The organism is Mangrovibrevibacter kandeliae, from assembly GCF_024519155.1.
Lineage (GTDB): Bacteria > Pseudomonadota > Alphaproteobacteria > Rhizobiales > Rhizobiaceae > Mangrovibrevibacter > Mangrovibrevibacter kandeliae.
The window spans coordinates 1-452331 of the sequence record NZ_JANIFJ010000003.1 but is presented as its reverse complement, the minus strand read 5'-3'; the positions used below and the strand labels follow the sequence as shown (position 1 = coordinate 452331).

The following is a 452331-nucleotide window of genomic DNA, read 5'->3' as shown; positions in this document are numbered from 1 at the left end:
TCCTTCAGCCGATGCACGGCGACGTAGAGCGCCGGCACGAAGAGCAGCGTGATGAGGGTGCCGGCGATGATGCCGCCCATCATCGCAAAGGCCATCGGCCCCCAGAACACCTCGCGCGAGATCGGGATCAGCGCGAGGCTCGCTGCGGCGGCGGTCAGGAGGATCGGCCGGGCCCGCATCTCGCTCGCCCGATAGACCGCGATCCACGGATGTTCGCCCGCCTCGCGCAGCACCTCGATCTGATGGACGAGGATGATCGAATTGCGGATCAGGATGCCGACGAGGGCGAGCACGCCGAGGATGGCGACGAAGCCGAGCGGGGCGCCGCTCGGCAGGAGCGCGGCGACGACGCCGATGAGGCCGAGCGGGGCTGCCGAGAGCACGATGAACATCGCCGTGAAGCTCTGCATCTGGATCATGATCAGGGTGAGCATCACGAACAGCATCATCGGCACGACCGCGGCGATGGGCCCCTGGCTCTCCTCGCTCGACTCGACCGCGCCGCCGAGCTCGACGTGGTAGTCCTGCGGCAGCCCGGCGGCGAAGGCGTCGATCTTCGGCTTCAGGTCCTGAACGATCGTCGCCGGCTGGGTCGGCCCGAGGATCGCGGCGCTGACGGTGATCGTCGGCACGCGCGAGCGGCTGTAGACGATCGGATCCTCGTAGCCGTAGCCGAAGCTGACGAGGCTCGCGAGCGGCACGGAGGCCCCCGCGGCATTGCTGAGCTGCAGGTTCTCGATCGCCTCGATCGACTCGCGGTCCGACTTGCGGCCCCGCGCGGTGATGTCGACGAGGTAGATGCCGTCGCGGATCTGGGTGATCACCGTGCCGTCGAGCACGAGGTTGAGGGTCGAGGCGATCTCCTGCGAGCTGATGCCGAGCTGGCGCGCCTTGTCCTGCAGGATCTTGACCTCCAGCACCCGCGCCGGCTCGTTCCAGTCCATCACGATGCTGTCGAGGCGGTTGTCCTCGGCCATCACGGCGGCGAGGTCGCGTGCCTTCGAGCGGACCGTCTCGAGGTCGGGGCCGCCGAGCCGGTACTGCACCGGGCGGCCCACCGGCGGTCCGAGCTCGAGATTCTTCACGTAGACGTCGGTTCCGAGCATCGCCTTTGCGGCGAAGGCGTCGATGCGCGCCCGCACGCGCTCGCGCGCTTCCAGGCTCTTGGTGACGATGACGATCTGGCCGAAGAAGGGGTTCGGCGCCTGGACGTCGTAGGCGAGGATGAAGCGCTCGGCCGAGCGGCCGACATAGGAGCTCCAGTGGGCGATGTCGTCGTCGCCCTTCAGCGTCGCCTCCAGCCGGTCCATCTGCGCCGCCGTGTCGCCGATCGCCGCGTTGTGCCGAAGCGTCACGTCGACCACCAGCTCCGGACGGTCGCTCGACGGGAAGAACTGCTGCTGCACGAACTGCATGCCGTAGAGGGCGCCGGCGAAGATGGCGAGGGTGACGAGGATGGTCAGGAACCGCCAGCGGATCGCCGTGCGCAATACGCCGCCGAAGCTGCGGCGCACGATGCCGGGCTTGCTCTCGTCGTGGTGCTTCATCGCCCGCGGCAGCATCAGGACGCCGATCAGCGGCGCAAACAGGACGGCGACGATCCAGGAGAGGGCGAGCGACAGCGCGATCACGATGAAGAGGGAGAAGGTGTACTCGCCGGCCGCCGACGAGTTAAAGCCGATCGGCAGGAAGCCGGCGACGGTCACCGCGGTGCCGGACAACATCGGGAAGGCGATCGACGTCCAGGCGAAGCTCGCCGCCTTCTCGCGCGTGTCGCCGGCCTCCAGCCGCGCCACCATCGTCTCGATGGTGATCATCGCGTCGTCGACGAGGAGGCCGAGGGCGATGATCAGCGCACCGAGCGAGATGCGCTGCAGGTTGACGTCGAGATACTGCATGCCGACGAAGGTCATCGCCAGCACCAGCGGGATCGACAGGGTGACGACGAGGCCGGCGCGAAAACCGAGGCTGATGAAGCTGACGGCCAGCACGATCAGGACCGCTTCGAAGAGGGCCTGCGTGAAGCCGCCGACCGCCTCCTCGACGACGGCGGACTGATCGGCGACGAGGTGGACGCCGACGCCGACCGGCAACTCGCTCTCGACCCGCGTCATCTCCGCCTTCAGCTCCTCGCCGAAGTCGAGGATGTTGCTGCCGGCGCGCATTCCGATGCCGAGGCCGATCGCCGGCTGCCCGTTGAAGCGGAACAGCTCGTCCGGCGGATCGCGATAACCGCGGGTGATGGTGGCGACGTCGCTCAGCCGGAAGAACCGGTCGTTGACCCGGAGGTTGACCGCCCGCAGGCTGTCCTCGGAGGTGTACTGGCCGCTGACGCGCACGAGGATGCGCTCGGGACCCGCCTCGATGACACCGGAGGGGGCGATCGCGTTCTGGCTCTGGAGGGTGTCGATGATCGCCTGCTGGTCGATCCCGAGCGCCGCGACCTTGCGCAGCGAGAACTCCAGGTAGATCACCTCGTCCTGCGCGCCGACGAGCTCGACCTTGCCGGCGTCGGGCAGCGCGATGATGCGCGTGCGGACGCCTTCGACATAGTCGCGCAGCTGCCGCTGGCTGAGCCCGTCCGAGGTGAAGGCGTAGATGTTGCCGAACACGTCGCCGAATTCGTCGTTGAAGGCGAAGCCCTGGAACTCGCTCGGAAACTCGCCGCGGATATCGGTCATCATGTTGCGCACGCGCTGCCAGATGGCGCTCACTTCGCCGGCGGGCGTCGTCGGCAGCAGGTTGACGAAGACGACCGTGCGTCCGGGCGTGGTGATCGAGCGCGTGTAGTCGAGCGAATCGAGCTCCTGCAGCTTCTTCTCGATCCGGTCGGTGACCTGCTCGGTCATTTCCTTCACGTTGGCGCCGGGCATCGTCGCCGAGACCACCATCGTCTTGATGGTGAAGTTCGGGTCCTCCTCGCGGCCGAGATTGAAATAGGCCATCGCGCCGGCGAAGAGCGCGGCGATCATGAAGAACCAGATGAGCGAGCGGTGATGCAGCGCCCAGTCCGAAAGGTTGAAGCTCTTCACGGCATCCGGTCTTTCTGGTTCAGGCTGACGCGCTGCGCGTCCTTGAGCGAGTGCACCCCGGCGACGGCGATGCGCTCCCCGGCCTTCAGGCCGCCGGTCACTTCGACAAACGCGCCCCGCGTGTCGCCGAGTTCGACCGTGCGCTGATGGACGGTGGCTGCGTCGCCGTCCGGCGTCACCACCCAGACGCTGGTCGCCCCGCCTTCGCCAAGAATGGACGTCCGGGGCACGACGAGCGCCCCCGCGCTCGTCCTCTCGGGCTGGGCGGTGATCAGCGTGCCGAGCCGGAAGGCGGCGGGCGGTGCGTCGAGTAGGATACGGACACGGTTGCTGCGGGTGAGGGCGTCCGCCTCCGGCGCCACCTCCCGCACCTTGCCCTGTGCGGTGATGGACGGATCGGTCTGCAAGAGGATGGTGAAGGGCGCGCCCGCCTCGACCGTGTGGATCAGCTCGCTCGGGATATCCACGACGGCCTCCCGCACGTCGGTGCGTGCAATGGTCATCACGGTCGCGCCGGCATTGACGACCTGGCCGACATCGCCGGTCCGCCCGGTGATCACACCGTCGAAGGGCGCCGTGAGGATGGCGTAGGACAGGGTGGTGCGCGCCTTGTCCAGATCGGCCCGAGCCTGCGCCAGCCCCGCATCGGCGGCCGTGGCACCCTGCTCGGCGGTGTCGAGTTCGGCCTGCGACAGGGCCTTGTCGGCGAACAGCGCTTCCGCGCGCGTCGCGCTCGCCCGTGCGGTTTCGGCCTGGGCCCTGGCGCTCTCGGCCTGCGCCTCGGCCGAACGGACGTTGGCCGCGAGCGTCTCGGCATCGAGCGCGGCGAGCTGCTGACCCTTCGTCACCTGGTCGCCGACACCGGCGTCGCGCGAGACGATGCGTCCGAGCGTGCGGAAGGCGAGGTCGGTCTCGTACCGCGGCTCGATCGTGCCCGAGAAGCTGCTGGCATCCGCGACTGTATCCTCCACCACCATCGTCAGGACGGGGCGCGGGGGAAGAGCGGGAGCGCTTTCCTCGCTCCCGCTGCAGCCGCCAAGCAGAAGCAGCAACGGTGTCGCCGCGAGGAGGAGCCGACCCTTCAACGCTCCGCCTCCGTCTTTGCCACCGACACCGGCTGGCCCGGCCGCAGCAGCTGCGCCGGTGCCACCACGATGCGGTCGCCGTTGGCCAGGCCAGCGGCGACGACGATCTTGTCGAAGTCGTAGCGCGCCACCTCGATCGGCTGCAGCGTGACCGTGTCGTTCGCCGGATCGAGCTTCCAGACGGCCGGCCGCCCCTCCTTGGCGACGAGGGCCTGCCAGGGCAGGAGGATCGCCTCGATCGGCGGGGTTGTCTCGCGTCCGACGACGGCGGCACCGAGCGCCATCTGCGGCGGCACCGTGTCGAGCCCCACCTTCACCTCCACGGTGCCGCGCTGCGGATCGAGCAGCGGCGACACCTCGCGGACATGGCCGGTGGTGCGCACGTTGGGATCGGACAGGAGCGCGATCTCGATCTGCGGCGGTGGTCCCGCCGCGGTCACCAGCTGTTCCTGCACGTCGAAGACCGCGTCACGCGGCCCGTCCTTGGCGAAACCGAAGACGGTCTGGGCCGCTGCGACGACCTGACCGGCATCGACGCTGCGCTGGGTGATGATGCCGGCCGTGTCGGCCGTGAGGTCGGTCTCGGTCAGCGCCGTGCGGGCCTGCTCGAGTGCGGCCTTCGCCGCGTCGAGCGCGCCTTGAGCCGTCTTCACGCCTTCGTCGGCCGATTCGAAGCTGCTGCGGGTGGTGTAGCCGCCGCCCAGCAGCGAGCGCTGACGCTCGAAGGCCGCCTTCGCCTGGCGCAGCTGGGCGTCCGCCGAGCGGACCGCCGCTTCGGCCGAGGTCACGTCGGCCTGCTGCTCCGCCGGATCGAGGCTGGCCAGCAGCGTGCCGGGCTCGACATGGCTGCCGACGTCGACCTCGACCCGGTCCACCCGGCCCCCGGTCTTGAACGACAGCGAGGCTTCGAAGCGCGCGGCGATCTCTCCGGTCAGCGCGACCGTATGGCTGTAGGGCGCCGGCTGCACCTCCGTCACCTCGACCGCCTGCAGCGGCCGTTCGGGCGTGGCCTCTTCGGAACAGGCGGCGAGCGCGGCGAGGAGGCCGGCCAGCATCGTGGCCGTCTTCGGCCGGACCCTGAGTTGAACCACCGTCACCGTCCTCGAGTGCGCGCGCAGGCTTTGTTCGGCCAACAAGATACTCTACAGTCGAGATATCTGATCGAAGGAGACTGCGCGTGCAAGAGGCCGGATCGAAAAAGCCGCCGGAGGAGTGTTTCGCACGGCCGTTCCAGCGACTGGTGCGGATGGCGGTGAACGCCGACCGGGACCTTGCCCGCAAGCATGGCCTTGCGCTCGCCGATCTGTGTTGCCTCGACCTGCTCGAGACGCAGGATGCCAGCGCCAAGGAGATCGCCGAATATGTCGACCTCTCGACCGGCGCGACGACAGCGCTGATCGATCGTCTCGAACGGGAAGGCTTCGTCGAGCGCCGCCCCAACCCGAACGATCGCCGCGGGGTAAGCGTCCACCTGGTGCACGCGCGCGCCAAGGCAGCGCTCGACGAGTTCCGGGAGTTGAAGGCGCCGGTGAAGGCGGCATGGCTGTCCCTGTCGGCGGGCGAGGCCGCGGCCGTCGTCCGGTTCCTCGAGACGGCCATCGGTGCGGCCGACGAGGCTGTCGAGACCGTCTGAGCGCGGCCCGGTCTCGGGCCCGGGTGCCTGTGCGTTGTGCCGGCCTCGAGGCGGCGATATCAGGAACCGATGATGATAGTGCGTGCAGATGGTTCGATGGCGAAGACGTTCGATGCGCCCGGTGATGCCCCTTCCGGGGGCGGGACAGCTCCGCGGGGCATGCGCCGCAAGATCCTCTTCGTCGTCACCGAGGACTGGTTCTTCGCCTCGCACTTCCTGCCGATGGCGCGCGCGGCGCGCGAGCTCGGTCTGGAGGCGGTGGTGGCGACGAGGCTGCGCGATCATGCCGACGTCATTCGCGCCTCCGGCGCGCGGGTCGAGGATCTCCAGATCCAGAGGGGGAGGCTGGAACCGCGCAGCATCCTGCGGTCCGTGTCGGCGCTCGAGGACATCCTCGAGCGGGAACGTGCGGACATCATCCACTGCATCGCCCATCTCCCCATCCTGGTCGGAGGCTTGGCAGCGCGCCGCCTCGGTATCGAGCGGCGGGTGTTCGCGCTGACGGGGCATGGCCTGTTCGGCGCGCGCCAGGGCTGGCGCGGCCTGCTGGCGCGCCAGGTGCTGCGCGGCGCGATCCGCGGCGTGCTCGGCTCGCGCCGGAGCCGCTACATCTTCGAGAACCCCAGCGATGCGCGAACGCTCGCCTTGTCGCCGACAGACCCGCGGGTGTCCATCGTCGGCGGCGCCGGTGTCGATCCCGCCCGTTTCGTGCCATCGCCGCTGCCCGAGGGGCGCACGCTTCGCGTCGCGCTGGTCGCCCGGATGCTGTGGTCGAAGGGAATCGACACGGCCGTCGAGGCGGTCGGTCTCGCCCGCCGTGACGGGGCCGACGTCACCCTCAGCCTCTTCGGGATGCCGGATCCCGACAATCCCCGCAGCATCGCCGTCGATCAGCTTCAGGCCTGGGCGGTGCGTGAAGGGGTCGAATGGCAGGGCTTCACCAGCGACGTCGCGGCGGTCTGGCGGTCGCATCATCTCGCCTGCCTGCCGTCGCGCGGCGGGGAGGGTCTCCCGCGAACGCTGCTCGAGGCGGCGGCCTGCGGCCGCCCGATCCTGACCACCGACGTGCCGGGCTGCCGCGACTTCGTGCGCGACGGGGTCGAGGGCTACGTGGTGCCGCCGGAGGACGCGGCTTCCCTGGCGGCTCGCCTGCGGCATCTGGCGGACGACCGGGCGCTGGTTCAGCAGATGGGACGGCACGCGCGCGAGCGGGTGGTGTCCGGTTACACCGAGCGCCATGTTATGGATGCGGTGAAGGCGGTCTATGCGGACCTGCTCGGGGTCGGGATGCCGGCATCGCGCGCGGGGACGATGCCCGGTGATACGGACGACGTCGCCGCCGGCGTTCGCTGACCGCTTGAAGCTGGACCGACGGGTACGGAAAGGACGTGGAGCGTGATGGAGGCGGTGAGGTTCGGCACCAGCGGACTGCGCGGTCTCGTCTCGGACCTTCTGGGATGGGCGAGCCTTGGCCACACGCTCGCCTTCCTCGCGTCCGGCGTCGCCGCGCGGGGTGCGGGTGCGGATCGTCTGCTTCTGATCGGCGAGGACCTGCGGGCGAGCAGTCCGGCGCTGGCGCAGGATTGCGCACGTGCGGCGCGGCTGGCCGGCTGGACGCCCGTCGCTTGCGGCCCCGTCGCGACCCCGGCGCTGGCGCTGCAGGCGATGCAGCGGCGGTCGCCGGCGATCATGGTCACCGGCAGCCACATCCCCGACGACCGCAACGGCCTCAAGTTCTACACGGCCGAGGGCGAGATCGACAAAGCCGACGAGATGGCGATCATGACCGCCTTTGCCGGCCTTCCTGGTCCCATCTCCAACGACGATGACGTGCCGGCGGCCGCGGAGACGGGGGTGATGGCGCGCTTTGCCGCGCGATACCGCGACTGGCTCGGGCCGGACGCGCTGACCGGGCTGCGGGTCGGGGTGTATCAGCACAGTTCGGTGGCCCGCGATCTCCTCGTGGACCTCCTCGCCGACCTCGGCGCGCAGGTCGAGCCGCTCGGCCGTTCCGCAAGTTTCGTTCCCGTCGACACCGAGGCACACCGGCGCGAGGATCTCACCCGTCTCGCCGAATGGGCCGCCACGGGCCGCTTCGATGCGATCGTTTCGACGGACGGAGACGCAGACCGTCCTCTCGTCTGCGACGAGACCGGCCGCCCGGTGCGCGGGGACGTCCTCGGCTTGCTCGTTGCCGACGTTCTCGGCCTGCGGACACTGGTGACGCCGGTGACGTCGAGTTCATCGGTCGAGGCCGCCGGACCGGGCCGGACGGTGCTGCGCACCCGCGTCGGCTCGCCCTTCGTGATCGAGGCGATGCAGGCAGCGCAGGCCCAGGGGCACGAGGCCGTCGGCGGCTTCGAGGCGAATGGCGGCTTCCTGCTGGCGAGCGACATCGAGCGCGACGGCCGGATCCTCGCCGCACTGCCGACGCGCGACAGCGTGCTGCCCATCCTGTGCGCGCTGCTCGAGATCGGCCGGCGCGGTGGCCGGCTGTCGGACATCGTCCAGACGATCGGCGCCGGCAACGCCGCGGCCGACCGGCTGCAGGGTGTGCCGGCCGAGCGCAGCGGCCCGTTCCTCGCCCGTCTCGAAAGCGATGTCGGGTACCGCAGCCGGCATTTCGCGCCGGTCGGCGCCGTCGCCGGCTGGGATGCGATCGACGGCGTACGGGTCCATCTGGCGGACGGCTCGGTCGTCCACTACCGGGCTTCCGGCAATGCGCCGGAACTGCGCTGCTATGTCGAGGCGGGCTCGAGCGAGGCGGCCGAGACCTTGCTGAAGTGGGGCCTGACCCGGGCCGCCGACGCGCTGGAGTACCAGACATGATGCCGCCCGCCGATCGCGGCGCAACGGCCGGTGGGCCGGAGCTGGACGATCTCGTGGCGATCGCGCTGCGGGGTGGGGCGCGGATCCTGTCGCACGGGGTGCCGCGCGGTGGAGAAGTGAAGGCCGACGGCTCGCCCGTCACCGCGGCCGACCGGATCTGCCAAGCCTCCATCCTCAGCGATCTCGCCGCGATCGCGCATGGTCTACCGGTGGTCGCCGAGGAAGAGATCGCCGGCGCCACGCCGGTGGCGCCGGCGTCGGACTGCATTCTCGTCGATCCGCTCGACGGGACGCGCGAGTTCCTGGCCGGCGATCCGGATTACACCGTCAATGTCGCGGTGGTGCGCGGCGGGTGGCCGGTCGCGGGCGTCGTCTATGCGCCGGCCCTCGCGATGCTGTGGGCCGCGCACGCCGAGCAGGGCGCTGTGAAGATGGAGATCGGTGACGACGGTGCCATCCTCCGCCGGCTTCCCGTCCGGTCGCGGCTGCGGCCCGAGCGGCCGGTCGCGCTCGCCAGCCGCTCCCACCTGTGTGCCGAGACCGCCGCCTGGCTGCATCGGGAAAATTGCGGCGAGGTGCGCTATCGCGGCTCCTCGCTGAAGATCTGTCTCGTCGCCGAGGGTGCGGCCGACCTCTATCCGCGCCTCGGCCCGACCCGGCAGTGGGACACGGCCGCCGCCGACGCCGTCCTGCGGGCGGCGGGCGGGGCCGTCCTGACGCTGGACGGCGTGCCGCTCGCCTATGGTGCGGCGTCGCCTCGGCCCGATTTCGTCAATCCGCCCTTCGTCGCCTATGGCGACCCGGCGGCGGCCGGACGCTGACGGCTCTGGAGCCGGCCGCCGGGGCCATATGCGGCCGGCCGGCGTGCTTCGAACACTTGCCGAAGGCGCGCCGGCACCACCGCTTCCGCCGTGCGGCGAAACCGCCTAGAACGGTGCGACAACCCGAGGCACGGTGCGAGGCGGATCGTTGGAACAGTTGATGCAGGTCGTGCCCATCGTGATGGCGGGCGGGTCGGGCACGAGGCTCTGGCCCCTGTCGCGCGACACCATGTCGAAGCAGTTCATCGGGCTGCTCGACGGGGGCATCTCTCCGTTTCAGGCGACGCTTCGCCGCGTGGCCGGCCTCGCCCGGCCGATCGTCGTCACCAACGCCGATTTCCGCTTCATCTGCGCCGAACAGCTCGCGGCCCTCGGCCTGGAGGCCGACATCGTGCTGGAGCCGGAGCGCCGCGACAGCGCCGCGGCGGTGGCGGTCGGCACGCTCCTCGCGGCGGCACGTCAGGCCGACGCGCTCTGTCTCGTTCTCGCCTCCGACCACCTCATCCTCGACGATGCGGGCTTCAGGACCTCGGTGGCGGCCGCCGCCGAGCTCGCACGGCAGGGTCGCATCCTGACCATCGGCATCGTTCCGGATCATCCCTCGACCGCATACGGCTACATCAAGCCCGGCAACCCTCTGCCCGGCAGCCCGAACGCGCATGTCCTCGACCGCTTCGTGGAAAAACCCGATCGCCAGACGGCCGAACGCTACCTCGCCGAAGGATACCTCTGGAACAGCGGCAACCTCGCCTACCGGGCCGACGCGATGCTCGGCGAGCTGCGCGCCCATGCGCCGACCGTTCTCGCCGCGGCCGAGGCGGCGATGGCGAAATCGACGGTGGACCTCGACTTCATCCGGCTCGATCCCGCGGCCTTCGCCGCGTCGCCGTCCGTGTCGATCGACTACGCGCTGATGGAGAAGACCCGGATCGGCGGCGTGCTCGAAGCCGGCTTCGACTGGTCCGACATCGGCTCATGGGCCTCGCTCTTCGACGCCCGGGCGAAGGACGGCGAGGGCAACGTCCTCTCCGGCGACGTCGTGGCGCTCGACACGCGCGACAGCCTGGTGTCCAGCAGCGGCCTCCTGACCGCCGTGCACGGGCTGTCGGACATCGTAGTCGTCACCACCGGCGACGCCGTCCTCGTCACCTCGCGCGCCCGCGCCGGCGAGGTGAAGGCGCTCGTCGCGGAGCTGAAGGCGCGCGGGCGACCGGAGGCGCAGGAGCATCTGCGGATCCACCGTCCCTGGGGCTGGTACCAGCGCATCGACCGGGGCGACCGCTTCCAAGTCAAGCACATCTGCGTCAAGCCCGGCGGCCAGCTCAGCCTGCAGCGCCATCACCATCGGGCCGAACACTGGGTGGTGGTCCACGGCACCGCCGAGGTCACCATCGACGACGCCGTGCGGCTCTATCACGAGAACGAGGCCGCCTATCTGCCGATCGGCTGCGTCCACCGGCTGCGCAATCCCGGCAAGATCGACCTCAAGCTGATCGAGGTGCAGGTCGGCAGCTACACCGGGGAGGACGACATCGTGCGCATCGAGGACATCTACGCACGGACGTGAGCGGCGGGCGGCCAGCCGCCTCCAGGATCGCGCCGCTGCGGACGGCTCGGGTCCTACGGCTGCGAGTAGAGCCCGCTCCGCGCGATGGCGAAGAGCCTCTGCACGGCGGTGAGGCGGCGCACGTTGGCAAGGCCCGCGGCCGTCACGCGGAGACCGTCCGGCGCCCTGTGCACCAGTCCCATCTCCTCCAGCAGCGCCATACGGCCTTCCACCGTCGGGCGACCGAGCTCCTCCACCAGGCGGTCGAGCGTGACCGCATGCCCGGGCTCGGCTGCGAGCAGGCCGAGCATCTGCAGCGACACGGACTTGTAGACGGCGCTGAAGACGAAGAGGTTGAGCACGGCGCCGAGGCCGACCACCGCGCTGGCCGGCCAGAAGAGCAGCCGCTCGGCGAACGCGAGCCCGAGAAGAAGGGCGACGGCTTCACCCAGCAGGGCAGCCCCGACGTGGACGAGCACCGGCGCCACGGCGCGGCGCAGGCGCAGGACCAGCGGGACGGCGGCGAACGCGACGAGAAAGCCCGCGACGCCGCAGAGCACCGAGACGAGGGGGTCAGTCATGACGTGGTGGCTCGCCGACCGACGCCGGCGCGTGCGGCTGCGGCTGCGCGAGCCCGTAGAAGCGGCGCAGCAGGTCGGCGAGGCGGGCGAAGGCCCGGGCGCGCCCTCCCGTCAGCCGGACCGTGCCGGCCGCTTCACGCACCAGGCCGGCCCGCAGCAGCAGACCCAGCCGGTCCTGCGTGAACATCCGGTAGCCGCCGCCGGCGTACTCGCGGAACCAGTTCTCGTGGCTCTCGGCCGGGCCCGAGCGGGCGAGCGCCAGAAGCAGCGAGGTGGTGAAGCCCCAGCAGACCAGCGTCCAGAGCGTGAAGGCCGACAGGATGGCGCCCGCGAGGATCATCGCGCCGGCGAGGAGGTCGGCCCAGGCGGGCGAATGGCCGGCGAGCGCCGCGAGCACGATCCCGGCGGCGAAGAGGGCGAGGGCGAGCCCTGCCGCCGCCGCGAAGCGGGCGGTGAGCGAGGCGATGCGGAGCGGCGGGTGCGAGAGGAGGATCAGCGCCGGCAGGAGGAGGAGCCCGAGGCCGAGGCCGAGGCCGCTCGCAAGCCCCGGCACGAGGTCGACCGTCACGGCCGCGCTCCTCGATCGGCTGCGCCCGCCTCGTCGAGATAGAGCCGGCGGATGCCGCCGAGCGCCCAGATGACGCCGCCGAGCAGCGCCACGAGAAGGACGATGAGGCCGATGCCGAGCGACACCAGGAGCGCCGTCGCGCTGGGCACGCCGAGGAGGCTGAAGGCGAAGACGATCGAGGCCTCGCGCACGCCCCAGCCGGCGACGCTGATCGGCACGTAGGACACGAGAAGGGCCGGCGCGATCGCGGCCAGGCAGTCGAGGAAGCCGATCTCGGTGCCGAGGCCGCGGGCCAGCAGGAAACCGAGCACCACCGTCAGCAGATGCACCGCGATGCCGAGGCCGAGAATCAGGCCGACGGCGCCGATCGACACGCGGCGGAAGAGGCGCCGGAAATCCACCACCCAGTCGACCAGCCCCGGGAGCGGCGCCGGCAACCGGTCGCGCATGGCCAGCAGGATGTCGGTGAGATGGATGCGGAACGGCAGGACCAGCACCAGAAAGCCGAACAGGCAGACCGTCACCAGCACCATCAGCGAATCGACCGCGGCTTCACCCTGGATGTGACCCATCAGCACGACGATGCTGACGGCGCAGACGAGGGCCAGCGACACCAGCCCAATGATCCGGTCGAAGGCGAGGATGCGCAGCGAGGCGGCGGTGGAGAGCCCGCGCCGGGTCTGCCACCAGAGCCTGAAGGCATCGGCGCCGAGGGACGCGGGCAGGCCTTGCGAGAAGAAGAAGCTGACGAGGATCGCCCGGGCGAATTCGCCGACCGGCAGGCGGGTGCCTTCCAGGACGGCGATGCGCTGCCAGCGCCAGCCGAGCAGCCCCGCCTGGAGCAGCACCACCGCGACGCCGGCGACGACCACCAGCGGCGACAGCGACGTCAGCCGGTCATACGCCTCGTGCCAGTCCACGATTGCCGCGACATAGGCGAACAGCGCGACGCCGAGCGCGATCTTCCACGCATAGGAGAACCAGGCCTTCATGCCAAAGATCTAGCCGGTATGCCGAGAGCGGATGTAAGGGTCATGGCAGCTCGATGGTGAGCGCGTCGGGGCGCGGGCTGTTCTGGCTGGCATCGCCCGATGAGGCGTTGGGCGTCGTGACGACTAGTTGGTCGTGCCAGCTCTGATTCATCACGTGATGGATGGAAAGGTGGTCGGCGACGTTGATCGCCATCAGGTAGAGATAGTTGGCGGTGTTGCGCCAGCCGAACTCGCTATAGCCCGGACCGCCTTGAACCGGGAGAACGAAGTTGAAGTTCGTCACCTGCGGATGCTCGACGAAGGCGGCGCGGATGGCGGCCACCGTGCGGTTGTTGGGGATTGCGATTTCGTCCTTCACCGTAATGAAAGCGAGCAACGCGCCGCCGACGGCGAGAATGGCAGCGAGAGGACCTCGCCAGCGTCCGGCCAATACGGCGAGTCCGGCGAAGGCCCAGTAGCCTATCAAGAAGTTCAGCGGCGTGAGGGTTACGTAGGACGGGTAGTTGCGCGCCAGAATGGCGAAGCCGTCGGAAGCGACAAGCAGACCGACGAGGACGATGCTGGGCAGCAGGAAGCGCCAGGACTGCCGGAAGAACTCGAACGCGACCTTGATTGCCATAAGTATGGCCACGACCACCACAGGAAGGCCGACCTGCGGCGGCCCGACGACCTTCCAGAGATTGGCAGCTTGGATGAAGCGGCCTGAGACGAAGTCGAGGACAATGCTCGGGGCCGGAAACTGGACCGCCTGGGGTCCGTAGCGTTCGTCCGGAATGGCGATAATGCGCCAAACTAAAAAGTAGGCGACGGAGACTGCCGTGACGAAGCAGCCGACGGCTATGACGTAGCCGATGGTGCGTCTGTCAACAGATGATGCGAGCAGCGGCACGGCCAGCATCGCAAACGCGAGAAGGACTTGTTGCTGGTAGATGAGGAGCGCCGCGACATACAGGAGGGCAGCGATAAGTGGCCTTGCCGGCTCAATATCTTCCCGCCGACGCGGTAGAACGACCGTTGCGCACGTTGTCAGAAGGATGGCGACGGCGAGTTGCGTGCCGTCTGCGACCACGATTTGATAACCCGGTAGCGACAGGAGCACGATCGGCAGCCACATTGCCGTAACACGGTCATGACCCCAATCCAGGAACCAGCGCTTAAGGATGACGGCCGTGGCGGCGAGCGCAAGGATGGCGCTGCCGCGCATTACATAGATGACATCGAGCCCGATTGTCTGCTGCATCTGGCCGCTGATCCAGATGAAGGCTGAGAAGGCGGGCCGGCCCATACGGAAGGTCCAGCTGTAGGTGCCAGGGCGTACGATCCACGTCTCGTCGGTGAGGAGATAAGGAAAGAATAGCGTGGCCGAGTAAGCGAGAAACAAGACGATGGCGTAGAAAACAAAGTCTCTTGTGTTCCAAGCAAGCGGAGTGGCTTTCGGCGTCGGAAGCGACGGTTCGCCGTCTGTGGCTGATGAGATTGCGTTCATGACGACTCGTGCATTGGCGGCTTTGGAGGCAGGGACAATATCCGCCACACCGCGGCGGTCAGAGAAAGGAAACTGAGGGCTGACCATTTGGCTGGGCGAGTTCTGTGTCCATTATGAAGTTGTGCCAGATCGTCCGGCTGGAGAGTTAGCCTTTATAAGCCGGATTGAACATCACCGTTCGATACGCCGAAAGCCCCACCACGCCGATGATGAGGAATATCATCGGAGATAGATCGCGCAGCACGTCTGCGCTTCTCATCCGATGGTGGACATGGGTCAGCGCGGCTATCAGCGACAACTCCATCATCGTGAGGAAGAGCAACGCCATGGAGGAGCGGGAGAAGAGCAGGAAGGTGAGGAGGAGGACCTGAGCGGGAGCGCCGCATAGCCGCTAAAGATTGAAGGAGCGGGCGGGCGGATCAGCTCCAGGAGGATGTGGACGACGGCGACGGCGCCGAGCACGTCGAACAGGCGCGTCTCCGATAGATTGACTGTCGCCTCGCCAAGGTCAGCCCGATCGCCCGGATATACCCCGGAAACATCGCCGCGATGGCGACGAGCGTGCAGCCGAGGATCGCCAGCGCAGTGACGTCGCGGCGGTAGCGCGCCACGGCCGCGACGAGAGACAGCCCGAGCAGCACGAACCAGAAGTAGCCGAGGCTGCTCACATGCGGGCCGAACAGGCGGAACGCCATGTTCACGTAGTCCGACATGCCCCGGTCGTCCGCCACCCAGTAGTAGGGCCGGTCGCCGCGCTCGGCGGTCTTCTGGATGGCGTCCTGGATCAGCTGGTCGAGCGGCGCGGCACCCTGGAAGGGCACGGCGACCGCGAAATAGCCGGCATAGTCGTGCTTGCGCCCTTGATAGATCTGCGAAATCGCCACCGGGATGGCGTGCATGCGCGTGCGGTTGGACGGATCGCTGTCGATCAGTCCGAGGGACTTGGCCCACCACAGCGACCCGAGGAACATGACGATCAAACAGAGAATCAACCCGCGCCGCACATCGACCCCTCAAGCATCCGCATTCGCGGGCACTCTAGCGTGAAGCGCGCGGCGCTTTGCAACGCCGGAGGGTCTTCGGCGCCGCCTTCCTTGGCGACTGTGGCCGAGGTGCCGCAGTGCGCGGAAACCCGTGTGAGGCCGCGGCGATGGCGCCGGACCTTGCGCGAACCTGTCTCGCTTGCGTGGAAATTTCGTCGTATGGCCTGCCATCGGCGAGTCGTGCCTTCGGGCGCATACGTCGACCTTGGTTCATCTTTACCCAAACCCTCTCTCGCAACGGGATCGACGGCAGAATGAACGACAGCACCCTCGACATCGTCACCGGCGGCGCCGGCTTCATCGGCAGCCATCTGGTCGACCGGCTGATCGCGGCCGGCCGTCGCGTCAGGGTGATCGACAACTTCTCCAACGGCGCCGAGCGCAATCTCGTCCAGCACCAGGGCAATGCGCAGCTCGAGGTGGTCAAGGCCGACATCGGCGACAAGGCCGCCGTCCAAGGGCTCTTCGAGGGAGCCGAGCGGGTCTTCCATCTCGCTGCGCTCGCCGACATCGTGCCGTCGATCAACGAGCCCGAGGCCTACTTCCGGGCCAATGTCGACGGCACCTTCAACGTGCTCGAGGGGGCGAAGGCGGCGGGGGTGAAGCGCTTCCTCTACGCCGCCTCGTCGAGCTGCTACGGGATCGCCGATGCGGTGCCGACCCCCGAGACGGCATCGATCTCGCCGCAGTATCCGTATGCTCTGACCAAGTATCTCGGCGAAGAGCTGGTGATGCACTGGGCCAAGGTCTACCAGCTGCCGGCCGTGTCGCTGCGCCTGTTCAACGTCTTCGGGCCGCGGGCTCGCACCTCCGGCACCTACGGCGCGGTCTTCGGCGTGTTCCTGGCGCAGATCAAGGCCGGGAAGCCGGTGACCATCGTCGGGGACGGGACGCAGACGCGCGACTTCACCTTCGTTGCCGATGTCGTCTCGGCCTTCATTCGGGCCGCGGAGTCCGATCGCGCCGGCCAGATCTACAATGTCGGCAGCGGCGGCACCTACAGCGTCAACCGACTGGTGGAACTGCTCGGCGCCAAGGAAACCGTCCACATCCCGAAGCGGCCGGGCGAGCCGGACGTGACCTTCGCCGACACGGGGAAGATCTCCCGCGAGCTTGACTGGCACGCCGAGATCAGCTTCGAGGAGGGGTGCCGGGTGATGCTCGAACACATCGCCTACTGGGAAAACGCACCGGTCTGGACGGTGGACAAGATTGCCGAAGCCACGCGAGACTGGTTCAAGTATCTGGGTAAGGAGTGACTGCGCCTCGGGGGCCGCATGACTGTCGCCGGACCTGAAGACGGCCAGGCGACGAAGACATCCACAGCACGCGACAGCAGAAGGGGGAGCGGGTGGTCGACGCCAGTCCCATGCCACACCGTCACGGTTCGGATCATCCGGGCGCGGGGACGAACAGCAAGATCGTCCCGATCCAGTCGATCGGCGACGTCATGGACGACCTGCGGCGCCAGGGGAGGCGGGTCGTCCTCTGCCACGGCGTCTTCGACCTCGTCCATGTCGGCCATATCCGGCATCTGAAGGCGGCCCAGCGCTTCGGCGACGTGCTCGTCGTCAGCATCACCGCCGACGAGCACGTCAACAAGGGGCCGGACCGGCCGGCCTTCACCTCGACGCTGCGCGCCGAGTTCCTCGCCAGCCTGGAATTCGTCAGCTACGTGACGGTGGTGGACGCGCCGAGCGCGGCCCCGGCCATCAACGCGATCAAGCCCGCCTTCTACGTGAAGGGCGGCGAATACGTCGACGCCAAGGACGACATCACCGGCAAGATCACCGCCGAACGCGAGCTGGTCGAGCACGCCGGCGGCCAGCTGGTCTTCACCGACGACATCACCTTCTCCTCCTCGAACCTGCTCAACAAGCATTTCGCGGGCCGCGACGAGGCGCTCGACGGGTATCTCTCGGAGCAGCGCGAGGCAGGGCTCGAGAAGCGGGTGGCCAGCCTGTTCGAGCGGATCGGCCAGATGCGCATCGTGGTGGTGGGCGAAACCATCATCGACCGCTACACCTACGTCGCGCCGATGGGCAAAGCGGCGAAGGAGAACATCATCGCCACGCTCTACAAGAGCGAGGAGGAGTTCGCCGGTGGCGCCGTCGCCTCGGCCAATCATCTCTCGGCGGTCTGCCCGAACGTCGAGCTGATCACCATGCTGGGCGACCCCTCGCTCGGCGAGAACTACGAGGACCTCGTCCGCGACAATCTGGATCCCTCGATCACGCTGACGCCGATCTACCGGCCCGGCGGCCCGACCGTCCAGAAGACGCGCTTCGTCGAGCCCACCTATGTGCGCAAGCTCTTCGAAGTCTACCACATGGACGACCATCCGCTGGAGGCGGAGGTCCAGGCCGAGTTTCACGAGCGTCTGCGGGCCTCGATCCGCGACGCCGATCTCGTCATCGTCAACGATTTCGGCCACGGCTTCATTTCGGGTGCGACGGTGTCGCTGCTGCGCGAGGAGGCCAAGTTCCTGGCCATCAACGTGCAGTCGAACGCCGGCAACATCGGCTACAACCTGATCACCAAATATCCCTCCGCCGACTTCGTGTGCATCGACGCGATGGAGGCCTGGCTCGCCATCCAGAACAAGCACGCGGACCTCGCGGACGTGGTCGAGCGGCGGCTGCCGGCGATCATCGACTGTCCCAACATCATCGTCACCCACGGCCGCTCCGGCTGCTTTGCGAGCACCGAGAACGGCGCTCTGCGCGTCCCGGCCTTCAGCAAGGTCGTGGTGGACACGGTGGGCGCGGGCGACGCATTCTTCGTCATCGCCGCTCCGGCGCTGGCCGCCGGTGCCGACTGCGCTACGGCGGCCTTCGTGGGCAACGTCGCCGGAGCCATTTCAATCGGGATCGTCGGCCATCGGCGTTATCTCAACAAGATCGAGATCCTGCGCTATGTCACAACCCTCCTCAAGTAATCCGAGCGCCGGCCGATCCCCCGACGCCTACCGGGGCTATGTGGCGGCGCTCGCCCGTCTCCTCGACGAGGCGAAGGTGACCGACCGCAACGAAGGCACGGTGGCCATCGGCGAGGCGGTGCTCCTGATGGCCCGCGAGATGCGGGCGTGTCACGCCCGCGGCCGCCGCATCCTGTTCGTCGGCAACGGCGGCAGCGCCGGCATCTGCAGCCACCTCGCCACCGACTTCAGCAAGAACGGCGGCATGCGCGCATCGGCCTTCAACGACGGGGCTGTGCTCACCTGCCTCGGCAACGACTACGGCTACGAGCACGTCTTCGCCAAGCAGATCGAGTGGCACGCCGCGGCCGGCGACGTGCTCGTGGCGATCTCCAGTTCGGGGCGCTCGGCCAACATCCTCAACGCCGTCGCCGCGGCCCGGGCACGCGACTGCGTCGTCTACACCCTGTCGGGGTTCAAGCCCGACAATCCCCTGCGAACGCTGGGCGATCTGAACATCTTCGTCGACAGCCCGGAATACGGCTTCGTCGAGGTGGGTCACCTGGCGATCCTTCATTCAGTGCTCGACATCGAGATGGGCTGGAACACGACTCATGGCTGACACGAACAACATCACCGCACGCAAGATCCTAGTCACCGGCGGCGCCGGCTACGTGGGAAGCGCGCTGGTGCCGCGGCTCCTCGAGGCGGGCCACACCGTGACCGTGCTCGACCTCTTCCTCTACGGCCACGACGTCTTCGACGCGGTCAAAGACAACCCGCGTCTGATCCAGGTGGTCGGGGATCTGCGCCACGAGGCGGTGGTGGAGAAGGCGATGGCGCACTGCGACAGCGTCATTCATCTCGCGTGCATCTCCAACGATCCGTCCTACGAGCTCGATCCCGATCTCGGCCGCTCGATCAACTACGACGCCTTCCGCCCGCTGGTGAAGGCGGCCAAGCGAGCCGGCGTCGAGCGCTTCATCTATGCCTCGTCCTCCAGCGTCTACGGCGTCAAGGACGAGCCGGACGTGACCGAGGACCTGACGCCCGAGCCGTTGACCGACTATTCGAAGTTCAAGGCGCTGTGCGAGGACATCCTGGAGGAGGAGCGCGAGCCCGGTTTCACCACCGTGACGCTGCGGCCCTCGACGGTCTGCGGCTGGGCGCCGCGCCAGCGCCTCGACGTCATCGTCAACATCCTGACCAACCACGCGGTCAACAACAGGCGCATCAAGGTGTTCGGCGGCGACCAGCTGCGCCCCAACATCCACATCTCCGACATGTGCTCGGCCTATGAGCTGGTGCTCGGGCTGCCCGCCGAGAAGATCGACGGCAAGGTCTACAATGTCGGCTACGACAACTTCACGGTGAACGAGCTGGCCGAGACTGTCCGGCGGATCGTCTCGTCGGACAACGTCTATGGCGGCGAGATCGACGTGGTGGTCGAGCCGACCGACGACAACCGGTCCTACAAGGTCTCCTCCGAGAAGATCGCCCGGGAGCTCGGCTATCGGCCCGAGAAGACGGTGGAGGATGCCGTGCGCGACCTTCTGGCCGCCTTCAAGGACGGCCGGCTCAAGGACACCATGTCCGACGAGCGCTACTACAACATCAAGACCATGCAGCAGACGAAGATGCGCTGATGCAGGACGGTAACGCGAGTGCGGGCGAGAGCTCCATGGGGAGCGCTCGCGTTCGTCTTGGCCTGATCGGTGGCGGCATGATGGCCCAGATCGGGCATCTGCCGTTCTACCGCGACGACCCACGGGTGGAGGTGGTCGCGGTGGCGGAGGAGCGGCCTTCGCTCCAGGCGGCGCTCGCCGAGCGCCTGGGGGCGGATCGGGTGGTCGATCACCATGAGACGCTGCTGGCGCGCGGCGACATCGACGCCGTCGTGATCTCCGCACCTCGTCCGGCGACCGGGCCTCTGACGCTCGCCGCTCTCGAGGCGGGCAAGCATGTTCTGGCCGAAAAGCCGATGGCGCACACCGCCGCGCAGGCGCGTCGCCTGGTCGAGGCTGCCGAGGCGCGCGATCTGATCTACGTCGTCGGCTACATGAAGCTCGCCGACCCCGGGGTCGAGGCGGCGCGCGAGGCGTTCGCCGAGCTGCTGCGCTCAGGGCGCCTGGGCCGGCTCCTGTCGGCGCGCTTCTACGACCATTCCAAGTCCTACGCCGTCACGCCGCCGTCGCATGTGCGCCCAGCCGAAAGTCGCACGGTCCGCTTCGAAGAATGGCCGCTGGCCCCTGACTGGCTGTCCGAGCGGCATCGGGCCGGTTACGCCTGGTTCTTGAATGCCGCGAGTCACGACGTCAGCCTGCTGCGCGCGTTCTTCCCGGACCGGCTGCGGCTCGTGGGAGCGAGTTCGCCTGGCGAGGGGGCGGTCTGTGCTCTCCTTGCCGCAGGTCCGGTGCCGTTGATTCTCGAGGTGTCGAAGACGGAAGCCGGTCGCTGGCTCGAGGGTGCGGACTTCCAGTTCGAGGGCGGCCGCCTGACGCTCTCCATTCCCTCGCCGATGGCGGTCGACGAGGTCGCGCGCGTGCGCATCGACGACCGTGCGGCCGGACTGCTCGACGCGCCGGTGCCGAGCGGGCAGGGCTGGTCGTTCGCGCGACAGGCCAAGGCCTTCATCGACGTCTTGACGGGGGAGCGCGAAGCGCCTCATGCCCCGGCCAAAGAGGCCCTGGCCGACATGGAACTCTGCGAAGCCATCTGGCGCCAGATCGAGGATCAAGCATGAACGCCTACGTTCACAAGCGAAGCGACTGCCGGCTCTGCCGCTCGCGCAACGTCGTGCGCAGCGTCCCGCTGGCGCAGGTTCCCATCGTCTCGCCCAATGTCGGATCGGACGCGGGCGAGGACGGTGCCGCACTGACGCGGGTGGTGGCGCCGCTCGACAATTATCTCTGCGCGGACTGCGGCCTCAACCAGCTGGTCTACGTGGTCGATCCGGCACTGATCTACCGCTCGTACCTCTACCGCACCTCGGTGTCGCTGGGGCTGCCGGAGCATTTTCGCCGTCTCGCCGAGGCGGTGATCGGCAGACTCGCGCTGCAGCCCGGAGCCCTGGTGTGCGAGTTCGGCAGCAACGACGGCACGTTGCTCAACCACTTCAAGGGCGAGGGCTTCCTCGTCCAGGGTGTCGACCCCGCAAGGGGGATCGCCGCCGAAGCGACGGCCCGAGGCGTTCCGACGCTGCCCGAGTTCTTCGACGTCGCGCTGGCGCAGCGGATCCGCGAAGAGCGCGGTCCGGCGAAGGTGGTCATCGCCAACAACGCGATGGCCAACATCGACGATCTCGACGAGATTTTCTCGGGCGTAGCGACCTTGATCGACGATGACGGCGCGTTCGTCTTCGAAACCCAGTATGCGCTCGACGTCTTCGACAAGACACTGCTCGACGTCATCTACCACGAGCACATCTCGCTGTTCTCGGTGCAGCCGGTATCGCGTGCCTGCGGGCGGTTCGGTCTCGAGGTGTTCGATGCCGAGCGCATTCCCACCAAGGGCGGTTCGATCCGCTTCTGGCTGCAACGACAGGGCGGGCCGCGTCCGGTGGCGGCCAGGGTCGGCGAGCTGATCGCTCTCGAGCAGGAGAGCGGACTGTACGACCTTGCCCATCATCAGCGTTTCGCTGAGCGTGTGTCCGGCATTTCGCACGCTCTGCAGAGCGAGATCGATGCCGTGCGGGCCGCCGGGGGCGTGGTCGGCGCCTACGGCACGTCTGTCGGCTGCGCCGCGCTGATCCACCAGTTCGAGCTGGAGCAGCGCCTCGACGTGCTGTTCGACGATACCCCGTTCAAGACGCGACTGGACGGTCCGGGTTACAGTCTGCCGGTCATGACGGCCGACGGCGTCTACGAGAAACGTCCGTCGCTCATCGTCATCCTCGCATGGCGTTACGCGGATCAGATCGTTGCCAAGCACCAGCGCTATCTCGACGAGGGCGGCCGTTTCCTGGTGCCGCTGCCCGACCTCAGCGAGCGCCGCGCCGGGTGACGGAAGTCCGTGGACCGCAGGCGCGGGAGATTGCGGCTGGCCGGTTCGAGCGTGTCATCGCTCGGCGTGCTGCGGCACGGCCTGGACCCGCTCGCCGTGAGGTGATGCGCCGGTCACGAGCGCTGCCGCGCCACAGATTCGACTGGACGAAGGACAGGGCATGAACAGGTTCGCCAATCGGTTCGTCAACTTTGCCCATACCCTCTATCAAATGAGCCGCCGCTCGCCGCTGATCCCGGCGCTGTTGCGTACGAGGGTGGGGCGCCGCATCGCCTTTCTCGCCGTCGACCGGCTGGACGTCCTCGATCGGCGCTTCGCGGTCGAGGCGGTGCAACGCCTCGTCGCAAGGCCAGAGGACCAGCACAACTTTTCCCGGGCGGCGCGGCGGCGCCACGAGCGGCGGCCGGATGATCCGGCCCGCTTCGACACCCTCGCCATCGCGCTGCTCAATTCCACCGACCAGCGCGCCGCGATCGCCACGGTCTTCTCGCCCGAGGCGGATCGCTTCATCGAGGAATGGCCGCTCGAAACCAACCTGATCGCCGTCCGCGTGGCGCTCGGCCACGAGACGGAATATTATCGCGGTGTCATGGCCGAGGCCTTGCGCGGCACCGACATCACCCCGGCGACGCTGCGCAAGCGGATCGAGTTCCTCAAGGCGGCCTTCGCTGCCGGAAAGCTGCTCAAGCTACGTGAAGCGATCGAATTCATCGGCCGCCAGTACCGGATCATCAGCGACCATCCCGGCCGGGCCACCGATCGCGAGATCGCCAATACGCTGAAGCTGTGGTTCAAATCCACGCTGGTGACTGTCAAGTTTCCGCACATCCATCATTTCAGTCCGGACACGGAGGAGCGCACGGCAGTCTTTTTCCTGTCTTCGACACAGGCGCTCGGCCACGCCATCCTCGACCCGTACTACTTCGTCGCCCTCAATCGCGACCGCTACGACCGCCTCGTCTTCGTCGGCCCGCCGCTGACATCCTATCGCCCGGCCTCGCGTGCCTGCCTGCAGATCGTCGAGGAGTACGGCGACTACATCGAAACCGACTCCGACCTTCTGTGCAATCTGTCGTGGATGCACGCTGGCACCCACAGCGAGGGCAATCTGACGCTGGTCGTCGACCACTACTGGGCGCTGCTGCGCGATGCCGTCCACCGCACGCGCGATGCGGCCGACCCGTTCCGCCACAACGACTGGCACTTCAGCCTGCCGCCTTACTACGACGAGGTGACGAGGGCCTTCTGCGCCGCCAACGGGATCGACCTGTCGCGCCCCCTCGTCACCATGCACGTGCGCGATGCGGGCTATCACAAGATCGCTCGTCAGTCCTTCCGGGATGCGGCGGTGGAGAGCTACCGCTCTGCCGTCGAGCATCTCCTGGCGAGCGGTTACACGGTGGTTCGTCTCGGTGACGTCAAGATGCCGCCGCTGTCGATGGACCACCCGCACTATTTCGAACTGCCGTTCATGAAGGGCTACGATTACGTGCTCGATCCGGCACTGATCGCCCGCTCGCGCTTCATGATCGGCTCGCAATCGGGACCCTGTGCCTTCGCTCGCGTTCTCGGAGTGCCGGTGCTGACGGTCAATGCCGTGCTTCACTACACGCTGCTGCCGACGCCGATGGAGATGGGCTGCTTCAAGCGGTACTACCGCACGGTGGATGGCGAGCGGGTGGAGATGTCGCTGGAGGAGGCGGTGAAGGAGCGTGTCTATCGCTTCGACAACGCCTATCAGTTCGAGGATGCCGGCATTCTCCTGGAGGGCGTGGCCCCGGAGGAGGTGCTGGCGGCGGTGCGCGACATGATCGCATGGGTGGACGATCCTGCGCTTGCCGAAACCGAGCACCAGCGTCGCTTCCGGCAGGTGGTGGAAGAGGAGGCGGTCGCCGTCGCCGGCGAAACGGAGACGCTCGACCTGCCCATCGCCGACTATGTCGGCATCTCGCTGGCGGGCTATCGGATCTCGCCGACCGTCGCGGCAAGACGGGCCAGGTTGCCCCATGCCGCCCCGCCGAGCGGCGAGCTCGAGGTGCCCGCGATCGATCAGCGGCCGCCCGAACCTGACCTGGTCGAGCCCGACCCGGAGTCGCCGCGCCAGATGGAGGAGATCCAGCCGTGACTGCGGACACCGTCGAGGCCTATCTCGAACTCGTTGCCCGGCGGCCGGACTGGTTCCGCAATCATGACCGCGGAGGCGTCGAGATCCTGACCGCGCCGGACGACATGCTGCGGGCGAGCGCCGAGGCGCGAGCGCTTCGCCAGTCGCGCGGCATGGATGCGGCCGATACCCGGCCGGGCCTTCTCGCGCAGGATCCCTACATGACACTGGTCCGCGACGCCGTGCGATTTCCCGACGGCTCCCTGGGCCTTTACAATCGCATCATGGAAACCTCGCCAGTGGCCGTCCTGCCGGTGCTGGATGGCAAGCCGGTGCTGATCCGCGTGTTTCGCCACGGCCTGCGCGACTGGTCGCTGGAGTTCCCACGCGGGGCCGTCGATCCCGGTGAGAGTGTGGAGGCGGGAGCACGGCGCGAGGTCGGCGAGGAGATCGGCGCCAACGTCCTGGAGCTGATTCCCCTCGGCGACTTCACGCCCGGCGGCTCGTCGCTCTCCATCCGCGCCAGGCTGTTCCTCGCCAAGGTCGACGGCCTCGGGGCCACCGACGTTCTGGAGGCGATCGAGGACGTTCGACCCTACGCCGTCACCGAGGTGGAGGAGAAGATCGCCAGCGGCGTGATCATCGACGGCTTCACGATGGCACTTTTCCTGCGCGCCCGGCTCAAGGGGCTGATCTGACATGTCTGCTAGTGCCGCGGTGCCCGGCGCCTCCGCCGAGATCCTGAGTGCGGCCGAGACGCTGCTCGGCGAGCCGATCCTTGAGACGGCGCCGGCGGGAAAGGGCGCCAACAGCCACATCCTGCGGATCGACACGCCCTCACGGCGGCTCGCCCTGAAGCTTTATCCCCGGCGCGTCGGCGACACCCGCGACAGACTTGCCGTCGAATGGCAGGCGCTGACCTTCCTGCGCGGCCTCGGACTTCAATCGGTTCCCGCGCCTCTGGCGCGGGATGTGGATCGGCGATTGATGGCAATGGAGTGGATCGAGGGTCCGCTGGCGTTGCCGCATCGGCCGCAGGACTTCGACGCGGCGCTGGACTTCCTCACCACCATCTTCGCCGCGTCCCACGATGCCGGCACCGACTCCTTTCCGACGGCCTCGGAAGCTTGCCTTTCCAGCGCGGAGATCCTGCGCCAGATCGAGGCGCGTCTCACGCTCTTCGTCGCAGAGCCGATGCTCGACGATTTTCTGGAGCAAACCGTCCGGCCGCGGCTCGTCGCGGCTCGGGCGCGGCTGGCGGCAGAGGCTGACGATCTTACTCCGCTGGCGGTAGCGCAGCGCCGTTTGATCCCGGCCGATTTCGGCTTCCACAACGCCATCCGGGAGCCGGACGGCACGCTCCGCTTCTTCGATTTCGACTATTTCGGCTGGGACGACCCGGTGAAGCTCGCAGCGGATATGATTCTTCATCCGGCGATGAGCTTCTCGCCCCGGGAGGAGGCGGAGACGGCGGCGCGTCTCGGCGCGGCGCTGCCGGACGATCCAGACTTCGGCGCGCGCCTGGCGCGTCAGCTCCCGCTGCACGCCCTGCGGTGGTCGTTGATCCTTCTCAACCTCCTGCGCCGCGACCGCGCCGGCGAGTTGCCGACGGACGACGACGAACGCGCCGCTCGTATCTCGGCGCAAATCGCGAAGGCCCAGCGCATGTGCGAGCGCGCCGGCCTCTGACGGAGGATCGGCGAGTCAGCCGGCGAGCGCGAGGACGAGTTCGGCGATGGCAAGGCTGGAGGTCAGTCCGGGACTTTCGATACCGAAAAGGTTGATCACCGAGCCGATGCCGTGGTGCTGGGGACCCTCGATCCTGAAGTCGGCCGCGGGCTCGCCCGGGCCGGCGAGCTTCGGACGGATGCCGCAGTACGCAGGCGTCAACGCGTTGTCCGGCAGCATCGGCCAGTAGCGCCTGACGTCCTCGTAGAAGGCGTCCGCGCGGCGCGGATCGACGCCGTAGTCGATCGTCTCGATCCATTCGACGTCGGGGCCGAAGCGCATCTGGCCACCCAGGTCGAAGGTGAGATGGACGCCGAGGCCGCCATCCACCGGCACGGGGTAGATCAGCCGCGAGAACGGGCTTCGGCCCGGCGCCGCGAAGTAGTTGCCCTTCGCATAGCGGATCGCAGGCACGTGCTCGCTCGGAAAGCCGGCGAGGCGGGCGGCGAGCGGGACGGCATCCAGGCCCGCGGCATTGACGAGGAGGTCGGTCGTGATCTCGAACGGCTCGCCGCCGCCGCTGCGGGTTCGGAGGCGTACTCCGCCGTCCTCGACCACTCCATCCAAGACCTCGGTGGCCAGGACGAGCTGACCGCCTGCGTCCTCCGCTTCGGCAAGGAGGCTCTGCATGAGGCTGTGGCTGTCGACGATCCCGGTGGAGGGCGAGTGGAGGGCGGCGACGCATCGCAGCGCCGGCTCCATCGCCATCGCCTCGCCGCCCTCGATGATCGTCAGGTCGTCGACGCCGCACCGGGCGGCATGCAGCCGGATCCCTTCGAGCCGGCCGATCTGGCGATCGTCCGTGGCGACGATGAACTTGCCGGAGCGGCGATGGGGGATGCCGCGCGCTGCGCAGTAGCGATAGAGCTCGTCGCGGCCGGCGACGCAGAGGCGGGCCTTCAGGCTGCCCGGCGGATAGTAGATGCCGGCATGGATCACCTCCGAGTTCCGGGAACTGGTTCCCGTACCGAAAGCGTCCGACGCCTCCAGGATCATCACCTCACGACCGTCACGAGCCAGGGCCCGGGCGATCGCAAGTCCGACGACGCCGGCGCCCACCACGATGCAGTCGATATCCTTCGTCATGCCCGACCCACGTTGATCGACCGGACCGGCTCGCCGAGCCGACCGTCGACCATGCTTCTAAAGCATGAGACCGCGGCGATGCACGTCCTTCGATACGCCGCCCGGGAACGACGGCGGCGACCGGCTGGCCAAGCGGCTCGGCACGCGCCGCCTTGAGCGCGCATCCGCGCCGAGGACAATCGCTTCTGGCTTCTCCGGCGGGACCGTCACGTAAATCTCTGACAGCCTTCGCGGAATTTGCAGAAGCCCGATCGGCTGGAGGCGTCGCTCGTCCCCGTCTGCGCCGCCCGCTCTAAGCTGGGGGTCGCCCAACGGGAACGACGCCCATGTCCAACACACCCCATCTCGGCTTGCCCCTTCTCTTCGCGGCACAGTCCCAGAAGCACGTCACCCACAACGAGGCTCTTCTGATTCTCGATGCGGTGGCGCAGCTGGCGGTGATCGATCGCGATCTGACGACGCCCCCGCCGTCCCCGGCCGACGGAGCGCGCTATCTGGTCGCGGCAGGGGGCGGCGGCGCCTGGACCGGACAGGACGATGCGATCGCGCTCTGGCAGGATGGCGCGTGGAGCTTCCTCGCCCCGCTGGCCGGCTGGCTCGCCTTCGTTGCCGACGAACGCCTCTTCCTGGTCTTCGACGGCACCGCGTGGACGCCCTTCGCCGCGGAGAGTGCCGATGCGGCTCAGGATCTGCAGAACGTCGCGCGCCTCGGGATCGGCACCACCGCAGACGCGATCAACCCGCTTTCAGCCAAGCTCAACAAGGCCTTGTTCTCCGCCCGCTCGGCGGGAGAGGGCGGTGACGGCGACCTGCGCTACGCGCTCAACAAGGTCGGCTCGGGCAACGTCGTCTCCTTGCTGATGCAGACCGGGTATTCCGGCCGCGCCGAGATCGGTCTCGTCGGCAATGACGATCTCGCACTGCGCGTCAGCAGCGACGGCGCCGCTTGGACCGACGCGATGACGATCGCAGGCGCAAGCGGCGCCGTGGGCCTCGGAACGTCGTCGCCCGCGCCCACCGGGACCGGCAGCCGCGGTCTTCACGCCAAGGCTAATGTTGTCGGTGCTCATGTCGCGGCCCGCGTCGAGAACGAGGCGGCGAGCGGCTACAGCAGCCTCTGGCTCGGCTCCAGCAACGACGGCCTCTTGCGCGGCAGCGCTGCAGCCGCTTCCTGGGCCAATCAGCTGGTGTTCCTCACCTCCGGCACGACCGCTCTCAGCTTTGCCGTGGGTGCGGCAGCCCGCCTGAAGATCGATGCCGCCACGGGGGGCCATACGCTGCCAGGCTCTGACAACGCCTATACACTGGGGGCGGCCGGTGCCCGCTGGGCGGCGGTCTGGGCCGCCAACGGCGTCATCCAGACCTCGGATGGCCGCGACAAGACAGTCGAGGCGGCGATTCCGTCGACCGATGCCGGCCGTCTAGTCGATGCCGTGGCTCCCGTCACCTTTCGGTGGAAGGTCGGCGGCACCGAGGTCGAGGTCGTGGAGGATGCCGTGGACGGGCCGGGGACGGCCGCCCATCGGGAGCGGCCGCGGCCGGGACGACGCCAACATGCCGGCTTTATCGCGCAAGACATTCGCGCGGGGCTCGAGACCGCTGGCCTCGACATCGGCGCCTGGGGGCTCTGCGACCTCGACGATCCGGACAGCCGGCAATGGCTGCGACCCGATCAGCTGGTCGCCTTGCTCTGGGCGGCATTGCGCGACACCCGCACCCGTCTCGCCACACTGGAGGCGAGGGAGGTTGCGTGATCAAAGCAGGGTCGAAGCGGCCTCCAGATTGCGCGAGACGTGGAACGGCAGGGTGAGCAGCGGGTCGGACCGCCAGCGTCCGTCGTGCCCGGCGCCGAATTCGTATTGCTCGGTCAATACGGTATCGAGCATGGCCGGACCCTCGCCGCCGCGGATCGGCGCCCGCCAGCGGCTGGCGAGCCACAGGCACAACAGCCGGCGTGACAGGGGCGAGCCGTTGATGCGGACGTCGTTCCACAGGCGGAAGAAGGCACTATCGGCGCCGCGACGGGAGTCGTCGCGCCAGAGCTGCAGGGTGTCGCCGTAGCGGCGTGCGTCGAAGGCGGTCTCCGGGCCGATCACTACCGCGCCGCGCCTCTGCAGTGCGGCATGAAGATCGACGGTTTGCGAGGTCGCAAGGTCACCGGCGGGAGAAGCCGCGGCTAGGGTGACGAAGTCTTCACGATGCACCTGCGTCGCGATTTCGCTCGCCGCTCGTCGTGCTTCGAGGTCGGCAACTTGACGCTGCGCCATCACCGCAGCGCCCATGTGGGTGTGACGGATTACCGGACAGTCGTGGAGAAGCGGATCGATGCCGAAGAAGGAGATCTGCCAGTCGCGGTCGAAGCGGCTGAGCCAGCCGCCGGTATCGAGAAGCGCCGGAAGGTTGTGCGCCGTGGTGTCGAGCGGGGCGAAGACGTGATTGACGGTGAAGAGGGACCGCACGCTGTTTCGTGCCTGGATCAGGTCGAAATAGCCGGCAACATGCGCGCGCGTCATCTCCCCTAGCGACCAGAAGTTGACGGCGAGGTCGAAGCTCTCCCCGGTGATGTCCCCAGCGTGCTCGGCCGCAACGAGCACGAAGTCCGCATCCTTCGCGGACGGGTCGGACAGGCTCGTCGCATGGACGATTAGCGCCTCGGGGAACGCGTGAGCGAGAAAATGGCCGGCTACGGTGAGAGAGGGTTGCAGGTCTAAGAGAACGAATCGACAGCCGGGATGGTGAAGGCGCATCACGCGGGCGAAGCCTCCGTAGCCGCTGCCGATTTCAAGGACGCGACGTGGCGGCTGCCCGAGATGCACGTCCAGCGCCGCGACATAGGACCAGAAGCGCAAGAGGTCGGGGCTGAGGCGCCGGCCCTCTACCTCCACCGTCGTCTCGGACGGCAGGAGCGGGCTTTCGCCGAAGTTCTCCGGCCACGCCACGCGGCCAATGTTCAAGGACTTCATCGTGTCGAGCTGCCAAGCCACCGTCGCTTCGACGACACCTGGATCGCGCAACATCGACATTTGGGCATAGCCGCCGCTGGAGACGATGGCGCGGAAAAGCCCATTGTTGATCGGCTCCCGCCCGAGCTGCCGGCTGTAGTCGGCAGCGGGATTCGACCACACCCGGCCATAACCTCGCGTCCCGCGGTCGGGTTCTACGAAGGTCGGAGCCATCTCTCCACCCGCCGCCGAGCGCGACAACATCATCTGAATGCGGTCTCGATCGTTGGCAGTCGCTTGGAGGGCTTGGCTATAAGCACCGACTTGCGATTCCAGTTCGCCGACTCTGGCTTCAAGCGCCGAGAACTTCTTTCGACTGACGATCCTCCATCCTAGATCGAACATATGCACCCTCCGGATCGACACGCATGCACTACGCCAGCTTCACTGCATGCTGCGTCACATCTAACGCGGGACCGAAGCGCCAGGCGCGCGCGGCGAAGCGGGCCCGCGCGTCCTTGATCGCGGGAAGCCGCGTCACCGGCGGCAGCACGGGCGGCGGCGTCTCCGTATCCGCCCGGTTGCCGACGAGGACGATCTCGCCAAGCCCGGCAGCCTCGGCCGCGCCGGCGTCGCTCCATCGGTCGCCGACCAGCGCCGAGCGCGCGAGATCGAGCCCGAGGTCGGCGGCTGCGGCGAGGAGCATGCCGGGAGCCGGCTTGCGCCACGGATGGTCTCCCCGGAACCGCTCGACCTTCGCCGCCGGATGGAACGGGCAGTAGTAGACCCGGGACAGCGGCGCATCGTTGTCCGCGAAGACGGCGATCATCCACTGCGTCAGGGTGTGGAAGGTCGCCTCGCTGAACAGGCCGCGGGCGATGCCGGACTGGTTCGTGACGACCACGACCGCATGATCGGCTGCATTGGCATCGCGCACGAGGTCGAAGATGCCGTCCTGAAAGACGAAGGCCTCGCGGGTCGAGACGAAGTCCGTATCGAGGTTGACGACGCCGTCGCGATCAAGAAATAACGCGGGCCGCAGCGGACCCGACGACGGGAGCCGCGGCGCCGAGGCGAGGGGACCGCAGATCATCGAAACGCCGTGATCGTTCGCCTGAGGCTCTGTCCACCCGATCGCCGAGACCTCCGTCATTCCGTCATCCCCTCGCATCCTGGCCGCCCCTTGAGCTTTCTTCATCGTACGATCTGGCAGGCCGTGCCGCGCCCTCTCCGGCGCGGCGTGCTGTCGGCCGTCACCGCGGCGCTGGCACCTCGCCTGGATCGGGTTGCGACCGCCGCGGAACCCATCCTTGTGGCCGGGATGCTGTCAAGTGCGAGCGGCCTCGGCGAGTCGGCGCGGCTGTGCGGCGATGCCCTGCGCGCCGACGGTCTTGCCGTGGAGGGTGTCGATCTTTCCGGCGCACTGAAGGGCGATTTCGATCACTCCGGCTCCACCTGGCCAGAAGCCGCAGGACGCGGACCTGGCACGGTCATCCTCCATGTCGATCCGTTTCTCGTGCCGCTGGCGCTGATGCGCCTCGGGCAGCGCCGGCTCGCCGGCAAGCGTCTGATCGGCTATTTTGCATGGGAGCTCGAGCGGGCGCCGGAGGACTGGCGGCGGGGCGTCGAGCGCGTCCACGAGATCTGGGTGCCCAGCACCTTCACGGCCGAAGCGGTGCGCGGGATGGCGGGCGGTCGGCCCATCCGCGTCATGCCCCATCCCGTGCTGGGGTCAGGGGCCCGAGCCGGCGCGATCGCGCGGCGGCCGGCGGACCGGCCCTTCACCGTCGTCACCGTCTTCAACATGCGCTCGTCCTTCGCCCGGAAGAATCCGCTTGCCGCCGTGGCGGCTTTCCGCGAGGCCTTCGGCGACGATCCGCACGCGCGGCTGATCGTCAAATCGATCAACGGGCCGAGTTACCCCGCGGGCTGGTTCGCGCTGCAGGCGGCGGTGGCCGATCGTCCGACCATCGAGCTTCTGGATGGCGCCATGGCGCCCGAGACGCTTCAGGCGCTGATCGCGGAGGCTGACGTCACTTTGTCGCTCCACCGCGCCGAGGGCTTCGGCCTGGTGCCCGCCGAGGCGATGGCCGCCGGGCGCGTGGTGGTCGCTACGGATTACTCTGGTAGTCGCGACTTCCTCCATGCCGCGAACGGGATGCCGGTCCCCTACCGACTGGTCCCGGCGCGCGATCCGCAAGGCATCTACGACCGGGCCGGCTGGCGCTGGGCCGAGCCCGATATTGCGGCTGCAGCCGCCGCGCTGCGTCAGCTGCGCGCCGATCCGGCTCTCTGCCAGGCGCTGGGGGAGGCCGCGCGCCGCACCGCTCTCGAGACCTTCGACCCGGCCCGGTATGCGCTGAGGGCACGCGATGCGATGGGGCTTGCGCCCGGTGGCCACCAGACAGGACAGTCTTCATGCTGAACACGGCGGCCCGCGTGTCGATCGTCATGCCCAACTACAACCACGGCGAAGAGCTGCGGATCTCGCTCCCGCCGATCGTCGGACAGACGCGGCCGGCCGACGAGATCATCATCGTCGACGACGGCTCGACGGACGACAGCCGGGACGTCATCGCTTCGTTCCAGGCGGAGAACCCGTCGATCCGCCTGGTCCGGCATGCCACACGGCAGGGCGTGGTCGCGGCCGTCAATCGCGGCATCGCGGAGGCGAGCGGCGACTACGTCGTTCTCGTCAGCGCCGACGAACGCATCATGCCGACGCTCTGTGCCGAGATGCTGGACGCCTTGGCGCTCAAGCACGACGCGAAGCTCGTCGTCTCGCACTTCACCGAGTGGAGCGCCGAGACGGGGGAAACCCGGCACGGCGTGGCGGGCGTGGAGGATCTCAGCCTGTGGTTTCTCGGCGAGACGTCCAAATACGTCTCGCCGCAGGAGTTCGGGCGGTTGCTCGGGGAGCGCCCGATTCGCCTGTCGGCCAACAGCGCCATGTTCGACCGCGCGGCGCTTCTGGAAGTCGGCTGCTTCGACCCCGCCCTGCGCTGGCACTCCGACTGGTTCGCCATCTATGCCGTCGCCGCCCGCTACGGCTTCTGCGCCGTGCCGCGCGTCCTGTCGCTGTTCCGGGTCTCGGAGAAATCCTACTCGGTCGCCGAAGCGCGCAGTCTGCGGGCCCGGCAGGAGGTCGCGCTGGCGCTCGCCGCCAAACTCGACGAGCCTCAATTCGCCGACGTTCGGCGCTTCCTGCTGAAGGCGCCGTCGGCCCTCTCGCCGTTCATGCGGCCGCTCCTGCTCGGGCTTCTCGGCCGGCCGCAGCGGTACCCGATGTTGGCGCGGCTGGTCGGCTGGTGGCTGAGCGAGGTCGCACGGGGCAGACGGCCGGGGGCCTTGCTGCGGCTCAAGCATCGGCTCCGAGGCGCGGCCCTGCGATCTTGAGCCGCTTGCGCGCCTCACAAGGCTGAGCCTACAACCGCCGCACAATTTCGGAGTACGACGATGACGCGGTGCAGAACCTGCGGCCTGGACGAGGTCGAACCGCTGCTCGACATCGGCGAGCATCCGGTGTCCAGCCACTTCCAGACGGCGAGGGCGGCCGAGGCCCGGCGCTGGCCCATCGGCCTCGGCGTCTGCCGGGCTTGCGGCGTGGTGCAACTGCGCGATCCGATCCCCTTCCGCGCCCTGGTCCCGCCGTTTCCCTGGATCAGCTATCGCGAGCCCGAAGCGCACCTCGACGCGGTCGCCGAAACCCTGGCCGGGCTCGTTACGCTGTCTGCGGACAAGCGCGTCCTCGGTCTCACGGCCAAGGACCGCACGCTGCTGGAGCGGTTGGCCGGCCGCGGCGCCTCGACGCGCCTGATCGATCCCGCCGTCGATCTCGGCGAGAGCGATCCCAACGCCAACATCGAGACCGTGCACGGCACGCTCGATGCCGATCTGGGGCGTGCCGTCGCGGCGCGGGGCGGCCCGTACGACGTGGTCCTTGCCCGCCACATCCTGGAGCATGCCGAAGACGCCCGCCGCTTCATGTTCGCGATCGACGCGCTGCTCGCGCCGGGCGGCGTTGCGGTCATCGAAGTGCCGGACTGCCGCGCCAATCTCGAGCGTCAGGACTACACGATGATCTGGGAGGAGCACGTCTCCTACTTCACCGGCGAGACCTTTGCGCAGCTGCTCGGGCCCGTCGGTTTCGAGCCGCTGTCGCTGGAGGTGCATCCGTACCCGTTCGAGGACGTGCTGGTCCTCTATGCCCGCAAGGGCGTCGGCGGTGCCGTCGTGACCGGGGACTGTGCTCCCGCCGTCGCACTGGCGCGCGACTACGCCGCCGCCTTCCCCGCGTGGACGGCCCGCCTGAAGGCCGCGCTGGACGATCTCACGCAGGACGGGCGCAAACTTGCGGCTTACGGCGCTGGACACCTGACCTGCGCCTTCATCAATTTCCACGACCTCGCATCCTACTTCGCCGTCGTCATCGACGACACGCCGGAAAAGCAGGGACTTTTCCTGCCGGGCGCCCAGCTTCCCATCGCCGGGCCGGCTGCGCTCGACGCGTCGCGGATCTCCGCCTGCCTCTTCGGCCTCGCGCCCCAGATCGAGGACCGCATCATCGCGCGCAATGCCGCCTTCATCGAGGCGGGCGGCGTCTTCCTGTCGATGTTTGCCGACAGCGACCGCTCGATCCGGCAGGTGATGGCGAGGACGTGAAGGCCGCCCCTTCGGCACGGCGATGCGAGCGCATGGTTCGTTCCGCTTCGGACGATGTCCGTCAATCGCGTGCGTGCGTGACGATCGCTTCGTGCAACGCGTCGAGAAAGGCCGGCAGCGACGCGGCGGACTGCCGGTGCTCGATCGCCTCGACCATCCGCCCATAGATCCCGCGGTCGCCGACGAGCGCGGTCACCGCCGCTGCAAGTGCCTCGGCCGAGACGTCGCGGGCGACGAGGCCGGTGACGCCGTGCTCGATCTGCTCGGGCAGCCCGCCGACCGGCGTCGCCACGACGGGCATGCCGGAGCCGAGCGCGGCGGCCGCGACACCGGACTGGCTGGCTTCGGTGTGGGACAGGATCATCACGTGATGGCGGGCCAGGATGGGCGCGATTTCATCTTCGGCGATCCAGCGATTCACGATCTCGGCGCCGAGCCGCCGCAGCCGCGGGCCGCTGTCGCCGAGGTCTCCGGCTCCAAAGACGCCGGCCTCGACCGGCAGCCCGGCCGCGACGAGCGTCTCCACCATGTCGACGAAGAGCGGCAGCCCCTTGTAGGGCAGGATGCGTCCGAAGAAGAGCAGGCGCCAGGGGTTGCCGTCCTGCGGCGCCGTGAGCGCCGAACCCGTGCGGTAGGGGAGAAGCGGGTGGAACAGGGTGTGCACCGGCGCTGCGAGCGCGCGCGCCCTGAGCTGACGGCTGACCGTCTCGCTGAGCGTGAGCACCAGGTCGGCCCGTCCTGCGTCGCGTGACAGGATCGTCTGGGCGAGCGCGGTCAGGCGGTCGCCCGGATGCGGCAGGGCGTCGTGCACGACCGTCGCGTACCGGGCGCCGGCCGCACGGACCGCCGGAACGATGAACGGTGTCCAGACGTGCGGCATCAGCGTGACGACGACCTCCGTGCCGTCGCGACGGAGCCGCTGGGCGAGCTGGTGGCGCAGGAGCGGCAGACGCCACGCGCCGAGCACGGCTCCGCTCGCCCCGCCGAAGGTGGACACCGGATGCAGCACCGGGCCGAGCGCCTCGAAGTCACGATACAGCTCGTTGCTGCGCGAAACCGAGACCGAGGCCCGGAAGTCCTTCCGCATGCCGGCCGAGCGCACGAGGTCCAGAGTCAGTCGCGACAGCGGCCCGCGGCGGCCCCAATAGAGGAACATCACCCGAAGCGGATCCGCCTTCTCTGCCGTCTCGGCCGGCTCCTCGACATCCCGCATCGCAACATCTCTCCACTGGGCCGCCGCAGGCGCTCGAAGCCTGCGGCTGGATTTCCGGGCGCAAACCGCCTAACACCGCCAGCGTGAAAGTTCACTCTGCTGACAGGGGAGAGACATTGAGCATCTCGACGTCAGGCACCGAAGGACATCTGGATTATTACGTCGCCCGGGGAATTTCCCCGGTGCATTACCAGATGCACAATCTTTCCGAGCATTTCGATCGCCGGGACTCGCTCTATCGATCCCTCGGACTTCCGCCCGCAGCCTTCCGCAATGTCGACGTGCTCGAGGTCGCTGCCGGTTCCGGGCAGAACAGCCTGTATCTGGCCGCGCAGCGGCCGGCGAGCCTGACGCTCGTCGAGCCGAACCCGACCGGCCGGCGCGACATCGAAGCCGCCTATGCCGCACTCTCCGAGGTGCCGCACACACGGCCGGTGATCGTGCCGCAGACGCTTCAGGACTTCGAGCCGGGGCGCCAGTACGACATCGTCATCTGCGAGAACTGGCTGGGTGCGCGGGCCGACGAGCTCGAGCTGCTCGACAAGCTCGTCGGTCTCGTGGCGCCCGGCGGCGTCCTGGTGATCACCTACGTGCCGCTCTCGGGCTTCTTTCCAAACGTGATGCGCAAGCTCCTGGCGCTGCGGATCATGCCGGAGACGGACGACTTCGAGCGAACCACCGAAACGATGGTGGAGGTGTTCGGCCCGCATCTGGCGACCATGCCGGCCATGACCCGCAGCCACCGCGATTGGGTGCATGACTGCGTGATGAACCCGCACTACCTCAACGTCGCGCTGCCGTTGGAGACCGTGCTCGCGACGGTGGGCGAGCGGATGGAGGCTCTCGCGAGCTTTCCCCGCTTCGCGGCCGACTGGCGCTGGTTCAAGAGCCTGGTCGGGGAACACCGTGCCTTCGATGCCGTCTTGTCGGAGGCGGCAGCCGCGAACGTGGCGAGCTTCATCGATCACCGCCGGCTTCTGCCGCCGCGCCAGGACGCGACGACGCAGGCGCTCGAAGCCGCCTTCGCCGAGCTGCACCGTCGCTCGCTCGCCTGGCAGCGTGCCCGTGAGGCCGCAAGCACGGACGAGCGCGACGCACTGGGCCGCGCGATCGGCGACGACCTCGCGCGCATCGCGGCGCTCCTGTCGGAGATCGATGCCGCTCTGGCGGCCGCCGTCACCGAACTCGAAGCCGTCTGGCGCATGCCGGAGCCGAGCGCCGAGGCGGTCCGCGACATGGCTGCGTTCGGTCCGCTCTTCGGCCGCGAGACCGTCTACCTGTCGCTGACGCGTCGTTGAACCGGCGGCAGCCCGAGCGTCCCATGGCAGACGTCCATATCGGCATCGACCTCGACAACACGATCATCGATTACGAGGACGCCTTCGCCACCGTGGCGGAGCGCGTCGGCCTTCTGCCTGCCGGCTCGCAGCTCCGCAGCAAGGCCGCGGTCAAGACACGGCTGCGCGAACTGGGCGGGGAGGAGGCCTGGATGCGCCTCCAGGGACAGCTCTACGGCCGCTACATCGAGGAGGCCCGGCTGCAGCCGGGCGTGGAGACCTTCCTCTCGCGGATGCGCGCCGCGGGGGTCCGCATGACCGTGATCAGCCACAAGACCCGGCATGGGCACTTCGACGCGGAGCGCGTCGACCTGTGGCAGGCGGCGCGAGACTTCCTCGACCGTCGTGGCTTCTTTGCCACAGACGGATTCGGTTTTGCGCCGGGCGACGTGGTGTTCGAGGAGACGCGTGCCGCAAAGGTCGCGCGCATCGCCGCGCTGGGCTGCACGATCTTCATCGACGACCTGCCGGAAGTGCTGCTCGACCCTGCCTTTCCGGCGGCCACCGAGCGGCTCTGGTACGCGCCCGATCACCCCCCGCCGATCGCCGGTTTGGGGCTCGGGCGGGACTGGCTGGAACTGGTAGACATTGCCGGCGCGAGGATTTAACTGGCTCTGGCACAACGAGGCGGCCACGCCGGCAGCAACCGCAGGGAAGCGTATGGTGCATAGCTTGATCGAGGCCAGCAAGACGACGTCGCTCGACGAGCGGTCGCTCTATCTGCGCAGGCTCATCGTCCGGGGCCTTGTCGGCGGCAATCGTGGCCATGTCGGCTCGTCCATGTCGCTGGTGGAGATCCTGCGCGTCCTGTTCGACGACGTCCTGCGGTATCGGCCCGAACAGCCGGACTGGCTCGAGCGCGACCGCTTCATCCTGTCGAAGGGGCACGGGTGCCTCGGGCTCTACGCGCTGCTCGCCGACAAGGGGTTCTTCGACGTCGCCGAACTCGACAAGTTCTGCCATGCCGACGGCATCCTCGGCGGCCACCCCGAGCGCAGCAAGATCCCCGGTGTCGAAGCGTCCACCGGCGCGCTCGGCCACGGCTTGCCGATCGGCGTCGGCCTGGCGCTCTCGGCCCGCATGCAGAAGCGCGACAGCCGCGTCTTCGTGGTGATGGGCGATGGCGAGATCAACGAGGGATCGGTGTGGGAAGCGGCGATGTGCGCCGGCAAGCATCGCCTGACCAACCTGACCGCGATCATCGACTACAACAAGATCCAGTCGGCCGGGCCGACACGGGAGATCCAGGATCTCGAGCCGCTGGCCGACAAGTGGACGAGCTTCGGCTTCGCCGCAGTCGAGGTCAACGGCCACGACCTGTCGGCCCTGTCGGAGGTCTACGGCCGATTGCCGCTGAGCAACGAGCGGCCTACGGCGATCATCTGTCACACGGTGAAGGGCAAGGGCATCCCCTTCGCCGAGGGTCAGCCGAAGTGGCACCACCACGCCAAGTTCAAACCGGAACAGCTCGCCGAGATCCATGCGGCGCTCGGGGGTCGCGCATGAGAAAGACCTGTCTCGACATGGTCTACGAGCTGGCCAAGACGGACCCGCGCGTCGTCTTCATCGGCTCGGACCTCAGCCCCGGCCTGCTGGACGAGATGAAGCAGGAGTTTCCGGACCGCCACTACATGGAAGGCGTGATGGAGCAGCACATCATCGGGATGGCTGCCGGCATGGCGATGGACGGTCACATGCCGTACGTCAACACCATCGCCACCTTCATCACCCGGCGCTGCTACGAGCAGGTCGCGATGGACCTCTGCCTGCACCATCTGCCGGTGCGGCTGATCGCCAACGGCGGCGGTGTCGTCTACGCGCCGCTCGGGCCGACCCATCTTGCGGTCGAGGACTTCGCCATCATGCGGGCGCTGCCGAACATGACGGTGACCGCGGTGTCCGACGCCGAGGAGATGAAACGGCTGATGCGCGCCACGCTCGACTGGCCGCATCCGATCTATATCCGCCTCGGCAAGGGCGGCGACCCGGTCGTGAGCGACGAGCGTCACGGCTTTGCCATCGGCAAGGGGATCGTGCTGAAGCCGTCGGAGGCGTCCGATCCGATCCTGCTCATCTCCTGCGGCGTGATGACCGCACGGGCGCTGGAAGCCGCCGAGGCGCTGGAGCGCGAGGGGCACGCCGTCGAGGTGGTCCACATCCACACGATCAAGCCGCTGGACGAGGCGCTGGTGCTCGAGCGCGCCGGCCGGGCCCGCGCCGTCTTCGTCATCGAGGAGCATACGGTCATCGGCGGGCTCGGCAGTGCCGTGATCGACCTGATGTGCGAGAAGGGCGGCGCGAGACTGCCGCCGATGCGCAAGCTCGGTCTGCGCGACGCCTTCGCCAAGCTTTATGGGTCGCAGGACGACATCCTGGCCGACAACGGCCTGTCGCCCGACGGTATCGCCGCGTCCATCCGCGAAACCCTCGACAGTTTCCCCGCCTGACGACCGGCCGGCTCCCACGCCGCGCTGGACCTCCACGTCCCTTTGCAAACAGGATCATCCGAATGGGTCGCCTTCTGAACATCGTTACGCCGCTGCATCGTATGACCAAGCGCGACTACATCGCGCGCATGGTCGACGATAAGGTCACGTGCATGCTGAAGGCGAAGGAGTACGAGTCCGACTACTGGGACGGCGACCGGCGCTTCGGCTATGGCGGCTACCGCTATCTCGAGGGCCGCTGGACGCCGGTCGCGCAGGCGCTGATCGACACCTACGGCCTGACCAACGAGTCGAGCGTCCTCGACGTCGGTTGCGGCAAGGCGTTTCTGCTCTACGAGATGAAGAAGATCCTGCCGGGCCTGAAGGTCACCGGCTTCGACATTTCGCATCACGGCCTCGCCGACGCCAAGCCCGAAGTGAAGGACGACCTGTTCATCTACCGCGCACAGGACGCCTATCCGTTCGGGGACAAGGCTTTCGACCTGGTGATCTCGCTCGCCACGTTCCACAATCTGCGTCTGTTCGAGCTGAAGACGGCGCTGGCGGAAGTCGAGCGCGTGGGCAAGGCGGCCTATGTCATGCTCGAGAGCTATCGCAACGAGCAGGAGCTCTTCAATCTGCAGTGCTGGGCGCTCACTGCCGAGTCCTTCCTCGACACTGCCGAGTGGATCTGGTTGTATAACCACTTCGGTTACACCGGAGACTACGAGTTCATCTATATGGAATAGTGGCAGGGCATCCGGCCGCTTCGGCCGACCGTCCTCCCGACCATGCGAGCATCCGCCCCGCCGGCATCCGCCGGGGGCGGGTGGCAAACGACGCGGCACCGATCCCAAGCGGGTGCGGCGCGCAATCCGATGGAGTCTCCAAGCGATGAAAGTGCAGCGCGCAAAGGGTGCGATCCTGGTGGAGTCGAGGGCCCCGCTGGTGGTCGACGAGTTCGACCTGCCGGAGACGCTCGAAGCCGGACAGGTTCTGGTGAAGATCCATTACACGTCGATCTGCGGCGCGCAGATCAACGAGATTGCTGCGGTGAAGGGACCGGACAAGTATCTGCCGCATCTTCTCGGGCATGAGGCGACCGCCACCGTCCTGGAGATCGGCCCGGGAGTCACCACCGTGGCCGAAGGCGACACGGTGGTGCTGCATTGGCGGCCCAGCAAGGGCATCCAGTCGAAGCCGCCGGCCTATTCCTGGCGGGGCCAGAAGCTCAACGCCGGGTGGGTGACGACCTTCAACGACCACGCCGTCGTGTCCGAGAACCGGGTGACGCTGCTTCCCACGAGCTTCGATCCGAAGGTTGCGCCGTTGCTCGGCTGTGCCGTGACGACGGCGCTGGGCGTCATCCAGAACGATGCCAAGGTGGCCCTCGGCGACTCGGTGGTGGTGTTCGGCGCCGGCGGCGTCGGCCTGAACATGGTCCAGTGCGCGTCGCTGACGGGTGCCTATCCGGTCGTCGCCGTCGATCTCGTCGAGGCGAAGCTCGAGATGGCCAAGCGTTTCGGCGCGACCCACGTCTTCAATCCGACCACGACACCGGACATCGCCGCTGCGATCCGCGACATCGTGGGCGCCGGCGGCGCCGACAAGGTGATCGAGACGACCGGCGTCAAGCAGGTGATCGAGACGGCCTACGAGGTCACGCAGGGCAAGGGGACCTGCGTCCTCGTCGGGGTGCCGTCGGAGAAGGTCACGATCTACACCCTGCCGCTGCACTTCAAGAAGATCCTCACGGGATCGGAGGGCGGCGACAGCGTGCCCGACCGGGACATCCCGCGTATCGCCAAGCTGGAAGCGGCCGGCCGGATGTCCTTCGAGGGTCTGATCACCCACGAGTTTCCGCTCGACCGCATCAACGAGGCGCTCGACGTGGTGCGCTCGGGCGAGGCGGGCCGCGTGCTCGTGACAATGGAGCCCTGAGTGGCGGATCGTCCCGCCTCGACCGCTTCGGGCCTTGCGCCGCGCGGCCTCGTCGACGGCGAGGCGCTGACCGAGGTCGCACCCGGCATCTTCTATGGCCGGGAGCCCCTGGTGGTGGCCGATGATCGGCTCGTCGGCTTCCTCAAGGCGCAGGCGCGTGCCAATGCGGTCCGGCGGGCGCGGCTGTGCGCTCACCCCGCGGCAGACGCATTCCAGCACGACATGCTGATCGTCAGCCATCGCGACACCTACGTCGCGCCACATCGCCATCGCTCGAAGTCGGAGAGCTTCGTCGTCATCGAAGGCGAGGCCGAGGTTTTCGTCTTCGAGGAGGACGGCAGCGTCAGCGAGCGCTTCGTCATGGGGGCTGCCGCCTCGGGACTGCCGTTTTTCTACCGGATGCCGACGGGGCGGTATCACAGCCTCCTCATCCGCAGCGAACTTCTCGTGTTCGTGGAGAGCACGATCGGTCCGTTCGTCAAGAGCGACATGGAAGAGGCGCCCTGGGCCCCGCCGGCCAGCGATGCCGCGGCCGGCCGCGCCTATCTGAGCGGACTTGGGAATTGAGCGGTATCGACGTGAGATCTGGAGCGATGCGCGGCGCACCGATGGAGAGCCAGGACGTCTACAACGCGTCGGAGACCTTCGGCGGCAAGCTCGCCGAGGCCTTGGCCGATCTCTGGGCGGGCGCCCGGCTCTGGCACACCTGGTGCCTGCTCGGCTGGCGCGACTTCCTGCAGGAGACCAAGCGCACCGCGCTCGGGCCGCTGTGGGCGATCCTCGGCCTTGCGGTCACCGTTGCCGCCCTCGGCTACGTCTACGGGGCGCTTCTGTCCTGGCCCCCGAGCGAGGGGTACCCCTACATCACCGCAGGCCTCACCTGCTGGTTCTTCATCTCCGCCTGTATCCAGGGCGGCAGCTCGGTGTTCATCAGCTCTGCGGGTATCCTGAAGGAGCGGGCTCTGCCCATCTCCTTCAGCGTCTACCGCTACACCCTGCGGCTGTTCATCGAGTTCTGCATCAAGTTCGTCGTCTTCATCGGCGTCGCGCTCCTCGTCGGTATCGAACCGACGTCGGCGCTCCTCTTTCTGATCCCCGGGCTGCTCCTGTACTTCCTCAACGGCATATGGGTGAACCTGATCTTCGGCATCGTGGGAGCGGGTTTTCGCGACGTGAGCCAGCTGATTTCGCCGATCATGCTCATCGTCTTCCTGGCGACGCCGATCCTGTGGCCGCAAACCGCCCTGGGCGGGCAGGGTGCCGTAGCCGAGTTCAATCCCTTCACCCACTTCATCGCGGTGATCCGCGACCCGTTGCTCGGGTCGGTGCCGAGCCACCTGTCGCTGGCGGTGGTGGTGGCAACGCTGGTCGGCGGCTGGCTCCTCACCTTCCTCGCCTTCATCCGCTACAAGAACAAGATCGTATTCTGGCTATGAGCGCGCCGAACGCCGTCGTCCCCATCGCGCTGCGTCTCAAGGATGTCGCGCTGTCCTACCCGGTGCCGCACGCGTCGGAGCTGTCGCTCAACTCGGCGGTGCGACGCTTTCGCACCGGCGGCCGGATCCACAAGAGCGGTCGCAGCGTCAACATCGTGGCGCTGGAGGACATGAATCTGACGGTGCGGGTCGGAGAGCGGATCGGAATCATCGGTCACAACGGCGCGGGCAAGACGACGCTGCTCAAGGTGATCTCGGGGATCTATCGTCCGCAGCAGGGTCACCTCGAGCGCTACGGCCGCCTGGCGGCCGTCATCAATCCGGGCAACGGCCTGCACATGGAACTGACGGGCTACGAGAACATCGAGAACCTCGGGCTCCTCAGTGGCTTGAAGCTCTCAGAAGTCCGCTCGCACATGCCGGACATCGAGGAGTTCACCGAGCTCGGCGATTATCTGTCGCTGCCGGTCGGAACCTACTCCACGGGCATGATGACCCGCCTGGCCTTCGCCGTCGCGACGGCATTGTCGCCGGACATCCTGGTGGCCGACGAGAATCTCGCGACCGGCGACTCCCGCTTCGTCGAGCGGGCGCGCGACCGCATGAACGCCATGATCGCCCGGTCGGGCACGCTGGTCATCGCGTCGCATGACCTCGACACCCTGAAAAGTCTGGTCGATCGTCTCATTCTTCTCGACGGGGGCCGCATCGTGGCCGATGGTCCCTTCGAGGAGGTGGTGGAGGCCTATCACTCGATGGCGCACCGGCCGGAGTCCGGCGCCGAGGCCGGTGGACCTCCGTCCGATGCGGTGCCGGCGGAGGAGATCGATGCTTTCGCCGAGTGACCCCGTCAAAGTCCGACCCAATCCTTAGATCGTACTCGAAGAGCGAGCGTTTTCCATGTCGTCCAGCTCAGACCGTAGAACCCGCGATCCGGTCAACCAGCCCAACATCACTTTCGCCGAGACTCGGGGCGCGATCGCGCTGGGCCTGCTGAAGAGCCGCGAGTGGATCGAGGATCCGCGCCGCTTCCTCTTCTCGCAGGCGCGCTACAAGTTCGTCTCCAAGATGTTGTCGGGCCGACAGAACGTGCTCGAGATCGGCTGCGGCGACGCCTTCAACGCGCCGATCGTGATGCAGGAGGTCAAGGCTCTCACCGTCACCGACTACGACGAGGAGTTCATCAAGGACGCCGCCACGCGCCGCCAGCCGGAATATCCGTACGAGGCTCTGGTGCACAACTTCCTCGAGGACACCTTGCCCGGGCGGTTCGACGCAGCCTATTCGCTCGACGTGCTGGAGCATATCCCCGAGGCGGAGGAGGAGCGCTTCCTCGCCAACATCCGGGCCTGCCTGGAGCCTGACGCGGTGATGATCGTCGGCATGCCCTCGCTGGAGAGCCAGGTCTACGCCTCGCCGGGCAGCAAGGCCGGGCACATCAACTGCAAGACGGCTCCCGACCTCAAGGCGTTGATGGAGCGCTTCTTCCATTCGGTGTTCATGTTCTCGATGAACGACGAGATCGTGCACACGGGCTACCACAAGATGGCCCACTACATCCTGGCGCTCGCAGCGCATCCGCGAAGCTGAGGGCGCTGCGATGACTGGATCCGACGCTCGCCGTGAACTTAGCATCGTCATACCCGCCTATTTCGAGGAAGAGCGGCTGGAGCAGACGACGCTCGAGGCCGTGGAGGCAGCGGAGGCCACCCTCGACGCCTTCGAGATCATCATCGTCAACGACGGCTCGACCGACGGGACGGGGGCGATCGCGGACCGGCTCGCCGCCGCCGATCCCCGGATTTCGGTCATCCATTTCCCGGTCAATCGCGGCGTCGGGGCAGCCTATCGCGCCGGACTGGCGCAGGCGCGCTTTGCCAACCTCACGCTGGTGCCCGGCGACCGCGCCTTCGAGCCTTCCGGAGTCCACCGCCTGTTCCAGGCGGTCGGCCAGGCCGACATGATCATCTCCTATCGTGCCAACCCGGCGGCGCGAATCCCGATCCGGCGACTTCTGTCGCGCATCTGCACGTTTCAGCTCCGCCTCACGACGCGCTGCCAGCTGAAGGATGGCCACAGCCTCTATGTCTGGCCCGTCGCCGAGGCCCGGAAGGTGAGGACGCCGCCCGACTACTCCTATCACCTGGTGACGCTGGTCACGCTGCTTCAGCGCGTGCGCAGCTACGCCGAGGTGCCGGTCACGCTGACGCCGAAGCCGGACGAGCAGTCCCGCGTTCTGCGGTGGGGGGTCGTCCTGACGCTGGCCCGCCGGCTGTCCATCCTGACGGTCCGGTCCTTCCTGCGGTTCTACATGCCGAAGCCGCGGCGGATCGAGGTGGTCAGTCCGTCTTCGCGAATGCCGGCCATGTCCGCGGCTAACTCGGGGCAGCGGCTGCCGCTCGCGGCAGGGAAGTAAGCGCCGGCGTCGCCGGGCCGCCCTTGCAAGCCTGCAAGTCGTGCACCCCAGCGCGCGGTCCTTTGATCGATACGCTCGCGCGGTCTGCGGCGCGAGCGCCGCTACCACGCCGTCGATGGCAGCTGCCGCATGGCACGAGACGGCACGACGGTCGAAGATCGGGAAGTCATGGTGGGCGCGACAGGGTTCGAACCTGTGACCCCTACGGTGTGAACGTAGTGCTCTACCGCTGAGCTACGCGCCCTCCCGGCATCGCCTTCAGGCGGTCCGTGGGGTGGCGCGATATAAGTCGGGTGCCGGCTGCGCGTCAACCTCCAAAAGATCGGTTCGGAGCCGGCGGTGCCGGAGGCGTTTGAGGCCCTTCGACGCGCAGGAGACCGTGCAGGAGCGCCAGGTCCAGCGCGTCGAAGCTTTCGATCCGGGCGCTGGCCGTGCGCCGGGCGAGTTCGCCCGGATCGTAGCCGAAGGTGACGAGGATGGCGGGCACGGAGGCCGCCTTGGCCGTTTCCGTGTCGGTCGCCGTGTCTCCGATCATCACGGCGCATGTCGGGTCGCCGCCGGCCCTCTCGATCGTGCCGAGGAGATGCGACGGATCGGGCTTGCGCCGGGCAAAGGTGTCCGATCCGCAGATCGCCGCGAAGCGCTCCGCGAGCCCAAGCTCGGCCAGCAGAAGGCGCGAGAGGCGCTCGGTCTTGTTGGTGCAGACCGCGAGGATGACGCCATCAGCGCCCAGCCGATCGAGTGCACCGACCGCGCCGGGAAAGGGACGGGAGGCCACCGCGATATGGGCCTCGTAGAAGGCGAGGAAGCGCTGCTGCTGCTCGGTCAGCTCCGGCTCGACGAGCGGCCGGCTCGCCTGCCGGTAAGCTTCCAGGAGCATGGCGCGCGAGCCGTGGCCGGCGTGCGGGCGCACCGTGTCGACCTCGAGCTCCTGCATGCCGGCATGGCGCAGGCAGTGGTTCAGGCTCGCCGTGAGGTCCGGGGCGGTGTCGACGAGGGTCCCGTCGAGATCGAAGACGGCGATCGGCTGCAAGCAACACCTTTCGTGGTCGGACGGCGGCGCCGTGCGGTCAGGGCGAGGGATGCGTCCTGTCCGGCTGCGGGTCAAGCGTTCGTCGCGGTTCGTGTGCCGCCCGGCCGGCACGCCGGACGCCGTCGACGCGACGCGGCTCGCGTTCCGATTTCGCACGGAGAGGCAGGCTTGCGGGGCGGCGGAAGCTTTCCGAGGACCCTGAAAGATTCTACACACCGACGGTCGTCGATGTTGAGAGGCCGCCGGAGATGGATGTCGCAGCGCTGAAGACGGCCGCCGCTGCCGCCGCTCTCGAGCACGTCGAATCCGGTATGCGCCTCGGCATCGGGACGGGCTCGACGGCCGAGGCCTTCGTGGCGCTGCTGGCCGAGCGCGTGGCCGCCGGGCTCGCGGTGGTCGGCGTCGCGACATCGGAGCGCACGGCGGCGCTCTGCCGCGACCTGTCGATCCCCCTGACGACGCTCGACGAGACGCCGGAACTCGACCTCACCATCGACGGGGCTGACGAGCTCGACGGCGCGCTCCGCCTCGTCAAGGGCGGGGGCGGGGCGCTCCTCCGCGAGAAGATCGTTGCCGCCGCTTCGGCCCGCATGATCGTGATTGCCGACGCCGCGAAGCTGGTCGAGGCGCTCGGCACGTTCGCGCTGCCGATCGAGGTCAACCGCTTCGGTCTTGCGTCGACGCGGATCGCGATCGAACGCGCCGCCGACCGCCTCGGGCTGTCGGGGACCATCGACCTGCGCCGGCGTGGGCGCGAAGCCTTCGAGACCGATGGCGGGCACCTCATCCTCGACGCATCTTTTGGCCGCATTCCCGATCCAGAAGCCCTGTCGCTGGCGCTGCATGCCGTGCCGGGCGTGGTCGAGCATGGCTTGTTCCTTGGCCTTGCGACGATGGCGGTCATCGCCTCGCAGGACGGCGTCGAAACCTTGGGCCCTTTGCCCTGACGGGATGCCAAGGGGCCGTGCGCGGGGCTTGCCTCGGGCGCCCGCCAAGGGCTACTCACCCCCGCAACGGAGCGGCGGCAGCCGACATATTCCCCATCCGATGGAGTCATGACCTTCATGCTGTTCAGCCCCAAGATGCGCAACGGCGCGATCGCCGCGGTCGTTCTCGCCGCTAGCCTTGCCGTCGCGCCGCTCCATGCGCAGGAGCAGGACGTCACGCCGTCGCATCTTGCTGCCGCGCGGGCGGCGGTCGAGGCCATCGGCGCCACCGAGCCGTTCGACAACATCCTTCTGAACGCTGCCACTCAGACCAAGTCGGAGCTGATCATCAACAACCCGAATCTCCAGACGGAGATCTCGGACATGGTCGACAAGGAGGCGCTCGCGCTGGCGCCGCGGCGGGCCGATCTGGAGAACGAGATCGCCCGGATCTACGCCAAGCTCTTCACCGAAGAGGAGCTGAAGCAGATCTCCGATTTTTACACCTCGGAGGCGGGCCAGAAGCTGATCAAGCTCGGACCGGTCGCGACCAACGAGATGATGTCGTCGGCCGACGTCTGGACGAAGGGCATCCTGCGCGACCTGCATGACAAGGCCGCAGCCGGAATGAAGGCGCTTGCACCGCAGGCGCCGGCAGCCGGCGCGACGCCGACCAAGTGATCTCGGCCTGATTGCCTCGATCGTGACGACCTCGCGAGCGGCCTCAGTGCCGCTCGTCGCTTTTCGGGAGACCTCAAGGTGACTGACGGCAGCTACGACTACGACCTCTTCGTCATCGGTGGCGGCTCGGGCGGCGTGCGCGCGGCGCGCCGGGCGGCGATGCTGGGCAAGCGTGTCGCCATCGCCGAGGAGTACCGCTTCGGCGGCACCTGCGTCATCCGCGGCTGCGTGCCGAAGAAGCTGATGGTCTACGCCTCGCAGTTCTCGGAGAGCTTCGAGGACGCCGCCGGCTTCGGCTGGAGCGTCGGCGAGCGCAAGTTCGACTGGGCCCAGCTGATCGCCAACAAGGATCGGGAGATCGAACGGCTGGAGGGCATCTATCGCGCCAATGTCGAGAAGGCGGGCGCGCAGATCCTGATGTCGCGCGCCGAGCTCGTCGGCCCGCACGAGATCCGGCTGACCGACAGCGGCCGGACGGTGACGGCGGACCAGATCGTCATCGCCGTCGGCGGGCGCGCCAACCCGCATCCCGGCCTGCCCGGCGCCGAGCACTGCATCACCTCCAACGAGGCGTTTCACCTGAAGCGCCTGCCGCCGGCGATCGTGATCCTCGGCGGCGGCTACATCGCCGTCGAGTTTGCCAACATCTTCCACGGGCTCGGCTCGCAGGTGACACTCGTCTACCGCGGCAAGGAGATCCTGCAGGGCTTCGACGACGACATCCGTCACGAACTGCACCAGGCGATGGTCACCAAGGGGATCGACATCCGCTGCGAGGACACGTTGAGCGAGGTGATCCAGAAGCCGGACGGCCGCTTCGAGGCGCATCTGGCCTGCGGCGAGATTCTGGACGCCTACGAGGTGATGCTGGCGATCGGTCGCAAGGCAAACACCGAGAACCTCGGCTGCGAGGCGGCGGGCGTGACCCTGGACAGCCGCGGCGCGGTGGTGGTCGATGCGTATTCGCGCACCAGTGCCCCGAACATCTGGGCGGTCGGCGACGTCACCCATCGCCTGCAGCTGACGCCGGTGGCGATCCACGAGGCGATGTGCCTCATCCGCACGCTCTACCACGACGATCCGACCGAGCCCGACTACGACACGGTTCCGACGGCGGTCTTCTCGCAACCCGAGATCGGCACGGTCGGCCTCACCGAAGCGCAGGCCGCCAAGGCGTTCGCGAGCGTCGATATCTACCGCGCGTCCTTCAAGCCGATGAAGAACACGCTCTCCGGTCGGCAGGAGCGGATGCTGATGAAGCTCGTCGTCGACGGGTCGACGCAGCGCGTCGTCGGGGCGCATGTGTTCGGTCCCGACGCCGGCGAACTCGCGCAGGTGCTCGGCGTCGCGGTGAAGGCCGGTCTGACCAAGGATCAGTTCGACGCGACGATGGCGCTGCATCCGACCGCGGCCGAGGAGCTCGTCACGATGTACGAGCCCAGCTATCGGCTCGAGGGCGGCGATCGCGTGTGACGGTTTCGCGTCGCCGATGCTTCCCCTCGCTGGAAGTTTCCGTAAACTGCGACTCATGCTTGTCCACGAGGATCACCCCGATCTCCGCCGCCTCCTGGAGGAGGGCAAGGTCGTCAGTTACTTCGGCTACGGGTCGCTGGTGAACCGGCTGACCCTGCGCACGAAGTTCCTTGCCATCCGGCGGGCGCGGGTCCGCGGCTGGCGCCGCTTCTGGATGCCGCGCAGCATCCCGCCGGTCGCGCTGCTGACCGTGCGGCCGGAGGCGCAGTTCGAGACCGAGGGCGTGGTGGTCTTCGATCACGCCGACCATCTGCCGGCGGTGGACGAACGGGAAGCGGGATACAAGCGCCGGCTGGTGCAGCCCGCCCGGGTCAGCGTGGAGCACGGGCCGGCGGCCGGGGTGCCGCTCTTCATCTACGAGGCGTCCCGCGACGAGCCGACCGCGGAGGACGTGTCCTGCATCATCCTCCAGTCCTATCTCGATGCGGTCATGCAGGGCTTCTTCGGCCTCTACGGCGAGAAGGGCCTGCGCCGCTTCGTCGACGAGACCGACGGGTTCGAGGCCGAGGTGCTGCTCGACCGGCTCGCCCCGCGCTACCCGCGCTCGGTGGCGCTGCATCCGGGCGAGGCGGAACTGTTCGACCGGCTGCTGACCGAGCGGGGCGTCAGCTACATCGTGCCATGCTGAAGCGTCACGGATGCGCGGGCGGGATGACAAGCCCGGCAGGAGTGCTATAAGCCCGCCTTTGGACGCGACGGTTCGAACGAACGTCTCGCGCCCCTGCAACCCAGACAGCGATCGGCACGGCAGAGGCGGAGGCTCTCGCGAGGAGAGGCAATGAGCATGGACTGGACCCCCGGCAGCTGGCGCACGAAGCCCATCGAGCAGGTGCCGGCTTATCCCGATCCGCTCGCGCTCGCCGAAACCGAGAAGCGGCTGTCGACCTTTCCGCCGCTGGTCTTTGCAGGTGAGGCCCGCAAGCTGATGCGCGCGCTCGGCGAGGTCGCCGAGGGCCGCGCGTTCCTGCTGCAGGGCGGCGACTGCGCCGAAAGCTTCGCCGAGCATGGCGCCGACAACATCCGCGACTTCTTCCGCGCCTTCCTGCAGATGGCGGTGGTGCTGACCTTCGCCGCGTCCTCGCCGGTGGTGAAGGTCGGGCGCATCGCTGGTCAGTTCGCCAAGCCGCGTTCGAACCCGGACGAGACCCGCGACGGCCAGACGCTCCCGTCCTACCGCGGCGACATCATCAATGGCATCGAGTTCGACGAGGCTTCGCGAATCCCGAACCCGGAGCGCCAGGAGATGGCCTACCGGCAGTCGGCCGCCACGCTGAATCTGCTGCGCGCCTTCGCGCAGGGCGGCTACGCCAACCTGGAGAACGTCCACACCTGGATGCTCGGCTTCCTCGCCGACAGCCCGCAGGCCGCGCGCTACCGCCAGCTCGCCGACCGCATCTCCGAGACGATGCATTTCATGCGGGCGATCGGCATCAACGCCGAGAGCCATCCGTCGCTGCGCGAGACCGACTTCTTCACCAGCCACGAGGCGCTGCTGCTCGGCTACGAGGAGGCGCTGACGCGCGTCGATTCAACCTCCGGCGACTGGTACGCCACGTCCGGTCACATGATCTGGATCGGCGACCGGACCCGTCAGGAGAACAACGCGCACGTCGAGTTCTGCCGCGGGATCCGCAATCCGATTGGCCTCAAGTGCGGGCCCTCGCTCGAGCCGGACGGCCTGATCCGCCTGATCGACAAGCTGAACCCGGACAACATTCCCGGCCGCCTCACGCTGATCGCCCGCTTCGGCCACGAGAAGGTCGAGGCACATCTGCCGAAGCTGATCCGGGCCGTGCAGAAGGAGGGCCGCAAGGTCGTCTGGTCCTGCGATCCGATGCACGGCAACACGATCACGCTGAACGGCTACAAGACCCGCCCCTTCGACCGCATCCTGGCGGAGGTGCAGTCCTTCTTCGACGTGCACCATGCCGAGGGCACGCATGCCGGCGGCATCCACGTGGAGATGACCGGCAAGGACGTCACCGAGTGCACCGGCGGCACGCGGGCGGTCTCGGCGGAAGATCTGTCCGACCGCTACCACACCCACTGCGATCCACGGCTGAACGCCACGCAGGCGCTGGAACTCGCCTTCCTCGTCGCCGAGCTTCTGAAGAAGGACCGTGAGTCGGTGCCGGCGCGCAAGGCCGTCAACTTCTGACGGCGGCCCTCGGGCTGCCCGCAAGGCGGCCCGGCATCCCCGGCCTGCGGATCCGGCGCGCGGACGGCGCTGGCGACATCGCTGCGCCGAAGACGTCGTGATCGGTCACCTGCGCCGGACCGGTTCTCTTGCCGCGCTGCCCGGCGAGGGCCGCCCGGATGCCTCGCAGTTCGAGGCGCGCCGCCTTCAGTCTTCCGAGGAGCCGCCGGGTACGCCTTCGGCCCGCGTCTTGATCCGCACGAGGCCGTCATGGCCTTCGCTGCCACGGCGTCGCGGCAGGATGCGCCGGGCGAACACCGGCCCCCACTGGCGCCACGCGAACCAGCCGGCGAGGGCGACCGCGATGACGCCGAGGGTGATCCCGAGCGACCGCTCCATCAGCTCGAGCTGGGCGAAGACCGAGCCGATCGAATAGCCGAAGACGAAGCCGATCGACGTGAACAGGCCGGCCCAGATCGCCGCGCCGACGAAGTTCAGCACGAGGAACCGCGTGAGACTGATCCTCGACATGCCGAGGGCGATGAGCCCGGGCACGCGCAGTCCGTAGATGTAGCGGTTCACGATCACGAAGAATGCCTGATAGCGTTCGACGAGCTTCAGGGCCTTGGCGAATTTCGGCCGCGCGCGCCATCGTGCCACCCAGCGGTGACCGCTGAAGAAGCGCGCGAAGAGAAACACCGCGAGATCGCCGAGAAACGAGCCGACGAAGGCCAGGAGCGCGATGAACTCGAGCGAGTAGATACCGCGATAGGCGAGAAAGCCGCCGACGATCGCGAACACCTCGCCTTCGACGAAGGTGCCCGCGAAGACGATCACGGGGCCGAACTCGCTGATGAGATTCAGGATATCGTACACACTCACTCCGTGCGCTGGCCGGCGATCCCTGTGCGGTGGAACCACGACGGCACGACGACGTGGTATCTGGCAAACTTTCTTGACAGAAAAAAGTGCCGAAGGGCTGAGGATTTGTCATGGTGATTGAAAAGTGCACAGCCGCGGGGTGCCAGGTGTCGCCAGCGAGGGCTCGCGCATGACGGACGGGGAACTCCCTCCGCTCGCCTCGCTGGCTCCGATGCTGGTGCTGGTCGGACTCCTCTTCCTCCTGCGCTACGGCCTGGTGACGTGGCGCCTCAAGCGTCGCGGCGGCACGGCCGCCGCCGCCGGCGGCGCGGCTCTTCAAGGCGCCGGCGGGGCCGAGCGGCGCTATGCCCGGCGCCAGCTGTGGATCGGCGTGCCACTGCTCGTCGCCGGCCTTCTCGCGTATGGCTGGCTGCTCGCTTCGGCGCTGGTGTGAGTTGAAGGGTGGCGTGCAGGCGCGTTCGCTGCACCTGCATGATCATCGCCGATTGCCTCCGCAGCGTCTTTTGAATACCTCCCGGGCATGATCCCGACCGTCCGCTTCGCGCCGTCGCCGACCGGCTTCCTGCACATCGGCAATCTGCGCCCGGCGCTGTTCAACTGGCTCTATGCCCGCCGATACGGCGGCCGCTTTCTCCTGCGCTTCGACGACACCGACATCCAGCGCTCGAAGCCGGAATATGCCGAGGCGATCCTTCAGGATCTGCGGTGGATCGGCATCGCCACCGACTGGGTGGAGCGCCAGTCGGACCGTCTCGCGCAGTACGACGCGGCGGCGGACTCCCTGCGGGCCAGCGGCGTGCTCTATCCATGCTGGGAGACGCCGGAGGAGTTGGAGCGCCGGCGCAAGCGGCAGATGGCGCGCGGCCTGCCGCCGATCTATGGGCGCGAAGCGCTTCGTCTGACCGAGGCGGAGCGTGCGGCTCACGAAGCCGAGGGCCGACGTCCGCACTGGCGGTTCCGGCTCCCGAACTTCACCGACGATCCGGCACGGCCGGAACGGACAGAGCTGCACTGGGACGACCTCGTGCGCGGCCGGCAGACGGTCGATCTCGGCTCGCTCTCCGACCCTGTCCTGGTGCGCGAGGACGGCAGCTACCTCTATACGCTCACCTCGGTGGTGGACGACGGCGCCTTCGGCATCACCCACGTCATTCGCGGCGACGACCACGTCACCAACACCGGGGTGCAGATCGCGATCTTCGAGGCGCTGGGCCTGCCGGTGCCGGTGTTCGGGCATCACAACCTGATCACCACGATCGATGGGGAGGGCCTGTCGAAACGCACCGGCGCCCTGTCGCTGCGTGCCCTGCGCCAGGACGGCTACGAGCCGATGGCCGTCGCCTCACTTGCGACGCTGGTCGGTCTGCCAGGGGCGATCGAGGCGCTGCCGGACCTCGACGCACTGGCCGCGCGAGTCGACCTCACCGAGGGCGGCAGCTCCGCTTCGAAGTTCGACCCGGCCGAGCTCGATCGCCTGAATGCCGACCTCGTGCACGCCATGCCCTATGCCGCGGCCGCCGAGCGTCTCAGGGCATTTTGCGTGCCGGACGCCGAGGCGGAGGCGTTCTGGCTGGCGGTGCGGGGCAACTGCACCCGCGTGGCCGATGCAGCACTGTGGCGCGACGTCGTATACGGCGCGGTACCTCCGACGGCGCCGGCCGGCGAGGACGCCGTCTTTCTCGGCAGTGCCGCCGCGCTGCTGCCGCCGGCGCCCTGGGACGGCGCGGCGTGGAAGGCCTGGACCGGCAAGGTGAAGGAATTGACGGGCCGCAAGGGGCGTGCGCTGTTCATGCCTCTGCGGCTCGCCCTGACCGGGCTCGATCACGGCCCGGAGATGAGCGAGCTCCTGCCGCTGATCGGCCGGGACCGCGCCGTGGCGCGGCTCACGGCGGCCGCCGCTCGACAAGAGGGGTAAGCCCACCGCGACGCCGGCAAACACCCGCATCCTGCGGCAACCCGCAGGGCCCGCGAAGGGCGGGGATGTCGCCACGCCCTCGCATTCGCCGTGACGCTTCGAGGTTCGTTCCGGCGCGTCTCAGGACCGTGTCGCGCCGGGGCGTGATCAGCTGCCGCGCTGCACCGCCTCGGCGACCGCGATCGCAGCGATGTTAACGATCCCGCGCGAGGTGACCGACGGCGTCAGGATGTGCGCCGGCGAGCGCGCGCCCATCAGGATCGGGCCGACATGCAGGGAATCGGTCATCGCCTTGACCACGTTCATGGTGATGTTCGCCGCATCGAGATTGGGGAAGACGAGGAGGTTCGCCTCTCCGGTCAGCGTCGTGTGCGGCATCACCCGGCGGCGCAGCGGCTCCGACAGCGCAGCGTCGCCGTGCATCTCGCCGTCGATCTCGAGATCGGGCGCCTGCTCGCGGATCAGCTGCAGCGCGATGCGCAGCTTCTTGGTCTCGTCGGTCTCGTCCGTGCCAAAATTGGAGTGGGAGACGAGCGCCGCCTTCGGCGTCAGGCCGAAGCGCCGGATCTCGGCCGCCGCGAGCAGCGTCATCTCGGCGATCTCCTCGGCCGAGGGCTGGCGTTGGACATAGGTGTCGAGGAAGAACTTCGAGCCCTGTGGCGAGATCAGCAGGCTGACGGCGGCGAACTTGCAGACGCCATCGGCGAGCCCGATCACCTGGCGGATGTCGCGCAAGTGCGGCGCGTAGCGCCCTTCGAGGCCGCAGATCAGCGCGTCCGCTTCGCGCCGCGACACGGCGATGGCGCCGATCACCGTGGTGTTGGTGCGAACCACGGTGCGGGCGGTGTCCGGGTTCACGCCCTTGCGACCGACCTTGGAGAAGTAGTGATCGACGTAATCGCGGTAGCGCGGGTCGTCCTCCGGGTTCACCACTTCGAAATCGGTCTTCGGGCGGATCTTCAGCCCGTAGCGCTCCAGCCGGTTGGTGATGACGCCGGGGCGACCGATCAGGATCGGGACGCCGAGCCGCTCCTCCAGCATCACCTGCGCGGCGCGCAGCACGCGCTCGTCCTCGCCGTCGGCGAAGATGACCCGCTTGCCCGAATCGCGCGCGATCTGGAACACCGGCTTCATGATCAGCCGCGAGCGGTAGACGAAGCGGTTGAGCCGATCGAGATAGGCGTCGACGTCCACGATCGGCCGGCCGGCGACGCCGGTCGCCTCGGCCGCCTTGGCGACGGCGGGGGCAATCTTCAGGATCAGCCGCGGGTCGAAGGGCGAGGGGATCAGGTAGTCCGGTCCGAAGATCGGCGTTTCGGCGCCGAGCGCCTGCGCCGCCACCTCCGACACGTCCTCGCGCGCCAGGGCCGCGATGGCGTCCACCGCGGCGATCTTCATCTCTTCGTTGATCGTCGTCGCGCCGCAGTCGAGCGCGCCGCGGAAGATGAAGGGGAAGCAGATGACGTTGTTCACCTGGTTCGGGAAATCCGACCGGCCGGTGCAGATCATCGCATCCGGACGCACCGCGCGCGCGAGCTCGGGCATGATCTCCGGCGTCGGATTGGCGAGCGCCAGGATCAGCGGCCGGTCGGCCATCTTCTCAAGGTATTCGGGCTTCAGGACACCGCCGGCCGATAGACCGAGAAAGACGTCTGCGCCCTCGATCGCCTCGGCGAGCGTGCGCATCGAGGTGTCCTTGGCATAGGCCGCCTTCCAGCGGTCCATGTGCGCCTGACGTCCCGTGTAGACGACGCCCTCGATGTCGGTGCACAGGATGTTCTCGATTCGCGCGCCGAGCGAGACGAGGAGGTTGAGGCAGGCGAGCGCAGCGGCACCGGCGCCGGAGGTGACGATCTTCACCTCCGCGATGTCCTTGCCGGCCAACATCAGCGCGTTGCGCACCGCCGCCGCCACGATGATCGCCGTCCCGTGCTGGTCGTCGTGGAAGACCGGGATGCCCATGCGCTTGCGCAGGCGCTCCTCGATCTCGAAGCACTCGGGCGCCTTGATGTCCTCGAGATTGATGCCGCCGAAGGTCGGCTCCAGCGCGGCCACGACGTCGACCATGCGCTCGATCTCGAGCGCGTCCACCTCGATGTCGAAGACATCGATGTCGGCGAACTTCTTGAACAGGACGGCCTTGCCCTCCATCACCGGCTTGGAGGCGAGAGGGCCGATATTGCCGAGGCCGAGCACCGCCGTGCCGTTGGAGACGACGCCGACGAGGTTGGCCCGGCTGGTGTAATCCGCGGCCTTCGACGGATCGGCGGCGATCTGCCGGCAGGGCGCCGCAACGCCGGGCGAATAGGCGAGCGCCAGGTCGCGCTGGTTGCCGAGGGGCTTCGACGCTTCGATCACCAGTTTTCCGGGCTTCGGATACCGGTGGTAGAAGAGCGCCTGCTCGTCGAGTTCGCTCAGGGCCGGCGCCGCGTCGGTCTTCTGGCCGTCTGACATCGTAATTCTCCCCAGATTTCGGCGCTTCTATTGGCGCGGCCGGTATACGGCAAGCCACCGGAGGTTTTCTATGGGCGGTGAGGCTCGGCGTCCTGCGCGTCACACGAGTGCAATGTGAATCGGGCAAGCCCTTCGAGATGCCCCTTAGCGAGCTAAAGGCGGAAACGGCGTCAAGATGTCAAACACACCGCAAGCCCCGGCCGCCCGGCACTTCCGGACCCTGTTCATCTCCGATGTCCATCTGGGCTCCAAGGCCGCGCAGGCCGATCTCCTGGTCGATTTCCTGCGCCTTCACGACGCGGAGACCATCTATCTCGTCGGCGACATCGTCGACGGCTGGCGGCTGAAGCGCAGCTGGCACTGGCCGCAGTCACACAACGACGTCGTGCAGAAGCTGCTGCGCAAGGCGCGCAAGGGCTCGCGCATCGTCTACATCCCCGGCAATCACGACGAGTTCCTGCGCGACTTCCCCGGCGAGCATTTCGGCGGCGTCGAGGTGAAGCTGAACGACGTGCACGAGACGGCCGACGGCCGCCGCTTCCTGGTGATCCACGGCGACGAATTCGACATCGTCGTGCGCAATGCCCGCGTCATCGCCTATCTCGGCGACTGGGCCTACGACATGGCGATCGCCATCAACCTCGTTTTCAACCGGGTTCGCCGCCGCCTGGGGTTTTCCTACTGGTCGTTCTCGTCCTGGGCCAAGCTGAAGGTGAAGAACGCGGTGAACTTCATCGGCGCCTTCGAGACCGCGCTCGCCGAGGAGGCGCAGCGGCAGGGCTGCGACGGCGTGATCTGCGGCCATATCCATCATGCGGTGATGAACGAGCGCTCGGGCATCGAATACGTCAACACGGGCGATTGGGTGGAGAGCTGCACCGCCGTTGCCGAGCGACACGACGGCTCCTTCGAGCTGATTCGCTGGGCCGAGGTGCTCGCCGAGCGCAAGGTCATGGCGCCGCGCAATGGCTGGAGCAAGGCGGACGCCGAGAACACCGTGGAAGCGGCCTGAGGCACGGGACCGGCCGATGCGCTGCCTCATTGCGACGGATGCCTGGTATCCGCAGATCAACGGCGTCGTGCGCACGCTCACCAGTCTCGCCGATCAGTTGCGCGCGCGGGGCATCGAAGTGCGCGTCGTCTCGCCGCAGGATTTCGTCACCGTCCCGTGCCCGACCTATCCGCAGATCCGGCTCGCGCTGGCGCGCTCGTCCCGGCTGGCGGAGATCATCGAGGCGTTCGACCCCGATTCGCTCCACATCGCGACGGAGGGACCGATCGGCTTCGCTGCCCGGCGTGCGGCGATCCGCGCGGGCCGGCGCTTCACCACCAGCTTCCACACGCGCTTCCCGGAATACCTGCGTCAGCGCGCGCCGATCCCCGAGCCCTTCACCTATGCGCTGCTGCGACGCTTCCACAGCCCTGCGGCCGCCTGCCTGGTGCCAACCGAAGGGATGCGCCGCGATCTCGGCCGACGCGGCTTCGACAATCTCGTCACCTGGACGCGGGGCGTCGACCGCAGCACCTTCCGGCCGATCGAGCCCGTGCCGCTCGATCTTGCGGGGCCCATCTTCCTTACCGTGTCGCGGATCGCGCCCGAGAAGAACCTCGAGGGGTTCCTCGATCTCGACCTGCCTGGTTCGAAGGTGGTCGTCGGCGACGGACCGAAGCTGGAGGAGATGCGCCGGCGGTATCCGAAGGTGCATTTCGCCGGCGCCAAGGTCGGGGAGGACCTGACCCGCTACTATTGCGCCGCAGACGTCTTCGTTTTCCCGTCGCGCACCGACACCTTCGGCATCGTCCTGATCGAGGCGCTGGCCTGCGGCGTGCCGATCGCGGCCTTCCATGAACCGGGACCGGTCGACGTGATCGGCACCTCGGCCGCGGGGGCGATGTCGGACGACCTGCGGGAGGCCTGCCTGCGGGCCCTGACGCTGAGCCGCGAAGCCGCGCTCGCGCGCTCCCAGCTCTTCAGCTGGGAAGCCTGCGCCGACATCTTCCTCGAAACGTTCAACCGGCATCTGCCCGGCGTCCGGAACACCTCGAGCGCGGCCGGCTGATCCTCGAGGCCCGGGGAAAGCCGCTCGACCTCATCCGTCTCGGGCAGAGGACCGCGAGAGATGGTCAAGGAAGGTGACGGATGATCTTGAGGTGACCTTCAGTAAAATTCTAATCGACCGTTATATACTTCGATTTCACCTGATCGCGCCAGGGTGTGTCCGTCATCGACGTCAACCTGTGGTGCGAGTTCGCTCGCATCGGAAGCGAGTGCGTGTTCATGAAGGTCAGCGACGTCTCGATCCGGACCCGTCTTCTGATCGGTCTCAGCGTGCCGATGGCGGCGCTCGTGCTGCTCGGCGGACGCGAGATATCCGGCGCACGCGAGGAGAGCCGCGTCATGCAGCAGCTGCTGCAGACGACGACCACCCTCGGCGACATCGGACGACTGATCGGCAACCTGCAGGTCGAGCGCGGCAATTCGGCCGGTTTCATCGGCAGCCAAGGCGCAAAGTTCGCAGCGGAGCTGCGCGCCGCGCGACAGGCGGCCGACGAGACGCTGCCGCTGCTGTCTGCGGTGCGCACGCGGCTTTCCGCCGACGGCCGGCCGACGCTGTCGGACGAGGCACGGAAGATCGAGCAGACGCTTGCCCGACTGCCCGATCTGCGCAAGCGGATGGACGCTCTCAGCCTCACCGGCGGTGAGAGCTTCGTCTATTACACCGGCGTCATCGACGACCTGATCCGTCTGGTCGACGCAACGGCAGCCGGCGGTCACGTCGGCGAGGTCGTCGAGACGATCGACGTCTATCGAGAGATCCTCCTCGCCAAGGAACTGGCGGGTCAGGAGCGGGGCATGGGCGCCGGCGCGATCGCGGCCGGCCGCTTCACGCCACAGACGTTCGCCGCCTTCGTGCCGCTGGCCGGCGGCGAGCAGTTCCTCCTCGACCGCTACATCCGCTGGCTTCCTGCAGAGGACCGTGCCGCGGCGCAGGGCGAGCTCGAGGCCGCCGGCAGGGATCGGCTCGCGCAGTTCCGCGTCGAGATGCTGAAACAGGGGCAGGCGACCGATCTCAGCTCCCTCGACCCCAGGGCTTGGTTCGACACGGCGACACAGGTGATCCAGACGATGAACGTCTTCACCGGTCGCGTGCTGGCCTCGATCGAGGAGGAAGCCGAGGCGCGCAGCGCGTCGGCGCACGTGCGGATGATCGCGACGGCCGCGGCCCTCGCCGCCGTTTTCGCCGTGATGCTGGGGGTGCTGATGTGCTCGGTGCACTTCGTCGTTCGGCCGCTCCGGCGTCTGACCGTCGCGATGCGCAAGCTCGCCACGGGCGTCGTCGACATGGGCGGCGTCGACACGGACGGAAAGGACGAGATCGGCGAGATGGCGCGCGCCGTGAAGGACTTCGCGGTCTTCACCGAACGGACCGCCGAGCAGCGCCGGCAGGACGACGCGCGCAGCGCTGCGGAAAAGGAGAGGGAGCGCATCGCCGCGGACGCCGAACGCGCCCGGCGGGCCGCGGAGATACAGGCCGCGCTCGACGCGCTGGGAACAGGCTTGCGCCAGCTCGCCGATGGCGACGTCAGCTGCGACATCCGCCAGCGCTTTGCCAGCGAGCTCGATCCGGTTCGCGAGCATTTCAACGGCTCGATCGAGAAGCTGTCGGCCACGCTCGCCGCGGTGCGCACCGTGGTCGAGGCCGTGCACGGCGGTATCGACGAGCTGCGGGGCGCGAGCAACGACCTCGCCGGGCGCACCGAACGCCAGGCGGCCTCGCTGGAGGAGACCGCCGCCGCGCTGTCCGAGATTTCGTCGAGCATCAACGCGACGGCCGAACGGGCCGGGCGGGCCAGCACGCTCGCGGACGAGGCGGATCGCTTCGCTGCCGATTCTGCTGCGATCGTGCGGCGCAGCATCGTGGCCATCGAAACCGTCGCGGATTCGTCCAAACAGATCAGCCAGATCACCGGCACGATCGACGAAATCGCCTTCCAGACCAATCTCCTGGCGCTGAATGCCGGGGTGGAGGCGGCGCGGGCGGGCGAGTCCGGCAAGGGCTTTGCCGTCGTCGCACAGGAGGTGCGCCTGCTCGCGCAGCGCTCGGCCGAGGCTGCCAAGGAAATCAAGAGCCTCATCGGCCGCGCGACGCTGGAAGTGGAGGAGGGCGTCAATCTTTCCGGTCAGACGGGTGAGGCGCTGCAGGGAATCCAGGAGCGCGTCACCACGCTGCGCGAGGAGGTGCGCGACATCGTGAGCGCGTCGCGCTCACAGGCCCACACCATCGCGGAGATCAACGGCGCGATCGGCCAGATGGACCGCTTCACCCAGCAGAACGCGGCGATGGTGGAAGAATCGACCGCGGCTGCCGGCGAACTGGCTGACCACGCCGCGCGCCTCGCCCGCCACGTCGCGGCCTTCCGCTTCAGGGACGCCACGCCGCGCCGTCAGGTCGCCTGAGCCGGCGCGCGCAGGGCCGAAGCTTCAGCCCCAGAGGGCCGGCGATGGCGGCGACACGGTCGAGCGCGAATAGGTGAGCCCGTGCGGCCTGTCGTGCCGCAGCAGGAGAGGGCCGTCGAGGTCGACGATGTCGGCGTGCTGCGCGAGCAGGACGGCCGGTGCCATCGACAGCGAGGAGCCGACCATGCAGCCGACCATGACGCCGAAGCCGTTGCGGCGCGCCGCCCGCAGAAGCGCGACCGCCTCGGTCAGCCCGCCGGTCTTGTCGAGCTTGACGTTGACGAAGTCGTAGCGCCCGACGAGCCCGTCGACGTCCGCGGCGACGTGCAGCGACTCGTCGGCGCAGATCGGCACGGGGTGCGGGATCTCGGCGAGCATCGCGTCCCTGCCGGCCGGCAGCGGCTGCTCGACCAGGACGACGCCGGCGGCCGCAGCCGCCATCAGGTTCTGGCGAACATTGTCCTGCGTCCAGCCCTCGTTGGCGTCGAGGATCAGCCGCGCGCCGTTCGACGCGGCATGGACGGCACGGATCCGCTCGATGTCGTTGTCGCCGCCGACCTTGATCTTCAGGAGCCGGCGATCGGCCGCCGCGCGTGCCGCCTCGGCCATCTCGGCGGGGCTGCCGAGCGAGATCGTGTAGGCGGTCTCGAGCGGGCGGGCCGGCCGGTCGCAGACGATCTCGGCGACCGGTCGATGCTGTTGCTTCGCCTCGAGGTCCCAGAGGGCGCAGTCGACCGCGTTGCGCGCCGCGCCGGGAGGCATCAGCGTCTGCACCTCGGCGCGGCTCGCGCCGTCGCCGATCGCCGAGGCGATCGCTTCGATCGCCTCCTGGACACTCTCCAGGCTCTCCCCGTAGCGGGCATACGGTACGCACTCGCCGTGGCCGCAGGCCTCGCCGTCTTCGATCCGGCAGACGACGACCGCAGCCTCCGTCTTGGCGCCGCGCGAGATGACGAAGGCAGTGGCGAGCGGAAACCGCTCGACTGTTACCGAAAGACGACGCGCCATAAAAAAAGCCTTCACTTCAGTGATTTGTTGGCCACCCGTCATGACAAGCGGGGTGCGCTTCCTTAACCATTGGCGGCGCGCGAGCCTGCTTCGCGGCGCGTGCCGGCATCCGGCCGCGCCCTGGGGGCGGCGTTCGTGATGATTTCGCCAGTTCGATTCGAAGGTCAAGCCGCCGATCCATGTTGGACCCAGCCGATTCCGCATCCGACGCTGGGCCGCTGGCTTCAGCGCGACCGGTGACGGCGCCGAGCCTGTCCGCCGAGCGCGGGGACGGCGGCGTCGCCGTCGCCTTTGCCGGCGACTGGCTGGCGCGCACCATCGGCGCGATCGAGGCGACGGTGACGCGCACCGCGCAGTCCGAACTCGGGCAGACGATCAGCCTCGACGTGTCCGGCATCGGCCGGATCGACACCTCCGGTGCGCTCCTGATCGAGCGCCTCGCGCGGGCGTTGCGCGAGAAGGGCGCGACGGTCAGTCTGGAGGGTGTTCCGACCTCGAACCAGCCGCTGTTCGACGCCGTCCACCGGGCGACCGAGAGGGAGCGCCCGGCGCCGGCCAAGACCTCAAGACTGCGTCTCGTGCCGATGCTGGAGTCGATCGGACGCAGCGTCCACGCGATCGGCGGCGAGGCGCTCGTCGGCGTCAACATCATCGGCGCCTCGATCTACGGCGCGGGACGGCGCGTCACCGGCAAGGCGAAGCTGCGGCCGGCGGCGATCATCAGCCAGATGGACCGCATGGGCGTTCGGGCGGTGCCGATCATCGCGCTGATGAGCTTCCTGATCGGCGGCATCATCGCCCAGCAGGGCGCGTTCCAGCTGCGCTACTTCGGGGCCGAGATCTTCGTGGTCGACCTCGTCGGCATCCTGGTGCTGCGCGAGATCGGCGTGCTGCTCACCGCGATCATGATCGCCGGGCGCTCGGGCAGCGCGGTGACCGCGGAGATCGGCTCGATGAAGATGCGCGAGGAGGTGGACGCGCTGCAGGTGATCGGGCTCAACCCCGTCGGCGTGCTGGTCTTCCCGCGGCTCGTCGCCCTGACGCTGGTCCTGCCGCTGCTCGCCTTCGTGGCCGACGTCATGGCGCTCGGCGGCGCGATCGGCACCACCTGGATCTATTCCGGCATCCCGCCAGAGGCCTTCATCCAGCGCCTGCGCGGCGCGATCGACTTCTCGACCGTCTTCGCCGGCCTCATCAAGGCGCCCTTCATGGCCATCATCATCGGCGTCGTCGCCTCGGCCGAGGGAATGAAGGTCGGCGGCAGCGCCGAGAGCCTCGGCCTTCACGTCACCTCTTCGGTGGTGAAATCCATCTTCCTGGTCATCCTCGTGGATGGCATTTTTGCGATCTTCTATGCAGCAATCGGCTACTGAACCGGCAACTGGCACCGCCAAGCCGGCGGCGACGGGCGAGCAGGAGATCATCATCTCCGCCCGTGACGTCACCGTCGGCTTCGGCGGCAAGACGGTGCTCGAGAACCTGTCGCTCGACGTGCGACGCGGCGAGATCCTCGGCTTCGTCGGCGCGTCCGGCACCGGAAAGTCGGTCCTCCTGCGCACCATTCTGGGGCTGAACCAGAAGCAGGGCGGGACGATCGAGATCTTCGGCGTCGACTACGAGCAGGCGAGCGATGCCGAGCGCCTGGCAGTCGAGCAGCGCTGGGGCGTGCTGTTCCAGCAGGGTGCGCTGTTCTCCTCGCTGACGGTGCTCGAGAACATCGAGGTGCCGATGCGCGAGTATCTCGACCTGTCGCCGTCGCTGATGCACGAACTTGCGCGGCTGAAGATCGACCTCGTCGGGCTGCAGCCCGACGCAGCCGACAAGTATCCCTCGCAGCTGTCGGGCGGCATGATCAAGCGTGCCGCGCTCGCCCGCGCGCTGGCGCTCGATCCGGACATCGTCTTCCTCGACGAGCCCACCTCGGGCCTCGATCCGATCGGTGCGGCCGAGTTCGACGAGCTGATCATGACGCTGCGCGACACGCTGGGTCTCACCGTCTACATGGTGACCCACGACCTCGACAGCCTGTATCAGGCCTGCGACCGGATTGCCGTTCTCGGCCGCAAGCGCGTGCTCGTCGAAGGGCCGCTGCAGACCATGCTCGACTTCGACGACCCCTGGGTGCGCTCGTACTTCCACGGCAAGCGCGCCCGCACGATCGTCGCTCCCGCGGCGCAATAACAAGGAGGCCGGAAATGGAAACCAGAGCGAACTACGTCCTCGTCGGCGTCTTCACGCTGCTCGTGCTCGCGGCCGCCTTCGGCTTCGTCTACTGGTCGGCGAAGGTCGCCGACACCGGCAATCAGATCAACATGATCGTGCGCATCGAGGGGTCGGTGACCGGCCTCGGCCAGGGCAGCCAGGTGCTGTTCAACGGCCTGAAGGTCGGCGACGTGCGCCAGCTGCGGCTCGACCCGAACAATCCGCGGGTGGTGATCGCCACGACCCAGGTCGACGGCAACATCCCGATCACCGAGTCGACCCGTGCCACCATCGGCTTCCAGGGCCTCACGGGCATCGCCTTCATCGAGCTGAAGGGCGGCGACGTCAACGAGAAGAACATCATCCGAGAGGCCCAGCAGCAGGGCACGGTGCCGGTCATCACCGCCGACCCCTCGGACGTCACCGATCTTCTGGCGACCGCCAAGGACATCGCCGAGCGCGCCAACAACATCCTCGGCCAGTTCGAAGGCATGGTGGGCGACGTCGGCCCGGCCGTCCACGTCACCGCCGACAACATCGCCAAGACCTCCAAGAACGTCGAGGTCTTCACCTCGAGTCTCGCGGCCAACTCGGGCAACATCGACAACTTCCTGCAGAGCGCGAGCCGGCTCGCGGACACCGCCAACGGTGTCGCGCAGGACCTGCCGGACCTCTTCACGTCGGTGCGCGGCGTGCTCGATGCGGTGGACCAGAACGCGGTGCGCGACACGCTGCAGAACGTCGCCTCGATCACCGGCACGCTGCGCGGCCAGGGCGACAACATCCAGGCAGCCATCCAGGACATCTCGACGGCGGCGAGAAGCGTCGGGGGCGTCGGCGAGGCGATCCAGCAGAATCGTCCGGCGATCGATCGCTTCCTCGGCAATCTCGGCCCGATCTCCGACACCGCTTCCCAAGTTGCGACGAAGCTCGACACCGCGCTCGGCTCGGCCAGCACGGTGATCGCGGCGATCAAGCCGGAGGAGGTGGCGAGCGCCATCGACAACATCTCCAAGGCGGCCGCCGGCATCTCCGGCGCGGCCCAGTCGGTCGGCGATCAGAGCGAGGCGATCCGAACCGCCATCGCATCGGCTTCGAACGCCGCCGGGAACATCGAACGCATCACCGGGACGGTCGCGGCGAAGCAGGACCAGATCGACCAGTTCATGGCCAATCTGGCGCCGATCGGCGCCAACGTGAACGAGGCATCGGCCAAGCTGAACCAGGCGGTCGACGGCGCCAATCGGCTGATCGCCTCCGTCGATCCGCAGAAGGTGTCGGGCGCCATCGACGACGTGTCGTCCGCGGCGAAGGGGGTGTCGGACGTCGCCACCTCCGTCGGCGGTCAGAGCGAACAGATCAAGGGCGCGATTGCGGCAGCATCCAACGCCGCCGGCAACATCGAACGCATCACCGGGACGGTCGCGGCGAAGCAGGACGACATCGACCGCTTCCTCGCCAGCCTGACGCCGCTGTCGGCCAACGCCACCGAGGCGAGCGCCAAGCTGAACCAGACGATCGACAACGCGAACAAGCTGATCACCTCGGTGGACAGCGCGAAGATCTCCGCGACCCTCGACAACGTGGAGGGCGTGACGGCGGCGCTGAACCAGAAGCGTGAGGCGATCCAGAGCTTCATCGACAATGCCGGCAAGGCTGCCGGCAGCCTCGACACGGCGCTGACCGGCCTCAACGGCACCCGCACGCGGATCGACGGCATCCTCGCCGGGGTCAACCCGGACAGCGTGCGCACTGCAATCGACAACGCCTCGGCGGCGTCGACCAACATTGCCAGCGCCGCCGATTCGGTTGCCCGCGTCGCCAACGACATCGGCAACCGGCAGGAGGACATCGACCGGATCATCTCCAACGCGCAGGCTGCGACAGGAAGCTTCAACGAAGCCTCGATCAAGGCGGGACGGGTCTTCGACACCGCCAACGGCTTCCTGCAGGGCGCCGATGGAAAGGGGCTGAGCGAGGAGGCGACGAAGACGCTGGAGTCGATCCGCCAGACCGCCGACTCGCTGCGCGCGCAGATCGCCCCGATCGCCGCCAACCTTCAGAGCTTCTCCGGCGACGGGCTCAAGGAGGTGCGCGGCGCCGTTCGGTCCATCACCCAGTCGGTCGGCCGGATCGAGCGGGCGGTGACCGACTTCTCCGACAATCCAAGCCGGCTGATCTATGGCGGCGACGAGGTGAAGGAGTTCGGCGGCCGTACTCGCCGGTGACCGCTTCGCGAGACTCGGGATGACGCGCATATGTGACAGCGGACCCGAATTCGGGCCCGCTGCGGGTGATCCGGTCGCGCCAATGCTTAAAACTTCGTATGTGTCTGTGCGGCTGCGGACGCGCGGGACGGGCGTGCAGCTCGGCAGTGCCGGTCTCGCGCGGTTGGAACCGGATGTGTGGAGGTTTAGTCGATGACGTCAGCAGCCAGGTCTGCGCTTTTCGCGGCACTCGCGACCGGTCTGTGCTCTTGCGCCTCGCTCTCGACCCCGCCGGATACCTACGAGATCTCCGCGCCCGAAATCGCCGCCGCGCAGAAGGGCGCGACCCGGGCGCAGCTGCTGATCGCCGAGCCAACCGCGATCAAGACCCTCGACAGCGACCATATCGTTGTGAAGCCGACGCCCTACACGGTCGAATTCCTCGGCAACAGCCAGTGGAGCGACCGGCTGCCGCGCATGGTGCAGCTGCGCCTCGTCCAGGCCTTCGAGAACACCGGGCGCGTCGGCGCGGTCGGCGTGCCGGGGCAGGGGCTGGCGATCGACTGGCAGATCGTCACCGAAATCCGGCAGTTCGAGATCGACGTGGCCGGCGGAGGCCGCTCGGCCAAGATCGAGATCGCCGTGAAGATGCTGAACGATCGCAATGGCGTGGTACGGGCGACCCGCGTCTTCGACACGGTCGAGCCGGTGCGTGGCAGCGCCAATGGCGACTACGTTGCCGCCCTCGATCGCGCCTTCGACCGCACCGCCGGCGACATCGTCGCCTGGACGATGGCGCTGATCTGACACCGACAGGGCGCGCCGGATCTGCCGGCCGTCTGGAGTGGCATCCGTTCTTCAGTCCGCACGAACCAGGGCCTTCAGCTCTCGCTGTACAAGGTCGAGCCGCTCGGCAAGTGGCAGCTTCGGATCCTCCAGCCATGCCAGTGTGGCATAGACGAAGGACGCCATACCCGCCCGCGCGGCGAGCGCTGCGCGATGCTCGGGAACACCGCGGGCCTGTAGCGACATCGTCAGAGCGTCCGTCAGCGCGGCGGTCTTCGCCAACGAGCGCTCGTGCAGGGCGGGAGTGGTCGAGACCAGTTGATGCCACGGTTCGGAGAAGGGACGGTTCGCTTCGAGCACCGGCGTCACCGCGTCGAACGCGTGAAACAGCATTGCCATCGGCCCCTCAGCGTCCGGCGCATCGGCGAGGGCGGCCGTGAGAGCGTCGCGCAGCACCGCCTCGCCGTCGAACAGGACCTCCCGCTTGTCGGCGAAGTGACGGAAGAAGGTTCGCTCCGTCACCCCGGCCTCCGCCGCGATTTCCGCAGCCGTCGTCCGCTCGAAACCCTGCGCCCGGAACAGGTCCAAGGCTGCCCGCTGAAGACGCCCCCGCACGTCGTCCTGCAGTCTTGCCACCGCGGCCACTCCTCTTGTCAGTGACTGACATCGCCATATGTCAGTGACTGACATCGGCGACGATCCCGTTGCCGCTGCATACAGAAAAGGCTGCGGACATGCGCGTATTTCTAACAGGTGCGAACGGCTGGGTGGGATCGGTCGTCGCGCGCAAGTTGATCGCCGCCGGTCATTTGGTGACCGGTCTCGTTCGCTCGCGAGACAAGGGCGAAGCCTTCGCTGCAGCCGGCGGGAGGCCGCTGGTCGGCTCGCTTGCCGAGCTGGATCTCCTTCGGCGGGCGGCGAGCGAGGCCGACGGGATCGTCTACACGGCGTTCGGCCTCGATCTCGCCGACATCGAGACGCTGGCACAGGAGGACCGTCGGGCGATCGAGACCTTCGGCGAAGCGTTCGATGGTTCCACCCGGCCAATCGTGGTGACGAGCGGCTTCGGGCTGCTGCCGGACGGCGAGATCTTCACCGAGGACGCGCGACCGCCGATGATCCCCGGCTTTCCACGCGCCTCGGAGCAGACGGCTTTCGCGCTCGCCGAACGGGGCATCCACGCCAGCGTGGTTCGCCTGCCGCGGTCGGTTCATGGGCTGGGTGAACGTCATGGGTTCGTCCCCATGCTCGCCGCCGTCGCTCGGGAGAAAGGCGTGTCCGCTTATGTGGGCAACGGAGAGAACCGCTGGCCGTCGGTCCACCGTCTGGACGCCGCCCGCGTGTTCCGGTTGGCGCTGGAACGCGGCGCCCCGGGCGAAGCGCACCATGCGGTCGCGGAAGAGGGCGTGCCATTCCGACAGATCGCCGAGGCGATCGGCCGCCAGGTCGGCGTGCCGGCGACGTCTCTGACGCCCGAGGCCGCGCAGGCTCACTTCGGCGGGCTCGCGATGTGGGTTGCGGGTGACGGGCCGGCCTCAAGCGCCGAGACCCGGGCCCGCCTCGGCTGGCAGCCGCGCGAGCGTGACCTCATCAGCGACATCGACAGGCCCGACTACGTCCGCTGAGCGCGGCAAGCGGAGTGCGAAGCCTCCAGAGCCGCCGCCTCGAACGCATCCCGGCTCGCCGATCCAGCGCGCGCCAACAGCGACATCCAGGCTCCGCATCGGCGAACGCAAACGGCCGGATCCTGAGATCCGGCCGTTCCGCAGTCTCGAACGCTCGTTCCCCGCGGCTCAGTCGAAGCGGCCGGAGGCGTGCGCCAGCATCGTGTAGACCTTCCCGGTGTCCGACGCGAGGTAGTTGCGCGTCAGGCCGTTGCTCGGATCCTGCCGGCTGACGTCGGCGAGCAGTCGCTCGAAGTCGGCAATGTAGAGATCGACCGCGGCCTTGAAGTCGCCGTCGCGTTGGTACTTGCGGCGGATCTCGTCGAAGGTCTGCTGCCCCTTCAGGGTGTAGAGCCGGCGGGTGAAGACGTTCCGCTCGCCGTTGCGGTAGCGCTCCCAGAGATCGATCGAGGCGTTGTGATCGATTGCTCGGGCGATGTCGACCGACAGCGAGTTCAGCGATTCGACCACGTGCGCCGGCGAGCGATCCGCCCGGCCCGCAGGCTCCGGAGCCGCAGCACCCTCGGCCGTCGCCGGCGCGCGCGGTGCGGCGCCCGTCTCCTCGTCACGCGAGGCGCGGCGCAGGAGGTCGGAGACCCAGCCGCCGCCGGTGCGCTCGTCGCTCCCGCGTGGCGCCGGCGCACTCTGCGTCGGCGCGGTGCGCGATGGCGTCGGCGCCGGGGTGGGTGCCGGAGCCACGGTGTGAGCCGGAGCAGGCGCCGCCTCGAAGCTCGGCCGCAGGTCGCGGGCAAGGTTGCCGTCAGTGCCGAACGAGGCCGTCAGGCGCTGGTCGCCCTCCGCTCGCACCCGCTCCGCCGGACGCGTCGGGGTCGGCTCGGGCCGTGCGACCGGCTCGCTGGCGCGCGGCGTGAAGCCGCGGCTCGGCAGCGAGGACGACCGCGGCGCCTGCGACGGCCCGGATGCCGGCGCCGATGCCGCCTCGGGCGGACGGCGAGACGCGACGTCGAGTGCGCGGCCGGAGCGATTGACGATGTCGCTGAGATCGCGGAGGGCCCGGATCTGATCGCCCACCGCACGGCGCATCGCCTCCGTGCTCTCCCGGGTCTCCTCGGGCAGCTCGAAGACGCCGCGCTTGATCTCGCTGCGGGCGCCGGCCAGCTCCTCACGGATGGCGTCGGCCGTCTGCCGCATCTCCTCGGTCGCGCCGTCGAAGCGACTCGAAATGTCGGAGAGCGCCGTCTCCACCGCGTCGCGGATGGCCTCCGCCGCCGAGCGCGAGCGCGTCTCGGCCGATTCCATCTGCTTCTCGGTCGCTTCGAGCGTCGTGCCGACCTCGCCCGAGATGCGCTCGGAAATCAGCCGCGAACGCTGTTCCGCCCGATCGAAGAGGCCGTTCAGAACGCCCTCGAACGACCGCATCAGGGTTCCGATCTCCTCCGACCGCTGCACGAGACCGGCGGAGAGCTCCTCCAGCCCGGTGCGGCCGCTGTCGAGCGTCGTGCCGAGGCCCGACTGAGCCGTCTCCAGAAGCTCGGTCGCCTCGCGCAACGAGCGGCCGTGCTCGTCGAAGCGTTCGGCGATCGCGCTGACCTTGTCGAGGGTGACCGCCGAGAGCTCGTCGAGCCGGCCGAGATTGCCGTCGAGCTGGCCGGCCGTCGCGGCGATCGTCTCGGCCGCACGCTCGGTGCTCTCGGTGAACCGGTTGCCCGCCTCCGTCAGCGTGCCGTCGATGGCGCCGAGGCTGGCGGCCGCGTCGTCGACGAGGCTGCGCAGCGTGCCATTGGTGCGCGACAGGCGGTCGATCAGCGTGTCCACCTCCTGCGACAGCTGCGCGCGGATCTCGGCCACCGCACCCAGCGTGGTGCTGGTCCGCTCGTCGAGCGTATCGAGGATTTCCTGCGACGAGCGGGTCAGCGTCTCGACCGTTTCGCCCGCCCGACGGGCCAGCGCATCGATGAGCGCGGCGTTTTCGTCCTGCAGGCGCAGCTTGGCGTCGCGCGAGGCGTCCTCGATCAACTGCACGACGTCGGCACCGCTGGCGCCGAGCCGTTCGATCGCCGGGCGAGCCTCGTCCTCGATGATCCGCGACATTTCGCGGCTGCGCGCGACGAGCAGGGCGTTCAGCGCCTCGGTGCGTTCGTCGAGGTCGCCGCGGAAGGCGCCGGCACCCTCGAGCAGGCGCTCCTGTGCGGCCTCACTCTCTTCACGCAACGTCGCCTGGACACCGGCGAGCTGACGGGCGAGCTCGCCGCCCTCCACGACGATGGCCTCGCGCGCCCGCTCGGCGTCGCGGGTCAGCGTCTCGGACGCGTAGTTCACGTCCTCGCGCAGCCGGGTCGCGACGTCGAACATGTCCGCCTTCATCGTGTCGGCCGCCGTCTCGAGCTCGCCGCGAAGGCTGACGGTCGCCGAGGCGAGGTCGCTCTGCATGGTCGAGGACGAGGAGGCGAGGAGGCTGCCGAGGGTCTGCGACATCGAGGAGAGGTCGTCGGAGAAGCGTGCGGCACGCTCTTCCAGGGAACTCGCTGCGCGCTCGGCCTCCGAGCGGATCGAGAAGGCGGCGCCGGACAGCCGCTTGGCGAACGCGTCGGTGTTTTCGGCGAGGGCCAAGCGAGCGTCGTCGGTGTGCTCGCGCATCAGCTGCGTCGCCGCCTGGACCTCGTCCGAGATGGCGACGGCGCTGGTCGCGAAGCGCTCGCGGGTCGCATCGCCGACGTCGCGCAGGCGGTCGGCCGCCGTGGCGAGCTCGCTGCCGAGCGCGTCCGTCTGCCGGCCGATCTCGTGACGGGCCTCGTCGGCATCGTGACGCAGACGCTCCGCGAGCTCGGACAGGCCACCGAGGAGATCGCCGGCGATGTGGCCGAGGCTCTCGCGTGCCGCATCGACCTCGGCGCGCATCGACAGCGAGGCGCCGCTGATCTGCGTCGCGAAGGCAGTGCCTTCGCCGGCGAGGCTCTCGCGGGTTTCTTCGGCCTCGCGCCGCATGTCGTTCGACAGCTGGCGGAAGGTGCTGGCGAGCGTCTCGGCATCGCCGGCAAAGCCCAAGCGCGCCGTCTCCGACAGGCTGCGGAGCGTGTCGATCGCGCCGCCGACGGCCTCGGCAATGCGGTCGCCTTCGGCCGCGAGATCGCCGCGGGCGACTTCGCCGCGCAGCCGCAGATCCTCGCCGACACCGGCGAGGCGCTCGGCGAGACGATCCGCCTCCTCGACGATCCGCTGGCTGACGGCGTCGCCCGACTGCTTCAGGCGGCCATCGATCGAACCGAAGCTCTCGTCGATGCGGCCGACCTCCTGACCGAGCGACTGGCGGGCCCGGTCGGCTTCCTCGGCCAGCGAGGCGACGACGGTCGCCATGGTCTGGCGCAGCGACTCGGCGATCGCCTGGGTGCGGTTGTTGAGCGTGCGCTCGACATTGCCGAGGCCGCGCTCGAGCGCGGTGCTGATCGCCTCGGTGCGCTGGTCGAGAGCGCCGGTGAGCGACGTCGAGCCGGTGTCGAGCAGTGTCGCGAACTCGTCCTTGCGGGTTTCGAGCGAGGTGCCGAGCTCGCCGACGGAGAGCTCGATGGCGCGGCGGAAATCGTCGGCCCGGTCGTTGACGGTCGCGGCGACCGAGCGTGCGGCGTCCTCCACCAGGCTCGCGAAATGCTCGCGACGGTCCTCGATGGCGAGCGCGATCCGCTTGTCGGCGTCCTGGAGCGTGCCTGAGAAGCGATCGATCCGTTCGTCCAGCAGACCGGCAAGCGACTGCGTGCGCTCGTCGAGGCCGGCCAGCATGCCGCCCTGACCGGTGTCGATCAGGCCGTTAATCGTCGAGAGACGCTCGTCCAGCCCGTCGAGCAGCAGGCTGCGCGCCTGTTCGATGAGGTCGGCAAGAGCCGCCGAACGGGCGTCGAGACCCTGAGCCAGTCGGTCGTCGCCGCTCGCCAGAGCCTCCACCAGGGCGGCCACCCGGCTGTCGAGAGCGGCTTCGATCTGTGCCCGAGTGCCGTCAACGGTATGGCGCAGACCGTCGATCCGATCGCTGATCGCGACGCCGAGGCTCTGGCTGCGGCCGTCGAATGTCTCGACGAGCGCGGTGCTGGCGCCGTCGATCATCTCGCGCAGGGCCTCGATGCGCTGGTTCAGCGCCGAGCCGACCATGTCGGTCTGCCCGTCGAGGAGGAGGGCAAGGCTTCTCTGCGCGGTGTCGACCTGCTCGTGCAGGCTCGCGACGCGCTCGCTGAGCGCCGGGCCCAGGAGGTCTTGTGTCGAGGTGAGAGCCGTCTGCAGGCTGGCGACGCGCTCGTCGAGTCCGGAGAGGAGAGCCGTGCGGCTGTCGTCGGCTGCGGCATGCAGGTCGGTAACGCGCAGATCGAGCGCGTCGACGAGGGTGCGCACGCCGGTCTCCATTCCGGCGACGAGAAGCTCGGCGCGGCGCTCGACCTCTTCGCCGAGTCGCTGGCGACCCGCGTCGAGCGTCCCACCCATCCGATCCGTCAGGTCGTCGAGGTCCCCAGTGATGTCCGCACGCGACTGTTCGATGGCGGCACGCAGGCCGCCGAGCCGCGCCGCGATGTCGTCGGCGACGGCGTTGGACGCTGTGTCGAAGGCTGCGGTGATCTCGCCGATCCGTCCGTCGAGGGCCGAGGTGAGCGTGGTGTGGGTGTCCTCGCTCAGAGCCCGCAGGGCGCGGGTGTGCATCTCGAGCGCTTCGCCAAGAGTGGATTCGTGCTCCTGCAGCCCGCCGATCATGCTCGCACGGCTGGTTTCCAGGAGCTCCTGGATGGCCGTGAGGCGATCGCCGAGGCCGGAGGCCAGCTTGTTCCCGCGCTCGTCGAACTCCTCGCCGAAGCGCGAGGCTCGCTCGTCCAGGCTCTCCACCAGCGCATGCGAGCGCTGGTCGAAGACCGAGGCAAGGTTGCCCGAGCGCTGAGCGATCAGGGCGGCGATCTGGTCAATCCGCTGATCGAGCGTGCCCACCAGCGTGTCGCGGCCGGTTTCGATCAAGCCGTCGATCGCCTGCAGCCGCTCGTCGAGCAGCGCGGCGAGCGCGCGGCCCCGCTCGTCGAAGCCGCCGCCGAGGCTGGCGTCGGCGCGCTCGAAGAGCAGGCGCATCGCCTCGAGCCGCTGATCGACGCCGAGCGTGATCTGCTCGCCGTTGCCGGCGACCGTCTCCAGGAAGTTCTGGAGCGTGAAGCCGAGGCTTGCCTCCAGCTCGTCGGCCCGGGTGCCGAGAAGGGCCGCTGCAGCCTCGACGCGGCCTTCGAGCGTGTTCTGCATCTGGCGGGTGGCGACTTCGGTCGCGGAGTGGATACCCTCGCTGCCCGACGCGAGGATCTGCTCGATCCGGCCGGTGAGATCGGCCAGAGACAGCTCCAGACGTTCCGACTGGGACTCCAGCTGACCCATGCCGGATTGGGTGACGTCGCTGAGCCGGGCGATCGAGCCGTCCAGCGCCCGCGCCAGGTTGCCGCCGCGCTCGTCGACCAAGGCTTGAAGGACCGCGATGCGCTCGTCGACCGCGCCGTTCGCCGAGCCGATGGCGGCGTCCGCCGTCTCGATCAGGCGCGACTGGCCGTCCTGGAAGGCCTGCCCGATGTCGCGGGTGCGTTCGGTGAGGAGGCGGGCGAAGTCGCCGGCGCGCTGCTGCAGCGCCTCGAAGATCCGCTCGGAGGAGCCCTCGATGGCGGTGGTCCGGCCTTCGACCGCGGCGATCAGCTCGCCGCTGCGCGCGTCGAGCGTGCCGGCGAGGGAAGAGATGCGTTCGTCGAGCCCGCCCACGGCCTTTTCGTGCGCCGCGTCGAACACGGCGACGGCACGCTCGTTGCGCTGGTCGAGCGTGTCCTCGAGGCGCGCGATCAGGCGGTCGGAGTCGACGTCGAGACGGTCACCGCGCTCCTGCAGCGCCTGGCGGACCAGCTCGCCGGACGCGGCGATGCGACTCTGGAGGTCCTCGCTGACCACGCCGATCTGGCCGACGGCCGCGTTGGAGCGGTTCTCGAGCTCGATCATCGAGCGGTCGAACTGCTGCTCGAACGCTTCGCCGAAGCGCCCGAGCCGCTCGGCCGCAGTCTCCGCGGCGCCGGTGATGCGGGCGAGAAGATCCTCGCCATTGCGGCGCAGGCGGTCGTCCGCGAGCCGGCCCTGCTCCTCCATCATCTGCTCGAGCCGTTCGGTGCGCTCGGCATAGGCACGGTCGAAGCTCTCGCCGCTGCTGCTCAGCAGCTGGCCCAGCCGGCCGGTGGCCTCTTCGATGCGGCCGAGGATCTGCTCCGACGTCGAATCGACGTCCTCGACCAGCCGCTGGTGCGAACCGACGACCGCCGAGCGCAGCCGCTCGGCATGGGACAGCATGGCTTCGCGTTCGGTGGCGAGATCGCGCACCAGGGCGCGGATCTTGACCTCGTTGTCGGCATAGGCGCGCTCGAGGGTGGTGACCTCCGAGTGGACGAGGCCCTCGAGTTCGGCGGTGCGGGCGAGGGTGCGCTCGACGCCCTCGCTGAGGGCCGAGATCTCGCGGCGGACGGCCTGGCCGACGCTCATCACGCGTTCGGTCGCTGCGGCTTCGGGCTCGGCGAGACGCAGCGCCACCTCGGCCATCGAGCGACTGGTCATCTGCAGCTCGCGCGAGCGCCGCGTCATGTTGGCAAAGCCGAACATCAGGACGACCGGTCCGAAGGCGAGGCCCGCGATCTCGGCGAGCTGAAGCAGACCGGCCGGCGTCTCCGGCAGGGTCAGAAGGCCGGTGCCGTACTGGCTCCACGTCACGAACCCGGTCAGGCCCAGCCATCCGGCGGACAGGATCGAAGACGCCCAAAGGGGCGCGCGGGACGCGCGTCGATCGAGAAGGCCGCGCGTCATCACCGCGCTGCGGCGCTGCTCGTCGTTGGCCGGCGTGCCGCGATAGGAACCGGCTCGGCTCGGCTCGGCATCGGTGTCCGCCCGGGCGGCGTTGGCCGCGTAGCGCTCGGCGGCCCGCGCCCCGGCGTCGCGCTGCCAGCCCGGCTCCGCACCCGCCGTCGCTGCCGCCGCAACGGCGGCCGCGACCTCGTCCTCATCAGGCTCGGCCGGCGCCGGCTCGTCGCTCCCCTCGACGCGCAGGGCGTCGGCGGCTTCCTCGACGCGGCGGTCGAAGTCGTCGAAGGCAAAATCGATGTCGATCGACTCGACCGGCAGCGTCTCTGGCTCGACGTGGCCGGCGGCAGACGCAGCCAGAGGCTCCTCGGTCTCGATCGAAAGGGTCCGCCCGCCTTCGTCGTCGGCGAAGAGGTCGGCGCGCAGCGCTTCCTCGAGTTCGTTCACCGCCTCGTCGGAAAGCAGTTCGTTCGTCTTGGTGTTCGACATGACGCCGCCGTGCCTCTTACGCTACCCTGGACCGGATCGTCGCGGACACCATGGACGACGGTCCTCGCACCGTGGTCCTGGAGAAGCCGTGACGGGTCCCGACCGTTCCGCCGCATTCTCGCGATGAATGGGGCGACACTTTTCCGAGGTTTACCGTAACCACCTGCGCGGGTGAAAGAAACCTTAAAACGCGGCGTTATGTACAAGTTTAAACATAAGGTTAACGCTACAAAGAATATGTTAATCCGGCTCCTGAGCCGGCCGCGGCAATCCAGAGAGCGCCGATTTGCGGCATTCACGGGTCCGCGGGGCGGCCGTTAAGCCGATCTGAAGCATATCGCGGGAAACTCGCCACAGACACCCGCGCCGGGCGGCATCATGTGCTGTCGCGTCGCCTTGATCGATCTCTTGGAGCGAGCCGATGTCCAACCTGTCGCCGAAACGGTCGCGTCGCACCGAGCCGGCTCCGCCGCCCTCCCGCCGCCGCCCGGTCGACCTCGTGCACCTCGCCCGGACCACGCATGGCGATCGCCAAGCCGAGGCGCAGATCCTGGCGCTGATGGCGCGGCAGATCGAGTGCATCGGCCGCGGGTTGCCCCTGGCGCTGCCCGCCGAGCGGGTGCGGCTCGCGGCGGCCCTCGGATCGACCGCCAGAACCGTCGGCGCGTTCCTGTTGTCCGAGGCCGCCGAGCGCGTCGTCGCCGAGGACGACGAGGCGGCGATGGCCGGCCTGCAGGATGCGCTGGATCGTACCGCGACGTTTCTGCGCAGCCTCGACGCGGCCGAAAACGGCGAGGCGCCGCGGCCTTCGGCGGTTTGACAGGAACCGGCATAGGCCATAACGAGGCGGCTTCGCCGCCATCCTGACGAACCGGTCCGACCCATCATGACGCAGATCACCTTCGTCGCTGCCGACGGCACGCGCTTCGACATCGCGGCCGCGAACGGGTCGACCGCGATGGAGAATGCGGTGCGCAACAACGTGCCGGGCATCGAAGCCGAGTGCGGCGGCGCCTGTGCCTGCGCCACCTGCCACGTCTATGTCGACGAGGCCTGGACTGCGGTCGTCGGCGAACCGGAGGCGATGGAAGAGGACATGCTGGACTTCGCCTACGACGTCCGGCCCACCTCGCGCCTGTCCTGCCAGATCAAGATCCGCGACGAGCTCGACGGCCTCGTGCTGCAGGTGCCCGACCGCCAGGCCTGAGGAGGCCGGGCCGGCCGCCGGCACACGGCGAGAGGGGGCAGTTCCGGGCGCGCCTTCAGTTGCTCGCCTGCATCATCCGCTTCAGGGCCCGCTTCAGCCGCCAGTTCACCTCGCGCGCTTCGACCGTGTCGAAGTCGATCTGTGCCCGCTCGTGTTCGCGCAGATACCGGTCGCTGGTCTTGTTGACGAGCGCTTCCATCGCCGAGCAGTCCCGCTGCGCCGGCAGGTTGCGGATCGCGTTCTCCATCTTCTTCAGCCAGAGCTTGGCGATCTGCGCATGGTGGTTCTCGTGGCGCCGGATGTCGGTGGCCAGCGTGTTCCAGACGAGCCGCGTGCGTGCCGAGACCTTGGTGCGCGGCTCCCACTTGGGCAGCGTCGTGACGAGATCGAGCCGAAGGTTGGTCTTGTTCACCCGGCAGCCCCCGCCGGCAGCCTTGTAGGTGACGTGCCCGTCGAATCTCACCGACGTCGCGCCCGGATGATGCAGCCCGGTCGAGGCGACGACCGGGCCTTTGCCGGTCAGGTCGTGGTCGAGCTCGTCCAGCGTCGACCCGCGCACCATGAAGTACGTGGTCTTCTCGCTGATGTTGGCGGCGGTGGCGGTGCCGGCCATGCCGGCGACAAGGGCGAGGGCGAACGCGGCGGACGCGACTGTCATCTCGGCATGAACCTCCTGCGCCGGAAGGCGCCGGGACGCAGGCTATTCCACCACCGGGTATTGGCAAGTGAATTGCGCTTCATGGTAAGCCCGCCACGAGAGCTGTGGCGCAAACATCACGACAGGTTGATCCCCATGCAGATGATCGAACCGCGGGGCGGGCGCTGGCAGGTCGGCCGAGGGCGGGTGATCGAGCTCGGCCCCCATGCCTGCATCATGGGCATCCTGAACGTCACGCCGGACAGCTTTTCCGACGGCGGGCGCTATGGCGGCTCGGTGGATGCCGCAGTCGCGGCCGCGCTTGCGATGCGCGAGGCGGGTGCCACGATCATCGACGTCGGCGGGGAGTCCACCCGGCCGGGGGCCACACCGGTCGATCCGGCACAGGAGCAGGCCCGCGTTCTTCCGGTCATCGAGCGGCTGGCCGGCGAACCGGACATCGTCCTGTCGATCGACACCTACCGTGCCGAGACGGCCCGGCTGGCGCTCGCCGCCGGCGCCCACATCGTCAACGACGTCTTCGGTGCGCAGAAAGACCCCGCGATCGCGCGCGTGGCGGCGGAGTTCGAAGCAGGGCTCTGCCTGATGCACACGGGCCGCGAGCGCACGCCGCTCGAGGACGTCGTCGAGGACCAGTTGCTCTTCCTCGGCCGCTCGCTCGAGATCGCGCGCGAGGCCGGCGTTCCGGACGCGGCCATCGTCGTCGACCCCGGCTTCGGCTTCGCCAAGGACGGCCCGCAGAACCTGCGGCTGATGGCGCGGATGGACGAGATCATGGCGCTCGGCCGTCCGATCCTGGTCGGCACCTCTCGCAAGCGCTTCGTGCGCGGCATCCTCGGACGCGAGGATCCCGAGCCGGACGTCGCGACGGCGGCGACGAGCGTCTTCCTGCGCGAGCGCGGTGCCGACATCTTCCGCGTCCATAACGTCGAGGCCAACCGGGACGCGCTGGCGATCACCGATGCGATCCGCATGGCCTCCACGGGAAGCGCACGAGCTTGACGCGCGCCTGCCTCGGCCTCGGCGGCAATATCGGCGACCCGCGCGCCTCGATGTCGGCTGCGTTGCGGGCCATCGATGCGCGCGCGGACTGCGACGTATCTGCCGTGTCGCGCCTGTTCGAGACGCCGCCCTGGGGCGTCCTCGAGCAGCCGCGCTTCCTCAACGCCTGCGCCGTGGTGGACACCAGGCTCGACGCGCAAGCGATGCTGGAGCTCTGCCTTGCCGTCGAACGGGAGCTCAAGCGCGAGCGCAACGAGCGCTGGGGCCCGCGCACGATCGACGTCGACCTCCTCGATTTCGACGGCCGGACGCTGGCGGCGGATGGCTTGATCCTGCCGCATCCGCGCATGCTGCAGCGCGCCTTCGTGCTGGTGCCGCTCGCCGATATCGCACCGGACGTCGTCATCGCCGGCCGGCCTGTCGCCGACTGGGCGGCGGCCGTCGATGCGACGGGGATCGAGCCGGTCAGCGCCGACGGACGCTGGTGGCGGGTGGAGGCCGGCGGCTGATCAGTCGACTGAAGCGGTGCGGCGCGCGTCGCGGCGCTTCAGGTTCATGCCGATGATCGGGACGAGCGTTTCCTCGACACGCACCGAGATGGTGATCGCCATCGTGTCGGCGTCGGCAAGCCGGGCAAGCATCGCGCCCTTCAGCTGCTTGCGGTCGAGGCCGACAACCATGCGGTCGTCGCTCACGTTGCCCGAGATGATGTCGAGGCCTTTGCCGGCGGCGCCGTCGAGGAAGGCGCCCTTGTAGCTGCCGCCTTCCCGGACCACCTCGGCGCGCATCGGCTGTGAGAACAGGCCGACGCGGCAGGAGCCGTCCAGCGACATGCCGACGCTGCGGGCGCTCTGCGCGCCGTTGAAGTCGCAGACGAACTTGGTGCCCTTGTACTTGCCGGCGACGATCTCGCCCGGTCCCACCCAGCGACCCGCCACCGACTGGAAGAAGGCCTCATCGGAGCCGGCATGGGCAGGAGCGGCCGCCGCGGCAAGACCGGAGGTGAGCGCGAGGGCGGCGGCAAGCGAACGGAACATCGACGGAACCTCTCCGGGGCGGCGCTAAACGTGAGCCTTGTTTATCGCCCGGAAGGGTTAATCATTGCTTGAATGCCGGGACCTAATCGATAGGCGCGACTGTGCCTCGACGCTCCTTCAGTGCATCAGGCGATCGCGGCAAGGGGCTCAACTCCGTAGCGAAATCGCCGATGCGGGGGCGCCGGATCCGCAGGAAGGGCAGAGGCCGACAGAGATCCATCGCGGCGATGCCGACACGGGCCGTGAGCAGGCCGTTGACGACGCCCTCGCCGAGGCGTGCGGAGAGGCGCGAGGCGAGGCCGTGGCCGACGAGCTGCTGCACCACACCGTCGCCGATGGCGATCGAGCCGGTCACCGCGAGATGGGCGACGACGTCACGCGTCAGCCGGATCAGGCCGAGCGTTCCGGGCCGGGCGCCGTACAGCTCGGAGACCTGGCGGATCAGCCGGATCGTCTGCAGGAGGACGTAGGAGACGTCGACCAGCGCTTTCGGGCTGACGGCGGTCACCACCGATACGCGCTTGGCCGAGCTCGCCACGAGCGCCTTTGCCCGCTCGTCGAGCGGCACCAGGAGTTCGCGTTCGGCGAGGGCAACGAGATCGCGCCCGTCGATCACCTCGCCTTCGAGGGCGGCGAGCCGGGCCCGCCCCTCTGCCGTCTCCGGACGGTCGGCGAGGAGCGCGACGAGCCCGGCGACGACGCCCTCCGCCTCGGTGCGCGAGTCCGCATCGAACGCGGCCTGGGCGGCGCGGCGCTCGCGCTCCACCGCAGACAGCCGCAGCAGGGCCGTGGCCTCGCGGGCGACGAGGCCGAGAGCACCGACGAGGAGAAGCCCGGCCAGCGCGAGCGCGGTCCAGCCGAGCCAGTCGGCGCGCTGGAAGAGGTCGCGCACCAGCGCGTCCACCGCGAGGCCGGCGGCGAGCGACAGGAGCGCGCCGAGCGCGGCGAGGAACAGCTTCAGAAAGGAGAAGCGGCGACGGCGGGGTCGGGCCGGCGCGTCGGCGAGTTCGCCGAGAAGATCGTCGTCGATCGCTTCGTCCGGCTCGAACGCGATCCGGGACAGGTCCTGCACCGCCCGGGGAGCGCGCGCCGGCGGCGGCATGGCCCGTTCTTCGGTGTCCGCCTGCACCCTTCCGGACGCCGGATCGAGCTGGTCCAGCCGAAAGACGAGGGGCGGACGTTCGCGTCGGTCGCTCATGCCAGCCGGTCTCCAAGGAGGAACTCCAGCGCCCGGTCGAGCCGGATATGCGGCAGCGACAGTGTCAGCCCCTCGGCCGTGCGTTCGAGCCGCGGCGGCTTGAAGCGCACGAAGGTGAGCGGGTGCACCTCGCTCGTGCCGCTCCCCCGGAACAACCGGTCCGGATCGGCTGGAAGGTCGCCGGGAAACACCGCCGTCTCGGTCCGCCCGTCGAAGCGTTCGCCCGCGATCGTCTCGCCCGCGAGGGGCGTACCGACGATCACCGGCAGTGCCTCGTCACCATGATCGACCGTGGCTTCGCGCGTCGCGCGCACCGAAGCGAGCGCCAGGGTGTCGATCTTGGCGCCTGAGAACTTCGCCCGCCGGATGGCCGCGTCGAGCAGCCGGCGCACCACGGCGTCGAGCCGCGGGTGGCTCTCGCGGTGCAGGTGGTCCGCCTTGGTCGCGGCGATCAGGATGCGGTCGATGCGGTGGGATAGCCAGGAGCCGAGCCAGCTGGTGCGCCCCGGGCGGAAGGTCGTCAGCACGTCGGCCAGGGCTTCCTCGAGATCGCGGACCGCGGCCGGTCCGGCATTGATCGCCTGGAGAACGTCGACGAGCAGGATCTGCCGGTCGAGCCGGGCGAAGTGGTCGCGGAAGAAGGGTTTGACGACGACGCTCTTGTAGCCCTCGTAGCGGCGCTGGAACAGGGTGGCGATCGAACGGCGCGGATAGGTGCGGCCGCGCTCCACCGGCAACGGCGCGAAGGTCAACGCCGGCGACCCCTCGAGGTCCCCCGGCATCAGGAATCGGCCGGGCGGAAGCGTCGAGAGGGCCGTGCGATCCTGCCGGCACGCCTCGAGATAGCCGGTGAACGCCGCATGGAGCCGCTGCGCGAAGGTCTCGTCGGCGTCGGCGGCCGGATCGAGGCCGCTCAGCAGGGCGAGGAACGGTGCTGCCTCCGCGGTGCGAGCCGGCAGCCGTGCACGCTCGAGCGCTTCGGCGGAGAAGGTCGCGAAGTCCTTCTCCATGAGCGGCAGGTCGAGCAGCCACTCGCCCGGATAGTCGACGATGTCGAGCGACAGCCGTCCGCTGCCGAACAGGCGCGACCAGCCGGAGGCCGACTCGTAGTCGATCGTCAGCCTGAGCTCGGAGACCGCTCTTGTCGAAGCCGGCCACAGGCGCTCGTCGAGGATGGTGCGGATGTGGTCTTCGTACTGGAAGCGCGGCACCGCCTCGTCCGGCTGCTCTTCCAGATAGGCCCGGGCAATGCGATGCCCGGCCTGCGCATCGAACAGCGGCAGCCGGCCGCCGTGCAGCAGGTTGTGCACGATCGCGGTGATGAACACCGTCTTGCCGGAGCGGGACAGGCCGGTGACGCCGAGCCGCAGCGTCGGATGGAACAGCGTGCCCGTCCGCTCGCGCAGGGTGTCGATGGCGATGCGCGCCTCGTCGGCGATGGAGGTCATGGGCGAGGTCGGGCGCGCAGGGGTTGACGTGAGGCCCGCTTGGCGGACCAGTCGGGCAGGGAGCCCGGTCCCGGATATAGGGTGCGGGCGAAGCCGTTCACAAGGTCGGCGTGAAGCCTCGCTCGCCGTCCTTCGGGCGGATCAGACGGATGAGGTGGCAGCAGCCGGGTGCAAGCTCGCCGAGGGGCAGGCTCGAGCGGAGCACGGCAAGCGCGGCGGTCGGGTAGCCGTGTTCGAGCGCTGCGACCGCCTGCGGCTCCCGGCTGCCCGCGAGGGAGGCGGCGAAGGCGGCGACCATCGGGTTGTGCCCGACCACCAGCGTGAGCCGGGCCTGCGGCCGGCTCCGGACGGCGGCGTAGTAGGCCTCCTCTCCGAGCGCATAAAGCGCCTCGCGCCATTCCACGGCGGCGCTTGGGAAGGCGCCGCCCTGCACCGCCTGCAGCGTCTCGCGGGCCCGCACCGCGGTGGAGCAGAAAATCGCGTCGAAGCGCAGCCCGTCCGCGGCCATTCGCTTGCCCAGATCCTCGGCATCACGCCGTCCCCGCTCGTCGAGCGGTCGATCGTGATCGCGCTGGCCCGCAACGTCCCAGGACGAGTGAGCGTGGCGCAGCAGCATGAGCGTCGGCAGGGCAGTGTCGACCATCCGGCTTCCCTACTGCCTGATTCAGTCGCCCGCAATCGACAATGCCGCCCGCTGCGACAACCTCCGCGGGCATGGCGAGTCGCGTGCCGCATGAGGCGCGCGGCTCGCTTTCACGGCCCCGTGAGCCGGCGGAGGTCAGCAAGAGCTGAGGAAATCCGAGGCAAAACCATGGCTTAGGCGCAAGCCTCGGGGAAGGTCGGCGCACCCCAGATGCTTGTTTGGCGGGCGAAGCATCGCTATAAGCGCGCCGTGGCGGCATTGGAGGATGCGAGATGAGCAGCACGCTGGACACCGACACGCTCTTCCAGGACGATGGCGGCTTCATGAACGAGCGCCAGCGGGAATATTTCCGCAAGAAGCTGCTCGACTGGAAGAACGACATCCTCAAGGAAGCGCGCGAGACCCTCGAAGGGCTCGCCAACGACAACGCCAACCTGTCCGACATCGCCGACCGTGCATCCTCCGAGACGGATCGGGCGATCGAGCTGAGGGCGCGCGATCGTCAGCGCAAGCTGATCGCCAAGATCGACGCGGCGCTGGAGCGCATCGAGGACGGCTCCTACGGCTACTGCGAGGAAACCGGCGAGCCGATCAGCCTGAAGCGTCTCGACGCGCGTCCGATCGCGACCTTGTCCCTGGAGGCGCAGGAGCGCCATGAGCGGCGCGAGCGGGTCTACCGCGACGAGTGAGGCTCCACGGCGGGCAATGATCGTCGGCTGGCGTCGGCGCCCGAGTCTCGCGCGGGTGCACGAGATCCGGATCTGAGATTTTGCAAGGCCGCGCGAGCGGCCTTTCTGCTGCGCGTTGTCCAGTGACCTCCGCGCGTCCTCAGGGCCGCCGGTCGTCCTCGTCCAGGCTGAAGTCGCCGAGAAGGCGTTCCATCTCCTCCTCCAGGCTCAACTGGCGGGGCCGCTCACGCGGCTCAGGTGCGCGCACCTCCGCGCCGGCCGCGGGATGGCTCACCACCAGGGGCGCCTTATCGAGTTCTGCGGCGAGCAACTCGTCGAGGCCGTCGTTCTCGTCAGCGAGGGACTCGGCCGATGGTTTGGCTGGGGCGGCCGCGTCGCGGATCGAGCGGATCGGAGCGCCGTTGATGCTTTGACGCGCCTGGATGGCGCTGGCGAAACTGCGCACGACGGGCGGCTGCACCTCCGGCGCGGGCGGAAGGGCTGATCCCGTTTCGCCGGAAACCGGCGTGGCTTCGCCCGGCGCCGGCGGTTCGGCCGGTGCGGGCGGTGCTGGCCGCCGAACCTCCTGCTGGCCCCCGGTGCCGCGCGCCAGGAAGGAGCTGAGGCTCGGCAGCGGAGTTTCGCCGGTGGCGGGGCGCTGCGGCGGGCGCGGCTGCGGCGGCTGGATCGGAGGACTGACGGGGGCGGGCGCGTCCGGCTGCGCCGGCGACGGACGAGGCGAGGAGGCGGCCTGCGCGGCGGGCTGCGCCCGGATGCCCGCTTCGCCGGCAGGCGGCAGGGTCGGGGTCGCCACGGAGCGCGGCGGCGTCGGCCTCGCCGTGGGCGCAGCCGGCAGTGCCTTCTCCTTATCCGGAGGGCGACGGACGGCGGCTGCCGGGGCCTCGCGAACCACCTCCTGCGGCCGCTGTTCGCGTGACCCTGCGGCGGGTTCGGCCGCGGGTTCCGGCGTCTCGATCTCCGGCAGGCTCGCGAGCCTGTCGGCCCAGGGAACAGAGACGTCGCGCTCCTCGCGAGGCGGTTCGGCCGGTGCGGGAGCCGCGGACTGAGGCGTTTCCGCCGCCTCGGCGAGCTCGCGGGGCGGCTCGACCGGCGGGACCGGAGGGAGAGCTCGCGCGGCCGGCCTGGGCGCCGGCGCCACGGCCGGTGCGACGGCGGGAGCCGTCTGGGGTGCAGCGGCCTGGACCGGCTGTCGTGGCTGCTGCGGGGGCTGCGGGCGGGGCGGGCCGGCCGGCCGGCCCGGAGCGGCCGTCTCGGGCTCGCGACGGATCTGCGGCTCGGTGCGTCCGCGGGCGGCCGGCACGCGGGCTATGTTGGCCTCGATCAGGATGTCGTTCTGGCCGCCGATCAGCACGAGATGCTCGACCTCGTCGCGTCGCACCAGGACAAGCTTGCGCTTCGGATCGATCGCGGTGGCATCGACGATGGCGAGCCGCGGCGCGCGCGACTTCGGCCCGACGCCGAGCGCGCCGCCCATCGTGCGCCGCGCCAGCCAGATCAGGACGACGGCGAGCGCGATGACGAAGAGGGCGACCAGTAATACCCAGGCAATCGAGGCGAAGCCCTCGCCGAGGGTCGCGGCAAGCCAGTCACGCATGCTTTGGTGAGACTCCGTTCAAATTCTAGGCACTCATAGACCGGAATAGCGGAGCGAGAACAAGTGTTCCCGGGCATTGCGACCGGGCGCCGGTCACCGGGGTGGAGAGGACGGCGGATGATCGGATGCTTGCGGCCCCATCTTCGCCCAAGCTTCGTCGCGCAGCGTCGGCCCGGCGTCGAATCGAGGAATGCGCGGCGGCGCCGGGGGTTTGCGACGTCGCTTCCGCGTGCGAAGCACGGTATATGGGGTCCGGTGCACAATGGCGGTTGAAATGGCGAACAGGCCTCTCGTCGATCGAAGCGCGAGCGCCGGCGGCATCCGGCGCCTGCTGACTCTCGGCGGCTTCCTGTTTCTTCTGGCCGCCGGCCTCGCCCTGTTCGGCAACTCGTTCGGCGACCGGGCCCTCCTCATCATCTTCGGCTTGCTCGCGGTGATCGGGATGCTCGCCATCTTCGCGATCTGCCTCGGGCTGCTGCAATTCGCCGGCCGGACCGGCGACGGCTCCATCGCCCGCGCCTTCGTCGAGGCGCTGCCGGTCGGCACGCTGATCGTCGATCGCAAGGGGCGGGTGATCTACGCCAACCGCGCCTATGGCGACATCACCGGGGCGAGCGAAGCAGCGGAGGTGCGCACCATCGAACGGCTTCTGGCGCGCGAGCCGGACGCCTCCGAAGCGATCTACCGCCTCGCCAACTCGGCGCGTGACAGCCGCGCCGGGCAGGAGGAGTTCCGCCTCGCCCGCGCCATTGCCGGAAGCGATCCGACGCCGCACTGGTATCGCGCCTCGGTCCGTCCCCTCGACGGCGACCGGGCGAGCCTGCAGGCGTGGCAGATCGCCGACATCACCTCCGAGCGCGAGGAGCAGGAGACCTTCTTTCGCGACCTGCAGCACGCGATCGATTATCTCGACCGGGCGCCGGTCGGGTATCTGGCGACCGACGACGAGGGCCGGCTGATCTACATCAACGCCACGCTCGCCGAGTGGGTCGGTCTCGATCTCGTCAGCTTCCGGCCGCGGGTCCAGGCCTTCAGCGATCTTCTCACGCAGGATGGGCGGACCGGGGTGGAAAAGGAACTCGCCGACCTTGCGCCTGGCGAGATCCGCCGCGTCGAGGCCGACTTCGTCACCGGCACGGGCCAGCGGATGCCCGTGCGCATGCTGTGCCGGACAGAGGCGAGCGGCGGTGCGCCGCGCGGCGCCCTTCGCGCCGCGATCCTCAAGCGCAGTGTCGGCAACGGTGACGGGGACGCGCTTCAGGCGGCCGAAATCCGGTTCACCCGCTTCTTCAATTCGTCGCCGATGGCGATTGCAGCGATCGACGGCGACGGCCGCGTGGTGCGCGCCAACCCGGAGTTCGCCCGCGTGTTCGGCGCAGGCGCGGCGACCGGCGAGACGGCGATCACCGAGGCGATCCGGGAGGCGAACCGCGACGCGCTGCGCCATGCACTGGCCGCCGTGGTGAGCGGCAAGGCGGGTACGCCCTCGATCGACACCGAGACGCTCGGCGAGCCGTCGCGCTCGGTGCGGCTCTACATGAGCCCGATCTCCGACCTGCCGGACAGCTCCGGCGAGATGGCGATCATCTACGGCGTCGACATCACCGAGCAGCGGGCGCTGGAGGACCAGTTCGCCAAGAGCCAGAAGATGCAGGCGATCGGCAATCTCGCCGGCGGCATCGCGCACGACTTCAACAACGTCCTGACGATCATCACCGCTTCGGTCGACTTCCTGCTGCTCAACCACCGCACCGGCGACCCGAGCTTCCAGGACCTTCTCCTGATCAAGCAGAGCGCCAACCGCGCCGCCTCGCTGGTGCGCCAGCTGCTCGCCTATTCGCGCCGCCAGACCATGCGGCCGAAGATGCTGAACCTCACCGACGTGATCGCCGACATGCACCTTCTCCTGAAGCGGGTGAGCGGGGACCATGCGGCGCTGGAGCGTCAGCACGCGCGCGACCTGTGGCCGGTCATGGCCGACATCGGCCAATTCGAGCAGGTGATCACCAATCTCGTTCAGAACGCGCGCGACGCGATGCCGGACGGCGGCACGATCACCATCTCGACGCGCAATCTGCCGTCCGCCGAAGTCAAGGGCTTCAACTATCCGGAGCTGACCGAGGGCGACTACGTGCTCGTGGAGGTCGCCGACACCGGCACCGGCATGCCCGCCGAAGTCGCCGAGCGCATCTTCGAGCCCTTCTTCACCACCAAGGAGATCGGCAAGGGCACAGGCCTCGGGCTGTCGATGGTCTACGGCATCGTCAAGCAGTCGAACGGCTTCATCTTCGTCGATACGCGCGACGGCGAGGGCACGACCTTCCGCATCTTCCTGCCGCGGCACGTGCCAACCGAGCTCGCTCCGGCGCGGGGCGACGCTGCGCCGCCGTCGGCCGACGCCCGCACCGACCTCTCCGGCACCGCTTCGATCCTCCTCGTCGAGGACGAGGACCATGTGCGGGCTGGCAACGTACGCGCCCTGAAGATGCGCGGCTACGAGGTGCACGAGGCCTCCTCCGGCCTCGAGGCGCTGGAGCTGATGCAGGAGATCGGCGAGACGATCGATCTCGTTGTGTCCGACGTGGTGATGCCGGAGATGGACGGCCCGACGCTCCTGACCGAGCTGCGCAAGGACTGGCCGGACCTGAAGTTCATCTTCGTCTCCGGCTATGCCGAGGACGCCTTCGCCAAGAACCTGCCGGACGGCATCAAGTTCGGCTTCCTCGCCAAGCCCTTCTCGCTGCGCGATCTGGCTTTGGCGGTCAAGTCGGCGCTGGACGAGTAGCGCACGTCAGCGCCACGGCGATCCCCGCCGCCACGCTGGCGTTGTGTTCGACCAGCGCGATGTTGGTCTTCAGCGAGCGGCCGCCGCTGAGCTCGAAGATCCGGCCGAGCAGGAAGGGCGTCACCGCCTTCGCCGCGATGCCCGCCGCATCTGCGTCGCGGAGCGCCTGCTCGATCCAGGCTCCGACGGTTGCGGGATCGAGGGCATGCTCCGGCGGTACGGGGTTGGCGACGAGCATCCCGCCGGCGAGGCCGAGCGCCTGGCGCGCCCGCTGGAAGGCGGCGACTTCCGCCGCGGTGTCGAGACGCAGCGGCGCCGGCAGCCCCGAACTGCGGCACCAGAAGGACGGAAACTCCGTCGTCCGGAATCCAACCACGGGTACGCCCTCGGTCTCGAGAACTTCGAGCGTCTTCTTCAGGTCCAGGATCGCCTTCGCGCCGGCGGCGACGACGATCACCGCGCTGCGCGCGAACTCCTTCAGGTCCGCCGAGACGTCGAAGCTCTCGGCGGCCCCCCGGTGCACCCCGCCGATGCCGCCGGTGGCGAAGACCGCGATGCCGGCCCGCGCCGCGGCGATCATCGTCGCGGCCACCGTCGTCGCGCCGGTGCGCCCCGTCGCCACGGCATAGGCAAGGTCGGCGCGCGACAGCTTCAGGACGTCCTTCGCTTGCGCGAGCGCCTCCAGCTCGCCGGCCTCGAGCCCGATCGTCACTCGACCGTCCAGCACCGCGATCGTCGCCGGCACGGCGCCGGCCTCGCGCACGATCGCTTCGACCCGGCGCGCCATGCGCAGATTGTCGGGCCAGGGCATCCCATGGGTGATGATGGTGGATTCGAGCGCCACCATTGGACGCCCCGCGGCACGGGCGGCCGCGACCTCCGCATTCATGCGGAACGGAAGCTCAGCTGTCATCTCGGGTCTCTCCGGGCTGTACGGGCGGGGCAAGCCGTGCCGCGAAGCGCTCGGCCTGCGCGGCGAAGCCCGGCGTGGTCGCCGGCAAGCCGCATATCAGAAGACAGGAGGCGGCCACACCGAGCGCCGCCGCCTCGGCGAGAGGCATGCCTCGACAGACGGCCTGGAATGCCGTGCCGGCGAGGCAGTCGCCCGCGCCGGTGACGTCGGCGACCGCGCCGAGCGGGGGTGGCGCGAGCAGGCGCACCGCACCGTCCTCCAGGACGGCCAACGGATGTGGGCCGTCGGTGACCACCGCGCGGCGCACGCCGAGCGCGGCAAGGCGCAGCGCAAGATCGGCGGGGGCCATCGCCTCGCGCGCCTCGGTTCTGGCGAGCACGGCCGCCTCGGCCCTCGAGACGAAGAGGAGCGACAGCGCCGGCAGCAGGGCGGCGAGCCGTCCGACCTTCGCTGGCGAGACGCCGATCGCGGCCACCGGACGCCCCGCCGCCCCCTCGACGACGGCCTCGAGGGTCGCCACCGGCAGATTGGCGTCGACGAGGAGGCTCGGTGCGGCGGCCAGCGCTTCACGGATGTGGCGGCGCTGGAGAAGGCGCGGCGAAATCAGGTCGTAGAGCGCCATGTCGGCGACGCCCGCGACGAGCTCACCGCGGTCGTCGAGGATGGCGGTGTAGCTCGGTGTCGCGCGGTCGAGCCAGGTGGTGGCGAGGTCGGCGATGCCGGCGGCGGCCAGCGTCTCGGCCACCCGCTCGCCGTCCGCATCGCCGCCGCGCGCGCCGATCAGGCCGACCGGCGCGCCGAAGGCGCGCATGGCCGACGCTGCGTTCAAGCCGGCGCCGCCTACCGACACCTGCAGGCGTCCGGGATTGGAGGCGCCGGCGCGATAGGGCTGCGCCGACCGCGCCCGGCGATCGACGTGTCCCGCGCCCACCACGACCGCAGGGTGCGCCGCGGATGCCGCGCCGCTCACGCGCCGCGCCCTACGTCCACGCGGGAACGTCGCTGCGAACAGAGACGAGAACAGATCGGGATCATCGCTTGCCACATGAGAACAAATACGGTACGAAAGCTGCAGGCGCAGCGCGATTGCGTTGCTCTATCCCGCATGGAATAAGGGCGTCTCGCATGGCACAGAACACGCTTCGTCTCGTAGAGGATAGATCGTTGGACAAGGACAAGGCTCTCGACGCCGCGCTGTCGCAGATCGAGCGTGCGTTCGGCAAGGGCTCGATCATGCGGCTCGGCGCCAACGAGAAGATCGTCGAGATCGACACGGTGTCCACCGGCTCGCTCGGCCTCGACATCGCGCTCGGCATCGGCGGCCTTCCGAAGGGCCGCATCGTCGAGATCTACGGCCCGGAAAGCTCGGGCAAGACGACGCTGGCGCTGCACACGGTCGCCGAGGCGCAGAAGAAGGGCGGCATCTGCGGCTTCATCGACGCCGAGCATGCGCTCGACCCGGTCTATGCCCGCAAGCTCGGCGTCGACCTCGAGAATCTGCTGATCTCGCAGCCGGATACCGGCGAGCAGGCGCTGGAGATCGCCGATACGCTGGTGCGCTCCGGCGCGATCGACGTCCTCGTCATCGATTCCGTCGCCGCGCTGACGCCGCGGGCCGAGATCGAGGGCGAGATGGGCGAGTCGCTGCCCGGCATGCAGGCGCGCCTCATGAGCCAGGCGCTGCGCAAGCTCACCGGCTCGATCAGCCGTTCCAAGTGCATGGTGATCTTCATCAACCAGATCCGCATGAAGATCGGCGTGATGTTCGGCTCGCCCGAGACCACCACCGGCGGCAACGCCCTGAAGTTCTACGCCTCGGTCCGTCTCGACATCCGCCGCATCGGCGCGATCAAGGACCGTGACGAGGCGGTCGGCAACCAGACCCGCGTCAAGGTGGTCAAGAACAAGCTCGCGCCGCCGTTCAAGCAGGTCGAGTTCGACATCATGTATGGCGAGGGCGTCTCCAAGACCGGCGAGCTCGTCGATCTCGGCGTCAAGTCGGGCATCGTGGAGAAGTCGGGCGCCTGGTTCTCCTACAACAGCCAGCGCCTCGGCCAGGGCCGCGAGAACGCCAAGCAGTTCCTGCGCGACAACCCGGACGTCGCCCAGGAGATCGAGCTGGCGGTGCGCCAGAATGCCGGCCTGATCGCCGAGCAGCTGCTCGACAAGGGCGGCGAGGAGGGCGGCGAGGCCGACGAGTAGACCTCAGCGCCGCGCGTTCGTTCGAAAAAGCCGCCCGGCCGCCGCCGGGCGGCTTTTTCGCGTCCGGTGGGCGGGTCGGCTGGCGGCATCCGGCACGGCTTGCAAGCCGCGGATGCAATGGACAGCACCGCCGCCCGCCGTTAAAACCCGCGTTCCGCGCGGCATGTCGCGCGCGTCGCAGCTCCGAACATCGAAGGCTTTCAGCATGAGTGGCGTCAACGAGATCCGGTCGACCTTTCTCGACTTCTTTGCCCGCAATGGGCACGAGAAGGTCGCATCGTCGCCGCTCGTGCCGCGCAACGACCCGACGCTGATGTTCACCAACGCCGGGATGGTGCAGTTCAAGAACGTCTTCACCGGCCTCGAGACCCGTCCCTACAGCCGCGCCACGACGGCCCAGAAGGTGGTCCGCGCCGGCGGCAAGCACAACGATCTCGACAATGTCGGCTACACCGCGCGCCATCACACCTTCTTCGAAATGCTCGGCAACTTCTCCTTTGCCGACTATTTCAAGGAGCAGGCGATCGAACTCGCCTGGACGCTGATCACCCGCGAGTTCGACCTGCCGAAGGATCGGCTGCTCGTCACCGTCTATTCGGAGGACGAGGAGGCCGCGGGGCTGTGGAAGCGCATCGCCGGCTTCTCCGACGACAAGATCATCCGCATCCCGACCTCCGACAACTTCTGGACCATGGGCGACACCGGCCCCTGCGGCCCGTGCTCGGAAATCTTCTTCGACCAGGGCGAGAGTGTGTTCGGTGGACCGCCCGGCAGCCCGGACGAGGACGGCGACCGCTTCCTCGAGTTCTGGAACCTCGTGTTCATGCAGTTCGAGCAGGTCGACAAGGCGACGCGCGTCGACCTGCCGCGTCCGTCGATCGACACCGGCATGGGGCTCGAACGGATGGCGGCGATCCTGCAGGGCGTCCAGTCGAACTACGAGATCGACCTGTTCCGCCGACTGATCGCGACGGTCGAGGACGTCATCGGCTCGAAGGCCGAGGGCGCGCAGGCCGCGAGCCACCGGGTGATCGCCGACCACATCCGCGCGGCCGCCTTCCTGATCGCCGATGGCGTCCTGCCGTCGAACGAGGGCCGCGGCTACGTGCTGCGGCGGATCATGCGGCGCGCCATGCGCCACGCCAAGCTGCTCGGCGCGCGCGAGCCGGTTCTCTACCGCGTCCTGCCGACGCTGGTCGCCGAGATGGGCCGCGCCTATCCGGAGCTGGTGCGGGCCGAGGCGCTGACGACCGAGACGCTGAAGCTCGAGGAGAAGCGCTTCGGGCAAACGCTCGACCGTGGCCTATCGCTGCTGACCGAGGCGACCGAGGGCATGGGCAGCGGCGACAAGCTCGCCGGCGACACCGCCTTCCGCCTCTACGACACCTACGGGTTTCCGCTCGACCTGACGCAGGACGCGCTGCGCCCCCGCGGGATCGCGGTCGATCTCGACGGCTTCAACAGCGCGATGGAGCGCCAGAAGGCCGAGGCCCGCGCGAGCTGGGTTGGCTCGGGCGAGGCCTCGTCCGACGCGATCTGGTTTCCGATCCGCGAGCGGGTCGGCGCCACCGAATTTCTCGGCTACGACACCGAGAGCGCCGAGGGCGTCGTCCTCGCGCTCGTGGTGGACGGCAAGGAGACACGGGCGGCGGGTGCCGGCACGGCCGTTTCGGTGATCCTCAACCAGACGCCCTTCTACGGCGAGTCGGGCGGTCAGCTCGGCGACACCGGCGTCTTGCGCGGCGAGGGCGTGGTGGTGACGGTCGAGGACACGCAGAAGGTCGCGAACGGCCTGTTCGTCCATCGCGGACATGTCGCGCAGGGGGAACTCGCCGTCGGTGCGGCGCTCGAACTCGTCGTCGATCACGCGCGCCGGACCAAGATCCGCGCCAACCATTCGGCAACCCACCTTCTGCACGAGGCGCTGCGCGAGGTTCTCGGTACGCATGTCGCGCAGAAGGGATCGATGGTCTCACCCGACCGGCTGCGCTTCGACTTCTCGCACCCCAAGCCGATGGAGGCGCCGGAACTCGCCGCGGTCGAGCGGCTCGCCAACGGCGTCGTCCTGCAGAACGCGCCGGTCGAGACGCGGCTGATGGCGGTCGACGACGCCATTGCATCCGGCGCCATGGCCCTGTTCGGCGAGAAGTACGGCGACGAGGTCCGCGTCGTGTCGATGGGCGCGGCGGAGGAGGGGGAGAAGGCCGGCAAGACCTACTCGGTCGAACTCTGCGGCGGCACCCACGTCCGGGCAACCGGCGACATCGGCCTCGTGCGGATCCTGTCGGAAAGCGCCGTCGGCGCCGGCGTGCGCCGCGTCGAGGCGCTGACCGGACAGGCCGCGCGTGATTATCTCACTGAACAGGACGCGCGCGTGCGCCGCATCGCGGCGGCGCTGAAGGTGGCGCCGGGCGATGCGGCCGAGCGCGTCGAGGCGCTTGTCGACGAGCGCCGGCGGCTGGAGCGCGAGCTCGGCGAGGCGAAGAAGAAGCTGGCGCTTGCCGGCGACGGGAGCCAGGTAGGCGCCCCGGCGACGCGTCAGGTTGCTGGGATCAGCTTCCTCGGCCGCGTGCTGGAGGGCGTCTCCGGCAAGGACCTCAAGGGCCTCGTGGACGAGGCCAAGGCCGGGCTCGGCTCGGGCGTCGTCGCCTTCGTCGGCGTCGCCGACGGCAAGGCGAGCGTCGTCGTCGGCGTCACGCCCGACTTGACCGACAAGCTCGACGCGGTGGCGCTGGTGCGCGCGGCGGCCGAGGCGATCGGCGGCAAGGGCGGCGGCGGGCGCCCCGACATGGCGCAGGCCGGTGGGCCGGAGGCCGACAAGGCGGGCGAGGCGGTCGCCGCGGTCGAGCGGGCGCTGGCCGGCTGACCGCAACCCTCTATCGGTCTTCCGCACTTCCGATCTCACCGCTACATTCTGTGGTCGATCGATAAGGCGCGAAGGATCGAACATGGACGCCAAAGACGCCGTCAAGGCCGCGAAAGCCTATGTCAGCGACCTGCTGCAGGACGAGCAGATCCGTGACCTCGGTCTTGAGGAAATCGAGTTCGATGGCTCTGCGGCCGCCTGGAGCATTACCCTCGGCTTTTCCCGTCCCTGGAGTAGCACGAATTCGGTCGCTGCCTTGCTTCGCGACGCGCACGCGCGCCGTGACTACAAGGTGGTGAAGGTTCGGGACGAGGACGGGACCGTGGTGTCGCTGAAACAGCGAGAGTTCGCACAGTGAATGGCGCGGATTCCGCTCGTTCTCGACAGCAACCTTTTGCTGCTCCTGACCGTCGGTCTGGTCGGAGTCGAGCACATCGCGAGACACAAGCGCCTTCGCGCCTATGACGCAAAGGACTTTTTGATCCTTTCCGAGCGAGTTCGGCAGTTCTCGGGACTAATCCTCTGCCCAAACGTTGCGACGGACACTTCAAACCTCATCCGTCACGCGGATCGGCCCTTGAGCAGTCGATATGGGGAGATGCTCCGCGCGTTGTTTGCGAGTTCCGAGGAGCAGTTTGTCGCCACCGTCCACGCCGCCGGACGAGCCGAATATGCGCGCCTCGGCGTCACTGACGCTGTGCTGCTCCGCATGGCGGAAACCGGGGCATATCTGTTGACGGCGGATCTGGAGCTTTATATCGCCGCGCTCGCTGGAGGGTTGCCCGCGGAGAACTTCGCGCACCTGCAGGCTCTTCGCGCAGATTATCAGTAGCCTTACCGACTGCTCTCAATGTCGAGCGCCGTAACAACTGACGGCGCTCGACATGGATTCGATCAGCCCTTGGCCATCGCCGCCTGCAGGTTGGCGTCGATCTTGTCGAGGAAGCCGGTGGTGGAGAGCCAGGGCTGCTCGGGACCGATGAGGAGCGCGAGATCCTTGGTCATCGAGCCGCTCTCGACCGTCGAGATGCAGACCGTCTCCAGCGTCTCGGCGAAGTGCTTCAGATCGTCGTTGCCGTCGAGCTTGCCACGGTGCGCGAGGCCCCGGGTCCAGGCGAAGATCGAGGCGATCGGGTTGGTCGAGGTCTGCTGGCCCTGCTGGTGCTGGCGGTAGTGCCGGGTCACCGTGCCGTGGGCGGCCTCGGCCTCGACGGTCTCGCCGTCCGGCGTCATCAGGACCGAGGTCATCAGGCCGAGCGAGCCGAAGCCCTGCGCCACGATATCGGACTGCACGTCGCCGTCGTAGTTCTTGCAGGCCCAGACATAGCCGCCCGACCACTTCAGCGCGGCCGCCACCATGTCGTCGATCAGGCGGTGCTCGTACCAGAGCTTCTGCGCCTCGAACTTCGTCTTGAACTCGGCGTCGTAGATCTCCTGGAAGATGTCCTTGAAGCGCCCGTCATAGGCCTTCAGGATCGTGTTCTTGGTGGAGAGGTAGCAGGGCACGCCGCGCTGGAGCGAGTAGTTGAACGAGGCCCGCGCGAAGTCCTTGATCGAGTCGTCGAGGTTGTACATCGCCATCGCGACGCCCGAGCCTGGTGCGTCGAACACCTCGTGCTCGATCGTCTGGCCGTCCTCGCCGGTGAACTTGATGGTCAGCTTGCCCTTGCCGGGGAAGCGGAAGTCGGTGGCGCGGTATTGGTCGCCGAAGGCGTGGCGGCCGACGATGATCGGCTTGGTCCAGCCCGGCACCAGGCGCGGCACGTTCTGCATGATGATCGGCTCGCGGAAGATCACGCCGCCGAGGATGTTGCGGATCGTGCCGTTCGGCGAGCGCCACATCTTCTTCAGGCCGAACTCCTGCACCCGCGCCTCGTCGGGCGTGATCGTGGCGCACTTCACGCCGACGCCGATCGACTTGATGGCGTTCGCCGCGTCGACGGTGATCTGGTCGTCGGTCTCGTCGCGCTTCTGGATCGACAGGTCGTAGTAGTGAAGATCGACGTCGAGGTAGGGGTGGATCAGCTTGTCCTTGATGAACTGCCAGATGATGCGCGTCATCTCGTCGCCGTCCAGTTCCACCACCGGATTTTGGACTTTGATCTTCGCCATGCGTTAGTTCCTTCCTGATAGAACGGACGACCGTCGCGGCGCCGAGCGCCGCCTACTCCTGCAGCGGATGCGGCGGGCTATAACACCGCATCCGCTGCAGGCAAAGCGTTCGCGGGGGCAGCCAGGGGACCGGTTCGGGCATGTTGGAGGCGTTTGCGTTCAGTACCACCGTGACCGTCGATGCCCCGTGCGGGATCGTGTCCGGGCGTGAGCGCGACGGCGTCAGCGAGTTTCTCGGCATTCCCTATGCGGAGCCGATCGCCGGTGACAGGCGCTTCGCGGCGCCGGTCCCGAGGCGACCGTTCACGCGGGGCTTCAATGCCTTGACCTACGGCATGGCCGCGCCGCAGCGCCGCGCCTTGCCCGAGCCCTGGGCGCAGCTTCTCGGCTCGGTCTGGAGCTTCGGCGAGGACTGCCTCAACCTCAACGTCTGGACCCCGGGCGTCGACGGGCGTCGGCCGGTGCTGGTCTTCGTCCACGGCGGCGGCTTCGTGCTCGGCGCCGGCGCGCAGTATCCGGGCGGCGACCTCGCCCGCCGGGGCGACGTGGTCGTGGTCACCCTGAACTATCGGCTGGGTCTTATCGGCTTCAACGGCTTTGCCGAACTCTTCCCCGACGACGAACGCTTCGTGCCGAATGCCGGGCTGCTCGATCAGCGGTTGGCGCTCGAATGGGTGCGCGACAACATCGAGGCGTTCGGCGGCGATCCGGGAGCGGTGACCCTGATGGGCGAATCGGCCGGGGCGGCCTCGGTCGGATTCCATCTGCTGCACCGGCCATCCTGGCCGCTGTTTCACCGGGCGATCCTGCAGTCGGGCGGCATCAACCTGTTCCATTCGCGTGCGCGGGCTGCCGCGGTGGCGCAGGACGTCCTGCGGGTGCTCGACCTCGGCAAGGACCCGGCGCCGCTCTTGAAGCTGCCGACGCGGGCCTTCGGTCGTGTTGCCCAGGCTCTTTCGCGCGCGCATGCGGGCATCCCGTCGCGGCCTTACCTCGACGGAGCGCAGGTCCCGGAGCGCCCTCTGGCGCGTCTCTACGCGGAGACCTCGCCGGTGCCGCTCATCGTTGGCACCAATCGCGACGAGTTCTCCTTCTTCAGCGACCTGCCGGTGATGCCGCTGGAGGCCGATCGGCAGGCCCTGACGGCCTGGGTCGCCGCGATTGCGGGAGAGGCGCGCGCCGCGCGGGTGGCGGCGGCCTATCCGGCCGGGCACGAGGGCGACGTCGCCTTCGGCACCGATCTTCTGTTCCGGATGCCGGCGCAGCATCTCGCCGAGGCCCATGCGGCGCGTGCGCCGACCTATGCCTATCGCCTCGACTGGGGCCTCAGGGGCGTGCTGTCCAATCTCGGCGCGACGCATTCGGTCGATCTGCCGCTGCTGTTCGATGACTTCGCCCGGCCGTTCCGCAGTGCCTATTTCGGGCTGATGCCGGATGGCGAGCGGCGCGACCTCTCCGACCGGATGAAGGCGCACTGGCTCGCCTTCGTCCGCGATGGCGCGCCCGCGCTGGGGTGGCCGCGCTACGACCGGGACCGGCGCCGCACGCTGGTGTTCGACACGCGGGACAGCATCCTCGCCGACCCCGACCAGGCACGGCGCGAGGCCTGGGACGGGATCGACAGCCTGACGGACTGAGGGACTGCGGCGCCGCAGCCCTTGGCCGCCCTCCGGGTTCGGAGTATCAGCCGCCCGCAAAGGAGCTTTGTCTTGGCTGGTACCGATCACAGTGTCGCGCCGATCGCGCGGGGGCCTTCCATCGTTCTCGTCGAGCCGCAGCTCGGCGAGAACATCGGCATGGTGGCGCGGGCGATGGCCAATTTCGGCCTCGCCGACCTGCGGCTGGTGAACCCGCGCGACGGCTGGCCGAGCGACAAGGCGCGCGCCGCGGCGTCCCGCGCCGACCACGTGATCGACGCCGTCCGCCTCTTCGATACGGTCGAGGCGGCGGTCGCCGATCTGACCTACGTGCTTGCGACCACGGCGCGGCCGCGCGACAGCTTCAAGCCGGTGCGCGGGCCGGACGAGGCGGGCCAGGAGCTGCGCAGCCGCGTCGAGGCCGGGCAGGCCGGCGGCATCCTCTTCGGGCGCGAGCGCTTCGGCCTGTCGAACGAGGAGGTGGGGCTCGCCGACGAGATCGTCACCTTTCCCGTCGATCCGGCCTTCGCCTCGCTCAACATCGCGCAGGCGGTGCTGCTGATGAGCTACGAGTGGATGAAGTCCGGCCGCGGCGAGAACAGCCGTCCGCGCTTCGTCGCTCCGGAGGTGGCGCCCGCAAGCAAGGACGACCTGCACCGCCTGTTCCACCATCTCGAGGACACGCTGGACGAGGTCGGCTACTTTTATCCGCCGGAGAAGCGGGAGGTGATGGTGGCCAATCTGAGGACGATGCTGACCAAGGCCGGCTTCGCCGAGCCGGAGGTTCGCACGCTGCGCGGCGTGCTGAAGTCGATCGACCGCGCCCTCGGCGAGCACCGCTCGTGAGCGACCGGCCGGTCATCGTCTTCGATTCCGGGATCGGCGGCCTCACCGTCCTGCGCGAACTGCGGGTGGTGATGCCCGACCGGCGCTTTCTCTACGTCGCCGACGATGCAGGCTTTCCCTATGGCGACTGGGAGGAGGCGGCGCTGGTGGAGCGCATCGTCGCATTGTTCGACGACCTTCTTACCGAGTACGATCCGGCGCTGGCGGTGATCGCCTGCAACACCGCCTCGACGCTGGTGATGCCGGCGCTCCGCGCGCGCTTCTCCATTCCGTTCGTGGGAACCGTGCCGGCGATCAAGCCCGCAGCCGAACGCACCCGGTCGGGCCTCGTCAGCGTGCTCGCGACGCCGGGCACCGTGCGCCGGGACTACACGCGCGGGCTGATCGACCAGTTCGCGCGCGAGTGCCACGTCCGGCTCGTCGGCTCGGCACGGCTCGCTCCGATGGCCGAACACTTCCTGCGCACGGGGACCGTCGATCCCGAGGAGCTTCTCGCCGAGGCGGGAGACTGCTTCCTCGAGCAGGCCGGTCAGCGCACCGACATCGTCGTGCTCGCCTGCACGCACTATCCCTTCCTTGCCAACGCGCTGCGCAAGGTCGCGCCCTGGCCGGTCGACTGGCTGGACCCGGCCGAGGCGATCGCCCGGCAGGCGCTGAAGCTGCTGCCCGAGCCGCCGGCGACACTGCCAGAGGGCTTCGATCGCGTGATCTTCACCTCCGGGAGTGCCGACCATGCGACGCGACGCTTGCTGCACGGGTTCGGGCTCGAGACGGCGGCGTGAAACCCTCTCCCGCATGCGGGAGAGGGTGGATGCGCGCGGCAGCGCGCAGAGGGTGAGGGCGGTGGCGGAGACGTTGCCGTAAGTGTCCGCGCCCCCTATCGCCTGCCGGCACCTCTCTCCAGTGGGGAAACGACCCGCGGCTTAATCGTTCCCTGGCCCGGGGACCGGCGGCTTCGGCCGCTGCTTGCTCCTGCTGGCGCGCCGACGAGCGGACGCTGAAGTGACTCAGGACTTCTTGAACGACACGTTCGACGTCTGGATCGTCTTTCCGTCGACCTGATCGGTGACGACCAGGCTGAAGGAGCCCTTGCCGGTGTTGGTGATGGTCATCACCGCGTCGGTGTCGCCGAAGATCGGCTTGCCATACCGGACGGCGAAGACGATGGCGTTCCCGTCCTGCTTGCCGGACAGGGACGCCGGTCCGCTCTTGGCGCCCGTATAGGTGCCGGAATAGCGCTTGGAGGCGGGGTCGTAGCGGATATCGGCGCCGATCTCGCGGGTGAAGACGACGAGCGCGCGGCAGGTGCCGCTGAGCGTGATGTGGTTGGCGTCCGGCCGCTTGCTCCCCATCGAGCAGCTGACCGAGCGCGGCGACGGGTCGACGTCGCGCAGCACCTTGCCGGAGCCCTTCCAGCTGCCTTCGAAGCGATCGAGATAGGCCGTGTCGGCAAAGGCCGCCGAGGCGGTGGCGGTCGCCGCAGCGAGGGCGAGGCAGGCGAGGCGGGCGCGGGTCGAAGGCATGCAGAAGTTCCTTGTGTCGGTGGCCCGATCGTCAGGGCGCAGGCTGCGTCGTTTAACTGGATGTCGGCAGTGCCGGGAGAAGGCCGGGATGTCGCAGCAACGCTTCGCACGCTTCGACACCGGGCGGAACGCGGCCTGCCGCCGTTCGTTCAAGCGGTCAACCGCAATGTGAACGGCAGCGTCATGGACCTCATCCGCATCCTCATCGCAATCCTCGTGCCGCCGCTCGGCGTCTTTCTGCAGGTCGGTCTCGGCAAGCAGTTCTGGATCAATCTTCTCCTGACGCTGCTCGGCTACTTCCCGGGCATCATCCACGCCGTCTGGGTCATCGCCAAATACTGAGCCCGTCATCCGGTTGACATGCGACGGCGGCGCCGATAGGGAAACGCGCGACCGGCAGCGCTGCGCGTGGCCGGTTCCGACGTGTCCCGTGGACGGCTTCGCACTTGCGCTCGCCGTCCTGTCGGTCCGCCGATGCGGCGGGCAGAGGAGGGCGCGTTTCCTCGCCCGGCAGGATGGTCTGTCGGGTTTTCTTGTTTGAAGGAAATGCGATGAGCAAGCGCGAATCCGCCAAGTACAAAATCGATCGCCGCCTCGGCGAGAATATCTGGGGCCGTCCGAAGTCCCCGGTCAATCGTCGCCAGTACGGCCCGGGCCAGCACGGCCAGCGCCGCAAGGGCAAGATGTCCGACTTCGGCCTGCAGCTGCGCGCCAAGCAGAAGCTGAAGGGCTACTACGGCGACGTTTCCGAGAAGCAGTTCCGCAAGACCTACGAGGAGGCCGCGCGCCGCAAGGGCGACACCTCCGAGAACCTGATCGGCCTGCTGGAGAGCCGTCTCGACGCGATCGTCTATCGCGCGAAGTTCGTTGCGACGATCTTCGCCGCCCGCCAGTTCGTCAACCACGGCCACGTCAACGTCAACGGCCGCCGCACGAACATCGGCTCCTACATCTGCAAGGCCGGCGACGTCATCGAGGTGCGCGAGAAGTCCAAGCAGCTGACCGTGCTGATCGAGGCGACGCAGCTCGCCGAGCGCGACGTGCCGGACTACATCGAGGCCGATCACCAGAAGATGGTCGCGACCTATGCGCGCGTGCCCGGCCTGGGCGACGTGCCGTATGCGGTGCAGATGGAACCAAACCTGGTCGTAGAGTTTTATTCTCGCTGATCTGTTCCAAGACCCGACTATCAGGCCGCCTTTCGAGGCGGCCTTTTCTTTTTGCGGCATCGGGGTGTAAGGCGGTCGCCGGACATGGAACCAGCGGGGTGGGCGCCGATGCTCGAGGACGGCGGCGAGGTCGCGGCAGTCGAGGACCGCGACAGTGACGAGACCGCGGGCGGCGAGCACACGCTCTTCCGCGGTGCGCCGACATCGGTTTCCTTCAAGAAGCTGCGCAAGCGCCTGCTGCGGCAAGCGCGCGAGGCGATCGAGAGCCACGCGATGGCGCGGCCGGGCGCCCGCTGGCTGGTCGGCCTGTCCGGCGGCAAGGATTCCTACGCACTCCTGGCGGTCCTCCTGGACCTCAAATGGCGCGGCCTGCTGCCGGTCGATCTCCTGGCCTGCAACCTCGACCAGGGCCAGCCCAACTTTCCCAAGCATGTCCTGCCCGAGTTCCTGACGCGGCACGGCATTGCGCATCGGATCGAGTATCGCGACACCTATTCGGTGGTCACGCAGAAGGTGCCGGAGGGCGCAACCTACTGCTCGCTCTGCTCGCGCCTGCGCCGCGGCCATCTCTACCGCGTCGCCCGCGAAGAGGGCTGCGAGGCGCTGGTGCTCGGCCATCACCGCGACGACGCGCTCGAGACCTTCTTCATGAACCTCTTCCACGGCGGTCGGCTGGCCTCGATGCCGGCCAAGCTCCTCAACGACGAGGGCGATGTGATGGTGCTGCGCCCGCTGATCTTTTCGGCTGAGGAGGATCTTGCCAGGCTCTCGGCCGGGCTCGCCGTGCCGATCATCCCGTGCGACCTGTGCGGCAGCCAGGACGGCCTGCAGCGCAACGCGATGAAGGCGATGCTCGCCGATCTCGAGACGCGCTTCCCGGGCCGCAAGGACGTGATGATCCGGGCGCTCGGCAACGTCCGCCCCAGCCATCTCCTCGACCCGGCGCTGTTCGACTTCTCCGCCCTCGCGCCGACACCCGGAGCCTTCGCATGAACGAGACCATCGACGTCGGGCGCCTGGCCGACATCCTGCGCCGCGCCGCCGCCGCCGAGGTGCTGCCGCGCTTCCGCCGTCTCGGCGCCGGCGACATTCGCCGCAAGACGTCGGCGATCGACCTCGTGACCGAGGCGGACGAGGCAGCCGAGCGCTTCATCCGAAACGGGTGCGCGGCACTCTGGCCGGATGCCGTCTTCGTCGGCGAAGAATCCGTAGCGGCCGACAAGCGCCTGCTCGAGGCGGTCGGCACTGCGGACCTGTGCATCGTCGTCGACCCGATCGACGGCACCGCCAACTATGCCGCCGGCGCGCCGCTGTTCGCTGTCATGGCGGCGGTCGTGGCGAAGGGCGAGACGGTGGCCGGGGCCATCTACGACCCGATGGGCGACGACGTGATGCTGGCCGAGCGGGGCGGGGGTGCCTGGCACGTCTTCACCGACGGACGGCGCGAGCGGCTGACCGTGGCCGATCCCGTCCCGGTCGCGGACATGGTCGGCAGCATCGGCACGACGCACTTCGCGCCGCAGGCTCGGCACCGGCTCGTGGCACGGCTCGACCAGGTTCGGATCGCCGCGAACTACCGCTGCTCCGGTCACGAGTACAGGCTCGCGGCGAGCGGCGGGCTCCACTTCCTGTGCGCGGCCTCGACGATGCCGTGGGACCACCTTGCGGGCGCCCTGATCGCGGAGGAGGCCGGGGGTCATCTGCGCCGTCTCGACGGCTCGCCTTACCGGCCGGGCCACGTCGAGGGCGGCATCCTGCTCGCGCCGGGCGCCGAGAGCTGGCGCGAGCTGCAGACCGCGCTGTTCCCGGAAGGTGTTGACCTCTCGCGCTGAGGCGAGAGGCCGGCCGCATCCGCTATTCAGCGAAAGTGTGCTGGGCGACCTCGTGCGCCGTACGCGCGTCCGGCGCGTTGCGCGGCTCGAACAGCCGGCCGCCTTCGGCGACGAAGACGGCGATCAGCGACAGGGCGGACAGCACGACGAAGCCGACGAAGAGCGGCGTCAGCGTGCCGTCATAGGTGTAGCCGATGATCGCGCCGATCAGGCCGCCGCCCAGCGTCTGCATGCAGCCGAGCACCGACGACGCCGTGCCCGCGACGTGGCCGAGCGGATCCATCGCCAGCGCGTTGAAGTTGGTCCCGATGAAACCGAACAGGCAGAAGGTCGGGATCAGGAGCACGTAGAACAGCCAGAATGGCGCGGCGCCGCCCCAGGCGTAGGCGAAGACGAGCTGCAGCAGGCTGAAGAAGGCGAAGCCGATAAGCGCCGTGTGCGACAGGCGCCGCATGCCGAAGCGCTGCACCAGCCTCGAGTTCAGGAAGCTGGAGAGGGCCATGAAGATGGCGACGCCCGAGAAGTAGAGCGTGAAGGCGTCGCCGAGCGCGTAGACCTGCGTGTAGATCTGCTCGGCCTGATTGATGAAGGCGAACAGGACGCCGAAGATCAGGGCGGTCGCGACCGCGTAGCCGAAGGCGATGCGGGTGGTCACGACGATGCGGAACGCCTCCGCGACACGCTTGGCGGTCAGCGGCATCCGGTCCTCCGGGTGCAGCGTCTCAGGCAGCCGCAGGGCCGTCCAGATCGTCACACCGAGCGCGAAGAGCGTGACGGTCATGAAGATCTCGTGCCAATCCCCGAACAGCATGATCAGCTGCCCGACATTGGGGGCGAAGACGGGGATCGCCATGAACACCATCATGACCAGCGACATGACGCTGGCCATCTGGCGGCCGCCGAAGCAGTCGCGCACCACCGAGATCGCGATCACGCGGGTCGCCGCGGCGCCGATGCCCTGGATCACGCGCATGGCGAGAAGGATGGTGAAGCTCGGCGCGAAGATCGAGGCGAAGGCGCCGAGCACGTAGATGCCGAGGCCGAAAAAGAGCACCGGACGCCGGCCGAAGCGATCGGACAGGGGTCCATAGAAGATCTGCGCCCCGCCGAAGCCGACGATGTAGGCGGTGATCACGAACTGGCGCTGGTTCTCGCTCTCGACGCCGAGCGCGGCGCCGATGTTCTGCAAGGCGGGCAGGTAGATGTCGATCGCCGCGGCGTTGAGGGCCATCAGACAGGCGACGAGGGCGACGAGCTCCCAATAGGGGAGCCCGCGCGTGGGCGAAGCGGGCGCGTCGGGCATGAAATCTACCTTTGTCGGTGTCCGGCCGGACATACCGCCAGAGGCCGATTATGCAAGCCCGCGATGCTGCATCGCACAGGCTTTCCGACCGGGTGTGGCGCGGGTGCCGCCGAACCCGGTCGCAGCAGGTGCGGTCTGTTCAGCCGGCCGCGGGAACGGCCTCGAGTGCAAAGCCGCGCTCCTCGAAGTAGCTCTTCAACTCACCGGCCTGAAACATCTCGCGGAGGATGTCGCAGCCGCCGACGAACTCGCCCTTGACGTAGAGCTGAGGGATGGTCGGCCACTGGCTGTAGGTCTTGATCCCCTGGCGCAGGTCGTCGGAGGCGAGGACGTTGACGCCCTTGTACTCGACGCCGAGGTAATCGAGGATCTGAACCACCTGGCCGGAGAAGCCGCATTGCGGGAAGCTCGGCGTGCCCTTCATGAAGAGGACGACGTCGTTCGACTTCACCTCGTTGTCGATCCAGTCATTGATGGCGCTCATCGGTACATCCTTCGTAACCGCCGGGGTCAAGGCCCGGCGCTGCAGGGGTGGCGGCAGCTGAAGACAGCCACACCGGCATCCACATATTACTTCGGCGCGCTGGTTTGAAGGGCAAGCGCGTGCAGCGCACCGCCCATGTTCCCCTGCAGCGCCTGATAAACCATCTGGTGCTGCTGCACGCGCGACTTGCCGCGGAAGCTCTCGGACACGACCTCGGCCGCGTAGTGATCGCCGTCGCCGGCCAGATCGCGGATGCTCACCGCGGCGTCGGGAATGGCGGCCTTGATCATCTTCTCGATGTCGCCGGCGTTCATCGGCATCGCGCTCTGCGCTCCTCGTCGCGTCGGACTGTGTGACTCGCAGGCCGACTATGGCACGGGACGGGTCGCCCGGTCACGCCGGCTCACCGCAACGTGCGGGCCGGTCTCACTCGGCGGCCGCGGCGGGCTCGACGAACTCGCCGGCCATGTAGTCCGGAAACCAGCGCTCGTGCGCGACGGTGAGGTCGGCGAGCGCGAGGTCGAGCCGGCCCTCCACCGCCAGACGATCGCCGCCGGCGACGCCGAGACGGCGCAGCGGCACGCCCGCCGTTCCGGCGGAGGCGACGACAGCGTCGGCGTCCTGCGGCGCGACCGCGACGAGGTAGCGGCCCTGGTCCTCACCGAACAGGATGGCATGGGCCGGACCGTCGCCCGCCTCGATATGGGCGCCCGTGTCCGAAGCGATGCAGAGCTCGGCGAGGGCGACGGCGAGACCACCATCCGAGAGATCGTGGCAGGTGGCGACCGTGCCGGCGCGGATCAGCCCTCGCACGAAATCGCCGTTGCGCCTCTCGTCGGCGAGCGAGACCGGCGGCGGGGCGCCGTCCTCGCGGCCGCAGAGCTCGCGCAGGAAGATCGAGGCGCCGAGGTGGCTTCCGTCCCCCCCGACCAGGAAGAGGACGTCGCCGGCCGTCAGGCTGTCGGTCCGGGCGATGCGGCTGCGGTCGGCGATGAGGCCGACGCCGCCGATGGTCGGGGTCGGCAGGATCGCCTGGCCGAGCGTCTCGTTGTAGAGCGAGACATTGCCGGAGACGATCGGGAAGCCGAGCGCCTCGCAGGCGGCGCCGACGCCTTGCACGGCCTTGGCGAACTGGCCCATGATCTCCGGCTTCTCCGGATTGCCGAAGTTGAGGTTGTCGGTGGCCGCGAGCGGCTCCGCGCCGACGGCCGTGAGGTTGCGCCAGCACTCGGCGACCGCCTGCATGCCGCCCTGATAGGGGTCGGCCTCGCAGTAGCGCGGGGTGACGTCGGACGAGAAGGCGAGGGCCTTCGCCGGATGGCCGTCGACGCGCACGACGCCGGCATCGCCGCCCGGGGTCTGCAGCGAATTGCCCTGGATCAGCGTGTCGTACTGCTCGAACACCCAGCGGCGCGAGGCGATGTCGGGGGAACCCAGCAGCGCGAGGAGCGCCGCGCCGCAGTCGGCGGGCTCGGGAATGTCGGTGGCGTGCAGGATCTTGGCCGGCGCGGGCTCGAGCCAGGGCCGGTCGTATTCAGGCGCTGCGTCACCCAGATCCTTGATCGGCAGGTTCGCGACCTCGCGGCCCTCCCAGAGGACGCGGAAGCGCAGGTCGTCTGTGGTCCGGCCGACGACGGCGAAGTCGAGGCCCCACTTGCGGAAGATCGCCTCGGCCTCGTCCCGCTTGTCGGGTCGCAGCACCATCAGCATGCGCTCCTGGCTCTCCGAGAGCATCATCTCGTACGCCGTCATGCGGTCTTCGCGCACCGGCACGGCGTCGAGATCGAGCTCCACGCCGAGATCGCCCTTGGCGCCCATCTCGACGGCCGAGCAGGTGAGGCCCGCAGCACCCATGTCCTGGATGGCGATGACCGCACCGGTCGCCATCAGCTCGAGACAGGCCTCGAGCAGGCATTTTTCGGTGAAGGGGTCGCCGACCTGCACGGTCGGACGCTTCTCCTCGATCGTCTCGTCGAATTCCGCCGAGGCCATGGTCGCCCCGCCGACGCCGTCGCGGCCGGTCTTGGCGCCGAGATAGACGACCGGAAGCCCGACGCCCTCGGCCTTGGAGTAGAAGATCGCGTCGGTCTTCGCGAGGCCGGCGGCAAAGGCGTTGACGAGGCAGTTGCCGTTGTAGCGCGGGTGGAAATTGACCTCGCCGCCGACCGTCGGAACGCCGAAGGAATTGCCGTAGCCGCCGACGCCGGCGACGACGCCGGCCACGAGATGGCGGGTCTTGGGGTGATCGGGCGCCCCGAAGCGCAGCGCGTTCATCGCCGCGATCGGCCGCGCGCCCATCGTGAAGACGTCGCGCAGGATGCCGCCGACGCCGGTCGCCGCGCCCTGATAGGGCTCGATGTAGGACGGGTGGTTGTGGCTCTCCATCTTGAAGACCACGCAGTCGCCGTCGCCGATGTCGACGACGCCGGCATTCTCGCCGGGTCCCTGGATCACGCGGCTGCCCTTGGTCGGCAGCGTGCGCAGCCAGCGCTTCGACGACTTGTAGGAGCAGTGCTCGTTCCACATGGCCGAGAAGATGCCGAGTTCGGTCAGCGTCGGCGTGCGACCGATCAGGGCGAGGACGCGCTCGTATTCGTCCGGCTTGAGGCCGTGCGCGGCGATCAGATCGGGTGTGATCTCGGGCTCGGTGAGCATCGTCGGTCCATCCGGTGCGGGCAGTCGAGTTGCGGCTGTTAGCACCCCGGCCCCGAATGCTCCAAGTCCTTTTGCCACGGACAGCGCCTCGGAGCGAAAGAAGCGGTGAAACGATCTATCGTTAGGCAACTCTACACAACGTAAGCACTGATGATGATATATGACAAATTAATTCAATAAAGCGAAAGTAGAAATTGGAAATGATCTGTTGGTGCCGGCGGGTGTTGTGTTAATCCTCTGAGGAAGGCGGCATGGCGTGATTCGACGGAGAGCTGGCGGGGGCTTGAGGCGCCTCTGGCGGTGCGTCCGGAGGTTTGCCCTGCCGGGAAACACCGGCTGGCATTCACCATGCATCCTGAGACCACCCGTTCCAGAGCGATCGAAGAGGCCGGTATCGATCTCGATTCCGACAGCTTCATGCGTCGGCTGCTGCGCGAACTCAGCGGGACAATCGAGCGGGTGGTCGGACTGGAGGATGCGAGTGGCTACGTCGCCACGGTCGGCGGCGTCATGGGCGACTGGCTGAACGCGGCCTACCACGCCGAACTCGGCGAGGCCGACTTCGATCTGGAGACGGTGGCGCAGGTCTTCGTCGACCTGAAGCGGCGGATCGATGGCGGTTTTGCGGTCGTGGCGGTCGAGCCGGAACGGATCGTGCTGCGCAACACCCGCTGTCCCTTCGGCCCGAGCGTCTTTGGGCGCCCGTCGCTCTGCATGATGACCTCGAACGTGTTCGGGCGCATCGCAGCCGACAACCTCGGCTATGCCCGGGTCAAGCTGCACCAGGTGATCGCGTCGGGCGCCGCGCAGTGCGAGGTCACCGTCCATTTGAGGCCGAGGGGGTCGCTGCAAGCCGATGAACGCGAATATTACCGCCTTCCGCCCGTCGCGAACCGCATCGACGCCGCGCGCTAGCGAAGACACCGTCTGCGCGACGCTCGCCGAACAGGCGTTGGCGCGCCTCGACCTCGAGCTCGCCGTCATCGGTCTCGACGGCCGCGTTCTCTATGCCAACGACCGTGCGCACGCTGGGTCCATCCGGCCTGACGATCCCGCACGGCTGTACATTGGCGATCTCTGGGATGTGGATCCGACGACTTCGGCGGCTCTCTTGCGCAGCCTTGCCGGCAGCTCGAATTGGCAGGCGTTCTCGCTGCGCCGGCGTGGGGTCGGCGGCGCAGACGACGTCGTCCCTTTGCGGGGACGCGGCTTTCTGGCCGAGACACCCGAAAGTCCTGCCGTCCAGGTGCTGCTGATGCAGGATCCCGGCCGCGGACGGCAATTCGACGAACATCGTCAGCTGATCCAGCGGCTGAACGGCGAACTTGCGAACCGCCGCCGCGTCGAGCAGAGGCTGGTCGACCTGCTTGCGGCGCAGAAACGTCTGCATCGCGAACTCGTCCACCGGGTCAAGAACAACCTGACCCTCCTGAACTCGCTCGTGCGCATCGGCCGCCAGCGCTGCGGTGCGCCGGACGCGCGTGAGCAGTTCGACCAGTTGGAGCGGCGCATCCTCTCGGTGGCGGTCATCCACGAGCTTCTCGATCAGGAGCAGGAAACCGAGTTCGTCGCGGGCGATGCCTTGCTGCAGCGCGTGTGCCGCGAACTGCAGGCCTCGCTCGCACCGCCGAGCGTGGCGATCGAGTCCGACCTCGCGCCCGTGCGCCTTCACATCCGCGACGCGACGCCGCTCGGCCTCATCGTCAACGAGCTCGCGACCAACGCCGTGAAACACGCGTTTCCGAACGGGCGGACGGGTCGGGTGATGCTCCGGCTTGCGAACGCGCCGGATGGGGCCGTCGAGATGACGGTCGCCGATGACGGCATCGGCCTCCTCGCCGCACCAGACACACCTCGGCGCGGCTCCGGCAGCCGCATCGTCCGCGCCCTCGCGGCGCAGCTCGGTGCCGCGCTCACCTGCACCGTCGGAACCGGAACGCTCTGGCAGCTCAGGTTCCGGCCGCAGGAGGACGCGGCCAGGGTCGACGATGGGGAGCACGCACTCTCACACGGACAGGCCGTCAGCTCACACTGATCCAGGCCATGCCCGCCTTGCGGCAGGCGCCGGTATCGGTGGCGCGTCGCCGGATCTCGACGTCGTCCTCGACCTGCGAGATCGCCTCGGACCGGAACCGGCGTGCAAAGACGATGAGGGCCGGGCGCTTGCCGGGTGCGCGCAGGCACAGGCTCCATTCGTCCGGGCCGGCGACGACGAAGGTCGCGCTGCGCTCGCTGGGCGCCCGCCCATAGAGGAGACGTGCCGTGTCGCGGGCATAGGCGGCCTCGGTCGGCGTCGGTCGATCCGGCGGGACATCGGTGGCTGCCGCCGGTTTGCCGCCAGTGTCTGCCGGTGGCGCGGCGGTCGATACGCGAGGCGCGGCCGCGACGGGCAGATCCGGTGCGCAGCCGGCGAGACACAAAGCGAGGCCGACGAGCGGAAGGCGGCGCATGATGCGGCTCAGGCGGCGCCGCAGTCGTTGGCGCCGCCGCGCCAGCGGTCAATGTCGCGCCCGATGCGCGGCCCGACGGGATCGCTCGTCAGCGGGCCATAGACCGTGACGTTGCCCGAGCCGGATTGTCCCTCGACGACGAGAAGCGGACGCGCCTCCGGCTTGCCGCGCGGCACCAGAAGGAAACGCGGTCGGCCCGAGAAGGAGCTGAGTTCGGGCGCGAGGCTGTAGCTGGCGAAGGCCGGATCCTTCGACTTGAACCAGCAGCGATTGGCGTTGAGCGCCAGCCGCTCCATCCGGTCGAGCCCGGTGTCGCCGACGGCGGGGCTCGTCCCGGAGCCGCCGGTGCCGGCGCAGCCGCCAAGACCGAGGGCCGCGACGAGAGCGAGCGCGGCGAGGAGGATGGTTCGCATCGGATCAGGCGGCGACGCGGGTGGTGCCGAGAACGCTCTCGAAGAAGCCGCGGCCGTCGCTGCCGCCGTGCTCCGGCTCGATGAAGTTCTCCGGATGCGGCATCAGGCCGAAGACGTTGCCGGCGGCGTTGACGACGCCGGCGATGTCGCGGACCGCGCCGTTGGGATTGGTGCCCTCGGCGTAGCGCAGCGCCACCTGGCCTTCGCCCTCAAGGCGGGTCAGCGTGTCCTCGTCGGCGAAGTAGTTGCCGTCGTGATGGGCGACCGGGCAGCCGATGACCTGACCCTGCCGGTAGGCCGACGTGAAGCGGGTGGCGGCATTGACGACCTCGAGCTTCACGCGCCGGCAGACGAAGCGCAGCGAGGTGTTGCGCATCAGCGCGCCGGGCAGGAGGCCGGTCTCGCACAGGATCTGGAAACCGTTGCACACGCCGAGCACCGGCACGCCGCGGCCCGCGGCCTCGGCAACGGCGCGCATGACCGGCGAACGCGCGGCGATCGCGCCGCAGCGCAGATAGTCGCCGAACGAGAAGCCGCCGGGAATGACGATGAGGTCGACGGCGGAGATCGCAGTCTCCGTCTGCCAGACTGTCACCGGCGCGCGGCCGGAGATCTTGGTCAGCGCCGCGATCATGTCGCGGTCGCGATTGAGGCCGGGGAGGAGAACGACGGCGCTTTGCATGGCTTGACGATCCGCGGGCGGGCCGACGCGCCGAGTCGCGCGTCTGCCGGAAATCATAGGCGGCCTTCGCCCTATCAGCGATCGTGGTGGAAGGGTAGTCCCGCCTCAGCCATCTCCCGCAGCTCGAGGCGCCGCTCGATCCGCTCAAGCCGGTCGTCGTGACGGGCAGTGACGCCGTAGATGTTGTGGATGTCGCTTTGCATCGAGACCATCGTGCCGCGCATCGCGTTGAGCTCGCGCTTCACCTCACCCACATCCGAACGCAGATCAGAAATCTGATTGTGCATCCGCTTCATCAGCTCGTACATCAGCTCGTTGGTGACCTCGGCCATGACGGCCTCCTGCAACAACCCTTACGCGATGTCGACAGTATAGTTCTCGATCACCGTGTTGGCGAGAAGCCTGTCGCACATGGCGGCGAGCTGGGCCTCGGCCCCGGCCCGGTCGTCGCCCTCCAGGACGACGTCGAAGACCTTGCCCTGGCGCACGGCGGCGACGCCGCCGAAGCCGAGCGTGCCGAGGGCGCCCTCGATGGCCTTGCCCTGCGGATCGAGGACGCCGGTCTTGAGCGTGACGGTGATGCGAGCCTTGATCACGGTATGCGTCTGTCCCTGGAATAGACGAGTCGGAGCGCCGGTGCCGGCTGCTTGGCGGAGCGTCGCCGCCTTACTTGACCAACACCGGCCCGGAAGGGCGGGGCGGCTCGTTCTCGTTCATGATGCCGAGCCGGCGCGCGACCTCCTGATAGGCCTCGACGAGGCCGCCCATGTCGCGGCGGAAGCGGTCCTTGTCGAGCTTGTCCTGGGTCTGGATGTCCCAGAGGCGGCAGGAGTCGGGCGAAATCTCGTCGGCGACGATGATCCGCATCATGTCGCCTTCATAGAGCCGCCCGGTCTCGATCTTGAAGTCGACGAGCTGGATGCCGACGCCGAGGAAGAGGCCGGACAGGAAGTCGTTGACCCGGATGGCCAGGGCCATGATGTCGTCGATTTCCTGCGGGCTCGCCCAGCCGAAGGCGGTGATGTGCTCTTCCGAGACCATCGGATCGTCGAGTGCGTCGGCCTTGTAGTAGAACTCGATGATCGAGCGGGGCAGCACGGTGCCCTCGTCGATGCCGAGTCGCTTGGCGAGCGATCCGGCGGCGATGTTGCGCACCACGACCTCGAGCGGAATGATCTCGACTTCCTTGATCAGCTGCTCGCGCATGTTGAGCCGCTTGATGAAGTGCGTCGGAATGCCCATCCGGTTGAGGTGGCTGAAGATGTACTCGGAAATGCGATTGTTGAGCACGCCCTTGCCGTCGACGATCTCGTGCTTCTTCTTGTTGAAGGCGGTGGCGTCGTCTTTGAAGAACTGAACCAGCGTACCGGGCTCGGGACCTTCGTAGAGGATCTTGCCCTTGCCCTCGTAGATCCGGCGGCGACGTGTCATGTTCTTGCTCTGTCGTGAGGTGGAGCGCCTGTGTCGGACGCGTACGGCTGTCAATTCGAGCGCGTGGATAGACCAAACGTCGCTCCTAAACAATCGCTCGACCCCAAATTGGCGTGGAGGACGCCGCGGTACAAGACACCGGGTTGCCGCGCCGGCCGGAAGGGCGTTCAATCCGCCGGCGCTGCCGCGGGGCAGACGCGATCGATGGAGGAGGAGGCTGTCGCAGATGCCGTTTTCGGACCGCGAGAAGGATTTCGAGGCGCGCTACGTGCACGATCAGGAACTGCGCTTCCGGATCGAGGCGCGGCGCAACCGTCTGATCGGCCTGTGGGCCGCGGCCAAGCTCGGCCTCCTGGGGCAGGCGGCCGACGACTACACGCAGGACGTGATCCGCACGGCGCTCGAGCAGGCCGGCAAGGACAGCGTCGCAAAGAAGATCCGGGCGGACTTCGACGCGGCCGGCGTCGAGCAGTCGGATCATCAGATCGAGCGCACGATGACCGAGTTCCTGGCGACGGCCGAAGATCAGGTGCGGTCCGAATGAACGAGACTTCGACGACGGGATTTGGCTTGCGCGCCGCCTTTGCCGACGACGGCTTCGTGCTCTGTGCCTGGTCGCTGACCAAGGACCCCGTCACAGCCGAGGCGATGCTGCGCGCCGGCTTCGACGCGATCACCTTCGACATGCAGCACGGTCTGCACGATGTGGCGAGCATGGAGGCGGGCATCGCGCGGGCGGTGATGCTCGGCCGGCCGGCGCTGGTGCGCGTGCCGGTCGGCGACCTCGCGACCGCCGCCCGGGCGCTCGACTTCGGCGGCTGCGGCGTCATCATGCCGATGATCGGCGACGCCGAGGACGCGCGGCAGCTGGCGGCGGCGGTCAAGTATCCCCCGGTCGGGCAGCGCTCCTGCGGTCCGATGCGGGCGATGCAGCTGCATGGCGTGGCGAGCTCGGCCGACTACATCGCCCGCGCCAACCGCGAGACGATGGCCTTCGCCATGATCGAGACGGCGAGCGCGCTCGGCGAGCTCGATGCCATCCTGTCGATCGAGGCGCTGGACGGGGTCTTCGTCGGCCCGTCGGACCTTTCGATCGCCTTGTCGCCGACCGCAACCCTCGGTCCGACGGCGCCCGAGACCGACGCCGCGATCCGGCGCATCGGCGAAGCGAGCGTGGCGGCCGGCAAGGTCGCGGCAATCTACTGCATCACGCCTGAGGATGCCCAGCGCTACCGGTCCTACGGCTATCGGCTGTGCTGCCTGTCCTCGGATGCGGCGTTCCTGCAGAGCGCGGCGGCGGCGCAGGCCCGCGCCGCGCGCGGCTGAAGCCCAGTCAGGCTGGGGCGGCCAGGCGGCCCATGAACTTGCCGAAGGTCAGAAGGCCTTCGGGCCAGGGGCCGTGGCCGCTGTCGCCATTGATGTGGCCGGATTCGCCGGCATCGACGAAGAGCGACCCCCAGGCTGCGGCCGCGTCCTCGGCCGCCTCGAAGGACGAGAAGGGGTCGTTGCGGCTCGCGACCACCAGCGACGGAAACGGCAGCGGATCGCGCGGGTAGGGGCCGAAGGTCATCAGGTGGCGTGGCCGGATCGCCTCGTTCGCAACGTCCGGGGGAGCCACCAAAAAGGCGCCCGCGACCGGGCGCTCGAAGCGGGACACGGCCTGCACCGCCGTCGCGACGCCGAGGGAATGGGCGACGAGGACGACCGGCCGGGTGCTGGCGTTCACCGCCTCCACCAGGGACGCCGTCCAGTCTTCGAAGACCGGCTTCGTCCACTCGGCCTGCTCGACCCGGCGGGCGGTGGACAGGCGGGACTCCCAGCGTGTCTGCCAGTGGTCGGCGGGTGAGCCCTTGTAACCCGGGATGATGAGGATGTCGGCTTCGGAAACGCGCATGGTGTGCAGATGCGAAGCGGGGAATGGCCTGTCAAGCCGTCGACGCCGGCGCGGCTCGCAACCAGGGCGACCTACCGGGCCGGGGTCGCGGTCGGAGCCGGCGCCTCGCCCGCCGGAGCCTCGAGGGTGCCGGAGGACGTGTCGGCGGTCGGCGCCGTTGACCATCGGCGTCTGCGCCTCGTTGCCCCAGAAGAAGTAGCCGAGGACCACCGCGACGATTGCGACGGCCGCAACCAGCTACCACGGGGTCTTGCCGGTGCGGCGGGACTGAGGCGTGTCGGTCATGCGGAGCGGCCTGAACGGTCCACCGGCGTAGTGCGCGGCCGGTGCCTCGGCAAAAACCGGCACTGCGGCGCCGGGCTCCCCAGGATCAGCCGGCGCCGAACACCCGCTCGAAGATCGTCTGGACGTGCTTGGTGTGGTAGCCGAGGTCGAACTTCTCGCGCAGGCTCGCCTCGTCGAGCGCCGCCGTCACTTCGGCGTCGCCGAGGAGCTCGGTCAGGAAGTCGGCATCGTCCTGCCAGACCTTCATCGCGTTGCGCTGCACCAGCCGGTAGGCGTCCTCGCGGCTGACGCCGGCCTGGGTGAGGGCGAGGAGCACCCGCTGGGAGTGAACCAGGCCCTTGAACTTGTTGAGGTTGGCGAGCATCCGCTCGGGATAGACGACGAGCCGCTCGACGACGCTCGTCAGCCGAACCAGCGCGAAGTCCAGCGTCACCGTGGCGTCCGGGCCGATCATCCGCTCCACCGAGGAGTGCGAGATGTCGCGCTCGTGCCAGAGGGCGACGTTCTCCATCGCCGGCAGGGCGTAGGAGCGGACCATGCGGGCGAGCCCGGTGAGGTTCTCGCTGAGCACCGGGTTGCGCTTGTGCGGCATCGCCGACGAGCCCTTCTGGCCCGGCGAGAAATACTCCTCGGCTTCCAGCACCTCGGTGCGCTGCAGGTGGCGGACCTCGGTCGCCAGCCGCTCGATCGAGGACGCGATCACCCCCAGCGTGGCGAAGAACATCGCGTGCCGGTCGCGCGGAATCACCTGGGTGGAGACCGGCTCGGGCTTCAGGCCCATCGCGTCGGCGACGTGCGCCTCCACCCGCGGGTCGATGTTGGCGAAGCTCCCGATCGCACCGGAAATCGCGCAGGTGCGGACCTCCTCGCGGGCGGCGACGAGGCGCTCGCGGGCCCGCTCGAACTCGGCATAGAAGCCGGCGAGCTTCACGCCGAACGTGGTCGGCTCGGCGTGGATGCCGTGCGAGCGGCCGATGGTGACGGTGTCGCGGTGCTCGAGGGCCCGGCGCTTGATCGCCGCGAGCAGCGCGTCGAGATCGGCGAGGAGCAGATCGGCGGCGCGCACCAGCTGGACGTTGAAGCAGGTGTCGAGCACGTCCGACGACGTCATGCCCTGGTGGATGAATCGGGCGTCCGGCCCGACGAACTCGGCGAGGTGGGTGAGGAAGGCGATGACGTCGTGCTTGGTCTCGCGCTCGATCGCATCGATCCGCTCGACGTCGAAGGTGGCCGCGCCGCCCTTCTCCCAGATCGTCCGGGCCGCCTCCTTCGGGATCACGCCGAGTTCGGCCAGCGCATCGCAGGCATGCGCCTCGATCTCGAACCAGATCCGGAACTTGACCTCCTGCGACCAGATCGAAACCATCTCGGGGCGGGAGTAGCGGGGGATCATCGGGAGAGTCCTTCGGATGCGGTTGCGCGGGCAATATCAGAGCGGACCGGCGGCCTCAACGCGGCGGCGTCACCCGTGTCCCAGCGCCAGCCGCGCAAGGTGAACGCCGCGCGCGATGGCGCGCGCCATGGCGGCGGTGGCGGCGGCCTGCATCGTCAGCCGCTCGCGCGGCTCGGGTGCATGGCCGCTTCGGCCGGTCGCGAGCGCGAAGACGAGGTCGCCGTCGAAGTCGGTGTGCGCCGGCCAGAGCGCGCGGGCATAGCCGTCATGCGCCGCGATCGCCAGCCGCCCGGCGTCCTCGCGCGTCAGGACGGCGTCGGTGGCGACGATCCCGAGAGTGGTGTTGGCATTCGGTGCCGGATCGCCCTTCAGCCGCAGCCGCATGGCATCGACGGGCAGGGGATGCGGCAGGCCCCGTCCGCCGAATTCGTCGCCGATCTCGAAGGGCGCCGACCAGAAACGCGCCGTGTCGCCGATGGTCGCCGAACCGACGGCGTTGACCGCCACGAGAGCCGCGACGGTGATGCCGTTCGGCAGGCGGACGGACGCCGAACCCAGGCCGCCCGGACCCGTCGCGGTCGTCGCCCCGAGTCCCGCGCCGACGCTGCCGAGCGCGACGTCTTGCCCGGCACGCGCGGCCGCCGCGTAGCCGAGGTCGCGGTAGGGCGAGAACCGGCCCCAGGCCTTGTCCCCGCCATTGGCGAGGTCGAAGAGGATGGCGCCGGGGACGATCGGCACGTGCTGGCCGCGGACCTCGAACCCGCGGCCCTGCTCGCGCAGCCAGGCCTGCACGCCGGTCGCCGCGTCGAGGCCGAAGGCCGAGCCGCCGGACAGGACCAGCGCGTCGATGCCGGGAACGAGACTGCCGGCGCGCAGGAGATCGGTCTCGCGCGTACCGGGGGCGCCGCCGCGCACGTCGACCGCCGCGACCGCCGGCGTGTCGCACAGGATCGCCGTCGTGCCGCTGCGCAGGCGCTCGTCGTCGGCATGGCCGACCGCGAGACCGGCGACGTCCGTCAGACCGTTGCGCGGTCCGGGCGCGAAGGCGTGCGTCATGGCTGCTCGGCGGCGGGTGCGAAATGGTCACCGCGCCAGACGTAGTCGCGATAGACGTCGAGATCGGCGTCTCCGACCGCGTCGAAGCGGACCTCGCCGAGGCGCGTCGAGAAGGTCTGCGCGTCGAGAACCGCGGCGACCGGCTCTTCGTCCTGCCGCGACCGGCGCACGGCGGCGACCGCGATCTCGACGGCCGCCGCCGCCGGCAGGGCGTAGCCGGGCAACGCGGAGGCCGCCGCGTCGGTGGCCGAACCGGACGGGGTGGCCGCCGCATCCCAGAAGGGCGCCACCGCATGAATGCCCGTCGGCAGCGGCAGATCGATGCTGTTCTCGTCGAACAGCGACTCGCCGCCATAGATCTCGAGCTTCAGCTCGAGTTCTGCGGCGTCGCGCGCGATGACGGCGACGTCCTGGCGATCGCCGGCGATGAAGATGTTCGTCACGCCGGTCTTCTGGATGCGCCGGGCAAGGCCGAACTGCTTCTCCTCGGCCGGCCGGTAGTTGTCGACCGTCGAAGCCCGCAGCCCAGCCGCCTCCATCCGGGTCCGGACCGCATCGGCAAGGCCGCGGCCGTAGATCGTGCCGTCGTCGACGAGGCCGTAGGGCACGTCCCGCCAACGCTGGATCAGGAGTTTGGCGATGGCGTCGGCCTCCGCGTCGGAGCGCGGCGCGACACGCCAGATCCGGTTGCCGGTCTTCGCCCGCTTGTCGGTCAGCCGGTTGGCCCGCACCCCGACGTCGATCGTCGGGATATCGGCTTGCGCGAGGAGCGGCAGGGCCGTCTCGATCGACTCGGTGCAGAGGAAGCCGATGACCGCATCCACCTGTGCCGCAACGAGCGCCTGGGCCGCAGCCGTCCCGCCTTCGGGCGTGCAGGCCGTATCGACCGGGCGAAGCTCGACCGGCCCGTCCGCGCCGAGCGCCGCGGCCGCCTCTTGCGCGCCCGCCCTGACCTGCTCGCCGAGCAGCGCCGAGCTTCCGCTGAGCGGGGCTGCGACGCCGATGGTCACGGACGCATCGTCGGCCGCCGGGGCGTCCGAGACAAAGCAGGCGGCAAGGAGGGTGGCGGCTGCGGAGACAGCCAGGATCGGATGGCGCATGCGCCTGCTTAGCCGGGATCGCGCTGCTTTTCGAGGCTTGCGCGGCGATCCTCGCGTCGGCGAACGGCGCGTTCGTCGCCAATCTGCAGCTTTGAGGCGCGGCGCTACGTGCGCGTTAAGCTTCTCTGCCCTATGTAGAGCGCATGAACGCGATGTTTTCACACGAGTCCCAGGCGGGAGCGGGCATGACGACGGGCGACGTCGACCGGGCGCAGTTCCGCGACGCCATGGCGCGCCATGCCGCGGCGGTGACGCTGGTGACGACAGACGGGCCGGCCGGCCGACGCGGCGTGACGGTGACCTCGGCCTGTTCGGTCTCCGACGATCCGGCAATCCTCCTGGTCTGCCTGAACACCTCGAATGCGCTGAACCAGCGCTTCCTCGACAACGGCGTCTTCGCCGTGAACGTGTTGTCCGCTGTCCAGGAAGACCTCGCGCGGGACTTCTCGGGCGGCCTGCCGCCGGAACAGCGGTTCGACAGGGGGGATTGGGACAGGCTCGCCACCGGGGCGCCGACCCTGCCGGGCGCCCTGGTGAGCTTCGACTGCCGGCTGCGCGAGAGCCAGGTCGTGGCCACCCACCGCATCCTGTTCGGCGAGGTCGTGGCCCTCCGACTGGGCGAACCTGCCGCCTCGCTCGTGTATCGGGACCGCCGCTACCGCCACCTTTGAACCGGCCGTCTGGGAGGACGTCCGCCGTGACACCAACGCTGCCCACCTCCATCGACGCCACGCAACAGCTGCTCGAAGGCGAGGGCTACGTCGCCGATCGCGCCCTAGCGACCGTTCTGTTTCTGGCCCTGAAGATGGGTCGACCGCTCTTTCTGGAGGGCGAGGCCGGCGTCGGCAAGACCGAGATCGCCAAGGTGCTGGCCGCCGCGCTCGACCGGCCGCTCATCCGACTGCAGTGCTACGAAGGGCTGGACGTCGCCTCCGCGCTCTACGAGTGGAACTACGGCGCGCAGATGATCGAGATCCGCCTGCGCGAGGCCTCCGGCGACGTGGTGCGCGATGCGATGCGCTCCGACATCTTTTCCGAGCGCTTCCTGATCCGAAGGCCGGTCCTGCAGGCCCTGGAGGGTGAGCCGGGTCGGGCGCCGGTGCTTCTGATCGACGAGCTCGACCGGACCGACGAGGCGTTCGAGGCGTTTCTGCTGGAGGTGCTGTCCGACAGCCAGGTGACGATTCCCGAGCTCGGCACGATCCGTGCACCGGAGCCGCCGATCGTGGTGATCACCACCAACCGCACGCGCGAGATCCACGACGCGCTGAAGCGCCGCTGCCTCTATCACTGGGTCGAGTATCCGACCGCCGAGCGGGAGCTCGAGATCGTCCGCCGCAAGGCGCCGCAGGCCCCGGCCGCCTTGTCGGCCGAGATCGTCGCCTTCGTGCAGCGGCTGCGTTCGGCGGACCTGTTCAAGGCGCCGGGCGTCGCCGAGACGATCGACTGGGCCACCGCCCTGACCGAACTCGATGCGGTGGCCCTCGACCCCGAGCTCGTGTCGGACACGCTCGGCGTTCTCCTGAAATACCAGGACGACATCGCCCGCATCGGAACCGGCGAAGGCCGCGCGATGCTGGACGAGATCCGGCGCGGCCGGTCCGGCGCCTGATCGTGGCGGCGCACAACGAGGGCGCGGCAGAGACCGGCGCTCCGGCGGGCAAGCTGGCCGAGAACATCGCCCATTTCGCACGGACGCTGCGGCGCGCCGGGCTTGCGCTCGGACCGGCCGCGACGCTCGACGCGATCGCTGCGGTCGAAGCCGCAGGCATCGGCGGGCGCGACGATTTCTACTGGCTGCTCCATGCCGTCCTGGTGAAGCGCCACGAAGACAGCGCCGTCTTCGACGCTGCGTTCGAGGTGTTCTGGCGGCCGCGTGACCTGACCGGCCGGCTGATCGCCATGCTGTCGCCGATCGCCCCGCCGCGTCCGGGCGAGCCGGGCCCGAAACGGGCGGGCGAGAGTCGGGTCGCCGACGCCTTGGCCGCGCCGCGGCGGGAGCGGGAGGCGGAGCGCCGGACCGAGATCGAGATCGACGCGCGGTTGACGGTCTCCGGCAGAGACCTTCTGCGGACCAAGGACTTCGCACAGATGTCCGCAGCGGAACTTCAGGACGTCAGGCGCGCCATGGCGGCTCTCGTCTTGCCGAACGATCATGTCGCGACACGCCGCTTCTGCGCCGACCCCCGGGGCGAGCGGATCGATCCGCGCGGCACCCTGCGGCTCTCCCTGCGCAGCGGCGGCGATCTCATGTTGCCCGCGTTCCGCACCCGGCGGATCGTGCAGCCGCCGCTCGTCGTCCTCGCCGACATCTCTGGCTCGATGAGCCAGTACAGCCGGATCTTCCTGCACTTCCTCCATGCCCTCTGCGAGAAGCGTCGGCACGTCCACACCTTCCTGTTCGGCACGCGCCTCACCAACGTCACACACCAGATGCGCCATCGCGATCCCGATGCCGCGGTCGCCGCCGCCGCCGCTGCGGTCGAGGACTGGTCGGGCGGCACGCGCATCGCCGCAGCGATCCAACGGTTCAACCGCGACTGGTCGCGGCGGGTGCTCACCGGCGGCGCCGTCTGTCTGCTCATCACCGATGGGCTGGAGCGCGAGGGCACGGAGGATCTCGTTCGCGCGATGGAGCGGCTGCACAAGTCCTCCCGGCGTCTGATCTGGCTGAACCCGCTCCTGCGCTTCGACGGCTTCTCGGCGCGGGCGCAGGGGGTGCGGGCGATGCTGCCGCATGTGGACGAGCTTCGCCCGGTCCACTCGCTCGAGGCGATCGGCGATCTCTGTGCGGCGCTGTCCGGCCGCGCTGGAAATTCGGCCGATCCGCGCCGATATCTAGAGGGCCCCGCGGCACGCGCCGCCTGACCGGAAGGGGGACGATCCATGTCCGCAGCAAACGAAACGCCGGCACTCGACGTGCTCGGCACCGCCGAGGCCTGGCTTGCCGAGGGCCGGCGCCTGGCGCTCGCCACCGTCGTCGAGACCTGGGGCTCGGCGCCGCGCCCGACCGGCAGCCACCTCGTCATTGATGCCGACGGCAATTTCGAGGGCTCGGTTTCGGGCGGCTGCGTTGAGGGCGCCGTCGTCGCCGAAGCCGTCGACGTGATCGAGGCGGGCGAGCCGCGCATGCTCGAATTCGGCGTCGCAGACGAGACCGCCTGGCGCGTCGGACTCTCCTGCGGCGGGCGGATCAGGGTGCGCGTCGAGAGGCTCGGCTGATGGAGCGTGCGGTCCTCGAGGCGCTGAACGCCGAGCGCCGCGCGCGCCGCGCCGCTGTGGTGGTGACGGACCTCGGCTCCGGCGCCGAGCGGCTGGTGCGCGAGAGCGAGGTGGAGAGCGATCCGCTCGCCGAGGCGCTCGGGAGGGCGCTGCGCGCGGGCAAGTCCGGGACGGTTGAGACGAACGAGGGCGACGTCTTCCTCAACGTCCACCTGCCGCCGCCGCGGCTCGTCGCGATCGGCGCGGTGCACATCAGCCAGGCGCTGGCGCCGATGGCAAGGCTCGCCGGATTCGACGTCGAGATCATCGACCCGCGCACGGCCTTCGCCACGCCCGACCGCTTCCCGAACGTCGCACTGGCAGCCGAGTGGCCCGACGAGGTGCTCGCGCGCCGGCCGCTCGACCCGTACACGGCGCTGGCGGCGCTGACCCACGACCCCAAGATCGACGACGGCCCGCTGCTGGCGGCGCTGCGCACCGGCTGCTTCTACATCGGCGCGCTCGGCAGCCGGAAGACGCACGCCAAGCGCCTGGAGCGGCTGGTGCAGGCGGGGATCGAGCCGTTCAGGACGGAGCGCGTCGAGGCGCCGATCGGCGCCGACATCGGCGCTTCGACGCCGCCCGAGATCGCCGTCGCCATCCTCGCCTCGGTGATCGCTGCCTTCCGCAAGCGCAAGATGCACGCCGAGCGGCGCGGCGAGACCGAGGCGGCATGAAGTTCGGGCCGGTCCCGGTCCGGGACGCCGAGGGCGCCATCCTCGCCCACGCGCAGTCTGCCGGCGGGCGCCGGCTGAAGAAAGGCACGCGCCTGGCGGCGGACGACGTCGAGGCGCTCGCGGCCAACGGGCTGGCCGACGTCGTGGTGGCCCGTCTCGAGCCAAGCGATCTCGCCGAGGACGAGGCTGCGGCAGCGATCGGTTCCTGCCTCGGCACGACCGGGATTGACGTCGGTCCTGCCACGACCGGGCGGGTGAACCTCTTTGCCCGGCTGGCCGGCGTCTTCCTGCCGGACAAGGGCGTCGTCGACGCGGTGAATTCGGTTGATCCCGGCATCACGCTGGCGACGCTCCCCGCGTACGCGTCCGTCGAGTCGGGCCGAATGCTGGCGACGGTGAAGATCATCCCGCTCGCGGTGCCGGGTGAGGCGGTCGCGCGCGCCGTCCGGGTGCTTCGGGAGGCGGCGGCGATCCGGCTGGCGCCGTATCGTCCGCGGCGCGTGGCGCTGATCCAGACCGAATTGCCCGGTGTGAAGGCAAGCGTGCTCGACAAGACCCGGCGCGTGACGGAAGCCCGGCTCGCTGCGACCGGGTCCGCGATCGTGCGCGAGCTGCGGTCTCCGCACGCGGCTGGAGCGCTCGCCGACGCCATCGCGGAGTGCGACGACGCCGAGATGATCCTGATCTTCGGCGCCTCGGCCGTCATCGATCGGCACGACGTCCTGCCGAGCGGCATCGAGCTTGCCGGCGGCCTGATCGAGCAGTTCGGCATGCCGGTGGACCCGGGCAACCTTCTGTTGCTCGGCCGGCTCGGCGATCGACGGGTGCTTGGTGCGCCGGGCTGCGCGCGCAGCTCGAAGGAGAACGGTTTCGACTGGATCCTCAACCGTGTGCTCGCCGATATTCCGGTGACGAATGAAGACATCCGAGGGATGGGGGTGGGGGGGCTTCTGATGGAGATCGCGTCACGCCCGTCGCCGCGCGAGACGGAAGGGCTGCAGGGCGAGGGCGCCCCGGTGATCGACGTCGTGCTGCTCGCCGCCGGCCGGTCGAGCCGCATGGGCGGGCCGAACAAGCTTCTCGCCCGCTTCGACGGCGAGACCCTGCTGCGCCGCTCCGCCCGCACCGCACGCGCAAGCCGCGCGGGCCGCGTTCATGTCGTCTTGGGCCACATGCGCGAGCCGCTCGCTGCCGAACTCGCCGGCCTCGACGTCGATCTCGTCGACAATCCGCAGTTCGCAGAGGGCCTCTCCACCTCGCTCATTGCCGGGCTGGCGGCGGCGGCGCAGGCCGACGGCGTGCTCGTGATGCTGGCCGATCAGCCACAGCTGACCCATGGCGACCTCGACCGGCTGATCGACGCCTTCTCGCCGACCGGCGAGGGATCGATCGTGATTGCCACCGACGGTGGACGGCGGGCGAACCCCGCGATTCTCAGCCGGGTCTATGCGGCCGAGCTTCGCGCGCTCACCGGAGATGTCGGGGCGCGCGCGCTGATCGCCGCGCACCCGGAGGCGGTCCGGGAGGTCGAGGTCGGCCGCGGCGCCAGTCTCGATGTCGACACGCCGGAGGCGATGCACGCCGCCGGCGGCCGGTTCGACCCGGACAGCGACATGGGTCACTGATGCCGCCGCCCGTGATGCGTGTCGCGAGGCAGCGGAAGGCGCGAGCTCTGCATCGGACACCCCGTGCTCAAGCGGACGTGCGGCCAAGGCGCCCGACCTCGGCTTGATCGGGCCCGTGCCGGCTACAGCTTAGGCCGGCATTCGGTGTGGGGCGGTTCTTCATGACGGTGTTGCGCTTCGTTCTCGGCGACCAGCTCAGCCGCTCGGTGTCCTCGCTGCGGGACGTCGCGCCGGACGACGTCATCCTGCTGGCCGAAGTCGGCGAGGAGACCGGCTACGTGCGGCACCACAAGCGCAAGATCGCCTTCCTCTTCGCGGCCATGCGCCATTTCGCCGAAGACCTGCGCCAGGAGGGATTGAGGGTCGAGTACCGCACGCTCGACGAGGACGCTCCCGCCGACAGCTTCACCGCGGCGCTCATGGAGGCGGTCCAGCGCCATCGGCCAGAGCGCGTGGTCGTCACCGAGCCCGGCGAGTGGCGCGTTCGCCAGATGATGGAGGGGTGGGAGAGGGCGCTGGGCCTGCCGGTCGAGATCCGGCCGGACGACCGGTTCCTCTGCGACCACGCCACCTTCGAGGCCTGGGCCGAGGGCCTCAAGGGCCTGCGGATGGAGTATTTCTACCGCGAGATGCGCCGACGCACCGGCTTCCTCATGGACGGCGAGGCGCCGGTCGGCGGGCGCTGGAACTTCGATTTCGCCAATCGGGAGCGGCTGCCGGCGGAGATCGAGCCGCCGCCGCGGCCGGATTTCCCACCCGACGCCGAGACGCAGGCGGTGCTCGACCTCGTCTCCCGCCGCTTCGGCAATCATTTCGGTGACCTCGACGGCTTCGACTATCCCGTCACACGGCAGGATGCCCTGCGCTACCTGGACTGGTTTGTGGAGGACGCGCTGCCGCGCTTCGGCCCGTACCAGGACGCGATGCGGCAGGGGGCGCCGCTGCTGTTCCACTCGCATCTGTCGGCGCTGATCAATTGCGGCCTCCTCGGACCGCAGGAGTGCTGTCTGCGGGCCGACGACGCCTATCACGCCGGCGCGGCGCCCATCGAGGCGGTGGAGGGGTTCATCCGCCAGATCATCGGCTGGCGCGAGTTCGTGCGCGGCATCTACTGGCGCGAAATGCCCGGCTACGGCGAGCGCAACGCGCTGGGCGCGACGCGGCCGCTGCCCGACTTCTTCTGGACCGGCGAGACCGAGATGAACTGCCTCGCCCAGGCGATCGGCGAAACGAAGCGCAACGCCTACGCTCACCACATCCAGCGGCTGATGGTGCTCGGCAACTTCTGTCTCCTCGCCGGGCTCGATCCGACGGCGGTGCAGGAGTGGTATCTCGTCGTCTACCACGACGCCTACGAGTGGGTCGAAATGCCGAACGTCGTCGGCATGATCCTGTTCGCCGATGGCGGCCTCTTCGCCTCCAAGCCCTATGCCGCCTCGGGGAACTACATCCACAAGATGTCGGACTACTGCGAGAACTGCGTGTTCGACGTCACCCGCAAGCTCGGTCCGCGCGCGTGTCCGTTCAACTATCTCTACTGGGATTTCCTCGACCGCAACGGCAAGACGCTGCGCGGCAACCAGCGCCTGCGCCAGCCCTACCAGACTCTCGACCGCATGAGCGGCGAGCGGCGCACGGCGATCCGCGATGACGCGCGGCGCTTCCTCGACCGGCTGCCCAGCGGAGGGGACTACTGAGTGCGGCTGGCGCGGTTCGGGCCACCTGGACGCTCCGGTGATCCGAAGGATTTGCGTTAAGCTTTCGACAAGTTTCGGGGCGCAGCATCGTTAAGCCGGCTTCACACCGGCCGGCATGACCATGGAGCTTGCCGATGCCTGCGTCCGACGTCGACCCCGCCTTTCTGGAGATGCTGGAGGGCTACGGCCTCACCAGCGCCGAGATCCTCTACCGGATGCCCGACCATCCGGCGCTGCTGCAGAGCTTCTCCTGGCAATTCCATGACATCGCCCCGGACTATCCGCGGCTGAAGCGCTTCCTCGCCCACTGGGAACGGGAGGTGGAGGCGGCGATCCATTCGGTGCGCTTCAGTCACGCCCGACTGGTGGGCCGGCGCGAGATCCGCACGCTGACGGAACTCGGGCGCCTGCACTGACGCCGCTCGAGCGACTGGTCCGCTCGGCCCTCGGTCAGGATTGTCGGCGCTCGGGAGGCGCGGGTCATCAAGTCCGGTCAGATCAGCCGCAGGCCCTTGAGGCTGGCATGACCGGCACGGCCGACAATGACGTGATCGTGCACGGCGATGCCCATCGGCCGTGCGGTCTCGATGATCGTCTTGGTCATCTCGATATCGGCGCGCGACGGCGTCGGATCGCCGGAGGGATGATTGTGCACGAGGATCAGCGCAGTCGCCGACAGCTCCAGCGCGCGCCGCACCACCTCGCGCGGATAGACCGGCGTGTGGTCGACGGTGCCGGTGCCCTGCACTTCGTCGGCGATCAGGCCGTTCTTCTTGTCGAGGAAGAGGATGCGGAACTGCTCGCGCGTCTCGTAGGCCATGGCGGCGGTGCAGTAGTCGAGGACGGCGGACCAGGAGGAGAGGATCTCTCGCCCCTTGATCTGCGAGCGCATCGCCCGTCGGTTGACCGCGGCGACGATCGACAGGTCCAGCGCCGTCGAGTGGCCGATGCCGGCCACCTCCTGGAGAAGGGCGACCGGCGCGTTCAGCACCTCGCCGAGCGTGCCGAAGCGGGCGATCAACGCCTTCGCGAGCGGCTTGACGTCGCGGCGCGGGATCGTGCGGAACAGGACGAGTTCCAGCATCTCGTAGTCGGCGAGCGCCGCGGCGCCGCCTTCCGCGAAGCGCTCGCGCAGGCGGTCGCGGTGCCCGTCATAGTGCTTGGCGATGCGCGCCGAGCGGTCGGCGCCGGGCCGTCCGCCTTCGCCGAAGCCACTCTCGTCCGCCTCGGCCGCCACGACGCCCGTCAGCCGAGCGTCGTCGTCTCGAGCCCCAGGCCAGGCGCGTCGAGACCGAGGGGAGAATAGGTGAAGACCTCGCAGCCGCTTTCGGTCACCGCGACGGTGTGCTCGTACTGGGCGGAGAGCGACCGGTCCCGCGTGACGGCCGTCCAGCCGTCGCCGAGAACCTTCACGTGCGGCTTGCCGAGATTGATCATCGGCTCGATGGTGAAGATCATCCCGGGCCGCATCTCGACGCCGTCGCCGCGCTTGCCGTAGTGAAGGACGTTCGGCGCGTCGTGGAAGATGCGTCCGACGCCATGGCCGCAGAAGTCGCGCACCACCGAGCAGCGCTCGCTTTCGGCATACTCCTGGATGGCGGCGCCGATGTCGCCCATCCTGGCCCCCGGCTTCACCTCGGCGAGCCCGAGCAGCAGCGAACGGTAGGTGACCTCGCAGAGCCGCTCGGCCGCGCGCTTCGGCTTGCCGACCGGATACATGCGCGAGGAGTCGCCATAGTAGCCGTCGACGATCAGCGTGACGTCGATGTTGACGATGTCGCCGTCGCGCAGCGGCTTGTCGTTCGGGATGCCGTGGCAGACGACGTGATTGATCGAGGTGCAGGTGCTCTTGGTGTAGCCGCGATAGTTGAGCGTCGCCGGCACGGTGTCGTTGGCGAGGGCGAAGGCGAGCACATGCGCGTCGATTGTGTCGGTCGTCACGCCGGGCTTGACGATGTCGACGAGCGAATCGAGGCAGCGCGCCGTCAGCTGGCAGGCCTTGCGCATGCCTTCGAAGGCGGCGGCGTCGTAGAGGCGGATCGCGCCGGTGTTGCGCACCGGATTGGCTTCGGCCTCGAGGTAGCTGATCATCGCAGTCCACAAAGAAGTTCGGCAGAGCGCCCTGCCATCCATCGTGATGTCGCATTAGCGGACCGGCGCTTCAAGCCCTGGACGGTCGAGGCCATTCGCGCGCGCTCACGTCCGTCAGGAGCGGACCTTGACGTAGGAGCCCGGCGCGTCCTCGATCGGCGACAGTCGACCGCCGCCCGGCTGGCGCGCCGGCACCCGCTCGCCCGACTGCGGCTCGATCCAGGCCTGCCAGTGCGGCCACCAGGAGCCCTTGGTCTCGGTCGCATGCGCGAGCCAGTCGTCGAGCGTCTCGTGGCGCGAGGGAGCCGGGCCGGTCCAGTACTGGTACTTGCCGCGCGACGGCGGATTGACGACGCCGGCGATGTGGCCCGAGCCGGTCAGCACGTAGGTCGCTTCCGCGCCGAAGGCGCGGCTGCCGAGGAAGACGCTGCGCGCCGGCGCGATGTGGTCCTCGCGCGTCGCCAGTTCGTAGATCGGGATCGTCACCCGCGAGAGGTCGAGCCGCTCGCCGCCGATCTCCAGGGTGCCCTCCACGAGCTTGTTCTTGAGGTAGAAGTTGCGCAGGTAGAACAGGTGGTTCGCCCGGGACATCCGGGTCGCGTCGGCGTTCCAGTAGAGGAGGTCGAAGGGCAGCGGCTCCTTGCCCCTCAGGTAGTTGTTGACGAAGTAGGGCCAGATCAGGTCGCCGGCACGCAAGAGGTTGAAGGCCGTCGCCATGTGCGCACCCTCCAGATAGCCCTTGGCCATGCTCGCCTCGATCAGCTCCAGCTGCGTCTCGTCGACGAAGAGCTTGAGATCGCCGGGGTCGGTGAAGTCCACCTGGGTGGTCAGGAGCGTGGCGCTGCGGATGCGGTCGTCGCCCTTGCCGGCCAGCGAGGCGAGGGCGGCCGAGAGCAGCGTGCCCCCGACGCAGTAGCCGACGGCGTTCACCTCCCGCTCGCCGGTCGCGGCCTCGATCGTGTCGAGCCCGAAGAGGATGCCGTCCTCGATGTAGTCGCGCCAGTCGAGCGCGGCATGCGCCTCCGTCGGGTTGACCCACGAGATCACGAAGACGGTGTGGCCCTGCTCGACCATCCAGGCGATCAGCGACTTCTCCGGCGTGAGGTCGAGGATGTAGTACTTGTTGATCCAGGGCGGCACGATCAGCAGCGGCCGGCGCAGCACGGTCTCACCGGCCGGGGCATACTGGATGATCTGGCACAGCCGGTTTTCGGCCACCACCTTGCCCGGCGTCGCGGCCAGATTGCGCCCGACCTCGAAGCCGGAATAGTCGGCCTGACGGAGCCGCAGCTGGCCGCGGCCCGCCGCCATGTCCTCAGCGAACATGCGCATGCCGCGCACCAGATTCTCGCCGTTGGTCGCCATCGTCTCGCGGAACAGCTCCGGGTTGGTCAGGACGAAGTTCGAGGGCGAGACGGCCTGGGTGATCTGCTTGACGTAGAACGCCGCCTTGTCCCGGGTGTGGGGGTCGAGACCTTCGGCGCGGGCGACCATGTCCTCGGCCCAGCGGCTGGAAAACAGGTAGAATTGCTTCATCACGTCGAAGAACAGGTGGCGGCTCCAGTCCGCGTCCCGGAAGCGCTTGTCCGCTTCGGCGGGTGCGACCGGCGGCTGCGGTGTCTCGCCCGCCATGCGTCGCAAGGTGTTCGCCCAGATGGCGAAGCACCCGCCGACGAAGCGGGTCTGCGCCTCCATGATCCGGGCGGGATCGGCGAGCCAGTATTCGCTGATCTTGCCGATGGTCGCGGCGACCTCGGGAAAGCTGATCGGCCCCTGATCGACCAGCGTGCCGTTCTCACGGGGCTCGAGCCACTCGGACGCGGCCTTGCCGAGCTGCTCCAGGGCACGCGCGAGGTTGCGGCTGAGGGCCTCCGGATCGCGCACGGTATAGGCGTCGTAGGGACCGAAGGCGCCATCGGCGCCGGGCTCGCCGGTGTCGTTCATGGGTGCTCTCCCTCAGCTTCCATCTTGTCGCGGCCGGGTCTTCGTCCCGACGGGCGATGGTCGGCAACTCTACTTAACGCATCCACACCGGTTTTGCTCGTGCGGGAGAGCCAGAGCGGCCGTCCTGTCAGCCACGATTCCGGCAGCCGCCTCATCAGGCGACGGGCTCGGCAGGCGTTTGCTGTCGGCCGGCTTTCGAGTAAGAAGAACCCACAGATGTTCCAGGATCCGCCCCGAGTGATGCCCTCCACCGCGCGCCGCCTTCGTCTCGCTGCCGTCCTTGCCACGGCACCGCTCGCGGCCTGTACGTCGATGTTTCCCGACGAGGATCCGACGGCGGGACTGGAGCGCGCGCGCATGGTCGAGAACGGTCCGTCGGCTCAGCGCCTCGGCTCGGATGGCTATCCGCTGCTCGGCGCCTTTCCCAACACCGCGGCACCGCAGCTGGACAACACCACGGTCGCCAACGAGCGTCGCCAGCTCGAGGCCGAGGCGCAGGTGAGCGCGGCGATGACCGGTGGCAACGCAGCGGCCTACCAGCAGTCGGTGTCCCAGATGCAAGCGCTGGGCGACAAGACGCGCGCGGATGTGGCCGCCGCGGTCGCCAGCACCGCACCGGCCGATGCTGGAGCCGCGGCGGTCGGTACGCCGGCCCCGCGCCTCACTCCCACCCGCTGATCCGTCGGTACGGCCGACGCATATCTTTCATGAGAGTCGATGGTCCCGGCGTGCGTCCCGCGACCGGCCCTAGCAGGACAAACGCGATGGAAGAGTTCCACAAGGTCCGCCGCCTGCCGCCCTACGTCTTCGAGGAGGTCAATCGCCTCAAGGCGAGCTCGCGCGCCAAGGGTGCCGACATCGTCGATCTCGGCATGGGCAATCCGGACCTGCCGACGCCGAAGTTCATCGTCGACAAGCTGTGCGAGGCGATCCGCGACCCGCGCACGCACCGATACTCGGCATCGAAGGGGATCGCCGGCCTGCGCCGCGCCCAGGCCGCCTACTACAAGCGGCGCTTCGGCGTCACGCTCGACCCGAACACCCAGGTGGTGGCGACCCTGGGGTCGAAGGAGGGCTTCGCCAACATGGCGCAGGCGATCACCGCGCCCGGCGACGTGATCCTCTGCCCGAACCCGACCTATCCGATCCACGCCTTCGGCTTCCTGATGGCGGGCGGCACGCTGCGCGCGCTCCCGGCCCGCCCCGACGACACCTTCATGTCGGCCCTCGACAAGGCGGTCCGCCACTCCATCCCCAAGCCGCTCGCGGTGATCCTGAACTATCCGTCCAATCCGACCGCCTTCACCGCCGATCTCGACTTCTATGCCGAGGTCGTCGCCTTCGCCAAGAAGCACGGCATCATCGTCCTCTCCGATCTCGCCTATGCCGAGATCTATTTCGACGACACGCCGCCGCCGTCCGTCCTGCAGGTGCCGGGCGCGATGGACGTGGCGGTCGAGTTCACCTCGATGTCGAAGACCTTCTCCATGCCGGGCTGGCGGATGGGGTTTGCCGTCGGCAACGAGCGGCTGATCGCGGCGCTCGCGCGGGTGAAGTCCTATCTGGACTACGGCGCCTTCACGCCGATCCAGGTCGCGGCGACCGCCGCGCTGAACGCCGACGACAGCGCCATCCGCGAGGTGCGCGAAGTCTACCGGCGGCGGCGGGACGTGCTGGTGGAATCCTTCGGCCGCGCCGGCTGGGACGTGCCGCCGCCGTCCTCGACCATGTTCGCCTGGGCGCCGCTGCCGCCGCAGTATCTGTCGCTGGGGTCGCTCGAGTTCTCCAAGCTCCTGATCGAGAAGGCGGACGTCGCGGTGGCGCCGGGCGTCGGGTTCGGCGAGCACGGCGACGACCATGTCCGCATCGCCCTGGTGGAGAACGAGCACCGCATCCGCCAGGCGGCGCGCAACATCCGCCGCTTCCTTGCAAGCGGCGAGGAGACGCGGCAGAACGTCATCCCGCTCGGCGCCCGGGCCTGATCCCGGCAGCGATTCCCGGCGGCAAGGACGGAAGGGGTTTCATGACACGCCCGATGAGGCTCGGCATTGCCGGGCTCGGCACGGTCGGGGCTTCCCTGGCCCGGCTGATCCACGACAAGCGCGAGGTCTTCGCCATGCGCACCGGGCGGTCGATCGAGATCGGCGGCGTCTGCGCGCGCGACCGCGACCGCGACCGCGGCGTCGATCTCAGCGCGACCGCGTGGTTCTCCGACCCTGTCGAACTCGCCGGACAGGGCGAGATCGACGTCTTCGTCGAGCTGATCGGCGGCGCCGAGGGACCGGCCTATGAGGCGGTGAAGGCCGCGCTCAACCGCGGCCTGCCGGTGGTCACCGCCAACAAGGCGCTGCTCGCCCATCACGGCGTCGCGCTCGCCAAGCTCGCGCAGCGCAGGAACACGACGATCTTCTTCGAGGCGGCCGTCGCCGGCGGCATCCCGATCATCAAGACGATGCGCGAGGCGCTGCGCGGCAATTCCGTCAGCCGCGTCTACGGCATCCTCAACGGCACCTGCAACTACATCCTGACCCGGATGGAGAAGGAGGGGCTCGCCTTCGCCGACTGCCTCGCCGACGCCCAGCGGCTCGGGTATGCCGAAGCGGATCCGACCTTCGACGTCGGCGGCTTCGACGCCGCCCACAAGCTGGCGATCCTCACTTCGCTCGCCTTCGGCTGCGAGATCGACGTGGAGGCGATCTTCGTGGAAGGCATCTCCGAGGTCACGGCCGAGGACATCCGGGCAGCGGCCGAACTCGGCTACCGGGTCAAGCTCCTCGCGGTCGCACAGCGCGCCGAAAGCGGCATCGAACAGCGCGTGCACCCGACCATGATCCCGGCGCACGCGGCGCTGGCGCAGGTCGACGGTGTCACCAATGCCGTCGCGGTCGACAGCGATCTTCTCGGCTCCATCCTGCTCGCCGGCCCCGGCGCAGGAGGCAAGGCGACGGCGTCGGCGGTGCTGTCGGACATCCTCGACCTCGCCGGCGGCGACGCCACCCCGACGCTCGGTGTCGCGCCTGCCGTTCTCGCGCCCTACAAGCGGGCCCGCATGCGGGCCCATGAAGGCGGCTACTACATCCGTCTGACGGTGCTCGACCGGGTCGGCGCCTTTGCTTCGATCGCGCGCCGGATGGCCGAAAACGGCATCTCGCTCGAATCGATCGTGCAACGCCGCGCCGCAGGCGACTCGAACGACGAGATCGCCCCGGTGATCCTGATCACGCACGAGACGACCGAGGCGGCGGTGCGCAGGGCGCTCGACCTCGTGTCGAAGGACGGGCATCTGCGGGGCGAGCCGCGCATGATCCGGATCGAGACCCTCGACTGAGCGCACCGCCTGGCCGACATTGTGCGTTCATGTGGATGAGGCATATGACCGGCCGCAACGGGGAGATGGGGACATGACAGGCGCCGAACTCGGCACGGAGCCGCTCGATCGGATGCTGTCGATCGAGATCGCCCGCGTCACGGAGCGCGCGGCGGTGGCCGCCGCGACGCTGCGCGGACGCGGCGACGAGAAGGCGGCCGATCAGGCCGCCGTCGAGGCGATGCGTGCGGAGCTGAACCGCGTCGCGATCGACGGACTCGTCGTCGTCGGCGAAGGCGAGCGGGACGAAGTGCCGATGCTCTATGTCGGCGAAGTCGTGGGCAACGGTACCGGACCGCAGGTCGACATCGCGCTGGACCCGCTCGAAGGCACGACGATCTGCGCCAAGAACCTGCCGAACTCGCTCGCGGTGATCGCCGTCGCGGCGCGGGGCAGCCTGTTCAACGTGCCCGACGTCTACATGGAGAAGATCGCCATCGGTCCGGGCTATCCGGACGGGCTCGTGAGCCTGCGGCGCTCGGCGACCGAGAACCTGGAGGCGCTCGCCGACGCCAAGGGCGTGCCGGTCTCCGAGATCTCCGCCTGCATTCTCGACCGGCCGCGCCACGCGCAGCTGATCGAGGAGGTGCGCGCGACGGGCGCCTCGATCCGGCTGATCGGTGACGGGGACGTCGCCGGCGTCATCCATGCCGCGGATCCCGACGAGACCGGCATCGACATCTACATGGGCATCGGCGGCGCGCCGGAGGGCGTGCTGGCGGCCGCGGCGCTGCGTTGCACCGGCGGACAGATGGAGGGCCGGCTGCAGCTCAACACCGCCGAGAAGCGCCAGCGCGCCGAGGCGATGGGCATCACCGACGCCAGCCGCATCTACCGTCACGACGAGATGGCCTCAGGGCACGTGATCTTCGCGGCCACGGGCGTGACCGACGGCAACATCCTCGACGGCGTGCGGCTCTACAAGAACCGGATCGAGACGCACACCTTGGTGATGCGGTCGTTCTCGCACACGGTGCGCGAGATCCGCGCGCGGCACTACGACCGGAGCAAGTTCGGGATCTGACGCGCACGCCCATGGCTGGAACGGAACGGGTCTTTCTCGGCGTCGAGCGCTCGGTCGGCGGCCGGCGCTGGGTCCACGGGCTCGATGCGCAGGCCGAGGCCGCGGCGCTCCGCATTGCCCAGCTGCACGGCCTGCCGGAGCTGCTCGGCCGGGTTCTCGCCGGGCGCGGCGTCGCCGCCGATGCGGCGCCGGCCTTTCTCGATCCGACGATCCGGGCGCTGATGCCCGACCCGTCGAGCCTGACCGACATGGATCGTGCCGCCCGCCGGCTCGCCGACGCGGTGGAGCGGCGCGAGCGCGTCGCGATCTTCGGCGACTACGACGTCGACGGTGCGGCGTCGGCCGCGCTGCTCTGGCGCTACCTGTCGCATCTCGGCCTCGCGCCGCAGATCCGCATCCCCGACCGGATCGTCGAGGGCTACGGACCGAACCTGGACGCCATGCGCGCCCTGGCCGCCGAGGCCTCGCTCATCGTCACCGTCGACTGCGGCGTCTCCAGCCACGAGGCGATCGCGGCGGCCAGCGCGGCGGGCGCCGACGTCGTCGTGCTCGACCATCACCAGGCCGGCACGACGCTGCCGGCGGCGGTCGCCGTGGTGGACCCGAACCGGCAGGACGACCTTTCGGGCCAGGGACATCTGGCGGCGGCGGGCGTCGTCTTCGTGACCCTCGCCGCGGTGTCGCGCGAGTTGCGGCGGCGCGGGCGGGCGCCGGGCGACCTGCCGGACCTTTTCGCCTGGCTCGATCTCGTGGCGCTCGCGACGGTCTGCGACGTGGTCCCGCTGATCGGTTTCAACCGGGCGCTCGTCGTCAAGGGGCTGCAGGTCCTGCGCCAGCAGCAGAATGCCGGGCTGCGGGCGCTCGCAAGGATTGCGCGCATCTCCGGCCCGCTCGACTCCTATCATCTCGGCTTCCTGATCGGTCCCCGCATCAACGCGGGCGGGCGCATCGGGGAGGCACATCTCGGCAGTCGGCTCCTGACCATCGCCGAGGCGAGCGAGGCCGACGCGCTCGCCGAGCAGCTGCACGTTCTCAACGCGGAGCGCCAGGCGATGGAACGCGAGATGCTCGCCGACGCGGACGCCGAGGCGACGGCCGAGATCGGCAGCGGCGAGGGGCCGCCGGTGCTCGTCATCGCACGCGAGGGCTGGCATCCCGGCATCGTCGGGCTGATCGCGGCGCGCCTGAAGGAGCGTCACCGCCGCCCGGCCTTCGCCATCGCCTTCGACGCCAGCGGGCGCGGCACGGGCTCCGGCCGCTCGGTCGGCGGCTACGATCTCGGCCGCCTGGTGCGCCGCGCGGTCGAGGCGGGCATCCTCGTCAAGGGTGGCGGCCACGCGATGGCGGCGGGCATCACCATCGAACGCGATCGCCTCGGCGACTTCCGCGCCTTCGTCGAGGCCGAGGCGGCGAGAGAGGTGAGGGTGCTCATGGCGGGCGAGGCGCTGCGCTTCGACGGCGCCGTGAGCGCCGGCGGCCTGACGCTTGCCTTCGCCGAGACGCTGGAGCGGGCCGGGCCCTTCGGCTCCGGGCACCCGCAGCCGCTCTTCGCACTGCCGCGCCATCGGATCCAGTCGGCCGCGCCGGTCGGCGGAGGCCATGTGCGGGCGGTGCTCAAGGCCGCCGACGGATCGACGGCAGCCGCAATGGCCTTCCGAGCCGAGGACACCGAGCTCGGCCGCCTGCTGCTCGGCGGACGCGACCGGCCGGTGCATGTCGCAGGCACGGTCTCGATCGACCACTTCCGCGGCCAGCCTTCGGCCCGGCTGCGGATCGTGGACGCGGCCGAGAGCATCGACTGACGACGAGCGATGACCGGGCGAGCGAAGCGCCGTCCGGAAGGCAGGATCAGGCGGAGGCCGCCTGGTCGAGCTCGGCTGTGGGCTGTGCTGCCGCGGCCTCCTCGAACACCCGGCCGATGCCGATCAGAATCGGCCGGTCGACCCCGATCCGCTCGACGATCGCGCCGAGCTCCGACAGGCGCCCGGCCGCGCGGGTCTCGTCGGCACGCGACAGGTTGGCGGCGACCGCGACCGGCGTGTCAGCCGGCAGCCCCTCGGCGACCAGGCGCGCGGCGATGCGGGCCGCCATGCGGCCGCCCATGTAGAAGATCGTCGTCGCGTGTGCGTCGGCGAGCGCCGGCCAGTCGAGATCCTCGGGCAGGCCGCCCTTCTGGGAATGGCCGGTGACGAGGCGCAGCTGCTGGGCGCGGTCGCGATGGGTGAGCGAGACGCCGAAGGCGGCGGCGAGCGCCGAGGCGGCGGTGATGCCGGGCACGATGGCGGCGGGGATACCCTGGCGCCGGAGCTCGGCGAGCTCTTCGCCGGCCCGGCCGAACACCGACACGTCGCCGGACTTCAGTCGGACGACGTGCTTGCCGGCCTTGGCGAACTGCACCATCAGCCGGTTGATGTCCTCCTGCCGGCAGCTCTCGCGCGACGCCCGCTTGCCGACGAGAAGGCGCTTGGCCTCCCGCCGCGCCAGCTCGAGGATGTCGTCCGACACGAGGTCGTCGAAGAGGATGACGTCGGCGGCCTGCAGCGCGCGAACCGCCTTGAGCGTCAGGAGCTCGGCCTCGCCCGGACCGGCGCCGACCAGCGTCACCCGGCCGCCGGCGGCGGATGAGGCGGCGAGTTCGCCGACGAGGCGGCGAACGTCGTCCTCGGCATCGGCGTGCGGCGCCCGGGTCGTCAGGGCCCAGTCGGCAAAGCGCTCCCAGAAGGCGCGGCGGGCAGGACCGGGCGCGAGGCGCTCCATGACGGCCGCCCGTGTGCGCGCCGCGAGGGCCGCCCAGTCTGACAGGCCCGGAGGCAGCAGCGTCTCGATGCGCCGGCGGATGGCCTGGCCGAGGATCGGCGCCGCGCCATCGGTGGAGATGCCGACGACCACGGGGGAGCGGTTGACGATGGAGCCGAAGCGGAAGTCGCAGAAGGCCGGCTTGTCGACGACGTTGACCGGCACGCCAGCCGCCCGCGCTGCGCAGGCGAACGCCTGCGCCTCACTCTCGCCCTCGAGATCGCCGACGGCGATCGCCGCGCCGGCGAAGACGTCCACCGCCCAGGGGCGGTCGTGATGGCGTATGTCTCCGGCTGCCGTGGGCGCGTTCAGAAGGGACGCCATCTCCTCGCCGAGCTGGTGGGCGGGAACGTACAGATCGACAACGGCGCCGGCCGCAGCCAAGAGCTCGGCCTTCCAGGCCGCGCCGTCGCCGCCGCCGACCATGATGGCACGACGCCCGGCGAGATCGAAGAAGACGGGCAGCGTCGCGAGGGGACCCAGCCGCTGCGGCCGTGCTGCCGCAGCTCTCCCGGCAGCCCAGCCGTTTCCTCGCTCGTCCTCGTCGAATGCGCCTGTCATCAGACTCCCGGTCCCTCGCCCTCATACGGGGAGGTGGCGGGCCCTGCGCCGCCACCTGTCACTCTCGCTGAGCAGGCGAGATGATGTTGCGCCGGCGAGGACAACGCAAGCACAGACAGACGCCTCAGAGCGCCGCGAGGAGAAATTCGTCCTCGGATGTCGTCGCCCTGCACCCGACAACAGGAGATCGTCGCGCCGTCGACGTTACGGTTCATTGAAGGACGGGAACCTGGGGCGACCGGAGGCGGACAGAGCCACCGCCTCGGCGATATCGCGCCGCCCGCACCCGTCCCGGCGGGACGAGCCGGCGCCAGTCGCGGCGTGGGCGGGGAACGGCTTGCGCAGCGCGTCGGACAACACGGTCGAACACGGTCGCGATCGCTTCAGGCGGTACGAAGCTGATCCGGGTGCGGCTCGTCCCAAGTCGACGGCGAGCACGAGGGAAAGGACGCCGGACACCGGCGCAGCTGCTCCACAACGCAGTCGCGTGCTCGGGAAATGGTACGCCCAAGGGGAATCGAACCCCTGTCTGCGCCGTGAAAGGGCGCTGTCCTAACCGCTAGACGATGGGCGCAGCGGGCGGATGTATAGGGCGAGTCGCCGCTGACCGCAACCCGCTTCGAACGTCGTCGAAGGCGCAGGGGACGGGCGCCCGGGCCGGCCTGCGCGCACTCAGGTGCGAACGCGCCGGCAGGCCCAGTTCCAGTCGCGCTTCGGGCCGATGTCGACGTGGATCGCGTCGGTGTAGCAGTAGGTGCCGACGCCGCCGCGTCCGGGCAGGCCGCGCACGAAGGCGGCGACCGCGAACTTGTCGGCGTTCGGGATGATGATGTCGGCCGCCTTGCACGACATGTGCATCGAGCGCTTGGCGCCGTTGACCCGGCGGTTGTGGTCGGGATCGCGGTAGCCGGAGGTGACGATCACCTTGGTGCCGAAGCGCTGCTCGACCTGGTGCAGCAAGGAGACGAGCTGCGGCTGGAAGCAGCCGGTGTCGACGTCGGGCCGCTGCACCGTCAGGCCGTTCGGGGCGAGGCGCGCCAGCCCCGTGAGGGACGCGACGCGATAGGCCCCGCTGGTGATCTCGTCGGCATCCTCGAGCGCGTCCTCGTCCGCGGATGCACGGTGGCCGATCTCGAAGAGCGAGGTCGGATCGACGCCGGGCAGGGAGGCCGTCTCGACCGGTGCACCCTCGTGACGCAAGAGGACGCGGCGGCTCTTGGTGCTGTCGGTGTTCTTGATCGGCACCCGGGCCTGCGACTGGGTGAAGAGCGATTCGTAGAGCGTCGAGCCGTTCGCGGCCGGCTTGCTCTGCTGCAGCAGCTTGTCGGTCGCGCTCGCCGGCGCCGGCTTCGCTTCGGCGAAGGAGGTGAGGCTGACCTTGCCGGCGGAAGGGGTGGCCGCGCGCTCGGGGTCGACCGCTGCGTCCTTGGCCACGTCTGCTCCGCTGGCAGAGGCTGCTGCGGCCGCAATCAGGCGCTTGGCGTCGGGCTGCGCCGCGGCGGCTGGCCCGGCGTCCGGCGCCGCAGCGGCCCGCGTGCCCTCAGCCGTGCCCGCGTTCGAGCCGGCGTCGGCCGATACGGCGGAACCAGGGCCGTCGATGGAAAGGCCGCCGGGGCCGGCTCGACCGGTCTGCTGCGCAGTCTGGAAACCGAGCGCTCCGGGATCGTCCACGGCCGACACGCAGCCGCCGGCCAGCATCAGGCCGGTCGAGACACCGACGGCGAGCGCGGCGCGGCCGACGGCGCGGACGCGGGATCGGATGGTTGGCTGCAAGACTGGCACTTCCTCTCGACCGCCGCGGACCCGGCCGCGGCGCCACCCCCATGAGCAGGCCGCTCCCGCGGCCCTTATGCGACGTTCCGGCACCGCGACAAGCCATGTCCCCGCCGGCCGCGGCGCCTGCCGGCTCGCTTATCGCATCAAGCTTGCCTCAGCATCCATGGATGCCAGGCGGAAGATGCTGTGCTTGAGCCTGCCGATTGTGGTTGGATCGTCCCCCGACCCGATCGTCAAGACCTATGGCGGGATTGCGGCGGCAGAATGACGCGGCGCCTCACCAGACGCCGGTGTTCTGCATGCTCGCCCAAGGCTCGGCGCTCGGCTTGGCATCGCCCTTCTGGAGCAGCTCGATCGAGATGTTGTCGGGGGAGCGGACGAAGGCCATCCGGCCGTCGCGCGGCGGCCGGTTGATCGTCACGCCGGCATCCATCAGCCGCTGGCACGTCTCGTAGATGTCGTCGACTTCATAGGCAAGGTGGCCGAAATTGCGCCCGCCGTCGTAGTCCTCGGGGTCCCAGTTGTGGGTCAGTTCGACCAGCGGCGCGCGCACGCTCTCGCCGGCCTCGACGTCTTCCGACGCGGCGAGGAAGATCAGCGTGAAGCGTCCCGACTCGTTGTCGATGCGGCGCACCTCGCGCATGCCGAGCGTGCCGCAGTAGAAGTCGAGCGAAGCCTCGACGTCGGTGACGCGCACCATCGTGTGCAGATAACGCATGTGAGATCTCCGAATTTCTTGCAAGGCCGCCCGACCGGACGGCGAAGGTTCGTCCTGCGGCGCCGAACAGGGCCGGCAGCGCCGGGCTAGTCATAGCGGCACGATCGCTGCAGCCAAGCCTCGAGGGAACGGTTTTCCGGCAAAGCAAACAGCGGCGGCAGCCTCGGAACCCCTGCAATCGCGCGTCGGTTTCGATTGCATCGATGCCGCTCTGGCGTGTGGTCGTGCGGCATCCTTCACCAAAACAAGAAGGATCCTTGGGATGAACGGACAAACCATCATCGTCGCGAGCGCCGTGTTGCTCCTCGCCGGAACCGGCATCGCGTCGGCCGACTGCGCCGACGACATAGCCTCTCTGGAGGCACAGTGGTCCGGCGCCGGGCCGCAGGGCGCGTTCGCACAGCCGGCACAGCCGGGGAACGGCCAGACGACGAACTTCCAGCAGAGCGCGTCGTCCGACTCAGCCAACGGGCAGACCCCGTCCGCCCGGCGTCAGCCGATCGCCAAGGACGGCAGCCTTGCGCCGCTCCAGAGCGCGTCGAATGCGCAGGCTCCAGATGGAGGAGCAGGTCAGGGCCGGCAGCAGACGGCGGCCTCCGCGACGGCAAGCGGAGCTTCGCAGCAGGCGACAGCGACCGCTCAGCCCCAGCACTCGGCGGCGGCCCGCACGACTGGCCTCAGCAAGGACGGCAGCACCGCGCCCTTGGCCAGCACGCCGGGCCAGCCGGACGAGCAGATCGCCACTTCGCAGCAGGCCGTCGATTCGCAGCAGGCCGGCGTCGACCGGCAACAGACCGCCTCCACCCAGGGGGCAGCGGCCGGATCCGGCGACGCGGATCAGCGGCAGGAGGCGCTGCGTCAGGCGATGGCCGCGCGTGACAACGGCGACGAAGCCGCGTGCCTCGCCGCCGTCCAACGGGCGCGCGGGACCGAGTAGGCGACGGTCCATCCGCCAAGCTGAGGCCGCCGCGCGAGATGTGCGGCGGCGCGCCTACGAGGGCACATTTCGGTGATAGCTTTCGCAAGCGGACGGCCATCCGGCTGCCGTCGCAGCGACGGAGCAACGGCGATGCATCGTCTGCGAACGGGCACCCGAGACCGGTTGCGCGTAGATCAATCTCAAGAACTGGCAAGCAGTGCGGCTTAAAGTCTGACGTCCGGGGGAGAGCGGCGGTACTGTCAGGCGTTCTTCCGAAAGTTGCGGCCGCAGCCTTGGCGCATCAGCGGAGAGGTATTCCTATCCGGCTAAGAAACCGCTCGCCGCAGGTGTGCGAAGGCTAAAGGTTAATCTTTCGCCTCTCAAGTGCTGACAGACCCGCATAAAGTGCTATCGTGTCTGCGTGTGATTCGATTAGCGTGAGAGGCGGGCTCCGAGATGCCGGAGAAGACCTCGGTCCATGTGTCAGATTACGGCGCCCTTTCAGACGACGGGGTGCTCGGCCTCGAGGTCGTGTCGGGGCACATCAAGTGGTTTGACGTGGCGAAAGGGTTCGGCTTCATCGTTCCGGACGACCAGGGCCCGGACATCCTGCTCCACGTGACCTGCCTGCGCCGCGACGGGTTTTCCACCGCCCTCGAGGGGACGCGTCTCGTGTGCGAGGTGCAGCGCGGGGAGAAAGGGCTGCAGGCCTTCCGCATCCTCTCCATGGACCAGTCGACCGCGATCCATCCCTCGCAGCTGCCGCCCTCGCGCACGCATGTGACGGTGGTGCCGACCAGCGATCTCGAGCCGGCGATCGTCAAGTGGTTCAATCGCACCAAGGGCTACGGATTCCTCTCGCGCGGCGATGGGACGGAGGATATCTTCGTCCACATGGAGACGCTGCGCCGCTTCGGGATGACCGAGCTGCGGCCAGGGCAGGGCGTGCTGGTGCGCTTCGGCACCGGCTCGAAGGGCCTGATGGCGGCGGAGGTCCATCCGGAGACCGGCCCGGTGCAGCCGTCGTCGCATTGAAGCCGACCGGAGACCCGTTCATGCGTAGACTCATTCTCGGCGCCGCTGCGATCCTCGTGGCCGGCGTCATCGGCTATGCGGCGGCGTTCGCCGGGGCCTCCACGGCTGTTCTGACGACGAAGTCCGGCGAGCATCGGATCTCGGTCGAGGTCGTCGACACGCCGCAGAGCCGCGAGGTCGGGCTGATGAACCGCGAGAGCCTGCCCGCCGACAGCGGCATGCTCTTCGTGTTCCAGGAAAATCGCCCTGTCACCTTCTGGATGAAGAACACACTGATCCCGCTCGACATGCTGTTCATGGATCCGACGGGCAAGGTGACCCACATCGCGACCAACGCCCAGCCGCTTTCGCTCGACCTCGTGCCGTCCGGCGGTCCGGCGACCTATGTGCTCGAGATCAACGGCGGCGCGGCGGCCCGCTACGGCGTCGCCGTCGGTGACCGGCTGACTCACCCGGCGATCAAGGGCGACTGACCACCCGTCCCCGTGAAGGGGCCGCGGGACCTGCCCGCGGCTCGGGAGGCGGGTCTTCGCCGGACTTCGAGCAGAGAAGGCCGCGCGAGCGCCGGCTCAGTCGCCGAACTGCTGGCGGCGCGCGTCGAACATCCGGCGACGCGCATCGAGCATACGGCCCCGATCCGACCCGGACGGATCCCCCGCCGTGCCGTCGAAGTCGGCTCCGCCGATCCCGTCCCGTCGATCGCCATGGTCGCGGCTGTCGTGCCGATCCGGCGCTCGGGAGCGGTCCGCCCGATCGCGATCGCCGAAGCCGTCGCGCCAGACATGATCCCGGTCGTCGTCGTAATCGCCCCTGTCGCGCCAGTCGCGGTCATCGGCATCGCGGTGGTGCCAGTCGTGGTCATCTCGGCCATGCGCGTGGCCGTTTCGATCATGCCGATCCGGCCGCCCCCAGTCGTTGCGCCCGTCGCGCCGGTGTCCGTCGTCGCCGCGCCAGTACGACGGATCGCGATCACCGCGGTGCCCGCGACCCCAATCGTCCGACGGGCTCCAGGAGCCGACGCCGGGGCGCGACTGCAGCGGCATGGAATAGCCGTTCTCGTGGCGGAACCACTCGCGTTCGGCGAGGGGAGCCGGCTGCAGCACGCTCGAGCGGGTGTCGCGGCCACCGTGCCACTGGGCCATGCGCACCCGCGCACCGATGCCGGCGTCTGGGGCACCGCGGTCAGCCGCGAACGACGGAAACGGAGTGGCCGCTGCGGCGGCAAGACTCGCTACGAACAACGCGTGACGGATGTCGAACGATGGCACAGGTGTCCTCCTGAAATCCCCACGTAAGATCGTGCGCCAGGGCCTGATCGCAAGTTTATGCCGCCGACTCCTTGCAGGTGACGTTAACGGACCGCCGGGCTCGAGGCGCAGCGCGAGGTTCATCGCTGCCACGCCTTGGGAAGGCTTACCGGGACCACGAGAGTTTGAATTGCAGCGGGACGGTGATGCGCCGGCCGCCATCGGCGTCGACGGCTGCAGTCGAGCGACATCGGCGACGAGAACCGTCTCTGAACCAGAACGGCACGTGCACGACAGCTGAAACGCTGCGGCTCCTGTTCCTATTCGTCGCTCGGAGAGGAGGCCGTAAGCCACTGAAATTGCTGGCGACCCCGGCAGGATTCGAACCTGCGACCATCGGCTTAGAAGGCCGGTGCTCTATCCTCTGAGCTACGGGGCCGCGTGCCGGCGCACGCGCCGCCGGTTTGTCTAGCAGAAAAGCATGAAGACCGCATGGCCGGTCTGGAGAAGCCGACCGAAGTGTCAGACGTTCAGTGCGTCCAGGGCTGACGCCGATCGTACTTGAAGTTGTCCGAATAGGAGATGCGCCGGCGGGTCGTCGACTTGAAGTCTTCGACCCGGTAGGGGATCGCGTTGCGCTCGGCGTACTCGATCGCCTGCTCCTTGGTCTCGAAGGAAAGGCGGATCTGGCTCTTCATGTCGCCGGAGGACGTGTAGCCCATCAGCGGCTCGACCCGCTTCTGCTCCTCCGGCTCGTAGACCAGCAGCCACTCGCGCGTCTTGGCATGGCCGGACTGCATCGCGGTGCGGGCTGGGCGGTAGATGCGGGCGACCATCGAGAGCCTCCTGAAGGGCCGCGGCGGCGGCCGGGTGTTCCGTCGCGCGGCCGAACGATGGTCGGAGCGGCAGGATTCGAACCTGCGACCCTCTGGTCCCAAACCAGATGCGCTACCAGACTGCGCTACGCTCCGAGCCGCTTCGGCCTCGCGGCAAGCAGATGCAAGCCGCGAGGCGGTTAGTCAAGCCTGTCGGAGCGCCGTCACCGCAGCGAGGCCGGCTTCGAGGTCGCGCTGCAGGTCTTCCGGATCCTCGAGGCCGATCTGCAGGCGGATCACCGGGCCGTCGCTCGGAGCCTTCGCCACCGTCCGGTCGGCGAGGTTGCAGTAGACGGCCAGGCTCTCGAAGCCGCCCCAGGAGTAGCCGAGGCCGAAGATGCGCAAGGCGTCGAGGAAGGCCGCCGCTTCCGTGTCGCCGCCGCCGGCCAGAACGATCGAGAACAGGCCGCTCGCGCCCGAGAACTGGCGCTTCCAGAGCGCGTGCCCGTCGAAGCCGGGAAGTGCGGGATGCAGCACCCGCGCGACCCCCGGCATGCCCTCCAGCCACTCCGCGAGCTGCAGCGCGGCACGCTGATGGTGCTCCAGCCGGACTGCCATCGTCTTGAGCCCGCGGATGACCAGATAGGTGTCGTCCGGCGCGCCGTTGATGCCGATCGCCATCTGCGTCTCGCGCAGCCGGCCGAAGCTGTCCTGGGTCGCCGACACGCTGCCGAGCATGAGGTCGGAGTGGCCGCCGGGATATTTGGTGAGGGCATGGATCGACAGGTCGACGCCATGCTCGAGCGGGCGGAAGAACAGCGGCGTCGCCCAGGTGTTGTCCATCATCACGACGGCATCACCGGCATGGGCGACGTCGGACATGGCGCGCACGTCCAGCATCTCGAAGGTGTTGGATCCGGGCGCTTCCAGAAACACGACGCGCGTCGTCGGCCGCATCAGACGCGCAAGGCCCTCGGCGCCGATCGAAGGGTGAAAGTACTCGGTCTCCACCCCCATCCGCTTCAGGACGCTCCCGGCGAACTGCCGGGTCGGCGAGTAGACGCTGTCGACGACCAGGAGATGGTCGCCGGCGCTCAGGAACGCGAGCAGGGGCAGGGTGACGGCGGCAAGGCCCGACGGCACGAGTACAGTATTGTGCGCGCCCTCCAGCTCGCTAAGCATGGCTTCCAAAGCATCGGTGGTCGGCGTCCCCCGTAGCCCGTAGCGGTATTTCTGGCCGTTGCCGCGCATGGTCTGCGTGTCGGGAAAGAGAACCGTCGAGGCCCGAACCACCGGCGGATTGACGAAGCCGTGGAAGGCATTGGGGGCATGTCCGCCATGCATGATGCGCGTGCGAACGCCTGAAACGGTATGCTCGTGATCGTCGGCCATATGAAATAATATACCTCTGCGCAGCTGCCGTTATGTATAAGGGCATACTTTCATCAGGAGAATGGAAAAACGCGCGTCACACGCTTGACCTGCCGCTTTTTATGGCATGTGATCGCGGCGTGGCAATGACCCGGAATCGAAGGGTGCCCGGACAAAGACGGGTGGCAGACGTTGTCTGCTCGCGCCAGCCAATCCTTGAATAGATCAATGGGAAGGTGACCTGATGAACTTGAAGCTCCTGACAGCCGCGCTCGGTCTGACCGTGGCCGGCGCCGCGATCGGACACGCGTCCGCCGCGACTCTGGACGACGTGAAGTCCCGCGGCGCGCTGCGGTGCGGCGTCAACACCGGCCTGCCGGGCTTTGCCTCGCAGAACGACCAGGGCGCCTGGCAGGGCCTCGACGTCGACTACTGCAAGGCAATCGCCGCCGCGGTGCTCGGCGATGCGAGCAAGATCCAGTACGTGCCGCTCTCGGCCGTGCAGCGCTTCCCGGCGCTGCAGAACAACGAGGTCGACGTTCTGGTGCGCAACACCACCTGGACGATGGGCCGCGACACCTCGCTCGGCCTGAACTTCACGGGCGTCAACTACTATGACGGCCAGGGCTTCATGGTCCGCAAGGACCTCGGCATCAACTCGGCGCTGCAGCTGTCGGGCGCGACGGTCTGCGTGCAGAGCGGCACCACGACCGAGCTGAACCTCGCCGACTACTTCGCCGCCAACAACATGACGTACAACCCGGTCGTCATCGAGGCGCAGAGCGACGTCAACGCCGCCTACGACAGCGGCCGCTGCGACGTTCTGACCACCGATCAGTCGGGTCTCTATGCCTCGCGCCTCGAGCTCGGCAACCCGGACAACAACGTCGTGCTGCCGGAGATCATCTCCAAGGAGCCGCTCGGACCGGCGGTTCGCCAGGGCGACGACCAGTGGTTCGACGTCGTCAAGTGGGTGGGCTTCGCGCTCGTCAACGCCGAGGAACTCGGGGTGACGCAGGCGAATGTCGAGGAGATGGAGAAGTCCGACAACCCGGAGATCCGTCGCATGCTCGGCACCGACGGCACCTTCGGCACCGATCTCGGCGTCGACAAGGACTGGGCCGTCAAGGTGATCAAGGCCGTGGGCAACTACGGCGAGATCTTCGAGCGCAACGTCGGCTCGAACACCCCGCTCGGCATCGCCCGCGGCCAGAACGCCCTGTGGACCAAGGGCGGCCTGCAGTACGCGCCGCCGATCCGCTGATCGACTGACCGGCTGATCCCGGTCCGGCGGCTCATCGCCGAACCGGTCGCTCCGTCGAACCCGCCGTCCGCCCCCGGGCGGCGGGTTCTCCCAGGACAGGGAAGATCCAGACCTCGATGACGACTCAAACCCAAGCGGTTCCCCAGCACCGATCCGGCGGCTCGATCCTGAGCAACGCCTTCTATCGGGGGATCTTCATCCAGGTCTTGCTGGTGGTCGGGCTCGTCGCCTTCGCCTGGTGGATCGTCGACAACACCGCGCGCAATCTCGCGCAGGCCCATATCGCGTCCGGCTTCGGCTTCCTCACGACCCGCTCCGGCTTCGACATCTCCCAGCACGCGATCGATTATTCGAGCAACGCCACCTACGGGCGCGCCATCGTCGTCGGCATCGTCAACACGATCATCATCGCCGTCACCGGCATCGTGATGGCGACGATCCTCGGCTTTCTCATCGGCATCGGCCGCCTGTCGCACAACTTCCTGATCCGGAGCCTGTCGACCGTCTACGTCGAGACGTTCCGCAACATCCCGCCGCTCCTCGTCATCCTGTTCTGGTATTTCGGCGTCCTCGCCGTCCTGCCGCAGCCGCGCGGCGCGATCTCGCTGCCGCTCGGCGGCTACATTTCCAACCGCGGCCTGCAGACACCCAGCGCGCAGTTCGAGGCCATCGCATGGCTGACCTTCGCCGCGCTGGTCGTCGGCCTTATCGTCACCTGGATGATCGCGCGCCGCAACAGGCGTCTGCAGCTCGCGACGGGCGAGCGCCGCGCCTTGCTTGCGCCGGCCCTCGGGCTCATCGTCGGCCTGCCGCTGGTGGTCTTCCTCGTCACCGGCCTGCCGGTGGCCTTCGAATACCCGACGAAGAGCACGTTCAATCTCGTCGGCGGCTTCCAGGTGAAGCCGGAGTACCTCGCACTGTTCCTGGCGCTGTCGGTCTACACCGGCGCCTTCATCGCCGAGATCGTGCGGGCGGGCATCCTGTCGGTGGCCAAGGGTCAGACCGAGGCTGCTTCCGCACTGGGTCTGCGCCGCAGCCACATCCTGCGGCTCGTCGTGGTGCCGCAGGCCTTTCGTGTGATCATTCCGCCGCTGACCAGCCAGTATCTGAACCTCACCAAGAACTCCTCGCTCGGCCTGGCGATCGGCTATCCCGAGCTCGTGGCGGTCGGTTCGACCGTGCTCAACCAGTCCGGCCAGACGGTGGAGGTCGTGGTGATCTGGATGGCGATCTATCTCGGCATCAGCCTCACCGTCTCGATCTTCATGAACTGGTTCAACGCCAAGATGGCGCTGGTCGAGCGCTGATCCGAGGACTTACGAAGAATGGAAGAACAAGTCGCTCGTTTCGTCGCCCGCGGCCAGAAGGAGGCGCTTCCGCCGCCTCCTTCGGAAACCGGGATCTTTGCCCGCGCCCGCCGGCACCTCTTCGCCACGCCCGGCGACAGCGTCCTCACGGTCATCGCCGCCCTCTTCATCGCGTATGTCGTCTATCACCTCTACGAGTGGGCCGTCGCCGCGGCGGTGTTCGAAGGCAGCGACCGCACCGCATGCGTGAGCAACGACGCGGTCGAGATCGGCGCCTGCTGGATCTTCGTGAAGGCCAAGTTCGGGCAGTTCGTCTACGGCCTTTATCCTCTCGATCAGCGCTGGCGCGTCGACATCGTCTTCGCGCTGCTCGTGCTCCTCGTCGCGCCGCTCGCCATTCCGCGGGTGCCGTACAAGGGTCTGAACGCGGTCCTGCTCTTCGCCGTCTTTCCACTGATCTCGCTCGTGCTGCTCACCGGCGGCGAGTTCAATCTCGGCGGCGGCGGGGTTGCCTTCTTCTTCGCCGCTGCCGCATTCGGCGCGCTGTCGGTCGCCTCGACGAAGGCGCGGATGGAGGAGCAGGGTGCGCTGACCCGCATCGCCTCCGGCCTCGCGATCCTCGCCGCGATCGTCTGGCTCGCCTCGTGCTTCATCGGCGCCGATAGCATTCGCTTCCTGGGCATGCGGTTCTCCGTGCTCGCCCTGCTCAGCTTCGCCGCCGCGATCGCCTCGATCGCGGTTCTCGCCGTCGCTGCGCTGCGGGCGGGCGAGGGGCCGAGGGGTGCCGTGCAGATGATCGTCCCGGCGATCATCGCGATTGTGGTGATCGTGCTGCTCGCCGGCGATTTCGGCCTGACCACGGTGCCGACGAGCCTGTGGGGCGGTCTCCTCCTGACGCTCGTCGTGGCGCTGACCGGCATCGCCGCGTCGCTGCCACTCGGCATTCTCCTGGCGCTCGGCCGCCGCTCGAAGATGCCGGCGGTGAAGCTGATGTCGATCATCTTCATCGAGTTCTGGCGCGGCGTGCCGCTGATCACCGTCCTGTTCATGGCGAACTTCATGCTGCCGCTGTTCCTGCCGACCGGCGTGACGATCAACCAGCTCTTGCGTGCGCTGGTCGGCGTGGCGCTGTTCTCCGCGGCCTACATGGCGGAGGTGGTGCGCGGCGGCCTGCAGGCGGTGCCGAAGGGCCAGTATGAAGGTGCGGCCGCGATGGCGCTGACCTACTGGCAGACGATGCGCATGATCATCCTGCCGCAGGCGCTGAAGCTGGTGATCCCGGGCATCGTCAACACCTTCATCGGGCTCTTCAAGGACACCAGTCTCGTCTACATCATCGGCCTCGCCGATCTCCTCGGCACGGTGCGCCGCGGCTTCAACGATCCCAACTGGATCACCGAGACGACCCCGGCGACCGGCCTCGTCTTCGCCGCCTTCGTCTACTGGCTCTTCTGCTTCTCGATGTCGCGCTACTCCATCTTCATGGAGCGTCGTCTCGACACCGGGCACAAACGATAAGGAACGTCTCGCCATGTCCTCCGTGCAAGCCGCCGCTCCCCAGGCCAATCGCGTGAACGCTGCGCCGCTGTCGAACGAGGTCGTCATCGAGCTCGACAAGGTCAACAAGTGGTACGGGCAGTTCCACGTCCTGCGCGACATCGACCTGAGGGTCCGGCGCGGCGAGCGGATCGTCATCTGCGGGCCGTCGGGCTCCGGCAAGTCGACGATGATCCGCTGCATCAATCGCCTGGAGGAGCATCAGAAGGGCCGCATCACCGTCGACGGGATCGAACTCACCAACGACCTGAAGAAGATCGACGAGGTGCGCCGCGAGGTCGGGATGGTGTTCCAGCACTTCAACCTCTTCCCGCATCTGACCATCCTCGAGAACTGCACGCTGGCGCCGATCTGGGTGCGCAAGATGCCGAAGAAGCAGGCCGAGGAGGTCGCGATGCACTATCTCAAGCGCGTCCGCATCCCCGAGCAGGCGAACAAGTATCCGGGCCAGCTCTCCGGCGGCCAGCAGCAGCGCGTGGCCATCGCCCGTTCGCTCTGCATGTCGCCCAAGGTCATGCTGTTCGACGAGCCGACCTCGGCGCTCGATCCGGAGATGATCAAGGAGGTGCTCGACGTCATGGTGGGCCTCGCCGAGGAGGGCATGACCATGCTCTGCGTGACCCACGAGATGGGCTTCGCCCGTCAGGTGGCCAACCGCGTGATCTTCATGGATGCCGGCCAGATCGTCGAGCAGAACGTGCCGGAGGAGTTCTTCACGAACCCGCAGCACGAGCGCACCAAGCTCTTCCTGTCGCAGATCCTGCACTGAACTGTCGCGCCGACGGGCGAGCTGCGATCTCGCCCGCCCGGGATGGGGACACGCCCGCGGGGGCCCGTTTGCCAGGCACGGAACGAAGCCCTGAGGGCCGCGTTCTTCGGTCTCGTCGGGGGGCATGGATGTGGCGTCAGAACTTGCCGAGAAGCGCGTCGTCCACACCGACGGGGCCGTGACCTCTCCGGCACCGCAGCACGAAGCCGGCGAGGCGCTGGTCTACGCCGATCCACGGCCGAGTTGGCCGGTCACCGGCATCTTCTTCATCCTGTTCTTCGGTGCGCTCTACCTTGCGGCAAGCTTCGTGCTGCCGGTGGTGATCGCGCTCCTGTTCGCGCTGGTGCTGAGCCCCGTCGTGCGCTTCTTCCGCCGGCGGCTGAAGATCTGGGAGCCCATCACCGCCGGGTTGCTCGTCATCGGCGCGATGCTGACGCTGGTCTTCGGCTTCTACATGCTGAGCGATCCGATCACCCAGATCGTCAACGACGCGCCCCGCTATGTCGAGGCGGTGGACAAGGAGATCCGCACCGTCCGGGACAAGATCACGCGGCTTGAAGGTGCCCGCCACACGGCCGCTCAGGCGGTGAGCGAGGGCGAGCCGCCCCCCGGCGGCGGTGCTGAAGCGGCCCAGGGGCAGGGCCAGAACGGGGAAAATCCGCAGGAGGTCGTGATCGGCAACGCCGACCTCTTCAGCAATGCCACCACCGTGGTGCCGCAGGTGATCGCGAGCGTCGGCTTCGCGCTCGTCTTCCTCTTCTTCCTGCTGGCATCCGGTGACCTCTTCTACCAGAAGCTCGTGCGCGCCATGCCCACGCTTTCGGACAAGAAACGCGCGCTGCACATCGCCCACGACATCGAGCGCGAGCTGTCGCGCTATCTGTTCACGATCACCATCATCAACATGGGACTGGGCGTTGCCATCGGGACATCGATGTGGCTCTGCGGCCTGCCGACCCCGATCATCTTCGGCGCGCTCGCCACGCTCCTCAACTACATCCCGTATCTCGGTGCGGTGGTGGGGATGAGCATCGTCGGGGTGATCTCGCTGACGCTGTTCGGCAGCCTCGGCGACGCGCTCGTGCCGGTTGCCTTCTATCTCGCCTGTACCACGATGGAGGGCCAGTTCGTCACGCCTGCCGTCGTCGGGCGTCGGTTGGAGATGAACGCCGCGGCGATCTTCCTGGCCGTCGCCTTCTGGGGCTGGATCTGGGGCGTGGTCGGCATGTTCCTCGCCGTGCCGCTGATGGTGGCGGTCAAGGTCTTCGCCACGTACACCCAGCCGCTCGGGGCGTTCGGCGACTTCATCTCGGTCGAGAAGCCGCGCGACGAGGAGGATTGAGCGACGGACGGTGGCGGCGCGGCAAGGGCGCCTTAGCCTCCGACGGCGTAGTATCGACCGGCGACACGCTCGCGCTCCTCAGGCTCCACCGTCTCCCGGAAGCTGGTGAAGCGGATCCCGCCCTCGCGCCCGTCGAGCCAGACGAGCTGGGCCGGCTGCTTCACCCCCTCGACCTCGTCGAACAGGAAGAACGGCTTGCTGAGCGTCATCGGCGCGAAGAAGCCGAGCCTCGCGCCGCGCAGCGACCGGTCGAGGATGAGGCAGTCGCACAGGAAATGTCCGCTCCTGAGATCCAGGAGCTTGCCGGGGCGCAACCGCGTGCGCGCGCGGGGATAACGTCTGGCCTCGCTCGGCATTTCGCACTCCACACAGGACTCTTATCCTGAACCAGCCGGCGCAGGATGTCACCGTGGCGCCGCCGACACCGCCCTCCGCCGATGAACAATTCACAAGCCGTTAACTATAGGGTCAGGAACATGACGAACAGAGGGTGAAGAAGCCCACTCGAAGCCGCGCATCGGCCTGATGTCAGAAGGTTGTTAAGTATGAGCCGGCAGGCTGATCCTCAATTGTTGACGAGGATGCATCATGTCGGTTGCCAATCCGCTTGCACAGAAGGTCGGCCAGCTCAGCGATGCTGGATCGGCGGGCGCCGGTACCGTTCCGCTCGTCGCGGTCTCGGCGACACGCGTCCTGCGCAACGGCGACCATCTGTCGAGACTGTTCGTCGCCGGAGCACTCGTCGCCTCGATCGCCTTCTTCACCGTCGTGGTCCGGATCTCGAACGACGATCCCGACTACTTCACGCAGCGACTGGTGGCCAAGCTCGACCGCAACGTCGACCCGATCATCACCGGCTCCACGTCGAAGAAGTCGCCGCCGGCGATGCCGGTGCCCCTGATCGAGCGCGGTGCGCCGACGCCGCAGGACTATCAGGTCGTCTCGATCTACGAGGGTGAGGCAACGCTTGCCACCCTCGACGAGCTCTTCCATGTCCGGGTCGGCTCGAGCCTTCCCGGCCTCGGCACCATCACCGCGATCGTTCCGACGAAAGGCGGCGGGCGGATTGCCACGCAAGCGGCCGTGCTCACCATGAGCGGCGGCTGACGCTACTTCTTTTCGAGGAGCAGGGCGCCTTCCTTCTGGATCTGGCCGCGCAGCTTGTTGGCGATGGCCGCCAGAAAGCCGGGCAGGTCGATCTCGACGTGCACGTTGTCGTCGAGGACGTCGAGACGGCCGGTCACCGACTGGCCCATGACCTTGGCCGTGAAGTCCAGGTGATCGTCGGTCCAGACGTCGTCGAACTTCACCATGCCGCCCAGCATGTCCTGACGCAGACGGCCGAAGCCGCTCTCGATCCGCGCGCGTGCCGTGGCACGGGTCAGCTTGTGCGGGATGTCGACCTTCACCGTCTCGGCCATCACTGCCTCCGTTGTTTCGACGCTGGATATGGCAAGGGCCACCGGGCTTCGCAATCCGGCGCGCCCATCCGGCGTGCGGCCGGTGCCACGCCGGTGGCCATGGAGCCACCGGCGGGCGGGATTGTCGCTGCGATCAGGCGCCGGCGGCGGCCGCAGCCGGACGGCCGCGACCGCGGCTGCGCCGGCCACGCCGCGAGGCGCCAGCAGGTTTGCCCGCGGCAGGTGCACCCGCGCCGCCGCGTGCGGCCGAGGTACCTTGCGGGCGGGCGGCGGCCGGACGCGCGTTGCGCGGCGGGCGCGGCGGGCGCGGCTCCTCGGCGGGTCCAGCCATCATCTCCGCCGTCACGTTCGCGTCTTCGATCTCGAAGCGTTGCCGGGTGAAGCGCTCGATGGCCTTCAGCTTCGGGCGCTCGGACGGATCGACCAGTGCGACGGCGATGCCCGACCGGCCCGCCCGGGCGGTGCGGCCGATCCGGTGGACGTAGTTCTCCGGCTCCTCCGGCAGGTCGTAGTTCACCACATGGCTGATGTCGTCGACATGGATGCCGCGCGCCACGATGTCGGTGGCGACGAGCACCGCCGTCTTGCCGCTGTGGAACTCGCCCAGCGCCTTCTGGCGGGCGCCCTGGCTCTTGTTGCCGTGGATCGGCAGCGCCGCGATGCCGGCCTTCTCGAGGTCGGCCGCAAGCTTGTTGGCCCCGTGCTTGGTGCGGGTGAAGATGACCACCTTCTCGTAGGCGGGCTCGCGCAGGGCCCGGATCAGCCAGCCCTTCTTCGCCTTCTGCGGGATGCCGACGATGCGCTGGTCGATCTTCTCGACGGTGATCACCTCGGGGGTGACCTCCACGCGGACCGGGTCCTTCAGGATCTTGGCGACGAGCGAGCCGACGCTCTGCGGCATCGTGGCCGAGAACAGGAGCGATTGGCGCTGGCTCGGAAGGGCCTTCACGATGCGGGTGATGTCCCGGATGAAGCCCATGTCGAGCATCCGGTCGGCTTCGTCGAGGACGACGTGGCGCACATCGGCGAGCGTCACGGCCTTCTGCTCCATCAGGTCGAGGAGCCGACCGGGCGTGGCGATGACGATGTCGAGGCCGCTGCGCAGCGCGTCCATCTGCGGCCGGGCGCTGACGCCGCCGAACACGGTCTGATGGCGCAGCTTGGTGCCGGCGGTGAGGCTCTTGACCGTCTCGGCGATCTGAATCGCGAGTTCGCGCGTCGGCGCGAGGACGAGAGCGTGGACGGCGGTCGGCCTCGGCCGCTTGTCGAGCTTGAGGAGGGCGTCGATCACCGGCAGCGAGAAGGCTGCGGTCTTGCCGGTGCCGGTCTGTGCGATGGCGAGGACGTCACGCCCCTTCAGCACCGCAGGAATGGCCTGCGCCTGAATCGGCGTCGGCGTGGTGAGGTCCATGCGCGCAAGCGCAGCGAGCAGCGCGTCGGAGAGCCCGAGCGTCTGGAAAGTAGAGGAGGTCAAGGAAAACCTTTGCGTGGTGCGAGCGTGGGCTCGCGAAAGGCCGACCGTCTTCGCGCTGGCGGACGTGTCGGCGGGCCGTGGCCGGTCAAAGGAGACCGGCGGCGCTCGAAGGTCCAGACGATGGTCGGAAAGCCAAAGGGCGCAGCGCGATCACGGCGTGCACCCGGCATATGATGCATTGCGGCAGAAAGGTCAACCGGCTGCGACGGGCAGGCCGCCGCAGCCGGAAGGTCAATCCGTCGGCTCGGTCAGTTCGACGCGGCGTTGACCGGTTTGACGAGCGGGGTGATCCGCCGCAGGGTCACCCGGCGGTTCTCGCGGCTGGCGGACTGCGTCTTCACCTTCAGATACTGCTCGCCGTATCCCTGGGTGACGAGGTTCTCCGGCGGGATGTCGAAGTAGGTCGTCAGCGCCGCGGCGACGGACTCGGCCCGTTTGTCGGACAGAGCCAGGTTGGCGAGGTCGCTGCCGACCGCATCGGTGTGGCCCTCGATGAGGAACGTCTCGTCGGGGTTCTCGTCGATCACCCGCGAGACGACGTCGGCGAGAGCCTTCAGGTTGCGGGCCTCTGCATCGGAGATGGCTGCCGAGCCACTGTCGAAGTTGATGGTGTTCAGATCGATGCGGCGCACCTTGTCGCGCACGCGCTCGGACCGGCGAACCTCGTCGACCGTGTAGATGCGCTCGACCGTCTCGACCGGCGGTGCGACGATCGTGTCGTAGTAGAGATCCTCGTCCGGCCGATCGACGTCGACGATATACTCGTCCTCGGGAATCGAGACGCGCAGCGGCGGCAGGTCACGGCCGACATCGCGATAGTAGTCCGGCCGACGCCGATCGCTGCGATCCTCCGGCGCGTAGAACAGGACGACCTCCCGCCCGTCCGGCATGATCCGCGACCGCTGGATCACGTCACCGTAGCGGTCGGTGATCGTGACCACCTGGACCCCGTTGGGGCGCACGATGGTCTCGCGCTGGCGACCGCGCGGCAGCTCCTCGGTGTAGGTATCCTGAGCGCCGTCGGACAGGCGGTCGTCGTCGTTGGAGCGGATGAAGTAGGAAGCGGCAGCGCCGGCAACGGCGCCGACGGCAGCGGCCGTGCCGAGCTTCACGATCTCCCGGTCGCCGTCCCGCTTAACCACGTCGACGCCCTCCGGCGTCCGCCGTTCGCGACGACGGTCGACGCGGCGGCCTTGTTCTTCCGTGGCCGACCGGACTTCGACCGGCTCGGCCAGCTGCTGGACCCGGGCGTCGCTCGCGCCGATCTTGCCCTGTTCGACAGGCGCCGACTGAACGTCCGCCGGCACCGGCTCCGGCGCCCTTTCGCCGCGGCGAGCGGGACGAGCGCCTTGCGCCTGCTGGTCAGTCCCCGTTTCGGTCGGGCTCTGGGGTGCCTGCGCATCCGAAGGCTTTGCCGAGGGCTTGGCGGACCGCGGCGACCCGGGGATAGGGGCCTTGACCGCCGGCGCATCGCTCCCTGCAGACGTATCAGCCGGGGCCGTGGCAGGGGCCGCAGCGCCACTGTCGGTGGCGGCCGGCGCGTCCGGTGTGGCAGCCGGAGCCGGGGCGGCTTCGGGCGCCGGCTCGGCAGGCTCGCCCTTCGGAGCCGCTGCGGCGGGCGCCGCGTCCGGCGCAGGTTCAGCCTGCGACGCACTCGGTTCGGACGCCGGAGCCTCGGGTTCCGATGCCGGCGCACTCGGTTCGGCGGTCGGTGCGGTGGGCTCGGGTGCGGGCGCTGCGTCCTGAGGTGCCGGCGCTTTCGGAGTGGCCGGCTCCTCCGGCGCGCTCGGCGCACTGACGTCAGGCTCGGCCGGAGCGGCCGGTTCCGGTGCGACGGGCTGTGCCGGTTCCTCGACACTCGGTGCCGCGGGCTCCTGCGCTGCAGGCGCCTGGATTTCGGCGGGTGCCTCCTGCTGTGCGGCCGGCGCCGGTTCGGCCGGTGCCTCATCGGTGGCTGGCGGCGGCGGGGGCGGCGTCTCGTCCGATGCCTGCGCGACCCGCAGCGGGGTCTGCACCTGAGCATAGCCGAGGCCCGGCGCGGTCAGCGTGGTCGAGGCCGCAAGCGCGGCGACGGACAGCAGCCTGCCGGTCCGCTTGAATTCTAACATGATGGAGTTTCCTCTGGACTTGTCCGTTGCGTCCGCTGCGTGGCTGCCCGGTGGGGCATAAACGCACACAACGGTCTGTGAACTCGGGCTGCGGCGCTCCGTTCCACCCGGCACGCCAGACCGGTTCAAGCCGGCGGGTGCCAGTCGTAGAGCCAGGCGAGATCGGTGCCGAGCCGCTCCGCAGAACGCAGGCGGAGCGCCATGTCGCGTCCGAGGCTGAACGGGAAGGGCAGGTGGTAGATGCGGCGGTGGAATGCGACCCGCGCCCGGACCCGGTCCACCCGTGGCCGCCGGAGCGACTCGAACCGGTCGAATGCCTGCGCGGCCGAAGCCGAGCCGGCCAGCAGCTGCGCCGCGACACTGGCGTCCTCGAGGGCCAGTGCGGCGCCTTGCGCGGCAAAGGGTGGCATCGCGTGCGCGGCATCGCCGATCAGCAGGATGCCCGGCGCAGCGTGCCATCGCCGCGCCGGCGGCACGGTCAGCAGCGGCCAGCGACTGACTTCGCCTGCTCCACGAAGCATCCCGATGAGGCGCGGATCCCAGCCTTCGACCTTCGCCAGAGCCTCCGCCCGCGGCTCGCCGGCCGTGCCGGCCTCGCGATGGCCGAGGACCACGACGTTGATCGCCTGACCGGCGCGGATCGGGTAGGCGACCGCATGGGCAGAGGCTCCGAGCCAGGCCTCGATGCCACCGGTCGCACCAGCAGAAGGAGCCGAGACCGTCATGCGCCAGGCGGTCAGCCCCGTGTCCTGCGGCGGCGCAAGCCCCAGACTGGCGGCGAGGCGTGAATTCACACCATCCGCGCCGACGACGACGGACGCCTCGACCGTCTGTTCGCCTCCGGCCGTCTCGAAGGCGAGGGCGTGGCCGGCTGCGACCGGGCGGCAGCCGCGCAGCGTCGTCCCGAGCGTCAGCGTGATCCTCGGCTCCTGCAAGACCGCTGCGACCAGGGATCGCTGCAGGTCGGCGCGATGGACCGAAAGGTAGGGCGTTCCGTCCGAACCGCCGACCGGCACCCGGGCGATCGTCCTGCCGCTTCGCCAGCCGCGCAACGTGACGGCCCGGGCTTCGACCGCCGAGGCAGACGCGGCCGCGAGCAGGCCCAGCTCGGCCAGAACCCGCAGGGCATTGGGTGAAAGCTGCAGGCCCGCACCGACCTCGTCGAGCACCGGCGCCCGCTCGAAGAGCGAGACGTGCAAACCGCGGCGCGCCAGCGCGAGCGACACGCCGAGGCCGGCGATGCCGGCGCCGACGACGACAACCGGCGCGGCGGCGTCTCGCCTCAGGCGGCAGCCTCGAGGAAGAGGCAGCCCGCCGGCAGGGTCTCGGTCGCCTTCAGGCTCGTGTTGAGGCGGTACAGCGTCGAGCAGTAGCCGCAGACCATCTCGCGCTCGTCGCCCATGTCGATGTAGACGTGCGGATGGTCGAAGGGCGGCGTCGCGCCGACGCACATGAACTCGCTGACCCCGATCTCGATCGCCTCGTGGCCCGCGTCGTTCTGGAAATGGGGAATGACGTGATCCGCCATCGCGCGCTCCTCTGCTCTGTCGCGGCGGACCATATCGAGCGCCAAAGCAAAAGAACAGGCGGTTGATGCGCCGCACGATCGGTGCTGAAAGCCCGGGTGGACAGCTGAGCGGGGCAGGAGAGTCGGCGATGGAGACGTTCGAGCATGACGGTCTGGAACTCGCCTATCTCGACAGCCGACCGAGCGACGACGCGCCGACGGTTCTTCTGATTCACGGCTTCGCCTCGAACCTCCAGGTCAACTGGGTCGACCCCGGCTGGATCAAGACGCTCAACGAGGCCGGTTACCGGACGGTCGCCTTCGACCATCGCGGCCACGGCCTGAGCTCGAAGCCGCACGACAGCGCCGTCTACACGCCGGCGCGCATGGCCAACGACGCGCTGGCGCTGCTCGACCATCTCGGGATCGAACGGGCGGCTGCCTTCGGCTATTCGATGGGCGCGCGCATCGCCGCCTTCGCGGCGCTGGAGGCGCCCGACCGCCTCACGGTGCTCGTCTTCGGCGGCCTCGGGATCGGCCTCGTGGAGGGGGTCGGCGATTGGGACCCGATCGCGGCGGCACTGCGCGCGCCGTCGCTCGACGAGGTGTTGGACGAGCGCGGCCGGATGTTCCGATCCTTTGCCGACCGCACCCGGAGCGATCGGATCGCGCTTGCCGCCTGCATCGAGGCCTCGCGCGAAGAGCTGTCGCCGGCGGAGGTCGGCTCGATCGAGCAGCCGACCCTCGTCGGCGTCGGCACCCGTGACGAGATCGCCGGCTCGCCCGCGGCACTCGCCGCGCTGATGCCGGCGGCGGAGGCCTTCGACATTCCCGGCCGCGATCACATGCTTGCGGTCGGCGACCGCAGCTTCAAGGCCGCAGTGGTCGGCTTCCTCGATCGCAACCGCGCACGCTTGCGCTGAGCCGGACCTGCCGGGACAACGCCGCGCGGGATGTCCGGAGCCTTTGCCGCCATGGGCCGGTTCCGATAAAAGCTTCGGGAGCACACGCTGCGGCGTCTGCCGCCGGCCGTCCCCGTGCCTATCTGCATCGAGGCTCGCCGTTGATCGAGAGAGAAGGAGCGGCGCGATGAGCGTCTGGACCACGAAATCGGATGAACGCCTGCGTCCGCTCGATCCGATCTGGCACAGCGTGCGCGAAGAAGCGCTCGAGGCGGCCGAGCGCGATCCGGCGCTGGCAGGCTTTCTGTACGGGACGGTGCTGAACCATCCTTCGCTCGAGGCCTCGCTCATCCATCGCGTTTCGGAGCGACTGGATCATCCGGATGTGCCCGCGACCCTGATCCGCCAAGGGTTCGCTGCGATGGCCGAGGCCCGGCCGGAGTGGAGCGAGGTGCTGCGCATCGACATCCAGGCGGTGCACGACCGCGATCCGGCCTGCGAGCGCTATCTGGAGCCGCTGCTGTACTTCAAGGGCTTCCACGCCATCCAGACGCACCGGCTGGCCCATTGGCTCTGGTCGGAGGGCCGGCGCGACTTCGCCCTGTACCTGCAGTCGCGGTCCTCCTCGGTGTTCCAGACCGACATCCATCCGGCGGCCAAGCTGGGCCGCGGAATCTTCCTCGACCATGCGACGGGGCTCGTCGTCGGCGTCACCGCCGAGATCGGCGACAACGTCTCCATGCTGCAGGACGTGACGCTCGGCGGCACCGGCAAGGAGTTCGGCGATCGTCACCCGAAGATCGGCCGCGGCGTGCTGATCGGTGCGGGGGCAAAGATCCTCGGCAACATCCGCGTCGGCGACTGCTCCAAGGTGGCGGCGGGATCGGTGGTGCTGAAAGAGGTGCCGCCGCGTTCGACGGTCGCCGGGGTGCCGGCAAGGATCATCAACACCAACAGTTGCTGCGACGAGCCGTCACGCGAGATGGATCAGACCCTCGACGCCGAGGGCTGACCGCCGGTTCGAGCGTCGTCGCCTCGGGCGGCGTGCGGTGGCGAGCCCGCCGGCGCCCCTCGCGCTATTGATTCATTTCGAATATCCCTAGCTTCCCGCTACCGCGGTCAAGCAAGGAGACGAATGTGAAGCCCGACGAGATCCGCAAGCTGGAACGGTATCTGAAGTCCCGGTTCAGCTCGGCCGCCATCGAGGTGCGCGCCCTGCCGCGCAAGAACGATTCGGCGGAGGTGTATGTCGAGGACGAGTTCGTCGGCCTGATTTCCAAGGACGAGGAGGAAGGGGAACTGTCCTACCACCTCACCATGACGATCCTGGACATCGACCTCGAGTAGGCCCTGTGGCGACCCCCGGGCAGCGTGGCCCGGGCGGCGCCTGTCTCAGCGGACGCTGCCGACCAGGATGTCGCGATCGTCCGCGATGCTGACCCATTTGGCCGAATTGCGATCCGACTGCCGCTTCAGATAGCGGTAGTCCGTATCCGACCAGTTCAGAACCCGGTCCTCGAGATTGTCGAGGATGAAGTCGCCCTTGTCGGTGCTCACCGTCAGCACCGCGTGGCCGTCGCCGTTCGGCTGCAGGACGACGGTGATCAGGAGCGCCGAGCGCGGGAAGCCCGCCTGCTCCAGCATATACTGCTTCAGGAGCGCGAAGTCTTCGCAGTCGCCGACGGTCGTCGGATAGGACCAGACTTCCGGTCGGCCCCAGATTTCCTGGTCGGTCTCGGGATAGATGCTGGTGTTGACCGTGTTGTTCACCTGCACGATCTGCTTCCAGGTGGCGTTGGTCAGTCGCACCACGCCGACTTCGCGATTGACGCCGCATTCGCTGGCGTAGTGCTCGCAGAATTCGTAATGGCCGACGGGTTGCGAGGTGGCGCCACGAACCGGCATCTGCAGGCTCTTGGCCGCGGCAGCGGTCGGCACGGCCAGTGCAAGGCCGAACAGGGCCGCGGCAATCATCTGCAACTTCGTCATGACTGTCCCTCCGAATGTAGAGGGACTATGACAGACAGCTTTTACTTCAGCGCGAAGCTAGGACCGGCAATTAAATTCAAATTTGAGCGGAAATACTATGACCAATTCGAGTAGAACACCCGCAGCTTTTGACTCGGATTTCGTGCGCGACGGCAAGAAGCGGTAAAGGATCGGCGCGCGGCCGGCGGCGGCCAAGCGGCCAGGTCATCGCAAGCGTGTACGAACGGACTGCGGCCGGCGACGGCCCAGCCGGCGCCGGCTCGTCTTGACCGGGCGCTGGAGCGCGGCGCGGAGGCTGCGTGCGATCAAGGGGCGCGATCGACGGAGAGGGTGCCGCACCCCGTGCGCGACGATCCGCAGTTTTCGGGTCGCGTCGCGAAGGACGGGCAGGGCAGCGGCCTACGGATTGGGGGGCGGACGTGAGAGCTCGAACGCGTCAGGTCGCCTCGCCTGGCACGCCCCCGCGGGAGGCGCGGTGCGACGGCGTACGAGGAGGCTCGAGCCGACCAAGGGACGACGCCGACGTTCTTTCGGTTAAGGGAGCCCGTGCGGGCATTCGTCCGGACGTCTCACCCGGTCGGATGCGAGACGTCGAACGGAATCAGAGCTGGCCGTTCTCCAGCGCCTCGCGCGACTGAACCACGGCGAACTCGATCGCGTAGCCATCCTCGAGATGACGCACCACGCGGCCGGAGGTGCTGCCGAGGACGACGCGAGTGCCGACGGCCGGCCGGGTCGCCGACTGCACGGCGGCGCCCGACAGCGACAGATCCATGATTCGGACCTCGTAGCGCCGGCCGTCGTCGAGGAGGACCTGCGTGACGGGATCGCGCGGCGCGATACGCTCATGGCGCCGATCTTCGGGCAGCGACAGCTCGTGCCGGTTGGCAAGCCAGGTGAGCTGGGCAGCGAGCTTGGATCGCTTGCGGTCGGTGGCGCGCAGGCTCGCTGCGAAGCCGCCGGTGAAGGTGTGCGTCACCGCCCCTTCCAGTCGTCCGATGTGGTCGACGTAGAAGATCACGCGCTCGTCGTGGCCGGGCACGATCGGCGTCTCGACCACCACGCTGCCGGGCGACATCTGCTGGACGCGGCAGGCGTATTCGGAGTGGTCCGTCAACATGAAGCGGCCGAGAAGATCGACGCCCACCGCCTGAAAGCGCATATCGTCGGCAGTCTCGTTCGCGATCGGCAGGGCTTGCATCAGGCGTCACCAATCAAAGCGGGCACAGACCTTGGTTCCTACACCACGTCTTATGCACAGGGTCTTAATGTCCGCTGGACGCGTCACCGGGCGCAGTCACGGTTGCGAAAGCTTCGTTCTGCGCGATTAAGCATGATTTCACTGCGTGGTTGCACTGCTCGAGCCGCCAGCGTAACCAGATACCGTGTTCGGACGTGTCCTGCCACAGCAGCAACCGGCGCTCCCCGACGTGTGAGAGCGCCTCCTCAGCCGCCGCCGGTTTCCGGCGCGCGGCTTTCTTTTTGCCCGACATCGCCTCTATCGCAGAGGTGAACGCCAGCAAGGAGCGCACCGCCATGCATGACCCGATGCGGCAACGGCCGGCGATGCCGACGCGCGCCACCCCGCCGCCCGCCTTCAACGCGCCGGCGGTGGTGCTCTTCATGCTGGCTGCCTTTGCGCTGGTTCAGGCCGTGCGCAGCTGGTGGCTCGGGCCGGCGGACGACATCCTCCTCGTCGCCGATTTCGGGTTCGTGTCCGGTTGCTACACGGCATCTTCGGATCTGTGCGCCATCCGCGCCGCCGGCGCGGCTCTGTGGTCCCCGTTCACCTACGCGCTCCTGCACGGCGACTGGATGCATCTCGGCACCAACGCGATCTGGATGCTGGCCTTCGGCACCCCGGTCGCCCGGCGTCTGGGCACGCCCCGGTTTCTCGCCTTCTCGGTCTTCGGCTCGCTCGCCGGTGCGCTCCTCTTCTTCGCGCTCAATCCCGCCCTCATGGAGCCGGTGATCGGTGCCTCCGGCATCGTCTCGGCGCTGATGGGCGGCGCCTGCCGCTTCGCCTTCAGCCGCCAGATGCGTCACGGCCGCCTGGAGGCCCACCCGCCGCTGCTCTCCATCCGTGAGGCGCTCTCCGACCGCACGGTGCTGGTCTTCGTCGTCCTGTTCTTCCTGACCAATGCCGTGGTCGGCGCCGGCCTCGGCGGCTTCCTCGGAGCACCGGGTGCGGTGGCGTGGGAAGCGCATCTCGGGGGCTTTGCCTTCGGCTTCCTGCTGTTCCGGCTCTTCGATCCCGAACCGCCGGCGATGCGTGCCGCTCCCGACCTCTGAGCTTGCGGAACGATCGAGACCGACGCACCATGGCCTCCGGGAGACAGGGAGGCTCGAATGAACGTCGGCAACATTCTGGAAGAGAAGGGCCGGGACGTGGTGACGCTGCGTCCGACGGTGACGATCGGTGAAGCCATCGGCGTGCTCGCCGAAAAGCGGATCGGTGCGGTGGTCCTGACGGACGAGGCCGGAGAGGTCGCCGGTATTCTATCGGAGCGCGACGTGGTGAGGATCCTGGCGGCCAAGGGTGCCGAGAGCTTCCAGGAGACCGTCGCGGACGCGATGACACCGAAGGTGGTCACCTGCGGCGAGGCCACGACGCTGGACGAGTTGATGGACATCATGACCCGCGGTCGCTTCCGCCACGTCCCGGTGCTGCAGGACGGCCGGCTCGCCGGCATCGTCTCGATCGGCGACGTGGTGAAGCGGCGGATCGAGACCGCGGAGCGCGAGGCGGAGGAGATCCGCCAGTACATCGCGACGGCCTGAACGCCGGGCCGCTGCAATCGGCGACGGCGCCCGGCTCAGTCCTTGAGCAGGGTCCGCCCGTCGCCGCCGACATCGACGCGGCGATAGAAGCAGGTCGGCCGACCGGTGTGGCAGGTGTCCTCCGGCTTGAGGACGTCGACCCGCAGCCAGATCGCATCCTGGTCGCAGTCGGTGCGGATCTCGCGCACGCTCTGCAGCGCGCCCGAGGTCTCGCCCTTCTTCCAAAGCGCCTGGCGCGAGCGGCTGAAGTAGTGCGCGGTGCCGGTCCGGATCGTCATGTCGAGCGCCGTGCGGTCCATATGCGCCACCATCAGCAGCGCGCCGGACGCGAAGTCCGTGACGACGGCGGTGACGAGGCCTTTGTCGTCGAAGCGGGGTGTCAGGCGGGCGCCTTCCTCCAGCACCTTTCGATCCGCGGACGGCGGCTCGAAGCGTTCGCCGTTTCCGAGACTGTCGGACACCACCTCAGCGTCCGCGCACGAGCGACAGGAAGCGCGCCTGCTCGGCCGCCTCGCGGAACGTGCCGCGGAAGGAGGTCGTCAGCGTGCGCGATCCGCGCGTCCTGACGCCGCGCATCGCCATGCACATGTGCTCGGCTTCGAGCATCACGGCGACGCCCTTCGGACTGACCGCCTCGTCGATGGCGTCGGCGATCTGCGCCGTCATCGCCTCCTGGGTCTGCAGCCGCTGCCCGAAGATCTGCACGACGCGCGCCATCTTCGAGAGGCCGACCACCCGGTTGCTCGGCAGATAGGCGACATGGGCGTGGCCGATGATCGGCACCATGTGGTGCTCGCAGTGGGAATGGAAGTCGATGTCGCGCACGAGCACGATGTCGTCGTAGCCGGCCACCTCTTCGAAGGTCCGCGACAGCGTCTCGTGCGGATCGACCGCGTAGCCCGCGAACATCTCCTCATACGCCTTCACGACGCGAGCGGGCGTCTCGATCAGTCCCTCACGCGTCGGATCGTCGCCGGCCCACCGGATGAGGGTCGCGACGGCCGCCTCGGCTTCCTCGCGGGTCGGACGCTTGGCGTCCGCCGCCTCGGCGATGCTTGGGTGCCGTGCGATGATGGCGTCCATGCTGCTGCTCCAAAGTCACGGGCCACGACCCGCGGAAGCTCGACACTGCCCCGCCGCAGGACATCCCGCTTTCGGCCGGCACGTCTTCCGGTCGTGTGCCTCGCTGCCTATATGCACATCGAGGCGGCGGATTGTTAGACTGCCGCGCCTGTAAAGGAAACCGGGTGAGATCGTGATCGACGACGTCTACAACGCACGCATCCTGGAACTTGCCGGCAACATCCCCCGGATCGGCCGGCTGGGCGCGCCGGATGCCAGTGCCACGGCCCATTCGAAGCTCTGCGGCTCGACCGTCACCATCGACCTCGTGCTGGTTGACGGTGTGGTCAGCGATTTCGCGCACGACGTGAAAGCCTGCGCTCTCGGTCAGGCCTCCTCCTCGGTGATGGCCCGCAGCATCGTTGGAGCGACGCCGGACGAGCTGCGCGCGGTGCGCGGAACGATGCTCGCGATGCTGAAGGAGAACGGCGCGCCGCCGACCGGCCGTTTCGAGGACCTGAGATATCTTGAGCCGGTGCGCGACTACAAGGCGCGGCACGCCTCGACGATGCTCACCTTCGACGCGGTGGTCGATGCGCTGGACCAGATCGAGGCGAGAGCCGGCAAGGCCGGTGCGAGCGAGGCGGCGTGACCGCGGCGATCCGCATCGATGCCGGCGAACAGCTCCCGCAACTACACCGGCCCGTGGCCGAAGACGCCGGGGCGACTCGTCGGCGTCGGTCTCATCCGGCTCTACCAGCTGACACTGTCGCCGCTGGTCGGCAGTCACTGCCGGCACCTGCCCACCTGTTCTGAATATGGCTACGAGGCGATCGCCCGGCACGGCCTCCTGCGCGGCGGCTGGCTGACCGCACGGCGTGTCGCGCGCTGCGGCCCCTGGGGCACGCATGGGATCGACAACGTCCCGCCGCAGTGACGCCTGCGTCGGAGGCGTGGCATCGCCGCCGATGCGACAGAGCGTCAGTAGCCGGGCATGTTGAACCGCTGATTCTCGCTGTCCTGGCAGTTCCACAACAGAAGCTGCGAACCCGCGCCGACACGGCCGTTCGCAATGTCGAGGCACTGCCCGCCGGACGTCAGCATGTAGGGGTGAACGTTCAACAGGCAGTATTGCCCCAGACACTGCCTGATCTTCCACTGCTGGTTCTGCTGCCCGTGGCAAGTCCACAAACCAACGCGGTCGCCCGGCTGGGACGGCCGCCCGGAGCTGCCGACGTAAGCATCCACGCACAGGCCGCCGATCTGCAGGAGCCCGGTGTCGGCGTCGTAGACGAACTGCTGGTTGGCCCCACCATGGCATGGGTAGCTTTGAATCAGCACGCCGGGTCGGAAGTCGCCCCTGGGCACGTCGAGGCAATAGGTTGACCCGCCTCCGATCGCGCTGCGGACCGTACCTGCGACGGGGCGCGCCTCTGCGGCTCCGATCGCGAGAAGCAGACTGGCCGCGCTTGCCACGAAAGTCTTGTAGAGTGGCTGACAACGCACCGTGTTACGCATGCAACTCCTCCCGAAGACGCGAATTTTTCGTATTACATTCCCTAACGGAATGCAAACGCGTTGCTCACTCGGTTTGTCTTCGACGGCCCCGTGGCGCAGTCGTCAGCGAGGCTGGTCCAGGGCCGAAAAAGTCCGATCCGATCGGGTTGCTGGGAACCGCCATCATTTTCTATATGGACGCGCACGGCCGGCGCTGCTTCGCCCGCCGCTTCAATGCCACCCGCGCTCGTAGGCGGGATTGGCCGCACGGAGAGAGACTGCCATGGCCGACGCCATCACCCTTGAGTTTCCCGACGGATCCCGCCGCGACTATGCCGCCGACGCCACCGGCGCCGACATTGCCGCCGGCATTTCCAAATCCCTCGCCAAGAAGGCGGTGGCCTATGCGCTCGACGGCGAGGTCCGCGACCTCGCCGACCCGGTGCGGCGGGCCGGCCGCATCGAGATCGTCACCCGCGACGATCCGCGCGCGCTGGAGCTGATCCGCCATGACGCCGCGCATGTGATGGCCGAGGCGGTGCAGGAGCTGTGGCCGGGCACGCAGGTGACGATTGGGCCGGTCATCGAGAACGGCTTCTACTACGACTTTGCGCGCGACACGCCCTTCACCCCCGACGACCTGCCGGTCATCGAGAAGAAGATGGCCGAGATCATCCGCCGCAACGCGCCCTTCACCAAGGAGGTCTGGTCGCGCGAGGAGGCCAAGCGCGTCTTCGGCGAGAAGGGCGAGCGCTACAAGGTCGAGCTCGTCGACGCGATCCCCGAGGGCGACGACGTCAAGATCTACCGGCAGGGCGAGTGGTTCGACCTCTGCCGCGGCCCGCACATGGCCTCCACCGGCCAGGTCGGCGAGGCCTTCAAGCTGATGAAGGTGGCGGGCGCCTACTGGCGCGGCGACTCCTCCAACGCCATGCTGACCCGCATCTACGCGACGGCCTGGGCGACGAAGGAGCAGCTCGAGTCGTATCTGCACATGCTGGAGGAGGCCGAGAAGCGCGACCACCGCCGGCTCGGCCGCGAGATGGATCTCTTCCACTTCCAGGAGGAGGGGCCGGGCGTCGTGTTCTGGCACGGGCGCGGCTGGCGCATGTTCCAGGCGCTCGTCAGCTACATGCGCCGCCGCCTCGACCTCGAAGGCTACGAGGAGGTCAACGCGCCGCAGATCCTCGACAAGTCGCTCTGGGAGACCTCCGGACACTGGGGCTGGTACCAGGAGAACATGTTCGCGGTGAAGTCGGCCCATGCCTTCACCCATCCCGAAGACGAGGAGGCTGACCACCGGGTCTTCGCGATCAAGCCGATGAACTGCCCGGGCCACGTGCAGATCTTCAAGCACGGCCTGAAGAGCTACCGCGATCTTCCCATACGGTATGCCGAATTCGGGAACGTCCATCGCTACGAGCCGTCGGGTGCTCTGCATGGCCTGATGCGGGTGCGCGGCTTTACGCAGGACGATGCGCACATCTTCTGCACCGAGGAGCAACTGGCGGCCGAGTGCCTGAAGATCAACGACCTGATCTTGTCGACCTATGCCGACTTCGGCTTCGAAGAGGTGGTGGTGAAACTCTCGACCCGGCCCGAGAAGCGCGTCGGCTCGGACGAGAGCTGGGATCATGCCGAGGCGATCATGAGCCGGGTGCTGGAGACCATCGCCCAGCAGTCCGGCGGGAAGATCAAGACCGGGATCCTGCCAGGCGAGGGGGCCTTTTACGGGCCGAAGTTCGAGTACACCCTGAAGGATGCGATCGGCCGCGAATGGCAGTGCGGCACGACGCAGGTGGACTTCAACCTGCCGGAACGGTTCGGCGCCTTCTACATCGACAAGGATTCGGAGAAGAAGCAGCCGGTGATGATCCACCGCGCGATCTGCGGCTCGATGGAGCGCTTCCTCGGCATCCTGATCGAGAACTATGCCGGCCATCTGCCGCTGTGGTTCGCGCCGCTGCAGGTGGTGGTGGCGACCATCACGTCGGACGCGGACGATTATGCGCGCGACGTGGCGGCCGCGCTGAAGCGGGCCGGCCTGACGGTCGAGACGGACCTGCGCAACGAGAAGATCAACTACAAGGTCCGCGAGCACTCGCTCGCCAAGGTCCCGGTGATCCTCGTCTGCGGCAAGCGCGAGGCGGAGGAGCGGACGGTCAACATCCGCCGCCTCGGCTCGCGCGACCAGGCCTCGCTGACCCTCGCCGAGGCGGTGCACGCTCTGTCACAAGAGGCGGTGCCGCCGGATCTCCGCCGGCAGGCGGAGGCGCGGCAAGCCGCGGAGTAGCGCGCCGGAAGGGGCGCCGGACTGTCAGTCTCCCGAGCCGGCGTCCGGATCCTGCGCGCTGGCGACGTCCGAGGTCAGCACCTCGACGTCGGTGTTGACGCCCGGCTCCACGACGAAGTCGCGCTGGTAGATCCGATCCTTGTTCTTCGCCACGATCAGGTACTCGCCTTCGGCCAGTACCATCGTGGGGAACGCGCCGACGCTTTCGCGCACCACGTCTCCCGACATCGTCGAGATCGACCAGGCGGTGTCGGCGATCGCCTCGCCGCCGTGTTCGCGCACCAGCTTCATCGTCAGCCGCGCGGCGTGATGCTCGAGCGTCGCGCGGGTGATCTTGCCGGCCTCGACGCGGATGTCGGCGCGAATGACCGCGTTCACCGACCCGTAGTTCGAGACCACGTGGTAAAGCCCGGCATTCAGCCGCACGATCGCATCCGGCGGCACGTCGTTGGCGATCAGCCGGCGATCGTGCTCGTCCTTGGCGTCGCTGTAGATGTCGAACCGCAACTGGTCGGGCGGGATCGTGCCGCCGTCCCCGCATGTCGCGTCGAGCTTGAGGCCACCGGCGTCGAGCACCACCACCTCGCGCTTCTGCAGCCCTTCGAAGCTGATGCGCTTGGTCAGGCCGGCATGGCCGAACTGCGCGTAGAGGACGTAGTCGCCGGGTGCCAGCGTGAAGGTGGCGGGGCCGCCGCTCGCCGTCGCCACCAGCGGCAGCTTGCCGTCGATGCCGGTGATCGGGGAGAACACCCGCCAGACGACGCCGCTCGGCACGGTCGGGCCGTCCGTCTGCAGCCGCGGCTCGAGCACGAGCGTCTCGCGCGAGCGCAATGACTGCGGTGTCGGCGTCGCCAACGGCGCGTAGGCGGGCAGTCCCGGCAGCGACAGGTCCGGCGGCACCAGCTTGGCCGGCGGCTTCGGCAGGGCGATCGGATCGAGGTGGTCGAGCGGACGGCGCTGCGGCGCCCCCACGCTTTCCGCCGAAGGGACGAGGTCGCCCGGAATGGCCGATGGCGAGGCATAGGCGCCGGGCTGTTCTTCCTTGCCGCCGCCGAACAGGCCGAAACCGCGCTCCAGCAGAGAGGCGCCGCCGCCATGGCCGTCGCCGTGGTCCTGCGCGGCGACCGGCTGCACCGCCGCACCAATGACCAGACCTGCGCCAAGGATCAGCGCCCGCACGTCGCCCCCTTTCGAACCATTTCCGAAGACCGGCAGTTGAAGGCCTTTTGCTTGACGATTTCAAGGCGTTCGGCGATGCCCGGCGGCACCGTCAACATCCGCTTGCCATTGTCGGCGCTCCCGCTAGCCTTCGCCGACGTCCAACGAGGCCCTCATGACCGACGCCCTGACCGCGCTCGCCACCCGGCGCTCCATCCCCATCCCGGCGCTCGCCGCGCCGGCGCCGGAGGGCGCCGTGCTCGATCGCATCCTCACCATCGCCGCGCGCGTGCCCGATCACGGCAAGCTCGCGCCCTGGCGCTTCATCCTCTACCGCGGGGCGGTGCGCGAGGCGGTGGGCGAGGCTCTGCTGCGGCTCGTCGAGGCGCGCGACGCGGAGATCACAGACAGCCGGCGCGCAGCCGAACGCGGACGGTTCGCCCGGGCGCCGCTGGTCGTCGGCGTCGTCTCGACGGCCCGGCCGCACGTGAAGATCCCGGAATGGGAGCAGGTGCTTTCGGCGGGCGCGGCGGCGATGAACCTGATCCACGCCGCTCACGCGGCGGGATTTGCCGCCAACTGGGTGACCGAGTGGGTCGCCTATGACGAGGAGGCGAAGGCCGTGCTCGGCATCGCCCCGGACGAGAAGGTGGTCGGCTTCGTCCATATCGGCACGCCGTGCGAACCGCCTTCGGAGCGTCCGCGTCCCGAACTCTCCGCCATCGTCCGCGAAGCGCAGGCTCCGGCCGCCTGATGTTCTACGCCACCGACGCCGACGACCACGGCCTGCCGCACGACCCGTTCAAGGCGATCGTCGCTCCGCGGCCGATCGGCTGGATCTCGACCCGCGCCCGGGATGGCTCGGTCAACCTGTCGCCCTACAGCTACTTCAACGCGCTCAGCGACGACCCCAAGCTCGTGATGTTCTCCTCGTCCGGCTTCAAGCACTCGGCCGAGTTCGCCATCGAGAGCGGCGAGTTCGTCGCCAATCTCGCGACCGGCCCGCTGGCACGGGCGCTGGTGAAGAGTTCGGCGCCTGCCGAGCGCGGGGTCAGCGAGTTTGCCCTCGCGGGCCTCACCGAGGCGGCGTGCCGCCTGGTCAAAGCGCCGCGCGTCGCCGAGAGCCCGGCGGCCCTCGAATGCCGCGTCACCGAACACTTCGTTCCGAAGAGCCTGAGCGGCGAGCCGAGCGCGAACCACGTGGTGATCGGTCAGGTCGTCGGCATCCACATCGACGAGGCGATCCTGCGCGACGGGATGATCGACATGGCGCTCGCGCAGCCGCTGTCGCGGCTCGGCTATCTCGACTACGCCGTCACCGACAGCGTTTTCCCGCTGCGCCGCCCACGCACCCATGACGCAAGCGATCCGTGGCTCTGACGCGTCCTCCCGGCGGGAAGACTGCCTTATGGTAAACGGCTCGTAAACCATTCCCTGCGATGGTCTGCCCATGTTCAGTCGGCGAAGGCCCGGGAATGATCGTCCAGCGTTTCCTCCAGTGGTGCGACATCAAGACGGCCACGCAGCGCGCCGAGGGCGTCGCCAAATTGGCGACGGCCTTCATCTGCGAACGGATCGCGGACGCCGACCGCCTGGAGGTCGAAGCGGTCCTGACGCTGGCGACCGAGGACCCCTCGCCAAAGGTGCGGCTGGCGCTCGCCGCGGCGCTGGCGGCATCGGCGAAGGCGCCCCGCGCCGTCATCGCCGCGCTGGCGCTGGACATCGAGCCGGTGGCCGCGCCCGTGATCGCGGGCTCGCCCCTCCTGTCGGAGTCGGAGCTCCGGCAGATCGCCCGATCGGGAAACGAAGCTCTGCAACTCGCGCTCGCCGCACGCCGGGATCTCTCGGACGCGCTCGTCGACATTCTCTCGGCACGCGGCACGCAGGCCGTCTGCCTGCAGCTTCTTGCCCATGATGATGCCGAGTTCGGCGCCGCCGCCCTGTCGACGCTGGTCGAGCGCTGGTCCGGCGATGCCTGTGTACGCAGCGCTCTCACCGCGCGCCGCGACCTCTCGGCTGCCGCCCGCAACCGCCTCATGAGCGCCGCCGCCGCCGATCTCGGTGCCTCGCCCTTCCTGCGCAACGTGCTCGGCGCCGAGCGGTCGCAGCGGGTGGTCGGCGAGGCGCGCGAGCGGGGCACGCTCCGGATCGCGGCCGAAGCCGGGCCCGACCTCGGCAGCCTGATCGAGGAGCTGCGCACGAGCGGCCAGCTGACCACGGCGTTCCTGATCCGCGCGATCTGCGCCGGTGACGTCGATCTCTTCGCTGCCGCGCTCGTCGCGCTCAGCGGCAAGTCCTATCGGCGGGTGCGAGCGATCGTGGTCGAGGGGCGGTCCGGCGCCTTTGTCGCGCTGACCGAGGCGGCGGGCCTGCCGGCGTCATCCGCGGCACTGCTGCGCCGGGCGGTGCAACTGTGGAAGCAGGCCGCTGCCGTGCAGACGAGCGATGCCCCGGGTGTCGCCGCGGACGTCCTGCGCCAGCTTCTGGCGGAGACGAATGGAGCGGAAGGCGTATCGGACGAAGCCGCCGATCTTCTGCAGCGCCTCGCCAGCGAAGCCTCGAACGAGGATGCGCGCCACCGGGCCTGGGGGCTCGCCGCCGCCGCCTGACCTGACCGACCCGGCGAAGCTCAGTAGCGGAATTGCTCGGCGAGGATCCGCTCGTCCCAGGAGTGGTCGCGGTCGAAAAGGATCGTCGCCGTCACGCTCGCCGATTCGCGCACCGTCACGGTGGTGATCGACTTCACCTCCATGTGGTCGGCGACCGCGTTCAGCGGCCGCTTGTCGGCCTCGAGCGCGTCGATCGTCACCACCTGTCGGTTCGGCAGCAGCGCGCCCCGCCAGCGGCGGGGGCGGAAGGGGCTGACCGGGGTCAGGGCGAGCAGCGGCGCATCGATCGGGATGATTGGCCCTTGCGCGGACAGATTGTAGGCGGTCGAGCCGGCCGGCGTCGCAACCAGGACGCCGTCGCAGGCGAGATCGTCGAGCCGCACCTTGCCGTCGATGCTGATGCGCAGGCGCGCCGCCTGGTGCGACTGGCGAAACACCGACACCTCGTTGATCGCCAGCGCCTGGTGATGCTCGCCGTCGCAATCGCGCGCATGCATCTCGAGCGGGCGGATCTCGTTGCGCACCGCGCCCTCCAGCCGCTCGCGCAGATCCTCCTCCCGGAAGTCGTTCATCAGGAAGCCGACGGTGCCCTTGTTCATGCCGTAGATCGGCTTGCCGCTCGCCATGAAGCGATGCAGCGTCTGCAGCATGAAGCCATCGCCGCCGAGGGCGACGACGATGTCGGAGTCCTCCGGCCGGTCGTTGCCGTAGAGGGCGGCCAGCCGCCGCGCGGCGTCCTGCGCCTCGGGCGCGTCGCTGGCCACGAAGGCGATGGAGGTGAACGAGGTCGGCATGAGCCTCCCGGGGAACGCTGGACGGGCTCTGGCTAGCACAGCCGAGCGGGGGGCGATAGTTGAGGCGACGACGCGCCGCGGGCGGCAGCCGGCGGCGCGGAGTGGAGCCGCTGGATCCGCAAGCGCGCGCCCGGAATTTCCCGCTGCCTTCGCCGCCGCTTTCGTGCTAGTCGCGGGTCGGGCCGGTTTAGCTCAGCGGTAGAGCAGCGGTTTTGTAAACCGAAGGTCGGGGGTTCAATCCCCTCAACCGGCACCAGCCAGTGCACAGCAACCTTCAAGCCGCGCCGAGCGCGGTGACCTCGGGCGGCGCCTGGGCAATGACCGATGCCGCAGCTTGTGGCCGGCCGTGAGGCAACGACGTCGCAAAGTCGCCAGAAAACCTCGCGACGTCAGCTCGCCTAGAAGGGATAGTGCTGGTGCGGGTCCTCGACCGTGATCCAGCGCGTCTCGGTGAAAAACTCGATGCCCCAGCGTCCGCCGAAGCGGCCGTAGCCGCTCGCCTTGACGCCGCCGAACGGGATCTGCGCCTCGTCGTGCACCGTCGGGCCGTTGATGTGGCAGATGCCGGTTTCCAGGCGCTCTGCGACCCGCATCGCGCGCTGGATGTCGCGGCTGAAGACGGCGGAGGAGAGACCGTATTCGGTGTCGTTCGCGACGCGCACCGCCTCGTCCTCGCCGTCGACGCGGATGATCGACTTCACCGGGCCGAAGCTCTCCTCGGCATAGATGCGCATCTGCGGCGAGACGCCGTCGAGGAGGGTGGCCGGAACGATGGCGCCGTCGCGCGTGCCGCCGGCGACGAGTTTGGCGCCCTTCTGCGTCGCATCGGCGATCAGCTCGTCCATGCGCGCCGCCGCGCCCTCGTCGACCAACGCGCCTAGCACCACATGGCCGCGCGGATTGCCGGACGGCAGCGCCTTCGCCTTGGCCGAGAGCTTCTCGACGAAGGCGTCGGCGACGCGCGCGTCGACGATCAGCCGCTCGGTCGACATGCAGATCTGACCCTGATTGGCGAAGGCGCCGAAAGCGGCAGCATTCACTGCCGCGTCGATGTCGGCGTCGTCGAGCACGATCAGCGGGGCCTTGCCGCCGAGCTCGAGCAGCACCGGCTTCAGGTGGCGCGCCGCCGTCTCGGCGATGATCCGGCCGACCTTGGTCGAGCCGGTGAAGGAAATCCGCTTGACCGCCGGTGCCTCGATCAGTGCCGCCACCACCTCCGGCGCGTCGGCGGGCGCATTGGTCACGACGTTGACCACGCCCTTCGGGATGCCGGCCTCGACCAGCACCTTGCCGATCAGCTGGTGGGTGCCCGGGCAGGCTTCGGAGGCCTTGAGGATCACCGTATTGCCACAGGCGAGGGGGGTGGCGAGGGCGCGGGTCGCCAGGATCACCGGCGCGTTCCAGGGCGCGATGCCGAGCACCACGCCGGCGGGACGGACCATCGCCATCGAGAGGCAGCCCGGCTTGTCCGTCGGGATCACCTGGCCGGTCAGCTGCGTCGTCAGCGCCGCCGCCTCGCGCAGCATGCTGGCGGCCAGCATCACGTTGAAGCCGGCCCAGGGACCGGTCGCCCCGATCTCGGCGGTCATCAGCTGCGCGAAGGTGTCCCGCCGCGCCTCCATCGCGTCGGCCGCGGCGAGCAGCAGACGCCGGCGCTCCGTCGGGCCGAGCTGGCTCCAGGCCGGGAAGGCGGCCGCCGCCGCATCTACGGCCGCCAGCGCATCCTCGACTTTCCCGGCCGCCGCTGTGGTCGCCACGGTGCCGGTGACCGGGTCGTGCCGCTCATAGGTCGCGCCGGCGACGGCACCGCGCTCTTCGCCGGCAATCAGAAGACCGATGTCCATGGAAAATCTCCTCCTCCAAATTCGCGGGCATTCAGTCACAGCGTGCCGCTTGAAGCAATTGAAGGCTTTTGGAACATTGATGCACCTGCCTCATCAATCAGGTGTTCAATGCGTGTCGATCTTCTTGGCCTCGAGGCCTTCTTTTGCATCGCCGACCGCGGCAGTTTTCACCGGGCTGCCGCCCACCTGAACCTGTCGCAGACCGCCCTCAGCCACAGGATGCGCAAGCTGGAGGAGGATCTCGGCGTCAAGCTCTTGGCGCGCACCACCCGCCAGGTGTCGCTGACGCCGGCGGGGGTCGAGCTCCTGCCGACGGCCCGCCGCATCCTGACCGACCTCGACGGCACCTTCGAGAGCCTTCGTGCCAAGGGCAGGGAGCGCCAGCAGCACCTGACCATCGGCTGCCTGCCGACGCTTGCCACCAACGTCCTGCCGGGCATGCTCGCGCGGTTTGCAGCGACCCATCCGGACGTCGCGCTGCACGTCCTCGACCATTCGGCCGCCGAGATCACCGAGGCGGTGCAGACAGGCGAGGCGGAGTTCGGCATCACCATGGTGTCGGCAGCCCGCTTCGATCTGGAGATCACGCCGCTCCTCAAAGAGAGTTTCTTGATCGCCTGCCCGAGCGAGCATCCGCTGGCGAAACAGGAGAACGTCTGCTGGTCCGATCTCGGCGATGCGCCGGTCGTCCGCGTCGGCCGGCAGACCGGCAATCGCGCGCTGATCGACGAGGCGCTCGGCACCCTGCGTGAGAGTGTGCGCTGGCAATACGAGGTCCAGCACCTCACCACCGCGGTGAGCTTCGTGCGCGCCGGGCTGGCACTGGCCATCCTGCCGGAGTTCGCGCTCGCCGCTTCGCAGCCGGAGGGGATCGTCACGCGTCCGCTCCGCAACCCGTCGCTCTCCCGCCCCCTCGGCATCCTGTCGCGCAAAGGCGTGCCGCTGTCCACGGCCGCCGATGCCTTGCTCGCCCTCGTCGCAGCAGGCTTCAAGGCCGAGGACGAGCGTCGGCGCCATCGTCGCCGAGCAATGACGTCGGGCGTCGTTTGATGTGCTGCATGCATGAAAAGCCAAATTAATCTCATTTGTCTCATCGACCCGCGGGCCGTAGGTCTGAGGCTGAAGGGCGCGTGACGCCAGGCTGAGAAGACCGGGCGGAGGAGGCTCGCTTCGTCAGGAACGCCGGGACGAGCCGCGAGGCGATGTCGGGCACGCGCAAGGCCGGGGAGGGCCGGAGGCATGCGACAGACGACTTCGAGCGAGATGACGGCGGGCGCCGTGCTCCTCGGACGCCTGAAGACGGTCGGCGTCGACTACATCTTCGCCAATTCCGGCACCGACTTCCCGCCGATCATCGAGGGCCTCGCCGAGGCAATGGCCAAGGACGTGCCGTTGCCGCAGGCCGTGGTGATCCCGCACGAAAATGCCGCGATGGGCATGGCGCATGGGTACTTCCTCGCGACGGGCCGGGCGCAGTGCGTGATGGCCCACACCAATGTCGGGCTCGCCAACTGCGCGATCGGTGCGATCAACGCCGCCACCGAGCATGTCCCCGTCCTCCTGATGTCAGGCCGCACGCCGGTGCTGGAATCCGGCCGTCTCGGCGCGCGCACCGTGCCGATCGGCTGGGGCCAGGAGATGCGCGACCAGGCAGCGCTCGTGCGCGAGGCCACGAAGTGGGACTACGAGCTGAAATTCGCCGAACAGGCCGCCGAGGTGGTCGACCGCGCCCATGCCGTGGCGAACTCGACGCCAAAGGGACCGGTCTATGTGAGCCTGCCGCGCGAGGTGCTGTGCGGCACCTGCGCGGCGCCCGATCCCGATGCCGGCGGGTCGAGCATCGCCCCGGCGCACACTGCACCTCACCCGCAGGCGGTCGCCGAGGCCGCGGCCCTTTTGGCGAAGGCCGAGAGCCCGCTGATCATCGTCCAGCGCGGCGCAGGAACGACCGAGGCGTTCGGCGCGCTTGCCGATCTCGCCGACCGCTGGGGCATTGCGGTGTCGCAGTATTGGGCGATCCAGCTCGGAGTCGCCACGGACCATCCGATGGCCGCGGGCTCCGATCCAGGCCAGCTCCTCGCCGAGGCCGACGTCATCGCGGTGATCGACTGCCTCGCGCCGTGGTCGCCCGAGATCCATGCGCTGAAGCCCGGCGCCAAGGTGATCCATCTCGGACCGGATCCGCTCTACGCCCGCTTCCCCGTGCGCAACTTCCGCGTCGACCTCGCGCTGACCGGGGAGACCGGCGACGCCATGCTCGCACTGGCGGCTGCGCTCGACGCTCACGCTCTGCCGGACCGCGCGCCGGAGCGGCGCGAACGAATCGCCGCGGCCAACGCGGCAACCCGCGACAAGGTCCGCGCCGCGGCACTGGCCGGGCGCGACGGGCTGATGACGAAGGCTTATGTGAGCCACTGCCTCTCGGAGGCCATCGCGGATCATGACGCGACCGTGCTCTCCGAGCTCGGCTGTCCGCTCGATCCGCTGGAGCTCCGCACGCCAGGCAGCTGGTTCCAGGAACCGCATTCCGGCGGGCTCGGCTGGGCGTTCCCGGCAGGTCTCGGCATGCAACTCGCGAACCGGGACAGGCTGATCGTCGCGACGATGGGCGACGGCTCCTACATGTTCGCCAATCCGGTCGCCTGCCATCAAATCGCCGAGGCGCTTGGCCTGCCTCTGCTGGTCCTCGTCCTCAACAATCGGGAGTGGGGTGCGGTGCGCCAGTCGGTCCTCGGCGTCTATCCGGACGGCTATGCCGCCAAGGCTAACACGATGCCGCTCACCTCGCTGGAGCCGACGCCCGACTTCACCAAGGTCGCCGAGGCGAGCCGCGCCTGGACGGCCCGGGTCGACGAGGGCGACGCACTGCCGGGCGTGCTCACCGAGGCGATCCGCCAGGTGCGGGAGAATAAACGCCACGCGCTCGTCGAGATCCGCATCCGACCCTGACCGGGCGGCGAGGCAATAAGGGAGGAACGGGGACGATGAACGAGCCCTGCTACGACGTCGCCCATCTCGGGCATGTCGAGATCTACACGGACAAGCCGGAGGCGAGCCTCGACTTCTTCGTCAACGTCTACGGGCTGACGGAGAGCGGCCGCGAGGGCGACTCGGTCTATCTCAGGGCCTGGGACGACTACGAGTTCCACACGCTCAAGCTCACCGCCTCGAAGAGCACCGGCATGGGCCATGTCGGCTACCGTGCGTCCTCGCCGGCCGCGCTCGAACGGCGCGTCGCTGCGATCGAGGCGATGGGCTGCGGCATCGGCTGGGTGGACGGCGACCTCGGGCACGGCCCGGCCTACCGCTTCCACGACCCGGACGGCCACGTCTTCGAGCTCTATTACGACACCGTCGACTACGTCGCGCCCGAGGCGGAAAGGCCGGCGCTGAAGAACATCGCCCAGCGCTATCACGGCCGCGGCGTCGCGGTGCGCCGGCTCGACCACTTCAACCTTCTCGCCCGCGACGTGTCGAAGATCCGCGACTTCATGGTCGGCGCGCTCGGCAGCCGGGTGACCGAGCAGATCCAGCTCGACAACGGCCGGCTGGGCGGTTGCTGGTTCACCGTCAACAACAAGGGCTACGACGTCGCCTTCACCGAGGACCATTCGGGCGGGCAGGCGCGGTTTCACCACGTCACCTACGCGGTGGACAGCCGCGAGGACGTGCTGCGCGCCGCCGACATCTTTCTCGAGAACGGCGTCTTCATCGAGACCGGACCGCACAAGCACGCGATCCAGCAGACCTTCTTCCTCTACGTCTACGAGCCCGCCGGCAACCGCGTCGAGGTCGCCAATGCCGGCGCGCGGCTGATCCTGCGGCCGGACTGGCAGCCGGTCACCTGGACCGAGGCCGAGCGCCGGAAGGGCCAGGCCTGGGGCCTGAAGACGATCGAGAGCTTCCACACCCACGGCACGCCGCCCGTCGATCCGGGCGCGGCCAAGACCGGGAGGACCTGAGAGATGGCGAACAAGACCGCGCTGGTGATCAGCGCTCATTCGGCCGACTTCGTCTGGCGCTGCGGCGGCGCCATCGCGCTGCACGGCAAGCGCGGCTACGACGTCACCGTCGTCTGCCTGTCCTATGGCGAGCGCGGCGAGAGCGCCAAGCTCTGGAAGGCATCGGACGCCACGCTCGAGGGCGTCAAGGCCGCGCGGCGGACCGAGGCGGAGAACGCGGCCCGGGCGCTCGGGGTCGCCGACATCCAGTTCTTCGACTGCGGCGACTATCCGCTCGAGCTCGACCGCGAGGCGAAATTCCGCCTCGTCGACGTGATCCGCAAGGTGCAGCCGGCCTTCATGCTGTCGCACTCGCTGGACGACCCGTACAACACCGATCACCCCTACGCGACGAAGGTCGCGCTGGAGACCCGCATGGTCGCCCAGGCCTGGGGCCACGAGCCGGGCCAGACGGTGCTCGGCGCCCCGCAGCTTTATCTGTTCGAGCCGCACCAGACCGAGCAGTGCGGCTGGAAGCCCGACACCATCCTCGACATCACCGAGGTCTGGGAGGCCAAGAAGGCGGCGATCGAGTGCATGGAGGGCCAGCAGCACCTCTGGCACTACTACACCAATGTCGCCGAGAACCGCGCCAACCAGTTCCGCCGCAACTCCGGCGGTCAGGCCGGCGGGCGCGAGGCGAAGTATGCCGAGGCCTTCCAGTCGATCTTTCCACGCACGGTGGACGAACTCTGATGGCGACCGTCGTGCAGACCGTTCCGCGCGCCGACGCGGCCACCATTGCAGGCCTTGCCGAATGCGGCGTGGCCACGGTGCACGAGGCGCAGGGCCGGCAGGGCCTGCTCGCCTCCTACATGCGGCCGATCTATTCCGGCGCGCGGCTCGCCGCCTCGGCCGTCACGATCTCCGCGCCGCCGGGCGACAACTGGATGCTGCATGTCGCGATCGAGCAGCTCCAGGCCGGCGACATTCTCGTGCTCGCACCGACCAGTCCCTGCGAGGACGGCTATTTCGGCGATCTCCTCGCGACCTCGGCGCGGGCGCGCGGCGGCGTCGGGCTGATCATCGATGCCGGCGTGCGCGACGTGCGCGATCTCACCGAGATGCAGTTCCCGGTCTGGTCGAAGGCGGTGTTCGCGCAAGGCACCGTCAAGGAGACGCTCGGCTCGGTCAACGTGCCGGTCGTCTGCGCCGGCGCGCTGATCCATGCGGGCGATGTCGTCGTGGCGGACGATGACGGCGTCTGCGTGGTGCGGCGCGAGGCGGCGGCGAGCGTGCTGGAGGCGGCGAAGAAGCGTGTCGCCGCCGAGGAGGAGAAGCGCAAGCGGCTGGCCGCCGGCGAACTCGGCCTCGACATCTACGCGATGCGCGAACGGCTGGCCGAGAAGGGCCTGACCTATGTCTGAGACGCTCGAAGCGCCGGCTGCGACCGGCGTGCGCTGCATGTGGATGCGGGGCGGCACCTCGAAGGGCGGCTACTTCCTCGCCGACGATCTGCCGGCCGACAAGGAGGCGCGCGACGCGCTCCTGCTGCGGGTGATGGGCTCGCCCGACCCGCGCCAGATCGACGGCCTCGGCGGTGCCGACCCGCTGACCTCGAAGGTCGCCGTGGTGAGCCGGTCGGAGCGCTCTGACGCGGATGTCGACTACCTGTTCCTGCAGGTCTTCGTCGACAAGCCGATCGTCACGGAGTCGCAGAACTGCGGCAACATCCTCGCGGGCATCGGCCCCTTCGCCATCGAGCGCGGCCTCGTGGCCGCGCAGGACGGCGAGACGGTGGTGCGGATCTTCATGGTCAACACCGGCCAGATCGCCGTCGCGACGGTTCGCACGCCGGGCGGCCGCCCGGACTACAGCGGCGAGGCGCGCATCGACGGCGTGCCCGGCACGGCCGCGCCGGTGCCGCTCGCCTTCGAGGACACCGAGGGCTCGTCCTGCGGCGCGCTGCTGCCGACCGGCAATGCGGTCGACAGGATCGACGGCGTCGAGGCGACGCTGATCGACAACGGCATGCCCTGCGTCATCCTCGCCGCGTCAGACTTCGGCATCACCGGCGCAGAGTCCTGCGACGCCCTCGACGCGAACGAGGATCTGAAGGCGCGGCTTGAATCGATCCGCCTGCAGGCGGGGCCGATGATGAATCTCGGCGACGTCACCGCGAAGTCGGTGCCGAAGATGACGCTGGTGTCGGCGCCCAGCGCCGGCGGGTGCATCTCCACGCGCAGCTTCATCCCGCATCGCTGCCACAGCGCCATCGGCGTCTTCGCCGCCGTCAGTGTCGGCACCGCCTGCCTTCTGCAGGCGGGCCCGGCCGCGCGGCTGGCGGTGCTGCCGCACGGCGAGGGGCGCAAGGCGCTTTCGATCGAGCATCCGACCGGCGAGTTCACGGTCCTCGGCCGGCCGGGCACCACCCGCGTGGTCGAGGACGTCGCGGTGCTGCGCACGGCGCGCAAGCTCTTCGACGGCGTGGTGTTCTGATGGTCGGCTTCATCGCCTTCATCGGGTTCGGCGAGGCGGCACGGGCCTTCCACCGCAGCCTCGCGGCGATCGATCCGTCCTTGCGCTTCACGGCCTACGACCGGCTGATGGAGGGCGAGGGTGCCGATGGCGCCTTCGCCCGCGGCGTCTGCGCCGCCGGCGTGCGGCCCGCAGTGTCGGCCGAGGCCGCCGTGGCACCGGCCGACTGGATCTTTTCCGCCGTAACCGCGGACCAGAGCCACGTGGTGGCCGAGGCGATCGCGCTGCATCTGCGGGCAGGGCAGGTGGTCTTCGACATCAATTCGGTCTCGCCCGGGCGCAAGCGCTCCAATGCGGCGACGATCGAACGCTCCGGCGCGCATTACGTCGACATGGCGGTGATGGCGCCGGTGGAGCCGCGTCGGCACCGCACGCCGGTGCTCCTCGCGGGCACCGCGGCCGGAACGGTCGAGCCCGAACTGCGCCGGCTCGACTTCGACTATCGCCTGCTCGGCAGCGAGCCGGGTAGCGCCACGGCGGTGAAGATGGTGCGCAGCGTCTTCGTGAAAGGGCTCGAGGCGATCACCGTCGAGACGCTGCTCGCGGCCGAGCGCTCGGACTGTCTGGAGATCGTGCGGGAGTCGCTCGAGCGCTCCTTTACCGGGCTGGATTGGTCTCGGTTCCCTCAGTATCAATTCGACCGCACCTTGGTGCATGGGCGCCGGCGCGCGGCGGAGATGCGGGAATCAGCGGCGACCTTGGACGCCCTGGGGCTGTCCGGCGCTCTGGCGTCGGCCATCGCCGAGGTGCAGGATCGCATGGGCGCGGTGGGAGCCGCGGACTTCGATCGGACGGACTTCGAGACCCTGCTGCCGCAGGTCGCGGCCGCACGGGTGCGGGGAGCGGGAGACTGACGCGAGGCGGCCGACCAACCGGCTGGCCGTGCGGGGGAGACGATCACGGCACCATCGTGCCGGACGAAGCAGGAGGAGGAGGACTTCAATGAAGAGACGTGACTTTCTCACGATCGGGGCAGGGGCTCTCGCCGCGCCCGTGTTCATCCGCAACGCGTTCGCGCAGACGCCGGAGGTGACGCTGAAGATGCATCACTTCCAGGGACCGAAGGCGCCGTCCCAGGTGCGCATGATGGAGCCGTGGGCGAAGAAGATCGCCGACGACTCGAACGGTCGCATCAAGATCGACATCTACCCGTCGATGTCGCTCGGCGGCTCGCCGGGCCAGCTCTTCCGTCAGGCCGCCGATGGCATCGTCGACATCATCTGGGTGGTGAACGGCTACTCGCCGGGCCTCTTCCCGCGCACCGAGGTGTTCGAGCTGCCGACCATCTTCACCAACAACATCGCGGCGACGAACCTCGCGATGGCCGACATGTTCGAGGAGTATATCGCGCCCGACTTCGAGGGCGTGAAGAACCTCTTCCTCCACGTCCACGGCGGCCAGGCGATCCACATGGTCTCCGAGCCCGTGCACACGATCGCCGACACCAAAGGCAAGAAGCTGCGCGTGCCCGGACCAACCGGCAACGCCGTGGTCGCGGCCATGGGTGCGACGCCAGTGACGATGCCGGTGCCGGACCTGCCGCAGGCGCTCTCCACCCATGCGGTCGATGGCGCGCTGATCCCCTGGGAGATCATCCCGGCGCTGCAGCTGCAGGACTTCACCCAGTACCAGATCGAGGGACCGGACAAGACGCGCTTCGGCAACACGACGTTCCAGGTGTCGATGAACGAGGGGGTCTGGGAGGATCTGCCCGAGGACCTGCAGGAGGTGATCTCCAACAACTGCGGGCCGGACTGGCTGCGCCAGTGCGCCGCCGTCTGGCGCCAGAACGACGAGGACGGGATCAAGAAGGCGATCGACTCGGGCAACGAGTACATCGTGCTGACCGAAGCGGAGATGAAGACCTTCAACGACGCCTTCGAACCGGTGATCGAGCAGTGGATTGCCGACCATCCGGACCTCGACGGACGGGCGCTGGTCGATACCGCGCGCCAGACCATCGCGAAGTACAGCTGATGTCGCAGGAGGCTTCGGCTCCCCAGCCGGGCGCGACGGGCCTCGCGGCAAGGATCGTCATGATCCTTGCCGCAGCCATTCGCTACTGGGCGCTTCTCGGCGGCCTGCTGATCACTGCGCTCGCGCTGCTGACCACCTACAGCGCGCTCGCCAAGCTCCTGTTCGACGCGCCTTTCGCAGCCGACTACGAGCTCGCCAAATACATGACGGCGATCGCCATCTTCACCTTCCTGCCGTACTGCCAGCTGACCGGCGCCAATGTCACGGTGGACATCTTTACCGAGGGCATGAGCGCTCCGGCCAAGGCGGCGATGGCGATGTTCTCGGCGCTGTTCGCGGTCGCCTTCTCGATCCTCCTCCTGCGCCAGATGTATTTCGGCTTCCAGAGCTACATGCGCTTCACCGAGGTGACGCCGGTCTTGAAGCTGCCGATCTGGACGGCGTTCCCGCCCATCCTCTTCTCGCTTTTCCTGCTGTTCGTCGCAGCCCTTGTCACGCTGGTCGACGGCGTTCGCGTGATGCGCAAGCAGGAGCCGTACGTCCATCCCTTCACCGGCCAGCCGATCGAGTAGCGTTCCATGGGCAACATCACCCTCGGCATCCTGGGGCTTGGCGTGCTCCTCTTCCTGATCGTGGTGCGGGTCCCGATCGCCTACACCATGATCCTCGTCGGCATCGGCGGCACCATCGTCGAGTCCGGACCGAGGGTCCTCCTGAACCAGCTGAAGGACCTCGCCTACGCGCAGTTCTCCAACTACGACCTGACGGTCCTGCCGATGTTCATCCTGATGGGCGGCCTCGCGGCGCGCTCCGGGCTTTCGCAGGATCTCTTCCGCGGCGCTAATGCGCTGCTCGGGCGGTTCCGGGGCGGCGTCGCGATGGCCGCGGTCGCCGCCTGCGCCGGCTTCGGTGCGCTGTCGGGCTCCTCGACGGCCACCGCCTCAACCATGGCCCGAGTCGCGCTGCCGGAGCTCCGGCGCTACAAATACGCGCCCTCGCTCGCCACCGGCACGATCGCCGCCGGCGGCACCCTCGGCATCCTGATCCCGCCCTCGGTCGTGCTGATCGTCTATGCCGTCATCGTCGAGACGAACATCGTCACGCTGTTCGCGGCCGCGCTGATCCCGGGCATCCTGGCGACGCTGATGTTCATGCTGACCATCGGCATCTACGTCCGCTTCGTGCCGGGCTCCGGCCCGGAGGGCAGCCACCTGCCGCGCAAGGAGGTGATCGCCGGCCTCGTCGGGGTGCTGCCGGTCGCGGCGATCTTCCTGATCGTGATCGGCGGCATCTATGCGGGCCTCTACAACCCGACGCCGGCTGCCGCCGTCGGCGTCTTCCTCGTCGCGGCCTTCGGCTTCGTCACCGGCCGGATGAACTGGCGCGACTTCATCGAGTCGCTCTACGAGACGGCCCGCACCAGCGGCATGATCTTCCTGATACTGCTCGGCGCAGAGCTGCTGAAAATCTTCATGGCGCGGGCCGGCGTGCCGCAAGCCGCGGCCGAATACCTGCAGACCAGCGGCCTGCCGCCCTATGCCATCATGGTGCTGGTGATCTTCGCCTTCCTCGTCTTCGGGTGCCTGATGGACAGCCTGTCGATGGTGATCCTGGCGGTGCCGTTCTTCTGGCCGGTGATCTCGGGGCTGGATTTCGGCATGAGCCCGGACGACCTGAAGATCTGGTTCGGCATCATCATCCTGGTGGTGGTCGAGCTCGGCCTGATCACGCCGCCGGTGGGTCTGAACGTCTTCATCATCAACTCGCTCGCCCCGGACGTGCCGATGAAGCAGACCTTCAAGGGGGTCGTGCCCTTCTTCCTGTCGGAGATCGTGCGTGTGACATTGCTCGTGCTGTTCCCGGCGCTCAGCCTGACGCTGCCCTACCTGCTGGCGGGGCCGGCCCGGTAGCGGCGGCACACGTTTCGCAACTGCCGGTGCGGCCCGCCGCTCGACCCGGCGTGCCGACCCCTTCACGGGTCGTCACGGGAGGTGGGGCGGCGGTTCTGCCGACCGGTCCAACGCCTGCAAGCGCCGCTCCGGAACCCGCCCTCGCATCTTTTTCGGCATGCGCCACGAACTGCTTGACAGGAATCGGGGGCTTCCTTAAACGACCCCTCACGCCGCTGCCACGCGGCGCCAAGCGCGGGTGTAGCTCAGTCGGTTAGAGTGCCGGCCTGTCACGCCGGAGGTCGCGGGTTCGAGCCCCGTCACTCGCGCCATCTTTTCGTAAATCCTTATCCTGGTCGAGCCGTCCACAAGCCGGCGATCGTCTGTCGATCGCCATTGCCTGGACCGGCGCCGTGCTGCCGCTGCGGAACGCGCGGACGATACGACGCGACGTTCCTCCGTCACCGGGCCCGGCTGGTCCTTCCGCTCGCCGGATCATGCGCCGTGCCGCCGCGCCACCAGCGCTGGATGGCCGCGCGGGCCGGCTGCTCGAGGCCGCGGTGCACGCAGTCGGCGAGGAGCAGGAGCAAGGCCAGCCAGGCCATGGGGAACCACGCGGTCCCGACGATGCTTCGTGGCAGGAGACCCGCATCGAAGGCCATGAGCAGGACGATCTGCGTCGGTACGTGCAGCAGGTAGATCGGATAGGAGACGTCCCCGAGCCAGCGCAGGGCGCGCGAGCGGAGCGGAAAGAGGGCGTCGAGCGCTCCGAGGACGAGCACGAGGCCGACCGCCAGCGCCTCGATCCAGGCGCTGCCGCCTGCGGTCGCTATCCCTGTCAGCGCCATTGCACCGCCGATGGCAACAAGCCCCATCGCCTGGCCGCGGGTGCGCAGCGCAGCCAGGAGAACCCGTATGCCCGTGCCGGCGAAGAAGAAGGTCGCACAGACCAGGGGGAGGACGTCCGGGATGAGGACGGCCAGCGCCAGGCACACAGCGGCGAGGGGCCAGACCAACGGCGGCCGGGAGCGCAACAGCGGCAGAAGCATGACGAACACGGCGTAGACGAGCACCTCCATCGACACCGACCAGATCGGCCCGTTGAACGAGAAGCCCGCTCCGGGGCTCCAGTTGGAGGCGAAGACCAGGTGCTGCAGGAAGTGCCAGGCGTCGTTGTTGCCGTAGATCTCGTAGTGACCGAAGGCCCGCAGGCTCGTCGCCTGCAGCACTGCGACGAGGATCAGCGTCGCAAGGTGCAAGGGGTAGAGCCGGGCGACGCGGCGCACGGCGAAATCGGCTTTGCCGACCGGCTCGCCCTCCAGATAGACATAGCCGAGCACGAAGCCCGAGATCGCCCAGAAGACCTGCACCCCGGCCCATCCGTAGCCATAGGCGGGCGCGAGCAGTGCGTGGAGCGGCTGCTGCGCGAGTGCGGCGGCGGAGGGCAGCACCTCGGCCGCCGGGTAGTAGAAATGCTGGTAGTGCCAGAACAGGACGAAGATCGCCGCGACACCGCGCAAGCCGTCGAGCGTGTCGATCCGCCTCAAGCCCATTCGTCCCCGTTTGGCCTCCGCATCGGGCAGAGACGGCTGCGGCCATTGAACGTCAGGTCCGGTAAACAATCCGCCTGTTCCCGGCTCGCGAACTTCGGTGGCCGCCAGCTCCTTACCGGCCGGGGAAGGGTTCACGCCGCGGTGCCGGCCCCGCGCGCGAGGCGCTTTATCGCACCCCCTTCCGCCGAAGTTTGGAACGATCCGAAAGCCTTGCCTCGCCCGGCGGAACCGGATAGGTCTCGCCGCAATGCGAAGCGGCCGCTGAGGCCGCGCCGTCGCATTGACGTCGGATCATCGCGGACCGACCTCCGCAAGATCAGACTGACGCTGCCGAAACGCCGCCGCCGCCCGGTTCCCTCAAGCCGTACGCGGCCGCGGCGACGAAACCGAGGACTGCCGCCGTGCCGGAGCTGCTCGCTTCCTATCTGCCGATCGTGATCTTCGTCGGTGTCGCACTGATCATCGGCCTCGCCCTGCTCGTCTCGCCGTTCCTGCTCGCCTTCAAGGCGCCGGACGACGAGAAGCTGTCGGCCTACGAGTGCGGCTTCAACGCCTTCGACGACTCGCGCATGAAGTTCGACGTGCGGTTCTACCTCGTCTCGATCCTCTTCATCATCTTCGACCTCGAGGTTGCTTTCCTGTTTCCCTGGGCGGCCTCCTTCGGCGTGCTCGGCTGGGCCGGCTTCTGGTCGATGATGGTGTTTCTCGGCGTGCTGACGGTCGGCTTCGTCTATGAATGGAAGAAGGGTGCCCTCGAATGGGATTGACCACCAGCTCCAGCGCTCTCGCCACACCGCCGGCCGGTCCGGAGAGCGTTCCGGCGGCGAATGATCCGTTCGTCACCGATCTCAACAACGAGCTCGCCGACAAGGGCTTTCTCGTCACCTCGTCGGAGGATCTCATCCAGTGGGCCCGCACCGGCTCCCTGATGTGGATGACCTTCGGTCTCGCCTGCTGCGCCGTCGAGATGATGCAGATGTCGATGCCGCGCTACGACGCGGAGCGCTTCGGCTTCGCGCCGCGCGCCTCGCCGCGCCAGTCGGACGTGATGATCGTGGCGGGGACGCTCACCAACAAGATGGCGCCGGCGCTGCGCAAGGTCTACGACCAGATGCCCGAGCCGCGCTACGTCATCTCGATGGGCTCCTGCGCCAATGGCGGCGGCTACTACCACTACTCCTACTCGGTGGTGCGCGGCTGCGACCGGGTCGTGCCGGTGGACATCTACGTCCCGGGCTGCCCGCCGACCGCCGAGGCGCTGCTCTACGGCGTCCTGCTGCTGCAGAAGAAGATCCGCCGAACCGGCACGATCGAGCGCTGAGTCTCTATAAGGTTCGACCCGCATGAACGAACTCGCCGACTATCTTCGCGAGGCCCTGGGCGACAGGCTGATCGAGGCGCGCCTTCGCTTCGACGAGCTGACCCTGATCGTGCCGCCGGCGGAGATCGCTGGGGTGACGACGATGCTGCGCGACGATCCGCAGACGCAGTTCGTGAACCTCGTCGACATCTGCGGGGTGGACTATCCCGAGCGGGCCGAGCGCTTCGAGGTGGTCTATCACCTGCTCTCGCCGCGGCAGAATCAGCGGATCCGCATCAAGCTCGCGACGGGCGAGGACGATCCGGTGCCCTCGATCTGCGACGTCTTTCCAGGCGCCGACTGGTTCGAGCGCGAGGCGTACGACCTCTACGGCATTCTCTTCACCGGGCATCCCGACCTGCGGCGCATCCTCACCGACTACGGCTTCGAGGGGCATCCGCTGCGCAAGGACTTCCCGCTGACCGGTTTCGTGGAGGTGCACTACGACGAGGTGCTGAAGCGCGTCGTCTACGAGCCGGTGGAGCTGCGCCAGGAGTTCCGCAACTTCGACTTCCTGTCGCCCTGGGAGGGACCTGAATACGTCCTGCCCGGCGACGAGAAGAGCAACTGAGGCGAGGGCGGTCATGACGGCCAGACGACTTCAGGCGAAATGCCTCTGCGGCGGTATCCGCATCGATGCCGACTTCGAGACGGTCGAGGTCGGCGCCTGCCACTGCGACATCTGTCGGCGCTGGGCAGCCGGTCCCTTCATGGCGGTGGGCAACGCCGAGAACGTGGTGCTGGCCGGCATCGACCAGCTCGGCGTCTATCAGTCCTCCGGCTGGGGCGAGCGCGGCTTCTGCACGACCTGCGGCACGCCGTTGTTCTGGCGCAGCCAGGACGAGCAGCATTACGCGATCTCGGCGACGGCGCTCGAGGATCTCGGCGACCCGGCCTTCACGATGCAGATCTTCATCGATTCGAAGCCGGGCTGGTACGACTTCGCCAACGAGACCCAGACGATGACCGGCGCCGAGTTCCTCGCGCAGTTCGCGTCGAGCGAGGACAAGCCGAATGGCTGAAATCGACGTCCGCAACTTCAACATCAATTTCGGCCCCCAGCACCCGGCGGCGCACGGCGTGCTGCGACTCGTGCTGGAGCTGGACGGCGAGGTGGTCGAGCGCGTCGATCCCCACATCGGCTTGCTGCATCGCGGCACCGAGAAGCTGATCGAGGCGCGCACCTACCTCCAGGCGCTGCCGTACTTCGACCGGCTCGACTACGTCGCGCCGATGAACCAGGAGCACGCCTACTGCCTGGCGATCGAGAAGCTCGCCGGCCTCACCGTGCCGAAGCGCGGCCAGCTGATCCGCATCCTGTACTCCGAGATCGGGCGAATTCTCTCGCATCTCCTCAACGTGACGACCCAGGCGATGGACGTCGGCGCGCTGACCCCGCCGCTGTGGGGGTTCGAGGAGCGCGAGAAGCTGATGGTCTTCTACGAGCGCGCCTCCGGCTCGCGCATGCACGCGGCCTATTTCCGGCCCGGTGGCGTGCACCAGGACCTGCCGCCGGAGCTCGTCGACGACATCGGCGCGTGGTGCGACCCGTTCCTGTCGACCCTGAAGGACATCGACGACCTCCTGACCGGCAACCGCATCTTCAAGCAGCGCAACGTCGACATCGGCGTCGTCGGCCTCGACGATTGCTGGGCCTGGGGATTTTCGGGCGTCATGGTGCGCGGCTCCGGCGCCCCCTGGGATCTTCGCAAGTCGCAGCCCTATGACGGCTACGACGAGATGGAGTTCGACATCCCGATCGGCAAGAACGGCGACTGCTACGACCGCTACCTTATCCGCATGGAGGAGATGCGTCAGTCGGTCCACATCATGAAGCAGTGCGTCGAGCGCCTGCAGGGCGCCGAGCGCCATGGGCCGGTGACCACCCTCGACGGCAAGGTGGCGCCGCCCCCGCGCGGCCAGATGAAGCGATCGATGGAATCGCTGATCCACCACTTCAAGCTCTACACCGAAGGCTTCCACGTGCCGGAAGGCGAGGTCTATGCCGCCGTCGAGGCGCCGAAGGGCGAGTTCGGCGTCTACCTCGTCGCCGACGGCACCAACCGGCCGTATCGCTGCAAGATCCGGGCCCCCGGCTTCGCCCACCTGCAGGCGATGGACTTCATGTGCCGCGGTCATCTCCTGGCCGACGTCTCGGCCGTTCTCGGATCGCTCGACATCGTGTTCGGCGAAGTCGACCGGTGATGGGCAGGCGGGCGGAGCGGACATCGGTTCGCGGGCGCGGCGGCATCGTCGGGAGCGAAGCCCGCGGCGGCTGGCAGCGCCCGGCGCAGATCGTCCCGTCCCGTCCGGCGTCCCCGCATCGCTGGCCTTCTGGCGCATCTGTGCTAGAAGGCGCGCGGCGCTGCGCTTGTAATCATTCTAGTTAAGTCGAGGTCCGATGTCGGTCAGACGTCTTGCGGAAGACAGCGTTCAGCCAGCCAGCTTCGCCTTCAACGAGGCGAACGCGGCCTGGGCCGAGCGCGCGATCGCCCGATACCCCGAGGGTCGGCAGCAGTCGGCCGTGATTCCCCTGCTGATGCGCGCGCAGGAGCAGGATGGCTGGGTGACCAAGGCCGCCATCGAGCACGTCGCAGACCGGCTGGCGATGCCGCTGATCCGCGTCCTCGAGGTGGCCACCTTCTACACCCAGTTCCAGCTGAAGCCGGTCGGCACCCGCGCCCACGTGCAGGTCTGCGGCACCACGCCCTGCATGCTGCGCGGCTCGGACGAGCTGAAGGCCGTGTGCCGCAAGAAGATCCATGCCGAGCCGTTCCACCTGAACGAGAGCGGCACCCTGTCCTGGGAAGAGGTCGAGTGCCTCGGTGCCTGCGTGAATGCGCCGATGGTGATGATCTTCAAGGACACCTATGAGGATCTGACCCCCGAGCGGCTGGAAGAGATCATCGACGCCTTCGGGCGGGGCGAGGGCGAGAGCATCCTGCCGGGTCCGCAGATCGATCGCCGCGGATCGGCGCCGATCGGTGGCCTGACCTCGCTGACGGACGACGGTGCCGACGAGGGTGCCGAGGGCGAAGCCGACAGTGGTGCGGCCGCCGAAGGTGCGCCGCCTCAGGGCAATGGCGCCGGCGAGCACGTCTCGATGCCGCCGTCGAAGGCCGGGCGTCCGGACAGCGATGCCGCCGAGACCGATCCATCCCTGAAGAGCCCTGGCGACGTCGCCCCTCAGGACAAGAACGAAGCCGCCGAGCAGGCGGCGAGCGTCGATCCCGCCGAAGGTGCAAGCCGGCCCGGCGCCGGCCACACCGGTGGCACGGAAGCGGGTCCGACGGGCGCCGCCGAGAAGGACGACGAGGAGACCAAGAACACGGCCGCCCTGCAGGGCCGCACCTCCGGGAGCGCCGTCTCGCAAGGTCTTGCGGCCGAGGACCAGGTCGTGTCGCCGAAGTACCGGCCGGACGACGGCGGTCCGGACGCGGGCGAGAATCGCGCGAGCGCCGACCTCACCGGCCGCGATCAGGTCGCGCCGGGCACGCCCGAGGCGCTGCGCCGTAGCGACGACGTGACCGCCGGTCCGGTGATCGACGACAGCTTCGACGAGCCGAAGGGCGGCGCGCCCGCCGGGCATACGCTCGAGCACGACGGTCCCAGCCCCATCGGACGCAAGCCGGAGGGGCTGCTCGCCGCTCCGGAGGGTGAGAAGGACGACCTCAAGCGCATCAAGGGCGTCGGCCCGGTGCTCGAGGAGAAGCTGAACGACCTCGGCGTCTACCACTTCCGGCAGATCGCCGGGTGGGACGACGAGGAACTGGTCTGGATCGACGATCACCTGAACTTCCGGGGCCGCGCCATTCGCGACCGCTGGATCGAGCAGGCGAGGGCGCTGGCGTCCGCGCCGTCGGGCGAAGGCGCCTGAAGGCGGGCACGGGGAACGACGAATGCTGCAGGATAGCGACCGCATCTTCACCAACATCTACGGCCTCCGGGACAAGAGCCTGAAGGGCGCGATGGCGCGCGGCCATTTCGACGGCACTGCCGACATCATCGGCAAGGGTCGCGACTGGATCATCAACGAGATGAAGGCCTCGGGCCTGCGCGGGCGCGGCGGAGCAGGCTTTCCGACCGGCATGAAGTGGTCCTTCATGCCGAAGGAGGTGGGCGAGCGGCCGCACTACCTCGTCGTCAACGCCGACGAGTCGGAGCCCGGCACCTGCAAGGATCGGGAGATCCTGCGCAACGACCCCTTCACGCTGATCGAGGGCTGCATCATCGCGGGCTTCGCGATGCTCGCCCACACCGCCTACATCTATGTGCGCGGCGAATATGTGCGCGAGCGCGAGGCGCTGCAGCAGGCGATCGATGAGTGCTACGACGCCGGGATGCTCGGCCGCGACAACAAGTGCGGCTGGGACTTCGACATCATCGTCCATCACGGCGCCGGCGCCTATATCTGCGGCGAGGAGACGGCACTCCTCGAGAGCCTCGAGGGCAAGAAGGGCCAGCCGCGGCTGAAGCCGCCGTTCCCGGCGAACATGGGCCTCTACGGCTGCCCGACGACGGTCAACAACGTCGAGTCGATCGCCGTCGCCCCGACCATCCTGCGCCGCGGCGGCGCCTGGTTCGCCGGCATCGGCCGGCAGAACAACACCGGCACCAAGCTGTTCATGATCTCCGGCCACGTGGAGCGGCCCTGCACCGTCGAAGAGGCGATGTCGATCCCGTTCCGCGAGCTGATCGAGAAGCATGCCGGCGGCATCCGGGGCGGCTGGGACAACCTCCTCGCCGTCATCCCCGGCGGTGCATCCTGCCCGGTGGTCCCGGCGGCCGACATCATCGACTGCCCGATGGACTTCGACGGCCTGCGCGGGGTCAAGTCGTCCTTCGGCACTGCGGCCGTGATCGTCATGGACAAGTCGACCGACATCGTGCGTGCGATCGCCCGGCTCGCCTACTTCTTCAAGCACGAGAGCTGCGGCCAGTGCACGCCCTGCCGCGAGGGCACCGGCTGGATGTGGCGCATCATGGAGCGCATGGTCGTCGGCAACGCACAGAAGCGCGAGATCGACATGCTGCTCGAGATCACCAAGCAGGTCGAGGGCCACACCATCTGCGCACTCGGCGACGCGGCGGCCTGGCCGATCCAGGGCTTGGTGCGCCACTTCCGCGCCGAGATCGAGCGGCGCATCGACGAGTTCTCCTACAACGCCGACCCGCACCGTGCTCCGGTGGTGCTGGAAGCGGCGGAGTAGGACGGGATGAGCGAAGGGCCGGACAATCTGATCCTGACGCTGTTGCGGGATATTCGCGGCAAGCTGGATCGGCATGACCTGCGCTTTGACGAGATGAGCAGTCAGCTCGGCGAATTGAACAAGAAGATCGACGACTGGCAGGAAACGACGGCAACCGCGGTGGGTCTCGGTTCGCACGCGAACCTTCGCAATACGGCCTTGGAGGCGAGGATCGACGATCGGATCCGCCGGGTCGAAGAGCTTGAACGAGCCCGCTGAGGCGGCCGGTCGGAATTCGGAAAAGACGATGGCAAAGATCAAAGTCGACGGCAACGAGATCGAGGTTCCGGACCACTACACGCTGCTGCAGGCGGCGGAGGAGGCGGGCGCCGAGATTCCGCGCTTCTGTTTCCACGAGCGCCTGTCGATCGCCGGCAACTGCCGCATGTGCCTGATCGAGGTGAAGGGTGGCCCGCCGAAGCCGGCGGCGTCCTGCGCCATGGGCGTGCGCGACCTGCGCCCCGGCCCGAACGGCGAGGCGCCGGAGATCTTCACCAACACGCCGATGGTGAAGAAGGCGCGCGAGGGGGTGATGGAGTTCCTCCTCATCAACCACCCGCTGGACTGCCCGATCTGCGACCAGGGTGGCGAGTGCGACCTGCAGGACCAGGCGATGGCCTTCGGCGTCGATTCCTCGCGCTACCGCGAGAACAAGCGCGCCGTCGAGGACAAGTATATTGGCCCGCTGGTGAAGACGATCATGACGCGCTGCATCCACTGCACGCGCTGCGTCCGCTTCACCACCGAGGTCGCCGGCATCTCCGAGCTCGGCCTCGTCGGTCGCGGCGAGGACGCCGAGATCACCACCTATCTCGAGCAGGCGATGACCTCCGAGCTGCAGGGCAACGTCATCGACCTCTGCCCGGTCGGCGCGCTGACCTCGCGGCCCTACGCCTTCCAGGCCCGGCCCTGGGAGCTCTCGAAGACCGAGACGGTCGACGTCATGGACGCCGTCGGCTCGGCGATCCGCGTCGACACGCGCGGTCGCGAGGTGATGCGCATCCTGCCGCGCACCAACGAGGCGATCAACGAGGAGTGGATCTCCGACAAGACCCGCTTCGTCTGGGACGGCCTGCGGACCCAGCGGCTCGACCGACCCTATGTGCGTCGCGACGGCAGGCTGCAGCCGGCCAGCTGGAACGAGGCCTTCGCCGCCATCGCAGCCAGGGTCTCGGGAACATCGGCGGAGCGGATCGGCGCGATCGCCGGCGATCTCGCGGCGGTCGAGGAGATGTGGGCGCTGAAGCGGCTGATGGGCGCGCTCGGATCGGCCAACGTCGACTGCCGCCAGGACGGATCGGTGAACCATCCGGCGGACGGACGCGCCTCCTACCTCTTCAACACGACGATCTCCGGCATCGAGCAGGCCGACGCGCTCCTGATCATCGGCGCGAACCCGCGCTTCGAGGCGTCGGTGCTCAACGCCCGCATCCGCAAGCGCTGGCGCGTCGGCGCGTTCCCGATCGGTGTCGTCGGCGAGGCCGCGGACCTGCGCTACGACCACACCTATCTCGGTGCCGGCCCCGACACCCTGTCGAACATCGAGCAGGCGAACCGCGGCTTCTTCGACGCGCTGAACGCCGCCGAGCGCCCGATGATCATCCTCGGCCAGGCCGCGCTGCGCGGCGAGCGGGGCGGCGACGTTCTCGCGGCGGTCGCTGCGCTCGCCCGCGAGATCGGCGCGAGCGTCGCCGGCTGGAACGGCTTCAACGTCCTGCAGACCGCCGCGAGCCGCGTCGGCGGCCTCGACATCGGCTTCGTGCCGGGCGAGGGCGGCCGCACGGCTGCCGAGATGGCGGCGGGCGGGGTCGACGTCCTGTTCAATCTCGGCGCCGACGAGATCGAGATCGCGCCGGGGCCGTTCGTCGTCTATGTCGGCACGCATGGCGACCGCGGCGCGCACCGCGCCGACGTCATCCTGCCGGGCGCGGCCTACACCGAGAAGTCCGGCACCTGGGTCAACGTCGAAGGGCGTGCCCAGACCGGTAGCCGCGCCGCCTTCCCGCCGGGCGACGCGCGCGAGGACTGGGCGATCCTGCGCGCCCTCTCGGCTGTGCTCGGCCACAAGCTCCCGTTCGACTCGCTTGGGCAGCTGCGGGCCGAGATCTACGCCGCCCATCCGGCGTATCGGTCCGATACGATCGAGCCGGCGGATGCCGCGGCGATCACCGCGCTCGCCGACCGCGCCGGGACGATCTCGGGCGCCGGCTTCGGCCGCGCGGTCGAGGACTTCTACCTGACCAACCCCATCGCCCGCGCCTCCAAGGTCATGGCCGAGTGCTCGCGGCTGGCCCAGGCCGAGCACCTGCAGGCGGCGGAATAGGAACGACGGACCCATGGACATCTTCTCGCTCTATGTCTGGCCGGCGCTGATCATCCTGGGGCAGAGCCTGCTGTTCCTGGTCGTGCTCCTCGTCCTGATCGCCTACATCCTGCTTGCCGACCGCAAGGTCTGGGCGGCGGTGCAGCTGCGACGGGGCCCGAACGTCGTCGGCCCCTGGGGGCTGTTCCAGTCCTTCGCCGACCTTCTGAAGTTCGTTCTGAAGGAGCCGACGATCCCGGCCAGCGCCAACAAGGGCGTGTTCCTGCTGGCGCCGCTCGTCGCTGTGGTGCTGGCGCTCGCCACCTTCGCCGTCGTTCCGGTCGCCGACGGCTGGGTGATCGCCAACATCAACATCGGCATCCTCTACGTCTTCGCCATCTCCTCGCTCGAGGTCTATGGCGTGATCATGGGCGGCTGGGCATCGAACTCCAAGTATGCCTTCCTCGGCGCGCTCCGCTCGGCGGCGCAGATGGTGTCCTACGAGGTGTCGATCGGGTTCGTGATCGTCACGGTGCTGCTCTGCGTCGGCTCGCTCAACCTCACCAACATCGTCTATGCGCAGCAGGACGGTCTCGGGACGATGCTCGGCCTGCCGAACACCTTCCTCGACTGGCACTGGCTCTCGCTGTTCCCGATGTTCGTGGTGTTCTTCATCTCGGCGCTTGCCGAGACGAACCGGCCGCCGTTCGACCTGCCGGAGGCCGAATCCGAGCTCGTCGCCGGCTTCATGGTCGAATACGGCTCCACCCCGTACATGATGTTCATGCTCGGCGAGTACGCCGCCATCACCCTGATGTGCTGCCTGACGACGATCCTGTTCCTCGGGGGCTGGCTGCCGCCGTTCAACTTCGTCCCTTTCACTTGGATCCCCGGTGTCATCTGGTTCCTCGCCAAGGTCGCGCTGGTGTTCTTCATGTTCGCCATGGTGAAGGCCTTCGTCCCGCGCTACCGCTACGACCAGCTGATGCGCCTCGGCTGGAAGATCTTCCTGCCGCTGTCACTGGCGATGGTGGTGGTGGTGGCCTTCGTGCTGCAGCTCACCGGCTGGGGCAACACCTTCTAGGCGCCCCGGCGCCTGCCCGACGCCGCTCGCTGCCGCTGGCAGCGGTTGGCTGATCTGAAATCGGAGCCGTCGGCCTCTGCCGGCGCATCCCTTGCCGCCTCATCCGGGAGGCTGAAGTCATGAGTGCCCTGACCCAGACGATCCAGTCCTGGTTCCTGAAGGAGTTCGTGCAGGCCTTCGGCCTGTCGATGCGCTACTTCTTCCGGCCCAAGGCCACCATCAACTACCCGTTCGAGAAGAACCCGGTGAGCCCGCGCTTCCGGGGCGAGCACGCGTTGCGCCGCTATCCGAACGGGCAGGAGCGCTGCATCGCCTGCAAGCTGTGCGAGGCGATCTGCCCGGCGCAGGCGATCACCATCGAGGCCGGTCCGCGTCGCAACGACGGCACCCGCCGCACGGTGCGCTACGACATCGACATGGTGAAGTGCATCTACTGCGGCTTCTGCCAGGAGGCCTGCCCGGTCGACGCCATCGTCGAGGGGCCGAACTTCGAGTTCTCCACCGAGACGCGCGAAGAGCTCTACTACGACAAGGACAAGCTGCTCGCGAACGGCGACCGCTGGGAGCGCGAGATCGCCCAGAACATTGCGCTCGACGCGCCGTACCGCTAATCCCACGGCGGCGGGCGCGGGCCGCGCGCATGCCGCCGATTCCCGCCGAAGGCCGTGCGTTCGCCGCGGCGGCCCTGCCAAGTGACCGAACCCCGAGGAACCCGAGATGCTGGGTCTGCAAGCGCTGTTCTTCTACATCTTCGCCTTCGTCAGCATCGCGGCGGCGCTGATGGTGGTGTTCTCGCGCAATCCGGTCCACTCGGTCCTGTTTCTGATCCTCACCTTCGTCAGTGCCGCCGGTCTGTTCCTGCTGACCGGCGCCGAGTTCCTCGCGCTGATCCTGATCGTCGTCTATGTCGGCGCCGTGGCGATCCTGTTCCTGTTCGTGGTCATGATGCTCGACCTCGACACCACGGGCCTGCGCCAGCGGGCACAGCAATATGCGCCGATCGGCGCGATCATCGGGGTGGTGCTGCTGGCCGAGCTGATCATCGGCGTCACCGGCACCTACTACCAGCCGCACCTGGCGACGGCGACCGCGCTGCCGACCCCGCCGCTCGCGGCCATGTCCAACATCCAGGCACTCGGGGCGGTGCTCTACACGCGTTACATCCTGTTCTTCCAGCTGGCCGGGCTCGTGCTGTTCGTCGCCATGATCGGTGCGATCGTGCTGACCCTGCGCCACAAGGAGAACGTCAAGCGGCAGTCGATCGCGCGGCAGGTCGCCCGCACGCCGGCGACCGCCATCGAAATCCGTCGCGTCGAGAGCGGCAAGGGCATCTGAAGGGCGAGGGGGCGAACATGGAAGTCGGTCTCGGACACTATCTGACCGTCGGCGCCATCCTCTTCGTGACGGGCGTCTTCGGCATCTTCCTGAACCGGAAGAACATCATCACCATCCTGATGTCGGTCGAGCTGATCCTGCTCGCCGTGAACCTCAACTTCGTCGCCTTCTCGGCCTTCCTGAACGACCTCGCCGGTCAGGTCTTCGCCCTGTTCGTGCTGACGGTGGCGGCCGCCGAGGCGGCGATCGGCCTTGCGATCCTGGTGGTCTTTTACCGCAACCGCGGCTCGATCGCGGTCGACGACGTCAACACGATGAAGGGTTGAACTCCGCGATGTACCAGATCATCGTTCTTCTGCCCCTCGTCGGCTTCCTGATCGCGGGCCTGTTCGGCGGCTCGATCGGCGCCAAGGCCTCCGAATACGTCACCTCGAGCCTGCTGGTGCTCGCCGCAGTCCTCTCCTGGATCGCCTTCATCTCCTTCGGGCTCGGAGAGGGCGAAACCCTGCGCGTGACGATGCTGCAGTGGATCCAGTCGGGCAACCTCGCCGTCGACTGGTCGCTGCGGATCGACCGCCTGACGCTGGTGATGCTCGTCGTCGTCAACACCGTCTCGGCGCTCGTGCACGTCTACTCGATCGGCTACATGCACCACGATCCGAGCCGGCCGCGCTTCTTCGCCTATCTGTCGCTGTTCACCTTCGCGATGCTGATGCTGGTGACGGCCAACAACCTCGTCCAGATGTTCTTCGGCTGGGAGGGGGTCGGTCTCGCCTCCTATCTCCTGATCGGCTTCTGGTACAAGAAGCCCTCGGCGAGCGCCGCGGCGATGAAGGCCTTCATCGTCAACCGCGTCGGCGACTTCGGCTTCCTGCTCGGAATCTTCGGCGTCTTCGTGCTGTTCGGCTCGGTCAATCTCGACACGATCTTCGCCGGCACGGCCGATCTCGCGGCGCAGCTCGGCGGCCACGGCGCGGACGCGGCGGGCGAGGGCGCGGCGCATGGCGACATCGTCCTGCACTTCCTCGGCTACGCGTTGCCGATGTCCGGCGCGCTCACCGCGGTCTGCCTCCTCCTCTTCGTCGGCGCCATGGGCAAGTCGGCGCAGATCGGCCTGCACACCTGGCTGCCCGACGCGATGGAAGGCCCGACTCCGGTCTCGGCATTGATCCATGCCGCGACGATGGTGACCGCCGGCGTCTTCATGGTCGCGCGCATGTCGCCGCTGTTCGAGCTCTCGCCGACGGCGCTCACGGTCGTGACATTCATCGGGGCGACCACCGCGTTCTTCGCTGCTACGATCGGCCTCGTGCAGAACGACATCAAGCGCGTCATCGCCTATTCGACCTGCTCGCAGCTCGGCTACATGTTCGTCGCCCTCGGGGTCGGCGCCTATGGCCCGGCGATCTTCCACCTGTTCACGCACGCCTTCTTCAAGGCGCTGCTGTTCCTCGGCGCCGGCTCGGTGATCCACGCCGTCTCGGACGAGCAGGACATGCGCAACATGGGTGGCCTGCGGAAGCACATCCCGGTCACCTACTGGATGATGGTCATCGGCACGCTGGCGCTGACGGGCTTCCCGCTGACCGCCGGCTACTTCTCCAAGGACGCGATCATCGAGAGCGCCTATGTCGGGCACAACGCGATGGCCGGCTACGGGTTCATGATGACGGTGCTCGCCGCGCTCCTGACGAGCTTCTACTCCTGGCGCCTGATCTTCATGACGTTCCACGGCGAGCCACGCGCCTCGCACGAGGTGATGCACCACGTGCACGAGTCGCCGATGGTGATGCTGGTGCCGCTGTTCGTGCTGGCGGCGGGTGCGCTGCTCGCCGGCCTGCTCTTCGAGGGGTCCTTCGTCGGGGAGGGCTACGGCGAGTTCTGGCACGCGGCGCTGTTCACCGGGGCAGAGAACCATGTCCTCCATGACATGCACGAGATCCCGTTCCTGATCGCGATCCTGCCCTTCGTGATGATGGTGATCGGGCTGGTGACGGCGTGGATCTTCTACATCCGCTCGCCGCGCACGGCGGACGCTGTCGCGCAGCGCAACCCCGGCCTCTACCAGTTCCTGCTCAACAAGTGGTACTTCGACGAGCTCTACGACCTCGTCTTCGTGCGCACAGCCAAGCGCCTCGGCCGCTTCCTCTGGAAGACCGGTGACGGCACGATCATCGACGGCTTCGGGCCCGACGGTGTCTCGGCGCGCGTGCTCGGCGTCACCAACCGCGTGGTCCGCCTGCAGACCGGCTACCTCTATCACTACGCCTTCGCCATGCTGATCGGCGTCGCGGCGCTCGTCACCTGGATGATGGTCGGGGGAATGAACTGATGATAGACTGGCCGATCCTCTCGCTGGTCACGTTCGCGCCGCTGGTCGGCGTCCTGATCATCCTGCCGATCAAGGACGACAACGCGCTCGCCCGCCGCAACATCCGCAACGTCGCGCTGTGGACGACGGTCATCACCTTCGTCGTGTCGCTGTTCATCTGGATCGGCTTCGACCCGTCGAACCCCGGCTTCCAGATGGTCGAGGACTCCGACTGGGTCGGCTCGGGCATCCGCTATCACATGGGCGTCGACGGCATCTCGATGCTGTTCGTCATCCTGACGACCTTCCTGATGCCGATCTGCATCCTGGCAAGCTGGGAGTCGGTGCAGGCGCGCGTGAAGGAGTACATGATCGCCTTCCTCGTGCTCGAGACGCTGGTGGTCGGCGTCTTCTGCGCGCTCGACATCGTCCTCTTCTACATCTTCTTCGAAGGCAGCCTGATCCCGATGTTCCTGATCATCGGCGTCTGGGGCGGCAAGCGGCGCGTCTACGCGAGCTACAAGTTCTTCCTCTACACCTTCCTCGGCTCGGTGCTGATGCTGATCGCCATCATGGCGATGTACTGGGACGCCGGCACGAGCTCGATTCCCGAGCTGTTGCAGCATCCGTTCCCGGCGGCGATGCAGCCCTGGCTCTGGTTCGCCTTCTTCGCGAGCTTCGCGGTGAAGATGCCGATGTGGCCGGTCCACACCTGGCTGCCGGACGCGCACGTCGAGGCGCCGACGGCGGGCTCGGTGATCCTCGCCGGCATCCTCCTGAAGCTCGGCGGCTACGGCTTCATCCGCTTCTCGCTGCCGATGTTCCCGCTCGCCTCGGCCGATTTCGCGCCGCTCGTCTACACGCTGTCGGTGCTGGCGATCGTCTACACCTCGCTGGTCGCGCTGATGCAGGAGGACATCAAGAAGCTGATCGCCTACTCGTCCGTCGCCCACATGGGGTTCGTCACGATGGGCATCTTCGCGGCTAACGCCCAGGGCGTGCAGGGCGCGATCTTCCAGATGCTCTCCCACGGGCTCGTCTCGGGCGCGCTGTTCCTGTGCGTCGGCGTCGTCTACGACCGCATGCACACCCGCGAGATCGCCGCCTATGGCGGCCTCGTGAACCGGATGCCGCATTACGCGACCGTGATGCTGATCTTCACGATGGCCAATGTGGGGCTGCCCGGCACCAGCGGCTTCGTCGGCGAGTTCCTGACGATGATGGGCGTCTACCAGGCCAACACCTGGGTCGCCGTCTTCGCCGCGACCGGCGTCATCTTCTCGGCCGCCTATGCGCTGTGGCTGTACCGCCGCGTGATCTGGGGTGTGCTCGACAAGGACAGCCTGCGCTCGATCCTCGATCTCAGCGGTCGCGAGAAGCTTCTGCTCTACCCGCTGGTGGCGCTGGTGATCTTCTTCGGCGTCTATCCGATGCCGGTCTTCAACGCGACGGCGGCCTCGGTCGAGGCGCTGGTCAACAGCTACAGCGCGGCCGTCCACGCGGCCCCCGCGCTCGCTTCGGCACACTAAGGACGCGGGACGACCTTCATGACCCCTGACTTCGTCTCCTCCAGCCTCGCGATCGTCGCGCCGGAACTGATCCTTGCAATCGGGGCGATGGCGCTGCTCCTGATCGGGCTGTTCATGGGCGAGCGGAGCGCGCCGACCGTCAGCGGCCTTGCGGCCGCGCTGCTGGTGGGCGCGGGGCTCGTGCTCGTCACGGTGACGCCGGACGGCGTCGCCTTCGGCGGCTCGATCATCCTCGATCCCTTCGCGCGCTTCATGAAGGTGCTGGTGCTGATCGGCTCGGCGGTGGTGATCGTCATGTCCGTGGGCTTTGCCGAGCGCGAGCGTTTCGACCGCTTCGAGTTCCCGGTCCTCATCGTGCTCTCGACCATCGGCATGATGGTGATGATCTCGGCGGGCGACCTGATCGCGCTCTATCTCGGCCTCGAGCTGCAGTCGCTGGCGGTCTACGTGGTCGCTGCGATCAACCGCGACTCGGTGCGCTCGACCGAGGCGGGGCTGAAGTACTTCGTCCTCGGCGCGCTCTCCTCGGGCATGCTGCTCTATGGTGCGTCGCTGATCTATGGCTTCACCGGCCAGATCCAGTTCGATGCGATCGCCTCGCTCGCCGCCGAAGGTCGGTCGCTCGGCCTCATCATCGGCCTCGTCTTCGTGCTCGCCGGCCTCGCCTTCAAGATCTCGGCGGTGCCGTTCCACATGTGGACGCCGGACGTCTACGAAGGTGCGCCGACCCCGGTCACGGCGTTCTTCGCCGGTGCGCCGAAGGTCGCGGCGATGGCGCTTCTCACCCGCTTCACGGTCGAAGGCTTCGGCCCGCTGACGCCGGACTGGCAGCAGGTGATCGTTTTCATCTCGATCGCCTCGATGGCCTTCGGCTCGTTCGCCGCCATCGGCCAGCGCAACATCAAGCGGCTGATGGCCTACTCCTCGATCGGCCACATGGGCTACGCGCTGGTCGGCCTCGCGGCCGCCAACGTCTCCGGCGTGCGCGGTGTCCTGATCTACATGGCCATCTACATGACCATGACCCTCGGCACCTTCGCGGTGATCCTGTCGATGCGCCGGCGTGACGGCGTCGTCGAGGAGATCGACGACCTTGCCGGTCTGTCGCGCACCAACCCGGTGATGGCGCTGTTCCTGACCATCCTGATGCTGTCGCTCGCCGGCCTGCCGCCGCTCGCCGGCTTCTTCGCCAAGTACTTCGTCTTCGTCGCCGCCGTGCAGGCGCAGCTCTACGGCCTCGCCGTGATCGGCGTCCTCGCCAGCGCCGTCGGCCTCTACTACTACCTCCGCCTCGTGAAGGTGATGTGGTTCGACGAGCCGGCGGAGAGCTTCGTGCCGATGGCGATGGAGATGCGGGTGGTGCTCGGCGCCGCGGCGCTGTTCATCTTCCCGGTCTACCTGTTCGTCGGGCCGTCGATCGCCGCCGCCGCGGAAGCCGCTGCCCGGAGCTTCTTCTAACCCGTGGCGACGCGCCCCCGGCGCCGGCTTGCGCTCGAAGCGGTCGGCTCCACCAACACCGTCGCCTTCGAGGCGGCGCGCAGCGGCGACCCAGGCCCGCTCTGGGTGACGGCGGAACGGCAGACCGCAGGGCGCGGCCGGCGCGGCCGGGCATGGGTCTCGGAGGCCGGCAACCTCTATGCCAGCCTGCTCCTGATCGAGCCGGCTCCGCTCGAGCACCTGCAGAACCTGCCGCTCGTCACCGCTCTAGGGGTGCGCGACGGGTTGGCTTCGCTGCCCGCACGCCCGCGGCCCGACATCCGCATCAAGTGGCCGAACGACATCCTGATCGGTGGGCGGAAGGCGGTCGGCATCCTGACCGAAACCGAGCGACTCCCTGATGGACGACGGGCGGTCGTCATCGGCTGCGGCGTCAACGTCGCGCACGTGCCCGGCGACACACCCTATCCGGTGACGGGCCTTGCCGCGGAAGGCCTGCCGGCTGATCTCGACCTCGTCTTCGAGGCCTTGGCGGGTGGCGTGGAGACCGCGCTCGACCTTTGGGATCGCGGCCAGAACTTCGCCGCCGTGCGGCGGGACTGGCTGGCGCACGCATCCGGCCTCGGCGAAGCCTGCACGATCAATCTTCCGGACCGCTCCCTCAAGGGGCGCTTCGTCGCACTGGACGAGGCGGGACGCCTGCTTCTCGACGAGGAGGGCGGCGCCCGCCGCGCGATCTCGGCCGGTGAGCTTTTCCTGCCGGACCGACTGCGTTAAGCCCGAGGAAACGGCATGACTGGCGGCGCGATGGCGTCGCACCACGCAAAGGCTCGGGGCCCGGCTCCGGCCGTGAACCTGAAGAACGGTAACACATTGGACCAGCTGGTATTCCTCCCACTCGGCGGCATCGGCGAGATCGGCATGAACCTCGCGCTCTACGGCTATGGACCGGAGGACGACCGCGAGTGGATCGCCGTGGACTGCGGCGTCTCCTTCGCCGGGCCGGAAGCCCCGGGCGTCGACCTGATCATGCCCGACATCCGCTTCCTGGAAGCCGAGCGGCATGCGCTGAAGGCGATCGTCATCACCCATGCCCACGAAGATCACTACGGGGCGCTGCTCGACCTCTGGCCGCGGCTCAAGGTGCCGGTCTATGCCACCGCCTTCACCGCCGGCCTGCTGGAGGCCAAGCGCGAGGGAGAGACCGGCGCGCCGCAGATCCCGGTCACCGTGTTCAAGGCGGGTGACCGCTTCCAGTGCGGCCCCTTCTCGATCGAGGCAATCAACGTCACCCACTCGATCCCCGAGCCGGTGGCGCTCGCCATCCGCACCCCGGTCGGCACGGTCGTCCACACCGGCGACTGGAAGATCGACCCGACGCCGGCGCTCGGCGCGCCGACCGATGGTGAACGGCTGAGGGCGATCGGCGACGAGGGCGTGCTGGCGCTGGTCTGCGATTCGACCAACGCGCTGCGCGACGGCGTGTCGCCGAGCGAGACCGACGTCACCCGGTCGCTGCGCGACATCATCTCAAAGGCCGAGGGCCGCGTGGCGGTGACCACCTTCTCCTCCAACATCGGCCGCATCCGCGCGGTCGCACAGGCGGCCGAAGGGGCGGGGCGCCAGGTGCTGCTGATGGGCCGCTCGATGCGACGCATGAACGATGTCGCCTCCGAGCTCGGCTACATGGAGGGCCTTCCGCCGTTCCTCTCGGAGCAGGATTTCGGCTACCTGCCGCGCGACAAGGCGGTGATCATCCTCACCGGCAGCCAGGGCGAGCCGCGTGCCGCGCTTGCCAAGCTCGCACGGGACGAACATCCGGAAGTCGCCCTGTCGAAGGGCGACATGGTGATCTTCTCCTCGCGCGCCATTCCCGGCAACGAGCGCGGCATCATCGACATCAAGAATGCGCTGATCGACCGGGGCGTGATCGTCCTCGAGGATGGGGAGCAGCTCGTCCACGTCTCCGGCCACCCCCGCCGCAGCGAGCTGAAGCAGATGTACGACTGGGTCCGGCCGAAGATCGCCGTGCCCGCGCATGGCGAGGCGGCGCATCTGACCGCGCATGCGAAGTTCGCGCGCGGGCAGGGCGTGCCGGAGGTCGTCTCCATCCGCAACGGCCGGATGCTCCGGCTCTACCCGGGGCCGGCCGAGGTGATCGACGAGGTGCCGGTCGGGCGCGTCTACAAGGACGGCCGCCTGATCGGCACCATCGAGGAGATGGGGATCGACGAGCGGCGCCGCCTGTCCTTCGCCGGGCACGTCTGTGTGCTGGTGCAGCTCAACGCCCAGCTGGAGTTGCGCGGCGAGCCGGACGTCGTGGCGCTCGGGCTGCCCGAGGCGGACTTCGACGGCGAGGAGATCGAGGACCTTCTGATCGACGCCGCAGCCGGCGCGATCGAGAGCATTCCGCGCAACCGGCGCAAGGATCTGGCGATGCTGCAGGAGGCGGTCCGCCGCGCCGTGCGCGCAGCCGCCAACGATGCCTGGGGCAAGAAGCCGATCGCCACCGTCTTCGTCACCCAGGCGGGCGGCAAGGGGCAGGGGTGATCGGCCGCCTGAACCACGTGGCGATCGCCGTGCCGGATCTCGAAGCCGCGGCGGCAAGGTACCGGGACAGGCTCGGCGCCGCGGTTTCCGCGCCGCTGCCGCTGCCCGAGCATGGCGTGACCGTGGTCTTCGTCGATCTCGGCAACAGCAAGGTCGAACTGATCAGTCCGCTCGGCGCCAAGTCGCCGCTCGTCCGTTTCCTCGACGAGCATCCGCGCGGCGGCCTGCATCACGTCTGCTACGAGGTGGGCGATCTGCGGGCCGCAGCGACGCGGCTGCAGGCAAGCGGGGCGAGGGTGCTCGGGGGCGGAGAACCGCGGACGGGCGCGCACGGGCGCCCGGTGCTGTTCCTGCATCCGGCTGATTTCAACGGCACGCTGATCGAACTCGAGGAGGTCTAGACATGGCCTATGTGACGTGGTTCGCCGTGTTCTTCACCGTCTGGTGGACGGTGCTCTTCGCGATCCTGCCGATCGGCATGCGCTCGCAGGCCGAGGAGGGCAACGTCACGCTCGGGACCGATCATGGCGCTCCGGCCGAGTTCCGACTGTGGCGCAAGCTGCTGCACACCACGATCGCATCGCTGGTGATCGTCGGGTTGCTCATCGTCATCGTCGACGTTCTGGGCTTCGGGATCGACGACATCCCGCACATCATCCCTGGAACTTGACGCTGTCGGCCGGTCGTTCGTACGGACGAAAAAAAAGCAGAGCCGCAGCCCTGCTTTTCAGTTGGTCTCGATTTCACACCGGCTTCTCGAGCCAGGGCTGCGCGGACGCGCCGGAAATCAGGTCCTCCCAAGACTAGACCGAAAGTTCGGAGCCTCGTAAGTGCTCCTGTTTATTGTCAGGAGGCTACAGAGCGTGAAGCGGATTGTCACGAAGAATCTTCACCTCTGTGACGATTTTAAGACCAATCTGCGCTCGCATTGATCACGGTTTGCTCGGTTTCGCGCCAACCGGCCCGGCTGACTTTTCAACGGCCCTATGAACGTCTATGAACCGCCTCGATAGTCCGGCGGCTCCGCCCTGCCTTCAGAAAGTGCCCGCAGCTCCATGCGCCTGTCGCGATTTTTTCTGCCGATCCTCAAAGAGACTCCCAAGGAAGCGGAGATCGTCTCGCACCGGCTGATGCTGCGGGCCGGCATGATCCGCCAGCAGGCCGCCGGCATCTACTCCTGGCTGCCGCTCGGCAAGCGCGTTCTCGACAAGGTTTCCGCGATCATCCGGGAGGAGCAGAACCGGACGGGCGCCCTGGAGCTCCTCATGCCGGTGATCCAGTCCGCCGACCTGTGGCGGGAGAGCGGACGCTACGACGACTACGGCAAGGAGATGCTGCGGATCCAGGACCGGCACGAGCGCGATCTCCTGTTCGGTCCGACGAACGAGGAGATGGTGACGGAGATCTTCCGCTCCTATGTGCGCTCCTACAAGGATCTGCCGCTCAATCTCTACCACATCCAGTGGAAGTTCCGGGACGAGGTGCGTCCGCGCTTCGGCGTGATGCGCTCGCGCGAGTTCCTGATGAAGGACGCCTACTCCTTCGACCTCGACTACGAGAGCTCCAAGACCGCCTATGACCGCATGTTCGTCGCCTACCTGCGCACCTTCGCGCGGCTCGGCGTCCATGCCATCCCGATGCGTGCCGACACCGGTCCGATCGGCGGCGAGCTCAGCCACGAGTTCATCATCCTGGCTTCGACCGGCGAAAGCGCCGTGTTCTGCCACAAGGACTTTCTCGAGCTGCAGGTGCCGGGCGAGGACGTCGACTTCGACGACGCGGCCGGTCTCGCCTCGATCGTCGAGCGCTGGACGGCACCCTATGCGGCGACCGAGGAGATGCACGACGAAGCGGCCTGGGAGGCTCTGCCCGAGGACGAGAAGGTGTCGGCCCGCGGCATCGAGGTCGGGCACATATTCCACTTCGGCACGAAGTACTCGGAGCCGATGAAGGCGCTCGTGACCGGGCCCGACGGCAAGGAGCAGCCGGTCTTCATGGGCTCCTACGGGATCGGCCCGAGCCGGGTGATCGCGGCGATCATCGAGGCTTCGCACGACGAGAACGGCATCATCTGGCCCGCCTCGGTCGCCCCCTTCGATGTCGGCCTGATCAACATGAAGCCGGGCGATGCGGACTGTGACCGGATCTGCGACGAGCTTTACGCCCGGCTAGGAGCGGCCGGACAGGATGTCCTCTACGACGACGGAGACACCCGCGCCGGTGCCAAGTTCGCGACGATGGACCTGATCGGCCTGCCGCTGCAGGTGATCGTCGGCCCGCGCGGCGCCAAATCCGGCGAGGTCGAGCTGAAATGGCGCAAGACGGGTGAACGTGAGACGCTGTCCCTCGACGCCGCCCTGAACCGCATCGGCGGCGCATGACCGAGGAGACGACAGCCGGCAGCCCGCAGGGGAGCGTGCGCTCCCAGCCGTTCTCCCGCTTTGAGTGGATGATCGCCGCGCGCTATCTGCGCTCGCGCCGCCGGGATGCCGGCGTGTCGGTGATCGCCGGCTTCTCCTTCGTCGGGATCATGCTCGGCGTCGCCGCGCTGATCATCGTGATGGCGGTGATGAGCGGCTTTCGCACCGAGCTTCTCAGCCGCATCCTCGGGGTGAACGGCCACGTGATCCTGCAGCCGATCGACACGCCGCTGACAGACTATGCCGAGGTGACCGAGGCGGTGTCGAAGGTGCCGGGTGTGGCGTATGCGATGCCGCTGATCGAAGGGCAGGTGCTTGCCTCCGGACCGCGGGGCGGCGGCACGGGCGCACTCGTGAAAGGCGTGCGGGGCGGCGACCTGAAGCAGCTGAAGGCGGTGTCGGACACCGTCAAGTCGGGCACGCTCGACGGTTTCGACGGATCCGGCGGCGTCGCCATCGGCACGCGGCTGGCCGAGAGCCTCGGACTGGCGGTCGGCGACCTCATCACGCTCGTCTCGCCGGAGGGGGACGCGACGCCGCTCGGCGTGACGCCGCGGGTGAAGGCCTATCCGGTGGTCGCGATCTTCGAGATCGGCCTGTCCGAATACGACGCGGCTTATGTCTACATGCCGCTGAGCGAGGCGCAGCTGTTCTTCAATCAGGAGGACAAGGCGCAGTCGGTCGAGATCTTCGTCGACAATCCCGACGATGTCGTCGACCTGCAGGCGCCGATCGAGCAGGCCGCAGGGCGGCCCAACTTCACGGTCACCTGGCAGCGGCAGAACCAGGCCTTCTTCTCCACCCTCGAGGTGGAGCGGAACGTGATGTTCATCATCCTGACGCTGATCATCCTCGTCGCGGCGCTCAACATCATCTCCGGCCTGTTCATGCTGGTGAAGGACAAGGGCCGCGACATCGCCATCCTCCGGACGATGGGCGCGAGCAAGGGCGCGGTGATGCGGGTCTTCCTGATCACCGGCGCCTCGATCGGCGTGGCCGGGACGCTTGCCGGCTTCGGTCTCGGCCTGCTGTTCTGCCTGAACATCGAGCGGATCCGCGACTTCTTCTCGTGGATCTCCGGCACCACGATCTTCAACCCGGAGTTCTACTTCCTCAGCCAGCTGCCGGCGGAGGTGAAGCCGGCGGACGTCACGGCGGTCGTCGTCATGGCACTGGTGCTGGCCTTCCTCGCAACGATCTTTCCGTCCTGGAAGGCGTCGCGGCTCGATCCCGTAGAAGCGTTGCGTTACGAATGACATCCGGCAAGCCGTCGCTGAAGCTCGACAAGGTGGAACGCCATTATCGCGAGGGCGAGAGCCGGTTGACCGTGCTCGCCGGTGCGGACGTGGAGATCGCGCCCGGCGAGATGGTCGCACTCGTCGCGCCGTCCGGCGCCGGCAAGTCGACGCTGCTCCACATCGCGGGCCTGCTCGACCGCCCGGATGCCGGCGAGGTCTACGTCAACGGCGAGGCATGCGGCAGCCTCGACGACGCCGGGCGCACCGCCATGCGGCGCGAGACGATCGGCTTCGTCTACCAGTTCCACCATCTCCTGCCGGAGTTTTCGGCGCTCGAAAACGTCATGCTGCCCCAGATGATCCGGGGCCTGTCGCAGAAGGTGGCGGCCGAGCGGGCACGCCAGCTCCTCGACTACATGCGCATCGGCCCGCGCGCCGAGCACCGCCCGGCCGAACTCTCCGGCGGCGAGCAGCAGCGCGTCGCGATCGCGCGCGCGGTCGCCAACAGCCCCTATGTCCTGCTCGCCGACGAGCCGACCGGCAACCTCGACCCGGAAACGGCGCACTACGTCTTCGACGCCCTGACCGCGCTCGTCCGTCAGTCCGGCGTCGCGGCTCTCATCGCCACGCACAACCACGAGCTGGCGGCGAAGATGGACCGGGCGATCTCGCTCGACCACGGCCGAGTGGTGCCGCTCCAGTTCGGCTGATTAACCACAGCAGGCGTTCTCTCTCCGTTCTTTTTATCGCGACGGCCTCGCGTCGCTTGACTCCGCGCTCCGAATGCGGAACAAAAGCGGTACAGGAACAAACAAGGAACGCCATCATGCACACCTTCGTTCAGGACCTTGCCGCTTTTGTTGCGATCTCGCTCTTCGTCGCCAGCTTTTCGGTGCTCGCTGTCGCCTTGTGAAAGGGATACGGGCATCGCCTGTTGAAAGCGGGAATCACCCCGGTGCTGCCACGGCGACTCTGCTAGGAACGTCGCTTGCAGGTTGCCGGTCGCTCAGGCCAAGCCGGTGCCGCTTGGTCGAGCAGGAGCACGGACATGAGCGCAGCCATCGAGACGACTGCCGTCGCCGCACCCGCTCCGAAGTTTGTTCACCTGCGGGTGCACAGCGCCTTTTCGCTCCTCGAGGGCGCGCTGCGGATCGACCAGATCGTCAAGCATGCCAAGGCCGACGGCGCGCCGGCGATCGGCATCGCCGACACCAGCAATCTCTTCGGCGCGCTCGAGTTTTCCGAGAAGGCGGCGAAGGCGGGCATCCAGCCCATCGTGGGGTGCCAGCTGGAGGTCGCCTTCGGCGACGAGGAGACCGGCGACAGTCGCGAGCGTCTGCCCGCCGCGCACCCGACGATGGTGCTGATCGCCAAGGACGAGGCTGGCTATGCCAATCTCGTCGAGATCGTCTCCTTCGCCTACCTGCAGCACGACGGCAACGCGCGCCCGCACGTCCTGTTCGAGTGGCTTGAGGCACGGGCGGAGGGCATCATCGCGCTGACCGGCGGGCCGAACGGACCGATCGGCACGGCGCTGGCGTCCGGACGCGGCGCTCTGGCGCGGGAGCGGCTGGAGCGGCTGGCCGGGCTGTTCGGCGACCGGCTCTATGTCGAGATCCAGCGCCAGGAGCGCCGGTCCCGCAGGGTCGAGGCCGAGATGATCGAGCTCGCCTACGCGCTCGACCTGCCGCTGGTGGCGACCAACGAACCCTTCTTCTTCTGCGCGGAGGATTTCGACGCGCATGACGCGCTGATCGCCGTCGCTTCCAACAAGCTGGTCAGCCAGGAGGACCGCCGCCGCCTGTCGCGCGACCACTGCCTCAAGTCGCAGGCGGAGATGGCGGTGCTGTTCGCCGACCTGCCGGAGGCGCTGGAGAACACGCTCGAGATCGCGCGGCGCTGCGCCTTCCGGCCGCAGACCCGCAAGCCCATCCTGCCGCGCTTCGCCGGAGCGGACGCCGATCCGGAGGAGGCCGAGAGGGTCGAGGCCGCCGAACTGCGGCGGCAGGCCGTGGAGGGGCTGGAACACCGTCTCGCCGCGCACGGCACCGCGCCAGGCGTCGACGAGGCCGCCTACCGCGAGCGGCTCGACTTCGAGCTCGGCATCATCGAGCGGATGAGGTTTCCCGGCTACTTCCTGATCGTGTCGGACTTCATCAAGTGGGCCAAGAGCCATTCGATCCCGGTCGGGCCCGGGCGCGGCTCGGGTGCCGGCTCGCTCGTCGCCTATTCGCTGACGATCACAGATCTCGACCCGTTGCGCTTCTCGCTGCTGTTCGAGCGCTTCCTCAACCCCGAGCGCGTCTCGATGCCGGACTTCGACATCGACTTCTGCCAGGACCGGCGGGGCGAGGTGATCCGCTACGTGCAGGAGAAGTACGGGCGCGAGCAGGTCGGCCAGATCATCACCTTCGGGACGCTGCAGGCGCGCGCCGTGCTGCGCGACGTCGGGCGGGTGCTGGAGATGAGCTACGGCCATGTCGACAAGCTCTGCAAGCTGGTGCCGCAGAACCCGGCCAACCCGGTGACGCTTGCCCAGGCGCTGGAGGAGGAGCCGCGCCTGAAGGAGGCGCGCGAGAAGGAGGAGATCGTCGACCGGCTGATCTCGATCGCGCTGAAGCTCGAGGGGCTCTACCGGCACGCCTCGACCCACGCCGCCGGCATCGTGATCGGCGACCGGCCGCTGCACCGCCTGGTGCCGATGTATCGCGACCCGCGCTCCGACATGCCGGTGACGCAGTACAACATGAAGTGGGTCGAGCAGGCGGGCCTGGTGAAGTTCGACTTCCTTGGCCTGAAGACCCTCACGGTGCTGCAGACGGCGGTGAACCTGATCGCACGCAAGGGCGAGGTGATCGACCTCTCCTCGATCCCGCTCGACGACGAGAAGAGCTACGCGATGATGACGCGCGGCGAGACCGTCGGCGTGTTCCAGGTGGAATCGGCGGGCATGCGCAAGGCGCTGATCGGCATGCGCCCGGACTGCCTCGAGGACATCATCGCGCTGGTGGCGCTGTACCGCCCCGGTCCGATGGAGAACATCCCGACCTACAACGCCCGCAAGCACGGCGAGGAGACGCCCGACTATCTCCACCCGATGATCGAGCCGATCCTGAAGGAGACGCAAGGCGTCATCATCTATCAGGAGCAGGTGATGCAGATCGCCCAGGTCCTGTCCGGCTATTCGCTCGGGGAGGCCGACCTGCTGCGCCGCGCAATGGGCAAGAAGATCCGTGCGGAGATGGACAAGCAGCGGGTTCGCTTCGTCGAGGGCGCGGTGAAGAACGGCCTCGAAAAGCCGCAGGCGAACATGATCTTCGACCTGCTCGCCAAGTTCGCCGACTACGGCTTCAACAAGTCGCACGCCGCCTGCTACGCCCTCGTCGCCTACCAGACCGCCTATCTGAAGGCGAACCATCCGGTCGAGTTCCTCGCCGCGTCGATGACGCTCGACACCGGCAACACCGACAAGCTGAACGACTTCCGCGGCGAGGCGCAGCGGCTCGGCATCACCGTCGTGCCGCCCTCGGTGCAGACCTCGCACAAGGCCTTCGAGGTCGGCGACGGCAGGATCTTCTACGCGCTCGCGGCGATCAAGGGAGTCGGCGAGCAGGCGGTGGAGCACATCGTCGAACAGCGCGGAGCCGCGCCCTTCCGCAGCCTCGAAGACTTCTGCGCCCGGATCGACCCGAAGATCGTCAACAAGCGCACGCTCGAAAGCCTGATCACCGCCGGCGCGCTCGACTGCTTCGGGCAGGATCGCGCGCGCCTGATCGCCAACATCGAGCGCATGGCGTCCTACGCGCTGCGCGTGCACGAAGGCCGCACCAGCGGCCAGCACGACATGTTCGGCTCCTCGGGCGGCGAGCCGGAGCGGCTGCACCTCGTCGAGGCGCCGCTCTGGACCGCGTCCGAGAAGCTTTTGCGCGAGCACCAGGCCATCGGCTTCTACCTCTCGGCCCATCCGCTCGACGAGTACCGGCAGGCGCTGAAGCGGCTTCGGGTGCAGAGCCACGCCGAGGTGGTTGCGAGCGTCAAGCGCGGGGCGAGCGCCGCCCGGCTCGCCGGCACGGTCACGTCGAGACAGGAGCGGCGCACCCGCACCGGCGGCAAGATCGGCATCGTCCAGATGTCGGATGGCTCCGGGCAGTACGAGGTGGTGATGTTCTCCGAGACGCTGATCCAGTACCGCGACATGCTCGAGCCCGGCGCCTCGGTGATCGTCACGGTTGCCGCCGAGGAGCGGCCGGAGGGCGTCTCGCTGCGGGTGCAGAGCGTGCAGTCGCTGGAGGACGAGGCGGTGCGAATGCAGAAGGCGCTGCGCGTCTTCCTGCGCGACGCGCGGCCGGTGCCGGTGTTCCAGCGTCAGCTGCAGGCGGGCGGCGACAGCGAGGTGTCGGTGGTGCTGATCCGCGAGGACGGCGAGCGGGAGATCGAGATCGCGCTGCCCGGCCGCTACCGGGTCTCGCCGCAGATGGCGAGCGCCATCAAGGCCGCGCCGGGGGTGATCGACGTCGAGCTGCTGTGACGGGGGATGGCGGAGGAGAGCAGGGTGGTCGAGTGTCCTGCTCGCGTCCGCCGCTGTGATCCGCCGGCGGATCGGCACAAGCTTCGCACAAGCGACGATATTCTAGAAGACGTTCGTATGGTGTCCTGAGAGTGTGGATGAACACGCTCTCTCGATACGTGATCAGTCCGACGTAGACAGCGCTACGGACTTGGCTTTTTTCCATCCTGGTCGGCATCCGGGGCCGGTGGCGCCTTCGCTCTGAAGGTGAAGCCTGTTTCGATCGCTTGCATCCCGAACTTGTCCCGCAGCGCGTCGAACGCTGCCTCCGCCCGGGCGCGCTTCTGCGCACCGGGATCGACGAGATCCTGCGGATCGGCGAAGCGGGCCGGGGCGAATCCGGCGCAGCCAATGCCGATCAGCCGGAAGGCCGTGCCGTCGAGCTCCTTCTCCAGCAGCCGGCGTCCGATGTCGAAGATGCGGCCGGCGAGCCGGGTGGGATCGGCAAGGCTCTGGCTGCGCGTGCGCAGCTTGAAGTCGGTCGTTTTCAGCTTCAGGGTGATGCCGGTTGCCGCCAGGTCCGTCGCCTTCAGCCGCCGAGCGACCTTCTCGCTCAAGCCTCGCAGCACCGGCACCAGATCCTCGGGTCGTGACAGGTCGGTGTTGAAGGTGGTCTCGGCCGAGATGCTCTTCATCTCGCCCCGCGGTTCGACCGTGCGCATGTCGATGCCGCGGGACAGGCGGAACAGCCGCTGGCCCATCGAGCCGTACCGGCGCATCAGTTCGGTCTCCTCCATCGCCTGCAATTGGCCGATCCGTGTCAGGCCGTCGCTTTGCAGCGTGCGCTCGAAGCTGTGGCCGACGCCCCAGATCATCGTGATCGGCTTGTCGGCGAGAAAGCGCACGGTCTCCTCGCGCCCGATCACCGAGAAGCCGCGCGGCTTCTGGAGGTCCGAAGCGATCTTGGCGAGGAACTTGTTGTGGGACAGGCCGATCGAGACCGGGATTCCAAGGTCGCGCTCGACGGCGTCGGCGAGGACAGCGAGGGTGCGCGCCGGCGGACGGCCGTGGAGCCGTTCGGTGCCCGACAGGTCGAGGAAAGCCTCGTCGATCGACAGCGGCTCGACCAGCGGCGTCACCGCCAGCATCCGCTCGCGCACCTGACGCCCGACCGCCGCGTATTTCGCCATGTCCGGCTTCAGGACGACCGCGTCCGGGCAGAGCTTCAGCGCCTTGAACATCGGCATCGCGGAGCGGACGCCATAGGTGCGGGCGATGTAGCAGGCGGTCGAGACGACGCCGCGATGGCCGCCGCCGATGATCAGCGGCTTGTCGGCGAGCGCCGGCCGGTCGCGCTTCTCGACGGCGGCATAGAAGGCGTCGCAGTCGAGGTGGGCGATCGACAGCGCGTAAAGTTCGTCGTGCGTCGCCAACCGCGGGCTGCCGCACGACGCGCAGCGGCGCAGGAGCTGGCCGTTCTCGGCGAGGCAGTCGCGGCAAAAGCTCTGGGGCGTGGGCATCGCGAGTCGGCTGGGACGAAACACGAACAGGATAGCCGACCCGAAGGGCCCGGGATAGGTCGTGCGGTGGGAAGGCGCGACGCGCTAGCGCGCCGGTCAGGCCGACGCTTCGGCCGCCGTCTCCGCAGCCTCGCGGTCGGCGAAGCGGCGATGACCCTCGCGCGACTGCACCTCGATGTAGAGCCGCTTGACGATCGGGAAGCGCTCCTTCACGCGGGCCTCGATCTCGCTGACCGCCCGCTCGATATCCTGCGACAGGACGCCGTCGGCGAAGTCGACGCTCATGGTCAGAAGGACGTCGGCGGGACCCCGATGCATCGTGCGGATCTCGTTCACGCCGAGGATCTCCGGCCGCGCCGCGACGCGCGCGCGGATCGCCTCCACCATCTCGGGCGAGGCGGCCTCGCCGATCAGCAGGCCCTTCGTCTCGATGGCCAGGAACACGGCCGTCACGCCGAGCAGGAGCCCGATCACGATCGAGGCCGCGGCGTCGAGCTGCACGTTGCCGGTGAACCAGGCAAGGCCGAGCCCGGCGGCAGCAATCAGGATGCCGAGGCAGGCAGCCGTGTCCTCGAACAGGACCACGAAGACGGACGGGTCCTTCATTTCGCGGAAGTCCTGCCACAGGCCCTTGCCGGCCCGGGTGGACTGAAACTCGCGGAAGGCGACGGACCAGGAATAGCCTTCGAGCAGGAAGGAGACGCCGAGGACGCCGAGACCGATCAGCGGCGAGGTGATCTCGCCCTCCTCCTGGCTCATCAGGTGTTCGACCCCTTCATAGATCGAGAAGCCGGCACCCAGCGCGAAGATCAGGATCGCCACGACGAACGACCAGAAATAGATCTCGACGCCGTAGCCGAAGGGATGCTCGGCGGTCGGCGCGCGCTTGGCGCGGTGGATGCCGAGCAGCAGGAACCCCTGATTGGCGGTGTCGACCATCGAATGGATGCCTTCGGCGAGCATGCTCGACGAGCCGGTGAACAGCGCGGCGCCGAACTTGGTGACGGCAATGCCGAGATTGGCGCCCATCGCGGCGTAGACCGCCGTGCCACCGCCGTGTGAGCCGCCGGTCTGCCGCATGTCCTGCTCCGTATGCCTGTCGCCATCAGGCTCCGGTTCTAGTGCGACGCGACAATCTGGCCACTGCTGCCGGTCAGCTGAGCGACCCCATCCGCGATGAACTGGACGGCCAGCGCGGCGAGCAGGACGCCGAGCAGCCGTGAAATCACCGCCCGGCTGGTGGGGCCGAGAAAGCGGTCGATCCGGTGGGCCTCGGCAAGAACGACGAACGAGATCGCGGCCGCAACGGTGATGACCAGGAGCAGGCCAGCCTTGCCCGCCAGCGTCGGAAGCGAGCCCGAGAGGAGGATCGTCGCGGAGATCGCGCCGGGTCCCGCCAGCAGCGGAATGGCGAGCGGGAAGGCGGCGATGTCGGCCTCCGGCTCCTCGGCAGCGCCTTGCGCGCTTTTCGCCTTGCGCTCGCCGCGCCGCTCGAAGACGAGTTCGAAGCCGATGAAGAACAGGAACAGGCCGCCGGCGACGCGGAAGGCGCCGAGCGTGATGCCGAGACCGGACAGGACGGCGAGGCCGGCGAGGCCGAAGAGGGCGAGGATGCAGCCGGCGATGATCGAGGCTCGGAGGGCCGTGCGACGGCGTTCTGCGACCGAGGCGCCTGCCGTCAGCGCGAGGAACAGCGGCACCAGCGCCAGCGGGTCGAGGATGACGAACAGCGTGACGAAGCCGTTGACCAGCACATCGAACATCGGCTTCTCCGCGGTTCAGCGATAACAGGCGTAACAGGGCGCCCGGCTGTGGTACAGGCGGCGCGATACGCCCTCCACACCGTCAGTCGCCGGAGAAAGTTCGAATGTCCGCCACCCGCTCCGACCGCACGCCGCGGCTCGCGGTTCTCATCGACGCCGACAACACCTCGGCGCGCATCGCCGACGGGCTCTTCGAGGAGATCGCCACCATCGGCGAGGCGAGCGTGCGGCGAATCTACGGCGACTTCTCGAACTCGCGCTCCAAGAGCTGGGCCGAGATCCTCGCCCGCCACGCGATCGTGCCGCAGCAGCAGTTCGCCTATACCACCGGCAAGAACGCCTCCGACATCACGCTCGTCATCGACGCGATGGACCTGATGCACTCCGGCCGCTTCGACGGCTTCTGCCTCGTCTCCTCCGACAGCGACTTCACGAGACTTGCCTCGCGCATCCGGGAACAGGGGATCGACGTCTACGGCTTCGGCGAGCAGAAGACGCCGGAAAGCTTCCGCCAGGCCTGCCGCCGCTTCATCTACACCGAGAACCTCCTGCCGGAGCGCGCCGTGTCGGACAAGGCGGAGGGCGCCGCCGCGCCGCTTGCCAAGCCGGAGCAGGCGGCCGATCTCCTGAAGCGGGTGATGGAGCAGATGGACACCGAGGACGGCTGGGTCGACCTCGGCGGCTTCGGCAAGCAGCTCCTCAACCTCTCCTCGGATTTCGACCCACGGAGCTACGGGTTCAAGAAGCTGAGCGATCTCGTGCGCAGCACCCAGCTGTTCGAGGTCGAGGGTCGCGAGGGCGGCGGCGTGCGGATCCGCCTCATGCCGGTGGCGCCGCGCCGCACCACGCGCCGGCGGACCGGCCGCAGCCGCGCTGCGGCAAGCTGACCGGCGGAGCGGCATCGGACCACCTGAGTCGGCCGCCGGCGCTCGACCGGCGGAGTTCGACGTTCGTTGGGGCCGCCGCCATCCCCACCATTCTTTACGTCCTGGTCCAAGCCCTTGTTTCGCAAGGGAGAAAACCCATCTGAGAGGGGCTGCAATATTTGCGCTCCGCCGGCCGAGGCGCTATAGCACGGGCAGCAGATTCAGGCTGAGGAGACGTCTTGGCAGACGACACCAATCCCGGCGCTCCGCCGCCGGAGCGTCCCACCGGCGTGGAACCGGTCTCGATCATCGAGGAGATGCAGCGGTCCTATCTCGATTACGCCATGAGCGTGATCGTCAGTCGCGCGCTGCCCGACGTGCGTGACGGTCTGAAGCCGGTCCACCGGCGCATCCTCTACGCCATGCGGGAGATGAACCTCGTCTGGAACCGGCCGTACCGCAAGTCGGCGGGCGTGGTCGGCGAGGTGATGGGCAAGTATCACCCGCACGGCGACGCCTCGATCTACGACGCGCTGGTGCGCATGGCGCAGGACTTCTCCCTGCGCTCGCCGCTGATCGACGGACAGGGGAACTTCGGCTCCATCGACGGCGATCCGCCTGCGGCGATGCGTTACACCGAGTGCCGCCTCGAGAAGGTGTCCGATCCCCTGCTGGAGGACATCGACAAGGAGACGGTCGACTTCCAGGACAACTACGACGGCCGCGAGCAGGAGCCGGTGGTGCTGCCGGCCCGCTTCCCGAACCTGCTCGTCAACGGCTCGGGCGGCATCGCCGTCGGCATGGCGACCAACATCCCGCCGCACAATCTCGGCGAGGTCATCGACGGCTGCGTCGCGATGATCGACAATCCCGGCATCGGCCTCGACGAGATGATCGAGATCATCCCCGGGCCGGACTTCCCGACCGGCGCGCTGGTGCTTGGCCGGGCCGGCATCCACTCGGCCTACGCCACCGGCCGCGGCTCGCTTTTGATGCGCGGCAAGGTGCATGTCGAACCGATGCGCGGCGAGCGCGAGGCGATCGTCGTCACCGAGGTGCCGTACCAGGTCAACAAGGCCTCGATGATCGAGAAGATGGCCGAACTCGTGCGCGACAAGCGCGTCGAGGGCATTTCGGACATCCGCGACGAGTCCGACCGCGAGGGCTATCGCGTCGTCATCGAGCTGAAGCGCGACGCCTCCGCCGACGTCGTCCTCAACCAGCTCTACCGCTTCACCCCGCTGCAGACCTCTTTCGGCTGCAACATGGTGGCGCTGAACGGCGGCAAGCCGGAGCAGCTGAGCCTCCTCGACATGCTGTCCGCCTTCATCGCGTTCCGCGAGGAGGTGGTGAACCGGCGCACCAAGTATCTGCTGCGCAAGGCGCGCGAGCGCGCCCACGTGCTCGTTGGCCTCGCGATCGCGGTCGCCAACATCGACGAGGTGATCAAGCTGATCCGCGAAGCGCCCGATCCGACCACGGCGCGCGAGCGGCTGATGGCGCGCAACTGGGATGCGCGCGACATCGAGCCGCTGATCCGGCTGATCGACGACCCGCGGCACAAGATCGCCGAGGACGGCACCTATCGCCTGTCAGAGGCGCAGGCCCGCGCGATCCTCGACCTGCGCCTGCAGCGCCTCACCGCGCTCGGCCGCGACGAGATCGCCGACGAACTGAACAAGATCGGCGAGGAGATCAAGGACTACCTCGACATCCTGTCCTCGCGCATCCGCGTGCGGGAGATCATCAAGGCCGAGCTGACGGCGATCCGCGATGAATTCGCGACGCCGCGCCGCACCGAGCTGTCCGAGGGCGCGGCCGATCTCGACGACGAGGACCTGATCCCCCGCGAGGACATGGTCGTCACCGTCAGCCATGCCGGCTACATCAAGCGCGTGCCGCTCACCACGTATCGATCCCAGCGCCGCGGCGGCAAGGGCCGCTCCGGCATGAGCCTGAAGAGCGACGAGGATTCGGTCACCCGGCTGTTCGTGGCCAACACCCACACGCCGGTGCTGTTCTTCTCCTCGCGCGGCATCGTCTACAAGGAAAAGGTCTGGCGGCTGCCGCTCGCGACCGCGCAGTCGCGCGGCAAGGCGCTGGTCAACCTTTTGCCGCTCGAGAAGGACGAGCGCATCACCTCGATCCTGCCGCTGCCGAACGACGAGGCGGCGGCCGAGGAATTGAACGTGATGTTCGCGACCACCCGCGGCACTGTCCGGCGCAACAAGCTGTCCGACTTCGTGCAGGTGAATCGCAACGGCAAGATCGCCATGAAGCTGGACGAGGCCGGCGACGAGATCCTCGCGGTCGCGACCTGCTCTGAGCATGACGACGTCCTGCTGACCGCCGACTCCGGCTACTGTATCCGCTTCCCCGTGACGGACGTGCGTGTCTTCGCCGGCCGCAACTCGGTCGGCGTGCGCGGCATGGCGCTCAACGAGGGCGACCGGCTGATCTCGATGGCGATCCTGCGCCACGTCGATTCGACGCCGGCGGAACGTGCCTCCTACCTGAAGCTGCGCCGTGCGGTGGAAGGCGAGGCGGCGGCCGATACGGTGGTCGAGGAAGAGGGCGTCGAGGACGTGGCGATCAGCCAGGAGCGTTACGCCTACCTCAGCGCGCATGAGGAGTTCGTGCTGACGGTCAGCGAGTTCGGCTACGGCAAGCGGTCCTCGTCCTACGACTTCCGCACCATCGGTCGCGGCGGCAAGGGGATCCGGGCCACCGACCTGTCGAAGATGAGCGACATCGGCCGGCTGGTCGCCGGTTTTCCGGTGGAAGACGGCGACCAGCTTCTGCTGGTTTCCGATCGCGGCCAGCTGATCCGCGTCCCCGTCGGACAGATCCGCATCTCCGGACGCGCAACGCGCGGCGTCACGATCTTCAGCACGGCTGACAGGGAACGGGTCGTATCGGTGGAACGCATCCCGGATCAAGGCGCGGACGAGGTCGCGACGGCCGAGGAGGATGCCGAGGCCGGGTCAGCGGATACGTCAGGCGAGGGACCGGACCGGGGCGCCGACGCGCCAGAACAGGGCGGAGAGTGAAGGCTCGCCGCCGCGTAACCGGTCGCAGATTGCGGTCGCTCAGGTCTGGTGTCGGAACGCTCGGGTGAACCGGAGGCGGGCAGGGCGCCCGCCGCCTCACATGATGCGGGTCTTGCGGATGACCGCCTTCGCCCGGGCCTGCTCAGCGTCGTTGTGCAGCGAGATCGCCGTGGCCGTGACGAGCGCCGCGGCCATCGTGAGCGACAGAGCGAAGATCATCTTGCATCTCCAAGTTACGCGGGACCAAACGGCAGGCGCCCGGTCTGGTTCCATTGGTAGCCGGCGGTGATGAACAAGGCGCTACACGTCTCTTCACCGCCCGTTCACCTTGCGCGGACCGAAGCCCGGCGCGCCGGGCCCGCGCTCCTGCTGCGGCAGCACTCCGTTTACGATGCCGCTCAAAATCGCCTACGCCGCGCTGTCCATCGATGATCCGGCTGGACGCCGGCCGACTATCGCGGCGGCGCGCGAGCCGCTAAGACCGGCGCCATGCGCATCGGCTTCTACTCCGGCTCGTTCGACCCTCCGACGCTCGGCCATCTCGAGGTCCTGCGGCAGGCGCTCGCCCTGTTCGACCGTGTCAGCGTCGGCATCGGGGTTCATCCCGGGAAGAAACCGATCTTCTCCTTCGACGAGCGCGCAGCCATGCTCCGTCAGGCGGCGGGCGAGGCGATGCCAGGCGAGGTGTCGCGGATCGACGTCGTCGCCTTCGACGGCCTTGCCGTGGACGCGGCGCACGCCGCCGGTGCGCAGACGATGGTGCGCGGACTGCGCGATGGTACCGACTTCGACTACGAGATGCAGATGGCGGGCATGAACGGCGTCATGGCACCCGCGCTCGCCACGGTGTTTCTGCCGGCAAGCCCCGCCGTCAGGCCCATAACCGCCACATTGGTTCGCCAGATCGCCGCAATGGGAGGCGACATCTCCGCCTTCGTTCCGCCGGCCGTGCTGGCGGCCTACCGGGAGCGCGCAGCGAAGCGCGCGCAAGAGGAGTAACTCGATGTTCAAGACGATCGGTCTGGCTGCGGCGCTTGCGTTCGCCGCGCTCACCGTGCCTGCCGTTGCGGCGGATCCGGACAACACGCTGGTGATCACGACCGACAAGGGCGAGATCGACATCGCGCTGCGCCCGGACCTTGCGCCCAACCACGTGAAGCGGCTGAAGGAGCTCGCCAGCGAGCACGCCTACGACGGCGTCGTCTTCCACCGCGTCATCGACGGCTTCATGGCCCAGACCGGCGACGTGAAGTTCGGCAAGGAGGGCGGCCCGGACTTCGATCCGAGCATGGCCGGCATGGGCGGCTCGGACAAACCCGACCTGAAGGCGGAGTTCTCCAAGGAGCCGTTCAAGCGCGGCACCGTCGGCATGGCCCGCTCGCAGAACCCGAACTCGGCGAACTCGCAGTTCTTCATCATGTTCGACGACGGCAGCTTCCTGAACGGCCAGTACACGGTGGTCGGCCAAGTGTCGAAGGGCATGGATGTGGTCGACAAGATCAAGAAGGGCGACGCCGCCCAGAACGGCACCGTCGACGACCCGGACAAGATGCTGACGGTGCGCGTCGGCTCCAGCAAGGGCTGAGCGACCGCGCTTGCGCGCCGGGGACCTTGCGCCCGTGCCGCGGTGATGCCAGTTGAGGCGCGACAACGGTCCGGGCCCGCCGCCCGGACTTTGTATTTCTACAGACACCGAACACGAAAGGGAGACGGCCGTGGCCTACGAGAACCCAGAAGACACGCTGATCCTCGAGACGACCAAGGGCACCGTGGTGATCAAGCTGCGCCCCGACCTCGCGCCGAACCACGTCGCCCGGATCAAGGAGCTCGCGCGCGAAGGCTTCTACGATGGCGTCGTCTTCCACCGCGTCATCGACGGCTTCATGGCCCAGACGGGTGATCCGACGGGCACCGGCATGGGCGGCTCGGAGAAGCCGAACCTCAAGGCCGAGTTCTCCGCCGAGCCGCACAAGCGCGGCACCGTCTCGGCCGCTCGTGCCGCAAGCCCCGATTCGGCGAATTCCCAGTTCTTCATCTGCTTCGACCGCGCCCCGTGGCTGGACAAGCAGTACTCGGTCTGGGGCGAGGTGATCGAGGGCATGGATGCGGTCGACCAGATCAAGAAGGGCGAGCCGGTGCGCGACCCCGATTCGATCACGACGATGCGCGTCGCCGCGGACGTCGCCTAAGCCGACCGGTTCGGATGCGCGTCGATCTCTTCGACTTCGACCTGCCGGAGGATCGGATCGCACTGAGACCGGCCGTGCCGCGCGAAGCGGCACGGCTTCTGCAAGTGCCGGCGGCCGGCGACCTCGCCGACCGCCACGTCGGCGACTTGCCGGGCCTCCTGCGGCCCGGCGACGTCCTCGTCTTCAACGACACGCGGGTCATTCCCGCGCGGCTCTTCGGCCGCCGCCGGCGCGGCGAGGCCGAGGCGCATATCGAGGCGACGCTGCACCTGCGCGCCGCGCCCGACCGCTGGCACGCCTTCCTGAAGCCGGGCAAGCGCGCCGCCGCCGGCGAGACGATCCTGTTCGGCGATGGCGACACGGTGCTCGCGGCGACGGTGGTGGAGAAGGGCGAGGGCGGCGATGCGCTGCTCGCCTTCGACCGTGCCGGGCCCGACCTCGACGCCGCGCTGGCCGATGTCGGCCTGATCCCGCTGCCGCCCTACATCGCCTCCAAACGGGCCATCGACGACCAGGACCGGGCCGACTACCAGACGATCTATGCCCGCGAGAACGGAGCGGTCGCTGCGCCCACCGCCGGGCTGCATTTCACGCCGGCGCTCCTGGCCACGCTGGCCGCGCGGGGTGTGGACACTGCCTTCCTGACGCTGCATGTCGGCGCCGGCACCTTCCTGCCGGTGAAGGTCGAGGAGACCGGCGAGCACAAGATGCACGCCGAACTCGGCACCCTGACGCCCGACGTGGCCGAACGGCTGAACGCCGCGCGGGCGGCGGGCGGACGCCTCGTCGCCGTCGGCACGACGTCGCTGCGCCTCCTGGAGAGCGCCGCCGACGAGGCGGGCCGGCTGCACCCCTTTTCGGGCCCGACGGAGATCTTCATCACGCCGGGCTACCGCTTCCGCGCCACGGACCTCCTGATGACCAACTTCCACCTGCCGCGCTCGACGCTGTTCATGCTCGTCGCCGCCTTTTCCGGTCTCGACCGGATGAAGGCGGCTTATGCTCATGCGATCGCGACGGGCTACCGCTTCTACTCCTATGGCGACGCATCGCTGCTGGAGCGCGCGACCTGATGTCCGAGAGCTTCGAGTTCAAGCTTTCGGCCACCGATGGTCGGGCCCGGCGTGGCACGGTGTCGATGCCGCGCGGCGAGATCCGTACGCCAGCCTTCATGCCGGTCGGCACCGTCGGCACGGTCAAGGCGATGTATCTCGACCAGGTGCGCGCGCTCGGCTCCGACATCATCCTCGGCAACACCTATCACCTGATGCTGCGGCCGGGTGCCGAACGGGTGGCGCGGCTCGGCGGCCTGCACCAGCTGATCCGCTGGCCGCACCCGATCCTGACCGACTCCGGAGGCTTTCAGGTGATGTCGCTGTCGAGCCTGCGCAAGCTCGACGAGACCGGCGTCACCTTCCGTTCGCACATCGACGGGCAGGCCTATTCGATGACGCCCGAGCGCTCGATCGAGATCCAGGGCTTGCTCGGCTCGGACATCCAGATGCAGCTCGACGAGTGTATCGCACTGCCGGCCGAGCGCTCGGAGATGGAGCGGGCGATGGAGCTGTCGCTGCGCTGGGCCGAGCGCTGCGCCACCGCCTTCGGCGACCAGCCGGGCAAGGCGATGTTTCCGATCGTGCAGGGCGGCGACCAGCCGGACCTCAGGATTCGCTCCGCCGAACGGCTCGCCGCGATGGACATGAAGGGCTATGCGGTCGGCGGCCTCGCGGTCGGCGAGCCGCAGCACGTCATGCTCGCCGTCCTCGACGAGACGCTGCCGGCCCTGCCGACGGAGAAGCCGCGCTACCTGATGGGCGTCGGCACGCCGGACGACATCCTCGAGGCGGTGCGGCGCGGGATCGACATGTTCGACTGCGTGATGCCGACCCGCTCCGGCCGGCACGGCCTCGCCTTCAGCCGCTACGGCCGCATCAACCTGAAGAACGCGCGTCACGCCGAAGATCCGCGCCCGCTCGACGAGACGTCGGACTGCCCGGCGGCCCGCGACTACTCACGGGCCTACCTGCACCACCTCGTCCGCTCCGGCGAGGCGCTCGGCGCCATGCTGCTCAGCTGGGTGAACCTCGCATATTACCAGTCTCTGATGGCCGGCATTCGCACGGCCATCGAGGCCGGTCGCTACGAGGATTTCGTCGCGGAGACGAAGGCCGGCTGGGCGCGCGGGGATCTCGCTCCTCGATAGGGTCGCGCCTCGGCCACCCCGTCTCCCTCGCCGAGGCGACCTGAACGATCACCGCCGCGTGCCGACGTCGGGGCGCATCTGACGGATCCGGATCTTCTGAGGCGGGCACCATCGCGTGACGGTGGTGACCGCAGATCGGCTGCGCCCCCGGGCCGTCCGCCGCGCGCTGTCGGCCCTCAGCCGTCGTTGAAGGAGTTGAGGTCTTCCGGCCGCAGCCCCTCTTCGGGCGTGCGTTCCTCGACCCGGGCATCCGCCCATTCGGCAAGGGCGGTCAGAGCCGCAGCCTCGAGCGACGGCAGTTCGGGACGCTCTCCTCGCAGCGCCTCGAGGGCGGCGAGAAGCGACGGCGTCAGGGTCAGCGACAGGGCAGGGGCGGAAGACGAGGTATCGAGAGACATGCCGGAAGACTGCCGGAACGCACCCGTTCCGGCAAGCCGTTTCAGTCCTCGTCGGCCGCCATCTGGCTCAGCACCTGACCTTGTCCGCGGCTGCGCAGCCACAGCGGCACCACCAGCGCCAGCACCGCCAGCGTCAGGAGGATGATCGCGAGCGGCGAGTGGACGAGCACGGTCGGGTCGCCCTGGCTGATCGACAGCGCACGCCGCAGCTGCTGCTCGGCGAGCGGCCCGAGAATCAGCCCGACGACGACGGGCGCGATGGGATAGCCGAACCGTCGCAGCCCGTAGCCGAGGAGACCGAAGAGCAGGAGAATGCCGAGCTCGACCTGCGACGGGTTGGCGCCAATGGTGCCGAGCGTCGCGAAGGTCAGGATCCCGGCATAGAGCCACGGCCGCGGGATCGTCAGGAGCTTCACCCACAGCCCGATCAGCGGCAGGTTGAGGATCACCAGCATGAGGTTGGCGATGAGGAGGCTGGCGATCAGGCCCCAGACGAGCTGCGGCGCGGTGGCAAAGAGCAGGGGGCCCGGCTGCAGGCCGAATTGCTGGAAACCGGCGAGCATGATCGCGGCCGTCGCCGTGGTCGGCAGGCCGAGCGTCAGCAGCGGCACCAGCGTGCCGGCCGCCGAGGCGTTGTTGGCCGCTTCCGGTCCGGCGACGCCCTCGATCGCGCCGTTGCCGAACTCTTCCGGATGCTTGGTCAGCTGCTTTTCCGTGGCGTAGGAGAGGAAGGTGCCGATCTCGGCGCCGCCGGCCGGCATCGCGCCGATGGGGAAGCCGATGACGGTGCCGCGCAGCCACGGCCCCCACGACCGCTTCCAGTCCTCCTTGCTCATCCAGAGCGAGCCCTTCACCGCCTCGATCTTGTCCGGCGACACATGCGCCGTGGCGGCGACCGACATCGTCTCGCCGATGGCAAAGAGCGCCACCGCGAGCGTCGTCACCTCGATGCCGTCGTACAGGTCGGGCACACCGAAGGTGAGGCGCGCCTGGCCGCTCTGCAGGTCGATCCCGATCAGGCCGAGCGCGAGACCGAGGGCGAGGGAGGTGAGGCCGCGCAGGGTCGAGTCGCCGAAGGCCGCCGACACCGTGACGAAGGCGAGAACCATCAGCGCGAAATACTCGGCCGCGCCGAAGGAGAGCGCGAAGCGCACGATCACCGGTGCCAGGAAGGCGAGGCCGAGCGTCGCGATCAGGCCGGCGACGAAGGAGCCGATGGCCGAGGTCGCAAGCGCTGGCCCGCCGCGCCCGGCGCGGGCCATCTTGTTGCCCTCGAGCGCGGTGACGATCGAGGCGCTTTCACCCGGCGTGTTGAGCAGGATGGAGGTGGTCGAGCCGCCGTACATGCCGCCATAGTAGATGCCGGCGAACATGATCAGCGAGCCGCTCGGATCGAGCCGGTAGGTGACCGGCAGGAGGAGCGCCACGGTGAGCGCCGGGCCGATGCCGGGCAGCACGCCGACGGCGGTGCCGAGCGTCACGCCGATCAGCGCGTAGAGGAGGTTCACGGGCTCCATGGCGGTCAGGAGACCCTGACCGAGAAGTGCGAAGGTATCCATCGTGGGGGTCGGGTCCGGTCAGAACAGCGCGTGCTCGAGCGGACCGGCCGGCAGCGACAGCTGCAGGACCGCCGTGAACAGCAGCCACAGGAGAAACGAGATCACGATCCCGATCGGGATCGTCTTCCACAGCGGGCCCTGGCCGAAGGCACGGGCGGTCAGCGCGAACAGGAGGCCGGTCGCGATCGAGAAGCCGGCGATCTTCAGGAGCAGGAGCTGGGCGGCAAGGCCCGCCACGATCCAGACGATCGGCGCGACCTTCTCGGGCTCGCGCTCCGGAAAGTCGCCGCGCCAGGCCGAGACGCCGGTCCAGACGGAGAGGACCGCAAGCCCGGCCGAGATCGCATAGGGGAAGGCCTTCGGCCCGATCTGGGCATAGCCGCCGCCGTTGAGGTGCAGCGTGTTCCATAAGATCACCGCCGCCATGGCCAGAAGCAGGAGCGCAATGACGAACGCCGCCCGATCCGGGCGGCGTTCAGTTGCGGACGAGAGGCGATCGTCGCTCATCCCTGGATCAGGCCGATGCTCTGCAGCACCTTGCGGGTCTGCTCGATGTTCTTGTCGAGCTCCTGCTTGAAGGCGTCCCCGGCGAGGTAGGTGTCCTCCCAGCCCTTGCTCTCGAGGATCTCCTGCCACTCCTTGGACTTTGCCATCTTCTCGACGTCCGCGGTGACGGCCGCCTTCTGCTCGTCCGAGAGCCCAGGTGCCGCCGCGACCATGCGCCAGTTCTGCAGCACGACGTCGAGGCCGCTCTCCTTCAGGGTCGGCGCATCGACGCCGTCGATCCGGTCTTCGCTGGTCATGGCGAGCAGCCGCAACTGTCCGGCTTGGATCTGGCCCTCGAACTCGCCGTAGCCGGAGATTCCGGCCGAGACCTGCGAGCCGAGAATGGCCGCCAGCGCCTCGCCGCCGCCGGAATAGGGGATGTAGTTGATCGCCTTCGGATCGACGCCGGCGGCCTGCGCGATGAGGCCGGCGGCGATGTGGTCGGTGCCGCCCGCCGAGCCGCCTGCCCAGCTGACCGCGCCGGGATCCTTCTTCAGCGCCGCGACGAGATCGTCGATCGACTGGTACGGCGAGGAGGCCGGCACCACGATGGCCTCGTACTCGCCGGTGAGGCGGGCGATCGGCGTCACGTCGGCCAGGGTCACCGGCGCGTTGTTGGTGAGGATCGCGCCGACCATGACGTAACCGCCGACGATCAGGGCGCTCGGATCGCCCTTGTTCTGCGAGGCGAACTGCGCGAGGCCGATGGTGCCGCCGGCGCCCGGCACATTCAGCACCTGAACGCTGCTCGCCACGCCGGTTTCCTGCATCACCGTCTGGATGGCGCGCGCCGTCTGGTCCCAGCCGCCGCCGGGCGAGGCCGGCGCGACCACGCGATAATCCGTCGCCGACGCGGCACCGGCCAAGGACAGCGACGCGAGCACCGCGCCGGACAAAAGGATCCGCTTGAGCATTGTTACCCTCCCTGTTCACCGGTCCTCGCGGCGGACCGGATGTCACCCTCCGTGCTTAGGCCATTCTGTCGCACCCCGCCACCTCCTTCGTCGGGATGTGCGCGGCAGAAACAGGTGGATGAGCCGTTGCGTGAACGGTGACGGATGGGAGGCTCGGGGCGTGCCGAAGGTCGGCCGAACGGCGGCGGACCGGAGCCGAACGAAAAGCCGCCTCCGGAAGGCGGGGCGGCAGCGGCCGCCCCGCGTGAGGCTTGGCTCAGGCGGCCGCTGCGACCGGCTGCGACTCGCTGTTCTCGATGGCGCGCAGATAGAGGTCGAGCAGCGTCTCGTGCTCGTCGCGCTCCTCCTGGTCCTGCTTGCGCAGGCGGATGATCTCCTTGAGGATCTTGACGTCGAAACCTTCGCCCTTGGCCTCGGCGAAGACCTCCTTCTTGCCCTCGTTCAGCTCCTGGATCTCGCGCTCGAGCTGCTCGACGCGCTCGATGAAGGAGCGCACGCGCCCGCCGGCGATGCCGCTGATGTCGTCCATGGTCAGGTCCCCTTTCGATGAGAGGCGCGACCTTGCGGGCAGGACGGTTAGCGCTTGGTAAATCCGGATGGCCCGGCCCGTCGGTTCAGGGGATATCCCGGGCCAGCACGAGCGGGTCGCAGGGCGGCAACAACCGGCTGGCCCGCGTCAGCCGATAATGATGCGGACCGTTGCCGTGCAGGTCGCGCGCGAGCGGCGTGCCTGCCAGGGCATAGGACACGAAGGCGCTGAGAAGGATGCGTCGGGAGGTCATGCGGCATCACGCTCGTTAAATCAGTGAGCTTGATATCCGGGAGGTGCTACCGAAGTGTTGGACAAGAAGGGCGCAATTGAATTGCCGCGCCGGCGGTGCGACGGGAGTGCTAGACGAGGGACCGGTCAGGTCGGCCGTGGCAGGGGTTTCGCGCCGCTCCTCTGACGGCGGGGGCGGCGCAGGACCGGGGCCGGCATCGCACCGGGCTGCGGCGCAGGCCTGCTGTGCGTCACGGCTCCGGGGCAGGAGCCTCGCCGCGAAGCAGCGCGCTCTTGCGGCCGAGGTCGTCGAGCGTGTTCGGGAGCACGCCGACGGCGCGGTTCATCCCGCCGCAGCCGGCGAGAGCAAGACAGAGAAGCAGAGCGGCACGTCGCATCCGCGGGCAATGCGGCGGGCAGGCCGCCGTTCCCGCGGCGGCCTTTTACCCGCCTCCGCTGACGAAGCCACGCAGGGGCACATGCGGTGGAAGGAAACGTCCGGAATATGGAGTTCGAGCATGGTGAGCGCGGTGGGACTCGAACCCACGACCACATGATTAAAAGTCACGTGCTCTACCAACTGAGCTACGCGCTCGCCATCGACGCGAACAGGGCCCGCGAGGTGCGGCGGACCATAAGAACGGGGCCCGGGCGGGTCAACGGCTAATCACGGAGGGCGCGGCGAAATGCTGATTTGCGTCACCGTGGACCCGGCGTCTAGAACGGCCCGCAGGTTGCCCCTCGGACTGTGCGCAGGCGGCCACCTGCGACAGGACGACAGCAGCGAAAGGCCCCGCGTGCACGCCGACATCACCCTGACGGCCGCCGTGCTCGCCGGCGCGCTCTCCTTCCTGTCGCCCTGCGTGCTGCCGCTGGTGCCGCCGTATCTGTGCTACATGGCCGGCGTGTCCTTCGAGGATCTGCGCAGCGGAACCAGACTGGCCCAGACCGCCTATTCGCGGCTGCTCCTCACCTCGCTCGCCTTCGTCGTCGGCTTCTCCACCGTCTTCGTCCTGCTCGGCGCCGGTGCGAGCACGATCGGCGCAATCCTGCGCAACAATCTCGACTGGCTCGGCATCCTCGCCGGCCTCGCGATCATCGTCATGGGGCTCAACTTCCTCGGCGTCTTCCGGCTTGCCTTCCTCTCCAAGGAGGCGCGGCTGCGCGCGCCCGACAAGCCCCGCAGCCTCGTCGGCGCCTATCTCATGGGCCTCGCCTTCGCCTTCGGCTGGACCCCCTGCATCGGCCCGGTGCTCGGCGCGATCCTCAGCGTCGCCGGCGCGCGCGACACGGTGGGCGAGGGCGCCTTCCTCCTCGCGCTGTACTCGGCGGGGCTCGGCGTCCCGTTCCTCCTTGCCGCCGCGTTCTCGGGCGCCTTCCTGCGCCTCCTCGCTCGCTTCCGCCGCCATTTCGGCGCCGTCGAGAAGGTGATGGGCGGGCTGCTGGTGGTCACCGGCGTGCTCTTCCTGACAGGCGGGATGCAGTCGCTGTCCTTCTGGCTGCTCGAGACGTTTCCGGCGCTGCAGACGATCGGCTGACCGCAAGGGCGCTATTCGCGTCGGTCCGCCAGACTATCCTGCACTGAACCATGGGGTGACCGGGATGCTGCGATTTCTGGCGTTGATGATGCTCGTCCTTCCTGCCGGTGCGGCGGGTGCCGCCAGCTTCGATTGCGCCCGAGCGTCGACCGCCGACGAGACCGCGATCTGCGCCGACCCGCTGCTCTCCGACCTCGATAGTCTCCTCGGCAGATCCTACGCCGAGGCGAAGATCGGCGGGTTCGACGACGTGCGCACGCTCGCGCGCGACTTCCTCGCCGACCGGACGGCCTGCAGGGGCCGACGCGCCTGCCTGATCTCGACCTATCTCGCCGTGCTTGACCAGTTGCATGATCGTGGTGCCAGCCAGCCGGTCCCGCGCCGGCTGACCGCCGATCTCATCGCGGCCGGCGCGGCGCCCGATACAGGTCAGCTGCCGCAGACCGTGGGCGCCTGCGTCTCGACCAGGGTCGATGCCGTGCACCCGCGGCTCGGCGACGGAGGGCCGATCCGCGACTCCGACTACGACTCCGGCACCGGGATCGAGTTCGGAAATGGCGGCTACCAGGTGTCCTACGACCGGGAGAAGGCCCTCATCACGTCGCGTCCAGGGGACCCCGTGACCATGTGCCTCGTCGCCATTCCGCATCGCTGCCCGCCCGGCGACGACCGCGGGCGCTTCTACACGGTGACGAACCAGCGCACGCATGCGACCTGGACGCTCGCCGACTCGCAGCATCTGTGCGGCGGCGCCTGAGGCGACGCGCTCTGGCCAAGGCTGCCGCGGTGCAATAGGTTTCCTCGTCAGAGGAGGATGCGCGAGGGACAACACTCGGCGGCTCGTCCTGCTCATGCGGAGCGATGCGTTCGGCCGTGCCGCAGGCCCCAACGAGTGACGCGGAGACGGCGGAGACGATGGGGCGGCTGCGCAACTACTTCCTGACCGGCTTCGTCATCTGTGCGCCGCTTGCGATCACGGCCTGGATCACCTGGTCCTTCATCCAGTGGGCGGACAGCTGGGTGAAGCCCTATCTGCCGACCCGCTACAGCCCCGAGCACTACCTCCCGTTCAGCGTTCCCGGCTTCGGGCTGCTCGTCGCGCTCGTTCTGATCACCTTGATCGGCTTCCTGACGGCCAATCTCATCGGCCGCACCGTGGTCGGCTGGGGGGAGGGCCTGCTCGGCCGCATGCCGCTGGTGCGCACGGTCTACACGGCGCTGAAGCAGATCTTCGAGACGGTGCTCGCCGACCGCTCCTCCTCCTTCAAGTCGGCCGGGCTGATGGAGTATCCGCGCAAGGGCGTCTGGTGCATCGTGCTGATCGCGACGACCGCCAAGGGCGAGGTGGCGGTCAAGCTGTCCGACCAGGGCGAGGAGATGCTGGCCGTCTTCCTGCCGCCGACGCCGAACCCGACCTCGGGCTTCCTGCTCTTCGTGCCGAGGGCCGAGGTGCGCATCCTCGACATGAGCATCGAGACCGCGCTGAAGCTCGTCGTCTCCTCCGGCCTCGTCACCGGCGAGGACAAGGACCGGCCGATGACACAGGCGGAAGCCTCCCGCATTGTCGCCGAACGTGTGCGGCGGCAGACCGAGGCGGCGGAGTAACCGAGCCGACCTCCGCCGTCGGCCGCGAGGATTGCCAACCGCTGCAGCCTGTGGCGCTATCATTGCGCAAGCCGCAGATCGCGGCTCGGGGAGGATTTCGAATGCACGCCACACACGGGATCGTGCTCGCGTCGATCGGCCTGCTGGCCGTTGCCGGCGCAGCGGACGCCAAGGACTACGAGGCGGCGAGCACCACCGCCGTGGGCATCACCGGCGACATGTCGCTGACCGACACGGCGATCACCTACGAGGACGGCACGCGGCTCGCCTTCGCCGACAAGACCAAGTCCAAGGTGGTCTACAACGGCGACAGCGTTGAGGCGACGATCTTCAAGCTGAAGACGCCGGCGAACCCGACCTTCAAGGGCAGCGGCAACGACCTGTGCGGGGAGAACGTCACCTATCTCGCGGTGATCCCGGACACCGGCCCCGGCGATCCCGGTGTCATCGTCGCGACCTTCACCGGCGAGCAGCCGCCGGAGAGCGTCGACGACGAGATGTGCTCCTCCTACTGGTACGTCGAGAAGAAGTAGCCGCGACCCTGCCTGGCGGCGAGACGACGGATCGCAAGCCGCAGGCGGACGGTCCGGGCGTTCATCCCGCTCTGAGCAGCCGCACCGCGTCGTCCTTGCCGAAGAGGTAGAGGAGAAGCCGCAGCGCCGCCCCGCGCTCGCTCTTCAGCTCCGGGTCGCGCGCGATGATCAGCCGCGCGTCGTCGCGGGCGATCTCCAGAAGGTCGCCGTGATGCTCGATGCGGGCGATGCGAAAGCCCGGCAGGCCGGACTGCTTGGTGCCGAGAAGGTCGCCTTCGCCGCGCAGCTTGAGGTCTTCCTCGGCGATGCGGAAGCCGTCCTCGGTGTCGCGCATCACCTCGAGCCGGGCCTTCGCCACCTCACCGAGCGGCGCACGGTAGAGGAGGACGCAGCTCGACGGCCTGTCGCCGCGCCCGACCCGGCCGCGCAGCTGGTGCAGCTGGGCGAGGCCGAAGCGCTCGGCATGCTCGATGACGATGATCGAGGCGTCCGGCACGTCGACGCCGACCTCGATGACGGTGGTGGCGACGATCAGCCGGGTGCGCCCGTCCTTGAAGGCCGCCATCGCCGCGTCCTTCTCCTCGCCCTTCATCTGGCCGTGCACCAGTCCAACGAGGTCGGCGCCGAGATGGGCGGCGAGCGTCTCGTAGCGCTCCTGCGCTGCCATCAGGTCGCTCTTCTCCGACTCCTCCACGAGCGGACAGACCCAGTAGAGCTTCTCGCCGGCCGCGATCGCCTGCCGCGCCCGTTCGACCACCGAGCCGATCCGCTCGACCGGCACCGCGACGGTCGCGATCGGCTTGCGCCCGGCCGGCTTGCCGGTGAGGCGCGAGACGTCCATGTCGCCAAAGGCGGCCAGCACAAGCGTGCGCGGGATCGGCGTTGCGGTCATCACGAGGAGGTCCGGCTGGCGACCCTTGCGTGTCAGGCTGAGCCGCTGGTGGACGCCGAAGCGATGCTGCTCGTCGACCACGACGAGTCCGAGGTCGCGATAATCGACGTCGTCCTGGAAGAGCGCATGGGTGCCGACGACGATGTCGGTTCGGCCGGAGGCGATGGCCTCGAGCTTCTCGGCCCGCGCCCGGCCCGAGTCGCGGCCGGTGAGGAGCGTCAGGCTCAACCCGGCGGCCTCGCAGAGCGGTCCGAGCCCGGCGGCATGCTGACGGGCGAGGATCTCGGTCGGGGCGAGCAGCGCCGACTGCGCGCCCGCCTCGGCCGCGGCGGCCATCGCCAGAAGCGCCACCACCGTCTTGCCCGAGCCGACATCGCCCTGCAGCAGGCGCAGCATGCGGTCGTCCTCCGCCATGTCGGCATGGATCTCTGCAAGCGCGCCGACCTGCGCCTCGGTCAGCCGGAACGGCAGGGCGGCGAGGATGCGCGCGCGAATCTGCCCGTCGCCGAGGAGTGCGCGGCCCTTCGCCTTCTTGATGCGCTGGCGCGACAGCGCGAGGGCGAGCTGCGCCGCGAGGAACTCGTCGTAGGCGAGCCGGCGCAGGGCGGCCGCGCTCGGGTCGAGATCGATCGGATCGGCCGGGTTGTGCAGGCGCTGCAGCGCGTCGGCGAACGTCGGGAAGGTCTGGCGGGCCGTCACCGACGGGTCCTGCCACTCCGGTAGGGCGGGCAGCCTCTCCAGCGCGCCGGTCACCGCCTTGCGCAGGACCTTCGCGGTCAGGCCGGCGGTCAGCGGATAGACCGGCTCGACCAACGGCAGGGACTCGGCCTCGGCGAGCGGCGCGACGAAGTCCGGGTGCACCATCGCCGGCCGGCCGTTGAACCACTCGACCTTGCCCGACACGAGCATGGTCTCGCCGACCGGCAGCAGCTTCTCCATCCACTGCGGCTGGGCCCGGAAGTAGGTGAGGGCGATCTCGCCCGTCTCGTCATGGGCGTAGACGCGGTAGGGCGCCGACTTCGCGGCCCGGCCGGGCGCCTGGTGCCGGTCGATGCGCACGGTTAGCGTGACGATGGTGCCGTCCGGCGCGGTGGCGATCTCGCCGCGTTTGCGCCGGTCTACGAGAGAGGACGGCAGATGGAAGACGAGGTCGCGTACCCGCGGGCCGACCGTCGAGCCGGGGTTGACGAGCAACGTCGCGAGCAGCGCCGCCACCTTTGCGCCGACGCCGGCAATGGAGGTGACGTCGGCGAAGAGCGGGTCGAGGAGGGCGGGACGCATGGCCGGCAGGTTTATCCTGCATCGCCGTGAAGACAAGGCTGACAGCCGACAGACGCCTCTCTATATCAGGCCGGAATTCATGAACGAGACGATGATGACCGGCACTCAGCGCTCCTCGAGCGACCTCGACGTCCGGCGCCGCAAGGCGCTGTTCCGCTCCTGGCACCGCGGCACCCGCGAGATGGACCTGGTGCTCGGACGTTTCGCCGACGCCGAAATCGGCGCACTCAGCGATGCCGACCTGACGATCTACGAGCAGCTGATGGAGGTGCCCGATCCGGACCTCCTGAAATGGGTGACGGGCGAGGCGGCGACACCGGCGAACTACGCGACGCCGGTCTTCGAGCGCATCCGCCGCTTCTATGGTGTCGAGGCGGGGCAGCCCACGTGATCGCGGCCAAGCTGAAGACAGCGCTGGAGGCCGGTGACGGCCTCTCGATCGGCAACGTCGTCGACGGCGCCGAGGCCTTCCTTGTCGCCGACATCGCGCGGGCGCGCGGCGATCGGCCGTTGCTCTACGTCATGCGCGAGGGTCATCAGATCAGCGCCATCGAGGATGCCCTGCGCTTCGCCGCGCCGGACATCCCGGTGCTGATGCTGCCGGCCTGGGACTGCCTGCCCTACGACCGCGTCGGCCCGTCCAGCGAGGCGGCTGCCCGGCGCCTCTCGGCCATGGCCGCACTGACGGGGCTGCGCAAGGACCCGCACCGGGCGATCGTGCTGACCACGGCGAACGCGCTCCTGCAGAAGATGCCGCCGATGACGGCGCTGGCGCAGGAGTCGGTGTCGGCGCGCGCGGGCAACCGGGTGGTGATGGACGAGATCGTCAAGGTCCTGCAGCGCGGCGGGTTCGAGCGCGTCTCGACGGTGCGCGAGCGCGGCGAGTTCGCCGTGCGTGGCGGCATCCTCGACCTCTTCGCGCCCGGTGCCGAGGAGCCGGTGCGGCTCGACTTCTTCGGCGACACCCTAGAGACGATCCGCGCCTTCGACCCGGCGACCCAGCGCACCACCGGCCAGCTGAAGAGCTTCGAGCTGACCCCGGTCTCGGAGGTGACGCTGACCGAGGAGACGATCAGCCGCTTCCGCTCGAACTACGTGAAGCGCTTCGGCGCGCCGAGCCGCGACGATGCGCTCTACACCGCGATCAGCGAAGGCCGGCGCTTCGCCGGGATGGAGCACTGGCTGCCGCTGTTCTACGACGGTCTCGAGACGCTGTTCGACTATTGCGCCGGCTTCACGCTGGTGCTCGACCACCTCACCGGGGAAGCGATCGGCGAGCGCCGCAAGCTGATCGCCGACCACTACGAGGCGCGGAGGCATCCAGCCGGCACCGCCGGCGGCGAGGCGATCCCCTACAATCCGGTGGAGCCCGACGCGCTCTATCTCTCCGACGACGAACTGTCGGGCGGACTCGCGGTCGCCGACCCGATCCGGCTCTCCTCCTATGCGCTGACCGACGCCGGGACGACGCGGACCTCCAATCTTGAGGTCGCGCGCGGTCGCAGCTTCGCCAGCGAGCGCTCGGCCGGCGACGTCAACGTCTTCCAGGTGGCGGTGTCGCACATCGCGACGCTGCGGCACGACAAGCGCGTGCTCCTGGCGGCCTGGTCGGAGGGGTCGCGCGAGCGCCTGTGCCAGGTGCTGGAAGAGCAGGGGCTGGGCGGGATGAAGACCGTCGAGAGCCTCGCCGAGATCGAAAAGCTCCCGAAGGGCACGGTGGCCACCGCCGTGTTCGGCATCGAGGCCGGCTTCGAGACCGAGAGCCTCGCGGTCATCGGCGAGCAGGACATCCTCGGCGACCGTCTGGTGCGGCGTGGCCGGCGCAAGAAGCGCGGCGCCGACTTCATCTCCGAGGTCACCGGTCTCGCCGAGGGCGACATCGTCGTCCATGTCGAGCACGGCATCGCGCGCTTCGTCGGCCTCAGGACGATCGAGGCGGCCGGTGCGCCACACGACTGCGTGGAGCTGCACTATGCCGGCGACGACCGGCTGTTCCTGCCGGTCGAGAACATCGAGCTCCTGTCGCGCTATGGCGGCGAGAATTCCGACGCGATTCTCGACAAGCTCGGCGGCGGCGCCTGGCAGGCGCGCAAGGCCAAGCTGAAGAAGCGGCTGCTCGACATGGCTGGCGGGCTGATCCGCATCGCCGCCGAGCGCTACACCCGCGGCGCGCCGAAGCTCGCCCCGCCGGAGGGCCTGTGGGGCGAGTTCGCGGCGCGCTTTCCCTATGACGAGACCGAGGACCAGCTGACCGCCATCGAATCGGTGGTCGACGACCTGTCGCTCGGCCGGCCGATGGACCGGCTGGTGTGCGGCGACGTCGGCTTCGGCAAGACCGAGGTGGCGCTGCGCGCCGCCTTTGTCGCGGCGATGAACGGGCTGCAGGTCGCAGTCGTCGTGCCGACGACGCTCTTGTCGCGCCAGCACTACAAGACCTTCGCCGCCCGCTTCCGCGACTTCCCGCTGAACGTCGCGCAGGCCTCGCGGCTCGTCGCGCCGAAGGAGCTCACCCAGGTGAAGAAGGGCCTGAAGGAGGGTCAGATCGACATCGTGGTCGGCACCCATGCGCTGCTCGGCAAGGGCGTCGAGTTCAAGAATCTGGGACTGCTGATCATCGACGAGGAGCAGCATTTCGGCGTCAAGCACAAGGAGCGGCTGAAGGAGCTGAAGTCGGACGTCCACGTGCTGACGCTGTCGGCGACGCCGATCCCGCGCACGCTGCAGCTCGCCCTGACGGGCGTGCGCGAACTGTCGCTGATCACCACCGCGCCCGTCGACCGCATGGCGGTGCGCACCTTCGTCGCGCCCTTCGATCCCCTCGTCGTGCGCGAGACTCTGCTGCGCGAGCGCTACCGCGGCGGCCAGAGCTTCTACGTCGTGCCGAGGGTCAGCGACCTCTCCGGCATCAAGGACTTCCTCGACCAGCAGGTGCCGGAGCTGAAGGTCGCCGTCGCGCACGGCCAGATGCCGCCGGGCGAACTCGACGACATCATGAACGCCTTCTACGAGGGCCGGTACGACGTTCTCCTCTCGACGACGATTGTCGAGTCCGGCCTCGACATCCCGTCCGCCAACACGATGATCGTCCACCGCGCCGACATGTTCGGCCTCGCCCAGCTCTACCAGCTGCGCGGGCGTGTCGGCCGTTCCAAGCAGAGGGCCTACGCGCTGCTGACCATCCCGGCGAACAAGACGCCGACGGCGGGTGCCGACCGGCGACTGAAGGTGCTGCAGTCGCTGGACACGCTCGGCGCCGGCTTCCAGCTCGCGAGCCACGACCTCGACCAGCGCGGCGCCGGCAATCTTCTCGGCGAGGAGCAGAGCGGCCACATCAAGGAGGTCGGCTTCGAGCTCTACCAGCAGATGCTGGAGGAGGCGGTCGCCGAGATGAAGGGCGAGGCGGCCGTCGGCGACGGCCAGTGGTCGCCGCAGATCACCCTCGGCACGGCCGTGATGATCCCGGAGAGCTACATCCCGGACCTGCAGCTGCGCATGAGCCTCTACCGGCGCCTTGCCGACCTCCAGGACGCGCGCGAGATCGACGGCTTCGGCGCCGAGCTGATCGACCGCTTCGGGCCGACGCCGCCCGAGGTCGAGCACCTGCTCAAGGTCGTCTACATCAAGACGCTGTGCCGCAAGGCGAACATCGACAAGCTCGATGCCGGGCCGAAGGGCCTCGTCATCCACTTCCGCGACAAGACCTTCGTCAATCCAGGCGCGCTGGTGCGCTACATCGGCGAGCAGGGCGTCTCGGCCAAGATCCGGCCGGACCAGTCGATCGTCCTCATCCGCGACTGGCCGACGCCGCAGAAGCGGCTGAACGGCGCGGCAGTGGTGGCAACGCAGCTCGCCAAGTTCGCCGACGCGGTGGAGAAGCAGGCGGCCTGAGGCGCAGCGCGGACGCGGGCGCCACCTTGGTCACGGCCCGTTGCATCCGCAGCGAGGCACGCACGACGCGCGGACCTGAAATCGGGTGGCCGCGAGCATGCGCGTCGGCCTAGAGGATGTCCGGTGAAGACCGGATCGCTCGTTCTGACCGGTCGCCCAAGCGACCGACGCAGGGCATCGCGGCGGCGCGCAATCGATGGGAGACTGCCGCATGCCCGCTCCAGGCTCGGTCGCGCGCCTCACCGAGCTCGGCCGCGTCCGCTTGTCCAAGAGCTTCTTCCTCCGCGACTTCCTCCATTCGGAGATCGCGCAGATGCACGGCCTCCTCAACGCACCCGACGATCCGAAGCTGGCGATCGCCGCAGGCACGCGGCTCTGCGAAGATCTGCTCGAACCGCTACAGGATCGCTTCGGCCGGATCGCGATCCGCTCCGGCTACCGCTCGCCGGTGGTGAACGCGCTCGGCTGCCGGCTGCAGCGCGAGGGCAGGGCGGGCTACAGCTGCTCGACCAACGCGAAGACCCATGCCGGCCACATCTGGGATAGGCGCGACGCCGAGGGCTGCATGGGCGCGATGGTCTGCGTGGTCGTGCCTGCAGTCTGGGACCGTTTTCAGCGCGAGGGCGACTGGCAGCGGCTCGCCTGGTGGATCCACGACCATCTGCCCTATTCGAGCCTGCAGGTCTTTCCGCGCTATTTCGCCTTCAACATCGGCTGGCACGAGCGCCCGGTGCGGCGCATCGACAGCTATGTCGCCCCGCGCGGCTGCCTGACCAGGCCCGGCATGGCCAACCACGAGGGCTCGCACGAGGACTGGTGGCGGGCGTTGCTGCAGGCCTGAGGCCGACCGGGAGGCGCGAATGCGTGACGCTCGGCTCCCTCGTCCTCCCGCCGGGGAAAAGGTGCCGCGCTGCGGCCGGACGAAGGGACCGGCGCACGCACCCCCCGCCTGCCGCGCGTCTCCTGGGGATAAGACCGCAGCGTCGATGACGGCGCCTCTCGTTGCCGATCGACGGCCGGACCTACTGTGCCTTCGGATCGCGCCAGAAGGCCGGGAGGTAGTAGCCGGTGATCGGGGTGACGTCCGGATGACGGATGAAGCTCCAGCGCGCCAGCCACTGCTCGCCGATGTTGAACAGCGGCACGACGTAATGGCCCGAGATCAGCAGCCGGTCATAGGCCCGCACGGTGTCGACGAACTCCTCGCGCGTCGTCGCCGTCACCATCTTCGCGATCAGCGCGTCGACGCCGGGATCGCCGACGCCCGCATAGTTGAACGACCCCGGCGCGTCCTTCGAGCTCGAGCCCCAGCGGCCGACCTGCTCGACGCCCGGCGACAGCGAGGCGTAGTAGGTGAAAAGCAGCATGTCATAGTCGAAATCCTGCTTGCGCTGCTGGTAGGTCGCGTCGTCCGGCTGGCGGATCGAGACGGCGACTCCGATGCGGGCGAGGGTGCGCTGGTAGGCGCTGGCGATCCGCTCCTCCTCGGCCGTCTGCACCATGATCTCGAAGCCGAGCGGCGCCCCGTCGGGACCCACCATCTGCCGACCCTTGAAGTCGTAGCCGGCGGCCTTCAGTTCGTTCACCGCCTCGCGCAGGAGCGTGCGGTCGCTGCCGGAGCCGTCGCTGATCGCGGGATGATAGGTGCCGGCCATCACGTCCGGCTCCAGCTCGTCGGCATAGGGCGCCAGAAGCTGCTTCTCTCGATCGCTCGCCGGCTTGCCGATGCTTGAGAGCTCCGAGCCCTCGAAGAAGCTCTCGGTGCGCTTGTAGGCGCCGTAGTAAAGGTTGGCGTTCGCCCATTCGAAGTCGAAGAGCAGCGACAGCGCCTTGCGCACCTGCACGTCGGAAAACACCTTGCGCCGGGTGTTGAAGACGAAGGCGCGCATGCCGACGGGCGTCTTGGTCTGGAAGCTCTCCTTGACCACCCGTCCGTCGCCGGCCGCCGGGAAGTCATAGGCCGTCTGCCAATGACGCGGATTGCCCTCGAGATAGACGTAGAAGAGGCCTTTCTTGAACGCCTCGAACTGGGCATTGGCATCGCGGAAATAGTCGATCGAGATCTCGTCGTAATTGTCGAGGCCCCGCTTGATCGGCAGGTCCTTGCCCCAGTAGTCCGGGTTCTTCTTGTAGGTGATGCGCTGGCCCGGCTGGACGTCGGCGATGACGTAGGGCCCCGAGCCGATCACCGGCTTCAGGGTCGTGTCGCCGAACTGCGCGCGGTCGAAGGCGTGCTCGGGCAATACGGGCAGGCCGGCGATCAGCAGCGGGGTCTCGCGGTCGGCCGTGTCGTCGAAGGTGAAGCGTACGCCGTGCTCGCCGACCTTCTCGATCTTCACCGCCGGGCGCAGCCAGTTGGCGTAGATCGGACGGCCATATTGCCGCAGCATGTCGACGGTGAAGAGGACGTCCTCCGGCCGCACCGGCTCGCCGTCCGAGAACTTTGCCTTCGGGTTCAGCTGGAACTCGACGTAGCTGCGGTCCGGATCGGTCTCTACCGTTTCGGCGAGGAGGCCGTACATCGTGAAGGGCTCGTCGACCGAGCGCTGCATCAAGGGCTCGAACACGAGATTGCCGAACTCACGGTCGAGCCAGAGGCCTCGCGCCGTCGTCAGCGCGCTCTTCACGATCACCGGGTTCAGATTGTCGAAGGTGCCGTACACCCCGTAGCGCATCACGCCGCCCTGCGGCGCGTCGGGATCGACATAGGGCAGATGGTCGAAACCGGCCGGCAGCGCCGGCTCGCCGAGGATCGCGATCGCGTGCGCCGGCGCGGCGCGAGCCGGACCGGCGGCGCCGCCGCCGAGGCAGAGCGCGATGACCCCCGCCGCGAGCGGCAGGCAGGCGGTGAACAGACGGGAGCGGAGGGGCATCGCGATCCTGTTTCGGGCTGACTCGAACGGCCGGGACGCTAGCCCGCCCGGCCCGAAATGACCACCACGGACGGCCCGGCAAGCCCGTCGGAGCCTTGCTTCGGCCGCATTTGCGAAAGACCAGCAAGGCCGCTATGGAAGCGCATTCAAGAGAACACCCCCATTCCCCGAAGGACCCAAGACCCGTGAAGCACCCTTCGATCCGTGTCAGCACCGCAGCGCTCGCCGCCGGGCTCCTCAGCCTGGCCTCGGCCGGCTTCGCCGTCACGTCCGCTTCGGCCCAGAGCGTCCCGACCGAGTGGTTCAAGGTCTGCTCGCCACAGGGCGAAAACGAGATCTGCAACACCCAGTACACGGTGATCGCCGACACCCGTCAGGTGGTGACTGCCATCAACCTCATCGAGGTGAAGGGCAAGGTCAACCAGAAGGTGCTGCAGGCCGTGGTGCCCACCGGCCGGGTGATCCCGGCGGGCGTGCAGATGCAGATCGACACCAACGCTCCGGCGACGCTGAACTACTCCGTCTGCTTCCCCGACCGCTGCATCGCCGAGGCGCCGCTCAGCGACGCGCTCGTTGCGTCGATGAAGAAGGGCAACGGGATGACGATCACCTCGCTGAACTTCCAGCGCCAGCCGAACCCGGTGAAGGTGACGCTGTCGGGCTTCACCGCCGCGTATGACGGCCCGCCGAAGACCCAGTCCGAGCTCGCCAAGCGCCAGCAGCAGCTGAAGGACGCGCTCGACAAGCAGGCCGAGGCCCGCAAGCAGGAGTTCGATCAGGCGCAGGACGCCGCGAAGTCGGCACCGCCGGCCCAGTGATCGCAGCCAGACCGGTCAGACGTGTTCTGCAAGGGCGGCGCTTCGGCGCCGCCTTTTCTTTTACTGCTGCGCTTTGGTGCCTGACCGGCTGAACGGACCTGCCGCCTGTGCTCAGTTCGCCAGCTGATGCTTGAGGCGGTAAGCGCCCTCGACCGGTCCGTCGAACAACTCGCTCACCTGCGGGTGCCGGATCGGCAGGTCGCTGTCGTCGATCTCGAGATTCTGCTCCGACACATAGGCCACGTACTCGCTGTCCGCGTTCTCGGCGAACAGATGGTAGAAGGGCTGATCCTTGCGCGGCCGGATGTCGAGGGGGATGGCCTCGTACCATTCCTCGGTGTTGTCGAAGACGGGATCGACGTCGAAGATCACGCCCCGGAACGGGTAGATCCGATGGCGGACGATCTGTCCGATGCTGAAACGGGCTATCTGCATGGTTGTCCGGGACGCTGTCGAGCGGAGATAGCCGGAGAGCCTCTGGCAAGGCAAGTGTCAGGCTCGGCGGGCCGCGCCGGCGAAGGTCAAGCCGCGCCCAGGCCGGCACGCAGCCGCCGTGGTACGCCGGTCATCCCCGCACCCGGCGACAGGCCCTCGCGCATGGCCAACCGGCGCAGAGGCGAGAAGGCCGCGAGCGCCGTCAGCCCCGCCGCCCGCAGCGCCTGCGCGGGGAGCATGTCGGCGAGGAGCGAGCGGTTGAGGAGGTCGACCCCGAGGGTCCGCGTCACCACATCGGCGGCGCGCGCCGCCTCGTATCGCGCAAGCGCGACGCGGCTGCCCGGATCGGCGCGCTCGGCCGCTGCGGCGCGCACGATCGCCTCTGCATCGCGCAGACCAAGATTGAGACCCTGTGCACCGATCGGCGGAAACACGTGGCCGGCTTCGCCGACGAGTGCGACGCGCGGTGCGGTGAGGCGCGTCGCTGTCGCACCGCGCAGCGGAAAGATCCGCGCCGGCGCCTCGACACTCACCGCGCCGAGCAGGGAGTGCAGCCGCCGCTCGACGATCTCCGACAGCCGCTCGGCCTTCAGGTCGACGAACAGCGCCGCGGCACCCGGCTCCTCGACCCAGACGAGCGAGGATCGCGCGCCGGGCAGGGGCACCTGCGTGAACGGGCCCGTGCGGGTGTGGAACTCGGTCGAGCCGTGCGCGTGCGGCACGGCGTGCCCGAAATTGAGGACGATCGCCGACTGCGGGTAAGCCCATTCGCGAAGGCCGACGCCCGCGGCGTCGCGCAGCAGCGAGCGGCGCCCGTCCGCGGCGGCGACCAGCGACACGCGCAGCCTGTCGCCGCTGCGCAAGAGGACGGTCGCGCCATCCTCGTCGACCTCGAGCCCGCTGGCGGTGGTGTCGAGCACGGTCAGACGCTCCGCGTGCGCTTCGGCGACCGCCGCGAGCGCGCGCGCGAGCGCGGCATTCTCGATGTTGTAGCCGAAGGCGTCGAGATCGATGTCGGAGGCGCGGAATTCGACGGTCGGCGCGCGCAGGAGCCGGCCGGTGTCGTCGACGAGCCGCATCACCTTCATCGGCTCCAGATCGACGAGGGCCTGCTCGATCACCCCCAGGCGATCGAGGAACGTCACCGAGCCGCCGATCAGCGCGGTCGTCCGGCCGTCGGCGGCACCGGCCTTCGGCGCGACGAGCACGGTGTCGAATCCGGCGTCGGCCATGGCGATGGCCGCGGCATAGCCGGCCAGCCCGCCGCCCACCACGGCGACCTCGCGTCTGATGACTTGCATGCGAACCCACCCTTGGACCGGACCACGGCTCGACGATCCGGCACTTTTGCCATTGGAATGCTGACATACCCTCGCTAGACCGGATGGCAATGGCCGAAGACGGGGCCGCGCAGGACGGGATGACGCAACCGGAATGGATTCGCAGGTGACACGACTGGAGCAGGTGCGGGCCTTCACCGTGCATCTACTGACGGCGAGCGGCGCGCTGTGGGCGTTCCTGTCGATCATCGCCGTGGCGGAGCGGCGCTGGGTCGCGGCCTTTGCCTGGCTGGGCATCGCGCTCTTCGTGGATGGAATCGACGGGCCGATCGCCCGCCGCATCGACATCAAGCGCAAGCTGCCGGACTGGTCCGGCGACCTCCTCGACTCGATCATCGACTACGTCACCTATGTGATCATCCCCGCCTTCGCACTCTACCAGTCGGGGCTGATCGGCCCGACGCTGTCGTTCCTGTCGGCCGCGCTCATCGTCCTCACCAGCGCCATCTACTACGCCGACACGCGGATGAAGACGAAGGGCAACTTCTTCCGCGGCTTCCCGGTCGCCTGGAACATGCTGGTCTTCACCGTCTTCGCGGTGAAGCCAAACGAGTGGATCTCCTTTGGCGCAATTCTCCTTTCGGCCATCCTGACCTTCATGCCGGTGTGGTTCCTCCACCCGGTGCGGGTGGTGCGCCTGCGTGCGGTGAACCTGTCGATCTTCGCGATCTGGTCGCTGCTCGCGGTCGTGGCCCTCATGGCGGGGATGGCGCCTCCCGCCTGGGCGAAGTGGGGTCTCGTCGCTTCCAGCCTCTACCTCTATGCCGTCGGCGGCTTCTTGCAGACCTTCGCCAGGCGCTGACGGTCCTGGTCTAGACCGCACCGGCCGGCAGAGGCACGGATCGCAGCCTGCGTCGGTGTCCAAAAAGGACCAAGGCGTGCTCGCTGCAGGCCCGGCGAGCCCGACGACCGGGCTCCAGACCTGCGCGTCCCGATCCCGGACGCGTCCGTGCGGGACGAGACTGCTTCCATGTACGAGAGGCGGCGGATGCCACACACTCGTGGGATCTGCGATCGGAGATCCTGTCACGGGCGTGTCCCGACGTTGTGCCGCGATGGCCTGCCCGGGGTCGGGGGCGTGCGGATCATGAGGATTCAGCCGTGCCCGTCGTACCCTGCGGATCGGGGGGCAATCGCGCCGGGTGCGACGTCACCGTCGCCACCGCCGCGCCGCTGCGCGAGGCAGCGTTAGCATCCCGTCGACGCGCAGGATGCCGAGGCACGAAAGGCCCCGCGAAGACAGCGGCACAGCCTTTGCCTGAGCCTGATGCGGTGGCGGATGGGGTGGGATTCGAACCCACGGAAGGCTTTCACCTTCGCCGGTTTTCAAGACCGGTGCCTTCAACCACTCGGCCACCCATCCCGCTCCGTCTCCTTACTGGCGCTGACACCGCGAAGGCAAGGTGAGAGACCGGAATCTGCGCCTGTAACAATATGTGATCTCAAGACGCCGGGCGAAGGGAAAATGGCATTCCCGCGGCGGAAATGCGGCGCTTGTTCAGCGGCTGCCGTGAGACGCCACGCTGAAACTCGTGGCGGCTTGCACCGGTGCCAAGATCTTGGCGTCTCACACAATGCGGTGCATCGGGCGATCCCTAGCCGCACGGTGAAGTCCCCGCACATCGCCGGCATGTTCGTGCTGCCGTTGCCGCGATCGCTGTCGCTGGCCGGCAACAGTCAAGGTTTCGCCACAAGCCCTAACATCGGGCGATCACGCGCCGGGACGGTTGCCCCGGCTGTTAATCCCCGCTTAAGGTCCGGCGGCGAGGAGAGGGGCAAGGGGACCACGCGTCTCTCCAAGACGACATGCCGAGGGGAACAATCCGCATGCCCGAATTCGCGGTTGCAACGCGACGCGTCCTGTTCGTGTCCGCAGCCTTTGCCTGCCTCGCGTCGGCTGGCTGCCAGTCGGCGTCGTCGACGCACGACGAGGCGGCGCCGCTCGACAAGTCGAAGCCGTTTCTCGAGAGGGACATGGGCGTGAAGGCCAGCCCCCGCGTCACCGCCACCAAGCGGGTGCGCAAGGGCGGCGGTCGCGAGCAGGTCGGCAAGCCCTACAAGGTTCGCGGCAAGTGGTACTACCCGAAGGAGCAGCCGGGCTACTCGAAGGCAGGAGACGCATCCTGGTACGGCTCCAACTTCCACGGGCGCCTGACCGCCAACGGCGAGGTCTACGACATGTACGGCCTCTCGGCCGCGCATCCGACCTTCCCGCTCCCGTCCTACGCCCGCGTCACCAACAAATCGACGGGCGAGTCGATCATGGTACGGGTCAACGATCGCGGCCCCTACGCCCATGGCCGGGTCATCGACGTGTCCGAACGGGCAGCCGAGATGCTGCACTTCAAGCATCACGGCGTCGCGGAGGTGCAGGTCGACTATGTCGGGCGCGCGCCGCTCGAAGGTGACGACACGCCGATGCTGATGGCCTCCTACCGGCCGGGCGATGCCAGCCCGATCAATGACGGCCTGCCGACCGGCGTGATGATCGCGCAGAACGATGCGCCCGCCGCGCCGGCCGCCACCGCCTACGCCACGCCGGCGCAGGCAAGCCGCCTGCCGGGCGTGCGCCCGCTGGAGGCGCTCGGCAACGGCGGCGTCGACATCGCCAGCCTGATCCAGCAGGACCTTGCCGCCGACAAGCAGGCGGCGGCGCGGACGGCCTATTCGGCCTCCTTCGCCCCGGATGCGCCTCGCGGCGGAGCGGCGAGGGCGCTCCTGTCCCTCGGTGCCGCGCCGGTCGCTGCCGCCCGTTCGCAGTCCACCGATGCCGGCACCGTCCACATCACCCTCGGCACCATTTCGAACCCCGGCGTGCTCGCCCAGGTGCGTCGCGCATCGAGGGGTCACGGGCTTCTCACCGAGGACATGCTCGGCGACGGGACGCGGTCGCTCGATCTCGCTCTGTCGTCGACCGACGACGCCAATTCGGTGCTGCAGGCGCTGTGGGCGGCGGGCGCGAGCGACGCCTTCATCCTGCGCGACGACTGAAAAAGCCGCGGATTGCTCAATGGATCGATCTGTCACTGAGGGGCGGCGATCTGCTATGATGGCCTGACAGGTCGGATACAGCGCGATCGAGCCGGGTTTGCATGCCGCAGAGACAGTTCATCCGATCGCTGATCGCCGCGACTATCCTCTGCCTCGACGTTGCGATTCCCGCCAGAGCCGGAGCGGCCGAGCCGGCCGCGGCGGCGGCGGCGGCGATGCTCGCAACGACCGCCGAGGAAGCGCTGATCGTCGACGGCGAGACGGGCGCGATCCTCTACGAGAAGAACGCCAGAAAGCCGTTTCCGCCGGCCTCGCTCGCCAAGCTCATGACGATGGAGGTGGTGTTCGAGGCGATCCGCTCGGGCAAGCTGACCCTCGACCAGGAGTTCAAGGTCACCGAGCACGCCTGGCGTACCGGCGGCGCGCCCTCGGGCACCTCGACGATGTTCGCCAAGGTCAACTCGATGGTGCCGCTCGGCGCGCTGATCCGTGGCGCGATCGTACAGGCGGCCAACGACGCCTGCATCGCCATTGCCGAGGGCATGGCGGGCTCGGAGGCGGCCTTCGCAAAGCTGATGAACCAGCGCGCGGTGGAGATCGGCCTGACGGATTCGGTGTTCGTCAATCCGACTGGCCTGCCGGCCGAAGGTCAGCAGGTCACGGTCCGCGACCTCGTCCTCCTCGCCCGGCACATCCGCACCACCTACCCGGAGCTCTACAAGATCTACTCGGAGCCGAGCTTCGAGTGGAACAACATCTTCCAGCGCAACCGGAATCCGCTCCTGTCGCTGGATCAGGGCGCGACCGGCATGGGCACCGGCTACACGGAGGCTTCTGGCTATGCGCTCCTCGGCGTCACCGAAGCCGGTCCGCGCCTCACCTACCTGGCAATGAGCGGCCTGCCGAGCCTGAAGGACCGCACCGACGAGTCCCGCCGCATGATGGCCTGGGCGGCGACGAGCTTTCGCCGCGCCCAGCTCTTCAGGCCGGGCGATCGCGTGGGCAGCGCCGAGATCTTCGGCGGCGCAGCGAACGGCGTCGGTCTTGTCGTGCAGGACCCGATCGTCGCCTACATTCCGACGGACGCGCCGCAGAGCGTGAGCGCACACATCCAATATGACGAGCCGCTGCAGGCGCCGGTGGCCGCCGGCGAGCAGGTCGGCACCCTGGTGCTGCGCATCGGCGGCCTGGCGAGCGTCAGCCGCCCGCTTTATGCTGCCGAAGCCGTGCCCCAGGGCAGTTTCTCCGAACGTGCGCTTGACGCGGTCGGCGAACTCGCCTTCGGCTGGCTGAAGACGCTGTAACGAGTATCAAGGTCGACATCGGCGATGGACGCCTCCCTGTCATCCCAGTCCGTGCCGGGCTTCTTCATCACCTTCGAAGGTGGCGAAGGCAGCGGCAAGACTACGCAGATCGAGCGGCTGGCCGGCTGGCTGCGGGAGGAGGGCAGGGACGTCGTGACGACCCGCGAACCGGGCGGATCGCCCGGCGCGGACGCGCTGCGCTACGTCATCCTGTCGGGCGCGGCGGAGGCCTTTGGCGAAGAGGTCGAAGCGATCCTCTTCGCTGCGGCGCGCGCCGACCACGTGGCGCAGCTGATTCGGCCGGCGCTGGAGGCCGGGCGCATCGTCATCAGCGACCGGTTCCACGATTCCACCCGCGTCTATCAGGGCCTCGGTTCGGACATGGACACCGAACTCCTCGACTGTCTCGAGCGCGCCGCGCTGTCCGGCGTCTATCCGGACCTCACGATCGTGCTCGACCTGCCGGCTGCGGATGGGCTACGCCGCGCCGCCGCGCGCCGCGGCAAGGCTCTGCCGGACCGCTTCGAGAAGGAGGACGTCGCCGTCCACGAAAGCCGGCGCCGCGGTTTCCTCGGCATCGCGGAGATGGAGAGCGACCGCTGCGTGGTGGTCGACGCCCGCCAGCCGGTGAACGCCGTGGCTGACGAGATCGCCCGCATCGTCGAAGATCGTCTCTCGGCCCACCGCCTCGAGCGTGTGGGCCATTCGCTCGGCGCGGCCGTACAGGGCGCCGGCGGCGCGTGAGTTCCAGCGAGGCTCTGGCGCCGGAGCAGCACGACACGCTCGACGGCATTCCCGGCCCCGCCGAAACCTGCAGGGTGCGCGGCCATGCCGAGCCACGGCAGGCGCTGGCTGCCGCACGCGCCGCGGGCCGGCTGCACCACGCCTGGCTCTTCCAGGGCCCTCGGGGGATCGGCAAGGCGACGAGCGCCTTCGAGTTCGCCCGCGCACTGCTGACACCGCCGGACGCCGATCCACCGACGGCCGCCGCCGTGCGGCGGCAGATCGCCCAGGGCAGCCATCCGAATCTCCTGCACATCGCCCGGCCACCGGTCGACCGCGGCAGCGGCTTTCGCACCCAGATCACGGTCGACGAGGTGCGCCGGCTGAACCGCTTCTTCCACGCGACGACAGGGCGCGACGCCTGGCGGGTCGCAATCGTCGATCCGGCGGACGATATGAACCGCAGCGCCGCCAACGCGCTTCTGAAGATCCTGGAGGAGCCACCGGCGCGATCGGTGTTCCTGATCGTCAACCACGCACCGGGCCGCATCCTGCCCACCATCCGCTCCCGCTGCCGGGTGCTGCGCTTCGAGCCGCTCGACGAGGCGACGCTGGCGACGGTGTTGGCGGATCTGCCGGTGGCGATCGATCCCGGCGAGGCCCAGCGCGCGGCCGCGCTTGCCGAGGGCAGCGTGCGCACGGCCATCGCCATGGCGCTCAGCGGCGGACTGGAGGTCGAGGAGCGGCTGCGCCGGCTCTACGCCGCGCCGCAGCCGGAATGGAGCGAGATCCATGCCGTGGCCGACGCGCTCGTCTTGAAGGGCCGCGAAAGCGCCCATGACCTCCTCGTCGAAGGCCTGTTCCGGGCGCTGGCCGAGGAGGCGGAGGCGCGGCTCGTCGAGGACGCCGCGGGGGCTGCAAGGCTCGCCGAGTTCTGGCGCGCCGAGCGCAACCGCTTCGCCGAGGCCGCCGCCTACAATCTCGATCGCAAGCAGACGCTCCTCAGCTTCTTTGCCGGTCTGGCCGAATTGCGGTCGGCCGCCGCGCCGTCGGACAGCTGAGGGCGCACGGCGGACGCGTTGCAGCGGCGGCTTTCGCATTGAGGCGCGGGGAGGGATGGCCTATGTGGCAGGGGCGAGCACCTTTGACGAACCTGCCGGACGATGGCCGAACCTTTTTACATCACCACCGCGATCTCCTATCCGAACGGCAAGCCGCACATCGGCCACGCCTATGAGCTGATTGCGACCGATGCGATCGCCCGGTTCAAGCGGCTGGACGGCTACGACGTCTTCTTCCTGACCGGCACCGACGAGCACGGCATCAAGATGCTGCAGACGGCGCGCGACCAGGGCCTTCCCGTGCAGGATCTCGCCGAGCGCAATGCCGGCGAGTTCAAGCGCATGGCCGCCGCGCTCGGCGGCACCAACGACGACTTCATCCGCACCACCGAGCCGCGCCATTACGCCGCAAGCCAGGACATCTGGCGCCGCATGGAGGCGGCCGGCGACATCTACCGCGACAGCTATTCGGGCTGGTACTCGGTTCGCGACGAGGCCTACTACGCCGAAGACGAGACCAGCCTGCGCGAGGACGGCAAGCGCTACGGGCCACAGGGCACGCCGGTCGAATGGGTGGAGGAGGACAGCTATTTCTTCCGTCTCTCCGCCTTCCAGGAGCGGCTGCTCGCCCATTACGAGTCGCACCCGGACTTCGTCGGTCCGACCGAGCGGCGCAACGAGGTCGTGTCCTTCGTCAGGTCCGGGCTGCGCGACCTGTCGATTTCCCGCACCACCTTCGACTGGGGCATTCCCGTTCCGGACGCCGACGACCATGTGATGTACGTCTGGGTCGACGCGCTGACCAACTACCTGACCGCGACCGGTTACCCGGACGAGGGGCCGCGCAGCCACTTCTGGCCCGCCGACCTCCACGTCATCGGCAAGGACATCGTCCGCTTCCACGCAGTCTACTGGCCGGCCTTCCTTCTGTCCGCGGGGCTGGAGCTGCCCAAGCGCGTCTTCGCACACGGCTTCCTGTTCAACCGCGGGGAGAAGATGTCGAAGTCGGTCGGCAACGTCATCGATCCCTTCGCGCTGATCGAGACCTACGGGCTCGACCAGCTGCGCTACTTCCTGCTGCGCGAGGTGCCGTTCGGCCAGGACGGCAGTTACTCACACGAGGCGATCGTCAACCGCACCAACTCGGACCTCGCCAACGATCTCGGCAATCTCGCGCAGCGCTCGCTGTCGATGATCGCCAAGCACTGCGAGGGCAGGGTGCCGCAACCCGGCGCCTTCTCCGAAGCCGACGAGACTATGCTGGCGGCGAGCGGCGCCTTGCTGACGCGCGCGCGCCTCGCCGTCGAGACGCAGGAGCTGCACGCCATCCTCGCCGCCGCCTTCCAGGTGGTGGCCGACGCCAACCGCTATTTTGCGGCGCAGGAGCCCTGGGCGCTGCGCAAGAGCGACCCGGCGCGCATGGCGACGGTGCTCTACGTCACCGCGGAGATCATGCGGCGCGTCGGCATCCTTCTGCAGCCGTTCGTGCCCGATGGCGCGGGGCGGCTGCTTGCCGCGCTCGGCGTGCCGGAGGACGAGCGCTCGTTTAGCGAGCTGACCCCGGATCGCGGCCTGCCGCCCGGTCGGGCGCTGCCGGCACCGCAGCCGGTGTTTCCGCGCTATGTCGAGCCGGAGGCCGAGGCGGGCTGATGGACGACGTGTTCCTGGTCGACAGCCACTGCCATCTCGACTTCCCGGATTTCGAGGCGGATCGCGACGCGCTGATTGCACGTGCCGATGCGAACGGCGTGAAGCTGATGGTGACGATCTCGACGCGCGTGCGGCGCCTCGCCGACCTCGTCGCGCTCACCGAGCGCTACCCGAACGTCTATGCCTCGGTCGGCACGCATCCGCATCAGGCCGCGGAAGAGCCCGACGTGACGACCGACGAGCTCGTCCGGCTGGCGGCGGCGCCGAAGATCGTCGCCATCGGAGAGGCCGGGCTCGACTATTTCTACGATAAGGCGCCGCGCGACGTGCAGGCGCGCGTGTTCCGCACCCATATCCGCGCCGCGCGCCAGACCGGGCTGCCGCTGGTGATCCACGCGCGCGATGCCGACGAGGACATGGCGCAGATCCTGCGCGAGGAGACGGGCGAGGGTGCCTTCCCCTTCGTGCTCCACTGCTTCTCCTCCGGCCGGGCGCTTGCCGAGACCGGGCTATCGCTCGGCGGCTACGTCTCGTTCTCGGGCATCGCCGCCTTCAAGAAGTCCGAGGAACTGCGGGCCATCGCCGCGGACGTTCCGATGGAGCGGATGCTGGTCGAGACCGACGCACCCTATCTCGCGCCGCCTCCGTATAGGGGCAAGCGCAACGAGCCCGGCTACACGCGCCACACGGCGGAGGTTCTGGCCGAGGTGAAGGGCCTGGAGATCGCCGACTTCGCCCGGCAGACGAGCGACAGCTTCTTCCGGCTGTTTTCGAAGGTGCCGGATCCGAGGTCGGCATGATCGCTCGAGCGGCATCGTGAGCCCGCCGCGGCTGCGCGTGACGATCCTCGGCTGCGGGTCGTCGCCGGGCGTTCCACGGATCACCGGCGATTGGGGGGCGTGCGATCCGGCCGAGCCGCGCAATCGCCGCCGCCGCGCCTCGGCGCTCGTCGAACGCATCGGCTCGAATGGAAAGACCGTGGCGGTCATCGACTGCGGCCCGGACTTCCGCGAGCAGATGATCTCGGCCGCCGTCGCTCGGCTCGACGCCGTCCTCCTGACGCATCCGCACGCCGACCACATCCACGGCATCGACGATCTGCGCGGCTACATGCTGTCGCAACACCATCGAGTGCCCGTGCACGCCGACGCGCCGACGTTCGCCCGGGTGTCCGAGGCGTTCGGCTACTGCTTCGAAACGCCGGCGCACAGCAACTATCCGCCGATCGCCCGCTGGGTGCAGATCATGGCCGGCGCCCGCTTCACGGTGGATGGCCCGGGCGGGCCGATCGACGTGCTGCCGTTTGAACAGGTGCACGGCAGCATTCACTCGCTCGGCTTTCGCATCGGCCCGCTGGCCTACTGCAGCGACGTCAGCGACTTCCCGCCGAGCGCCATCGCCGCCATCGCCGGCGCGGAGCACATCGTCATCGACGCGCTGCAATATCGCGAGCACCCGAGCCATCTCTCGCTGGGCCAGGCAATGGGCTGGGTCGAACGTCTCGGCGTGCCCGCAGCAAGCCTGACGCACATGCATACGCCGCTCGACTACGTGGCGCTCCGCGACCAGCTGCCCTCGCATGTTCAGCCGGCTTATGATGGACTCGTTCTCGACTTCGACCTCGGTTGACCGCCGGCGGCGGTCGAGCCCAACAATACGGGACGAGCCCAGCCGCCGCTGCCGGACCGTTGACTGGACGCGGCCGGAGTTTTGTCGGCGAAAGCCTGATCGTGAAGCGCCAATCGTCTGCGGTGCCTGCGTTTATCAGACGGCCGAGCCGCCGGCGGAGCACCCGGTGTCGGGCGCCGGAGACCCAGTCGACGAAGCCTCGCGAAGGCGCTGGACGAGGAAGCGTCAGGCCTCGAAACCTCGGATCTGCGCGTTATCCTGACGCGGAGCTGCTTTCATCGATGCGTCTAGAGATCGCTCCACGTCCGCATCTCAGCCATTTCAAAGCGCTACGCAGGCTTCTTCATGTTCCATAATCTATCTTATGCAACTTAGCTGTAAGCTCGTCGGCAGCGAAATCCGAAAGCCGCGTCAAGGGCTGATCCAGACGCCGCATCGGCTCTTGCCTTCGCCACGCTGCTGACGCCTAGCTGCCCCACCCTCGCACCGACGTCATTTGGAGAGTTCTGATGCAGCCATCCCGCGACGTGTCCCGTCTGGTCGAGATCATGGCCGCGCTGCGCGATCCGCAGTCCGGGTGCCCGTGGGACATCGAACAGAGTTTCGAGACGATCGTGCCGTACACGATCGAGGAAGCCTACGAGGTCGCCGACGCGGTCGAGCGGCGCGACGCCGACGAGCTCTGCGAGGAGCTCGGCGATCTGTTGCTGCAGGTCGTCTATCACGCGCAGCTTGCCACAGAACTCGGCCTCTTCGACTTCGGCGCAGTCGTCGAGGCCGTGACGCGCAAGATGATCCGGCGCCATCCGCACGTCTTCGGCGACGCTGAGGCCCGCAGCGCGCGCTCCGCCAAGGGTCAATGGGACCGCATCAAGGCCGAGGAGCGCGCCGAGAAGGCCACCCGCCGCGCCGAGCGCCGGGCCGGCGGTGTGCCGGCCGATGGCTGGAGCCGCCTGCCGTCGGAAGGCGCCACGGCGCGGCTGCTCGACGCGGTGCCGACCGCGTTTCCGGCGCTGACGGAGGCGCTGAAGGTGCAGCAGCGCGCCGCAACGGTCGGCTTCGACTGGGATGCGGCGGCGCCGATCATCGACAAGATCCGGGAAGAAATCGGCGAGTTCGCGGATGCGGTGCGGAGCGCGGACGCCGACGCGCGGGAGGACGAGTTTGGGGACATGCTGTTCAGCCTCGTCAACCTCGCACGCTACCACGAGATCGATCCGGAGGCGGCCCTGCGACGCACGTCACGCAAGTTCCGCCGCCGCTTCGGCCACGTCGAGGCGCGCCTCGAGGAAAACGGCCGCACCGCTGCCGAGGCCGACCTCACGGAGATGGAAGCGCTCTGGCAGGAGGCCAAATCAGGCCTTGGCGGCAACGCCTGAGGCAGCCTCGCCGGTCGGGTTGTCGCCCTCCTGCTCGACGAGGACGAGTCCGGCCTCGCGCTCCGCCATCCGCCGCAGTTCGGCCTGCGCCTGTGCCGTCAGCTGCATGGCGAGTGCCACGCTGCCGTCCTCGCGATCCTTGCGCTCGGTGACGGCTCCGTTCTCGTAGATCCAGGGCAGCATGCCGAGGCTGTCCGGCTGCAGTTGGAGATGCAGCTCCGTCGGGCGGCCGGCGATCCGAGCCTCGATGTCGGCGAGGAGCCCGGAGATGCCCTCGCCGCTGATCGCCGACACCAGATGCACCCCCTGCCCGTCCGCCCGTCCCTCGGCAGCGGCCTCCAGATGCGCGCGTGCCGTATCGTCAAGCCGGTCGACCTTGTTCCAGACCTCGACGACCCGGGCGCTGTCCTCGGTGTCGATTTCGAGGTCGGTGAGGATCTTGTTGACGTCCGCCGACTGCGCCAGGGCGTCGGGATCCGACATGTCGCGCACGTGCAGGATCAGTTCGGCCTCGACGACCTCCTCGAGCGTCGCACGGAAGGCGGCGACGAGATGGGTCGGCAGATCGGAGATGAAGCCGACGGTGTCGGACAGGATCACTTCGGTGCCGTGCGGCAGGTCGACCCGGCGCAGCGTCGGGTCGAGCGTGGCGAACAGGAGGTTCTGCGCGAAGACGCCCGCGCCGGTGATGGCATTGAAGAGCGTCGACTTGCCGGCATTGGTGTAGCCGACGAGCGCGACGACCGGGTTCGGCGCCTTCTTGCGCTTGGACCGGTGCAGATGGCGGGTGCGCCGCACGGCCTCGAGCTCGCGTTCGAGCCGGCTGATCTTCTCCTGCAGCTGCCGTCGATCGGCTTCGATCTGCGTCTCGCCCGGGCCACCGAGGAAGCCGGCACCACCGCGCTGACGCTCCAGGTGGGTCCAGCTGCGCACGAGGCGGCCGCGCTGGTAGCGCAGATGCGCGAGGTCGACCTGCAGCCGGCCTTCCTTGGTGCGCGCCCGCCGGCCGAAGATCTCCAGGATCAGGCCGGTGCGGTCGAGCACCTTGGCGTTCAGCTCCTTTTCGAGATTGCGCTGCTGCACCGGCGTCAGCGGATGATCGATGATCACCAGACCGATCTCTTCGGCTGCAACGACGCCCTTGATCTCCTCGAGCTTCCCCGACCCGATCAGCGTCGCCGGTTGCGGCTTGCCGACCGGCACGATGCCTTGCGCACGAATGTCGAGTTCGATCGCCGCGGCCAGGCCCAGCGCCTCGGCCAGCCGCTGCTCCTCGCTGCGCGGCGTCGGCTCGGCGCCCGTCTCGTCCCGTGTCTGCGCCTGCTTCAGAACCGGCACGAAGACCCCTGCGCGGGTCGCCACCTGCCGGTGCTCGATCGGTCCTCGCGGACCGGCTCTGTCCAGTTCAGCCAATCAGGCCTTCCTCTCCTCTTCGCCGCCTTCGTACATATTGACCGGTTGTGATGGCATGATGGTGGAAATGGCGTGCTTGTAGACGAGCTGCGAGTTGCCGTCGCGCCGCAAGAGCACGCAAAAATTGTCGAACGACGTCACCACACCGGTCAGCTTGACGCCGTTCACGAGAAAGATCGTGAGCGAAATCTTCTGCTTGCGGACGGTGTTGAGGAAAAGATCCTGAAGGTTCTGCAGGCGTTCAGCCATGATCGTACGTCCCGATTATTTTGTTGTTGGCGGCCACCTCTTCCGCTTCACGCACAGAAGAGGAGGCCACGCCCCCTTCCCGGTCACGGGTCGCGCCGCCGGCCGGGCCCAAGACCGCTGACAGCATGACGGCCACGCCGAAGCGGCCGGAGACCCCCTCTCCGACCGGGACTCGGTCTTTTCCGTCGCACCGCACTCATTTGGAAGACCGGCTCTGTGCAAACGCAAGAGCCGGACCTCCGCCACACGATGTTCGCCAACAGTTTTCTACACCGATATAGGCGTTTAAGCTTGCATTTGCACGCGCAGCCGCCGGTGTGGCCGCATCTGGGCGGTTCGGCCCGTCGCCTGTCCGGCCCGTCGACAGCGTCCGGGGCCGTTCGCCTGACGCAGGCGTTCAGAAGAACTCGAGGCTGACGCGGAACATCTGCTCGACGTGACGCACTGCGCCAGCGGCCGCGAAGATCACCACACGATCCTTGGCCTTGATCTTGGTGCGCCCGTCGAGCGGCACGTAAGCGCCGGCACGGTGGATCGCGCCGATCTTCAGCCCGTCCGGAAGCTCGATCTCGCGCAGCGGCTTGCCGACCAGCGGCGAGGTTTCGAGCGCCTCGGCCTCGATCACCTCGGCAGCTCCGTTCTGCACCGAATGAACCGCCCGGATGCGCCCTCGCCGCACGTGCTGGAGCACCCGTGAGATCGTCACCCAGCGCGGGTTGATGAAGGCGTCGATGTCGAGCGTGCCGGTGAAGTCCTGGTAGGACGGGTTGTTGATCAGCGTGAGGTTGGCGCGGCAACCGAGGCGCTTGGCCATCACGCTGGCGAGGATGTTGACCTGGTCGTCGTTGGTCAGCGCCACCAGGAGATCGGCCTCCGCGATGTCGGCTTCGGCGAGCAGGATCTGGTCGAGTGCGCTGCCGTGCAGCACCACGGTGCGCCGCAGCTGGTCGGCGATGTCGACCGCGCGCGAGCGGGTCGCCTCGATCACCCGAACCTTCGCCGCCACATTGCGCCGTTCCATCTCGCGCGCGACGTAGAGGCCGACATTGCCCCCGCCGGCGATGACGATGCGGCGGGCCTCCTGCTCCTCGTGACCGAACAGCGCAAGCGTCCGGCGCACCTGGCTGCGCTCCATCACCACGTATGCGATGTCGCCGGCGAGCATCTGATCGGACGAGTGGGGGATCGACAGTGCGTCGTTGCGCCAGATCCCGACGACGGTGGCGCCGAGATCGGGAAACAGCTGGGTCAGCTGGCGCAGCGGCGTGTTGATCACCGGGCAGTCGTCGTCGCACCGAACGGCGATCATCGCAATCGTGTCGTCGGCGAAGCGCACGGCGTCCATCGCACCAGGCAGCGCGATCCGCCGCAGCACCATCTCGCCGACCTCCACCTCCGGCGAGATGATCACGTCGATCGGCATGTGGTCGGTGGAGAAGAGGTTCTGCCAGTGCGGCTGGAGGTAGGACTGGGCCCGGATGCGGGCGACCTTGGTCGGCACGTTGAACAGCGAGTGAGCGACCTGGCAGGCCACCATGTTCACCTCGTCGTAGAGCGTGACGGCGATGATCATGTCGGCCTGTTCGGCGCCGGCCTCCGCGAGAACGTCGGGATGGGCGCCGTGGCCGACGAAGCCCCGTGCGTCGAGCGTGTCCCGCACGCCCTGGATCAGTGCCGGCGACGTGTCGATGACGGCGACGTCGTTCTGTTCGGAGGCGAGCCGCTCGGCGATGCCGTAGCCCACCTGTCCGGCGCCGCAGATCACCACCCGCATCGTTCTCTCCCTTCCCGTCGTCCGAGCCGCCTGCACCCGGCGCGTGCCGAGCCGGCGACCGGTGACGGAGCCGGCGTAGCACGAGCCGCCCGGGGCACGGCAAGCATCGCGGCTCTCAGATGCCGAGCGACTTCAGCTTGCGGTGCAGCGCCGAGCGCTCCATCCCGACGAATTCGGCAGTGCGCGAGATGTTGCCGCCGAACCGGCTGATCTGGGCGAGCAGGTACTCCTTCTCGAAGACCTCGCGCGCATCGCGCAGCGGCAGCGCCAGGATGCGCCCGTCCGACTGGCTCGGCGTGCGCGGTAGCATGTCGCCGACCTCGCTCGGCAGCATGTCGGCCGAGATCGCTCCCTCGCCTTCGCGCGACAGGATCATCAGCCGCTCCACGTTGTTGCGCAGCTGGCGGATGTTGCCCGGCCAGTCACTCGACTGCAGCACCGCCATCGCCTCGTCGCTGATCAGCTTCGGCTTGATGCCGGTCTGCTCGCCGATCTGCTTCATGAAGGCCTCGATCAGCAGCGGGATGTCGAGCCGTCGCTCGGACAGCGCCGGCACCATGATCGGCACCACCGCCAGCCGATGGTACAGATCCTCGCGGAAGCTGCCCTCGGCGATCATCGACTCGAGGTTCTGGGCCGTGGAGGAGATGATCCTCACGTCGACCTTCACCTTCTTGCTCCCCCCGACGCGCTCGAAGGTCTGGTCGGTCAGGACGCGCAGGATCTTGCCCTGCGTCTCGCGCGGCATGTCGCCGATCTCGTCGAGATAGAGGACGCCACCATGGGCCTCCTCGAGCGCGCCGACCTTGCGCTCGGTGCCGGCCGGGGTCTCGGTGCCGAAGAGCTCGACCTCCATCCGATCCGGCGTGATCGCCGCGGCATTGAGCGCGACGAACGGCCCTTCGGCGCGGGCCGAGCCGGCATGGATCGCCCGTGCGACCATCTCCTTGCCGGAGCCGGACGGGCCGAGGATCATCACGCGGCTGTTGGTCGGTGCGACGCGCTCGATCGTCGTGCGCAGCTGGTTCATCGCCTGGGACTTGCCGATCAGCTCGCTGAAATCGCTCGAGCGACGCCGCAGCTCGGAAATCTCGCGCTTCAGCTTCGAGGTCTCGAGCGCCCGCTGGGCGACGAGAATCAGCCGGTCCGCCTTGAACGGCTTCTCGATGTAGTCGTAGGCGCCGCGCCGGATCGCCGAGACCGCCGTCTCGATGTTGCCGTGACCGGAGATCATCACGACCGGCACTTCGGGATGCTGGGCCTTGATCGCGTCGAGGAGATCGAGCCCGTCGAGCCGGCTGCCCTGCAGCCAGATGTCAAGGAAGATCAGGCGCGGCACCCGGTCGGCGATCGACTGCAGCGCCGCATCGGCATTGGCCGCCACGCGCGTCTCGTGCCCCTCGTCCTCCAGGATACCCGAAACGAGTTCGCGGATATCGGCCTCGTCATCGATGATCAGGATGTCCGATGCCATATCACAATACCCTTTCTTCGCTTCTGCGCTGCGCCGCGGCGGCGTCCTCGCCCGCCGTTCCGCCCGCCGGCAGGAGCACGCGCACCATGGCGCCGACGCCGCCCGGGGCGTCCATCAGCGCGATCGTGCCGCCATGCTCCTCGATGATCTTCCGGACGATCGCGAGACCGAGGCCGGTGCCCTTCTCGCGGGTCGTCATATAGGGCTCCAGCAGCCGGTCGCGATCCTCCCGCGGGAAGCCGCGGCCGTTGTCGATCACTTCGATCCGATAGCGGTCGCCTTGCTGGGCCGCCTGGAGACGGATGGCGCCCGCCAGGCCCTCGACCCCCTCCACCGCCTCGACCGCGTTCTTCACCAGGTTGCCGAAGGCCTGTGACAGAAGCCGGATGTCGAAGGTGCCGATCATCGGCTGCTGGCCGAAATCGCTCGTGAAGGCGATGCCGTGGTCGCCCATCTCGCGCATGAAGACCGCTTCCTGCAGCGCCTCGCGCAGGTCGCGGTTCTCCATCTTCGGCTTGGGCATGCGCGCGAAGTTCGAGAACTCGTCGACCATGCGCCCGATGTCGGAGACCTGCCGGATGATGGTGTCGACGCAACGGTCGAAGACCTCGCGATCGCCCTCGACCATCTTGCCGTAGCGCCGCCGGATGCGCTCGGCCGAGAGCTGGATCGGGGTGAGCGGGTTCTTGATCTCGTGAGCGATGCGGCGAGCGACGTCGGCCCAGGCGGACGACCGCTGGGCGTCGACCAGATCGGTGATGTCGTCGACCGTGACAACGCTCGACTCGCTGCCCTGGACCGATTCCTCCGAGGTCACGCGGATCGCCAGGTGCCGCTCGCGGTCCCGGATCCTCAGCTTCACCTGCTCCTGATATTCGGCCTTGTTGGACTGGCGCGCCGCCGCATGGATGCGGGCGATGTTCGGGAACAGCTCCTCGAGCTTGCGGCCGACGGCGTCCTGCGCAGAGATGGCCAGGATGCGCTCGGCCGACGGATTGACGATCGACACGGTGTCGTCCGCCTCGACGCCGACGACACCGACCGTCACGCCCTCCAGCACCGCCTCGGTGAAGCGCCGACGCTCGTCGATTAGGTCCTTGGCGTTGACGAGCTCGCTGCGCTGGCTGCGCAGCTGCAGGATCATGTTGTTGAAGGTGTTGGACAGAGAGCCGACGTCGCCGTCCGACACGCGCACCGGCACCGAGACCGTCAGATTGCCCTCGCTGACGTCGTCGGCGGCCGAGATCAGCAACCGGATCGGCCGGACCAGGCGATCGGCGACGCCGATGCCGGTCCAGATCGCCGACAGGAGGACGATCAGGCTGATGCCGAGATAGAGCAGCGCGAAGGCGATCTGCAGGTTCACCCGGTTCTTTTCCAGGCTGGTGTACTCGGCCTGCCGTTCCTCCATCATCCGGAGCGCCTCGAGCACGTCCGGATCGACTGCGCGGATGGTGTAGAGATAGGTGTTCTCGATCTGGCGCAGCTTGATGATCGCGCCGACGAGGTTGGTCACGCCCGGCGGGATGAAGACGAGATTGCCCTCCTCCGCCTGCCGCAGCGCGTCGTCCGGCGGCGCCGGCAGCGGCCGCTCGACCGGCACCTCGGCCTTGAGGAAGGGCTGGCCACCCCTGCGCAGCAGCTGCGCGCCGAGCAGCGAGCGGCCCTTCGCCTGCTCGGTCAGCAGCTGCTGGAAGCCGGTGCGGTCGAGATCGTAGAGGCGCCGCTGCGAGTCGAGGTCGTAGGCCATCGACAGCGTCGTGCCCTGCAGGTTGCGGGCATTCTCGTTGACATAGGCGCGGGCGACGCTGATCGACGACTCGACGATGGCCCGCGTGCGCATGCCGAACCACCGGTCGAGGCCGATGTCGAGCGTGATGCCGGCGACGATCGCCACGAGCACGGCCGGCAGCACCGCAACGATCGCGAACAGCACCACGATGCGCACGTGCAGGCGCGAGGCCGCCTTGCCCTGGCGCCGGGCACGCACGATGCGCATCACTTCGCGGCCGATGAGGACGCACAGGACGAGGACGAACGCGCCGTTCACCAACGAGGCAATCGTGACGACCGTGTCGGTCGGCGCGATCGGCGTCAGTCCCATCAGCACCACGAAGGAGATCGCGCCGGTCACCAGCGCTCCGACGACGGCCAGGATGCCGGGGATGACGGCGAAGCGCCGGCGCTCGCCGACGAGACGCGGATCGATGGTCGCGGAGTTCAGCTCGGGTGCCATGATTCGTTGTATCGAAGCCACGTTGCCAAGGTGCAACGTAATGTGTCCAAAATACAACGAGAAGCGAAAGCGGCTTACAACGCCCTACGGAAGCCAGCACTCGGCAGCGTAGTGACGGACGACGCGGGGGCCGCGCGAGGGTAGCCATGCCGTCCGCCGAGCGTGAGAAATGCTGCGAGGCGAGACGCCTTCACCGTAGCGTAGGGCAATGCGACGCATGCGCTGAGCTGCGGCGCCTTCAGCGATCGTAGGCGCGTCCGGAGGGGCGGCACTCCCTCGCCGGTCGATCAAACGATCTCCGGGCTGTCCTCGCTCGGACGCTACCTATGGGATAGCGCTTTTCCGCACCTTTTCAACATCCTGTCCAGCGGACTCGGGACCGGCCGAACCTCCGGATCGGCATGTCCGCACCCGTCGTACTGAATTGAGTGTCAGCGGATCGAACGGACGACCGAAATGTCGAGGTCCCGGATCTTCTTGCGCAGCGTGTTGCGGTTGACGCCGAGCAGGTCCGCCGCCCTCACCTGATTGCCGCGCGTCGCGGCAAGCGCCGCTGCGATCAGCGGATATTCGACCTCGCGCAGGATGCGGCCGTGCAGCCCGGGCGGCGGCAGATCGTCGCCGAAGGATGCGAAGTAGTCGGAGAGGTAGCGCTCCACCGAGCCGGAGAGGTCGATCGGGCGCTGCCCCTCCGCCTCCCCCTGCAGCGTCTTCTGGAACTCGCTCGACAGCTCGTGCTCGACGATCTCGGCCGAGATCTCGTCCTGCGGATACAGCGCGGACAGGCGCCGCACGAGATTTTCGAGCTCGCGCACGTTGCCCGGCCACTGGTAGCGCCGCATCACGTCGAGCGCCCCCTGGCTCAGGGTCTTGCGCGGCAAGCCCTCGCGCTGGGCCTGGCCGAAGAAGTGCCGGGCGAGGTCCGGGAGATCCTCGGTGCGCTCGCGCAGCGGCGGCAGGCGCAGCGGCACGACGTTGAGCCGGTAGAACAGATCCTCGCGGAACAGGCCGCGGGCGATCAGCTGGCGCAAATCCTTGTTGGTGGCGGCGACGATGCGCACATCGGTCGTGATCGGCGTGCGGCCGCCGACGGCGGTGTACTCACCCTGCTGCAGCACGCGCAGGAGACGGGTCTGCGCCTCCATCGGCATGTCGCCGATCTCGTCGAGGAAGAGCGTGCCGCCCTCGGCCTGCTCGAAGCGGCCGCTGGAGCGATTCTGGGCGCCGGTGAAGGCGCCCTTCTCGTGGCCGAAGAGCTCCGACTCGATCAGGTCGCGCGGGATCGCGGCCATGTTGATCGCGACGAAGGGCCCCTTGCGGCGGCGGCCGTAGTCGTGCAGCGCGCGGGCGACGAGCTCCTTGCCGGTGCCGGATTCGCCGGTGATCGTCACCGTGAGGTCGGTCTGCATCATGCGGGCAAGGGCGCGATAGATGTCCTGCATCGCCGGCGAGCGCCCGACCAGCGGCATCGCCTCCTGCCCGTCCTCCGAGCTGGTGTTGCGCTGCGCCGCCTTCGGTTCGGCGATCGCCCGCTTCACCGTCGCGACGAGTTCGGTGAGGTCGAAGGGCTTCGGGATGTAGTCGTAGGCGCCGCGCTCGGACGCCTTGATCGCCGTCATGAAGGTGTTCTGCGCACTCATCACGATCACCGGCAGGTCCGGCCGGGTGTTCTTGATCTTGGGCAGGACGTCGAAGGCATTGCCATCCGGCAGGAGGACGTCGGTGATGGCGAGGTCGCCGTCGCCGGCCGACACCCAACGCCACAGTGTCGCAATGTTGGCAGTGACGCGGACCTCGAAGCCGGCCCGCATCAGCGCCTGAGAGATCACCGTGCGGATTGCCGCGTCGTCGTCGGCCACCAGAATCTGAGCCGCAGCCATCATCTACTCCTGGAGATACGCATGCGCCTCATGCCTCGCCCGTCGGCGAGACGGGATCGCCGTCGCGCCAGGCCGGCATGAGGACGCGGAAGGCCGTGTGGCCCGGCTGGGAATCGCATTCGATGACCCCGCCGTGGTCGCCGATGATCTTGGCGACCAACGCGAGACCGAGGCCCGAGCCGCTCGGCTTGGTGGTGACGAACGGGTCGAAGATGTGCTCGCGGATGTCGTCCGGGACGCCGGGTCCGTTGTCCTCGACGGTGAACTCGAGCGGCAGCGCCACGCGCGACTTGGTACCGGGCACCGACAGGCGCACGCCGGGTCGGAAGGCCGTCGACAGACGCACTTCACCGTCCTCGTGGCCGTTCACCGCCTCGACGGCGTTCTTGACGAGGTTCAGGAACACCTGGACCAGCTGGTCGCGATTGGCGAAGACCGGCGGCAGCGACGGATCGTAGGTCTCCAGGATGCGGGTGGAGCGGGAGAAGCCGCTGCGGGCAAGCGTCTTCACGTGCTCCAGCACGGAGTGGATGTTTACCGCCGAGCGTTCGATCGGCCGCTGGTCGGAGAAGACCTCCATGCGGTCGACGAGCTTGCCGATCCGCTCGCTCTCCTCCTGGATCAGCCGCGTCAGCACCCGATCCTCGTCGCTCGCCGCCGTTTCGAGGAGCTGCGCGGCGCCCTTGATGCCGGAGAGCGGGTTGCGGATCTCGTGCGCCAGCATCGCGGCGAGCCCGGTGACGCTTCGGGCGGCTGCCCGGTGGGTCAGCTGCCGGTCCATCTTGTCGGCGATGGAGCGCAGCTGGATCATCACCACGACGAAATCCGGCCGGTCCGGCAGGCTCGACACGTAGAGATCGACTAGCCGTTCGCTGCCGAGGCGCGGCGACGACACGTCGACGCGGTACTCGCTGATCCGGGCCTGGCTCTCACGCACCTGGTCGATCAGGGCGAAGAGCGGGCTATCGGTCGGGATGAAGTCCGACAGCTTGCGCTTCACGAGATGCGAGGCGCCGGCCGAAAAGAACTGCTCGGCGTCGGAGTTGGCGAAGACGAAGGCGCCCTGCTCGTCCACCACCACGACCGGGTGCGGCAGCGCGTTGAGGATCGCGATCTTGCCGTCATTCGAAAGCGGGCTGCGCATGGCTCAGGCCGCCCGCCGGAGTTCGCACGCCGGATCGACCGCTTCGAGATCGGCCAGACTGAGCCCGTCGAAGAGCCGCAGCAGCTGGCCCATCACCGCGCCGGGATCCCTCGCCGCGAGAAGCGCCGCCCGCTCGCTCGCCGAAAGCCGCTCCGGGAAGGCCGCGAGGCCGTCGCAGTACCAGCCGAGGTGCTTGCGGGCGTGGCGCAGGCCGACGCTGGGGCCGTAATGCTCCAGCATGGCTTCGTAATGGGCGATCACGAAACCGGCTGCGTCGATGGCGGCGAGATCAGCCACCGTGCAGGCTCCGGCGAACAGACCGGGAAGCCAAGGGCGGCCGCAGGCGGCACGGCCGATCATCACAGCGTCGGCACCGCTCGCGCCGAGCATCGCGGGCACATCGGCCAGGCGCGTCAGGTCACCGTTCGCCACCACCGGAATCGTCACCGCCGCCTTCACCGCTGCGATCGCCTTCCAGTCGGCCGAGCCGTCGTAGAACTGGTCACGCGTGCGTCCATGCACGGTCACCATACGGATGCCCGCCGCCTCGGCACGGCGCGCCAGCTCCGGCGCGTTGATCGTGGTGCGATCCCAGCCGAGTCGCATCTTCAGCGTCACCGGGACGCCGCCGGCGCCGGCGACGGTCGCTTCGACCAGCCGCAGCGCGTGGTCGAGATCGCGCATCAGCGCCGACCCGGACAGACCGCCGACGACCTTCTTCGCCGGACAGCCCATGTTGATGTCGATAACATCGACGCCCCCATCAGACAGCCGCTCGGCCGCCGCCCGCATCCAACCCACCTCACGGCCGGCAAGCTGGACGACGTGCACCCCATCGCTGTCCCGCATGGCCCGCATCGCGCTCTCGGTATCGCCACGCGCGAACTCGCCGCTCGCGACCATCTCGGACACCACCATCCCGGCACCGAAGCGGCGAGCCAGACGTCGGAACGGCACATCCGAGATCCCCGACAGCGGCGCCATGAACACCCGATTGCAGAGCGTCGCCGCCCCGAGCGGCAGTCGCTCGCGCAACCGCTCCGCGTCGGAGCCCACGGAATGTGCACCGATCATATCTGTCGATTCTTTCGCCATCACGTCTGTACCTTATCCGGGCATGCTCAAAAGACAAGCATTGTGCCTTGCGAAAGGAACATGCCTATGATGCATGGCGCAGCGGCAATCGGGACGGGGTGAATGAAGAGTTTCGTCGCAGCGATCATCGTCGCCGGCGGGCGCGGCGAACGTGCAGGCCAGACGGCTGACGGACCGAAGCAGTATCAGCGCATCGGCGGCGTACCGGTGATCCGCCGGACGCTCGAGCGGTTCCTGGGCCACCCGCGCGTCGGCCAGGTGGTGGCCGTGATTCACGCCGATGACGGTGATCGCTTTCGAATGGCAGCGGGAGATCTGGCCGATCGGGTCCTGGTCGCGACCGGCGGCACCACCCGGCAGGCCTCGGTGCGCGCGGGCCTGGCTGCACTGCAGCGCGAGTCGCCAGAGGTCGTGCTGATTCAGGACGCGGTGCGCGCGTTCACGAGCCCCGACCTGATCGACCGCGTGATCGACTGCGTAACCGAGGCGACTGCCGCCCTGCCGGCCCTTGCCGTCTCGGACACGTTGAAGCGCGCCATTGGCGACGGCGTCGTTTCGGCCACGGTCGATCGGGTCGGCCTCTTCGGCGCGCAGACACCGCAGGGCTTTCCCTACGCCGCGATTCGCCGGGCCCACGAGGCCGCGGCGGCCTCCGGCCGGTCCGACTTCACCGACGACTCCGCCATCGCCGAGTGGGCCGGCCTGACTGTCCGGCTCGTCGAGGGGGATCCGGACAACCTGAAACTGACGCTCGCCCGTGATATCGTGACGGCCGATGAGCGACTTCGGAACCGTCCTGCAATGATCGACGTGCGCACCGGCAACGGCTACGACGTGCACCAGCTGGTCGAGGGCGACCACGTCACCCTGTGCGGCGTGCGGATCGCGCATGACCAGCGCCTGAAGGGGCACTCGGACGCAGATGTCGGCCTTCATGCGCTGACCGACGCACTGCTGGCGACCTGCGGCGCCGGCGACATCGGCGACCATTTTCCGCCGAGCGATCCGCAGTGGAAGGGCGCGCCCTCGCACATCTTCGTCGAGAAGGCCGTCTCGATCGTGCGCGGCCACGGCGGCCGCATCGCCAACGCCGACATCTCGCTGATCTGCGAGGCGCCGAAGATCGCGCCGCACCGCGAGGCGATGCGGCTCAACCTGTCGGCGATGCTCGGCATCGCGCTCGAGCGCGTATCGGTCAAGGCGACGACCAACGAGACGATCGGCTTCGTCGGACGGCGCGAGGGCATCGCCGCGATCGCGACGGCCAGCGTGATCTACGGAGACGGCGCATGACGATGTTCCACGAGGGGCTGCTGCTGCGGGCATACGATCTGGTCGCTGCCTTCACCGACGCGAACGCCAAGCTCGCCACCGCCGAGTCCTGCACCGGCGGCCTCGTCGCGGCCCTCATCACCGAGGTCCCCGGCTCGTCGGCGGTGCTCGATCGAGGCTTCGTCACCTATTCCAACCGGGCCAAGGCCGACTTGCTCGGCGTGCGCGACAGCGCCCTGTCGCAACACGGTGCGGTCTCAGAGCTTGTCGCCCGTCAGATGGCAGAGGGTGCGCTGCGCAGCTCCACCGCCGACGTCGCGGTGGCGATCACCGGGATTGCCGGACCCGGCGGAGGTTCGCTGGAGAAGCCGGTCGGCCTCGTCCACTTCGCGTCCGCGACAAGTGCCGCAACGCGCCATCGCGAGATGCGCTTCGGCGACATCGGCCGCTCCGAGATCCGCGAGGCCAGTGTCTCGGTCGCGCTGGAGATGCTGATGGAGGGGCTCGCGGACTACACCGCAGGCGACGACGGCGACGCGGCCGCCTGAGCGTCTGCCGCCCCGTAGATCCGTTCCGCTCGCTCCTCGAAGGCTTCGGCGAAGCGGCGAAAGGCATAGTCGAAGACCGAGCCCATCAGCATTCCGAGCGTGCGGCTCTTGAACTCGTAGTCGATGAAGAAGCGGACGTCGCAGCCGCCATCGGCGGAAGGCTCGAAGGTCCATCGGTTGTCGAGGTAACGGAACGGCCCCTCGATGTACTTCACGTCGATGCGCCGCTCGTCGGGCTTCAGGAGCACCTGCGAGGCAAAGCTTTCGCGCACCATCTTGTAGGCGACCGTCATGTCGGCGACGAGCAGCGTCTTGCCGTCGCGCTCCTTGCGTGAGCGCACCGTCAGGCTGCGGCAGAGCGGCAGGAACTGCGGATACTGCTCGACGTCCGCGACGAGCGCGAACATCTGCTCGGCCGTGAACCGCACATGCCGGGTGGTCTCGAACTGCGGCATTCAGCGGCGCGGGCTCACGCGGCCGCCTGGCGGGCGAGGCGGGCCGCCTTCAGCCGTTGGAAGTCGGCGCCGGCATGATGCGAGGAGCGCGTCAGCGGACTGGCGGCCACCACCAGGAAGCCCTTGGTGTAGGCGACCGTCTCGTAGGACTTGAACTCCTCCGGCGTGACGTAGGCCTTCACGGGATGGTGCTTTTTGGTCGGCTGCAGGTATTGGCCAATGGTCAGGAAGTCGACGTCGGCGGTGCGCAGGTCGTCCATCAACTGCAGCACCTCGTTCCGCTCCTCGCCGAGGCCGACCATGATGCCGGACTTGGTGAAGATCGTCGGGTCGAGCTCCTTCACCCGCTGCAGGAGGCGGATCGAGTGGAAGTAGCGCGCGCCCGGCCGGACCGTCAGGTAGTTCGACGGGACCGTTTCGAGGTTGTGGTTGAACACGTCGGGCCTGGCAGCGACCACCGTTTCGAGCGCGCCCGGCTTGCGCAGGAAGTCCGGCGTCAGGATCTCGATCGTGGTGAGCGGTGCGGCCGCGCGGATGGCGCGGATCGTCTCGACGAAGTGCTGTGCGCCCCCGTCGGCGAGATCGTCACGGTCGACCGAGGTGATGACGACGTGGTTCAGGCCCATCTTGGCGACGGCACGTCCGACGCTCGCCGGCTCGTCCGGGTCGAGCGCGTGCGGCAATCCGGTGGCGACGTTGCAGAAGGCGCAGGCCCGCGTGCAGATGCCGCCCATGATCATGAAGGTCGCGTGCTTCTGCTCCCAGCATCCGCCGATGTTGGGGCAACCGGCCTCTTCACAGACCGTGACCAGCTTGTGAGATTGTACGATCTCGCGCGTCTCGGCATAGCCCGCCGAAACGGGTGCCCTCACCCGGATCCAGTCCGGCTTCGGCAACTGCGCAGAGTCCGGACGATGCGCCTTTTCCGGATGGCGGGGCCGGAGCACAGCCCCGGCCTTGGTATCGAGAAGCGTGACCATGGCCGATACTTAAGACCGGCCACGGTCGGATGCAATCAGACCGTCCGGCGACCGCGGAACATCCGGAACACGGCGATCAGGATGCACGCACCGATGAAGCCGATGATCAGGTAGGCGATCCAGCCGGTGTAGCCGAGGCCGAAAGCGGCCAGGATCGCGTTGAGGACCACCGCCCCGACGATGCCGAGGATGATGTTCATGAAGACGCCCATGTCGCTCTTCATGAACATTTCCGCCAGCCAGCCGGCGAGACCGCCGACGATGATGGCCGTGAGCCAGCCTACACCATTCACATCCATTGACGTCACTCCGAACAGAGGTTGCTCTTTGTGGCAGACATTGGGCGCAACTGATTTTCAGCAAGGTCCTTGGCATGGGAATCTGATCATTTCCTCGTCGAACGAACCCGTAGGGGAGCACCGCCGCCCGCCCAGATCCGGGCAGATCATCCGGCAGCCCGAGATCGGGCGACCGTGATCAGGTGTGAATGACCTTTCCGTAAGCGTCGAGGACGGACTCGTGCATCATCTCGGACAGGGTCGGATGCGGGAAGACCGTGTGCATCAGCTCCTCCTCCGTCGTCTCCAGGCCCATCGCCACGACGAAGCCCTGGATCAGCTCGGTCACCTCGGCGCCGACCATGTGCGCCCCGAGAAGCTCGCCTGTCCTGGCGTCGAAGATGGTCTTCACCAGCCCGTCCGGTTCGCCGAGCGCGATCGCCTTGCCATTGCCGACGAAGGGGAAGCGGCCGACCCTGATCTCCCGTCCTCTCTCCTTCGCCTTCGCCTCGGTGAGGCCGACGGACGCCACCTGCGGGTGGCAGTAGGTGCACCCGGGAATCTGCGTCTTGATCATCGGATGCACGTCGAGACCCTTGATCTTCTCGACGCAGATCGTGCCCTCGTGCTCGGCCTTGTGAGCGAGCATCGGCGGGCCGGCGACGTCGCCGATGGCATAGATGCCCTCGACATTGGTGCGCCCGTAGCCGTCGATCTTGATCACCCCGCGCTCGATCGCGACGCCGATCTCCTCGAGCCCCAGCTTCTCCGAATTCGGCTGCACGCCGACCGCCGAGATCAGCCGCTCCGCCGCGAGCGTCTGGCTCTTGCCGCCCGCCTCGACCGTGACGGTGACGCCCGTGGCCGTCTTCTCGACCTTCGACACCTTGGCGTCCGTCAGGATCTTCAGGCCCTGCTTCTCCAGCTGCTTGCGGGCGACGCCGGCGATCTCTGCGTCCTCGACCGGCATGATCTGCGGCAGGAGTTCGACGACTGTCACCTCGGCGCCCATGGTGCGGTAGAAGGAGGCGAACTCGATGCCGATCGCGCCGGAGCCCATGACGATCAGCGACTTCGGCATCGACGCCGGCTTCATCGCCTCGAAATAGGTCCAGATGCGCTCGCCGTCCGGCTCGATGCCAGGCAGGACGCGCGGCCGGGCGCCCGTCGCCACGATGACGTGCTTGGCCTGATACGTGCCCTCGCCCTTGACGCCCTTGGGCACCGGGTTCTGCGGCTCGACGGCAGGTTTCGACGGCTTGCCGACCGCCACCTCGACCGGGCCGCCCTTCCCCGCCTTGGTGATCTTCGCCTCGCCCCAGATCACGTCGACCTTGTTCTTCTTCATCAGGAAGCCGACGCCGCCGTTCAGCTGTGCCGACACGCCGCGCGAGCGCTTGACCACTGCGCCGATGTCGAAGCCGGGCTTCTGGATCGTGAGCCCGTATTTGTCACCGTGGTTGGCGTAGTGGAAGATCTCGGCCGAGCGCAGCAGCGCCTTGGTCGGGATGCAGCCCCAGTTGAGGCAGATGCCGCCCAGGTGCTCGCGCTCCACGACGGCCGTCTTGAAGCCGAGCTGCGCGGCGCGGATCGCCGCGACGTACCCGCCCGGCCCGCCGCCGATGATGAGAATGTCGTAGATGTCGGCCATGTCGGGTGTCCTCAGGCGTTGCCGGCAGGCATTGCATTGATCGGAGGCCTGGCCTCCAGGAGATGTTTGACCACCGGCACGAGCGCATCGCCAAGCCGGCGGGAGTTCTCGGCATCGAGGTGGATGCCGTCGACGAGGGTCGTCTCGCAGATGCTCGCCGCGTCGAAATGGTGGCAGCTCGTCTCGGCCGCCAGCTCCTGGTAGAGATCCGGGAGACGTTGCGATTGCGGCCCGGCCTCGTCGAGCATCGCCTTGATGCGCGGGTCGTTGCCGCGCCGGATGGTGGGCGGCGAGACCAGCAGAATGTCGGGCGGCCCATCGCCGACGACATAGTCGAAGCCGCGCACGATCTGGACCAGGCGCTGCATCCCAAGCTTCGATTCGTAGGCGTTGCCGCCGCCGGTGTGACGCTTGAAGTCGTTGGTGCCGAGGAGGATGACGATCAGGTCGAGAGGCTGGTGGGTCGCAAGGAGCGTCGGAAGGATCGTCGCGCCATTTCGCTCCTCGGCGATCGTCGGATCGTGGTAGGCCGTCGTGCGACCATTGAGCCCCTCGACGATGACGAGAACGTCCTCGCCGAGGCCGGTCGCAAGCCGCGTCGGCCAGCGATCGGCATAGGCATGGCGGCCCGCGGTCGCGGCGTCGCGCCCCCAGGTCAGGGAGTCGCCATAAGCGAGGACGGTCTTCATCGCCTTTGAGCTCAGACCAGCATGCCCATCGGGTTCTCGATGAACTGCTTGAAGGCGACCATCAGCTCTGCCCCGAGCGCGCCGTCGACCGCCCGGTGGTCGGTCGAGAGCGTCACGGTCATCACCGTCGCGATCTTGATCTCGCCGCCCTTCACCACGGCGCGCTCCTCGCCGGCGCCGACCGCCAGGATGGTCGCATGCGGAGGATTGATCACCGCCGAGAAGTCCTTGATGCCGAACATGCCGAGATTGGAGACGGCCGTGGTGCCGCCCTGGTACTCCTCGGGCTTCAGCTTGCGCGCCCGGGCGCGCCTGGCAAGATCCTTCATCTCGTTGGAGATGGTCGACAGGGTCTTCTCCTCGGCGCGGCGGATGATCGGGGTGATCAGCCCGCCCTCGATCGACACGGCGACGCCGACGTCGGCGTGCTTGTGCTTCAGCATCGCGCCGTCGGTCCAGGAAACGTTGGCCATCGGCACCGCCTTCAGCGCCAACGCCATCGCCTTGATGATCATGTCGTTGACCGAGAGCTTGTAAGCCGGCTTATCCCCCGCATCGGTCTTCTGCATCGGCGCGGCGTCGTTGAGCTGCTTGCGCAGCGCCAGCAGCGCGTCGAGCTCGCAATCGACCGTCAGGTAGAAGTGCGGGACGGTCTGCTTCGATTCGACCAGCCGCTTGGCGATCGTCTTGCGCATGCCGTCATGCGGGATCTTCTCATAGGAGTCCTCGGCGAAGAGCTTGAGGATCGACTCGTCGCTCGCCGCACGCGCCATCGGCGCGGTGGCCGGCGCCTGCCCAGCGGAGGCCTGCGGCGCAGCGGCCTTGTCGGCGGCCGGCGCAGTCTTCGGCGCGCCGCCGGACTTTCCGGCGGCCTCGATGTCGGCCTTCACGACGCGGCCGTGCGGGCCGGACCCCTGCACGCCGGACAGGTCGATGCCCTGCTCCTTGGCGAGCCGGCGGGCAAGCGGCGAGGCGAAGGTGCGACCGCCCTCGGCCGAAGCCGCACCGTTGCCCTTGGGCGCCGGCATAGGTGCCGCGCCCTCGACGCGCTGATCGCCGCGCATCTCCGGCTGCCTGGCCGCCTCGGCGCTGCCCGTCACGGCATCGTCGGCCTTGGGATCGGGCGCGATGGCGCCGTTGCCGCTGCCGGAGGATTGCGGCGCGGGAGACGCCTCGGACTTGCCGCTCGCCGCGTCGTCGACGCTCTCGCCCTCGGCGGCGAGAACGGCTATGACGGCGTTGACCTTCACGCCCTCGGTGCCGGCCGGCACCAGGATCTTGGCGACGGTGCCCTCGTCCACCGCCTCGACCTCCATCGTCGCCTTGTCGGTTTCGATCTCGGCGATGACGTCGCCGGAGGAGACCTGGTCGCCCTCCTTCACCAGCCACTTGGCGAGATTGCCCTCCTCCATCGTCGGCGAGAGCGCGGGCATCGTGACATTGATCGGCATCGGGTCGTCTCCGCGGACAGCGGTCCTGTTAGGGGGCGTCGGATGGGGCGGCGGGCTCGGCGTCATCGAAGGGCCAGAGATCGCCGAGCGAGAAGGTGATGGCGTCGAAAGGCGGCGCCGCGACGTCCTCGCGGCCGGCGAAGGTGCCGGTGAGGAGCCAGCGCTCGCCGGCAAGACTGAAGGTTTCCAGCACCTCGGACCGGGGATCGAGCAGCCAGAGAAACGCGACGCCGGCCTCGGCATAGATCCGACGCTTCGGCCCGCGGTCGTAGGCCTCGGTCGAGGGCGAGGCAACCTCGCAGACCCAATCGGGCGGCAGATCGAAATAGGCCTCGTCGGGCAGGCGCGGCAGGCGCTCGCGGCGCCAGCCGGCGAGGTCGGGCACGACGACCTGGCTACCGATGTGGAGTTCGGGCTCGACAACAAAAATCCAGCCGCCCGGGCCGCCGCTCCTGCCCCACTGGAACGGCGCCATCAGGTCAGCGCCGAGCGCGGCTGCAGCCACGCCATGCTTTGGCGCCGGACGCGGGTGCGTCACCAGGACGCCGTCGATGATCTCGGCGACGCGATGCGGCGGCACGGCTTGAAGATCGGCATAGGTGGCGGAGCGGTTGCGCGTGATCGACATCCAGGCCTCCTTCCTAATGAGCCTTGCCTTTGTCCTTGCCGATGTGCGCCTCGGCGTGCTCGGCGAGATCGGCCAGGCGCTGGTTCCAGCCCTGGCTGTGGTCATCCATCAGAAGCCCCCGCATCGTGACCGGCGCGGCGTGCCAGCCCTGATGCTCGACCTCGACCTCGGATCCGCCCTCGGCGGTCGGAACGATCGAGATCGACACCACGGTGTCGAAGCTCCAGTCGTCGTCGGCCCAGACCATCACCAGCCCGCGCGGCGGATGGAAGGCCGTCACCTGCGCCCGCGTCACCCGGTTGCGGCCCGTCGGGTCCACCCAGGGCTCGACGAAGCGGCCGCCCTGCCGCGCCTCGAACTCCAGATGCTCCCGCCACCAAGACTTGAAGCAGTCCGGCCGCGTCAGACAACCCCAGACCTCGGCCGGAGAAGCATCGACGACCCGCGTCAGGCGCAGAACGTCTTCGCTCACGACGGCTCCGGGCACTCGGGCATTGAACCTCCTCAGTCGCGGTAGCAGACCGCCTTCACCGCATCCATCACCTCCTTGACGGAGGGCAGCGCCAGCTTTTCGAGATTGGCGGCGTAGGGCATCGGCACGTCCTTGCCGCAGACCTTCAGCACCGGCGCATCGAGATAGTCGAAGGCGTTGACCATCAGCTGCGAGGCGATCTCGGAGCCGACCGAGTTCTGCGGATAGCCTTCTTCGACCGTGACGCAGCGGTTGGTCTTCTTGACCGAGCGAACGATCGCGTCGACGTCCATCGGCCGGATGGTGCGCAGGTCGAGCACCTCGGCGTCGATCCCCTCCTTCGCCAGCTCCTCGGCAGCCTTCACCGCATAGGTCATGCCGATGCCGAAGGAGACGATGGTGACGTCCTTGCCTTCCTTGTGCACCCGCGCCTTGCCGATCGGAACCGTCCAGTCGTCGAGCTTCGGCACTTCGAAGGAGTGGCCGTAGAGGATCTCGTTTTCGAGGAAGATCACCGGGTTCGGGTCGCGGATCGCGGACTTGAGCAAGCCCTTGGCGTCTGCCGCCGAATAGGGCTGAACGACCTTGAGGCCGGGGATGTGGCTGTACCAGGCGGCATAGTCCTGGCTGTGCTGCGCGGCGACTCTGGCAGCCGCGCCGTTCGGACCGCGGAAGACGATCGGGCAGCCCATCTGGCCGCCCGCCATGTAGAGGGTCTTGGCGGCCGAGTTGATGATCTGGTCGATCGCCTGCATGGCGAAGTTGAAGGTCATGAACTCGACGATCGGCTTCAGCCCGGCGAAGGCTGCGCCAACGCCGAGGCCGGCGAAGCCGTGCTCGGTGATCGGCGTGTCGACGACCCGTCGGGCCCCGAACTCCTCGAGCAGGCCCTGGCTGATCTTGTAGGCCCCCTGATACTCGGCGACCTCCTCGCCCATCAGGAAGACGGTGCCGTCGCGGCGCATCTCTTCGGCCATGGCGTCACGCAGCGCCTCGCGCACCGTCGTCGTCACCATCTCGGTGCCTTCCGGGATCTCCGGCGAGACGATCTTGTCCTCGTTCGCCGGCTGCGGGTGCTTCATACCTTCGGCGGGCACGCTGCGCTGCTGCGGCTGCGAGGAGGATCCCTCGACCCTTTCGGACGTCGCCTTCTCCCCGGCAACGTCCTGCTGCTCGGCATCGGCCGACTGCTTCGACCCGCTGGACGACCCGATGTCGGCCGCGCTTTCGCCCTCGGCGAGGAGGACGGCGATCGGCGTGTTCACCTTCACGCCCTCGGTGCCGGCGGTGACGAGGATCTTGCCGAGCGTGCCCTCGTCGATGGCCTCGACTTCCATCGTCGCCTTGTCGGTCTCGATCTCGGCGATGACGTCGCCGGGTGCGACGCTGTCGCCCTCGTTCTTCACCCACTTGGCCAGCGTGCCCTCTTCCATGGTCGGCGAGAGCGCGGGCATCAGGATTTCGGTCGGCATGATGTCCTCGTCCTACTCGGCGGCCTGGGGCACGGCTTCGGCATAGATGTCAGTCCACAGCTCGGACACGTCCGGCTCCGGATCGTTCTGGGCGAAATCGGCCGAGTCGGCGACGACGTCGCGCACCTCCTTGTCGATCGCCTTCAGGTCGTCCTCGGAGACGCCCTGCTCCTCGGCGAGACGACGCCGGACCTGGTCGATCGGATCCTGCTCGGAGCGCATCTTCTGCACCTCGTCGCGGGTGCGATACTTCGCCGGATCCGACATGGAGTGGCCGCGATAGCGGTAGGTCATCATCTCGAGGATGACCGGCCCCTCGCCGCTGCGGCAATGCTCGAGCGCCAGATCGCCCGCCGCCTTGACCGCCCGCACGTCCATCCCGTCGACCTGTATCCCCGGGATCTTGAAGGACAGGCCGCGGTGCGAGAAGTTCGTCTCCGCCGACGCACGATTCACCGACGTGCCCATGGCGTAGCGGTTGTTCTCGATGATGTAGACCACCGGGAGCTTCCACAACGAGGCCATGTTGAAGCTCTCGTACACCTGGCCCTGGTTGGCGGCACCGTCGCCGAAATAGGTGATCGAGGCCGCCTTCGAGCCGTTGTAGCGGTTGGCGAAGGCGAGACCCGTGCCAATCGGCACCTGCGCGCCGACGATGCCGTGGCCGCCGAAGAAGTTCTTCTCCTTGGAGAACATGTGCATCGAGCCGCCCTTCCCCTTGGAATAGCCGCTGCGCCGCCCGGTCAGCTCGGCCATCACGCCGCGCGCGGCCATGCCGGTCGCCAGCATGTGGCCATGGTCGCGGTAACCGGTGATGACCTGATCGCCCTCCTGCATCGCCATCTGCATGCCGACGACGACCGCCTCCTGCCCGATATAGAGGTGACAGAAGCCGCCGATGAAGCCCATGCCGTAGAGCTGACCCGCCTTCTCCTCGAAGCGGCGGATCAGCAGCATGTCGCGATAGGCGCGCAGTTCCTCGTCCTTGGAGAAGGCTGCCGGCGCGGGCGTCTCGAACTTCTTGAGCGCGTCGATGATCGCCGCGTCGGGCGCCGCCGGCGCCTCGCCATCCGCTGCGCCGTTGCGTCTTCTGGCCGTGGCCATGGTGCCCTCCCGATCATGACAGGTGCGAGTGCCGAAGCAGTGTCGGCTGCACTATAGTACCGGACGGGCCAAGAGCAAGCAGAGCCGCTCGGCTTGCCTGCATTCCGGTTAAATTAGGCACATTGCGGTTATCGTAACTGAATTTTGGTTATGCTGCACCGCATCATTGCTACACCTCGTGCTGATGATGGCGGATGGACAGTGCGCGAAGGGCGTCCGGCGACGTGGCCCAGCTGTGGCCGTCGTGCCCGCCGGCGGCTCACCGCAGGATGACGATCTCGTCCTCGGTGCCCATGTTCAGCGCCCGCCGCGCCTGCTCGTCGAGCATGTCGCGCTCCAGCGTTCCGTCGTGCAGGAGCTGGACCCGCTTCTCAAGGCTCTCGCGCTCCTTGACGAGCCTGCCCAGCGAAGCCTGCCGCGTCGCGAGGTCCTGCTCCAGCGCTGCCTTGGCTTCGATGCCGTACTGGCCGCTCTTGGCGTGCACCGCGAAGTAGGCGAGGAAGCTGGCGGCGACCGCCGGCACGATCAGGCGGCCGGTATGGCGGTTTTTCTTCTGCTTGGTCCACATGTCGATACCGGCCGGTCGTCTCGGATGCTGGGCAGACCATGCCCCGTCCATGCTTAACATCGGGTTTCCGCGGCCCCCTGCAATTGCAGCGCCCGCGCTGGAACCTCCCGTGTGCCCCCGCATTCCGGCCGCTGGCGCTGCGTTCGGAGACTGACGGCCATGGACACCAGAACGACGCGTTCAAACCGCCGGTCCGGCGAGCACAAGCATCCGACGGAGGCGACGGAGCGCCGTCTCCGCGAAGAGGGCTCGCCGCTGACCCCGGAGGAGCTGAAGGAGGTTTCCAACCGCTCGAAGCTCAGGCCGCTCGCGGTCTATGAAATCGTCCGCCAGGAGGGTGAGCAGGAGCTGGAGCGGCCGACCGCCAGCCTGTTGTGGTCGGGTCTGGCCGCGGGTCTGTCGATCGGCTTCTCGGTCTTCGCAGAGGCCGCGCTCCGCATCGGACTGCCCGACAGCGCGTGGCGTCCGCTGGTCGAGAACTGGGGCTACAGCGTCGGCTTCCTCATCGTGATCCTCGCCCGTCAGCAACTCTTCACCGAGATCACCATCACCGCGGTGCTGCCGGTCTTCGCCCGCCCGTCGCTGGAGGGGGTCTGGGCGGTGGCACGCCTGTGGGGCTGCGTCCTTCTTGCCAACATCCTGGGGACGGCGGTGTTCGGCGCCGGCATCGCGCTCGACGTCCTGCACCTGCCGGAGGTGACCGCGGCGGCAAAGTCGATCGCGACGGAAGCGGTGGTCGGGCACGGATGGTGGACGATGCTGCTGCGGGCGATCGCCGCGGGCTGGCTGATGGCCACCATCGTCTGGCTGCTCCCCTCGGCCGATCAGAGCAGCTTCCCTGTAATCGCGCTGATGACCTACCTCATCGCGCTCTTCGACCTCACCCACATCGTCGCCGGTTCGGTGGAGGCGATGACGCTCGTCTTCTCGGGTGATATCGGGGTCGGACACGCGGTGGCGGGCTTCTACGTGCCTGCGCTGATCGGCAACGTCATCGGAGGCGCGGCGCTGTTCGCGCTCGTCTCCTACGCGCAGGTCAGCCGCGAGATGACGGACGAGGACGGCAATCCGGTCGAGAACCGGCGGTCGCGCGGGCGCCGCCGGTTCCGGTGAGGCGCCTCAGCGGCCGCGCAGGATCGAGCGCCCGGCATAGACGGCCATGTCGCCGAGTTCCTCCTCGATGCGCAGGAGCTGGTTGTACTTGGCGAGACGGTCCGAGCGGGCGAGCGAACCGGTCTTGATCTGCCCGCAATTCGTCGCGACGGCGAGGTCGGCGATCGTGGAGTCCTCGGTCTCGCCCGAGCGATGCGACATCACCGCGGTGTAACCGGCGCGGTGCGCCATATCGACCGCCTCCAGCGTCTCGGTCAGTGTGCCGATCTGGTTGACCTTGATCAGGATCGAGTTCGCGATGCCCTTCGAGATGCCGTCGTGCAGCCGCGCGGTGTTGGTGACGAAGAGATCGTCGCCGACCAGCTGGCAGCGTTCATCGAGCCGCTCGGTAAGCGCCGCCCAGCCGTCCCAGTCGTCCTCGGCCATGCCGTCCTCGATCGAGATGATCGGATAAGCCGCAGCGAGTTCCGCGAGGTAGCCGGCCATCTCGTCCGACGACAGCTTTCGCCCCTCGCCCTCGAGGTCGTAGACGCCGTTCTTGAAGAACTCGGTGGAGGCGCAGTCGAGCGCGAGGAACACATCCTCGCCCGGCCGGTACCCGGCCTTCTCGATCGCCTTCAGCGCGAAGTCGAGACCTTCGCGCGCCGAGCCGAGGTTCGGCGCGAAGCCGCCCTCGTCGCCGACATTGGTGTTGTGGCCGGCGTCCTTCAGCATCTTCTTCAGCGTGTGGAAGACCTCGGCGCCCATCCGCAGGCCCTCGCCGAAGCTCTCGGCGCCGACCGGCATGATCATGAACTCCTGGAAGTCGATCGGATTGTCGGCATGGGCGCCGCCATTGATGATGTTCATCATCGGCACCGGCAGGACATGCGCGTTGGCGCCGCCGACATAGCGGTAGAGCGGCAGGCCGGAGGCCTCGGCCGCGGCCTTGGCGACGGCGAGCGAGACGCCGAGGATGGCGTTGGCGCCGAGCCGCGACTTGTTGGCCGAGCCGTCGAGCTCGATCATCACCGCGTCGATCTTCTTCTGGTTCTCGGCCTCGAGGCCGATCACCGCTTCGAGGAGGTCGGTATTGACGAAGTCGACCGCCTTCTGGACGCCCTTGCCGACATAGCGGCTGCCGCCGTCGCGCAGCTCGACCGCCTCGTGCGCGCCGGTGGAGGCGCCCGACGGCACGGCGGCGCGGCCCATCGAGCCATCTTCGAGCACGACGTCGACCTCGACGGTCGGATTGCCGCGGCTGTCCAGAATTTCACGTCCGACGATGTCGATGATGGCGGTCATGGGGCTCCCCTTGTCGCGGTGATGCGATGGTTCGCCGGGGTTCTAGAGCATGTCGGGAGGGCTGAGAAGCGGGGGCGGCGCCCCGACGATCTCCGCCGTCAATAGTCCTTCGCCACCGCGTCCAGCGCCTTCAGCCGCTTGAGGAGCTCCGGCATCTGATCGAGCGGCACCATGTTCGGGCCGTCGGACGGCGCGGTGTCCGGATCCTCGTGCGTCTCGATGAAGAGGCCCGCGACGCCGACCGCCACCGCCGCCCGGGCGAGCGTGGCGACGAAGCGGCGCTCGCCGCCCGACGAGCCCCCCTGCCCGCCCGGCTGCTGCACCGAGTGGGTGGCGTCGAAGACGACGGGCGTTCCCATCTCGGCCATGATCGGCAGCGCCCGGAAGTCGGAGACGAGCGTGTTGTAGCCGAAGGAGACGCCGCGCTCGGTGGCGAGCACGTTGGGATTGCCGCTGTCGCTGATCTTGGCGACGACGTTCTTCATGTCCCAGGGCGCGAGGAACTGGCCCTTCTTGACGTTGATCACCCGGCCGGTCTTGGCGGCGGCGATCAGAAGATCGGTCTGGCGGCACAGGAAGGCCGGGATCTGCAGAATGTCGCAGACCTCGCCGACGACGGCGCACTGCGCCTCGTTGTGGATGTCGGTCAGCACCGGCAGCCCGAAGGTCTCCTTGATTTCCTGAAAGACCGGCAGCGCGCCGTCGAGGCCGATGCCGCGCCGACCCGAGAGGCTGGTGCGGTTGGCCTTGTCGAAGCTCGCCTTGAAGACGTAACCGATCCCGAGGTCGTCGGTGAGCCGCTTCATCCTTTCGGCGATCATCATCGCGTGGTCGCGGCTCTCCATCTGGCAGGGACCGGCGATGAGGGCGAAGGACCTGGCATTGTCGAAGGCGACGGTGCCGAGCGTCACGGTGGAATTGGGCTGGCTCAAGATCGGCCTCCTTCGAAGGCGATGAACGACTGCGGTCCGAACGGGATGACGACGCGCTCCTCGTCCGCCCGGGCGTGTGACGCGCTCGCGTCGATCACGTGGCGGGCGCCATCGAGGTCGTTCACCGACAGCACAAGCCCGGCGATCTGCGGACCATCGCCGGTGAGGATGTGAACGCCGTAGCGCGCCTCGATCGCCTCGGGCGTCTGGATCTCCAGCGCCACGTTCGCGGCGGCCATGGTCGCGCCGTCACTGGCCACCGTCGCGGGCGATCGCAGGACCGGCTCGAGCAGCGTGAAAGCCTCGTCGAGGTCGCCGGCGGCGAGCACCAGCCGCGCGATCCCCGTGACGCCGTTCGCATGGCGGGTGAGCGCGCTGCGATCGCTGGTGAAGCGGTGGATGGGCTCGACCGCGAACAGGACGATCCGCGCCCAGTGCGCGCGACCGGCAAAGGTCAACCGGAAGCCGACCTCCGTCGCCTCGCCGTCGGGTTTGCGGAACGGACGCGAAAAGCTGAGCATGTCCCCCTGCGAGACGCCGAGCCGCTCCCATGCCGCGCGATCGGCGCGCATGTCCGGCGACTTCAGTGCGAAGCCCGAAATGCCGGGCACCGCCGCCGCCTGGCGGAAGAGCCGATCCCTGAGGACGAACGGGTTTCCGGCTTCCGCCGCCTGCCCGCACAGCGCCATGTCACCGACCGCCAGCGGCTCGAGATAGGTCCCGTCGGCGAAGAAGACGCAGGCGTTCTCGGTGCCGAAGGGATGCCGGGCGTCGGGCGCCACGGTGAAGCCCAGACGCTCGAAGAGACCGCGCGCCTCGACGAGGGTATCCACGGGCATGACCACATGGTCGAGCGCCCGGGGTGCCGCGGCAGGTACGGGCGTCGTCACACCAGCCTCGACTGGTCCACAGCCGCGGCGATGAAGCTCGCGAACAGCGGATGCGGCTCGAAGGGACGCGACTTCAGCTCGGGGTGGTACTGCACGCCGATGAACCACGGATGGTCGTCGATCTCCACGGTCTCCGGCAGCAGCCCGTCCGGCGACATGCCGGCGAAGGACAGGCCCGCCGCCTCCAGCCGCTCGCGGTAGGCGCGATTGACCTCGTAGCGGTGGCGATGGCGTTCGGTGATCTCGGTGTCGCCGTAGATCTCGGCGATCTTGGAGCCCGGCTTCAGGCTCGCCTTGTAGCTGCCGAGCCGCATGGTGCCGCCGAGATCGCCCTCGGCTGCGCGCTGCTCCAGCTCGTTGCCGCGCATCCACTCGGTCATCAGGCCGACCACCGGCTCCTGCGACGGGCCGAACTCGGTCGAGCTCGCGCCGTCGATGCCGGCGAGCGTGCGGGCCGCCTCGATCACCGCCATCTGCATGCCGAAGCAGATGCCGAAATAAGGCAGCTTGCGCTCGCGCGCGAAGCGGGCCGAGAGGATCTTGCCCTCCGAGCCGCGCTCGCCGAAGCCGCCCGGAACGAGGATACCGTGCACCCGCTCGAGATAGGGCGCCGGATCCTCCTTCTCGAAGATCTCCGACTCGATCCAGTCGAGCTTCACCTTCACCTGGTTGGCGATGCCGCCGTGCTGCAGCGCCTCGATCAGCGACTTGTAGGCATCCTTGAGGCCGGTGTACTTGCCGACGATGGCGATGGTCACCTCGCCTTCCGGGTTGCGGATGCCGTTGGAGACCTGGTGCCAGCGCTGAAGCTGCGGCTTCGGCGCCGGGTCGATGCCGAAGGCGGCCAGCACCTCGGTGTCGAGCCCCTCGTGATGATAGGCGATCGGTACGTCGTAGATCGTGGCGACATCGAGCGCCTGGATGACGGCCGTCTCGCGCACGTTGCAGAACAGGCTCATCTTGCGCCGCTCGTCGGCCGGGATCGGCCGGTCGGCGCGCACGAGGAGGATGTCCGGCTGGATGCCGATCGAGCGCAGCTCCTTGACGGAATGCTGCGTCGGCTTGGTCTTCAACTCGCCCGCCGTCGCGATGTAGGGCATCAGCGTCAGATGGACGTAGATGGCGCCGCCGCGCGGCAGGTCGTTGCCGAGCTGGCGGATGGCCTCCAGGAACGGCATCGCCTCGATGTCGCCGACCGTGCCGCCGATCTCGCAGAGGACGAAGTCGTACTCCTCGTTGCCGTCGAGCACGAACGCCTTGATGGCATCGGTGACGTGCGGGATCACCTGCACGGTCGCACCCAGATAGTCGCCGCGCCGCTCCTTGGCGATGATCTCCTTGTAGATCCGCCCGGTGGTGACGTTGTCCATCTGGTTGGCCGGCCGGCCGGTGAACCGCTCGTAGTGGCCGAGATCGAGATCGGTCTCGGCACCGTCGTCTGTGACGAACACCTCGCCGTGCTGCAGCGGGCTCATCGTGCCGGGATCGACGTTGAGGTAGGGATCGAGCTTGCGAAGCCTGACCCGGTAACCGCGGGCCTGCAGCAAAGCACCCAGGGCTGCGGAGGCGATGCCCTTTCCGAGAGAGGAAACCACGCCGCCGGTGATGAATATGTATCGCGCCATGGACCTTCCCGATACTCACTCGTCCACGATTCTGCCAGTCGTTTTTCGCCAGGCAGCCTCAAAATGAAACGGGGCGCGCGAGCGCCCCGTCCGGTTCCGGTCTGTTCGGACCGCCTTACTGGGCCGGAGGCACCGTGCCGTTCGCGGCGTCGCCGGCCGGAGCCGGCGGCGTTGCCGTCGGCGCAGCGTCCGAAGCGGCATTGTCCGGCGCCTGCGCGGGCGAGACCTCGCCCGAGGACGTCGCGCTGCCCGATGGGGCCGCGGTCTGGTCGCTGGTCGCCGGAACGGCCGTCGCCGTCGCGGGCGCAGCATCGGAGGCGGGCGTTGCCGGCGTCGTCTGGCCGGTTGTCCCGGCGGCGGGCGCGCCCGGCGCATCGACCTGCGGTGCAGTCTGCGCGGCGCCTCCCGGACCGACCGGCACCCCGCCGCTATCGGCCGGCGCCTCGGCGGCCGGTGCCGGAGCCGTCGGAGCCGCGGGCGCGCTCGCCGCTGGCGCGGCCTGATCCTCGGGCGTCGCGCCAGCCGGGACCGAAGGCTCGTTCGGCGTCTGGCTCGGCAGTCCGCCGAGCTGGTCGAGCAGGCTGCCATTGTCCTGCGACTGCGGCTGGGTCTGGCCCTGGGTGGCCGGCAACCGGTTCAGGATGTCGGTCGGCTGCTCGCCATAGCGGGCGATCAGGCCGAGCGCCAGCGAAGTCACAAAGAAGCCGCCGGCCAGGATCGCCGTCGTGCGGGTCAGCGCGTTCGCCGCGCCCCGCGCGGTCATCAATCCCCCGCCGCCTCCGCCGATGCCGAGCGCGCCGCCCTCCGAGCGCTGCAGCAGCACGACGACGACGAGCGCCAGGACGATCATCAGATGGATGATGATGAGGATTGTTTGCATTCGTTTTTCGCTGAACGTCAGGAGAGGACCGGCGCCTTGTATAGGAGCCGCCGCCTTATTCCAACCCGCCTCGCGGTGGCGCCGCCGCCGGTTCGGGAACCGACCGGCATATCGCGATGAAATCCTCGGCGTTCAAGCTGGCGCCGCCGACCAGTGCGCCGTCGACGTTACGGATCGCCAGGATCTCGCCGGCGTTTTCGGGCTTCACCGACCCGCCATAGAGGAGGCGCACCGCACGGGCGGCCGGCTCGCCGATGCGGTGCGACAGGTGCTCGCGCATGGCGTGGTGGATCTTCTCGATCTCATCCGGCGTCGGCGTGCGTCCGGCCCCGATCGCCCAGATCGGCTCGTAGGCGATCACCGTGTTGTCGCCGGTGGCGCCGCTCGGCAGCGAGCCGGTCAACTCCTCCCTCAGGACCGCGAGCGTCCGCCCGGCGGCGTGCTCGGCCTCGGTCTCGCCCACGCACACGATCGCCACGAGGCCGGCGCTCCAGGCGGCGGCCACCTTGCGGGCGACCAGCGCGTCGTCCTCGCCGCAGCCCGAGCGCCGCTCCGAATGGCCGAGAATGACGTAGCGGGCGCCGCTGTCCGCCAGCATCGGCGCGGAGATGCTGCCGGTGTAGGGGCCCGACGCGGCGAAGTGACAGTCCTGTCCACCGACCGCGACCGTCGGCTCCAGCGCCTCGAAGGCGTGCGCCAGAAGCGTCGCCGGCGGGCAGACGACAACGTCCGTCGTCTCGCAGATTTGGCGTCGCGCCGCCTCGCGGATCATCCGAAGCTTGTCCAGATCAGCCCTGCCGCCGTGCATCTTCCAATTCCCTGCGATCAGCGGTCGGCGCGCCATGAACCCTCCCCGGACGTGCGGAGCGCTTAAATTCACGTGCACGGACGGGAAAGCAAGTGCTTGCGTGCCGGGACCGGCTTTTCCTAATAGTCTGCCGACGGACACGACGAACCGATCGATCCGGCCCTGGAGTGACCGCACAGAGATGTCGCCGCTCCGACAGATGGAAGGTGGAACATGCTGAATCAGATGCGCGGCGCGGCGTCGGGCTTCGTGGCCAAGCTGCTGCTCGCGGTCCTCGTGCTGAGCTTCGCGGTCTGGGGCATCGCCGACGTCTTTCGCGGCGGCTCGAGCAGCACCGTGGTGACGGCCGGCGACGCCACCGTGTCGATCGACGACTACGCCCTCGCCTACCAGCAGGGCATGGTCGCGCTGTCGCGCCAGCTGCAGCGCCGGCCGACGGCCGAGGAGGCGCAGATGTTCGGGCTCGACCAGCGCGTTCTCCGCCAGGTCGTCGCGGGTGCGACGCTGGATGCGCAGGCGGACGCGATCGGGCTCGGCCTGTCGAAGGACCGGCTGGCCCGCTCGATCTCCGAAGATCCGAGCTTCCAGGATTCGGCGGGCAACTTCTCGCGCACCGCCTTCACCAGCGTGCTGCGCAACGCCCGCATCAAGGAAGACACCTACATCCAGAACCGGGCGGCGGCGGCCAAACGCAGCCAGATCGTCGAGGCCGTGAGCGAGGGGATCAAGCTGCCGCAGGTCTTCCGCACCGCGCTCGGGCTGCGCACCGGCGAGCGGCGGACCATCGACTACGTGACGCTGACGCCGGCGCTGGTCCAGCCGGTGGCGGAACCCTCCGCCGACCAGCTGCGCAGCTACTACGAGGCGCACAAGAGCGACTATCGCGCGCCGGAATACCGCGCGCTCGTCTACGCCGAGCTGACGCCGGAGCAACTGTCCGACCCGTCCGCGATCACCGATCAGGAGGTCGACCAGGACTACGACCGCAACCGGCAGCACTACACGACGCCGGAAAGGCGCCGGATCCAGCAGATCGTCTATCCCGACCGGGCGAGCGCCGACGCGGCCGCGGCCAAGCTTGCCGCAGGATCGAGCTTCGAGGATCTCGTCACGGCGAGCGGCCGCAGCCTCTCCGACACCGAGCTCGGCCTGCTTGGCAAGTCCGACATTCCGGACCCGGCGGTCGCCGATGCGGCCTTCGAGCTGCAGCAGGGGCAGCCGAGCGGCGTCGTCGAGGGCACCTTCGGCCCGGTGATCCTGCGGGTGACCGATATCCAGCCGGAGGAGCAGAAGCCGCTCGACGCGGTGCGCGACGACATCCGCAAGGAGCTGGCGTTGGAAGCGGCCCGCCAGCAGGTGTTCGACATCGAGCAGGACTTCGAGGACGCCCGCGCCGGCGGTGCGACGCTGCAGGAGGCCGCCGCCAAGGCCAAGCTCAACGCCGTGACCATCAAGGCGGTGGACGAACAGGGCAATGGGCCCGACGGCAAGCCCGTCGCCGACCTGCCGGCCGCCGACAAGCTTCTGCCGGCCGTCTTCGCCACCGACGCCGGGCTCGACAATCCGCCGCTCAACCTCGGCGCGGACGGCTACCTCTTCTATGACGTTGCGAGCGTCGACCCCGCGCGCGACCGCACGCTGGACGAGGTGCACGACAAGGTCGTCGCCGACTGGAAGGCGGGCGAGACGGCGCGCCTCCTCGACGAGCGCGCGAACGGCTACAAGACCCGGATCGAAGCGGGCGAAAGCCTCGAGGCGATCGCAGCCGAGGCCGGCGTTGCGAAGGCGACCGCGACGGCGGTGACGCGTCAGAGCGGCATCCAGGAGCTCGGCCAGTCGGCTGTCGCCGCAGCGTTTGCCGGGCCGCAGGGCCTCGTTGCCACCGCACCGGCGAGCGACGCCGCCAACCGGCTCGTCCTCAAGGTGGCCGAGGTCGCGCCGCCGGCCGACCCGCTGTCCAACGTCTCGCAGGCCCAGGCCGACCAGCTGTCGGAGCTGATGGCCAACGACGTCGCCGACAGCTACGTCACGCTCCTGCAGTCGCGCTATCCGGTTCGCGTGAACCAGAACGCCATGGAACAGGCCAGGTCCGTCGCCCGATGAGCGCAACCCTCAAGCCGTTCATCGCGAAGGCCGCCGACGGCTACCCCCTGTCGCGGCAGGAAGCCGAGGCGGCCTTCGCGATCATGATGTCGGGAGAAGCGACGCCCTCGCAGATCGGCGGACTGCTGATGGCGCTGCGCGTGCGCGGCGAGACGGTGGACGAGATCGCCGGCGCGGTGGCGGTGATGCGGGCCAACATGCTGCGGGTGGACGCTCCGGCGGATGCGGTCGACATCGTCGGGACGGGCGGGGACCATGCCGGCACCGTCAACGTCTCGACCTGCTCGGCCTTCGTGCTCGCCGGCTGCGGCGTCACCGTCGCCAAGCACGGCAACCGGGCGCTGTCGTCGAAGTCCGGCGCGGCGGACGTCCTCACCGCGCTCGGCGTCGATGTCGAGCTCTCCCCCGCCGCGATCGGGCGCACCATCCGCGAGGTCGGGCTCGGCTTCATGTTCGCACCGGCCCATCATGCGGCGATGCGCTTCGTCGGGCCGAGCCGGGTCGAGCTCGGCACCCGCACGGTCTTCAACCTTCTCGGGCCGCTGTCCAATCCGGCCAGCGTGAAGCGGCTGCTCGTCGGGGTCTTCTCGCGCGACTGGCTGGTTCCGATCGCCGAGACGCTGAAGACGCTCGGTGCGGAACGCGCCTGGGTGGTGCATGGCGACGGCCTCGACGAGATGACGGTCTGCGGGACGACGGAGGTCGCCGCGCTCGAGGCGGGCGCGATCAGCACCTTCACGGTCCATCCCGAGGAGTTCGGCCTCGCCTGCCGGCCGCTCGACGAGATCCGCGGCGGCGACGCAGGGGCGAACGCCGCCGCGCTGAGGGCGGTGCTGGACGGCGCCGAAGGCGGCTATCGCGACATCGTGCTGCTGAACGCGGCCGGCGCGCTGGTGATGGCCGGGCGTGCGCAAGACCTTCGTCAGGGCATCGAACAGGCACGCCAGTCGATCGACGGCGGCAAGGCGCGGATCGTGCTCGACCGCCTCGTCGCCGCCAGCAATGCCGACAAAGGAGGCGCGGCATGACCGACATCCTGGCCCATATCGGCGCCTACAAGCGCGAGGAGATCGCCGCGGCCAAGGCCCGCGTCTCGCTGGCGACGCTCGATGCCGAGGCGCGGACCCAGTCCGCGCCCCGCGGCTTCGTGGAAGCCTTGCGGGAGAAACAGGCGGAAGGCCTCTACGGGCTGATCGCCGAGGTGAAGAAGGCGAGCCCGTCCAAGGGGCTGATCCGCCCCGACTTCGACCCGCCGCGCCTCGCCGAGGCCTATGCGCGCGGCGGCGCAGCCTGCCTCAGCGTCCTGACCGACCGCCCGTCCTTCCAGGGCGACCCGAGCTTTCTCGCCGCATGCCGCGAGGCGACGGACCTGCCGGTGCTGCGCAAGGACTTCCTCTACGACCCCTATCAGGTGGTGGAGGCGCGCGCCTGGGGTGCCGACGCGATCCTGGTGATCATGGCCGCGGTCGACGACGCCTGTGCGGCCGAGTTGGAAGCGGCTGCCATCGGCCACGGCATGGACGTCCTCGTGGAGGTGCACGACACGGCCGAGATGGAGCGCGCCCTGCGGCTGCGCTCGCCGCTCATCGGCGTCAACAACCGCGACCTCAGGACGTTCAACACCGACCTCGCGACCGCCGAGCGGCTGGCGCCCCTGGTGCCGGAGGACCGCCTGCTCGTCGGCGAGAGCGGCATCCACACCAGCGAGGACTGCCGGCGCCTGGCCGGCAGCGGCATCACCACCTTCCTCGTCGGCGAAAGCCTGATGCGACAGGACGACGTCGAAGCCGCGACACGCGCGCTGCTCGGCCTCGATGCGGGGGCCGCGTGAGCGAGACGGGCGGTGGCGGGCGTCTCACCCATCTCGACGCCAGCGGCACGGCCTCGATGGTCGACGTCGGCGACAAGGCCGAAACCGAGCGCGTCGCGCGGGCCGAGGGGGTGGTGACGATGGCGCCGGAGACGCTGGCGCTGATCCTCGCCGGCGACACCAAAAAGGGCGACGTCCTCGCCGTGTCGCGCATCGCCGGCATCATGGCCGCCAAGCGCACGCACGAGCTGATCCCGCTCTGCCACCCGCTGATGCTGAACAAGGTGGCGGTCGAGATCGAAGCCGACGAGGCCCTGCCCGGCCTGCGCGTGACCGCGATGGCCAAGGTGGGCGGCAAGACCGGCGTCGAGATGGAAGCGCTGACCGCGGTGTCGGTCGCCTGCCTCACCATCTACGACATGGCCAAGGCGGTTGACCGGGGCATGACGATTTCCGGCATCCGGCTGCTCGAGAAGTCGGGCGGCCGCTCCGGGCACTGGACCGCCGCATGATCACCGTCGAGGAGGCTTTCGCCCGGATCGTCGGCACGACCGGAGCCGTCGCCGGAAGCGAGAGCCTGCCGCTCGCCGCCGCGCTCGGCCGCATCCTTGCCCAGGATCTGACGGCAACCCGCACGCAGCCCGCCTTCGACGCCTCGGCGATGGACGGCTATGCGGTGCGCGCGGCCGACACTGCACCCGGCCTTCCGCCGCTGCGGCTGATCGGCGAGTCGGCCGCCGGGCGGGCCTACGAGGGGCATCTTGAGGCCGGCGAAACCGTGCGCATCTTCACCGGCGCGCCCGTCCCGGCCGGCGCCGACGCCGTGCTGATCCAGGAGAACGCCGAGCGCGGCGCGGACGAGACCGTCCGCCCGACCGAGCCGGTCGAGGCCGGCCGACACATCCGCCGGGCCGGCAACGATTTCTCCGAGGGCGACGTGCTGCTGCCCGCCGGGACGATGCTGACGCCCGGCGCCATCGCACTCGCCGCGAGCGGCGGCCATCCGGCCCTGGCGGCTCTCCGTCGGCCGCGCGTCGCGATCCTCGCGACCGGCGACGAGCTGGTGCTGCCGGGCGAACCCGTCGGTCCGTCCCAGATCGTCGCCTCGAACACGTTTGGCGTCGCCGCGATGGTCACAGCGGCCGGCGGCGAGCCGCTCGACTACGGCATCGCGGCGGACGACACCGCAGACATCGGTGCCCGCGTTGACCGCGCCGTCGCGGAAGGCGTCGACATCCTCGTCACCATCGGCGGCGCCTCGGTCGGCGATCACGACCTCGCCGGCACGGTCTTTGCCGAAAAGGGCGTTTCCCTCGACTTCTGGAAAGTCGCGATGCGGCCGGGCAAGCCGCTGATGGCCGGCCAGCTCGGCGCGATGCGGGTCCTCGGCCTGCCCGGCAACCCCGCCTCCTCGATGGTCACCGCGACGCTGTTCCTCGCGCCCCTGGTGCGCGCGCTCGCCGGCCGGCCCACCGTGAGTGCCGAACGCGCCGGCGCGCTCGGCGCGGCAGTGCCGGCCAACGACCATCGCGCCGACTATGTCCGGGCGACGCTCAGCGATGACGGCCACCGCGTCGTGGTCACGCCCCTGCCCCGCCAGGATTCCTCGCTCCTGTCGATCTACGCCCGCGCCGACGCCCTGCTGATCCGTCCGCCGCACGCGCCGGCCGGTGAAGCGGGCGAGCCCTGCTCGTTCGTCCCGCTCGACGGCTGATCCATTGCGCGCGACGGCTGGGCGTCAGTACCCGCGTGCCGCGCCGGCCGCCGCGCGGCTGTCCTCGGCGCCGAAATAGCGCTGCGGACGCTTCGGGTCCTGGTCTGCCAGGCTCGGCCCGCCGACGAGGATGCCGGCCGCCTCGCCCCAGACCGGCCAGTCCTTGTCGACGGCAACCGTGTGGCCCATCGCCTCGAGCTTTGCGACGGTATCGGGCGACAGGGCGAACGGCTCCATCGCTACCGTGTCCGGGAGCCACTGGTGATGGATGCGCGGCGCGTCGATCGCCTCCTGGATGGTCATGCCGTGGTCGATGACGTTGAGGATCGCCTCCAGCGTGATGGTGATGATGCGCGAGCCGCCGGGACTGCCGATCACCATCGCCACCTTGCCGTCCTTCGTCACGATGGTCGGGCTCATCGAGGACAGCGGCGACTTCTTCGGCGCGATCGCGTTCGCCTCGCCCTGCACGAGGCCGTAGAGATTGGGCACACCGGGCTTCTGGGTGAAATCGTCCATCTCGTTGTTCATCAGCACGCCGGTGCCCGGTGCCATCACGCCTGCGCCGTAGGAGCCGTTCAGCGTGTAGGTGACGGCGACGGCGTTGCCGGCCTCGTCGACGATCGAATAGTGCGTCGTCTCGTGGCTCTCACCGAAGCCTTCCGGCTTGAGGTCGGCCGAGACCCCGGCATGGTCCGGATCGATCTCTTCGCGGATTTCCGCGGCGTGCGCCTCCGACAGCAGGCGGTCGACCGGATTGTCGACGAAGTCGGGATCCCCGAGCTCGGTGTTGCGATCGACATAGGCGTGGCGCATCGCCTCGATCATCCAGTGCACGGTCTTCGCCGAGCCGGAGCCGCTCTCGCCGAGCGGATAGGCCTTCAGAATGTTCAGGATCTCGCAGATGATCACCCCGCCGGAGCTCGGCGGCGGCGAGGAGATCACCGTATAGCCGCGGTAGTCGCAGGTCACCGGCTTCAGCTCGCGAACCCGGTAGTCCGCGAGATCCTCCTGCGACAGGACGCCGCCGCCGGCCTTGCTCGCCGCAACGATCGCTTCGGCGGTCGCGCCACGGTAGAACCCGTCCACGCCCGTCTCCGAGATCGTCGCCAGCGTCGTCGCGAGGTCCGGCTGGACCAGCCGCTCGCCGCTGGCGGGCGGCTTGCCGTCGTCGCCGAGGAAGATCGGGCCTGCGCTCGGATCCATGGCGAGCTTGGCCGAACCGCCCGCAAAGGCCGCCGCGTCTCCGGCGTCGAAGGTGAACCCGTCCCGGGCATAGGTCAGCGCCGGCGCGATGAGATCTGCACGGTCCTTCGTCCCGTAGTGCGCGCGGGCATATTCGAGGCCCGCCACGGTGCCGGGCACGCCGACGGCCAGCCAGCCACTGGTCGAGGCGCCCTTCACCGGCTTGCCGGAAGCGTCGAGATACATGTCCTTCGTCGCGCCGAGCGGCGCCTTCTCGCGGAAGTCGAGGAAGGTCGTCCGCCCGTCGGCCATGCGAATGGTCATGAAGCCGCCACCACCGAGATTGCCGGCGCGCGGATAGGTAACGGCGAGCGCGTAGCCGACGGCGACGGCGGCATCGACCGCGTTGCCGCCGTTCTGCAGGATGGCGACGCCGACGTCGGAGGCGGTGTGCTGGGCGGTGACGACCATGCCGTGCTCGGCCGCGACCGGCTTCGGCGAGGCCGCCAGGGCCGCGGCGCCGGTCTGGAGGAGCAGCGCCAGCGCGACGATGCCGCTTCGGCGTCTGAGAGTGTGGATCGACATGGCGCAGCTCCCGCTTCGGATGGCGCCATTGTTCGACCATCGCCGACCGGGCGGCAACCGGCAACCGCTCCCGCACGCGTCAGGGCATCCCTGCGGCGGGGCGGCGACCCGCAGGGAACCGGCATCGCCGAATGCAGTCCCCTTGCGGAACACAAACAGAACAGATAGGTTTGTTCAGGTTTTGTTTGAGGAGCGAGTCGCGGCATGCTCACGCGCAAACAGCACGATCTCCTGCTGTTCATCAACGAACGGCTGAAGGAAGCCGGCGTGCCTCCCTCCTTCGAGGAGATGAAGGATGCGCTCGACCTGAAGTCGAAGTCGGGCATCCACCGGCTGATCACTGCGCTGGAGGAGCGCGGCTTCATTCGCCGCCTGCCGAACCGGGCGCGGGCGCTCGAGGTGCTGCGTCTGCCCGACTCGATGAACCAGGCGCCGAAGGGACGGGCCGGCTTCACGCCGAGCGTCATCGAGGGCAGCCGCGGGGTCAAGCCGGAGCCGGCGGCCGAGCCGGCCCGGGCGGAGCCGAAGCGTTCGGCTGCGGACGTGGAGGCCGGCGGCGCGGTGGCGATTCCGGTCATGGGCCGGATAGCGGCGGGCGTGCCGATCTCGGCGATCCAGCATCAGACGCACACGCTGCCGGTGCCGCCGGACATGCTCGGCGGCGGCGAGCACTACGCTCTGGAGGTGCGCGGCGATTCGATGGTCGAGGCGGGCATCCTCGACGGGGACACGGTGGTGATCCGGCGCGGCGACACCGCCGACCAGGGCCAGATCGTCGTGGCGCTCGTGGATGATGAGGAGGCGACGCTGAAGCGCTTCCGCCGGCGCGGCAACACCATCGCGCTCGAGGCGGCCAACCCGGCCTACGAGACGCGCATCTTCAGCGCCGATCGGGTGCGGCTGCAGGGCCGGCTGGTCGGTCTGATCCGCCGCTACTGAACGCTGTCGTCCTGCGGACCGCCAGCGGCCCCGTCCGCGGCGGGGGGAGCCTCTCGGGACGCAGGTGCTGACCTCGGTGAGGCAGCGGGCGCCGGGTTGGCGTCGTCCGGCTTGCGCCAGAACTCGGGCCAGCGTTCCAGCCGGTGCGCATTCCAGGGCTGGCTTACGGGATCGACCGACGTCTCGGCTTCGGCGCGGCCGGTGACCGGCGAGCGTCGGATGGCGAGCGAACCGCTGCGCCGGAGGGTGCGCAGGGTCGCCAGCATGGCGCCGGAGCGGCACGTCGTCGTGCGCGCGGCCCGTGCGACGATGACGACGTCCGCCTCGTCGCAGGCCCGGCCAAGCAGCGTGTAGTCCTCAGTCCAGACGACCTTGAGGCCGCCGCGGCTGGTCGCCCGGCAGAGCCCGTCGCGGCACATGAAGGCGGAGGGCGGCGGCGTGACGGCCGGGCGTCTGGTGGCGCCTCGGGGGTGCGCCTCCGGCCGGGTCGGCTTCGGTCGGAGCGCGGCCGGGCTCGCCGGCGCAGATGGTGCGGCCGAGCTTCGCGACGAACCGGATCCAGGGCCGTCGAGGCCGTCCATGATCGGCTCGGGTGGGTCCTCGGCCGAGGTTTCGGGATCGGCCGAAGCATCTGCTTCGTCCGGTGCGGCACGCTCGTCGGGGGCCGGCGGAAAGGCTCTTTCCCACTGGGCCATCACGAACTGTCCCGGCCGCTCGCGCAGCGGCTGAAGACGGCCGGCGACGTCGAGCAGGGCGACCTCCCGGCCATCCTCGAACACCAGGAGTTCGGGCCGCTCCTGCCGGTCGGGGGCGAGCAGGAGACCCGCGAGCGCGATCGGCACCGCGATCCAGCGAAGCGCGCTGGAGAGGAACGCGCCGACGCACAGCGCAAGGGTCAGGAGCGTGAGGCCGGTCGTCGTCAGCAGCCCGGTCGTCGCGTTGGGCAAGTGCACGGCGAGATACCGCGTGACGTCGAAGACCACCGAAAGCCCCTCGCCCATCAGCCAGAGCAGCGGCCAGTCGAGCCCGAACGGCATCACCAGCACCGCCAGAAGCGCCAGCGGCATGATCCAGAGGCTGAAGATCGGCATCACCAGAACATTCGCCACAAGGCCGTAAGGCGCCAGGCGCTGGAAGTGATAGGCGGCGAAGGGCGCGGTTGCCGTGCCGGCGATGAGCGAGGAGAGCGCGAGCCCGGTGAGGAACAGCACCACCGTGCGCAGGGTGCCGGTGTGTGACCTGGCGCGCCCTGCCCTCCGCCGCGCCCACCAGCGCGAGGCCGCGCCGTAGAAGCCGACGAGCGCCGCGGTCGCGGCAAAGGACATCTGGAAGCTCGCGGTCATCGCGCCGTGCGGCGCGATCAGGAGCACCGCCATGCCAGCAAGCGCGACGTTGCGCAGTGTCAGCGCATCCCGGTCGGCGAGGATCGCGAGGAGCATGATGGCGAGCATGACGTAGCTGCGCTGCGTCGCGACGTCGCCGCCCGAGATGAGGAGGTAGAGGGTGGCGACGAGGAAGGCGATGGCCGCGGCCCACTTCTTCACGTTCGCCGTCAGCGCCAGGCCGGGAATGGCGGCGAGCGCACCCCGCGCGATCAGCATGGCGAAGCCGGCGACCAGCGCCATGTGGAAGCCCGAGATCGAGAGGACATGCGCGAGCCCCGTCGCTCTCAGCCATTCGTTGACGGGCTCGGGAATGCCGCTGCGCTCGCCGGTGATCAGCGCGGATGCGACCGCGCCCTCGGGGCCGCCGATGACGCTGCGCACCCGGTCGCTGATCGCAAGCCGCACCCTCGTCAGCCAGAGGCCCACCGCCGTCGCCACGTCTGGCGGTTCTCCTGCCGACAGTGCCGCGTCCGCATCGGGCGGGCCGAGGCCGAAGCCGTAGGCGCCCGGGCCTTCGAAGAGAGGGGCGAAGGCGAAGTCGTGGCCGCCGGGGTAGGCCGGTCCGGAGGGCGCACGCAGCCGCACGAGGCCCTGATAGATGTGACCGACCGGCACGGGCACATGCCGGCTCGTGACGACGATCCGCGCGGTGCGGGGCGGGCGCGACAGCTGCGGCCGCTCGGTCGCGTCGATCCGCAGGAGGTAGCGTTGTCGGCCGCGATCGTCGCTGTCTCGCCACAGGACGAGGCCGCTGATCCGCACGGTCGCCTCGCCGGAAAAGATGACCTCGGCGTCGCGGCGCAGTTCGATCTGCGCAAGGGCGACGCCGAACGCCAGCGCCCCCAGCCCCAGGATCGGCAACCGCGCGAGCCGGCGATCCTGCAGCCGCCAGGCGGCTACGAGGCAAAGCGCGGCCGCAAAGGCCGCGGCGGCGGGCGGGATGCGCAGGCCGGCACCGTCGACGAAGACGATCCCGAGGATCATCCCGAACGGCAGGACGTAGAAGCCGGTGCGCGCGCCGGCTTCGATCGCCGCCTGCCGCGCGAGCCATCCGCCGAGACCGCCCGTCTCCGGCTCCATGCGCAGGGCGGCGACGGCCGCGCCGAGGCGGGAGCGGACACGGCCGCCCGGCGCCGACCGCTGCCGCTCGCTGTTGCCCGCCGCCTCCGATCCGTGCACCGCGCTCATCCGCGCCCCGCCGGCTTGTCTCCCGCAGGCCCTATGCTACACAGCCGCGCGACAAATCCGACAGAAAAACCAGCTCAAGAGATCGATCGGACACCGCCATGACCGCACCCGTGGTGACGCGCTTCGCGCCCTCGCCCACAGGCTTCCTCCACATCGGCGGCGCACGCACGGCGCTGTTCAACTGGCTCTATGCCCGCCACACCGGTGGAACGATGCTCCTGCGCATCGAGGACACCGACCGCGAGCGCTCGACCGATGCCGCGGTGACGGCAATCATCGACGGCCTTGCCTGGCTTGGACTCGAAGCGGATGCGCCGCCGATCTCGCAGTTCGCGCGCGCCGCGCGCCACCGCGAGGTCGCCGAGGCGCTCCTCGCCGCGGGCAAGGCCTATCGCTGCTATGCCACCCCGGCCGAGCTCGAGGCGATGCGCGAGACGGCGAAGGCAGAGAAGCGCCCGCCCCGCTACGACGGGCGCTGGCGCGACCGCGATCCCTCCGAGGCGCCCGCCGGCGTCGACCCGGTGATCCGCCTGAAGGCGCCGCTCGACGGCGAGACGGTGGTCCACGATCAGGTGCAGGGCGAGGTCCGCTTCCCCAACAAGGATCTCGACGACTTCGTGCTGCTGCGCTCGGACGGCACGCCGACCTACATGCACGCGGTCGTCGTCGACGATCACGACATGGGCGTCACCCACATCATCCGCGGCGACGACCACCTCACCAATGCCGGGCGCCAGACGCTGATCTACCAGGCGATGGGGTGGGACGTGCCGGTGATGTCGCACATTCCGCTCATTCACGGACCGGACGGGGCGAAGCTGTCGAAGCGGCACGGCGCGCTGGGCGTGGAGGCGTACCGCGCGATGGGCTACCTGCCAGTCGCACTGCGCAACTACCTCGTCCGCCTCGGCTGGGCGCACGGCGACGAGGAGATCATCGGCACCGACGACATGATCGCCTGGTTCGACCTGCCGGCGATCAACAAGGGCGCGGCGCGCTTCGACTTCGCCAAGCTCGAGGCGGTGAACGGTCACTGGATCCGCCAGACGGAGGACGGTGCGCTCGTCGACATGCTGATGGTCGAACGCGACCACCTGCCGAACGGCGAGATCCTGAAGCGCCGGCCCGAGGAGGAGGTCCGCCGCCAGCTCGCCGCCGCGATGCCCGGCCTCAAGGAGCGCGCCAAGACGCTGGTCGAGCTCACCGAGGGCGCCGCGTTCCTGTTCGCCGAGCGCCCGCTCGCAATCGACGAGAAGGCCGAGGCCATCCTCGCCGATGGCGGGCGCGCCACCGTCGCCGCGCTGCTGCCGGGTCTGGGGGCACTCGATGAGTGGACGGCAGGCAGCGTCGAGGCCGCGGTGCGGACGTATGCCGACGGCGCCGGCCTGAAGCTCGGCAAGGCGGCACAGCCCCTGCGTGCTGCGCTCACCGGCAGAACCACCTCACCCGGCGTCTTCGACGTCCTCGCCGTGCTCGGCCGCGACGAGGCCCTGGCCCGGCTGCACGATCAGGTCGCCCAGTCCTGAGGTCGAGCAGCCCCCCTCGGCGCGGGCCGCCGCTCAACTTGTGAGCTCCGGTGCTTTGGAGTAGGCAGAGGTCCTGAAACTGCTTGTGCACTGCGCAACGGTCGTTGCGCGGCTTCGGGAAAGGAACTTCGCATGACGACACCGGCCAAAATGGCACTCGGCGAAAAGGCTGCCGATCTCCCGATCCGAAAGGGCACCATCGGTCCGGACGTCGTCGAGATCGGCACGCTCTACAAGGACACGGGCGTCTTCACCTACGATCCGGGCTTTTCTTCGACGGCATCCTGCGAGTCGAAGATCACCTATATCGATGGCGACGAAGGCGTGCTGCTGCATCGCGGCTATCCGATCGACCAGCTGGCCGAGCGCGGCGACTTCCTGGAGACCTGCTATCTCCTGCTCTACGGCGAGCTGCCGTCCGAGCGTGAGAAGGCCGATTTCGTCCACCGCGTGACGCACCACACGATGGTGCACGAGCAGATGAGCCGCTTCTTCACCGGCTACCGTCGCGACGCTCACCCGATGGCCGTCATGGTCGGCACGGTCGGCGCGCTGTCGGCCTTCTACCATGACTCGACCGACATCACCGATCCGCACCAGCGCATGGTCGCCTCGCTGCGCATGATCGCCAAGATGCCGACGATCGCGGCGATGGCCTACAAGTACCACATCGGCCAGCCCTTCGTTTATCCGCGCAACGACCTCTCCTACGCGGAAAACTTCCTGCACATGTGCTTCGCCGTGCCGTGCGAGCCCTACCAGATCAACCCGGTGCTCGCCCGGGCGATGGATCGGATCTTCATCCTCCACGCCGATCACGAGCAGAACGCCTCGACGTCCACGGTCCGCCTCGCGGGCTCGTCCGGCGCCAATCCCTTCGCCTGCATCGCCGCTGGCATCGCCTGCCTCTGGGGCCCGGCGCATGGCGGCGCCAACGAGGCGGCGCTCAACATGCTGTCGGAGATCGGCAGCAAGGACAGGATCCCCGAATTCATCAACCGCGCCAAGGATCGCAACGATCCGTTCCGCCTGATGGGCTTCGGCCACCGGGTCTACAAGAACTACGATCCCCGCGCCAAGATCATGCAGCAGACCTGCCACGAGGTGCTCGAGACGCTCGGCATCAAGGACGATCCGCTGCTCGAGGTGGCGATGGAGCTCGAGCACATCGCGCTGAACGACGAGTACTTCATCGAGAAGAAGCTCTATCCGAACGTCGACTTCTACTCCGGCATCACGCTGAAGGCGCTCGGCTTCCCGACCGCCATGTTCACCGTGCTCTTCGCCGTCGCGCGCACCGTCGGCTGGATCGCGCAGTGGAAGGAGATGATCGAGGATCCGCATCAGCGCATCGGCCGTCCGCGCCAGCTCTACACCGGCGCGGCGCAGCGCGATTACGTCCCGCTCGGCGAGCGCGGCTGACGGCTGACGGCTGAAATCGTCAAGCTCTTCGGAACGGGCGCCTCGGCGCCCGTTTTTGTTTCCGCGCTTGCGGAGCTTGTGCGGCGAGCCCTCGAGCTCGTTCGCGTGCTCGCGTTTGTTCAGCCGCGCCGCCCGCACCGGGCAAGGTCGAGAATGACATCGGCCGCGGTGTCACCCGCCGGGCGCGTCACCCGCATCGCCTCGCGGATCTCCCCGAAGCCGGCCAGTTGCGCCCGTCGTTCCGGCGTATCGGTCAACAGCCGCTGCATCCGGCGGGCCAGATGCTCGGCCCGGACGAACTCGTGAAAGTGCTCGGGGACGAGCGGATGGCCGGCGATGAAGTTCGGCAGCGCGGCCGTCCAGCCGGTCATCAGATGCCGCAATCGGTAGCTGACCGCATCGAGCCGGTAGGCGAGCGCCATCGGCACGCCGGCGAGCGCGAGTTCCAGCGACACGGTGCCCGAGGCGGCGAGCGCGGCATCGGCCGATCCGAACGCTTCCCACTTCGCCGCCTCGCCGGTCACCACCGTCGGCTTCACCGCCCAGCCCGAGATCGCCGCCTCGATCCTGTCGAGCCGGTGCGGCAGCGTCGGCAGGGTCGCCCGCAGGCCCGGGAGCCGTTCCGCCAGCAGCTGGAGCGTCGCACCGAAGTCGTCGATCAGCCGCGCGATCTCGCCGCTGCGCGATCCCGGCAGCAGCAGGAGATGCGGCGGTTCCGCCGAGCGGGGATCCGGCACTTCGTCGGAGGCCGCCATGATCCTCTGCAGCGCGGGCACGCCCATCAGCGGATGGCCGACATAGGTCGCCGGAGGTCCGCCGAGCGCCCGCAGAACCTCCGGCTCGAAGGGGAAGGCGCAAAGCGCGTGATCGATGTAGCCGCGCATCGCGGCAGCCCGCTCCGGGCGCCAGGCCCAGACCGTCGGAGGGATGTAGTTGACGATCGGCAGGCCCGGCCGCCGCGCCCGCACCCGCCGCGCCACGCGATGCGAGAAGGTCGGGCTGTCGATCACCACGAGGACATCCGGCGCGCTTTGCAGGACGTGCGCCGTCGCCTGGTTCAGCCGTCGCGCCAGTTGCGGCAGGCGCGCCAGGATCGCACCGACCCCGATGATCGACAGCTCCTCGATGGGAAAGAGGCTTGCCAGCCCGGCCTCGCGCATCGCGTCGCCGCCGAGGCCGGTGATCTCCAGATCGTCGCCGAGGCGTGCGCGCAGGGCCTGAATGAGGTCGGCGCCGATCCGGTCGCCGGACTCCTCTCCGGTGATGAAGGCGATCCTCATCCCGCATCCCCGTCGCCAGCCGCCGCCCGCCCGATTACGAACAGCCCGTGCCGCGCCGCGGCGGCCAGCACGTCGTCGAGCCCGATGACGAGCGCGGCGCCCGCTCCGAGACCGATGCCGACCAGTCCGGCCTCGGCCGCGAGCTCGATGGTCGCCGCACCGATGCTCGGCAGATCGAAGCGATGGTCCTGCTGCGGCTTCGGCGCCTTGACGAGGACGCAGGGCTCCTTGCGCCCGATCCGTCCCCGCCGGCGCAGATCGGCAACGCGCGCCAGCATCTCCTGCGTCCCCTCGATGCCCTCGAGCGCAATCACCCGATCGGGCGAGGCGACGACGGCCTGCCCGATGTCGAGCGCCCCCAGCCGTGCGGCGGCCGCGAAGGCGCGGTCGAGTGCCGCCGTCTCGCGCCCGCCCGGAAGGTGGGAGGTCAGCGGCCCCGCCGGCACGAGCAGTTCGGGCGCGATGTCCTGCACCGCGAGAACCTCGAAGCCGCGCGACTCGAAGCCACGCGCCGCGCCGCGCAGCAGCGTGTCGTCGCCCCCGCGCACCACCCGGAACAGGGTCGGCAGCAGCGCGAGCGTGCGCAGGCTGGGCACGATCGAGCGGAAATCCGGTCGGATCGAGATCGTGCCACAGAAGACGAGATGCCGAACGCCTCGGCCCCGCAGCGTCTCGATCGCGTCGCCGACCCGGCCCCAGGGCACCTCGATGCTGTCGATGTCGAGCGACTGGTGGAGGCCATCGCCGACGCGCACCAGCAGCGGGACCCAGCCGTTCAGGGTGGCGCTTTGCGCGACGAGGCGCGGCAGGTCGCCGCCGCCGGCGACGATGCCGAGCACGCGCGGCGACGAGCGCTCCACGAGGATCAGGCCGGACGCGCGGGCCGCGGGAAGCAGAGCGCGCGGTCGCCGCCGGAGCGGATGAAGGTCATCAGGTCCTGCACCAGCGGATCCTCGGGATATTCCGCCTCGACCTCCTCCATGTTCTCCTTGAAGGTGAGATCGTCGGAGAACAGCATGCGGTAGGCCTTGCGCACGTTGCGGATCGCGTCGCGGCTGAAGCCCGCGCGCTTCATCCCGATGACGTTGAGGCCCGAGAGATACGCGCGGTTGCCAAGCACCATGCCGAACGGAATGACGTCGCCCTCGACCGCCGCGAGACCGCCGATATAGGCGTGGTGGCCGACGCGGGTGAACTGATGGATGCCCGAGCCCCCGGCGATGGTGGCGAAGTCGCCGACGACGCAGTGTCCGGCGAGCATCACGTTGTTGATCAGCGTGACGTTGGAGCCGAGCACGCAGTCATGCGCCACGTGCGCGCCGGTGAAGAAGCTGCAGTTGTCGCCGACGGTCGTCTCCGAGCGCCCCTGCACGGTGCCGGCGTTCATCGTCACCGACTCGCGGATCAGGCAGTTGGCGCCGATCACCAGGCGCGTGTCCTCGCCGCGATACTTCAGGTGCTGCGGCGCGAGGCCGAGCGAGGCGAAGGGGTAGATCCGCGCGTTGGCGCCGACGCTGGTATTGCCGCCGATCACGACGTGCGACCGCAGGCGCGCGCCGGCTCCGAGGGTGACCTGCGGGCCGATGTGGCAGAAGGGGCCGATCTCGACGTCGTCGCCGATGACGGCGCCGTCCTCGATGATCGAGGACGGATGGATGGTGCTCGTCATGATTTCAGGCGGCCTCGCGCGGCACCAGCATGGCGCTGACGGTGGCTTCGGCGACCTTGGTCCCGTCCACCTTCGCCTCGCAGGCGAACTTCCAGATGTTGGCCCGCTTCTTCACCTGCAGGACGTGGTATTCGAGCCGGTCGCCCGGCACCACGGGGCGGCGGAACTTCGCACCGTCGATGGTCATGAAGTAGACGAGCTGCGGCGTGCCGCCGCCAGTCGCCAGGGTGCAGATCGCGCCCGCCGTCTGGGCCATGCCCTCGATGATCAGGACGCCCGGCATCACCGGCGCCGACGGAAAATGGCCGAGGAAATGCGGCTCGTTGGCGGTCACGTTCTTGATGCCGACGGCGCTGCGATCGGCGTCGATCTCCAGGATCCGGTCGACCATGAGAAATGGGTAGCGATGCGGCAGGAGCTCGAGGATCTTCAGAATGTCGACGCTCTCAAGCGTCTTCGTCGCTTCGCTCATTCGCCTCCCCTGCACCTCGCTTCGTCTTCATCAGTTCGCGCAAGTAGGTCACCTCGCGCAGCCACTCGCGGACCGGCCGGGCCGGCGTGCCGCCCCAGCGTGCCCGAGGCGGAACATCGCCGGCGACCGTGCTGACGGCGGCGATCTGCGCGCCGTCGCCGATGGTGACGTGTCCGTTGACGCCTGATTGGCCGCCGATCATGACGCCGTCGCCGAGCGTCGCGCTTCCCGCGATGCCGACCTGCGCCACGATCAGGCAGTTGCGCCCGATGCGCACGTTGTGGCCAATCTGGACCTGGTTGTCGATCTTGGTGTTCTCGCCGATCACCGTGTCCCGGACGCCGCCACGGTCGATCGTGCTGTTCGCTCCGATCTCGACGCCGTCCTGCACGATGACACGACCGATCTGGACGATCTTGGTGATGCCCTTGCGTCCCGCGGCATAGCCGAAGCCATCCTGCCCGATCCGCACGCCGGGATGCAGGATGACGCCGTTGCCGATCAACGCACAGGTAACGGTCACCTGCGGCCCGATCCGGCAGTCCCGGCCGATGCGGCACCCCTGAGCGATCACCGCACCGGCTCCGACGACGGTGCCCCGGCCGACCGCGACGCCGGGACCGATCACCGCGCCCGCCTCGACGGTGACATCCGCCTCCAGCACGGCCGACCGGTCCACATGGGCCGCAGGCGAGATGCCTTCGATGCCCGTCGACGGAGTCGGGCGCAGAGCGCCGGGATAGAGCGCCTGCCCCGCGACCGCGAACGCATTGGACGGATCGGAGACGACGAGACCGACCGTCCCGGCCGCGAGCAGCGGCAGGTACCGCTCGCTCAGGAGCACGCACCCTGCCCGCGTCTGCGCCAGATCCTGCGTGTAGCCGACACTGTCGAAGAAGCTGAGGTCGTCCGGACCCGCCGTGCCCAAGGCCGCGAGCCCGGTGACCCGATCGGCGCCGGCATCCGCTACGGTCAACCGCCCGCCGCAGAGTGTGGCGAGGTCGGCGAGGGAAAGTCCCTCGCCGCGCGCGAAGAATGCCGTATCGGTCATGGTCGCCTCGCGCGGCCGCCTGACCGGCGATCCGCGCTCTTCGTGTTAGAAGCGGGTCGAGAAGCCGAAGGAGAATTCCTGCGTCTGGTCGAAGTCCTCCTTGGCGATCGGATACGCGTAGTTCACGCGCAGCGGACCGAAGGGCGACGCCCAGATGAGGCCGACACCGGCCGACGCACGCAGGGAGAAGTCCGTTCCGACCACGCCCGGCTCACCGTCGAACTCCGACCCCCAGACCGAGCCGGCATCGGCGAAGACTGCGCCGCGGAAGCCGAAGTCACGCGACACCACCGGCAGCGGGAAGGTCGCCTCGGCCGAGGCGTTCACGTAGTTCGTGCCGCCGATCGAGACCGCCTCGTCCGCGTCGCCGTCGACGCTGTTCTGCCGCGGGCCGATGCCCTTCGACTTGAAGCCACGGACGATGTCCTGACCCTTGAAGAAGTTGTCGAAGACCCGCAGGTCGCCGCCGAGCGCGGACACGTTGCCGGCACCGGCGCTGAGCTGACCCACCACGTCGTACTCCTCGGACAGGAGCTTGAAGTAGTTCGCCTTGGCCGTCGACTTGATGAAGTTCGCATCGCCACCGATGCCGGCGAACTCCTGTCCGCCCTGGATCAGGATACCGTCGCGCGGGTCCTTGTTGCTGTCCAGCGTGTTGTAGGTCAGCGAGTAGGACACCGACGACGTCGTGTAGGGGCTGTCGCAGATCGCCTCGTTGATGATGTCCGACTTGGTGTAGCGCGGCGCCGGGCGCGGATAGAGGCCCGAAGGATCCGGGTTGTCGCAGGTGCTCTTGTAGGGGAGCACCAGAGGCAGGCGGCTCGGATCGTTGACGTCGTCGTCCGCGCGACCGTCACCGTCGAGGTCGGCCTCCAAATCGATGCCCTTGTCGTCGCCGAACACCTCCTGCTTGAAGTTGTAGGCGACCTGGGCGGTGAGCTGCTCGGTGATCGGCGCGGCGAGGCGCACGTCGCCGCCGGTCCGCGTCACGTCGTAGTCGCCGGACGTGTTTTCCGTGCGGTAGACGTCGAATCCCGCCGCCAGACGGCGCCCGAGGAAATAGGGCTCGGTGAAGGACAGGTTGTAGTTGCGCGTGCCCGAGCCGAAGCCGGCCGAAACCTTCACGAACTGACCGCGGCCGAGGAAGTTGCGCTCCGTGACGCCGACCTCCGCCACCGGGCCGGAGCTGTCGCCGCCCGTGGTGTAGCCGCCGCCGACCGAGAACTCGCCCGTCGACTTCTCGTCGACGTCGACGATCACGATCACCCGGTCGGGCTCGTTGCCCGGCGCGGTGGAGACCGCGACGCGGTTGAAGAAGCCGAGATCCTCGAGCCGCTGCTTGGCGCGCTGGATCAGGACCTGGTTGAAGGCATCGCCCTCCGCGACGTCGAACTCGCGGCGGATCACGTAGTCGCGCGTCTTGGTGTTGCCGCGGATGTCGATGCGCTCGATGTAGGCGCGCGGTCCCTGGTCGATCACGTAGTCGACCGAGATGGTGTGGTTGGTGAAGTCGCGGTTGCCGCGCGGGGTCACCTGCGCGAAGGCATAGCCGCTGGCTGCGACGCGGTTGGTCAGATTGACCAGCGTGTCCTCGACGCTCTTGGCGCTGTAGACGTCGCCTGCCTGCGTCTTCAGCTCGCCGCGCAGCGCCTCGCCGTCGATGCCCGGGATGGTGCTCTCGACGTTGACGTTGCCGAAGGCGTAGCGCTCGCCCTCGTCGACCGTGAAGGTGATGAAGTACTTGTTCTGCGCCTCGTCGAGCTCGGCGACCGACGAGACGATGCGGAAGTCCGCATAGCCGCGATTGTAGTAGAAGCGGCGGAGCGCCTCCTCGTCGGCCCGCAACCGGTCCTCGTCATAGACGTCGTTGCGCGAGATGAAGCTCAGAATGCCCGACTCGCGCAGCTGGATCACCTGCTTGAGCCGGGTGTCGCCGAAGGCGTTGTTGCCGACGAAGGTGATCTGACCGATCTTGGTCCGCTCGCCTTCCTGGATGTCGAAGATCACGTTGACGCGGTTGCCCTCGATCGGCTGCGTGCGCACCGACACGACTGCATCGCTGCGACCGATCCGCGAATAGGCTTCCTTGATGCCATCGACGTCGGCCTGCGCGGTCGCCTCGGAATAGGCGCCGCGGGGCTGGGTCTGCACCGCCGCCTCGAGCTGGGCGTCCTTGATCTTGTTGTTGCCCTGGAAGAGGACCTGGTTGACGATCTGGTTCTCGTCCACCTCCACCAGTAAAGTGCCGCCGTTCTGGCTGATGCGCACGTTGGAGAAGAGGCCGGTGGAATACAGCCGGCGCACCGCCGCGTCGATGCCGGCGTCGTTGACGTTCTCGCCCGGCTTGATCGACATGAAGTCGCGGATCGTCTGATCCTCGACGCGCTGATTGCCCTTGACGCTGATGCCGCTGACCACGGCAGCCGAGGCCTCGCCCAGCCCCACGAGCTGCGTGCCGATCGCGACGGCCCCGAGCATCGTGGAGGACAAGGCCACCGCGGACACCGCGCGCAGAAGCTTAGATCCAGCCGCCATAGATGAAACCCTTACATCGTCGTGCTGCCGTCGCGTGCCGGCGACGGGCGCACTTTGCCTTTTACTGGCTTTGCAAATGCGTTCAAGCAAAGTGGAGGCATCCGGTTTAGGAATCGGAAAACCGTTGCCCACACGCCACTGACCGTCTGTAAAGACGGTTAACGAACTGCAAATCCCCCTTTGTCCGCGCCACCCGAGATCCCGATCAGGTCAGGCGCGAAATGTCGTTCCACAGAGCGAATACCATGAGCAGCGCGACCAAGGCGAGACCGATCCGGAAACCGATCTCCTGAACGCGCTCGCTGAGCGGACGCCCGCGGGCGGCTTCGAAGGCATAGAACAGGAGATGGCCGCCGTCGAGCACCGGGATGGGCAACAAATTCAACAGCCCGATGGAAATCGAGAGCAGCGCCGCAAGATTCAGGAGGGGCGCGAAGCCGAGCGTCGCGACCTGGCTGGAGATCTGGGCGATGCTGACGAAGCCGCCAATCTGTTTGGTGTCCTGCTTGCCGGCGAACATCTCGCCGATGAAGTCGACGGTGCGTGCGACCACGAACCACGACTGCGCGACGCCATACCGCAGCGATTCGAGCGGGCCGAGGTAGTGGACGCGGAAGGACGAGCCGTCGTTGCTGGCCACGAGACCGATCACCGCCGTGCGGTAATCGTTGCCGAAGCCGTCCGCCTGAGTCGTCTCGCGCGGGGTCACGGTCAGGTCCAGGGGCTTGCCGTCGCGCTCCACCGTCATGCGGATCGGCGTATCCGCCCGCACCGACACGTAGCGCTGAAGGTCGCCGAAATAGTCGATCTCGTTGCCGTCGGCCGAGATCACGCGGTCGCCCGGGCGAAATCCGGCGGCCTCCGCCGGTGAGCCGGCCTGCACTTCGGCCACCACCGGATCCCCGACGACGAGACCGCTGAAATAGGCTGTACCGGCGAAGATCGCCGCGGCGAGGATGAAGTTCGCGATCGGTCCGGCCGCGACCGTTGCCGCACGCTTGCCGACGCTCTTGGCGGGAAAGGCCTCGGACCGGTCGGCCTCGCTCATGCGTTCGAGCGCGTTCGCGTCGGGCATCGAGGCGGCGTTCTCGTCGCCGAGGAACTTGACGTAGCCGCCGAGCGGAATGGCGCAGAGCTTCCAGCGCGTCCCGTGGCGATCGTTGAAGCCGGCGAGCTCCGGCCCGAACCCGACAGAGAAGACGAGGACCCGGATGCCGCACAGGCGACCGATGATGAAGTGGCCGAGCTCATGGAAGAAGACGATGATCGTCAGCACGAACAGGAACGGCACGACCTTGATCAGCAGACTGTTCCACAGCAGTCCGACTCCGGCCGCGTAATCCATCGCCGCTTCATCTCCACAAGAGCGCCCAGCACACCATCGGCTAGGCTATTCCGCATCCAGGCGCAACCGCCCCACCGGCGGGCCCCGCAGGCTCAGCCAAGCTGCAATGCGATTATGGCGCGAGCGGGATGTGCCAGGCCCGACAGGAGCACGCCGATCAGCCAGGTCGCGGCCGTCGCCGCGATGAGCGCGTCGATGCGGTCCATGAGCCCGCCGTGCCCGGGAATGATGCGCCCCGAGTCCTTGACCCCGAAGCGCCGCTTCACCCACGATTCGAAGAGATCGCCCGCCTGACCGACGACCGAGAGGAGGCCCGTCAGGACGACGGCGAACACACCCACCTCACCACCGAACAGCCAGAAGGTCACGACGCCGAAGACGATGCCCGCCGCGAGTCCGCCGAGCGCCCCGGACACGGTCTTCTTCGGCGAGACGGAGGGCAGAAGCTTCGGCCCGCCGATGGCGCGACCGGTGAAGTAGGCGGCGATATCGCTCGCCCAGACCACGGCCATGACGACGGCGAGCACGGCCAGCCCCTCGGGGCTGTCGCCCCGCAGCATGCCCGGCAGGACGGAACTGGCCACCGTGTAGCCGATGCCGGCAAGGAGCCACGAGGCCTCGCGCTCCCGCCGGTCGACGAGCCAGAGAAAGATGCAGACAGCGACCACCACCACCAGAGCCGCGACCGGGAGGCCGAACAGGAACAGGGCGAGGGCCAGCCAGGTCGCACGGCGGCCCAGCGTGAAGAGCGGCCCGGCGCGGCGGGCCCGGGTGATACGGGCCCATTCCTCGAAGACGATCAGTCCGGAAAGGACGCAGAGCAGCCGGAACGGCCAGCCACCGGCAAGGGTGACGGCGATGACGAACACGGCAAGCACCACGGCCGAGATCAGCCGGGAGCGCAGGTCGGACCAGGATTTGACGGGCAGCGCGTCGGCGAGCGTCACGACGCGGCTTCGCGGGCGATGCCGCCATAGCGGCGGCTGCGCGAGGCGTATTCGGCTAGCGCCTGGGCCAGGGCATCGCGATCGAAGTCCGGCCAGAGACAGGGCAGGAAGACGAACTCGGAATAGGCGGCCTGCCAGAGCAGGAAATTGGACAGCCGCAGTTCGCCGCTCGTGCGGATGATGAGGTCGGGATCCGGGATCCCTGCGGTGTCCAGATGCGCGTCGAGGCACTCGGCATCGACGGCATCGATCGCCACCTCGCCGCTCGAGATCTTGGCGGCGATGCGCCGGACCGCGCGGGCGACCTCGTCCCGGGCGCCATAGTTGAAGGCGATGACGAGAGTCGTGCGCTGGTTGTTGCGCGTCAGGCTCTCCGCCTCCTCCAGGAGGCCGAGGATGTCCGGGCTCAGATTGTCGCGCGCGCCGATGACCCGCACCCGCACCCCCTCCTTGTGGAGGTCGGCAAGATCGCGGCGTATGAAGATCTTGAGGAGCCGCAGAAGCTCGTCGACCTCCTCGCGCGGACGCCGCCAGTTTTCCGACGAGAAGGCGAACAGCGTCAGGTATTCGATGCCGAAGTCACCGGCCGCGCGCACCGTCTCGCGCACGGCCTCGACGCCGCGCCGATGGCCCATCGTCCGCGGCAGGCCCCGTGCCTTCGCCCACCGGCCATTGCCGTCCATGATGATGGCGACGTGTCGCGGATGCCCCACTCTCTCCCCCGCCCCTTGTCTCGCTTCGGCCAACCCTCGTGCTCAGGGAGAGCATCAGACCTGCATGATTTCGCCTTCCTTAACGGAAAGGGTCTTGTCGATCTCCGCAATGGTCTCGTCGGTGGCTTTCTGGACCTTGTCCGACTGGGCGCGGCTCTCGTCCTGGCTCATGTCGCCGTCCTTCTCGAGCTTCTTCAGAAGCTCCATGCCGTCGCGGCGAACGTGGCGGACTGCCACCCGCGCGTCCTCGGCATAGGTGTGGGCGACCTTGACCAGTTCCTTGCGCCGCTCCTCGTTGAGCTCGGGCAGCGGGATGCGCAGCGTGGTGCCGTCGGTGATCGGATTGAGGCCGAGATTGGAGTCGCGGATCGCCCGCTCCACCTTGCCGACCATCGACTTGTCCCACACCGAGACCATCACCATGCGCGCCTCCGGCACGGTGACGTTCGCGACCTGGTTCAGCGGCATCGAGCTGCCATAGGCATCGACCGTGATCGGATCGAGCAGGTTGACCGAGGCGCGTCCGGTCCGCAGGCCGGCAAGGTTGCTGCGGAAGGAGGCGACCGCCCCGTCCATGCGCCGCTTCAGTTCCTTGAGGTCGAAATCAGCCATGCCGTTTCCTTCTTTCTTGAACCCGCACGTCAGTCGGAGACGGTGGTCGCGTGACCGCTGCCGGAGAGGATCCGCGCCAGTTCTCCCTCCTGGTGGATCGAGAAGACGACGATCGGGATGTGGTTTTCGCGCGCCAGCGCCACGGCCGCAACATCCATGACCGCGAGCCCCTTTTCCAGGACTTCGTCATGGGTCAAGTGCGAGAAGCGCTCGGCATCCGGGTGCAGCTTCGGATCGGCGCTGTAGATGCCGTCGACCTGCGTGCCCTTGAACAGGGCCTGCGCGCCCATTTCGGCCGCCCGAAGCGCCGCCGCCGTGTCGGTGGTGAAGAACGGATTTCCGGTGCCGCCGGCGAAGATGACCACCCGACCCTGCGCCGCGTGATGAAGCGCCGCCCGCTGCGAGAAGCTCTCGCAGATCTCCGGCATCGCGATCGCCGACAGGACGATCGACTCGACGCCGATCTTGGCGAGCGAGGTGCGCAGCGCCAGCGCGTTGATGACGGTCGCCAGCATGCCCATGTGGTCGCCGGTGACCCGGTCGCCGCCCTTGGAGGCGACCGCCACGCCGCGGAAGATGTTGCCGCCGCCGATGACGATCGAGATTTCGGCCCCGAGCGCGCGCGCTGCGGCGATGTCGGCGACGATGCGATCGACGATCGCGACGTCGATGCCGAAGCCTTGGGCGCCCATCAGCGCCTCGCCCGACACCTTCAGTAGGATACGCTGGTAGGAAAGGTCCGCCGCCATCTCAAAAACCCGACCGATCCCGCCTGCAGCCATAGCCGTCCGCGCCGCGCAGACACCGTGAGCTCGTTTCGAGGAGACACAGCCTGACCGGAACCCGGAACGCCTTCAGCTGGCCGCTGCGAAATCGGAACCTGCGATACAGGAAGGGCGCCCGCTTGTCACGCGAGCGCCCCCGTGAATTCGGCCTCGACTGGCTTCAGTTCTTGCCGGCGGCCGCGGCGACTTCGGCGGCGAAGTCGGTCTGCTCCCGCTCGATGCCCTCGCCGAGCGCAAAGCGCACGAAACCGGTGATCCTGGCCGGAGCGCCGAAGTCCTTCTCGGCCTCCTTCAGCGCCTTCTCGACCGTCAGGTCCGGGTTCATGACGAAGGCCTGGCTCAGGAGCACGACCTCCTCGTAGAACTTGCGCAGCCGGCCCTCGACCATCTTCTCGATGATGGCTTCCGGCTTGCCGGAGGCACGGGCCTGCTCGGAGAAGATCGCCTTCTCGCGTTCGACGACGGCCGGGTCGATCTCGCTGGCGTTGAGCGCGAGCGGGTTGGTGGCGGCGACGTGCATCGCCACCTGGCGGCCGAACTGGTTCAGCGCCGTCTTGTCGCCGGTCGACTCGATCGCCACGAGGACGCCCATCTTGCCGAGGCCCTCGACGACCTGGTTGTGGATGTAGGTGGCCACCACGCCCTCACCCACCGTCAGCATCGCCGAGCGGCGCAGGCTCATGTTCTCGCCGATGGTCGCGACCGCGTCCTTGATGGTGTCGACGACCGTCTTGGAGCTGCCGGGATAGGTGGCGGCACCAACCGCATCGAGCGAGCCGTCGGTGGTCAGGCCGACCTGCGCGACGTCGCGCACCAGCGCCTGGAAGGCGTCGTTGCGGGCGACGAAGTCCGTCTCCGAATTCACCTCGACGACGATCGCCTTGGTCTCGGCCGCGGCGACGCCGACCAGGCCCTCGGCTGCGGTGCGACCCGACTTCTTGTCGGCCTTGGCGATGCCCTTGGCGCGGAGCCAGTCGATGGCCGCTTCCATGTCGCCGTTGTTCTCGGCAAGCGCGGTCTTGCAGTCCATCATGCCCGCGCCGGTCTTCTCGCGCAGGTCCTTCACCATCGCAGCGGAAATGCTCATCAGTCGGCCTCTTCAGAATCGAGCGGGCGCACCAACTCCCGAAACAGGGGTGCGCCAGAAATATGACGTTGCGTTAAAGGGGCGCGCTCTCGGGCGCGCCTTCAACGAAGGGAAATCAGCCGGCGGTCGCCGCTTCCGCTTCCGGAGCGGCCGCGGGCTCGGCCGGAGCCTCGAAGGTCTCCTCGGCGACCACCGGCTCCTCGAGAGCCGGCTCGACCGGAGCCTCCTCCATCGCGCCGACATCGACGCCCATGGCGCCCTGCTGGCGAGCGATGCCGTCGACCGCGGCGCGGGCGATGAGATCGCAGTAGAGTGCGATGGCGCGGGCCGCGTCGTCGTTGCCCGGGATCGGGTAGTCGATCGGCATCGGGTCGCAGTTCGAATCGACGACCGCCACCACCGGGATCTTCAGGCGCTTGGCCTCTTCGATCGCGATCGACTCCTTGTTGGTGTCGATGATGAAGATCATGTCCGGCACGCCGCCCATGTCGCGAATGCCGCCGAGCGCGCGGTCGAGCTTGTCGCGCTCGCGCTGCAGGGTCAGACGCTCCTTCTTGGTGAAGCCCTGAGCCTCGCCGGCGAGGAGCTCGTCCAGCTTGCGCAGGCGCTGGATGGAGTGCGAGATCGTCTTCCAGTTGGTCAGCATGCCGCCGAGCCAGCGAGCGTTCACATAGTACTGCGCCGAACGGGCCGCGGCGTCCGCCACCAACTCGGAGGCCTGGCGCTTGGTGCCGACGAAGAGCACGCGGCCGCCGCGCGAGACGGTGTCGCTCACCGCCTGCAGCGCACGGTGCAGCATCGGCATCGTCTGCGCGAGGTCGAGGATGTGGATGTTGTTGCGCGCGCCGAAGATGAAGGGCGCCATCTTCGGGTTCCAGCGGTGGGTCTGGTGGCCGAAGTGAACGCCGGCCTCGAGCAGCTGGCGCATGGAATAGTCTGGCAGAGCCATGGATACAGTCCTTTTACCGGTTCAAGCCTCCACGGAACGAAGCGGCCTCGCGACCGCCACCGGTGGGACCGTCGGCTCGTGCGTCCGAACGTCAGTCCCGGCTTCCGTGTGTGGAATAGGCGCGCCCATACACGATTGCCGCATGTGAGGCAAGCGAGGGCACCCGCCGCATATGGGCTGGCGCAGGCGCCGCCGCAAGCCCGCTCAGGGGCAGGGCTTGGGCTCCAGCAGCGACAGGCGCGCGAGATCGCCCTTCAGAACGTAGGTGCCATAGTCGAGCACCAGCCGGTCGGAGACGCCGTTCTCGTAGAGCACGTAGCTCGTTGAAAAGACCGGCAGACCGTCCGGATCGCTGTCGCTGTTGTAGAAGGATTCATGCACCGGCCAGGCCCGCAGTCCCGCCAGCGCCTGCCGCGGATCGTCGGACGCAGCGGCCGCACCGGTCTCGCCCGCGTTGGTCTCGCCGGCTGGAGCCGCCCCTGCCCCCGTCGAGGACGGATCGATGAGCTTGCCGATGATCGCGGTGCTGGACAGATGCTTGTCGGCGTCGTCGTTGCCGTCGAAGAGCTTGGCCTCCACGATGCTCTCGCCGGCCTCTGCCGCGGCGATGAGGAAGCGGGTGTGCTGGATCGGAAAGTAGGACGCCGGCAGCGACAGGTCGCGCGGCACCGGCTGGTTATAGTGGACCTGCGTGCTGCCGGCGTCGGTGTTCGCGTGGCCGGACACCTCGGACTGCTTCGACCCGTCGATCAGCGTGGTGGTGTCGAACGTCATCGCATCGCCTGCCGCGCTCTCGCGGGTCACCGTCCGCTGGTCGGTCAGCACGAGGTCGTCATCCTGCTGGAAGCGAGCCACGAAGCGGTAGTCGAGCTTGACGAAACCGCAGGTTTCGGCGGTCAGCTCGAGCGCGATGCGTCCGTCGACACCGACGACCTCGCTGCTCTTCTCACCGAGGGTCAGGTCGTAGACGGCGCGATGCGAGGCGAGATCCACGGCTCCCGCTGGCGTCGTGGCGGCGGCGATCAGGAGGGAAAGGAGCCGAAGGCGAGAGATCATCCACCGAACTTTCTGACGTTTCACGCGTGCGCCGCAAGATTCCCGAGGCGAAAGCGGGTATGGCTGTCGACATCCGAACCCGAGCCTGCCGATCGAGGACAAACTATGACCGACACCATCGCGACCCGTCTGGCAAGGGCCGGCGTCTCGCTGCCGCAGGCCGCCGCGCCCGCCGCCAACTACGTGCCGTATGCGCGCTTCGGCAACCTCCTGCAGACCTCCGGCCAGCTGCCGCTCGACGGCGGCAAGCTCGGCGCCTCCGGCAAGCTCGGCGACGAGGTCGCTCTCGAGGACGGGCAGAAGGCTGCGCGGGCCTGCGCGATCAACATCCTCGCACAGGCCAGTGCCGCGCTCGACGGCGACCTCGAGCGCATCGGCCGCCTGCTGAAGCTGACCGTCTTCGTCGCCAGCGCCCCCAGCTTCACCGAGCAGCACAAGGTCGCCAACGGCGCCTCCGACTTCCTGGTCGACATTCTCGGCGACAAGGGGCGCCACGCGCGTTCGGCCGTCGGCGTGCCGTCGCTGCCGATGGACGCGGCGGTGGAGATCGAAGCGCTGTTCGAGATCGCCTGAGGCCGATCGTGTTGCACCCGACCTCGCTCGACTGGCTGACGGCCCGCCCGATCGCCCATCGCGGCCTGCACGACGGCAACCGCCGCGTCGTCGAGAACAGCCTTCCGGCGTTCGAAGCGGCCATCGCCAGCGGCTTCGCGATCGAGTGCGACATCCAGATATCGGCCGACGGCGTGCCGGTGATCTTCCACGACACCGAGCTCGACCGGCTGACCGAGGCGATGGGCCCGCTCGGCGCCCGTGACGCGACCGAACTGACCGCGCTGCGGCTGAACGGCGGCGAGAGCCGCCTGCCCAGCCTTGCCGATCTCTTCGACCTGACGCGCGGCCGGGTGCCGCTCGTTGTGGAGATGAAGGGGACCGACCGCGCGGCCGACACGGCCTTCGTCTCGCATCTGAAGCCGCTGGTCACAGCCTATGACGGGCCGCTGGCGCTGATGTCCTTCGACGCGTGGCTGATCGAACAGGCGCTCGCTGCCGGGTTCGACGTGCCAGTCGGCTTGACGGCCGAGGGGACCGAAGCGGCGGTCCTCGCCGCGCATCGCGCGGTCTACGACGGCGGCTGCCGGTTCACCTCCTACAATGTCCATCACCTGCCGAACGCATTCGTGCGGTATGTGCGCGAGGAGTGCCGCGCGCCGGTGATCAGCTGGACGGTCCGCAGCCCGGAGGAGGAGGCCATCAGCACGGCTCATGCCGACCAGATCACCTTCGAAGGCTTTCTGCCGCAGGCCTGACCGGCTTGCCGCAGCGCAAACAACCTTTATCTCCTAGCGCGATGACTTCCGATCGCTCCCGCCGCACGGCCGATGCCGAGGCGCCCGTCCTGTCGCTGCGATCGGTGGATTCGATCGCCGAGGTCGACGCAGTGTCCTGGGACCGGCTGACGCGGATCGCGGGCCGCGACGATGCCGCGGTCGATCCGCGCAATCCGTTCGTCTCCCACGCCTTTCTGAAGGCCCTCGAGGACAGCCGCTGCGTCGGCCGACGTGCCGGCTGGCTGCCGCAGCATCTCCTGCTCGAGGACGAGGCGGGCCGCCCCGTGGCTGCCGCGCCGGCCTATCTCAAGAGCCACAGCCAGGGCGAATACGTCTTCGACCACGGCTGGGCGGACGCCTTCGAGCGCGCCGGCGGCGACTACTATCCCAAGCTCCAGCTGTCGGTGCCCTTCACGCCGGCCAGTGGGCCGCGGCTGCTCGTCGGCGACGGACAGCAGTCCGACGCCCTCAGGCGGGCGCTGTGCGACGGCGTCGAGGCCTATGTCGACAAGCTCGGCATCTCCTCCGCCCATGCCACCTTCCTTCTGCCCGACGACCTCGCGGCGATGGAGAGCCGGCACTTCCTGCACCGGACCGACAAGCAGTTCCACTTCCACAATCGTGGTTATGGCAGCTACGACGACTTCCTGGAAACGCTCGCCTCGCGCAAGCGCAAGGGCCTGCGCAAGGAGCGGCGCGAGGCCTTGGCCGAGGGCATCGAGATCGAATGGCTGACCGGCGCCGGCCTGACCGAGGCGGCCTGGGACGCCTTCTTCACGTTCTACCAGGACACCGGCAGCCGGAAATGGGGCCGCCCCTATCTCAATCGCCCGTTCTTCAGCCTCGTCGGTGAGGCGATGGGCGATTGGATCCTGCTCGTCATGGCGAAGCGGGCTGGCCGCTACATCGCCGGCGCTCTGAACTTCATCGGTGGGGATACGATCTACGGGCGCTATTGGGGCTGCATCGAGGACCACCCGTTCCTGCACTTCGAGGTCTGCTATCATCAGGCCATCGACTATGCGATCGCGAACGGGCTTTCGCGTGTCGAGGCCGGCGCACAGGGCGAGCACAAGCTCGCTCGCGGCTACGAGCCGGTGACGACGCATTCGGCCCATTACATCGCACATCCCGGTTTGCGTCGCGCGATCGCCGACTATCTCGAGCAGGAGCGCGCGTCGGTGAATGAGATCACCGAAGTCTTGGCGGCGCACACACCGTTCAGGAAAAGCGACGACTGAGCACTGGCACGGTGCGAGGTGGTCGGCTAAGCATCCTCTCGCATGCAACCACCGGGAGGCCCGGACCTTTGGCCTACGACGAAAGCAATATCTTCGCGAAGATCCTGCGCGAGGAAATCCCGAGCCACAGGGTGTATCAGGACGAGAGCTGCATCGCGATCATGGACGTGATGCCGCAGTCCAAAGGACACTGTCTCGTCGTCCCGCGTGCGCCCTCGCGCAACCTACTCGACTGCGCCGACGCGACGCTGGGGGCCGTGATGCCGGTCGTCGCCCGGCTGGCGCGGGCGGTGAAGACGGCCTTTCATGCCGACGGCGTGATGATCTCGCAGTTCAACGAGGCTGCGGCCGGCCAGACGGTCTATCACCTGCACTTTCACGTCATCCCGCGCTACGACGGCGTTCCGCTGCAGCCACATTCGGGCGGGATGGCGGACCAGGCGATGCTGGCCGAACAGGCGGACATGATCCGCGCCGCCCTCGGCTGAGCGCAGGCCAGCCTCGTCACAACGCGCTCAGCACCAGCGGCACGCCGACGAGGACGGCCTCGGCGGCGAGGATGCCGACGACGATTCGCCGGCCCGCCGCGAGATAGACGAGGAAGCCGACAACCAAGGCCCCTGCCCGCACCGCGCCTGGAATCGCGGCGAGCGAGCCGCCGGGGTAGAGCACGAGCTGCGCGATCACCGCTGCGACGAGTGCCGTCGCGATGGCCCGAACGAGGCCGAGTGCCGGAGAGTCTTCACGGATCCGGCCGGACGACAGCACGCCGAGATAGCGCCAGATGTCGGTCGGCAGCCAGCCGGCCAGAAGAATGAAGACATAGGGCCACCACGGCTGCGCGAAGGCGTGGAACGAGAGGTTGCCCATCGCGTCAGGCGACCTTGCGCCGGTCGATCGCGCGGCCGGCGAGATGCGCCATCACACCTCCCGCAAGCCCGGCGATCAGGAGATCGAATTCGGGGTTCAGCCAGTGCGCGAGGGGCAGGCACAGCATTCCGGTCAGCAGCGCCAGCCGCCCGGACAGCTCGCGCGCCGTCCCGAACAGCGAGGTCAGGAAGTAGACCGGCGTCAGAAAGGCGAGCGCCCCGGTCGCGAGCGCCGGCAGCTGGCCCATCAGATTGTAGACCAGCGCCACCAGCAGGGTGTTCAGGCAGGTCAGCGTCACCGCGAAACAGCCGAAGAACAGCGGACGATGCCGCCGCGGCACGTTCTTGACGCGCTCCATCGCGAACACCCAGCCGGTGACGGCGACGAAATGAGACAGAAACAGGAGGGTGCGCGTCGGCGTGCGCGGTCCCCGGATCTCCGGCATCAGCGCGGTCACCATCGGCATCAGCCGCAGCGAGGACAGGGCGACGGCGATGGCGGCGGCCGGCAGGGACAGGCCGGCGGTGATCGCGCCGACGAGAATGATCTTGGCCGGCAGGGCCCACACGACGAAGGTCATGAAGGCCGTTTCGGGCAGACCGACACCGGCGTCGCGGGCCAGCGCGGCAAAGCCGAGGAACGAGGTCGTCAGGATCAGCGCGGGCGTCGACACGATGCCCTTGATACCGAGCAGCGCCCAGTGGCGCGCCGGCAGATCGGCTGCCGCTTCGTCCGCATCGGAAACAGTCTGGGTCATGGCGAAGCCGAAGCTGGAAGGGTCGAGCGCGACCCATCTCGGCCAACGCAATACAAGACAGGGGCTGCCCGCCGGGCAGCCCCTGTCGTCGATCAGTCCGCCTTGCGCGGCACCTTCGGCACCGTTCCCGGCCGCTTCGGCTTCACCGCCGTCTCGACCTCACCGTCGAGATCCTCCTCGATCTCCTCGTCGTCGAGGTCGTCTTCGGTGATCTCGTCGCCATCCGGGCCGACGGAGGCCTTGCGCGCCTTGCGGGCCTTGGCAGGCACTTCGTCGGCGATCGCTTCGAGCTCGAGCTTCTTCTTGCCCGCCTCGTCTTCGCCGACCGTCACCTTGACGGTGCCGCCCCGCTTCAGCTTGCCGAAGAGCACCTCGTCGGCCAGCGGCTTCTTGATGTACTCCTGGATCACGCGGCCGAGCGGCCGGGCGCCCATGTGCTCGTCATACCCCTTCTCGGCGAGCCAGGCGATCGCCTCCGGCGACAGCTCGAAGGTCACACCGCGCTCGGAGAGCTGGGCCTCGAGCTGCATGACGAACTTCTGTACGACCTGATGGATCACCGGCGTCGGCAGGCCGCCGAACGCGATGATCGCGTCGAGGCGGTTGCGGAACTCCGGCGTGAACATCCGGTTGATCGCCTCGGTGTCCTCGCCGCTGCGCTTCGACGACCCGAAACCGATCGCCGCCTTCGCCATCTCGGCCGCTCCGGCATTCGTCGTCATGATCAGGATGACGTTCCGGAAGTCGATCCGCTTGCCGTTGTGATCGGTCAGCTTGCCGTGGTCCATGACCTGCAACAGGATGTTGTAGAGGTCCGGATGAGCCTTCTCGATCTCGTCGAGCAGCAGCACGCAGTGGGGATGCTGGTCGACGCCGTCGGTCAGAAGCCCGCCCTGGTCGAAGCCGACATACCCGGGAGGGGCACCGATCAGCCGCGAGACGGTATGGCGCTCCATGTACTCCGACATGTCGAAGCGCAGGAGTTCCACGCCGAGCGACGACGCGAGCTGCTTGGCGACCTCTGTCTTGCCGACGCCGGTCGGGCCGGAGAAGAGGTAGCTGCCGATCGGCTTTTCCGGTTCGCGCAGGCCGGCCCGGGCGAGCTTGATCGCCGAGGACAGCTGCTCGATCGCCTCGTCCTGACCGTAGACGACGCGCTTCAGCTGCTCCGACAGGTTGGCCAGGACCTCCTCGTCGTCCTTGGAGACACTCTTCGGCGGGATGCGCGCCATCGTCGCGATCGTCGCCTCGATCTCCTTGACGCCGATCTGCTTCTTGCGTCGCGCCTCCGGCAGAAGCATCTGCGACGCGCCGGTCTCATCGATCACGTCGATCGCCTTGTCCGGCAGCTTGCGATCGTTGATGTAGCGCGCCGACAGCTCGACCGCCGAGCGGATCGCCTCGTTGGTGAACTTCACGTGGTGGAAGGTCTCGAAATAGGGCTTGAGGCCCTTGAGGATCGAGACCGCATCCTCGACCGACGGCTCCTTCACGTCGATCTTCTGGAAGCGTCGAACCAGCGCCCGGTCCTTTTCGAAGAACTGGCGATACTCCTTGTAGGTGGTCGAGCCGATGCACCGGATCGCGCCCGAGGAGAGCGCCGGCTTCAGGAGATTGGACGCGTCCATCGCGCCGCCGGAGGTCGCCCCGGCGCCGATGACGGTGTGGATCTCATCGATGAAGAGAACCGCGCCGGCGTAGTCCTCCAGTTCCTTGACGACCTGCTTCAGCCGCTCCTCGAAGTCGCCGCGATAGCGCGTGCCCGCGAGCAGCGTGCCCATGTCGAGCGAGAAGATCGTGGCGTCCGCCAGCACTTCCGGCACGTCGCCATCGACGATCCGCTTGGCGAGGCCCTCCGCGATCGCCGTCTTGCCGACGCCAGGATCGCCCACGTAGAGCGGGTTGTTCTTCGAGCGGCGGCACAGCACCTGGATCGTGCGGTTGATCTCGTCGGCCCGCCCGATCAGCGGGTCGATCCGGCCGTTGCGCGCCTTCTCGTTGAGGTTGACGCAATAGGACGACAGCGCGTCCTGCTGGGTCTTGCGGCGGCCCTCTTCGTCCGAACCCATGGTCGATTGCTCGTCTTCGGCGCCGCGGAGCGGCCGGCTGTCGGAGCCGCCGGCGCGCTTGGAGATGCCGTGCGAGATGAAGTTCACGGCATCGTAGCGCGTCATCTCCTGCTCCTGCAGGAAATAGGCGGCGTGGCTTTCGCGTTCGGCGAAGATCGCGACGAGCACGTTGGCACCGGTCACTTCCTCGCGACCGGAGGACTGAACGTGGATGACCGCGCGCTGGATGACGCGATGGAAGCCGGCAGTCGGCTTTGTCTCGTCGCTGTGATCGGCCACCAGATTGGCGAGTTCGTTGTCGATGTACTCGACCAGGTTCTGCCGCAGGAGGTCCATGTCGACGCTGCAGCCCTTCATCACGGCCGAAGCGTCCTTGTCGTCCAGCAACGCCAAGAGCAGATGCTCGAGCGTCGCGAATTCCTGATGCCGCTCATTGGCAAGCGTCAGCGCTGAGTGCAGCGACTTCTCCAGGCTTTGGGAAAACGTCGGCAAGCTTCACCTCAATTCTTTTCCATCACGCATTGCAGCGGATGTTGATGCTGACGGGCGAAATCCATGACTTGCGTGACCTTGGTCTCCGCAACCTCGTACGTGAAGATTCCGCACTCGCCAACGCCGTGGTTGTGCACATGCAACATGATCCTGGTGGCGGCTTCCCGGTCCTTTTGGAAGAACCGCTCCAGGACGTGAACGACGAACTCCATCGGGGTGTAATCGTCGTTCAGCAGAAGGACTCTGTAAAGACTCGGCTTCTTGGTTTTGGGTTTGGTTCGGGTGATGACCGAGGTACCGCGATCCGGATCGGGCGTGTCCGGCTTGCCTGCCTGGGAGCGCGGGCGCGCTTGTTCGAGGGAAGCGTCTGGTCCGTCGTCTCTCAATGCCGCCATTCCTGTCATCGCACGTCATGTAATGTGCCGTGCCGGGAATTTAAGACGTCGCGCAGGCCGCGCAAACCCGGAATGCATGGAATTCCCAGGGAGCGTCGGCAGCCACACCGACTGCCGGCGAAGCCTTCGCCGATCCCGGATCCGCGGCAGGCGGGACGCCGGCGCGCCAATCCGGGATGTTACCGCCTCCCCCGAAACGGAAAAAGCCCGGCGCTGTGGCCGGGCTTTTTAAGTCACCGTACGGGCGCTGCTGCGGCGCCCTGTCGCGCGTCGTCGCTCAGGCGGCGGAACGCACCGTGGTCATGCCGTTCGCCATGACCGCCTCGAAGGGCTTGAAGCTCTCCTTGGCGATGTCGGAGTAGAGCTCGCCCATCTTTGTCGCCTGCTGAATCCAGGTCTCGTAGCTGCTGCGCGCGAACTCGGTCTGCAGTTCCATCGCCCTGTCCATCGTCGTCGTCTGCGACAACTGCTCGAAGAACTGGCTGGAGCGCTCGTAGCTGCGCTTGGTGAAGTCCGCGCTCTCCGCGGCGATCTGCTGGAAGCCGCGAGTCATCGCGGAAAAGGACTTCAGCGAGTTGTCCATGGCTTCCCTGTTGAACTTGCTGGCATCGTCATAGACGGTCATGGCGCTTCCTCTCCTGTGTTCGAGGTGGCGCGTCCCAAGCTCTCGATCGCATCGAACGCGCGCCCGAACCCGATATATTGCACTGCACAATGAGAATCAACGGGACGTGTGCCCGCCTAAAGGAATGCTACCCGGCCGGGTGACGCCTGCACATCGTTCGGGTTACCGATGACTCAAATTCGCCGAAGGAATCAGTCAGCCGAACAACGGTCCCTCAACCATAAACCGAATGGTAACGCCGCACGGCGTAGTCTCGGAACATGTCCTGGAACCGCATGCCATTGATTTGGCAGGATTTCGGAAGCGACACTCGGATGTCCGCCGAAGTCAGAACGAGATAGAGAGTAGCCGTGCGCCTGAACGTACCGAGCCTGGATCGCCTCCTGACCCGCATCGTCCCCGCCGTCTCCATGATTCTGCTGACGGCGAGTCTTCTGACGGCGCATGCGGCAAAGGCCGCCGAGCGCTATGCCGACTTCATCATCGACGCCAACACCGGCAAGGTTCTCCATTCGGAGAATGCGGACGACGCGCGCTACCCGGCGTCGCTGACCAAGATGATGACGCTCTACCTCACCTTCGAGGCGCTCGAGGGCGGGCGGATCAGCATGGACACGCCGATGCCGGTGTCGCGCTATGCCGCGGCGCGTCCCCCGTCGAAACTCGGCCTGAAGCCCGGCTCGACCCTGAAGGTCGAGGAGGCGATCTACAGCCTGGTGACGCGGTCGGCGAACGACGCGGCCGTCGTGCTGGCGGAATATCTCGGCGGCAGCGAGGATCGCTTCGCGGAGCTGATGACGGCCAAGGCCCGCCAGCTCGGGATGACCCGCACCGTCTTCAAGAACGCCAACGGCCTGCCGAACCCCGGCCAGCACGTCACCGCCCGGGACATGGCCACCCTCGGCATCGCGCTGCGCGAGCACTTCCCGAAGCAGTATGCCGTCTTCAAGACGCGCTCGTATAACTTCCGCGGCCAGGTGATCGGCAACCACAACCGCATGCTCGGCCGCATCGATGGCGTCGACGGGATCAAGACCGGCTTCATCAACGCGTCGGGCTTCAACCTCGTCACCTCGGTCGCGGCCGACGGCAAGAAGGTCGTCGGCGTCGTGATGGGCGGACGCACCGCCGCGGCCCGTGACAACCAGATGGCCAAGCTGCTGCGCCAGTATCTGCCGCAGGCGAGCCGCCGCGACACCGGCGACCTCGTCGCGGATGCCCGGCCGGTGCCCGGCCTGATGGCCGATGCGCTGCCGAAGGAAGGGCCGGTGCCGAGCTTCCGCGCCCACCACCTCCCGAACCCGGATGCCCAGTCGATCGAGGCGCGCATCGCCATGGCCTATGGCACCGACGAGGCCGCCGAGGTCGGATCGGTCCCGGCGCCGCGCAACCGCCCGGTGGTCGGCCGCGATGCGGTGCGTGCCGCTCTCGCCTTCGGCCGCCGTCCCGCCAATGCCGGCGTCGCCATCCCGGTCGCCAACAGCCTTGCCCCGGTCGCCACGACCGCCCCGACGATGCCTGCCCGCACGGCACCCTCGCGCCGCGGGCCGATGCCGCCGGCGGCCATCCCGGGCGGCGCCGATCTCGATCCGCGCACCACCGGCTCCGTCGTCGCCGCGGCCAAGCCGACCTCGCCCTGGGTCGTCCAGATCGCCGCGGTGCCGGATCGCGACAACGCCATGTCGATGCTGGCGGACGCCAAGCGCCAGGGCGGCAGCGCGCTCGCGGACGCGGAGGCCTTCACCGAGACGGTGGGCGCCGGTGCCCAGACGCTCTACCGCGCCCGCTTCGCCGGCTTCGACACGAAGTCCGACGCTTGGGACGCCTGCGCCGCGCTGAAGCGCCGGTCCTACGCCTGCTACGCAGTCGCCAACTGAAAAAAACCGAGCCTCACAGGCCGCAAACCAAAAGACGATGAGGGGTGTCATGTCGGTGTTGGACCAGGAGAACGTGGTGCTGGCCTATCCGCAGAAGCTGTCGAACGGGGCCGCAGCGGCCGCCGCGCAGCCTTTGCAGCAGGCCGCCGCCCGCCTCGCCGAGTACCGCGAGGGTCGCTCGCGGCTGAAGGCCAAGGACCTCGTCGGGCTGCTGCTCGTCCACGGTGCCCGCGCCTGGCGGGCCTCGCAGCCGAACACCCGGATGCGGGTGCATGCCGTCGCGCCGGAAGGCCATCACGCGGTGCGCCTGCGCCTCGCCTGAGGGCAACCGTTCAAGTGTCTGGAAGCGCCGCCTTCGGGCGGCGTCTTCGTTTCTGCAACCCGGCCTTGGCTGCTTCGCTCCGCCGGGCCGCGCCGTCGGCGACGGCCGCCCAGCCGGCCATCGCATCCGGATCGTCGAAGCCGTCCTCGGGGCAGCGGTAGTAGGGCATCGTCACCGGCGCGCGTCCCGGCCGCGTGTAGGTCCAGGCCCGGGAGCCTGCCGCCTCGTAAAGCGGCGCCGCCTCTTCGTCGGATTTCAGATAGAGGTCGCCACGGATCACGAGCGCGACGATGCGGCCGGAGGCGTAGATCCCCTGCCCGCCGAACATGCGCCTGATCGTGATCGCGCCGAGGCTGGCGAAGACCTCCCTCACGAACTCCTCGTCCATCGCCGCCTGCGGACGGTCAGGACGCGGCGCCGGCCATGGCCGAGAGATCGGCCGCCTTCAGCTCGACCGATTCGCCGCAGCCACAGGCCGAGGTCTGGTTCGGGTTGTTGAACACGAAGCCGGACCGCAGCACGGTCTCCTCGTAGTCCATCCGCGTGCCGAGCAGGAAGAGGACGGCTTCGGGCGCGATGAAGACGCGCGCGCCGTCGTGCTCGACGGCGTCCTCACTGGGTCTGGTCTCGGTGGCGAGGTCGATGGTGTATTCCATCCCCGCGCAGCCGCCCTTCTTGACGCCGACCCGGATGCCGAGCGCCGCGGCGCCGCGCGCGGCCACGATGTCACGCACGCGCGCCGCGGCGGCGTCGGTCATCGTCATCACAGCGAAACGGCCCATGGTCCGGCTCCTCGTAGTCTGTTGTCCCATCGAAGATGCGCATGGCGCAAGGCGCTCGCAAGAGCCCGGCCGATCGCGCACCCGGTGCGGGCAAGCTCTGCGTCAGAACCAGCCGACGGCGACCTGCGCTTCCTCGCTCATGCGCTCCGGCGTCCAGGGCGGATCGAAGACGAGGTCGACGTCCACCGCCTGCACGCCCTCGACCGAGGCGACGGCGTTTTCCACCCAGCCCGGCATCTCCCCGGCCACCGGACAGCCCGGCGCCGTCAGCGTCATCTCGATGGCGACCTTCCGGTCGTCGTCGATGTCGATCTTGTAGACGAGGCCGAGCTCGTAGATGTCCGCCGGAATTTCCGGGTCGTAGACCGTCTTCAGGGCGGCGACGATATCGTCCGTCAGGCGCGAAAGCTCCTCGGCGGCGATCGCAGACGGCGCGGCCGCACCGCTCGCCATGGCGATGTTGGCCGCGGCGGTGTCTTCGGCCTCGCGCGGCTCGACCGCGGGCGTCAGGGCTGCATCTTTGTCCATCGTCCGACCCTTCAGGCGAAGAAACGTCTCGCCTTTTCCAGCGCTTCGGCGAGCCGGTCGATCTCGCCGGTGGTGTTGTACATAGCAAAGGACGCCCGGCATGTGGAGGTCACACCGAACCGCTTCAAGAGCGGCTGGGCGCAGTGGGTGCCGGCGCGCACCGCAACGCCCTCGCGGTCAATGAGCATGGCGACGTCGTGGGCGTGGATGCCCTGGAGCTCGAAGGAGAGAATCGCGCCCTTGCCGGCGGCGGTGCCGAAGACACGCAGCGCGTTCACCGCCGACAGGCGCTCGTGTGCGTAGTCGCGCAGCGCCTCCTCGTGCCGCGCGATCGCCTCCCGGCCGACGCCCCGCATGTAGTCGAGCGCCGCCCCGAGCCCGATCGCCTGCACGATGGGCGGCGTGCCGGCCTCGAAGCGGTGCGGCGGCGGGCTGTAGGTCACCGCGTCCTCGCTGACCTCGACGATCATCTCGCCGCCGCCGTTGAACGGCTGCATCCGCTCCAGCAGCTCGCGCTTGCCGTAGAGCACGCCGATGCCGGTCGGCCCATAGACCTTGTGTCCGGTGAAGGCGTAGAAGTCGCAGTCGAGATCGGTGACGTCGACCGGCAGGTGCACGGCACCCTGGCTGCCGTCGACCAGCACCGGGATCCCCCTGGCGTGGGCGAGCGCGGTCACCTCCTTCACCGGCGTGACGGTGCCCAGCATGTTCGACATGTGGGTGATCGCGACCATCTTGGTGCGCGGGCCGATGGCCCGCTCGAAGTCTTCGATGGCGATCGAGCCGTCCTCGGCGACCGGCACGAAGACGAGCTTCGCGCCCTTGCGCTCGCGGATGAAGTGCCACGGCACGATGTTGGAGTGGTGCTCCATGATCGTGAGCACGATCTCGTCGCCCTCGCCGATCTCGGCCATGCCATAGCTGTAGGCAACGAGGTTGATCGCCTCGGTCGCCGATCGGGTGAAGACGATCTCCTCGGCGCTCGGCGCGTTGAGGAAGGCGCGCACCGTCTCGCGCGCCGCCTCGAAGGCCTCGGTCGCCTTGTTCGACAGATAGTGCAGGCCGCGGTGGACGTTGGCGTAGTCCTCGCCATAGGCCTTCTGCACGGCCTCGAGAACGGCCTTCGGCTTCTGCGCCGAGGCAGCGCTGTCGAGATAGGTCAGCGGCTTGCCGTAGACCTCCATCGAGAGGATGGGGAAGTCCCGTCGGATCGCCTCGACGTCGAAGCCGGCCGTCTCGGCCCTGATCGCGTCAGCCGTCATAGGATATGAACTCCAGGAGCGATCCATCCGGATCGCGGAAATAGACACTCGTGCCGTCGCCGCCCGCGCCGCTCCGGGCGACGGGGCCGAGCTCGACCAAGACGCCATGCGCGCGGAGATGGGCGGCCGCCTCGGCGATCTCACCGTGCCAGCGGAAGCAGAGGTCGCTGTTGCCTGACATCACCGGCGCCTTCGCCAGCGGGTCGGCCGCCTTGCCCGGGCCGTGGCAGTTCAGCTGCTGTGCGCCGAAGCGCAGCGCATACCCAACCGCCTGCTGGATGACCTCGCCGCCGACCACGTCGCGGTAGAACGTCTCCGACCGGTCCCAGTCGGAGACATGGATCACGCAGTGGTCGAGCGTGACGGGCATCGACCTAGCGGTTGGCCTCGAGCCAGCGGTCGATGCGCGCCTCGAGCGCCTCGACGACCGCCGCGTCCTCGATCTCCTCGACCACCTCGGCGACGAAGGCCTTGATCAGCAGCGCCCGCGCCTCTGCCGCCGGAATGCCGCGCGACATCAGGTAGAACAGGTGATCGGCGTTGATCTCCCCCGCCGTCGCGCCATGGCCGCACTGCACGTCGTCGGCGAAGATCTCGAGTTCCGGCTTGGCCGAGAACTCGCCATCGTCCGACAGGAGCAGCGAATTGCAGGCGAGCCGCGCGTCGGTCTTCTGCGCGCCGGGCGCGACCTTGATCATGCCCTGGAAGACGCCGCGCCCGCCCGTGACGACGTTGCGCAGGATCTCGGTCGCTCGGGTATTCTCGACCGTGTGGTGCAGCGTCGTCGTCACGTCGACGTGCTGGCCCGCCTTCAGGAGGTTGACCCCCCGGATGCGGATCTCGGCGTCCTCGCCGGCCGTGCGGGTGTGGATCTCCTGGCGCACCAGCGCGCCGCCGGCGTTGAGGAAGACGACGGTCAGCTGCGCACCCCGCCCGACGGTGATGTTGAGCTGGCCGAGATGGGTCTCGTCGTCCGCCTTCTCCTGGTCGACGATCCAGAGCACCTTCGCTTCGTCGCCGACGGTGAGATCCGCAACGCTTGCCGAGAGGCCGCCGGTGCGCGACACGCGCTCGACGATCGTCACCTCTGCGCCGGCCCCGACCGAGCAGACGACGTAAGGCTGCCGCCCTCCCGCCTCCGGGGTGGCACGCAGCTCGATCGGCGCCTCGGCCGTGTCGCCGGCGGCGACGACGATCTCGGACGTGACCGTCCCCAGCGCGACGTTGACCATGCGGATCGTGTCGACGTCGCGGTCGAGGTGGTTCACCGGCTCCTGCCAGTCCGGCAGGCGCTCGCCGCGCAGGACACTGACGCCCATCGTCGGCTGGGCGTCGGTGCCGATCTCGATCACGTGGCTGTTCGGCAGGAGCGGCGCGAGGAGGTCACTGCCGCCGACGACATGCGACGGCGCGACCTCCGTCCGCGTGCCGAGCAGCTGCTTCAGATCGGTGTAGTGCCAGGCCTCGACGCGCCGGTTCGGCAGGCCGTCGCGGCGCAGCGTGTCGAGCGCCTCGCGGCGTGGCTTCGACAGTTCACCGGCGCCTTCCGCCCGCGCGATGAGGCTCGTCTCGCCCGGCGACTGCGGCTTCAGCTGGACGACCGACATCAGGCGGCCTCGCCGATGACCTGGGCGTAGCCCTCGTTTTCGAGCGTGAGCGCCAGCGACTTGTCGCCCGACTTGATGATCCGCCCCTTGTAGAGGACGTGCACCGTGTCCGGCACGATGTAGTCGAGCAGGCGCTGGTAGTGGGTGATCACCAGAAAGGACCGGTCCGGCCCGCGCAGCGCGTTGACGCCGTCGGCGACGATCTTGAGTGCGTCGATGTCGAGGCCGGAATCGGTCTCGTCCATGACGCAGAGCTTCGGCTCGAGCAGCGCCATCTGCAGGATCTCGGCGCGCTTCTTCTCGCCGCCGGAGAAGCCGACGTTGAGCGGACGCTTGAGCATGTCCATGTCGATCTTCAGCTCGGCGGCCGAGCCTTTCACCCGGCGCATGAAGTCCGGTGTCGTCAGCTCGGCCTCGCCGCGCGCCTTGCGCTGGGCGTTCAGCGCCGACTTCAGAAAGGTCATGGTGGCGACGCCCGGGATCTCCAGCGGGTACTGGAAGGCCAGGAAGACGCCGAGGGCGGCCCGTTCGGCCGGATCCATCTCCAGGATCGACTGGCCGTTGTAGAGGATGTCGCCGTCGGTGACCTCGTAGTCCTCGCGGCCCGCGATGATGTAGGAGAGCGTGGACTTGCCGGAGCCGTTCGGGCCCATGATCGCCGCGACCTCACCGTCCTGAACGGTCAGGTCGAGGCCGCGCAGGATCTCGGTCTCGGTGTCCGCGACGCGCGCGTGAAGGTTCTTGATTTCGAGCATCGTCTTCCGTCAGCCTTCGGTGGGAGCGGCGCCTTCGGCGGCCGGCCCGGTTTCGGTCAAAAGTCTGTCACGCTCGATCTCGAGCGCCTCGATCTCGTCGGCGACCACGGGGTCCGCATCGCCGCTCAGCGCCGTGTCGACCGCGCTCCGCACCTCGGCGAGCCGTCCCTCGATCTGGCGCAGGCGGTCGGCGTTCGCCTCGCTCACCCCACGGAGCCTTCCAGCGAGATGCCGATCAGCTTCTGCGCCTCGACGGCGAACTCCATCGGCAGCTGCTGGATGACGTCGCGCACGAAGCCGTTGACGATGAGAGCCACCGCCTCCTCCTCCGGAATGCCGCGCTGCATGCAGTAGAACAGCTGGTCCTCGGAGATCTTCGACGTCGTCGCCTCGTGCTCGAACTGGGCCGTCGCGTTCTTCGCCTCGATGTAGGGCACGGTGTGCGCGCCGCAGTTCTCGCCGATCAGCAGCGAGTCGCACTGGGTGAAGTTGCGCGCGTTCGCCGCCCGGCGGTGCGTCGTCACCTGGCCACGATAGGTGTTGTTGGAGTGCCCGGCCGAGATGCCCTTGGAGATGATGCGGCTCGAGGTGTTCTTGCCGAGATGGATCATCTTGGTGCCGCTGTCGATCTGCTGGCGCCCGTTCGACACGGCGATCGAGTAGAACTCGCCGCGCGAATTGTCGCCCCTGAGGATGCAGGACGGGTACTTCCACGTGATCGCCGAACCGGTCTCGACCTGCGTCCACGAGATCTTGGAGTTGGCGCCGCGGCAGTCGCCCCGCTTGGTGACGAAGTTGTAGATGCCGCCCTTGCCGTCCTTGTCGCCGGGGTACCAGTTCTGGACCGTCGAGTACTTGATCTCGGCGTCCTCCAGCGCGACCAGCTCGACGACCGCCGCATGCAGCTGGTTCTCGTCGCGCTGCGGCGCGGTGCAGCCCTCGAGATAAGAGACGTAGGCGCCCTTGTCGGCGATGATCAGCGTGCGCTCGAACTGGCCGGTGTTGCGCTCGTTGATGCGGAAATAGGTGGAGAGCTCCATCGGGCAGCGCACGCCCTCGGGCACGTAGACGAAGGACCCGTCGGTGAAGACCGCCGAATTCAACGTCGCATAGAAGTTGTCCGACACCGGGACCACCGAGCCGAGATACTTCTTCACGAGCTCCGGATACTCCCGGATCGCCTCGGAGATCGGCATGAAGATCACGCCGGCCTTGGCGAGCTCCTTCTTGAAGGTGGTCGCGACCGACACCGAATCGAACACCGCGTCGACGGCGACGCGCCCGCTCGGCATGGCGAGCGTCTCGTCATCGCCCTCCTCGACGGCCTGCGGCTTGACCACGCCGGCGAGGATCTCCTGCTCGCGCAGCGGGATCCCGAGCTTCTCGTAGGTCGCCAGGATCTCCGGATCGACCTCGTCGAGCGAAGCCGGTCCGGCCATCGACTTCGGCGCGGCGTAGTAGTGGATGTCCTGGAAGTCGATCTCCGGATAGTCGAGGCGCGCCCAGGACGGGCTCTCCATCGTCTTCCATCGGGCGAACGCCTCGAGCCGCCAGTCGAGCATCCACTGGGGCTCGCCCTTCTTGGCGGAGATGAAACGGATGATGTCCTCGTCCAGCCCCTTCGGCGCCTTGTCGGACTCGATGAGGGTCTCGAAGCCATACTTGTACTGGTCGACGTCGATGCGACGGACCTGATCGATGGTTTCCTGAACCGCAGGCATGTCACTCTCCATACTCGCCGGATTCAAGGTCCGGTGGTTGGCTCCGCGCGCCGTGTCGCCACGCGCACAAGCATTATCTGGTCATTGCGACGCGGGAAATGAAGCCGCAGCTTCGATTCACCCGCGGAAAAGCCGACCTCAGGCCGCGACGGTGCGCGATCCCGAAGCCGCCGAGCGCGTCACCAGCCGGCTGATCTCGACGAGAAGGGCATCGAGCTCGTCCTCGCCGGTCTCGTAGCCGAAACTGATGCGGATTGCACCCTCGTTCGGATCGACCGGGGCACCCGCTTTCGCCATGGCTTCGAGAACGTGACTGGGACCCACCTTGCCGGACGAGCAGGCGGAGCCCGAGGACACCGCAAAGCCGGCGAGGTCGAGCGCCATCTGCGCCGTCTCGGCCTTCAGACCCGGGCGCGCGGCCATCACGGTGTTCGGCAGCCGCGATGCGTCGCGGCCCACGACGGCGACGCCAAGCGACTCGAGGCGGCTCTCGATCTGCGTGCGCAGCGCGAGCAGGCGGCCGGCCTCCTCACATCGCCGCCCCGCGACCTCCGCGGCGGCGCCGAAACTCGCGATGGGCGCAACCGCCTCCGTCCCCGATCGCCGCCGCTTCTCCTGGCCGCCGCCGGTGAGCAGCGGCGCCGGCCGGAGCGACTCACGCCGCAGGGCAACGGCGCCGACGCCCTTGGCGGCCCCAATCTTATGACCTGAGAGGATCACCGCATCGGCTCGCGCGAGAATGCCATCGAGCGGCAACCGCCCGACCGCCTGTACGGCGTCCACCGCGAGAAGCACCGGCTTCTCGCCGATGAGGTCGGTGATCGCGTCGAGCGGCTGGATCACGCCGGTCTCGTTGTTGGCGAAGCACAGCGCCAGAAGGTCCGGCTCCGGACCGTCCGCAGCGTCGAGCCAGCGCGCCAGCGCGTCGAGATCCACGATCCCGTCGGCGTCGACCGGCAGCCGCGTCACGCGCTCCGGCGCAAACCGGCCGCCATCGCGGATGCAGGGGTGGTCGGTGTCGAGCACCGCGAGTCGCCCGATCGCCACCTCGCGCCCCTCCTCGATCCAGAGCGGCGACAGACAGGTCGTGGCGGCCTCGGTCGCACCGCTGGTGAAGGTCACCGCAGGCGGCGACGCACCGACCAGACCGGCCACGCTGCGTCGAGCGGCCTCGACGAGAGCCCGCGCCGCGCGCCCCTCCGCATGCACCGACGACGGATTTCCAGGCTGCTCGAGTGCGCGCAGCAACGCCTTGCGCGCCTCCGGCAGGAGCGGTGCGGTGGCGTTGTGGTCCAGATAGGCGCGTCGCTCCGTCACGAGCTTCCGTCCGTCATGTTGCACCCTGTCCGTAGGTCGACCTTCGCAAATTCCTTGAATCTACGCGGCGTCCCGGACTACATAGCGCCTTCGGCTCGAGCCTGTAGTTTTGAATTATTCTAATCTGGAAGCTAAGCGGAGAGCCCTGACCCGTCAAGGCGGCTCGGGAGCGCAACGAGTGTCCTCCGCGGGATGTGAGATCAATGCCCGAAGTCATCTTCAACGGCCCGGCCGGACGCCTCGAGGGACGCTATCAGGCGGCCAAGGAGAAGAACGCGCCGATCGCGATCGTCCTGCATCCGCATCCCCGCTTCGGCGGGACGATGAACAACCAGATCGTCTACCAGCTCTTCTACATGTTCGTGCAGCGCGGCTTCACGACGCTGCGCTTCAACTTCCGCGGCATCGGCCGCAGCCAGGGCGAGTTCGACCACGGCGCCGGTGAGCTCTCGGACGCCGCCTCGGCGCTCGACTGGGTGCAGAGCCTGCATCCGGACTCCAAGCAGTGCTGGGTCGCCGGCTACTCCTTCGGTGCCTGGATCGGCATGCAGCTCCTGATGCGCCGGCCGGAGATCGAGGGCTTCCTGTCGATCGCGCCGCAGCCGAACTCCTACGACTTCTCCTTCCTTGCCCCCTGCCCGTCCTCCGGCCTGATCATCCATGGCGACAAGGATCGCGTCGCGCCGCCAAAGGACGTGCAGACGCTGGTCGACAAGCTGAAGACGCAGAAGGGCATCCTGATCACCCAGAAGACGATCCCGGGCGCCAACCACTTCTTCTCCGAACACAGCGAGGAGCTGCTGGCCGACTGCGCCGATTACCTCGACCGCCGCCTGGCGGGCGATCTCAGCGATCCCAAGCCGAAGCGCCTGAAGTAAGGGCAGCCAGGCGCGCCAACACGCCGCCCGTCGTGGGCGCGCGGCAGCCCGTCGTCCCCGGGAAGGTCAGGGGCAGCCCCTTGACCGAGCGGACGGCGAGGTAGGCCCAGGCCTCCGCCTCCATCGCATCGCCATCGAGGCCGGCCTCCTCCGCAAGGATCGCCCGTGCCCCCCGGCGCGCCGCGCCCTCCCGCAGATCCTGCATGATCAGCGGGTGACGCCGGCCACCGCCGCAGATGATCCAGAGCCTGGGTTGCCGTGGCATCTGCTCCGCCGCCTTCAGGATGGCTTCGGCGGTGACAAAGGCGAGCGTGCGTGCGACGTCCTCCAGCGCACCCGCACCCTTTTCCGGCACGGCGAAATCGAAGCGATCGAGCGACTTCGGCGCCGGCCGCGCGAAGAACGGAGCGTCGAGATAGGACGCGGCAAGCGTCGCCACGATCCCGCCCTCGCTGGCGATCGTGCCGTTCTGGTCGAACGGGATGCCCGCCTCGCGCTGGACCCACTGGTCGATCAGCGCCATGCCGGGACCGCTGTCGAAGGCGACCGGTTCGGCCTCGCCATCGATGAAGGTGACGTTGGAGATGCCGCCGATATTGACGAAGGCGACCGGACCCTCGGGCTGCAACGCGTCAGGCAGGCCCGCGGCCAGCGCCGCATGATAGGCCGGCACCAGCGGCGCCCCCTGCCCGCCCGCAGCCATGTCGGCGGCGCGCATGTCGTTAATCACCGGAAGTCCGAGCGCTTCGGCAAGCCGCTGGCCGTCGCCGATCTGCACGGTCAGGCCCCGCTCGGGGCGGTGCAGGACCGTCTGTCCGTGGAAGCCGACGAGGTCGACGCTCGCAAGGTCGATGCCGCATTCGGCGGCAAAGCGCCGGACGGCCTCGGCATGGCGCTCCGCGATCTCGCGATCGAGGGCCGCGAGGTCGCCCGGCCGCGCGTCACGGTCCTCGATGGACTTCGCCGCCTGCAGCGCCGCCGCGAGGCGCTCGCGAAAGGCAGCCTCGTACGGATAGCCGCGCGACGGGCCGCGGCGCACGAGCCCCGCCCCGTCGGTGTCGAGGAGCGCCACGTCGATGCCGTCGAGCGAGGTCCCGCTCATCAGGCCGATGGCGCGCAGGGTGCCGTTGTCGCTCAAAAACGCCGCTCCCGGCTGGATTCCAGGGACGATGCTGCTAAACCGCGAGCCACCGCGCGCAGCCCGTCCCCTCGTCGCGCATGAGGATCAGCAAAGATGTCCGCCTTCAAGTCCGAATTCCTCACCACCTTGAGCGAACGCGGCTTCATCCACCAGTGCTCCGACGTCGAAGGCCTCGACGCGCTGGCGGCGAAGGGCGAGGTCGTCGCCTATGTCGGCTACGACTGCACGGCGCCCTCGCTGCACATCGGCAACTTCCTGACGATGATGATGCTCCACTGGCTGCAGCAGTCGGGCAACAAGCCGGTCACGCTGATGGGCGGCGGCACGACGATGGTCGGCGATCCCTCCGGCAAGGACGAGACGCGCCCGATGCGCACGCTCGAGGAGATCGAGGCGAACAAGGCCTCGATCCGGCAGGTCTTCCAGAAGGTGCTGCAGTTCGGCGATGGTCGGACCGACGCGGTGATGACCGACAACGCGGAATGGCTGCTGAAGCTCGGCTATATCGACATGCTGCGCGAAGTCGGCCGCCACTTCTCGGTCAACCGCATGCTGACGATGGACTCGGTCCGCCTGCGTCTCGAGCGCGAGCAGGAGATGAGCTTCATCGAGTTCAACTACATGGTCTGCCAGAGCTACGACTTTGTCGAGCTCGCCCGGCGCTACGGCTGCAACCTGCAGATGGGCGGCTCCGACCAGTGGGGCAACATCGTCAACGGCATCGACCTCGGCCGGCGCATGGGCACCCACCAGCTCTACGCGGTAACGACGCCGCTGCTCACCACCGCGTCGGGGGCCAAGATGGGCAAGACCGCGCAGGGCGCCGTCTGGCTGAACGCCGAGCAGTTCAGCCCATGGGACTTCTGGCAGTACTGGCGCAACACCGAGGACGCCGACACCGTCAAGTTCCTGAAGCTCTTCACCACCCTGCCGCTCAGCGAGATCGCCAGGCTCGGCGCGCTCGGCGGCGCCGAGATCAACGAGGCGAAGAAGGTGCTCGCCACCGAAGCGACGGCGCTCCTGCACGGCCGGGCGGCCGCCGAGGAAGCGGCCGAGACCGCGCGCAAGACCTTCGAGGAGGGGGCGCTTGCCGACACGCTGCCCACCGTCGAGGTCCCGGAACACGAGCTCGACGGTGGGCTCGGCCTCCTCTCGCTGATCGTCACGGCCGGCCTTGCGGCCTCGAACGGCGAAGCGCGCCGGCACGTCAAGGGCGGCGCGGTGCGGGTCAACGATCAGCCGGTCGAGGACGAGCGTCTGGCGCTCGGGCGGAGCCATCTGGCGAACGGGGTCGTCAAGCTGTCGGTCGGGCGCAAGAAGCACGTCCTGGTGCGCCCGGTCTGAGATCGTCGCCTTGCCAAGACAGCTCGCGACGCAGGCGGTGCGTCGGCGGGGTCAGTACTCGAAGATGCGCCGGAAGATCCCCGGTGCGATCACCGAGATCGGATTGACGCGCAAGGTCGGCGAGGCAAAATCGCCGCTCAGCCGGTAGGTGATGCCGATCAGGCCGCCCTCGTTGCCGTTGCCGAGGATCTTGCCGAACAGCGGCAGCGCTCCGAACAGGCGGTTGACCCCGTAGGCGGGCATGAAGGAGCCCGCGATGTCGATCCGGTTCTTCTCGTCGTAGACCGTTCCCTCGAAGCTCGAGCCGAAGACCGGGCCGCGCAGGATCCCGTCCGACACCTCCAGCCGGTCCTTCCCGTAGTGCAACCCGGCCGCGGCGTGATCGAAGAAGGCGCGGGCCTGTTGCAGGTCGTGGCCGACCGCCTGCGACAGGCTGCTGTCGCCGGGCGACGGCGCCGACGACACCAGGCTCGACAGGCGGGGCTCGTCGACGAGCGTGAAGTTCTTCAAGGTGATGCCGCCGTCGTAGCGACCCGACGCGCCCTGCAGCTTCAGGCTCGCGGTGCCGCCCTCCATGCGGGCGTAGACGCCGGCGAAGGCGAGCAGCGCGCCGGCGTCCAGGGTGTTCAGCGTGATGGTCTGGGCCTTGCCGCGCGGCGCATAGTCCAGCGTCGAGGGCTCCCGCGCACCCTCGGTCTGCCCGGCGACCGACAAAGCGGCGATGCCGATGTTGCTGCCGGCGTAATTCAGCGTCACCGCGTGCAGCTCCCGCCGGTCGAAGCCGAGCACGCGATCGATCGCGAGGTTCAGGTCGAACTGGCGCTTTGCAGACTTCGGCGATCCGCCGCCGCCGCCGAGGTCGCCGGTCAGCTCTTTCAGAAACGGTCGCGCGTCGAGGCTCTTGCCCTGGATGACGGCGCTGTAGCCATTGCTGACCCGCTTGAGCGACAGGGCGACGTCGTCGCCGGGGTTCAACGCCAGCTCGTCGAAATCGGCGCTGCGAAGGCCGTCGGGATCCAGCACCAGGCTCCCACTCGCCGCGAACCCGCTCCCCGAGAGGTTGACGTCCTCCAGCCGGGTCGCCGAGCCGTCCTCGCCGAGCGTCAGATCGAGAGACGCCGGCACGCCGGCGCCCTTGGACCAACCGATGCCCGGCAGGGTCAGCTGCGTGTCGGACAGATCGATCGCCGCGGCGTAACGCTCGCCGCCCTTCTCGGTCACCGTCGCGCGCAGCGGCCCGTCGACGACGCCGGCGAGCATTGGCACGGCCTTCGCGAGGGCCTTTCCGTCCACGGACAGATCGACCGTTGCAGGCGCCGCCGCCGAGCCGGCCGGCGCGATCGGACGCTCGAACGAGATGGCGGTGCGCAGCCCGTCCACCGTCGCATCCAGCTTGCCGGTCGCCTTGTCCGGAGCGACGTCGACATGGCCATCCACATCGTTCAGCTGCCGCCCCTGCACCGGCCTCTTCAGGGAGACATCGTCGAGATCGATCGCCGCGCTCCATCCGTCCAGCTGGTCGCTCTCGGCGACCGCATCGCCGAGCCGCAACCGTGCGGTCACATGCGCCCTGGCCGAACCGGTCGCATCGGCCGGTGCGACGTCGAGCTTGCGCAGCGCATCGATCGGCTCGCGGCCCGCAATCTCCAGGAGCGCGGCCGCCGGGCCCTTCACGTCGAGCGACAGTTCGGACGTGACCTCGTCCGGCCGCAGCTTTTCAAATCGCATGGTGGACGGCAGGACGCTCGTGTCTGGCAGCCCGACGACCGTCGCGCCCTCGAGCGAGATCAGCGTGTTCTCGCCCGCGGTCCGCACGTGGCCGGCGGCGCCGCGTAGATCCGGCAACGCGCCCACCGTCTTGATGTCGAGGCCCGTCACCGCGACATCCACCTGGAGTTCGTCCGCGGTCGGATCGTGATTGGGCTCGAGGATCGCCATCATTCGCTCGAAGCTCAGCCCCAGCGCGATCGTGGCTTCGGGCACGCTGCCCGCGGCACCGATCCGCTCCAGAACGGTGTCGCGAGTCTTGCCGGCGATGAAGAAGGGCCAGAAGGCTTTCACGTCCCGCGCCGCAAGGTTCGTACCGCGCAGGGTCAGGCGCGTGCGCGCATCACTGTCGCCGTAGTCGAGCTCGCCATCCCCCGCGAGTTCCCCACCATCCGTCTCCAGTGCGAGGCGGGTCAGCGCCAGGCGCCGCGCGGACAGGTCGAGCGCTCCGGCAAGACTGGCCGTCGCCGACCGGGGTGCGCCGTCCGGTGCACCGACGGACGAGCGGATCGGATCGGCGTCGACGGCAAACGAAAAGCCGGAGAAGCCGCGGTCCTCGCCTCCGTAGGTCGGCTCGAAGCGTCCATGCAAGGTGAGATCGACACCGGCGAAGGCAATCGAAGAGGGTTCGAGCGTCAGCGTATCCTCGCCCTCGGTCTGGGCAAGCAGGAGCGTCGCACCGTCCAGATGGGTCCTGTCGCGCCCCATCTGGATGTCGCCGTCGGTGGCGCTGACGCGCAGCGTCACGCGCCGCGGCGCATCGTCGCCGGCATGGGCGATGGCGAATTCGGCCGCCACCGTCACATCGGTGGCGAAGCCGCGACGGTCGGAGGCATCGTCCGCCGGACCGGGGGGAATGAAGGTGCCGAGTTCGACGGTGCCCGTCGCCAGCTGAAGGGTACTGACCCGCCCTGTTCGAGGGTCGCTGTCGGCCCGGCCGGTGATCGGAAGCCGAAGTCGGCCGAACGCCAGGTCGGCGGTGATTGCGAGCGAGCCCGGCGCGCCCTGTCTCAGCTCGGCCGCAGCGATGGACAGGTCCGGAAGCCCCGGGACCAAGGTGCCGAAGCCCGACAGACGCACGTCGGAGAAGCGCACGGTGTCGAAGTGAAGCGCCGTCATCGCCGCGAGCTGGCGCTCGAGCGCCGCGATGGCCTCCTGCGAGGCCTGCGACAGGACGGCGGCGGCGCGCACGGGCTTGTCCGGTGCCGCACGGCCGTCGGGCGCCGGGGCAGGCGCAGGCAGATCCACGCCCGGAAGCGCGGCGACGTCGACACGCCCACCGGAAATCAGCAGGCGGTCGAACTCCAGCCGGCCCTCCAGGAGCGGCAGAATGCGGATGCCGATCGCCAGCCGCCCGATCGTGGAGAGCGGCTTCACGCTGTCGGTGCGGCGAAGCCGCACGTCCGACCAGGCGAGACCGAGCGTGCCGTCCCGCGAGAGCTCGATCCCCTGATGGCCGAGCTCGGCGTGATAATCGGCGCCGAGCATCCGGCCGACCAGCGCCTCCGTCTGCTGCTGGAGATAGGCCTGACCGGAATCAGTCCGCAGGGCGACGAAGACGAGGGCCGCGACGAGGAGCAGACATGCAGCGACCGCTGTCACGAGACCGGCGAGCAACCGCACGAGACGCCAGAGCATCATCCGCATCGGGAAACCGGACGGCGCCGGGCGCGGCGGCTGGCGCCTGTCATCGAAGCGATCCCCTTGCGAAACCCAGTTGCAGCTCTTGTCGATTGAAAAGCATGCCCGAAGCATGCGAACTGGCGCCGGACGCAGCCGTCGCGGTGCCAGGACCGCGCGCGATGCCGAATCCGCCAATGTCATCAAGCGCCAATTTGCCGAAAGGAAGGCATCTTGCCCAGCCCATCGATCGGTGAACCCTGCCCCGAATTCGCCCTGCCCGACGAGACCGGCGCGATCGTCAGCCTCGCCTCGCTGAGGGGCCGGCCGTTCGTGCTGTATCTCTATCCAAAGGACGACACGTCCGGCTGCACGCAGGAGGCCATCGACTTCACCGCGTTGGCCCCGGACTTCGAGGCGATCGGCGTGCCCGTCATCGGCGTTTCTCCTGATTCGGTTAAAAAGCACGGCAAGTTCAAGGCCAAGCACGAGCTTGCCGTGCGACTCCTGGCCGACGAGGAGAAGGCGCTCCTGCAGGCGCTCGGCGCCTGGGTCGAGAAGAGCATGTATGGCCGCGCCTACATGGGCGTCGAGCGCACCACGCTCCTCGTCGACCCGCAGGGCCTGATCCGCGCGCTCTGGTCGAAGGTCAAGGTGCCCGGCCACGCCGCGGAGGTCCTCGCCGCCGCGCGGGAGCTTGCGGGAGCGGCCTGATGGCAGCGGCTCCGGATTCCCGGCTCGTCGAGGGCGTCTCCTTCGCCACGCTGCGCGGCGCCTGCGTCGCCGCGCTCGCGGCGGCCGATCTCGAGCGCAAGACGGCGATCACCGACGAAGCCTGCCGCCGCTGGTTCGGTCGGCGGATCGGGCTGCATGCGCCGCAGGATCCGCCCCTGCCGACACGTCCCGGACGGCCGGACAAGCCGGAACTCGTCTCCCCGCGCACCGTCAGCCGCCGCTCGGTTCACACCGAGGCGGGGCGAATCGCGTTGATCCATGCGCTCGCCCATATCGAGCTCAACGCCATCGACCTCGCGCTCGACATCGTCGCCCGGTTTGCGACCGAGGCCGTACCGCGATCCTTCTTCGACGGCTGGATGACGGTGGCGCTGGAGGAGTCGAAGCACTTCAAGCTGCTGTCGCGCCGGCTCGGGGCGCTCGGCTCATCCTACGGCGCCCTGCCCGCCCATGACGGGCTGTGGCAAGCGGTCGAGGCGACCACCCACGACCTTTCGGCACGCCTAGCCATCGTGCCGCTGATTCTGGAGGCCCGCGGCCTCGACGTGACGCCTTCGCTTCTCGAAAAGCTCCAGACTGTCGGTGACGCGGACACGGCGGCAATTCTCGACATCATCTACCGCGACGAGAAGAAGCACGTCGCGATCGGAGCGAAGTGGTTCCGGTTCCTGTGCGCCCGCGAGGGCCGCAACCCCGCCGTCCGCTTTCAGGCGCTGGTGCGCGAGTGCTTCCGCGGCGATGTGAAGGCACCATTCAACGACCGAGCCCGGGCCGAGGCCGGATTGACCCCGACGTTCTACCGCGCGCTATCGCCGCTCTCGAGCTGAGCGAAAATCCAGCCGATCCACCGGTTTTCGAGGCCTTTTTGCCGCAGTTCAAGGCTTCGTTAACCTTAACCGGGTCTACTTGCCCCTAGTTGATTAGCCCGCAAACGAGGTTTCCGCGGGACGAGTGACGGGGTTCAGATGTTGGCTGCGAACAACAACAGCATCTTCGGGCAGCAGGACCTGCCGCACACCGTGATCATCGCTCGCGGCGATACGCTCCGGCAGTTCACGCTCGGCCGCCGCTGGCTGGTCGCAGGCGCCGCGGCCGTGGCCGTGGTCATCGGGACACTCGGCGCAGCGGGCTATGCGCTGACGCGCAGCGATCTCGCCATGGCCGCCGACCAGCCCGGCGAGGACGCGCAGGCCGCCTACGAGGCCCGCATCGCCGCCCTGCGCCAGCAGCTCGATCGCATCACCAGCCGCCAGATGCTCACCCAGAAGCTGGTCGACACCAAGCTCAAGACGCTGCTGGACCAGCAGAGCGAGATCAGCGACCGCTACACCCGCCTCCAGCCGCTGCTGGATCAGGCCCGGTCCGCCGGACTGCTGCCGCCAGCCGTCGCCATACCGACCCCCAAACCCTCTCCTCAGGCCATGCTCGAGACCGAGCCCAAGGTGGAGCCGGTACGTGCCCTCGCCTTTGCCGGAGACTCGCACGACAAGCTGCTGCAGCGCTTCAAGCTGGTCGACACCGGCACCGGCGCAGAGCGGCGCGCGGCACCGCCGACGTCGAGCGGCTTGCCGGACGCCCTCCTCGAGGTCGGCACCCGGCTCGACGACGTCGCCCGCGGCCAGCGGGCGCAGATCGATCTTCTCAAGGTCGGTGCCGAACAGCGGGCGGCGCAGATCGCTGCGGCGCTGAAGGCGGAAGGCATCGACTACCCGGATTCCGGTGAGAGCGGCGCACCGAAAGGCGGCCCCTTCGTCCCCCCGCCGGGCACCGAAGACTTTGAAGCCAGCGTCGACGGCCTGGAGAACGCGCTCGAGGCGCTGAACCGGCTGAAGGACACGACCGATCGCCTGCCGCTCGGCGCTCCGATCGGCGCGACGACGGTCAGCAGCGGCTTCGGCGTGCGCAAGGATCCGTTTCTCGGCGAACCGGCGCTGCATCCGGGCATAGACTTCGTCGCGGGGATCGGCACCCGCGTCGAGGCCGCCGCCGCCGGCAAGGTCACGCTCGCCGGTGCTGCCGGCAGCTACGGCAACATGGTCGAGATCGACCACGGCAAGGGCATCGTCACGCGCTACGCGCATCTCTCGGCGGTCTACGTCACGGCCGGACAGGCGGTGCAGCCGGGCGACACGATCGGCGCGGTGGGCTCCACCGGCCGCAGCACAGGCGCCCACCTGCACTATGAAGTGCGCGAGGACGACAAGCCGATCAACCCGGCCCGCTTCCTGAGGGCCGGCCGGCGCCTGCGCTCGTTCGGCTGAGCCGGAGCGTCAGGAGCGGTGGCGCAGACGGCCGACGCTCCAGCGACGATCAGTCGACGTCGCTCACCTCGACGTCTTCGCCGTGCACGCGCTGGGCCAGCGCGGCTTCCATGAAGTCGTCGATCTTGCCGTCGAGCACGTCCTGCGGCGAGGTGCTCTCAACACCCGTCCGCAGGTCCTTCACCATCTGATACGGCTGCAGGACGTAGGAGCGGATCTGGTGGCCCCAGCCGATCTCGGTCTTCGAAGCCGCCTCGGCGTTCGCCGCCTCCTCGCGCTTCTTCAGCTCGGCCTCGTAGAGGCGCGCCTTCAGCATGTTCCAGGCGGTCGCCCGGTTCTTGTGCTGCGAGCGCTCCTGCTGGCAGGCGACGACGATGCCAGTCGGAATGTGCGTGATGCGCACCGCCGAATCGGTCGTGTTCACGTGCTGCCCGCCCGCGCCTGAAGCGCGGTAGGTGTCGATGCGGCAGTCCGACTCATTGATCTGGATGTCGATCGAATCGTCGACCACCGGATACACCCAGACGGATGCAAAGGAGGTGTGCCGCCGCGCCTGGCTGTCATAGGGCGAAATCCGCACCAGGCGGTGGACGCCCGATTCGGTCTTCATCCAGCCATAGGCGTTGTGGCCCTTGAGAAGCAGCGTCGCCGACTTGATGCCGGCCTCGTCGCCCGCATGCTCCTCCAGCAGCTCCACCTTCATCTTCGAGCGCTCCGCCCAGCGCATGTACATGCGCAGGAGCATCGAGGCCCAGTCCTGGCTTTCGGTGCCGCCGGCGCCCGAATGCACTTCGACATAGGTGTCGTTGCCGTCGGCCTCACCGGACAGCAGCGTCTCGATCTGACGACGATCGACCTCGGCCTGCATCTCGCGGATCGCGGCTTCGGCTTCGGCGACGACGTCCTTGTCGCCCTCCTCCTCGCCCATCGCGATCAGCTCGACATTCTCGGCGAGGCCGCTCTCGAGCGCCCGCACGGCGCCGATCGACGTCTCGAGCTGCTGACGCTCGCGCATCAGCTTCTGGGCCTCGGTCGGATCGTTCCAGAGCGAGGGATCCTCGGCCTTGGCGTTCAGCTCGTCGAAACGTTTGAGTGCGCAATCCCAGTCAAAGATGCCTCCTCAGCAGGCTTACGGCCTGCTGGATCTCGTCGACAATGGCTTCCATTTCGGCACGCATGCCGCAGACTCCAGTTCGCGTTGGATGGGATGGTCGGCGCTACATAGGCAGCGGCGCCGGCGCTGTAAAGCGCAGCGGCGGCGCCTGGGCAGCCCCGCCGATGGCGACGGCCGGTGATCAGAACAGGCCGCCGGCGCCCTGGACGATCGCCTGCTCGGTCTCGGGCGACACCTCCGGCGCGGCTGCGGCGACCGACTCCGCTCCGATCACCTCGTAGACGTCGGACGGGCCGGTGCCCGGCTTGAAGGCCTCGACGATCGTGTTCGGGTCTCCGGGCGTGCCGGTCATGCCGGTCTTGCGGTTGACCGCGATCATGGTCATGCCGTCGGGGACGCGGAAGTCGACCGGCGGCTTGCCCTTCAGCGCGTCTTCCATGAAGTCGAGGAAGATCGGCGCGGCGAGGCCGCCGCCGGTGCCGCCGCGGCCCATGGGCTTCGGCGTGTCGTATCCCATGAAGACGCCGGTCACGAGGTCGGGCGTGAAGCCCATGAACCAGGCGTCCTTCTCGTCGTTCGAGGTGCCGGTCTTGCCGGCAACCGGCACGCCGAGCTTCTTGACGACCGTCGCGGTGCCGCGCTGCACGACCCCCTCCATCATCGAGGTGATCTGGTAGGCGGTCATCGGGTCGAGAACCTGGTCACGGTCCTCGACGAGTTCGGGCTCCGGCTGGTTCTCCCAGCTCTGAGCATTGCAGCCGTCGCACTGGCGGCTGTCGTGCTTGTAGACCGTCCGTCCGTAGCGGTCCTGTACCCGGTCGATCAGCGACGGCTCGAGCGAGCGGCCGCCATTGGCGATCACCGAATACGCGGAGACCATCCTCAGCACGGTCGTCTCGCCGGCACCGAGCGCCATCGGCAGGTAGCGCGCCAGGTGGTCGTAGATGCCGAAGCGCTCGGCATACTGGGCGACCAGTTCCATGCCCATGTCGGCGGCGAGACGCACCGTCATGAGGTTGCGGCTCTGCTCGATGCCCTGGCGCAGGGTCGACGGGCCGATGAAGCTGCCGCCATAGTTCTGCGGCTGCCACACCTTGCCGGTGCCGTCCGGGATCGAGATCGGCGCGTCGAGAATCACCGAGGCCGGGGTGTAGCCGTTGTCGAGCGCTGCGGAATAGACGAAGGGTTTGAACGAGGAGCCGGGCTGGCGCATCGCCTGCGTCGCGCGGTTGAACTCGGACTGGGCGAAGGAGAAGCCTCCGACGAGGGCCAGCACGCGACCGGTGTGCGGATCCATCGAGACGAGCGCGCCCTGGATCTTCGGCGGCTGGCGCAGGCGATAGCCGTCATCCTCTCCCGACTTCTCGACGTAGACGACGTCGCCGCGCTGCAGCACGTCGTCGACGCCCTTGCCGCTGTGCGACTTGCCGTCCCGCTCGAAGCGGAGCGCCCACTTCATGTCGGCGAGCGCGATCGTGCCGGTCTCGCGCTCGGCGCCGAGTTCGCCGGACACCTCGCGATGCGGCTGCAGGCCGACCGTCGCGCTTCGGCCATCGGCCTCCAGCACCACCGCCGGCCGCCATTCCGGAACGTCGTCGAACCCCTTGACCTCGCCAAGGGCCGGACCCCAGTCCCCGCTTATGTCGATGGTCTTGACCGGACCTCGGTAGCCGTGCGCCTCGTCGTAGCGCTCCAGGCCGGCCTGCAGCGCCTTGCGCGCCTCGGCCTGCAGCGTCGGGTCGAGGGTGGTGCGGACCGACAGGCCGCCGTCGTAGAGCGCGTCGACGCCATAGCGCTGGATGAGCTCGCGCCGGACCTCCTCGGTGAAATACTCGGAGGCGAAGAGGTAGGTGCCGGACGGACGCGGGTTGATGCCCAGCGGCTTCTGCTTGTTCTCCTCCGCCTCCTCGGCGGAGATGAAGCCGTTCTGCTGCATCTGGTCGATCACCCAGTTGCGGCGGGCGACGGCGGCCTCGGGGTGGCTGAACGGATTGTAGTTGTTCGGCGCCTTGGGCAGCGCGGCGAGGTAGGCGGCCTCGTTGATGTCGAGCTCGTTCACCGACTTGTCGAAATAGGCGAGCGAGGCGGCTGCGACGCCGTAGGAGCCCATGCCGAGGAAGATCTCGTTGAGGTAGAGCTCGAGAATCTTGTCCTTCGAGTAGGCCTGCTCGATGCGCAGCGCGAGCAGAGCCTCCTTGACCTTGCGGTCGTAGGTCTGCTCGGCGCTGAGGAGAAAGTTCTTGGCGACCTGCTGGGTGATCGTCGAGGCGCCCACCGGACGGCGGTCCATGCCGAGATTCATGAGGTTGGTGCGGATCGCACCGAGCACGCCGTAGATGTCGATTCCCGGATGCTGGTAGAAGGTCTTGTCCTCGGCCGACAGGAAGGCGTTCTTGACCCGGTCGGGGATTGCCTGGATCGGCAGGAACAGGCGACGCTGGCGGGCATACTCGGCCATCAGCGACCCGTCCGACGCGTGCACGCGCGTCGCAACCGGCGGCTCGTAATCGGCCAGCACCTGATAGTCGGGAAGCTGCGCGCCGAGCTTCTGGACGTAGAGCGCCACCCCGCCCGCGCCGACGAGGAAGAGCGCCGCCGCGACCGCGAAGAGGTAGCCGAGCAGTCTGATCATGAAGTCTCCGTTCGCATCGCCGCTTCCGGCATGCCCGTCCCGCGCTCAATAGCCCGCGCGGCGTCCGCAGGCCAGCCACCGGGAGCGACCGCGCCGCGATCCCTCTCCGATACCGCTTCCTCGCGGCTTGGCGCAAAATTGCGGCCAAGCCGTGGTCTTGCCCCCGGCAGGCCGAACGGCTGCGGCGGCATGTTTCCCTCCGGCCACTGACGGGGCGTGATTGCGATCAGCCGCCGCTGCCGGAGCCGGCGCCGGCGATCGCGCTGCGCGTCTCGAGGAAGTGCATCGCCGCGTCGGCGATCGCTCCGGCCGCCTTCTTCTGCCAGTCCGGATCGAGCAGGAGCTTCTCGTCGTCCTTGTTCGACAGGTAGCCCATCTCCACCAGCACCGACGGCACGTCCGGCGCCCGCAGCACGCGGAAGCCGGCCGAGCGCTTCGGGTTCTTGATCAGGCCGATCCCGCCGTCGTCCAGGCTGTCGACCAGCGCCGCGGCAAATCGTTCGGAGAAGCCCACGGTCTCGCGCCGCGTGAGATCGAGCAGGATATCGAAGACCTCCGGTTCCTCCTGGTGCCACTCCGGGCCGGCGAAGCGGTCGGCGGCGTTCTCGCTGTCGGCGATCTCGCTCGACAGCGCATCCGACGCACGGTCGGAGAGCGTGTAGACGGTGGCACCGCGCAGCGAGGAGTAGCGGATCGAATCGGCGTGCAGCGAGATGAAGAGGTCGGCCTTGTTGCGCCTGCCGATCTCCGCCCGTTCGTTGAGCGGTATGTAGGTGTCGTCGCTGCGGGTCAGCACGACGGTGACGTTCGGTCGGGACGCCAGGGCATCGCGCAGCGCGAGCGCCATCTGCAGGTTGATGTCCTTCTCGTGCGTGCCGTCGCGGCTGATGGCGCCGTTGTCGATGCCGCCATGGCCTGGGTCGATCACGACCGTGAAGGGCCGGTCGGGCCGCGCGCCGGCGACTCCCACGGCGGCGCCCGTCTCTCCGAGACCCTGCTTGAGCAGCGCCGCATCGAAAGCCTTGCGGTCGCTCGGCGTCAGCTCGAGCCGCAACAGCCTGCCCCCCGACGTCTCCTCGCTCTCCAGGCGCGCGAGCGCCGGACGCTTCAGCACGAAGACGAGGCGATAGCGGTCTTCGGCGATCAGGCCCTGCCGCAGGTGGTCGACCAGCCCGTCCGCGAGCGGCTTCAGGTCGGGAGCGGCGGCAAGCGTGTCCGACAGGTCGACCGCCACCCGATCGGGATGGCGCAGGAGGATCAGCCGGCTCTCCGTCGGGCCGGTCAGGTGCAGCGTCACGGTCTCGCCCGCACCCGCCGTCTTCGCCGCCGCGTCGATGGCGGTGAGCACCACCGCTTCGCCGGCATGCGTCGCGCCCGGAGCCAGAATCAGCAGGAGGCACAGCAACGCCAACGATCGCCGGAGCCCCGCCGCAAGCGCTTTGAATGAGAGCCTGTCTGTCATCGAGCCGCCGGAATCCTGCACCGCCCTGCCCGATCGGCTGGCCCCGCGGGCGCCGTTCCGGCAGCGCTCCCGCGCATAACACTTGTGTCGCGCCCTAGCCCAGCATAAAAGCGCAAGTGAGGCTGGAAGTGCCTCGGGCTCCCACCCGCCGGCACCTCCGATCGCGAGGCGGCGTGCTTCAGGAGCGCGGGCTCATGCCCCGCAACCGGCTCGAGCGTTGCACCGATCCTGGTCTCGTGGAAGATTTCTGTTGATCCGGAAGCGATTCCGGGCGGGTTCTCCAGGAATGCGCTGTCTCTCGTCCGAGAGCGAACGCGCAAAGCTAATTCGTCGGGCGCCACTCGCGGTGCCCATTGGTGTTACAGGTCGTGCCGTGTCGCAAGCCGTCGCCGAACTTCCGCTTATCGCATCCGGGCCAATCGGCCTCGGGCGCTTGCGGAGTCATCGTGCTGCTCGCCGACGCCGCGGGGCCCATGCGGATACCCACTCCCTACCGATGGTTCAAGCGCTACACGCTCGCACACACCCGGAGGCCGGTATCCGGGAGTTCATCCTAGATGGCAAACAAGATGTTGATCGACGCGTCTCATCCGGAAGAGACGCGCGTTGTCGTAATCAAGGGTAACCGGATCGAGGAATTCGACTTCGAGTCGGAACACAAGAAGCAGCTCAAGGGCAATATCTATCTCGCCAAGGTGACCCGGGTGGAGCCTTCGCTCCAGGCCGCCTTCGTCGAGTATGGCGGCAACCGCCACGGCTTCCTCGCGTTCAGCGAGATCCACCCGGACTACTATCAGATCCCGGTCGCCGACCGTCAGGCGCTGATCGAGGAACTCGCCCGCGCCGCCGAGGACGAGGACGAGGACGATCACAAGCCGGCCAAGCCGCAGCGCCGGCCCCGACGCAGCGCGCCAGCAAAGGCGGCCGGTGCCGGCCCCGACGACAGCATTTCCGAGGCCACGCCGACCGACGAGACTTCGGACGGGGACGGCGCGGGCGAGACCTTCGACGAGGCGAATGCGGCCGCGTCCGACGACGCGACGGCTGCGGCGCCGGAAGGCCGTTCCGACGAGGACCATGAGTCAGACGCGTTCACCGGACTGGCCGCTGGCGGAGACGACGAGGCCGGCGATCGCTCGGCGGTGTCCGATGAGGATGCCCCCGCGGTCGCTTCGTCGGGTGATGACGCCGAGGCCTCCGACGACGGCGAGACGGACGAGCACGAAGCGTCGAGCGGACCCGCACGTCCGCGCTCGCGCGGCCGCGGCCGTCGCCGCGGCGCCCGCCCCGAGACGAGTGACGACGAGTCCTCCGACGACGAGGCGGACGAGGTCGACGAGCTCGGCGCCGAGGACGCGATGGAGGAGGTTCCCGTCCGCCAGCGCCAGCCGCGCAAGCAGTACAAGATCCAGGAGGTCATCAAGCGCCGCCAGATCCTGCTGGTGCAGGTCGTCAAGGAAGAGCGCGGCAACAAGGGTGCGGCGCTGACCACCTACCTGTCGCTCGCCGGCCGCTATTCCGTCCTGATGCCGAACACGGCGCGCGGCGGCGGCATCTCGCGCAAGATCACCAACGTCACCGACCGCAAGCGGCTGAAGGAGGTCGTGCGCGACCTCGACGTGCCGCGCGGCATGGGCATCATCCTTCGCACCGCCGGCGCCAACCGCACCAAGGCGGAAGTCAAGCGCGACTACGAGTACCTGATGCGGCTGTGGGAGACGGTGCGCACGCTCACCCTCGCCTCCTCGGCGCCGGCGCTCGTCTACGAGGAAGGCAGCCTGATCAAGCGCTCGATCCGCGACCTCTACAACAAGGAGATCGACCAGATCCTGGTGTCCGGCGACGCGGGCTACCGCGAGGCCAAGGACTTCATGCGCATGCTGATGCCGAGCCAGGCGAAGGTCGTGCAGCCGTATCGCGAGCAGGTTCCGATCTTCGCCCGTCAGGGCATCGAGGCCCAGCTCGACCGGATGCTGCAGCCGCAGGTGACGCTGAAGTCCGGCGGCTACATCATCATCAACCAGACCGAGGCGCTGGTCGCCATCGACGTCAATTCGGGCCGCTCGACGCGCGAGCACTCGATCGAGGACACCGCCTTCCGCACCAACATGGAAGCGGCCGAGGAAGTGGCGCGCCAGCTGCGCCTGCGCGATCTCGCCGGCCTCATCGTGATCGACTTCATCGACATGGAGGAGAAGCGCAACAACCGCTCGGTCGAGAAGAAGCTCAAGGACTGCCTGAAGGACGATCGCGCGCGCATCCAGCTGGGCCGGATCTCGCATTTCGGCCTGATGGAGATGAGCCGGCAGCGCATCCGTGCGAGCGTGCTCGAGTCGGCGACGCAGGTCTGCCCGGTCTGCGAGGGCATGGGCTTCATCCGCTCGGACTCCTCGCTGGCGCTGCACGTCATCCGCACCATCGAGGAGCAGCTGCAGAAGCACTCGGGCCACGACCTCATCGTGCGCGTTCCGACCGCGACGGCGCTCTACGTGCTGAACGAGAAGCGCGGCACGATCGACGATCTCGAGCGCCATTTCGGGCTGCGCATCTTCATCCAGGCCGATGACGGTCATGGCCACCAGCACCTCTCGATCGAGCATGGCGAGGAGGCGGTCGGCCGCCCCGTCGCGCTGGCCCCGGCCCAGCCGGACAGCGTCGCCGCCGAAGACGTGGAGGACGAGGCCGTCGACGAGGCACTCGCCGAGGCCGCCGAGGCGTCGGAGTCCGCCGAAGTCTCCTCCGACGAGGAGAGCGAGGAGAAGTCCGACAACGGCCGCCGCCGCAAGCGCCGTCGGCGCCGTCGGCGCGAGCCGGGCGGTCTGGCGGCCGACGGTGGCGAAGCCGGCGAGGCCGACGACACCGACGACGCCGACGGTGGCGAGGACGAGGAGGAAGCGACGGGCACCGAGCCCGATGTGGAGGCCGGCGAGGCTGCGGCATCGAATGGCGACGACCAGAACGGTCGCCGCCGCCGCCGCCGCGGCCGCCGCGGCGGGCGCCGCCAGCGCGAGGGCGAAGCCTCCGACGGCGGTTTCGGCGAAACTGCCGGTGACGGCGGCGACCAGGACGGCGAGAGCTCGGGAAGCGAGGATGTCGCTGCCGCCGCCCCCGTCGAGGGCCTGACCGCGACCGTGGCGCATTACGCCGAATCGGCGGCCGAGGCGCTGTCCGATCTCGTCGCCGAGGCGTCGCCGTCGCAGCAGGACCGCGATGCGGAGGCGCGGGCCGCTTCCGAGGACGCGAACGAGGCGCCAGCGGCGGAGATGGTCGCGACGAGCGCTTCGGATGTGCCGGAACCGGCCGCGCAGTCTGCGGCTGAAGCCGATGCCGACCCGGTCGCTGCGCCCGAGCCTCAGGAGCCGGCGGCGCCGCGCGAACCGGTGATCACCTCGAGCGGATCCGAGCCGGCCGACGAACGGCCGAAGAAGACCGGCTGGTGGTCGCGCCGCGGCTTCTTCTGATACGCGTCGACGGATCGAAGAGACTGTGTTAAAAAGAGCCGCGGGATCGCTCCCGCGGCTCTTTCCGTTCCTGCCAGCGGCGCGAGCGGCCCCGGTTCAGCGCTGCGGCGAACGGGCGTTGCCGAGCCAGCCCTCGAGCCGATCAAGCGCCTCCTTCAGCGAGGGGGTGCCGCAGGCATAGGACAGGCGCACGAAACGCTCGCCGCGCCGCACGTCGAAGTCGGTGCCGGGCGTAATCGCGACGTGGCACTCCTCCAGCACGCGCCGTGCGAACTCGGTGGACCCTGCGAAGCCCGGCGGGATCGCGGCGTAGGCGTAGAAGCCGCCATCCATCGGCGCGAGGTGGGTGAAGCCGAGCTTCGGCAAGCGCTCCAGCATCACCGCCCGGTTGTCACGATAGCCGTCGCGGATCGCCTCGAGCTCGCCGGGCTGATCGATCACCGCCAGTGCGGCGACCTGGGAGAGCTCGGGCGGCGAGATGTAGAGGCTCTGGCCGATGCACTCGGCGGCGCGCACCAGGCTCTGCGGCAGCACCAGCCAGCCGATCCGCCAGCCGGTCATGCAGTAGAACTTGGAGAAGGAGTTGACGACGATGATCTCGTCGGAGACTTCGAGCGCCGTCGCCTCCGGCTCACCGAAGACGAGGCCGTGATAGATCTCGTCCGACACGAAGCGGATACCCTCCCGTCCGGCGAATTCGACGAGGCGGCGGAGCTCGTCCTTCGGCGTCACCGTGCCGGTCGGATTGGCGGGACTGGCGATCAGGACGCCCTGCAGCGGCTCACGCGCATGCGCCTCGGCCAACTGCTTCGCGCCGAGCACGTAGTCGTCGCCGACCTCGATCTCGACGGGCACCAGCCCCAGCGCGCGCAGGATGTTGCGATAGGCGGGATAGCCGGGCGCGGCGATGGCGACCCGGTCACCGACGTCGAAGGCGGCAAGGAAGGCGAGATTGAAGCCGGCCGATGATCCGGTGGTGATCATCACCCGCTCGACCGGAACCTCGACCCCATGTTGTTCCCGATAGAGCCGCGCGATGCGCTGCCGCAGGTCCATCCGGCCGAGGGCGTCGGTATAGGCGATGCGACCCGTTTCCAGGAGCTGCGCGGCAGCTGCGAGTGCGCCCTTCGGCGCAGGCGCGGCGGGCTGCCCGACGGCGAGCGAGATCACCGGCAGGCCCCGCGCCGTCATCCGGTTCGCTTCCGAGAGCACGTCCATCGCCCGGAACGGGTCGATCTCGGAGCGTAACGATGGTTTGATCGGACGCGGGTGATTCACGGGGCTACTCCTTGGCGCCTCAGATTTGCCGGATTGCGGTGCGGAAGACGCCGCACGCAACGAGAACACGGGCCGCCGTGCGGCCGCCTTTGTAATCGGGGGATTACATGAAAATACTGATGCGGCGCTACCGGCATCCCGCCCTTGCGTGGCTTGCCGCCGGCGCGCTGCTTCTCGTGCCGCCTGCTGCGGCGCAGACGGCGAAGGACAAGGCCCGGCTCCCCATCGTGCGCGATGCCGAGATCGAGTCGCTCATCACCTCCTATGTCAAACCGCTGCTCGCTGCCGCCGGCTTGTCGCGCTCGGGCATCCAGATCGTTCTCGTCAACGAACCCTCCTTCAACGCCTTCGTCTCGGGCCGCCGGATCTTCGTCAACACCGGCGCGATCATGAGTTCGGACACGCCGAACGAGATCACCGGCGTTCTCGCGCACGAGATCGGGCATCTCGCCGGCCATCACCAGGAGCGGGTGCGCGAGCAGCTGGAGCGGGCGCAGACCATCGCGATCGTGGCCGGGCTCCTCGGCGCCGGCGTGGCCGCAGCGGGCGCGGCGACCGGCAACAGCCAGGTCGCGCGCCTCGGCGGCGGCATCTTCGGCAGCGGCGGCGGCGTCGCGATGCGCAGCCTGTTCCACTATCAGCGCGGCGAGGAGCTGACGGCCGACCGGGCCGCCCTCACCTACCTGCGGAAGACCGGCCAGTCGCCGGCCGGGCTGCTGCGCAGCTTCGAGAACCTGATGCGCAACAACATGTTCTCGGCCGCCCCGACGAGCGCCTACATCTCGTCGCATCCGCTGCCGCAGGACCGTCTGTCGCTTCTGGAAACCGCAGCCAGGGAGAGCCCGTACTTTAACAAGACGGACGATCCGAGGACGCAGCTCCTGCATGACCTCGCCCGCGCCAAGATCGCCGCCTATGGCGGCGGCGCGATCGAGGTGAGGCGTCTGTTCAACAAGGATCCCCGTGGCATTCCAGCACGATACGGCGACGCGATCGCCACGCAGCTGAACGGCTCGCCGCGCGAGGCGCTGCAGAAGATCGATGCCCTCGTCGCCGGCGATCCCGGGCTGCCGTGGTTCCACGAGGTGCGCGGCGAGATCCTGATGGAGGCTGGCCGCGCCGACGAGGCGGCATCCGCCTTCGCCAAGGCCGCCAGTCTGGACGGGTCCGACTCGGGTCTGCTGGAGGCCGAGGTCGGCCAGGCGATGGTGACGAGCGGCGACAAGAGCAAGATGAAAGAGGCGATCGCCCGTATCCGCAAGGGCCTGCGCGACGATCCCGCCAATGCCTCGGCCTATCGGTTCCTCGCCATGGCCTACGGCGCGATCGGCGACGTCGGTGGCGCCGAGCTCGCGACGGCCGAGGGCTACTGGCAGGGCGGCGCCTTCACGCAGGCGCGGATCTTCGCCGCCCGTGCGCAGCAGAAGCTGAAGCCGGGCACGCCGCAGTGGCGCCAGGCACAGGATATCCTAACCACTCCGGTTCATAAGCCGGACTAACCGACCGTGCCCGATGGAGGCCGCATCTTGACGCTTCGTTCGCTTTTCGCCGGCGCAATCGCCACCGGCCTCGCAGTGTCGGCCGGCTTCGCCGCGCCGGCGCAAGCCTTCACATCCGAAGAGAAGAGCGACATCGAGGGCGTCGTGCGCGACTACCTGATGGCGCATCCGGAAATCCTCCTCGACATGTCGCAGGCGCTGCAGGACAAGCAGGAGGCCGAGCGCAAGGTCGCGCAGAAGAGCGCGATCGCCTCGGTCGGCAAGGCGCTGTTCAGCTCGCCCGCCGGCACCGTTCTCGGCAATCCGGACGGCGACGTTACGGTGGTCGAGTTCTTCGACTACAACTGCACCTACTGCAAGCACGCCATGTCCGACATGACGGAGCTCCTGAAGGACGATCCGAAGGTGCGCTTCGTCCTGAAGGAGGTGCCGCTGCTCGGACCGCAGTCGGTCGCCGCCAGCCATGTCAGCCTCGCCTTCCGCAGCGTCGCGCCCGACAAGTACGGCGAGTACCACCTGCGGCTTCTCGGCTCGAGAGGCGTCGTCGACGAGCAGCGGGCAATCGACGTGGCGGGCGAGCTCGGCGTCGACGAGCCGACACTCCGTCAGGCGATGCGCTCGACCGAAGTCGGCGCCGCCATGGCCGAGAGCAACCGGCTGTCGCAGGCGCTGATGATCAACGGCACGCCGTCCTACGTGGTGTCGGACGAGGTGATCCCGGGCGCCGTCGGCCTTGACGAACTCAAGCGGATGATCGAGGACACGCGCAGCTGTGGCAGCGCGAGCTGCTGAAGGCGCGGTGGATTGGGGGCCCGATTCCTTCCCTAGAGCGATTTTGCGCTCTATACCGCCGCTGAGGCCGAACAGCCCCGCCCCGCCCGAACCGCGTCCAGTGATGTCCACGATCTTCATCCTCAACGGCCCCAACCTCAACACGCTCGGCCGCCGCGAGCCGTCGATCTACGGCGCAGAGACGCTGGACGACGTCGCGGCGCGGTGTCGCCGTCTCGGTGACGCGCGTGGCCTCGAGATCGACTTCCGGCAGAGCAACCACGAAGGCGTGCTGGTCGACTGGATCCAGGAGGCGGAGGCGAAGGCCGAGGGAATCGTCATCAATCCCGGCGCCTACAGTCACACCTCGATCGCCTTGCACGACGCCCTGCGCTTCTTCGGCAAGCCGGTCGTGGAGGTTCACATCTCGAACATTCACGCGCGCGAAGAATTTCGTCACCACTCGATGATATCGGCGGTCGCGACCGGCATGATCTGCGGTCTCGGCACACTGGGGTACGACCTCGCCGTCACTGCGCTTGCCGAGCGCCTCAAGACGGACACCGCCGCGCAATGACCGGAAGGATGAGTATGGCAAGCAAAGACAACGCGGTCGATCGCTCCCTCGTGCGGGAGCTCGCCGACATCCTGAACGACACCGACCTCACCGAGATCGAGGTCGAGCAGGGCACGATGCGGATCCGCGTGTCGCGGCAGCGCGAGTACCTTCCGAACGCCTACATGCCGGCGATGCCACAGCCGCAGTTCGCACCGCCTGCGCCCTCGGCGGGCGCTTCCGCACCGCCTGCACCGAGCGCGCCGGCGCCGGCTGCCGCCTCGGGCCCCGAGACCGGCGGCGTGCCCTCGCCGATGGTCGGTACGGTCTATCTCTCGCCCTCGCCCGGCGCCCGCGCCTTCGTCGAGGTCGGCCAGCACGTCGAGGAAGGCGCGACATTGCTGATCATCGAGGCGATGAAGACAATGAACCAGATTCCCGCGCCGCGCAGTGGCACGGTGAAGAAGATCTGCGTCGAGAATGCTCAGCCGGTCGAGTATGGCGAAACCCTCGTCGTGATCGGGTAAGCCGGGCCATGTTCAAGAAGGTCCTCATCGCGAACCGCGGCGAGATCGCGCTGCGCGTGCTGCGCGCCTGCAAAGAGCTCGGCATCGCGACGGTCGCCGTCCATTCCACCGCCGACAACTCAGCCATGCACGTGCGCCTGGCGGATGAGAGCGTCTGCATCGGTCCGCCGCCCTCGCGCGACAGCTACCTGAACATCCCCCAGATTCTCGCAGCCTGTGAGATCACCGGCGCCGACGCGGTGCATCCGGGCTACGGCTTTCTGTCCGAGAACGCGCGCTTCGCGGACATCCTCGACGCGCACAACATCACCTTCATCGGGCCCACCGCCGAGCACATCCGTGTCATGGGCGACAAGATCGAGGCGAAGCGCACCGCGATCCGGCTCGGCATTCCCGTGGTGCCCGGCTCGGCCGGCGCCATCACCGAAGACGGCGAGGCCGCGCGGGTGGCGGCCGAGATCGGCTATCCCGTCCTGATCAAGGCGGCCGCCGGCGGCGGCGGGCGCGGCATGAAGGTCGCGCGCTCCGAAGGCGATCTCGCAACCGCTCTCGCCACCGCGCGTGCCGAAGCCGGATCGGCCTTCGGCGACGACTCGGTCTATATCGAGAAGTATCTGGAGAAGCCGCGCCACATCGAGGTGCAGGTGTTCGGCGACGGTGCCGGCAACGCCATACATCTCGGCGAGCGCGACTGCTCGCTGCAGCGGCGTCACCAGAAGGTCTGGGAAGAGGCGCATTCCCCGGTGCTCGACGCGGCTGCGCGCGACAAGATCGGCGGAGTCGTCGCCAACGCGATGCAGGCGCTCGGCTATCGCGGCGCCGGCACGATCGAGTTTCTCTACGAGAACGGCGAATTCTATTTCATCGAGATGAACACCCGGCTGCAGGTGGAGCATCCGGTGACCGAGGCGATCACCGGGCTCGACCTCGTCAACGAGCAGATCCGGGTGGCCGCCGGTGACGGCCTGTCCCTGACCCAGGATCAGGTCCGCTTCCAGGGCCACGCGATCGAGTGTCGCATCAACGCCGAGGATCCGCGCACCTTCGCGCCCTCGCCTGGCCAGATCAGCTACTACCACGCACCCGGCGGCCTCGGCGTGCGCGTCGACTCAGGCATCTACCAGGGCTATTCGATCCCCCCCTTCTACGACAGCCTGATCGGCAAGCTGATCGTCACCGGCCGCACCCGAGCCGAGTGCCTGATGCGCCTCGGCCGCGCACTCGACGAGTTCGTGGTCGATGGCATCAGCACGACGCTGCCGCTGTTCCGCGACCTCGTGGCCAATCCCGACATCCAAGCCGGGAACTATGATATCCATTGGCTGGAGAAGTATCTGGCCGGGAGTGGCGGGCACGCGTGACGGGCGTGCCCGATCGTTCGCCCCGACGGCCAAGGGAGATCAAAATCGGATGGCACGCCGCGACCGGGCGGGGTTCGAGATCACGCCCGATCTCCTGCTGAAGGCCTATGCCTGCGGCATCTTTCCGATGGCGGAGACGGCGGACGACCCGCATGTCCACTGGATCGACCCGCGCGAGCGCGGCGTCATCTTCCTCGACGAGTTCCACATCCCCCGCAGCCTGAAGAAGGTGATCCGGCGCGACACCTTCGACGTGCGGGTGGACACTGCCTTTCCGGCGGTGCTCGATGCCTGCGGCGAGCCGACGCCCGAGCGGCCGCAGACCTGGATCAACGCGACGATCCGGCAGCTCTATCTCGAACTCTTCCGGCTCGGCCACGCCCATTCGGTGGAAAGCTGGCGCGACGGCCAACTCGTGGGCGGCCTCTACGGCGTCAGCCTCGGCGGCGTGTTCTTCGGCGAGAGCATGTTCTCGCGCGAGACGGATGCGTCGAAGGTGGCGCTCGTGCATCTCTGGGACAGGCTGCGGCGCGGCGGCTACGTGCTGCTCGACACGCAGTTCATCACCGGCCACCTCGCCCGCTTCGGCGCGCGCGAGATCCCGCGCGCGGACTATCAGAGACTTCTGGAAGACGGCGTCACGCGGACGGCGACGTTTCATCCGGCCGGCGGCGGCACGTCCGACTCGGCTTTGCAGCCCTTCAGCCACACGTCGTAGACGGGATGCTCGAGGGCATTGAGGCCCGGCGAGTCCGCAAACATCCAGCCCGTGAAGATCCGCTTGATCTGGCGGTCGAGCGTGATCTCGTCGATCTCCACGAAGGTGTCGGTCTTCGGCTTCTCGTCCTTCGAGCGGCTGTAGCAGGCACGCGGCGTGATCTGCAGCGCGCCGTACTGCACCGTCTCGCCGATGTACACGTCGAAGGTGGTGATCCGGCCGGTGATCTTGTCGAGGCCCGAGAACACGGCAACCTTGTTCTCGATGCGCTCGGCGGACGCCTGCACCGGCGCAAGCAGCAGCGCAGCCAGCGCAGCGCCGAGGATTGAAACTCTGGACATCAGACCCTCGTTGACGCGGGCACGCCCAACCGATCCGCTCGCGGGCCCGTGACGGCCGGCTGTCGCAGCCAAACCGGCCGCAAATGCGGCGGCCCGGCCCGAAACGGAGTCACGGCACCCAGGCGTCGTAGTCGCCGGTGACGCGCGGCCGCTCGGCCGTGTTCAGGATCGAACCTTTCGGGCGATAGGCGTTCGGGGTGCCTGTGAGGTTCGGCACGTGGGGCTTCTGCCACGCGCGCGGCTGGTAGTTCGCCTGCGAGGGCGCGACGTCGGTGCGGCGGTGGATCCAGCCGTGCCAGCCGGGCGGGATGCGCGAGGCCTCCGCCGGTCCATTGTAGATCACCCAGCGGCGAGCGCCGTCGGCGGTCTGGTAGTAGACGTTGCCGAACTCGTCCTCGCCGACCTTCTGGCCACGGCGCGAGGTGAACACCCGCGTGCCGATGGTGGTGCCCTGCCACCAGGTGAAGATCTGAAGGAGAAGGTCTTTCATGGCTCTGCGCACCCGCGGAAACGATGCGGTCCTTATGCGGCGACGGCGGCGCAAAGTCCACCCGCCGCACGCCGCTCCGACCCTCAGCCCAGGCGCTTCTCGTAGATGTCGGCCGGGATCGCCTGGACGGTATCGCCGCCGCAGCTCTCGGTTCGCCCGACCGGCTCGAAGCCATGCGCACGGTAGAAGGCGACCGCCGTCGTGTTGGCCGCCTCGACCTCGAGCCGCAGGCGCTCCGCCTCAGGGAAAGCGCCCTCGATCTCGCTGAGCAGCTCGGTTCCCAGTCCCTGGCGCTGGTGCTCCGGATGCACGTAGAGCTGGTGCAGGACGACCACCTTGCGATCGGCGCCGGCCGCCGCGAAGGCCATCGCGCCGAGCCGGGCGCCGTCGTCGGCGACGACGAACTCCGAGTTCGGGCGGCTGAGGCGCGGCCGCAGGGCCTCGAGCGAGTGCCAGGAGGCGGTGATCTCCGCCACCCGGGCGGGCCCGTAGATCGCGTCATAGGTCGCGTGCCAGGTCTCCCGCAGGAGCTCGCTGACGGCCTGCAGGTCGCGCTCGCCGGCGGTGCGGATGAAGAAGGTCACTCGATCCCCAGCTTCGCCTTGACGATGTCGTTGACGGCCTGCGGGTTCGCCTTGCCGCCGGTGGCCCGCATCACCTGCCCGACGAACCAGCCCGCCAAGGTCGGCTTCGCCTTGGCCTGCTCGACCTTGTCCGGGTTGGCGGCGATGATGGCGTCGACCGCCGTTTCGATCGCGCCGGTGTCGGTGACCTGCTTCATGCCGCGGCTCTCGACGAGCGCTCGCGGGTCGCCGCCTTCCGCCCAGACGATCTCGAAGAGGTCCTTGGCGATCTTGCCGGAGATCGTGCCCTCGCGGATCAGATCGAGGATCGCGCCGAGCTGTGCGGCCGTGACCGGCGTCGCCTCGATGCCCTTGCCGCTCTTGTTCAGCGCGCCGAGGAGGTCGTTGATCACCCAGTTCGCCGCCTGCTTGCCATCACGCCCGGCGGCGACCTGCTCGAAGAAATCGGCGATGGCCTTGTCGGACACCAGGATCGAGGCGTCGTAGGCCGAAAGCCCGGCGTCGCGCATCAACCGCTCGCGCTTGTCGTCCGGCAGCTCGGGCAGCTCGGCCGCGATGGCGTCGACGAAGGCCTCGTCGAACTCGAGCGGCAGGAGGTCCGGATCGGGGAAATAGCGGTAGTCGTGCGCCTCTTCCTTGGAGCGCATCGAACGCGTCTCGCCCTTGCCGGCATCGAACAGGCGCGTCTCCTGGTCGATCGCGCCGCCGTCCTCCAGGATCTCGATCTGGCGCCGGGCCTCGTATTCGATCGCCTGGCCGACGAAGCGGATGGAGTTGACGTTCTTGATCTCGCAGCGCGTGCCGAAGGCGCCGCCGGGCCGCCGGACCGACACGTTCACGTCGGCGCGCAGCGACCCCTCCTCCATGTTGCCGTCGCAGGTGCCGAGGTAGCGCAGGATCGAGCGCAGCTTGGTGAGGTACGCGCGAGCCTCTTCGGACGAGCGCATGTCGGGCTTGGACACGATCTCCATCAGCGCGACGCCGGAGCGGTTGAGGTCGACGTAGGACATGGTCGCGTGCTGGTCGTGCAGCGACTTGCCCGCGTCCTGTTCCAGATGCAGCCGCTCGATGCCGATCTCGACCTCGACGAACTCGCCCTTGCTGTCCGGGCCAACCAGCACCTGCACGGTGCCCTCGCCGACGATCGGCTGCTTGAACTGCGAAATCTGGTAGCCCTGCGGCAGATCGGGGTAGAAGTAGTTCTTGCGGTCGAACACCGAGCGGTGGTTGATCGCCGCCTTCAGCCCCAGCCCGGAGCGCACCGCCTGCCGCACGCACGCCTCGTTGATCACCGGCAGCATGCCGGGCATGGCGGCGTCGACCAGGCTGACATTGGCATTCGGCTCGGAGCCGAATTCAGTCGAGGCGCCGGAGAAGAGCTTGGCCTCCGACAGCACCTGCGCGTGCACCTCCATGCCGATGACGACTTCCCAGTCGCCGGTGGCGCCGGCGATGAACTTCTTCGGGTCGGGCGTGCGGGTGTCGACGAGGGGCATGGGGCGTCCGGAACTGATGCTGATCGCGTGACTGCTGGGCTAGAGCAAAGCCGGCGGGGGTTCAAGCGCGGGGATGCGCAGGCGCCGCGACTTGATCCGGTGCCGAGGCACACGATGTGGTATCCATGACGTCACACGTCCATGGAGCGGCCGATGAGCGCCCTGCCCGACACGCGATCCGAGACCGACCTGCCGATCGGCCTGACCATCGAGGCCTTCTTCGACTGGGCGGCGCAGCGCCAGGAACGGTACGAACTGTTCGACGGGAGGCCATTGATGCTGCCCTGGGTGAAGAGATCGCATTCGCGGCTGTCCGCCAACATTGCCTTCTTGTTCGAGAAATCCATCGATCGCTCGCGATTTTTCGTCCATCAGGGCGACTTCGCGATTCCGACAGGGCCGAGGTCGATCCGCTATGCGGACGTCCTCGTCGAACCGGCGGGGGGCGATATGCAGGCACGGACCGCGGAGGATGCGGTCGTGATCGTCGAGGTGCTCTCGGACTCGACGGCACCCCAGGACTTCGGCCCGAAGCGGCTGGAATATCTGCGTCTCGCAAGCCTGCGCTGCTACCTGATCGTCGACCCGGACAAGTCCTGCATCTGGCAGTGGCAGCGCGGCGGCGAGGACGCCTGGCCCGAGGATCCGACCATCGTTCGGAGCGGGGCGGTTGAGGTCGCGGCGCTCGGCTGCAGCCTGCCGCTCGCGGCGATCTACGACGGCGTGCTGGATCTGCCTCCCGCCCCGGAAGGCGGCCCGTCATAAGCGGGCTTCGCCAGTCCTCGCCGATGACGATGGATCAGTTCTTCGAGTGGAGCAGCGCCCAGAAGCAGCGCTACGAACTCGTGCGGGGCGTTCCCGTCATGCAGCCATGAGTCAAGCGGAACCACAATCGCATCACCGTCAACGTGGCGATGGCGCTTGTTCGGACACTCGATGCGGACCTGTTCGAAATCGCAACCGGGGACTTCGCAGTCGCCGTAGGCGAGGACACCGTGCGCTCTGCCGACGTTCTGGTCGAGCGTGCCGGCGCCGAAGGAAACGCCCGGACCGCCAGCGATGTCGTTCTGGTGGTCGAGGTTCTTTCCGAGAGCACCATGCACGTCGATTCCGGCGCCAAGCTGATCGAATATGCCGGCCTGCCGACCTTGCAGTGCTATCTCTTTCTTGCACAGGGCGAACGTCGAGCGTGGCTTTGGACCAGGCCCTCCGGGGGCACATGGCCGGACAGGCCGGGCCTCTGCGACGAGACGACCGGACCGATCCACCTCCCCCCGCTCGCTGCGACACTCGATTGCTCGAATATCTATCGCAACGTCAGCCGATGCATGCGCACTTGGGGAAAGAGCGGCGAACGCGCGACCGTTCCTACCACCACTTCGCCGGCTGGAAACGGCCGGCCGCCTGCTCGATGACGTGCGCCGCGGCGAACAGCGTCTCCTCGTCGAAGGGACGACCGATCAGCTGCAGCCCGAGCGGGGTGCCTTCGGCGGATAGACCCGCCGGTACGGCGATGCCCGGCAGGCCGGCCATGTTCACCGTCACGGTGAAGACGTCGTTGAGGTACATCTTCACGGGGTCGGAGGCCATGTCCTGGTCGGCAATGCCGAAGGCGGCGCTTGGCGTTGCCGGCGTCAGCAGCGCGTCGACGCCGCTGGCGTAGACCGCCTCGAAGTCGCGCTTGATCAGCGTGCGGACCTTCTGCGCCTTGAGATAGTAGGCGTCGTAATAGCCAGCCGACAGGACGTAGGTGCCGATCATGATGCGGCGCTTGACCTCGCGGCCGAAGCCGGCCGAGCGGGTCTGCTCGTACATGTCGATCACGTCCTTGCCCGGCACGCGCAGGCCGTAGCGAACGCCGTCGTAACGGGCGAGGTTCGAGGAGGCCTCGGCCGGAGCGACGATGTAGTAGGCCGGCAAGGCATACTTCGTGTGCGGCAGCGAGACGTCGACGATTTCGGCGCCGGCGGCCCGCAGCCAGTCGATGCCCTGCTGCCAGAGCGTCTCGATCTCGGCCGGCATGCCGTCCATGCGGTACTCGCGCGGGATGCCGATCTTCAGCCCCTTGACGGAGCGGCCGACAGCCGCCTCGTAATCCGGCACCTCGCGATCGACCGAGGTCGTGTCCTTTGCGTCGGTCGAGGCCATCGAGCGCAGGAGGATCGCGGCGTCCCGCACGTCGCGGGCGATCGGCCCGGCCTGGTCGAGCGAGGAGGCGAAGGCGACGGTGCCCCAGCGCGAGCAGCGGCCGTAGGTCGGCTTGATGCCGACCGTGCCGGTGAGCGCTGCCGGCTGGCGGATGGAGCCGCCGGTGTCGGTCGCCGTCGCGCCGGCGCAGAGCCATGCGGCGACCGCCGCGGCCGAGCCGCCGGACGAGCCGCCGGGCACCAGGTCCATGTTGGAATCCTTGCGCCGCCAGGGGTTCTTGACCGGTCCGTAGTAGCTCGTCTCGTTCGACGAGCCCATCGCGAACTCGTCCATGTTGAGCTTGCCGAGCATGACCGCGCCGTCGGCCCAGAGATTGGCGGTTACGGTCGATTCGTAACGCGGCTTGAAGCCGTCGAGGATGTGGCTCGCCGCCTGTGTGTGCACGCCCTCGGTGGCGAACAGGTCCTTGATGCCGAGCGGGATGCCCTCCAGCCGGCCCACCTCGCCCTTGGCGCGGCGCGCATCGGACGCACTCGCCATCTCGCGCGCTTTCTCCGCGGTCACCGTGACATAGGCGTTGAGGTGCTCGTTCGCTGCGTCGATCGCCGCGAGATAAGCGTTCGTCAGCTCGACGGCGCTCGTCTCCCCGGCGGCCAGCTTGGCGCGCGCCTCGGCGATGGTGAGGGTCGTCAGTTCGCTCATGGCTGAAGCTTCTTCTCGTAGAAACGGCTGTAGGGGGAATCGGGATAGTCGAGGAAGGCGCCCCGGCGGACGAAGCCGGCGCGCTCGTAGATGCGCCAGGCCGGCTCGAATCCCGGCGTGTTGCCGGTCTCCAGCACGAGGCGCCGGAGGCCGAGCTCGCGCGCCTTTGCCTCGACCGCCTCAAGGCAGAGCCGGCCGAGGCCGGTGCCGCGCACCGCAGGATCGACGAACATGCGCTTGACCTCGCCGAGAGCGTCGTCATGGGCCTTGAGCGAGCCCATCGCCACCGCTCGTCCGACCGCGTCGCGCGCGACGAACACCGTTACGCCCTCGCCGGCCATCTGTTCGGCGGTCAGCTGGAACTGGAACTCCGGCGGCGACAGTGGCTGCAGATGCGCGTTGAGCGCGGCGACCAGCCCCCGGACCTCGTCCGTCAGCGGCGATTCCGCGGCGACGACGGCGCGCATGGACTACTCGACGACCTTCGGCACGACGAAGAAGTTGTCCTCCGTCACCGGCGCGTTCGCGACGATGTCTTCGGCCCGCGCGCCGTCGGTCACCGCGTCGGCCCGCTTCTTCATCTCCATCGGGGTCACCGACGTCATCGGCTCCACACCGGTGACGTCGACCTCGTCGAGCTGCTCGACGAAGCCGAGGATCGCGTTCAGCTCGCCGCGCATCGCCTCGGCCTCGTCGTCGGTGACGGCAATGCGGGCGAGACGGGCGACGCGGCGGACGGTGGCGGTGTCGACGGACATGGCGGTTCCGGCTGATCTGGAAGTCCGCCCGCTATATCGGCGCGGCGACGGCGTGGCAACGCCGCCGCACGCGCCGCGCGCGAGAGGATCAGACCTCGAAGGCCTCGCCCACCGGCGGCTTGCGCACGCGGTCGCCGTCGCCTTCCATCGCCTCGATGAACTTGTCCGGCGAAGTGTCGAGGATCGGCAGCGTGCCGTAGTGCATCGGGATGATGGAGTCGAAGTTGAAGTAGCGCCGGCAGGCGAGCGCCGCGACGGCCGCCCCCATCGTCAACCGGTCGCCGACCGGGACCATGCCGATGGACGGGTGGTGCAACTCTTCGATCAGCGCCATGTCGGCGAAGATGTCCGTGTCGCCCATGTGATAGACGGTCGGTCCCTCGGCGAAGTGGAAGACCAGGCCGTTCGGCATCCCGAGATAGGTCACCTGACCGTTCTCCTCGACGCTCGCGGAGGAGTGGAAGGCCTGGGTGAGCGTCACCGAAAAGTCGTCGAATTTCGCAGTGCCGCCGGTGTTCATCGGCTCGATCTTCGCGACGCCCTTGCCCGAAAGCCAGCTCACGAGTTCGAAGGTGCCGACGACGCTGGCGTCAGTGCGCTGCGCGATCGCGACCGTGTCGCCGACATGGTCGGAGTGGCCGTGACTGAGCACGATGTGCGTTGCGCCGGCCGTGGCGCGTTCGACGTCGCCGGAAAAGTGCGGATTGCCGGTCAGGAACGGATCGATCAGAATGACCGAGGCCCCGGTGTCGATCCGGAAGGCCGAGTGTCCGAAATAGGTGATCTTCATGCGCTTGCTCCTTGCGCTCTCCGGAGGCTGTGGCGGCTCCATGCCCATTGCTGTGCTGCAAGGTGATGACAATCGGCCCGCGGTCAAGCGGGCCTCGTGAGCGTCGTTCCCATCGAAGATCTCGCCGCGCGCGTCCCCGCGGGAACCGTGATCGCCGGACTCGACCTCGGCACCAAGACGATCGGCATCGCGGTGTCCGATCTCGGATTTCGATTCGCGACGCCGCGCCCGGTGCTGCGGCGGACCAAGTTTCGTCAGGATGCCGAGGCGCTGCTTGCTGCGCTGGACAAAGAGCGGTGCGGGGCGATCGTGATTGGCCTGCCGCTCAACATGGACGGCAGCGAGGGCCCGCGGGCCCAGTCGACGCGGGCCTTCGTGCGCAATCTCCTGCCACTGACCGAGAGGCCGGTGGTCTTCTGGGATGAACGGCTTTCGACCGTCGCAGCCGAACGAGCCATGATCGAGGCCGACCTGTCGCGTCGCAAGCGCGCGGAGAAGATCGATTCGGCCGCGGCGGCCTTCATCCTACAGGGGGCGCTCGACCGCCTCGGCCATCGTCGCGGGCCGTGACACGAACAACCCATGCGCGCGCAAGCGCCGCATGACGGCGGCTGCGATCTGCCGGCGGCGGCGGAAGGCGAGAATCCCCGCCAGCAGGATCCCGTCGGAGACGAGCGCCTGCTTCAGGATCTCGGGGATGGTGCCGGGGTCGATGCCGAGCACCTGCGCGTAGACCGCCAGCAGCTGGTCGTGAAAGTCCCTGGAGAGGACGAACGTCCCGAAGCTGACGTCGTTCATGGACAGGAAGTACCAGCCCCAGAACAGCGCGAGAGGGCCGAGCCAGAGGCCGAGGATCAGCCGGCTCATCGCGTCGGCCTGCGATCGTTCGCCGGGCGGATCGCAAAGAGCCGCGTCTGCTTGGCCATGGACAACGTCAGGAGATCGACCGCAGCGAAGAACTCGTCACGGTCGTCCGCCTCCGGCGGCACGGTGATCAGGCGGTCGAAGATGACCGCGCCGAGGGACAGTGCGAGAGCCACGAGCACGCCCGGCCCCACCGCAGCGAAGGGCCCGACGAGGATGCCGGTGAGGCCGGACAGGCCAGCCATCAGCCCGAGCGCCAGGAGAACGCCGAGGCAGAGACGTTCGCCGAGCGCCTCCTTCCAGGCGCGACCGGACGCCAGCAGGACGGTGGCGACGGTCAAGGCGCCGGCCGCCAGGAGGCAGAGCACGGCGGCGGCAAGCGCATGCGACGGCGAGGCGAGCCGCAGGAACATCGCGATCTCGGAGAAGAGGTCCGCCATCACGGTCTGCGCCGGATTGACGGCGTGCCCGGATGCGCGCCACAGCTCCAGCCCGCCGGAAATCCCGAGATAGCCGAGCCACGCACTCGCGGCCATGATGCTTGCCAGGCGCCGCATGCTCACCGCCCCTCAATCGTTAACGAAGTGTTAGCGGCAGATTTGGCGGCTCCGGGACGTCGAGCAAGCCACTTCTTAACTTATGATTAACGACGCCGATTCCGCAGGGGGTGCGCGCCGCGGGTACAGAGCCTCAATGAATCGGAGGGAAGAGGTCGTCGAGGATCGCCCGCGAGTCGTGGCGCAGATCGAGCATGCCGTAGCTGTGCCGCCAGACGCCCCCCAGCCGCGTCTCGATGAAGGCGGCCGCATGGGCGCCGAGGCCGAGCGCCGACAGCTCGGCCGCGGCCGCCGCCAGCGCGAGCTGCTCGGTCATCAGCCGGGCGGTGCCCTCATCGGCCGCGGCCATCGCGACGGCGACGCGCAGGATGTCGGGCGTGCGGTGGGCGGCAGAGCCGAGTTCGGCGGCGATGCCATCGATCACGGCGTGGAAGAGCTCCGGCGTGCGGGAGGCGACGCGCGCGACGTCGAGCGCCATGACGTTGCCCGAGCCTTCCCAGATCGCGTTCACCGGTGCTTCGCGGTAGGCCCGGGCCAGCCGGCCGTCCTCGATGTAGCCATTGCCGCCGAGGCACTCCATCGCCTCATAGGTCAGAGCGGGCGCGAGCTTGCAGATCCAGTACTTGGCGACCGGCGTCATCGCGCGGGCATAGCGCGCCTCGGCCGGATCCGAGCCCGAGCGGTCGTAGGCGCGGGCGAGCCGGAAGGCGAGCGCCGTCGCGGCGGCGACGTCGAGCGCCATGTCGGCGAGAACGCGCGTCATCTGCGGCTGCTCGACGAGTGCCTTGCCGAAGACGCGGCGCTCGCGGCAGTGATGCACGGCCTCGGCGAGCGCGCTGCGCATCAGCCCCGCCGAGGCCAGCGCGCAGTCGAGCCGGGTCAGCGTCACCATCTGGAGGATGGTCCGGATACCGGCGCCGCTCTCCCCGACGAGGATCCCGCGCGCATCGTCGAATTCGACCTCCGCCGAGGCATTCGACCGGTTGCCGAGCTTGTCCTTGAGGCGCTGGAACCGCAGGCCGTTCGGCAGGCCGTTTTCCAGGCGCCGCGGCAGCAGGAAGCAGGTCGGCCCGTCACCGGTCTGCGCCAGCACGAGGAACGCGTCCGACATCGGCGCCGACAGGAACCACTTGTGGCCGTCGATCCGCCACAGCCCGTCCGCCGCGGCCGTGGCGCGCGACGTGTTCGACCGGACGTCGGTGCCGCCCTGCTTTTCCGTCATGCCCATGCCGAGCGTCACCGCGGCCTTCTCGAGCGGCGCCCGGGTTCCCGGGTCATAGGCCCGCGCGGTGATCAGCGGCAGCCATTGGGTCAGCAGTTCGGGCGCCGCGCCGAGCGCCGGCACGGACGCGCTCGTCATCGTCATCGGGCACAGATGGCCGCATTCGAGGCCGGCGGTCAGATAGTAGCGTGCCGCCCGCGCCCGGTAGCGGGCTTCGCCGTCGCCACCCTCGGACCACCAGAGCGAAGCGTGCAAGCCTTCGGCCGCCGCACGGCGCATCAGCGAATGGTAGGCCGGATGGTAGTCGACCACGTCGATGGGCCGACCCTTCTCGTCGAACCGGCGCAGCCGCGGCACCTCGGTGTTGGCGAGGCGGGCGACCTCCTGGGCTTCGGCCGAGCCGACATAGGCCCCCTGGTCGTCGAGCCCGTACAGCGTCTCGGCCGGCAGGTCCTGCACGATCAGCCGCAGCAGCGGGTCACAGCGGAACGCATTGAAGCCGCTGAAGTCGGAAGACTGGTTGCTGACCGCCTGCGTCGTCCGATTCGTCACGCTCGATACTCCCAAATCGACGGCGCGGCGGCCTTCGCCGCCATGCCTTGCTTGCCCCCCTCGGCCGTTTCTCCTATAGCCCGCTTTCAATATGAGCGCCCCCTCCCCACGTCCGACCTTCGGCCATCGCCATCTTCTCGGGATCGGGCAGTTGCGCCCCCACGAGATCGCAATCCTGCTCGATGCCGCCGAAGCGGACGTCGAGGTGAGCCGGCGGATCGACAAGAAGAAGACGGTCCTCAAGGGCCGGACCCAGATCAATCTCTTCTTCGAGGCCTCGACCCGTACGCAGGCCTCCTTCGAGCTCGCGGGCAAGCGGCTCGGCGCCGACGTCATGAACATGTCGGTCGCGCGCTCCTCGGTCTCCAAGGGCGAGACGCTGATCGACACGGCGATGACCCTCAACGCGATGCGGCCAGACATCCTGGTGGTGCGCCATCACGCGGCCGGGGCCGTGGCGCTGCTCGCCCGCAAGGTCGGCTGCGCGGTCGTCAACGCCGGCGACGGGGCGCACGAGCACCCGACGCAGGCCCTGCTCGACGCCCTCACCATCCGCCGCCGCAAGGGCCGCATCGCCGGCCTGCGCGTCGCCATCTGCGGCGACGTGCTGCACAGCCGGGTCGCCCGCTCCAACATCCTGCTCCTCACCGCGCTCGGCGCGGAGGTGCGTGTCGTCGCCCCGTCGACGCTGCTGCCGAGCGGCATCGAGCTGATGGGCGTCGACGTCTTCCGCTCCATGCAGGATGGGCTCGAAGGCGCCGACGTGGTGATGATGCTGCGCCTCCAGCGCGAGCGCATGGAGGGCACCTTCGTCCCCTCGATCCGTGAATACTTCCACCATTTCGGTCTCGACGCGGCGAAGCTGTCGCGCGCCAAGCCGGACGCGCTGGTGATGCATCCCGGCCCGATGAACCGGGGCGTCGAGATCGCCTCGGAAATTGCCGACGGGCCGCAGAGCGTGATCGAGGAACAGGTGGAGATGGGCGTCGCCGTGCGCATGGCCGTGATCGAGACGCTGCTCGCCGGCGCGGAGGTGCCGGCATGACCCGGCCGCTCGTCGTCGAGAACGCGCGCATCCTCGACCCCGCCCGCGGCAAGGACGAGACCGGCACGCTGCTGGTCGCGGAGGGGCGCATCCTAGCCGCCGGCGCGGAGGCGCTGAACCAGGGCCGGCCCGAGGGTGCCGAGGTGGTCGACGCCCGCGGCCTCGCGCTGCTGCCGGGCCTGGTCGACGCGCAGGTCTTCATCGGAGAGCCCGGCGGCGAGCACCGCGAGACGATCCGTTCGGCGAGTGCTGCGGCCGCTTCGGGCGGCGTCACCTCGATCCTGACGATGCCTGACACGCATCCGGTGATCGACGACGTCGCGCTCGCCGAGTTCGTGATGCGCACCGCCCGCGAGACCGCCTCGATCAACGTCTTCCCGGCGGCCGCGCTCACCCGCGGCCTCGAAGGCAAGGAGATGACCGAGATCGGCCTCCTCGTGCGCGCCGGCGTCACCGCCTTCACCGAAGGCCGCCGCACGCCGGTCAAGGCGAGCCTCATCCGCCGGGCGATGACCTATGCGCGCGACTTCGACGCGCTGGTGATGCACGAGACGCAGGATCCCGACCTCACCGGCGCCGGCGTGATGAACGAGGGGCTCCTCGCCTCATGGCTCGGCCTGCCGGGTGCGCCGCGCGAGGCGGAGGTGATCCCGCTCGAGCGCGATCTGCGCCTCGCGGCGCTGACGCGCTGCCGCTACCACTCCGCGCGGCTGTCGGCCGCGGCTTCAGCCGAGGCTGTTCGGCGCGCCAAGGATGCCGGCGTATCGGCGAGCGCCGGGGTTACGATCGCCAACCTCTCGCTCAACGAGAACGACATCGGCGAATACCGCACCTTCTTCCGCCTGTCGCCGCCGCTGCGCGCCGAGGAGGACCGCCAGGCGATGATCGAGGCTCTGGGGAACGGCACCATCGACATCATCGTCTCGGGCCACGATCCGCTGGACGCCGACGACAAGCGCCGGCCCTTCGCCGAGGCCGAAAGCGGGGCGATCGGCCTCGAAACCCTGCTGCCCGCCGCCTTGCGGCTGCATCACTCGGGCGCGCTGCCGCTCCTGCGCATCGTCGAGGCTCTGACGCTTGCGCCGGCGCGGCTCCTGAAGCTCGACCGCGGCACGCTGATGCCGGGCCGGCCCGCCGATTTCACGCTCGTCGATCTCGACGCGCCCTTCCTCTTCACCGAAGATCGGATCCGCTCGCGCTCCAAGAACACCGCCTTCGAGAACGCCCGCTTCCAGGGCGAGGTGCTGCGGACGGTGGTCGCGGGCCGGACGGTGTACACCCAGGAGGACGGCTCTCTCGATGATCGACCCCGCTAGCGGCTGGCCCGTCGCCCTCGCCTGCCTCATCGGCGGCTATCTCTGCGGCACGATCCCGTTCGGGCTGATCCTGACGCGCCTCTTCGGCCTCGGGGACGTGCGCAAGATCGGCTCGGGCAACATCGGCGCAACCAACGTCCTGCGCACCGGCAACAAGCTCGTCGCCTTCCTGACCCTGCTCGGCGACGTCCTGAAGGCGACCGTGCCCGTCCTCGTCGCGTGGCGCTTCGGCACCCTTGCGGCCGCGCTCGCCGGTTTTGGCGCCTTCGTCGGCCACTGCTATCCCGCCTGGCTCGGCTTCAAGGGCGGCAAGGGCGTCGCGACCTATATCGGCGTCCTCTTCGGCTTTGCGCCCTGGAGCGTCATCGTCTTCGCCGTCGGCTGGCTCGGCACGGCCTATGCCACCCGCTTCTCATCGCTCGCGGCGCTGGTAGCGACGCTCCTCGTTCCGCTGTTCAACCTCGTGATCGGCGATCTGCCGGCGGCGGTCCTGACGGGCGCGCTGACGCTGATCGTGTTCTGGAAGCACCGGCCGAACATTGCGCGGCTGCGCGCCGGTACCGAGAGCAAGATCGGGTCGAAGGCGTGAGCGCGCCGGATGCTCCCGCGACGGGCATCCGACTGACCGACTCGCAGCGCCTGGCCTGGCTGCGGCTGATCCGCAGCGAGAACGTCGGCCCGGCGACGTTCCGTGCGCTGATCAACCGCTTCGGTACGGCCGAGGCCGCACTCGACGCGCTGCCCGGGCTGGCCGAGCGTGGCGGCTCGCGTCGGCGCATCCGGATCGAGAGCGCCGAGGCGGTCGAGCGCGAGATGGCCGCGGCTGCGAAGATGGGCGCACGCTTCGTCTGCCGCGGCGAACCCGGCTATCCCCGGCTGCTGCGCATGACCGAGCAGGCGCCGCCGGTGCTCGCGGTGATGGGAGAGGACGGCGTGGCGCAGCGCACTGCGCTGGCGATCGTCGGTGCGCGCAACGCCTCGCTGTCGGGCATCAAGCTGACCCAGCGCTTTGCCCGCGAGCTGGGCGAGGCGGGCCTCGTGATCGTGTCGGGTCTGGCGCGCGGCATCGACGCCGCCGCGCACGAAGCGAGCCTCACCTCCGGCACCATCGGCGTCTTCGCCGGCGGGCTCGATCGCCCCTATCCGAACGAAAACCGGCCGCTGATGCGCCGCATCGTCGATGCGGGCGGCCTACTCGTCTCCGAGATGCCGTTCGGTTGGGAGCCGAGGGCCATCGACTTTCCCCGTCGGAACCGGTTGGTGGCCGGCCTGTCGCTCGGGCTCCTGGTGGTCGAAGCGGCAGCGCGATCCGGCTCGCTGATCAGCGCCCGCCTCGCCGGCGAACTCGGTCGCCTCGTCTTCGCGGTCCCAGGATCGCCGCTCGATCCGCGCGCTGCCGGCACCAACAGACTGCTGAAGGACGGCGCCATTCTCGTCACCGAGACGAGCGATCTGCTTGACGCGCTTCGTCCGATGGACACCCGTCTGAGCGGCGACGAGCCGATGAACCTCGGCGAGGCAGAGAGCGACATGGCAGAGGAAGAGCCGAGCGAGCGCCAGCGGGATCGAATCATCGAGGCGCTCGGACCTACTCCGGTCCCGATCGACGACATCATCGCTCATACCGGCGCGCCGCCGGGCGCCGTGCAACTCGTCCTCCTCGAGCTCGATCTCGCCGGCCGGCTGGAGCGGCATGTGGACGGCCGGGTCTCAATGCTTCTGTGAAGCCTCGCCGTTCCCGCGGCGGTCCATCTCGCTGACCGCCTCCAGCCGCGCCATGTCGAGAAGATAGAACAGGACCTTGTTGCGCTGGCCCGACACCACCTTCAGCTGCTCCAGCATATCCCGGACATATTCAAGCGCGGCGCGTCGATCGAACTCGCTGGACATCACGTACTCCGACGGGTCGGCCTGACCGCGGCGAGGCGCGGCAGCCCGAGGCGACTTGGCGCCTTTTGGTTGCCGTAAGATTGCTGATGCTCGCTTTGGTTGCAATAGCCCTCGACCTCCGCCACCAGCCGCTGTCGTTCGCGCGGTGGGGTTGACCGCCCGCTCGGCTCTGTCCATGTGAGCGGATGCGGTAGGCGGTTCGGGGAAAGCCGGCTGGCTTCGGCCGCGGCGGCAAGGCATCTGGGGAAGCACAACCAATGGACGTGGTCATCGTCGAATCGCCCGCCAAAGCGAAGACGATCAACAAATATCTCGGCTCCAACTACAAGGTTCTCGCCTCCTACGGCCATGTCCGTGACCTGCCGGCCAAGGATGGGTCGGTGCGCCCGGACGAAGACTTCTCGATGGACTGGGAAGTCGGCGCGCCGTCGCAGAAGCGGCTGAGCGAGATCGCCCAGGCGGTGAAGTCGGCCGACGCGCTGGTTCTCGCCACCGACCCGGATCGCGAGGGCGAGGCGATCTCCTGGCATGTGCTGGAGGTTCTGCGACAGAAGCGGGCGCTCGGCGACAAGCCGGTATCGCGCGTCGTGTTCAACGCGATCACCAAGAAGGCCGTGCTCGACGCGATGGCCAACCCGCGGATGATCGATGCGCCGCTGGTGGATGCCTATCTCGCCCGTCGCGCGCTCGACTATCTCGTCGGCTTCACCCTGTCGCCGGTGCTGTGGCGCAAGCTTCCGGGCGCCCGCTCGGCGGGTCGCGTGCAGTCGGTGGCGCTGCGCCTCGTCTGCGACCGCGAGTCGGAGATCGAGCGCTTCAAGCCGGAGGAGTACTGGCAGATCGCTGCTCGCCTCGCCACGCCGCGCGGCGAGGAGTTCGTGGCACGCCTTTCGGCCTTCGAGGGCGAGAAGCTGCAGCGCATGTCGATCGGCGACGGCGCACGGGCTGGCACCATTCGCGACATGCTCGACGGCGCCAGCTTCTCGGTGCTGAGCGTCGAGGCCAAGCCCGGCAAGCGCAACCCGAGCGCGCCCTTTACCACGTCGACGCTGCAGCAGGCGGCTTCCGCCAAGCTCGGCTTCTCTGCCTCGCGCACGATGCAGGTGGCCCAGCGGCTTTACGAAGGCGTCGACGTCGGCGGCGAGACCGTCGGCCTCATCACCTACATGCGAACCGATGGCGTGCAGATGGCGCCCGAGGCGATCGAGGACGCGCGCGCGGCAATCGCCTCGGTCTTCGGCGACCGCTACTTGCCGGCACAGCCCCGCCAGTATTCCGTGAAGGCGAAGAACGCCCAGGAGGCGCACGAGGCGATCCGCCCGACGGCCTTCGGCCGCTCGCCGAAGGAGATGGAGCGCCATCTGGATCGCGACCAGGCGCGGCTCTACGACCTCATCTGGAAGCGGAGCATCGCCAGCCAGATGGCTTCGGCCGACATCGAGCGCACGACGGCCGACATCCGCGCCGCCAATGGCGGCCGCGAGGCGATGCTGCGCGCGACCGGCTCGGTGATCCGCTTCGACGGCTTCATCGCCGCCTATGTCGACCACCGCGACGACAGCGCCGGTGCCGACGAGGGCGAAGAGGACACGCGCCTGCCGGCCATGGCCGCCCGCGACGCGCTCGACAAGCGGGCTGTCGACGCCAGCCAGCACTTCACCGAGCCGCCGCCGCGCTACTCCGAGGCGTCGCTGATCAAGAAGATGGAAGAGCTCGGCATCGGCCGGCCCTCCACCTATGCCGCGACCCTGCAGACACTGCAGGACCGCGAGTACATCACGCAGGACAAGCGCAAACTCCTGCCGCAGGCCAAGGGCCGGCTGGTGACCGCGTTCCTACACAACTTCTTCGAGAAGTACATCGAGTACGACTTCACCGCCGATCTGGAGGAAAAGCTCGACCGCATCTCGGCCGGCGAGCTCTCCTGGAAGGACGTGCTGCGCGACTTCTGGCAGGACTTCTCCCGCCATGTCGACGGCACCAAGGAGCTGCGCGTCTCGGAGGTGCTCGACGCGCTGAACGAGGAGCTCGGGCCGCTCGTCTTCCCGCCCAAGGAGGACGGCAGCGAGCCGCGGGCCTGCCCGCGCTGCGGCACCGGCCAGCTCAGCCTGAAGCTCGGCAAGTACGGCGCCTTCGTCGGCTGCTCGAACTATCCCGAATGCGGCTACACCCGCCAGCTCGGCACCTCCCTGTCGGCCGAGGCGGCCGGCGACACGGGGTCGGACGAGCCGAGCGAGCTCGGCACCGATCCGCAGACCGGCGAGCCGGTGACGCTGCGCAACGGGCGCTTCGGCCCCTACGTCCAGCGCGGCGACGGCAAGGAGGCCAAGCGCTCCTCGCTTCCGAAGGGCTGGCAGGTGTCGGAGATCGACCTCGACAAGGCGCTGCAGCTCCTCTCGCTGCCGCGCGAGGTCGGTCTGCATCCAGAGACCGGCAAGCCGATCCTCGCCGGCCTCGGCCGCTACGGTCCGTTTCTCCAGCACGACGGCGCCTACGCCAATCTCGAGACGATCGAGGACGTCCTGACGGTCGGCCTCAACCGCGCCGTCACGGTGATCGCCGAGAAGAAGGAGAAAGGCGGCCGTGGTCGCTCGACGCCGGCGGCCATCGCGACGCTCGGCGAGCATCCCGATCTCGGCGGCCCGATCACCGTGCGCGACGGCCGCTTCGGTCCCTACGTCAATGTCGGCAAGGTCAACGCGACCCTGCCGAAGGGCAAGGAACCGTCGAGCGTGACGCTCGAGGAGGCAATCGCGCTCCTCACCGAGCGAGCGGCCAAGACCGGCACCGGCAAGCCGAAGGCGGCGAAGTCCGCCGCCAAGAAGGCGAAGGCGGACACGGGCGATGGCGAGGCCAAGCCGGCCAAGAAGCCGGCGGCATCGCGGGCGAAGGCGACCGGCAAGACGGCCACCGCCAAGACGCCAGGGGCCAGGAAGCCGGCGGCGAAGGCCGCCGCGTCGAAGTCGGCCTGACCATGGCACGCAGGCCGCGACCGGAGCCGGCTGAGCTGACCCGCGAGGCGGTGCTGCGCTTCATTGCCGAAAATCCGGCGCATGCCAGCAAGCGCGACATCGCCCGCCATTTCGGCGTGCGCAGCGACGACCGGGTGCAGCTCAAGGACATCCTCGCCGACCTGCAGGCCGAGGGCGTCATCGAAGGCGGCCGCAAGGCGTTTCACCGGCCGGGCGCCCTGCCCTCGATCGCGGTCTTCGAGATCCGCGGCCGCGACGATGACGGCGGCCTACTCGCCGAGCCCGTGCGGTGGGACGACGGGTCCGCCGACCGCCCCAGCCTGCGCGTGGTGCAGCGCCGCTCGGCCGGCTCGGCGGCCGGTGTCGGCGATCGCATCCTCGCCCGCGTCGAGCAGCAGCCCGGCGAGACACCGGTGCTGAGCGTCGTGCGGGTCCTCGACAAGACCAAGGGGCTGGCGCTCGGCGTCTTCCGCGCCATACCGGGCGGCGGCGGCCGGGTCGAGCCGGTGGAACGCCGCCAGCAGGAATATGTCGTCGCGCCGGAGGACGCCGCGGACGCCAAGGACGGCGACCTCGTCGAAATCGAACCGAACGCCCGCTCGCGGCCGTCCCTGCCCCGCGCAAGCGTGCGCGCGGTCGTCGGCTCGATGGCGAGCGAGCGGGCGATCTCGACCATCGCCCTCCATGCGCACAGCATCCCCCACGTCTTTCCGAAGGCCGTGCTGACCGAGGCCGAAGCCGCGGGCCCGGCCGACATGGACCATCGCGAGGACTGGCGCGACCTGCCGCTCGTCACCATCGATCCGGCCGACGCCAAGGATCACGACGACGCCGTGCACGCGCAGCCCGACGATGACCAAGGCAATCCCGGCGGCATCGTCGTCACCGTCGCGATCGCCGACGTCTCCTGGTACGTGCGGGCCGGCACGCGGCTCGACGCGGAAGCGCGCCTGCGCGGCAACTCGGTCTATTTCCCCGACCGCGTCGTGCCGATGCTGCCCGAGCGCATTTCCAATGATCTCTGCTCGCTGCGCGAGGGCGTCGACCGGCCGGCGCTCGCGGTCCGCATGATCTTCTCGGCCGGCGGCGACAAGCGGCGGCACAGCTTCCACCGCATCATGATGCGCAGTCACGCCAAGCTCGCCTATGAGCAGGCGCAGGCGGCGATCGACGGCACCCCCGCGGAGATCTCCGGCGTTGCCGACACGGTGCGTGAGACGATCCTGAAGCCGCTCTGGGACGCCTATGGCCACCTGTCGGCGGCACGCGAGCGACGCCAGCCGCTGGACCTCGATCTGCCCGAGAAGAAGATCAAGCTCGACGCAGATGGCCGCGTCGCCTCCGTCGTCGTACCCGAGCGCCTCGACGCGCACCGGCTGATCGAGGAGTTCATGATCCAGGCGAACGTCGCGGCCGCCGAAACGCTGGAGCAGAAGCGCCAGGCGCTGATCTACCGCGCCCACGACGCCCCCTCCCTCGCCAAGCTCGAGGCACTGCGCGACTTCCTGCGCACGCTCGACATCTCGCTTGCCAAGAGCGGCACGCTGCGCCCTTCGCACTTCAACGGCATCCTGCGCCAGGTGAAGGCCGGGGAGCACGAGAGCCTCGTCAACGAGGTGGTGCTGCGCTCGCAGTCGCAGGCCGCCTATTCCTCCAGCAATATCGGTCACTTCGGCCTGAACCTGATGCGCTACGCGCACTTCACCTCGCCGATCCGCCGCTATGCCGATCTCATCGTGCACCGGGCACTGGTCACCGCGCTCGGTCTCGGCGCCGGCGGCATCAGCCGACCCGAGGAGGACGAGCTCGAGGAGATCGCCGAGCAGATCTCGCGGGCCGAACGCCGGGCGATGGCGGCCGAGCGCGACACGGTCGACCGCCTGATCGCCCATCACCTCGCCGACCGCATCGGCGACCGGTTCGACGGTCGCATCACCGGCGTCACCAAAGCGGGCCTCTTCGTGGCGCTGCCTGCCTTCGGCGCCGATGGCATCGTGCCGATCTCCAGCCTCGGACGCGAGTACTTCCACTATGACGAGGCGGGGCACAGCCTGGTCGGCGAGCGCAGCGGCACCGGATACAGGCTCGGTGACACCGTCGGGGTCAAGCTCGTCGAAGCCATGCCGCTCGCCGGCTCGATGCGCTTTGAAATGCTGAGCGAGCCGCGCGAGCTGCCGCGCTCGACCAGCTCCTTCCACAAGTCCCGGCGCAGAGGTGGCGAGCGGCCCGGTGGCAGCCGCGCGAAGAACGTCGCGGCGAAGGTGAGGAAGCGGCGATGACCTCCGAGGATGTTGCTGGCCCGGCAGAGGGAACGACAGGGGTCGTCCGCTCGATCCCGCAAGCGGTCAAGCGCGGCTTCCTCATGCGCTGTCCGAAATGCGGCGAGGGGCGGCTGTTCCGTGCCTACCTGAAGAGCGTCGATCACTGTGCGGTCTGCGGCGAGGCTTTTCACCATCAGCGCGCCGACGACCTTCCGCCCTATCTCGTGATCTTCATCGTCGGCCATCTGGTGGTCGCACTCTTCATGGGTCTCGAGGAGATGGTCGATTGGCCGCTCTGGGCCCACCTCGCGCTGTTCGTGCCCCTGACGCTCGTCCTCGCCCTCGGGTTGCTCCAGCCGATGAAGGGCGCGACGATCGGTCTGCAGTGGGCGATGCGCATGCACGGCTTCGGGCATGACGGCGGGGCCGGCGATGGCCGCTGAGGCGACCGATCGCCGACCCGACGGGACTGGCCGATCGAGCCGAGCGCCGTCGGAAGGCGCTTGCGAGGATGGAGCGCAGGATCGGGTCGCTGCTGGCGCGGACCCCGTCCACCACGGCCAGGCCATGCCCGGCCTGCGCCCCTACCCCGCAGAGGCATCGCGCCCGCCCGACGGGGCGGCGCCCACCGACTGGCTCGCCGCCGGCGCAGCGATCGCCTCGATCACGGCCGTCGGCATCGCGCTCGGCCTCGGCCTGCCGCTCCTCTCCATCGTCCTCGAGCGACGCGGCATCTCCGCGACGCTCATCGGCGCCAACACCGCCGTCGCCGGCATCGCCTCGCTGATCGCGGCGCCGCTGGTGACGCCGATCGCGCGCGCCCTCAGCGTCCGCGTGACGATGCTGTGCGCGATCCTCCTCGCCGGCGCCTCGGCGCTCGCCTTCTATTACGTGACCGCCTTCTGGCTGTGGTTCCCGCTGCGGCTGGCCCTGCACTTTGCGATCACCGTCCTCTTCGTGCTCTCCGAGTTCTGGATCAGCGCGGCGGCGCCTCCGCACCGGCGCGGCTTCATGCTCGGCATCTATGCGACGGTGCTGTCGCTCGGCTTTGCCGTCGGACCGCTGATCTTCGGCGTCGTCGGGTCGACGGGCGTCCTGCCCTTCGCCATCGGCAGCGGCGTCATCCTCTTTGCTGCGCTGCCGCTGTTCGCCGCCTGGTCGCGCCAGCCCCACATCGAGGCCGGCGCCTCCGCCGCCTTCTGGCGCCACGTCCTCGCCGTCCCCACCGCCACCGGCGCCGTCCTTGTGTTCGGCGCCGTCGAGGCAGGCGGATTTGCGCTGTTCCCGGTCTTCGGTGGACGCGTCGGCTTCAGCGAGGCGGGCGCGGCTCAGCTGCTCACCGCGGTCGGCCTCGGCAACATGCTGCTGCAGATCCCCATCGGCCTCGTCAGCGATCGGGTGCGCGACCGGCGCAGCCTCCTGGCACTTTTCGCGGTCGTCGGGCTGGTCGGCGCACTTTGCCTGCCGCTGCTCGTCGAGGACTGGTGGCTGATGGCGACCGTCCTGTTCTTCTGGGGCGGCGTCGTCGCCGGCCTCTACACCGTCGGCCTCGCCCATCTCGGCTCGCGGCTGTCGGGGACCGAACTCGCCTCGGCCAACGCGGCTTTCGTCTTCTGCTACTCCGCCGGCATGCTCGTGGGCCCGCAGGCGATGGGCGGCTTCATGGACGGGTTCGGCCCGAACGGATTCGCCTACGCCCTCGCTCTCTTCTTCGCCCTCTACCTCGTCCTCACCATTCTGCGTCTCGGCTTCGGCAGGCGGCGCGCGTTGGGCCTGCAGAAACGAGCGCAGCAGGATTGACTTCGCCGGCAGGATCGGTAGGTTCCGCGCAAAGTTGCGCCCCCGGTTCGGCCGGGGCAGCTCACCCGCGGCGATTGTCCGGGCCGGGCCGAGCAGCTCCAACACCAGACTTGTCGCAAGTCGTCCGCAGGCTCTGCCCGCGGCCATCGACCTGCCCGACCCCGAACCGCACAGCGGATGGAACCACGACGATGGCCAAGGCGACCACGATCAAGATCAAGCTGCTCTCGACGGCCGACACCGGCTTCTTCTACGTGACGAAGAAGAACAGCCGTACGATGACCGACAAGATGTCGAAGACCAAGTACGATCCGGTCGCGCGCAAACACGTCGAGTTCAAGGAAACGAAGATCAAGTAAGCCGGCGCGGCTCTGCCGCCCGCCATCGGTTTCCAGGCGCCGCCCCTCGGGCGGCGTTTTGCGTTGTGGAGACGTTCGGCGGCCGCCGGGCCGTCCTTCTTCCTGCGGAGGACCAGGGTCGAGCTCTGCGGGTGGCCCGTCGGCGCGATGCGCGCGTTCCCGCGCCGGCGGACGTACCATGGCGCTTCATCCTGCCCAGTGCGCGAGACGCCGCCTGCCGGCACTCGATCGGGACGAGCAGTCGAAAGATCTGGAATGGCGGCGAAAAGTGGCCGGCCGGCTAATCCGACTGCGGTACGAGGAAACCGCAACTCGTTCGGACGCCGGCCGGCCGCCCCACGGGACCCAGGAGATGCGGCGGACCTGAGCATTCCATGGGGAACTTTCGGAAGACGGTGTCGCCGCAACCGCTTCCATGACCACGGTCTGAAAACTTGCCTATAACCGAATCAAAAGCAACCAAATCGAAACCATCTTCGGACGAATCTGCAACGAATGGTTAAGATTTGCGGCGCGGAACCGCCGATGGCACGGTCGGCGCCGGTGCGGCACCGGCGACATCCACGGCCTGCGACCGGATCCGCGCGCTCGTGAGACGTCGTCTTCCAAAGTGTCCGCGAGAGGTCCGATGGTGCGGCGGCATCGCCCGTCGCGCCCGCCCGTAGCCGCTCAGGCGGCGAGCGCCATCACGCGATTGCGGCCGGCGCGCTTGGCGGCGTAGAGGCCGGCGTCGGCGCGCTTCAGCAGCGTGTCTGCGTCGTCGGGCTCACCGGAGAGCACGGCATAGCCGGAACTGACCGTGACCGGGATGCTTCCACGTCCGGTCTCGAACGGCGTGTCGGCGACGCACTGGCGCAGGCGTTCGGCGGTGATCTCGGCGGCGCGATGATCGGCCTCCGGCATCAGGACGACGAACTCCTCCCCGCCGAAGCGGCACGCGAGATCGCTGCCGCGCACGCTCTCCGCCAGACGGGCGGCGAACTGGCGGAGCACCATGTCGCCGGCATCGTGACCCCACTCGTCGTTGATGCGCTTGAAATGGTCGATATCGGCGATGAGCAGGGCCAGCGGCTTGCCTTCGCGCCGGCTGCGCTCGACCGCACGCAGGAGGTGAGCGTCGAAGAAGCGCCGATTGTGCAGCCGCGTCAGCGAGTCGGTGATGGCGAGTTCCAGCGTCCGCTGCAGCGTCTCACGCAGGCCATCGTCGTACCGCTTCCGCTTGATCTGCGTGCGCACGCGCGCAAGCAGCTCGTTGCGGTCGATCGGCCGCACGATGTAGTCGTTGGCGCCGATCTCCAGAGCCCGTGCCGTGCGCGCATCGTCGTCGGGCGCGACCGCGAGGAGGATCGGCGTGCCACGGGTGGTCTCGCTCGAGCGGATGCGCGAGCAAAGCCGCAACGGGTCGAAGCCCTGTCCGGCGCCGATCACGAAGAGATCGAAGGTCCGCCCGATCGCCGTCTGCGTGAGAACGGCCGGATCCGGCTCGACATGCACCTTGTGCTCCTCCCCGAGGAGGCGCGCGAGCCGCTCGGCGGCGCGCGCATCGTCCTCGACGAGGCAGACCCGGCCGCCGGTGCCCTTGCCCGCGAGTTCCATCAACAGCTCGTTGCGCGTCACCAGGCTGGCGCTGGTTTCGGCACGCACCCGCAGTTCGTCGGTGAGCAGCTTGAGCCGGGTGAGGCTCTTCACGCGCGAAAACAGCTGCAGGTCGCGAACGGGCTTGGTCAAGAAGTCGTCGGCGCCGGCTTCGAGGCCCGTCACCCGGTCGGCCATGCCGTCCAGCGCCGTCAGCAGCACCACCGGCAGATGCGCCGTCCGTGGATCGCCCTTCAGCCGCCGACACACCTCGTAGCCGTCCATGTCCGGCATCATCACGTCGAGAAGCACGAGATCCAGCGGCTCGCGCAGACAGATCTGCAGCGCTTCCGGACCGCTCGCCGCCGTGAGCACGTCGAAATACTCCGCCGCCAGGCGCGCCGCCATCAGCTTCACGTTGATCTCGAGATCGTCGACGATGAGGATGCGCGCGCTCATGCCGTCACTGCTCGCCGAGGAAGGACTTGATCGTCTCGATGAACTTCGTCACCGAGATCGGCTTGGAGATGTAGGCTTCGCAGCCGCCCTGCCGGATGCGCTCCTCGTCCCCCTTCATCGCGAAGGCCGTCACCGCGATGACGGGAATGCGGTGCAGTTCGCTGTCGCTCTTGAGCTGCCGCGTGACGTCGAGGCCGGACACCTCGGGCAGCTGGATGTCCATGAGGATGAGGTCGGGACGATGCTCGCGCGCCAGTTCGACGGCGGTCAAGCCGCTGCGGGTCTGGACGGTGCGGAAGCCGTGCGCCTCGATGAGGTCACGAAACAGCTTCATGTTGAGCTCGTTGTCCTCGACGATCATCACCGTTTTCGGCATGCGCGAGACTCCACCTGTACCGAATCGAGCGCGCTGTCGCGGTCGCGTATGATCTCGTGAAACCGACAGCTACCCGAACTTCATTTAAGAATTGGGTACTTCGACCACGTTACTGAGCACAAGACGCCTTGGCCCGGCAGAGCCCACGCCGTCGCAGGGGCGACGGGCCGCGGCGCCCCCCGCACGTCACGGGATCTTGGGTTCCGCGACGACCGCCACGGGAAGCGCCGTCAGGAAGGCGCGGACGAGGGCGGACGAATTACCGGCCGCAAGGCCGAAGAAGGTCGCCATCTCGTTGGCCCCCTCGCCGCCGCCGGCGAGGTCGGACAGGCTCCTGAATGCGATGAACGGCACCCGGTTGGCATAAGCGACATGGGCCACCGCCGCGCTCTCCATGTCCAGCACGCGGGCCTGGAAGGTGTCGGCGACGTAGCGCCGGAACTCGGCATTGTCGACGAAGGCCATCCCCGAGACGCCGTTGCCGCCGACCACCACCTGCGGCGCGTGGTCGAGACAAGCCTGCTCAGGCGTGCAGCGGGCGAGCTTGACCGCGCCAGCAGCCTGCGCGGCGACGGCGAGGAGCTTCGGGTCGACCGGCAGCCAGAAGCGATCGCCCGACGAGTCGCCCGCCCGCCGGATCGAGACGGGCTGCGGGAACATCATGCCGTAATTGGCAAAACTCTTCTGGGCATAGCTCGGCAGCCGATAGCCGCCATCGGTCTCGCGCGCGAACACCGACTCCAGGTATTCGCCCCATTGCGAGGCGATCACGACATCACCGATGGAGAGCCGCGGATCGACGCCCCCGGCGATGCCGGAGACGACGATGGTCGAGATCTGGAAGCGGTCGAGCGCGAGCTGCGTCGTCATCGCAGCATTGACCATGCTGACCCCGGACAGGAAAAGCACGACGTCATGCCCGTCGAGCCGGCCGCTGACGAACTCGACGCCGTTGATCTCCTCGCTCCGCGGCTCCTCGACCGCTGCCTTCAGCGCGGTCCACTCCGGCTCGAAGGCCGACACGACAGCGATCCGGGCGGGGCCGGGCGCATCCTGCGCCGTGGCGGGCACGATCCACGCGAAGAGCAGCGCAAGAACCGCCAGCGCGACGCGGCACGATCCGGGCTTCATGGTGCTCCTCGCTCCTTACGGCCGCCACGCCGGGAATCTGACAGCGCCGGCAACGGCCGGCACCCCCTGATCAGAACGGGATTTCGTCGTCGAGGTCACGCGACGAACCGCCGCCGCGGTCGTCATATCCCCCGCGGTCGAAGCCGCCACCGCCGCCGCCGCGATCCTGCGAACCACCGCGGTCGTAGGCGCCGCGGCCGGCATCGCCGCCGCCGCCCTCACCGCGCCCGCCGAGCATCTGCAGCTCGCCCCGGAAGCGCTGCAGCACGACCTCGGTCGTGTAGCGCTTCTGGCCCGACTGATCCTCCCACGAGCGCGTCTGCAGCTGCCCCTCGATATAAACGGTCGAGCCCTTCTTCAGGTACTGCTCGGCGACCTTCACGAGGTTCTCGTTGAAGATCACCACATTGTGCCACTCCGTGCGCTCCTTGCGCTCGCCGCTGTTGCGGTCGCGCCAGCTTTCGGAGGTGGCGATGCGCAGATTGACCACCGCATCGCCGGAATTCAGGCGACGAACCTCGGGATCGGCACCGAGATTGCCCACCAGGATCACCTTGTTGACGCTGCCTGCCATCGGAGAACTCCACTCGAAAAGGTTGGCGCGACTCTAACGGACGCCGCTCCGGCGTGAAAGCCGGTCCCGCCCCTCGTCCACCGCCCCTGCCGCAAGGCGCTTGCCGATCCGAACGTCACGCTATAGAACAAACTACGAACATACAAGTGTGGATTCGGGTCGGCGGCTTGGAAGGCCGGTTCGACTGACTTAAGTACAGGCCGCTTCTCAAAGGGACGATCGACGGCGCCATGGCGGACCAGAAAACCATCTCCATCCGCGGCGCGCGCGAGCACAACCTGAAGAACGTCGATCTCGACCTGCCGCGCGACACGCTGATCGTGATGACCGGGCTCTCGGGTTCGGGCAAGTCCTCCCTCGCCTTCGACACGATCTACGCCGAGGGACAACGGCGCTATGTCGAGAGCCTGTCGGCCTATGCCCGTCAGTTTCTCGAGATGATGCAGAAGCCGGACGTCGACCAGATCGACGGCCTGTCGCCGGCGATTTCGATCGAGCAGAAGACGACGTCGAAGAACCCGCGCTCCACGGTCGGAACGGTCACCGAAATCTACGACTATCTGCGGCTGCTCTTCGCCCGCGTCGGCATACCCTACTCGCCCGCGACCGGCCTGCCGATCGAGAGCCAGACGGTCAGCCAGATGGTCGACCGGGTGCTGGAACTGCCGGAGGGCACCCGGCTCTACCTGCTGGCGCCGATGATCCGCGGCCGCAAGGGCGAATATCGCAAGGAGCTCGCCGAGCTGCAGAAGAAGGGCTTTCAGCGCGTCCGCATCGACGGGACGTTCTACGATATCGCCGACGCCCCGGCACTGGACAAGAAATACAAGCACGACATCGACGTGGTGGTCGACCGCATCGTGGTGCGCGGCGACATCGGCACCCGACTGGCGGATTCGCTCGAAACCGCGCTGAAGCTTGCCGACGGCATCGCGATCGCCGAGTTCGCGGACACCGGCGAGGACGGCGAGAGCCGCAGCCTGGTGTTCTCGGAGAAGTTCGCCTGCCCGGTCTCGGGCTTCACCATCCCGGAGATCGAGCCGCGGCTGTTCTCCTTCAACAACCCGTTCGGTGCCTGTCCGACCTGCGACGGCCTCGGCTCGCACCAAGCAGTGGACGCCAAGCTGGTGGTGCCGGACCTCGACAGGACGCTGAAGGCCGGCGCCATCGCACCCTGGGCGAAGTCTTCCTCGCCGTATTACGGCCAGACGCTGGAGGCGCTCGGCAAGCGCTTCGGCTTCAAGCAGACCGATCGCTGGTCGGCGCTCCCGCAGGAGGCGCGGGACGCGATCCTCCACGGCACGGGCAAGGAGAAGATCGAGTTCACCTACAATGACGGTCTTCGGTCCTACAAGACGACCAAGCCCTTCGAAGGCGTGCTCCCGAACCTCGAGCGGCGCTGGAAGGAAACCGATTCGGCGATGATCCGCGAGGAGATCGAGCGGTTCATGTCGGCAACGCCCTGCCCGGCCTGCGGCGGCTATCGGCTGAAGCCCGAGGCGCTGGCCGTGAAGATCGCCGGGCGGCACATCGGCGAGGTCACCGAGCTGTCGATCCGCAGCGCCGCCGTCTTTTTCGAGACGCTGCCCGAGAGCCTGAACGCCAAGCAGAACGAGATCGCCGTGCGGATCCTCAAGGAAATCCGCGAGCGGCTGCGCTTCCTCAATGACGTCGGCCTCGACTATCTCACGCTCTCGCGCTCGTCGGGCACGCTGTCCGGCGGCGAAAGCCAGCGCATCCGGCTCGCCTCGCAGATCGGCTCCGGCCTCACCGGCGTGCTCTACGTTCTCGACGAGCCCTCGATCGGCCTGCACCAGCGCGACAACGCGCGGCTGCTCGAAACGCTGAAGCACCTGCGCGACATCGGCAACACGGTGATCGTCGTCGAGCACGACGAGGACGCGATCCTGACGGCCGACTACGTCGTCGATATCGGCCCGGCGGCCGGCATCCACGGCGGTCAGGTGATCGCCTCGGGCACGCCGGCCGAGATCATGGCGCACCCGAAGTCGCTGACCGGGCAGTATCTGTCGGGCGCACGCGGCGTCGCGGTTCCGGCCGAGCGGCGCAAGAAGCAGAAGGGCAAGGCGATCAAGGTCGTCGGTGCCCGCGGCAACAACCTGAAGAACGTCAGCGCCGAGGTGCCGCTCGGCCTCTTCACCTGTGTCACCGGCGTGTCGGGCGGCGGCAAGTCGACCTTCCTGATCGAGACGCTGTTCAAGGCGGCGGCGCGGCGCATCAACAACGCCCGCGACCTGCCGGCCGAGCACGACCGGGTCGACGGGCTCGAGCATCTCGACAAGGTCATCGACATCGACCAGTCGCCGATCGGCCGCACGCCGCGCTCCAATCCGGCCACCTACACCGGCGCCTTCACGCCGATGCGCGAGTGGTTCGCCGGCCTGCCGGAGGCGAAGGCCCGCGGCTACCAGCCGGGCCGGTTCTCCTTCAACGTCAAGGGCGGACGCTGCGAGGCCTGCCAGGGCGACGGCGTCATCAAGATCGAGATGCACTTCCTGCCCGACGTCTACGTCACCTGCGACGTCTGCCACGGCAAGCGCTACAACCGCGAGACGCTGGAGGTCACCTACAAGGAGAAGTCGATCGCGGACGTCCTCGACATGACGGTCGAGGAAGGCGTCGCCTTCTTCGAGGCGGTGCCGGCGATCCGCGACAAGCTGGCGACGCTGAACGAGGTCGGGCTGGGCTACATCAAGGTCGGCCAGCAGGCGACGACGCTGTCCGGCGGCGAGGCCCAGCGGGTCAAGCTGGCCAAGGAGCTGTCGCGCCGGGCGACCGGCCGCACGCTCTACATCCTCGACGAGCCGACGACGGGCCTGCACTTCCACGACGTGGCCAAGCTGCTCGAGGTGCTGCACGAGCTGGTCGACCAGGGCAACACGGTGGTGGTGATCGAGCACAATCTCGAGGTCATCAAGACGGCCGACTGGCTGATCGACATCGGTCCCGAAGGCGGCGACGGCGGCGGCGAGGTTGTGGCGACCGGCACGCCGGAAGAGGTGGTGAACGTCGAGCGGTCCTGGACAGGGCGGTTCCTCAAGGAACTGCTGGAGCGCCGGCCGCAGGCGGGGAACCGCGAGGCGGCGGAATAGCGCCGGACGTCACGGCGGCTGCGGCGTACGGCAGCCCGCGACGTTGGCCTCAGGGATCGCGGCCGGTCGGATGCCGGCCGATCCCGACCGCTGCGACGAGCCCGCCGGCGGCCGTCCCGGTCGGGTCCTGGTCGCAGGCGTTGCATTCGATGATCTGGGCGCTGGTGACGTCGTGGATCTCGTTGTGGCCATGGCTCCCGTCGGTGACCCAGCGCCCGGTCAGGCTCATCAGGCAACCGCGCGAGACGCTTTCGCCGATCTCGTTGAAATCGCTCACTCCGTCGGCGATCCAGCCGGCGACGCCGCCGATCGCGTCACCGGCGATGCCGCCGACCGCAGCGCCCGCGAGAATCGCGATCGCGACGACGAGCAGACACAGGGCGGCGCCGATGCCGAAGGTCAGGAGGCCGATCGCCGCGCAGGCGATGGCCCCGGCCACGGCACCTGCGACGGCACCTGCGACCGACCCGATGGCAGCGCCGACCGCCGCGTAGTCGCCGATGTGCGATCCGATCTCGCAATGCAGGATCTGCTGGCCGGACTTCGGGTCGGTCACCGTCTGCACCTCGCCGGCACCCGGCGCGCTGCGGGTGCGGATCTGGTTGACGTCCAGGCCAGCTTGGACCGGCGAGAGCAGCGCCAGCGGCCCGCCGAGGTTGAAGGTCCAGTCGTTGTCATTGAGCGGCGGCACACCGGTGTTCTTGCCGGCACACAGGATGCATCCGCTCATCGTGATGGTGCTCGGATCCTGGACGTGCAGGCGGTCGAACCAGTTGACGGCAAGACCGATGAAGAAGCCGATGACGGCCCCGGCAAGAGCCGCGATCGCGATGGCCGCGATTGCGACGGCGAGAGCGCCGCCGGCGAGGCCGGCGATTCCCGCGGCTTCGGCGAGCGCGGCGAAGGCCACCGCGGCGGCGCTGCCGCCGACCCAGCCGAGCACGCGGCGCTCGCCTGACTCGTAGAGCGCGTTGTGCGGACTGGTGTCGCATCCGGCCATGTCAGCCTCCCGTCGTGATGGTGAAGGTGGCGCCGCCGCTGGGCACGCCGCCCTGCCAGACATTGACGTTGAAGGTTCCTGCCGGGCCGGGATCGTCGGGCGCGTCGACGAGGAGGCGCACGTCGCGGAAGGCTTCGCCCGGCAGGAAGACGAAGCTCGGCGGCTCCACCTTCGCCCCCCAGATCGCCCCCCTGCCCTTGAACGCCACGGCCGGATCGAACTCCTTGCCGGTCTTGTCTTCGAACTCGTAGGAGTCGACCGCGATCTCGACGAGGTGGCAGTCGGTGCGCGGCGGCGGCAGCGTGCGGGCGCGGCTGGCGTTGCGGCGCCGCGCCATCGCCGCATAGGCGGACTCGGCAAAGAGGCCGATCGCCGATCCGACGACATACCCGATCAGCATCAGGGCGAGCAGCGACGGGAGATAGCGCATGCCCTGCATGCCGTGCGGCGTGAGCGGCAGGGTCGCGACGGCCGCCAGCGGCGCCCAGCCGAGGAACACCCGGTGCGGCCGCAGCACCGGCCCGCCGCCCTCGCGAACGGGCGGGCAGTCGCCCGGGTGGCGGTTGTAGATCCGCAACTCGCGCTCGACCGGCGACTGCGCGGCGAAGACCTGGGTGTTGTTCCAGCCGCGGTTGTTCGAGGGGTTGCCGTCGTCGGGATGCGACAGCACGACCTCGATGCAGTAATGCCCGGGCACGTCCGGAGTCCGCCACTTTGTGGTCACCACCGAGGTGCCCGGCCAGACCGGAACGTCGGTCGAGGCGACCGTCACCGGGTGCCGCGTCTCGGCGCCCGCGCCGAACGAAATCCAGGCGATGTCGACTGTGGTCTGGTTTGCCGGCTTCTCGCGCGAGGCGTTGTGAACGGTGATCTCGACGTCGTATTCGGTGCTCGCGGTCAAGTTGTAGGTATACTGCTCGACGCCGCCGAGAAAGATCCGCACGTCCGGATTGTCCCACGTGACCGGCTTGCCGAGCTGCATCAGCAGAAACTGGTCGTAGATGCAGGGATCCGGCTTGTGGGCGATATGGCCGGGGATGACGACGCAGGGTTCGCCGTCCGGCGTCTTCTCGGTCGTCAGGACCGCCCAGATCTTGCAGAGGACGCAACCGGACGGCTTGCCGTTGGTCACCCGCGCACCGGACCGACCGCCACAACAGCCCATCGACACCTCCGTCTTTCACCTCACGCGCACCGACGCCCGCCAGGTCGTCGAACGGCCTTCCCTAGAGGAACACCACTCGTCCTGCCTATTGCGGCAGCGTCAGAGGCCGGAGCGCCAGCGCGTCAACCACCGGCGCAGGGGGCGGCGCATCAGTATCGCAGCGACCAATATGCACAGGGCGAGTATGTAAAGGGCTTCTGTCGTCCCGTCGCCACCGTCCGGAGACACACCGAACCAACGCTCGACAAAGTCCATCGCAGACCTCCGAAGCATTTATTAGGAGAGATTACTTGCTGTCGTGAATGATTACAATATCGCCGCCGACCATGATCGCGGGACCCGCACGGCAGACTGCGACGCGCCAATCCTGCACCGGCGTCCCGACCGGCCACGGTGAGCGACGGGCCGATCCGGGCGGCCGACCCGCACGCCGACGGCGCTTCCAACGCGACGCAAAGCGGCCTAGCAAGGACCGCATCTCGACCTGCAGCAGCGTGCGGAGCCGGCCATGACGACGACACCCCTGATCCGCGCCGGCATCGGCGGCTGGACCTTCGAGCCCTGGCGCGGAGTGTTCTATCCCGAGAAGCTGAAGCACGCGCTCGAGCTCGAATACGCCGCGCAGCGGCTGACGGCGATCGAGGTCAACGGCACCTATTACGGCACGCAGAAGCCGGCGAGCTTCGCCAAATGGGCCAAGGAGACGCCGGAGGGTTTCGTCTTCACGCTCAAGGGCAATCGCTTCGTCACCAACCGGAAGGTGCTCGGCGAGGCTGGCGAGTCGATGCAGCGCTTCCTCGGCTCAGGCCTCGTCGAACTCGGCGACAAGCTCGGACCGATCCTCTGGCAGTTCGCCCCGACCAAGAAGTTCGACGTCGAGGATTTCGGCGCCTTCCTCGCCCTCCTGCCGGAGAAGCAGGATGGCCTGCGTCTGCGCCATGCCCTCGAGGTGCGCCATCCGTCCTTCGTCGATCCGGCCTTCGTCGCGCTCGCGCGCAAGCACCGGGTGGCCGTCGTCTATGCCGAGCATCACGACTATCCCGAGATCGCCGATCTCACGGCCGACTTCGTCTATGCGCGGCTGCAGAAGGGCGAGGACACCATCCCGACGGCCTACCCGCCGGAGGCGCTCGATCGCTGGGCGGCACGGGTCGCCGAATGGGCCGCCGGCAGGGCACCTGAGGATCTGCCGCTGGCGGCGCCCGACGCTCCTGCGCCCGTTCAGGCGCGCGACGTGTTCGCCTTCTTCATCCACGAGGGCAAGGTGCGCGCGCCGCACGCGGCGATGGCGCTGATCGAGCGGCTGAAGGCGATCGGCGCGCCGGCGGCGATTCCGGCCGTCAGCGCCTGACGGGCAGCAGCGAACTCGGCTGCCGGCTGGCTGATTGGCTTGGAGGTGCACGCGCCGCGGGGCCGGGATGCAACCCCGACAGACGGCTATCCGAATATGGCTCGGCGCGCGCAGACCAGAGAATAGGCGCCATTTGTGCGGCGAGCAACGTCATGCCTGATCCCGGCCGGGAGTCGTCACCGCGATGGACCTCAGCGCAAGCTTCGCCTTGAAGAACTTGGGCGCGGCGCCAATGCCTTTTTCGGGCGCGCGGCCGAGACGTCTACCCCGACCGGCCACCCAGGCCAGCATCGGGTCCAATCACGCCGTCGCACCACTGATCATGGAAGCGCTGCCTGCCGCGGGCTCCGGCATCGCGGCCGCCAGCTCCGCCCAGACGCGCGGCAGCATCCCGGGCAGATCCTCGGCGATCAGGCCCGGCCCGAACAGCTCCGCCGCCCGCCCGTGCATCCAGACCCCGGCGGCGGCGGCCTCGAAGGCCGGCATCCCCTGCGCCAGCAACCCGCAGATGACGCCGGACAGCACGTCGCCGCTGCCGGCCGTCGCCAGCCATGCGCTGCCGGTCGCGTTGATCGCCGCCCTTCCATCGGGCGACGCGATGACGGTATCGGCGCCCTTGAGCACGACGGTGGCACCCGAGCGCACTGCCGCCGCCCGTGCCTTGTCCGGCTTGCCGGTGCTCGCATCGGCAGCGATGTCCGGGAACAGGCGCTTGAACTCGCCGGCGTGCGGCGTCAGCACCAGCCGATCCGGCTGCGCTCCCGCGAAAAGCCGGTCCGGCGCCTCGGCAAAGCTGGCGATCGCGTCGGCATCGAGCACCAGCGCCCGGCCGGCCTTCAGAACCGCCTCCGCATAGCACCGCGCCGACTCGCCGACGCCGAAGCCCGGCCCGAGCACGATGGCGTTCAGCCGGGTGTCCTCCAGATGCGCGGCGAGATCCGCTGCATCGGTGCAGCGGCGAAGCATCACGGCCGTCAGATGCGCCGCGTTGACCAGCAGCGCCGAGGCCGGGCTGAATAGCGTCACGAGCCCTGCCCCGGCGCGCAGGCCGGCGCTGGCGGACAGCCGGGCGGCCCCGGTGGTGCTTGCCCCGCCGGAGAAGACCCCGGCATGGCCGCGGTCGTATTTGTGGCCGGTCCGGCCGGGCATGCGCAGTGCCGCAGACCAGAGAGCGGGGGCGTTGGCAAAGGTCTGCGGATGGATGCGGTCGAGCACCGAAGCCGCGATGCCGATGTCGGCGACCTCGACGGCCCCGCAATGCGCCCGCCCGGGAAACAGGAGATGGCCGGGCTTGCGGCGGAAGAAGGTGACCGTGCGCTCGGCCTCGACCGCCTCCCCCATCGCCTGCCCGGTGTCCCCGGAGATGCCGCTCGGCAGGTCGATGGCGAGAACCGTCACCTCGGCCGCGTTCAGCTCGCGCACCGCAGTGGCAGCCGTGCCGTCGAGCGGGCGCGACAGCCCGGCGCCGAAGAGGCCGTCCACCACGAGCCCGAACCCTGTCGGCGCGAAATCGGCAAGATCTCTTACCGTCTTCGTCCATCGCCGAGCGGCCGCAGCGGCATCGCCGGTGAGCGAGTCGCGGCCGAGCGCGAAGACCTCGACGGCGCAGCCGCGCTCGGCGAGCAGCCGGGCCGCAACATAGGCGTCGCCGCCATTGCTGCCCGGGCCGGCGAGCACCGCGACTGCGACGTTCTGCCTGGCCATCGCGGCCATTGCGGCCGTTGCAGCCCTGGCGACGGCCGCTCCGGCGCGCTCCATCAGCGTGCTGCCGGCAACTTCCCCTGTTGCGATCGTCAGCCGATCGGCTGTCTGCATCTCAAGCGGAGTGAGCAGACTGCAAGCAGACCTCGCCGCGGTGGCGTCCAGTGGACCGAATTTACTGCTCATTTCTTCCTCATATCGCACAATGCCTGTGCAGAACACGTGCCGCCGTGTCTCCCGCAGCGTCTCCTGGCGCGTCGGCAGCGCCGGCGGTGCCCGCGCAAATCCTGACACGCTCCTCTTGTCCGCCCCGGCAAACCCTTCTAACCCTTCCCCCGGCCGCGACGCGGGCAGACTGGCACGCCTCCTGCATTTGGGCGCTGGACGGGCCCTTGGCTCGTGACGGACAGAAGTCGACGAAGGATGTTCGATGAAGAAGGTCGAAGCGATCATCAAGCCGTTCAAGCTGGATGAGGTGAAAGAGGCGCTTCAGGAGGTCGGCCTGCAGGGCATCACGGTGACCGAGGCCAAGGGCTTCGGCCGCCAGAAGGGCCACACCGAGCTCTATCGCGGTGCCGAATACGTCGTCGATTTTCTGCCCAAGGTGAAGGTCGAGATCGTCCTGTCGGACGAGGCGGTCGACGCGGCCGTCGAGGCGATCCGCAAGGCCGCCCAGACCGGGCGCATCGGCGACGGCAAGATCTTTGTCTCCAATATCGAGGAAGCGATCCGCATCCGCACCGGCGAAACCGGCACCGACGCGATCTGATCGTCCGCAGTACCCTCTAGTTCAGTCAGTTACAGGAAGGACCGATATGACGACGGCCAACGACGTTCTGAAGCAGATCAAGGACAACGACGTCAAATTCGTCGATCTCCGCTTCACCGATCCGAAGGGCAAGATGCAGCACGTCACGATGGACGCCTCCGTCGTCGACGAGGACATGTTCTCGGAAGGGTCGATGTTCGACGGGTCGTCCATCGCCGGCTGGAAGGCGATCAACGAGTCGGACATGGTGCTGATGCCCGATCCGGAATCGGCTCACATGGACCCCTTCTTCGCCCAGTCGACGATGGCGGTCACCTGCGACATCCTCGACCCGATTTCCGGCGAGAGCTACAACCGCGATCCGCGTTCGACGGCCAAGAAGGCCGAGGCCTACCTCAACCAGTCCGGCATCGGCGACACCGCGTATTTCGGCCCCGAGGCCGAGTTCTTCATCTTCGACGACGTCCGCTACAAGGCCGACCCGTACAACACCGGCTTCAAGCTGGACTCAACCGAACTGCCGTCGAATGACGACGCCGAGTACGAGACCGGCAATCTCGGCCACCGCCCGCGCGTCAAGGGCGGCTACTTCCCGGTTCCGCCGATCGACAGCTGCCAGGACATCCGCTCCGAGATGCTGACGGTGATGGCCGAGATGGGCGTCTCGGTCGAGAAGCACCACCACGAGGTGGCGGCGGCCCAGCACGAGCTCGGCATCAAGTTCGACACGCTGACGCGCAACGCCGACAAGATGCAGATCTACAAGTACGTGATCCATCAGGTCGCCAATGCCTACGGCAAGACGGCGACCTTCATGCCGAAGCCGATCTTCGGCGACAACGGCTCGGGCATGCACGTGCACCAGTCGATCTGGAAGGACGGCAAGCCGACCTTCGCCGGCAACGACTATGCCGGCCTGTCGGAGACGGCGCTGTTCTACATCGGCGGCATCATCAAGCACGCCAAGGCGCTGAACGCCTTCACCAACCCGTCGACCAACTCGTTCAAGCGCCTGGTGCCGGGCTACGAGGCGCCGGTGCTGCTGGCCTACTCGGCCCGCAACCGCTCGGCCTCCTGCCGCATCCCCTTCGGTCAGTCGCCGAAGGCCAAGCGCGTCGAGGTCCGCTTCCCGGATCCGACGGCGAACCCGTACCTCGCCTTCTCGGCCATGCTGATGGCCGGCCTCGACGGCATCAAGAACAAGATCCATCCGGGCTCTGCCATGGACAAGGATCTGTACGACCTGCCGCCGGAGGAGCTGAAGGAGATCCCGACCGTCTGCCGTTCGCTGCGCGAGGCGATGGAGACGCTCGACAGCGACCGCGAGTTCCTCAAGGCCGGCGGCGTCTTCGACGACGACCAGATCGACGCCTTCATCGACCTGAAGATGGCCGAGGTCCTGCGCTTCGAGATGACGCCGCACCCGGTCGAGTTCGACATGTACTACTCGGTCTGAGGCCACCCGCCTCGACCTGACGCGAACCGACCCCCGCTCCGGCGGGGGTTTTCGTTCGAGCGGAGTGGGCTGTGCCGGCGTCCTCGCCCGTCACTTCAGCTGCGCGAAGATCCAGTTGAGCGTCTCGCGCCAGTCGATCATGCGGATCGGCGTGCCGTGGCCGCCGCCGTCGACGCGGACGTATCGCACGGGATAGCCCGGATGCGCTTTGCGCAGCCAGGCATAGAGCGCTTCGTCCTTTTCCGCCGGAAACACGCTGTCGGCGCTGCCATGCGCCAGCACGAGCGGCAGCTCCCGATCGCCGGCCGCCCTCAGCAGGCCCTGGAGCGCCTCCCGCTCGTTGTTGGCACCCAGCAGCACCATCCCGTCGAGATCCTCGACGGCCTGTGGATCGCCGGCCGCCGCCCAGCAGATCGCGCCGCCCATCGAGCCGCAGGCCAGCACCAGCGGCGCCTGTGGACTGGCGGTGGACAGGCTGTGGAGAAGCGCCTCGATCCGGCGCTGGTCGGCGGGGCTGAAATCCCCCGCATCCGCCGTGACGTAAAGCCCGCCGGCCCGGTCCATCAGGTTCTTCAGCCGGTTGAAGTTGCCGCCGAATGTCCAGTCGTTCATGCCGAGCCGGCGGTCCCCGAGCCGGCCGTGGATGAAGACGAGGATAGCGGAGGGGTGCGCGCGCTCGCCGACGGTCATGAACTTCAACGCCCCGTCCGGCGTCGCGAGCACCGCCTCCTCCTGCCGGCGCAGCGGCGCGAGGTCCACATAGTCGCGCTTCACCCGGCGCTCGGGCACCTCGTCCCGCCCGTTGATGTCGCGCATCTCCTCATAGGCGACGTCGGTGACGCGTCCGCCGTCCCGCGTCGCCGTCAGCGGCGGATAGGCGAAGAGCGCGTCCTTGAACGGCCCAAGCTGCGGGCCGTCCGCGGCCGCGGATGCGCACTGGACCAGCAGCCACAGAAGCACGGTGCCGGCGCGGTGGATGGTGGTCATGCTTGCGCCCCCTCGCTCGCTTCGCGCGGAGGCCGAATCACCCCCTCCAGCCCGCGTAGATGGTCGGCCTCCGGCTGGTTCGGCAAGGCATGCGGCGTGTCGCCTGCGCCGCACCTTGCGACGAAAGGACTCGCTTTGGCCGTCAAAGCCGTGGACGACGGGACCGCAGGCAAGCGTACGCCGATGGATCGCTTGAAGAACATTTCGGAAACTTGTAGCCCTCGATCCTATGGATTTCGCCCGCGAAGTCACCTCTCCACGAGCGGCAAGAGCCCGATGAGCGACGACCTCTTCTCAGGAGCCGCTGCGAAGGCGCGTCCGGCGCCGGCGGCGCGCGCCCGCCCCAAGCCCGCCCTCGAACCCGGCGAGGCCGAGCGGCCAGCCGTCGCGCCCGCCGCCGGCGGCGACTACACCGCGGCCGACATCGAGGTGCTGGAGGGGCTGGAGCCGGTTCGGCGCCGCCCCGGCATGTATGTCGGCGGAACCGACGAGAAGGCGCTGCACCACCTGTTCGCCGAGGTCATCGACAACTCGATGGACGAAGCGGTCGCCGGCCATGCCAACTTCATCGAGGTGTCGCTGGAGGCCGACGGCTTCCTGTCGGTCACCGACAATGGCCGTGGCATCCCGATCGACCCGCATCCGAAGTACAAGACGAAGTCGGCGCTCGAGGTGATCATGACCACGCTGCATGCCGGCGGCAAGTTCGACTCCAAGGTCTACGAGACCTCGGGCGGCCTGCACGGCGTCGGCGTCTCCGTCGTCAACGCACTGTCGGACGTGCTCGAGGTGGAGGTCGCGCGCAATCGGAGACTCTACCGCCAGACCTTCGCCCGCGGCCTGCCGACCTCCGGCCTCATCGAGGTCGGCGACGTGCAGAACCGTCGGGGCACGCGCACCCGCTTCCGGCCGGACCCGGAGATCTTCGGCAAGGGCGCGACCTTCGATCCCGCACGCCTGTTCGCGATGGCGCGCTCGAAGGCCTATCTCTTCGGCGGCGTCGAGATCCGCTGGGCCTGCGAGCCGAGCCTTCTGAAGGAGGGCGACGAGACACCCTCGCGGGCGAGCTTCCACTTCCCAGGGGGCCTCAAGGACTATCTCGACTCGACGCTCGGCGCCGAGACCCGGGTGACGCCGCAGATCTTCGCCGGTCGCACCCAGAAGCTCTCCGGCCACGGCGCGGTGGAATGGGCCGTGACCTGGACCGCCGACGACGGCGTCGTGCGGTCCTACTGCAACACCATCCCCACGCCGGAGGGCGGCACCCACGAAGCGGGGCTGCGCAACGTTCTCCTGCGCGGTCTCAGGGCTTTTGCGGAAGTCTCGGGCAACCGGCGCGCCGCGGCGATCACCGCCGACGACGTGATGGTGACCTGCTCGGCGATGCTCTCGGTCTTCATTCGCGAGCCGGAATTCGTCGGCCAGACCAAGGACCGCCTCGCAACCGTCGAGGCGCAGCGCATCGTCGAGGGCGCGCTGCGCGATTCCTTCGACATCTGGCTCGCCTCCTCGCCGCAGGAGGCCGCCAAGGTCATCGACTGGGTGGCCGACCGGGCCGACGAGCGCCTGCGCCGCCGCCAGGAGAAGGAGATCAGCCGCAAGAGCGCGACGCGCAAGCTGCGGCTGCCCGGCAAGCTCGCCGACTGCACCCAGGCCGGCACGTCCGGCTCGGAGATCTTCATCGTCGAGGGCGATTCGGCTGGCGGTTCGGCCAAGCAGGCGCGCGACCGCGCCCGCCAGGCCGTGCTGCCGCTGCGCGGCAAGATCCTCAACGTCGCGAGCGCCGGGCGCGAGAAGCTCGGCGCCAACCAGCAGATCTCGGACCTCACGCAGGCGCTCGGCTGCGGCACCGGCTCGCGCTACCGCGAGGCGGATTTGCGTTATGAGCGCGTCGTGATCATGACCGACGCCGACGTCGACGGCGCCCACATCGCCTCGCTGCTGATCACCTTCTTCTATCAGGAGATGCCCGAGCTCATCCGCAACGGCCATCTCTTCCTCGCCGTGCCGCCGCTCTACAAGCTGAGCCAGGGCGGCAAGACCGTCTATGCCCGCGACGATCGTGACCGCGAGCGGCTGACCCAGCGCGAGTTCAAGGGCCGGGGCAAGGTCGAGGTCAGCCGCTTCAAGGGGCTGGGCGAGATGCTGCCCGCGCAGTTGAAGGAAACGACGATGGACCCGAGGAAGCGCACGCTGCTGCGGGTCGCCATCGACGACGCGCCGGAGGCCGGCACCGCGGGCGCCGTCGACGCCCTGATGGGCAACAAGCCGGAGGCGCGCTTCCGCTTCCTCCAGGATCGCGCCGCCTTCGTCGAGGATCTCGACGTCTGAACCCGCGACCCCGTCGGGTCGGCACCGTCACATCGAGATCGGCCCGCGCCCACGTCGGAGCGGCGCCTGCCGGCAGATCGCCAGCTGCTGCTGGCAGAGCCGCGACGCCTGCGTCGGCGCGGCCCCCGCCCGTGCCGCGGCCTGCGCGCACCGGCGCAGCCAGCCCCTTTCCCCCAGTCGATGCAGGGCGTCGATGACGCTGGCGCACGGAGAGACAGCCGCCGCGGGCAGCACAGCCTCGCGTGCCGGAGCGGCGGCACCCATTCCGCAGAGGCACATCAGTACGATCACCATCCGTGTGCTCAAGCGCAAATCTTGTGAGGTCATGATCCATACCATTTCCTGGCGATGCCGGCTCCGATCGGGCATCTTAAGATTTGCGCAACCATAGCGCACAATAATCCTGGCTGTCGTTTAGAGAGCTGCTGATTCGCTGGGGGACATGCCGATGTCGGCCACATACAGATGCGCCGCGACTGTCGCGGCGAGCCTTATGACTTTCGCCGCTTCACAGTCCGCCTCGGCCGCCGATCTGGCACCAGCCGAGCCGGTTGTCTACGCTCCGGAGTTCGCGGGCAGCTTCGGCACCCGCTACTTCCTAAACACCGGGAAGACCCGCTACGATCTCTACACGGTCAGCGGTGCCGACGAAGTTTCGCGGCTCACCTACGACGATGTGACCACCAGCTCGATCGAGCTCTTCGGCAAGCTGCAGCACTCGAGCGGCATCTACCTCGACGGCTTCGTCGGTCTTGGCTGGTCGAACGACGGCAATCTTCAGGACGAGGATTTCGAGCCCTTCATCACGCCGTATTCCTCGACGGATTCCGATCTCGACGACAACCGTTTCAACTACGCCAAGATCGATCTCGGTTACGATCTCCTGGTTCGGGACCGGTTCAGCCTGGGTGCCTTTGCCGGCTATTTCTTCATGCACGAGCGGGAAAACGCCTTTGGCTGCCAGCAGACCGCCGGCAATCCCTTCGTCTGCGGCCTTGCTCCAATCGACAACGATGTCCGGGTGATCTCGTTCGAAGGCGACTGGAATGCGCTCCGCCTTGGCCTCTCGGGTCGCGTCGCGCTGACCGATCGCCTGAGTCTGAGCGGCGACGCCGCCTACCTGCCCTACGTGAAGTTCGACGGAAGCGACTCGCACTGGCTGCGCATCGGCACCGATTTCGCCGGTCCGACGCCTGCCGACGGCGACGGCGACGGCTACCAGTTCGAAGCGAAGCTGAATTACGCCGTCACCGACCACTTCGACGTCGGCCTCGGCGCCCGCTACTGGCGGCTGCAGATGGACGACGGCGACTTCCACTTCGAGGACAGCGCGCTGCCGCTCGGCGCCTTCCAGGCGCAGAAGACCGACATCACCACCGAGCGCCTCGGCGGCTTCATCGACGTCGCCTACCGCTTCTGATCCACGAGCGCCCGTCGATCCCTGGCCGCGGGCGCGCTCCCGGGCGGCACTGCCGCCCTCGGTGGCAGGGTCGCAAAAGCCTCACGGCAGTTCGCCAGGCTCTGCATGTTCGGCATATCGGGCGGGAGCGGGATCGGCTATAGCTGAGCCCGGCTCGCGTGGGCGGACGGCCCGGCTCAGGGAGACGCGGCGACGGGCCAGCTTCGCGCTCGAAGGGATTCCAGATGCTGACCCGCATGGCCGTTCTGTCGACCACTGCCGCCCTCCTTCTCATGGCCGGTGCCTCCGTCGCCGGCGCGCAGACGAGCGACGCACCCGCCGCCGCGCAGCCGGCGCCGGGGGATGCGCCCGCCACGCCGGAGGCCACCAGTCCCGCGACAACACCGAAGGCTGAGGACGGCGCAGGCACGCCCGCACCCGTGGCTCCGACCCCCGAAGGCGTGGCGAACGCCCCGCAGGCGCCGACCACCGGCGAGGCTGCGAGTGCGGCCAGCGCCGCCGACACCCTCTCGCCGCAGATCGAGGATGTGCAGACGCTCGGCCCCTGGACCGACGGCGACAAGAATGGCGTCTGGCGTGCGGTGATGATGCAGGACGGCAACGACCCGGACCGCTACCGTTTCTACGTTCAGCAGATCGAGATGACGGGCAGCCAGATGTCGCTGAAGTCGTCGACTGAGATCAAGGAAATCAACAAGATCCAGGGCACCATCGTTGGATACCGCGCCGACGAGCCGGACGACGAGGACAGCAATTCGCTGACGCTGTTCTTCGACATCGTCCCCTCGGAGGGCGAGATCGCCGAGACCTACCAGCTGTTCTTCTTCCAGAACCAGCCATACCGCTTCGGGCCCGCCACCAACTGAGCGGCGTCCGAGCCGGCCCTCCACACCCCGCGCCAGCGCCCTGCCGGGTTCCGCTCGCCGCGAGCGATGAATGTGGCCGCGCAACAAAAGACTGTCTTTACCGCGTCGCGTCTGTAAAAGCCGCGGCGCGTGACCTATATGCGGGCTACGGTTGACAGGATTGTCTGCGAGCCCTATCGCCCCTGTCTATCAGCCGCCGTTCCTTATCTTCCGCATCGCGAGACATCGAAGCTTCATGCAGTTTTCCGATCTCGGCCTCAGCGCCAAAGTGCTTTCCGCCGTCGAGGCGGCCGGCTATTCGGCGCCCACTCCGATCCAGGCCGAGGCGATCCCGCATGCGCTGCAGCGGCGCGACGTGCTCGGCATCGCGCAGACCGGCACCGGCAAGACCGCCTCCTTCGTGTTGCCGATGATCACGCACCTCGAAAAGGGACGGGCCCGGGCGCGCATGCCGCGCACCCTGATCGTCGAACCGACGCGTGAACTCGCGGCGCAGGTGGAGGAATCCTTCGTCAAGTACGGCAAGGACCAGAAGCTGAACGTCGCGCTCCTGATCGGCGGCATGTCCTTCGACGAGCAGGACCGCAAGATCGATCGCGGCGTCGACGTCCTGATCGCCACGCCCGGCCGCCTTCTCGACCACTTCGAGCGCGGCAAGCTGCTGCTGACCGCTGTTGAGATCCTGGTGATCGACGAGGCCGACCGCATGCTCGACATGGGGTTCATCCCGGACATCGAGCGGATCTGCAAGCTTCTGCCCTTCACGCGCCAGACGCTGTTCTTCTCCGCGACCATGCCGCCGGAGATCACGCGGCTCACCGAGCAGTTCCTGCAGAACCCGGTTCGGGTCGAGGTGGCCAAGGCCTCCTCCACCGCCACGACCGTCGAGCAGAAGCTCGTCGCCACGCGCGGCGAGGACTACGAGAAGCGGGCGACGCTGCGGCGCGTCCTCGAACAGCAGGACGATCTCACCAACGCGATCATCTTCTGCAACCGCAAGCGGGACATCTCGGTGCTGTTCCGCTCGCTGGAGAAGCACGGCTTCTCGGTCGGCGCGCTGCATGGCGACATGGACCAGCGGGCGCGCATGGCGATGCTGCAAGGCTTCCGCGACAACAAGCTGACGCTCCTGGTCGCTTCGGACGTCGCGGCGCGGGGCCTCGACATTCCCGCCGTGAGCCATGTCTTCAACTTCGACGTGCCGATCCATTCTGAGGACTACGTCCACCGCATCGGCCGCACCGGTCGCGCCGGCCGCTCCGGCAAGGCGTTCACCCTGGTCGCCAAGACGGACCGGAAGTATCTCGACTCGATCCACCGGTTGATCGGCCGCGAGATCGACTGGCTCGACGGAACTCTTGCCGACCTGCCGGCCGACGAGGAAGGCCGCGAGCGTCCGGAGGGACGGAGCAGCCGGGCACGCGGCGGATCGACCCGCCGACGCGGCGCACGCTCGGACGAGAGCCGGCCGGCAAAGGTCGAGGCGGTCGAAGCCGTCGAGGTCGAGGAGGCCCCGGTCGAGGTCGCCGCGCCGCTCCGCGAGCGCGCCCCCTCCAATCCCGTTCCCTCGGAGCGCGGCCGTTCGGCCTCGCCCCGCAGCGGCTCGGGTTCGTCCTCCCGCTCCCGTGGCGGTCGCGACCGACATCGCGGTGACGATCCCTCGCCCGTCGGCTTCGGCGACGAGATCCCGGCCTTCATGCTCATCGCCACAGGCACCTGAGACCGAGCGTCTCCCGCCCTCGCAAGGAGGGCGGAGGCGGCTTCCCTTTGGCTTGTCGATCGCTATATAGTCAGACGAATAGCGAGGCTGGCATGGCGATCGAAGCGCGGGTTGTCCTGAAGACGGATGCCGCCCCTGTCGTAGGGCGGGAGCGGATCGCGCTGCTCGAGGCGGTCGCGCGGCAAGGCAGCATTTCCGCCGGCGCGCGCGAGGCCGGCCTCAGCTACAAGGCCGCGTGGGACGCGCTCGATGCGATGTCGAACCTCTTCGGCACGCCGCTCGTCGTCTCTCAGGTCGGCGGAAAGTCCGGCGGCGGGGCTCGTCTCACGACGGCCGGCGAACGTGCGATCGCAGCCTTCCGGCGGCTGGAGGCCGAACTTGGGCGGATCGCCCGCGCGGTGGAGCCCGGCCTGGCCGGAACGGGCATCTCGCCGCTTTCACTGTTCTCAGGATTTGCGATGAAGACGAGCGCTCGCAACGCCTTGCGCGGGACCGTCCGTGCCTTGTCCCTTGGCGGGCTGTCGGTCGAGGTCGAGGTCGAGGTCGGCGACCGCCTGATCTACGCGCTCGTCACGCAGGACAGTCTGCGCGAGCTCGGCCTGTTCGAGGGACGTGCTGTCATCCTGCTGATCAAGGCGCCCTTCGTCATGCTGGCCGTCGGGGAGACCCCGCCGGTGACCAGCGTGCGCAACTGCATCTCGGGGATCGTAAGGCGATGCGAGATCCTGTCGCCCGGCGCCGAGGTGACTCTCGACATCGGCGCAGGGCGCAGCCTCGTGGCGACGATCACTGCCACCAGCGCCGAGTCACTGGGCTTGCAACCCGGCGATCCCGCGCACGCCATGTTCGACGCGGGCCACGTCATTCTCGCCATCGACTGACACGCTGCGTCGGTCGCCGCAGTCGCCCGCCACTTGTCCGGAGATCTCACATGAACGCCGCGCCCGCTTTCGCTCTCCTCGTTGCGATCGTCGCCGTACCCACGGCGCCCAAGACGGCGTCGGCGGCCGACCTCAGCGTCGCCGTCGCCGCGAACTTCACCGACGCCGCCAAGGAAATCGCGGCCGCCTACGAGGCCGAGACCGGCACGCATGTGCGGCTGAGCTTCGGCTCGACCGGCACCCTCTACAGCCAGATCTCGCAGGGCGCGCCGTTCGAAGTCTTCCTCGCCGCCGATCAGGAGCGCCCGCGCAAGGCGCTCGAGGAGGAGCTGGCCGTGGCGGGCAGCGACTTCACCTATGCGGTGGGACGACTGGTGCTGTGGAGCGCCGAAGCGGAAACGGTCGCCGGCGAGGAGACCCTGCGCACCGGCGGCTTCTCCAAGCTCGCCGTCGCCGATCCGACGGCCGCCCCCTACGGCGCCGCCGCGATCGAGGTCATCGAACGTCTCGGCCTCACGGAGACCCTGCGGAGCAAGCTCGTCCAGGGCAGCAGCATCGCGCAGACCTTCCAGTTCGTGCAGACGGGCAACGCCGAACTCGGCTTCGTCGCCCTGTCGCAGGTGCCGGCGGACGGCGGCTCGCGCTGGGAGGTGCCGCAGTCGCTCTACACGCCGATCCGGCAGGATGCCGTGCTGCTCAAGACCGGCGCCGCCGATCCTGCGGCCCGCGCCTTCTGCGATTTTCTCCGGTCGCCACAGGCCACCGCGATCATCGCCCGCTACGGCTATGGCCTGCCGGGCGGGAGCTGAGCGGCACGATGGGGATGTCCGAGGATCTGTGGAGTCCGGTCCGGCTGACGCTCGAGCTCGCAGCGCTGACGACCCTCGTCCTCTTCATCGTCGGCACGCCGCTCGCCTGGTGGCTCGCCGGCACGCGCGCCCGCTGGAAGGAGGCGGTCGCCGCGATCGTTGCCCTGCCGCTGGTGCTGCCGCCGACGGTGATCGGGTTTTACCTGCTCGTCGCGCTCGGGCCGTCGGGGCCCGGCGGCTGGATCGCCGGTCTGTGGGGTGGACGCACCCTCGCCTTCTCCTTCACCGGGCTCCTGATCGGCTCGGTCGTGTATTCGCTTCCCTTCGTCGTCCAGCCGCTGCGCAACGCCTTCGAGGCCGTCGGGGAGCGGCCGCTGGAGGTTGCGGCGACGCTGCGTGCCTCCCCCTTCGAGGCGTTCCGGCGCGTCGCGCTGCCGCTCGCCCGACGCGGCTTTCTGACGGCCGGCGTCCTCGGCTTCGCCCATACGATCGGCGAGTTCGGGGTCGTCCTGATGATCGGTGGCAACATCCCGGGTGAAACCAAGGTGCTGTCGACCGCCATCTACGACTATGTCGAGACGCAGCGCTGGCAGGAGGCCAACCTTCTGGCGGCCGGGATGGTCCTCTTCGCCTTCGCCGCCATCCTGCTCGTCGGCCTGTCCGACGGCGCTGCGCGACGCGCACGCGCATGAACGACGGCGTCCGGGCGGCCTTTCGGGTGAGGCGCGGCGGTTTTGCGCTCGACGTCGCCTTCAAGGCGCCCGCGCGAGGCATCACGGCGCTGCATGGGCCATCCGGCTCCGGCAAGACGTCGATCTTGCGGGCCCTCGCCGGCCTCGACCGCCTTGATGGACGCTGCACGGTCGCCGGCGAGGTCTGGCAGGACGACGACGTGTTCCGGCCGCCTCATCGGCGCGCCGTCGGCTACATCTTTCAGGAACCGAGCCTGTTCGCGCACCTCTCGGTGCGAGACAATCTGATCTTCGGCATGCCGCGACGGGAGCGCCGCGCGCAGGGCGCTGTGTTCGACGAGACCGTGGAGCGTCTCGGGATCACCGGGCTGCTCGACCGCGACCCGCGCCACCTCTCCGGCGGCGAACGCCAGCGCGTGGCGATCGGACGGGCCCTCCTGTCGCGGCCGCGGCTGATGCTGATGGACGAGCCGCTCGCGGCGCTCGACCCGGATGCGAAGGATCGGATCCTGGAGCTCATCGAGGAGCTGCCGCGCGACTTTGCGGTGCCGGTCGTTTACGTCGGACATGACATGCGCGAGATCGAGCGGATCGCTCATCACATCGTGCTGGTGGACAAGGGGCGCATTCTTGCCGAGGGGCCGCTCGGCCGCCTGCAGGCCGACCCGACCCTGCCTCTCTCCGCCGCCCGCGACGCAGCGGTCGCCGTCGACGCGACGGTTGCCGGCCACGACGCGGCGTGGGGTCTCCTGTCGCTGGCGGTCGGCGAGGTCCGGCTTCTCGTGCCGGGCGAGGCACGGCCGCTGGGTGCGGCGCAACGGCTTCGCATCGCGGCAAGCGACGTGTCGATCAGCCTCCTGCCGCCCGTCGATTCGTCCATCCTCAACAGCGTCCGTGTGGCGGTCGCCGCAGCCGAGCCTGCCGGCCCTGCCGAGACACTGCTCGTGCTGGACCTCCTCGACGCGCCCGGGCAGCGTCTGCTCGCACGGATCAGCCGGCGCTCGTTCGCCGAGCTTGACCTGCGCCCGGGCCGCGCCGTGCATGCCCAGATCAAGGGCGTGGCGTTGGCCGGCTGAGGTTGCGGCGCCGGCGCTCGATCGTCAGGCGGCCGAAGCCGCGGCGTGAGCCGGGCGCGAGACGACCGTCGCTTCGGCCGGCATCGGACGGCCGGTGAGATAACCCTGGACGGCATCGCAGCCGAGATCGGAGAGGATCTGCTTCTGATCGTCCGTCTCGACCCCTTCGCCCAGCGTCTGGATGCCCATGTCGCGGCCGATCTGCGCGATCGCCCTCAAGACCGCCATCGCCTTGGCGTCGACCGCCGCGGCGCTGACGAAGCTGCGGTCGATCTTGATCCGGTCGAGCGGCAGGTCCTTCAGGTGGGCGAGCGACGAATAGCCGGTACCGAAATCGTCCATGGCTACCTTGATGCCCAGCGTGCGCAAGAGCGTGAGCGTCTCGGCGACATGCGGCGCATCGGCGACCATCGCGGTCTCGGTCAACTCGATCTCCAACCGCGACGGCGGCAGGCCGCTGGCGGACAGGGCATTGGTGATCTGCGACAGAAGCAGCGGCGACTCGAACTGCACCGCCGAGACGTTGACGGCGACATATTGGCCGCCGTCCCATTTCATCGCCTGTCGGCAGGCCTCCTCGAGCACCCATGCCCCGATCGCGATGATGCTGCCGTTCTTCTCGGCGACCGGGATGAAGGTCGCGGGGGAGATCAGGCCGCGCGTCGGATGACTCCAGCGGATCAGCGCCTCATAGCCCAGCGTGACGTTCGTCTGAAGGTCGATCACCGGCTGGTAGACGAGATGAAACCCGTGCTGCGACACGGCGAGTTTCAGGTCCTCCTCCAAGCGAAGTCCGTCGGCGGCCCGTTCGAGCATCCCATGCTCGTAGGCGAAGACCTGGCCGCGGCCGCGGCGCTTGGCCTCGTAGAGCGCCATGTCGGCTCGCTGCATCATCGTCTCGGCGTCGACCGCCCCGCCGCGTTCGCCGCGGTCATCGTTACAGCAGACGCCGATGCTGGCGCCGATCGCCACGACGAACTCTTCAATCTTGAAGGGCGCGCTCAGCGCATCGACGATCCGGTCAGCGATCGCCATGGCGAGGTCACCGTCGCCGGAGATCAGGACGGCAAGCTCGTCGCCACCGATGCGCGCGGCGAACCCGTCGCCATCGACCTCCCGGCGGATCCGGGCGGCCACCTCGACCAGCAGGTGGTCGCCGGTTGCATGACCGTAGACGTCGTTGACGGTCTTGAAGCGGTCGAGATCGACCAGCAGCAGTTGGAAGGGCTCTTCGGCTGAAAAGCTGCGCTCCATCCGGGCCTGCAGGCCGCGCCGGTTGGCCAGCCCGGTCAGCGGGTCGTGAAAAGCCATCCGGCGCAACTGCTCGGTGGACGTCGCGCGCATACGGTCGTCGATGAGATAGCTGGAGATCCCCGTGCCGATCACGATCAGGCTGGCGATCAGGACGGAGAGCGCCATCGCGCCAAAGGCCGCCGCATGTCCGACGCCGAGGGCGAGACCGACCGGCTCGACACTGAACGCCGCCATCCCGGTGAAATGGAGCGCCAGGATCGCAGCACCGAGCAATGCGGTCGACACATAGGCCATGCCGCCCGATGACCAGCGGCGCGCGGCCGCGACGGTGGCGATCGACAGGAGCACCGACAGCGCCAGCGAGACGGTGATGTAGCCCTGGCTCCAGCGAACGAGGCCTTCCAGGCGATAGGCGAACATGCCGGTGTAGTGCATCGCGGCGATCGCCACGCCCATCATGCCGCCGCCGAGGATGCTCGCGAGCATCGGCGAGGCCATGGCGGCGAGCGGGAAAGCGACGCCGACCCCGCCCACGGCGATCAGCACCGACACCATGGTCAGCACCGGATCGAACGAAACCGCCACCCCTGGCTCGTAGCCGAGGATCGCGATGAAATGGGTGCCCCAGATCGCCGAGCCGGTGCAGACCGCGCCGAGAAAGACCCACCCGATTCGGGGCAGACCGGACGTCGCCAACATGCGCCGAAGCAGCCGGGTCGAGACCAGGCATCCCACGACGCACATCAGCACTGCGAGCAGGATGAAGATCGGGTCATGCTCGGTGAAGATACAGGTGATCGCGCGCATCAGAGCCTTCGAGCGGTCGTGCGCGAGCATACTGGGGGGCAGATGTTAATGTTCAGTAAGTCATTCGAAAGACTTGTTGATGGTGACAAGTCGAACGATCCAGCCGGCAGCGTCGCGTGCGGCGAACGCAGCCGGTGGTGATGTACACGTGGTCGTCGAAGCGCGGGTGACGGCGCGCCTACATCAAGCCGAGGACGGCGAGTTCGTAGCGCAGGTCGGCGGGCAGTTCGTCGGTGTCGTCGCCGGACGCCAGGTCATCCGGCGCATCGGCGGCATCGAGATAGCGCCAGCCCTGGAACGCCCGGCGCGGCTGCGGACGCGTCAGGACCAGCGCAGGCTGGAGAACGATGTGGCAACGCGAGATGCCCTCGGCGTCCACCACCTGGCGCAGGTCGAGGATCGGCTGGCGCGCGCGCACCTGACCCCGGATCACCCAGAACAGCGAACCGCCGTCGAGGATTTCGCCGCTCCTTTTCGGGAACATACGCGTCTGGTGCAACTGCTCGAACGGCCGGCGTTCGGCCGCGGCCGCGTGACGACGCGCGTCGATCCAACCCTCGAGATCCTCGGTGCTGTCGGCTCCGACGCAGAGCTTGATCAGGTGAAGTGCCATTCTCGAACCCGGAAAGGCGTCCTGCGCAGGATCACCGGGGACTGTATGCGACAATCCTACCCGATCTGACGACCTCGACGGCGTCTTCGACGCACTCGTCCACAATGAAGGCCTGCGATGGGAAAGCGCGCGCGGCGCTGCGGCGCGTGTGCCGTTCAGCTCGCGATGGCGACGGTGACGGGCTCGTTACTTCCGAAGAGCAGCACGAGGGCCAGGACCACGGCGAAGCCGGCAACGGTCAATGCGGCAACGCCCCAGCACGACTTCTGTACACTGTCATCCATTCGATCGGATGTTCCTGCTGAACCTGATGCGAAGTCCGCCTTACGGCACCGCACCCGAGGCGTTAATTACTGGTAAACCCGAGGGCTCACAAGAGGGACCGGGGCTGATCTCGCGATGCAGCATGGCCGACCTCAGTCTGGTGCAAGGCTCGACCCACGAAAGGCTCGGGATTGCCCCCGTTGCATCGATCTGCGATGCCCGGTGCACGGGTTGAGCGGAGGAGGTTCCCGTGGCCGGTCTGGATCTTCTCGATGCTCTGGCGCTCGTCGTCTACCTCGGCGGTTGGACGACCTACAACTGGATCACCGATTCCAGCCCCCTCGCCCGGTACGGCCTGTCCTTCGCGATGAACCTTCAGCGCCGCCGCTGGATGCAGGTGCTGCTGCGGCGCGACCTGCGGATGATCGACACCGCCATCCTGTCGGGCCTGCAGCAAGGCACCGGCTTCTTCGCCTCGGCTTGCATCTTCGCCATCGGCGGCTGCTTTGCGCTCCTCGGCGCCACCGATCGCATCGCGTCCATCGCGGCCGACCTGTCCTTCGCCGGACCGGTCGAGCGCCGGCTCGTCGAGGTCAAGCTGCTCGGCCTGGTGGCGATCTTCTCCTTTGCCTTCTTCAAGTTCGGCTGGGCCTATCGCCTCTTCAACTACTGCTCGATCCTGATCGGTGCCATTCCCTCGCGCGCCGAAGCCGAGCGCGATCCCGCGACCGCACAGGCGGCCGTCCGGCGGGCTGCGACGATGAACCAGCTGGCGGCCTTGAACTTCAATGCCGGCCTGCGTGCGGTCTTCTTCGCCTTGGCCTATCTCGGCTGGTTCGTCGGCCCCTACGTGCTGATGCTGATGACGGTGCTGGTGATCGCCATCCTCGGCAACCGCCAGTTCTTCTCCGCCGCGCGCTACGCGGTCGGGACGGATGGCGCGCTAGAGCCGGGCCGGACGGGGAAAGAGGCTGTCGATGCGCCCGCTCATCCAGTAGGCGAAGAGACCCAGATATTCCCGTAAGGCGAAGTCGACTTTCTCGGCGTTGCGCAACACCAGCGAGGACGGACGCCAGAGGGCCGGGCCGCTTGGGGTTCGGAAGTCGACCGGATAGGGCAGCACGTCGAAGCCTGCGCTCCGGAAGCATCCGACAGCCCGCGGCATGTGATAGGCCGAGGTGACGAGCAGCCAGGTTTCGCCCGGCTGCGGATTGGCCAGCGGCTTCGAATAGACCGCGTTCTCGGCCGTGTTGCGAGCCTTTCCCTCGAGCAGGATCCGCTCTTGCGGGATGCCCAGCGAGGTGAAGAAGGTCTTTGCCGCGTCGACCTCCGGAATATCGTCTTCCAGCACAGCCGCGACGCCCCCGGTGAACAGGAGCTTGGCGTCGGGATATCGGAGTGCGAGCGCCGCGGCCTGCGTCACCCGGTCGGCCGCCTCGTTCAGCTCGTCGCCGCCACGCGCCCGGGCCACCCGCGTGTCGAAGGAGCCGCCCAGCACCACGATGCCGTCGATCCGCTCGGGCAGCTCGGGCTTGGGGAAGCGCTGCTCGAGACCGTTCATCATCAGGAGGCCGAGCGGGCTGAACAGAACGAGGAGCAGACCGACGACCGAGAGGCCGAGCGCGATGCCGCCGAGGGCGGGCAGGCCCAGCCGGCGCAGGCCCCACCCGCATGCGGCCAGAAGCAGCAGCGCCACGAGCGGCTGCAAGACGAACCAGGCGAGCTTCGACAAGAGGAAAAACACGGCAGGCTCCGGCAAGGCTGGCGACGCGCGAGGATCCGGCCCCGCGGCTTGAGAGGGCCGATCCCGCTATGCCCTGACGGGCGGCCCCTTGTCATCCGACCGGCCGTTGACGGTCGCGGCGCCGGTCGTCTCCTCGACCGTCCTCCCGACCGGCCCGCCCGACGGGTCCGGCCAGGCGGGGCGGACGACAACCTCGCGATGCGGGTACGGGATCTCGATGCGGTTCGCCTTCAGCGCATCCCACAATGCCAGCAGGACCTCGCCCTTGACGTTGGCGATGCCGGCCGGCGGATCCTTGATCCAGAAGCGCAGGATGAAGTCGAGCGACGACTCCCCGAAGCCGGTCATCCAGCAGACCGCCCCCTTCTCCTGCAGGACGCGGGCCGGCTTCACCGCCGCCTCCTTGGCGATCCGGATCACCTCGTGCGGGTCCGATTCGTAGGAGACGCCGAAGGTGACGTCGATCCGCACGAAGTCGCTGGCGAAGGACCAGTTCACCACCCGCTCGGTGATGAAGTCCTCGTTCGGGATCAGATACTCCTTGCCATCGCGGGTGCCGACCGAGACGTAGCGGGCATGCAACTCGCGGATCCAGCCGAAGGTCTCGCCGACGGTGATGGTGTCGCCCGGCTTGATCGACCGGTCCAGCAGGATGATGATCCCCGAGATGAAGTTCGACACCACCTTCTGCAGGCCGAAGCCCAGTCCGACGCCGACGGCGCCCGACAGGACCGTGAAGGCGGTGAGGTCGACGCCGACGGCGGCCAGCGCGACGGCGAGGCCGATCACCACGAGGCCGATCTTCAGGAGCTTGCCGATCAGCACCCGCAGTGTCGGCGTCAGCTCCTCGCTGCGCTTGATGCGGTTGTCGAGAAAGCGGCCGAGCGCGTTGGCGATCCAGAGGCTGACCGCGACGACCGCGATCGCCTTCAGGACGAGAAGCGCCGAGATGCGGCTCGTCCCGACATTGATCGCCGCCTGATCGAGCACGCCGGCCACCGGGTCGAGGAGGTTCAGGATCGAGAGCGCCGCGATGCCCCAGCAGATGTAGGTGACGGTGCGGGCGAGCAGGCGGTTGCGCAGCGCGCGCGAGGCGACGGCGATGACGAGGTAGGCGAGCGCCAGGCTGAACACGACGGAGAACAGCTGCGAGACCGGGCCATGGCTCGCCCGGTCGATCAGCGTCACCCCCCACATCAGAAGAACGAAGAAGGCGAGCCGCAGACGCCGCAGCAGGGCGACAACCACCCGCAACAGGTTAGGCGCGCCCTTGATCCGGCGTGCCTCGCCCTCCAATGCCGGGCCGGCGAGCCGGGCGATCAACCAGGCGATGAAGAAGGCGCCGACGATGATCGCGATGCGCAGGAGCGAATCGGGATGGCGGAAGTATGCGAGGAGGTTCTCGAACTGTCCGGCAAGGTAGCGGCCGAAGGCGCGAACCTCCCCCTCGTTCATCAGGTGCGGTCCCAGTTCGGCGCGAAGGCGGGATTGACGAGGCGCGCCCGTCGCGTGGTCAATGCAGTCAGAGCGTCGTGCTCCGCCTCGGTCAGCTCGAAGTCGAAGATGTCGATGTTCTCGGCCAGCCGCTCGGCCTTGGAGGTCCGCGGGATCGCCGCGACCTTGTCCTGCTCGATCTCCCAGCGCAGCACGATCTGCGCAGGCGTCTTGCCGTGCCGTTCGGCCGCCTCGCGCACTGCGGAGTTCGACAGGATGTCGCCGCCGCGCCCGAGCGGCGAATAGGCGACGAGCGCCGCCTCATGACGGGCGCAGGCGCCGAGCACCGCCTCCTGCGACAGGAAGGGATGATATTCGACCTGATTGCAGACGAGCGGCGCCGTGGACATGGCGGCAGCCTCGTCGAACATCGAGCTGGTGAAGTTCGCGACGCCGATGCTGCGGGTCAAGCCCTGCTCCTTCGCCGCGTTCAGCGCTCCGATCGAGGACTCGAGCGGCACCTCCCGGTTCGGCCAGTGAATCAGCAGGAGATCCACCGCGTCGAGGCCGAGCGCCTCCAGCGCCGCCTCGGCGCTCGGAACCAGATCCTCGCCGCCGATGTCGGTCCACCAGACCTTGGTGGTCACGAAGAGCGCGCTTCGCTCGATGCCGCTCGCGCGGATGCCCTGCCCCACCTCGCGCTCGTTGGCGTACATGCGGGCGGTGTCGATGTGCCGGTAGCCGGCCTCGATGGCTCGCGCGACCATGTCGGCACACTGTGCGCCCTCCAGCGTGAACGTGCCGAGGCCGATGGCCGGAATGGATGCGCCGTTCGTCTCGATGATCTTCATATGAGCTTTGTCCTGTGCCATGACGCGCGCCTGCCCGCCCGCGGTGCGTGCCTTTGAACATAGGCCGGCGCGGCATGTTTCCAGACTGGGGAAGACGACGTGGACCAAGGCGCCCCCTCACGGACGCGGCAACGCGTCCAGCTGATCGACACGCTGCGCGGCGTCGCGCTTCTGGCGATGGCGAGCTACCATTTCACCTGGGATCTCGAGTTCTTCGGCTACGTGCTGCGCGGGACCACGGGGCATGGCTTCTGGCGCCTGTACGCGCGCGGCATCGTCTCGACCTTCCTGTTCCTCGCCGGCCTCAGCCTCGTGCTCGCGCACCGCGACGGCATCCGCTGGCAGCCGTTCTGGCGGCGCGAGGCGCAGGTCGTCGCAGGCGCCCTCGCCGTCAGCATCGCCACCTGGTTTGTCGATGCCAGCAGCTTCGTGTTCTTCGGCGTGCTGCACGAGATCGCGGTGGCAAGCCTTGTCGGCCTTGCCTTCCTGCGGCTCCCGCCTCTCGCGACGCTCGCCACGGGGCTGGTCCTCATTGCCCTGCCCTTCACCGGCCTCTCGACGCCGTTGACCGAGTCGCGGTGGCTGGCCTGGGTGGGCCTCGCCGAGCGCCCCCCCTTCTCCAGCGACTACGTGCCGCTGGTTCCGTTTCTCGGCATCGTCCTCCTCGGGGTTGCCGGCGGACTCGTGGCCGAACGTCACGGCATCCTCGCGCGGCTCGCCGCGTGGAACGGGGCGATGCGCCGCGTCCCGGTGCTGAACGCGCTCGGCCGCCACGCCCTCCTGTTCTACCTCCTGCACCAGCCGTTGCTGTTCGGCTGCGTGTGGCTGACGGCGCAGATCTGGCCGGCCGATCTGGCGGCCCAGTTCCCCGCGATCTGCAGCTCGTCCTGCCTCGCCGAGCGCGACGAGCGCTTCTGCCGCCGCTACTGCGGCTGCGTCGGTGCCGATCTGCGGCGGGAGAATCTCACGTATCGGCTCGTGCAGAACACCCTGACGCCGATGGAATACGAGCGCGTGCAAGGCATGGCGGCGCAGTGCGGGGCCCGCGCCGAGCCGCCGCCGGCGCCGGCGGCGCCGCAATCGGGTGGGTGACGATGGCCCTCCCGCTGGTTAGGGACCCGGCGCGATGCCGAGTTCGGCCATGCGCGTCAGACAGGCCTCCTCGATCTGGTCGAGCTCGGCCATCAGGTCCTCGATGTCGCGGCGCTTCTGCTCGAACTCGCGCCGCCGCTCGCCGACGCGCCGGACCGTCATGCGCAGCTGACCGGCTTCGCCCGAGGGTAACTTGTGCATCTGGACGATCTCGCGAATGTCTGAGATCGCAAGCCCGAGCCGCTTGCCGCGCAGGATCATGCGCAGGAGTTGCCGGTCGGACTGCCGGAACAGGCGGGTGCGGCCGCGCCGGATCGGCTGGATCAGCCCCTCGTCCTCATAGAACCGGATGGTGCGGGTCGAGATCGCGAACTCGCGCGTCAGTTCGGTGATCGTGTAGTATTCCCGCATCGCGTACGCCTCCCCGGCTTCAGTGCAGGCCGAACCACCAGCTGGCGAAGCTGAGGAAGCCGAAGAAGCCGACGACGTCCGTCACCGTCGTGACGAAGACGCCGGAGGCGATTGCGGGATCGGCCCCGAAGCGATGCAGCACCAGCGGAATCAGCATGCCGGCCAGCGCTGCGGCGATCATGTTGACGATCATCGCCGCGCCGATCACCTCGCCGAGGCCGACATTTTCGAACCACACGGCCGCCACGATGCCGACGAGCACGGCGAAGCAGACGCCGTTCAGAAGGCCCACCAGCACCTCCCTGCGGATGATGCGGCCGGAATTGTAGATGTCGAGGTCGCGCGTCGCGAGCGCCCGCACGGTCACCGTCATCGTCTGCGTTCCCGCGTTGCCTCCCATCGATGCGACGATCGGCATCAGGACGGCGAGCGCCACCATCTGCTGGATCGTGGCGTCGAAGAGGCCGATCACCGACGAGGCGAGGAATGCGGTGAGGAGGTTGATCAAGAGCCAGCCGATGCGCGAACGCGCCGCGGTCAGCACCGTGTCCGAGATCTCCTCGTCGCCGACGCCGCCGAGCCGGCGGATGTCCTCTTCCGCCTCCTCCTGGATCATGTCGACGACGTCGTCGATGGTCAGCACGCCGACCAGCCGCTCGCTGTCGTCGACGACCGCGGCGGAGAGGAGGTCGTATTGCTGGAAGATCTGCGCCGCCTCTTCCTGGTCCATCACGGCCGGGATCGCGTGACGCGTCTCGTGCATGATCTCCTCGACCTTCTCGGGCCGCTTGGTGCGCAGCACCCGGTCGAGATCGACCGCGCCGAGAAGTTTGAAGGAGGGATCGACGACGAAGATCTGGGAGAAGCGCTCCGGCAGGTCCTCGTCCTCGCGCATGTAGTCGATGGTCTGGCCGACGGTCCAGAACGGCGGCACGGCCACGAACTCGGTCTGCATCCGGCGGCCGGCCGACTCTTCCGGATATTCGAGCGCCCGGCGCAGCCGGATCCGTTCGCGGAACGGCAGCTGTTCGAGGATCTCCTTGCGGTCCTCCTCGTCGAGATCCTCCAGGATGTAGACGGCGTCGTCCGAATTGAGCTCGCGCACCGCCTCGGCGATCTGCGCATTCGGCATCGCATCGACGATCTCGAGGCGGATCGCCTCGTCGAGTTCGGTCAGCGCGGTGTAGTCGAACTCCTCGCCCATCAGGCGCACCAGCGCCTGGCGGGCCTCCGGCGTCAGCCGCACGAGGAGGTCGGCGAGCTCCGATTCGTGCAGCCGGCCGACTTCCGGGCGCAGGAACAGGGTGTCGCGGTCGGCGATCGCCGCCGCGACGCGCGTCAGGAAGTCCGAATCGATATTGCCGTCGTCGTCATAGACAGGCGACCACGCCTCGGCGGGCGCGTCATCGACAAGCCGGTCGTCAGCCATCTTCGCCCCCTCTGTCGCGCGGTGTCCATGGCTGCCGGGTCTAGATGAAATTCGGGCGGACGCAAGCCGCCGCACGACCGTGCGACAGCTTTGCCTGAGTGCACCGGAGTGACTGGCCGGCAGCGGGGAGCCCCTCCCCCACGCCGGGTGCGAACGCTTCGTTCACTATCCGCACGAAGGTCGCTCGATGCTGCGGCAACCGCCACAATCGAGGCGACGTTGTGCGTACAACTTTATTCGAGAGGCTGATTATGAGCGAGATGATGAAGCCCCTCCCGCCCCTGCCGGACATTCGGCCGGAAGCGCGCGGGGCACTGTGCCGCGTGTCCCTCGAGGGGCCGTTCGAGGCGCTCGTCGCGTCGGCGAAGGCCGTCGGGTGGGAGCCGTCGGAAGTCGCCGTCGCGATGTGCGATCTCGCCTTCGCTCACGCGCGAAACGCGGCGCGCCAGCCGGAGCCGAAGCAAGCGACGAACATCGTGAAGCTGGCGGACTATCGCCGCTGACGGACGGACGGGGTCGGATGTGGACGCAACGCATCCGACAGGTCGTCGGTGCGCGGAGCGTCGCAGGCTCGCCAAGAGAGCAGCTGAACAGGAACGCGTCCTGAACATCTATCCCCGCACCTTGCAGGCAGATGCGGGGCTGAGGCCAAAAACCACAGCTAAAGCAGCATAAAAAGGGGATGGTGCGGTCGAGAAGACTCGAACTTCCACGGGTTGCCCCACAGCGACCTCAACGCTGCGCGTCTACCAATTCCGCCACGACCGCACGTCGCTGGGACCGGTCTCCCGGTCGGCTGCGGGCATGTAACAAAAGCCCTTCGGCGACACAAGCACTTTCCCGGTCTGCCGACCGGAAATCCGCCCGCGATGTGCCGGCGTCTTCAAACGGAAGGCGCCGGCAGCTACATGAGCGTCATGTCCGCGCCGTCCCCCCGCCTCGCCACCTCGGCACCTCGCTTCCCGCCGGACAGCGCGGACGCCCCGGTCGAGTGGATCATCGTGGACGGGCTCCTCGACTATCCCGAGGCCGTTCGGCTGATGGAAGAGCGGGTGGCGGCGATTGCCGACGGGCGTTCGCCGGAGGCGGTCCTTCTCGTCGAGCATCCGCCCCTCTACACCGCCGGCACCAGCGCACGGGCGACCGATCTCGTGTCGCCCGACCGGTTTCCCGTCTTCGCCACGGGCCGCGGCGGCGAATACACCTATCACGGCCCAGGCCAGCGGGTGGCCTACGTGCTCCTCGACCTGAAGCGGCGTCGGCCGGACGTGCGCGCCTTCGTGGCCGCGCTGGAGGCCTGGCTGATCGCGACGCTCGCGGAGTTCCAGATCAGGGGTGAACGGCGGGAGGACCGGGTCGGCGTCTGGGTGCGCCGGCCGGAGCGCGCACCCGGTCCGGCGGGCGGAACGGCGGAGGACAAGATCGCGGCGATCGGCATTCGGGTGCGCCGCTGGGTGACCTTTCACGGCATCAGCCTCAACGTCGATCCCAACCTGGAGCACTTCTCGGGAATCGTCCCGTGCGGGGTGCGGGAGCACGGCGTGACGAGCCTCGTCGATCTCGGCGTCCCCGTGTCGATGCCGGAGGTGGACGCCGTGCTGCGGCGGACCTTCGAGAGCGTGTTCGGGCCGACCCAGGCCCCGCGCGCTGCCGCGCCCGTTCACGCGGTCGAACGGATCTCGAAGCCGCTCGTCTGATCGTCGTCGGCGGGCGCGACGTCGACCGAATCGACCCGCGATCCGGGCGGCCCCTGCCGCAGCCGTGCCAGCATCGTATCGATCATGGCCTCGTCGCCTGCAAGGACTGCCTCGACGGTGCCGTCGCGCCGGTTGCGCACCCGGCCGGCGAGGCCGATCTCCCGTGCGACGCCGCGGCACCAGGCGCGATAGCCGACGCCCTGGACACGGCCGCCGACCACCACCCTCACCGTCTTCACGAGGTCGCCCCGCGCGGCGTGTGCGCGGCCGGCTGCGACGACGGATCCGCGAAGCGCAGGATCACCGAATCGACCGCCAGATTGTCACCGGGCGCGGCCACGACTTCGGCCACGATCGCGTCGCGTTCGGCGCGCAGCACATTCTCCATCTTCATCGCCTCGACCACCGCCAGCGTCTCACCCGCCTTCACCGCCTGGCCCTCGACCGCGAGGATCGAGATCACCACGCCGGGCATCGGGCACAGCAGCAACTGCGAGGTGTCAGGCGGCGTCTTCACCGGCATCTTCCGGTCGAGCGCGGCGATCGCCGGCGACAGGACTTGCGCCTCCAGCCAGACGCCATCGACGAAGAGGGTCCAGCCGTTCGCGCGCCCGCGGATCTGGGCGGTGACCGGACGCTCGTCGATCAGGCCGGTCCACGGCGAATTGCCGGGCGACCAGCGGCTCTCGATCCGGCGCGCTCGGCCGTCCTCGCCGGCGACGACCGCACGCAGTCCGTCGGGCGAGTTCTCGAACGCATCGACCCGCAGCGGCAGGTAGTGACCGTCCACCTTCGCCTCCCAGCGTTCGGCAAGCCGCCCAGAATGCGGTCGCAGCCGGTCCTGGTGCCGGTCGAGACGCTGCTTGCGGCAAAGCTCGAGCGTCAGCGCAACGAAGGCCGTGTCGCGCAACGTCGAGGGTTGGGGCTCGTCGCGCCGGAAGCCATCCGGATACTCCTCGTCGATGAAGCCGGTGGACAGGCGCCCCTCGCGCCACCGCGGGTGGCGCATCAGGGCGGCCAGGAACGGGACGTTGTGCTCGATGCCTTCGATCTCGAAGCGGTCGAGTGCATCTCGCATCGCATCGACGGCGCCGGGACGTGTCGGCGCATGCGTGCACAGTTTGGCGATCATCGGATCGTAGTGGAGCGAGATCTCCGAACCCTCGACGACGCCGGTGTCGTTGCGCAGCGTGACGCCTTCGCGGGTGCCCTCCTGCGGCGGCCGATACCGTGTCAGCCGCCCGATCGAGGGCAGGAAGCCGCGGAACGGGTCTTCGGCATAGATACGGCTCTCGACCGCCCAGCCGGTCAGATGGACGTCCGCCTGCGAAAGGCGCAGCGGCTCGCCCGCGGCGATGCGGATCATCTCCTCCACGAGATCGGTGCCCGTAACGAGTTCGGTGACCGGATGCTCAACCTGCAGCCGCGTGTTCATCTCGAGAAAGTAGAAGTTCCTGTCGCGGTCGACGATGAACTCCACCGTCCCCGCGCTGCGATAGTTCACTGCGCGCGCCAGTGCGACGGCCTGCGCCCCCATCGCAGCCCGTGTCTCGGTGTCGAGAAACGGCGACGGCGCCTCCTCGACGACCTTCTGGTTCCGGCGCTGGATCGAGCATTCGCGCTCGCCGAGATGGATCACGTTGCCATGCGCGTCGGCGAGCACCTGGATCTCGATATGGCGCGGCTCCTCGACGAACTTCTCGATGAAGACGCGATCGTCACCGAACGCAGAACGCGCCTCCGAGCGGGCCCGTTCGAACCCCTCGCGGCACTCCTGCGCCGTACGGGCGACGCGCATCCCCTTGCCGCCGCCGCCGGCCGAGGCCTTGATCATCACCGGAAAGCCGATCGACTCGGCGATAGCGATCGCCTCCCCGGAGCTCTCGATGACGCCGAGATGTCCGGGCACGACGCTGACGCCAGCCGCCTCGGCGCAGCGCTTCGACTCGATCTTGTCGCCCATGGCGCGGATCGCCTTCGCGCCCGGGCCGATGAACGCGATGCCACCCGCTTCCAGCGCCTCGCAGAAGGCGGCCCGCTCCGAGAGGAAGCCATAGCCGGGATGCACGGCCTGCGCTCCGGTCTGCCGGCACGCAGACAGAATGGCGTCGATGTCGAGGTAGCTCTGCGCGGCCGGCGCCGGACCGATCCGCACGGCCTCGTCCGCCATCGCAACGTGCAGCGCGCGCCGGTCGGCGTCGGAATAGACTGCGACCGTCCGAATGCCCATGCGGCGCGCCGTCTTGATGACGCGGCACGCGATCTCGCCGCGGTTGGCGATCAGGATGGTCTCGAACATGCGACGCAACGCTCCCCCGCAGGCAGACCCCGCTCGCGTCCCTGCCCCTCCCGGCCAGTTGTCGCGCGTCGGGCTCGGCCCTGCAAGTCACGCCTGAACGGCGCCAGGCGCCCTCAGGATCGCACGCCGAGCTCGTCGAGATTGTCCAGAAGCTCCGCCGGGCTCTCGAAGACGCGATACGCCCCGCTGGTCTCCAGCTCGTGCGCGCCGTAGCCGCCGGTCAGAAGCCCGATGCCGAGCGCACGGGCGCGGCCTGCGGCGAGGATGTCCCAGATGCTGTCGCCGACCACGAAGCAGTCCTGGATCGCATGATGCAATTCGTCGGCGGCGGTGATGAAGAGGTCGGGATCAGGCTTGGCATAGCGCACCTGGTCGCGCGTGATCACCGGCACCTTCTGCGGATCGACGCCGAGCCGGCGGATCGATGGCTCCGCGGTCTCCATGCGGCCGCTCGTCGCGATCGCCCAGGGCACCTCATGCTCGGTCAGCGCCGCGAGGAGCTCCACGGCACCGGGCAGAGGCCGTATCTCCGCATCCAGGCGCCGGAAGGCCATGGCGTGCCCCTGGCGCAACGCGTCGAGGCGCTCCTCGGTGATCGCAAGGCCGGTCTCGCGCAGCAGCTTGTTGGCAAACAGCCCGCCGCTCATGCCGATCTTGCGATGGATCTTCCAGACCGGAAGATCGATTCCCTCGGCATTCAGCGCCTGGTGCCAGGCCATGACGTGCTGGTAGACGCTGTCGACGAGCGTCCCGTCGAGATCGAACAGAAAGGCGGTGCGGCTGGACAGCATGGCGGCAATCCTCGAATGAAGTCACACGGAGAGATGCCGCGCCCCGCCCGCTCGGCAACCGACGGATGAAAAAGGAGACGAGCCACTGCCCCGCATCTTCGTCGATGCCGACGCCTGCCCGGTGAAGGACGAGGCGCTCGAGATCGCCGACCGTTACGGCGCCGAGCTCGTTCTCGTCTCGAACGGCGGCATCCGACCCTCGCGCTATCCGGGCGCGCGCATTGTCGTCGTTGCGGAGGGAGCCGACGCGGCGGACGACCGGATCATCGAAGAAGCCGGGCCGCGGGATGTGGTCATCACCGCCGACATCCCGCTCGCCGCACGCGCGCTCGAACGAGGCGCGACCGTGCTCGGACCGACCGGCCGGCCGTTCACCCCGGAGACGATCGGCACCGCCCTCTCGATGCGCGCCTTCAAGCAGCACCTCAGAGAAACCGGTGAAAGCAAGGGATACAATGCCGCTTTCACCGCTGCAGACCGGTCGCGGTTCCGCCAGGCGCTGGATCTTCTGCTGCGCCGCCTAGCCGATGGCTGAACGCTGCATTCGCTCCCGCGGCGCCGCGTGTTCGCGCAGCCCCTGATTTTCAGCGCTTATGCGGATCGCCAGCACCGCGGCGTTGAGCACCGTGAAGATCACGCACGTGGCCCAGAGCCCGAAGACGGCTGGCAGCAGCGCGATCTCGCAAGCCACGACCACGTAGTTCGGATGCGAGAGAAAGCGGTACGGTCCGCGTGCGACCAGATGCTCGCCCGGGACGACGATGATGCGCGTCGTCCAGCGCCGCCCGATGGCGGCAAGCGTCCAGAAGCGCAGCGCCTGCACGAGCGCGAAGAGCGCCAGAGGCAGCAGATGGAGCGGCTGGCCGAAGGCCGTCAGCCAGATCGTCGCGAGCCAGAGGCCGTGCAGGAGGACGATGGCCGGATAGTGCCGGCGACCGACCTCGAAGCCGCCCTCCGCTAGAAGCCGGCGGGTGTTGCGCCTGGCGATCGCCAGCTCGACGAGGCGCTGCAGCGTGACGTAGCCGAGGATGGCGCCAGTCCCCCAAGCCGGCGCAGTGGCCATGCCGAGTTCAAGCATCGAGGCGCACGAGACTGGCGGTAAAGCCCGGCCCAAGCGCGGCCAGCAGAGCGCGGCCGCCGAGCCCGGCTTCGAGCTTGCGCTTCAGCACGAACAGTGCCGTCGGCGCCGACATGTTGCCGACCTGGCGCAGCGTGTCCCGCTCGATGTCGAGGGCCCCCGCCGGAAGCTCGAAGGCGCCCTCGAGGGCTGCCACGACCTTTGTGCCGCCGGGATGGAAGGCAAAGCCGCCGAGATCGGCGACCGCCTCGTCCCGGCTGGCGAGAAACCCGGCGACGGCCGGCCGCATGCGCTCGGTCACGAGATCGGGAATGGAGGCCGAGAAGATCGCGCCGAATCCGAGCGGATCGATCTGCCAACCCATGACGCCCAGTGTGTCCGGCCACAGATGCTCGCCGCTCGCCACCACACGCGGCCCCGGGCGCCCGTCCGCGACGAGCACCGCGGCCGCGGCGCCGTCGCCGAACAGCGCGGTCGCCACGATGTTGCTCTTGGTCATCTCATCCGACCGGAAGGCGAGCGTGCAGATCTCGACCGCGACGACCAGCACCCGGCTGCCGGGGTCGGCCGCAGCGAGCCGTGCCGCCAGCGACACCCCGCTGACGCCGCCGGCACACCCCAGGCCGAAGACCGGCACCCGGCGGACATCGGCCCGCAAGCCGAGTGCGGCGTGAGCACGTGCCTCGAGCGACGGCGTCGCGACGCCGGTGGAGGAGATCGTCACCACCGTGTCGATCGCCTCGGCAGGAAGATCGGCGGCCGCGAGCGCCTGCCGCGCCGCATCCATGAAGAGCGCGGTGGCCCCGTCCAGATAGGCCTGCGTGCGGGTCTGCCAGTCCTGGGGCTGGTGGAACCATTCGAAGGGCCGCACCGAGTAGCGCATCTCGATGCCGGTATTCTCGAAAACCGGGCGCAATCGCTCGAAGTCACGGAAGCGTCCACCGAAGGTTTCGGCTGCATGGGCGACGACCTCGGACTGAGGCAGCCGATGCGGCGGCAGGGCTGTCGCCACGGAGGCGATGCGGGGGCGGGCGGAGGGATCGGCGGTCATCGCTACACAACTGGGACATGGCGGATCCGAAGTCATTACCGTTGCCGGTCACGACCCGCTCCACACGAAAACGTCAGGGCGCGCGCGAAGGCTTGATCCGGCTGGTATTGACCCCGCCGGGCCGGCGGCCGCAGCGTGCCGGCACACGGATGAGCGACGAAGAGACACAGGGCATGACGACACTGCGAGAGGGCGAGCCGCAAGACGACGGGCAGGACCTGCGACCGACCGGCCGGCTCGTTTACCGTCAGGCGCTGACGACCCGCCTGGCGCATTGGCTCTGGGCAGCCGCGTTGTTCTTCCTGCTCCTGTCGGGCCTGCAGATCTTCATGGCGCGACCGAACCTTTACATCGGGCAGCAGTCCGGCTTCGGATTCGACAACGCCGTCCTCAGCATCGACGCCGAACGTCAGGGGCCACGCATCGTCGGCTATGTCGATCTGCTCGGACATCGCTTCGACACCACCGGTTGGCTCGGCGCCATTGCAGAGGACGGGCAGCTGCAGCCCCGCGCCTTCCCGAGCTGGATGACCATCCCGGGGTATCGCGATCTTGCGACGGGGCGTGTCGTGCACTTCTTCTTCGCGTGGATGCTGGTTGCGACTCTCCTGTTCTGGTTCGTCGCAAGCCTGATCAACGGTCACGCCCGCCGCGATCTCGTTCCGACGCGGCGCGAACTCGGCGGGATCGGCGCCGACATCGTCCGGCACCTGAAACTGCGGTTCGCCCATGACGGGCGATACAACATCCTGCAGAAGCTCAGCTACGCGGCCGTTCTCTTCCTCCTGCTGCCGCTGATGATCGCCACGGGCCTGACGATGTCGCCCGGCATCAACGCATTCGCGCCGTGGCTGCTCGAGCTGTTCGGCGGCCGGCAAAGCGCGCGAACGATCCACTTCGCCGGAATGCTGCTGCTCGTCCTCTTCTTCATCGTCCATCTCGTGATGGTGCTTCTCGCCGGCCCCCTGAACGAGCTGCGCTCGATCGTCACCGGCTGGTACCGAACCGACCCGGAGGCATCGTAATGGCCGAACTTCGAATCCCCCGCCGGCGCTTTCTCACCGGGGCCGCGCTCGCCGCATCCGGCGCCGCACTGTCCGGCTGCTTCGACGATCTGGCGGATCGGGGGAAACCGGTTCGTGGCGTTCTGACCTCGGCCGAGCGTCTCACCTACGAGGCGCAACGGCTTCTTCTCGGCGCCGATGCCCTCGCCCCTGAATATGCCGCGAGCGAGGTGCGCCAAGCGATGCGCCCGAACGGCACCACCGGCCCGCGCGATCCGGAGTACCAGCGGCTGGCCGCGGCCGGCTTCACCGACTGGCGCCTCTCCGTCACCGGCCTCGTCGAGCGGGAGTTGTCGCTGTCGCTCGACGAGATCACCAACATGCCGAGCCGCAGCCAGATCACGCGGCACGACTGCGTCGAAGGCTGGAGCTGCATCGCCTCCTGGACGGGTGTGCCCCTTGCTCGCGTGCTGGACGAAGCCGGCGTGAAGCCCGCCGCACGCTACGTCGTCTTCCACTGCTTCGACACCATGGAGAACGGGTTCACCGGCCCGGTGCGCTACTACGAGTCGATCGATCTTCGCGACGCGCGCCATCCCCAGACGATCCTCGCTTACGCGCTCAACGGCACCACCCTGCCCGTATCCAACGGAGCACCGCTGCGCCTGCGGGTCGAGCGCCAGCTCGGCTACAAGATGGCCAAATATCTCAGGGCGATCGAGCTCACCGATCGCCTCTCCGGCTTCGGCGACGGCATGGGCGGCTACTGGGAAGACCGCGGCTACGAATGGTTCGCCGGGATCTGACGAAGCCCGGCCATATCTGATTAACGTTTGTGCGACAGGCGAGGCATTTTGCCTTTCGCATGAGCGAAAGGATGATGTAGAACGCGCGGGTCGAAGCTCAAAACCGCCGCGTCCTCCGGGCTGCCGGCCTGTCCCGAGCCTCTCACTGAAATTATCCTTAATGCTCCCGCAACCAAGCGGCGTCGGCCGCGTTTTGCGCGAGCACGTCGGAAAGAGGAGACTGTCATGTCAGCATCCGAAGTCGCGTCTGCGTATCAGCAGCATCTCATCACCGCCAACGAAGCCTTGGAGCAGGCGGGCGTCGAGAGCATCGAGCAGCTGCTGCAGGCTGCCCGTCGCGAGCGTGGGCACGCATTCCGACGTTGATCGGCGGTGCTCAGCCTGCCTTAGCCATTTCGGCGTTCTCGGCTTCTATCCAGAGGCTGCCATAGGACACTCCTGTCGGCCGATACGTCGTAAGGAGCACCCCGGTCTAATCCCGCAGCCGAAGCTACCTGCGACCCGCGTCCGCTCAGTAAGCCTCTAAGCGCTTCGCAATCTAGTCACTGAATGTTCTTTTTGCATACGAAATATTAGCATGTTCCGGCTAGTTCTCTGCTGTTGATCGGAGAGCAGCTGGATGTCGGTGGCCCTCACCAGACGGCGTGCATTGGTGCTCGGAGCCGCGATGGCAACTTGCCTTGTCGCTGGACGAGCTGCGGCGGACCTCGCACGTCCGTCCGGCAAGACGATATTGACGGTCGGCGGCCGGATACGGAACACCAACGACGGCGCCGAGGCGATCTTCGACCTGGCGATGCTCGACGCGCTCGGGAACACCAGCTTCACGACCTCGACGCCGTGGACGGACAAGCCGAACCGCTGGGAGGGCGTGCCGCTCGCCACGTTGATGGCCGCCGTAGGAGCAGACGGGACCACGCTCAGGGCGACTGCGCTTAACGACTACGTCGTCGACATGCCTCTGGCCGGCCTCGACGTCGAGGGGGCAATCCTTGCCGATCGACGCAACGGCGTGCCGATGCCGATCAGCGACAAGGGTCCGCTCTTCATCGTCTATCCCTTCGACGACCGCCCCGAACTGCGCAAGCAGGCCGTGTACATGCGCTGCGCCTGGCAGGTCGCCCGGCTCGACGTGCTGTAGCGGCGCGCGCGAGCATGCCCAAGCTGAACAATCGCTGGGAGGTCCCCCTCCTCGTCGTCACGGCCGGCCTCGGCTTTGCGGCGGTGCAGATGCTGTTCGCCAGCGTGCAGTACATGAACGGCATCTCGCGCGCAGCACAGAACAACGTCGTCTACGAGGTCATGACCACGGCGCCGGAACTCGCTCGACTTCAGGCGACGGTCGCCCGCTTCTTCCTTCCCGATTCAGATGTCACGCGCGACGACATCGCGTTGCGCTTCGCCATCGTGCAGAACCGCATGAAGATCCTGCGCACGCAGGAATCGCGCGCGCTGCGCGGCGACAATGCCGAGGCCTCGGAGCTTCTCGACCGGATGAAGGTCGCCGTCGAACAGGCCAAGCCGAAGATCGAGGCGTTGCAGACCCCGCAGGACGCGGCCGCGCTCATCGATATCTTCGATCCCCTCAACCGCCAGGCCTCGCAGCTCAGCGCGCTGACGACGGCGAATGCGGCGAACCGGATCGCCACCAACGAGCGGCGCCTCACCTGCACCTTCTGGCTGCTGCTCGGAGAAATCCTCGGCCTTCTGGCGTGCGGCGTCCTCCTGATCAGCCTGTTGCGGCGCGAACGCCGCAAGGCGAACCGGGCGGCCTCCGTCGACAGTCTCACCGGCCTGCCGAACCGCCTCGCCTTCAACCGGGCGCTGGCGGACGCTTTTTCCAAAGCGAGCCTGCCAGGCGACCTCGCCGTGCTGATGTTCGATCTCGACATGTTCAAGCACGTCAACGATACGCTGGGGCATGCCGCGGGCGACCGCCTGCTGGTCTCCGTGGCCGAGCGGCTCAAGCCGCTTCTCCACGACGGTCGGATCTTCGCCCGGCTGAGCGGCGACGAGTTCGCGATCATCTTCCACAAGCCGGACGCACGGAGCGTCGCGCTTGGCATCGCGTCGACGATCCAGACGGCCTTCGCGCAGCCCTTCGACACCGGCGGCACGATGGTCGCCGTCTCGGCGAGCGTCGGCGTCGCCGTGCCCGGCCCCGAGGACCGGCAGCCGGAAGACCTGATGAAGAACGCCGATCTCGCGCTCTATGCGGTCAAGGGTGCGCAGCGCGGCGACATCCGTCTCTACGAGCCGGCGATGAAGCAGGCCTATCTCAGCCGCCAGACTCTGTCACAGGACCTGCGCAACGCGCTCGCCAACGACGAGCTGCTGCTGAACTTCCAGCCGGTGGTGAACCTCGCCGATGGCTCGACCCGCGGCTTCGAAGCGCTGCTCCGCTGGAAGCATCCGCAGCGCGGCTTCATCTCGCCGGCCGAATTCATACCCATCGCGGAGGAGAGCGGGCTGATCCTGCCGATCGGACGCTGGGCGCTGTTCAAGGCCTGCGCCGTGGCGGCGCAATGGCCCGAGACGATCTCCATCGGCGTGAACCTGTCGCCGCAGCAGTTCATGGACTCCGAGCTCGTCGGGATCGTCGAGGACGCGCTCTCGCGCCACGGCATCCGGCCGGATCGGCTGACGCTCGAGATCACCGAGACGACGCTCATCCAAAACGACCAGAGCGTCGTGACGACCCTGAACGTCCTGCGCAAGATCGGGATCAAGACCGCACTCGACGATTTCGGCACGGGCTTCGCGTCCCTCAGCTACCTGACGCGCTTCCCCTTCGATTCGATCAAGATCGACCAGTCCTTCGTGCGGGGTTCGACCGCGCAGAACAACAACGAGCTGATCATCCGCTCGATCTGCGAGCTTGCCGGCAAGCTCGGGCTCCAGGTGATCGCCGAGGGCATCGAGACGGCCGAGCAGTTGGCACTGACCCGCTCGGCGGGATGCGAGGTCGGCCAAGGCTACTTCTTCGACAAGCCGATGGACGAGGTGCAGTGCGCGACGCGCCTCTCGCTCGAGCAACTGCAAGCCAGCCGTCTGCATGGCGACGCGACGACCGTCGATACCCTCCGCGCCTGATACCCCCACAGCCAAACGGGCTGGCTGCGGCCTCGTCGCGAGGCTTCTCCCTCACAAGGGGATGTTGTCGTGCTTCTTCCAGGGGTTCTGGAGGTCCTTGCCGCGCAGCATCGCGAGCGCGCGCGACACCCGCCGCCGCGTCGAGTGCGGCATGATCACCTCGTCGACATAGCCGCGCTCGGCGGCGACGAAAGGCGACAGGAAGCGGGCCTCGTATTCGGCCGTCCGCGACGCGATGGTCTCGGCGTCGCGCCCGCGATAGATGATCTCGACCGCGCCTTTCGCACCCATCACGGCGATCTGCGCCGTCGGCCAGGCATAGTTGACGTCGCCGCGCAGGTGCTTGGAGGCCATCACGTCGTAGGCGCCGCCGAAGGCCTTGCGGGTGATCACCGTGACCTTCGGCACCGTGGCCTCGCCATAGGCGAAGAGCAGCTTGGCGCCGTGCTTGATGAGACCGCCGTACTCCTGCGCGGTGCCCGGCAGGAAGCCCGGGACGTCGACGAAGGTGACGAGCGGGATCGAGAAGCAGTCGCAGAAGCGCACGAAGCGGGCCGCCTTGCGGCTTGCATCTGAATCGAGGACGCCGGCGAGCACCAGCGGCTGGTTGGCGACGATGCCGACCGTGCGGCCCTCGATCCGCCCGAACCCGGTGACGATGTTGCGTGCGAAGGCCGCCTGGATCTCGAAGAAGTCGCCGTCGTCGACCGTCTTCAGGATCAGCTCCTTGATGTCATAAGGCTGGCTGGCGCTGTCGGGGACCAGCGTGTCGAGCGAGGCATCGGCCTCGTCCACCGGCCGACCGCACGCGAGCGTCGGCACGGGCGAGGTGTTCGACGCCGGCAAATAATCCACGAGCCGCCGGATCTGCAGAAGCGCCTCGACGTCGTTCTCGAACGCGCCGTCGGCAATCGAGGAGCGGGTCGTGTGGATGCCGGCGCCGCCGAGTTCCTCGGCCGTCACCGTCTCGTTGGTGACCGTCTTCACCACGTCGGGGCCGGTGACGAACATGTAGGACGTATCGCGCACCATGAAGATGAAGTCGGTCATCGCCGGCGCGTAGACGTCGCCGCCGGCACAGGGACCCATGATGACGGAGATCTGCGGGATCACGCCGGAGGCGAGGATGTTGCGCTGGAAGATCTCGGCATAGCCGCCGAGCGATGCGACACCCTCCTGGATCCGGGCGCCTCCGGCATCGTAGAGACCGATGATCGGGGCGCGATTGCGCAGCGCGAGGTCCTGGACCTTCTGCACCTTCTCGGCATGGGCTTCCGACAGCGAGCCGCCGAACACGGTGAAGTCCTTGGCGAATACGAAGACCGTCCGGCCGTTGATCGTGCCCCAGCCGGTGACCACGCCATCGCCCGGAATGCGCTGCTCGGCCATGCCGAAATCGGTGCCGCGGTGCTCGACGAACATGTCGAACTCCTCGAACGAGCCTTCGTCCAGGAGCACCGAAAGGCGTTCGCGCGCCGTGAGCTTGCCCTTGCGGTGCTGCGCGGCGATCCGCGCCTCGCCGCCGCCCGCCCTCGCCCGCTCGCGCCGCGCCTCCAGCTCGGCCAACAGATCCTGCACGCGCCGCCTCCCGCTCCCTTTGAGCAAAGACCCTGCCGGGAGCGGCGCTTGGCGGTCAAGAGCGGCGGGACGCAGGCCTCACGCGCCAGGGATCGCCGGCGCCTCCCGCAGCACCGCGGCCGCGGCATCGAAGTCCCGCCGACGCAGAGCACGTCGCGCCGAAGCCTCGTCGTCTTCGCCCCATTGCTCGATGTTCCAGTCCTCGTCGAGATGGGCGGCCGCCCAGGCGGCATCCGGCTCCAGTCCGCCGGCCCCGACCGCCATCGCCAGGAGCCCTGAACCCGTCAGCGTCGTGATCTGATGCAGGGCCGCGAGACTGTACGGATCGCCGACCCCCTCGAGATGAGCAGCGACCCGCTCCAGCGCCTCCGGTGGCTGCGGCCGATGCATGACGCCGACCACCGGTACGAAGAGCGCCGCCAGCCGAGCCTCGATCCACGCCAGGATGGGATCCCAGACCGCCCGCTGGCGCGCGACAAGTCCGTCCGGTCCATCCGCCCGGTAGAGCAACAGGTCGGTGTCGGCATAGCTCGCGATTTCCGCGCGGACCGGCCCCGGGTTCGGCGCCACGCCGTCGATGACGGTGTTGGCAAAGCGGGTCGCCGGCATCGTTGCGGGATCGATCCGCTCGCCCTGCCCGTCCCACTCGGCGAGGATCACCTCGGCAAGCCCGCGATGCGGGACGCTCAACCCGTTGCGGGCCGGCGTCTTCACCGTCCGCCCGTCGAGCTCGACGCTCAGTCCGCCCTCGGTTTCGACCAGTCGAACGCTCGTGTAGAAGCGCTTCGGCAGTTCGACGGCGGACAGGGGATTGGAAGACGGCATGGCAGTGGCCCTCGTTCTGACTCGTGCTGCGATCGAGGCGCAGCCGTTCGGACGGGTATCGTCCGGGGGAACCTATCCCTCGACCGGACGCGCCTGCGGCTCGCCCGGCACGCCCATCCAGATCTCCAGCAGCCGCGCGAGCTCGACTGTGTCGGCCGCCACGGCTCCGGCGCCTGCAGCCTGCAGCGCTTCGGCCGGCGTGGTACCCCAGCCGACCCCGATCGCCTCGGCACCGGCCGCACGCGCCATCTGCATATCGTAGATCGCGTCGCCGACCACCACCGCTTGGTCCGGATCGACGCCGCACTCGGCGCAGCATTCGAGCACCATGGCCGGATGCGGCTTGGACGGACAGTCGTCGGCCGTGCGGACCGTGACGAAGTGGCCGTCGAGGGCGTGCGTCTCGACGATCGAGGCGACGCCCCGCCGCGACTTGCCGGTGACGATGCCGAGGAGCACGTCCTCGCGAACGCGCAGCTCGGCGAGAAGCTCGGGAATGCCGGGGAACAGGGTCTCGGCGAAGCTCGGATCGGCGCGGGCCGCACGGAAATGCGTCCGGTACTGCTCGGCGAGGGCGAGGATGAGTTCGGGCGTCGCCGGCGGATGCAGCCGGCGCATCGCCTCGTCGAGAGACAGGCCGATGATCGCGCGGGTCGCCGCGTCGGCCGGTGCGGCCAGCCCCTTCGTGACGAAGGTGCGCCGCATCGTCTCGCAGATCAGCCCGCAGGTGTCGGCGAGCGTGCCGTCGCAATCGAACAGGATCAGCCGCATCAGTCGTTCGCCGTTGCCTCTTCGAACCCGAACAGGTTCCAGGTCTGGACCATGTGTGGCGGCAGCGGCGCCAGCTGGTCGATCGTGCCGCGCCCATCCGGATGCGGGATCACGATGCGCCGCGCGTGGAGGTGCAGGCGCTTCTGCACGCCGCCTGGAAATTCGAAGTTGGTGTCGGCCTCGAAGTATTTGGGGTCGCCGAGGATCGGATGGCCGATATGGGTGGCGTGCACCCGCAGCTGGTGGGTTCGGCCCGTGTAGGGCTCCATCTCGAGCCAGGCGAACTGCTGGCCGACCTGGTCGATCACCCGGTAGTGCGAGAGCGCGTGGTCGGCGCCCTCGTCGCCATGCTTCCCCACGCGCATGCGGTCGCCATCGGGCGTCTGCTCCTTGACGAGATAGGTCGAGATCCGCCCATCATGCGGCGACGGGACGCCTTTCACGAGCGCCCAGTAGGTCTTCTGCGTCTCGCGCTCGCGGAACGCCTTGGTCAGCGCGACGGCGGCGCCGCGCGTGCGGGCGACGACGAGGATGCCGGAGGTGTCCCGATCGAGCCGGTGGACGAGGCGCGGCTTCTCGCCCTTCTTGTTGCGCCAGGCCTCAAGCATGGCATCGACATGGCGCGAGACACCCGAGCCACCCTGGACGGCAAGGCCGGCGGGCTTGTTGAAGACGAGCACCTTGTCGTCCTCGTAGAGGAGCATCTGGGAGAGCACGTCGCCGTCGCCGCGGGCCCGCATGGTGCGCGCGGTCAGCGGCCCGGCCGGAACGTCCGCGGCATCGGTGCCGAGCGGCGGCACCCGCACCAGTTGGCCTGGCGCGATGCGCGTGTCGGACTTCGCCCGCCCGCCATCGACCCGGATCTGGCCGGAGCGCAAGAGCTTCTGGAGGTGGCCGAAGCCGAGCCCGGGATAGTGCACCTTGAACCAGCGGTCGAGGCGCATTCCGCCCTCGTCCGCCGCGACCTTCACCTGTTCGACGCCTGCCATCGCTCTCGCCTTGCCGTTGCGGCGGGAGATAGCATCAGGCGAAGTGGCGCGCGAGCCCCAGCCCGGCGAAGAGCGCCGCGATGCCGATCGCCACGGTGCCGATGACGTAGAGTGCGGCGAGCAGGCCGTCGCCGCGCTCCCACAGCACCGCCGCATCCAGCGCGAAGCTCGAGAAGGTGGTGAAGCCGCCAAGGAAGCCGGTCGCGATCAGCAGCTTCAGCTCCGTCGAGGCGCCCCAGCGGCGCGCAAGGACTTCGATGAAGACGCCCATGACGAAGGCGCCCACGAGGTTCACGACCATCGTTCCGGCAGGAAAACTGGGGCCGAAGGCGCGCAGCGTGGCGAGACCGACGAGATGACGCGACACCGCGCCGAGGGCGCCGCCGACGGCGACGAGAAGAATGTTGCTCATGAGACGCTACAGGCTCTACCCGGACCGGCCGGGTGTCGCCGATCCCCGCTCGGCGCGCAACCGCGCCCAGCGGCGCATCCGTTCGCCGATCGCGCTTTCCGCGCCGCGATCGACCGGGCGGTAGAAGCTCTGCCGGCCCATCGCATCGGGGAAATAGTCCTGTCCGGAAAAGGCGTCCGGCGCATCGTGGTCGTAGGCATAGCCCGCGCCATAGCCCTCGTCGCGCATCAGTCCGGTCGGCGCGTTGAGGATGTGCTTGGGCGGCAGCAGCGAGCCGTGCTCTCGGGCCGCCCGCATCGCCGCCTTGTAGGCGGTATAGACAGCGTTCGACTTCGGCGCGGTGGCGAGATAGACGGCCGCCTCCGCCAGCGCCAGTTCCCCTTCAGGCGAGCCGAGGAAGTCGTAGGCGTCCTTGGCCGCGTTGGCGACGACCAGCGCCTGCGGGTCGGCGAGCCCGATGTCCTCGGAGGCCATGCGAACGAGGCGGCGGCCGAGGAAGAGCGGGCTCTCGCCGGCGTCGAACATGCGACAGAGCCAGTAGAGCGCGGCATCCGGGTCCGAGCCCCGCACCGCCTTGTGCAGCGCCGAGATCAGGTTGTAGTGCCCGTCCTGACCCTTGTCGTAGACCGGTGCACGCCGCTGCACGATCTCCTGCAGGCGGGCAGCATCGAAGGTCTCGCGGGGCTTGGCCGCCCGCCAGACCTCCTCGGCGAGCGTCAGGATCGCCCGCCCGTCGCCGTCGGCCATGCGCAGAAGGACGGCGCGGGCCTCCTCGTCCAGGGGCAGCGGCCGCGCCTCGGCCGCTTCGGCACGGTCGAGAAGCCCGGCGAGGCTCACCGCGTCATGCGGCCGGAAGGTCAGGACCCGCGCGCGCGACAGAAGCGCGGCGTTCAGCTCGAAGGACGGGTTCTCGGTGGTGGCGCCGACGAGCACCACCGTGCCGTCCTCCATCACCGGCAGGAAACTGTCCTGCTGCGCGCGGTTGAAGCGGTGGATCTCGTCGACGAAGAGCAGCGTCTGGCGGCCGTTCTGTCGACGCAACCGGGCCGCCTCGAAAACCTTCTTGAGGTCGGCGACGCCGGAAAAGATGGCAGAGATCTGCTCGAAGGCGAGATCGACCTGCGATGCAAGGAGGCGCGCGACCGTCGTCTTCCCGGTGCCGGGCGGACCCCAGAAGATCATCGAGCCGAGGCTCCCGGAGGCCACCATCCGCGACAGGACGCCGTCCGGCCCGGTCAGATGCTCCTGCCCGACCACCTCGGCGAGCGTGACCGGCCGGAGCCGGTCAGCCAGTGGACGCGCCGGCTGCGGCCGCTCCGGCTCGGGGGTGCGGCGGGGCGCCTCCCGCTCCTGCGGCAGGCCGGCGAACAGATCGGACATCGATGCGACTCCACGGCGGGTGGCGCTCGCCTCCCGAAACGACGCCGATCCTACCGGTCCAGCGCCGCCGCAGAAAGGCCAGGCGTCCTCAGCGCACCACCTGGGTCAATCGGCGGCCGCCGCGGTCGATCTCGAACCGCCAGCCTCGCGCTCCTCGGTCGAGCACCTTCTCCAGAGCGGCCGTCGAATCGATCGGCTCCCGGTTCACCTGGGTGACGATGTCCTTCGGCTGGAAGCCGAGCCGCGCCGCGATCGAGCCGCGCTCGACCTTGGTGATCACGACGCCCGTCTGGTTCTGCGGCATCTCGAGCTCGTCTGCGACACGCGGCGACAGGTTGGCGACGGTGCAGCCCGAGAACGGATTCTGGCCGCTGAGGTCGCGCACGTCGCGCGGCGGATCCTCCGGCGCGGCCAGAAGCTTCAGCGCGATGTCGCGCTTGCGGCCGTCGACCAGCACGTCGAGATGGGTCGTTCGGCCGATCCCGCCGGTCGCAAGGCGATAGCCGAGGGCGTCGGGGTCGGTGATCTCGAACCCGTCCATCGCCATGATGACGTCGCCCACCGCAAGACCCGCCTTGTCGGCCGGGCCGCCGTCGGTCACCGACTGAACCAGCGCGCCTGTCGGCCGATCGAGGCCAAGCGCCTCGGCGATATCCGGTGTCACCGGCGCGAACCCGGCGCCGATATAGGCGCGCTCGAAGCGCCCCCCGTTCTTGGCGGCCTCGACGAACGCCCGCACCATGTTCGACGGAATGGCGAATCCGATGCCGAGCGAGCCGCCGGAGCGCGAGAAGATGGCGGTGTTGATGCCGACGAGTTGCCCTTGCATCCCGATCAGGGCCCCGCCGGAATTCCCGGGATTGATGGCCGCGTCCGTCTGGATGAAATAGCCGAAGTCGTCCGTCCCGATATGCGTGCGGGCGAGTGCCGAGACGATGCCGCTCGTCACTGTCTGGCCGATGCCGAACGGATTGCCGATGGCGATGACGAGATCGCCGATCTCGAGCGCATCGGAATCGGCAATGGGCAAGACGGGAAACTTCCCGCCGCCCTTGAGCTTCAGAACGGCGAGATCCGCCTTGGCGTCCTTCAGGAGCACATCACAGTCGAATTCCCGCCCGTCCGAGAGCGCGACCTTCACCTCGTCCGCATCCGCGACGACGTGGTTGTTGGTGACGACCAGGCCGCTCGGATCGACGATCACGCCCGAACCGAGGGCACGCTCGACGCGCGGGCGCTGCTGGACGCCGCCCCCGCCGAAGAACTGCTCGAAGAAGGGATCGCCCGCAAACGGCGAGCGCGTCGCAATCGTGCGGGCGGCGTAGACGTTCACCACCGCCGGCGCGGTCTGCTTCACCAGGGGCGCGAAGGACAGGTCGATCTGGGCCTTGCCCTGCGGCACCTGCCGACCGCTCGGCGCAGCCGGTGCAATGGGCACGGGCGGCGAGGCCGGTTCGGCCTGGGCGAGATGCAGCGCGGGCGCCGCGGCGTCGATGTGACTGTGTCCGCCGCGCGGGGCTGCGGGTGTGCCGTCCGATCCCATCGATGCGGCCAGCGCGCCGCCGGCGATCAGACAGATAGCCGCCCCGGCGGCCACGAGACGGGGTACTTGCATCGGCGATTTCCTGCGCAGCTGACGTCCAATCGAGTGGCCGCGATATCGCAGGAGACTGCAACGAAAAAGGGGCCGTCACCGACCCCTTTCCGAAGTTTCATGGGAGCGTGCCGACGTTAGCGCGCAGCGGCGCTGGCACTGATCTCGGACGCGGTCTGCGGGAGGTCGGCGGTCGCGTAGCTCGCGGTGAGGACTGCGAACGCGGCGACGGCTCCAAGGAGGGTCAAGACGGTACGGCGCATGGAGAACTGGCTCTGCGTGAGTGGGGTAGCCTGATCATTCATGATGTTCATTTAATCCACGTAAATTTCGCAGCATCTGCGTGTGCCGCTCGTCCCGTCTTCGCCATACAAATGCCATGGAGCCGGAAAGGTTGCGGGCCAAGGCGAACTGTTTTCCGCCTGGTCAAGCGGCCGCTCGCTTCGCACGTGACGGCCGATCCCGGCAATGGCATTGCTGCAACAGCCGTACTGCATCACAAGATCATTGCGCCGAGATTTAAAGGGGATAGCGGCAGGGTGATTTGTCGTTGCCACTGTTGCAGGTCTGCATCAGCGTCGGGGGTTCGATGCGGGCAGGTGTCCGGTCAGACGAGCCCGAGACGCAGAAGATCAGCGGCGGTCGCTTCTGCGGCATCTTCCGGCGAGCGCAACTCGAGATTGAGGACTTCCACGTGCCGGCTCGCCCGCGTCGTCGTTCCGCGACCGAGTTCGGGCAGCAGATGACGGGCCGAGGGAACGACGAGCGCCGCCGCCCGCACCGTCCAGTCGGGCAGCGTCCAGCGCGGCAGGCGGCTCGAAAATTTCGGGAACGCATGGCGTAGCCCGTGCGCGATCTCTGCCATCGATCGCGTGCCGGCATTGAGGATGAACCGCCGACCCGCCACATCGGGCGCGGTCAGCGCAGCGACGTGTGCCGCCGCAACGTCGCGAACATCGACGATGCCGAAGGCGACGTTCGGGACCGCCGGCACGTGTCCCGACAGCATCATTCGAATGATTCGGGCGGACGTGCCGATGCGAGGATCGAGCAGCGGCCCGAAGATCACTGCGGGATTGATGGCAGTGAGTTGCAGGTCGGACCCGGCGACGGCCTCCCACGCAGCCTTCTCCGCGAGCGTCTTGGACACTGCATAGGGGCTGATCGACGGACTGTCGACGTTTGACCAGTCGGCTTCCGTCAGCTCCGCCCGGGCGGAGCCGTGGCCGTAGCCGATCGCCGCCACCGACGAGGTCAGGACCATGCGCGCCACCCCTGCCCGCTTGGCCGCCTCTACGACGCGGAGCGTACCGCCACGCGCGATCGGCACGAGGCCGAACCTGTCGCGCGGCTGGCGCAGTGGAAACGCCGTGGCGGTGTGAATCACATATCGGCATTTCGCGGCGGCGGCATCCCACCCGGCGTCCTCGCCGAGATCGGCATGGGAGAACTCCAGCCGATCCACGGGCAAGCCGCGGTCCCGCAGCGTGGCCCTGACGGCCTCCGCCATCTCAGGCGATCGCACGCTCCCGCGCACATGCCAGCCCGCCTCCAGCAGGCGGACCGCAATGTGCCGGGCGAGAAAGCCGGAAATGCCCGTGAGGAGCACCCGATCGTCAGCGGTTTCCACGGACTCTTCCTCTCCGTCTCACCTTACGGCTCTACTGGATCCCTGGCGCCACTGACAACGTTCTGCGGCATCTCGCGGCAAGCCGCCGGCATCAACGAAAAAGGGGCCCGAAGGCCCCTCCATACGTCCGTGTCACCTGAAGTGGCTTACGCCGCTTCCTCGGCGCTCGCTTCGGCCTCGAGGCGGGCGCGATCGGCGGCGCCGCGGGCGTCGGGATCACGGTCGACGAACTCGATCACGGCCAGCGGCGCGTTGTCGCCGCGGCGGAAGCCCGCCTTCAGGACGCGCGTGTAGCCACCGTTGCGCTCCGCATAGCGGCTGGCAATCGTGTCAAACAGCTTGCGCACGACGTCCTCGTCGCGGATGCGCGAGATCGCGATGCGCCGGGCATGCAGGTCGCCGCGCTTGCCGAGCGTCACCAGCTTCTCGACGATCGGACGCAGATCCTTCGCCTTCGGCAGGGTGGTGACGATCTGCTCGTGCTCGATCAGCGAGGCCGCCATGTTGGCGAACATCGCCTTGCGGTGCTCGTGCGTGCGGTTGAACTTCCGGCCGCGTTTGCCGTGACGCATTGTGCTCTCCTGGAATGACCCGTGCGGCTCGGCCGCTGGTTTCGGCGGTTCCGGTCGCGCTGCTTCGTCGTGGCGCCGGATCCGTATTCAAAACGGCACGCGCGGGCCCCGCCCGCGCGCGCCGAAGCTGATCTCAGTACTGATCCTCGTACCGCTTGGCGAGATCGTCGATGTTCTCGGGCGGCCAGGCCGGCACTTCCATGCCGAGGTGGAGACCCATGGAGGCGAGCACCTCCTTGATCTCGTTCAGCGACTTGCGACCGAAGTTCGGGGTGCGGAGCATCTCTGCCTCCGTCTTCTGGATGAGGTCGCCGATATAGACGATGTTGTCGTTCTTCAGGCAGTTGGCCGAGCGGACCGACAGCTCGAGCTCGTCGACCTTCTTCAGCAGCGCCGGGTTGAAGGCGAGTTCGGCGATCTGCTCGTCGCCGACGACGCCCCCACCGCGGCTCTCGCGCTGCGGCTCCTCGAAGTTCACGAAGACCGAGAGCTGATCCTGCAGGATCCGTGCCGCGTAGGCCACCGCATCCTCCACCGAGATCGACCCGTCGGTCTCGACCTGCATGGTCAGCTTGTCCTTGTTCAGGTCCTGCCCCTCGCGGGTCGCCTCGACCTTGTAGGACACCTTCTTGACCGGCGAGAACAGCGAGTCGACCGGGATCAGGCCAATCGGCGCATCCTCGGCCCGGTTCTGGTCGGCCGGGACGTAGCCCTTGCCGGTGTTGACGGTAAACTCCATCCGGATCTCGGCACCTTCGTCGAGCGTGCAGATCTCGTGGTCCGGGTTCAGGATCTCGATGTCACCGACCGTCTGAATGTCGCCGGCAACGACGACACCCGGGCCCTGCTTGCGCAGGACCATCCGCTTGGGGCCCTCGCCCTGCATGCCGATGGCGATTTCCTTGACGTTCAGGATGATGTCCGTCACGTCCTCGCGCACCCCAGCGATCGAGGAGAACTCGTGCAGGACGCCGTCGATCTGGACGGCCGTCACGGCCGCGCCCTGGAGCGACGACAGCAGGATCCGGCGCAGGGCGTTGCCCAGCGTCAGCCCGAAGCCGCGCTCCAGCGGTTCGGCGACGAGCGAGGCCTTGCCACGTCCGCCGCTCTTGAACTCGAGCTGGTTGGGCTTCGACAGATTCTGCCAATTGCTTGCAATCATGGCATTCGCCTTTCAGTTTCCTCGCCACCATCCAATCGTGGCGAAAGGTCTGATCGAGGGGCCGCTCGGGCCCACCCGGCCAAGGCGGCGGGCGCTGCGATCAGCGCGCCACGCCAGCCGGCACCGACGTCATACGCGACGCTTCTTGCGCGGCCGCACGCCATTGTGCGGGATCGGCGTCACGTCGCGGATCGAGGTGATGGTGAAGCCGGCCGCCTGCAGCGCGCGCAGCGCGGACTCGCGGCCGGAGCCCGGTCCGGACACCTCGACCTCGAGCGTGCGCATGCCATGCTCCTGCGCCTTGCGCGCCGCATCCTCAGCCGCGATCTGCGCGGCGAAGGGCGTCGACTTGCGCGACCCCTTGAAGCCCTGCGCACCCGCCGACGACCAGGCAATCGCATTGCCCTGCGCGTCGGTGATGGTGATCAGCGTGTTGTTGAAGGAGGAGCTCACATGGGCGACGCCCGACGTGATGTTCTTGCGCTCGCGACGGCGAACGCGCTGTGCATCCTTGGCCATTCTCTGTTCCTTGATATCGTCACCGCCGTAATGCCAGCGGCTCCACCCGAAGCGCGCCCAGAAGGCGCACTCGAATTACTTCTTCTTGCCGGCAATCGCCTTGGCCGGACCCTTGCGGGTGCGGGCGTTGGTGTGCGTGCGCTGGCCGCGAACCGGCAGGCCGCGACGATGCCGCAGGCCACGGTAGCAGCCGAGATCCATCAGCCGCTTGATGTTCATCGAATTCTCGCGGCGCAGGTCGCCCTCGACGATGTAGTCGCGGTCGATGATCTCGCGGATCTGCAGGACTTCGGCGTCGGTCAGCTGATTGACACGACGCTCGGCCGGAAGGTTCACCTTCTCCATGATCTCCTGGGCGAAGCGCTGCCCGATGCCATGGATGTACTGCAGCGCGATGACGACGCGCTTGTTGGTCGGAATGTTGACGCCAGCGATACGGGCCACGTCGATGCTCCTCAGAAAACCGGGCTACTGCCGCCCCAGCAAAGTCGAGTGTGGAGCGCATAAGCCAAAACGATCGGCCCAGGCACCACGATGGACACCCGCCGCCGACCGCAAGGATTCGCGAATAGGCGGGAGCTATAGGTTCGGCGGCGGAAAGTCAACCGCCGCACATCGATGCAAGCCCGGGCGGCCTCAAGCCACCCCGCACTCCTCGTCGAGCACGCGCGTGATGCTTTGGGTCACCGTGTCGACCGGCTGCATGCCGTCGATCGCGTGGAGAAGGCCGCGCTCGCGATAGAACGGCGCCACAGCCGCGGTCGAGTCGCGAAACTCCTTCAGACGCTTGCGGAAGACTTCCGGATTGTCGTCCTTGCGCACCGGCAGGCCGGCGGCTTCGGTCTCGGCGGCCCGGCGCGCGATGCGTCCGACCAACGCTTCCTCGTCGACCTTGAACTCGATCACGCAGTCGATCGAAAGGCCCTTCTGGTCGAGCATGCGGTCGAGCGCCTCGGCTTGAGCCAGCGTGCGCGGAAAGCCGTCCAGCACGAAGCCCCTCTTGGCATCGGCTTCCTCGATCCGCTCCGCGACGATCCCGACGACGATCTCGTCGGACACGAGCTGACCGGCATCCATGACGGCCTGCGCCCGCTTGCCGATCTCGGTGCCCGCAGCCACCGCGGCGCGCAGCATGTCGCCGGTCGAGAGCTGCGGAATTTCGTACCGCTGGATGATCCGTTGGGCCTGGGTGCCCTTCCCTGCGCCCGGCGGTCCAAGCAAAATCAGTCTCATCGCACTCCCCGCTTCCCCCCTCGGAGCTTCGCCTTCTTGACGAGCCCTTCGTATTGATGCGCCAGAAGGTGTCCCTGCACCTGCGCCACGGTATCCATCGTCACGCTCACCACGATCAGCAGCGACGTCCCACCGAGATAGAACGGAACGCCGGCGGCCGAAATGAGAAATTCGGGTAGGAGACAGATGATGATCAGGTAGATCGCGCCGATGACCGTGATGCGGGTCAGCACGTGGTCGATGTACTCGGCCGTGCGCTCGCCCGGCCGGATGCCCGGGATGAAGCCGCCATGCCGCTTCAGATTGTCGGCCGTGTCCTTCGGGTTGAAGACGATCGCCGTGTAGAAGAAGGCGAAGAAGCCGATCAGCGCGGCGTAGAGGATCATGTAGAGCGGCTGGCCGTGGCCAAGCGAGGCGACGACCGCAGTCGCCCAGCCGGGCAGCGAGGCCGTCGAGGCGAAGTTCGCGACGGTCACCGGCAGGAGCAGCAGCGACGAGGCGAAGATCGGCGGAATGACGCCGGACGTGTTCAGCTTCAGCGGCAGGTGCGAGGTGTCGCCCTGGAACATCCGGTTGCCGACCTGGCGCTTCGGATACTGGATCAGCAGCCGCCGCTGGGCGCGCTCGAAGAACACGATGAAGGCGATGCAGGCCAGCGCCATCACGATGACGAGCAGGATGATCGTGGTCGACAGCGAGCCGGTCCGGCCAAGCTCCAGGAGGTTGGCGATCGCCGTCGGCAGCCGGGCGACGATGCCCGAGAAGATGATCAGCGAGATGCCGTTGCCGATGCCGCGCGAGGTGATCTGCTCGCCGAGCCACATCAGGAACATCGTGCCGCCGACGAGGGTGATGACCGCCGAGATGATGAAGAACCAGCCGGGGTTCGAGACGATGTTGGTGGCGGACTGCAGACCGACGGCGATGCCGTAGGCCTGGACGGTCGCCAGAAGCACCGTGCCGTAGCGAGTGTACTGGTTGATGACCTGGCGGCCCTGCTCGCCTTCCTTCTTCAGCTGCTCCAGCGACGGGATGACCGAGGTCATCAGCTGGATGATGATGGAGGCGGAGATGTAGGGCATGATCCCGAGGGCGAAGATCGCCATGCGCCCGACGGCGCCGCCCGAAAACATGTTGAAGAGGCCGAGAATACCGGTCGACTGCTGCTGGAACGCCTGCGCCAGAGCTTCCGGGTTGATCCCCGGCATCGGGATGTACGTGCCGAGCCGGTAGACCAGAAGCGCACCCAGCGTGAACCAGATGCGCTTCTTGAGATCCTCCGCCTTGCCGAAGGCGGAGAAGTTGAGGTTCGCGGCGAGTTGTTCCGCTGCCGATGCCATGTGCGTCTGTTCTCCGGGTCGCCCCTTGGGCGGGAGGTCATCCCTCCCTTGCGAGGCAGCAGGAGAGATAAGCGGCCTCGCCGACTTGTACGAGAGGCTTACGCCTCGGCGCCGGCCACCGCAACGGATCCGCCGGCCTTTTGAACCTTCTCGACCGCAGCCTTGGACGCCGCGTCGACGGTCAGCGCGACCTTGGCGGTCAGTTCGCCATCGGCCAGCAGCTTCAGGCCGTCCTTGCCGCGTCGCAGCACGCCGGCGGCCTTCAGCGCCTCGAAGTCGATCTCGGTCGAGGCATCGAGCTTGCCGGCGTCGATCGCCTGCTGGATGCGACGCAGCGAGACGATCGCGTAGGTCTTGGCGAAGATGTTGGTGAAGCCGCGCTTCGGCAGGCGACGATAGAGCGGCATCTGACCGCCCTCGAAGCCGTTGATGGCCACGCCCGAACGGGACTTCTGGCCCTTGACGCCGCGCCCGCCGGTCTTGCCGGAGCCCGAGCCGATGCCGCGCCCGACGCGCTTGCGCGCATGCGTCGCGCCCTCGCGATCGCTGAGTTCGTTGAGTTTCATGTCAGCTCTCCTGGTCAGGCTTCGTCGACGATGCGGACGAGGTGCTGGACCTTGGCGATCATGCCGCGGATCGAGGGCGTGTCCTCGAGCGTGCGCCGGCGGTTCATCTTGTTGAGGCCGAGACCGATCAGCGTCTGGCGCTGGGTGTCCGGCCGGCGGAGCGGGCTTCCGATCTGCTCGACGGTGAGCGTCTTACCCGCAATCTTCGTATCAGCCATAACGAGGCTCCTTGATCATGAGACGGACCGCCGCATCGGGCGGCCCTGCGGGTCAGGCTTCTTCGGCGCCGGCACCGACGACGTCACGGCGGCGCGCCTGCAGCGTCGAGTACTTGAGGCCACGACGAGCGGCGACGTCCTTCGGGTGCATCTGATTCTTCAGAGCGTCGAACGTGGCGCGCACCATGTTGTACGGGTTCGACGAGCCGAGCGACTTCGCGACGACATCGTGCATGCCGACCGCCTCGAAGACGGCGCGCATCGGACCGCCGGCGATGATGCCGGTGCCGGCCTCGGCGGTGCGCAGCACGACGCGACCCGCGCCGTGACGGCCCTGCGTGTCGTGATGCAGGGTGCGGGCGTCGCGCAGCGGCACGAAGATCATGTCGCGCTTGGCGGCTTCCGTCGCCTTGCGGATCGCCTCCGGCACTTCGCGCGCCTTGCCGTGGCCGAAGCCGACGCGGCCCTTGAGGTCGCCGACGACGACGAGCGCGGCAAAGCCGAAGCGCCGTCCGCCCTTCACCACCTTGGCGACGCGGTTGATGTGGACCAGCTTGTCGACGAAGCCGTCGTCGCGCTCGTCGCGGTCGTTCCGATCGTTTCTTGGCGCCATGATCCTGTCCTTGTTTTTTTCCGGAGGCGTCCGAGGGATGGCGGCCGCATCGCGCGGCACGCCGGTGGAGCCCGGCCGCAAGCGCGGCGCGGCCGTCTTAGAAGTTCAGGCCGCCTTCGCGGGCCGAATCGGCGAGGGCCTGGATGCGGCCGTGGTAAATGAACGCGCCGCGATCGAACACCACGTCGGTGACGCCGGCCTGCTTGGCCCGCTCGGCGACGAGCTTGCCAACGGCGGCCGCGGCTTCCTTGTCCGCCCCCGTCTTCAGCTGCTCGCGCAGCGCCGGCTCGAGCGACGAGGCGGCGGCGATCGTGCGCCCTTCCGCATCGTCGATGACCTGCGCGTAGATGTTCTTGGACGAGCGGTGCACCGAAAGACGCGGGCGGCCGTTGGCCACCTTCTTCAGGGACCGACGAACGCGCGACGCACGGCGGCGCAGCATTTCCTTCACAGTTGCCATTGTCGGTTGCCTTACTTCTTCTTGCCTTCCTTGCGGACGATGCGCTCGCCCGCGTACTTCACACCCTTGCCCTTGTAGGGCTCGGGACCGCGGTATTCGCGGATCTCCGCGGCGACCTGGCCGACGCGCTGCTTGTCGATGCCAGTCACGACGATCTCGGTCGGCTTGGGCACCGCCACCTGGATGCCTTCCGGCACCTGATAGACCACGTCGTGGCTGAAGCCGAGCGCCAGCTGCAGGTTCTTCCCCTGCATCGAGGCGCGGTAGCCGACGCCGCTGATCTCGAGCTTGCGCTCGAAACCGTCCTTCACACCCTTGAAGATGTTCGAGATCATGGTCCGGGACATGCCCCACTTGGAGCGGGCGTCCTTGGACTGATCGCGCGGATCGACCGCCACCGCGTTGTCCTCGAGCTTCACCAACACCTCGTCATTGACGACGAAGCTGAGCTCGCCCTTCGGCCCCTTGGCCTTGACGGTCTGCCCTTCGACCGTGGCCGTCACGCCGGCGGGCACGGCGACCGGCTTCTTACCAATACGAGACATCGCTAAAACCTGTCCGTTTCTGGGAGGGAGTGCGTCCGCCGCGTCAGACGACGCGGCAGAGCACCTCACCGCCGACATTGTGTTCACGCGCGCTGTGGTCGGCCATCACGCCCTTCGGCGTCGAGAGGACCGAGATGCCGAGCCCGTTCGACACGTGCGGGATGGTCTTCGCCGAAACGTAGACGCGTCGACCGGGCTTGGAGACGCGGGCGATCTCGCGGATGACCGGGCCACCCTCGTAGTACTTCAGCTCGATTTCGAACTCGGACTTGCCGTTGCCGAAATCGGTCGTGGTGTAGCCGCGGATGTAGCCCTCGTCCTTGAGGACGTCGAGCACGCGGGCGCGCAGCTTCGATGCAGGCGTCGACACGGTCGACTTGTTGCGCTGCAGAGCGTTGCGGATGCGGGTCAGCATGTCGCCGAGCGGATCTGACAAAGCCATGAGGGTCTCTCCTTACCAGCTCGACTTCACGATGCCCGGGATCATGCCCTCGTTGCCGAGTTCCCGGAGCGCGATACGGCTCATCTTCAGCTTGCGATAGTAGGCGCGCGGACGCCCCGTCACCTCGCAGCGGTTGCGCAGACGAACCTTCGAGCCGTTGCGCGGCAGCTCGGCGAGCTGCAGCTGCGCCCGGAAGCGATCTTCCATGGTCGCGCTCTGGTCGGCGGTCACCGCCTTCAGCGCAGCGCGCTTGGCGGCGTACTTCTTCACCATCCGCTCGCGACGCTTGTTCTTCTCGATCGCGCTCTTCTTGGCCATGTCGTTTGTCCTTTCTCGCCTGTCGTTACTGGCGGAACGGGAAGTTGAACGCCTTGAGGAGCGCCCGGGCTTCGTCGTCGTTGCTCGCCGTCGTGCAGACGATGATGTCCATTCCCCACATCTGATCGACCTTGTCGTAGTTGATCTCGGGGAACACGATGTGCTCCTTCAGGCCCATGGCATAGTTGCCGCGGCCGTCGAAGCTCTTGGGGTTCAGGCCGCGGAAATCACGAACGCGCGGCAGCGCGATCTGGATCAGGCGGTCCAGGAACTCATACATGCGGTCCTTGCGCAGCGTCACCTTGCAGCCGATCGGCATGCCCTCGCGGACCTTGAAGCCGGCGATCGAGTTCCGCGCACGGGTGATGACCGGCTTCTGGCCGGCGATCTGCGCCAGGTCCTCGGCCGCCACGGTCGGCTTCTTGGAGTCGCCCGTCGCTTCACCGACGCCCATGTTGATCACGATCTTGTCCAGACGCGGGATCTGCATGACGTTGCCGTAGGAGAACTGATCCTGCATCTGCTTGCGGATCGTCTCGTTGTAAACCTGCTTGAGGCGAGGCTCGTAAGCGGTCTCAGCCATCGATCTGTTCTCCCGAACGCTTGGCGACGCGCACCTTGGTGCCGTCTTCCAAAACCTTGAAGCCGACCCGCGTCGCCTTGCCGTCCTTGGGGTCTGCGACCGCCAGGTTCGACAGGTGGATCGAGGCCTCCTTGGAGACGATGCCCGCCTCCTGGCTTGCGGACTGCTTCTGGTGCTTCTTGACGAGGTTCACACCCTGGACGACCGCACGGTCGTCCTTCGGCATCACCTTCAGCACCTCACCGGTCCGGCCCTTGTCCTTGCCGGCCAGCACGACGACCGTGTCGCCCTTGCGAATTCTCTGCATCGTTGCGGTCCTTAAAGCACTTCGGGCGCCAGCGAGATGATCTTCATGTGGTTCTTGGCGCGCAGCTCGCGCGGAACCGGTCCGAAGATGCGGGTGCCGATCGGCTCCTTCTTGTTGTCGATCAGGACCGCAGCATTGGTGTCGAAGCGGATGACCGAGCCGTCCGGACGACGAATGTCCTTCGCGGTCCGCACCACCACGGCCTTCATCACGTCGCCCTTCTTGACGCGGCCGCGCGGGATCGCCTCCTTGATCGACACGACGATCACGTCGCCGACCGAGGCGTATTTCCGCTTCGAACCGCCCAGCACCTTGATGCACATGACACGACGGGCGCCGGAATTGTCCGCCACGTCGAGGTTTGTTTGCATCTGAATCATGTCAGGCCGCCTTCAACTTTGATCTGCCCGGGCGCGCGGATCGCGCCACGCGGCAGAAAAACAACATCAAACCGCTGCTGCCTCGTCCTTCAGGACGATCCAGCTCTTGTCCTTGGAGATCGGGCGGGTTTCCTGGATGGAGACCGTGTCGCCCACCTTGCACTCGTTCAGCTCGTCGTGCGCCTTGTACTTCTTCGACCGGCGCACGGTCTTCTTGAACAGCGGGTGGGTGAAACGGCGTTCCACCAGCACCACCACCGTCTTGTCATTCTTGTCGGAGACCACGGTCCCCTGCAAAACGCGTTTGGGCATATTCTGGAACCTCAGGCCTTTGCCTCGGCCGCCTTCTGGCGGGCGATCGTCTTGATGCGCGCGATGTCGCGGCGCACCTGGCGCACGCGGTCGGTGTTCTCGAGCTGGCCGGTCGCCCGCTGGAAGCGCAGGTTGAACTGCTCCTTCTTCAGCTTGGCGAGCTCGTCTCCGAGCTGGTCCTCGGTCATCACCCGGATGTCGTTCGCTTTCACGTCGGCTCTCCTTACTCGGCGATGCGCTGGATGAAGCGCGTCTTGATCGGGAGCTTGGCGGCGCCGAGACGCAGCGCCTCGCGGGCGACGTCCTCCGGCACGCCGTCGATCTCGAACATGATGCGGCCGGGGTGAACGCGCGCCGCCCAGTAGTCGACGCCGCCCTTGCCCTTACCCATGCGGACTTCGGTCGGCTTCGAGGTCACCGGCAGGTCCGGGAAGATCCGGATCCAGACGCGGCCCTGGCGCTTCATCTGGCGGGTGATCGCGCGGCGGGCCGCCTCGATCTGCCGGGCGGTGACCCGCTCCGGCTCCATCGCCTTGAGGCCGAACCCGCCGAAGCTCAAGGTCGTCCCACCCTTGGCGGTACCGTGGATGCGGCCCTTGAAGGCCTTCCGGTACTTCGTGCGCTTTGGCTGCAACATGTCAGTCTACTCCAGAAGCTCGGGTCAGGCGTGCTCGCGCTCGCGCTCGCGGCGGCGCGAACCACCACCCTGCGCGTCGCCCTCGATCGCCCGGCGCTCCGAGGCCATCGGATCGTGCTCGAGGATCTCGCCCTTGAAAATCCAGACCTTGACGCCGCACACGCCATAGGCGGTGTGCGCCTCGGCCGTGCCGTAGTCGACGTCGGCGCGCAGCGTGTGCAGCGGCACGCGGCCCTCGCGGTACCACTCCATGCGCGCGATCTCCGCGCCGCCCAGTCGACCCGAGCAGTTGATACGGATGCCCTCGGCGCCGAGGCGCATCGCCGACTGCACCGCGCGCTTCATGGCGCGGCGGAACGCAACGCGGCGCTCCAGCTGCTGGGCGATCGACTGCGCCACCAGCGTCGCGTCGGTCTCCGGCTTGCGGACCTCGACGATGTTGATGTGCGTCTCGGCCTTCGTCATGTCGGCGAGCTTCTTGCGAAGCTTCTCGATGTCGGCGCCCTTCTTGCCGATCACGATGCCCGGCCGCGCCGAGTGGATCGTGATGCGGCACTTCTTGTGCGGCCGCTCGATGACGATCTTGGAGACCGCCGCCTGCTTCAGCTCGTTCAGGAGGTACTCGCGGATCTTCAGATCCTCGTGCAGCAGCTCGCCGTACTCGCCGGTGTTGGCGTACCAGCGCGAGTCCCAGGTGCGGTTGATGCCGAGCCGAAGGCCGGTCGGATTGACTTTCTGGCCCATCAGGCGGCCTCCTCTACTTCCTCGACCTCACGCACGACGATCGTGAGGTGAGCGAAAGGCTTGGTGACCCGGCTGGCGCGGCCGCGGCCACGCGCATGGAAGCGCTTCATCGTGATCGACTTGCCGACATAGGCCTCGGCGACGATCAGCGCGTCCACGTCCAGATCGTGGTTGTTCTCGGCGTTCGCGATCGCGGACTCGAGCGTCTTCTTCACCGTCTCGGCGATCCGCTTGCGCGAGAAGGTCAGATCGGCGAGCGCCGTCTCCACCTTCTTGCCGCGGATCATCTGCGCGACGAGATTGAGCTTCTGCGGGCTGACGCGAAGCGTGCGGGCGACCGCCCTGGCTTCGTTGTCCTTCAGCTGGCGCTCGGCCTTGGCCTTACCCATTGTTACTTCCTCTTCGCCTTCTTGTCGGCGCCGTGGCCGTAATAGGTGCGGGTCGGGGAGAACTCACCGAACTTGTGTCCGATCATGTCCTCGTTGACCGAGACCGGAATGTGCTTGGCGCCGTTGTAGACCCCGAAGGTCAACCCGACGAACTGGGGCAGGATCGTGGAGCGACGGCTCCAGATCTTGATCACCTCGTTGCGGCCGCTCTCGCGCGCCTTCTCAGCCTTTTTGAGAAGGTAACCATCGACGAACGGACCCTTCCAGACGGAACGTGTCATGAAGAAATCCTCTTACTTCTTGCGCTGATGGCGCGAGCGCATGATGAACTTGTCGGTCTCTTTGTTCTGGCGCGTGCGCTTGCCCTTGGTCGGCTGACCCCACGGCGACACCGGGTGACGGCCGCCCGAGGTGCGGCCTTCGCCGCCACCATGCGGGTGATCGACCGGGTTCATCGCGACGCCGCGAACGTGCGGGCGCTTGCCGAGCCAGCGCGAGCGGCCGGCCTTGCCGAGGTTGATGTTGCCGTGGTCGGGGTTCGACACCGCACCGACGGTGGCAAAGCACCCCGCCGGCACGAGGCGCTGCTCGCCCGAGTTCAGGCGCAGGATCGCCATGCCCTGGTCGCGACCGACGAGCTGCGCGTAGGCGCCCGCCGAACGGGCGATCTGCCCGCCCTTCTCCGGCTTCATCTCGACGTTGTGGACGATCGTGCCGACCGGCATGACGCCGAGCGGCATCGCGTTGCCCGGCTTTACGTCGACGCCCGACAGACCCGACACCACCTGGTCGCCGACCGCCAGACGCTGCGGCGCCAGGATGTAGGCCACCTCCCCGTCCGCGTACTTGATCAGCGCGATGAACGCCGTGCGGTTCGGATCGTATTCCAGCCGCTCCACCGTGCCGACGACGTCGAGCTTGCGACGCTTGAAGTCGATCATGCGGTAGGTCCGCTTGTGACCGCCCCCCTGAAACCGCACGGTGATGCGGCCGAGGTTGTTGCGCCCGCCCTTGGAGCTGAGCCCCTCGGTCAACGACTTGACCGGCTTGCCCTTCCAGAGCTCCGAGCGATCGACGATGACCAGCTGGCGCTGGCTCGGCGACGTCGGTTTGAAGTTCTTCAATGCCATGACTTAAATCCCCGGAGCTCGCGTCACAGACCGGTCGACACGTCGATCGAGTGGCCCTCAGCCAGCGTCACGATGGCCTTCTTCTGATCGCTCTGGCGACCGATGCGGCCGCGGAAGCGCTTGACCTTGCCCTTGCGCACCAGCGTGTTGACCGCAGTGACCTTCACGTCGAACAGCGCTTCGACGGCGGCCTTGATCTCCGGCTTCGTCGCGGTCTTCGGCACGTTGAAGATCACCTGGTTCATCTCCGAAACCAGGGTCGACTTCTCGGTGATCACCGGCGAGGTGATGACGTCGTAGTGGCGCAGATCGCTCATTTGAACCGCTCCTCCAGAGCCTCGATGGCAGCCTTGGACAGAACCAGCGTCTGGCGGCGCAGGATGTCGTAAACGTTGATGCCCTGGATCGGCAGCACGTCGATATGGGCGATGTTGCGGGCCGAGCGGGCGAAGTTCTCGTCGAGCTCGGCGCCGCCGATGATCAGCGCGTTGGACAGGCCGAGTTTGGTGAAGCTCTGCACCATCGCCTTGGTCTTGGCCTCGGCGGTCTTCAGCTCGTCGAGCACGACGATCGAGTCGGTGCGCGCCTTGGCCGACAGCGCATGCTTCAGCGCCAGTGCCCGCACCTTCTTCGGCAGATCGTGCTCGTGGCTGCGCACCACGGGCCCATGGGCCTTGCCGCCGCCGCGGAACTGCGGTGCGCGGGCGCTCGAGTGACGCGCCCGGCCGGTGCCCTTCTGGCGGTACATCTTGGCGCCGGTGCGCGCGATTTCGGCGCGGCCCTTCGACTTGTGGGTGCCCTGCTGGCGCTTGGCCAGCTGCCAGCGGACCATGCGCTGCAGGATGTCCTCGCGAGGCTCGAGACCGAAGATCTCGTCGGCGAGCGTCACCGTACCGGCATCGTCGCCGGTGAGCGACTTGATCGTGATGTCAACCATTATTCCGCCCCCTCGGACGCTTCCGCCGACGCGGCGTTACCATTGGCGGCGCGGATCGCGGCCGGCTTCGGCGCAGTGTCCGGCAGCGGCATCTTCACCGCGTCGCGGATCAGGAGCCAGCCACCCTTCGAGCCCGGCACGGCGCCGCGGATCAGGATCAGGCCCTTGTCGGCATCGGTGCGCACGACCTCGAGGTTCTGCGTCGTAACGCGAACCTGGCCCATATGGCCTGCCATCTTCTTGCCCTTGAAGACCTTGCCCGGATCCTGCCGCTGACCGGTCGAGCCGTGCGAGCGGTGCGACACCGAGTTACCGTGCGAGGCACGGCCGCCGCCGAAGTTGTGGCGCTTCATGACGCCCTGGAAGCCCTTGCCGATCGACGTACCCGTCACGTCGACGCGCTGCCCGACGACGAAGTGATCGGCGGTGATCTCGGCACCGACGTCGATCATGTTGTCGTCCGATACGCGGAACTCGGCCAGCTTGCGCTTCGGCTCGACTTCGGCCTGCGCGAAGACGCCGCGCATCGCCTTGGACGTGTTCTTCACCTTGGCGAGGCCGACGCCGAGCTGGACGGCGGTGTAGCCGTTCTTCTCGTCCGTGCGCTGCGCCACGACCTGGCAGTTTTCGACCTTCAGCACGGTGACCGGAACATGCTCGCCGGCGTCGTTGTAGACGCGGGTCATGCCGACCTTCTGTGCAATCACACCTGAACGCATTGTCTCGTTCTTTCTTCAGAGGAACCTTAGGGGCCGAAGCCCGGTCGGTTCATGTCGCTCCTTAGAGCTTGATCTCGACGTCCACGCCCGCGGCGAGGTCGAGCTTCATCAGCGCGTCGACGGTCTGCGGCGTCGGGTCGACGATGTCGAGCAGGCGCTTGTGCGTGCGCATCTCGAACTGCTCGCGCGACTTCTTGTCGATGTGCGGCGAACGGTTCACCGTGAACTTCTCGATGCGCGTCGGCAGCGGGATCGGCCCGCGCACATTGGCACCCGTCCGCTTCGCCGTCGACACGATCTCGCGCGTCGAGGCATCCAGGACCCGGTGGTCGAACGCCTTCAGGCGGATGCGAATATTCTGGCCGTTCATTGCAAATCGTCCTCTCGTCGGATGCGCACCGCGTGGGGCGGCTTCCGAGCGCCTAACCAGTCTTCAGCCAAGTCAACCGAGACGCCCTGCGGCGCCCCATCCGCCCCCGCGTGGAGGGCTAGCCCGGCGCGCCCTTGACGGATGCGCCGGGCAGAGCGTCTGCCTTACTCGACGATCGAGGAGACGATGCCGGCGCCGACGGTACGGCCGCCCTCGCGGATGGCGAAGCGCAGCTTCTCTTCCATCGCGATCGGCACGATCAGCGTCACGTCCATCGTCACGTTGTCGCCCGGCATCACCATCTCCGTGCCTTCCGGCAGCGTCACCACACCCGTCACGTCCGTCGTGCGGAAGTAGAACTGCGGACGGTAGTTGGTGAAGAACGGCGTGTGCCGGCCACCCTCTTCTTTAGTCAGGATGTAGGCCTCGGCCTTGAACTTGGTGTGCGGCGTCACCGAACCCGGCTTGCACAGGATCTGGCCGCGCTCCACGCCCTCGCGGTCCAC

General features: G+C 68.3%; 428 protein-coding genes, 9 tRNA genes and 4 pseudogenes (1 of these 441 only partly in view). 221 read left to right on the top strand and 220 right to left on the bottom strand.

Annotated features, from left to right (window positions below; all coding sequences use genetic code 11):
- The 3 genes in view from NPA30_RS11745 to NPA30_RS11735 are tightly spaced (each overlapping or abutting the next) and all read right to left on the bottom strand, a layout consistent with a single transcriptional unit that may run on beyond the window.
- A protein-coding gene (locus NPA30_RS11745) for an efflux RND transporter permease subunit (protein WP_256802866.1) crosses the window boundary here: on the bottom strand, positions 1-3032 show its 5' portion. It extends 82 nt beyond the left edge of the window; 3032 of the gene's 3114 nt are visible here — the first part of the coding sequence; it begins with the start codon at positions 3030-3032; the stop codon falls past the left edge of the window.
- A complete protein-coding gene (locus NPA30_RS11740; RefSeq protein ID WP_256802865.1) occupies positions 3029-4117 on the bottom strand; it encodes an efflux RND transporter periplasmic adaptor subunit in 1089 nt (362 codons plus the stop codon). The genes NPA30_RS11745 and NPA30_RS11740 overlap by 4 nt, the downstream gene beginning before the upstream one ends.
- A complete protein-coding gene (locus NPA30_RS11735; protein ID WP_256802864.1) occupies positions 4114-5208 on the bottom strand; it encodes an efflux RND transporter periplasmic adaptor subunit in 1095 nt (364 codons plus the stop codon). Before NPA30_RS11735 ends, NPA30_RS11740 begins: the two co-directional genes overlap by 4 nt.
- 86 nt (positions 5209-5294) lie before the next feature.
- On the opposite strand from NPA30_RS11735, the gene NPA30_RS11730 reads away from it, so the two are divergent.
- The 5 genes from NPA30_RS11730 to NPA30_RS11710 all read left to right on the top strand — a co-directional run bounded on the left by NPA30_RS11730 (position 5295) and on the right by NPA30_RS11710 (position 10967).
- The gene (locus tag NPA30_RS11730) at positions 5295-5750 is read left to right on the top strand and encodes a MarR family winged helix-turn-helix transcriptional regulator (RefSeq protein ID WP_256802861.1); all 456 of its coding nucleotides are present in this window, start codon (positions 5295-5297) and stop codon (positions 5748-5750) included.
- Between the two features lie 159 nt (positions 5751-5909).
- Positions 5910-7103, top strand: a complete 1194-nt coding sequence (locus NPA30_RS11725; RefSeq protein WP_256802859.1) for a glycosyltransferase family 4 protein — start codon at positions 5910-5912, stop codon at positions 7101-7103.
- 45 nt (positions 7104-7148) lie between these two features.
- The gene (locus NPA30_RS11720) at positions 7149-8579 is read left to right on the top strand and encodes a phosphohexomutase domain-containing protein (RefSeq protein WP_256802858.1); all 1431 of its coding nucleotides are present in this window, start codon (positions 7149-7151) and stop codon (positions 8577-8579) included.
- Positions 8576-9400, top strand: coding sequence for a 3'(2'),5'-bisphosphate nucleotidase CysQ family protein (locus NPA30_RS11715; RefSeq protein ID WP_256802857.1), 825 nt, complete (start codon positions 8576-8578; stop codon positions 9398-9400). Before NPA30_RS11720 ends, NPA30_RS11715 begins: the two co-directional genes overlap by 4 nt.
- Before the next feature lie 160 nt (positions 9401-9560).
- Positions 9561-10967 (top strand): mannose-1-phosphate guanylyltransferase/mannose-6-phosphate isomerase, encoded by a 1407-nt coding sequence (locus NPA30_RS11710; RefSeq protein ID WP_256802856.1) that lies wholly within the window; start codon positions 9561-9563, stop codon positions 10965-10967.
- 53 nt (positions 10968-11020) lie between these two features.
- On the opposite strand, the gene NPA30_RS11705 is transcribed toward NPA30_RS11710, so the two are convergent.
- From NPA30_RS11705 to NPA30_RS11680, 6 genes are all read right to left on the bottom strand, one after another.
- A complete protein-coding gene (locus tag NPA30_RS11705; RefSeq protein WP_256802855.1) occupies positions 11021-11527 on the bottom strand; it encodes a hypothetical protein in 507 nt (168 codons plus the stop codon).
- Positions 11520-12095, bottom strand: a complete 576-nt coding sequence (locus NPA30_RS11700) for a hypothetical protein (protein WP_256802854.1) — start codon at positions 12093-12095, stop codon at positions 11520-11522. The genes NPA30_RS11705 and NPA30_RS11700 overlap by 8 nt, the downstream gene beginning before the upstream one ends.
- Positions 12092-13087: a lysylphosphatidylglycerol synthase transmembrane domain-containing protein gene (locus NPA30_RS11695; protein ID WP_256802853.1), complete on the bottom strand. Its 996-nt coding sequence runs from the start codon at positions 13085-13087 to the stop codon at positions 12092-12094. The genes NPA30_RS11700 and NPA30_RS11695 overlap by 4 nt, the downstream gene beginning before the upstream one ends.
- Before the next feature lie 40 nt (positions 13088-13127).
- Positions 13128-14573 carry a hypothetical protein gene (locus NPA30_RS11690; protein ID WP_256802852.1) on the bottom strand — a complete coding sequence of 482 codons (1446 nt, stop codon included), beginning with the start codon at positions 14571-14573 and terminating at the stop codon, positions 13128-13130.
- 145 nt (positions 14574-14718) lie between these two features.
- Positions 14719-14901 (bottom strand): hypothetical protein, encoded by a 183-nt coding sequence (locus tag NPA30_RS11685; RefSeq protein ID WP_256802851.1) that lies wholly within the window; start codon positions 14899-14901, stop codon positions 14719-14721.
- A gap of 91 nt (positions 14902-14992) precedes the next feature.
- Entirely contained in the window at positions 14993-15553 is a 561-nt protein-coding gene (locus NPA30_RS11680) for a hypothetical protein (protein WP_256802849.1), read from the bottom strand.
- A gap of 317 nt (positions 15554-15870) precedes the next feature.
- On the opposite strand from NPA30_RS11680, the gene NPA30_RS11675 reads away from it, so the two are divergent.
- The 9 genes from NPA30_RS11675 to NPA30_RS11635 all read left to right on the top strand — a co-directional run bounded on the left by NPA30_RS11675 (position 15871) and on the right by NPA30_RS11635 (position 26328).
- Positions 15871-16875: an SDR family oxidoreductase gene (locus NPA30_RS11675; protein ID WP_256802848.1), complete on the top strand. Its 1005-nt coding sequence runs from the start codon at positions 15871-15873 to the stop codon at positions 16873-16875.
- Between the two features lie 110 nt (positions 16876-16985).
- Positions 16986-18554: a PfkB family carbohydrate kinase gene (locus tag NPA30_RS11670; protein ID WP_256802847.1), complete on the top strand. Its 1569-nt coding sequence runs from the start codon at positions 16986-16988 to the stop codon at positions 18552-18554.
- Positions 18532-19155, top strand: a complete 624-nt coding sequence (locus NPA30_RS11665) for a D-sedoheptulose-7-phosphate isomerase (RefSeq protein WP_256802846.1) — start codon at positions 18532-18534, stop codon at positions 19153-19155. The genes NPA30_RS11670 and NPA30_RS11665 overlap by 23 nt, the downstream gene beginning before the upstream one ends.
- On the top strand, positions 19148-20179 hold the full coding sequence (locus NPA30_RS11660; protein WP_256802845.1) for an NAD-dependent epimerase/dehydratase family protein: 1032 nt from the start codon (positions 19148-19150) through the stop codon (positions 20177-20179). The genes NPA30_RS11665 and NPA30_RS11660 overlap by 8 nt, the downstream gene beginning before the upstream one ends.
- Entirely contained in the window at positions 20179-21276 is a 1098-nt protein-coding gene (locus NPA30_RS11655) for a Gfo/Idh/MocA family protein (protein WP_256802843.1), read from the top strand. Before NPA30_RS11660 ends, NPA30_RS11655 begins: the two co-directional genes overlap by 1 nt.
- Entirely contained in the window at positions 21273-22535 is a 1263-nt protein-coding gene (locus tag NPA30_RS11650) for a class I SAM-dependent methyltransferase (protein WP_256802842.1), read from the top strand. The genes NPA30_RS11655 and NPA30_RS11650 overlap by 4 nt, the downstream gene beginning before the upstream one ends.
- Positions 22536-22695: 160 nt before the next feature.
- Entirely contained in the window at positions 22696-24660 is a 1965-nt protein-coding gene (locus NPA30_RS11645; RefSeq protein WP_256802841.1) for a TIGR04372 family glycosyltransferase, read from the top strand.
- Positions 24657-25337 (top strand): NUDIX hydrolase, encoded by a 681-nt coding sequence (locus tag NPA30_RS11640; protein WP_256802840.1) that lies wholly within the window; start codon positions 24657-24659, stop codon positions 25335-25337. Before NPA30_RS11645 ends, NPA30_RS11640 begins: the two co-directional genes overlap by 4 nt.
- A gap of 1 nt (position 25338) precedes the next feature.
- Positions 25339-26328: an aminoglycoside phosphotransferase family protein gene (locus tag NPA30_RS11635; RefSeq protein ID WP_256802839.1), complete on the top strand. Its 990-nt coding sequence runs from the start codon at positions 25339-25341 to the stop codon at positions 26326-26328.
- A 15-nt stretch (positions 26329-26343) separates the two neighbouring features.
- Here the strand turns inward: NPA30_RS11635 and NPA30_RS11630 are convergent, their stop codons facing one another.
- Complete coding sequence (locus NPA30_RS11630; RefSeq protein WP_256802838.1) at positions 26344-27453, bottom strand: NAD(P)/FAD-dependent oxidoreductase; 1110 nt, start codon at positions 27451-27453, stop codon at positions 26344-26346.
- A gap of 326 nt (positions 27454-27779) precedes the next feature.
- Between NPA30_RS11630 and NPA30_RS11625 the strand changes: the two genes are divergently transcribed.
- Positions 27780-29207, top strand: a complete 1428-nt coding sequence (locus NPA30_RS11625) for a DUF2793 domain-containing protein (RefSeq protein WP_256802837.1) — start codon at positions 27780-27782, stop codon at positions 29205-29207.
- Here the strand turns inward: NPA30_RS11625 and NPA30_RS11620 are convergent, their stop codons facing one another.
- Both NPA30_RS11620 and gmhB read right to left on the bottom strand, forming a co-directional pair.
- Positions 29208-30800, bottom strand: coding sequence for a putative sugar O-methyltransferase (locus NPA30_RS11620; RefSeq protein WP_256802836.1), 1593 nt, complete (start codon positions 30798-30800; stop codon positions 29208-29210).
- Between the two features lie 28 nt (positions 30801-30828).
- Entirely contained in the window at positions 30829-31488 is a 660-nt protein-coding gene (gene gmhB / locus NPA30_RS11615; protein WP_256802835.1) for a D-glycero-beta-D-manno-heptose 1,7-bisphosphate 7-phosphatase, read from the bottom strand.
- A 228-nt stretch (positions 31489-31716) separates the two neighbouring features.
- Here gmhB and NPA30_RS11610 point away from each other — a divergent pair, with 228 nt between their 5' ends.
- The 3 genes from NPA30_RS11610 to NPA30_RS11600 are packed head-to-tail and all read left to right on the top strand — an operon-like array spanning position 31717 to position 35057.
- Positions 31717-32820 (top strand): glycosyltransferase family 4 protein, encoded by a 1104-nt coding sequence (locus tag NPA30_RS11610; protein WP_256802834.1) that lies wholly within the window; start codon positions 31717-31719, stop codon positions 32818-32820.
- Positions 32814-33791: a glycosyltransferase family 2 protein gene (locus NPA30_RS11605; protein WP_256802833.1), complete on the top strand. Its 978-nt coding sequence runs from the start codon at positions 32814-32816 to the stop codon at positions 33789-33791. Before NPA30_RS11610 ends, NPA30_RS11605 begins: the two co-directional genes overlap by 7 nt.
- A 60-nt stretch (positions 33792-33851) precedes the next feature.
- On the top strand, positions 33852-35057 hold the full coding sequence (locus NPA30_RS11600; RefSeq protein ID WP_256802832.1) for a class I SAM-dependent methyltransferase: 1206 nt from the start codon (positions 33852-33854) through the stop codon (positions 35055-35057).
- Between the two features lie 61 nt (positions 35058-35118).
- On the opposite strand, the gene NPA30_RS11595 is transcribed toward NPA30_RS11600, so the two are convergent.
- The gene (locus NPA30_RS11595; protein WP_256802831.1) at positions 35119-36270 is read right to left on the bottom strand and encodes a glycosyltransferase; all 1152 of its coding nucleotides are present in this window, start codon (positions 36268-36270) and stop codon (positions 35119-35121) included.
- A 116-nt stretch (positions 36271-36386) separates the two neighbouring features.
- Between NPA30_RS11595 and NPA30_RS11590 the strand changes: the two genes are divergently transcribed.
- The 11 genes from NPA30_RS11590 (at position 36387) to NPA30_RS11540 (ending at position 45826) form a co-directional block, all read left to right on the top strand.
- Positions 36387-37568: a class I SAM-dependent methyltransferase gene (locus NPA30_RS11590; protein WP_256802830.1), complete on the top strand. Its 1182-nt coding sequence runs from the start codon at positions 36387-36389 to the stop codon at positions 37566-37568.
- A complete protein-coding gene (locus NPA30_RS11585; RefSeq protein ID WP_256802829.1) occupies positions 37565-38215 on the top strand; it encodes a hypothetical protein in 651 nt (216 codons plus the stop codon). The genes NPA30_RS11590 and NPA30_RS11585 overlap by 4 nt, the downstream gene beginning before the upstream one ends.
- Before the next feature lie 52 nt (positions 38216-38267).
- Positions 38268-39113 carry a transketolase gene (locus NPA30_RS11580; RefSeq protein ID WP_256802828.1) on the top strand — a complete coding sequence of 282 codons (846 nt, stop codon included), beginning with the start codon at positions 38268-38270 and terminating at the stop codon, positions 39111-39113.
- Complete coding sequence (locus NPA30_RS11575; protein WP_256802827.1) at positions 39110-40054, top strand: transketolase family protein; 945 nt, start codon at positions 39110-39112, stop codon at positions 40052-40054. Before NPA30_RS11580 ends, NPA30_RS11575 begins: the two co-directional genes overlap by 4 nt.
- 62 nt (positions 40055-40116) lie before the next feature.
- Positions 40117-40782 carry a class I SAM-dependent methyltransferase gene (locus NPA30_RS11570; protein ID WP_256802826.1) on the top strand — a complete coding sequence of 222 codons (666 nt, stop codon included), beginning with the start codon at positions 40117-40119 and terminating at the stop codon, positions 40780-40782.
- 145 nt (positions 40783-40927) lie between these two features.
- On the top strand, positions 40928-41974 hold the full coding sequence (locus NPA30_RS11565; protein WP_256802825.1) for a zinc-binding dehydrogenase: 1047 nt from the start codon (positions 40928-40930) through the stop codon (positions 41972-41974).
- Positions 41975-42541, top strand: a complete 567-nt coding sequence (locus NPA30_RS11560) for a WbuC family cupin fold metalloprotein (protein ID WP_256802824.1) — start codon at positions 41975-41977, stop codon at positions 42539-42541.
- A gap of 26 nt (positions 42542-42567) precedes the next feature.
- Complete coding sequence (locus tag NPA30_RS11555; RefSeq protein WP_256802823.1) at positions 42568-43410, top strand: ABC transporter permease; 843 nt, start codon at positions 42568-42570, stop codon at positions 43408-43410.
- Positions 43407-44255 (top strand): ABC transporter ATP-binding protein, encoded by an 849-nt coding sequence (locus NPA30_RS11550; protein WP_256802822.1) that lies wholly within the window; start codon positions 43407-43409, stop codon positions 44253-44255. The genes NPA30_RS11555 and NPA30_RS11550 overlap by 4 nt, the downstream gene beginning before the upstream one ends.
- A gap of 55 nt (positions 44256-44310) precedes the next feature.
- A complete protein-coding gene (locus NPA30_RS11545; protein ID WP_256802821.1) occupies positions 44311-45000 on the top strand; it encodes a class I SAM-dependent methyltransferase in 690 nt (229 codons plus the stop codon).
- A 10-nt stretch (positions 45001-45010) separates the two neighbouring features.
- Positions 45011-45826 carry a glycosyltransferase family 2 protein gene (locus NPA30_RS11540; RefSeq protein ID WP_256802820.1) on the top strand — a complete coding sequence of 272 codons (816 nt, stop codon included), beginning with the start codon at positions 45011-45013 and terminating at the stop codon, positions 45824-45826.
- A 169-nt stretch (positions 45827-45995) separates the two neighbouring features.
- Here NPA30_RS11540 and NPA30_RS11535 read toward each other — a convergent pair.
- Together NPA30_RS11535 and NPA30_RS11530 are read right to left on the bottom strand one after the other, a co-directional pair.
- A tRNA-Val gene (locus tag NPA30_RS11535) sits at positions 45996-46070 on the bottom strand.
- A gap of 63 nt (positions 46071-46133) precedes the next feature.
- On the bottom strand, positions 46134-46859 hold the full coding sequence (locus NPA30_RS11530; RefSeq protein WP_256802819.1) for an HAD-IA family hydrolase: 726 nt from the start codon (positions 46857-46859) through the stop codon (positions 46134-46136).
- 248 nt (positions 46860-47107) lie between these two features.
- Between NPA30_RS11530 and rpiA the strand changes: the two genes are divergently transcribed.
- The 5 genes from rpiA to NPA30_RS11505 all read left to right on the top strand — a co-directional run bounded on the left by rpiA (position 47108) and on the right by NPA30_RS11505 (position 52157).
- Positions 47108-47806 (top strand): ribose-5-phosphate isomerase RpiA, encoded by a 699-nt coding sequence (gene rpiA / locus NPA30_RS11525; protein WP_256802818.1) that lies wholly within the window; start codon positions 47108-47110, stop codon positions 47804-47806.
- A gap of 108 nt (positions 47807-47914) precedes the next feature.
- Positions 47915-48466: a DUF2059 domain-containing protein gene (locus tag NPA30_RS11520; protein ID WP_256802817.1), complete on the top strand. Its 552-nt coding sequence runs from the start codon at positions 47915-47917 to the stop codon at positions 48464-48466.
- Between the two features lie 78 nt (positions 48467-48544).
- Complete coding sequence (gene gor / locus NPA30_RS11515; protein ID WP_256802816.1) at positions 48545-49939, top strand: glutathione-disulfide reductase; 1395 nt, start codon at positions 48545-48547, stop codon at positions 49937-49939.
- A 55-nt stretch (positions 49940-49994) separates the two neighbouring features.
- Positions 49995-50627, top strand: a complete 633-nt coding sequence (locus NPA30_RS11510; RefSeq protein ID WP_256802815.1) for a gamma-glutamylcyclotransferase — start codon at positions 49995-49997, stop codon at positions 50625-50627.
- A gap of 150 nt (positions 50628-50777) precedes the next feature.
- A complete protein-coding gene (locus NPA30_RS11505; RefSeq protein WP_256802814.1) occupies positions 50778-52157 on the top strand; it encodes a class II 3-deoxy-7-phosphoheptulonate synthase in 1380 nt (459 codons plus the stop codon).
- A gap of 186 nt (positions 52158-52343) precedes the next feature.
- Here NPA30_RS11505 and NPA30_RS11500 read toward each other — a convergent pair whose 3' ends face one another.
- Complete coding sequence (locus NPA30_RS11500) at positions 52344-53012, bottom strand: DedA family protein (RefSeq protein WP_256802813.1); 669 nt, start codon at positions 53010-53012, stop codon at positions 52344-52346.
- Between the two features lie 175 nt (positions 53013-53187).
- Between NPA30_RS11500 and NPA30_RS11495 the strand changes: the two genes are divergently transcribed.
- Positions 53188-53451: a hypothetical protein gene (locus NPA30_RS11495; protein ID WP_256802812.1), complete on the top strand. Its 264-nt coding sequence runs from the start codon at positions 53188-53190 to the stop codon at positions 53449-53451.
- Between the two features lie 87 nt (positions 53452-53538).
- Positions 53539-54933: a glutamate--tRNA ligase gene (locus tag NPA30_RS11490; RefSeq protein ID WP_256802811.1), complete on the top strand. Its 1395-nt coding sequence runs from the start codon at positions 53539-53541 to the stop codon at positions 54931-54933.
- A gap of 147 nt (positions 54934-55080) precedes the next feature.
- Here the strand turns inward: NPA30_RS11490 and NPA30_RS11485 are convergent, their stop codons facing one another.
- Positions 55081-57387 (bottom strand): NADP-dependent malic enzyme, encoded by a 2307-nt coding sequence (locus NPA30_RS11485; protein WP_256802810.1) that lies wholly within the window; start codon positions 57385-57387, stop codon positions 55081-55083.
- A gap of 175 nt (positions 57388-57562) precedes the next feature.
- Between NPA30_RS11485 and NPA30_RS11480 the strand changes: the two genes are divergently transcribed.
- The 3 genes from NPA30_RS11480 to NPA30_RS11470 all read left to right on the top strand — a co-directional run bounded on the left by NPA30_RS11480 (position 57563) and on the right by NPA30_RS11470 (position 61846).
- Positions 57563-58399, top strand: coding sequence for a UDP-2,3-diacylglucosamine diphosphatase (locus NPA30_RS11480; RefSeq protein ID WP_256802809.1), 837 nt, complete (start codon positions 57563-57565; stop codon positions 58397-58399).
- Positions 58400-58415: 16 nt separating this feature from the next.
- Positions 58416-59447: a glycosyltransferase family 4 protein gene (locus NPA30_RS11475; protein WP_256802808.1), complete on the top strand. Its 1032-nt coding sequence runs from the start codon at positions 58416-58418 to the stop codon at positions 59445-59447.
- A gap of 218 nt (positions 59448-59665) precedes the next feature.
- Complete coding sequence (locus NPA30_RS11470; protein WP_256802807.1) at positions 59666-61846, top strand: methyl-accepting chemotaxis protein; 2181 nt, start codon at positions 59666-59668, stop codon at positions 61844-61846.
- Positions 61847-61870: 24 nt separating this feature from the next.
- On the opposite strand, the gene dgcA is transcribed toward NPA30_RS11470, so the two are convergent.
- On the bottom strand, positions 61871-62854 hold the full coding sequence (gene dgcA / locus NPA30_RS11465) for an N-acetyl-D-Glu racemase DgcA (RefSeq protein WP_256802806.1): 984 nt from the start codon (positions 62852-62854) through the stop codon (positions 61871-61873).
- A gap of 179 nt (positions 62855-63033) precedes the next feature.
- On the opposite strand from dgcA, the gene NPA30_RS11460 reads away from it, so the two are divergent.
- From NPA30_RS11460 to NPA30_RS11445, 4 genes are all read left to right on the top strand, one after another.
- The gene (locus NPA30_RS11460; protein WP_372338789.1) at positions 63034-64227 is read left to right on the top strand and encodes an ABC transporter permease; all 1194 of its coding nucleotides are present in this window, start codon (positions 63034-63036) and stop codon (positions 64225-64227) included.
- Entirely contained in the window at positions 64208-65035 is an 828-nt protein-coding gene (locus tag NPA30_RS11455; RefSeq protein ID WP_256802804.1) for an ABC transporter ATP-binding protein, read from the top strand. Before NPA30_RS11460 ends, NPA30_RS11455 begins: the two co-directional genes overlap by 20 nt.
- A 14-nt stretch (positions 65036-65049) precedes the next feature.
- Positions 65050-67284, top strand: coding sequence for an MlaD family protein (locus tag NPA30_RS11450; RefSeq protein ID WP_256802803.1), 2235 nt, complete (start codon positions 65050-65052; stop codon positions 67282-67284).
- Positions 67285-67476: 192 nt separating this feature from the next.
- A complete protein-coding gene (locus tag NPA30_RS11445; RefSeq protein WP_256802802.1) occupies positions 67477-68070 on the top strand; it encodes an ABC-type transport auxiliary lipoprotein family protein in 594 nt (197 codons plus the stop codon).
- Positions 68071-68121: 51 nt separating this feature from the next.
- On the opposite strand, the gene NPA30_RS11440 is transcribed toward NPA30_RS11445, so the two are convergent.
- Complete coding sequence (locus tag NPA30_RS11440; RefSeq protein ID WP_256802801.1) at positions 68122-68637, bottom strand: TetR/AcrR family transcriptional regulator; 516 nt, start codon at positions 68635-68637, stop codon at positions 68122-68124.
- A 146-nt stretch (positions 68638-68783) separates the two neighbouring features.
- On the opposite strand from NPA30_RS11440, the gene NPA30_RS11435 reads away from it, so the two are divergent.
- Positions 68784-69674 carry an SDR family oxidoreductase gene (locus NPA30_RS11435; protein WP_256802800.1) on the top strand — a complete coding sequence of 297 codons (891 nt, stop codon included), beginning with the start codon at positions 68784-68786 and terminating at the stop codon, positions 69672-69674.
- Between the two features lie 168 nt (positions 69675-69842).
- Here the strand turns inward: NPA30_RS11435 and NPA30_RS11430 are convergent, their stop codons facing one another.
- The gene (locus NPA30_RS11430) at positions 69843-76997 is read right to left on the bottom strand and encodes an apolipoprotein A-IV repeat region-like domain-containing protein (RefSeq protein WP_256802799.1); all 7155 of its coding nucleotides are present in this window, start codon (positions 76995-76997) and stop codon (positions 69843-69845) included.
- Between the two features lie 421 nt (positions 76998-77418).
- On the opposite strand from NPA30_RS11430, the gene NPA30_RS11425 reads away from it, so the two are divergent.
- Positions 77419-77817, top strand: a complete 399-nt coding sequence (locus NPA30_RS11425) for a histidine kinase (protein ID WP_256802798.1) — start codon at positions 77419-77421, stop codon at positions 77815-77817.
- A 66-nt stretch (positions 77818-77883) separates the two neighbouring features.
- A complete protein-coding gene (locus NPA30_RS11420) occupies positions 77884-78204 on the top strand; it encodes a 2Fe-2S iron-sulfur cluster-binding protein (RefSeq protein ID WP_256802797.1) in 321 nt (106 codons plus the stop codon).
- 55 nt (positions 78205-78259) lie between these two features.
- Here NPA30_RS11420 and NPA30_RS11415 read toward each other — a convergent pair whose 3' ends face one another.
- Entirely contained in the window at positions 78260-78862 is a 603-nt protein-coding gene (locus NPA30_RS11415; RefSeq protein ID WP_256802796.1) for a DUF922 domain-containing Zn-dependent protease, read from the bottom strand.
- Between the two features lie 135 nt (positions 78863-78997).
- Between NPA30_RS11415 and folP the strand changes: the two genes are divergently transcribed.
- Positions 78998-79864: a dihydropteroate synthase gene (gene folP, locus NPA30_RS11410; RefSeq protein ID WP_256802795.1), complete on the top strand. Its 867-nt coding sequence runs from the start codon at positions 78998-79000 to the stop codon at positions 79862-79864.
- Positions 79861-80373, top strand: a complete 513-nt coding sequence (gene folK, locus NPA30_RS11405; RefSeq protein ID WP_372338788.1) for a 2-amino-4-hydroxy-6-hydroxymethyldihydropteridine diphosphokinase — start codon at positions 79861-79863, stop codon at positions 80371-80373. Before folP ends, folK begins: the two co-directional genes overlap by 4 nt.
- On the opposite strand, the gene NPA30_RS11400 is transcribed toward folK, so the two are convergent.
- The 4 genes from NPA30_RS11400 to NPA30_RS11385 form a co-directional block, all read right to left on the bottom strand.
- Positions 80374-80901, bottom strand: coding sequence for a hypothetical protein (locus NPA30_RS11400; protein ID WP_256802794.1), 528 nt, complete (start codon positions 80899-80901; stop codon positions 80374-80376).
- Positions 80902-80983: 82 nt separating this feature from the next.
- Positions 80984-82099, bottom strand: a complete 1116-nt coding sequence (locus tag NPA30_RS11395; protein ID WP_256802793.1) for a YcjF family protein — start codon at positions 82097-82099, stop codon at positions 80984-80986.
- On the bottom strand, positions 82096-83547 hold the full coding sequence (locus NPA30_RS11390; RefSeq protein WP_256802792.1) for a YcjX family GTP-binding protein: 1452 nt from the start codon (positions 83545-83547) through the stop codon (positions 82096-82098). The genes NPA30_RS11395 and NPA30_RS11390 overlap by 4 nt, the downstream gene beginning before the upstream one ends.
- 97 nt (positions 83548-83644) lie before the next feature.
- Entirely contained in the window at positions 83645-84190 is a 546-nt protein-coding gene (locus NPA30_RS11385) for a SixA phosphatase family protein (RefSeq protein ID WP_256802791.1), read from the bottom strand.
- Positions 84191-84462: 272 nt separating this feature from the next.
- Between NPA30_RS11385 and dksA the strand changes: the two genes are divergently transcribed.
- Complete coding sequence (gene dksA / locus NPA30_RS11380) at positions 84463-84879, top strand: RNA polymerase-binding protein DksA (protein WP_256802790.1); 417 nt, start codon at positions 84463-84465, stop codon at positions 84877-84879.
- Positions 84880-85018: 139 nt separating this feature from the next.
- Here the strand turns inward: dksA and NPA30_RS11375 are convergent, their stop codons facing one another.
- Positions 85019-86473, bottom strand: a complete 1455-nt coding sequence (locus tag NPA30_RS11375) for a flagellar biosynthetic protein FliO (protein ID WP_256802789.1) — start codon at positions 86471-86473, stop codon at positions 85019-85021.
- 274 nt (positions 86474-86747) lie between these two features.
- Here NPA30_RS11375 and cckA point away from each other — a divergent pair, with 274 nt between their 5' ends.
- Positions 86748-89258, top strand: coding sequence for a cell cycle histidine kinase CckA (gene cckA, locus NPA30_RS11370; protein ID WP_256802788.1), 2511 nt, complete (start codon positions 86748-86750; stop codon positions 89256-89258).
- On the opposite strand, the gene NPA30_RS11365 is transcribed toward cckA, so the two are convergent.
- Both NPA30_RS11365 and NPA30_RS11360 read right to left on the bottom strand, forming a co-directional pair.
- Positions 89236-90171 (bottom strand): pseudouridine-5'-phosphate glycosidase, encoded by a 936-nt coding sequence (locus tag NPA30_RS11365; RefSeq protein WP_256802787.1) that lies wholly within the window; start codon positions 90169-90171, stop codon positions 89236-89238. The genes cckA and NPA30_RS11365 overlap by 23 nt on opposite strands.
- On the bottom strand, positions 90161-91141 hold the full coding sequence (locus NPA30_RS11360) for a PfkB family carbohydrate kinase (RefSeq protein ID WP_256802786.1): 981 nt from the start codon (positions 91139-91141) through the stop codon (positions 90161-90163). Before NPA30_RS11360 ends, NPA30_RS11365 begins: the two co-directional genes overlap by 11 nt.
- Positions 91142-91296: 155 nt before the next feature.
- On the opposite strand from NPA30_RS11360, the gene recA reads away from it, so the two are divergent.
- The 4 genes from recA (at position 91297) to NPA30_RS11340 (ending at position 96071) form a co-directional block, all read left to right on the top strand.
- Positions 91297-92373: a recombinase RecA gene (gene recA / locus NPA30_RS11355; protein WP_256802785.1), complete on the top strand. Its 1077-nt coding sequence runs from the start codon at positions 91297-91299 to the stop codon at positions 92371-92373.
- 205 nt (positions 92374-92578) lie between these two features.
- The gene (gene alaS, locus NPA30_RS11350) at positions 92579-95239 is read left to right on the top strand and encodes an alanine--tRNA ligase (RefSeq protein ID WP_256802784.1); all 2661 of its coding nucleotides are present in this window, start codon (positions 92579-92581) and stop codon (positions 95237-95239) included.
- Positions 95240-95321: 82 nt separating this feature from the next.
- Complete coding sequence (locus tag NPA30_RS11345) at positions 95322-95597, top strand: hypothetical protein (RefSeq protein WP_256802783.1); 276 nt, start codon at positions 95322-95324, stop codon at positions 95595-95597.
- Positions 95598-96071, top strand: coding sequence for a PIN domain-containing protein (locus NPA30_RS11340; RefSeq protein ID WP_256802782.1), 474 nt, complete (start codon positions 95598-95600; stop codon positions 96069-96071).
- 62 nt (positions 96072-96133) lie between these two features.
- Here NPA30_RS11340 and NPA30_RS11335 read toward each other — a convergent pair whose 3' ends face one another.
- Entirely contained in the window at positions 96134-97351 is a 1218-nt protein-coding gene (locus NPA30_RS11335; RefSeq protein WP_256802781.1) for an NADP-dependent isocitrate dehydrogenase, read from the bottom strand.
- 140 nt (positions 97352-97491) lie between these two features.
- Between NPA30_RS11335 and NPA30_RS11330 the strand changes: the two genes are divergently transcribed.
- From NPA30_RS11330 to murI, 3 genes are all read left to right on the top strand, one after another.
- Positions 97492-98988, top strand: a complete 1497-nt coding sequence (locus NPA30_RS11330; protein ID WP_256802780.1) for a carboxylesterase/lipase family protein — start codon at positions 97492-97494, stop codon at positions 98986-98988.
- 72 nt (positions 98989-99060) lie between these two features.
- A complete protein-coding gene (locus NPA30_RS11325; RefSeq protein ID WP_256802779.1) occupies positions 99061-99834 on the top strand; it encodes an RNA methyltransferase in 774 nt (257 codons plus the stop codon).
- Positions 99831-100616 carry a glutamate racemase gene (gene murI / locus NPA30_RS11320; RefSeq protein WP_256802778.1) on the top strand — a complete coding sequence of 262 codons (786 nt, stop codon included), beginning with the start codon at positions 99831-99833 and terminating at the stop codon, positions 100614-100616. The genes NPA30_RS11325 and murI overlap by 4 nt, the downstream gene beginning before the upstream one ends.
- A 225-nt stretch (positions 100617-100841) precedes the next feature.
- On the opposite strand, the gene NPA30_RS11315 is transcribed toward murI, so the two are convergent.
- A complete protein-coding gene (locus NPA30_RS11315) occupies positions 100842-101357 on the bottom strand; it encodes a hypothetical protein (protein ID WP_256802777.1) in 516 nt (171 codons plus the stop codon).
- 183 nt (positions 101358-101540) lie between these two features.
- Here NPA30_RS11315 and NPA30_RS11310 point away from each other — a divergent pair, with 183 nt between their 5' ends.
- From NPA30_RS11310 to NPA30_RS11295, 4 genes are all read left to right on the top strand, one after another.
- On the top strand, positions 101541-101699 hold the full coding sequence (locus tag NPA30_RS11310; protein ID WP_256802776.1) for a YqaE/Pmp3 family membrane protein: 159 nt from the start codon (positions 101541-101543) through the stop codon (positions 101697-101699).
- Between the two features lie 209 nt (positions 101700-101908).
- Entirely contained in the window at positions 101909-102526 is a 618-nt protein-coding gene (gene rpsD / locus NPA30_RS11305) for a 30S ribosomal protein S4 (RefSeq protein WP_256802775.1), read from the top strand.
- Positions 102527-102634: 108 nt separating this feature from the next.
- Positions 102635-103519, top strand: coding sequence for a tRNA 2-thiocytidine(32) synthetase TtcA (ttcA, locus tag NPA30_RS11300; protein WP_256802890.1), 885 nt, complete (start codon positions 102635-102637; stop codon positions 103517-103519).
- Positions 103516-104358 carry an inositol monophosphatase family protein gene (locus NPA30_RS11295; protein WP_256802774.1) on the top strand — a complete coding sequence of 281 codons (843 nt, stop codon included), beginning with the start codon at positions 103516-103518 and terminating at the stop codon, positions 104356-104358. Before ttcA ends, NPA30_RS11295 begins: the two co-directional genes overlap by 4 nt.
- A gap of 22 nt (positions 104359-104380) precedes the next feature.
- On the opposite strand, the gene NPA30_RS11290 is transcribed toward NPA30_RS11295, so the two are convergent.
- The 4 genes from NPA30_RS11290 to purL form a co-directional block, all read right to left on the bottom strand.
- Positions 104381-105661, bottom strand: a complete 1281-nt coding sequence (locus tag NPA30_RS11290; RefSeq protein ID WP_256802773.1) for a multidrug effflux MFS transporter — start codon at positions 105659-105661, stop codon at positions 104381-104383.
- 139 nt (positions 105662-105800) lie between these two features.
- A complete protein-coding gene (grxD, locus tag NPA30_RS11285) occupies positions 105801-106145 on the bottom strand; it encodes a Grx4 family monothiol glutaredoxin (RefSeq protein WP_256802772.1) in 345 nt (114 codons plus the stop codon).
- Positions 106146-106231: 86 nt separating this feature from the next.
- Positions 106232-106465: a BolA/IbaG family iron-sulfur metabolism protein gene (locus NPA30_RS11280; protein WP_256802771.1), complete on the bottom strand. Its 234-nt coding sequence runs from the start codon at positions 106463-106465 to the stop codon at positions 106232-106234.
- Positions 106466-106571: 106 nt separating this feature from the next.
- Positions 106572-108800, bottom strand: a complete 2229-nt coding sequence (purL, locus tag NPA30_RS11275) for a phosphoribosylformylglycinamidine synthase subunit PurL (RefSeq protein WP_256802770.1) — start codon at positions 108798-108800, stop codon at positions 106572-106574.
- Between the two features lie 348 nt (positions 108801-109148).
- Here purL and NPA30_RS11270 point away from each other — a divergent pair, with 348 nt between their 5' ends.
- Together NPA30_RS11270 and NPA30_RS11265 are read left to right on the top strand one after the other, a co-directional pair.
- Positions 109149-109715: a methanogen output domain 1-containing protein gene (locus NPA30_RS11270; RefSeq protein ID WP_256802769.1), complete on the top strand. Its 567-nt coding sequence runs from the start codon at positions 109149-109151 to the stop codon at positions 109713-109715.
- Positions 109657-110835, top strand: coding sequence for a sensor histidine kinase (locus NPA30_RS11265; protein ID WP_256802768.1), 1179 nt, complete (start codon positions 109657-109659; stop codon positions 110833-110835). Before NPA30_RS11270 ends, NPA30_RS11265 begins: the two co-directional genes overlap by 59 nt.
- Here NPA30_RS11265 and NPA30_RS11260 read toward each other — a convergent pair.
- The 6 genes from NPA30_RS11260 to purC all read right to left on the bottom strand — a co-directional run bounded on the left by NPA30_RS11260 (position 110822) and on the right by purC (position 113776).
- On the bottom strand, positions 110822-111250 hold the full coding sequence (locus NPA30_RS11260; protein WP_256802767.1) for a hypothetical protein: 429 nt from the start codon (positions 111248-111250) through the stop codon (positions 110822-110824). The genes NPA30_RS11265 and NPA30_RS11260 overlap by 14 nt on opposite strands.
- A gap of 8 nt (positions 111251-111258) precedes the next feature.
- On the bottom strand, positions 111259-111663 hold the full coding sequence (locus tag NPA30_RS11255) for a hypothetical protein (RefSeq protein WP_256802766.1): 405 nt from the start codon (positions 111661-111663) through the stop codon (positions 111259-111261).
- A 4-nt stretch (positions 111664-111667) separates the two neighbouring features.
- Complete coding sequence (purQ, locus tag NPA30_RS11250) at positions 111668-112345, bottom strand: phosphoribosylformylglycinamidine synthase subunit PurQ (RefSeq protein ID WP_256802765.1); 678 nt, start codon at positions 112343-112345, stop codon at positions 111668-111670.
- A gap of 74 nt (positions 112346-112419) precedes the next feature.
- Positions 112420-112677 (bottom strand): hypothetical protein, encoded by a 258-nt coding sequence (locus NPA30_RS11245; RefSeq protein WP_256802764.1) that lies wholly within the window; start codon positions 112675-112677, stop codon positions 112420-112422.
- Positions 112678-112698: 21 nt separating this feature from the next.
- Entirely contained in the window at positions 112699-112941 is a 243-nt protein-coding gene (purS, locus tag NPA30_RS11240; protein ID WP_256802763.1) for a phosphoribosylformylglycinamidine synthase subunit PurS, read from the bottom strand.
- A 70-nt stretch (positions 112942-113011) separates the two neighbouring features.
- Positions 113012-113776, bottom strand: a complete 765-nt coding sequence (gene purC / locus NPA30_RS11235) for a phosphoribosylaminoimidazolesuccinocarboxamide synthase (protein ID WP_256802762.1) — start codon at positions 113774-113776, stop codon at positions 113012-113014.
- 226 nt (positions 113777-114002) lie between these two features.
- Here purC and NPA30_RS11230 point away from each other — a divergent pair, with 226 nt between their 5' ends.
- Positions 114003-114320, top strand: a complete 318-nt coding sequence (locus NPA30_RS11230) for a DUF1476 domain-containing protein (RefSeq protein WP_256802761.1) — start codon at positions 114003-114005, stop codon at positions 114318-114320.
- Entirely contained in the window at positions 114317-115102 is a 786-nt protein-coding gene (locus NPA30_RS11225) for an HpcH/HpaI aldolase family protein (protein WP_256802760.1), read from the top strand. The genes NPA30_RS11230 and NPA30_RS11225 overlap by 4 nt, the downstream gene beginning before the upstream one ends.
- Before the next feature lie 7 nt (positions 115103-115109).
- On the opposite strand, the gene NPA30_RS11220 is transcribed toward NPA30_RS11225, so the two are convergent.
- The 4 genes from NPA30_RS11220 to NPA30_RS11205 all read right to left on the bottom strand — a co-directional run bounded on the left by NPA30_RS11220 (position 115110) and on the right by NPA30_RS11205 (position 119504).
- Complete coding sequence (locus NPA30_RS11220; RefSeq protein WP_256802759.1) at positions 115110-115670, bottom strand: RBBP9/YdeN family alpha/beta hydrolase; 561 nt, start codon at positions 115668-115670, stop codon at positions 115110-115112.
- Between the two features lie 370 nt (positions 115671-116040).
- Positions 116041-117348: an adenylosuccinate lyase gene (gene purB / locus NPA30_RS11215; RefSeq protein ID WP_256802758.1), complete on the bottom strand. Its 1308-nt coding sequence runs from the start codon at positions 117346-117348 to the stop codon at positions 116041-116043.
- 69 nt (positions 117349-117417) lie between these two features.
- Positions 117418-118404, bottom strand: coding sequence for a P1 family peptidase (locus NPA30_RS11210; RefSeq protein ID WP_256802757.1), 987 nt, complete (start codon positions 118402-118404; stop codon positions 117418-117420).
- A complete protein-coding gene (locus NPA30_RS11205; protein WP_256802756.1) occupies positions 118401-119504 on the bottom strand; it encodes an ABC transporter substrate-binding protein in 1104 nt (367 codons plus the stop codon). The genes NPA30_RS11210 and NPA30_RS11205 overlap by 4 nt, the downstream gene beginning before the upstream one ends.
- A 185-nt stretch (positions 119505-119689) precedes the next feature.
- Here NPA30_RS11205 and NPA30_RS11200 point away from each other — a divergent pair, with 185 nt between their 5' ends.
- From NPA30_RS11200 to NPA30_RS11165, 8 genes are all read left to right on the top strand, one after another.
- Positions 119690-120175 (top strand): flavin reductase, encoded by a 486-nt coding sequence (locus tag NPA30_RS11200; protein WP_256802755.1) that lies wholly within the window; start codon positions 119690-119692, stop codon positions 120173-120175.
- 26 nt (positions 120176-120201) lie between these two features.
- A complete protein-coding gene (locus tag NPA30_RS11195) occupies positions 120202-121116 on the top strand; it encodes an AAA family ATPase (protein WP_256802754.1) in 915 nt (304 codons plus the stop codon).
- Complete coding sequence (locus tag NPA30_RS11190) at positions 121116-122372, top strand: vWA domain-containing protein (protein ID WP_372338793.1); 1257 nt, start codon at positions 121116-121118, stop codon at positions 122370-122372. The genes NPA30_RS11195 and NPA30_RS11190 overlap by 1 nt, the downstream gene beginning before the upstream one ends.
- A gap of 18 nt (positions 122373-122390) precedes the next feature.
- Positions 122391-122726, top strand: a complete 336-nt coding sequence (locus tag NPA30_RS11185; RefSeq protein WP_256802752.1) for an XdhC family protein — start codon at positions 122391-122393, stop codon at positions 122724-122726.
- Positions 122726-123442, top strand: a complete 717-nt coding sequence (locus tag NPA30_RS11180) for an XdhC family protein (RefSeq protein ID WP_256802751.1) — start codon at positions 122726-122728, stop codon at positions 123440-123442. Before NPA30_RS11185 ends, NPA30_RS11180 begins: the two co-directional genes overlap by 1 nt.
- Positions 123439-125067, top strand: coding sequence for an NTP transferase domain-containing protein (locus tag NPA30_RS11175; RefSeq protein ID WP_256802750.1), 1629 nt, complete (start codon positions 123439-123441; stop codon positions 125065-125067). The genes NPA30_RS11180 and NPA30_RS11175 overlap by 4 nt, the downstream gene beginning before the upstream one ends.
- A 161-nt stretch (positions 125068-125228) precedes the next feature.
- Positions 125229-126764: a cryptochrome/photolyase family protein gene (locus tag NPA30_RS11170; protein WP_256802749.1), complete on the top strand. Its 1536-nt coding sequence runs from the start codon at positions 125229-125231 to the stop codon at positions 126762-126764.
- Between the two features lie 134 nt (positions 126765-126898).
- A complete protein-coding gene (locus NPA30_RS11165) occupies positions 126899-127180 on the top strand; it encodes an usg protein (RefSeq protein ID WP_256802748.1) in 282 nt (93 codons plus the stop codon).
- Positions 127181-127257: 77 nt separating this feature from the next.
- Here the strand turns inward: NPA30_RS11165 and radC are convergent, their stop codons facing one another.
- The 3 genes from radC to phaC form a co-directional block, all read right to left on the bottom strand.
- Positions 127258-128001: a RadC family protein gene (gene radC, locus NPA30_RS11160; RefSeq protein WP_256802747.1), complete on the bottom strand. Its 744-nt coding sequence runs from the start codon at positions 127999-128001 to the stop codon at positions 127258-127260.
- Positions 128002-128009: 8 nt separating this feature from the next.
- A complete protein-coding gene (map, locus tag NPA30_RS11155; protein ID WP_256802746.1) occupies positions 128010-128855 on the bottom strand; it encodes a type I methionyl aminopeptidase in 846 nt (281 codons plus the stop codon).
- A gap of 114 nt (positions 128856-128969) precedes the next feature.
- Positions 128970-130799: a class I poly(R)-hydroxyalkanoic acid synthase gene (gene phaC / locus NPA30_RS11150; protein ID WP_256802745.1), complete on the bottom strand. Its 1830-nt coding sequence runs from the start codon at positions 130797-130799 to the stop codon at positions 128970-128972.
- Positions 130800-131039: 240 nt separating this feature from the next.
- On the opposite strand from phaC, the gene NPA30_RS11145 reads away from it, so the two are divergent.
- From NPA30_RS11145 to recJ, 5 genes are all read left to right on the top strand, one after another.
- Positions 131040-131477 (top strand): hypothetical protein, encoded by a 438-nt coding sequence (locus tag NPA30_RS11145; protein ID WP_256802744.1) that lies wholly within the window; start codon positions 131040-131042, stop codon positions 131475-131477.
- An 86-nt stretch (positions 131478-131563) separates the two neighbouring features.
- The gene (locus tag NPA30_RS11140) at positions 131564-132781 is read left to right on the top strand and encodes an LL-diaminopimelate aminotransferase (RefSeq protein WP_256802743.1); all 1218 of its coding nucleotides are present in this window, start codon (positions 131564-131566) and stop codon (positions 132779-132781) included.
- A gap of 41 nt (positions 132782-132822) precedes the next feature.
- Positions 132823-134127, top strand: a complete 1305-nt coding sequence (locus tag NPA30_RS11135) for a homoserine dehydrogenase (protein ID WP_256802742.1) — start codon at positions 132823-132825, stop codon at positions 134125-134127.
- 73 nt (positions 134128-134200) lie between these two features.
- The gene (gene glpX / locus NPA30_RS11130) at positions 134201-135190 is read left to right on the top strand and encodes a class II fructose-bisphosphatase (RefSeq protein ID WP_256802741.1); all 990 of its coding nucleotides are present in this window, start codon (positions 134201-134203) and stop codon (positions 135188-135190) included.
- Positions 135191-135201: 11 nt separating this feature from the next.
- Entirely contained in the window at positions 135202-136992 is a 1791-nt protein-coding gene (recJ, locus tag NPA30_RS11125; RefSeq protein ID WP_256802740.1) for a single-stranded-DNA-specific exonuclease RecJ, read from the top strand.
- Positions 136993-137038: 46 nt separating this feature from the next.
- Here the strand turns inward: recJ and cysG are convergent, their stop codons facing one another.
- From cysG to gloA, 4 genes are all read right to left on the bottom strand, one after another.
- On the bottom strand, positions 137039-138469 hold the full coding sequence (gene cysG, locus NPA30_RS11120) for a siroheme synthase CysG (RefSeq protein WP_256802889.1): 1431 nt from the start codon (positions 138467-138469) through the stop codon (positions 137039-137041).
- A gap of 577 nt (positions 138470-139046) precedes the next feature.
- Positions 139047-139121 (bottom strand) — tRNA-Glu (locus tag NPA30_RS11115).
- Between the two features lie 98 nt (positions 139122-139219).
- Positions 139220-140320 carry a YcbK family protein gene (locus NPA30_RS11110; RefSeq protein WP_256802737.1) on the bottom strand — a complete coding sequence of 367 codons (1101 nt, stop codon included), beginning with the start codon at positions 140318-140320 and terminating at the stop codon, positions 139220-139222.
- A 280-nt stretch (positions 140321-140600) separates the two neighbouring features.
- Positions 140601-141041 carry a lactoylglutathione lyase gene (gene gloA, locus NPA30_RS11105; protein ID WP_256802736.1) on the bottom strand — a complete coding sequence of 147 codons (441 nt, stop codon included), beginning with the start codon at positions 141039-141041 and terminating at the stop codon, positions 140601-140603.
- Between the two features lie 262 nt (positions 141042-141303).
- Here gloA and NPA30_RS11100 point away from each other — a divergent pair, with 262 nt between their 5' ends.
- The 3 genes from NPA30_RS11100 (at position 141304) to NPA30_RS11090 (ending at position 143468) form a co-directional block, all read left to right on the top strand.
- Entirely contained in the window at positions 141304-141978 is a 675-nt protein-coding gene (locus NPA30_RS11100; protein WP_256802734.1) for a hypothetical protein, read from the top strand.
- Between the two features lie 438 nt (positions 141979-142416).
- Positions 142417-142995 (top strand): cold-shock protein, encoded by a 579-nt coding sequence (locus NPA30_RS11095; protein ID WP_256802733.1) that lies wholly within the window; start codon positions 142417-142419, stop codon positions 142993-142995.
- 20 nt (positions 142996-143015) lie between these two features.
- Positions 143016-143468, top strand: a complete 453-nt coding sequence (locus tag NPA30_RS11090) for a DUF192 domain-containing protein (protein ID WP_256802732.1) — start codon at positions 143016-143018, stop codon at positions 143466-143468.
- Between the two features lie 96 nt (positions 143469-143564).
- Here NPA30_RS11090 and NPA30_RS11085 read toward each other — a convergent pair whose 3' ends face one another.
- The 5 genes from NPA30_RS11085 to metC all read right to left on the bottom strand — a co-directional run bounded on the left by NPA30_RS11085 (position 143565) and on the right by metC (position 146449).
- Positions 143565-144386, bottom strand: coding sequence for a hypothetical protein (locus NPA30_RS11085; protein WP_256802731.1), 822 nt, complete (start codon positions 144384-144386; stop codon positions 143565-143567).
- Between the two features lie 219 nt (positions 144387-144605).
- Positions 144606-144681: transfer RNA gene (locus NPA30_RS11080), tRNA-Arg, on the bottom strand.
- Between the two features lie 91 nt (positions 144682-144772).
- On the bottom strand, positions 144773-145078 hold the full coding sequence (locus NPA30_RS11075) for an ETC complex I subunit (protein ID WP_256802730.1): 306 nt from the start codon (positions 145076-145078) through the stop codon (positions 144773-144775).
- A gap of 58 nt (positions 145079-145136) precedes the next feature.
- Positions 145137-145213, bottom strand: a tRNA-Pro gene (locus NPA30_RS11070).
- A 48-nt stretch (positions 145214-145261) separates the two neighbouring features.
- Positions 145262-146449, bottom strand: coding sequence for a cystathionine beta-lyase (gene metC / locus NPA30_RS11065; RefSeq protein ID WP_256802729.1), 1188 nt, complete (start codon positions 146447-146449; stop codon positions 145262-145264).
- Between the two features lie 223 nt (positions 146450-146672).
- Between metC and NPA30_RS11060 the strand changes: the two genes are divergently transcribed.
- The 5 genes from NPA30_RS11060 (at position 146673) to NPA30_RS11040 (ending at position 152667) form a co-directional block, all read left to right on the top strand.
- On the top strand, positions 146673-147692 hold the full coding sequence (locus NPA30_RS11060; RefSeq protein WP_256802728.1) for an amino acid ABC transporter substrate-binding protein: 1020 nt from the start codon (positions 146673-146675) through the stop codon (positions 147690-147692).
- A 116-nt stretch (positions 147693-147808) separates the two neighbouring features.
- Positions 147809-148999 carry an amino acid ABC transporter permease gene (locus tag NPA30_RS11055; RefSeq protein ID WP_256802727.1) on the top strand — a complete coding sequence of 397 codons (1191 nt, stop codon included), beginning with the start codon at positions 147809-147811 and terminating at the stop codon, positions 148997-148999.
- 18 nt (positions 149000-149017) lie between these two features.
- A complete protein-coding gene (locus tag NPA30_RS11050) occupies positions 149018-150517 on the top strand; it encodes an amino acid ABC transporter permease (RefSeq protein WP_256802726.1) in 1500 nt (499 codons plus the stop codon).
- A gap of 13 nt (positions 150518-150530) precedes the next feature.
- Positions 150531-151325, top strand: coding sequence for an amino acid ABC transporter ATP-binding protein (locus tag NPA30_RS11045; protein WP_256802725.1), 795 nt, complete (start codon positions 150531-150533; stop codon positions 151323-151325).
- A 130-nt stretch (positions 151326-151455) separates the two neighbouring features.
- Positions 151456-152667, top strand: a complete 1212-nt coding sequence (locus NPA30_RS11040) for an AI-2E family transporter (protein ID WP_256802724.1) — start codon at positions 151456-151458, stop codon at positions 152665-152667.
- A gap of 32 nt (positions 152668-152699) precedes the next feature.
- Here the strand turns inward: NPA30_RS11040 and NPA30_RS11035 are convergent, their stop codons facing one another.
- On the bottom strand, positions 152700-153023 hold the full coding sequence (locus NPA30_RS11035; protein ID WP_256802723.1) for a hypothetical protein: 324 nt from the start codon (positions 153021-153023) through the stop codon (positions 152700-152702).
- Between the two features lie 232 nt (positions 153024-153255).
- On the opposite strand from NPA30_RS11035, the gene NPA30_RS11030 reads away from it, so the two are divergent.
- The gene (locus NPA30_RS11030; RefSeq protein WP_256802722.1) at positions 153256-153774 is read left to right on the top strand and encodes a hypothetical protein; all 519 of its coding nucleotides are present in this window, start codon (positions 153256-153258) and stop codon (positions 153772-153774) included.
- Between the two features lie 2 nt (positions 153775-153776).
- On the opposite strand, the gene NPA30_RS11025 is transcribed toward NPA30_RS11030, so the two are convergent.
- The 5 genes from NPA30_RS11025 to NPA30_RS11005 all read right to left on the bottom strand — a co-directional run bounded on the left by NPA30_RS11025 (position 153777) and on the right by NPA30_RS11005 (position 159198).
- Positions 153777-154088: a polyhydroxyalkanoic acid system family protein gene (locus NPA30_RS11025; RefSeq protein WP_256802721.1), complete on the bottom strand. Its 312-nt coding sequence runs from the start codon at positions 154086-154088 to the stop codon at positions 153777-153779.
- Positions 154089-154221: 133 nt separating this feature from the next.
- The gene (locus NPA30_RS11020) at positions 154222-155562 is read right to left on the bottom strand and encodes a DEAD/DEAH box helicase (protein WP_256802720.1); all 1341 of its coding nucleotides are present in this window, start codon (positions 155560-155562) and stop codon (positions 154222-154224) included.
- A 248-nt stretch (positions 155563-155810) separates the two neighbouring features.
- Positions 155811-156869: an OmpA family protein gene (locus NPA30_RS19615; RefSeq protein WP_256802719.1), complete on the bottom strand. Its 1059-nt coding sequence runs from the start codon at positions 156867-156869 to the stop codon at positions 155811-155813.
- Positions 156870-157795: 926 nt separating this feature from the next.
- On the bottom strand, positions 157796-158956 hold the full coding sequence (locus tag NPA30_RS11010) for an FAD-dependent monooxygenase (RefSeq protein ID WP_256802888.1): 1161 nt from the start codon (positions 158954-158956) through the stop codon (positions 157796-157798).
- Positions 158953-159198 (bottom strand): zinc-finger domain-containing protein, encoded by a 246-nt coding sequence (locus tag NPA30_RS11005; protein ID WP_256802718.1) that lies wholly within the window; start codon positions 159196-159198, stop codon positions 158953-158955. Before NPA30_RS11005 ends, NPA30_RS11010 begins: the two co-directional genes overlap by 4 nt.
- Before the next feature lie 128 nt (positions 159199-159326).
- Here NPA30_RS11005 and NPA30_RS11000 point away from each other — a divergent pair, with 128 nt between their 5' ends.
- From NPA30_RS11000 to NPA30_RS10990, 3 genes are all read left to right on the top strand, one after another.
- Complete coding sequence (locus tag NPA30_RS11000) at positions 159327-160100, top strand: alpha/beta fold hydrolase (RefSeq protein ID WP_256802717.1); 774 nt, start codon at positions 159327-159329, stop codon at positions 160098-160100.
- A 166-nt stretch (positions 160101-160266) separates the two neighbouring features.
- Complete coding sequence (gene cysE, locus NPA30_RS10995; protein WP_256802716.1) at positions 160267-161091, top strand: serine O-acetyltransferase; 825 nt, start codon at positions 160267-160269, stop codon at positions 161089-161091.
- A gap of 125 nt (positions 161092-161216) precedes the next feature.
- On the top strand, positions 161217-161426 hold the full coding sequence (locus NPA30_RS10990) for a DUF3126 family protein (protein ID WP_256802715.1): 210 nt from the start codon (positions 161217-161219) through the stop codon (positions 161424-161426).
- A 45-nt stretch (positions 161427-161471) separates the two neighbouring features.
- On the opposite strand, the gene NPA30_RS10985 is transcribed toward NPA30_RS10990, so the two are convergent.
- The 3 genes from NPA30_RS10985 to NPA30_RS10975 all read right to left on the bottom strand — a co-directional run bounded on the left by NPA30_RS10985 (position 161472) and on the right by NPA30_RS10975 (position 163693).
- A complete protein-coding gene (locus NPA30_RS10985) occupies positions 161472-162068 on the bottom strand; it encodes a transglutaminase-like cysteine peptidase (protein WP_256802714.1) in 597 nt (198 codons plus the stop codon).
- Between the two features lie 601 nt (positions 162069-162669).
- On the bottom strand, positions 162670-163269 hold the full coding sequence (locus NPA30_RS10980) for a PilZ domain-containing protein (RefSeq protein ID WP_256802713.1): 600 nt from the start codon (positions 163267-163269) through the stop codon (positions 162670-162672).
- A 64-nt stretch (positions 163270-163333) separates the two neighbouring features.
- Entirely contained in the window at positions 163334-163693 is a 360-nt protein-coding gene (locus tag NPA30_RS10975; protein ID WP_256802712.1) for a hypothetical protein, read from the bottom strand.
- Here NPA30_RS10975 and NPA30_RS10970 point away from each other — a divergent pair.
- Positions 163692-164360, top strand: a complete 669-nt coding sequence (locus tag NPA30_RS10970) for a rhomboid family intramembrane serine protease (RefSeq protein WP_256802711.1) — start codon at positions 163692-163694, stop codon at positions 164358-164360. The two genes, NPA30_RS10975 and NPA30_RS10970, sit on opposite strands and share 2 nt — an antisense overlap.
- A 57-nt stretch (positions 164361-164417) precedes the next feature.
- Positions 164418-164849 (top strand): CBS domain-containing protein, encoded by a 432-nt coding sequence (locus tag NPA30_RS10965; protein WP_256802710.1) that lies wholly within the window; start codon positions 164418-164420, stop codon positions 164847-164849.
- 35 nt (positions 164850-164884) lie between these two features.
- Here the strand turns inward: NPA30_RS10965 and hisI are convergent, their stop codons facing one another.
- The gene (gene hisI, locus NPA30_RS10960; RefSeq protein ID WP_256802709.1) at positions 164885-165310 is read right to left on the bottom strand and encodes a phosphoribosyl-AMP cyclohydrolase; all 426 of its coding nucleotides are present in this window, start codon (positions 165308-165310) and stop codon (positions 164885-164887) included.
- Between the two features lie 4 nt (positions 165311-165314).
- Entirely contained in the window at positions 165315-165932 is a 618-nt protein-coding gene (folE, locus tag NPA30_RS10955; protein WP_256802708.1) for a GTP cyclohydrolase I FolE, read from the bottom strand.
- A gap of 172 nt (positions 165933-166104) precedes the next feature.
- Between folE and NPA30_RS10950 the strand changes: the two genes are divergently transcribed.
- Together NPA30_RS10950 and yidD are read left to right on the top strand one after the other, a co-directional pair.
- Positions 166105-166563 (top strand): iron-sulfur cluster assembly scaffold protein, encoded by a 459-nt coding sequence (locus NPA30_RS10950; RefSeq protein WP_256802706.1) that lies wholly within the window; start codon positions 166105-166107, stop codon positions 166561-166563.
- Positions 166564-166581: 18 nt separating this feature from the next.
- Positions 166582-166839, top strand: a pseudogene (gene yidD, locus NPA30_RS10945) (membrane protein insertion efficiency factor YidD); the annotation flags it as partial.
- 53 nt (positions 166840-166892) lie between these two features.
- Here the strand turns inward: yidD and NPA30_RS10940 are convergent.
- Complete coding sequence (locus tag NPA30_RS10940) at positions 166893-167429, bottom strand: ricin-type beta-trefoil lectin domain protein (protein ID WP_256802704.1); 537 nt, start codon at positions 167427-167429, stop codon at positions 166893-166895.
- 262 nt (positions 167430-167691) lie between these two features.
- Here NPA30_RS10940 and thrS point away from each other — a divergent pair, with 262 nt between their 5' ends.
- A complete protein-coding gene (thrS, locus tag NPA30_RS10935; RefSeq protein ID WP_256802703.1) occupies positions 167692-169701 on the top strand; it encodes a threonine--tRNA ligase in 2010 nt (669 codons plus the stop codon).
- 24 nt (positions 169702-169725) lie between these two features.
- Here the strand turns inward: thrS and NPA30_RS10930 are convergent, their stop codons facing one another.
- Complete coding sequence (locus NPA30_RS10930; protein ID WP_256802701.1) at positions 169726-170880, bottom strand: hypothetical protein; 1155 nt, start codon at positions 170878-170880, stop codon at positions 169726-169728.
- Positions 170881-171034: 154 nt separating this feature from the next.
- Here NPA30_RS10930 and NPA30_RS10925 point away from each other — a divergent pair, with 154 nt between their 5' ends.
- From NPA30_RS10925 to NPA30_RS10915, 3 genes are all read left to right on the top strand, one after another.
- Complete coding sequence (locus NPA30_RS10925) at positions 171035-171613, top strand: nitroreductase family protein (protein WP_256802700.1); 579 nt, start codon at positions 171035-171037, stop codon at positions 171611-171613.
- The gene (locus NPA30_RS10920; RefSeq protein ID WP_256802699.1) at positions 171613-172239 is read left to right on the top strand and encodes a flavin reductase family protein; all 627 of its coding nucleotides are present in this window, start codon (positions 171613-171615) and stop codon (positions 172237-172239) included. Before NPA30_RS10925 ends, NPA30_RS10920 begins: the two co-directional genes overlap by 1 nt.
- 95 nt (positions 172240-172334) lie before the next feature.
- Positions 172335-173468: a DUF2336 domain-containing protein gene (locus NPA30_RS10915; RefSeq protein ID WP_256802698.1), complete on the top strand. Its 1134-nt coding sequence runs from the start codon at positions 172335-172337 to the stop codon at positions 173466-173468.
- 20 nt (positions 173469-173488) lie between these two features.
- On the opposite strand, the gene NPA30_RS10910 is transcribed toward NPA30_RS10915, so the two are convergent.
- The gene (locus NPA30_RS10910; protein WP_256802697.1) at positions 173489-174262 is read right to left on the bottom strand and encodes an NAD kinase; all 774 of its coding nucleotides are present in this window, start codon (positions 174260-174262) and stop codon (positions 173489-173491) included.
- A gap of 181 nt (positions 174263-174443) precedes the next feature.
- Here NPA30_RS10910 and NPA30_RS10905 point away from each other — a divergent pair.
- A tRNA-Thr gene (locus tag NPA30_RS10905) sits at positions 174444-174518 on the top strand.
- A gap of 142 nt (positions 174519-174660) precedes the next feature.
- Here the strand turns inward: NPA30_RS10905 and NPA30_RS10900 are convergent.
- A complete protein-coding gene (locus NPA30_RS10900; protein ID WP_256802696.1) occupies positions 174661-176106 on the bottom strand; it encodes an aldehyde dehydrogenase in 1446 nt (481 codons plus the stop codon).
- 108 nt (positions 176107-176214) lie between these two features.
- On the opposite strand from NPA30_RS10900, the gene NPA30_RS10895 reads away from it, so the two are divergent.
- The 11 genes from NPA30_RS10895 to NPA30_RS10845 all read left to right on the top strand — a co-directional run bounded on the left by NPA30_RS10895 (position 176215) and on the right by NPA30_RS10845 (position 186783).
- Entirely contained in the window at positions 176215-177156 is a 942-nt protein-coding gene (locus NPA30_RS10895; RefSeq protein ID WP_256802695.1) for a LysR family transcriptional regulator, read from the top strand.
- 189 nt (positions 177157-177345) lie between these two features.
- Entirely contained in the window at positions 177346-179055 is a 1710-nt protein-coding gene (locus tag NPA30_RS10890) for a thiamine pyrophosphate-requiring protein (RefSeq protein WP_256802694.1), read from the top strand.
- A gap of 35 nt (positions 179056-179090) precedes the next feature.
- Entirely contained in the window at positions 179091-180068 is a 978-nt protein-coding gene (locus tag NPA30_RS10885; protein ID WP_256802693.1) for a catechol 2,3-dioxygenase, read from the top strand.
- A 3-nt stretch (positions 180069-180071) separates the two neighbouring features.
- On the top strand, positions 180072-180803 hold the full coding sequence (locus NPA30_RS10880) for a PIG-L deacetylase family protein (RefSeq protein WP_256802692.1): 732 nt from the start codon (positions 180072-180074) through the stop codon (positions 180801-180803).
- Positions 180803-181474, top strand: a complete 672-nt coding sequence (locus NPA30_RS10875) for a 4-carboxy-4-hydroxy-2-oxoadipate aldolase/oxaloacetate decarboxylase (protein WP_256802691.1) — start codon at positions 180803-180805, stop codon at positions 181472-181474. The genes NPA30_RS10880 and NPA30_RS10875 overlap by 1 nt, the downstream gene beginning before the upstream one ends.
- Entirely contained in the window at positions 181467-182546 is a 1080-nt protein-coding gene (locus NPA30_RS10870) for a 4-oxalomesaconate tautomerase (protein WP_256802690.1), read from the top strand. Before NPA30_RS10875 ends, NPA30_RS10870 begins: the two co-directional genes overlap by 8 nt.
- Positions 182546-183439: an NAD(P)-dependent oxidoreductase gene (locus tag NPA30_RS10865; RefSeq protein ID WP_256802689.1), complete on the top strand. Its 894-nt coding sequence runs from the start codon at positions 182546-182548 to the stop codon at positions 183437-183439. The genes NPA30_RS10870 and NPA30_RS10865 overlap by 1 nt, the downstream gene beginning before the upstream one ends.
- A gap of 88 nt (positions 183440-183527) precedes the next feature.
- Entirely contained in the window at positions 183528-184562 is a 1035-nt protein-coding gene (locus NPA30_RS10860) for a TRAP transporter substrate-binding protein (RefSeq protein ID WP_256802688.1), read from the top strand.
- Positions 184562-185134 (top strand): TRAP transporter small permease, encoded by a 573-nt coding sequence (locus tag NPA30_RS10855; RefSeq protein ID WP_256802687.1) that lies wholly within the window; start codon positions 184562-184564, stop codon positions 185132-185134. The genes NPA30_RS10860 and NPA30_RS10855 overlap by 1 nt, the downstream gene beginning before the upstream one ends.
- A 6-nt stretch (positions 185135-185140) precedes the next feature.
- A complete protein-coding gene (locus tag NPA30_RS10850) occupies positions 185141-186472 on the top strand; it encodes a TRAP transporter large permease (RefSeq protein WP_256802686.1) in 1332 nt (443 codons plus the stop codon).
- A 234-nt stretch (positions 186473-186706) separates the two neighbouring features.
- Positions 186707-186783, top strand: a tRNA-Asp gene (locus tag NPA30_RS10845).
- A gap of 129 nt (positions 186784-186912) precedes the next feature.
- On the opposite strand, the gene NPA30_RS10840 is transcribed toward NPA30_RS10845, so the two are convergent.
- Positions 186913-187998, bottom strand: coding sequence for an acyltransferase family protein (locus NPA30_RS10840; RefSeq protein WP_256802685.1), 1086 nt, complete (start codon positions 187996-187998; stop codon positions 186913-186915).
- A 407-nt stretch (positions 187999-188405) separates the two neighbouring features.
- Between NPA30_RS10840 and NPA30_RS10835 the strand changes: the two genes are divergently transcribed.
- The 24 genes from NPA30_RS10835 (at position 188406) to dnaE (ending at position 215347) form a co-directional block, all read left to right on the top strand.
- Positions 188406-188771: an NADH-quinone oxidoreductase subunit A gene (locus tag NPA30_RS10835; RefSeq protein ID WP_256802684.1), complete on the top strand. Its 366-nt coding sequence runs from the start codon at positions 188406-188408 to the stop codon at positions 188769-188771.
- Entirely contained in the window at positions 188762-189325 is a 564-nt protein-coding gene (locus NPA30_RS10830; RefSeq protein WP_256802683.1) for a NuoB/complex I 20 kDa subunit family protein, read from the top strand. The genes NPA30_RS10835 and NPA30_RS10830 overlap by 10 nt, the downstream gene beginning before the upstream one ends.
- Before the next feature lie 22 nt (positions 189326-189347).
- The gene (locus tag NPA30_RS10825) at positions 189348-189935 is read left to right on the top strand and encodes an NADH-quinone oxidoreductase subunit C (RefSeq protein ID WP_256802682.1); all 588 of its coding nucleotides are present in this window, start codon (positions 189348-189350) and stop codon (positions 189933-189935) included.
- A 13-nt stretch (positions 189936-189948) separates the two neighbouring features.
- On the top strand, positions 189949-190386 hold the full coding sequence (locus NPA30_RS10820; RefSeq protein ID WP_256802681.1) for a GFA family protein: 438 nt from the start codon (positions 189949-189951) through the stop codon (positions 190384-190386).
- Positions 190379-191569 carry an NADH-quinone oxidoreductase subunit D gene (locus NPA30_RS10815; RefSeq protein ID WP_256802680.1) on the top strand — a complete coding sequence of 397 codons (1191 nt, stop codon included), beginning with the start codon at positions 190379-190381 and terminating at the stop codon, positions 191567-191569. Before NPA30_RS10820 ends, NPA30_RS10815 begins: the two co-directional genes overlap by 8 nt.
- A 196-nt stretch (positions 191570-191765) precedes the next feature.
- Complete coding sequence (gene nuoE, locus NPA30_RS10810; protein WP_256802679.1) at positions 191766-193241, top strand: NADH-quinone oxidoreductase subunit NuoE; 1476 nt, start codon at positions 191766-191768, stop codon at positions 193239-193241.
- A gap of 22 nt (positions 193242-193263) precedes the next feature.
- On the top strand, positions 193264-194574 hold the full coding sequence (nuoF, locus tag NPA30_RS10805) for an NADH-quinone oxidoreductase subunit NuoF (protein WP_256802678.1): 1311 nt from the start codon (positions 193264-193266) through the stop codon (positions 194572-194574).
- A gap of 6 nt (positions 194575-194580) precedes the next feature.
- Positions 194581-194832 (top strand): hypothetical protein, encoded by a 252-nt coding sequence (locus tag NPA30_RS10800; RefSeq protein ID WP_256802677.1) that lies wholly within the window; start codon positions 194581-194583, stop codon positions 194830-194832.
- Positions 194833-194860: 28 nt separating this feature from the next.
- Positions 194861-196936, top strand: coding sequence for an NADH-quinone oxidoreductase subunit NuoG (nuoG, locus tag NPA30_RS10795; RefSeq protein ID WP_256802676.1), 2076 nt, complete (start codon positions 194861-194863; stop codon positions 196934-196936).
- 13 nt (positions 196937-196949) lie between these two features.
- On the top strand, positions 196950-197999 hold the full coding sequence (gene nuoH, locus NPA30_RS10790; RefSeq protein WP_256802675.1) for an NADH-quinone oxidoreductase subunit NuoH: 1050 nt from the start codon (positions 196950-196952) through the stop codon (positions 197997-197999).
- A 119-nt stretch (positions 198000-198118) separates the two neighbouring features.
- Complete coding sequence (gene nuoI, locus NPA30_RS10785; protein WP_256802674.1) at positions 198119-198610, top strand: NADH-quinone oxidoreductase subunit NuoI; 492 nt, start codon at positions 198119-198121, stop codon at positions 198608-198610.
- Between the two features lie 109 nt (positions 198611-198719).
- Positions 198720-199334: an NADH-quinone oxidoreductase subunit J gene (locus NPA30_RS10780; protein ID WP_256802887.1), complete on the top strand. Its 615-nt coding sequence runs from the start codon at positions 198720-198722 to the stop codon at positions 199332-199334.
- Positions 199335-199351: 17 nt separating this feature from the next.
- Positions 199352-199660, top strand: a complete 309-nt coding sequence (gene nuoK / locus NPA30_RS10775; protein ID WP_256802673.1) for an NADH-quinone oxidoreductase subunit NuoK — start codon at positions 199352-199354, stop codon at positions 199658-199660.
- Positions 199661-199668: 8 nt separating this feature from the next.
- The gene (gene nuoL / locus NPA30_RS10770; RefSeq protein ID WP_256802672.1) at positions 199669-201666 is read left to right on the top strand and encodes an NADH-quinone oxidoreductase subunit L; all 1998 of its coding nucleotides are present in this window, start codon (positions 199669-199671) and stop codon (positions 201664-201666) included.
- Positions 201666-203174 carry an NADH-quinone oxidoreductase subunit M gene (locus tag NPA30_RS10765; RefSeq protein ID WP_256802671.1) on the top strand — a complete coding sequence of 503 codons (1509 nt, stop codon included), beginning with the start codon at positions 201666-201668 and terminating at the stop codon, positions 203172-203174. The genes nuoL and NPA30_RS10765 overlap by 1 nt, the downstream gene beginning before the upstream one ends.
- Before the next feature lie 18 nt (positions 203175-203192).
- Positions 203193-204632 carry an NADH-quinone oxidoreductase subunit NuoN gene (nuoN, locus tag NPA30_RS10760; protein ID WP_256802670.1) on the top strand — a complete coding sequence of 480 codons (1440 nt, stop codon included), beginning with the start codon at positions 203193-203195 and terminating at the stop codon, positions 204630-204632.
- A gap of 3 nt (positions 204633-204635) precedes the next feature.
- Complete coding sequence (locus tag NPA30_RS10755; protein WP_256802669.1) at positions 204636-205388, top strand: biotin--[acetyl-CoA-carboxylase] ligase; 753 nt, start codon at positions 204636-204638, stop codon at positions 205386-205388.
- A gap of 144 nt (positions 205389-205532) precedes the next feature.
- Positions 205533-207161: a ribonuclease J gene (locus NPA30_RS10750; RefSeq protein ID WP_256802886.1), complete on the top strand. Its 1629-nt coding sequence runs from the start codon at positions 205533-205535 to the stop codon at positions 207159-207161.
- Positions 207158-207562: a methylmalonyl-CoA epimerase gene (gene mce, locus NPA30_RS10745; RefSeq protein ID WP_256802668.1), complete on the top strand. Its 405-nt coding sequence runs from the start codon at positions 207158-207160 to the stop codon at positions 207560-207562. The genes NPA30_RS10750 and mce overlap by 4 nt, the downstream gene beginning before the upstream one ends.
- Positions 207563-207564: 2 nt before the next feature.
- The gene (locus NPA30_RS10740; RefSeq protein ID WP_256802667.1) at positions 207565-207831 is read left to right on the top strand and encodes a DUF1467 family protein; all 267 of its coding nucleotides are present in this window, start codon (positions 207565-207567) and stop codon (positions 207829-207831) included.
- 385 nt (positions 207832-208216) lie between these two features.
- Complete coding sequence (proS, locus tag NPA30_RS10735; RefSeq protein WP_256802666.1) at positions 208217-209542, top strand: proline--tRNA ligase; 1326 nt, start codon at positions 208217-208219, stop codon at positions 209540-209542.
- Positions 209539-210837, top strand: a complete 1299-nt coding sequence (locus NPA30_RS10730; protein ID WP_256802665.1) for a lipoprotein-releasing ABC transporter permease subunit — start codon at positions 209539-209541, stop codon at positions 210835-210837. The genes proS and NPA30_RS10730 overlap by 4 nt, the downstream gene beginning before the upstream one ends.
- Complete coding sequence (locus NPA30_RS10725) at positions 210834-211529, top strand: ABC transporter ATP-binding protein (protein WP_256802664.1); 696 nt, start codon at positions 210834-210836, stop codon at positions 211527-211529. The genes NPA30_RS10730 and NPA30_RS10725 overlap by 4 nt, the downstream gene beginning before the upstream one ends.
- A 338-nt stretch (positions 211530-211867) precedes the next feature.
- Entirely contained in the window at positions 211868-215347 is a 3480-nt protein-coding gene (gene dnaE / locus NPA30_RS10720) for a DNA polymerase III subunit alpha (RefSeq protein ID WP_256802663.1), read from the top strand.
- A gap of 182 nt (positions 215348-215529) precedes the next feature.
- Here the strand turns inward: dnaE and NPA30_RS10715 are convergent, their stop codons facing one another.
- The 3 genes from NPA30_RS10715 to NPA30_RS10705 form a co-directional block, all read right to left on the bottom strand.
- On the bottom strand, positions 215530-216846 hold the full coding sequence (locus NPA30_RS10715; protein ID WP_256802662.1) for a DNA polymerase IV: 1317 nt from the start codon (positions 216844-216846) through the stop codon (positions 215530-215532).
- A 96-nt stretch (positions 216847-216942) separates the two neighbouring features.
- On the bottom strand, positions 216943-217926 hold the full coding sequence (locus NPA30_RS10710) for a cation diffusion facilitator family transporter (RefSeq protein ID WP_256802661.1): 984 nt from the start codon (positions 217924-217926) through the stop codon (positions 216943-216945).
- Positions 217927-217964: 38 nt separating this feature from the next.
- Entirely contained in the window at positions 217965-218609 is a 645-nt protein-coding gene (locus NPA30_RS10705; protein WP_256802660.1) for a MarC family protein, read from the bottom strand.
- Positions 218610-218713: 104 nt separating this feature from the next.
- On the opposite strand from NPA30_RS10705, the gene NPA30_RS10700 reads away from it, so the two are divergent.
- Together NPA30_RS10700 and gyrA are read left to right on the top strand one after the other, a co-directional pair.
- Entirely contained in the window at positions 218714-219496 is a 783-nt protein-coding gene (locus NPA30_RS10700; RefSeq protein ID WP_256802659.1) for an NYN domain-containing protein, read from the top strand.
- A 218-nt stretch (positions 219497-219714) separates the two neighbouring features.
- Complete coding sequence (gyrA, locus tag NPA30_RS10695) at positions 219715-222525, top strand: DNA gyrase subunit A (RefSeq protein ID WP_256802658.1); 2811 nt, start codon at positions 219715-219717, stop codon at positions 222523-222525.
- Between the two features lie 96 nt (positions 222526-222621).
- Here gyrA and NPA30_RS10690 read toward each other — a convergent pair whose 3' ends face one another.
- Positions 222622-222744 carry a hypothetical protein gene (locus tag NPA30_RS10690; RefSeq protein ID WP_256802657.1) on the bottom strand — a complete coding sequence of 41 codons (123 nt, stop codon included), beginning with the start codon at positions 222742-222744 and terminating at the stop codon, positions 222622-222624.
- Between the two features lie 270 nt (positions 222745-223014).
- Here NPA30_RS10690 and coaD point away from each other — a divergent pair, with 270 nt between their 5' ends.
- The 5 genes from coaD to tgt all read left to right on the top strand — a co-directional run bounded on the left by coaD (position 223015) and on the right by tgt (position 226917).
- Positions 223015-223524 carry a pantetheine-phosphate adenylyltransferase gene (coaD, locus tag NPA30_RS10685; protein ID WP_256802656.1) on the top strand — a complete coding sequence of 170 codons (510 nt, stop codon included), beginning with the start codon at positions 223015-223017 and terminating at the stop codon, positions 223522-223524.
- A 4-nt stretch (positions 223525-223528) separates the two neighbouring features.
- On the top strand, positions 223529-224110 hold the full coding sequence (locus tag NPA30_RS10680; protein WP_256802655.1) for a peptidylprolyl isomerase: 582 nt from the start codon (positions 223529-223531) through the stop codon (positions 224108-224110).
- 130 nt (positions 224111-224240) lie between these two features.
- The gene (locus tag NPA30_RS10675; protein ID WP_256802654.1) at positions 224241-224714 is read left to right on the top strand and encodes a peptidylprolyl isomerase; all 474 of its coding nucleotides are present in this window, start codon (positions 224241-224243) and stop codon (positions 224712-224714) included.
- Positions 224715-224728: 14 nt separating this feature from the next.
- Positions 224729-225787 carry a tRNA preQ1(34) S-adenosylmethionine ribosyltransferase-isomerase QueA gene (gene queA, locus NPA30_RS10670; protein WP_256802653.1) on the top strand — a complete coding sequence of 353 codons (1059 nt, stop codon included), beginning with the start codon at positions 224729-224731 and terminating at the stop codon, positions 225785-225787.
- Positions 225787-226917 (top strand): tRNA guanosine(34) transglycosylase Tgt, encoded by a 1131-nt coding sequence (tgt, locus tag NPA30_RS10665; protein WP_256802652.1) that lies wholly within the window; start codon positions 225787-225789, stop codon positions 226915-226917. Before queA ends, tgt begins: the two co-directional genes overlap by 1 nt.
- A gap of 176 nt (positions 226918-227093) precedes the next feature.
- On the opposite strand, the gene NPA30_RS10660 is transcribed toward tgt, so the two are convergent.
- The 7 genes from NPA30_RS10660 to NPA30_RS10630 form a co-directional block, all read right to left on the bottom strand.
- Complete coding sequence (locus NPA30_RS10660) at positions 227094-227315, bottom strand: hypothetical protein (protein ID WP_256802651.1); 222 nt, start codon at positions 227313-227315, stop codon at positions 227094-227096.
- A 41-nt stretch (positions 227316-227356) separates the two neighbouring features.
- Positions 227357-228874, bottom strand: a complete 1518-nt coding sequence (locus NPA30_RS10655; RefSeq protein ID WP_256802650.1) for a tripartite tricarboxylate transporter permease — start codon at positions 228872-228874, stop codon at positions 227357-227359.
- 18 nt (positions 228875-228892) lie between these two features.
- The gene (locus tag NPA30_RS10650) at positions 228893-229381 is read right to left on the bottom strand and encodes a tripartite tricarboxylate transporter TctB family protein (protein ID WP_256802649.1); all 489 of its coding nucleotides are present in this window, start codon (positions 229379-229381) and stop codon (positions 228893-228895) included.
- Positions 229378-230334: a Bug family tripartite tricarboxylate transporter substrate binding protein gene (locus NPA30_RS10645; RefSeq protein WP_256802648.1), complete on the bottom strand. Its 957-nt coding sequence runs from the start codon at positions 230332-230334 to the stop codon at positions 229378-229380. Before NPA30_RS10645 ends, NPA30_RS10650 begins: the two co-directional genes overlap by 4 nt.
- Before the next feature lie 256 nt (positions 230335-230590).
- Positions 230591-230863, bottom strand: a complete 273-nt coding sequence (locus NPA30_RS10640; RefSeq protein ID WP_256802647.1) for a DUF2312 domain-containing protein — start codon at positions 230861-230863, stop codon at positions 230591-230593.
- An 85-nt stretch (positions 230864-230948) separates the two neighbouring features.
- Complete coding sequence (locus tag NPA30_RS10635; protein ID WP_256802646.1) at positions 230949-231116, bottom strand: hypothetical protein; 168 nt, start codon at positions 231114-231116, stop codon at positions 230949-230951.
- A 497-nt stretch (positions 231117-231613) separates the two neighbouring features.
- Positions 231614-231689: transfer RNA gene (locus tag NPA30_RS10630), tRNA-Lys, on the bottom strand.
- 202 nt (positions 231690-231891) lie between these two features.
- Here NPA30_RS10630 and NPA30_RS10625 point away from each other — a divergent pair.
- The 4 genes from NPA30_RS10625 (at position 231892) to NPA30_RS10610 (ending at position 234770) form a co-directional block, all read left to right on the top strand.
- The gene (locus NPA30_RS10625) at positions 231892-232632 is read left to right on the top strand and encodes a cytochrome c biogenesis CcdA family protein (protein WP_256802645.1); all 741 of its coding nucleotides are present in this window, start codon (positions 231892-231894) and stop codon (positions 232630-232632) included.
- Between the two features lie 64 nt (positions 232633-232696).
- Positions 232697-233389, top strand: coding sequence for a lysozyme inhibitor LprI family protein (locus NPA30_RS10620; RefSeq protein ID WP_256802644.1), 693 nt, complete (start codon positions 232697-232699; stop codon positions 233387-233389).
- Between the two features lie 158 nt (positions 233390-233547).
- Positions 233548-234237 carry a DUF502 domain-containing protein gene (locus tag NPA30_RS10615; RefSeq protein WP_256802643.1) on the top strand — a complete coding sequence of 230 codons (690 nt, stop codon included), beginning with the start codon at positions 233548-233550 and terminating at the stop codon, positions 234235-234237.
- 101 nt (positions 234238-234338) lie between these two features.
- The gene (locus NPA30_RS10610; protein WP_256802642.1) at positions 234339-234770 is read left to right on the top strand and encodes a hypothetical protein; all 432 of its coding nucleotides are present in this window, start codon (positions 234339-234341) and stop codon (positions 234768-234770) included.
- Between the two features lie 61 nt (positions 234771-234831).
- Here NPA30_RS10610 and recG read toward each other — a convergent pair whose 3' ends face one another.
- The gene (gene recG / locus NPA30_RS10605; RefSeq protein ID WP_256802641.1) at positions 234832-236943 is read right to left on the bottom strand and encodes an ATP-dependent DNA helicase RecG; all 2112 of its coding nucleotides are present in this window, start codon (positions 236941-236943) and stop codon (positions 234832-234834) included.
- Between the two features lie 94 nt (positions 236944-237037).
- Here recG and NPA30_RS10600 point away from each other — a divergent pair, with 94 nt between their 5' ends.
- The 3 genes from NPA30_RS10600 (at position 237038) to NPA30_RS10590 (ending at position 241672) form a co-directional block, all read left to right on the top strand.
- On the top strand, positions 237038-237334 hold the full coding sequence (locus tag NPA30_RS10600) for an FAD assembly factor SdhE (protein ID WP_256802885.1): 297 nt from the start codon (positions 237038-237040) through the stop codon (positions 237332-237334).
- A gap of 131 nt (positions 237335-237465) precedes the next feature.
- The gene (mfd, locus tag NPA30_RS10595; protein ID WP_256802884.1) at positions 237466-240831 is read left to right on the top strand and encodes a transcription-repair coupling factor; all 3366 of its coding nucleotides are present in this window, start codon (positions 237466-237468) and stop codon (positions 240829-240831) included.
- Between the two features lie 211 nt (positions 240832-241042).
- Positions 241043-241672 carry a hypothetical protein gene (locus tag NPA30_RS10590; RefSeq protein ID WP_256802640.1) on the top strand — a complete coding sequence of 210 codons (630 nt, stop codon included), beginning with the start codon at positions 241043-241045 and terminating at the stop codon, positions 241670-241672.
- Positions 241673-241853: 181 nt separating this feature from the next.
- Here NPA30_RS10590 and NPA30_RS10585 read toward each other — a convergent pair whose 3' ends face one another.
- Positions 241854-243704 (bottom strand): extracellular solute-binding protein, encoded by a 1851-nt coding sequence (locus NPA30_RS10585; protein ID WP_256802639.1) that lies wholly within the window; start codon positions 243702-243704, stop codon positions 241854-241856.
- Between the two features lie 185 nt (positions 243705-243889).
- On the opposite strand from NPA30_RS10585, the gene NPA30_RS10580 reads away from it, so the two are divergent.
- Positions 243890-244522 (top strand): invasion associated locus B family protein, encoded by a 633-nt coding sequence (locus NPA30_RS10580; RefSeq protein WP_256802638.1) that lies wholly within the window; start codon positions 243890-243892, stop codon positions 244520-244522.
- Positions 244523-244633: 111 nt separating this feature from the next.
- On the opposite strand, the gene hspQ is transcribed toward NPA30_RS10580, so the two are convergent.
- Entirely contained in the window at positions 244634-244957 is a 324-nt protein-coding gene (hspQ, locus tag NPA30_RS10575; RefSeq protein WP_256802637.1) for a heat shock protein HspQ, read from the bottom strand.
- Between the two features lie 86 nt (positions 244958-245043).
- Positions 245044-246258: a UbiH/UbiF family hydroxylase gene (locus NPA30_RS10570; RefSeq protein ID WP_256802636.1), complete on the bottom strand. Its 1215-nt coding sequence runs from the start codon at positions 246256-246258 to the stop codon at positions 245044-245046.
- Positions 246259-246391: 133 nt separating this feature from the next.
- On the opposite strand from NPA30_RS10570, the gene pcsA reads away from it, so the two are divergent.
- Positions 246392-247099, top strand: coding sequence for a phosphatidylcholine synthase (gene pcsA, locus NPA30_RS10565; protein ID WP_256802635.1), 708 nt, complete (start codon positions 246392-246394; stop codon positions 247097-247099).
- Positions 247100-247570: 471 nt separating this feature from the next.
- On the opposite strand, the gene NPA30_RS10560 is transcribed toward pcsA, so the two are convergent.
- Positions 247571-247660 (bottom strand) — tRNA-Ser (locus NPA30_RS10560).
- A gap of 464 nt (positions 247661-248124) precedes the next feature.
- Between NPA30_RS10560 and NPA30_RS10555 the strand changes: the two genes are divergently transcribed.
- The 8 genes from NPA30_RS10555 to mazG all read left to right on the top strand — a co-directional run bounded on the left by NPA30_RS10555 (position 248125) and on the right by mazG (position 257034).
- Complete coding sequence (locus NPA30_RS10555) at positions 248125-249288, top strand: septal ring lytic transglycosylase RlpA family protein (RefSeq protein ID WP_256802634.1); 1164 nt, start codon at positions 248125-248127, stop codon at positions 249286-249288.
- A gap of 101 nt (positions 249289-249389) precedes the next feature.
- Positions 249390-250592, top strand: coding sequence for a D-alanyl-D-alanine carboxypeptidase family protein (locus NPA30_RS10550; protein WP_256802633.1), 1203 nt, complete (start codon positions 249390-249392; stop codon positions 250590-250592).
- Between the two features lie 24 nt (positions 250593-250616).
- A complete protein-coding gene (tmk, locus tag NPA30_RS10545; RefSeq protein ID WP_256802632.1) occupies positions 250617-251336 on the top strand; it encodes a dTMP kinase in 720 nt (239 codons plus the stop codon).
- Positions 251333-252376, top strand: a complete 1044-nt coding sequence (locus NPA30_RS10540) for a DNA polymerase III subunit delta' (protein WP_256802631.1) — start codon at positions 251333-251335, stop codon at positions 252374-252376. The genes tmk and NPA30_RS10540 overlap by 4 nt, the downstream gene beginning before the upstream one ends.
- A gap of 102 nt (positions 252377-252478) precedes the next feature.
- Entirely contained in the window at positions 252479-254026 is a 1548-nt protein-coding gene (gene metG / locus NPA30_RS10535) for a methionine--tRNA ligase (protein WP_256802630.1), read from the top strand.
- Positions 254026-254826: a TatD family hydrolase gene (locus tag NPA30_RS10530; RefSeq protein WP_256802629.1), complete on the top strand. Its 801-nt coding sequence runs from the start codon at positions 254026-254028 to the stop codon at positions 254824-254826. Before metG ends, NPA30_RS10530 begins: the two co-directional genes overlap by 1 nt.
- 37 nt (positions 254827-254863) lie before the next feature.
- Complete coding sequence (locus NPA30_RS10525; protein ID WP_372338787.1) at positions 254864-255655, top strand: MBL fold metallo-hydrolase; 792 nt, start codon at positions 254864-254866, stop codon at positions 255653-255655.
- Positions 255656-256164: 509 nt separating this feature from the next.
- Positions 256165-257034, top strand: a complete 870-nt coding sequence (gene mazG, locus NPA30_RS10520; protein ID WP_256802628.1) for a nucleoside triphosphate pyrophosphohydrolase — start codon at positions 256165-256167, stop codon at positions 257032-257034.
- Here the strand turns inward: mazG and hflX are convergent.
- From hflX to dusB, 8 genes are all read right to left on the bottom strand, one after another.
- The gene (hflX, locus tag NPA30_RS10515; protein WP_256802627.1) at positions 257011-258447 is read right to left on the bottom strand and encodes a GTPase HflX; all 1437 of its coding nucleotides are present in this window, start codon (positions 258445-258447) and stop codon (positions 257011-257013) included. The genes mazG and hflX overlap by 24 nt on opposite strands.
- Positions 258448-258696, bottom strand: coding sequence for an RNA chaperone Hfq (gene hfq / locus NPA30_RS10510; RefSeq protein WP_256802626.1), 249 nt, complete (start codon positions 258694-258696; stop codon positions 258448-258450).
- Between the two features lie 397 nt (positions 258697-259093).
- Complete coding sequence (gene trkA, locus NPA30_RS10505; RefSeq protein WP_256802624.1) at positions 259094-260470, bottom strand: Trk system potassium transporter TrkA; 1377 nt, start codon at positions 260468-260470, stop codon at positions 259094-259096.
- A gap of 115 nt (positions 260471-260585) precedes the next feature.
- The gene (gene ntrX, locus NPA30_RS10500) at positions 260586-261944 is read right to left on the bottom strand and encodes a nitrogen assimilation response regulator NtrX (protein WP_256802623.1); all 1359 of its coding nucleotides are present in this window, start codon (positions 261942-261944) and stop codon (positions 260586-260588) included.
- Between the two features lies 1 nt (position 261945).
- Positions 261946-264180, bottom strand: a complete 2235-nt coding sequence (locus NPA30_RS10495; protein WP_256802622.1) for a sensor histidine kinase NtrY-like — start codon at positions 264178-264180, stop codon at positions 261946-261948.
- Between the two features lie 431 nt (positions 264181-264611).
- A complete protein-coding gene (gene ntrC, locus NPA30_RS10490; protein WP_256802620.1) occupies positions 264612-266060 on the bottom strand; it encodes a nitrogen regulation protein NR(I) in 1449 nt (482 codons plus the stop codon).
- A 28-nt stretch (positions 266061-266088) separates the two neighbouring features.
- On the bottom strand, positions 266089-267204 hold the full coding sequence (locus NPA30_RS10485) for a two-component system sensor histidine kinase NtrB (protein ID WP_256802619.1): 1116 nt from the start codon (positions 267202-267204) through the stop codon (positions 266089-266091).
- 3 nt (positions 267205-267207) lie between these two features.
- Complete coding sequence (dusB, locus tag NPA30_RS10480) at positions 267208-268260, bottom strand: tRNA dihydrouridine synthase DusB (RefSeq protein ID WP_372338786.1); 1053 nt, start codon at positions 268258-268260, stop codon at positions 267208-267210.
- 141 nt (positions 268261-268401) lie between these two features.
- Between dusB and NPA30_RS10475 the strand changes: the two genes are divergently transcribed.
- Together NPA30_RS10475 and NPA30_RS10470 are read left to right on the top strand one after the other, a co-directional pair.
- Positions 268402-269592 (top strand): bifunctional 2-C-methyl-D-erythritol 4-phosphate cytidylyltransferase/2-C-methyl-D-erythritol 2,4-cyclodiphosphate synthase, encoded by a 1191-nt coding sequence (locus NPA30_RS10475; RefSeq protein WP_256802618.1) that lies wholly within the window; start codon positions 268402-268404, stop codon positions 269590-269592.
- Positions 269589-270119, top strand: coding sequence for a CinA family protein (locus NPA30_RS10470; protein WP_372338785.1), 531 nt, complete (start codon positions 269589-269591; stop codon positions 270117-270119). The genes NPA30_RS10475 and NPA30_RS10470 overlap by 4 nt, the downstream gene beginning before the upstream one ends.
- Here the strand turns inward: NPA30_RS10470 and NPA30_RS10465 are convergent.
- The 11 genes from NPA30_RS10465 to NPA30_RS10415 all read right to left on the bottom strand — a co-directional run bounded on the left by NPA30_RS10465 (position 270083) and on the right by NPA30_RS10415 (position 279867).
- On the bottom strand, positions 270083-270574 hold the full coding sequence (locus NPA30_RS10465; RefSeq protein ID WP_256802617.1) for a type II toxin-antitoxin system RatA family toxin: 492 nt from the start codon (positions 270572-270574) through the stop codon (positions 270083-270085). The two genes, NPA30_RS10470 and NPA30_RS10465, sit on opposite strands and share 37 nt — an antisense overlap.
- Positions 270575-270588: 14 nt before the next feature.
- Positions 270589-271554 (bottom strand): lipoyl synthase, encoded by a 966-nt coding sequence (gene lipA / locus NPA30_RS10460; protein WP_256802616.1) that lies wholly within the window; start codon positions 271552-271554, stop codon positions 270589-270591.
- Positions 271555-271589: 35 nt separating this feature from the next.
- Entirely contained in the window at positions 271590-271853 is a 264-nt protein-coding gene (locus tag NPA30_RS10455; RefSeq protein ID WP_256802615.1) for a GlsB/YeaQ/YmgE family stress response membrane protein, read from the bottom strand.
- 178 nt (positions 271854-272031) lie between these two features.
- Positions 272032-273483, bottom strand: a complete 1452-nt coding sequence (gene lpdA, locus NPA30_RS10450; RefSeq protein ID WP_256802614.1) for a dihydrolipoyl dehydrogenase — start codon at positions 273481-273483, stop codon at positions 272032-272034.
- A gap of 11 nt (positions 273484-273494) precedes the next feature.
- Positions 273495-274172, bottom strand: a complete 678-nt coding sequence (locus NPA30_RS10445; RefSeq protein ID WP_256802613.1) for an SGNH/GDSL hydrolase family protein — start codon at positions 274170-274172, stop codon at positions 273495-273497.
- A gap of 11 nt (positions 274173-274183) precedes the next feature.
- Positions 274184-275623 (bottom strand): pyruvate dehydrogenase complex dihydrolipoamide acetyltransferase, encoded by a 1440-nt coding sequence (locus NPA30_RS10440; protein WP_256802612.1) that lies wholly within the window; start codon positions 275621-275623, stop codon positions 274184-274186.
- A 28-nt stretch (positions 275624-275651) separates the two neighbouring features.
- A complete protein-coding gene (locus NPA30_RS10435) occupies positions 275652-276251 on the bottom strand; it encodes a Uma2 family endonuclease (protein WP_256802611.1) in 600 nt (199 codons plus the stop codon).
- Between the two features lie 13 nt (positions 276252-276264).
- Complete coding sequence (locus tag NPA30_RS10430; protein WP_256802610.1) at positions 276265-276723, bottom strand: SRPBCC family protein; 459 nt, start codon at positions 276721-276723, stop codon at positions 276265-276267.
- A gap of 32 nt (positions 276724-276755) precedes the next feature.
- Positions 276756-278195, bottom strand: coding sequence for a pyruvate dehydrogenase complex E1 component subunit beta (locus NPA30_RS10425; protein ID WP_256802609.1), 1440 nt, complete (start codon positions 278193-278195; stop codon positions 276756-276758).
- Positions 278196-278207: 12 nt separating this feature from the next.
- Positions 278208-279299 (bottom strand): pyruvate dehydrogenase (acetyl-transferring) E1 component subunit alpha, encoded by a 1092-nt coding sequence (gene pdhA / locus NPA30_RS10420; RefSeq protein WP_256802608.1) that lies wholly within the window; start codon positions 279297-279299, stop codon positions 278208-278210.
- Positions 279300-279558: 259 nt separating this feature from the next.
- Positions 279559-279867 carry an FtsB family cell division protein gene (locus NPA30_RS10415; RefSeq protein ID WP_256802607.1) on the bottom strand — a complete coding sequence of 103 codons (309 nt, stop codon included), beginning with the start codon at positions 279865-279867 and terminating at the stop codon, positions 279559-279561.
- Between the two features lie 159 nt (positions 279868-280026).
- On the opposite strand from NPA30_RS10415, the gene NPA30_RS10410 reads away from it, so the two are divergent.
- Entirely contained in the window at positions 280027-280980 is a 954-nt protein-coding gene (locus tag NPA30_RS10410; protein ID WP_256802606.1) for a formate/nitrite transporter family protein, read from the top strand.
- Positions 280981-280986: 6 nt separating this feature from the next.
- Here the strand turns inward: NPA30_RS10410 and eno are convergent, their stop codons facing one another.
- From eno to tpiA, 6 genes and pseudogenes are all read right to left on the bottom strand, one after another.
- Positions 280987-282264, bottom strand: a complete 1278-nt coding sequence (eno, locus tag NPA30_RS10405; protein ID WP_256802605.1) for a phosphopyruvate hydratase — start codon at positions 282262-282264, stop codon at positions 280987-280989.
- 98 nt (positions 282265-282362) lie between these two features.
- Positions 282363-283196 carry a 3-deoxy-8-phosphooctulonate synthase gene (gene kdsA / locus NPA30_RS10400; protein WP_256802604.1) on the bottom strand — a complete coding sequence of 278 codons (834 nt, stop codon included), beginning with the start codon at positions 283194-283196 and terminating at the stop codon, positions 282363-282365.
- Positions 283193-284041 carry a VOC family protein gene (locus tag NPA30_RS10395; RefSeq protein WP_256802880.1) on the bottom strand — a complete coding sequence of 283 codons (849 nt, stop codon included), beginning with the start codon at positions 284039-284041 and terminating at the stop codon, positions 283193-283195. Before NPA30_RS10395 ends, kdsA begins: the two co-directional genes overlap by 4 nt.
- Before the next feature lie 41 nt (positions 284042-284082).
- Positions 284083-285711 (bottom strand): CTP synthase, encoded by a 1629-nt coding sequence (locus tag NPA30_RS10390; RefSeq protein ID WP_256802603.1) that lies wholly within the window; start codon positions 285709-285711, stop codon positions 284083-284085.
- 442 nt (positions 285712-286153) lie between these two features.
- A pseudogene (secG, locus tag NPA30_RS10385) lies at positions 286154-286591 on the bottom strand (preprotein translocase subunit SecG); the annotation flags it as partial.
- Between the two features lie 55 nt (positions 286592-286646).
- Entirely contained in the window at positions 286647-287435 is a 789-nt protein-coding gene (tpiA, locus tag NPA30_RS10380; protein WP_256802602.1) for a triose-phosphate isomerase, read from the bottom strand.
- A 177-nt stretch (positions 287436-287612) separates the two neighbouring features.
- On the opposite strand from tpiA, the gene NPA30_RS10375 reads away from it, so the two are divergent.
- The 5 genes from NPA30_RS10375 to NPA30_RS10355 are packed head-to-tail and all read left to right on the top strand — an operon-like array spanning position 287613 to position 293026.
- Entirely contained in the window at positions 287613-289502 is a 1890-nt protein-coding gene (locus tag NPA30_RS10375; RefSeq protein WP_256802601.1) for a peptidyl-prolyl cis-trans isomerase, read from the top strand.
- Positions 289499-290530: an anthranilate phosphoribosyltransferase gene (gene trpD, locus NPA30_RS10370; RefSeq protein ID WP_256802600.1), complete on the top strand. Its 1032-nt coding sequence runs from the start codon at positions 289499-289501 to the stop codon at positions 290528-290530. The genes NPA30_RS10375 and trpD overlap by 4 nt, the downstream gene beginning before the upstream one ends.
- The gene (gene trpC, locus NPA30_RS10365) at positions 290527-291333 is read left to right on the top strand and encodes an indole-3-glycerol phosphate synthase TrpC (RefSeq protein ID WP_256802599.1); all 807 of its coding nucleotides are present in this window, start codon (positions 290527-290529) and stop codon (positions 291331-291333) included. Before trpD ends, trpC begins: the two co-directional genes overlap by 4 nt.
- Positions 291330-291824: a cyclic pyranopterin monophosphate synthase MoaC gene (moaC, locus tag NPA30_RS10360; protein ID WP_256802598.1), complete on the top strand. Its 495-nt coding sequence runs from the start codon at positions 291330-291332 to the stop codon at positions 291822-291824. The genes trpC and moaC overlap by 4 nt, the downstream gene beginning before the upstream one ends.
- Positions 291821-293026: a molybdopterin molybdotransferase MoeA gene (locus NPA30_RS10355; protein WP_256802597.1), complete on the top strand. Its 1206-nt coding sequence runs from the start codon at positions 291821-291823 to the stop codon at positions 293024-293026. The genes moaC and NPA30_RS10355 overlap by 4 nt, the downstream gene beginning before the upstream one ends.
- 24 nt (positions 293027-293050) lie before the next feature.
- On the opposite strand, the gene ggt is transcribed toward NPA30_RS10355, so the two are convergent.
- Positions 293051-294796: a gamma-glutamyltransferase gene (gene ggt, locus NPA30_RS10350; protein WP_256802596.1), complete on the bottom strand. Its 1746-nt coding sequence runs from the start codon at positions 294794-294796 to the stop codon at positions 293051-293053.
- 204 nt (positions 294797-295000) lie between these two features.
- Here ggt and lexA point away from each other — a divergent pair, with 204 nt between their 5' ends.
- Positions 295001-295735, top strand: a complete 735-nt coding sequence (gene lexA, locus NPA30_RS10345; RefSeq protein WP_256802595.1) for a transcriptional repressor LexA — start codon at positions 295001-295003, stop codon at positions 295733-295735.
- Between the two features lie 878 nt (positions 295736-296613).
- On the opposite strand, the pseudogene NPA30_RS19610 reads toward lexA, so the two are convergent.
- A pseudogene (locus NPA30_RS19610) lies at positions 296614-298104 on the bottom strand (ComEC/Rec2 family competence protein); the annotation flags it as partial.
- Positions 298105-298406: 302 nt separating this feature from the next.
- On the opposite strand from NPA30_RS19610, the gene gltX reads away from it, so the two are divergent.
- A complete protein-coding gene (gene gltX, locus NPA30_RS10335) occupies positions 298407-299834 on the top strand; it encodes a glutamate--tRNA ligase (RefSeq protein ID WP_256802593.1) in 1428 nt (475 codons plus the stop codon).
- A gap of 132 nt (positions 299835-299966) precedes the next feature.
- Positions 299967-301256, top strand: coding sequence for a citrate synthase (gene gltA, locus NPA30_RS10330; protein ID WP_256802592.1), 1290 nt, complete (start codon positions 299967-299969; stop codon positions 301254-301256).
- 119 nt (positions 301257-301375) lie between these two features.
- Here the strand turns inward: gltA and NPA30_RS10325 are convergent, their stop codons facing one another.
- The 14 genes from NPA30_RS10325 to NPA30_RS10260 all read right to left on the bottom strand — a co-directional run bounded on the left by NPA30_RS10325 (position 301376) and on the right by NPA30_RS10260 (position 315757).
- A complete protein-coding gene (locus tag NPA30_RS10325; RefSeq protein WP_256802591.1) occupies positions 301376-302536 on the bottom strand; it encodes a lipid-A-disaccharide synthase in 1161 nt (386 codons plus the stop codon).
- On the bottom strand, positions 302533-303396 hold the full coding sequence (locus NPA30_RS10320; protein WP_256802590.1) for an LpxI family protein: 864 nt from the start codon (positions 303394-303396) through the stop codon (positions 302533-302535). Before NPA30_RS10320 ends, NPA30_RS10325 begins: the two co-directional genes overlap by 4 nt.
- Positions 303397-303401: 5 nt before the next feature.
- Positions 303402-304205 (bottom strand): acyl-ACP--UDP-N-acetylglucosamine O-acyltransferase, encoded by an 804-nt coding sequence (gene lpxA, locus NPA30_RS10315; protein ID WP_256802589.1) that lies wholly within the window; start codon positions 304203-304205, stop codon positions 303402-303404.
- Positions 304206-304209: 4 nt separating this feature from the next.
- A complete protein-coding gene (fabZ, locus tag NPA30_RS10310; RefSeq protein ID WP_256802588.1) occupies positions 304210-304677 on the bottom strand; it encodes a 3-hydroxyacyl-ACP dehydratase FabZ in 468 nt (155 codons plus the stop codon).
- Positions 304652-305728 carry a UDP-3-O-(3-hydroxymyristoyl)glucosamine N-acyltransferase gene (gene lpxD / locus NPA30_RS10305; protein WP_256802587.1) on the bottom strand — a complete coding sequence of 359 codons (1077 nt, stop codon included), beginning with the start codon at positions 305726-305728 and terminating at the stop codon, positions 304652-304654. Before lpxD ends, fabZ begins: the two co-directional genes overlap by 26 nt.
- A gap of 45 nt (positions 305729-305773) precedes the next feature.
- Positions 305774-308263, bottom strand: a complete 2490-nt coding sequence (gene bamA / locus NPA30_RS10300) for an outer membrane protein assembly factor BamA (RefSeq protein WP_256802586.1) — start codon at positions 308261-308263, stop codon at positions 305774-305776.
- A 205-nt stretch (positions 308264-308468) separates the two neighbouring features.
- Complete coding sequence (rseP, locus tag NPA30_RS10295) at positions 308469-309608, bottom strand: RIP metalloprotease RseP (protein ID WP_256802585.1); 1140 nt, start codon at positions 309606-309608, stop codon at positions 308469-308471.
- A gap of 92 nt (positions 309609-309700) precedes the next feature.
- Complete coding sequence (locus NPA30_RS10290; protein ID WP_256802583.1) at positions 309701-310555, bottom strand: phosphatidate cytidylyltransferase; 855 nt, start codon at positions 310553-310555, stop codon at positions 309701-309703.
- Positions 310552-311238, bottom strand: a complete 687-nt coding sequence (locus NPA30_RS10285) for an isoprenyl transferase (RefSeq protein ID WP_372338792.1) — start codon at positions 311236-311238, stop codon at positions 310552-310554. The genes NPA30_RS10290 and NPA30_RS10285 overlap by 4 nt, the downstream gene beginning before the upstream one ends.
- An 84-nt stretch (positions 311239-311322) precedes the next feature.
- Positions 311323-311880, bottom strand: a complete 558-nt coding sequence (gene frr, locus NPA30_RS10280; protein ID WP_256802581.1) for a ribosome recycling factor — start codon at positions 311878-311880, stop codon at positions 311323-311325.
- Positions 311881-311909: 29 nt separating this feature from the next.
- Entirely contained in the window at positions 311910-312629 is a 720-nt protein-coding gene (gene pyrH / locus NPA30_RS10275; RefSeq protein ID WP_256802580.1) for a UMP kinase, read from the bottom strand.
- Positions 312630-312825: 196 nt separating this feature from the next.
- The gene (tsf, locus tag NPA30_RS10270) at positions 312826-313752 is read right to left on the bottom strand and encodes a translation elongation factor Ts (RefSeq protein ID WP_256802579.1); all 927 of its coding nucleotides are present in this window, start codon (positions 313750-313752) and stop codon (positions 312826-312828) included.
- Between the two features lie 115 nt (positions 313753-313867).
- Positions 313868-314701: a 30S ribosomal protein S2 gene (gene rpsB, locus NPA30_RS10265; RefSeq protein ID WP_256802578.1), complete on the bottom strand. Its 834-nt coding sequence runs from the start codon at positions 314699-314701 to the stop codon at positions 313868-313870.
- A 204-nt stretch (positions 314702-314905) separates the two neighbouring features.
- Positions 314906-315757, bottom strand: a complete 852-nt coding sequence (locus NPA30_RS10260; protein WP_256802577.1) for an EipB family protein — start codon at positions 315755-315757, stop codon at positions 314906-314908.
- Between the two features lie 105 nt (positions 315758-315862).
- Between NPA30_RS10260 and NPA30_RS10255 the strand changes: the two genes are divergently transcribed.
- The 4 genes from NPA30_RS10255 (at position 315863) to NPA30_RS10240 (ending at position 318817) form a co-directional block, all read left to right on the top strand.
- Positions 315863-316330 carry a RidA family protein gene (locus NPA30_RS10255; protein WP_256802576.1) on the top strand — a complete coding sequence of 156 codons (468 nt, stop codon included), beginning with the start codon at positions 315863-315865 and terminating at the stop codon, positions 316328-316330.
- A gap of 8 nt (positions 316331-316338) precedes the next feature.
- Positions 316339-317067, top strand: a complete 729-nt coding sequence (locus NPA30_RS10250; protein WP_256802575.1) for a glycerophosphodiester phosphodiesterase family protein — start codon at positions 316339-316341, stop codon at positions 317065-317067.
- Between the two features lie 41 nt (positions 317068-317108).
- Positions 317109-318329 carry a GNAT family N-acetyltransferase gene (locus tag NPA30_RS10245; protein ID WP_256802574.1) on the top strand — a complete coding sequence of 407 codons (1221 nt, stop codon included), beginning with the start codon at positions 317109-317111 and terminating at the stop codon, positions 318327-318329.
- 68 nt (positions 318330-318397) lie between these two features.
- On the top strand, positions 318398-318817 hold the full coding sequence (locus NPA30_RS10240) for an HIT family protein (protein WP_256802573.1): 420 nt from the start codon (positions 318398-318400) through the stop codon (positions 318815-318817).
- A gap of 16 nt (positions 318818-318833) precedes the next feature.
- Here NPA30_RS10240 and NPA30_RS10235 read toward each other — a convergent pair whose 3' ends face one another.
- The 5 genes from NPA30_RS10235 to NPA30_RS10215 form a co-directional block, all read right to left on the bottom strand.
- The gene (locus NPA30_RS10235) at positions 318834-319199 is read right to left on the bottom strand and encodes an AzlD domain-containing protein (protein ID WP_256802572.1); all 366 of its coding nucleotides are present in this window, start codon (positions 319197-319199) and stop codon (positions 318834-318836) included.
- A 4-nt stretch (positions 319200-319203) separates the two neighbouring features.
- The gene (locus NPA30_RS10230) at positions 319204-319956 is read right to left on the bottom strand and encodes an AzlC family ABC transporter permease (RefSeq protein WP_256802571.1); all 753 of its coding nucleotides are present in this window, start codon (positions 319954-319956) and stop codon (positions 319204-319206) included.
- Positions 319957-320048: 92 nt separating this feature from the next.
- Entirely contained in the window at positions 320049-322517 is a 2469-nt protein-coding gene (clpA, locus tag NPA30_RS10225) for an ATP-dependent Clp protease ATP-binding subunit ClpA (RefSeq protein WP_256802570.1), read from the bottom strand.
- An 8-nt stretch (positions 322518-322525) separates the two neighbouring features.
- Positions 322526-322912 (bottom strand): ATP-dependent Clp protease adapter ClpS, encoded by a 387-nt coding sequence (gene clpS, locus NPA30_RS10220; RefSeq protein ID WP_256802569.1) that lies wholly within the window; start codon positions 322910-322912, stop codon positions 322526-322528.
- A 277-nt stretch (positions 322913-323189) separates the two neighbouring features.
- Entirely contained in the window at positions 323190-323537 is a 348-nt protein-coding gene (locus NPA30_RS10215; protein WP_256802568.1) for a phasin family protein, read from the bottom strand.
- A gap of 350 nt (positions 323538-323887) precedes the next feature.
- Here NPA30_RS10215 and NPA30_RS10210 point away from each other — a divergent pair, with 350 nt between their 5' ends.
- Positions 323888-325414 carry an SPOR domain-containing protein gene (locus tag NPA30_RS10210; RefSeq protein WP_256802567.1) on the top strand — a complete coding sequence of 509 codons (1527 nt, stop codon included), beginning with the start codon at positions 323888-323890 and terminating at the stop codon, positions 325412-325414.
- 49 nt (positions 325415-325463) lie between these two features.
- Positions 325464-325736, top strand: coding sequence for a hypothetical protein (locus tag NPA30_RS10205; protein WP_256802566.1), 273 nt, complete (start codon positions 325464-325466; stop codon positions 325734-325736).
- 10 nt (positions 325737-325746) lie between these two features.
- Here NPA30_RS10205 and NPA30_RS10200 read toward each other — a convergent pair whose 3' ends face one another.
- The 10 genes from NPA30_RS10200 to NPA30_RS10155 all read right to left on the bottom strand — a co-directional run bounded on the left by NPA30_RS10200 (position 325747) and on the right by NPA30_RS10155 (position 333708).
- Complete coding sequence (locus NPA30_RS10200; RefSeq protein ID WP_256802565.1) at positions 325747-326124, bottom strand: TfoX/Sxy family protein; 378 nt, start codon at positions 326122-326124, stop codon at positions 325747-325749.
- Between the two features lie 16 nt (positions 326125-326140).
- A complete protein-coding gene (sufA, locus tag NPA30_RS10195) occupies positions 326141-326518 on the bottom strand; it encodes a Fe-S cluster assembly scaffold SufA (protein WP_256802564.1) in 378 nt (125 codons plus the stop codon).
- Positions 326519-326620: 102 nt separating this feature from the next.
- The gene (locus NPA30_RS10190; protein ID WP_256802878.1) at positions 326621-326971 is read right to left on the bottom strand and encodes an SUF system Fe-S cluster assembly protein; all 351 of its coding nucleotides are present in this window, start codon (positions 326969-326971) and stop codon (positions 326621-326623) included.
- Positions 326972-327057: 86 nt separating this feature from the next.
- A complete protein-coding gene (locus NPA30_RS10185) occupies positions 327058-328308 on the bottom strand; it encodes a cysteine desulfurase (protein WP_256802563.1) in 1251 nt (416 codons plus the stop codon).
- Positions 328298-328678: a VOC family protein gene (locus tag NPA30_RS10180; protein ID WP_256802562.1), complete on the bottom strand. Its 381-nt coding sequence runs from the start codon at positions 328676-328678 to the stop codon at positions 328298-328300. Before NPA30_RS10180 ends, NPA30_RS10185 begins: the two co-directional genes overlap by 11 nt.
- 4 nt (positions 328679-328682) lie before the next feature.
- Positions 328683-329915, bottom strand: a complete 1233-nt coding sequence (gene sufD, locus NPA30_RS10175; RefSeq protein WP_256802561.1) for a Fe-S cluster assembly protein SufD — start codon at positions 329913-329915, stop codon at positions 328683-328685.
- Positions 329915-330670, bottom strand: coding sequence for a Fe-S cluster assembly ATPase SufC (gene sufC / locus NPA30_RS10170; protein WP_256802560.1), 756 nt, complete (start codon positions 330668-330670; stop codon positions 329915-329917). Before sufC ends, sufD begins: the two co-directional genes overlap by 1 nt.
- A gap of 9 nt (positions 330671-330679) precedes the next feature.
- Positions 330680-330877: a hypothetical protein gene (locus NPA30_RS10165; RefSeq protein ID WP_256802559.1), complete on the bottom strand. Its 198-nt coding sequence runs from the start codon at positions 330875-330877 to the stop codon at positions 330680-330682.
- Entirely contained in the window at positions 330874-332391 is a 1518-nt protein-coding gene (gene sufB / locus NPA30_RS10160; protein ID WP_256802558.1) for a Fe-S cluster assembly protein SufB, read from the bottom strand. Before sufB ends, NPA30_RS10165 begins: the two co-directional genes overlap by 4 nt.
- A gap of 138 nt (positions 332392-332529) precedes the next feature.
- On the bottom strand, positions 332530-333708 hold the full coding sequence (locus NPA30_RS10155; RefSeq protein WP_256802557.1) for a cysteine desulfurase family protein: 1179 nt from the start codon (positions 333706-333708) through the stop codon (positions 332530-332532).
- A gap of 203 nt (positions 333709-333911) precedes the next feature.
- Here NPA30_RS10155 and NPA30_RS10150 point away from each other — a divergent pair, with 203 nt between their 5' ends.
- Positions 333912-334586, top strand: a complete 675-nt coding sequence (locus NPA30_RS10150) for an alpha/beta hydrolase (RefSeq protein ID WP_256802556.1) — start codon at positions 333912-333914, stop codon at positions 334584-334586.
- On the opposite strand, the gene NPA30_RS10145 is transcribed toward NPA30_RS10150, so the two are convergent.
- The gene (locus NPA30_RS10145) at positions 334555-335724 is read right to left on the bottom strand and encodes an anhydro-N-acetylmuramic acid kinase (protein WP_256802555.1); all 1170 of its coding nucleotides are present in this window, start codon (positions 335722-335724) and stop codon (positions 334555-334557) included. The genes NPA30_RS10150 and NPA30_RS10145 overlap by 32 nt on opposite strands.
- Positions 335725-335820: 96 nt before the next feature.
- On the opposite strand from NPA30_RS10145, the gene tyrS reads away from it, so the two are divergent.
- Positions 335821-337071 carry a tyrosine--tRNA ligase gene (gene tyrS / locus NPA30_RS10140; protein ID WP_256802554.1) on the top strand — a complete coding sequence of 417 codons (1251 nt, stop codon included), beginning with the start codon at positions 335821-335823 and terminating at the stop codon, positions 337069-337071.
- 51 nt (positions 337072-337122) lie between these two features.
- Here the strand turns inward: tyrS and NPA30_RS10135 are convergent, their stop codons facing one another.
- A complete protein-coding gene (locus NPA30_RS10135) occupies positions 337123-340476 on the bottom strand; it encodes a hypothetical protein (RefSeq protein ID WP_256802553.1) in 3354 nt (1117 codons plus the stop codon).
- Positions 340477-340692: 216 nt separating this feature from the next.
- Here NPA30_RS10135 and NPA30_RS10130 point away from each other — a divergent pair, with 216 nt between their 5' ends.
- The 3 genes from NPA30_RS10130 to NPA30_RS10120 all read left to right on the top strand — a co-directional run bounded on the left by NPA30_RS10130 (position 340693) and on the right by NPA30_RS10120 (position 343454).
- Positions 340693-341172 carry a peroxiredoxin gene (locus NPA30_RS10130; protein WP_256802552.1) on the top strand — a complete coding sequence of 160 codons (480 nt, stop codon included), beginning with the start codon at positions 340693-340695 and terminating at the stop codon, positions 341170-341172.
- Positions 341172-342020, top strand: a complete 849-nt coding sequence (locus tag NPA30_RS10125) for a ferritin-like domain-containing protein (protein WP_256802551.1) — start codon at positions 341172-341174, stop codon at positions 342018-342020. Before NPA30_RS10130 ends, NPA30_RS10125 begins: the two co-directional genes overlap by 1 nt.
- A gap of 138 nt (positions 342021-342158) precedes the next feature.
- Positions 342159-343454, top strand: coding sequence for a M23 family metallopeptidase (locus tag NPA30_RS10120; RefSeq protein ID WP_256802550.1), 1296 nt, complete (start codon positions 342159-342161; stop codon positions 343452-343454).
- A 49-nt stretch (positions 343455-343503) separates the two neighbouring features.
- Here NPA30_RS10120 and prfB read toward each other — a convergent pair.
- The 3 genes from prfB to NPA30_RS10105 form a co-directional block, all read right to left on the bottom strand.
- Positions 343504-344632, bottom strand: a protein-coding gene (gene prfB / locus NPA30_RS10115; RefSeq protein ID WP_256802549.1) for a peptide chain release factor 2 whose coding sequence is annotated in 2 segments (ribosomal slippage) — positions 343504-344562 and positions 344564-344632 — 1128 coding nt in all. Because the reading frame shifts where the segments join, the coding sequence is not laid out codon by codon here.
- 117 nt (positions 344633-344749) lie between these two features.
- Positions 344750-347200, bottom strand: a complete 2451-nt coding sequence (locus NPA30_RS10110; protein ID WP_256802548.1) for a penicillin-binding protein 1A — start codon at positions 347198-347200, stop codon at positions 344750-344752.
- 226 nt (positions 347201-347426) lie between these two features.
- Positions 347427-348605 carry an N-acetylmuramoyl-L-alanine amidase gene (locus NPA30_RS10105; protein WP_256802547.1) on the bottom strand — a complete coding sequence of 393 codons (1179 nt, stop codon included), beginning with the start codon at positions 348603-348605 and terminating at the stop codon, positions 347427-347429.
- Between the two features lie 614 nt (positions 348606-349219).
- On the opposite strand from NPA30_RS10105, the gene NPA30_RS10100 reads away from it, so the two are divergent.
- Entirely contained in the window at positions 349220-352123 is a 2904-nt protein-coding gene (locus NPA30_RS10100; protein ID WP_256802546.1) for an Rne/Rng family ribonuclease, read from the top strand.
- A 96-nt stretch (positions 352124-352219) separates the two neighbouring features.
- Here the strand turns inward: NPA30_RS10100 and NPA30_RS10095 are convergent, their stop codons facing one another.
- Complete coding sequence (locus NPA30_RS10095) at positions 352220-353341, bottom strand: pyridoxal phosphate-dependent aminotransferase (protein ID WP_256802877.1); 1122 nt, start codon at positions 353339-353341, stop codon at positions 352220-352222.
- A gap of 179 nt (positions 353342-353520) precedes the next feature.
- On the opposite strand from NPA30_RS10095, the gene NPA30_RS10090 reads away from it, so the two are divergent.
- From NPA30_RS10090 to aat, 6 genes are all read left to right on the top strand, one after another.
- The gene (locus NPA30_RS10090; RefSeq protein ID WP_256802545.1) at positions 353521-354900 is read left to right on the top strand and encodes a M48 family metalloprotease; all 1380 of its coding nucleotides are present in this window, start codon (positions 353521-353523) and stop codon (positions 354898-354900) included.
- A 27-nt stretch (positions 354901-354927) separates the two neighbouring features.
- Positions 354928-355692 carry a DsbA family protein gene (locus tag NPA30_RS10085; protein WP_256802544.1) on the top strand — a complete coding sequence of 255 codons (765 nt, stop codon included), beginning with the start codon at positions 354928-354930 and terminating at the stop codon, positions 355690-355692.
- Between the two features lie 103 nt (positions 355693-355795).
- Complete coding sequence (gene aroQ / locus NPA30_RS10080; protein ID WP_256802543.1) at positions 355796-356248, top strand: type II 3-dehydroquinate dehydratase; 453 nt, start codon at positions 355796-355798, stop codon at positions 356246-356248.
- Positions 356249-356262: 14 nt separating this feature from the next.
- Complete coding sequence (gene accB / locus NPA30_RS10075) at positions 356263-356754, top strand: acetyl-CoA carboxylase biotin carboxyl carrier protein (RefSeq protein WP_256802542.1); 492 nt, start codon at positions 356263-356265, stop codon at positions 356752-356754.
- Between the two features lie 8 nt (positions 356755-356762).
- The gene (gene accC / locus NPA30_RS10070; RefSeq protein ID WP_256802541.1) at positions 356763-358115 is read left to right on the top strand and encodes an acetyl-CoA carboxylase biotin carboxylase subunit; all 1353 of its coding nucleotides are present in this window, start codon (positions 356763-356765) and stop codon (positions 358113-358115) included.
- 49 nt (positions 358116-358164) lie between these two features.
- A complete protein-coding gene (gene aat / locus NPA30_RS10065) occupies positions 358165-358833 on the top strand; it encodes a leucyl/phenylalanyl-tRNA--protein transferase (protein WP_256802540.1) in 669 nt (222 codons plus the stop codon).
- On the opposite strand, the gene NPA30_RS10060 is transcribed toward aat, so the two are convergent.
- The 4 genes from NPA30_RS10060 to gatB form a co-directional block, all read right to left on the bottom strand.
- Positions 358773-359174: a DUF2155 domain-containing protein gene (locus tag NPA30_RS10060; RefSeq protein WP_256802538.1), complete on the bottom strand. Its 402-nt coding sequence runs from the start codon at positions 359172-359174 to the stop codon at positions 358773-358775. The genes aat and NPA30_RS10060 overlap by 61 nt on opposite strands.
- Before the next feature lie 109 nt (positions 359175-359283).
- Positions 359284-359664, bottom strand: a complete 381-nt coding sequence (locus tag NPA30_RS10055) for an NADH:ubiquinone oxidoreductase subunit NDUFA12 (protein WP_256802537.1) — start codon at positions 359662-359664, stop codon at positions 359284-359286.
- 83 nt (positions 359665-359747) lie between these two features.
- A complete protein-coding gene (locus NPA30_RS10050) occupies positions 359748-360248 on the bottom strand; it encodes a GNAT family N-acetyltransferase (RefSeq protein ID WP_256802536.1) in 501 nt (166 codons plus the stop codon).
- Complete coding sequence (gene gatB, locus NPA30_RS10045; RefSeq protein WP_256802535.1) at positions 360245-361744, bottom strand: Asp-tRNA(Asn)/Glu-tRNA(Gln) amidotransferase subunit GatB; 1500 nt, start codon at positions 361742-361744, stop codon at positions 360245-360247. The genes NPA30_RS10050 and gatB overlap by 4 nt, the downstream gene beginning before the upstream one ends.
- 153 nt (positions 361745-361897) lie before the next feature.
- Between gatB and NPA30_RS10040 the strand changes: the two genes are divergently transcribed.
- Together NPA30_RS10040 and NPA30_RS10035 are read left to right on the top strand one after the other, a co-directional pair.
- Positions 361898-362509, top strand: coding sequence for a Uma2 family endonuclease (locus NPA30_RS10040; RefSeq protein WP_256802534.1), 612 nt, complete (start codon positions 361898-361900; stop codon positions 362507-362509).
- 128 nt (positions 362510-362637) lie between these two features.
- Positions 362638-363159 (top strand): annotated as a pseudogene (locus tag NPA30_RS10035) (Uma2 family endonuclease); the annotation flags it as partial.
- Here the strand turns inward: NPA30_RS10035 and gatA are convergent.
- From gatA to NPA30_RS10015, 4 genes are all read right to left on the bottom strand, one after another.
- Entirely contained in the window at positions 363113-364594 is a 1482-nt protein-coding gene (gatA, locus tag NPA30_RS10030; RefSeq protein ID WP_256802533.1) for an Asp-tRNA(Asn)/Glu-tRNA(Gln) amidotransferase subunit GatA, read from the bottom strand. The pseudogene NPA30_RS10035 and the gene gatA overlap by 47 nt on opposite strands.
- A complete protein-coding gene (locus NPA30_RS10025; protein ID WP_256802532.1) occupies positions 364591-365061 on the bottom strand; it encodes a GNAT family N-acetyltransferase in 471 nt (156 codons plus the stop codon). The genes gatA and NPA30_RS10025 overlap by 4 nt, the downstream gene beginning before the upstream one ends.
- A 3-nt stretch (positions 365062-365064) precedes the next feature.
- Positions 365065-365352, bottom strand: coding sequence for an Asp-tRNA(Asn)/Glu-tRNA(Gln) amidotransferase subunit GatC (gene gatC, locus NPA30_RS10020; protein WP_256802531.1), 288 nt, complete (start codon positions 365350-365352; stop codon positions 365065-365067).
- An 88-nt stretch (positions 365353-365440) separates the two neighbouring features.
- Entirely contained in the window at positions 365441-366142 is a 702-nt protein-coding gene (locus NPA30_RS10015) for a metal-dependent hydrolase (RefSeq protein WP_256802530.1), read from the bottom strand.
- A gap of 96 nt (positions 366143-366238) precedes the next feature.
- Here NPA30_RS10015 and ruvX point away from each other — a divergent pair, with 96 nt between their 5' ends.
- Positions 366239-366712 carry a Holliday junction resolvase RuvX gene (gene ruvX / locus NPA30_RS10010; RefSeq protein ID WP_256802529.1) on the top strand — a complete coding sequence of 158 codons (474 nt, stop codon included), beginning with the start codon at positions 366239-366241 and terminating at the stop codon, positions 366710-366712.
- Here ruvX and NPA30_RS10005 read toward each other — a convergent pair.
- From NPA30_RS10005 to NPA30_RS09995, 3 genes are all read right to left on the bottom strand, one after another.
- Positions 366668-367009, bottom strand: a complete 342-nt coding sequence (locus NPA30_RS10005) for a DUF6105 family protein (RefSeq protein ID WP_256802528.1) — start codon at positions 367007-367009, stop codon at positions 366668-366670. The genes ruvX and NPA30_RS10005 overlap by 45 nt on opposite strands.
- The gene (locus NPA30_RS10000; RefSeq protein WP_256802527.1) at positions 367006-367542 is read right to left on the bottom strand and encodes a hypothetical protein; all 537 of its coding nucleotides are present in this window, start codon (positions 367540-367542) and stop codon (positions 367006-367008) included. Before NPA30_RS10000 ends, NPA30_RS10005 begins: the two co-directional genes overlap by 4 nt.
- Positions 367543-367696: 154 nt before the next feature.
- Positions 367697-369337, bottom strand: a complete 1641-nt coding sequence (locus NPA30_RS09995; RefSeq protein WP_256802526.1) for an acyl-CoA dehydrogenase family protein — start codon at positions 369335-369337, stop codon at positions 367697-367699.
- A gap of 91 nt (positions 369338-369428) precedes the next feature.
- On the opposite strand from NPA30_RS09995, the gene NPA30_RS09990 reads away from it, so the two are divergent.
- Genes NPA30_RS09990 through dprA form a run of 4 tightly spaced genes read left to right on the top strand, consistent with a single transcriptional unit; the run spans position 369429 to position 373423 of the window.
- A complete protein-coding gene (locus tag NPA30_RS09990) occupies positions 369429-370382 on the top strand; it encodes an aspartate carbamoyltransferase catalytic subunit (protein WP_256802525.1) in 954 nt (317 codons plus the stop codon).
- Complete coding sequence (locus tag NPA30_RS09985) at positions 370379-371698, top strand: dihydroorotase (RefSeq protein WP_256802524.1); 1320 nt, start codon at positions 370379-370381, stop codon at positions 371696-371698. The genes NPA30_RS09990 and NPA30_RS09985 overlap by 4 nt, the downstream gene beginning before the upstream one ends.
- Complete coding sequence (gene plsY / locus NPA30_RS09980) at positions 371682-372287, top strand: glycerol-3-phosphate 1-O-acyltransferase PlsY (protein ID WP_256802523.1); 606 nt, start codon at positions 371682-371684, stop codon at positions 372285-372287. The genes NPA30_RS09985 and plsY overlap by 17 nt, the downstream gene beginning before the upstream one ends.
- On the top strand, positions 372284-373423 hold the full coding sequence (gene dprA, locus NPA30_RS09975; RefSeq protein WP_256802522.1) for a DNA-processing protein DprA: 1140 nt from the start codon (positions 372284-372286) through the stop codon (positions 373421-373423). The genes plsY and dprA overlap by 4 nt, the downstream gene beginning before the upstream one ends.
- On the opposite strand, the gene NPA30_RS09970 is transcribed toward dprA, so the two are convergent.
- Positions 373409-373588 (bottom strand): hypothetical protein, encoded by a 180-nt coding sequence (locus tag NPA30_RS09970; protein ID WP_256802521.1) that lies wholly within the window; start codon positions 373586-373588, stop codon positions 373409-373411. The genes dprA and NPA30_RS09970 overlap by 15 nt on opposite strands.
- Before the next feature lie 257 nt (positions 373589-373845).
- Here NPA30_RS09970 and topA point away from each other — a divergent pair, with 257 nt between their 5' ends.
- From topA to rpmG, 5 genes are all read left to right on the top strand, one after another.
- The gene (gene topA, locus NPA30_RS09965; RefSeq protein ID WP_256802520.1) at positions 373846-376560 is read left to right on the top strand and encodes a type I DNA topoisomerase; all 2715 of its coding nucleotides are present in this window, start codon (positions 373846-373848) and stop codon (positions 376558-376560) included.
- 2 nt (positions 376561-376562) lie between these two features.
- Positions 376563-378839, top strand: a complete 2277-nt coding sequence (gene rnr / locus NPA30_RS09960) for a ribonuclease R (protein WP_256802519.1) — start codon at positions 376563-376565, stop codon at positions 378837-378839.
- Complete coding sequence (locus NPA30_RS09955; RefSeq protein WP_256802518.1) at positions 378836-379264, top strand: DUF983 domain-containing protein; 429 nt, start codon at positions 378836-378838, stop codon at positions 379262-379264. Before rnr ends, NPA30_RS09955 begins: the two co-directional genes overlap by 4 nt.
- Positions 379265-379388: 124 nt before the next feature.
- Entirely contained in the window at positions 379389-380621 is a 1233-nt protein-coding gene (locus NPA30_RS09950; RefSeq protein WP_256802517.1) for an MFS transporter, read from the top strand.
- Positions 380622-380812: 191 nt separating this feature from the next.
- On the top strand, positions 380813-380980 hold the full coding sequence (gene rpmG, locus NPA30_RS09945) for a 50S ribosomal protein L33 (protein WP_256802516.1): 168 nt from the start codon (positions 380813-380815) through the stop codon (positions 380978-380980).
- A gap of 669 nt (positions 380981-381649) precedes the next feature.
- On the opposite strand, the gene NPA30_RS09940 is transcribed toward rpmG, so the two are convergent.
- The 4 genes from NPA30_RS09940 to ssb all read right to left on the bottom strand — a co-directional run bounded on the left by NPA30_RS09940 (position 381650) and on the right by ssb (position 385095).
- The gene (locus tag NPA30_RS09940) at positions 381650-383014 is read right to left on the bottom strand and encodes a PleD family two-component system response regulator (protein WP_256802515.1); all 1365 of its coding nucleotides are present in this window, start codon (positions 383012-383014) and stop codon (positions 381650-381652) included.
- Between the two features lie 4 nt (positions 383015-383018).
- On the bottom strand, positions 383019-383390 hold the full coding sequence (locus NPA30_RS09935) for a response regulator (protein WP_256802514.1): 372 nt from the start codon (positions 383388-383390) through the stop codon (positions 383019-383021).
- Positions 383391-383576: 186 nt separating this feature from the next.
- Positions 383577-384521, bottom strand: coding sequence for a 5'-methylthioadenosine/S-adenosylhomocysteine nucleosidase (locus tag NPA30_RS09930; protein WP_256802513.1), 945 nt, complete (start codon positions 384519-384521; stop codon positions 383577-383579).
- Between the two features lie 70 nt (positions 384522-384591).
- On the bottom strand, positions 384592-385095 hold the full coding sequence (gene ssb, locus NPA30_RS09925; protein WP_256802512.1) for a single-stranded DNA-binding protein: 504 nt from the start codon (positions 385093-385095) through the stop codon (positions 384592-384594).
- Positions 385096-385325: 230 nt separating this feature from the next.
- Between ssb and uvrA the strand changes: the two genes are divergently transcribed.
- Positions 385326-388208: an excinuclease ABC subunit UvrA gene (gene uvrA / locus NPA30_RS09920; RefSeq protein WP_256802511.1), complete on the top strand. Its 2883-nt coding sequence runs from the start codon at positions 385326-385328 to the stop codon at positions 388206-388208.
- Positions 388209-388257: 49 nt separating this feature from the next.
- Here uvrA and NPA30_RS09915 read toward each other — a convergent pair whose 3' ends face one another.
- Positions 388258-389208 carry a hypothetical protein gene (locus tag NPA30_RS09915; protein ID WP_256802510.1) on the bottom strand — a complete coding sequence of 317 codons (951 nt, stop codon included), beginning with the start codon at positions 389206-389208 and terminating at the stop codon, positions 388258-388260.
- A 1-nt stretch (position 389209) separates the two neighbouring features.
- Positions 389210-390373 carry a hypothetical protein gene (locus NPA30_RS09910; RefSeq protein ID WP_256802509.1) on the bottom strand — a complete coding sequence of 388 codons (1164 nt, stop codon included), beginning with the start codon at positions 390371-390373 and terminating at the stop codon, positions 389210-389212.
- 508 nt (positions 390374-390881) lie between these two features.
- On the opposite strand from NPA30_RS09910, the gene NPA30_RS09905 reads away from it, so the two are divergent.
- On the top strand, positions 390882-391724 hold the full coding sequence (locus NPA30_RS09905; RefSeq protein WP_256802508.1) for a DUF72 domain-containing protein: 843 nt from the start codon (positions 390882-390884) through the stop codon (positions 391722-391724).
- A gap of 300 nt (positions 391725-392024) precedes the next feature.
- Here the strand turns inward: NPA30_RS09905 and NPA30_RS09900 are convergent, their stop codons facing one another.
- Entirely contained in the window at positions 392025-393539 is a 1515-nt protein-coding gene (locus NPA30_RS09900) for an NAD(P)H-hydrate dehydratase (protein ID WP_256802507.1), read from the bottom strand.
- A 316-nt stretch (positions 393540-393855) separates the two neighbouring features.
- Here NPA30_RS09900 and NPA30_RS09895 point away from each other — a divergent pair, with 316 nt between their 5' ends.
- Positions 393856-394194, top strand: a complete 339-nt coding sequence (locus NPA30_RS09895) for a P-II family nitrogen regulator (RefSeq protein WP_256802506.1) — start codon at positions 393856-393858, stop codon at positions 394192-394194.
- Positions 394195-394240: 46 nt separating this feature from the next.
- Positions 394241-395650, top strand: coding sequence for a type I glutamate--ammonia ligase (glnA, locus tag NPA30_RS09890; protein WP_256802505.1), 1410 nt, complete (start codon positions 394241-394243; stop codon positions 395648-395650).
- 90 nt (positions 395651-395740) lie between these two features.
- On the opposite strand, the gene NPA30_RS09885 is transcribed toward glnA, so the two are convergent.
- Positions 395741-396637 carry an alpha/beta hydrolase gene (locus tag NPA30_RS09885; protein WP_256802504.1) on the bottom strand — a complete coding sequence of 299 codons (897 nt, stop codon included), beginning with the start codon at positions 396635-396637 and terminating at the stop codon, positions 395741-395743.
- A 276-nt stretch (positions 396638-396913) separates the two neighbouring features.
- On the opposite strand from NPA30_RS09885, the gene parE reads away from it, so the two are divergent.
- The 8 genes from parE to modC all read left to right on the top strand — a co-directional run bounded on the left by parE (position 396914) and on the right by modC (position 406432).
- Positions 396914-398968: a DNA topoisomerase IV subunit B gene (gene parE, locus NPA30_RS09880; RefSeq protein ID WP_256802503.1), complete on the top strand. Its 2055-nt coding sequence runs from the start codon at positions 396914-396916 to the stop codon at positions 398966-398968.
- Between the two features lie 493 nt (positions 398969-399461).
- Positions 399462-400388 carry an omptin family outer membrane protease gene (locus NPA30_RS09875; RefSeq protein ID WP_256802502.1) on the top strand — a complete coding sequence of 309 codons (927 nt, stop codon included), beginning with the start codon at positions 399462-399464 and terminating at the stop codon, positions 400386-400388.
- A 224-nt stretch (positions 400389-400612) separates the two neighbouring features.
- A complete protein-coding gene (locus NPA30_RS09870) occupies positions 400613-401254 on the top strand; it encodes a hypothetical protein (RefSeq protein WP_256802501.1) in 642 nt (213 codons plus the stop codon).
- Positions 401255-401489: 235 nt separating this feature from the next.
- Entirely contained in the window at positions 401490-402974 is a 1485-nt protein-coding gene (locus tag NPA30_RS09865) for a DEAD/DEAH box helicase (RefSeq protein WP_256802500.1), read from the top strand.
- A 92-nt stretch (positions 402975-403066) separates the two neighbouring features.
- Positions 403067-403855 carry a TOBE domain-containing protein gene (locus NPA30_RS09860; protein ID WP_256802499.1) on the top strand — a complete coding sequence of 263 codons (789 nt, stop codon included), beginning with the start codon at positions 403067-403069 and terminating at the stop codon, positions 403853-403855.
- A gap of 50 nt (positions 403856-403905) precedes the next feature.
- Positions 403906-404664: a molybdate ABC transporter substrate-binding protein gene (gene modA / locus NPA30_RS09855; protein ID WP_256802498.1), complete on the top strand. Its 759-nt coding sequence runs from the start codon at positions 403906-403908 to the stop codon at positions 404662-404664.
- A gap of 14 nt (positions 404665-404678) precedes the next feature.
- Positions 404679-405356, top strand: a complete 678-nt coding sequence (gene modB, locus NPA30_RS09850; RefSeq protein ID WP_256802496.1) for a molybdate ABC transporter permease subunit — start codon at positions 404679-404681, stop codon at positions 405354-405356.
- Positions 405353-406432, top strand: a complete 1080-nt coding sequence (gene modC, locus NPA30_RS09845; protein WP_256802494.1) for a molybdenum ABC transporter ATP-binding protein — start codon at positions 405353-405355, stop codon at positions 406430-406432. The genes modB and modC overlap by 4 nt, the downstream gene beginning before the upstream one ends.
- Before the next feature lie 24 nt (positions 406433-406456).
- Here modC and NPA30_RS09840 read toward each other — a convergent pair whose 3' ends face one another.
- The 3 genes from NPA30_RS09840 to NPA30_RS09830 all read right to left on the bottom strand — a co-directional run bounded on the left by NPA30_RS09840 (position 406457) and on the right by NPA30_RS09830 (position 409390).
- Positions 406457-408493: a putative bifunctional diguanylate cyclase/phosphodiesterase gene (locus tag NPA30_RS09840; RefSeq protein WP_256802493.1), complete on the bottom strand. Its 2037-nt coding sequence runs from the start codon at positions 408491-408493 to the stop codon at positions 406457-406459.
- 178 nt (positions 408494-408671) lie between these two features.
- A complete protein-coding gene (locus NPA30_RS09835) occupies positions 408672-409106 on the bottom strand; it encodes a DUF1489 family protein (RefSeq protein ID WP_256802492.1) in 435 nt (144 codons plus the stop codon).
- Positions 409107-409261: 155 nt separating this feature from the next.
- Positions 409262-409390 carry a hypothetical protein gene (locus NPA30_RS09830; protein WP_256802491.1) on the bottom strand — a complete coding sequence of 43 codons (129 nt, stop codon included), beginning with the start codon at positions 409388-409390 and terminating at the stop codon, positions 409262-409264.
- A gap of 230 nt (positions 409391-409620) precedes the next feature.
- Here NPA30_RS09830 and NPA30_RS09825 point away from each other — a divergent pair, with 230 nt between their 5' ends.
- Positions 409621-410394, top strand: a complete 774-nt coding sequence (locus tag NPA30_RS09825; protein ID WP_256802490.1) for a DUF599 domain-containing protein — start codon at positions 409621-409623, stop codon at positions 410392-410394.
- Here NPA30_RS09825 and NPA30_RS09820 read toward each other — a convergent pair.
- From NPA30_RS09820 to NPA30_RS09810, 3 genes are all read right to left on the bottom strand, one after another.
- Positions 410314-411114, bottom strand: coding sequence for a YdcF family protein (locus tag NPA30_RS09820; RefSeq protein ID WP_256802489.1), 801 nt, complete (start codon positions 411112-411114; stop codon positions 410314-410316). The two genes, NPA30_RS09825 and NPA30_RS09820, sit on opposite strands and share 81 nt — an antisense overlap.
- Before the next feature lie 66 nt (positions 411115-411180).
- Positions 411181-412569, bottom strand: a complete 1389-nt coding sequence (locus NPA30_RS09815; RefSeq protein WP_256802488.1) for a mechanosensitive ion channel family protein — start codon at positions 412567-412569, stop codon at positions 411181-411183.
- A complete protein-coding gene (locus NPA30_RS09810; RefSeq protein ID WP_256802876.1) occupies positions 412569-413399 on the bottom strand; it encodes an aldo/keto reductase in 831 nt (276 codons plus the stop codon). Before NPA30_RS09810 ends, NPA30_RS09815 begins: the two co-directional genes overlap by 1 nt.
- A gap of 99 nt (positions 413400-413498) precedes the next feature.
- On the opposite strand from NPA30_RS09810, the gene NPA30_RS09805 reads away from it, so the two are divergent.
- A complete protein-coding gene (locus tag NPA30_RS09805; protein ID WP_256802487.1) occupies positions 413499-414491 on the top strand; it encodes a DUF1624 domain-containing protein in 993 nt (330 codons plus the stop codon).
- 18 nt (positions 414492-414509) lie between these two features.
- Here NPA30_RS09805 and NPA30_RS09800 read toward each other — a convergent pair whose 3' ends face one another.
- Positions 414510-414902: a MerR family transcriptional regulator gene (locus tag NPA30_RS09800; protein ID WP_256802486.1), complete on the bottom strand. Its 393-nt coding sequence runs from the start codon at positions 414900-414902 to the stop codon at positions 414510-414512.
- 19 nt (positions 414903-414921) lie between these two features.
- Complete coding sequence (gene mgtE / locus NPA30_RS09795) at positions 414922-416331, bottom strand: magnesium transporter (protein WP_256802485.1); 1410 nt, start codon at positions 416329-416331, stop codon at positions 414922-414924.
- 260 nt (positions 416332-416591) lie between these two features.
- Here mgtE and NPA30_RS09790 point away from each other — a divergent pair, with 260 nt between their 5' ends.
- On the top strand, positions 416592-416834 hold the full coding sequence (locus tag NPA30_RS09790) for a hypothetical protein (protein WP_256802484.1): 243 nt from the start codon (positions 416592-416594) through the stop codon (positions 416832-416834).
- 180 nt (positions 416835-417014) lie between these two features.
- On the opposite strand, the gene NPA30_RS09785 is transcribed toward NPA30_RS09790, so the two are convergent.
- Positions 417015-417099, bottom strand: a tRNA-Leu gene (locus tag NPA30_RS09785).
- A gap of 77 nt (positions 417100-417176) precedes the next feature.
- Between NPA30_RS09785 and lipB the strand changes: the two genes are divergently transcribed.
- Positions 417177-418028: a lipoyl(octanoyl) transferase LipB gene (gene lipB, locus NPA30_RS09780; RefSeq protein WP_372338791.1), complete on the top strand. Its 852-nt coding sequence runs from the start codon at positions 417177-417179 to the stop codon at positions 418026-418028.
- On the opposite strand, the gene NPA30_RS09775 is transcribed toward lipB, so the two are convergent.
- From NPA30_RS09775 to NPA30_RS09765, 3 genes are all read right to left on the bottom strand, one after another.
- Positions 417992-418267: an acylphosphatase gene (locus NPA30_RS09775; protein WP_256802482.1), complete on the bottom strand. Its 276-nt coding sequence runs from the start codon at positions 418265-418267 to the stop codon at positions 417992-417994. The two genes, lipB and NPA30_RS09775, sit on opposite strands and share 37 nt — an antisense overlap.
- A complete protein-coding gene (locus tag NPA30_RS09770) occupies positions 418264-420327 on the bottom strand; it encodes an acetyl-CoA carboxylase biotin carboxylase subunit (RefSeq protein ID WP_256802481.1) in 2064 nt (687 codons plus the stop codon). The genes NPA30_RS09775 and NPA30_RS09770 overlap by 4 nt, the downstream gene beginning before the upstream one ends.
- Before the next feature lie 113 nt (positions 420328-420440).
- Positions 420441-421118, bottom strand: coding sequence for an HAD family hydrolase (locus NPA30_RS09765; protein WP_256802480.1), 678 nt, complete (start codon positions 421116-421118; stop codon positions 420441-420443).
- A gap of 85 nt (positions 421119-421203) precedes the next feature.
- On the opposite strand from NPA30_RS09765, the gene NPA30_RS09760 reads away from it, so the two are divergent.
- Positions 421204-421653, top strand: coding sequence for a YaiI/YqxD family protein (locus NPA30_RS09760; RefSeq protein WP_256802875.1), 450 nt, complete (start codon positions 421204-421206; stop codon positions 421651-421653).
- On the opposite strand, the gene NPA30_RS09755 is transcribed toward NPA30_RS09760, so the two are convergent.
- Positions 421639-422181: an isoprenylcysteine carboxyl methyltransferase family protein gene (locus tag NPA30_RS09755; protein ID WP_256802479.1), complete on the bottom strand. Its 543-nt coding sequence runs from the start codon at positions 422179-422181 to the stop codon at positions 421639-421641. The two genes, NPA30_RS09760 and NPA30_RS09755, sit on opposite strands and share 15 nt — an antisense overlap.
- 7 nt (positions 422182-422188) lie before the next feature.
- Positions 422189-423247 (bottom strand): type III polyketide synthase, encoded by a 1059-nt coding sequence (locus tag NPA30_RS09750; RefSeq protein WP_256802478.1) that lies wholly within the window; start codon positions 423245-423247, stop codon positions 422189-422191.
- Between the two features lie 173 nt (positions 423248-423420).
- Here NPA30_RS09750 and NPA30_RS09745 point away from each other — a divergent pair, with 173 nt between their 5' ends.
- The 5 genes from NPA30_RS09745 (at position 423421) to NPA30_RS09725 (ending at position 428150) form a co-directional block, all read left to right on the top strand.
- Positions 423421-424272 (top strand): cytochrome b/b6 domain-containing protein, encoded by an 852-nt coding sequence (locus NPA30_RS09745; protein WP_256802477.1) that lies wholly within the window; start codon positions 423421-423423, stop codon positions 424270-424272.
- Positions 424272-425057: a molybdopterin-binding protein gene (locus tag NPA30_RS09740; protein WP_256802476.1), complete on the top strand. Its 786-nt coding sequence runs from the start codon at positions 424272-424274 to the stop codon at positions 425055-425057. The genes NPA30_RS09745 and NPA30_RS09740 overlap by 1 nt, the downstream gene beginning before the upstream one ends.
- A gap of 225 nt (positions 425058-425282) precedes the next feature.
- Positions 425283-425423: a hypothetical protein gene (locus NPA30_RS09735; protein ID WP_256802475.1), complete on the top strand. Its 141-nt coding sequence runs from the start codon at positions 425283-425285 to the stop codon at positions 425421-425423.
- A 301-nt stretch (positions 425424-425724) separates the two neighbouring features.
- The gene (locus NPA30_RS09730) at positions 425725-426198 is read left to right on the top strand and encodes an oxidoreductase (protein ID WP_256802474.1); all 474 of its coding nucleotides are present in this window, start codon (positions 425725-425727) and stop codon (positions 426196-426198) included.
- Positions 426199-426212: 14 nt separating this feature from the next.
- Complete coding sequence (locus tag NPA30_RS09725; protein ID WP_256802473.1) at positions 426213-428150, top strand: putative bifunctional diguanylate cyclase/phosphodiesterase; 1938 nt, start codon at positions 426213-426215, stop codon at positions 428148-428150.
- Positions 428151-428201: 51 nt separating this feature from the next.
- On the opposite strand, the gene NPA30_RS09720 is transcribed toward NPA30_RS09725, so the two are convergent.
- From NPA30_RS09720 to NPA30_RS09545, 36 genes are all read right to left on the bottom strand, one after another.
- Entirely contained in the window at positions 428202-429728 is a 1527-nt protein-coding gene (locus NPA30_RS09720; protein WP_256802472.1) for an acyl-CoA carboxylase subunit beta, read from the bottom strand.
- 78 nt (positions 429729-429806) lie between these two features.
- Positions 429807-430553, bottom strand: coding sequence for an ATP12 family chaperone protein (locus NPA30_RS09715; protein WP_256802471.1), 747 nt, complete (start codon positions 430551-430553; stop codon positions 429807-429809).
- 72 nt (positions 430554-430625) lie between these two features.
- Positions 430626-431324 (bottom strand): HAD-IA family hydrolase, encoded by a 699-nt coding sequence (locus NPA30_RS09710; RefSeq protein ID WP_256802470.1) that lies wholly within the window; start codon positions 431322-431324, stop codon positions 430626-430628.
- Positions 431324-432313: an RluA family pseudouridine synthase gene (locus NPA30_RS09705; RefSeq protein ID WP_256802467.1), complete on the bottom strand. Its 990-nt coding sequence runs from the start codon at positions 432311-432313 to the stop codon at positions 431324-431326. The genes NPA30_RS09710 and NPA30_RS09705 overlap by 1 nt, the downstream gene beginning before the upstream one ends.
- A gap of 34 nt (positions 432314-432347) precedes the next feature.
- On the bottom strand, positions 432348-432725 hold the full coding sequence (gene crcB / locus NPA30_RS09700) for a fluoride efflux transporter CrcB (protein WP_256802466.1): 378 nt from the start codon (positions 432723-432725) through the stop codon (positions 432348-432350).
- A gap of 15 nt (positions 432726-432740) precedes the next feature.
- Positions 432741-434105 carry a replication-associated recombination protein A gene (locus NPA30_RS09695; RefSeq protein ID WP_256802465.1) on the bottom strand — a complete coding sequence of 455 codons (1365 nt, stop codon included), beginning with the start codon at positions 434103-434105 and terminating at the stop codon, positions 432741-432743.
- 88 nt (positions 434106-434193) lie between these two features.
- On the bottom strand, positions 434194-435648 hold the full coding sequence (locus NPA30_RS09690; protein ID WP_372338790.1) for a DegQ family serine endoprotease: 1455 nt from the start codon (positions 435646-435648) through the stop codon (positions 434194-434196).
- A 658-nt stretch (positions 435649-436306) separates the two neighbouring features.
- Complete coding sequence (locus NPA30_RS09685) at positions 436307-437308, bottom strand: NAD-dependent epimerase/dehydratase family protein (RefSeq protein WP_256802463.1); 1002 nt, start codon at positions 437306-437308, stop codon at positions 436307-436309.
- A 167-nt stretch (positions 437309-437475) separates the two neighbouring features.
- Positions 437476-437901 carry a 50S ribosomal protein L17 gene (gene rplQ / locus NPA30_RS09680; RefSeq protein ID WP_256802462.1) on the bottom strand — a complete coding sequence of 142 codons (426 nt, stop codon included), beginning with the start codon at positions 437899-437901 and terminating at the stop codon, positions 437476-437478.
- Positions 437902-438034: 133 nt separating this feature from the next.
- Positions 438035-439063: a DNA-directed RNA polymerase subunit alpha gene (locus tag NPA30_RS09675; RefSeq protein WP_256802461.1), complete on the bottom strand. Its 1029-nt coding sequence runs from the start codon at positions 439061-439063 to the stop codon at positions 438035-438037.
- Positions 439064-439192: 129 nt separating this feature from the next.
- Positions 439193-439582 (bottom strand): 30S ribosomal protein S11, encoded by a 390-nt coding sequence (rpsK, locus tag NPA30_RS09670; RefSeq protein ID WP_256802460.1) that lies wholly within the window; start codon positions 439580-439582, stop codon positions 439193-439195.
- Between the two features lie 75 nt (positions 439583-439657).
- Positions 439658-440026 (bottom strand): 30S ribosomal protein S13, encoded by a 369-nt coding sequence (gene rpsM, locus NPA30_RS09665; RefSeq protein ID WP_256802459.1) that lies wholly within the window; start codon positions 440024-440026, stop codon positions 439658-439660.
- A 192-nt stretch (positions 440027-440218) separates the two neighbouring features.
- Positions 440219-440815, bottom strand: a complete 597-nt coding sequence (locus tag NPA30_RS09660; RefSeq protein WP_256802458.1) for an adenylate kinase — start codon at positions 440813-440815, stop codon at positions 440219-440221.
- Positions 440812-442155, bottom strand: a complete 1344-nt coding sequence (gene secY, locus NPA30_RS09655) for a preprotein translocase subunit SecY (protein WP_256802457.1) — start codon at positions 442153-442155, stop codon at positions 440812-440814. Before secY ends, NPA30_RS09660 begins: the two co-directional genes overlap by 4 nt.
- Before the next feature lie 98 nt (positions 442156-442253).
- Positions 442254-442721 carry a 50S ribosomal protein L15 gene (rplO, locus tag NPA30_RS09650; protein WP_256802456.1) on the bottom strand — a complete coding sequence of 156 codons (468 nt, stop codon included), beginning with the start codon at positions 442719-442721 and terminating at the stop codon, positions 442254-442256.
- 14 nt (positions 442722-442735) lie between these two features.
- Positions 442736-442939: a 50S ribosomal protein L30 gene (gene rpmD / locus NPA30_RS09645; RefSeq protein WP_256802455.1), complete on the bottom strand. Its 204-nt coding sequence runs from the start codon at positions 442937-442939 to the stop codon at positions 442736-442738.
- A 52-nt stretch (positions 442940-442991) separates the two neighbouring features.
- Entirely contained in the window at positions 442992-443552 is a 561-nt protein-coding gene (gene rpsE / locus NPA30_RS09640) for a 30S ribosomal protein S5 (RefSeq protein ID WP_256802454.1), read from the bottom strand.
- Between the two features lie 97 nt (positions 443553-443649).
- Positions 443650-444012 carry a 50S ribosomal protein L18 gene (rplR, locus tag NPA30_RS09635; protein WP_256802453.1) on the bottom strand — a complete coding sequence of 121 codons (363 nt, stop codon included), beginning with the start codon at positions 444010-444012 and terminating at the stop codon, positions 443650-443652.
- Between the two features lie 11 nt (positions 444013-444023).
- Entirely contained in the window at positions 444024-444557 is a 534-nt protein-coding gene (gene rplF / locus NPA30_RS09630; RefSeq protein WP_256802452.1) for a 50S ribosomal protein L6, read from the bottom strand.
- 43 nt (positions 444558-444600) lie between these two features.
- A complete protein-coding gene (gene rpsH / locus NPA30_RS09625) occupies positions 444601-444999 on the bottom strand; it encodes a 30S ribosomal protein S8 (RefSeq protein ID WP_256802451.1) in 399 nt (132 codons plus the stop codon).
- A gap of 12 nt (positions 445000-445011) precedes the next feature.
- Positions 445012-445317 carry a 30S ribosomal protein S14 gene (gene rpsN / locus NPA30_RS09620; protein ID WP_256802450.1) on the bottom strand — a complete coding sequence of 102 codons (306 nt, stop codon included), beginning with the start codon at positions 445315-445317 and terminating at the stop codon, positions 445012-445014.
- 25 nt (positions 445318-445342) lie between these two features.
- Positions 445343-445900 (bottom strand): 50S ribosomal protein L5, encoded by a 558-nt coding sequence (gene rplE, locus NPA30_RS09615; protein WP_256802447.1) that lies wholly within the window; start codon positions 445898-445900, stop codon positions 445343-445345.
- Positions 445893-446207: a 50S ribosomal protein L24 gene (rplX, locus tag NPA30_RS09610; RefSeq protein ID WP_256802446.1), complete on the bottom strand. Its 315-nt coding sequence runs from the start codon at positions 446205-446207 to the stop codon at positions 445893-445895. Before rplX ends, rplE begins: the two co-directional genes overlap by 8 nt.
- An 11-nt stretch (positions 446208-446218) precedes the next feature.
- On the bottom strand, positions 446219-446587 hold the full coding sequence (rplN, locus tag NPA30_RS09605) for a 50S ribosomal protein L14 (protein ID WP_256802445.1): 369 nt from the start codon (positions 446585-446587) through the stop codon (positions 446219-446221).
- Between the two features lie 66 nt (positions 446588-446653).
- Positions 446654-446899 carry a 30S ribosomal protein S17 gene (gene rpsQ, locus NPA30_RS09600; protein WP_256802444.1) on the bottom strand — a complete coding sequence of 82 codons (246 nt, stop codon included), beginning with the start codon at positions 446897-446899 and terminating at the stop codon, positions 446654-446656.
- 11 nt (positions 446900-446910) lie between these two features.
- Entirely contained in the window at positions 446911-447111 is a 201-nt protein-coding gene (rpmC, locus tag NPA30_RS09595) for a 50S ribosomal protein L29 (protein WP_256802441.1), read from the bottom strand.
- Between the two features lie 11 nt (positions 447112-447122).
- Positions 447123-447536: a 50S ribosomal protein L16 gene (gene rplP, locus NPA30_RS09590; RefSeq protein ID WP_256802440.1), complete on the bottom strand. Its 414-nt coding sequence runs from the start codon at positions 447534-447536 to the stop codon at positions 447123-447125.
- Between the two features lie 24 nt (positions 447537-447560).
- On the bottom strand, positions 447561-448280 hold the full coding sequence (rpsC, locus tag NPA30_RS09585; protein ID WP_256802437.1) for a 30S ribosomal protein S3: 720 nt from the start codon (positions 448278-448280) through the stop codon (positions 447561-447563).
- Complete coding sequence (rplV, locus tag NPA30_RS09580) at positions 448280-448669, bottom strand: 50S ribosomal protein L22 (protein ID WP_256802436.1); 390 nt, start codon at positions 448667-448669, stop codon at positions 448280-448282. Before rplV ends, rpsC begins: the two co-directional genes overlap by 1 nt.
- 2 nt (positions 448670-448671) lie before the next feature.
- On the bottom strand, positions 448672-448950 hold the full coding sequence (rpsS, locus tag NPA30_RS09575; protein WP_256802435.1) for a 30S ribosomal protein S19: 279 nt from the start codon (positions 448948-448950) through the stop codon (positions 448672-448674).
- 12 nt (positions 448951-448962) lie between these two features.
- A complete protein-coding gene (gene rplB, locus NPA30_RS09570) occupies positions 448963-449799 on the bottom strand; it encodes a 50S ribosomal protein L2 (protein WP_256802433.1) in 837 nt (278 codons plus the stop codon).
- 23 nt (positions 449800-449822) lie between these two features.
- Complete coding sequence (locus NPA30_RS09565; RefSeq protein ID WP_256802432.1) at positions 449823-450116, bottom strand: 50S ribosomal protein L23; 294 nt, start codon at positions 450114-450116, stop codon at positions 449823-449825.
- A complete protein-coding gene (gene rplD, locus NPA30_RS09560; protein ID WP_256802431.1) occupies positions 450113-450736 on the bottom strand; it encodes a 50S ribosomal protein L4 in 624 nt (207 codons plus the stop codon). Before rplD ends, NPA30_RS09565 begins: the two co-directional genes overlap by 4 nt.
- Positions 450736-451455, bottom strand: a complete 720-nt coding sequence (gene rplC, locus NPA30_RS09555; RefSeq protein ID WP_256802430.1) for a 50S ribosomal protein L3 — start codon at positions 451453-451455, stop codon at positions 450736-450738. The genes rplD and rplC overlap by 1 nt, the downstream gene beginning before the upstream one ends.
- A gap of 61 nt (positions 451456-451516) precedes the next feature.
- Positions 451517-451825, bottom strand: a complete 309-nt coding sequence (gene rpsJ / locus NPA30_RS09550; protein WP_007066362.1) for a 30S ribosomal protein S10 — start codon at positions 451823-451825, stop codon at positions 451517-451519.
- Between the two features lie 164 nt (positions 451826-451989).
- On the bottom strand, positions 451990-452331 hold a 342-nt coding region (locus NPA30_RS09545; RefSeq protein ID WP_456238255.1), incomplete at its 5' end, for an EF-Tu C-terminal domain-related protein.

Coding starts and splice junctions, on each gene's coding strand:
- NPA30_RS11725 (WP_256802859.1), top strand. CDS start 5,910: ATGCGCCGCAAGATCCTCTTCGTCGTCACCGAGGACTGGTTCTTCGCC.
- NPA30_RS11720 (WP_256802858.1), top strand. CDS start 7,149: ATGGAGGCGGTGAGGTTCGGCACCAGCGGACTGCGCGGTCTCGTCTCG.
- NPA30_RS11715 (WP_256802857.1), top strand. CDS start 8,576: ATGATGCCGCCCGCCGATCGCGGCGCAACGGCCGGTGGGCCGGAGCTG.
- NPA30_RS11710 (WP_256802856.1), top strand. CDS start 9,561: ATGCAGGTCGTGCCCATCGTGATGGCGGGCGGGTCGGGCACGAGGCTC.
- NPA30_RS11705 (WP_256802855.1), bottom strand. CDS start 11,527: ATGACTGACCCCCTCGTCTCGGTGCTCTGCGGCGTCGCGGGCTTTCTC.
- NPA30_RS11695 (WP_256802853.1), bottom strand. CDS start 13,087: ATGAAGGCCTGGTTCTCCTATGCGTGGAAGATCGCGCTCGGCGTCGCG.
- NPA30_RS11690 (WP_256802852.1), bottom strand. CDS start 14,573: ATGAACGCAATCTCATCAGCCACAGACGGCGAACCGTCGCTTCCGACG.
- NPA30_RS11685 (WP_256802851.1), bottom strand. CDS start 14,901: ATGGCGTTGCTCTTCCTCACGATGATGGAGTTGTCGCTGATAGCCGCG.
- NPA30_RS11675 (WP_256802848.1), top strand. CDS start 15,871: ATGAACGACAGCACCCTCGACATCGTCACCGGCGGCGCCGGCTTCATC.
- NPA30_RS11670 (WP_256802847.1), top strand. CDS start 16,986: ATGCCACACCGTCACGGTTCGGATCATCCGGGCGCGGGGACGAACAGC.
- NPA30_RS11665 (WP_256802846.1), top strand. CDS start 18,532: ATGTCACAACCCTCCTCAAGTAATCCGAGCGCCGGCCGATCCCCCGAC.
- NPA30_RS11660 (WP_256802845.1), top strand. CDS start 19,148: ATGGCTGACACGAACAACATCACCGCACGCAAGATCCTAGTCACCGGC.
- NPA30_RS11655 (WP_256802843.1), top strand. CDS start 20,179: ATGCAGGACGGTAACGCGAGTGCGGGCGAGAGCTCCATGGGGAGCGCT.
- NPA30_RS11650 (WP_256802842.1), top strand. CDS start 21,273: ATGAACGCCTACGTTCACAAGCGAAGCGACTGCCGGCTCTGCCGCTCG.
- NPA30_RS11645 (WP_256802841.1), top strand. CDS start 22,696: ATGAACAGGTTCGCCAATCGGTTCGTCAACTTTGCCCATACCCTCTAT.
- NPA30_RS11635 (WP_256802839.1), top strand. CDS start 25,339: ATGTCTGCTAGTGCCGCGGTGCCCGGCGCCTCCGCCGAGATCCTGAGT.
- NPA30_RS11630 (WP_256802838.1), bottom strand. CDS start 27,453: ATGACGAAGGATATCGACTGCATCGTGGTGGGCGCCGGCGTCGTCGGA.
- NPA30_RS11625 (WP_256802837.1), top strand. CDS start 27,780: ATGTCCAACACACCCCATCTCGGCTTGCCCCTTCTCTTCGCGGCACAG.
- NPA30_RS11620 (WP_256802836.1), bottom strand. CDS start 30,800: ATGTTCGATCTAGGATGGAGGATCGTCAGTCGAAAGAAGTTCTCGGCG.
- gmhB (WP_256802835.1), bottom strand. CDS start 31,488: ATGATCTGCGGTCCCCTCGCCTCGGCGCCGCGGCTCCCGTCGTCGGGT.
- NPA30_RS11610 (WP_256802834.1), top strand. CDS start 31,717: ATGCTGTCAAGTGCGAGCGGCCTCGGCGAGTCGGCGCGGCTGTGCGGC.
- NPA30_RS11605 (WP_256802833.1), top strand. CDS start 32,814: ATGCTGAACACGGCGGCCCGCGTGTCGATCGTCATGCCCAACTACAAC.
- NPA30_RS11600 (WP_256802832.1), top strand. CDS start 33,852: ATGACGCGGTGCAGAACCTGCGGCCTGGACGAGGTCGAACCGCTGCTC.
- NPA30_RS11595 (WP_256802831.1), bottom strand. CDS start 36,270: ATGCGGGATGTCGAGGAGCCGGCCGAGACGGCAGAGAAGGCGGATCCG.
- NPA30_RS11580 (WP_256802828.1), top strand. CDS start 38,268: ATGGTGCATAGCTTGATCGAGGCCAGCAAGACGACGTCGCTCGACGAG.
- NPA30_RS11575 (WP_256802827.1), top strand. CDS start 39,110: ATGAGAAAGACCTGTCTCGACATGGTCTACGAGCTGGCCAAGACGGAC.
- NPA30_RS11570 (WP_256802826.1), top strand. CDS start 40,117: ATGGGTCGCCTTCTGAACATCGTTACGCCGCTGCATCGTATGACCAAG.
- NPA30_RS11565 (WP_256802825.1), top strand. CDS start 40,928: ATGAAAGTGCAGCGCGCAAAGGGTGCGATCCTGGTGGAGTCGAGGGCC.
- NPA30_RS11555 (WP_256802823.1), top strand. CDS start 42,568: ATGCGCGGCGCACCGATGGAGAGCCAGGACGTCTACAACGCGTCGGAG.
- NPA30_RS11550 (WP_256802822.1), top strand. CDS start 43,407: ATGAGCGCGCCGAACGCCGTCGTCCCCATCGCGCTGCGTCTCAAGGAT.
- NPA30_RS11545 (WP_256802821.1), top strand. CDS start 44,311: ATGTCGTCCAGCTCAGACCGTAGAACCCGCGATCCGGTCAACCAGCCC.
- NPA30_RS11540 (WP_256802820.1), top strand. CDS start 45,011: ATGACTGGATCCGACGCTCGCCGTGAACTTAGCATCGTCATACCCGCC.
- rpiA (WP_256802818.1), top strand. CDS start 47,108: ATGGATGTCGCAGCGCTGAAGACGGCCGCCGCTGCCGCCGCTCTCGAG.
- NPA30_RS11520 (WP_256802817.1), top strand. CDS start 47,915: ATGACCTTCATGCTGTTCAGCCCCAAGATGCGCAACGGCGCGATCGCC.
- NPA30_RS11510 (WP_256802815.1), top strand. CDS start 49,995: ATGCTTGTCCACGAGGATCACCCCGATCTCCGCCGCCTCCTGGAGGAG.
- NPA30_RS11505 (WP_256802814.1), top strand. CDS start 50,778: ATGAGCATGGACTGGACCCCCGGCAGCTGGCGCACGAAGCCCATCGAG.
- NPA30_RS11495 (WP_256802812.1), top strand. CDS start 53,188: ATGACGGACGGGGAACTCCCTCCGCTCGCCTCGCTGGCTCCGATGCTG.
- NPA30_RS11490 (WP_256802811.1), top strand. CDS start 53,539: ATGATCCCGACCGTCCGCTTCGCGCCGTCGCCGACCGGCTTCCTGCAC.
- NPA30_RS11485 (WP_256802810.1), bottom strand. CDS start 57,387: ATGTCAGACGGCCAGAAGACCGACGCGGCGCCGGCCCTGAGCGAACTC.
- NPA30_RS11480 (WP_256802809.1), top strand. CDS start 57,563: ATGTCAAACACACCGCAAGCCCCGGCCGCCCGGCACTTCCGGACCCTG.
- NPA30_RS11475 (WP_256802808.1), top strand. CDS start 58,416: ATGCGCTGCCTCATTGCGACGGATGCCTGGTATCCGCAGATCAACGGC.
- NPA30_RS11470 (WP_256802807.1), top strand. CDS start 59,666: ATGAAGGTCAGCGACGTCTCGATCCGGACCCGTCTTCTGATCGGTCTC.
- dgcA (WP_256802806.1), bottom strand. CDS start 62,854: ATGGCGCGTCGTCTTTCGGTAACAGTCGAGCGGTTTCCGCTCGCCACT.
- NPA30_RS11460 (WP_372338789.1), top strand. CDS start 63,034: ATGTTGGACCCAGCCGATTCCGCATCCGACGCTGGGCCGCTGGCTTCA.
- NPA30_RS11455 (WP_256802804.1), top strand. CDS start 64,208: ATGCAGCAATCGGCTACTGAACCGGCAACTGGCACCGCCAAGCCGGCG.
- NPA30_RS11450 (WP_256802803.1), top strand. CDS start 65,050: ATGGAAACCAGAGCGAACTACGTCCTCGTCGGCGTCTTCACGCTGCTC.
- NPA30_RS11445 (WP_256802802.1), top strand. CDS start 67,477: ATGACGTCAGCAGCCAGGTCTGCGCTTTTCGCGGCACTCGCGACCGGT.
- NPA30_RS11435 (WP_256802800.1), top strand. CDS start 68,784: ATGCGCGTATTTCTAACAGGTGCGAACGGCTGGGTGGGATCGGTCGTC.
- NPA30_RS11430 (WP_256802799.1), bottom strand. CDS start 76,997: ATGTCGAACACCAAGACGAACGAACTGCTTTCCGACGAGGCGGTGAAC.
- NPA30_RS11425 (WP_256802798.1), top strand. CDS start 77,419: ATGTCCAACCTGTCGCCGAAACGGTCGCGTCGCACCGAGCCGGCTCCG.
- NPA30_RS11420 (WP_256802797.1), top strand. CDS start 77,884: ATGACGCAGATCACCTTCGTCGCTGCCGACGGCACGCGCTTCGACATC.
- NPA30_RS11415 (WP_256802796.1), bottom strand. CDS start 78,862: ATGACAGTCGCGTCCGCCGCGTTCGCCCTCGCCCTTGTCGCCGGCATG.
- folP (WP_256802795.1), top strand. CDS start 78,998: ATGCAGATGATCGAACCGCGGGGCGGGCGCTGGCAGGTCGGCCGAGGG.
- NPA30_RS11400 (WP_256802794.1), bottom strand. CDS start 80,901: ATGTTCCGTTCGCTTGCCGCCGCCCTCGCGCTCACCTCCGGTCTTGCC.
- NPA30_RS11395 (WP_256802793.1), bottom strand. CDS start 82,099: ATGAGCGACCGACGCGAACGTCCGCCCCTCGTCTTTCGGCTGGACCAG.
- NPA30_RS11390 (WP_256802792.1), bottom strand. CDS start 83,547: ATGACCTCCATCGCCGACGAGGCGCGCATCGCCATCGACACCCTGCGC.
- NPA30_RS11385 (WP_256802791.1), bottom strand. CDS start 84,190: ATGGTCGACACTGCCCTGCCGACGCTCATGCTGCTGCGCCACGCTCAC.
- dksA (WP_256802790.1), top strand. CDS start 84,463: ATGAGCAGCACGCTGGACACCGACACGCTCTTCCAGGACGATGGCGGC.
- NPA30_RS11375 (WP_256802789.1), bottom strand. CDS start 86,473: ATGCGTGACTGGCTTGCCGCGACCCTCGGCGAGGGCTTCGCCTCGATT.
- cckA (WP_256802788.1), top strand. CDS start 86,748: ATGGCGAACAGGCCTCTCGTCGATCGAAGCGCGAGCGCCGGCGGCATC.
- NPA30_RS11365 (WP_256802787.1), bottom strand. CDS start 90,171: ATGACAGCTGAGCTTCCGTTCCGCATGAATGCGGAGGTCGCGGCCGCC.
- recA (WP_256802785.1), top strand. CDS start 91,297: ATGGCACAGAACACGCTTCGTCTCGTAGAGGATAGATCGTTGGACAAG.
- alaS (WP_256802784.1), top strand. CDS start 92,579: ATGAGTGGCGTCAACGAGATCCGGTCGACCTTTCTCGACTTCTTTGCC.
- NPA30_RS11345 (WP_256802783.1), top strand. CDS start 95,322: ATGGACGCCAAAGACGCCGTCAAGGCCGCGAAAGCCTATGTCAGCGAC.
- NPA30_RS11340 (WP_256802782.1), top strand. CDS start 95,598: ATGGCGCGGATTCCGCTCGTTCTCGACAGCAACCTTTTGCTGCTCCTG.
- NPA30_RS11335 (WP_256802781.1), bottom strand. CDS start 97,351: ATGGCGAAGATCAAAGTCCAAAATCCGGTGGTGGAACTGGACGGCGAC.
- NPA30_RS11330 (WP_256802780.1), top strand. CDS start 97,492: ATGTTGGAGGCGTTTGCGTTCAGTACCACCGTGACCGTCGATGCCCCG.
- NPA30_RS11315 (WP_256802777.1), bottom strand. CDS start 101,357: ATGCCTTCGACCCGCGCCCGCCTCGCCTGCCTCGCCCTCGCTGCGGCG.
- NPA30_RS11310 (WP_256802776.1), top strand. CDS start 101,541: ATGGACCTCATCCGCATCCTCATCGCAATCCTCGTGCCGCCGCTCGGC.
- rpsD (WP_256802775.1), top strand. CDS start 101,909: ATGAGCAAGCGCGAATCCGCCAAGTACAAAATCGATCGCCGCCTCGGC.
- ttcA (WP_256802890.1), top strand. CDS start 102,635: ATGCTCGAGGACGGCGGCGAGGTCGCGGCAGTCGAGGACCGCGACAGT.
- NPA30_RS11295 (WP_256802774.1), top strand. CDS start 103,516: ATGAACGAGACCATCGACGTCGGGCGCCTGGCCGACATCCTGCGCCGC.
- NPA30_RS11290 (WP_256802773.1), bottom strand. CDS start 105,661: ATGCCCGACGCGCCCGCTTCGCCCACGCGCGGGCTCCCCTATTGGGAG.
- grxD (WP_256802772.1), bottom strand. CDS start 106,145: ATGAGCGCCATCAATGACTGGATCGACAACGAGGTGAAGTCGAACGAC.
- NPA30_RS11280 (WP_256802771.1), bottom strand. CDS start 106,465: ATGCCGATGAACGCCGGCGACATCGAGAAGATGATCAAGGCCGCCATT.
- purL (WP_256802770.1), bottom strand. CDS start 108,800: ATGCTCACCGAGCCCGAGATCACACCCGATCTGATCGCCGCGCACGGC.
- NPA30_RS11270 (WP_256802769.1), top strand. CDS start 109,149: ATGCATCCTGAGACCACCCGTTCCAGAGCGATCGAAGAGGCCGGTATC.
- NPA30_RS11265 (WP_256802768.1), top strand. CDS start 109,657: ATGAACGCGAATATTACCGCCTTCCGCCCGTCGCGAACCGCATCGACG.
- NPA30_RS11260 (WP_256802767.1), bottom strand. CDS start 111,250: ATGCGCCGCCTTCCGCTCGTCGGCCTCGCTTTGTGTCTCGCCGGCTGC.
- NPA30_RS11255 (WP_256802766.1), bottom strand. CDS start 111,663: ATGCGAACCATCCTCCTCGCCGCGCTCGCTCTCGTCGCGGCCCTCGGT.
- purQ (WP_256802765.1), bottom strand. CDS start 112,345: ATGCAAAGCGCCGTCGTTCTCCTCCCCGGCCTCAATCGCGACCGCGAC.
- NPA30_RS11245 (WP_256802764.1), bottom strand. CDS start 112,677: ATGGCCGAGGTCACCAACGAGCTGATGTACGAGCTGATGAAGCGGATG.
- purC (WP_256802762.1), bottom strand. CDS start 113,776: ATGACACGTCGCCGCCGGATCTACGAGGGCAAGGGCAAGATCCTCTAC.
- NPA30_RS11230 (WP_256802761.1), top strand. CDS start 114,003: ATGCCGTTTTCGGACCGCGAGAAGGATTTCGAGGCGCGCTACGTGCAC.
- NPA30_RS11225 (WP_256802760.1), top strand. CDS start 114,317: ATGAACGAGACTTCGACGACGGGATTTGGCTTGCGCGCCGCCTTTGCC.
- NPA30_RS11220 (WP_256802759.1), bottom strand. CDS start 115,670: ATGCGCGTTTCCGAAGCCGACATCCTCATCATCCCGGGTTACAAGGGC.
- purB (WP_256802758.1), bottom strand. CDS start 117,348: ATGATCCCCCGCTACTCCCGCCCCGAGATGGTTTCGATCTGGTCGCAG.
- NPA30_RS11210 (WP_256802757.1), bottom strand. CDS start 118,404: ATGACGCACGCCTTCGCGCCCGGACCGCGCAACGGTCTGACGGACGTC.
- NPA30_RS11205 (WP_256802756.1), bottom strand. CDS start 119,504: ATGCGCCATCCGATCCTGGCTGTCTCCGCAGCCGCCACCCTCCTTGCC.
- NPA30_RS11200 (WP_256802755.1), top strand. CDS start 119,690: ATGACGACGGGCGACGTCGACCGGGCGCAGTTCCGCGACGCCATGGCG.
- NPA30_RS11185 (WP_256802752.1), top strand. CDS start 122,391: ATGTCCGCAGCAAACGAAACGCCGGCACTCGACGTGCTCGGCACCGCC.
- NPA30_RS11180 (WP_256802751.1), top strand. CDS start 122,726: ATGGAGCGTGCGGTCCTCGAGGCGCTGAACGCCGAGCGCCGCGCGCGC.
- NPA30_RS11175 (WP_256802750.1), top strand. CDS start 123,439: ATGAAGTTCGGGCCGGTCCCGGTCCGGGACGCCGAGGGCGCCATCCTC.
- NPA30_RS11170 (WP_256802749.1), top strand. CDS start 125,229: ATGACGGTGTTGCGCTTCGTTCTCGGCGACCAGCTCAGCCGCTCGGTG.
- NPA30_RS11165 (WP_256802748.1), top strand. CDS start 126,899: ATGCCTGCGTCCGACGTCGACCCCGCCTTTCTGGAGATGCTGGAGGGC.
- map (WP_256802746.1), bottom strand. CDS start 128,855: ATGATCAGCTACCTCGAGGCCGAAGCCAATCCGGTGCGCAACACCGGC.
- phaC (WP_256802745.1), bottom strand. CDS start 130,799: ATGAACGACACCGGCGAGCCCGGCGCCGATGGCGCCTTCGGTCCCTAC.
- NPA30_RS11145 (WP_256802744.1), top strand. CDS start 131,040: ATGCCCTCCACCGCGCGCCGCCTTCGTCTCGCTGCCGTCCTTGCCACG.
- NPA30_RS11140 (WP_256802743.1), top strand. CDS start 131,564: ATGGAAGAGTTCCACAAGGTCCGCCGCCTGCCGCCCTACGTCTTCGAG.
- NPA30_RS11135 (WP_256802742.1), top strand. CDS start 132,823: ATGACACGCCCGATGAGGCTCGGCATTGCCGGGCTCGGCACGGTCGGG.
- glpX (WP_256802741.1), top strand. CDS start 134,201: ATGACAGGCGCCGAACTCGGCACGGAGCCGCTCGATCGGATGCTGTCG.
- recJ (WP_256802740.1), top strand. CDS start 135,202: ATGGCTGGAACGGAACGGGTCTTTCTCGGCGTCGAGCGCTCGGTCGGC.
- gloA (WP_256802736.1), bottom strand. CDS start 141,041: ATGCGTTATCTGCACACGATGGTGCGCGTCACCGACGTCGAGGCTTCG.
- NPA30_RS11100 (WP_256802734.1), top strand. CDS start 141,304: ATGAACGGACAAACCATCATCGTCGCGAGCGCCGTGTTGCTCCTCGCC.
- NPA30_RS11095 (WP_256802733.1), top strand. CDS start 142,417: ATGCCGGAGAAGACCTCGGTCCATGTGTCAGATTACGGCGCCCTTTCA.
- NPA30_RS11090 (WP_256802732.1), top strand. CDS start 143,016: ATGCGTAGACTCATTCTCGGCGCCGCTGCGATCCTCGTGGCCGGCGTC.
- NPA30_RS11085 (WP_256802731.1), bottom strand. CDS start 144,386: ATGAACCTCGCGCTGCGCCTCGAGCCCGGCGGTCCGTTAACGTCACCT.
- NPA30_RS11075 (WP_256802730.1), bottom strand. CDS start 145,078: ATGGTCGCCCGCATCTACCGCCCAGCCCGCACCGCGATGCAGTCCGGC.
- metC (WP_256802729.1), bottom strand. CDS start 146,449: ATGGCCGACGATCACGAGCATACCGTTTCAGGCGTTCGCACGCGCATC.
- NPA30_RS11060 (WP_256802728.1), top strand. CDS start 146,673: ATGAACTTGAAGCTCCTGACAGCCGCGCTCGGTCTGACCGTGGCCGGC.
- NPA30_RS11055 (WP_256802727.1), top strand. CDS start 147,809: ATGACGACTCAAACCCAAGCGGTTCCCCAGCACCGATCCGGCGGCTCG.
- NPA30_RS11050 (WP_256802726.1), top strand. CDS start 149,018: ATGGAAGAACAAGTCGCTCGTTTCGTCGCCCGCGGCCAGAAGGAGGCG.
- NPA30_RS11045 (WP_256802725.1), top strand. CDS start 150,531: ATGTCCTCCGTGCAAGCCGCCGCTCCCCAGGCCAATCGCGTGAACGCT.
- NPA30_RS11035 (WP_256802723.1), bottom strand. CDS start 153,023: ATGCCGAGCGAGGCCAGACGTTATCCCCGCGCGCGCACGCGGTTGCGC.
- NPA30_RS11030 (WP_256802722.1), top strand. CDS start 153,256: ATGTCGGTTGCCAATCCGCTTGCACAGAAGGTCGGCCAGCTCAGCGAT.
- NPA30_RS11025 (WP_256802721.1), bottom strand. CDS start 154,088: ATGGCCGAGACGGTGAAGGTCGACATCCCGCACAAGCTGACCCGTGCC.
- NPA30_RS11005 (WP_256802718.1), bottom strand. CDS start 159,198: ATGGCGGATCACGTCATTCCCCATTTCCAGAACGACGCGGGCCACGAG.
- NPA30_RS11000 (WP_256802717.1), top strand. CDS start 159,327: ATGGAGACGTTCGAGCATGACGGTCTGGAACTCGCCTATCTCGACAGC.
- cysE (WP_256802716.1), top strand. CDS start 160,267: ATGAGCGTCTGGACCACGAAATCGGATGAACGCCTGCGTCCGCTCGAT.
- NPA30_RS10985 (WP_256802714.1), bottom strand. CDS start 162,068: ATGACGAAGTTGCAGATGATTGCCGCGGCCCTGTTCGGCCTTGCACTG.
- NPA30_RS10980 (WP_256802713.1), bottom strand. CDS start 163,269: ATGCAAGCCCTGCCGATCGCGAACGAGACTGCCGACGATATGCGCTTT.
- NPA30_RS10970 (WP_256802711.1), top strand. CDS start 163,692: ATGCTGGCTGCCTTTGCGCTGGTTCAGGCCGTGCGCAGCTGGTGGCTC.
- NPA30_RS10975 (WP_256802712.1), bottom strand. CDS start 163,693: ATGAAGAGCACCACCGCCGGCGCGTTGAAGGCGGGCGGCGGGGTGGCG.
- NPA30_RS10965 (WP_256802710.1), top strand. CDS start 164,418: ATGAACGTCGGCAACATTCTGGAAGAGAAGGGCCGGGACGTGGTGACG.
- folE (WP_256802708.1), bottom strand. CDS start 165,932: ATGGACGCCATCATCGCACGGCACCCAAGCATCGCCGAGGCGGCGGAC.
- NPA30_RS10940 (WP_256802704.1), bottom strand. CDS start 167,429: ATGCGTAACACGGTGCGTTGTCAGCCACTCTACAAGACTTTCGTGGCA.
- thrS (WP_256802703.1), top strand. CDS start 167,692: ATGGCCGACGCCATCACCCTTGAGTTTCCCGACGGATCCCGCCGCGAC.
- NPA30_RS10925 (WP_256802700.1), top strand. CDS start 171,035: ATGACCGACGCCCTGACCGCGCTCGCCACCCGGCGCTCCATCCCCATC.
- NPA30_RS10920 (WP_256802699.1), top strand. CDS start 171,613: ATGTTCTACGCCACCGACGCCGACGACCACGGCCTGCCGCACGACCCG.
- NPA30_RS10915 (WP_256802698.1), top strand. CDS start 172,335: ATGATCGTCCAGCGTTTCCTCCAGTGGTGCGACATCAAGACGGCCACG.
- NPA30_RS10910 (WP_256802697.1), bottom strand. CDS start 174,262: ATGCCGACCTCGTTCACCTCCATCGCCTTCGTGGCCAGCGACGCGCCC.
- NPA30_RS10900 (WP_256802696.1), bottom strand. CDS start 176,106: ATGGACATCGGTCTTCTGATTGCCGGCGAAGAGCGCGGTGCCGTCGCC.
- NPA30_RS10895 (WP_256802695.1), top strand. CDS start 176,215: ATGCGTGTCGATCTTCTTGGCCTCGAGGCCTTCTTTTGCATCGCCGAC.
- NPA30_RS10890 (WP_256802694.1), top strand. CDS start 177,346: ATGCGACAGACGACTTCGAGCGAGATGACGGCGGGCGCCGTGCTCCTC.
- NPA30_RS10885 (WP_256802693.1), top strand. CDS start 179,091: ATGAACGAGCCCTGCTACGACGTCGCCCATCTCGGGCATGTCGAGATC.
- NPA30_RS10880 (WP_256802692.1), top strand. CDS start 180,072: ATGGCGAACAAGACCGCGCTGGTGATCAGCGCTCATTCGGCCGACTTC.
- NPA30_RS10875 (WP_256802691.1), top strand. CDS start 180,803: ATGGCGACCGTCGTGCAGACCGTTCCGCGCGCCGACGCGGCCACCATT.
- NPA30_RS10870 (WP_256802690.1), top strand. CDS start 181,467: ATGTCTGAGACGCTCGAAGCGCCGGCTGCGACCGGCGTGCGCTGCATG.
- NPA30_RS10865 (WP_256802689.1), top strand. CDS start 182,546: ATGGTCGGCTTCATCGCCTTCATCGGGTTCGGCGAGGCGGCACGGGCC.
- NPA30_RS10860 (WP_256802688.1), top strand. CDS start 183,528: ATGAAGAGACGTGACTTTCTCACGATCGGGGCAGGGGCTCTCGCCGCG.
- NPA30_RS10855 (WP_256802687.1), top strand. CDS start 184,562: ATGTCGCAGGAGGCTTCGGCTCCCCAGCCGGGCGCGACGGGCCTCGCG.
- NPA30_RS10850 (WP_256802686.1), top strand. CDS start 185,141: ATGGGCAACATCACCCTCGGCATCCTGGGGCTTGGCGTGCTCCTCTTC.
- NPA30_RS10830 (WP_256802683.1), top strand. CDS start 188,762: ATGGGATTGACCACCAGCTCCAGCGCTCTCGCCACACCGCCGGCCGGT.
- NPA30_RS10825 (WP_256802682.1), top strand. CDS start 189,348: ATGAACGAACTCGCCGACTATCTTCGCGAGGCCCTGGGCGACAGGCTG.
- NPA30_RS10820 (WP_256802681.1), top strand. CDS start 189,949: ATGACGGCCAGACGACTTCAGGCGAAATGCCTCTGCGGCGGTATCCGC.
- NPA30_RS10815 (WP_256802680.1), top strand. CDS start 190,379: ATGGCTGAAATCGACGTCCGCAACTTCAACATCAATTTCGGCCCCCAG.
- nuoE (WP_256802679.1), top strand. CDS start 191,766: ATGTCGGTCAGACGTCTTGCGGAAGACAGCGTTCAGCCAGCCAGCTTC.
- nuoF (WP_256802678.1), top strand. CDS start 193,264: ATGCTGCAGGATAGCGACCGCATCTTCACCAACATCTACGGCCTCCGG.
- NPA30_RS10800 (WP_256802677.1), top strand. CDS start 194,581: ATGAGCGAAGGGCCGGACAATCTGATCCTGACGCTGTTGCGGGATATT.
- nuoG (WP_256802676.1), top strand. CDS start 194,861: ATGGCAAAGATCAAAGTCGACGGCAACGAGATCGAGGTTCCGGACCAC.
- nuoH (WP_256802675.1), top strand. CDS start 196,950: ATGGACATCTTCTCGCTCTATGTCTGGCCGGCGCTGATCATCCTGGGG.
- nuoI (WP_256802674.1), top strand. CDS start 198,119: ATGAGTGCCCTGACCCAGACGATCCAGTCCTGGTTCCTGAAGGAGTTC.
- nuoK (WP_256802673.1), top strand. CDS start 199,352: ATGGAAGTCGGTCTCGGACACTATCTGACCGTCGGCGCCATCCTCTTC.
- nuoL (WP_256802672.1), top strand. CDS start 199,669: ATGTACCAGATCATCGTTCTTCTGCCCCTCGTCGGCTTCCTGATCGCG.
- NPA30_RS10765 (WP_256802671.1), top strand. CDS start 201,666: ATGATAGACTGGCCGATCCTCTCGCTGGTCACGTTCGCGCCGCTGGTC.
- nuoN (WP_256802670.1), top strand. CDS start 203,193: ATGACCCCTGACTTCGTCTCCTCCAGCCTCGCGATCGTCGCGCCGGAA.
- NPA30_RS10750 (WP_256802886.1), top strand. CDS start 205,533: ATGAACCTCGCGCTCTACGGCTATGGACCGGAGGACGACCGCGAGTGG.
- NPA30_RS10740 (WP_256802667.1), top strand. CDS start 207,565: ATGGCCTATGTGACGTGGTTCGCCGTGTTCTTCACCGTCTGGTGGACG.
- proS (WP_256802666.1), top strand. CDS start 208,217: ATGCGCCTGTCGCGATTTTTTCTGCCGATCCTCAAAGAGACTCCCAAG.
- NPA30_RS10730 (WP_256802665.1), top strand. CDS start 209,539: ATGACCGAGGAGACGACAGCCGGCAGCCCGCAGGGGAGCGTGCGCTCC.
- NPA30_RS10725 (WP_256802664.1), top strand. CDS start 210,834: ATGACATCCGGCAAGCCGTCGCTGAAGCTCGACAAGGTGGAACGCCAT.
- dnaE (WP_256802663.1), top strand. CDS start 211,868: ATGAGCGCAGCCATCGAGACGACTGCCGTCGCCGCACCCGCTCCGAAG.
- NPA30_RS10715 (WP_256802662.1), bottom strand. CDS start 216,846: ATGCCCACGCCCCAGAGCTTTTGCCGCGACTGCCTCGCCGAGAACGGC.
- NPA30_RS10710 (WP_256802661.1), bottom strand. CDS start 217,926: ATGCGGCAGACCGGCGGCTCACACGGCGGTGGCACGGCGGTCTACGCC.
- NPA30_RS10705 (WP_256802660.1), bottom strand. CDS start 218,609: ATGTTCGATGTGCTGGTCAACGGCTTCGTCACGCTGTTCGTCATCCTC.
- NPA30_RS10700 (WP_256802659.1), top strand. CDS start 218,714: ATGTCCGCCACCCGCTCCGACCGCACGCCGCGGCTCGCGGTTCTCATC.
- NPA30_RS10690 (WP_256802657.1), bottom strand. CDS start 222,744: ATGATCTTCGCTCTGTCGCTCACGATGGCCGCGGCGCTCGTCACGGCC.
- coaD (WP_256802656.1), top strand. CDS start 223,015: ATGCGCATCGGCTTCTACTCCGGCTCGTTCGACCCTCCGACGCTCGGC.
- NPA30_RS10680 (WP_256802655.1), top strand. CDS start 223,529: ATGTTCAAGACGATCGGTCTGGCTGCGGCGCTTGCGTTCGCCGCGCTC.
- queA (WP_256802653.1), top strand. CDS start 224,729: ATGCGCGTCGATCTCTTCGACTTCGACCTGCCGGAGGATCGGATCGCA.
- tgt (WP_256802652.1), top strand. CDS start 225,787: ATGTCCGAGAGCTTCGAGTTCAAGCTTTCGGCCACCGATGGTCGGGCC.
- NPA30_RS10660 (WP_256802651.1), bottom strand. CDS start 227,315: ATGTCTCTCGATACCTCGTCTTCCGCCCCTGCCCTGTCGCTGACCCTG.
- NPA30_RS10655 (WP_256802650.1), bottom strand. CDS start 228,874: ATGGATACCTTCGCACTTCTCGGTCAGGGTCTCCTGACCGCCATGGAG.
- NPA30_RS10650 (WP_256802649.1), bottom strand. CDS start 229,381: ATGAGCGACGATCGCCTCTCGTCCGCAACTGAACGCCGCCCGGATCGG.
- NPA30_RS10645 (WP_256802648.1), bottom strand. CDS start 230,334: ATGCTCAAGCGGATCCTTTTGTCCGGCGCGGTGCTCGCGTCGCTGTCC.
- NPA30_RS10640 (WP_256802647.1), bottom strand. CDS start 230,863: ATGGACGACATCAGCGGCATCGCCGGCGGGCGCGTGCGCTCCTTCATC.
- NPA30_RS10635 (WP_256802646.1), bottom strand. CDS start 231,116: ATGACCTCCCGACGCATCCTTCTCAGCGCCTTCGTGTCCTATGCCCTG.
- NPA30_RS10620 (WP_256802644.1), top strand. CDS start 232,697: ATGCTGCGATTTCTGGCGTTGATGATGCTCGTCCTTCCTGCCGGTGCG.
- NPA30_RS10615 (WP_256802643.1), top strand. CDS start 233,548: ATGGGGCGGCTGCGCAACTACTTCCTGACCGGCTTCGTCATCTGTGCG.
- NPA30_RS10610 (WP_256802642.1), top strand. CDS start 234,339: ATGCACGCCACACACGGGATCGTGCTCGCGTCGATCGGCCTGCTGGCC.
- recG (WP_256802641.1), bottom strand. CDS start 236,943: ATGCGTCCCGCCCTCCTCGACCCGCTCTTCGCCGACGTCACCTCCATT.
- NPA30_RS10600 (WP_256802885.1), top strand. CDS start 237,038: ATGACCGGCACTCAGCGCTCCTCGAGCGACCTCGACGTCCGGCGCCGC.
- mfd (WP_256802884.1), top strand. CDS start 237,466: ATGCGCGAGGGTCATCAGATCAGCGCCATCGAGGATGCCCTGCGCTTC.
- NPA30_RS10590 (WP_256802640.1), top strand. CDS start 241,043: ATGCCCGCTCCAGGCTCGGTCGCGCGCCTCACCGAGCTCGGCCGCGTC.
- NPA30_RS10585 (WP_256802639.1), bottom strand. CDS start 243,704: ATGCCCCTCCGCTCCCGTCTGTTCACCGCCTGCCTGCCGCTCGCGGCG.
- hspQ (WP_256802637.1), bottom strand. CDS start 244,957: ATGCAGATAGCCCGTTTCAGCATCGGACAGATCGTCCGCCATCGGATC.
- NPA30_RS10570 (WP_256802636.1), bottom strand. CDS start 246,258: ATGCAAGTCATCAGACGCGAGGTCGCCGTGGTGGGCGGCGGGCTGGCC.
- pcsA (WP_256802635.1), top strand. CDS start 246,392: ATGGATTCGCAGGTGACACGACTGGAGCAGGTGCGGGCCTTCACCGTG.
- NPA30_RS10555 (WP_256802634.1), top strand. CDS start 248,125: ATGCCCGAATTCGCGGTTGCAACGCGACGCGTCCTGTTCGTGTCCGCA.
- NPA30_RS10550 (WP_256802633.1), top strand. CDS start 249,390: ATGCCGCAGAGACAGTTCATCCGATCGCTGATCGCCGCGACTATCCTC.
- tmk (WP_256802632.1), top strand. CDS start 250,617: ATGGACGCCTCCCTGTCATCCCAGTCCGTGCCGGGCTTCTTCATCACC.
- metG (WP_256802630.1), top strand. CDS start 252,479: ATGGCCGAACCTTTTTACATCACCACCGCGATCTCCTATCCGAACGGC.
- NPA30_RS10530 (WP_256802629.1), top strand. CDS start 254,026: ATGGACGACGTGTTCCTGGTCGACAGCCACTGCCATCTCGACTTCCCG.
- mazG (WP_256802628.1), top strand. CDS start 256,165: ATGCAGCCATCCCGCGACGTGTCCCGTCTGGTCGAGATCATGGCCGCG.
- hfq (WP_256802626.1), bottom strand. CDS start 258,696: ATGGCTGAACGCCTGCAGAACCTTCAGGATCTTTTCCTCAACACCGTC.
- trkA (WP_256802624.1), bottom strand. CDS start 260,470: ATGCGGGTGGTGATCTGCGGCGCCGGACAGGTGGGCTACGGCATCGCC.
- ntrX (WP_256802623.1), bottom strand. CDS start 261,944: ATGGCATCGGACATCCTGATCATCGATGACGAGGCCGATATCCGCGAA.
- NPA30_RS10495 (WP_256802622.1), bottom strand. CDS start 264,180: ATGGCACCCGAGCTGAACTCCGCGACCATCGATCCGCGTCTCGTCGGC.
- ntrC (WP_256802620.1), bottom strand. CDS start 266,060: ATGGCTGCGGCTCAGATTCTGGTGGCCGACGACGACGCGGCAATCCGC.
- NPA30_RS10485 (WP_256802619.1), bottom strand. CDS start 267,204: ATGCGCAGCCCGCTTTCGAATGACGGCAAGATCGCGATCCTCAACGCG.
- NPA30_RS10475 (WP_256802618.1), top strand. CDS start 268,402: ATGAAGAGTTTCGTCGCAGCGATCATCGTCGCCGGCGGGCGCGGCGAA.
- NPA30_RS10470 (WP_372338785.1), top strand. CDS start 269,589: ATGACGATGTTCCACGAGGGGCTGCTGCTGCGGGCATACGATCTGGTC.
- NPA30_RS10465 (WP_256802617.1), bottom strand. CDS start 270,574: ATGCCGCAGTTCGAGACCACCCGGCATGTGCGGTTCACGGCCGAGCAG.
- lipA (WP_256802616.1), bottom strand. CDS start 271,554: ATGGTCACGCTTCTCGATACCAAGGCCGGGGCTGTGCTCCGGCCCCGC.
- NPA30_RS10455 (WP_256802615.1), bottom strand. CDS start 271,853: ATGGATGTGAATGGTGTAGGCTGGCTCACGGCCATCATCGTCGGCGGT.
- lpdA (WP_256802614.1), bottom strand. CDS start 273,483: ATGGCCGACATCTACGACATTCTCATCATCGGCGGCGGGCCGGGCGGG.
- NPA30_RS10445 (WP_256802613.1), bottom strand. CDS start 274,172: ATGAAGACCGTCCTCGCTTATGGCGACTCCCTGACCTGGGGGCGCGAC.
- NPA30_RS10440 (WP_256802612.1), bottom strand. CDS start 275,623: ATGCCGATCAATGTCACGATGCCCGCGCTCTCGCCGACGATGGAGGAG.
- NPA30_RS10435 (WP_256802611.1), bottom strand. CDS start 276,251: ATGTCGATCACGCGCAACCGCTCCGCCACCTATGCCGATCTTCAAGCC.
- NPA30_RS10425 (WP_256802609.1), bottom strand. CDS start 278,195: ATGCCGACCGAAATCCTGATGCCCGCGCTCTCGCCGACCATGGAAGAG.
- pdhA (WP_256802608.1), bottom strand. CDS start 279,299: ATGGCCACGGCCAGAAGACGCAACGGCGCAGCGGATGGCGAGGCGCCG.
- NPA30_RS10415 (WP_256802607.1), bottom strand. CDS start 279,867: ATGTGGACCAAGCAGAAGAAAAACCGCCATACCGGCCGCCTGATCGTG.
- NPA30_RS10410 (WP_256802606.1), top strand. CDS start 280,027: ATGGACACCAGAACGACGCGTTCAAACCGCCGGTCCGGCGAGCACAAG.
- eno (WP_256802605.1), bottom strand. CDS start 282,264: ATGACCGCCATCATCGACATCGTCGGACGTGAAATTCTGGACAGCCGC.
- NPA30_RS10390 (WP_256802603.1), bottom strand. CDS start 285,711: ATGGCGCGATACATATTCATCACCGGCGGCGTGGTTTCCTCTCTCGGA.
- tpiA (WP_256802602.1), bottom strand. CDS start 287,435: ATGGCGCGCCGACCGCTGATCGCAGGGAATTGGAAGATGCACGGCGGC.
- NPA30_RS10375 (WP_256802601.1), top strand. CDS start 287,613: ATGCTGAATCAGATGCGCGGCGCGGCGTCGGGCTTCGTGGCCAAGCTG.
- trpD (WP_256802600.1), top strand. CDS start 289,499: ATGAGCGCAACCCTCAAGCCGTTCATCGCGAAGGCCGCCGACGGCTAC.
- trpC (WP_256802599.1), top strand. CDS start 290,527: ATGACCGACATCCTGGCCCATATCGGCGCCTACAAGCGCGAGGAGATC.
- NPA30_RS10355 (WP_256802597.1), top strand. CDS start 291,821: ATGATCACCGTCGAGGAGGCTTTCGCCCGGATCGTCGGCACGACCGGA.
- ggt (WP_256802596.1), bottom strand. CDS start 294,796: ATGTCGATCCACACTCTCAGACGCCGAAGCGGCATCGTCGCGCTGGCG.
- lexA (WP_256802595.1), top strand. CDS start 295,001: ATGCTCACGCGCAAACAGCACGATCTCCTGCTGTTCATCAACGAACGG.
- gltX (WP_256802593.1), top strand. CDS start 298,407: ATGACCGCACCCGTGGTGACGCGCTTCGCGCCCTCGCCCACAGGCTTC.
- gltA (WP_256802592.1), top strand. CDS start 299,967: ATGACGACACCGGCCAAAATGGCACTCGGCGAAAAGGCTGCCGATCTC.
- NPA30_RS10325 (WP_256802591.1), bottom strand. CDS start 302,536: ATGAGGATCGCCTTCATCACCGGAGAGGAGTCCGGCGACCGGATCGGC.
- lpxA (WP_256802589.1), bottom strand. CDS start 304,205: ATGACGAGCACCATCCATCCGTCCTCGATCATCGAGGACGGCGCCGTC.
- fabZ (WP_256802588.1), bottom strand. CDS start 304,677: ATGAGCGAAGCGACGAAGACGCTTGAGAGCGTCGACATTCTGAAGATC.
- lpxD (WP_256802587.1), bottom strand. CDS start 305,728: ATGACCGATACGGCATTCTTCGCGCGCGGCGAGGGACTTTCCCTCGCC.
- bamA (WP_256802586.1), bottom strand. CDS start 308,263: ATGGCGGCTGGATCTAAGCTTCTGCGCGCGGTGTCCGCGGTGGCCTTG.
- rseP (WP_256802585.1), bottom strand. CDS start 309,608: ATGGATTACGCGGCCGGAGTCGGACTGCTGTGGAACAGTCTGCTGATC.
- NPA30_RS10285 (WP_372338792.1), bottom strand. CDS start 311,238: ATGGACGGCAATGGCCGGTGGGCGAAGGCACGGGGCCTGCCGCGGACG.
- frr (WP_256802581.1), bottom strand. CDS start 311,880: ATGGCTGATTTCGACCTCAAGGAACTGAAGCGGCGCATGGACGGGGCG.
- pyrH (WP_256802580.1), bottom strand. CDS start 312,629: ATGGCGGCGGACCTTTCCTACCAGCGTATCCTACTGAAGGTGTCGGGC.
- tsf (WP_256802579.1), bottom strand. CDS start 313,752: ATGAGCATTTCCGCTGCGATGGTGAAGGACCTGCGCGAGAAGACCGGC.
- rpsB (WP_256802578.1), bottom strand. CDS start 314,701: ATGGCTCTGCCAGACTATTCCATGCGCCAGCTGCTCGAGGCCGGCGTT.
- NPA30_RS10260 (WP_256802577.1), bottom strand. CDS start 315,757: ATGATCTCTCGCCTTCGGCTCCTTTCCCTCCTGATCGCCGCCGCCACG.
- NPA30_RS10255 (WP_256802576.1), top strand. CDS start 315,863: ATGACCGACACCATCGCGACCCGTCTGGCAAGGGCCGGCGTCTCGCTG.
- NPA30_RS10245 (WP_256802574.1), top strand. CDS start 317,109: ATGACTTCCGATCGCTCCCGCCGCACGGCCGATGCCGAGGCGCCCGTC.
- NPA30_RS10235 (WP_256802572.1), bottom strand. CDS start 319,199: ATGGGCAACCTCTCGTTCCACGCCTTCGCGCAGCCGTGGTGGCCCTAT.
- NPA30_RS10230 (WP_256802571.1), bottom strand. CDS start 319,956: ATGACCCAGACTGTTTCCGATGCGGACGAAGCGGCAGCCGATCTGCCG.
- clpS (WP_256802569.1), bottom strand. CDS start 322,912: ATGGCGGCATTGAGAGACGACGGACCAGACGCTTCCCTCGAACAAGCG.
- NPA30_RS10215 (WP_256802568.1), bottom strand. CDS start 323,537: ATGACCGTCTATGACGATGCCAGCAAGTTCAACAGGGAAGCCATGGAC.
- NPA30_RS10205 (WP_256802566.1), top strand. CDS start 325,464: ATGTCGGTGTTGGACCAGGAGAACGTGGTGCTGGCCTATCCGCAGAAG.
- NPA30_RS10200 (WP_256802565.1), bottom strand. CDS start 326,124: ATGGACGAGGAGTTCGTGAGGGAGGTCTTCGCCAGCCTCGGCGCGATC.
- sufA (WP_256802564.1), bottom strand. CDS start 326,518: ATGGGCCGTTTCGCTGTGATGACGATGACCGACGCCGCCGCGGCGCGC.
- NPA30_RS10190 (WP_256802878.1), bottom strand. CDS start 326,971: ATGGCGAGCGGTGCGGCCGCGCCGTCTGCGATCGCCGCCGAGGAGCTT.
- NPA30_RS10185 (WP_256802563.1), bottom strand. CDS start 328,308: ATGACGGCTGACGCGATCAGGGCCGAGACGGCCGGCTTCGACGTCGAG.
- NPA30_RS10180 (WP_256802562.1), bottom strand. CDS start 328,678: ATGCCCGTCACGCTCGACCACTGCGTGATCCATGTCTCCGACTGGGAC.
- sufD (WP_256802561.1), bottom strand. CDS start 329,915: ATGTCGGTCGTCCAGCTGAAGCCGCAGTCGCCGGGCGAGACGAGCCTC.
- sufC (WP_256802560.1), bottom strand. CDS start 330,670: ATGCTCGAAATCAAGAACCTTCACGCGCGCGTCGCGGACACCGAGACC.
- sufB (WP_256802558.1), bottom strand. CDS start 332,391: ATGCCTGCGGTTCAGGAAACCATCGATCAGGTCCGTCGCATCGACGTC.
- NPA30_RS10150 (WP_256802556.1), top strand. CDS start 333,912: ATGCCCGAAGTCATCTTCAACGGCCCGGCCGGACGCCTCGAGGGACGC.
- tyrS (WP_256802554.1), top strand. CDS start 335,821: ATGTCCGCCTTCAAGTCCGAATTCCTCACCACCTTGAGCGAACGCGGC.
- NPA30_RS10135 (WP_256802553.1), bottom strand. CDS start 340,476: ATGCTCTGGCGTCTCGTGCGGTTGCTCGCCGGTCTCGTGACAGCGGTC.
- NPA30_RS10125 (WP_256802551.1), top strand. CDS start 341,172: ATGGCAGCGGCTCCGGATTCCCGGCTCGTCGAGGGCGTCTCCTTCGCC.
- NPA30_RS10120 (WP_256802550.1), top strand. CDS start 342,159: ATGTTGGCTGCGAACAACAACAGCATCTTCGGGCAGCAGGACCTGCCG.
- NPA30_RS10110 (WP_256802548.1), bottom strand. CDS start 347,200: ATGATCAGACTGCTCGGCTACCTCTTCGCGGTCGCGGCGGCGCTCTTC.
- NPA30_RS10100 (WP_256802546.1), top strand. CDS start 349,220: ATGGCAAACAAGATGTTGATCGACGCGTCTCATCCGGAAGAGACGCGC.
- NPA30_RS10095 (WP_256802877.1), bottom strand. CDS start 353,341: ATGGACGTGCTCTCGGAAGCGAACCGGATGACGGCGCGGGGCCTGCCG.
- NPA30_RS10090 (WP_256802545.1), top strand. CDS start 353,521: ATGCGGCGCTACCGGCATCCCGCCCTTGCGTGGCTTGCCGCCGGCGCG.
- aroQ (WP_256802543.1), top strand. CDS start 355,796: ATGTCCACGATCTTCATCCTCAACGGCCCCAACCTCAACACGCTCGGC.
- accB (WP_256802542.1), top strand. CDS start 356,263: ATGGCAAGCAAAGACAACGCGGTCGATCGCTCCCTCGTGCGGGAGCTC.
- accC (WP_256802541.1), top strand. CDS start 356,763: ATGTTCAAGAAGGTCCTCATCGCGAACCGCGGCGAGATCGCGCTGCGC.
- aat (WP_256802540.1), top strand. CDS start 358,165: ATGGCACGCCGCGACCGGGCGGGGTTCGAGATCACGCCCGATCTCCTG.
- NPA30_RS10060 (WP_256802538.1), bottom strand. CDS start 359,174: ATGTCCAGAGTTTCAATCCTCGGCGCTGCGCTGGCTGCGCTGCTGCTT.
- NPA30_RS10055 (WP_256802537.1), bottom strand. CDS start 359,664: ATGAAAGACCTTCTCCTTCAGATCTTCACCTGGTGGCAGGGCACCACC.
- gatB (WP_256802535.1), bottom strand. CDS start 361,744: ATGCCCCTCGTCGACACCCGCACGCCCGACCCGAAGAAGTTCATCGCC.
- NPA30_RS10040 (WP_256802534.1), top strand. CDS start 361,898: ATGAGCGCCCTGCCCGACACGCGATCCGAGACCGACCTGCCGATCGGC.
- gatA (WP_256802533.1), bottom strand. CDS start 364,594: ATGAGCGAACTGACGACCCTCACCATCGCCGAGGCGCGCGCCAAGCTG.
- NPA30_RS10025 (WP_256802532.1), bottom strand. CDS start 365,061: ATGCGCGCCGTCGTCGCCGCGGAATCGCCGCTGACGGACGAGGTCCGG.
- gatC (WP_256802531.1), bottom strand. CDS start 365,352: ATGTCCGTCGACACCGCCACCGTCCGCCGCGTCGCCCGTCTCGCCCGC.
- NPA30_RS10015 (WP_256802530.1), bottom strand. CDS start 366,142: ATGAAGATCACCTATTTCGGACACTCGGCCTTCCGGATCGACACCGGG.
- NPA30_RS10005 (WP_256802528.1), bottom strand. CDS start 367,009: ATGAGCCGGCTGATCCTCGGCCTCTGGCTCGGCCCTCTCGCGCTGTTC.
- NPA30_RS10000 (WP_256802527.1), bottom strand. CDS start 367,542: ATGGCCGCGAGTGCGTGGCTCGGCTATCTCGGGATTTCCGGCGGGCTG.
- NPA30_RS09990 (WP_256802525.1), top strand. CDS start 369,429: ATGAGCGCCCCCTCCCCACGTCCGACCTTCGGCCATCGCCATCTTCTC.
- NPA30_RS09985 (WP_256802524.1), top strand. CDS start 370,379: ATGACCCGGCCGCTCGTCGTCGAGAACGCGCGCATCCTCGACCCCGCC.
- plsY (WP_256802523.1), top strand. CDS start 371,682: ATGATCGACCCCGCTAGCGGCTGGCCCGTCGCCCTCGCCTGCCTCATC.
- NPA30_RS09970 (WP_256802521.1), bottom strand. CDS start 373,588: ATGTCCAGCGAGTTCGATCGACGCGCCGCGCTTGAATATGTCCGGGAT.
- topA (WP_256802520.1), top strand. CDS start 373,846: ATGGACGTGGTCATCGTCGAATCGCCCGCCAAAGCGAAGACGATCAAC.
- rnr (WP_256802519.1), top strand. CDS start 376,563: ATGGCACGCAGGCCGCGACCGGAGCCGGCTGAGCTGACCCGCGAGGCG.
- NPA30_RS09955 (WP_256802518.1), top strand. CDS start 378,836: ATGACCTCCGAGGATGTTGCTGGCCCGGCAGAGGGAACGACAGGGGTC.
- NPA30_RS09950 (WP_256802517.1), top strand. CDS start 379,389: ATGCCCGGCCTGCGCCCCTACCCCGCAGAGGCATCGCGCCCGCCCGAC.
- rpmG (WP_256802516.1), top strand. CDS start 380,813: ATGGCCAAGGCGACCACGATCAAGATCAAGCTGCTCTCGACGGCCGAC.
- NPA30_RS09940 (WP_256802515.1), bottom strand. CDS start 383,014: ATGAGCGCGCGCATCCTCATCGTCGACGATCTCGAGATCAACGTGAAG.
- NPA30_RS09935 (WP_256802514.1), bottom strand. CDS start 383,390: ATGCCGAAAACGGTGATGATCGTCGAGGACAACGAGCTCAACATGAAG.
- NPA30_RS09930 (WP_256802513.1), bottom strand. CDS start 384,521: ATGAAGCCCGGATCGTGCCGCGTCGCGCTGGCGGTTCTTGCGCTGCTC.
- ssb (WP_256802512.1), bottom strand. CDS start 385,095: ATGGCAGGCAGCGTCAACAAGGTGATCCTGGTGGGCAATCTCGGTGCC.
- uvrA (WP_256802511.1), top strand. CDS start 385,326: ATGGCGGACCAGAAAACCATCTCCATCCGCGGCGCGCGCGAGCACAAC.
- NPA30_RS09915 (WP_256802510.1), bottom strand. CDS start 389,208: ATGGCCGGATGCGACACCAGTCCGCACAACGCGCTCTACGAGTCAGGC.
- NPA30_RS09910 (WP_256802509.1), bottom strand. CDS start 390,373: ATGGGCTGTTGTGGCGGTCGGTCCGGTGCGCGGGTGACCAACGGCAAG.
- NPA30_RS09905 (WP_256802508.1), top strand. CDS start 390,882: ATGACGACGACACCCCTGATCCGCGCCGGCATCGGCGGCTGGACCTTC.
- NPA30_RS09900 (WP_256802507.1), bottom strand. CDS start 393,539: ATGCAGACAGCCGATCGGCTGACGATCGCAACAGGGGAAGTTGCCGGC.
- NPA30_RS09895 (WP_256802506.1), top strand. CDS start 393,856: ATGAAGAAGGTCGAAGCGATCATCAAGCCGTTCAAGCTGGATGAGGTG.
- glnA (WP_256802505.1), top strand. CDS start 394,241: ATGACGACGGCCAACGACGTTCTGAAGCAGATCAAGGACAACGACGTC.
- NPA30_RS09885 (WP_256802504.1), bottom strand. CDS start 396,637: ATGACCACCATCCACCGCGCCGGCACCGTGCTTCTGTGGCTGCTGGTC.
- parE (WP_256802503.1), top strand. CDS start 396,914: ATGAGCGACGACCTCTTCTCAGGAGCCGCTGCGAAGGCGCGTCCGGCG.
- NPA30_RS09875 (WP_256802502.1), top strand. CDS start 399,462: ATGACTTTCGCCGCTTCACAGTCCGCCTCGGCCGCCGATCTGGCACCA.
- NPA30_RS09870 (WP_256802501.1), top strand. CDS start 400,613: ATGCTGACCCGCATGGCCGTTCTGTCGACCACTGCCGCCCTCCTTCTC.
- NPA30_RS09865 (WP_256802500.1), top strand. CDS start 401,490: ATGCAGTTTTCCGATCTCGGCCTCAGCGCCAAAGTGCTTTCCGCCGTC.
- NPA30_RS09860 (WP_256802499.1), top strand. CDS start 403,067: ATGGCGATCGAAGCGCGGGTTGTCCTGAAGACGGATGCCGCCCCTGTC.
- modA (WP_256802498.1), top strand. CDS start 403,906: ATGAACGCCGCGCCCGCTTTCGCTCTCCTCGTTGCGATCGTCGCCGTA.
- modB (WP_256802496.1), top strand. CDS start 404,679: ATGTCCGAGGATCTGTGGAGTCCGGTCCGGCTGACGCTCGAGCTCGCA.
- modC (WP_256802494.1), top strand. CDS start 405,353: ATGAACGACGGCGTCCGGGCGGCCTTTCGGGTGAGGCGCGGCGGTTTT.
- NPA30_RS09840 (WP_256802493.1), bottom strand. CDS start 408,493: ATGCGCGCGATCACCTGTATCTTCACCGAGCATGACCCGATCTTCATC.
- NPA30_RS09835 (WP_256802492.1), bottom strand. CDS start 409,106: ATGGCACTTCACCTGATCAAGCTCTGCGTCGGAGCCGACAGCACCGAG.
- NPA30_RS09830 (WP_256802491.1), bottom strand. CDS start 409,390: ATGGATGACAGTGTACAGAAGTCGTGCTGGGGCGTTGCCGCATTGACC.
- NPA30_RS09815 (WP_256802488.1), bottom strand. CDS start 412,569: ATGAACGAGGGGGAGGTTCGCGCCTTCGGCCGCTACCTTGCCGGACAG.
- NPA30_RS09810 (WP_256802876.1), bottom strand. CDS start 413,399: ATGAAGATCATCGAGACGAACGGCGCATCCATTCCGGCCATCGGCCTC.
- NPA30_RS09800 (WP_256802486.1), bottom strand. CDS start 414,902: ATGCGGGAATACTACACGATCACCGAACTGACGCGCGAGTTCGCGATC.
- mgtE (WP_256802485.1), bottom strand. CDS start 416,331: ATGGCTGACGACCGGCTTGTCGATGACGCGCCCGCCGAGGCGTGGTCG.
- NPA30_RS09790 (WP_256802484.1), top strand. CDS start 416,592: ATGATGAAGCCCCTCCCGCCCCTGCCGGACATTCGGCCGGAAGCGCGC.
- NPA30_RS09770 (WP_256802481.1), bottom strand. CDS start 420,327: ATGTTCGAGACCATCCTGATCGCCAACCGCGGCGAGATCGCGTGCCGC.
- NPA30_RS09765 (WP_256802480.1), bottom strand. CDS start 421,118: ATGCTGTCCAGCCGCACCGCCTTTCTGTTCGATCTCGACGGGACGCTC.
- NPA30_RS09755 (WP_256802479.1), bottom strand. CDS start 422,181: ATGGCCACTGCGCCGGCTTGGGGGACTGGCGCCATCCTCGGCTACGTC.
- NPA30_RS09750 (WP_256802478.1), bottom strand. CDS start 423,247: ATGACCGCCGATCCCTCCGCCCGCCCCCGCATCGCCTCCGTGGCGACA.
- NPA30_RS09745 (WP_256802477.1), top strand. CDS start 423,421: ATGACGACACTGCGAGAGGGCGAGCCGCAAGACGACGGGCAGGACCTG.
- NPA30_RS09740 (WP_256802476.1), top strand. CDS start 424,272: ATGGCCGAACTTCGAATCCCCCGCCGGCGCTTTCTCACCGGGGCCGCG.
- NPA30_RS09735 (WP_256802475.1), top strand. CDS start 425,283: ATGTCAGCATCCGAAGTCGCGTCTGCGTATCAGCAGCATCTCATCACC.
- NPA30_RS09730 (WP_256802474.1), top strand. CDS start 425,725: ATGGCAACTTGCCTTGTCGCTGGACGAGCTGCGGCGGACCTCGCACGT.
- NPA30_RS09725 (WP_256802473.1), top strand. CDS start 426,213: ATGCCCAAGCTGAACAATCGCTGGGAGGTCCCCCTCCTCGTCGTCACG.
- NPA30_RS09715 (WP_256802471.1), bottom strand. CDS start 430,553: ATGCCGTCTTCCAATCCCCTGTCCGCCGTCGAACTGCCGAAGCGCTTC.
- NPA30_RS09710 (WP_256802470.1), bottom strand. CDS start 431,324: ATGCGGCTGATCCTGTTCGATTGCGACGGCACGCTCGCCGACACCTGC.
- NPA30_RS09705 (WP_256802467.1), bottom strand. CDS start 432,313: ATGGCAGGCGTCGAACAGGTGAAGGTCGCGGCGGACGAGGGCGGAATG.
- crcB (WP_256802466.1), bottom strand. CDS start 432,725: ATGAGCAACATTCTTCTCGTCGCCGTCGGCGGCGCCCTCGGCGCGGTG.
- NPA30_RS09695 (WP_256802465.1), bottom strand. CDS start 434,105: ATGTCCGATCTGTTCGCCGGCCTGCCGCAGGAGCGGGAGGCGCCCCGC.
- NPA30_RS09690 (WP_372338790.1), bottom strand. CDS start 435,648: ATGGGATCGGACGGCACACCCGCAGCCCCGCGCGGCGGACACAGTCAC.
- rplQ (WP_256802462.1), bottom strand. CDS start 437,901: ATGCGTCACGGCAAACGCGGCCGGAAGTTCAACCGCACGCACGAGCAC.
- NPA30_RS09675 (WP_256802461.1), bottom strand. CDS start 439,063: ATGATTGCAAGCAATTGGCAGAATCTGTCGAAGCCCAACCAGCTCGAG.
- rpsK (WP_256802460.1), bottom strand. CDS start 439,582: ATGGCCAAGGATGCACAGCGCGTTCGCCGTCGCGAGCGCAAGAACATC.
- NPA30_RS09660 (WP_256802458.1), bottom strand. CDS start 440,815: ATGAGACTGATTTTGCTTGGACCGCCGGGCGCAGGGAAGGGCACCCAG.
- secY (WP_256802457.1), bottom strand. CDS start 442,155: ATGGCATCGGCAGCGGAACAACTCGCCGCGAACCTCAACTTCTCCGCC.
- rplO (WP_256802456.1), bottom strand. CDS start 442,721: ATGAAACTCAACGAACTCAGCGATCGCGAGGGCGCGACGCATGCGCGC.
- rpmD (WP_256802455.1), bottom strand. CDS start 442,939: ATGGCTGATACGAAGATTGCGGGTAAGACGCTCACCGTCGAGCAGATC.
- rpsE (WP_256802454.1), bottom strand. CDS start 443,552: ATGGCGCCAAGAAACGATCGGAACGACCGCGACGAGCGCGACGACGGC.
- rplR (WP_256802453.1), bottom strand. CDS start 444,012: ATGGCAACTGTGAAGGAAATGCTGCGCCGCCGTGCGTCGCGCGTTCGT.
- rplF (WP_256802452.1), bottom strand. CDS start 444,557: ATGTCTCGTATTGGTAAGAAGCCGGTCGCCGTGCCCGCCGGCGTGACG.
- rpsH (WP_256802451.1), bottom strand. CDS start 444,999: ATGGCTTTGTCAGATCCGCTCGGCGACATGCTGACCCGCATCCGCAAC.
- rpsN (WP_256802450.1), bottom strand. CDS start 445,317: ATGGCCAAGAAGAGCGCGATCGAGAAGAACAAGCGTCGCGAGCGGATG.
- rplE (WP_256802447.1), bottom strand. CDS start 445,900: ATGGCTGAGACCGCTTACGAGCCTCGCCTCAAGCAGGTTTACAACGAG.
- rplX (WP_256802446.1), bottom strand. CDS start 446,207: ATGCAGAGAATTCGCAAGGGCGACACGGTCGTCGTGCTGGCCGGCAAG.
- rplN (WP_256802445.1), bottom strand. CDS start 446,587: ATGATTCAGATGCAAACAAACCTCGACGTGGCGGACAATTCCGGCGCC.
- rpsQ (WP_256802444.1), bottom strand. CDS start 446,899: ATGCCCAAACGCGTTTTGCAGGGGACCGTGGTCTCCGACAAGAATGAC.
- rplP (WP_256802440.1), bottom strand. CDS start 447,536: ATGTTGCAGCCAAAGCGCACGAAGTACCGGAAGGCCTTCAAGGGCCGC.
- rpsC (WP_256802437.1), bottom strand. CDS start 448,280: ATGGGCCAGAAAGTCAATCCGACCGGCCTTCGGCTCGGCATCAACCGC.
- rplV (WP_256802436.1), bottom strand. CDS start 448,669: ATGGGTAAGGCCAAGGCCGAGCGCCAGCTGAAGGACAACGAAGCCAGG.
- rpsS (WP_256802435.1), bottom strand. CDS start 448,950: ATGACACGTTCCGTCTGGAAGGGTCCGTTCGTCGATGGTTACCTTCTC.
- rplB (WP_256802433.1), bottom strand. CDS start 449,799: ATGGCATTGAAGAACTTCAAACCGACGTCGCCGAGCCAGCGCCAGCTG.
- NPA30_RS09565 (WP_256802432.1), bottom strand. CDS start 450,116: ATGAGCGATCTGCGCCACTACGACGTCATCACCTCGCCGGTGATCACC.
- rplD (WP_256802431.1), bottom strand. CDS start 450,736: ATGGTTGACATCACGATCAAGTCGCTCACCGGCGACGATGCCGGTACG.
- rplC (WP_256802430.1), bottom strand. CDS start 451,455: ATGCGTTCAGGTGTGATTGCACAGAAGGTCGGCATGACCCGCGTCTAC.
- rpsJ (WP_007066362.1), bottom strand. CDS start 451,825: ATGAACGGCCAGAATATTCGCATCCGCCTGAAGGCGTTCGACCACCGG.